The organism is Castellaniella sp. WN (genome assembly GCF_054457555.1).
The window spans coordinates 795044-1256416 of the sequence record NZ_JBTKZC010000001.1; the positions used below are offsets into that span (position 1 = coordinate 795044).

Below are 461373 nucleotides of genomic sequence, written 5' to 3' on the forward strand. Positions count from 1 at the left end.
CGCCCCCTTCGCCATCGCACCGGTGGAAACGACCGGATGCAGCGGCCCGATGGGTGCGCTGTAGTCGAAGGCCTTGCCGGTCTCCCAGGGACGGCCGGCTTTCTTGGCGGCGCCCTGCAGGTCGCGACGCGTCATGTCCAGACCGATGGCATAGCCCCAGACGCAGGAGGCCGCCTGCTCAGGCGTCAGGTCGCGTCCGCCCGAACCCAGCGCGGCGACGAGTTCGACCTCGTGATGCAGATCCTGGGTGAGCGGCGGGTACGGCAGCACGCCCTCGACGCCCTCGGCGACATTCAGGACGGCATCGGCGGGCTTGGCAAAGAAGAACGGCGGTTCGCGCCCGGAATCGCCCATTTCCCGCGCATGTTCCGCGTAGTTGCGGCCGACGCAATAGATGCGCCGCACGGGAAAACGGGCCGAGATACCCTGGACGGCCACGGTGGCCGCCTCGGGACGGGGAATCACGGTGTCATCCATCATGGACTCCGGAAAAAACTGGCCCGGCGCGCGGGCCGGGCGGCGGAAAACGAGAAAACGGCGCGTCGCCTCAGGCCTTGACCTGCTCGTAGCGCTCGACGGAGGAGCGGATTTCCTGCTTGGCCGCATCCACGCCCGACCAGCCCTGGACCTTGACCCACTTGCCCTTTTCCAGGTCCTTGTAGTGTTCGAAGAAATGCTGGATGCGCTGCAGTTCCTCGGCCGGCAGGTCCGCCGTCGATTCGATCTGACGGTACGGCGGGTAGAGCTTGTCGACCGGGCGGGCCAGGAGCTTGGCGTCCTTGCCGGCCTCATCCTCCATGTTCATCACGCCCAGGGCGCGGCAACGGATCACAGAACCGACCTGCACCGGAAACGGCGCGATCACCAGCACATCCACTGGATCGCCGTCTTCCGACAGGGTCTGGGGGATGTAGCCGTAGTTGCAAGGATAGTGCATGGCGGTCAGCATGAAGCGGTCCACGAACACCGCGCCGCTGGCCTTGTCGACTTCATACTTGACCGGATCCGCGTTCATCGGGATTTCGATCACGACGTTGAATTCCTCGGGCAGCTTGTCGCCGGCCGGCACTCGATCTAGGCTCATGGGGTTCCTTGATAGGTCAGACAGAAAAATCTCTGCGCGCACCCCTGTCCGAGGTCTGGGACATGTCCACCCCGGGAATGGGCGCGGTGTCGAAATACTCGTCCTCGGCGGATGCGGATCCGGATACGGCGGGTGTGGCGGCGGGCGGCTCTGGCGCCGGGGAGGAGACGGGAATCACGTCGGCGTCGGCCTCGTCCTGCACGTAGACGCCGCTGGCCGCATAAGGCGCGGATGGCGCCGATTCCACCGACACCGACTCGTCCACCGCGTCGAAATGGGGATCGCCGCGCGTATCGGCGGCCGGCAGCAGGCGTTCAACGGCGGGAATTTCGGCATCCGCCGCCTGGCAGGCCAGCCGCCAGTTCCGCAAGGCCTGGTCGGGATGTCCCAGCGCATCGTGCAGATTGCCCAGCAGGGCATGAATGTGGGTGTCGGCGCGCAGGGCCAGGCTGCGTTCCAGGTAATGCTCGCCCTGCCCCCAGAGCTGGGCGGCCAGGCAGATCTGGCCCAGCGCCGCCAGCAGGCCCGGATGGTCGGGATTGGACTTCAGCCAAAGTTCGGCATGACCGAGGCGCTGGCGTGCCTGGACCGTATCGCAATGCGAGTAGACGCGCAGCAGGCGGTCATCCAGCCGGCGCCCGAGTGCGGCCTCCAGGATGCGGGCCGCCTCGGCCGGGTGGCCCAGTCGGGTCCGGGCCTGGGCGCCTGCCAGCGCCACATCGGAATCCAGCCGCTCGTCGGCGCTCAGGTCGCCCCAGACGGTGTTCCAGCGGGATTCATCGACCCGCGCCAGACGCTGCGTCGTCGATTCGCGAATGAACTGACGCGCCTGGGTTTCATCGATCGCGCCCCGGCGCAGCAGCAGGCGGGTAAGTTCATACACGCGATCCGCATGGCCCAGCTGGCGATGGGCACGCAGCAGCAGGCGGGTGCCGTGCAGGAAACGCGATGAAGCGTCCTGCAAGGGTTCGAGCAGGGCCAGAGCCTCTTCGGCCCGGTTCTGATCCAGATACATTTCCGCAGTCACGGTGTCCACGGCCTGACGCAGGCGGGAATCCTGACCGGCGCCCTCCTGGGCGAGCCGCAGGACCTGGTCGCGCCGCGCAGTCTCGCCCAGCAGATGCAGGGCACGCGCCGCGCTGAGTCCGGCCAGCACCTTGCGATCGGCCGAGCGGGTGCGGGACACCAGGGTGGACAGGTCCTTCTCGGCCTGGACGTAGCGACCTTCCAGGACGTTGATCCAGCCACGTTCGAGCAGCTCGAGGTCGCGCTTCTGGGCGCGGCGCCCGCGCCAGGCGCGCAGCCGGCCCGGACTGCTTCCCAGCCAGTTCAGCGCGCGCAGCAGCCAGTGCAGCGCCAGGAAGATCGCGAGCGCGAGCACGACGGCCAGCGACAGGGACAACTCGATGCGCCACGGCTGGGCGACGATGAGGACGTTGCCGCTGTGCTCGCGCAGCACCAGGGCCAGCGCCACGGCGGCCGCGAACAGAATCAGGGTCCAGATCCAGGATCGCATCGCGCCCTCCTCAGACCGCGCCGGCGGGCGCCATGGCGGGCGATTGCACCGTCGGAGCGGCGTCGTCCTGGCCAGAATCGTCGGGAGCGTTCCCGTCGTTCTGCTCGTCCTCCGCCGCGGCGGCGTCCCGGGCCGCGGCGATCGCGGCCAGGCTGTTGTCCACCGTCGGCAGCGTGACCTCGATCGCGGTGTCACGCAGTTCGCGGGCGATCTTCAGTGCCTCGCGGGAGGACTCGGCGCGCATGTCGTAGCGCTGGTCGATGGCCTTGGACAACTGTTCGAGCTCGGTCTGCCAGATGCTCGACTGGCGCATCATCAAGGCCAGCTGGGCCGTCACGGCCCGCTGCTTCAGGACTTCGCGGAAGCGCAGGGCCTGATCGGGCGACATCAGCAGTGCAGCCGCATCGTCCACCCGACGCACGTCGAACAGGCCGCGCAGGTCCTGTGACACCAGGTCCGCCGCGTCGCGCGTCCATCGCCAGGCGTCGGCGGCCACGGCACGCCAGCCCTCGGGCGCCGGCTCCGCCGGGCCCCGAGTCGCGGCCGACGACCCGGCGACGGGTGCCGGAGCCTGGTCGGCGTGGCCGGCCGCCTGCCCGGCTGTGTCCGGAACCAGCAGAGGGGCGGTCCCGATCAGGCTGGACAAGCGGTTGATTCGCGCGGCCAGGGCCGGCAGGTCGATGGTCGCCACGGCGCGCAGGCGGTCCAGGTCGCCGTTGATCGACTGCTGCAGCGCCGCCAGTCCGGGACGGTTGGCACGCGCCAACTGGGCCTGCGCGGCCTCGAGGGAGATGATCGCGTTGGCAACGTTGCTGCCCAGGGCGAGCTGCTGCTGGGCGATGGTGACCAGGTGGTCGATGTCGTTGAGCAGCAGCAGATCTGAGCCGCTGTCCGTCATCATTTGCAGGGCCTGGTCGAGTTCCCGGACCTGGCCGGAAGTCGCGTCCAGCGCGCCGCGCAACTCCTCGATCCGGGCGGCCTGTTCCTGAACCAGGGACAGGGCCCGCCCCGCCTGGGCATGGGTTTCCTCGACCAGTTGGACGCTTTGCTCGTGCTGCCGCTGCAGGTCGGCGCGCAAGGCACGGTACTGCTGGTTCTGGTAGTAAAGCGCGCCGCCCAGGATCAGGGCGAACAGGGCCAGCAGGATCACCGCCAGGGCGGCTGCCCCCGACCGCTTCCGTCCCGCTCCGGCCTGGGCCGTTGCCAGCGCCGAGGCGGGCGTCGCCGATTCGGAGTTCGGGGCGGACGAGCTGTGGTCGGTATCGGTCATGGCGGCGTACGGGTCCTTCTAGGCTGATCTCGCAGATGCCAATATAGCCTGAAAAAGGGCGGCCTCATCGGGTGCGCTCAGGCGCACGGTCAGCGCGCCCGCGGGGCGGTCGGCATAGATGCATTGTAAACGCCGCGCGATCCGCTCGTGCAGCGTGACGACCCGCAGGACGGGCGGCCAGTCCATATCCTGCCGACGCAGGCTGTCGGCCACGGCGTCTACGGCCTCGGGGCTGGTCAGCAGCAGCGTGCAGGCGCCCGGCCCCGCCAGGACCGCGCACGTGGCGCGGTCCCAGGCCACGGGGCCGCGCCGATACAGGGCATGGCATTCCACCCGCCAACCGCGCGCCTGGAGCTGCCGCGCGAGCCAGTCCCGCCCCCTCTGGGCTCGCAAAATATGGACGCGGCCCGGCGCGAGGCGCGCGGCTTCGATGACGGCCAGCAGCGACTCCGAATCGGGGGGCGTGCCGGCGGCGGGCGCCAGAATTCTGTCTTCGGGCACGTGCGCGCGCAGCGCCCGGGCGGTCGCCGCCCCCACCGCCGCCGCCCGGACACCGTCCGGCCAGGGCGCGGCGGCGCGGCCGTCGAAACAAGCATCCACCGCCTGGCGGCTGACGAAAACGCAGAGATCACCCGCCTGGAACGAGGGCACGGCGGTGTCCAGCCGCTCGATCGCCAGGGCCGGCGCTTCGATCACCGCCACCCCGACCGCGCGCAAGGCGCGAGCCAGTGATTCATTGCGCCCCGCGGGGCGCGTGAGCACGACCGGGGCACGCGGGATCATCCGGAAGCCGTTCTCAGGAAGAGGAGGATTCGGACAGACGGGCCAGGATCACGTCCGCCCCCTGGCCGAGCAGGTTCCGGGCGACTGCGCTCCCCAGCATCTCGGCATCCCCGGGGTCGCCTTCGGTTTCGGCGCGCAAGACACGGCTGCCATCGGGTTCCGCCACCAGCGCCCGCAGATACAGGAGGCCGTCCCTCAATACCGCGTGCGCCGCCAGGGGCACCTGGCAGGAGCCGCCCAGCGCGCGCGACACGGCACGCTCGGCCAGAGCGCAGGCGGTAGTCTCGCCGCAGGCCAGCGGCGCGAGCCAGCCGCACAGGTCGGTCCGGTCCGCCAGGGTCTCTATCCCCAGGGCGCCCTGCCCCGCCGCCGGCAGGCTGAGCTCCACCGGCAGGACGGCGCGGATCCGTCCGGCCAGCCCCAGGCGCCGCAGGCCGGCGGCGGCCAGTACGATGGCGGCGTAGTCGCCCCGATCGAGCTTGGACAGGCGAGTGTCCAGGTTGCCGCGCAGGGGTTTGACCGCCAGGTGAGGATAGCGGGCGCGCAACTGGGCCTCGCGGCGCAAACTGGAGGTGCCGACGACGGCGCCCGAAGGCAGTTCGTCCAGGGATCCCGCGGTATTGGACACCAGCGCATCGCAGGGGTCGGCCCGCTCCAGGATGGCGGACAGGGCGAATGGGACCGTGAGATCGACCGGCACGTCCTTGAGGGAATGCACGGCCAGGTCGGCGCGGCCGTCCAGCAGCGCGGTCTCGAGTTCCTTGACGAACAGACCCTTGCCACCGACCTTGGACAGGGTCCGGTCCAGGATCTGGTCGCCGCGCGTGGTCATTTCCAGCAGTTCGACGCGGCAGCCGGGATACAGGTCCTGGAGACGGGACTGCACGTGACGGGCCTGCCAAAGCGCCAGGCGGCTGGCCCGGGTGGCGATGACGAGGGTCCGGGGAATCGGGTCGGCGGTCATGCAGTGTACCTCGAGAGCAGCAGGCGAAGCAGCAGGCCCAGCGCGGCCAGGATGGCCAGGCCCTGCAGCAGAGTGGGACGTTTCAGTTTCATCGGAGCGATCCATGCGGCAGCCGTTGCGCGGCGCGAACGAAAAAAGGCCACGCCATGCGGCGCGGCCCGTTACCCGCCTCGCGGCATGCGGGCCGCCCGGATCCGCCAGGCGCGGGCCAGTCCGCGGGGACCGTCCTTTCCTGCGTCCGGGCTCTCCCCGCGCGTCGGTTTTCGATTACAGCACGGTTTTGAGCAGCTTGCCCATTTCCGAGGGATTGCGGGTGGTGCGAATCCCGCAGGCTTCCATGATTTCGAGCTTGGCGTCGGCAGTGTCCGCGCCGCCCGAGATCAGGGCGCCCGCATGGCCCATGCGCTTGCCCGCGGGGGCGGTGACGCCGGCGATGAAGCCGACCACGGGCTTTTTCATGTTGTCCTTGGCCCATTGCGCGGCGTTGACCTCGTCGGGACCGCCGATCTCGCCGATCATGATGACGGCGTCCGTGTCCGGGTCGTCATTGAACATCCGCAGCACGTCGATGTGCTTCAGACCGTTGATCGGGTCGCCGCCGATACCGACCGCGCTGGACTGGCCCAGGCCCAGTTCCGTGACCTGCGCCACGGCCTCGTAGGTCAAGGTGCCGGAACGGCTGACGATGCCGATGCGGCCCTTGCGGTGGATGTGGCCCGGCATGATGCCGATCTTGATTTCGTCGGGCGTGATCAGGCCCGGGCAGTTGGGGCCCAGCAGCAGGGTCTTGCGGTTCTCGGCGCGCATGCGGTTGCGGACCTCGAGCATGTCGCGCACGGGAATGCCTTCGGTGATGCAGATGGCCAGGTCCAGGTCGGCCTCGACGGCTTCCCAGATGGCGGCGGCGGCGCCCGAGGGCGGCACGTAGATGACCGACACGGTCGCGCCGGTGGCCTGCCTGGCGTCCTTCACGGAGGCATAGATGGGGATGCCCTCGAAGTCCTCGCCGGCCTTCTTCGGATGCACGCCGGCCACGAAGGCGGCACGGCCGTTGGCGTAGTCGCGGCACATGCGGGTGTGGAACTGGCCGGTCTTGCCGGTGATCCCCTGGGTGATGACCTTGGTGTCCTTGTTGATCAGAATCGACATGTTCTATTCCCTGTGATGCTTATTTCGCGGCGGCGGCGACGACGGCGGTCGCGGCTTCGGCCATGGTGTCGGCGCTGATGATGGGCAGGCCCGAGGCCGCCAGCATCTTCTTGCCCTGTTCCTCGTTGGTGCCCTTCATGCGCACCACCAGGGGCACGCTGAGGTTCACGGCCTTGCAGGCGGCGATGACGCCTTCGGCGATCACGTCGCAGCGCATGATGCCGCCAAAGATGTTGACCAGGATGGCCTTCACGCCATCGTTCCTGAGCATGATCTTGAAGGCTTCGGTGACCTTTTCCGCCGTGGCGCCGCCACCGACGTCCAGGAAGTTGGCCGGCTCGCCGCCGAACAGCTTGATGGTGTCCATCGTGGCCATGGCCAGGCCGGCGCCGTTGACCAGGCAGCCGATGTTGCCGTCGAGCTGGATGTAGGCCAGGTCGAACTTGCTGGCTTCGATCTCGGCGGGATCTTCCTCGTCCAGGTCGCGGTAGGCGACGATCTCGGGGTGGCGGAACAGCGCGTTGGAATCGAAGTTGAACTTCGCGTCCAGAGCAACGATGTTGCCCTTGCTGTCGCGGTTCAGGGGGTTGATCTCGACCAGCGCGGCATCGGTTTCCATGTAGCACGTGTAGAGCTTCCGGCACACGTCGATGAACTGGGCCACGGAGTCGCCCGGCATGGCGACGCCCTTGGCCAGTGCGTCGCCGTCGGCCTGGGTGAAGCCCTTCAGGGGGTCGATCTGCACGGTGATGATCTTCTCGGGGGAGGAATGTGCGACTTCCTCGATATCCATGCCGCCTTCGCTCGACGCGATGAAGGCCACCTTCTGCGTGGCGCGGTCGGTCACCACGGACAGGTAATATTCCTTCTGGATGTCGGCGCCGTCCTCGATGTACAGGCGACGCACCTTCTGGCCTTCCGGGCCGGTCTGGTGCGTGACCAGCTGCATGCCCAGGATCTGGCCGGCCAGGGTCCGGACCTCGTCCAGCGACTTGGCGACCTTCACGCCGCCGCCCTTGCCGCGCCCGCCGGCGTGGATCTGCGCCTTGACGACCCAGACAGGACCACCCAGTTTTTCGGCTGCCGCCACGGCCTCCTCGACCGAGAACGCGGGGATGCCGCGCGGGACAGTCACGCCAAACTTCTTCAGCAATTCCTTGCCTTGATATTCGTGAATTTTCATGAGTTACCTGTCAGTGGAGAAAAAAGAAAGCCGCCGGCCCGTCGCTTCGACGGGATGAGACCGGACACGGGGCAGTCCCTGCGGACTGCTCCGTGCCTGACGAATCCGAACCGCTTGCAAGCGATGAGGGGGGCAGCAACGCTGCGGACGCCGTCCGGCCGGCAGCCCCGAGGATGCTAACGCTCATCGGAATGAGCCTCGGCGGGAACATACCAGGGTGAATAATGTGCGCGCACCACGGGGCCGTCCACCCGCAGGGCGTGGCAACCGTCCAGCTGGAACGGCCGCTCGCCGGTGTCGGCCTGCCGCTGGCGGTCGGCCATGGTCTGGACCGCCACGGTGGGCAGTACGTCGGTGAGTTCTGTAACGTGGGTACAGCCGGCCGTGCGGCCGAAGCGCTCGCGCACGTGCTTGCGGAACTGGTTGAGCAGGTTCAGTCCGACCAGGCGGCGGTATTCCGGCGCAATGGCACTGCAGAATTCGCCGTAGGGGGCGGCCTCGTAGGCGGCCTCGGAGGCCGTGATGGTGAAGCGGTCGTCGATGGTGATGCGCAGGCGCATGTGATGCACTGGCGCGCCCGCGGGGTGGACGCCATCCCCGCGGATCGGGAAGTCATAGGCCTTGGTATCGACGAGTTCGGCTTCGAGATCCCATAACCCGTCATCCCGGGCATAGGATTCGACGCGGATGGAGCGCGTGTGGACGGGACGGCGCGGACGCGCCGGATCGGACAGGGGCATGAGGGAAGAAAAGGCAGAAATTCGTAAAACCTTTCAATTATATACCGTGTATAAGCCCCCGATTATATCGAGGGCCTGTGTCCCGCACGCCCGGTCAGGCCGCCTCCGGTCAGGCCGCCTCACGCAACGTCCGGGCCGCCCGCACCATGGCCTGCAGCGCCGAGCGGGTTTCCGGCCAGCCTCGAGTCTTCAGGCCGCAGTCCGGATTCACCCAGAGCCGTTCGGCGGGCAGACGCCGGGCGGCGCGACGGACCAGGTCCACCATCCAGTCCTCGCGCGGGACGTTGGGCGAATGGATGTCGTAGACCCCCGGCCCGATGTCGTTCGGGTAGGCGAAGGCCTCGAACGCGCCCAGCAGCTCCATATTCGAGCGCGAGGTCTCGATCGTGATCACGTCGGCGTCCATCGCCGCGATCGATTCGATGATGTCGTTGAATTCCGAATAACACATGTGCGTGTGGATCTGCGTATCGTCGCGCACCCCGCCGGTGGACAGGTGGAAGCAGTCCACCGCCCAGTCCAGGTAGGCGGTCCAGTCGCCGCGCCGCAGCGGCAGGCCTTCCCGGAAAGCCGGCTCGTCGATCTGGATGATGGTCACGCCGGCCTGCTCCAGGTCCTGGACCTCGTCGCGCAGGGCCAGGGCGATCTGGCGGCAGGTCCGCTCGCGCGGCTGATCGTCGCGCACGAAGGACCACTGCAGGATCGTTACCGGACCGGTGAGCATGCCCTTGACCGGTTTGTCCGTCAGGGACTGCGCGTAAGCCGACCAGGCCACAGTCATGGGCGCCAGGCGCGCCACGTCGCCGTAGATCAGGGGCGGCTTGACGCAGCGCGAGCCATAGCTCTGCACCCAGCCGCAGGCGGTGAAGGCGAAGCCGGCCAGCAGTTCGCCGAAGTATTCCACCATGTCGTTGCGCTCGGGTTCGCCGTGCACCAGCACGTCCAGGCCGATTTCCTCCTGAAAGCGCACCACGCGCTCGATTTCCTCGCGGATCGCCTTTTCATAGGCGGCGTCCCCCAGCACCCCGGCGCGCCAGTCCCGGCGCAGGGCGCGGATCTCCGGTGTCTGCGGGAAGGAACCGATGGTGGTCGTGGGATAGCGCGGCAGGCCCAGGCGCGCCTGCTGAGCGGCGATGCGCCGGGCGAACGGTGCACGGTCGCGGCGGATCGAATCCGAGGACGCGAGGCGCTCGGCCACGTCCCGGCGGTGGATGCGGCTGGACGCCGCGCGGTCACGCACGGCCTGGCGAACGGCCGCCAGTGCCTGCCGGTCGGCCTCGTCCGCGTCGCCGTCCACCAGAGTCCGCAGCAGGCGCAGTTCGTCGAGCTTCTGCACGGCGAAGGAGAGCCAGCCGCGCAGATCCTTGTCCAGGGCGGTTTCCAGGCCCAGGTCGATGGGGACGTGCAGCAGCGAGCACGACGGCGCCAGCCACAGGCGGTCGCCCAGGCGCTCCGCCGCCGCGCGGACCTGTTCGTGGATACGGTCCAGGTCGGCGCGCCAGACGTTGCGGCCATCGATCACACCCAGAGACAGCGCCTGGTCGTCGCGCAGCGCCGCCAGCACGGCAGCCTGCTGGCCCGGCGCGCGCGCCAGATCCACGTGCAGCCCCTGCACCGGCAGGGCGCGAATCACGTCCAGATTATGTTCGACCCCGCCGAAATAGGTCGCCAGCAGGACCTTCGGCCCCTGCGCCGCCAGTCGGGTATAGACGCCGGCCAGCGCCTCGCGCCAGGCCTGCGGCAGGTCCAGCACCAGGATGGGCTCGTCGATCTGCACCCATTCCACGCCCTGGGCGGCCAGGCGCCGCAGCACCTGCTCATAGACGGCCAGCAGACCGGGCAGCAGGTCCAGCTTGGCGACGTCACCCACTCCACCCGCGTAGGCGTCCCCCTTGCCCAGCCACAACCAGGTCAGCGGCCCCGGAATCACCGGGCGGGCGCGATGGCCCAGCGCCTGAGCCTCGGCCACCTGCTCGAACAGCGATTCGCGCGCGATGCGGTAGGTCTGGCCGGGATGCAGTTCAGGGGTGATGGTGTGATAGTTGGTGTCGAACCACTTGGTCATTTCGCAGGCCGCCGCCGGCGTGCCCGACGGGGCGCGGCCGCGCGCCATGCGGAACAGCGTGTCCAGATCGACCGGGGCGTCGTCCGCCTGGCCGAAGCGCGCCGGCACGGCGCCCAGCAACGTGGTCCATTCCAGGATGTGGTCGTACCAGGCGAAATCGCCGACCGGCACCCATTGCGCACCGGCCCCGGCCTGGATCGCCCAGTGGCGGGCCCGCAGCGCGCGGCCCGTGGCCAGCAGGCTGTCCAGGTCGGACTTGCCGGCCCAGTAGGCTTCCTGAGCGCGCTTGAGTTCCCGGGCGGCACCGATCCGGGGGAAGCCTAAATTATGAATGATCGTCATGATTAATCCTGATAACATTAAAATTATTCAATGAACGACATTCTGCCTGGGCGAGTCGAAAATAAAAAATCAAATCCTGCACGGATAACATGAGAGAAATTCATGATTGAGCTTCGTCATCTGGAAACCCTGCTTGCCATCCGCGACGGCGGCAGCCTGCAGGAAGCCGCCGAGCGCCTGCACCTGACCCAGTCGGCCCTGTCGCACCAGCTGCGCGACCTGGAGGTGCGGCTGAAGGCGCCGTTGCTGAACCGGCGCACCCGCCCCGCCCGCCTGACGACGGCGGGCCTGCGGCTGGTGGCGCTGGCCGAGGACGTACTGCCACGCGTGCGCGCGGCGGAACAGGAACTGCGCCGCCTGGCCGCAGGCCGCGCCGGCCGCCTGCACGTCGCCATCGACTGCCATTCCTGCTTCCAGTGGCTGATGCCGACGCTGGACGCGTTCCGCAAGGACTGGCCGGAAGTCTCCCTGGACCTGACGGCTGCGTTTTCCTTCGCCCCCCTGCCCGCCCTGGCGCGCGGCGATCTGGACGTGGTGATCACTTCCGACCCCGAGCCGCTGGAATCGGTGGACTACGCGCTGCTCTTCGCCTACGAACTGGTACTGGCGGTCTCCAGCCAGGGGCCGCTGGGCGCGGCCGGTCGGGTCCTGCCGGAGGATCTGGCCGACCAGGTCCTGATCACCTACCCGGTCGACCGGACCCGGCTGGATGTCTATACGGCCTTCCTGGACCCGGCCGGCGTGGAGCCGGCCACCGTGCGCACGGCGGAGCTGACCCCCATGATCGTGCAACTGGTGGCCAGCGGCCGAGGCGTGGCGGCGCTGCCCAGCTGGGCACTGGACGAATACAGGAACCTGCCGGGGCTGAGGATCTGCCGGCTGGGATCGGGAATCTGGCGCACGCTGCAGGCCGGCGTACGCGCCGAGGACATGGAAACCGCCTACATCCAGGCCTTCCTGGAGCAGGCCCGGCGCACCTGCTTCGAAACCCTGCCGGGCATCCGCGCGCCGGGATAGGCGGGACGGGACATATCCGCGCAGCGGATCGCGGTCGGCACGGACTCAGACCGGCCCGTCGTCCGCCGCCGGATCGTCCAGGCCGGCAGGCTCGCGGCTGCCCAGCAGGCGCCGGATGCAGTCGGCGGAAAACCCCCGCCCCGCCATGAAGCGGTATTGCCGCGCGTACTCGCGAGGATCCGAGGGCGGCTGGCCGAATTTACGTTGCCAGACGGCGCGCGCGCGGTCGGCTTCAGAGGTGCGCAGGGATTCCTTCAGATCGGCCAATTGCTCGTCGGCCAGCCCCTGCTGGCGCAGGGCGCCCAGGATGCGCTGCGCACCCTGGCGGGCGGCGGCGCGGTGAGCATAGGCCTGGGCGTAGCGCTGGTCGGACTGCCACTGTTCACGCGCCAGGTCGTCGAGCACGGCTTCGACGGCGGCGGGATCGTCGCACCAGGCGGACAACTTGCGGCGCAATTCCTGGCGGGAGTGTTCCCGCCGGGACAGATAGGCCACGGCCCGGGCCTTCAGGCTGGTGCCACCACCGGAACCGCGCCCGGGCGGGTCATCGCCGCCAGGCACGGTGCTGAAGCCGTCGTCGGCTCTATTCCCCATCGGCGGCGGAGGCCGCGGGCACGGCCCGTGGGACGATGCCCAGGTGTTCGCGAACCCGGTTCTCGATTTCGAAAGCCATGTCCGCATGTTCCTTGAGGTAGTCGCGGACGTTGTCCTTGCCCTGGCCGATGCGTTCGCCGTTGTAGCTGTACCAGGCACCGGATTTGTCGATCAAGCCGGCCTGGACCCCCAAGTCGATGATCTCGCCTTCGCGGGAGATGCCGGTGCCGTACATGATGTCGAACTCGACCTGCTTGAACGGCGGGGCGACCTTGTTCTTGACGATCTTGACGCGGGTTTCGTTGCCGACGACCTCGTCGCCCTTCTTGATGGAGCCGATACGGCGGATGTCCAGGCGCACCGAGGAATAGAACTTCAGCGCGTTGCCGCCCGTGGTGGTTTCAGGGTTGCCGAACATGACGCCGATCTTCATGCGGATCTGGTTGATGAAGATCACCATGCAGTTGGCGCGCTTGATCGTGGCGGTGAGCTTGCGCAGGGCCTGGCTCATCAGGCGGGCCTGCAGGCCGGGCAGCGAGTCGCCCATGTCGCCTTCGATTTCGGCCTTGGGCACCAGTGCGGCGACCGAGTCGATCACGATCAGGTCGACCGAGCCCGAGCGCACCAGGGCATCGGTGATTTCCAGGGCCTGCTCGCCGGTGTCGGGCTGGGAGATCAGCAGGTCCTCGAGGTTGACGCCCAGGCGCGCGGCGTATTGAACGTCCAGGGCGTGCTCGGCATCGACGAAGGCGCAGGTGCCGCCGATCTTCTGCATCTCGGCGATGACCTGCAGGGTGAGCGTGGTCTTGCCGGAGGATTCCGGGCCGTAGACCTCGACCACCCGGCCGCGCGGCAGTCCCCCGACGCCCAGGGCGATGTCCAGCCCCAGGGAACCGGTGGACACGACCTGGATGTCATGTTCGACCTGGTTATCGCCGTAGCGCATGATGGAGCCCTTGCCGAACTGCTTTTCGATCTGAGACAGCGCGGCGGCCAGCGCCTTGGCGCGTTCGGGGTTGGCCTTGCCGGAGCGTTCATCCATGAGGGAATTCCTATCGTGAGTGACAAGCCGCCGGGACCATGACCGCGGTGCGGCCGGATCCGCCCGCGGCGGGATTCGGGAAATTATGGCATTAAATTATACTGTATAAAAATACAGATGTGGCAATTCCACCCCGGGCCGAACGGCAAGGCCGAGCGCGAAGGGCCGCCGTTTCGCCTTCCGCGCCCATCGTTTACCCTAATGACCCGGCGGGGCCGGGCGTGCCACAATGAGCGCAGTCTGGGCCGTTTCAGCGCCCGCCTCCCCCTGGATGTCATTCCCGCCATGCGTATCCTGATTGCCGAGGACGACAGCATTCTCGCGGACGGGCTGTCCCGATCATTGCGCTACGAAGGCTATGCCGTGGACGTCGTCAACGACGGCTCCAGTGCCGATTCCGCGCTCCAGTTGCAGGCCTTCGATCTCCTGATCCTGGACCTGGGCCTGCCGCGCCTGGACGGCCTGTCCGTGCTGCGCAAGCTGCGCCAGCGCAGCACCCCCCTGCCGGTCCTGATCCTGACGGCCGCCGACTCCGTCGAGCAGCGCGTCGAAGGCCTGGACCTGGGCGCCGACGACTACATGTCCAAGCCCTTCGCCCTCAGCGAACTGGAAGCCCGCGTGCGCGCCCTGATCCGCCGCCACGGCGGCGCGCGCGCATCCGTCCTGCGCCACGGACGCCTCGCCTTCGACCTGAACGGGCGCGTGGCCACCATCGACGACACCGCCGTCGAACTGTCCGCCCGCGAGACCAGTCTGCTGGAAATCTTCCTGTCGCGCAGCGGCCGCATGATCAGCAAGCACCAACTGGTGGACCTGCTGTGCGAATGGGGCGAGGAAGTCACCACCAACGCCATCGAGGTCTACATCCACCGGCTGCGCAAGAAAATCGAGCCGGCCGGCGTCCACATCCTGACCGTGCGCGGCCTGGGGTACTGCCTGGAACCCGACAGCCGGGCCGTGCCGGCGGACACGGCGGCCGTTGGCTGACGGCGCGCGCTCCATGCTCGCCGATCCGGCACCGCGCCGGCCCCGCCGCCGGCACGCGACCCTGCTGGGCCGCATCCTCCTGTGGATGATCGTGCCGCTGTTCGTCCTGTGGTCGATCGGCATCGTCATCACCTACTTCATCTCCCTGAACATCGCCAATTCGCCCTACGACCGGACACTGGCGAGCCACCTGCGCCTGCTGCGCCACGAAGTCGAGCAGCAGCGCCTGGCCAGCGGTGTGACGCTGTCCGAATCGGCCCGCACGGTGCTGGCCGGCGGCGTGGACGAATCCGCCACCAGTTGGCAGATCCTGGACGCCAACGGCCACCTGCTGGCGGGCGACCCCGGCATCCCCACCCCGGAAAACTGGGGCTACGACATCGACCAGATCCGCTTTCGCAACGCGTCCCTGAACCACCAGTCCATCCGCATGGCCTACATCTGGGGCGGGCGCGACCAGGACGGCACCGGCTTCCTGACAGTCGTGGCGGAGCCGGCCGAGGCGCGCGCCACGCTGCAGCAGGAAATCCTGACCGGCATGCTGACGCCCCAGCTCATCATTCTGCCTCTGGCCGCCATGTTGGCCGGACTGGGCCTGACCCAGGGCCTGGAGCCCCTCAGCCTGCTCCAGGAACACATGCGACGACGCAAGCCCAGCGACCTGTCGCCCCTGCGCGACGATCTGGCTCCGGCGGAGATCGTGCCGCTGATCGCCTCGATGAACAACGTGCTGCAACGCTTGTCCGACTCCATCGAATCCCAGCGACGCTTCGTCGCCAACGCCGCCCACCAGCTGAAAACCCCGCTGGCCGGCATCCGCACGCAATGCGAACTGGCGCTGCGCGAGCAGGAGCCCGAACGCGTGCGCGACAGCCTGCAGCAGCTGATCACCGGGTCCCAGCGCGCCACCCGACTGGTGAACCAGCTGCTGCTGCTGGCACGGGCCGAATCCATCGATTCCACCCAGCCGCGCACCACCGAGCTGCTGGACCTGCTGCCCCTGGCCGAGGCCTGCACCCTGGAATGGGTCGAAACCGCCCTGCGGCGCCGCATCGACCTGGGCTTCGAATCGTCCGGCGAGCCCTTGCCGGTCTTCGGCAACGCGATCATGATCCGCGAGCTGCTCAACAACCTGATCGACAACGCCCTGCTCTACACGCCCCAGGGTGGCCGGGTCACCGTCCGCGCCCTGCCCGAAGGCGACCGGGTCTGCCTCGAAGTCCAGGACTCGGGCCCTGGCATTCCGCCCGAGGAACAATCCCGGGTCTTCGACCGTTTCTACCGGATCCTCGGCCACGACGCCGAAGGCAGCGGCCTGGGCCTGGCGATCGTGCGCGAGGTCGCCGAGCACCACCATGCCACTATCGCCTTCCTGCCGCCCGGCAACCACCGCGATCCGATCAGCGCCGGTACCCGGTTGCGTGTTTCCTTCCCCCGCGACGATGTGCCCAGGACCCGTACATGAACCGAGCCCGACCCATACCGCACGATGCCATGGACGAAGCCAACCGTCCCATGACCCACGAGGAACGCCGCGTCATCCTGGCGTCCTCGATGGGAACCGTCTTCGAATGGTACGACTTCTACGTCTACGGCTCCCTGGCGGCTGTCATCGCCCAGCATTTCTTTTCCGGACTGAATCCCACGGCGGGCTTCATCTTCGCCCTGCTGACCTTCGCCGCCGGCTTCGCCGTGCGCCCCTTCGGCGCCCTGGTGTTCGGCCGGCTGGGCGACATGGTCGGGCGCAAATACGCCTTCGTAGTCTCGATCCTGATCATGGGCCTGTCCACCTTCCTGGTGGGCGTGCTGCCCTCGTCGGCCTCGATCGGCACAGCCGCCCCCATGATCCTGCTGCTGCTACGCCTGCTGCAGGGTCTGGCCCTGGGCGGCGAATACGGCGGCGCGGCGGTCTACGTGGCCGAACACGCCCCGCAGGGCCGGCGTGGCTTCTTCACCAGCTGGATCCAGACCACCGCCACCACCGGCATGTTCCTGTCGCTGGTCGTGGTCCTGGGCACCCGCGCCACACTGGGCCAGGAAGCCTTCGACGCCTGGGGCTGGAGAGTGCCATTCCTGATCTCCGTGCTGCTGCTGGTGATCTCGGTCTGGATCCGCCTGCGCCTGCACGAATCGCCCGCCTTCACGCGCATGAAAAGCGAAGGCCTGGTCTCGCGCGCGCCCATCAAGGAAGCATTCGGACGCTGGAAAAACCTGCGCCTGATCCTGCTCGCCCTGATCGGCCTGACGGCCGGTCAAGCCGTGGTCTGGTACACCGGCCAGTTCTACGCCCTGTACTTTCTCACCGAGACGCTGGGCGTGGAGGCCAACATCGCCAACATCCTGGTGGCGCTCGCCCTGCTGCTGGCCTGTCCCTTCTTCCTGGTATTCGGCGCCCTGTCGGACCGGATCGGCCGCAAGCCCATCATCATGGCGGGCTGCCTGATCGCCGCCCTGACTTACTTCCCCGTATTCAAGGGCCTGACGCACTACGCCAACCCGGCGCTGGAACGCGCGCAGAATCGGGCTCCCGTATACGTCGTATCCGATCCGAAGGACTGTTCGCTGCAGTTCAATCCGGTGGGCATCGCCTCCTTCACCAGCGCCTGCGACCTGCTCAAGGCCTTCATGGCGAGCCATTCGGTCCACTATATCAACCAGCCAGCCCCCGAAGGCACCACGGCCTACGCCCTGGTGGGCGAACAGCGCATCGACGCCTTCGACGGCACGTCGCTGCCGCGCGCCGAATTCGCCCGCCGCAACACCGCGCTGCAGAAAGAACTGCGCCAGGCGGTGCGCAACCACGGCTATCCCGCCTACGCCGACCCGTCCCAGATCAACTTCACCATGGTGCTGCTGTTGCTCTTCTTCCTGGTGCTGCAGGTCACCATGGTCTACGGGCCGATCGCCGCCATGCTGGTGGAGATGTTCCCCACGCGCATCCGCTACACGTCCATGAGCGTACCCTACCACATCGGCAATGGCTGGTTCGGCGGCTTCCTGCCTCCGGTGGCCTTCGCCACGGTGGCCACCACCGGCAACATGTACGACGGCCTGTGGTATCCGATCGCGGTGTGCGCAATGACGCTGGTCGTAGGCCTGCTGTTCGTCAAGGAAACCCGGCACAATGACCTGAACGCGCCCTAGCGTCCTGTCTGGCTAATTCCGATCCTTACCTTCGGCGCCCGGGCTGGCCATGCTGCGTTGCTTGTCCACCTCACCGCTTGCAAGCGGTTCGGATTCGTCAGACACGGAGCAGTCCGCAGGGACTGCTCCGTGTCCAGACTCATCCTCGCGATAGCACCGGCTATCGCTGCGGTTTGCGCCTTGCCTGACAAGCCCATGCATCCGAATTCAAGTGACCAAACTCACCAGACAGGACACTAGAGCCGCCAGGGATCCGGGGCCGCCGGGGTCTTCCTTCCGGCAGCGGAGAACAGGTTCCGATTCAGAGTACCGTCAGGTACATGGCCCTAGAATGGCGGCGCACGCCGATGGTCGCCCGGGCGCCTCGTTCCCCCTTGTCCGCCTGGACGTTCCCGCCACCGGCTGCCACCGTCCACGCCCCCCGCGAGCTCCTTTTCCGTGTGCGCGGACGGTCGCCCCTCCCGGCCCGGATTCGTCCGGGCCGTTTTTTTTGTGCGCCCGGCAAGGCGCACCCACTATAGATCAGGCCCATAAATAGATTGAAATTCTGTCGATCTGATGCGATGCTTTGCGGATGGAAAAAGATGATGCAAGAAAGCTCAGTCCGGCCGAGCAGCATGAGAGGCGTCGGCAGGTGATTCGTGCGTACAAACGCGGACGAAGCAAACCTCAGATCGCCGTTGACGTTGGGCTGAGTCACACGGCGGTGAGCAAGGTGATCGCACGCTACCCCCTGTGTCAGACTAGTTGTCGCATCGGATTTGGAACGATTAGATGAATTTGACGACCTACAGCACGGCCTTCAAAGAGGAGGCGATCCGCAAGACCCTGCAGCGCGGCACGCGCACGGTGGCTGACATGGCCCAGGAGTTGAACATGTCGGTCCATACGCTGAAGAACTGGATTCGCAATCCGAAGATGGCTCATTTGCGCAGGCAATCCTCAGAAGAGGCCCCCGCCAGTCGGTGGACATCCGCACAGCGGCTGCAGGCCCTGCTTGAGACCCATTCTCTGGCCGAAGAGGCGCGCAACGCCTGGTGCCGGGAACGGGGCATCTTCGCCCATCAGCTCACGGCCTGGAAGCATGAGCTCGAACAGTCGGGGAACAAGCCCGCAGCCGATATCCAGGAGCTGCGTCGGCTCAAAGAGGAACTGGTTGGCGTGCGCCGTGATTTGGCCCGCAAGGACAAGGCGTTATCGGAGGCGGCAGCCCTGCTGGTACTGCAAAAAAAATACCAGGCGCTGTGGGAGGACGAGGACAAATGACCTCACTGACACAGCGCCGACAGATCATGGCATTGATTACTGAGGCGGTCACGGCTGGTGCTCGACAGGCACGCGCCTGTGAAGCAATCAATCTGAGCGCACGCACACTGCAACGTTGGCGGCGGGCCCCGGAGCAAGGCGATGGGCGCCCCACGCGGGTACAGCGGCCCTGCAACCGCCTGAGCGATGCCGAGCGTGATCGCATCCTGCGGGTGGTCAACAGCAGCGAGTACGGCCACCTGCCCGCTTCTCAGATCGTGCCACGCCTGGCGGATACGGGGGTCTATCTGGCCAGTGAATCGACGATCTACAGGCTGATGCGTACCGCCGGGCAACTGGTGCATCGCACGCCTGATCGCACGCCTGGCCCGGTGCATCGGCCTCGGGCGCTGACGGCTACTGCGCCAGGGCAGCTCTTCAGCTGGGACATCACCTATCTGCCCGCCACCGTGCGGGGCCAGTACTACTACCTGTACCTGTTTCTTGACCTGTTCAGCCGTCACATCGTGGGCTGGCAGGTCTATGACACCGAGGACAGCGCCCGTGCCAGTGAGCTGATGCGCGATATCTGCCGCCGCGAGGGCATCCTCCCAGGGCAGGTGGTGTTACACAGCGACAATGGCTCCCCGATGAAGGGCGCCACCATGCTGGCGACACTACGGGAGCTGGGTGTGGCGCCATCGTTCAGCAGGCCAGCGGTGAGCAATGACAACCCGTACTCAGAGTCCTTGTTCAGGACTCTGAAGTACCGCCCCCGCTACCCTCGCAAGCCCTTCACCGGTCTGCTGGCTGCCCGGGCCTGGGTCGGTGAGTTCGTGCGCTGGTACAACACCGAGCACCGGCACAGCGCTATCGGCTTCGTGACGCCTGAGCAGCGTCACTGTGGGCGCGATCGCGGCCTGCTCGAACGGCGCCATGCCCTCTATCGGGCGGCCCGCGAAAAGCACCCGGAGCGCTGGAGCGGCAGGACCCGCAACTGGACAAGAGTCGACGAGGTCTTCCTCAACCCGCAGAAGGGTCACGCGTCCTGTGCCAAGCGAAATTCAGACCTCAAGCGGGCGGCTTGAGTCACTCAGAAAATGCGACAGATAGGTTGACAATCACCGGCTATGAGGCGGGGGGGATGCTGTCGCTGGCACCCCGTCGGCGTGGCCGTCGCCGTGGCGAGGATCGCGCACTGACCGCCGAGCAGGAACAGACGGTGTGCCGCATCATCTGCGACAAGCGCCCCGAGCAGCTGAAGATGGACTTTGCGCTGTGGAGCCGTGCGGCGGTTATGCAGCTGATCGAGCGCGAGTGTGGTGTGACGCTGCATGTGCGCTCGGTGGGCAAGTATCTGGCCCGCTGGGGCTTCACCCCGCAGAAGCCGATCAAGCGTGCTTACGAGCAATCGCCCGCCGCGGTGCAAACCTGGTTGGAGGACACGTATCCGGCCATCGCCGAACGTGCCAAGGCCGAGGGCGGCGAGGTCCACTGGGGTGACGAGACGGCGCTGGTGAACACCGACGTGCGCGGTCGCAGCTATGCGCCCAAGGGCAAGACTCCGGTGGCGATGGCCATTGGCGGGACGCGGCAGAAGCTGTCGATGATCGCCAGCGTCACCAACCAGGGCAAGGCACGCTGGATGATCATTGATGGCGCGTTCAATCACGAAAAGTTGATCGAGTTCTTCGAGTCGCTGGTCCAGGATGCCGGGCGCAAGGTGTTTCTGATCCTGGACAACCTGGGCGTGCATCACTGCAAGCCGGTGAAGGCGTGGTTGGCCGCACACTCCGATCAGATGGAAGTGTTCTATCTGCCCAGTTACAGCCCCGAACTCAATCCCGAAGAACGCTTGAATGCCGATCTCAAACACGTCATCGGGCGCAAGGTTCCGATACGCACGAAGGCCAAACTACGCGCCGCTGCAGAAGAGCACATGCAAGTCGTCGCCAGCGAGCCGGCACGTGTCAAAGCCTACTTCCAAGACTTCCACGTCAAATACGCTGCGTAAAACTGTTTGAGGGCCGGATCAATAGAGCATTTTCGATTTATGTGCTGACATAACCAGCGGAGGCGAAGTAGTTCGAGCACTCCTGCGGGGAGAACTGATCGATCAACTCGCCGATGTGATCCCAAAGTGCATCGACGCTGCGCTTGGCTGCCTTGCGCAGCAACGCCTTGAGCTTGGCAAACATCTTCTCGATCGGATTGAGATCGGGCGAGTACGGCGGCAAGTACAGGATGCTGGCACCTCGGGCGGCGATGGCTTGCGCAACGCCAGTGACTTTGTGACTGGCCAGGTTGTCGGCAATGACGATGTCGCCAGGGCTGAGCGTGGGGCACAGGAATTGACGTACCCAGGCGAGGCTCAAGGCACACTGGAGATATCAACAAGAAAAACGCAGGGAGAACCCGTTGAGGAATATCAGAACAGCTTATTCAACAATTCAGGTTCGGACGACTTCAGCCGCTCAAGCATGCTATTCACGTAAAACATATCTGGCGAGGCATTCACCGGAAGCACGATCACCGTGTAATCCGGCTGATTCTTGTTCAATACGAAAGTCACCAAGCCAACGCCATGAATGCTGCATAACGACTTCAAACGGCTCATATCATCGCTGCCCGTCGAGTCCGGCACCACGATATAGCTTCGATGTGAGAAAAGACGATAGGCAACGGCCTGCCCAAAGGCAACCACGGGCTGATTGGGAACTACTTTAATTTCCGCCGAAACGATCTGCGGCTCGAACTTGAAGATATCCTGAGCTCGAGGCTTCAAGATTCCAAGCACATCGGGAGTTCCCCACTTTCCCCCCAGAACACTGCCACCCAGAGGGGCCGCCACTGTAGCATCATCGTTTTCTTCAAGCCAATCCGCGAAGCTTTGATAGAAATCCCGCTCGGTCAGAATTTCCGATGACGGCAAACCAGCCTGAACTACGACTGCATCCCCCTTATGTTCCTCGGCGCTAGCCTGCGCATCGTCCGCCTCGACAAACTTGACGAGCCGATACGTTCCACGAGCGACCTTCATCACTTCAGAGGTCTGCTTCTTCAGAAAAGCATGAACACCGCCACGAATACTGTTGCGCGGCGTCCCAGGCGCCTTCCTCTCAACCTCTCTAACCAAATCAGACCATCGTATTCCTTGCGGGTTTGCCTCAAGCACTTGAATGGCCTGCTCATAGATCTGTTGACGCCCCAGCTTCATGTCTTCCCCATCCCGATTTCGCACGAGTTCAAAGAACCATAGCTGGAATTCTAATATTCTTCCGCTCCGGCATTATTCCCCCAGCCATGCCTGGAACATCAGCACGCCCCACAGGGGATACTGCGCGTTGCGCCGGCCGGACAGATGTTCCGTCCAGGTCCTCCGGATCGGCACCGGATCGAAGAAGCCTTCCCGCCGCAGGCGCGATTCATCCAGCAGGTTTTCCGCCCAGTCGCGCAGCGGACCGCGCAGCCAGTCGCCGACGGGCACGCTGAAGCCCTTCTTGGGGCGCTCGATCAGATCACGAGGCACGTGCCGGTACAGCACCTGCCGCAGGATCCACTTGGCGGTGCCGTCGCGCAGCTTCATGGACTGCGGAATCCGCCAGGCGAATTCCACCACCCGGTGATCAAGGAACGGCACGCGGCCCTCCAAGGATACGCCCATGGCGGCTCGATCGACCTTGACCAGGATGTCGTCGGGCAGATAAGTGATGGCGTCCAGGGCCATCAGGCGCTGCACGCCGTCCAGGCCCTCCAGCGGCAGGGGCCGGCCACGCAGGCAGGTCGGGGGTTCGCGCCCGCCGATCACCAGGCTTTCCGGTTCCCAGCGCGAGATCGATTGCAGATACAGATCGTCGATGCGTTCGGCGGACAGCTTGCGGGCACCCTGGTGCAGCTTTTCGCCGGGTGCGGCGCGCAGCGACCCGGGCAGCAGCGGGCGCAGCGGCCCGAGCACGGCGTCCCAGGCTTCGGGCGACAGCGCGCGGATACCGCCGGCCGCCAGCTTCCGCAAGCCGAGCGGCACGCGGGCGATCCGGTCCCAGTGCCGGCTGTTGCGCAGGTAGCGGCCATAGCCGGCGAACAGTTCGTCGCCGGCGTCGCCCGACAGCGAGACCGTAACGTGCCGGCGCGCCAGTTGCGACACCAGGAAAGTCGGGATCTGCGAGGCATCGGCGAAGGGCTCGCTGTACAGGTCCGGCAACCGGGGGATGACGTCCCGCGCCTGCTCCGGTGTGACGTACAGCTCGGTGTGCTCGGTGCCCAGGTGCCGGGCGACCGCCAGGGCGTGCTCGGCCTCGTTGTAGCCCGGTTCGTGGAAACCGATGGAAAAGGTCCTGACCGGGCGTGCGGACTGGGCCTGCATCAGCGCCACCACGGTCGAGGAATCGATGCCCCCCGACAGAAAGGCGCCCAGCGGCACGTCCGCCAGCATCTGCTGGCGCACGGCGGACTTCAGCAGGTCCTCCAGTGCGTCGGTGGCCTCCTGGTCGGAGCCGGCGAACGGGGCGCGGTTGCCGGCAACGGCGACCTCGGCCAGAGACCAGTAGGTCTCGATCAGCGGCTCGCGCCGGTCGAGCGAGACCGTCAGCAGGCAGCCCGCCGGCAGCTTGGAGATGCCGCGGTAGATGGAATGAGGCGCCGGGATGTAGTTGTGCCGCATCAGCAGGCACAGGGCGTCGCGGTCGACTTCCGCCACGCAGCGCGGATGCGCCCGCAGCGCCTTGAGCTCGGAGCCGAACAGAAAGCAGGCATCGTCCCCGCTGCCCTGCCAGCCGTAGTACAGAGGCTTTTCTCCCAGGCGGTCCCGTCCCAGGGTCAGGACGCGCGCCTGGACATCCCAGACGGCGAAGGCGAACATGCCGATGCAGCGTTCCACTGTGGCCCGGACTCCCCAGGCCGAGAAACCGGCCAGCAGGGTCTCGGTATCCGAATGGCCGCGCCAGCCGGGCGCCAGACCAGCCTGCCCCAGTTCCCGGCGCAGGTCCAGGTGGTTGTAGATCTCGCCGTTGAAGACGATCACGTGGCGACCCGACGAGCCCGTCATGGGCTGGTGGCCCGCCGCCGACAGGTCCAGGATGGACAGGCGGCGATGGGCCAGTCCGATGCCCGAGCCGTCGATCCAGACGCCGGAGTCGTCCGGCCCGCGCGACACGATGGTGTCGGCCATGCGCTCCAGGACAATGGCGGCCTCGCGCGCATCATGCCCACGGCCGTTTCCCAGAAACCCCACCAAACCGCACATCGCGCCTTTCCTTTCGATCGTCGTTCGGTCGCCGGCCAATCCGGCGCGCGTGGTACATTTTACGGCCGACGACCACCCATCCACCCCGCTCCCGGCGAACGATCATGCCGGGCTCCGCCATGGATTCACAGCCCCTCCACGAAGAACACGACACCGGTTCGTTCGAAAGCCATTTCCGCGACCCAGCGCTCGCGGCCGAGGCACCGCTCGCCTGGCTGCTGGGACGGCGGCTGGATATCCTGGATGCCTTGCGCGGCCTGCTGTCCGGCGGGCAGGCGACGGCCCGGCTGCGCCTGTGGGTATTCCTGGAACTGGCCGCCCAGCCCCAGGGACGGCTGCAGCGGGAAGACCTGAACCAGCTGTTCTTCAGCCTCAGGCCCGAGGCGCTGGATGCGACACTCAAACGGCTGCGCGACCTGGGCCTGCTGGTCTGGGACGCCACAGCCCAGGACTACCATCTGTCCGCGCTCGCCCAGCAGTTGCAGGGCCTGCTGGCGCCTCTGGCTCGCGGCGCCGGCGAGGACGATGAAATGGCGTCCCTGCTTGCCCAGGTGGCCGGCGCCCAGGCGCTGGGCCTGTCCGACGCCGGCCAGATCCAGCACCTGCATGCCCAACTGGCGAGACGCCACGACGAATTCGCGGATGTGATCGCCAGCGGCTCGGAGGCACGTCTGCGGGATGCCCAGCCGCGCTTCGAACGCGCCCTGCAGCTGGTCGAGCGGGCGGGCGAGGCTCTGACGGCACTGATCCGCGGCGACCACGACGATCCGCGTCTGGAACGCGAGGCGCGTGCCCTGGGACGCGGGCAGGCGCGCCTGCTGTCGATGGCCAGTCAGTTCACGCGCGCGCTGCAGCAGGCCGACCGCCGGCGCATCACGCTGGGCAGCACCGGCATCACCAGTTCCGACGTCCGGCAATGGCTGCAGGCGCGCGGCGACCTGCACGAGCTGCTGGGCGACGCCCTGGCGGCCAGCCCCCACCCGGTCTTCGTCAGCGGCCACGAACTGGTCGACGTGGCCGAGGCGGAATTCGACCGCGACCGGCCCGATCCGCACCGCGTCCAGGGCCTGCCGCCGGCGGCGCGGGCCGAACCCGGTACGCTGGAAGCCCTGCGCATGCCTGAAGAACTGGGAACCCTGATCGGGCAGCTGGCCCGATGGACCGAAGCCGCGCCTCCCGGCGTGCCGCCGCCCGCCCGTCCCGTCACGGACGCGGTGCTGGGCGGCCGCTACGCCCAGGCGGCCTACCGGATGCAGCTGCTACCGCTGCTGGGCGACGAACAGGCGCGCGCCCTGCGGGGGCTGACGGGCGACCTGGCACGCTCGCCCTGGCACGCCGCCCTGCGTCCGGAACTGCTGGCGGCGCAGGACCCCTATGTTGCCCTCATCAGCGCGGGCACCCTGGAACCCGATTCTCCGGACGAATCCCATGCATGAAACCCTGGACGACGCCGCCCTGCTGATCGCGGAATTACTGGCCAGCCGCTGGCTGCCCCGGCGGCACCCGCGCGTGCGCCGGGCGCTGATCGACGCCGAACTGTGGCAGACGGTGCAGGATCGCCTGGCCCTGTCGGGCCTGCGCCTGGTCGACAACATCCATGCCGATCATGTCTGCGTCGCTCTGCTGCGCGGCGCCGAAACCGCGGTCTTCGGCGAGACCGGCCTGAACGCCAACAACAACGCCCGCCTGCCGCGCGATGCGGTCTCGCTGCTGGTGCTGCTGTGGTCGCTGATCGTGCTGCCCAAGCGCGAGCGCCAGGCGGCCCGCGCCGCGACGGCGGAGACCGGGAGCCAGGGAGAAATGTTCACCACCGAACGCCCGATCCCCAGCGCGGCCAGCGTCAGCCCGGTGGTGTCGTACAAGGCGCTGCTGGCCGATTTCGGCCCCCAACTGGGGCGCAAGACCCGTATGGACGGCAACCTGAAGCGCCTGGAGGCCCGGGGATTCATTCTGCGCAAGGGCGACGACATCGGCGAAGGACCGCTGCTGGACCTGCTGCTGGACTACGACGCGCTGGCGCCGCGCATCCTGGAGGGAGCGCTGGGCGACGTGCTGGCGCGCGCGCGCCGCCAGGCGGAAGCGGATCCGGCCGCGCCGGACCGGGATCCCGCCGCACCCGCTGAGGCCGGGCCACTCACCGGTCTCGCGAGTGACGCCGCCCTGGATGAAACCGCTGGATCGCCATCCGACGCCGAGCCGCACGCAAAGGACGAGGACTGATGTTTCACCTGCAATCCCTGGAACTGCTGCAGTGGGACTACTGCCAGCGCCTGACGCTGCCGCTGGACGGCGCCATCATCACCGTGGCCGGCCCAAACGGCTCCGGCAAGACGACGCTGCTCGACGCCATGCGCACCCTGCTGGGCCTGGACTGCTCGGGCGGGCGCAACTACAAGACCTACGCGCGCCACGCGAATGCCGACACGACCTGGCTGCGCGCCGTCGTGGACAACCGGCCGCACGGCCGCCAGACCTCCAGCCGGCCGTTTGCGCGCAACCTGCTGTACGCGGACCAGGTGACGCTGGCCTGCCGCATCGACCGCAACGGTGGCGACTGGCAGCGCCGCTACCTGATGGCGGACGGCGACGTGCCCATCGAGACCCTGCTCCAGGCGCCCGACAAGGACTGGCTCGGTATCGAGCATTGGCGCAAGCGCCTGGAGGGCGCCGGGCTGTCGCGCGCCATCGCCCGCGTGCTGGCCCTGGAACAGGGCCAGACCGACCGGCTGTGCGAATACTCGCCCAAGGAACTGCTGCGCCTGGTCTTCGACGTGTTCGGCGACCAGGAAGTGCTGGACCGCTACGAAGAGGCCCGCCGCCACCTGCGCGAGCAGGAAGCCGAGGTCGAGGTGGCCGAACGCGAACTGGCGCATGGCCGCGCCCAGCTGGCCGAACTGGAAGCCCGCGTCACCCAGTATCGCCAGTACCAGATGCGGCTGCGCGAACGCGAAGAGTTGGCGACCGAGGTCGTGCCGGTACTGGAATGGCACGAGGACCGGCGCGAGATGACCCAGCGCCTGAAAGAGCTGCTCCGTCAGCGCCAGCAGCACGCGGCTCACCAGCGACAGCGCACACAGGACCGGACCCGGCTGCTGACGCTGCTGGAAGCCCGCCAGGCAGCGGAAGCCCGCGTCAACGCGCTGGAAAAGGACAAGGACCAGGCCCAGGCCGCCCAACGCCAGGCCCGTGACGCGGAACGGCCCGTGGAAGATCTGGTCAAGCATGCCGACGAACTGCAGAAACTGGCCGCCATCGAGGGCGATGCCGCCCAGTTGGCCGAACGTGTCCGCGAACTGGAAGCGCAGAAATCCGAACTGGACCGCCGCTGGCACGCCGCCAGCGACCGGCGCACCCAGGTACGCACGGCGCTGGACGGCCTGCGGGGGCAGCGTCAGGCCCCCATGCCGCCCGAGGTCCAGCGCTTCCGGCGCACGCTGCGCCAGCAGGACATCGCGCATCACCTGATAGCCGATGTCATCGAGATCACCGACGAATCCTGGCGAGCCGCCGCCGAAGGCGTGCTGCGCGCCGCGCGCTGGGTGGTGGTGCTGCACGACCCCCAGGACGAGGGCCGGGCCATGGCCCTGGCCGAAAAGGAACGCTACCGGCACTATCTGGTGGCCGAAGCCGAGCACGCGCCCGCCTCTCCTCCGCCGGACAGCCTGCTGGCCGTGCTGCGATTTTCCGATATGGCGCCTGGCTGGCTGCTGCACCAGTTGGCACAGATCCGCCGGGTGACCGACACCCAGGCCGGCGCCCGGTCGGGCGGCGAATGGATCACGCCCCAGGCCTACTGGCGCGACCGCCGGGGCGGGCGCAGCGTCTGGATCGACCCGTCCGAGCACCAGTTCGGCGCCGCCGCGCTCGCCGCGCGCGCCGACGCGCTGCAACGCCAACTGACACAGCTGGACGAACAGCTGACAGACCTGGCTCAACAGGACAGAACCTTGCGCCGGGAACTCGAAGCCGCACGCCAGACCGGCGCGGGCCACCGCGCCGCCGAGGCCCTGATCCAGCGGGGCGAGGAATTCGAACGCGCGCGCCAGCAATGGCCCACCTTGAAACAGGCCCGCATCGAGGCCGGCGAACGCTGGCAATCCCTGGAGGAAGCCCACAAGAACGCCGTCATCGAACAGACGCGCGCCGGCAATCGCTACGACAGCCTGCAACAACGCCTGTCCGAAGGCGAACGCGAGGCCGAGCGCACCGAACGCGAATGGCAGGCGCGGCGCGAGGAACAGCGCGACCGGGCGGCTGCATCGCACGCACTGAAACGGCGCTTTCCCACGCACTGGATCACCCTCGAAAAGCGGCACGCCCTGCTGAAACACTACCAGAATGCGACGCAGGCCAGACTGCGCGCCGAAACCCTCGAACGCGAACTGGCGGAAGGCCAGTGGGAAACGGACGGCACCGTCGAGGAAAAGCAGTTCCTGATGCAAACCACGGTCGGCGACCAGACGGCCCGCCTGGAGACCTGCAAGGCGCGCAACGCGGCGGCGGCCACGGCCGTGGCCAACGCCCGGGAACGCTACATCGACGTGCTGCGCGCCACGGTGCGCCGCTACCGCAAGAACATCACCGACCTGGGTGCCCTGGCCGGCGTCGAAGTCGTCGCCGACCTGCCCCACCTGGACAACGACGACACCGTGCTGCGCCAGGCGGAATTGAAGGTCAGCTTCAATTTCGACGGCAAGGGCCGCATCGGCCTGAACGACGGCGAGGCCTCGGGCGGCCAGCAGGTGATCAAGTCCCTGATCCTGCTGGTCGGCCTGCTCAAGGACGATGACATGTCCGGCGGCTTCGTCTTCATCGACGAGCCCTTCGCTCACCTGGACGTGCGCAACATCCAGCTGGTTGGCCATTTCCTGAAATCCACCCGTGCCCAGTACGTGCTCACGACCCCGATCACGCACAACGTGGAAGTGTTCGAGCCGGCCGACATCACCCTGGTCACATCCAAGAAGCCGCGCGATGCGCGCTGGGCGCCGCCCATCGGCGTCCTGCAGCGGCGGGCGGAAACGGCGGTCTGAGGATCTCGCCATGGGAACGCCGGACTGGATCGATGAAGCCAAAGGCCGGAACAAGCGCGAACGTCGCGCGGACACGCCGATCCCTGAAACACTGCCGTTCCCATTCGCCGAGGACAAGAAGACGCTGCTGCGCCGCTGGGTGAGCAAAGACGAGATCAAACGCACGCACGGCACATTGGTCAAAGCGGCGGGCGGCACCACCGGCATCGAGCTGGCCAATGCCCTGTGCGAGTGGTTGCTGGACCGGGGCTGGATCATCCGCTGCGAACAATTCAAAGGCGGCGCATGGCGATGGAACGCCTTGATCTGGCGCGACCTGCCGCGTCTACGGGCGCTTTTGGGCGTCACCGGCCCGAACCAGCGAGCCGAGACACGCCAGGCCCTGATCGATCAGGCGCAGGACTGGCTACGGACCTGGAGTACCTCCGCGACTGAACCCGATCCCGACCTGCTCGACGAACTGGAACGGGCCACAGCTCAACTGGCCGGCGATCGGGCGCCGCTCGATCGGCTCGCCCGGCGGCTGGATCTGCTGCGCGCCCTGACGGCCTGGCACGACGCTGAAGAATCCGGCACGCGGCGCGATTTCGCCCTGCGCGCGGCCGGCGGCACCAAGGCGCTGTCCGCGGCCGACTGGCGCTGGCTGGAATCGTGCTTCGACCTGGAACGCCTGCGGATCGCGCGCTTCGCCCTGATGGCCTGGCTCGCGGGCGACGTGACCCTGGGCTGGGGCGAGGGACGCATGATGCCGCTGAGCCATCTGCATTGCATCGGCCTGCCGCTGACCGACCTGGTCCGCATCGACGCCGCCGAGGCGCCGCGATGCTGGTGGCTGATCGAAAACCGCGCCAGCTTCGAGCGCCAGGCCCTCGATCCGGAACCCGGCACAGCCCTGCTATGGATGCCGGGACGGCCGCCGACCGCCTGGCGGAAAGCCGTCGGCCATTTGCTGCATCTGGCGCCCGCGCCGGCCCGGATCAGCGCGGACGCCGACCCTTCCGGCGTGGATATCGCCTGTTCAGTCGGAGAAATCTGGCAGTCCCTGAACTTGACCTGGGAACCGCACCGGATGGGCGTGGCCGAGTGGACCGCCACCGCCCAGACCTGGCCGCTGAACGCGCACGACCGACGCCTGCTGGACCGCCTGCTGGATCGCCCCCGCCTGCCGGCCGGGCTGCGCGCCCTGTGCAAGGCCATGGAGACCGAAGGCCGCAAGGCGGAGCAGGAGGCCTGGCTCTAGTGTCCTGTCTGGCTAATTCCGATCCTTGCCTTCGGCGCCCGGGCTGGCCATGCTGCGTTGCTTGTCCACCTCACCGCTTGCAAGCGGTTCGGATTCGTCAGGCACGGAGCAGTCCGCAGGGACTGCTCCGTGTCCAGACTCATCCTCGCGATAGCACCGGCTATCGATGCGGTTTGCACCTTGCCTGACAAGCCCATGCATCCGAATTCAAGTGACCAAACTCACCAGACAGGACACTAGGCATCCATCCACCGGTCCGGCGCGCCGGCCGGTCGGCGTGAACCGCCCGAAAACCGCCGCCTGATCCCCGCATCGCCATGTCCCGTTCCCCGCTACACTGGCGGCTGGTCCAGTCCCCCTCAGGCGCTCCATGAAAGGCATCATCCTCGCCGGCGGTTCCGGCACCCGGCTGCATCCGATCACGCGCGGCGTGTCCAAGCAATTGCTGCCCATCTACGACAAGCCGATGATCTACTACCCGCTGTCGGTGCTGATGCTGGCCGGCATCCGCGACGTGCTGGTGATCTCCACGCCCGACGACCTGCCGGGATTCCAGCGCCTGCTGGGCGACGGATCGGACTTCGGCATCGCCCTGTCCTATGCGGAGCAACCCTCGCCCGACGGCCTGGCGCAGGCCTTCCTGATCGGCGCGGACTTCATCGGCGACGACCGGGTCTGCCTGGTGCTGGGGGACAACATCTTTTACGGCTACGGCTTCAGCGGCATGCTGCGCGAAGCCGCCCAACGGGCCTCGGGAGCCACCATCTTCGGCTATCGGGTCGTGGACCCACAGCGCTTCGGCGTGGTGGAATTCGACGCCGCCGGACGCGCCCTGTCGATCGAGGAAAAGCCCGCCCGACCGAAATCCCCTTATGCCGTGACCGGCCTGTACTTCTATGACAACGGCGTAGTGGACATCGCGCGCGAGGTGCGGCCTTCGGCGCGGGGCGAGCTGGAAATCACCGATGTGAACAACGCCTACCTGCGACGCGGCGACCTGCACGTCAAGCTCCTGGGCCGGGGCTTCGCCTGGCTGGACACGGGTACGCACGAAAGCCTGCTGGATGCCGGCACCTATGTGCAGACCATCGAGCGTCGCCAGGGACAGAAGGTCGCCTGCCTGGAGGAGATCGCCTTCAACAACGGCTGGCTGGACCGCGCCGGGCTGGAGGAACGCGGCGCGCGGCTGTCCAAGACGGATTACGGCCAATACCTGCTGGTCCTGGCGCGCGAGGACTGCGGACGATGAAGATCATCGACACCGCCCTGCCCGGCGTGCGCCTGATCGAACCGCGGGTCTTCGACGACGCGCGCGGCTTCTTCCTGGAATCGTTCAGCGTCCGCCGCTACCGCGAGGAAGCCGGCATCGACCTGGATTTCGTCCAGGACAATGTCTCGCGCTCAGCACGCGGCGTGCTGCGCGGCCTGCACTTCCAGCGCACCCGCCCGCAGGGCAAACTGATCCAGGTGATCGAGGGCGCGGTCTTCGACGTGGCCGTGGACATCGATCCCCGATCGGCCACCTTCGGCCGGCATGTCGCGGTGGAACTGTCGGCCGACAACCACCGCCAGATCTGGATTCCCCCCGGCTACGCGCACGGCTTCTGCGTCATCAGCGAGGCGGCGATCTTCCAGTACAAGTGCACGGATTACTACGACCCGGCCGACGAGGGCGGCCTGGCCTGGAACTGTCCGGACCTGGCGATTCCCTGGCCGATCCGCGCTCCCATCCTGTCGGACAAGGACCGGCGCCATCCAGGGCTGCGGGAATGGGCGCGGGACCGGTGACCGCCCCCCTCAGGCCGTCTTCAAGCGCCCTCCTCGCGGCCCCATGACCAGTCGTCTGTTTTTCGAAAGACTGATTGGAATATAATTGAACGAATCGTATTTCAATTTGATCAGCGATTGCATGAAAGGTGAAACTCGGCGATCGCCGCCCGACAGGAATCTGCGGCCGTGCCCGAACAATCCGCCTCCCCCCTTTCACCTGGTCCGGACGACCCCACCTCCGGCGCCGCGCCGAAACGCTCCACGCTGTTCATCGGCTCACTGGAAAAAGCGTTCAAGGTCCTGCACGCATTCGACGGCGCGCGGCGCCACATGAGCCTGGCCGATCTGGCCCGCAACACGGGGCTGGATCGCAGCGCCACGCAACGGCTGGTCCACACGCTGGAGGCCCTGGGCTACCTGCGCCGGGTGCCCGAAACCCGCCTCTACGGGCTGGCGCCGAAACTGCTGCAACTCTCGTACAACTACATCCGGGCCAACGAACTGATCGACAAGGCCTCGCCCTATTTGCTGGACATCAGCCGGACCGTGGGCGAAACCACCAATCTGCACGAACTGGATGGCGCCGACATCGTCTTCCTGGCGCGCTTTCCAGGTCAGCACCTGGTCAATGTGGACATCACCGTGGGCAGCCGCCTGCCGGCATTCTTCACCGCCTCGGGCATCGCTATCCTGTCCAGGCTCCCGGAAGCCAGACGCCGCGATATCCTGGCGCAGACCGACCTGCGCCCGATCACGCCCTATACGGAAACCGATCCGCAAAAACTGCTGGACCGTGTCCAGCGGGCAGCGGCAAAAGGCTACGCCGTGGTCAAGAACGAAACCGTTCTGGGCGACATTTCCATCGCGGCACCGGTCGCCGACCATCGCGGCCATACGGTCAGCGCCATCAATATCGCGGTGCCCACGACACGCTGGACGCTGGAGCGCGTCGAGTCCGAACTCGTCCAGCACGTCCAGGTGGCCGCCACCTCGATCTCCAAATCCAAGTTCGGACGATACCCAGTCTGACGCGTTGTCCGGGGCCGGGAAGCCCGTCGCCCGACCGGCCCCGAACGGCGGCATGCCCGCCTTCCCTACGCGGCGGCGTCTCCGAATTCCCGCAGCAGCCCTTCCAATTCACGGCGCAGCGCGGCCTGCAAATCCGGGGCCGGGCTGACCAGGGGCTGGAGCACGCGCGGCGCCCGGATACCGATCAGGTCCATGACGGACTTCATCGGTCCGGGGTTGGTCTCGGAAAAAGCCAGATTCAGCAAGGGAATCAGGCGCCGGTGCAGGGCCAGGGCCTCGGCCGTCCTGCCCTGTTTTCCCAGCGCATACATCTGCAGCCACGCCCGAGGCAGCACACTGGCGGTCACCACCACCCCGCCCCGGGCGCCCGCCGCCATGTGCAGCGGGAAAAGGGCATCCTCACCGCTCAGCACCGCGAAGGTGTCGTCCACACCGGCCACGGTGCGCAGAAAATGGTACATGTCGGTGTTGCAAGCCTTCATGCCGATGATCCGCTCATGCCGCGACAACTCATGCAGCACTTCGGGCCGGATGGCGATTCGGGTGCGATAGGGAATCTCGTAGATCAGGATCGGCACCGGAGACTCGTCGGCATAGCGCATGAAATAGTCCCGGATACCGTCCTGCGTCGGATTCGTGTAGTAGGGCGTGAGCACCATCAGCGCATCGGCCCCGGCGGCGGCCAGTTCCCTGCCAGACTCCAGGGCGTCGTAATAGCCCGGATCCAGCACACCCGGGATGATGGGCAGCCTGCCAGCCGCGACCTCGACCATCAAGGCGGCCATGCGCGCGCGTTCCCTGCGCGCCAGGGAGCCGTATTCGCCCGTGCCGCCCAAAGGCACGATGCCGTTCACACCATGCCCGATCAAAGACTCGGCCAGGGCGCGGGCAGCCGTGACGTCGATAGTATCGTCGGACCTGACCGGCGTGGGAATGGCGGGGAGCACGCCGTGCAGATGGCTGGAATCGATCATGAAAGCTTCCGTAGTGACATGGACAGAAAAAGGAGTGGACATCAGGCCAGGCTGCGTTGCCGCAGCCGGTCGGCGACCCAGATCAGGACCGCGATGAAGACAAACAGACAGGTGGACACCGCCGCGATCACCGGCGAAATCTGCAGAGTCACCTCGTCCCAGAATTGCTTGGGCAGCGTGGCGCTCAGTCCGCCGGACGAGAACAGCGCGATGGTCAGCTCGTCGAACGAGGTCGCGAAGGCAAACAGGAACGACGACAGCAGGCCCGCGCCCAGGATCGGGAATGTGACGTAGCGCAAGGTGGCGACCGGCCGGGCCCCCAGGCTCTGCGCCGCCAGGTCCAGGCGCTGATCGTAGTTGCGCAGGACGGCCATCATGGTGATCACCACATAAGGGACAGCCACGACGGTGTGCGCCAGCATCAGACCGACGGATGTGCCCACCAGGCCGATCCCCGCAAAGAAGTAGAAGATGCCCACGGCGATGATCATGCGCGGCACCACGATCGGCGACAGCACGAACGCCAGCCACAGGCCCTTGCCTCGCATGTTGCCGCGCGCCAGCATGAAAGCCACGGGAGTGCCGATCAGCATGGACAGGATACCGGCGCCCAGACCGACGACGAGCGAACGCGCGATCGCCCCCATCCACATCGGCGAGTCGAGCATCTGCTGGTACCACTGCAGGGAAAAACCGCGCGGCGGCCAGTTCAGACCCGACTCGGCGCCGAAAGACAGTGGCACCATCAGAAAGGCGGGAAGGCTCAGGAACACCAGCACGGCAACCACCAGCCACCACAGGCCGCGCGAAGGCTTCGAGGCGAGCGCCCCGGAGCGAGCGCCGAATCGCAAACACGTCAGCAGCCAGTCCGAGCCCAGGGCCAGGCCATTCAGCACGGCGTCCCCCGCCCGATGGATGAGGCCATCGCTGCGCACGCGCCGCCCGGTGTCGATCCCTCCGCCGGCCATGGTGGACAGCCCCAGCAGTTTGTCGTAGAGCGCGAATACCAGCAGTACGACGAGCAGCAGCAGGACGGAAATAGCGCCCGCGAACCCCCAGTTCAGGGTCTGCTGAATCTGATCGATGATGATCTGAGTAATCATGGTCTCGCGGCGTCCGCCCAGGAGGGCGGGCGTAATGAAGAAGCCGATCGCCGTAACGAACACCATGATCCCGGCTGCGGCCACACCGGGCATCGACAGCGGAAAATAGATCTTCCAGAAGGCCGTCCCCGGCCGCGCCCCCAGGGTGGCCGCTGCGCGCGGCAGGTTGCGGTCGATGTTTTCCATGACCGACAGCATGGTCAGCACAGCCAGCGGCATCAGGGCGTGGACCATGCCGATCACCACACTGCCGAACCGGTACAGCAGGTCGGCCGGAGCGTCCAGAATGCCCAGCGCCTGCAGCCACTGGTTCAGGGGGCCGTTGCGGCCCAGGATGACGATCCAGGCGAAGGTGCGCACGAGAAAACTGGTCCAGAACGACAGCACGATCCAGAACAGCAGGATGCCCTTGCGCTGACGGGGCAGCGACGAAATCAGGTAGGCAACCGGAAAGCCCGCCAGCACCGAGAAGAAGGTCGTCCACAGCGAAATCTTCAAGGTGATCAGCAATACGTCGATGTAGACGGAGGACTGGAACAGACGGCGATACTGCTCCAGACCAAAGCCGCCGCCCTCGTCATGGAAACTTTGCAGCAGCAGTTGCCCGACCGGATAGACGAGCAGGATCAGCAGCAAGGCGCACAGCGGCCCGCCCATCAGCACCGTGCGCCATTTCTTGCGGGCGGCCACGGCGGAAGCCGGAGAATGTCCGTTCATGGCTCTCACTCCGCCAAGGCGACCGCGTCGGTCTCGTGCCAACCCAGCATCACCATCTGGCCCGGTTCATAGACCGGCGCCGATCCGCAGGTGGGATAGGCTGCGACGATCGTAGCCCCGGCGGCGGTGCCCTCCATGTACAGCTTGGTCAGACTGCCGGTAACCATGACGTCGGTCACCCGTGCCGACAGGCGCGCCTCGGGAGCCGGACCGGCATCCCCGCCGGAAGGCACCGGCAGAACCCGGATGTTCTGCGGACGCACCATCACCTTGATCGCATCCCCCGCCGACAGGCGCGCCTGATGGCAGGCGGCCCGGCCTCCCGCCCCGCCATCCAGCTCGATGCCGACGCTGCCGGCCGCCACGTCGGCCACCCGGGCGTCAAACAGATTGGAATCGCCCAGGAAATCGGCCACGAAAAGCGTGCGAGGCCGGAAATACAGGTCGGCCGGAGTGCCCAGTTGCTCGATGGCGCCCGCGTTCATCAGACAGATGCGGTCCGACATGGTCATGGCCTCTTCCTGATCGTGCGTCACATAGATCACCGTCGTTCCCAGCTCCCGGTGGATGCGCTTGATCTCCAGCTGCATCTGGTCGCGCAGCTTCTTGTCCAGGGCGCCCAGCGGCTCGTCCATCAGGATGATGGAAGGACGGTAGACCAGGCAGCGCGCCAGCGCGATGCGTTGCTGCTGGCCGCCGGACAATTCGCGCGGATAGCGCTGGGCGACGTGCGGCAGGCGCACCATGTCCAGCGCCTCGGCGGCCCGGCGTCTGGCCTCGGCGGCTGCGACCTTGCGCATCTTCAAGGGGAAGATGATGTTCTCCTCGATGGTCATGTGGGGAAACAGGGCGTAGTTCTGGAACACCATGCCGATATCGCGCTCGTAGGGCGCGCCATAAGTCACATCCTTCCCGTCGAGCAGGAGCCGCCCTTCGTCGGGCTGGGACAGACCCGCTATCAGGCTCAGCAAGGTGGTCTTGCCCGACCCCGACGGGCCGAGCAAGGTCAGAAACTCTCCGCTGGCCACGTCCAGCTGCGTCGGCGCCAGCGCCACGAAGCTGCCATAGCGCTTGCCGAGTCCGGTGATCTGAAGATTCGATGCGGACATGCGTGCCGTCTCCCTTGGCGGATGCGCCGGCATGGCGCTTATTTCAGAACCCAGGCGTTGAAACGCTCGATCACGGCGCGCTGGTTGTCGAGCCAGTATTGGGCGTTGATCGGCACACCCGTCTTCATGTTTTCCGGGCTGGTGGGGCAGTGCTTGGCGATCTCGGGCGCGATGTAGTCGAAAGCGGCCGGCTGCGTCACTCCGGCGGCGAAATATTCCGTCAGGGCCGCCTGGCGCTTGGGGTCCGAAGCGAACTTGATGAACTCGCGGCAGGCATCCGCATTGGGCGTCCCGGCCAGGATCGACCAATTGTCGGCGCCCCAGATGTTCTGGCTCCATACGATGCCGACCGGCGCGCCGTTGGCGGCGGCGGATTGCGCGCGCGACACCCAGGTGGCGACCATATCGACTTCGCCCGAACCCAGCATCTGCTCCACCTGCGCGCCGCTGTTCCACCACACGGCCACATCGGCCTTCACCCGGTCCAGCGCGTGGAATGCCCGGTCCAGATCGCAGGGATAGACCTGTGCATTCGAAACGCCATCGGCCATCAGGGCTTCCTCGATCGTGTCGAAGGGATGCTTGCGCAAGGCGCGCCGCCCGGGAAAATCCTTGACATTCCACAGATCCGCCCAGGACTCGGGGGCCCGACGTCCCTTGAAAGCGTCGGTGCGATAGGCCAGCACCGTGCTGTAGACGTTGGTGCCCACGCCATAGGGCGACATGTACTGCGACGGGATGGTGGCGACGACGGGATCGGACTCCAGCCCGTGCTTTTCCAGGTATTTCTTCTGAGTGGACGTCAGCAGCAGGATGGCGGGGTTGCTGATCTTGGCCATATCCCAGGCATAGCTGCCTGCTTCCACCATGCTGCGGATCTGGGCCGTGGGCTCGGCGTTGGCAGCGACGCCCACCACCTCGATGCCGGTCTTTTCAAAGAACGGCCGGTAATAGACCGCGCCATAGGCCTTGGCGTAGATCCCGCCGTCGTCACGCACGACGATCCGTTTTCCTGCGCCACGCGCAGGCGTCCAGACGAGGGGGGCGGCGACCGCGGCCAAGCCTGCGGCAGCGGTCTTCAGGGCGGTACGTCGCGACGCGTTGAAAACATAGGGCTTCTTCATGGCAGCTCCTAAAGGGTGGGACGAAAGGCCATCAGGGCAACAAACGGCCGGGGTTGAAAAGACAGTGAGGGTCGACGGCCTGCTTGACGGCACGCATCAGGGCCAGTTCGACGGGCGCCTTGTAGTGCGCCATCTCGGGAACCAGCGTGCCGCCGACGCCATGTTCGGCGCTGAACGTGCCGCCCAGCGCATGGGCCGCGTCATCCACGCCGCGCCGGATCGCTCGTGCGGTGGCGTCCCGGTCGTCCAGGGCATTCCATTGCTCGAAACTGAACAAGGGAATGAAATGCACATTGCCGTCGCCCAGATGAGCGACGATCAGGGTCCGGATGTCCGGCGCGAGCGCCTGGACGGCGGCGCGGGCCCGCTCGATGAACCGGGGCACCGCCGAGACAGGGACGGCACAATCGGTGGTAAGGCCCATGCCCGCTTTCTTGTTGGCTTCCGATACGCTATGGCGGAATTGCCACATGGCCCGCCGCTGAGTCTCGCTCGAAGCCAGGGCGGCGTCCCGCAGCAAGCCTCGCTCCATGCCTTCTTCGAGCAGGGCCAGCAGGGCCTCGTCGTGGCGTGCGTCCGCATGCGTGTCCGACAATTCCACCAACAGGTGCCAAGGATGAGGCCCGGACAAGGGATCATGACGGCCAGGCACATGCCGCAACACCGTCTCCACCTGCGCGGCATCCATCATTTCGCATGCGCTCAGCTTGTCGCCGAACCGCTCCTGGAAACGGCCCAGCAGCGCGAGCGCCGCATCCGGATCGACGGGCGCCAGCCACGCCATTGAATGCGACAGGGGCAAAGGGTGCAGCTTCAGCGTCGCTGCGGTGATGACGCCCATCGTGCCTTCCGCCCCGATGAACAAGTGCTTCAGATCCAGACCGGTGTTGTTCTTGCGCAGGCTGCGCAGGCCGTTCCAGATCGTGCCGTCGGGCAGGACCACCTCCAGCCCCAGGACGTTCTCGCGCGTGTTGCCATAGCGCAGCACGCCGGTACCGCCGGCGTTGGTCGAAATCGTCCCGCCGATCTGGCAAGAGCCCTCTGCCCCGAGACTGACCGCATACAGGCGCCCTTGAGCGGCCGCCGCTTCCTGCACCCGCGCCAGGACGCAGCCCGCTTCGACCTCGATGGATGAGTTGGCCACGTCCAGGCGACGGATGCGATGCATGCGCGAAAGATTGACGATGACCGGGGGAACGCCTTCGTTGGCCGGCACCGCGCCCGCGCACAGACTGGTATTGCCCCCCTGCGGCAGTACGGGATTGCCGTGCCGGACGCATGTCCGCACCACGGCGGCGACCTCTTCCACCGAGCCCGGCAGGACGACGCAGGCGGCGGGGCCCTTGTAACGAGCGCGCCAGTCCTCGGTATAGCTCGCCATGTCGGTCTCCGACACCCGTAACGCGGACGGTCCGAGGCAGGCCGTCAGGTCGGAAATCAGTTCACTCTTGCTCATTGCCGCCGTGCTCCTTGCCCCCCGGACCCCGGGGAAGATCCATTCGACGGCCCAGCATACGATCATTTAAATCGCATTAAACTACAAGCAATCTGTATACGATTGAATTACGGGTAATTCCTAGCAGTGATCTTGCTCGCAAACGAAGGCCGGCCGCGTCTCCCCCGATCGATTTGAACCCGGACACGGGCGCTGGCACACCGATTCACATCCATCCGGCCGCCCGGGTCTTTACCGCGTACAATCAAGTCCCGTTTTCACCGCCGCCCGCCGGCCCGCACGACAAGACCATGTGGTTCAAGAATCTCAAACTCTACCGTCTCGCCCCCAACGCTTCCCTGACCGCCGCCGACCTCGAAGCGGCGCTGGAGCCGCTCGCCTTCCAGCCAGGCGGTAGCCAGGACAGCCAAGTATCGGGGTGGTTGCCGCCGCGCGAGGACAGCGGCCTGGCCTATGCGCAGCATGGCCAGATCCTGCTGCGCCTGCAGACGGAAAAGAAGCTGCTGCCGGCCACGGTCGTCAACCAGGCCAGCCGCGCGCGCGCCCTGCAGATGGAAGAACAGCAGGGCTACAAGCCCGGTCGCAAACAGATGAAGGAAATCAAGGAGCAGATGACGATGGAGCTGCTGCCTCGCGCCTTCGTCATCGCCCATGACACGCGCATCTGGATCGACACCGTGAACCGCTGGGTGGCCATCGACGCCGCCGCCACCGCGCGCAGCGACGAGGTCCTGGGCCTGCTGGCCAAGACCCTCACCCCCTTTCCCATCGTGCCGCTGCACGTGGAAATGTCACCGGGCGCCGCCATGACACTGTGGCTGTCCGAGGACGAGGCGCCCGCCGGGTTCACCATCGACCAGGACACGGAACTGCGCTCCACCGGCGAATCGCGCGCCACCGTGCGCTACGTGCGCCAGACGGTCGAACTGGACGAGGTCCGCCGTCACGTCCAGGCGGGCAAGCAATGCACGCGCCTGGCCATGACCTGGAACGATCGCGTGTCCTTCGTTCTGACCGAGAACCTGGACATCAAGCGCGTCGCCCCCCTGGACGTGCTGAAAGAACACCAGGACGCCCAGGCCGCCAACGAGGCTGAACAATTCGAGGCCGACTTCGCCCTGATGGCGGGCGAACTGGCGCGCATGCTGGACGATCTGGTGGCGGCGCTGGGGGGAATGCGCGCGGCGGCGTGACCGCCGTCACGACTCCGGACCCATCGCAGACACAACTCCCGCGGGCCGCGGCCCGCGATCAATCGATCCCGTGGAACACGCTGTCGTCCGGTCCGATATGGGACGGCGGCGCCCAGGTCACGTCGCGCAGCGAATGCTGCACCAGACCCTCGACTCCCATCAGCACGGCGAAGATCGCCATGCGCACCGGAATGCCATTGTCCGTCTGGCGGAAGATCGCCAGGCGCGGATCGTGGTTCAGGTCGGTGCCGAGGTCGTTGGCGCCCTCGCGGCTGTCGCGCGGCAGCGGGTGCATGACGATCGTGTCCGGGCCGCAGCAGGCATCCACGATGACTTTGTTGACCTGGAAATCGGCCGAATAGCCCTCCAGGTTCTCGCCCGAGAAGCGTTCCTTCTGCACCCGGGTGGCGTAGACCACGTCCGCGCCCTTCAGGCCGGCGGCCAGGTCGTGGGTCTGCTCGATGACGTGGCCGTTGCGGCTGGCCTGGTCCAGCAGGTATTCCGGCATTTCCAGGCCCGGCGGGGACACCAGGGTGAACTTCATGCCGCGATACAGGGCCAGCAGTTTGATCAGCGAATGCACCGTGCGGCCGTATTTCAGGTCGCCGGCCATGACGATGTGTGCGCCATCCAGCAGTTTGCCCAGCCGTGAGAATTCCGTGAGGATGGTGTAGAGGTCCAGCAACGCCTGGCTGGGGTGCTCGCCCGCGCCGTCGCCGCCGTTGACCACGGGGATGTTGGTCGCGGCGGCGAATTCGGCCACGGAGCCCTTTTCCGGGTGACGGATCACCATGGCGTCCACGTAGCCGCTCATCACGCGGCTGGTGTCATAGATGGATTCACCCTTGGCCATGGACGAGAAGGTGAAGCCGGTGGTGTCGCACACCGAGCCGCCCAGGCGGCAGAAAGCCGCGCCGAAGCTGACCCGCGTGCGCGTGCTGGCTTCGAAGAACAGATTGCCCAGCACCGCGCCTTCCAGGACGCGGGAGACCTTGCGCCGCCGTGCGATGGGCTGCATCAGGTCGGCCACGCGGAACAGTTCCTCGACGGATTCGCGCGTGAACTGGTCCACGGACAGGAGCTGGTGCTTGTTGTTGGCGGCGATGCGGTCACGCAAGGGACCGGATTGTGCGCTCTGCGCATACTTTTCCATCAGCGCGCCGTTTTCCACGATCTCGGTGACGAAGCGGGAGACGACTTCCGGCATGGAACGGGCTTCCTGGGAACCCTCCGGCAGCAGCCAGGTGTCCAGGGCGCGGCGCTTGACTCCGATACGGGCGGCGAACACGTCGCGGGTCAGGTTCAGGCGGCGCATCGCGTCGCGCAGGAAGACTTGCTGGGAAATTGCCATCATCGGCTCCTATGTACGCAATGCGTAGATTTTCACCGATTCAACGTCATTGCCGCAAGAAAAACTTGCGGCGCCTCGCCCTCCGCGCTGAAAAAACAACGCGGCACGGCCCGCGAACGAACCCAGCCTCCGCCCGGCGCGCACGGGATATGGCGCGACGGCGGCCTGGATGTTCAGGAACCGCACGCGGGAACCTCAGAATCCCCCGGCGGACGGCGGCGCCGGATCGACGCCGGCGACCGAACGCGCGGCGAGTTCGGCATTGCGCGCCGAGCCCACGCCGAAAGCGAGTTGCTGCTGGCTGATCGGCGCGGCATAGCCCGGCGCGGCCAGCATGGTATGACCCACGACCAGGGCCAGGCGCAGGCCGGGGTTCGCCGCTGTCGCCTCGCGCATCTTGCGCAGCCCCTCGTCACCCAGGATCAGCACCAGGATACCCTCGCCCTTCTGGTCGGTCGCCGACTGGATGCCGATCAGGTCGCTGCGTCCGATGACCGCCGTCGGCCGCACGTACAGCATGCCGGACGGCTTCAGGGGAACCGGCGTCCAGTCGGACCGGGGCCGGGTGTCGGCCAGAAACACGCGCAGGTCCAGGGCCTGACGGTTTTCGGTGATGGCATGCCGGGAGCCGGACGCCTGCGCCGACGTGGCGGCGGAGGAAGGGGCGGCCGCCCTGTCCGTCCCGCCTTTCGCGTCGGGCACGGACTGACAGCCGGCCAGAACCGCCAGCATCGCCCCCGCCAGGGCCGTCATCCATGGTTTGCTGCATCCAAACCGCCGATCGCGCATTCCTCGCCTCCTTTTCGTCCTGTCCAATAACCCATGATGGCATATTTCGTCGTGATCAATGTTTACCCTGCGCATCAGGATGGTTCCCGGAACCGGTGCCATCGTCCCGGCCGGCCTCGCTCCCCGGATCCGCGGCGCCGATGGCGAACCGCCAGCCACGGACGATGACCCGGACCCGGTCCAGCACCGCACCTCGCGCGTCGCGCAGTTCGAAGACGTGCGCGCCCGGATGGGGCGCCCAGTCCGGCGCCGGACCCCGCCCCCCGCCGTAGGACGCGCCGTCCAGGAACCAGCGCGCGTCGGCCACCGGCCGCGAACGGGCATCCACCGCCCGCAGGCGCAAGCGCTGGCGGTCCCAGGGGATGTCGGGATCCAGGGCCAGGATCGTGCCGTCCACGGGCTCGGCGATGCGCGGCCGGCCTGGATAGTCCTGCTCATCCGGCGGCGCGAACCGGGCCTGGGCCGTGTCCCCCAGGAAATACTCGGCGCGCACGGGCTCCAATCCTCCGCCAAAGGCCACGACCTGCTCCGTGACGCCCGGCGGCCGGGGCGGCGGCGACGGCACATGGTTCCGGTAGAGCCAGTCGAACACGTCGTGCCAGACGGGGCCGGCGCCGCTGACGCCCGACACCTTGCGCATGCTGTCCCCGGCGCTGTTGCCCACCCAGACGCCCACCGTGTAGTCGGCCGACCAGCCCACGCACCAGTTGTCACGCATGTCGCGGCTGGTGCCAGTCTTCACCGCCGTCCAGAAACGCGTGGTCAGCGGACTGTCCAGACCGAAAGTCCGGGCACGCGCGGTTCGGTCGGCCAGCATGTCGCCGATGATCCAGGCGGCCTCGGACGAGTACAGCCGGGTCCCCGCCTGGGTCACCGCCCCAGGCCGCGCCCTCAGGTTCACGGGCGCGTAGTCGCCCCCGCGCGCCAGCGCCCGGTAGGCGTTGACGAGGGACAGCAGCGTCACATCGGCCGATCCCAGCGCCAGGCTGTAGCCGTAGTAGTCCCCGCCCCGGGTCAGGGGCAGGCCCAGGTCGACCAGGCGGCCGGCCAGCGCATCGGGCCCGACCAGCATCAGCGTGCGCACGGCCGGCACGTTCAGGGAGGACGCCAGCGCCGTGCGCGCGCTGACCCAGCCGCCGAAACGATGATCGTAATTGTCCGGCACGTAGAGCCCTCCGCCCCCGTCCAGTCCGACCGGGCTGTCGTCCAGCAGCGAGGCGGCCGTCAAGCGCCGCTGGTCCAGCGCCAGACCGTACAGGAACGGCTTCAAGGTCGAACCCGCCTGGCGGGTGGCGCGTGCATGATCGACGTCGGCGGCCTCGGACAACGCACCGGACGAGCCCACGTAGGCCAGCACCGCGCCACTGCGGTTGTCGAGCACCACCACGGCGGCGTCGGTCACCCCCGTGCCGCGCAATTCGCCCAGGCGCCGGCGCACGGAACGCACCGCCGCCTCCTGCGCACCGCGATCCAGCGTGGAACGGATCTCGCCCCGCGCGTCGGCCAGGCCGGCCTCCCATAACAGCCGTGCCCAGTGCGGCGCCAGCGCCGGCGCATCGAAGCGCGCCTCGCGGGCGCGCGACAGGGCCGCCTGCGTGAAGTCCCGCAGGCCCCGGCATTCATCCGGCCGGCCCAATTCGCGCAGCAGGGCGCAGCCGCGCTGGACCAGTGCCGGAACCGGCGCGTTCGGCCCGCGCAGCAGCACGGCGGCCAGAGCGGCTTCGCGGAAGGTCAGGCCCGAGGCATGCTTCTGGAACAGCACGCGCGACAAGGCGTCGACCCCGACCAGTTCGCCACGCCAGGCCGCCAGATTCAGATAGGCTTCCAGAATCTCGGATTTGGTCCAGCGGGCTTCGAGCGCCCGGGCCGCCTGCATCTGATCGAGCTTCTGCAGGACGCCGCGCCCGCCCGGCCCGCGACGCAGCGCGGGGTCCAGCAGGGCCGCCAGCTGCATGCTCAGGGTCGAGGCGCCCCGCCGGACGCCACCGCCCCAGGCGGACGACCAGGCCGCCGAAGCGCTCGCCAGCCAATCCACCCCGCCATGCTCGTAGAAGCGACGGTCCTCGGACATCACCACGGCCCGCTGCAAAGCGACCGAGACCTCGGCCAAGGGCAGCCAGTCGCCGCGCCGACCCGAAAAATCAATGCGCAGCCGCTGCAATTCCCGCCCGTCCGAGGCCAGCAGCCGCGCGTCCGAGGGGTGCCAGTCCGCCCGGACGGCCGCATAGTCCGGCGGAAAGACCGCATCATGCGCCTGCGCCCGGGACTGCGGGGCCAGCAGGCTCGAGCCCAGCGTCAAGGCCAGTATCAGCCTGACGGCCCGCTGACGTCGGCCCGCGAAGGCCATCAGGGCTGGGGCTCCACACGCAGAGGCGTATTGGGTGTCTCGCCGAACACATCCGGCTGATACAAGGCCTCGGCGCGCGTCGGCGGCAACTGGTAATCTCCCGGCACGTTCAACCGCACCGTGTATTCCAGCGTCCGCTCGCCCGGCTCCATGACCTCGTAGTAGGCCCGGAACACGCCGGCGTCACGCTCGACGAAACTGGGCTGGTTCCAGTCGTCCTGGCTCTCGCCCGACGTTGCCAGACTGGAATCCCGCCCCAGCCCGCCGCCCAGGACGGAGGCCCCCGCCGGCACCGGATCGCTGATCACGGACCAGACCAGGGCCTCCCGGGCACGGACACGCAGGCGCACGCGATAGACGTCGCCCACCGACCAGCGGTCGGCCTGCGCCCTGGACACTGGCGTCACCGTGCGTTCGACCTTCAGCCCGGCATCCACGGCCTGCGCCAACGGCACGGCGGCGCGCGCCGCGACCGTGGCCCAGCCGCCGCCCTGCCCTTGCTGGACGATTTCCAGCGCGCCCTTGCTCGCCCGCGGCCAGGGCAGGTCCAGGGACTGGTGGCGGACGCCGTCGGCCTGGGGCATGTCGGCCCAGCGCAGCGTGGTCGGCTCGCCCGGCGGCAGTACCACGCGCACCGCACCCTCGCCCGCATGGGTTTCCATCTTGCGCGCGAACTGGTCCACCGCCAGGGTGCCCAGGACATTGGCCGCGGTCGTGGACCAGGCGCCGTCGCGCTGCATCGACAGCAAACCGGTCAGCAGGCGCGGCAGGTCCGCCCGCCAGCCGGGCCGATCCAGCACCGTCATCAGCAGGCGGGCCTGGGCGGTGGCGGGATTGCTCATCAGCCACCAGCCCGAATCCACCGTCTCGTCGGCCAGCACCAGTGAAGTTCCATGCCGGGACAGGCGGGCGCGCAGCACGGCCTCGGCCCGGGCCGACAGGGCTTCGCGGTCGGGCAGGTCCGGCACGTGCCGCAGGATCGACAGCCAGGTCACCACGGCGGCCGTCGGCCAGTCGTCGACCTCCAGCGCGAAGCTGTCCAGCATGCCGGGCTGCCAGGCGCCGGCCAGCGCCAGCGCGTCGACGGCGATCAACTTGCGCCAGAAATCGTCCCGCACGGGCGCCCAGCCATCCTCGGTCAAGCGGCCGAACACATAGTCCTGCAAGGCGGCCAGCATGCCCTCGCGCGTCTCGCCGGGCAGGCCGTAGGCCGCGTCCGGGGCCTGCGCCCGCGCGGCGAGCTCCAGCAGATGCGCCGTCAGGACCACGCTGCCGCGTCCACCCGGGAAATATGACAGCAGGCCGGACTCGGTCTGGTAGTCGGGCAGGCGCCTCATCAGCACCCGCCACGCGGCCGGATCCCGACGCCCCAGCGCCTTGGCGCTGAGCTGCTCGACGCAAGTATAGGGATAGGCGTCCAGCCAGGCGCGCACGCCCGGCAGAGAGCCCGCCAGGCTGGACTGCAGGCTGACCCGGACGCCGCCCCGCGGCACGCCGGCCGCATCGGGCAGCGCCCGCGCCGAAGCATCCACCGGCACCTGTTGCGGCACCCCGTCCGTGATCTGCAGCAGCGTGGCCTGGCGCACCGTCACCGGCACGGCGGGCAGCAGCGTCTGGGCAACCGCGATCCGATCGGACGCCGCCTCGCCCCCGGTGGTCCGCGCCTCGAAGCGCCAGTTCAGCGTCTCGATTTCCGACCGGCCCGACAGGGTCGGCGCCGTCACCGGCCAGGCCACGGTCCGCGCCGCGCCCGGTTCGAGCTGCAGCGCCTGCCCGGGCAAGGCCCGCTCGGGTCCATCCGCCGCGGCCACCCCGGCCGACAGCGCCAGCGCCATCGGCCGGTCCGTGCGGTTGCGCACCGTCGCCCGGGCCTCGTAGCGATCGCCTTCGCGCGCTACCTGGGGCAGCCCAGACACCACCTGCAGGTCCTGAGTGCTGACAATGTCGGTGTGGCCCGTCCCGAACAACCCCTGGCCCTGATCGACCACGGCCACCAGACGAAAGCGCGTCAGGGAATCATTCAGCGGCACTTCCAGCGTGGCCTGGCCCTGTGCGTCCAGCGTCAGGTCGCCACGCCACAGCAGGCGCGTGTCGAACAGTTCCCGCGTGGCGTTGAAACCGCCGCCACCGCCCGCCGCCACTGCCTTGCGGCCATAGTGGCGGCGGCCGACGACCTCGCCCTGGCCAGTGGCGGTCTCCACGCCATAGTCGCGCTCCACGCGCATGGCCCGCAGCAGATCCCAGCTGGCGTTGTCGCGCAATTCCAGCAGGGCCTCGTCCACGGCGGCGAAGGCCACACCGGCCCCGGCGGCCGGCTTGCCGTCGGGCAGGGTCGCCTGGATGCGGACCTTGGCGCGCTGGCGTACCTGGTAGGTGTCGCGATCGGCCTCGACCTTGACCTGCAGACGGTCGGCCTCGCTCTGGACCCGGATACTCGCTAGGCCGAAGCGGAATGCCGGCTTGGCCAGGTCGACCAGGCCGGTGGGTTCCGGCGCATCGTCGGAACGTGCGGCGCGCGCGTCCATCCAGTCCAGCGGATGGCGCCAGCCCCAATCGAAGAACGATGACCAGGGCACCTGGCGGATCCGGCCGCGCACGGCCAGCACCGAGACATAAACGTTCGGCCCCCAGCCGGCCTGCACGGGCAGGCGCACGACGGGCTCGTCGCCGTCCAGATCGACCACGTGCGTCTCCAGCACGCCCTCGCGCTCCACCGCCACCAGCGCGCGCGCCTGGCGGAATGGCATGCGCACCGTGAACTCGGCGGTCTCGCCGGGTTTGTAGTCGGCCTTGGCAGGGATCACGTCGATGCGGTCGTCATTGCCCTCGCCGAACCAGGCCTCGTCCCCCCACACCCAGATCGAGGTCGAGACGCGCGACACGCGCGATTGCGCATCCCGGGCCTGGGCGAACAATTCGATCCGGCCATCCCGATCCAGGCTGACGGGGCATTCCAGCTGGCCCTTCGCATCGGTGTTCCCCTGGCACAGCGTGCCCAGGGAGGCGACCTGCTCATGGGAATCGTAGGCGTAGAACCCGCCCACCAGTCGCTTGCGGGTGCTATAGGTCGTGCGCACGCGGCCGTCCAGCTGGACCGGCACGCCGGCCTGCGGCCGTCCGGCCGTATCCAGCACCAACAGCGTGACGCCGGACTTTTCCCCGCGCGCCATCCAGTGGCCCGTCCGCAGGCCGACCACGACGGCCGAGGGCCAGACCTGCGCCGTCTGGGCCAGCGTCTGGATCTCGCCGGAGGGATCGGCGAAGGAGGCCTCGAACAGCCAGGATTGAGGCTCGGACGGGCGCGGCAGGTCCGCCAGATTCACCCGAGCCCCGCCCTGCCCGTCCAGTCGCAGCGCGCGCCGATCCAGGATCAGCCGCCGCAAGCCGGCGGACGCGGCGCCGGCGGATTCCGGATCCTCTGCATCCGCGTCACCCTCGTCGGCCCCCCGCACGCCGAAACTGAAATCGTCGTATTCGGCGAAGCTGGGCGTCAAGGGCCGCGCCACCGCCGACAGCGTGGCGGGCAGGTCGCGCGCCGGTCCGCCCGAAATCCAGGACAGCTGCAGATCGGCCCGCACCGACTTCGGTGCCACCAGCGACCCGCCGGCCTGCGCATCATCCCCCGCGATTTTCAGCGAACCCGTCAGCAACGGCAGCTTGAAGGACTCGACCCGGAAATCGCCGGCATGCAGCCAGGGGGTCCAGTCATCGTCCGACTGGCCCGCCGACGGCTGCAGTTCGATCGAGTAGGTGCCCAGATGGGCCTTGCGCGGGATCGTGTAATCCAGCAGGGCGTACTGTCCCCCGCCGGGGTTGGTCTTCCAGTCCAGCGCCAGCGTTTCGGCATCGCCCGAGCCGTCGTGCGTCAGGCGCACCTGCGCGGGCAGGCGATCGGCGGGCAGGTTTTCCACCCCGTCGCGGCCCAGGCGGCGCAGGAACAACTTCATGGAGACCGTTTCCCCCACCCGAAACAGTGTGCGATCCAGCACCGCGTGGGCCACCAGATCGGGCTCCCGGGACCGGCTGGCCGGCACATTGAAGCGCCAGGGTTCGATCCCCCGGTCCCAGCTCGACCAGGCGAAGGAAAAATCCGCCTGTCCATGGGCCTGGGGATGATCGGCGGCGATGCGCGCCGTGACGAACACGCCAGACTGCCCCGTGCCTTCGCAATATCCATCCGTCGGCACGGGCGTGTCCGCATGCCATATCCCTTGCGCGTCGGTGTTCCCGTCCAGCAGGCGCCGTCCGTCGCAATCGAGCACCACGACCCGGGCGCCCGCGACCGGCCGGCCCTGATCCAGCGTCGTCACCCAGACCAGGGTGTCGTCGCGTCCGGTCTTCAGGTGGACTGCAAGGTTCGTCACCAGCACCGCCGAACGTACATGCATGACCTGCTCGTCCGCCGCCGAGCCTTCGCGCTTCAGCAGCGCGGCCCCCAACCGGGGCGAGGCGACTTCCAGCACGTGCAGGCCGGGCTCGTCCAGGGGAATGCCGACCATCTCGATGTCCTGGCCCTCCGCATCCCGGACCCCGGGCAGCGTCAGCGTCCGGACCGCGTCCTTGGGACCGAACACGGACCGCGAGCGCACGTCGATGTCGGGTTCGCCTTCCCGTGCCTCGCGCGGCGCGCGCAGCGCCAGCCGGTCGGCGAACTGGCCGGCTGTGAGCGAGCCTTCCTGGAGATTCCTCACCCGGGCATACCATTGCAGGGCCTGGACGTCGTCCGTGATCACCTGGTCGCTCACCTGGCCGGCGGAGAGGACGAGATCCCGGGTCTGCAGCTGCGGCTCCACCCGGCGCAGGGCCAGCGGCGCCAGGGCGGGCCGATCCTGGCCCGGCGCGCCCTCGGCGAAACGTTCCACAATGCCGAACTCGCCGGAGGCGAACTTCGCCAACGGCGGCATGGCGTCCATCCGGATCGTCAGGGGAAAGCGGTCCGCATTGGCCAGCGGCAATCCCATATCGTCGCGCAGCGCATCGGGCAGCGTCAGCGTCAAGGTCGACCGCTCCTCGAAAGGAGGATCGAATTGCAGAGTCTCGATCGTGTCGCCCGACGGATCTTCGCCATCGGGACCGAACTGCCGCGCCACGCGCGGCCCCTGCGGGGTATCCAGCGCGACGCGTGCCGCCAGGTCCCGGGGAACGGGCCTGGAGAAAGCCACGAGGATGGGAAACAGCGGCGAACATGGCGCCTGCGCATTCGTGCGCGTGCAGCTCATGACCGCGTTGAACGCGGTGCGGACCTCGAAGTCCTCCGCCAGCCCGACCGCGGACGGCACGCCCGGCCCTCCCGCCTGCCCCGCGGAGCGCACGCCGGCCTCCACCACCAGTCGCACCCGCGCCTTCGGCGGCAGCAGACGCTTGCATTGCAACAGGCGGGCATCATCCCAGGCATCCGTTTCGTCGGAACCCGTGACCACCTTAAGGATCCGCGCGCGGTCCACCCCCGTCACCAGGCGCGTCGGCACGGCCTCGCCCAGACCCTCGACCTCGCAATAGCTGTGCTGCAGCAGAGACCGCGTATCCGGAGCCGCATTGAAGCGCAGCACGAAGACCTGGTCCTCCGCGATGGTGCGGCCCCAGGGACGGACCAGCCGGGCGCGCGGCCCGCCGGTGGCGAAGCGGCGCGCGTCGCCGGCCAGCGGCTGGCCCTGCAGATCGCGAAAATCCGGATTGAGCCGCGCCTGGCACGACACAGCCCCTGCCAGCGGCATGTCGAAGACATAGACCCAGTGTTGCGGATCGGTCCAGCGGCCCGAGCCCTTGGCCGCGTCGTCGTCGCAGACGATCAGGAACGGATCGGCCGCCCCGCTGTCGCCCAGCGCCACGGCGGGCCCGTCGAAATCCGCCTGCACCCGGGCGATCCGGGCCATCATGCCCTCGGGGGAAAACCGCGTGACCGACAGGGCCGAGGCGGAAATGGGCCCGCACAGGACCAGCGCCGCCAGCGCGAAGCGCGAAAGAAGATGTCGCATAGGGGAGCCCTCCCGGGTCGTTGCTGTTTTTATGTCAGGAGTTCAGGTTACCATCCCGGGCCCCTCGAGCCGGCGGGTTTCTGTTCCCGCGCCGAGATGCGAGAGCATCGGATCGAGGGCCGGTCCTACTGCTCGAAGATCGATTCGAGGTCGATGTCTTCCATCGTCTCCTCCAGCCGCAGGCTGGCCTCGATATGCTCCAGATGCTTGAGCACCAGCGTCCGGGCCCGCGCGACATCGCCCGCCTCGATGGCGTCGATGATGCCCGAATGCTCGTCGGCGCGGCAACTGGTGGCCATGGGCGCGTCGTACAGGAAAATGGTCAGACACGTCAGTACAGACAACTGGCGCATGCTGCGGGCCATCACATCGCTTCCCGCCAGTTCCGCCAGGAGTTGATGGAACTCGCCCGTCAGACGGATGACGCTCGGCTTGTCTCCGCGCCGACGCGCGTCGACCTCCAGGTGCTGGTGCTCGCGCAGGCGCTGGATTTTTTCCGGAACCAGCGTCTGGATGAGCCGCTGGATGATCGCGGGCTCCAGGACGCGGCGCATCTCGAACACACTGCGCGCCTGCTCGATGGAAGGCTGTGCGATGAATGCGCCCTTTTGCGCGATCTGCTCGACCACCATTTCGTGCGCCAGCCTGGCCAGGGCTTCCCTGACCCGCGTGCGGCTGCATCCGAAGATCGTGGCCAGTCTGCCCTCGACCAGCTTGGTGCCGGGCCGAAGCCGATGTTCGAGGACCGCGATGTAGATCTTTTGATAGATTTCGTCCGCGGTGTGCGCCTCGGGCGGCATGGGCCGACGTTTCGACATGATGGCGTCAGTCTATCCAGACGATGAATTCTGGAAATTATAGCATTTGTTGTACTGTTTCCTCAAAAAATGCATACAGAACTGAACACAAAGCAATTCAAAAATCGTTTTCTCCGGCAGGATTCATAGTTTTGTTCTATTAAAAAATGAAATCCTTCATCTATTTTTCATTTTAACCATATGATTTATAATAATAAAATTGGTATACACAAACTGTACATATTGGCTGCATAGGTGTAAACGATGATGAATACTTTATTGAATACAGCATTAGAATGGCCCGACCAATCACTGGGGCCCCTCATCCGGCATCAGCGACGCAGTGCCGGGACGCCCCCCAGGGCTACAAGGAGAACGCCATGTCATTCCGCATCCCCCGCTGTATCTTCATGCCGCCGGCCCTGTGTCTGGCCGCCGCGCTGACCGTCATTGCGCCACAGGCGCAGGCTGCGCCGCAGACCCTGCGCATCGCCAGCAACTTCCCCTCCGACCACACCGCCAGTCAGGCGATGACGCTGTTCAAGACCGAAGTCGAACGCGCCACCAACGGTGAACTGAAGATCGCTCTCTTCCCCGACATGCAGCTGGGCGGGGCCATGGAAAACGTCGACCAGGTCCGTTCCGGCACGGTCTTCGCATCGGTCAGTTCGATCGCCTACTACACGCGCATCGTGCCCGAGTTCGAGGCGGTCAGCCTGCCCTTCCTGTTCGATTCGCGGGCCGCCGCATTCCGCGTCATGGACGGCGAAGCCGGCAAGCAGCTCGACAAAAAAATGGCGGACAAGGGCTTCATCGTGCTGGGCACCGGCGAACTGGGTTTCCGGCATGCCACCAACAACGTCCGCCCCCTGACATCGGCCAAGGATTTCGCGGGCCTGAAATTCCGCCTACAGCCCAATGAAGTGCACCTGGCGACCTTCAAGGCCCTGGGCGCCAACCCTGTATCGATGGACGTCAAGGAGGTCTACTCCGCCCTGCAGCAAGGCGTGCTCGATGGCCAGGAAAATCCATACAACATCATCGCGACCCGCCGCTTCAGCGAAGTCCAGAAATACCTCTCGGACACTGCGCATTTCTTCGATTACATCAACGTGGTCGCCAACAAGCGCCAGTTCGAGCGCCTGCCCGCGGAACAGCAGCAGGCCATCCGCGACGCCATGGCCAAGGCCATGCAATGGCAGCGCACCGAAGCGGAAAAGCTGGACGCGCACTGGCGCGAGCAGTTGATCAAGGGCGGCATGCAATTCACCGCGATCACCCCCGAGACGCGCGAAGAACTGCGCAAAGCCACGGCCTCGGTGGTCGACCTGCTGCGCACGCGAGTGGATCCCAAGTTCGTCGATCTGGTCGTCGCCGAGGGTACCGCCAAATGAGCGCGGGCACGTCGCACGCTCCGCAGTCCGCGGGCGGCCCCCCGGCGGGCCCTGGCAGCCTGCAGCGGCGCATCCTGTCAATGACCGGGATTCTCGACCGGATATCGGCGGTGATGATCATGGCGACCATGGCCACCATGGCCGCCATGGTGTCGCTGCAGGTCTTCTGGCGCTACGTGCTGGGCTCGTCGATCGATTCGGCCGATGAACTGTCACGCCTGTTCTTCATCTGGGCGATGTTCCTCGCCATCCCCCAGGGCGTGAAGTACTCCGTGCACGTCGGCATCGACCTGTTCCTATACGCCTTCAGCCCGGCCATGCGCGAACGGCTGTTCCGCCTGGTGTCGGCGGCTGGCGTAGTGCTGATGGCCGCCACGTTCTATGCCGCCTGGATCGCCACGGCGGACAAGTGGCAGGAACTCATGCCGACCCTGCCGATCACCGCGGCGATCTATTACCTCAGCGTGCTGTGGTGCGTCGGGCATTCGACACTGCATCTCCTGATCCACACCTGTTTCGGCTCAAAAGCCTGGGGAGACCTGATGCTATGACCACCATTGCGATTGTCGTCTTCTGCATCTTCGCGCTCCTGGGCATGCCGCTGGCGTTCGCCCTGGGTTTCGCTTCGCTCGCCGTCCTCTACCAAGCCGACTTCGAACTGGTCGTGCTGGCGCAACGCATGCTGCATGCGATGGACAGCTTCCCCCTGATGGCGATTCCGCTATTCATGCTGGCCGGCGAACTCATGGTCAAGGCCGACATGATGGATCGGCTGGTCACCTTCGCCAACAGCCTCGTGGGCCGGGTGCACGGCGGCCTGGCCAACGTCACGATCATTGCAGGAACGATCCTGGCCTCGGTCACCGGCGCGGCGGTCGCCAGCGCCAGCGCGCTGGGCAGCGCCCTGGTGCCCGCGTTGCGCAAACATTATCCCGATGGATACAACTGCGCGGTGATCGCCTCGGCGGCCAACCTCGGGCCGGTGATCCCGCCCTCGAACGCCATGATCGTCTACGCCTTGATGGCCGGATCCACCGTTTCGGTGGGCGGCCTGTTCATGGCCGGCATCGTGCCGGGCCTGATCCTGGCGGCGGGATTCATGGGACTGGCGAGCTGGATCTCCTGGCGCCGCAAGTATCCGCTGACCGGCGAGGCCTTCAATGTCAGGAACGCATGGGTGCAATTCAAACGGGCCTACATCATCATCCTGATGCCGATCATCGTGGTCGGCGGCATCATCGGCGGCATCTTCACCGCCACCGAAGGCGCCGCCATCGCCGTGGTTTATTCCCTGCTCATCGGCTTTCTGGTGACGCGCAAGCTCAAGCTCTCGGACATTCCCGGCATCCTGTTCCGCTCCGCCGTTTCCGCCTCGATGGTGGGGGCGCTGATCGCCTTCGCCTCGACAGTGACCTTCGTGCTGACCATCGACATGGTGCCCCAACAGCTTGCGGACTGGGTCCTGTCCCTGACCTCCGACCCGATGGTGTTCATCTGGATCACGATGGCGCTGCTGGTGCTCGTCGGTATGTTCATGGAGTCCAATGCCGCGTACATCATGCTGGTGCCGCTGTTCGCGCCCATCGCCGTCAATTTCGGCATCGACCCGATCTGGTTCGGCTTCCTGTTCATGTACAACCTGGTGGTCGGCATGATGACTCCGCCGGTCGGCGTGCTGTTCTTCGTCATGAGCGGCATTACACGGACACCCATGGGCGCCATCGTCATTGAATCGATGCCCTTCGTCATCCTGCAATTCATCGTGCTGGCACTGTGCGTCATTTTCCCCGACATCGTCACCATGCTGCCCCGGGCGCTCGGATTCTAAGGAGACCACCTGTGAATCATCCGAATCTGGATCTGCTGTTGACGGGCGCCACCGTCGTCACAGGGGATGGCGCACGCCGAGTAATCGAGGACGGTGTGATCGGCATCGCCGGATCGTCCATCGTCCTGCTCGACGCCAGGGCCGCCCTGCCCGTCCTGCCTCCCGCGCGACGCACGCTCGATCTCGACGACCACGTGATCGTCCCGGGATTCGTCAACGTGCACACGCACACGATCCTGACCATGGTTCGAGGCGTGGCCGAGGACATGGGCTTTGCGCCCGCCTACACACCGGGCGTGCCGCACGGCCACGAAGTCATGGAAGAGGAAGCGGTGGCGCTGGCGCGGCTGGGCGCGCTGGAAGCACTGCTTTTCGGCTCGACCCTCATCAATGACAGCTACGTCCACGCCGACCTGACCCTGCCCGCGATGGCCGATCTGGGGCTGCGCGTCTACACCTGCGGCCGGGTTCACGACGTGGATTTCTCCCGGGTCCACCTGGGCGACTGGCGGCACGACCCGGCCATCGGCGAACGCACTCTGGACGAAGCCGTCCGCCTGCACGAACGCTGGGGCAACCGGTTCGGCGGCCGCACCGGCGTGCAGCTCACGCCGCACGCCCCGGACACCTGCTCGCGCGAACTGTTGCGCCAGGTCGCCGACTGCGCCACGCGCCACGGCATGCGCGTCTCGACGCACCTGTCCCAAAGCCTGCTCGAGAACCGCCGCATCCAGGAGCGCGACGGCTGCAGTCCTTGCGAACTGCTCGACTCCGTCGGCCTGCTCAACGAACGCCTGGTCGCGGCCCATGGCATGTATCTGAGCGACGACGACATCCGGCGCGCAGGCGCCGCTCGCATCAACCTGGCGCACATCCCCAAGGGCAATGCGACCGGCGGGCGCATCGCCCCCACCCGGGCCCTGCGGCAGGCCGGCGCGAATCTGACACTGGGCACCGACAACATGCACGCCGACATGATCGAAGTGATGCGCTGGGCGCTGTGCATGGCGCGCATCCAGGCCGGAAGGATCGAAGACGACTGGCAGCCCGAGGACGTCCTGGAAATGGCGACGATCAACGGCGCGCACGCCATGGGCCTGGAGGACCGGTTGGGCAGCCTCGAGACTGGCAAATGCGCCGACCTGGTCTGCCTGGACATGCGGCGGCCTCACCTGGTGCCTTGCCTCGACGTCCTGGGCAATGTCGTGCACACAGGTCAGGGCCGCGACGTCGCCATGGTCATCGTCGATGGCGACATCGTCGTCGAGAACGGACGGGCGCTCAAGGCCGATCAGGATCGCATCCTGGCCGACGCGCAAGCTGCCTCGGAGGCGCTCTGGGAACGGGCGCGCGCTCAAGTGGAATGAATGCCTACTCTGGAAATCCCGCCATGAATCTGCTGCTGATCAACCCGAACATCTCGGAAAGCGTGACTTCGCTCATCGAAGCCGAAGCCCGGCGGGCCGCCCTGCCCGACACGGTCCTCGCAACGGCGACCGCGCAAAACGGCGTCGCCTATATCGAGACGCCGGCGGAAGCCGTGGTGGCTGCCTACGAAGTCTTCCGCGTCCTCGGCGAATGCCACGACCAGTACGACGGCGCCGTCGTCGCCGCTTTCGGCGATCCGGGCGCCGCGCAAGCCAAGGAAATCTTTCCCATCCCCGTGATCGGCCTGACCGAGGCCGCGCTCGCCAGCGCCTTCCTGCTCGGAGGCCGCTTCGCGATCGTGGGCATATCCGAGCGCATCGGCTACTGGTACGAGGAAACCGTCGCCACGCTGGGGATGACACGCCGGTTCGCCGGCTACCATGGGCTGGGGCAGGCATTCCGCGATATCGGCACCGTGGGCGTGGAAGCGCGCGACATCCTGCTGCGCATGTGCCTGCAGCGCGTGCACGAGGGCGCCGACAGCATCATCCTCGCGGGAGCGCCGCTCGCCGGACTGGCCCGCGAGATCGCGGCGGAAGTCCCGGTACCACTGATCGACGGCGTCGGCAGCGCGGTCCGCATGCTCGAAAGCATGGTGCGCGCCGCCCACGGCCCGCGCAGGACCGGCGCGCTGTCCGCACCGCCCGTCAAACCGCACAAAGGCCTGCCTGCGGGTCTGTCTCGATTGATCGGACGAAACTCCTAGCAGAAGGATCTCATGAGCATGACATTCGACCTGGTGATCCGGGGCGGCGAAATCGTGACCGCCGCCGACCGCTACACCTGCGACATCGGCATCCGGGGCGGGCGCATCGTCACCCTCGGACACGATCTGGGCGAAGGCCGCGAGTCCATTGATGCGCGCGGGCTCCTCGTGCTGCCCGGCGGCGTGGATGCGCACTGCCATCTGGACCAGCCGATGGGTTTCGGGCTGCGCATGGCCGACGATTTCGCCAGCGGCTCGCGCTCGGCGGCCTGCGGCGGAACCACCACCGTCATCCCCTTCGCGGCGCAGGCCAAGGGCCAATCCCTGCGAGCCGCCGTCGACGACTACCATCGGCGCGCCGCCGGAAAATCCGCCATCGATTACGCGTTCCACCTGATCGTCTCGGACCCGACCCCGGCCGTCCTGCACGATGAACTACCGGCTCTGATCCGCGAGGGCTACACCTCGTTCAAGGTCTACATGACCTACGACGACCTGAAACTCAATGACCGGCAAATGCTCGACGTACTGGATGTGGCGCGCAGCGCGGGCGCGCTGGTGATGGTCCATGCCGAAAACTCGGATTGCATCACATGGCTGACCGAGCGGCTGGACCGCCAAGGCCGCACCGCCCCGAAATATCACGCCGTGTCGCGCCCCGCCGTGGTGGAGCGCGAGGCCACGCACCGCGCCATCTCTTTTTCGGAACTGGTCGATGTGCCGATCCTGATCGTGCACGTGTCAGGTCGGGAGGCCATTGAGCAAATCCGATGGGCCCAGCGGCGCGGGCTGCGCATTCATGCCGAAACCTGCCCGCAATATCTCTACCTGACGGCCGGGGACCTGGATCTGCACGGCTACGAAGGAGCCAAATGCGTGTGCAGCCCGCCACCGCGCGACGAGGCCAGCCAGGAGGCCGTGTGGCGCGCGCTGGCAGGCAACGTGTTCTCCATCTTCTCGTCCGATCATGCGCCGTTCTCCTATGACGATCCCGGGGGCAAGAAACTCAAGGGCAAGGAACAGAAGTTCCAGCACATCCCGAACGGCATCCCGGGCCTGGAAACACGCCTGCCGCTGCTCTTTTCGGGCGGCGTTCTAGGCGGACGCATCAGCATCCACCAGTTCGTGGCGCTGACGGCCACCCAGCCGGCGAAGCTATACGGTTTGTACCCCCGCAAGGGGTCGATCATGGTCGGCGCCGATGCCGACCTGACCCTGTGGGATCCACACCGAGAAGTATGTATCCGCAATACCGCCCTGCATCACAATGTGGATTACACCCCTTATGAAGGCCGCGTCGTGACCGGCTGGCCGGTCATGACGTTTTCCCGTGGGCGCCTGATGGCGCGCGAGTTCGAGTTCGTGGGCCCGGAAGGCGCGGGCGAATTCATGGCCTGCGGCCAGCCGCTTCTCTGAAGTCCGGAGGGTCGCGCGCCACCAGCCAGCATGCAACGCGCTATGCGATAATCACGTACTTCCAGTTCCGGGCGCACCGCATCCGGGCCGGAGCGGGCCTCTAGCTCATGCCTGGTTAGAGCAGTGGACTCATAATCCATTGGTGCCGAGTTCGACTCTCGGGGGGCCCACCAGAATTATCCTGCTGAATCAGTATCTTATCGCCACCCTGCACGGTGGCGATTTCCGTTTCTGGGGCGTGATGTGCCCAAAACGTGACCGCTTCCGCGTGGGCTTCCAGATGACTGGGCGCCAAGTGCGCGTACTTCTGCACCATCTCGATGGTCTCCCATCCGCCCAGTTCCTTCACCACCAAAAGCGGGGTTCCAGCCTGTCATGCAAATGTATTCGTCAACTATGTCAAGCGGGCTCTACCGCGCCATTCCACAAACTTTTGCTGGACTTGCTTTCCGGCATGAAAGTAGTAACATACCTACTTAATTCGTTTGTTCAGGAAGTGTCGCATGACCATCACAACGCTATCCAGTCGGGAGCTGAACCAGGACGTGACACGAGCGAAGAAGGCCACCAAGAGCGGCCCGGTGTTCATCACGGATCGCGGTAAGCCTGCTCACGTGCTGTTGAGCTTCGATGACTATCAACGGTTGACGAAGCAGCGGCGCAACATTGCCGACGCGCTGGCGATGCCGGGTGTTGCGGACATCGAGTTTGAGCCACCGCGCGTGACCATTGGAGCCCGGCCGGCTGATCTCTCATGATGTACGTGCTCGATACCAACGTGCTGTCCGAGCTGCGCAAGGTACGGCTTGGCAAGGCTGATGGGAATGTGACGGCATGGACGGAAAGCGTCGATGCCGCCGACCTCTTCGTATCGGCCATCACCATCATGGAGTTGGAGCTTGGCGTTCTGTCGATTGAACGCAAGGACGCGACTCAAGGGGCCATGCTGCGTTCATGGCTGGAGCAGCACGTATTACCCGAGTTCTCCGGGCGCACACTGCCGATCGATACCGCTGTGGCGCAGCGTTGCGCTCGGTTGCATGTACCGGACAAGCGAGGCGAGCGTGACGCGCTCATCGCGGCTACGGCGCTCATGCACGGCATGACGGTGGTCACGCGCAACGTGGCCGATTTCAAACCGACGGGAGTGACCATCGTCAATCCGTGGGAGCCGTCGCCATGACCTCCCGCAGGTTCAAGATTGCTCCGCAGGGCGGTACTCCAGCGGTACAGAGCTTAGTTTTGCCCACCTTCGTCAAGCTGCACTAAACTACTGTCGCAGCTTATTTTTTTGCTCTGTAGCTTACGCTCCCCTATGCTTGATTTTCCTAGGCATAGCACGTTGGCGACGAACTCATAATCCATTGGTGCCGAGTTCGACTCTCAGGGGGCCCACCAGAATTCCGGCTCTAGGCGGCTCTACCCCATAAACGGGGGATGGGTCTTCATCAGAGGTTGATGACACCATCAACCTTTCTGCGTCTGGGCCTTGCGCGCAGCGCGTTCCTTTTCCACCCGCTCCGTCACATCGCGTGCCATGGCAACCGAACCGATGGCGGCGCCCGTCTCGTTCTTGACCAGGGCGAAGGTCATTTCCACGTACAGCTTCCGACCATCCTTACGCACCCCGCGCGTCAGGGTCGGCCGCCCCTCGAGCTTCATCCGACCGCTGGCGAGCGCGGCGTCATAGCCGGCCCAATGGGCGGCGCGCAGATGTTCTGGAATGATCAGGTCCAGGCTGGCACCCAGCGCTTCTTCCGGCGAAAAACCGAACAGTCCGCCGGCCGCCGGGTTCCAACGCACGATCCTGCCCGCGCGGTCGGCATAGATCAGGGCGTCGGTCGTCTGCTCGACGATCCGTTCCGCCAGATCCCCGGGTTCCGCGGAGACGTCGCGGATGTCGGCCAGGATGCGGCAGAACAAGGCCGCCGGCAGCGACGTCCGCTCCGGCTCCGGCCCTTCGCCGGTCTGGTGCAAAATCTCCAGGCCCCGGGTCGAATCCAGCACGCGGCGCAGACCCTCGTTCTGGGCGAAGCGCGCGCGCAGCGCCCGTCCGATCAGCCGATGATGTTCGCCGGACCCGAACTCGATCCGCGCCTCTCCCCAATAAGCATAGCGCTTGTCCGCTCCCTTGCCGCATTCCTTGGCCTCCCTGGCCCAGGACGCGAAGGCTCGCTCGCGGGCCGGATGGCCCGGCGGGAACTTGATGCCCTGGATGAAACCTTCCACGGACGCCAACGGCACGCCGTCCAGTTCGAACGGCGACAGGCTGAAATTGGACAGGGCGACGCCCCGCCAGTCATCGGACGTGAATGCGATATTGATCGTCTTGCGGGTCATGCGGGACCTCCCATCAGCAACAGATCGAAACCACCTGCGCCGGTTGCCGGCTGAGGCTGACGTAGACGTGGCCAACGCCGCTGTCGAAATAGGCGGCTTCGTGCCGGCCGAGTTCGACAGCCTCGCCGTTCTCGAACAGGATCCGCACCCGGCCGGAAAGCACCATGACGAATTCCTGGCCCGGATGACGGATGGTTTCCGAGAAATCGCGCGCCTCGCGCGCGTTGATCAGCGCCACGAGCGGCTGCATCTTCTTGCCCGGGAACGCGCCGCACAGCACGCTGTATTCGTACTGGTCGGTCTCATAACGCTGCACGTCGGCGAAGCGATCCTTGACGACCGTCGGGCATCCGGCCGCGGCGTCCGGCTCGAGTTTCACGTCCGCCTGCATGAACAGGCGCGTCATGTCGATGTCCAGCGCGCGGCCGAGTTGCAGCACTTTTTCGTAGCTGAGGGCGATCTGCCCGCGCTCGGCCTTCGACACGGTGGACACCGCCAGGCCGCTGCGTTGCGCCACCTGCTGCAACGTCAACTTGCGCTCCTTGCGCGCCGCCCGGATCCGGGCGCCGACCTCGTGCCGCCCCGCCAGCCCCGGATCCGGGACCGGGGCGTGCGCGCCCGGAAGCACCTTGGCGAGGACCTGGACTGCGCTGGTTTTCTTGTTCATCGGGCCGGGCATGATGGCGAAAGGATGCGAAGCGCTCAAATCGGGCACTGCGCCATTCTATGCGGGATCCAGCCCCGATGGAAAAATGTCAGGCGCGGGACGCGGCGCCGTCCTGGCGGCGCGCCACGCGCAGCCAGCCCACGAACGCCAGCGCCATCAGCACGAAACCGATGTAGCCGTAGATCGGATACACGATCCCCACCAGCTTGATGAAGCCGACGAAGCTGCCCGCCAGCGCCAGCACGCCCGCCGCGACCGTGCCGACGCGGAACTTCCCGGTCCCGGCGGGCACGATGCGCGCCATGAAGGCATAGAGCATGCCGACCGCCGTGTTGAGGATCATGCCGAAAATCACCAGCGACATCAGGTGGCCCAGCCAAGGCGAGAGTTGAGTGGCGATCGAGAGCATCGGCATGGGCATCCCGCCGATCGTGTCCATGCGCAGGTACATCGCCACGGCGATCAGCAGGATCAGGACGCCCAGCAGCAGGCCGCCGAGGACGCCGCCCCAGAGCGCGGTCGCCCGCGATTTCGCCTGTCCACCCATGATGACCAGGAACGGCATCCCCGCCACGATGTTATAGGACACATACAGCAGCGCCGCGACCAGCCACTGGCCAGCGCCCCGGGGCTGGGTCTGCGCGGCGGCCGCGAGCGCCTCATGACCGGCGTGGGGCGACACCAGCACGTAGCCGGCTACCACGACCGTCATGAACATGAGGAACGGCGTGACGGCACCGATGAAGGCGATCACACTGCGGATGTCCAGGCACACGATCAGGATGGTGGCGACGGTCGCCAGCACGCTGCCCCAGACTTCGGGGATGCCCAGCCATTGATGCAGCAGCGAACCGGCGCCGGCCAGCATCACCACGGTGACCGCGAACAGGAAGAACGTGATCAGCACGTCGAATACCAGCCCCAGGTAGCGGCCCAGCATGGCATGGACGACTTCCTTGTGGGACTCCGCCGCCAGGCGTTGGCCCATGGTGGAGAAGGCCATCGACAGCAAGGCGAACAGCACGCCCGAGACCACGCAGCCGACCAGGCCGATGGCGCCGAAGCTGGCGAAGAACTGCAGGATTTCCTGCCCCGACGCGAATCCCGCACCCACGATGACGCCGACGAACGCGCCCGCGATCCTGCAGACGTCCTTGAACGAATCCATGCCTTTGTCTCCCGATGATCTAGTAATGGTGGAATGAATCAGCGCGCCCGGAGCGCAAATACCCGGCGCCGGAAGCGCCGAATGGATTTCAGGCCTGGTCCGCGTCGAAGCGGCGCGGACTCAGCCGATCGGCGGCGACGCCCTGCCGCGCCAGGAATTCCGGCAGCGCCCGGCCCAGCAGCAGCGCGCAGGCGGCCTCCGATGCGCCCGCCGAGGTCTGGATGCCATAGCCGCCCTGCCCCGCCAGCCAGAAGAATCCCGGGCACCGCGGGTCCCAGCCAATGACGAAATCGCCATCGGGCGCGAAGCTGCGCAGCCCGGCCCAGACGTGTCGGGGACGCCGGATGCGCAGGCTGGTCAGCGATTCGATCCGGTGGATGCCCAGGGCGATGTCGAGCTCTTCGGGCACGACGTCGTGAGGCGCGACCGGGTCCGCGTTGGCCGGCGAGCCCAGCAACTGGCCCGCGTCGGGCTTGAAGTAGAAACTTTCATCGACGCCGATCACCGCCGGCCAGGCGCCGGCGTCCACCCCCTCCGGGGCGGCGAACGTGAACGCGGAGCGGCGCCTGGGCTCGATCCCCAGCGTTTGCGCACCGCATAACGCCGCCACCGGATCGGCCCAGGCACCGGCTGCGTTCACCACGACACGCGCCGATACGGTATCGCCGCTGTTCAGCGTCAACGTCCACACCGCATCCCGCTCGTCGCGCGCGGCGGCGGCCAGTCCGGCGTTGCAGCGCAGGCGAGTCCCCCGCTTCGCCATACCGCGCAGGAAACCCTGGTGCAGTTCGGCCACGTCGATATCAGTCGCATCCACATCATGCACGGCGCCGATGAGCTTGTCCGCTTCGAGGCACGGTGCCATCGCCTTCGCCCGGGCCGCATCGATCCTCTCGGCCCGAAGGCCCTCGCGCCGGTACACCGCCAGCGCGTCTTCCAGCAAAGTCTCCTGTCCCACCGTACCAACATACAGCACGCCGCGCGGATGCAGCAGGGGATGCTCGCAGAAGCCTTCCGGAGGCCGTTCGAAGAACTCGCGGCTGGCCCGCGTCAGGGCGCGGATCTGCTCCATGCCATAACTTTCCATGAACATGGCCGCCGAGCGGCCCGTGGCGTGATAGCCGGGCTGGGATTCGCGCTCCAGCACCACGACGGACATCCCTTCCAGGGCAAGACGATAAGCGACGGAGGCCCCCGCCATGCCTGCGCCGATCACCGCGAAGTCGAACACTTCGTTGCTCATTACCTGGGTTCCATTTTTTCCGATAGGAAAATTATCTTATAGGAAAAAAATCTGGAACACCATGGTTTACCCCCATCCATGGGATGCCGGGCGCGCGGCTCGCATGGAATCGAACGAGCAATCGAACAAGATCGGGACGGACGAGGTCTGAAGACCTTCCTCCGCTACCGCTGCTTCGCGCGTTCCAGCACGATCACCCGGGCGGGCGGCAGATTGGTCCAGACGATCTGATCGCCGCGCACCACGAAACCATCCGACAGCCCGGCATCGGGCAGGCCCCGCGGCGCATAGGTGAACTGCACCAGCGGACAGCCAGGGGGCAGAAGCGACCGGCACTGGCCGAGCACGGCGGACACTACATCCGGCGCCAGGGAACGCAGCGGCAGGCTGGAGACGACAGCGCCGACCGGCCTGCCCGCCGCGCTTTCACACAGCACGTCCGACAGCCGGGCCGCGTCGCCCTGCAGGATCGCCAGTTCCGGAAAGCGCTGGCGCAGGTGCCGCACGAACGCCGGCGAACGTTCCACCACCCGCAGGCGATCCGCCGGCACCCCTCGATCGAGCAGCGCCCGAGTCACTACCCCGGTTCCGGCGCCCAGTTCCACCACCAGGCCTTCACCCCGGGGATCGATCCAGGCCGCCATGCCGCGCGCCAGGCGCGCCGAACTGGGCCAGACGGCCCCGACCCCGGCCGGCGCTTCCAGGAGTTCGCGCAAAAACAGTCCCGCCGGAGCCGCCCGGATCGCCCAGGCCATCCGACGGGAGCCGGCTGCATAGCGTAATCCGACAGCCCCCGCAGCCCGCAAGCCTTCGATCAAGGGCAGCAACGCGACACCCGCGTTTTTCAGCATGGAGACCCCTTCCAGTTCTCGAGAAAAACTAAGGCGACCAAAGTATCAAATCCTCGACCGGACCACGGTATGTGTTCGTGACACGAGTTCTCCAAGGCATACGGCGCCCCGTTGTCCGGCGTCCTATTTCGCCGCCATCCGGCTGTCCAGGACACGCCGCAGGCGCACCGCATCGCCGAAGCGCGAACCGCTCATCCCCTGCGCATTGAGCAGCACCATGGCCAGGTTGCGGCCGCCGAGCCGGACCACCATCACCAGGCAGTCGCCGGCCTCGCGGGTGGTGCCCGTCTTCGAGGCCAGGATGTCCCAGCGGGGACGGCCCACCAGCATGTTGGTGTTGCGGAAGGTCCGGCCATCGATGCTGTACTGGGCGTCGGTGGTGAATTCCCGGACCAGCGGCTGCCCGGCCGCCGCACTCACCAGCCTGGCCAGGTCCCGGGCCGTGGACGCGTTTTCATTGGACAGGCCGATGGGCTCAACGAACCGGGAATCGTCCATGCCCAGCGCGGTCGCCCGGGCGTTCATCGCCTCGACGAATGCCGCCATGCCACCCGGATAGGAACGCCCCAGGGCATGCGCCGCGCTGTTCTCGGACGAGGTCAGCGCCAGATGCAGCAGATCGGCGCGGCTCAGACGCGCGCCGGCCACCAGGCGCGAGGGCAGATCGCTGGGCACGCCGACATCGCTGGCATCGATGACGATCATCTCGTCCATGGGCAGGCCGGCATCGACCACCACCAGCGCCGTCATGAGCTTGACGATGGAGGCAATCGGCCGCACGACTTCCGCGTCGCGCGCGAACAGGACCTCGGATGTGTCCACGTCCTCCACGAAGATCGTGGTGGACTTGAGCTTTTCGATTTCCCGGGCCGGATCGCGCGTGACCAGGGACGCCTTGGCGACGGCATCGGGATCGAGCGGCTCGGGCACCGCGCCCCAGCGCATCGTCGCGACGCGCCGGCCGTAGCCATGCTGGCAGATCGGCAAGGCGGGCTGGGCGTTGCAGGGGTGGAAATTGGCGACCTGTGCCATCGCGCCGGACGGCCAGCCCGCGCCCGCGGCAAAAGTCGCCGCCATGCAGAATGCGACCCGCAGAAGCCTCGATGCCATGACCCGATCTCCTGGCACAAAACAGAGCCGCGCGCCATCCGACGCGCGGTGCGGAACATCTTACTCGCAAATGGCGCCCCCCCGGAATCAGGGTCGTCCCGCCCGCCGCCTCCCTGTCCGTCATCACGATCACGGGAATGGCCGAACGCCCCTTCTCCACCCTGTGCCCGGGCAACGCCATGGGATCGACGGTGCTGATCGACCTGGCCGCCGAACGGTTCGGCTGCGGCTCCAGCCGCGAACACGCGCCATGGGCCCTGCTGCAATACGGATTCAAGGCCCTGATCGCATCGTCCTACGCGGACATCTTCTACAACAACCGCATCAAGAACGGGCTGCTTCCCGTCGCCCTACCCGATCCGGCGATCGAACGGCTCTTCGCGGCGGTCGCGGACACGCCGGGCTATACGCTGACCGTGGATCTGGTGGAGCGGCAGGTCCGCTTCGGTGAGGACGTGATATCGGCCTTCGAAATCGGCGATTACCAGCGTACGACTTTGCTCGAAGGCCTGGACGAGATCGGGCGGACCTTGATGCACGCCGACGAGATCCGCGCGTTCGAGGCACGGCATCTCGCGAAGCACCCGTGGCTTCTGAAGATCTTCGGGCCCTGACTTCGAGGCCTGCCAGCGGCCGACCATTCACTGGACACCAGTATTGCCGATATGCGATGCCAGCAGCATGGCGATGAAGGCCTCGGCTCCGGGCGATAGCGTGTTGCGCCGGGCTGTGATCAGCCCCAGCCGGCGTTTCAGTCGCGCATGACCGACCGGACGATGCAGCAAGCCCTCGCAAGGCGCGGCCTGCAGGCTCGACAGGGGCAATATGGCCACCCCGAGGCCAGCCTTGACCATGCTGATCGCGGTTGACACGTAGGCAACCTCGCATGCGACTTCGATATCCAGGCCCTCTTCTTCCAGGGCACGATCCACGGCGTGACGCACGCTGGATTCCGGCGTGGTCAAGATATGCGGATACTCCACCAGCTTGCTCAGGGATGGACGGCGGCTGCGCTCCAGGGGATGGCCTGACGGGAAGAACACATGCATGTCGTCTTCCCGCAATGGCTGGAACCGGATCGCCCGGTCCCGGCTGTTCCAGGACCCCAGTCCCAGATCGACCTGCAGGTCGCGGACCAGCACGTGAATCCGGTCGGCGGGGACATCCGTGACCCGGATGCTGATGCCGGGATAGCGCGTGCGGAATTCTCCGATCAGTGGAGGCAACCAGGCCGCCGCAATCGAGGGCAGCACGGCCAGCGTGAGACGGCCCCTCTGCAGGTCGGCCATGCCGCGGGTTTCCTGAACCAGGCCATCAAACTCGTCCAGGATGCGTTGCAGCGTCTTGATGGCGTCATGCCCCGCCTGTGTCAAGGTGACCTGGCGACGGTCCCTGTCTAACAGGCGTATCCCCAGGTCTTCCTCCAGTTGCCGGACCTGGACCGTGAGAGCGGGCTGCGACACGTGCAGATTGTGCGCCGCACGCGTGAAACTGCTGACCTTGGCGACCTCGAGAAAACCGCGGATGTGCCGGAAACTGTTTTTCATTTGATTTTCAAATTACAGATATCTGAAAAATTCAATTCCATAATTGATCGATTGATCTTAACCTAGTTCACATCGCACGGCCCCACCGCGAGTGTGAAACAACCAGAACGAGGAGACTTCATGAAACCCCAATTCACCCTGGCCGTACTGGCCGCCTCCCTTGCCCTGATGAGCCCGGCCCACGCCGACACACTGACGCTGGACATGGCCAGTGTCTATCCCAAAGACATGAAATTTCTCGGCGAAGGCGCGCAGGTCTTCGCGGACCAGTTGGCCAGGATCAGCGATGGCCGGATCAAAGTCACCATCTACGGCGCGGGAGATCTGGTCCCGCCCTTGGAAGTCATGGATACGGTCAGCAAGAACGCCGTCCCCATGGGATTCGACTGGCCCGGTTACTGGGGCGGCAAACTGCCCGTGGCCAATCTGGTCGGATCCCTGCCTTTCGGACCCGCACCCGACGTGCTGGCCGGCTGGCTATGGCGCGGAGGCGGCATGGAAATTATCCAGAAGGCCTACGACAAAGTGAACATACATTTCATCCCCTGCACCATCACGCCGCCAGAACCCGCGGGCTGGTTCAACAAGGAAATCAAAAGCCCCGACGATCTCAAGGGCCTGAACATGCGCATCGGCGGCCTGGCGGGGCGCGCCATGGCCAAGCTGGGCGTCAATACGCAGGTGATCCCTGGCGGCGAAGTTTTTGTGTCCCTCAGCCGAGGCCGCATCGATGCCGCGGAATACTCCCTGCCGATGATCGACTATGACCTGCAGATGCAGAAAGCCGCCAAATATTATTATTTCCCGGGCTGGCACCAGCCCTCGAGCGTAAATTCCCTGGAAATCAACAAGACAGTCTGGGACGGCCTCGACAAGGCGCAGCAAGGCCAGATCGAAGGCGCCTGCAAAATCGCCATGCTCTGGTCCCTGAATGAAAACGCGGCCAAGCAACTGGACACTCTGAAAAAGATGCGGGACTCCGGCACTCAGGTCAGGCGCTTGCCCGATGACGTCATGCAGGCACTGAAGGACGCCACGGACCGGGTCATCGCCGAAGAACGCAAGAGCTCTCCGATCTTTGACGAGGCTTACGCGTCGTTGGCGGACTACATCGATTCGAGCAGACAATGGAAGGATCTCCAGAGCCTGGACGTAGGCAGATGACGATTCCTGGCACGACGATGGACGTACCGAGAATCCTTGAACCGATAGTCGGAAGCAGGTAGGCGCATGCAGATCGAAACATATGATTGCTATATCGACGGGCGATTCATTCCCGCCCGGGACGGACAGACGCTGCAGGTCCACGATCCGGCGGACAATCGTCCGATGGCCCTGATTGCGCGAGGGAGGCAGGCCGATATCGACACGGCCGTCGCGGCCGCCAATGACGCCCTGCCCGCCTGGGCCCAGGTACCGCCGGCCCAGCGAGCCCGGATCCTGCACGCCATTGCGGTACGGATCCGGAAAGAACAGGCACGTATCGCGCGGATCGAATGCATCGATACCGGGAAACCCCTGAAACAAGCGATGGCCGACATACAGGCCGCAGCCCGATACTTCGAGTATTTTGCGGGAGCGGCCGACAAGATCCTGGGCAGCACCATCCCCATGGGGCCGGGCTACCTCGACTTCACCTTGCGCGAACCCCTGGGTGTGACCGCACAGATCGTGCCCTGGAACTATCCGATCCAGATCGCTTCGCGCGGCATCGCACCCGCGCTGGCTTGTGGCAATACCGTAGTGGTCAAGCCTGCCGAACTCGCCTGTCTGGGCGTACTGGAACTCGCTCGCATCTGCCATGCAGAAGGCGTGCCGCCCGGCGTACTCAACGTCGTGACCGGATATGGACACGAGGCCGGGGAGGCGTTGGCCACGCACCCGGACATCAACCTGCTGGTGTTTACCGGGTCCGTGGCCACCGGGATCCACGTAATGCAGGCCGCTGCCACCAACGTCGTCCCGGTGCTGCTCGAACTGGGTGGAAAATCCCCGAACATCCTTCTTCCCGATGCGGACCTCGACGATGCGTTGCCCATCGTGCTGCGGTCAGGCATACCGAATTCCGGACAGACTTGCACGGCGGGATCGAGAATTCTCGTGCATCGCAGCATCCACAGGACCGTGGTCGAGCGGTTGACGCAACTGACGAGGCAACTCATGGTCGGCCCGGGCGTGGCCGACGGCGACCTGGGCGCCCTGATCAGCCGCGGACAAGCGGACAAGGTTCAAGCCTGCATTGATCATGGCAAGCAGGAAGGCGCTTCCATCATCCAGGGCGGCAAGGTCATGGCCGGCGCAATGCTTGAAGAAGGCAACTTCATCATGCCGACCTTGCTGGACCATGTTTCCCCCGGAATGCGCGTATTCAAAGAGGAAATCTTCGGCCCGGTGATGTCGGTGATCTCCTTCGACACTCTCGAAGAAGCGGCCAGCCTGGCCAATGGCACGGAATATGGTCTGTCCGCCGGCATCTGGGGGCAGAACATGTCGCATACGCACTGGTTGGCCAAACAGGTCAAGTCCGGCCAGGTCTTCATCAACATGTACGGCGTGGGCGGTGGAGCCGAACTGCCCTTCGGCGGTTACAAGAAATCCGGATTTGGGCGCGAAAAGGGCATGGACGCGCTGATGTCCTATACGCAAGTCAAGAACGTCTGCGTGCGCGTGCCTGAGCCGCCCTTGCCCTTGGCCGCATCCGGGCCGGCAGGAGATCGACGATGAGCCGGATCTCGGATTTCACCTGCCCGACACACCTCGTATTCGGCGAAAACGCGCGTTCCCGCATCAGCGGCATCCTGGACGAACTGGAGGCCTCCAGAATCTTGCTGATCGCCGATCCGGCCATGATCGATAGCGAGATCCTCCACAGCTACCAGGATGCCTTGCGGGGAAAACGGCTGGAACAGGCCATTTTTTCGGAAATTCATTCGGAGCCCACCGATCGCCTGGTGAACCAGGCCTGGCAGATGTGCAGGGAATTCAATGCGCAAGCGGTAATGGCGGTGGGCGGAGGCAGCGCCATCGATATCGCCAAGGCCGTTTGCATCCTGATGACCAATGGGGGCCGGATCGCCGACTATCATGGAATCGAGCGGTTCCACATCCGCCCGCTGCCCCTGATCGCCACGCCTACCACCGCCGGAACGGGGTCCGAAGTCTCGGGTGCCGCCGTCATCACCGACACCGATCGCCAAGTCAAGCTGGCCATCCGGCATGCGGCATTTTGTCCGGCGCAGTATGCCATCCTCGATCCGATCGCGGTGTCGACATTGCCAGCGCGCCTGGCGGCACACGCCGGGATCGACGCATTCACCCATGCCTTCGAATCCTACATCTCGAAACTGGCGAATCCCTTCACCGATGCACTCAATCTGCAGGCGATGGCGCTGATCGCGCACAGCATCCGCCGCTTTTACCAGAACCGTCAGGACATCCGGGCGGCACAGGACATGCAAGTCGGATCCAGCATGGCGGCGATGTCCTTCGGAGTCACCGGGACAGGCAACGTGCATTGCATGGCTCTGGCGCTGGGGGCGGTCGCCGGCCTGCCGCACGGCCTCAGCGTGGCCTTGTGCCTGCCTGCAGTCGCGCAATTCAACGCTGCATCGAGCTTGCAACGATTCGCTCGCGTTGCATCCGTATTCAACCCGGGCGCGGTCGGCCTGCCCGCCGAACAAGCCGCACAGCAGACGGTGACCGCCATCCGGAACCTCTGTGCCGACGTGGGCATACCTGCAAAACTGTCCGAGGCCGGCGTGCAAGAAACCGATCTGCCGAAGATGGCCGAACTCTGCATCCAGGCCGATTACAACCGGTGGAATCCACGCCAGACTTTGCAGACGGAATTTTTGGCACTCTACCAATCAATCTACTGAACCCTGGACGCCTCGCTTTGGCGATGCCGCGGCGGGTATGCCGGGCATGCAGGAAGCCAGACGGGATCAGGCCGAGGATGCTTATGCTTTGTACACTGGGTGGGATACATGTGGTCGAACTGGGTCAGGTCTATGCCGCGCCATACGCCGGATCGATCTTCGCCGACCTGGGGGCCAGTGTGACCAAGGTCGAGCGGCCCGGCGGCGGCGACGATGCCCGTCGCATGGGGCGTCCCTTCCGGAATGGCGATGCATTCGTATTCCAGGTCTTCAATCACGGGAAGGCCTCCGTCACGCTGGACCTGAACGATGCACAGGACAAATCCGAATTCGAACGGCTGATCGCGCAGGCGGATATATTCATCCACAACCTGCGACCCGGCTCAGTCGAAAAGCTGGGCATCGGTGGCGAAACCCTGGTGCGTCGCCATCCGAAACTCATTTATTGCGAGATATCCGCCTTCGGCCATGACGGCCCCATGTCCATGCTGCCTGGCTATGAACCCCTGATCCAGGCATTCAGCGGCCTGTCCAGCACGAACGGCGGCCCCGATGATCCCCCCATGAGAGCCGCGCCGTCCCTGTGCGACCAGGGCTCGGGCATGTGGGTGGTCATCGGCGCTCTGGCGATGCTGCATCGCCGCCAGCGGACAGGACACGGCGGCGTGCTCAGAACCTCCCTGCTGGAAACCGCTCTCAGCTGGAACGCGCAGAAAAGCGACGCCCTGATCAACGAGGGCCACCAGCCCTCCCGCCACCGGACCGGGCATCCCGGCTTCGTCCCCTACCAGGCGTTCGACACCAAGGACAGTCCGATGCTGATCTGCTGCGGCAACGACCGCCTCTTCGCCAAATTGGCCAGCGAGCTCGGCCGCGCAGATTGGGGGTCGGACGCCCGTTTCGCCACAAATCGTGCGCGACTGGCCAACAAGGATGCCTTGCTGCGACAGTTAGAGCCGATACTCCGGCAACACGACCGGCAAGATTGGTTGCGCCGGTTCGAACTGGCTGGTATTCCATGCGCGCCCATCCACACCCTGTCCGAAGCCCTCCAGCACCCCCAGGTTCAGGCGCTGGGGCAACTGGCGGCCGTGCCGGGATCCGATATCCTTCTGACCGCTATGCCCCTGACCATCGACGGCGTCCGGCAGACTCCCGGATCGCCCGCGCCACCCTATCGAAACGGAGACGAACATGCTCGATAAGATCCCCTCCAGGGCCAGCGGCACGCTGATGTGCTGCGGAGACGCACTCATCGCGATCAGCGCATGGCCGGGCCGGATCGGCTCGGCCCTGATCCTGCTGCTGATTTTCGTTGTTCTGCTTTCCGTGACGGGCTCCCTGCTCGGCTGGAGTGCCCTGCTGAGCTGGGATACCGCCATCCCCTTGTTCGGAACCCACCTCAACATGACATCGATCGGCGAATTGCAATGGCATGTCTTCGCCCTGCTGGTCGCACTATCGGGCGCCTACGCCCTCAAGGAATCCCGACATGTACGCGTCGACATCATTTCGGGCCGCTTTTCGACCCGCACGAAACTATGGATCGACGTCGTAGGCGACCTGATCTTCCTGGTGCCGTTCTTCTGCCTGCTGGCGTACTACTCGATGGACCTGATCCATACGGCATATGAATTTTCCGAACGTTCCAATTCCGGCGGCCTGCAGGACAGGTATCTGGTCAAGTCCACCTTGTTGCTGACCAGCGTGCTGCTGGTCATGGCGGGGACGGGCCGGATACTGAAGAACATCGGCTTGCTGCTGAAGCCCTAGCGCGCCGCCGCGCTTCCCTGCTGGAGCCCATTCGCCAATGTACATCCTCCCATCCCTCATGATCCTCGCGCTGGTGGCCGGTATCTTTACCGGCTACCCCGTCGCATTTCTCCTGTCCGGCCTGTCTCTCGTGTTCATGTTCCTCGGAGACCTGCCCCTGCAGATCTTCGTGATCGTCGTCAGCAGGATCTTCGGCTCCGTGCTGGAGAATTGGGTGCTGGCGGCGATTCCCCTGTTCATCTTCATGGGGATCATGCTGGACAAGTCCAAGATCGCGGAAAGGCTGCTGCTGGAAATCGAGGCGCTGCTGGGCACCCAGCCCGGCGGCCTGGGCGTGACAGTGGTCCTCATCGGCATCATCATGGCAGCCAGCACCGGCATCATCGGCGCATCGATCGTCCTGATGGCGACGATGGCCTTGCCCATGATGCTACGGCGTGGCTATGACAAATCCCTGGCCATCGGCTCCATCCTCGGGTCCGGGACCCTGGGCATTCTGATCCCTCCCAGCATCATGCTGATCGTGTTCGGGGAAATCATGCAGATTCCCGTGGGACAAGTGTTTGCCGGCGCGCTGATTCCCGGGCTGCTGCTGGGCGCCCTGTACATCATCTATATCATCGCGGTCGCGCACTTCAGGCCCGAGGCCGCTCCCGCCGGCTCGACGGCGGACCACCGCGCCTTCTGGCTGCGAATGCGAAAGCTGTTGTTCAATCTGGTCGGGCCGGCCGCACTCATCCTGAGCGTGCTGGTGTCGATCATCGTAGGGGTCGCCACCCCGACGGAAGGTGCGGCCATCGGGGCCCTGGGCGCCATGATCATCTCCTTTCTGACCGGGAATCTGGACCGGAGAGTCCTGTGGGAATCGCTGAAGGAAACCTGCCTGATGACGGGGATGATACTGACGCTCGCCATCTGCGCGTCGGCATTCAGCCTCACGTTCAAACGCATCGGCGGCCAGACGATGATCGAGTATGCTGTCAGCCTGCTAGGGTCCAGCCCCTACATGGTCATCCTGGCGATCATGATCCTGTTGTTCATCCTGGGCTTTTTCCTGGAATGGATCGAGATCTCTTTCCTGGTGCTGCCCCTGTTCGCACCAATCGTCGCGGGCCTGGATTTCGGAGAAACATTCGCGGACAAGAACCAGCTGATGGTATGGTTCGCGATTCTGGTGGCCGTAAACCTGCAAACGTCATTCCTGACACCGCCATTCGGATACGCCCTGTTCTACTTGAAAGGCGCAAACATCCCAGGGATCACCATGGGAGATATCTACCGCAGCGTGCTGCCGATCGTCGTGCTTCAACTGATCGGCCTGCTGCTGATCGCCCTTTTCCCGTCTCTGGCCTTGTGGCTGACGACACTGGTGTAGCTCACTTCGACGAACTTCCCGGTCTGAACAAAACGGATAGGCCTGATATGGAAAAAGGGATATCCGGCTTCCAGAACACGAATGCTCAGCGGATAGACGGACAACCACTCCGAAAAGACGGACAACCGCCCCGAAACTTGCCGCTGCTGATCAAGAACCGGCAATCCTCCTCCCTGGTTCAAAGTATCCAATCGCTCCCTGGCTCCGACACGCCCGCCATTGCCAGACTATATCGGCGCCCATGCTGCCGCAGCCAACCTGAACGTACTCGGCCACGATGTGCGGTCCCACATTCAGAACCATCAAGCCGAGTGCATTCAAGACAGCAATGCCTCCAGCAAAAAGAACACGGTACAAGGCGACTCGACCAGGTATTCCTTTCCAGTCCTGATACGGTATCGCTGTCGGTATCACTGTCCGGCAAGGCGGTTGAACGGGCACAGTGGAAATGACCGCATGAACCGTTTCGGCGCACCCTGGCCGTGACCACTTCCGGCAATACGGGGAATGCGCCACTCATCCGGATGTAGCATCCGGCTGTTACCCCCCCACGCGCGGTGCTCGCATAATTGAACGCAACGAGCACAAGCGAGGAGCAGGATGTGGCCAAACTCATCCATCTCATGATCCGGGTGCGGGATCTGCGGCAGTCCATCGACTTCTACCGGGATGCGTTCGGGTTCCAGGAAACTCACCGGCTCGACTTCCCCTCCTTCACCCTGGTCTATCTCCGCAGCGACGCCAGCCCGGTCGAGATCGAACTGACGCTGAACAAGGGCCGGGATTCGCCCTACGCCCACGGCGACGCATACGGCCACGTGGCCTTCGCCGTGGCGGACCTTGCCGCCACCCATGCCTCTTTCAGCCAATCGGGATACCGGCCGACGGCCATCAAGCGGCTCGACCGGGATGGCGAGACGCTGGCCTCGTTCTTCTTCCTGGAAGACCCGGACGGCTACAAGATCGAGGTCCTGCAGGAAGGCGGACATTACCGATGAAAATCAGCCGGGAACCCAACACCCGGCAACATCATTTCAGGAGACAAGCATGAAAGAAACCATTGATCGGCCGCCGGAGTCCGCCATTCCCCGCATCCGGCGCGGGTCGCGCCGCGAATTCCTGAAGGGAACCGTCGTCCTGGCCGGGACCCTGTCCGCCGGAACGCTGCTGGCGGCGCTGGCGCCATCCAGGACCTGGGCGCTCGAAGCCCAGGTGCTCGACAAGAATCAAGCCAGGGACTTGCTGCTGATGGCCAGGCGCCTGTATCCGCACGATGACCTGCCGGACGCGGTCTACGCCCTGCTCGTCAAGGACATCGATGCGGCCTGCCGCGACGCGACGGTCCGCGATCTGGTGCGATCGGGCATCGAATCGCTGAACCGCGCCGCCGGCGGGAACTGGGCCTCGGCCCCCCCGCAGCGGCAACTCGCAATACTCGAAGCCATGCGCGCGGACCCGTTCTTCCAGAAGATACGCGGCCAATGCGTGACTTCGATCTATGACAACCAGATGGCCTACAAGCACTTCGGCTACGAGGGCGAGACCTGGTCCAAGGGCGGCTACATCAAGCGCGGCTTCAACGACCTGACCTGGCTGCCCGATCCCCCCGCCTCGGCGAGCCCGCCGCCCTTCGACGCCTGAAGACGGCGCGAGACCGCAAAACGCGCATCCACCGGATAGCGTCAGTCTTTCGAGAAAAACATCGGCAGGAGACAATCATGGCCAAGTACGACTACAAGGACGACAGCGTGGTCGTCATCATCGGTTCGGGGGCCGGCGGCGGCACGCTGGCAAACGAGTTGTGCCAGAAGGGCATCAATGTGGTGGTGCTGGAAGCCGGCGGGCGCGAGAGCCCTGAAAGCTTCATCCAGGACGAATGGAAGTCGTTCGGCCAACTCGCCTGGCTCGACAAGCGCACGACGTCCGGTTCGTGGCGCGCCGCCCGGGACTTTCCCAACCTGCCCGCCTGGATCTGCAAGACGGTGGGCGGCACGACAACCCACTGGGCAGGGGCTTCGCTGCGCTTCCAGGAGCACGAATTCAAGGCCAGGACAACGTACGGCGACCTGCCGGGCAGCAAACTGCTGGACTGGCCCGTCAGCCTGGCCGAGATGGAGCCTTATTACGCGCGCGCCGAAGCAAAAATGGGCGTCACGCGGACCAACGGCATCCCGGGACTGCCCGGCAACAACAATTTCAAGATCATGTACGCCGGCGCCACCAGACTCGGCTACAAGGAAGTCAGCACCGGGCACATGGCCATCAACAGCGTGGCCCGCGACGGACGGTCGCCCTGTATCCAGCAGGGCTTCTGTTTCCAAGGCTGCAAGGCGGCGGCCAAGTGGTCGACCCTGTATACCGAAATTCCCAGAGCGGAGGCCACCGGCCGGCTCGACCTGCGGGTCCGATGCCAGGCGGCGCGCATCGAGCATGACCGCCGGGGCAAGACCAGCGCCGTGATCTATTTCGACCAGGACGGCAAGGAACGGCGGCAGGCGGCGCGCGCAGTCTGCGTAGCCGGAAATTCGATCGAAACGCCGCGCCTGCTGCTGCTTTCGGAGTCCGCCAAGTTCAAGGACGGCCTGGCCAACAGCTCCGGACAGGTCGGACGAAACTACATGCGCCACACGACCGGGTCGGTGTATGCTGTCTTCGACAAACCGGTGCATATGTACAGGGGCACGACGATGGCCGGCATCGTCCAGGACGAGGCCAGACACGATCCCGCGCGTGGATTCGCCGGAGGCTACGAACTCGAAACGATCAGTCTCGGCCTCCCTTTCTACGCCGCATTCCTGGATCCGGGCGCCTGGGGCGCGGACTTCGCGTCCTTCATGGACGACTATGCCAGGACGGCGGGCTTGTGGATCGTGGGTGAAGACCTGCCCCAGGAAACCAACCGCATCACCTTGAACGCCGAGGTCAAGGACCAGTTCGGACTGCAGGTAGCCAACGTGCACTACGACGACCACCCCAACGACCAGGCCATGCGCGATCATGCGTTCAAGCGCAGCTCGGCGCTCTACGAGGCGGCGGGAGCACGGCGGACCTTCCATACGCCGCCCTATCCCTCGACTCACAACCTGGGCACCTGCCGCATGAGCCGCAAGGCCGATGACGGTGTCTGCGACAGGCATGGCCGCGCGCACGACGTGCCGAACCTGTTCATCTCGGACGGCAGCCAGTTCACGTCGAGCGCGGCCGAGAATCCGACCCTGACGATCGTGTCGCTGGCGATCCGGCAGGCGGAAGCGATCACGGACCTCATGTCGCGCAAGGAACTCTGAAGGGGCGGCGGGAGGAATTTCAGATGGGAGGCACCATGTGTCATATCTATTCCAACACTGATCCGATCCAGTACGAATCCCGGAATCGATCGGTGCGCATCGCCAAGGTCGTGACCAGCATCAAGCTCGAAAACCTGTTCTGGGACACGCTGTCGCAGCTTGCGCACGACGAGGGGATGACGACCAACCAGTTGATTGCAAAGCTGTATGACGAGGTCTACGCATGCAGGAACGAGGTGTCGAATTTCACCTCCTTCCTGCGGGTGACCTGTATGCGCTATTCCGAGCTCAGGGGCCAGTCGATGCGGGACGCCAGGAGCGTGCTCGACAGGACCGGGCGGCATGCGGCCCCGGCGGCCGCACGCGCTCTGGAAAGCCATTGCGTGGCGAGAAACGAACCATCTCTGAAGCTGTGACCCCAACCATTCCCAGGAGACCATGATGGCCAAGAAACTGCTGATGCTGGTCGGCGATTACGCCGAAGACTATGAAACCATGGTGCCGTTCCAGGCCCTGCAGGCGGTCGGACACACCGTGCATGCCGTGTGCCCGGGAAAGAAATCCGGCGAAACGATCGCCACCGCGATCCACGATTTCGAGGGCGCGCAGACTTATAGCGAAAAACGCGGCCACAATTTCGCCTTGAACTCCGATTTCGACCAGGTCGATCCGCAAGTCTACGACGCGCTGGTCATCGCCGGCGGGCGTGCGCCCGAATACCTGCGCATGAATGAAAAGGTGCTGGAGATCGTCCGAAGCTTCGACCGGGCCGGCAAGCCCATCGCCTCGATCTGCCACGGAGCGCAACTCCTGGCGGCGGCGGGCGTCCTGAAGGGGCGTACCTGCTCGGCCTACCCCGCATGCGCCCCCGAGGTCCGCCTGGCCGGCGGCACCTATGCCGAGATCGGCATCGACCAGGCCCACACCGACGGCAACCTGATCACCGCGCCGGCCTGGCCCGCACATCCCGCCTGGCTGGCGCAGTTCCTGGCGGTGCTCGGGACCCGGATCACGCATTGAAGCGCGGCGGTACCACGCTGCATCCGGGAGAAACAACGAGAAGCCAGCCCGATTACACTTTCGGCAAGGCGCTTGGAAACCTCTGAACGGGCGCAGCGGACACCAGGGAGCATCATGAGGGTTCATTTCGTCGTGCATGAGTCGTTCGAGGCGCCTGGCGCCTATGAAACCTGGGCCGAGGACCGCGGATTCGAGGCTGGCTATTCCCGCGTCTACGACCATGAGCCGCTGCCGCGGTCCATCGACGGCATCGACCTGCTGGTGGTGTTGGGCGGCCCGCAATCACCATCCACCACCCGGGAGGAGTGCCCGCACTTCGATGCCGCCGCCGAATGCGCTCTGATCGCCAGGTGTATCAACGGCGGGAAGGCCGTCGTCGGGGTCTGTCTCGGGGCGCAACTGCTCGGCGAGGCCCTCGGTGCCCGATGCGGACCCAGCCCGGAAAAGGAGATCGGCAAGTTCCCGATCACGCTGACGGCCGAGGGAAAGGCGAACGGCAAATTCTCGCACTTCGGCGGCACGCTGGAAGTGGGCCATTGGCACAACGACATGCCCGGACTGACCGAAAACGCGAAGATCATCGCCTACAGCGAAGGGTGTCCCCGGCAGATCATCGAATATGGCGATCTCGTCTATGGATTTCAGTGCCACATGGAGTTCACACCCGAAGTGATCGAACGGCTGATCGCCGCCTCCGAGCGGGAGCCGGAGACATTCACCTCGCACCGATTCGTGCAACGGCCCGACATCCTGCGAGCCCAGGACTACGGTGCCATGAACCAGAAGCTCTGCGGCTTCCTCGACCGGCTCGTGGGAGCCTACACCGGCGTGCGCTGAATTGATGCCTCCACGCCGAAGCCCTCCGCCAGATTGACCGGCAGGGATCCATCGATCAACACGATTTCTTCGGCGGACTTTGCAAAATCCGCCGAACAGTCTCTTTCCAGACTCGATTCAACCAGGGAAATCCCCCCGTCGATACGGGCAGGCGCTCTTGATGATTTCTTGATGCGCATGGTCCAACTCTTGATCCCGATTTGATACGTGGCGACCGATTATTGTTTCATCCGTATCGATGGAGCAATGAAATGTCCCGAGGTTCCTGTCTTTCCATCTCCCTCTCCTCATGCCGGGGGCGCCCATGACCAGCCTGACGCTCATCGACTGGCTGGCAGGCGCGGGCGTGCTCGGCCTGTTCGTCTATCTTGGCTACGCCCTGCTGCGGCCGGAAAAATTCTGAATCCGGGAGAGCGGACATGGAAGATCTGCTGTTTGTCGGCCTGGGGCTGGCATTCTTTGCCATGGCGACCGGACTCGTGCTGGCATTGCGCCGCCTATAGGAGAGGGTCATGGAACTGGATATTGCCGGCTTCGTGCTGGTGCTGACACTCATGAGCGGACTTGCCCTGCCGATGGGGCGGTGGCTGGCTCATACATTCATGGACGAACGGCACTGGCTGCCGGAACGCCTGAGCTACCGCGCATTGGGTGTCGATCCGGCTGAGCGCATGGGCTGGGCGCATTATGCGCTGGCGCTGGTGTTGTCGAATGCGGCCATGATGGGCCTGGGCTATCTCGTGCTGCGACTGCAGGGCACATTGCCGTGGAATGATCTGGGCAATCCGGCCCAGGCGCCCGATCAGGCATTCAATACCGCCGCTTCGTTCATCACCAATACGAATTGGCAGTCCTATGGGGGCGAGACGAGCCTGTCGAACGCCACACAGATGCTGGCCATCACATTCCTGATGTTCTGCGGCGCCACGGCCGGCGTGGCGGCAGCGGGCGGCTTCATCCGTGGCTTGACGCGCGCCAGCAGCCAGGACATCGGAAACTACTGGGTGGATTTCATGCGCGTGCTCTGGCGCGTCATGCTGCCGCTGTGTTTCGTGCTGTCGCTGGTCTATGTGTGGCAGGGAGTCCCTCAAACCTTGTCCAGCGAGGTGTTCGCCACGACGCTGGAGGGCGTGCGCCAGCAGATCATCCTGGGGCCGGTAGCCAGTCTGGAAGCCATCAAGCATATCGGCACCAATGGCGGCGGATTTTTCAATGTCAATGCCGCACATCCATTCGAAAATCCAACGCCGCTGACCAATACCCTGCATATTCTTTCGATGCTTCTGATCCCGGCCGCGCTGACCGTGGCTTTCGGCCGGATGCTGGCCCGCAGGCGGCAGGGCTGGGTGTTCCTGGGCGCTTTCCTGATCATGTTCATCGGCTTCCTAGCTCTGATGTACGGCGTCGAGCGGGCCGGCAACCCCTTGCTGACGCAGGCCGGTGCCGACCAGGTGATGTCGGACACTCAGCCGGGCGGCAACATGGAAGGCAAGGAATTGCGTTTCGGCATGGCCGGCACGGCCTTGTTTGCCGCTACCACTACGGCGGCCACGACGGGTTCGGTCAACGCCATGCACGACTCGCTGACACCGATGGGCGGTCTGGTTCCGTTGGCTCAGATGATGCTCAACAGCGTGTTCGGCGGCGATGGCGCGGGCCTGATCAACCTGATCCAGTACGCCATCCTGACGGTCTTTCTGGCGGGCATGATGATCGGACGGACACCGGAATTCCTGGGCAAGAAAATCGAAGCTCGGGAAATCAAACTGGTGATGCTGTCGGTGCTGGTACATCCCGCAGCCATCCTCGGTTTTACCGCGCTGGCGATGCTGTGGCCGGACACCCCGGCCAGTCTGGGCAATCCCGGGGCGCACGGTTTTTCCGAAGTGCTCTATGCCTATGCCTCGGGCACAGCCAACAATGGCTCAGCCTTCGCGGGCCTGTCGGCCAATACGCCATTCTTCAACACGACGATCGGTCTGGCCATGCTGATCGGACGCTATTTCACCCTGCTGCCCCTGCTGGCGATGGCCGGATCGCTGGCCGCCAAGAAAACCGTAATGGACGGCCCCGGCACCTTTCCCACGGCCACACCGCTGTTCATGAGCCTGCTGGTATTCGTGGTGCTGGTCGTGGGCGGCCTGACGTTCCTGCCCGCACTGGCACTGGGGCCTCTCGCCGAACATCTGCAGATGCTGGCGATCCAAGTCCGGTCCTGACACGAGGTAGATCATGCAAAACAATCCCCTTGCGGCCGAACACCCCGTTTCCTCGCTGAAAAGGCTCGCGGCTCCCTGCCTGCGCAGCGCGTTCTTCGTGCTGCTGGTCACTGGCATGGCCTATCCGCTGCTGACGACCTTCGTGGCGCGGCTGCTGTCGGAGCAGGCCTCGGGCAGTCTCATCCGGAAAGACGGGGTCGTCATCGGTTCACGCCTGATCGGCCAGGATTTCAGCCAGGCGCGCTATTTCCATCCGCGGCCCAGCAGCACGCTGGGTCCGGACCCGCTGGATCCCGGCAGAATCGTGAATGTTCCCTACCATGCGAGGGCCTCGGCGGGCAGCAATCTGGGGCCGACCAACGCCGCCCTGATCGATGCCGTGCGTCAGCGTGCCGCCGCCTTCCGCAGGCTCAATGGCCTGCCGGCGGATGCCCCCGTGCCGGTGGATGCCGTCACAGCTTCGGCCTCGGGCCTGGATCCACAGATTTCGATAGCCAATGCGCAGTTGCAGACAGCGCGGGTCGCCCGGGAACGGGGACTGACGGTGGAGCAAGTACAGGCCCTGCTGGGCCGGCACATCGAAGGACGTCTGTTCGGTGTACTGGGCCAACCGCGCGTGAATGTCCTGGAACTGAATCTGGCGCTGGATGCGCGGACACCATCTGACGGGAGCAGTGGAGCAAAGAATCAAGCGGGAGAGCGCCATGCCCAGTAAGAAATCTCCGACCCTGTCCGATCCCGCGCTCATGCGCCAGGCCACCCGGGGCGCACTGTGCAAACTGGCTCCGCAGGCACAGTGGCGCAATCCGGTGATGTTCGTGGTCTATCTGGGCGCCATCCTGACCACCCTGCTGTTTTTCCAAGCCCTGGCCGGCGAAGGAGAGGCCCCGGCAGGCTTCATCCTGGCGATCGGCTTGTGGTTGTGGTTCACGATCCTGTTTGCCAATTTTGCCGAGGCGCTCGCCGAGGGTCGCGGCAAGGCCCAGGCCGCCAGCCTGCGGGGGTTGAAACAGCGGACCTGGGCCAGAAAACTGGATGGCGGTCATTATGACGCGCAACGGCAGGAGTCCGGCCAGTTGCAGTGGAGATCGGTCGAGGCCGACAGTCTGCGCAAGGGAGATATCGTGCTGGTCAGAGCGGACGAGGTGATCCCGGCCGATGGCGAGGTGATCGACGGGGTGGCTTCGGTCGATGAATCGGCCATCACGGGCGAGTCGGCACCCGTCATCCGCGAGTCCGGCGGGGATTTTTCCGCCGTCACCGGCGGGACGCGAGTGCTGTCGGACTGGATCGTGGCATGTGTGGCGGTAAATCCGGGGGAGACCTTCGTCGACCGCATGATCGCCATGGTCGAAAGCGCCAGCCGCAAGAAAACGCCCAATGAACTCGCCCTGACCATCCTGCTGGTGGGGCTGACGCTGATCTTTCTGCTGGTGATCGCGACCCTGCGGCCGTTTTCCGGTTTCGCCGTGGCGCAGGCCGGCAGCGGCGCGGTGGTCAGCCTCACTGTGCTGGTGGCGCTGCTGGTCTGCCTGATTCCCACCACGATCGGTGGCCTGCTCTCGGCCATCGGCGTGGCCGGCATGAGCCGCATGATGCAGGCCAATGTGGTCGCCACTTCGGGCCGGGCCGTCGAAGCGGCCGGCGATGTGGATGTGCTGCTGCTGGACAAGACGGGCACGATCACCCTGGGCAATCGCCAGGCATGCCGCTTCATTCCCGCGCGCGGCATCAGCGAGGAACAACTGGCCGACGCGGCGCAGTTGACATCGCTGGCCGATGAAACGCCGGAAGGCCGCAGTATTGTCGTGCTGGCTAAACAGCGCTTCAATCTGCGTGAGCGCGACGTGGAAAAACTGGGGGCGCAATTCGTGCATTTCTCGGCGCAGACGCGCATGAGCGGGGTCGATCTGGGAGATGGCCGCAGCATCCGCAAAGGGGCCGCCGATGCCATGCGCCGCCATATCGAGACTCTGGGTGGTTCCTTCCCTGGCGAGCTGCTGCACCATGTGGATGATGTTTCGCGCAGGGGCAGCACCCCGCTGGTCGTGACCGATGGCCGCCGCGCCCTGGGAATCGTCGAACTCAAGGACATCGTCAAGGGCGGTATCCGCGAACGTTTCGCAGAGTTGCGCCGCATGGGGATCAAGACCGTGATGATCACCGGTGACAATCGTCTCACCGCCGCCGCGATCGCCGCCGAGGCCGGGGTCGATGATTTCCTGGCCGAAGCCACGCCCGAGGCCAAACTGGCGCTGATCCGGGAACATCAGGCCAAAGGGCAACTGGTGGCCATGACCGGGGATGGCACAAACGACGCCCCCGCACTGGCCCAGGCCGATGTGGCGGTGGCCATGAACACGGGCACCCAGGCCGCCAAGGAGGCCGGGAATATGGTGGACCTGGACAGCAATCCCACCAAACTGATCGAGATCGTCGAGACAGGCAAGCAGATGCTGATGACGCGCGGCTCTCTGACCACGTTCAGCATTGCCAACGATCTGGCCAAATATTTCGCCATCATTCCGGCGGCATTCGTCAGCACCTATCCGCAATTGGCGGCGCTCGATGTCATGGGGTTGACCAGCCCGGCCTCGGCTATCCTGTCGGCGGTCATTTTCAATGCGCTGATCATTGTCGCCCTGATCCCGCTGGCACTGAAAGGGGTGCAGTATCGTGCCGTGGGGGCGGCTGCGCTGCTGCGGCGCAACCTGCTCGTCTACGGCCTGGGGGGATTGGTGGCGCCCTTCATCGGCATCAAGGCGATCGATCTGACGCTGGCCGCATTGGGCATGGTGTAGCCCCATTCCGGGACAAGCCGCTGACTGGACTGAAACGAACCAATGACTGAGAACCCTCCGATTCCCGATGATGATCTGCGGCCCGATCCGGACCAGCTGCTCGAGCAGGTGCGGCAGGAGGAGGCACGTGTCCGGCGGGGGCGTCTGAAAATCTTCTTCGGGGCATCGGCGGGGGTGGGAAAAACCTACGCCATGCTGGCGGCGGCCCGGCAGGCCCTGGCGCAGGGGGTGCCGCTGGTGGTGGGCCTGGTGGAAACGCATGGGCGGACAGAAACGCAGGCCCTGGTCTCCGGCTTGCCCCTGCTGCCTCTCAAGGACGTGTCCTATCGCAACCGGTCCTTGAAGGAATTCGATCTGGATGCGGCGCTCGCTTTTGGCGCATCCCATGCCAGCGGCACCGAGCCACCCCTGGTGCTGCTCGACGAGCTGGCGCACAGCAACGCCCCGGAATCGCGGCATCCCAAGCGCTGGCAGGATATCGAGGAACTACTGGCCGCCGGCATCGACGTGTGGAGCACGATGAATGTGCAGCATCTCGAAAGCCTCAATGATGTCGTCGGCGGCATCACCGGCATCCGGGTGTGGGAGACGGTGCCCGACACGCTGTTCGATGCGGCCGATGAAGTGGTGGTGGTCGATTTGCCGCCCGATGAGCTTTTGGCGCGACTGGCGGCCGGAAAAGTCTATATGCCGACACAGGCCAAACACGCGGCCGCTCATTTCTTTCGCAAGGGAAACCTGATCGCGCTGCGTGAACTGGCACTACGCCGCACCGCCGACCGGGTCGACAGCCAGATGCAGCGCTGGCGCCGCACGACTGGAAAGACGGAAGACGGCGGGCAGCCCCAGTGGTCGACACGTGATAGGCTGCTGGCCTGCGTGGGCCCCGGGCCGGGCGCCGAAACGGTGGTGCGTAGCGCGGCGCGCCTTGCCGCGCAGAACAACCTGCCCTGGCACGCCGTCTTCGTCGATGCGCCCGCACTGCAGCGAGTGCGGGAAGCGGACCGGGAACGGGCGCTGCGGGCCTTGAAGCTGGCACAGGAATTAGGGGCGATCACAGCGACCCCCGGCGGGTCCGATATCGTTCAGACACTGGTGCGCTACGCTAGGGAAAACAACCTTTCCCGCCTGGTACTGGGGCGGCGGAGCAGTCGCAAATCCTGGCGGATTTCCCTGACGGAGCGTCTGGCACAGGCCACGCCGGATATGGACATTCTGCAGGTACCGCTGCCGCAATCCGACCCATCGGGTCGAGCGGCCGGGCAGGCCCGCCAGGCCCTGCCCGGCCGCTGTTCGGGCTATTTCATGGCGATGGCCGCCTGCGCCGCGGTGACCGCCCTGGCCATGCCTTTGCGCAGCGTGCTGGAATTGACCAATATCGTCATGCTGTTCCTGCTGGTCGTCGTAGGGGCGGCTGTGCGCTACGGGCGCAGACCGGCCATCCTGGCGGCATTCCTGGGGGTGGCCCTGTTTGATTTTTTCTTCGTGCCGCCCTTGCTGTCATTTTCCGTCAGCGACGTGCAATACCTGATCACCTTCGCCGTCATGCTGCTGGTGGCCCTGGTGATCGGGCAGCTCATGGCCAGCCTGCGCGCCCAGGCGCATGCGGCTGCCGAGCGTGAGCGGCGCGTGCGCGGCCTCTACCAGATGTCACGGGAGTTGTCGGCCGTCCTGCTGCCAGAACAGGCTGCCGAAGTGGCCGCCCGTTTCCTGAGGACAGAGTTCAGCACGAAGTCCGCGCTGCTGGTAGCCAATGAGGTCGATCAGCTCGAAATCCAGCCGGGAGCGACGGCCGATGTCGACCGGGCCGTCGCCCAGTGGTGTTTCGATCGGGGAGAGGCTGCCGGCTATGGAACCAATACACTGCCCGCCAGTGCCTGTCTGATGCTGCCCCTGAAAGGGCCGATGCGCCTGCGGGGTGTTCTGGCCGTGCAATTTGCGCAGCCGGCGATCCTGACCCCCGAACAGCGGCAGATGCTCGACACCTGCGCCTCCTTGCTGGCGATTTCCATCGAGCGCATTCATTACATCCGGGTCGCGCAGTCGAGCACCGTGCAGATAGAATCCGAACGCTTGCGCAACTCGTTGCTGTCGGCCATCTCTCATGACCTGCGCACGCCCCTGGCTGCCCTGACGGGTCTGGCCGATGCCCTGGCGATGGCGACCCCGCCGCTGAGCGAGCCGCAGGCGGGTATCATTGCCGCGATCCGGGAATCGACCCGGCGCATGAACGCCCAGGTCGGCAATCTGCTGGACATGGCGCGCCTGGAATCCGGAACGGTGCCGCTGCGATGCGAATGGCAGCCCCTGGAGGAAGTGATCGGCAGTGCGCTGGCCACCTGCGAGTCCAGCCTGGGAAAACGCAAGGTCGATGTGCAGTTGCCGACGGACCTGCCGCTACTTTGCCTGGATGCCAGCCTGATCGAGCGCATGCTGGTCAATCTGCTGGAAAATGCTTGCAAATACACGCCACCGGAGACAGCGATTGCCATCCGGGCCCGGAAGCTGGACAAGGTGCTGCGTATCACGCTGGATGATGATGGCCCCGGTTTGCCGCCGGGGCGCGAGGCGGCGTTATTCGAGAAATTCGAACGGGGCAGCAAGGAAATCGCGGCATCGGGCGTGGGACTCGGGCTGGCCATCTGCCGCGCCATCGCCCAAGTGCACGATGGATGCATCCGGGGCGAAAACCGGACACTCGGCGACAGCGTCGTGGGCGCCCGTTTCATCATCGAACTGCCGCTCGGGGATCCGCCACAGGATGATGGCAGCCGGGATGATGATACGGTATCGACAGAAGGGAGTTGACGTGAATGAGAAGCATATCCTGGTCGTCGAGGACGAGGGCAATATCCGCCGCTTCGTGCGGCTGACGCTGGCGGCCGAGGGCTATGAGGTGTTCGAGGCCGCCGATCTGCAGCGAGGCCTGATCGAGGCGGGTACACGCCGCCCCGATATGCTGGTGCTCGACCTGGGTCTGCCGGATGGGGACGGCATCGACCTGATTCGGGATCTGCGGACGTGGTCGGACATTCCCATCATCGTGCTCTCGGCCAGAGGCGCTGAAACCGACAAGATCAACGCGCTGGATACCGGTGCCGACGATTATCTGGTCAAGCCTTTCGGGGCTGGGGAGTTGCTGGCCCGAGTGCGTGCTCAACTACGCCGCCATCAGAGCCGGAGCCCGGCGGGAGAGCACGTGATCCAGTTCGGGGATATCGTCATCGACCTGAGCAGGCGGCTGGTGAGCCGCAATGCCGAACCTGTGCATCTGACTCCCATCGAATACCGGCTGCTTGCCTATCTGGCGGCGCATCCCGAGCGGGTATTGACGCACCGGCAACTGCTGCTGGCCGTCTGGGGACCAGGCCATGTCCATGACACCCACTATGTCCGGGTCCACATGGCCAATCTCCGCAAGAAGATCGAGCAGGATCCCGCCCGTCCGCAACATCTGCTGACCGAGGCCGGCGTCGGCTATCGGCTCGTGGTGGACTGGAAACCGATAGTCTGAGTGAATTCAGACGAGCCGTATCGCTTCAACCCGTGCCGCACGCCGCGTCCACTGCCATGCCGTTCCAGGTGGTTGGGCCACAGGCCAAGGAATCCCGGCGGAGAGATTCCATGGGACAAAACCGCAGAAAAGAACAAGGGCCTACAGACCGAAATCTGTAAGCCCTTGATAATGCTGGTCGGGACGGCGGGATTCGAACTCGCGACCCCTTGCACCCCATGCAAGTGCGCTACCAGGCTGCGCTACGCCCCGAAAGAAATAAATTCTAGCATATAAATTTTCGGGCCGCTTGCGGCGCGGACAGCGGGCTCCCCGCCGAGCCGCCGCCAGAGGACCTCTGAATAAGTCGAGCGGAAAGCGGGCACTGTGGTTCGGGATGGGATGCAAGGCGCGAACCGCAGCCATAGCCGGTGCGATCTCGCGAGGATGAGTCCGGACACGGAATAGTCCCTTGTATCCGCGGACTGTTCCGTGCCTGGCGAATCCGAACCGCTTGCAAGCGGTGAGGTGGACAAGCAACGCAGCATGGCCAGCCCAGGCGCCGAAGGTAAGGATCGGAATTAGCGTGAAAGACAGGCATTTCTGACCGAGCGCCCCCCCAGCCATCGAAGGCTGTAAGGGCTAGGGCGGTGCGGCTCAGGCGCTGGCAGGTTGGATAAATCCGAACTTGGTCAGAGCCTTGATCCAGCGTGGAGCGTTGCGTTGAACGGATAGGGCCTCATAGTCGGTGGCGCTGTCCCGGTAGTGTTCGCCACGCTGGAGTATGAAGAAGATCGTTCGCAGTATTTTGTGGCCGATGGCGATGATGGCCCGTTTATAGCCACGGCGCACCATCAAGGCCTGGAATTTCGATTTGAAGACGGATTGAGTACGGCTAGCGGCGTGAGCGAACTCGCACAACAGGCGCCGGACATACAGATTGCCCTTGCGAACACGACCGGATTTACGCTTGCCGGCTGATTCGTTGTTGCCGGGGCAGATGCCGACCCAGGAGGCAAGACGATCGGCACTACCAAAGACATCCATGTCGGAGCCGATTTCGACCAACAGCATGGCAGCCCCGATCTGATCGACGCCGGGAATGGTTTGCAGCAGGGCCAAGGCGTTGTGTTCGGATTTCAGTTCGGCGAGCAGCCGGGTATCGAAGCGAACGATACGGGCCTCGATTTCCTCGACATGCTGCATCAGTTCATCCAGGACGAAGTGATGGCTGGCCGTCAGGTCGCCTTGCAGGGCGTCGAAGATTTCCTCGCGGCTGGCCTTCAGGCGGCGACTGGCAAGCTTGAGCACCTCCTGCGGCGCTTGTCCGGCGATGATCGCCTTGACCATGGCGCGTGCCGACTGGCCGTGCAGATCACTGACCACCACCCCCAGGCGCACGCCGCTATCGGTGAGCACCTTGTGCAGACGGTTCTTCTCGCTGGCCAGTTGCCCGACAAGTTTCTGTCGTTGGCGGGCGATCAGGCGCAGTTCCCGCAGCTTGGCCGGCGGTACAAACGAGCCGCGCAGTAATCCCGCTCGCGCCAGCGTCGCTAACCAGTGGGCATCACCCACATCGGTCTTGCGGCCCGGCACGTTCTTCACATGTCGCGCATTGACCACCTTGGCGCAGATGCCACGCGCTTCCAGTGCCGCATACGGGCTCTTCCAGTAAATGCCGGTGCTCTCCATCACGACTTCGTCGGGGCGTAGTGACGCCACCCAGTCGGCCAGTTCCCGACGGTCTCGCTTGAACGCGCCGAATTGACGTTGCTCGATGCGTGCGCAGCCGTCTGCTTCCTCGATCAGCGCACAGGCCGTGATCTGCGCCTGATGAATGTCCAGACCGATCACCCGTTTGTATAACGCTCCCAGTTCCATACCACCTCCTGTCGATTAGACTTAAGGGTGGAAGGTGGCGGGTGCCGGGACTGAACGTGCCTGAAGGCGACATGTCGCCAACGGCCTGTTTAGCGTGCGCTCTCTAGGGAAGCAATCCGGGGTGCGAGTCAGTCCGGCCGGTCACGTTAGCCGCGGGGTCGAGCCGCCAAAAACTTTTACGACCTTCACCCAACACCTTCCACCCCAAAGTCTCTTTCATCTTCAGGGGTGGTGCCTACCACCATGATCGTTAGCCAGACAGGACACTAGAGCAGGCCAAGCTGCAGGCGCGCGGGCTCGCTGATCATCTCGCGGCTCCAGGGCGGATCCCAGACCAGATCGACCGTGGCCTCGTCCACGCCCTCGATGTTGAGCAGCTTGTTGCGGGCCTCGTCGGCGATCATGGTGCCCATGCCGCAGCCGGCCGCCGTCAGGGTCATCTTGATCTCGATGCGGAACCGGTCCTGGGCGCTGGCGGGCACGACCTTGCATTCATACACCAGTCCCAGGTTGACGATGTCCACGGGGATTTCCGGGTCGTAGCAGGTGGACAGCATGGCCCAGGCGGCTTCCTCGACGGATTCAGCCGTGGCTGGCCCCTGGTGGACGTGCTTGACTTCCTCGATCGGCTCGAAACCCAGGGCGTCGCCATCCTTGCCCTCGATGCGGTATAGATTGCCCTCGACCATGACGGTGTAGGTGCCGCCCAGTTGCTGAGTGATGACGGCTTCGCAGCCGGCCTCGATGGTGACGGGCGAGCCATAGGGAACGGTGACCGCCGGGCAGTCCCGGTTGACGATCACTTCCTGACGATTGAAGCTCATGATGTTACCTTTGGTTCATCGCGTTATTCAGTGACGGCCGTGTCGCCCGCCCGGACGATGGCGTTGTGCAGGGTATGCCAGGCCAGCGTGGCGCACTTCACCCGCGACGGGAATTCGCGCACCCCCGACAGGACTTCGAGCTTGCCCAGATCGCAATCGGGGTGGGCCTCGGTCAGCATGGCGTGGATGTCGCGGAACAGCGCCTCGACCCGCTCGACCGGCTGGCCGCGCACGGCCTCGGTCATCAGCGAGGCGGACGCCGTGGAAATGGCGCAGCCATGGCCGACGAAGCTGACGTCCTGGACGACGCCGTCGCTGACCTTGGCGTAGACCGTCAACTGGTCGCCGCACAGCGGGTTGTGGCCGTCGGCGCGGTGCGACGCGTCGTCCATGGCATGGAAGTTGCGCGGTTTGCGATTGTGGTCGAAGATGACCTCCTGGTAGAGGTCGCGCAGGCCGTCGTCGTTGTCCCTCATGGCCTAGCCCACTCCAAACAGTTTCTGCGCCTTGCGCACGCCCGCCACCAGCGCGTCGATGTCGCGCCCGTCGTTGTACAGAGCGAAGGACGCGCGCGCCGTGCCGGGGATGCCGAAGCGCGACATCAAGGGCATGGCGCAGTGATGGCCGGCTCGGATGGCCACGCCTTCGGTATCCAGGATCGTGCCCAGGTCATGCGGATGAATGCCATCCACCAGGAACGACAGGATGCCGGCCTTGTGGGCGGCCGTGCCGACCAGGCGCACGCCCGGCAGTTCCAGCATGCGCTCGGTGGCTTCGGTCAGCAGCGCGGCCTCGTGGGCGGCGATGCGGTCCAGCCCGATGGACAGGACGTAATCGATGGCGGCGCCCATCACGATCGAGCCGCCGATGTTCGGCGTGCCCGCCTCGAAGCGCTGCGGGCCGGATGCCCAGGTGCTGCCTTCGAAGCTGACCGTGCGGATCATGTCGCCGCCGCCCTGCCAGGGCGGCAGGTCGGCCAGGATCGAGCCGCGGACGTAGAGGGCACCGATACCGGTGGGTCCGTAGAGCTTGTGGCCGGAGAAGGCGTAGAAGTCGCAATCCAGAGCCTGCACGTCCACCGGGGCGTGAGCCACGGCCTGGGCGCCATCGACCAGCGCCAGGGCGCCGGCCTCGTGCGCGAGACGCACCAGTTCGACCACCGGATTGACTGTGCCCAGGGCGTTGGACACGTGGGCGAAACCCACCAGTCGCGTGCGCGGATTCAGCTGGGCGCGGAAGTCGTCCAGGTCCAGTTCGCCGGTGTCGGTGATGCGCGCGTGTCGCAGCACGGCGCCGGTGCGCGCGCACAGCATCTGCCAGGGCACGATGTTGGAGTGATGCTCCATGCCCGTGACCAGGATCTCGTCGCCGGCACGCAGGGACTGGCCCCAGGTCTGGGCCACCAGGTTGATGGATTCGGTGGTGCCACGCGTGAAGACGATATCCTGGCTATCTGGCGCATTCAGCAGTGCGCATACGCGCTCGCGGGACTGTTCGTACAGGTCGGTGGCGTGCTGGGACAGCCAGTGCACGCCGCGGTGGATATTGGCGTTGGACTGTTCGTAGAACGCTTCCATCGCCTGGATGACGGCGCGCGGCTTTTGCGTCGTGGCGCCGTTGTCCAGGTAGGCCAGGCGCCGCTTGCGCACCGGGCGCGCCAGGATCGGGAAATCGGCCGCCCAGGGCGAAGCCAGGGGGGCTTCCCCGGCGAGGTCGGCGGCCAGCCGGGCGCCTTGCTGCGAGGTCAGAGGGGCGTTCATGCGGCTTCCTCCAGGGCGGCGCCTCCCGGCAGCAGAGCGCGCACCGCGCGCTCCACCCGGCGGCGCAGCGGATCGGATTCGATGCGCGCGACGCTGGCGGCGGCGAAAGCGTAGATCAGGATGTCCCGCGCGTGGGCTTCGTCCAGGCCGCGCGAACGCAGATAGAACAGGCTGTCCTCGTCGATCCGGCCGACGGTGGCGCCGTGGGCGCATTTCACGTCGTCGGCGTAGATCTCCAGTTCGGGCCGGGCGTCGGATTTGGCCAGGCGCGACAGCAGCAGGCTGTCGTTGCGCTGGATGGCATCGGTGCCGTCGGCGCCGGGCGCCACCAGGATGCGGCCGCTGAAGACGCCGTGCGAAGCGTCGGCCATGATGCCGCGATAGGACTCGTGGCTGACACAGCGCGGCTTTTCGTGGCCGATCAGGGTGTGGTGATCGACGTGGCGGCGCTGGTCGACGTAGTACAGGCCGTTCAGCAGGGTCTCGCAGCGTTCGTCGGCGAAATGCGTGGCGATGTCGTGACGCGCCAGCCGCGCGCCCAGGGACACCGAATGCGAGACGAAGGTCGAGCCGCGCCCCTGGGTGGCATCGATCTCGCCCAGGTGCCAGGCCTGTTCGGATTCCTGTTGCAGTTTCAGGTGGATGATGCGCGCGTCCTGGTCCAGTCGCAGGCGCGTGGCCGCGTGGCGGAAATTGACCGCGCCCGGGGCCCCCACGTAGTGCTCGACCACCGTGGCCCGGGAGCCGGCCTCGGCCTGGATCAGGTGGCGCAGAAAGTGCGCCGCGCGCGGCGAGGCCGCCGCGCAGACCAGGTGGATGGGCTGCTCGATCGCGACGCCCCGGCTCAGCCGGATCCAGGCGCCGTCGCTGGCCAGGGCCAGATTCAGGGCGCTGGTGCTGTGACCGTCGGCCGCGTCGCCGTAGGTGGCGCGGATGGCCTCGGCGTGGTCGGCCCAGGCATGCGACAGAGGCAGGACCATGGCGCCGGCCGGCAGCGCGCCGACGTCGGACAGGGCGGCGTCGAAGGCGCCGTCGACGAATACCAGCCAGTGGCCCGGCGCGCCGGCCTTCAGCGCGGCGACCTGTTCGGCGACCGGCTGGACATCGCCGTCGTCGAAGGCGGCGGCGGCCAGAGGCGCCAGCGAGGTGTGGCGCCAGGCCTCGATGCGGGGCGTGGGCCAGCCTTCGGTCATGAATCGGTCCAGGGCCCGGCGGCGCGCATCGGCCAGCCAGGGCACCCCGACGCCGGGCAGGCCCCCGGCGCGCCGGCCGAAGGTGTCGGCCCAGGCTTGCAGATCATTGCTCATGGCGCCCCCTTGGCGCTGCGCGCCGTCCCCCCGAGAGGGAGTTTCGCGCTTGGAGCGGTCCGGCGCGTTCATGCCGCGGCTCCCCGGGCGGCGGGCTTGGCGGCGGGCACGGCGCCCTCGATCCAGCCATAGCCCTTTTCTTCCAGTTCCAGAGCCAGCTCGCGACCGCCCGAGCGCACGATCCGGCCCTGGGCCAGCACGTGCACGTAGTCGGGCACGATGTAGTCCAGCAGGCGCTGGTAGTGCGTGATGACGATCATGGAACGTTCGGGCGAGCGCAGGCGGTTGACGCCGTCGGCCACCGTCTTCAGGGCATCGATATCCAGGCCCGAGTCGGTTTCGTCCAGGATCGCCAGCCTGGGCTCGAGCAGCGCCATCTGCAAGACTTCGTTGCGCTTCTTCTCGCCGCCGGAAAAGCCCTCGTTGACCGAACGGTACAGGAATTCGTCGCGCATGCCCACGAGCTTCATCTCGGCCTTGGCCTTCTTCACGAAGTCCATGGCGTCCAGTTCGGGCAAGCCGCGCTCGCGGCGCATGGCGTTGACGGCGGCGCGCATGAAGTAAGCGTTGGAAACACCCGGGATCTCGATCGGGTACTGGAAGGCCAGGAAGATGCCGGCGCGGGCGCGTTCCTCGACGCTCAGCTCCAACAGGTCGCGGCCTTCGAATTCGATGGAGCCGGACGTCACGGTGTAGGCCTCGCGACCGGTCAGCACCTGGGACAGCGTGCTCTTTCCGGCCCCGTTGGGACCCATGATGGCGTGGACCTCGCCCGGCTTGATGTCCAGGCTCAGGCCCTTGAGGATTTCCTTGTCCTCGATCGAGGCGTGCAGATTGTCGATTTTCAGCATGAGAGGGCTCCTTAACCTACGCTGCCTTCCAGGCTCACGCCGAGCAGGTTCTGTGCTTCGACGGCGAACTCCATGGGCAATTCCTTGAAGACTTCCTTGCAGAAGCCGTTGACGATCATCGATACCGCGTCCTCGGCCGACAGGCCGCGCTGCATGGCATAGAACAGCTGGTCCTCGGCGATGCGCGAGGCGGTGGCCTCGTGTTCGACGTTGGCGCTGGGATGCTGGACTTCCATGGTCGGGAAGGTATGCGCGGCGCACTTGCTGCCGATCAGCAGCGAGTCGCACTGCGTGTAGTTGCGCGCGTTCTCGGCCTTGGGCGTCATGCGCACCAGGCTGCGGAAGGTGTTGCTGCCGTGACCGGCGGAGATGCCCTTGGAGATGATGGTGCTGCGCGTGTTGCGCCCCATGTGGATCATCTTGGTGCCGGTGTCGGCCTGCTGGCGGTGGTTGGACAGCGCCACGGAATAGAATTCGCCGGTGGAATCGTCGCCGCGCAGGATCACGCTGGGGTATTTCCAGGTGATGGCCGAGCCGGTTTCCACCTGGGTCCAGGAGATCCGCGAGCGCGGCCCGCGACAGTCCCCGCGCTTGGTGACGAAGTTGTAGATGCCGCCCACGCCGTTCTCGTCGCCGGGGTACCAGTTCTGCACCGTGGAATACTTGATCTTGGCGTCGTCCAGCGCGACCAGTTCCACCACGGCGGCGTGCAGCTGGTTTTCGTCGCGCATGGGCGCCGTACAGCCTTCCAGGTAGCTGACGCTGGCGCCCTCGTCGGCGATGATCAGGGTGCGCTCGAACTGGCCGGTGTCGGCGTTATTGATGCGGAAATAGGTGGACAGCTCCATCGGGCATTTCACGCCCTTGGGGATATAGACGAAGGAACCGTCGGAGAACACCGCCGAATTCAGCGCCGCGTAGAAATTGTCACCGGGCGGCACGACCGTGCCCATGTACTTCCGCACCAGTTCCGGGTGCGAGCGCAGGGCCTCGGAGAATGAGCAGAAGATGATGCCGACGTCGGCCAGCTGCTTGCGAAAGGTCGTCGCCACGGACACCGAGTCGAACACCGCGTCCACCGCCACCCCGGCCAGCTTGGCGCGCTCGTGCAGCGGCACGCCCAGCTTTTCGTAGGTGCGCAGCAATTCCGGATCGACCTCGTCCAGGCTCTTGGGGCCGTCTTTCTTGGACTTGGGCGCCGAGTAATAACTGATATCCTGGAAATCGGGGTCCGGATAGTGGACCTTGGCCCACCTGGGCAGGGCCATCTTGAGCCATTCGCGGTAGGCCTTCAGGCGCCATTCGAGCATGAACTCGGGCTCGCGCTTGATGGCGGACAGGCGGCGAATCACATCCTCGTCGAGCCCCTTGGGGAAGGTCTCGGATTCGATCTGCGTGACGAAGCCGGCCTCATAATCGCGGTCGAGAAAGGAATCGAGCTTGTCGTTGACGGTACTCATTTGGACAGACTCCAGTTCGTGATGTTCGGGATGGCCCGGCGCGCGCCGGCCTTGGGCGCGGGGACCAGGACGGCGGGCGCGGACGCGGCGGGCACGCCGGCGCCTTCGCCATCGAGCATGTCGGCGACGGTGACGGCTTCCAGCGTGCGGCGCACGATGCGGTTGATGCGCTGCCAGTGGGAACGGATATGGCAGGCGCCCTCGACGCTGCAGGCGCCCGGCAGCGCCGTGCATTCGGTCAGGCCGAAGGGCTGTTCCTCGAGGGCGTCGATGATTTCGGCCACGCTGATCCGGGCGGCGTCGCGCCCCAGGCGGTAACCGCCGCGGGCCCCGCGGGTGCTGGCGACCAGGCCATGCTGAGCGAGCAGTTTCAGGACCTTGCTGACGACGGGCTGGCCCAGGCCCAGGTCGCCCGCCAGTTCGGCCGCGCTGCAGACGTGCGTCGGACGGGAGGCCATGTGCGTGAGCACGAGGATTCCGTAATCGACGATCTTGCTGATCCGCAGCATCGAGGGTTCCAGGGACGGGCGTTGAAAATAAAATAGTACCTCTTTGGTACGATATAGGTCAAACCCTAGTGTCCTCTTCGGGTCTGGATTGCTGCAAACGCCACATGCGGGCGTAGCGTCCATCCAACGAGAGCAGTTCCACATGGGTGCCCTGCTCCACCACCCGGCCGGATTCCATCACCAGGATGTGATCGGCATGGACGATCGTCGACAGGCGATGCGCGATGATGAGCGTGGTGCGCCCCTGGGCGACGCGTTCCAGCTGCGCCTGGATGGCGCGTTCGGTGCGCGTATCCAGGGCGCTGGTCGCTTCGTCGAAGACCAGGATCGGAGGGGACTTGAGCAGCGCGCGGGCGATCGCGACGCGCTGCTTCTCGCCGCCGGACAATTTTAACCCGCGCTCGCCGACCTGGGTCTCGTAGCCCTGGGGCAGCGAGACGATGAAGTCGTGGATGTGGGCGGCCTCGGCCGCCCGCTCGATGTCGTCCCGTGTGGCGTCGGGACGGCCGTAGGCGATGTTGTAGCCGATGGTGTCGTTGAACAGCACCGTGTCCTGCGGCACGATGCCGATGTGGGCGCGCAGGCTGGCCTGAGTGTAGTCGCGGATGTCGCGGCCGTTCACCCGCACGCGGCCCCCGGTTGGATCGTAGAAACGGAACAGCAGGCGCGACAAAGTCGATTTCCCCGCCCCGGAAGCACCGACCACGGCCAGCGAGCCGCCCGCCGGCACGCTGAAACAGACTCGATGCAGGATCTGGCGATCCGGCTGGTAGGCGAAATCCACAGCCTCGAATTCCAGGCTGGCCCGGTCCGCCCGCAATTCGACGGCGTCGGGGCGGTCGGCCACTTCCTGGCGGTTGCCCAGCAGGTCGAACATGCGCTCCATGTCGGCCAGGGCGTGCTTGATCTCGCGGTAGACGAAGCCCAGGAAATTCAGCGGCGCGTACAACTGGGTGAGATAGGCCGACACCAGCACCACGTCGCCCACGGTCATGTGGCCCTGCACCACGCCGCGCGCCGACTGCCACAGCAGCGCGGTCATGCCCAGGGTGATGATGACGCCCTGGCCCATGTTCAGCAGGTTCAGCGATACCTGGTTGCGCACCGCCGAGTCCACCCAGCGCGTCATGTCGGCATCGTAGCGGCGGCTCTCGTAGTCCTCGTTGCCGAAGTACTTGACGGTCTCGTAGTTCAGCAGCGCGTCGACCGCCCGGCCGTTGGCCTGGCTGTCCAGGGTGTTCATGGTGCGGCGGTAGGCCATGCGGCGTTCGGTAACCTTCAGCGTGAAGAGCACGTAGGCGGCAATGGTGCCCAGGGTCAGCGCGGCGAAGATCCAGTCATAGCGCCACAGCAGCACACCCGCGACCATGGCGATCTCCAGCAGCGTGGGGACGATGTTGAAGACCATGAAATTGAGCAGAAAACCGATGCCCTTGGTGCCGCGCTCGATGTCGCGCGTCAGCCCGCCGGTGCGCCGGCCCATGTGGAAGCGCAGCGACAGCGCCAGCAAGTGGCGGAAGACCTGGCTGGCGACCTGCTGGATGGCGCCCTGGGTCACGCGGGCGAACAGGGCGTCGCGCAGTTCGCCGAACACCGAAGTGGCCAGGCGCGACAGCCCGTAGCCCAGCAGGGCCGCCAGCGGCACGACCATCAGCGTCGGCGCCACGCCCAGCGCGTCGACGATGTCTTTGAGCCAGACCGGCGTGGCGACGTTGGCGACCTTGGCCGCGACCAGGCAGACGAAGGCGAGCGTCACACGGCCGCGAAAGGCCCAGACATACGGCCACAGGGTCTTCAAGGTCAGCCAGTCGTCGCGACGCGCGGGCGCGGGGCCGGTATGGGAAAAGCGCATGGAAATATCCGGAAATCAGGCGAAGGGCGGATGGCGGGGTGTGCGCCGGCGGGACCGCATACAATAAGGCCATCCCAGGAGGACGCGCCGCCCGATCGGCGCATCCCGAGACCCGGTGAACGGGAAAGATTGTATGACTGTTTCAGTTTTCGATTTCGAAGCGGAATTGAGCGCCTGCGCGGCGGGCGACCACGCCGCCTTTCTGGCGCTGTACCGCCACGAATCCCCCGCCATGCGCGCCCTGGCGCTGGCCATGCTGGACGACCCCGACGCGGCCGACGCGGTGCTGCACGAGACCTTCGTCCTGATCTGGCGCAACGCGGCTGGCTACAGCCCGGCCATTGGCACCGCTCGCGCCTGGATCTACAGCATCCTGCGCTACCGGACGTGGGCCCATGCGCGGCAAATGCGCGCCGAAGGCCGCCATCCGGCGGAAGACACTCCTTTGCCCCGACTCGCTCTGCCGCTCGACGCACAGGCCGGCACAGTGGCCGGCGCCCTCGCCACCCTGCCCGCCCCCCAGCTCGACGCCCTGCTGCAGGCCTACCTGCGCGGCGGCGATCCAGCCCGCATCGCGGCCCGCCTGGACCGCTCCGAGCCCGACATCGAGGCTTCCCTTGGCGCCGCTCTGGCGCACATCGACGAGGCCGTGCGCGCATGAAATCCAGCTACCCCTCCTACTCCGACGACGAAATCGCCCGCTATGTGCTGGGCCTGGACATGCCCGACCGCGTCGCGGACATCCAGTCACGCCTCGCCCACGACGACGCGGCCGCGGCGCGCGCCCTGAAATGGGAAGCCTATTTCCTGGGAATCGTCGACGCCCTGCCCGTCCAGCCTCCGCCCGACGCCGTACTGGACCGCATCCGCCAGAGCCTGGGCATGGAAATGGAAGAACCGCCCGTCATGGGCGAGATCCGGGCATCCGGCGCCGAGCCGCGCCCGGCGTCGGGGGACGGGCGGCAGCCGCCCGGACGCGAACGGCGCGGCGCGCGGCTGCGGCGCGGCCGCGTGGCCATGGCGCTGGGAATCGTCGTGGCGCTGTGCCTGGCGGCCCTGGCGCTGTGGGCCAGCCTGCGCCCGACACCCACCGGCACGGTCGTCCAGCAGCCCGTCCACCTGGGAAATCGCTGACCGGATGTTCCGACGCGGAATGGAAAACTCCGGCCACGGGCCGGGGTTCGCATCGAGATGCCTGGAACAAAATGGATCCGGGTGAAAAAACCCGATCAGAGATCCAGCAGTCCCGCCGCCTGATGGGCCCGGCGGTTGCCGTCCAGGGCCTGGGCCAGGCGATCCCGCGCGGACACCAGATCGGCACGCAGCGCCTGAAGCTCGGCGCCGCTCAGGCGCACGGCGGCGTCCTGGTCGTGCGGCGCGTCACCACTGTCGCCCAGACGGTTGCGCGCCCCGGCGATGGTGAAGCCCTGTTCGTAAAGCAGATCGCGGATGCGACGCACCAGCAGGACTTCATGATGCTGGTAGTAGCGCCGGTTGCCCCGCCGCTTGACTGGTTTGAGCTGGACGAATTCCTGCTCCCAGTAGCGCAGGATGTGCGGTTTGACGCCGCACAGTTCGGAAACTTCGCCGATGGTGAAATAGCGCTTGGCGGGTATCGGCGGCAGCGCGGGCGTGGTGGACGTCATGCGGCGTCTCCGTCGTTGCCCACGCCGTCCTTGAGCTTCTGGCTGGCATGGAATGTGACCACCCGCCGCGCGGCGATCGGGATGACTTCGCCGGTCTTGGGATTGCGGCCCGGGCGCGGCGGTTTGTTGCGCACCTGGAAGCTGCCGAAGCCCGACAGCTTGACCTCGGTGCCCTGGACCAGGGCGTCGCGGACCTCGGAGAAGAATGTGTCCACGATGTCCTTGGCTTCGCGCTTGTTCAGGCCCACACGCTCGAACAGCAGTTCGGCCAGATGAGCTTTGGTGAGCGTCCGATCCGTATTCACCGGCGATTTCTCCTTATGAGCGAAGGCGCGCGCCATGAGCCTGGGTCAGAGCGTCGAGCAGGCTCTGCACGCAATGTTCGACCTGGCGATCTTCCAGCGTCGCGTCGCGGCCCTGGAACCAGAAGCGCAACGCCAGGCTGCGTTGTCGAGCGGTCGCGGCTTCGCGCCAAATATCGAACAGTTTAATGTCTTTGACCACGGACAGGGCGTCATCGGCCTCGATCCGCTGTCGCAGTGTATCAAGCAGCGACTGCCACGGCACGTCCGCATCCACCCAGATCGCCAGATCCCGCACCGCCACAGGCTGCCGGGACAACTCCCGCGGATGAGGAAAGATACGTTCCGATACGGCCTCGGCGTCGAGTTCGAAGACCACGGGGGCGCGCGGCAGGTCCAGGGCCTGTGCCCAGCGTGGATGGACCTCGCCCAGCCAGCCGATCGCGCGGCCGTCCAGCAGCAGCCGGGCGCTGCGCCCCGGATGCAGCGCGGGATGGCCGGCGGCTTCGCAACGCAGGCCGGCCGCGCGCGCGCCCAGCAGAGCCTCGAGATCGCGTTTGACATCGAAGAAGTCCACAGGACGGACCGGCTCGCCCCATTGTTCCGCCAGGGCCGGCCCCCAGGCCGCGGCGGCCAAATGAGTGGGCTGGGCCACGCCCGCGACGGCCAGACCACCGTCGGCCACCGAGGGATCGCGGGCGAACACGCGGCCCAATTCGAAGACCCGCGCGCGCGTCTGGCGGTGCTTGGCGTTGTGGGCGATGTTGGCCAGCAAGCCGCCGATCAGGCTGGAGCGCATCACCGCCAACTGGCTGGCGATAGGGTTGAGCAACCGGATCGGGTCGGCGTTGCCGCAGTAGTCCCGTTCCCAGGCTTCCTCGACGAAGGAGAAGTTGATGACTTCCTGGTAGTCGCGAGCGGCCAGGGTGGCGCGCAGCGCATGTGGGCCGTACAGGGTCTCGGGCGCCGCCCGCATGACCGCCGGCGCCACCGGGGGCCGGTCGGGGATACGGTCGAAACCGTGGATGCGGGCGACTTCCTCGATCAGGTCTTCCTCGATCGTCAGGTCGAAGCGCGCGGCGGGCGGCGTGACGATGAAATCATCGCCCTGCCGCTCGAACACGAAGCCCAGGCGCGTGAAGACGGCGCCGACGGCCTCGGCGTCCAGCGGGATGCCCAGCACGCGGGCGCAGCGCGCCAGGCGCATGCGCACCGGTTCGCGCGCGGGCAGGTTCACGACCTGGTCATCCAGCGGGCCGGCCCGGCCGCCGCAGACCTCCAGGATCAAGGCCGTCATCAAGTCCAGGTGTTCGGGGATGGTGGCGAAGTCCACCCCGCGCTCGAAGCGGTGGCCAGCCTCGGAATTGAGCTTATAGCGGCGCGGGCGGCCCATGATGGCCTCAGGCCACCAGAAGGCGGCTTCCAGGTAGACATCGGTCGTGTCCAGGGTCACGGCCGAGGCCTGGCCACCCATGATGCCGGCCAGGCTTTCCAGCGACCCGCCGGCCTCGATGACACCCACGTCGGACGTCAGTTCGACGGTCTGGTCGTTGAGCAGTTCCAGCCGTTCGCCGTCCCGCGCCCAGCGCACCGTCAGGCCGCCCTCGATCCGCTTGAGATCGAAGACGTGGGTGGGGCGCCCCAGTTCCAGCATGACGTAGTTGGAGATGTCCACCAGCGCCGACACCGGCCGCTGGCCGGCGCGCTCCAGGCGCGACCGGATCCACGCGGGCGTGGCTGCGCGGGCGTTCACGCCGCGCACGACGCGCCCGGCGAAGCGGCCGCACAGGTCCGGGGCCTGTACGGTCACGGGCAGGCGGTCCTCCAGGGCCACGGGCACCTGGGGGACATCCGGCGCGCGCAGCGCGCAACCCGTCAGCGCCGCGACCTCGCGCGCCACACCCAGGATGGACAGGCAGTCGGCCCGGTTGGGAGTCAGTTTCAGGGTATAGATCGTGTCGTCCAGATCCAGCGCCCGGCGCAGGTCCTGGCCCGGCTTCAGATCGGCGGACAGTTCCAGCAGGCCGGCATGGTCCTGGGACAGCCCCAGTTCGCGGGCCGAGCAGAGCATGCCGCGCGATTCGACGCCGCGCATCTTGACAGGTCCGATGCGCAGGCCGCCGGGCAGTTCGGCACCGACGCGGGCCAGGGGCACCACCAGACCGGCCGCGGCGTTGGGCGCGCCGCAGACGATCTGCAGCGGCTCGCCCGAGCCGTCGTCGACCCGGCAGACGCGCAGCTTGTCGGCGTCGGGGTGCGGCTCGGCCGATTCGATGCGCGCCACCATCACGCCGGAGAACGGCGGGGCGTAGGGATCGGCGTCCTCGACCTCGAGGCCGGCCATGGTCAGCCGATGGGCGAGTTCCTGGCCGTCAATGTCGGGATCGGCCCAGGCGCGCAGCCATGATTCGGGAAATTGCATGATTCGGATTCCGTGTCGCTGAGGCCTGGCGGGCCTAGTCGTTGAACTGGCGCAGGAAGCGCAGGTCGCCCTCGAAGAACTGGCGCAGGTCGTCCACGCCATAGCGCAGCATGGCCAGGCGTTCCAGCCCGGAGCCGAAGGCGAAGCCGATGTAGCGTTCCGGGTCCAGCCCGAAGTTGCGCACGACCTGGGGATGCACCTGGCCCGAGCCGGAGATTTCCAGCCAGCGGCCCTGGTTGGGGCCGGAGGTGAACATCATGTCGATCTCGGCCGAGGGTTCGGTGAAAGGGAAGAACGACGGCCGGAAGCGCAGGGTCAGGTCGTCGGTCTCGAAGAAGGCCCGCAGGAAATTCGTGTAGACGCCCTTGAGATCCGCGAAGGAGATGTCCTCGGCGATCCACAGGCCCTCGACCTGGTGGAACATGGGCGAATGGGTGGCGTCGCTGTCGACGCGGTAGGTGCGCCCCGGTGCGATGACCTTGATGGGCGGCTTGTGCATGCGGGCGTAGCGCACCTGCATGGGGCTGGTGTGGGTGCGCAGCACCAGCGGCAGCCCGCCCGCATCCTGCATGTCCACGTAGAACGTGTCCTGCATGGAGCGCGCCGGATGGTTTTCCGGATTGTTCAGGGCGGTGAAGTTGGTCCAGTCGTTCTCGATCTCGGGGCCGTCGGCCACGTCGAAACCGATGGAGCGGAAGATCTGCTCGACGCGCTGCCAGGTACGGATCACAGGATGGATGCCGCCCGCGCCGCGTCCCCGGCCCGGCAGGGTGACATCAATGGTCTCGGCCGCCAGGCGCTGGTCCAGCACGGCCTGGGCCAGTTCGGCGCGCCGCGTGTTCAGCAGTGACTCGACCTGCTGCTTGGCCTGGTTGATCTGCGCGCCGCGCGTGCGCTTTTCCTCGCCTCGCAGCGCCGCGAGGCCCTTGAGCAGCGCGGTCAGCGACCCCTGCTTGCCGAGGAAGGCGGCTTTTTCGTTTTCCAGCGTGGCGGCGTCCCCGGCCTGAGCGAAACGGTCGCGGGCCCGGGCAATCAGTTCGTCGAGCGATGAGTCCATGGTGTATTCCAAAACACAAACGGAGCCCGATGGAGCTCCGTTTGCGATGATACAGAATCGAAAACGAAACTGTGTCGGTCAGGCGGCCAGCGCGGATTTCGCCTGGGCCACGACGGCGGCGAAACCCGCCTTGTCGTGCACGGCCATGTCGGCGAGGACCTTGCGGTCGAGTTCGATCGAGGCCTTCTTCAGGCCGGCGATGAAGACGCTGTAGGTTACGCCCAGTTCGCGGCAACCCGCGTTGATGCGGGTGATCCACAGGGCGCGGAAGGTACGCTTCTTGTTGCGGCGGTCGCGGTAGGCATACTGGCCGGCGCGCATGACCGCCTGCTTGGCGATCCGGAATACGTTGCCGCGGCGGCCACGGTAACCCTTGGCGGCCTTGATGACTTTTTTATGGCGTGCACGAGCGGTGACGCCGCGTTTGACGCGAGGCATGTGTAATCTCCGATCAGGCGAAAGGCAGCATCGCCTTCACGGAGGCGACGTTCGTTTCATGGACAGCGGCCGAACCGCGCAGCTGACGTTTGTTCTTCGTGGTTTTCTTGGTCAGGATGTGACGCTTGAAAGCCTGGCCGCGCTTGATGGAACCACTGCCGCGCACCTTGAAGCGCTTGGAAGCGCCTTTTTTGCTCTTCATCTTGGGCATGACGATACTCTGTTGGCTTGGCAAACCCAGGTGGCCCGGGATCCGGGCACTTGTCAGACCTGGCATTCGCGGATGTTCGGACCCGGCATGCGCAACCTGCACGCGCGAATCCTGCTGCTTTCCCCCCCCCCTCTTCCGCCGCGATGTTCCTGAAAACCCCCAGGGAACATCCGGGCCAAAAGATGGATCCCCCGGGATGAAGCAAACCCAGAGGAAATCGGGAAAAGCCCTTGATTATAGAGTGATTTGCCAGGACTTGTCTATTCGCCGCCCTGCTCCAGGGCCTGGGCGCGAGCTTCCAGGGATTCGATGCGTTCCAGCGCGCGGGCCAGCAGGTCGGCCTGGATGTCGAATTCTTCCCGGGTGACCAGGTCCATGCGGGAGAAAGCCTGCGTCATGAAAGCCTTCATGTTGCGCTCGATGTCGGCCGCCGGGGTCCTGGCCAGGAATTCGGACATGTTCCTCTGGAAGTCGTCGAACAATTGATTGGGGGCGATCATCGCGGCCTCCTGGAATCGGAAAGGGAAAACCGTCATTCTAACCGCCACGGCTGGCCGTCCGGGCGCGGCTCACACGGCGCCATCGGGCCGGTACTGGATCGCCTGGGCCATGTGCCCGGCCTCGACCCGGCCGGCGCCCTCCAGATCGGCCAGGGTCCGCGCCACGCGCTGGGCCCGCCGCGTGGCGCGCGCCGACCAGCCCCAGGCCGCCGCGGCGCGCGCCAGCAACGCCCGGCCCCCGGCGTCCGGACCGCCGTGGCGGTCCAGGGCCGCACCATCCAGTTCGGCATTCAGGCAGCCCTGCCGCGAGAGTTGCCGGTGGCGGGCGGCCACTACCCGATCCCGGACAGGCGCCGAAGGCTCGCCCGGCGGCGCGTCCAGCCAGGCGGCCTCCACTCCCAGACTGACGTGCAGGTCGATCCGGTCCAGCAGCGGCCCCGAGATCCGTGCCCGGTAGCGCGCGATGACTTCCCGGGAACAGCGGCATTGCCGCCGGGGATGGGGATGTCCGTACCAGCCGCACGGGCAGGGATTCATGGCGGCCACGAACTGGAAGCGGGCGGGGAATGTACAGCCGCCGGAGGCCCGGGCAATCGTGATGCAGCCGGTTTCCAGCGGTTCGCGCAGGGCCTCAAGGGCCTGGCGGCCGAATTCCGGCAATTCGTCCAGGAACAGCACACCGTGATGGGCCAGGCTGATTTCTCCAGGCCGGGGACGAGCGCCACCGCCCACCAGCGCCGACATGGATGCTCCGTGATGGGGCGCTCTGAATGGCGGCACCCGGGACAGGGGCGGTCGGGACCGGGCCAGTCCATGGACGGCGGCGACTTCCAGGGCCTGTCCGGAACTCAGGGGAGGCAGCAGGCCGGGCAGGCGCCGCGCCAGCATGCTCTTGCCCACGCCTGGGCAGCCGCTGAGCAGCAGGCCATGTCCACCGGCTGCCGCCAGTTCCAGGGCGCGACGGGCCGCCGCCTGTCCCCGAACATCGGACAGGCACGGCGCCGGAACCCCGTCCGCCGGCTCGTCGCGGACCGGCTCGGCGACGGGCAGTTCCGCCCGGCCGGCGAAATGCGCCACCACCTCGTCCAGGCCGGAAGCCGCCAGGACGCGCAGGCCCGGCACCCGGGCGGCCACGCCGGCCGCCGCCGGGGCCATGATCAGCACGGCCAGCGGATCATCGCGAACGACCGAGAGCGCGATTGCCAGCGCGGCATCCGCCGGCACGATGCTGCCGGTCAGCGACAGTTCGCCCGCCAGCACATAATGCCGCACATCGGGCGCCCGCCCCCGTGCATCGGCGACCTGCCCCGAGGCCAGCAGGACGCCCAGCGCGATCGGCAGGTCGAAGCGGCCGGAATCCTTGGGCAGATCGGCGGGCGCCAGATTCGCGGTGATGCGCCCGGCCGGGAATTCAAAACCGCCGCTGAGCAGCGCCGAGCGCACCCGCTCACGGCTCTCGCGCACCCCCGCGCCCGGCAGGCCGACGATGGAAAAAGAAGGCAGGCCGCTGCCCACATGGACTTCGACCTGCACGGGTCGGACCTGCACCCCGAACAGAGTCCGGCTGGATAGAACGGCAAGCGACATCGGCTCCTCCCGCGTCATCTCTTCCTCCACTATAGAGGCAGAGGGCGGATCGCGGGGGGCGCACGATGCGGATTTGTCGCGCCCCGCCGGACCGGCGTCCGGCGGGAGCCGGCGCTCTTACTTGGAGCCGCCGTTCGAGTTGCCGACGGCGCCCTGGATGGCGGCATCCGCTTTGGCCGCGCCTTCCTTGACGGATTCACGGGCGCTGTTGGCGGCATCGCCCGCTTTTTCAGCCAGCGCGCCGGCCTGGTCGGATACAGCTTGGCCGACTTCGGCGGCCTTGTCCTTGGCGGCTCCAGCGGATTCCTTGATCTTGTCCTGCATGGACTGCTGATCGGCCGGGGCGCTCTGCTGTTCCTGAGGAGCGGGCGTGACGGGAGGCACGGGAGCCGGCGTCGGCGCCGTCGAAGGCGCGGGAGCTGCGGGAGGCGGCGCCGAAGCGTCATCGCTCTTGGAGCAAGCACCCAGCAGGCTCAGCGATGCCACCATGGCGGCCAGAGTCAGCGTTTTACGCGTCATGTTCATGATCTTCCCTATACAAAATTCCGCTGTGATTGAAGTGGCGGATCATCTTCGAGGACCAGTCTGTTACAACCGGCTTGGTTACAATTCTAGCCATCCTGGATCACGGGTAAACCCTGACATGTAATGACTGATGTCCGGACCGCCGGACTCGCCGGGCACCCCCGCGGGGCGCGTCCCCCTGGGAAAAGCCGCCTGGGCTGGCAGGCCGCCACCTCCCCCCGTACTCAACAACTGGACACAAAACCACGAGGGATCCGGCACAGGAACCACTGGACCGCTCTCCTTCAGTCTTCAACAAACCAGTCTTCAAGAGAACCCGGCGCCTATCCGCCCGCCCCGCTTCCCGCCATCACTGCACCATTTCGGGGCTGGTCCGCACCCGCGCGGTGCGGGCCCGGCGCCGCCGCCTCCCTTCGGCCGCCGCCGTCGCCCCGGATCGGGCATCGTCCGGAAGCTGGCACGCCTCTTGCTTGAATCCTCCATGCAAACACACCGCAAAGGAGCATTCATGAAACTCGTCACCGCACTCATCAAGCCCTTCAAACTGGAAGAGGCCCATGCCGCGCTGGAAGCCGCCGGCATCCAGGGCATGACGGTCACGGAGGCCAAGGGATTCGGCCGGCAGAAGGGGCACACCGAACTCTACCGGGGGGCGGAATACCAGGTCGATTTCCTGCCCAAGCTGCAGATCCAGGTCGCCGTCCCCGATGCTCTGGTCGAAATGGCGGTGGAATGCCTGTGCCAGGCGGCCCGCACCGGCAAGATCGGCGACGGCAAGATCTTCGTCACGCCCCTCGAGCACGTGGTGCGCATCCGCACCGGTGAAACCGGCGAATCCGCCCTTTGACACCACTGGAAAAGGAGCTCCCGATGGACAAGAGCGATCTGGTCTGGACCATGACCTCGACTCTGCTGGTCTGGCTGATGTGCGTGCCGGGCCTGGCATTGTTCTACGGCGGCCTGGCGCGCAAGCGCCACGCGCTGTCCGTCATGACCCAGACGCTGGGCGTCTGCGCACTGGTCACGGTGCTGTGGTTCGCCTACGGCTATTCCCTGGTGTTCACCGAAGGCTTCGGCGGCCTGGGAGGATGGACGCGTCTGGGGCTGGCCGGCCTGTACCGGGCCGGGGATACGGCGCCCCTGACCCTGCTTGGTACGATCCCTGAACTGCTGTTCGCCCTCTTCCAGGCGACGTTCGCCGCCATCACCTGCGGACTGATCACCGGCAGCATGGCCGAGCGCACCCGCTTCGGCGCAGCGCTGGCCTTCGCCGGCCTGTGGTTCACACTGGGCTACATGCCGATCGCGCACATGGTATGGGCCGGTGACGGCTGGCTGCATCTGCGCGGCGCCCTGGACTTCGCAGGCGGCACCGTGGTCCACATCAGCGCGGGCGCGGCCGGCCTGGTGGGTGCGTGGCGGGTCGGCCCCCGACTGGGGTACGGCCGGGAAGCCATGCCGCCTCACAACCTTCCGCTGAACCTGACCGGCGCCGCACTGCTGTGGGTAGGCTGGTTCGGCTTCAACGGCGGATCGGCGCTGGCCGCCAACGAACAGGCCGTTCTGGCCGTGGCCAACACCTTGCTGGCCGCCGCCTGCGGCGTGCTGGCCTGGGCGCTGGCGGAGCGGATCCTGAAGGGCCGGGCTTCGCTGCTGGGCGCGGCCTCCGGCGCCATCGCCGGACTGGTGGGCATCACCCCGGCCGCCGGCCTGGTCGCGCCGGGAGCGGCGATCGCCATCGGCGCACTCGCTTCCTGGGCCGCGCTCTGGGGCGTGAGCGGCCTGAAGCGCCGGCTGGGCATCGACGATGCCTTCGACGTTTTCGGCATCCACGCCGTAGGCGGCATCGTCGGCGCCATCCTGACGGGCGTCTTCTATTCCGCCGACCTCGGCGGCTCCGGTCCGGCGGGCCTGGGCGCGCTGCTGCGCCAGGTCTGGCTGCAGGCCGAGGCCGTCCTGGTCAGCCTGGCATGGGCGGCGGCCAGCGCCGCGGTCTGCGCCCTGCTGGTGGATCGCCTGATGGGGTTGCGGGCCACGCCCGACGAAGAACGCCAGGGCCTGGACGCCGCGGAACACGGGGAAACGGCCTATCCGGACTGACGTCCGGCACGCGCGGCGGCCGGACCCCGCATCCCGGCTTCATAGATGCGGCACTGATTGCGGCCGTGCTCCTTGGCGGCATACATGGCCAGGTCGGCGGCCCGCAGCAGTTCGCTCTCACCGCCGCCGTCGCGCGGATAGAAGGCCACCCCCATGCTGGCGGAAATCCGCGCGATGCTGCCGCCCAGCGCATAGGGCTGCGACAGAGACTCCAGCACCTTGTCGCACAAGGGAAGGATATCGTCCGGGTTCCGGATGTCCCGGACGATGAGCGTGAACTCGTCGCCGCCCAGCCGCGCCACCATGTCCGAACTGCGGACGCACTCGCCCAGCCGCCGGGCCACCAGGCGCAGCAGCTGATCGCCCGCTTCGTGGCCCAAGGTGTCGTTCACATCCTTGAACAAGTCCAGGTCCAGGAACACCAGGGCGAACGGCAGCCCGCCCTCCCGGGAGTGCTCGATGCCGCGCCGCAGATTCTCCTGGAACATCTGGCGATTGGGCAACTGGGTCAGGTGGTCATAATGCGCCTGGTGCCAGATCGACGCCTCGCGGCGGCGTTTCTCTGTCACATCGGAAAACAGGCCAATGCGGCAATTGACGCTGCCGTCCTGGTTGTAGGACGTATTGATGGACAGGCGCTCGACGTATTCCTCTCCCGACTTGCGCCGGTTATGGATGTCGCCGCTCCAGCAGCCGGCCTCCTGCAGCCTGGCCCACATCGCCCTGTAGAAGTCCTTGTCATGGCGTCCAGAGCTGAGCACGGCCATGGTGCGCCCGACCACTTCCTCGGCGCCGTAGCCGGTCACCGCCGTGAAGGCCGGGTTGATGTCCTGAATGACGCCATTGGCGTCGGTCACCACCATGGCCTCGCTGGTGTGGGCGTAGACCAGGGCGGCTCGCCGCGCCGTGGCCTCGGCGCGCTTGCGCTCGGTGATGTCGAACATGATGCCGATCAGGGCCGGGCGGCCGTGCAAATACATCCGCGAGCCGAAAATTTCCAGTTCTATCGGATCGCCGTCGCGACGCCGCGCCACGCACTCGTAGCATGTCCGGGCCGTATGCCCGGCCAGCCGCTCCAACGCCTGCGCCCGGGCGACCTCGTAGGCCGGGCCGACGAACACTCGGTCGAAGGGCAGACCGCCGGCCAGTTCGGCCTGGGAATAGCCCAGAATCTCCGCCAGCCGTGCATTGGCGTGGATGAACCTCAGGTTCTCGTCGGCCATGTAAATCCCCGCGACCGTATTGTCCGACAGGCCGCTGAACATGGCTTGAGCTTCGGCCAGCGCAGCGTGTTTTTTTTCGATGTCGCCCAGCAACTGTTCGATGTGCGCCGCGGAATCGTTCAGCACCCGGCCCAATTCGCCCAGTTCGTCGCCGGGCATCAGCGCCGAACGGGCGGAATAGTCGCCCGCCGCCAAGGCCCGGCACTGCTTCGCCAGGCTGCGGATGGGCCGCAGGATCCCGCGAAAGACCACCCAGCCGGCCAGCCCCAGCAACGCGAGGTCCAGCGCGAACAAGGCATAGGCGCCATAGAGCGTCCGCTGCTGAACCGTCCGGGCCTCGACTACCAGCCCGTCCATGAGCGCCTCGGTGCGCGCGAGCAGATCCGCTCCGGTCCGCCCCAGGTCCGCCACGGCGGCCCGGTCCCCGGCAGGCCCCTCGGCCAGCGTGCCGACGGCGACGCGGTAGCGCGTCCAGGCCTGGCCGACTTCCAGCAGCTGCGGCGCGAGCGCCGCCGGCATGGGAGAAATGTCCAGACCGAACGCGCGGCCGCCATGGCGCAACGCATCGTGCGCCGCCTCGAACGAAAGCAACAGATCCGCCAACGCGGGATCCGGCGGGTCCGGGCGCTGGCGCGCCATCAGGGTTTCCAGGCCGATGCGCTGGCTGAGCATGCGCATCTTGCCCGCGACGTTCAGCGTGGCCGCCACGCCGTCGCTTTCCCGCAGCAGGAACCGGACGATGGACACGTTGCCAATGGCCAGCAGCACAACCAGGATGAAGGCCAGCGAGGCCTTCTGCCGCAAGGTGCGGGGAAGGGAGTCGAGTCGCAAGAAGGAGCCTGGAAATATCGGGGTCGGGAACCAGGGTATTGCCGCCAGACGATTCTACCAACGAACCGACGGACCAGGAACCGGCGCCCGCCCGGGATCCGGGCTGGCGCGCACGGTCCCGGCCCGGTTCCCGGGCGAGGCTCAGGCGTCCAGCGTGGACAGGTCGATGCGCTCGGCCCGGTTCAGGGCCGACGCGACCTTGACCCGCAGAGCGTTGGAGTGCGCCCTGCGGATTTCCTTCTTCACGTCCAGCAGCTGCTGCGGATGCATGGAGAACCCGGTCAGACCCAGCCCCAGCAGCATGCGGGTGACGCGCACATCGCCGGCCATCTCACCGCAAATCGACACGGGCTTGCCCAGCCGCTCGCCGATATTGATGGTGTGCGCGATCAGGCGCAGCACCGCCGGATGCATCGGATCGTACAGGGACGCGACGTCGGTGTCCCCGCGGTCGATCGCCAGCACGTACTGAATCAGGTCGTTGGTGCCGATGGACAGGAAATCCAGCGCCTCGGCGAAGGGCTCGATGGCGATGGCCATGGCGGGGATCTCGACCATGGCGCCCACCTGGACGGCGGCGTCGTGGGGCAGCCCCTGGACGCTCAGTTCTCCCGCTGCTCGCGCCAGTGCGCGGCGAGCGGCGTGGATCTCGTGCATGTGCGACACCATGGGGAACAGCACCCGGATAGGCCCGTGCGCGGCGGCCCGCAGCAGCGCCCGCAGTTGCGTGTTGAACATCTCGGGATTGGCCAGGCAGTAGCGGATCGCGCGCAGGCCCAGGGCCGGGTTGGTAGCCACGGTCGCCTCGCCATCGAGCGTCTTGTCGGCGCCGATGTCCAGCGTGCGGATGGTGACCGGCCTGCCCGCCATGGTGCGAACCACCGAGGCATAGGCCTCATATTGCTCATCCTCGTCCGGCAGGTCGGGGCGCCCCATGAACAGGAACTCGCTGCGGAACAGCCCGATGCCCTCCGCTCCGGCCGCCAGCGCGTCGGCAGCTTCCTCCGGCAGCTCGATGTTGGCTTCCATGCGGATCTGGATGCCGTCGAGCGTCACGGCCGGCGCGAAGCGCAGCGCCTTGAGCTCGTCGCGCTCACGCAGGAAGGCCGCCTGCCGTTCCTGGTATTCCCGCAGCACGGCATCCGAGGGATTGACCAGGACCAGCCCGTTCAGTCCATCGACGATCAGCCGATCGCCGTCGCGCACCAGCGCGCGCACCGCCCCCATGCCGACCACGGCGGGCACATTCATGCTGCGCGCCACGATGGCCGTGTGCGAGGTGGCTCCGCCCAGATCCGTCAGAAAGGCGCCGAAACGGCCGCCGCGCAAGCGCATCATGTCGGCCGGGGAAATGTCGCGCGCCACCACGATCAGGCTGCCGTCGACGGCCACGGCATCCAGGTTCGGCAGCCAGTGCACGGATCCGGACAGCACCCGCAGGACGCGCTCGATCACCTGGCGCACATCCCCGCCCCGCTCACGCAGGTAGGCGTCCTCCATCAGGGAAAATTGCTCCGCCAGGATCTGGCCCTGGGTCGTCAGAGCCCATTCGGCGTTGTACCGGCGCTCCGCGATCATTTGGCGGACGGACTGCGTCAGCATGGGATCCTGCAGCAGCATGGCATGGACCGACAGCAGCACGCCCAGCTCGCGCGGCGCGTCGGCCGGCAGATCCGCGGCCATCTGGCCCAGGTCGCGCACGGTCTCGTCCACCGCCCGCGTGAAGCGCTGCTGTTCGGATTCGATGTCCGCATCGGCGATGCGATAGTGGGCGACTTCGAGCGAGGCCGCGCTCATGACCACGGCCCGACCGATGGCGTAACCGCGCACCACCCCCTGGCCATACAGGCACAGGGTGGAGGAAATCGCGGACGATGCGGGTTCCGGCGAATTCATGCGGGTCGGACTTATTCGGCTTCCCCGAAGCGGCCCTCGAACAGGGCTCGGATGTCGGCCAGCGCCTGGGCTTCATCCTCGCCCAGGGCATCGATCCTGACGGTGACGCCCAGGCCCGCGGCCAGCATCATCACGCCCATGATGCTCTTGGCGTTGACGCGCTGGGCGCCCCGCGAAATGAAGATGTCGCTACGGTAGCGCCCGGCCAGCTGGGTCAGCTTGGCGGCCGCGCGCGCATGCAATCCCAGCTTGTTCGAAATCACCAGATCAATGGAGGGCATGGGCACGGGCTCCTAGCAGTCACACGGGGGTTCCGCATTCACGATACCGCGCAGCGCCCCCTGGCGCACGCGTTCGCTGAGAGATTCGGGGTTTTCCTGCTGGTCTGTCAAGGCTTTCAGCACCATGCAGGCATTGGTGCCGGTCAGCAGATGCGCCACATAGCCGTCGTCCAGCGCCCGGCGCAGGGCCTGGGCAGCGATATTGAAGGGCGTCGCCCCGTACAGGTCGCACAGGATCAGGACGGGCTCGGCGGGCCCGCGCGATCGCATCCAGTCCAGGATGCGCCCGGTCTGGGCGGCGGGGTCGGCGTCGGGCGCGATATCGAAGACAGCCAGGTCGGGCACCCGGCCCAGCACGTGCCGGGCGCAGGCTTCGAAGGCCGCGCCCAGGGGCTCGTGCATGACCAGGGCGATACGGGTATTCATAGACTGCCGCCCGCCTCGCGGCCTGCATGCCTCCCGGATTCTTCAGGCACAGGACGGTCCGCGGGAACTACCCCGTGTCCGGACTCATCCACGGCTCGAACCAGGGCCTTCACGAAGCGGCCGGCCACGTCGAAGCCGGTCTGCTCGGTGATTTCCACGAAACAGGTGGGGCTGGTGACATTGATTTCGGTGATGTAGTCGCCGATCACGTCCAGGCCGATCAGCAGCAGGCCGCGGCCCGCCAGCTTCCGGCCCACGGCCCGGGCCAGTTCAAGGTCGCGGTCCGACAGAGGCTGGGCCCGGCCGCGCCCGCCAGCGGCCAGGTTGCCGCGGCTCTCGCCCACGAGCGGGACGCGCGCCAGGGCGAACGGCACCGGTTCGCCGCCGATGATCAGGATGCGCTTGTCGCCATCGAGAATCTCGGGGATGTAGCGCTGCGCCATGATGGTCCGCACGCCCAGCCCCGTCAGGGTCTCCAGAATGGAGCCCAGGTTCGGCTCGTCGGGTCGCAGGCGGAAGATGCCGCTGCCGCCCATGCCGTCCAGGGGCTTGACGATGACGTCGCCGTGCTGCGCGTGGAAGGCGCGCAGCCGTGCCATGTCGCGGCTGACCAGCGTGGGAGCCGTATATTGCGCGAACTCGGTGATGGCGAGCTTTTCCGGATGGTTGCGGATGGCCGACCCGGCGTTGAACACGCGCGCGCCCTGGGCCGCCGCGTAGTCGAACAGGTGCGTCGCGTAGACGTATTCCATGTCGAAGGGCGGGTCCTTCCTCATCAGCACGGCGTCGAAGTCGGCCAGCGCGCATTCGCGCGGCCCGGCGGCCTGCGTCCACCAGTCGTGGCCGTGCCAGTCGGGATCGGCGCGCAGGTGCATCGCCGTCGCGGAGACCCGCACGCGGCCTTCCAGGACGTACAGATCGCCCATCGTGGCGAAGCTGAAGTCGTGTCCCTGCGCCGCCAGGCTGCGCATGATGGCAACGGAGGAATCCTTCCAGGCCTTCAGGGCGGGCAGCGGATCGATGACGAACAGAAAATGCATGAATGCCTCTGATGTCCTGCTTGGCTAATTCGAATATCTCCGGCGGTGGCAGCCCTCCACCTCGCGCCTTGCAAGGCGCTCGGATTCGATCGGCATGAAATCTTCAACTGCAACAGCCCTCCACCTCGCGCCTTGCAAGGCGCTCGGATTCGATCGGCATGAAATGGTCCGCAGGGACCATTTCATGTCCGATCTCATCCAGCTTTCTTGCGCGGCGCCAGCACCATCACCATCTGACGGCCTTCGAGCTTGGGCATGGCCTCGACCAGAACCATTTCTCCCAGGTCGTCGCGCACCCGTTCGAGGACGCGCATGCCGAGTTCCTGGTGGGCCATTTCGCGACCGCGGAAACGCAGCGTGACCTTGGCCTTGTCGCCATCCTCGATGAAACGGCGCAGGTTGCGCAATTTCACCTGGTAGTCGCCTTCGTCGGTGCCCGGGCGGAACTTGACTTCCTTGACCTGGATGACCTTCTGGCGGGACCGGGCCTCGGCCTGGCGCTTCTGTTCCTGGTACTTGAACTTGCCGTAGTCCATCAGGCGGCAGACCGGGGGACTGGCCGTCGGGGCGATTTCGACCAGGTCGACGTCGTTCTGTTCGGCCATGGTCAAGGCCTCGGACGTGCGGACAATGCCCAGCTGTTCGCCATCCACGCCGATCAGGCGGACTTCATGAATGCGGATCTCACCGTTGACACGGTGTTTCTTTTCGGTTGCGATGTCGAGAACTCCTGTGAGTTGATGAAAAAGGGGCGATCAGGCCTGCGCCGGTTCGGTCCCCTGCTGGCGGGTCGAAATTTCACGCTTCAGCCGGGCGATGAAATCCGCCACCGGCATCGAGCCCAGATCCTGGTTGCCACGCCCGCGCACGGACACGGTGCCGGATTCGCGTTCTTTGTCACCGACGACCAGAATATACGGGATTTTCTGCAGACTATGTTCGCGGATTTTACGGGTGATCTTTTCGCCCCGCACGTCGGTGGATACGCGCAGGCCCTGCTGCTTCAGGTCCCGGGCGAGCTGTTCGGCATAGGCGGCGGAACCGTCGGAAATGCAGCAGACCACCGCATGGTGCGGCGCCAGCCAGGCGGGCAGCGCCCCGGCGTGATTTTCGATCAACATGCCGATGAAGCGCTCCAGGGAGCCCAGGATGGCCCGGTGCAGCATCACGGGCGTGCGGCGGTGGTCCTGGGCGTCGACATATTCGGCCCCCAGGCGCTGCGGCATGGAAAAGTCCACCTGTATGGTGCCACACTGCCAATGGCGGCCGATGGCGTCCTTCAGGGTGTATTCGATCTTCGGGCCGTAGAAGGCGCCCTCGCCTTCCGAGACTTCGTAGTCGCAATGGGACAGGTCCAGGCTGTCCTTCAGGGCCTGCTCGGCCTTGTCCCAGACCTCGTCGGCGCCGATGCGCTTTTCGGGGCGGGTGGCGACCTTGTACAGGATCTCGGTGAAGCCGAAATCGGCGTAGACCTTCTGCAACAGGCGTGTGAAGGCGGCACATTCTTCCTGGAGCTGGTCTTCCGTGCAGAAGATGTGCCCGTCGTCCTGGGTGAAACCACGCACGCGCATCATGCCGTGCAGCGAGCCGGAAGGCTCGTTGCGATGGCACTGGCCGAATTCACCGTAGCGCAACGGCAGTTCGCGATAGGAATGCAGGCCGGCGTTGAAGATCTGCACGTGGCCCGGACAGTTCATGGGCTTGAGGCCATACACGCGGTTCTCGGATTCCGTCGTGAACATGTTTTCCTGGTAGTTGTCCCAATGGCCGGTCTTCTTCCACAGAGACAGGTCCAGGATCTGCGGCGCCTTGACTTCCTGGTAGCCGTTGTCCTGGTACACCTGACGCATGTACTGCTCGACCTGCTGCCAGACCGTCCAGCCCTTGGGGTGCCAGAAGATCAGGCCGGGGGCCTCGTCCTGGAAATGGAACAGGTCCAGTTCGCGGCCGATGCGGCGGTGGTCGCGCAGTTCGGCCTGCTCGAGCATGTGCAGGTAGGCGTCCTGGTCTTCCTTGCGGGCCCAGGCGGTGCCGTAGATGCGCTGCAGCATCTCGTTGTTGCTATCGCCGCGCCAGTAGGCCCCCGCGACCTTCATCAGCTTGAACACCCGCAGGCGGCCGGTGGACGGCACGTGCGGACCACGGCACAGGTCGATGAAATCGCCCTCGCGGTACAGACTGATCTTTTCGTTGGCGGGGATCGAGGCGATGATCTCGGCCTTGTAGGCCTCGCCGATGCCGCGGAAGAATTTCACGGCCTCGTCGCGGTCCCATTCCTCGCGCGTCACGGCTTCGTCGCGGCGAGCCAGTTCGGCCATCTTCTTCTCGATGGCTTCCAGGTCTTCGGGCGTGAAGGGGCGTTTGTACGAGAAATCGTAGTAGAAGCCGTTCTCGATCACCGGGCCGATGGTGACCTGGGCATCGGGAAACAGGGTCTTGACCGCATAGGCCAGCAGGTGCGCCGTGGAATGGCGGATCAGATCCAGGCCTTCGGGGTCCTTGTCGGTGACGATGCTCAGGCTCGCATCCCGGTCGATCACGTGGCCGGCATCCACCAGGCGCGCCGGTTCGCCGTTCACGGTCAGCCGGCCCGCCAACGCCGCCTTGCCCAGCCCGGTCCCGATGGAGCGCGCGACCTCGTGCACGGAAACCGGATGGTCGAATTCGCGCCGCGAACCGTCGGGAAGGGTGATGCAAACCATTTAAGCGTGTCCTGAAAATGCGAAACGCGGCCTGCGCCGCGTAGGTAAAAAGCTTGAATTTGCCATGCAGGAAGGAACCCGACCAGTGTAGCAATCGGGCGGGCAACAATCAATTTGATACAGGGTGCGCGCCGGATTCTGCGCGATGGCACGGCCCTTGGCGGCGAGGATTGTTGCAAAACAGCAAAAAGACGCCGCACCGAAGACAAGCATTCGAATGAGCGAAACAAGACGCTAGTGTCCTGTCTGGTGAGTTTGGTCACTTGAATTCGGATGCATGGGCTTGTCAGGCAAGGCGCAAACCGCAGCGATAGCCGGTGCTATCGCGAGGATGAGTCTGGACACGGAGCAGTCCCTGCGGACTGCTCCGTGTCTGACGAATCCGAACCGCTTGCAAGCGGTGAGGTGGGCAAGCAACGCAGCATGGCCAGCCCGGGCGCCGAAGGTAAGGATCGGAATTAGCCAGACAGGACACTAGCCTCGCAGCGACGACCCTCCCCCCGATGAACCGTGCGGCGTACCGGCCGCCCACATGACATCGAACAGCGCCTTCTGCAAACAAGCGAATTCCGTACTCTGGATCAGCAAGGCAAAGTTCTCACGACGCGAAGAAATATAGGCGACTTTGTCGTCGTAGATGTAGCTGGTCATTGTGAACGGCAAGGGCGATGGGGAAAAACGGACATCACGCAACTCGTCATGGGAACTGGGCCAGATGCCCCGCTCGATTTCCTCGGTGGCGCTGCGCACGACGCGCAACCGGATGCCGGCGTCGATTCGGCGACGGATGTGCTCCTGCATGAACTCACGGCCCGGAACGCTCAGCAACTCGACCATAGACAAAATACCGCAAAGCTCTTTGGAGTGACACCCCAGGCTGTCGTTCAAGACGGTGATGATGCCATCGATGCCGGAGTAATAGCGGATGCGGGGCTTGGCAATCGAGTGGCTGAAGATCGCCTGCACTTCAGGCAGCGCCTGCTCGATCAGCCGCTTTTGCTGTTCCGCATTACGCAAGAGGACGACCGGGTCCTCGGCGACGACATAGGTTTTGTTCGATTTCTCGATCTGGTTCAGCAAACCCTCGGCCACCAGACTGCCCAGGATGTCATAGGCGGTCGTCCTGCCAATGCCTGCCCGCTGGGCGACTTCCGTCACCGAGGCCTCCCCCAGCGCCAGTGCCGCAAGATAAAAATCCCCCCGCTTTCCCGATAGGCCAAGTTGTGCCAGAAGTTTCATCAGCGCCATATGCATTTTTTGTCAGAAAAATTGGACATGAATCATTGTGTCAGAAATTATCGACAAAGTGAATTATCTTGATGATCAGTGAATTCCCTAATGCATCAAGTAGATATTGATAGATAGAATCAGTCGATCTAATAGAAATTAGATGTCGATTAACATCGACAACTTAAGATACTCCATACAACCACCCTGTCATCCGCTCATAATTCAAGGACGATTCTCATGAGAAATCTGGGCAAATTTTCGGCTGTGGCGGCCTGCGGCGTCGCGACGTTCGGCCTGGCTGTCCCTTCCCCGTCTTCCGCGGCCGAGCCGCTGAAGATCGGCCTGGTCTCCTTCTTCTCCGGCCCCGTATCCGGCCCAGTCGGAATTCCGTCACGCAATGGCGCGGACCTGATCATCGACGCCATCAACTCCGGCACCCTGCCCGCGCCCTATTCCGGCACCGGCATTGGCGGCCGGCCGATCCAGCGAACCTACATCGACGAGGCCGTCGAGCCCGTCAACGAGTATCGCAACCTGGTTCAGAGGCAAGGCGTGGATGCCGTCATCGGCTATGCCTCATCGGGCTCCTGCCTGGGCGTCGCGCCCGTCGCCGAAGAACTCAAGACGCTGACCCTGTTTTATTACTGTGGCTCGGTCCGCACCTTCGAAGAAGGTCCGAAAGAATATGTCTTCCGCACGATGAATTCCCAGGATGTCGAGAACATAGCGGCCGCTCGCTATCTCCTCGACACGAAAAAAGACGTCAGAACGGTCTCGGGGATCAACCAGAACTACGGCTGGGGGCAAGAGTCCTGGCGCGATTTCACCAAAAGCCTGCAGCAGCTCAAACCAGACGTAAAACTCGAAACAGCCCTGTTTCCCAAAATTTTTGCCGGTCAATACGGCGCCGAGATCACGGCGCTGGCACGCAACCGCGCCGATGTCGTCCACTCCAGCTTCTGGGGCGGCGATCTCGATGCCTTCATCCTTCAGGCGGCGCCACGCGGTCTGCTGAAGAAACAAACCGCGGTGCTGACGACCGGAGGCACGGCCATGCATTCCCTGGCCAAGCAAATTCCCGACGGCACCATCATCGGAGTGCGCGGCAACGGCGGCGTGCTAGCGCCCGCTTCGGCATTCAACGACTGGTTCCGCGATACCTATCAAAAGAAATACGGCACACAACCCAGTTTCCCCGCCTATTACATGGCGCAAGCCGTATTGGCGCTCAAGGCGGCCGGCGACAAGGCATTCACAGAGACCCGGAAAGCCCCCTCGGCCGATGAGATCCGCAAGGCGCTGACGGGCATCACGTTCGACACCCCCGCGGGCCCGGTCGCCATGGCCCGGCACAACGGCCACCAGGCCGCGACCGACATCGCCTATGGCACATTCCAACTCAAGGACGGCGCGCCTGCTCTGGTCAACGTCAAACGCTACAAGCCTGAATGCGTGATCGCACCCGAAGGCAAAAAGAGCCTGGAATGGATCGAGGCAGGCTTTCCCGGCGCCCAGTGCGAATAGCACAGTGACTCAAAAACAGCACCCTTCCAGCGCGCCCGATCACCGATCGCCAGGCCGCCGGAGGGCGCTGCCGCACGCAGGATTCCCGATATGACAACGCTTCTGGCCATCGTCATCGATGGCTTCATCTACGCCTCATGGCTTTTCATCATGGCGGCGGGCCTCACGCTGATCTACGGCGTCATGCGCATACTCAACATGGCGCACGGCAGCTTCTATGCCATCGGCGCCTACACATCCGCAACACTGGTCGGCTGGTACTTTGGCCTCGAAAGCACACCCGCCGCAGGGGGCTTTCTCATGATCACAATCGGCGCACTGGCGGCTGGCGTCATCGCCGGGCTGGCAACTGAACGCGGCGTGCTCAGATTCTTGCAGGATCGCGAGGAAGTCGTGATGGTGCTGGTCACGTTCGGCCTTCTGCTTGTATTCGAAGACCTGATCAAAATGATCTGGGGCGTCCAGTCCTACTACGCCCCCGAGCCGTACTCGCTATTGGGCAGCACGGACATCGACGTGCTCACATTTGTCAATTACGACCTGGCGATGATCGGCGTCGCCGCCATCGTGGCGGCCTCACTCTGGTGGGGCCTCAACCGCACGCGCCACGGAAAGCTGTTGCGAGCCGTCATCCAGGATCGTGAAATGGCGATTGCCATGGGCATCGATGTGAATCGCCTGTTCGCCATCACCTTCGCCATTGGCGCGGGGCTGGGCGCCCTGGCCGGCGGCCTGATCGCTCCAGCCACGGCCGTGACTCCCGGACTGGGCATCGAAGTCATCGTACTGGCATTCGCCGTCGTCGTCACCGGCGGCCTGGGGAGCATCCAAGGAGCCCTGGTCGGCGCCATCCTCATCGGCCTGGCACGCTCGGCGGCGGTCAACCTGTTTCCAGAAGCCGAGCTGTTCGTCATCTACGGCGTCATGGCGCTGGTTCTGGTGTTCCGGCCACGCGGCCTGTTCGCACTCGCAAACGCCCGGAGGATCTGATGCATACTCGAGACCGTACACCTTTCGCCATCATTGCGATCGCCGCACTGTTGGCGGCCGGATATTCCGTCTTCCCTGCCTGGTTCTCATCGACGGTCGTCGCGGTGATCGCCAAGGCCCTGGTCGTCATCGGCGTCGTCACCCTCATGCGCAGCGGCCTAGTCTCGTTTGGCCAAGGGCTGTACTACTGCATCGGCGGGTACGTCGTCGGATTGGGCGGGCAGCTGCTACATGTCACCGACATCCTGGCGCTATTGTCCCTGGCCGCCCTGACCGGCCTGATCACAGGCGGCCTGCTGGGCCTGCTCATGAGCCGCTATCGCGAGATCTTCTTTGCAATGTTCAGCCTGGCGCTGGCGATGATCCTCTACGGCATGCTCTCGCGCTCCCAGGCGCTGGGCAGTACCGATGGCTTCAACGTCGCCGCCCCCACGCTGCTGGGCGCCACGTTGACCCATGAACAGGCGAATCTGGCGCTCTATCTGACCACGTGCCTGATCGGCGCGTTCATCGCCTGCGCGTCGCACCGGTACTTCAAGTCGCCCCTCGGATACGCCGGCCTGGCCGTCGCCGAAAACGAGATCCGCGTGGAATACCTCGGGTTTTCTCCCAGCAGGGTTCTGTATTGCAACTACCTCGTCGCCTCAGTCACCGCATCCATCGGAGGCGCGATCACGGCGCTCAACTATGGCCATGTCGGGCCCGACATGGCGTACTGGACTCAATCCGGAGAGTTCCTGTTCATCGCATTGATGGGCGGCGCCGGCAACATCATGGCGCCCTTTCTCGGCTCCGCTGTATTCGAGGCTGTTCGAACCTATGCCCTGGAATTCGCCCCCGATGCCTGGCACCTGATCCTGGGCACCGTCCTGATCCTGATCGTGTATTTCCTACCCAACGGCCTATGGTCCCTGATACGCCCCGCGGGGCCGATCAAGCGCTCGGCGGAAAAATCCTGCGAGAGAGCGTCATGAGCATCCTGGAAGTCAAGAACCTGAATCGCAGCTTCGGCGCCGTCGTCGCCGCCGCAGACATCAACCTTTCCATCGCCGAGCAGGAGATCGTCGCCCTGATCGGCTCCAACGGCGCAGGCAAGACCACGTTCGTCAACATGGTGACGGGCTACCTGAGGCCCAGCGGCGGATCGATCCTGTTTCGCGGCCGGAACATCACAGGCATGGCGCCGCGGGAAGTCTGCCGCGCCGGCCTGTGCCGGTCCTTTCAAGTCGCCCAACTGTTTCCCGCCCTGACGGCGCTCGAGAACATGATGATCGCCTTCGCCATGCTTCAGGTGGACGGGTCCAGTTATTTCAAGCCGCTGGAGAACCGCCAGGCGCGCAAGAGGAGTCTGGACGTTCTCGAGAGTTTCGGCATCGCCAACCATGCCGATTCCAAGGTCGGCACCCTGGCGCAAGGCGTGCGCAAGTTGCTGGACATCTCGATGGCGATCGTTTCCCGGCCTGCGCTGCTGCTGCTCGACGAACCGACAAGCGGTGTGGCTATCGACGAGAAATTCACCCTTATGGAGACCGTGATAGAGGGGGTACGCGAATCGAAAGCCGCCACTCTGTTCGTCGAGCACGACATGGAAATTGTTTCGCACTACGCCAGCCGGACTGTGGCGTTCTACGAGGGCACCATCATCGCAGACGGCCCCACGAGCTCCGTGCTGACGGCCCCCCGCGTCCGCAAATTCATCGTTGGCGAACTACAGGAAGCGGCAATCGCCGCCACGAACCATGATTGAAGTCAACAATCTCGATGTCTCCATCGAAGGCACCCCCATCTTGCGAAATATCAGCTTGGTTGTACCCAAGGGCGAAATGGTCGGCCTCGTCGGTCGCAATGGCGCCGGCAAGACCACGCTGATGCGCAGCATCATGGGCCTGGCCAGGCCGGACTCCGGGCGCATCCGCATCGGCCAGACAGATGCCACGGCGGAAACGGGATTCTGGAGAGCGCGCCGCCACGTCGGCTACATGCCCGAGGATCGCCGTCTGGTACCGGATCTCTCAGTGGAAGAAAACGTGCTCATCCCCGCATGGGCGACGCACCTTGAAGCCCCCGAACAGAAACTCGGCGCCATCTATGAGCTAATGCCCGAAGTGCGTCAGTTCGCGCCAAGACTCGCCACCAGCCTAAGCGCAATACTGTTCAGATAATGACGGGAACAGGTTGATGGATCAGGTTCAGTGGAGTGCGTCGTCGGCGGATGTGGTAGTTACTCATCTTGCGCTTGACGCCGCGCGGATTGGATCGCCCGCGACTGCTGACGCAGCGGCCCTGGGCAATCTCAGCGAGCAGGTTGCGCAGCCAGTCAGCCAAGCGCTGAGGGGGGAATGGCCGCAGCTTGCGGCAACTTGCGCTTGATCACGCGCACGGCATGTATGAAGCTGAGCCGATCGGTGTCCAACCCGCGTGGCCAGGCGGCCTGGGTCATCAATTGGCGGATGGCAAAGTGCGCCAGCAGTAGCCCCCAGAACTCCTGCTGCACCAGGTCCGGAGTCTTGCTGCGCAGCACGGTGCTGTTGGCCTTCAGATGAGTCTTGAGCTCATCGAAGACGCCTTCGATCTCCCAGCGCTCATGGTAGAGAGCCGCCAGTTCCAGGGCAGGCGCCTGCTCGGGATCGAGCAGGTTGGTGACCAGCCGGTAGCTGTGCTCGGTCGGTGTGGCGGCTGCCTGCAAGGTGTAGTCGATGACACGCACGCGCTGGCCGTTGCGGCGTTGCCGGTCCCCGCTCTCGAAGATCGTGCTCAGGTAGGAGCCATCATCGAGCCTCTGCTCGACGGGCAGAGGCCGTCCGGTCTTGGCACGCCACAATAACTTGGCTTGACTGGCGCACGCGCTGCGCCACAGCGGGAAGCCGAAGAAATTGCGGTCGGCCAGCACCAGCATGTCCGGCTTGAGTGCCTGGGGCAGCATCTGTGCCGCCATGGCCTGCTCGCTGCTCGCGCAGGGCGCCAGTTCGGCCGCCACCACCGCATGCGTGCCACACTCCACCAGCCCAAGCACTCGCGTCTGCGGGAACGCGCTTTGCCCGCGTCCGCTGGCCGGATAGCCGAAATGCAGAGCGTTGGCCTGCTCGTCGGCAACATCCAGGCAACTGCCGTCCAAGGCCATTACCCGTAGTCCTCGGTACCAGCATCCAGGCGCATCGTTCCCCGCCAAGGGTCGTAAGACCCGTCTGGCCAGTTCGCGCATCACCTGCGGGCCCAGGCGGCTGCGCGCCTGCGAAATGGCTGACTTGCTCGCCTGCACCGCCTGGGCTCGCCCGTCCCCAAGCCACTGCAGGCCCTCGCACACCACCCGCAGCACTTCCTCCAGCGGCGCTTCACGCCATAAGGCCAGCGCCATCACGTAGTACACCACCGCCGGGGCCGGCAACTGCCGTTCGCGCTGGCTCGCTCGCCCCGTCGCGCTCAACACTTCCTCGATCAACGACCTCGGACACACGCTGGCCAGCACTCCCGCGCTGATCAGATGCGCCACGTCTACCTTGGCCGCAAGGACCTTGCGCGTTCGGGACATCCGCTCTACCTCACCTTGGGGTGATAAAGATAGAGATTATCCCTCAAAAAATACTATCTGAACAGTATTGAGCCTAAGCGGCGGCCAACAGAAGCTTGTCGCGATGGCGCGGGCGCTGATGATCGGCCAGGAAGCCCTGCTCCTGGATGAACCATTCGAAGGGGTTGCGCCGACGCTGTGCAAGCGGCTGGTGGACGTCATCATGGCACTCAAGGGCAAGGGCCTGTCTGTCCTCATTTCAGAATCCGACTACACCTATACCCGCGGCATCGTCGATCGGTCTTACGCCATCGAACGCGGCAGCGTGTCCATGAACAGCCATTCAGCCCGGGCCCTTTGAATTCCAACCTTCACGGAGAAACTACAATGAACACCCTGAAAGCAGCAGTCATCCAGGCCGGAGCCGTCGCCTTCGACCTCGAAGCCACGCTGGACAAGCTCCAACAGCTCACTGCGGAAGCGGCACAGGGCGGTGCACAGCTGGCGGTCTTTCCCGAAGCCTTCGTTTCAGCCTATCCGAAATGGCTGGATTTCGGCTGCCGGATCGGGCAGCGCCGACCCGAAGGCCGTGAAGATTTCCGGCGTTACTGGGCCAGCGCCATCGAAGTCCCCGGCCCGGTGACAGCGCGCCTGGGGGCCCTGGCGCGCGAACATGGTCTGTATCTTGTCATCGGCGTCATCGAGCGGGCCGGCATGACACTGTACTGCACCGTCGTATTCTTCTCACCCGAAGGCAAACTGCTTGGCAAGCACCGCAAGCTGATGCCAACCGGCAGCGAGCGCTTGGTCTGGGGGTTCGGCGATGGCTCGACCCTACCCGTGTTCGATACGCCATTTGGCGGATTGGGTGCCGTCATCTGCTGGGAAAACTATATGCCACTGCTACGAACGGCCATGTATTCCAAGGGGGTGACGCTTTATTGCGCACCAACCGCCGATGACCGCGACACCTGGCTGCCCACGGCTCAGCACATCGCCCTGGAGGGCCGCTGCTTCGTACTGTCGTCCTGCCAGGTCATGAGGCGCAAGGATTTCCCCTTGGACTACGACATTGGCGAAGACCTCGATCCCGACACGGTGATGATGCGGGGGGGAAGCTGCATCATCGGCCCCTTGGGCCAAGTGCTCGCAGGCCCCGTATTCGACGAACAAGCCATTCTGTACGCGGATCTGGACCTGGACGACGTCGCCCGCAGCCGGCTGGATTTCGATGCGACCGGTCACTACTCCCGGCCGGACATCTTCAACCTGATCGTCAATGAACGCCCGCAACAGCCGGTGACGTTTACTGGAGAACCGGCAGCGGACGAGGAGCCCGGAATCCCGGCCTGATGGGGGCATCACCCCTATCGAGTCCGGGCTGCGCCTGGAGACCCCTGCAAAAAAGCCGCGAAACCAATGGGTTAAGCGGCTTTTTTGGCACGGCTGGGCAACCGTTGCGAGATTCTGGTAGGCAGTACTGGATTCGAACCAGCGACCTCTACGATGTCAACGTAGCGCTCTAACCAACTGAGCTAACCGCCTTCAGGAAAGAACGCAATTTTAGGGGGAATTTCGAAGGCTGTCAAACACGCGCAGGGGCCGACGCGGGCTGGAATTCATCGCGTGAACCGGCCTTTCAGGCCCGGACCAGCAGTGACCGGACCCAGCGCCGCGCCGGCAGGCCGGTGCGGGATTCCAGCCGCTCGGCTCGGTCCAGCAGGTCCTGGCGCGACAGTTCCAGTGCATCGCCCTTGAAGGCCAGGGCCACGGTGTTACCCTCGTCGATTTCCGGCAGGCACAGCACGCGCCCGCCGAAGGCCGCGCGGATGCCCCGCAGGTTTTCCTCGAAGCTCTCGTGTCGGCCGAAGAGATTCACGCTCATCACGCCCGGCTCGTCCAGGATCCGATGGCAGTCCCGGTAGAAATCCGGATCGCCGCACACCGGACCCTCGGCCCGGCTGTCGTACAGGTCCACCATCAACGCCCGGTAGCGTCCCGCCCTGCCCGGCTCGGCCACCCAGTCGCGCGCGTCGGCATGATCGACGACGGACCGCGCGCCGCCCGGCAGGCGAAAGAACGCCTGGCACAGGGCCGTGACGGCTGGATTGCGCTCGACCGTTTCGACCCGGGAACGGGTATGCCGCAGAGTGAAGCGCAGCAGCGACCCCGCGCCCAGTCCCAGGATGCCGATGCGATCGCACGCGCCGGACGGCGCGAACAACAGCCAGGCCATCATCTGCTGGGTATAGGCCAACACCAGTTCGGACGGCCGGGCGATGCGCATCGCCCCCTGGATCCATTCCGAATCGAAGTGCAGGTAGCGGATGCCGTCTTCCTCCGACAGAGTCGGCAGGTCGGCCTCGACGGCCGACCGCCGGGCGTCCTGGACGGCGCGAGGTCGCGCCACCTACAGGCGCTCGAAGATGGCGGCGATGCCCTGCCCGCCACCGATGCACATGGTGACCAGGGCATGGCGGCCCTGGACGCGCCGCAGTTCGTGCAGCGCCTTGACCGTGATCAGGGCGCCCGTGGCGCCGATCGGGTGCCCCAGGCCGATGCCGCTGCCGTTGGGGTTGACCTTGGCCGGGTCGAGGTCCAGTTCGCGGGACACCGCGCAGGCCTGCGCGGCGAAAGCCTCATTGGCCTCGATCACGTCGATCTGGTCCAGGGTCAGGCCGGCGCGCGCCAGGGCGGCGCGCGTGGCTGGCACCGGCCCGATGCCCATGTATTGCGGGTCCACGCCGGCATGGCCGTAGGACACCAGACGGGCCATGGGCGTCAGCCCCCGGGCGCGGGCGGCCTGTTCCGTCATCAGCAGCACGGCGGCCGCACCGTCGTTCAGGCCGGACGAGTTGCCCGCCGTCACAGTGCCGTTTTCCTTGGCGAAGACGGGCTTCAGCTTGTTGAAACTGTCGGGGCTGGCGTCGAAGCGCACGTGTTCGTCCCGGTCGAACACGACCTCGCCCTTGCGAGTCTTTTGCGTCACCGGCACGATCTGCGACTTGAAGTACCCCTGCTCGATGGCCCGGGCCGCGCGGCGGTGGGATTCCAGCGCCAGGGCGTCCTGGTCCTCGCGGCTGATGCCGTATTTCTGCGCCACGTTCTCGGCCGTGACACCCATGTGATACTTCTCGAACGGGCAGGACAGCGCCCCCGTCATCATGTCCACCAGGCGCGAATCGCCCATGCGCGACCCCCAGCGCTGGCCCACCGCCATGTAAGGCGCGCGGCTCATGCTTTCGGCTCCGGCGCCGATGGCGACCTCGGCGTCGCCCAGCATCAGCACCTGGGCGGCAGACACGATGGCCTGCAGGCCGGAACCACACAGGCGGTTGACGTTGAAGGCCGGCACGGCCTGGGGGATGCCCGCGTTCAAGGCCGCCACGCGGGACAGGTACATGTCGCGCGGCTCGGTGTTGATGACGTGGCCGAAGACGACGTGGCCCACGTCGGCCGCCGCCACGCCCGCGCGCTCCAGCACGTTGCGCACCACCAGTTCTCCCAGTTCGCAAGGTGAGACGTCTTTCAGGCCTCCGCCGAAATCCCCGATGGCGGTACGACAGGCTTCCACGATGACAATGTCTTGCATGATCGATTCCTATGACGAAAAATGCCCCCACGCCGCGCCTGCGGCTTGCTGTCCACCTCGCAGCCTGCATGCCGCTCGGATTCACCAGGCGCAGGCCAGTCCGCAAGGGACTGTCCCGCGTCCGGGTCCATCCCCCAGGTGGGGCGTTTTTACCTTGGGGCGGCCCGGCGGTAAAAATCAGTGTCCCAGCGCCTTGCGGATGGCGCTGGACAGTTCCTCCGCGGAGAACTTGGGGACGTAGCCGTTGGCGCCGACGCTGCGCACATGGTTCTCGTTGGCCGAGCCCGACAGGGACGAGTGGATCACCACCGGCATGGCGCTGAAGCGAGCATCCTGCTTGATGTTGCGCGTCAGCGTGAAGCCGTCCATTTCGGGCATTTCCAGATCGGTCAGCATCAGGCAGACTTTGTCGTGGATGGTCTTGCCCTCGGCCTCGGCGGCGGCGGCCAGGGTGTTCAGGCGGTTCCAGGCCTCCTGGCCGGACTTGACCATCTCGTAGGGAACGCCCATGGCTTTGAGGGTCTGCTCCATGAGAGCGCGGGCCACGAAGGAGTCGTCCGCCACCAACACCACGGTGCCGGGTTTGAGGGCGAACTTGTCCCCGACCTCACGGGGATCGACCTGGTGGCGGTTTTCCTCGGGCGTGATGGCCTGCAGGATGGCCTCGACGTCCAGCACCTGGGCCAGGCGCGCTTCGTCGCCGCTGCCTTCGGTGAGACGGGCGATACTGGTGATCAGGCTGGGACCCGTGCCTGTGTTTTCGGCGGAGATGACCTGGTTCCAGTCCAGCCGCACGATGTCCTCGACCGACTCGACCGTGAACGCCTGAGTAGTCCGGGCGTACTCCGTCACCAGCATCAGGGTCGGCGCGGCCGACAGCTTGCAGCCGATGATCGCGGGCAGGTCGTACACGGGAATCACCTGATCGCGCAGGTGCACCACGCCGAGCGAGAACTTCGGCGCGCCGGCGATCGGCGTGATGGCGGGCATGGTCACGATTTCACGGACCTTCAGCACGTTGATGCCGAAGAGTTCGGACTGGCCCAGGACGGCATCCGTGCCCAGGCGGAACAGCAGCAGTTCGAACCGGTTGGTGCCGGTCAGGTTGGTGCGTTCATCGATTTCTTTCTGGAGTGAGCTCATGTCAGGCCTTTTATGGATGCGGGGTCTCCGAACGGGAGATTCTAAAGGAGGCGGCGGGGAGTCGCAGCACTTTCATGCGCACTCTCATGCGCACGGTCCCCAAAAGCGGCACGCCGCCTGTTCAGGGCGGCAACGTCCCCTCCAGCGCCACTTGTTCGAAATCGTCCACCAGGATTTCCACGCCCAGCCGCCACTGTCCGATGCCGGATGACGGCAAGGGGCCCGTCTCGGCACGCCAGCGTCCATCGGCCAGCCGTTGCGCCTGACGGCGCAGCGGTTCGATGCCGGCCTGCGGATTGCTCAGCGACAGCGTCAGGCCCTGGGCCATCAGGGGCTTGCCCGCCGGATCGGTCAACAGGATGAACCAGGCGCCGTCGGACCTCGTCACGGCGGCCCGCGCCCGGCCATCGGACAGCACGAAGGACGCCGCCGCGGTGGGGCCGTGACCGTGCGATACGCCGGATTCGGCGCCGGCCGCGTCCAGGCTGCGCGGCGGCGGCGTGAAGCGCCAGAGCGACACCACCCCCAACAGAACCAGGGCGACGGCGGTCTCCGCCAGAATGCTGCGCCGCAACCGTCCTCGGGCCGCCGCCTCGCCCGCCAGGGCGGGGCCGGTGCAAGACCAGCGGTTGAACGCCGCAATGGCGAGCAGCCCGCACACCAGCGCCAGCTTCACGCTCAGGACGATGCCGTAAGACGTGCGCCACAGGTCCGCAAACCGATCCAGTTGGAGCAGCGCCAGCCCCGCCCCGCTCGCCAGCAGGACGGCCACGACGGGCGTGATCCAGCGGGAAAACCAGGCTAGAAGCGCCGGGCCGACGGTTCCGTCCCGGCCGGCGCCCAGCAGGCGGACCAGCGGCGCGAACGCCCCCAGCCACGCCGCCGCCGTCGCCACGTGCAGCACCACCAGGGTGCGCGACAGCCACTGAGGCGGCGCCGTGCCGGCATGGCCGCTGACGGCGAGCGCCGCGCCAGCCAGAGCCAGCGCGGCGCCCGCGCAGCCGCGCGCCGTCCCGGTCCGACGGGCGCGCAAGGCCCCCGCCGACGCCAGCAAGGCCAGGGCGGACAGGCCCAGCGTCCAGGCATAGCGGCTGTCCAGGGCGGCCACCCAGGCCGGCCGGCCGAGCAGGGCCGATCCGGGCAGATCCAGCAAGTCCAGTCCCTGCAGCCCCAGGTTCACGGGCAGCAGGCCCAGGCCAATCCAGACCAGGGGCCGGATCCAGTCCTGGCGATCCGACAGATCCCGGGCCCGGAACAGGGCCGCGCCTGCGCAGGCGAACAGACAAGCGTAGCCCAGCCAGCGACCCAGCCAGATGGCCGCTTGGCGCGCGCCGGGCATGGCGGCGTCAGCCGCCCCGGTCGGCCCGACGGACGCACCGACCGCGTAGTCCAGCGTGCCGCCCACGGGGTGCCCGTCCGCCGACACGACGCGCCAACTCAGCAGATAGCCGCCCCGGGCCGCGTCGCCGGGCAACGGCACGCGGATCCGGCTGCCTCCGGCCTCCGCCGGCTTCACGTCTACGGAAAGCCCTTCGGGACCGAGCAGACGCAGCGCGGTGACGCTGACAGGTTCGTTGAACGTCAGGACGGCGGCGGCCGGCACCCGGTCGAGCACGGCACCGGGCGGCGGGTCGGCCGACACCAACGCGGCATGCCCCCAGACCGACTGGCCCCACGCCAGCAGGCAGGCGGCCAGGACGAGAGCGGCCTTCAATGGTGATGACCGTGGCCGCCGCCCCCTTCCTCATGGGCGGGTGCCACGATCTTCACGCCCGGCGCGGGGCCTTGCGCGTCCGGATCGCCCGAGGTGTCGATCCAGCGCGACACGCCTTGCCCGCATTCCTGGACGACCGGAAAGTACACGGTCTGCCCCGCCTTGAACGCCTCCGACAGATAGACGCGGAACACGAACTCGTCGTAGTACGCGTCCGGCAGGTCGCCGCGCCAGCTGATTTCGCGCACGCCGCTTTCCACCGGCGCGCCGTGCAGGGTCTGGGGCCGTTCATACTTGCCCTGGGTCAGGTCCAGGGTCCAGCCGGCCTTGGGCTGCGGTTTGGCCGCCAGCACACCGTCGGGAATGCGCACGCGCAGCCGGGTGGTGGCGGCGCCATCGCAGCCATGGCCGACTCGCAGCACCGCCTTGTAATAACTGCCGGCGGCGGCTTGGGAAGTTTCCAGGGTGACATGGGCCTGGGCGGCCGTCGCCAGGCCGAGCAAGGCCATCAAGCCTGCGGCAAGAGAAAATTTCATGAGGATGCCTTTCAAATGAATCGTGAACGAAGAAATGAACGATCAGATGAAAGATCGGGGCGGTGCTCGGGAACCAAGAGGAGCCCCGCGCACGCGCCGCGCCGACGGCGCGACGATTCCGGGAAAAGCCGGCGCAACCGCCGCCATCGCGGCCAATGCCGGCGGGGGAATCGCCGCCGGCAAGGGCGAGCCGCCAGCGTGCTGGGCCAGCAGGCACAGAGGACTGGCATAGGACTGCGGACGGTCGTCGGAATGATGATGGCCGTCCATCGACAGGCCCGGATTCTGCATCGGGCACAGCACAAGACTCGGGAACATGCCGCCCCGGGTCTCGACATCGAGCATCGTGCCCGCCGGCACCAGCGCGCGCAGCGCCAGGGCCAGACACAGGGTCCAGATCCAGAGCGTGCACGGGGTGCGGAATGGCCGACTCGGCGCGGAAAGCTTCATGCGGAAAGTATAGGGCACCCGGAACGACCCCGCGTTTTGCGCCGCGAAGCCCCGGATACCGCCTTAGCGTCTAAATACCCGGCTTCCTGGGGTCATTTCGACGCACTCTCCAGTTTTTTCCCATGTTAAAGATAGCATTATTTCATTCTGTTTCCGCATAAACGACTGCGCGCGTGCTTTCGCGCCGTCTCCCCGCCGACTCCAAGGAGCCATCATGAGCATGCGCGGCATCAAAATCAGCACGAGACTTTCGCTCGGATTCGGTATTCTGATCCTGATCACTGTGCTGCTGGCCGGTCTGGGGGTCCGGGAAACGCAGAAAAACCTGAAGAACAGCGAGACCGTCCAGATCCGCAATGAGATCAATGCCAAGATCCTGCAATGGGCGCGCTCCGTCGAGGTCAACGGGGAACGCACGCTCGCCCTGACGCACATCCCGGACCCTGCGGCGCGGGAGGCCATCCAGACGAAGATGGCCGCCACGTCGAAGCACATCACCACCCTGCAGGACCAGATCGGCACACTCATCAAGACCTCCGAGGCCCGCGTCCTGTACGATAAAGTGCTGGAGGCTCGCAAGAACTATACCGGCCAGCGCAAGACCGCCCTCGAGGACCAGAAAAAGGGCGGCATCGAAAAGGCCAACAAATTCTTCCTGCAGGACATGCCGGGCCTGATCGCCGCCTACCAGGATTCGATCGACGCACTCTACACCTTCCAGCAGAAGCGCGAAAAACAGCTGTTCGCCGAAAGCCAGCAAGCCGGCCAGCGAACGTTGATCCTCGTGACACTGGCGGCCATCCTGGCGCTGGCTTGCGGCATCCTGCTGGCCTGGCGCATCAGCCGTTCCATCACCCTGCCTCTGCGACAGGCCATGGCGCTGGCCGAGGCCGTCGCCAGGCGCGACCTCGACCACGACGTCACGCCCCGGGGCAAGGACGAACTCACTGCGCTGGAACACAATCTGCACGACATGGTGACCAGCCTGCAGCTGACCGTGCAGGATGTGCGCACCGGCGCGGATTCCATCGCCTCGGCCTCGGCCCAGATCAGCGCCGGCAACCTGGACCTGTCCTCGCGCACCGAGCAGCAGGCCAGTTCCCTGGCCGAGACCGCCGCCACCATGGAGCAGATCACCGCCACCGTGCGCCAGAACGCCGACAACGCCCAGCAGGCCAACACCCTGGCCGCCTCCGCCGCCAAGACCGCCACCGACGGCGGCGCCATCGTCGCCGAGCTCGTCTCCACCATGAGCGAGATCAACACCAAGTCCCAACAGGTCGCCGACATCATCGGCGTCATCGATTCCATCGCTTTCCAGACCAACATCCTGGCCCTGAACGCCGCGGTCGAGGCCGCCCGCGCCGGCGAACAGGGACGCGGCTTCGCCGTGGTCGCCTCCGAGGTCCGCGCGCTGGCCCAGCGCTCGGCCGGCGCGGCCAAGGAGATCAAGGGCCTGATCGACACCTCCGTGGAATCCACCGCCAAGGGCAATGAGCAGGCCTCGCGCGCGGGCGCCACGATGCAGGACATCGTCGATGGCATCAACCGCGTCACCGACATCATGGGCGAGATCAGCGCGGCCAGCCGCGAACAGACCACCGGCATCGAGGAGATCAACGCGGCGGTCACGCAGATGGACGACGTCACCCGGCAGAACGCCAGTCTGGTCGAGGAATCGGCCGCCGCCGCCTCCAGCCTGCAGGCGCAGGCCGACACCCTGGCCCAGTTGGTCGCCACATTCCGGCTGAAGAATCAGCGCGGTGGCAAAACCGCCGCGCTGCCAGGACAGGCGGCGGCACCGAGACTGGGGTATGGGGGCGTCGAGGCGGGCGGCCAGAGCGGCTGATACCATAAGGGCCTTTGCCCCCGAACGAGCACGCTTCCCATGAAACTCGCCACCTGCACTTCGGATTAGCGTCTCAAGTTGCGCCAATACGTTCCTAACATGCTGTTATTTAACTACAACGTCTTGAATTTCAGCTTCTGAGCATGCCATGATGACCCCTGGCATCACACCCTTTCCGGGTAGCTAGGTGGGTAGCTAGCAGCGATTCAGATCGCTAGCTACCCAGGAACACCTAGCCAGGGGCAGTCTTGGCAAATTCAACGAATAAACTCAACGACATCCAGCTTCGCAACTGGGTGGCGCAACGCAAACCCGTCGCCCGATCTGATGGCGGCGGGCTGACTTTCACGCTCTCTGGTTCTGGTACCGCGACATGGGTACTGCGCTACCGGTTGGGCACCCGCCACAACGGTCAGGCTGTACGGCGTGAACTCACGCTGGGCAACTATCCCGACATCTCATTGCGAGAAGCCAGGATTCTTGCAGGAAAACACCGTGCAGCCATTGATGGCGGTAATGATCCAGCCATCGAAAAACAATCCGAGAAAACACGGGTTCGAGCCGATTGGACCATCCGTGAACTGGTGAAGGACTATCAGGACAAGGTTCTGGTTGAACCAGATTACGCGGCGGACACAATCGAGTATCGAAAGTCTGACTATGAGCAAGTCATCCTGCCCCACCTAGGCTCCCGACTGACCTCATCCGTCACATCCATAGACATCGTGGGGATGCTCGTAGAAGCAAAGCGCACCTGGACCGTCAGCAAACGCATCCTGACCTCGGCATCCATGCTTTTTGATCATGCCTGCGGCCAGATGCTGATTCCGGCAAACCCCTGCACAGGGATTCGGTTGTCGGCCATCATGGGACCACGCCCTCCAGTTCGCCAACGCATCATGCTGCAAGAAAATGAGCTCCGGGCATTGCTGCCGGATATCGACATCATTGGCATAGAAAACGCACTGGCCTTCCGTATCCTGCTCGCCACCTGCGTGCGTGGCATCGAACTGGCAAGCGCCAAAAAAGAGGATCTGTTTCTGGATCGCGGCGTCTGGTGGATTCCAGATGAGGCGGTCAAAACAAGAAAAGGATTCCTGGTTCCCATCGTGCCTGCCGTTGCCGTCTGGTTTGAAGCGCTGATTAACCTGTCCGGCGAATCCATCTACCTGCTGCCAGCCCGTCAGGAGCGACGGCGGCGCAAGCACCAGGGAGACATCCACGTTGGAACCACAACCCTGTGGGCCGCTTTCAAACGTGCCTTTGACCGCCAGGACATTCCGATCAGGCACTTTACGCCACACGACACCCGATCAACCGCCAAGGGGCACCTGAGAAACATGGGTGTTTCTCGGGAAATCTCGGAAATCGCGCTGAACCACACGCTCAAAGGCATGGAGGCCATCTACGATGTCCGCGAAGAAATCCCCGAGCGGCGGCAGGCGCTGGCCATGTGGGCGGATTTTCTGATTGCCTGCGAGACAGGAACGTCATCCCCCCAGGCATCCAAGCCCACGATCAGCAATATCATCCAGTTCAGAAAATTCGCCGGGACCCACGCATGAACCCAAAATTGGAAAGTCTTTTCCAAACCGTAGATGAGTCTGAACTTGCAGAGAACAGGCTGTTCAGGCGGCCTTGGCGGCGGATCGTCGATGGATGGTTGCAAACAGCGCCGAGCGTGCCTTTTGCAGCTGTTCGGCGGCTTCATTATCACTCATGGCCCGCGCCTGGATGAGCAGGCTCTGTAGGGTGATACCGGGCTTGAGCCCACGGGCAGGCGCCGGCAGACTGTGCAGCTTCTCCAGCGGGGTTCGCACGAGCGCTTGAGGGTAGGTGGTGCGGATCTTGCCTTTGGCATCGATCGTCTGTTCGGGGAACAGGCAAGGGCGGTGCATGTTCAGGTAGGGCACGAGGTGCTGCTCACAGAACGCGTTGATGGGCCGGGCGTGCTTTTGCGGGATGTGGGCGTAGCCGAAGGTGCGCCGGATGACCACGCCGTTCTTGGCCTCGACCAGGGCATTGTCGTTGGTGTGGCGGGGCCTGGACTTGGTGAACTCGGCGTTCAGCTTGTCGAGCAGGGCGGCCACGCGGTGGTTGATGTATTCGCCGCCGTTATCGGCATGAACCCCGCGGATGCGAAACGGGAAGCAGGCGAGCATCTGTTCGAGCACGGGCAGCAGGAACGCCTCGGAGATGCGTTCGCAACAGGCGACGACCTGCCACTGGGTGATGCAATCCACGGCGTCGATGTAGTACACGCCCTTGATGCCGTCGTAGTCGCCCTGGTGCACGCTGTCGATGCGAATGAAGCCTGCGCGGCCTGCGGGCTCGGGGGCCTTCCTGATCGCGATGGAGACGGCTCGGCTGGGTCGGGTCGGCTCCCAGTGGCCGCGCGTCTGCCGGTAGCGCGCCTGGTGGCGTAGGTTGTACAGGTGGGAGACGGAGATCGTGGCCAGGCGCTCATAGCGCGCGTCGCCGTAGACCAGCCAGGCGCGTTGGCACAGGTGGCGAGTGGCCGCCCCGCTCAGGTTCTCGTGCAGGGCATCGAGCCTGGCCAGCGCGGTGATGTCCCCCTCGGTGTAGCGGCGCGTAAAGCCGTGCGCGGGCGCGTGGCGCTGCCCAAGCGGGGTGTGATCGCGGAATCGGGCGATCAATCGGCTCAGGTGCTGGCGTGAGTAGCCACTGGTCGCGAGCAGGTAGCGGATGACCAGTCCCTTCTGGACGCGAGTGAGCGAGGGGTATCGAAAGCGCTGCAGCACCGACAGGACGTGCACCTGGCGCTGCGCTTGGGTGCCAGCGGCGACCTGTGGCTCCAGGCCAGCGGTGCCGGCCAGGAATTGTTCCAGGCTCTCCAGGCTGGTGAGCCGTTCGTCGTGTAAGGTCAAGATCATCTCCCGATGATCGACGACCCGCGGCCAAAGCTCCAGACTCATCTGATGTTGGAATCACCAGGCCCCCTTCAGACTCATCTGATATTGGACAGGGCTTGGAATTCCTTTCGTCGCCCGAAGCATGTATAATTGATGGTGACAAGACCCGCCAAGGCTATGTACGAAAGTACACCCTCAAACCGGCGGGTTACTCATTTCTGGCCCGCGAAACAGCAATAAGCAGACGGATGGGCCTGCAATGACATGCCATCCTCTTCCCTTCGCCAAACCGGCAACGACCTATGCCGAACAGGTAGCCATCCTCGAACGGCGCGGAATGGACGTTGATGACCATGCGGCAGCGGAATTCTACCTACAGCACCTGAACTATTACAGGCTCAGCGCCTATTGGTTGCCCTTTGAGGCCACCCACACGCCCCATACCTTCATCCCGAGCACCCGTTTCACGGACGTTCTGAACCTATATCTGTTCGACCGCAGCCTACGCCTGCTGGTGCTGGATGCAATAGAACGCATTGAAGTTTCGATCCGCAGCCAATGGGCTTACCAAGTCTCCCAGCGACACGGCCCCCATGCGTACCTGGACGCCGGATTGGCCGCAAACCGAGGCCGTTGGGAATCCGACCTTACGAAACTGGAAAAAGAGGTTCAAAGGTCCGATGAAGTGTTCATCAGACACCTGCTGGCAACGTATTCGGAGAAATTGCCCCCGGCCTGGGCAGTCTGCGAGGTCATGTCCCTGGGGCTGCTCTCGCGCTGGTACGGCAATCTCAAACCCATGCAGACTCGCAGCGCCATTGCATCAGTCTACGCCGTCAATGAGAAGGTCTTGGGTTCCTGGTTGCACCACCTGACGGTGGTGCGAAACACCTGCGCACACCATAGCCGCCTATGGAACCGGGAGTTCACCATCACCCCGCTGATTCCAAAGACCAAGCCCCAAAACCTGCTGCATCAGTTCCAGCCAGGCTCCCGCAAGATATACAACACGCTGACGCTCTTGCTGCACTGCATGGACATCGTCGCCCCGCACCATAGCTGGAGGCAACGGCTAAAAGCCCTGATCGAGCAACACAAGCCACCCACCCGGGCCATGGGCTTCCCACCACGATGGGAGCAGCTATCCCTCTGGCAGTAGCCAGCGCGATGGTCAGGCCGAATCGCTCCATTCTTCCTGGAAATCACCATGAATGAACCTCTCTCCGAAGTCATCCGCATCCGGGTGACCTCGGCTCATGCTGCGCGTCTGGGCGAAGCAGCGGCCATATCCGGCCTGTCACTGTCCAATTACATCCGCCGCCGTCTAGCTGCCGACGACACGCTACAGGAAGAACTGACGCTGCTGCGCCAGATCGTGGCCGAACTGGGCCAGCTCCGCGATACCCGCACCGCTGCGGTTGAAACCGCCCATCTGGTGCGGGCCATGGCCAAGCCCGAACACATCGCCCTGGCCCAACAGACACTGCTGCAACGCCGCTAACCCCTCCCAGGCCACCCTTCGGCCACCTGCTGTCCCCTCTCCCCAGGAAATCTCCCATGCACACCCTTCCCGCCTTGCGGGCCGGGGCGCTGGCGCTTGCCTGCGTCCTGGCTCCCTTTGCCCATGCCTCCGGCACCGCCGACGCTAACCTGTTGACCGGCATCCCGCGCCTGGCCTGCGAAGCCACGCTCTGCCTGTCGTCCAGCCTGCGCCCAGGCGAATGCAGCCCATCACTGGATCACTATTTCGGCATCCTCAAATACAACCGGCATGGCCTGGATTGGGATGCGACGGTTGCCGCCCGCCGCGCCTTCCTGGCGCAATGCCCTGCTGCCACGGAACCCGGCATGGCCGACCGGGTGGACGCCATTTCACACGGCGCAGGCAAGTGCGATGCCGACTATCTGAATCGCAGCTACGCGGACACCGCCTACAAATGGCGACTGCGCGGCTACCGATACGACGCATCCACCGGCAACCGGGAACCCATCTACGAAGTCCAACCGCTGCCCACCGTGACGCTGACGCAGTTGCCCGCCTGGTGCGTGGCCTACAACGATCACGCCTGGACTTACGAACTGTCCATCCGCTATGTCGGTCGCCCGACCATGGGCGGGCGCTGGGTCAAGGCCGTGGACTATGACGCGGCCCAGGCCAAATGGGACGCGGATCACAACGGCCAATGGGCCGCAGGCTGGAATTTTTCATTGTCCGACCCCAGGCACCGGGCCGGTTTCTAAAGGGGCCGCGCCATGCTTCCTGCCCTGGCCTCCCTCGCCCTTGCCTGCGCATCGCACATCCACCCGGTCACGCTGGACGCACTGATTCGCCACGAGTCGGGCGCACGGCAATACGCCATCGGAGTGAACAGCAAGCGCCAGGCCTCCATCCAGCAACCCGGCACCCTGGAAGAAGCCCAGCGCACCGCGCAAGACCTGATGGCCCAAGGCGTGGATTTCGACGCAGGCCTGGGCCAGATCAACGTGCGCAACTGGCACTGGCTGGGCCTGGACAGCACAACGGTTTTCGATCCCTGCAAGAATCTGACCGCTGCCCAGACCGTGCTATCCGCCTGCTACGCCAGGGCGCTGCGCCACCATCGCCACCCGCAACAAGCCTTGCGGGCGGCACTGTCTTGCTACAACACCGGCAACCTCACGCGGGGCTTTGCCAATGGCTATGTGGGCAAGGTACTGGCCCAGGCGGGCATCGTGGTCCCAGCTCTCAAGCCAGTCCCCGACGATGCGGCATCCGCTGACGACACGCCACCCGCCACGGCGGACAGCCAGGATACTGCACCCGCCCAGACACCAACCCCGCCACCCGGCACCCCGGACGGCTTTACGGCACATCCCATCGCCGATGGCTTTCAGCCACCGGCCCACTGATCCCCCACAGCACCGCATCCTGCGGCCCGCAGCCTCTCCCTTTCTTTTCCCACCCCACACCCCAACACGCCTGCCGGCGTCTGGGGCAGGAGTCATGCCATGCAGAATTTGCCACACCTCACACTCCAGACAACCCCGCGACATTTCATGGACAGGCTGGTGACACTCTGGATACTAGCGATGGTCAGTCATGCGACATGGGCGCAGTCTCTGGGCGGTCTGTCTCGCGCCCGAACCACGCTGCAAACCCTCAAAGACAATCTGGACATCATTCTGCCGATTGCCGCCGTCATCATCGGCGTCATCATCTTCGTGCTGTACTCGGCCGAAGTGATGAGGAAGGATGACGCCATCCGCTGGGGCATTGGCGTGCTGCTGGCCGGGTCCGCAGCCGAACTCGTTGTGCTGCTCTGGAAGTAAGCCATGGCGACCCGCACCAGCAGCACACGCGCCGCCCGCACCGGCCACACAGACCAGTCTCCCGACCATCAGCCCCCGAACACCTATCCCGTGTTCAAAGGCCTGGGCCGCAAGGCGACCTTCATGGGCATCCCCACCACCCTGATGCTCGGCGCGTTCGCATGCGTGGCCATCATTGCCATGACAGCCGGGCTGGCCTGGTGGGGACTACTGCTGGTCGTGATGCCCACGCTGGCCATGCTCACCCGCGATGACGACAAAGCCATCGACATCCTCTGGCTGGAACTCAAGACCCGTCGCACGAATCGCCAGCAGCGATTCTGGCGCGGTTCCAGCTATGCCCCGCAGGGCTACCACCGCAACCGGCCCTGGCGCCGTTTGCTTTCCCGAAGGACTCTGCCATGACCGCAGCCACCGCACTGGCCGTTGATGAACGGCTGGTTTCCCGTTATCTGCCCTATTCCCACCATGTCACCGACCGCATCATTGCCTGCGACAACCACGAATACCTGGCGGTCATCAAGGTCGCTGGTCGGGCACCGGACGCCTACGGCCAGGCTGAACTGAAAGACTGGATCGAGGCCCTGCACAATGTGCTGCGCGGCCTACCCATGGGCTCGCTCGGCCTGTATTCGCACATCATCCGCAGGCGTGTGACAGAATACCCCGACAGCACGTTTGCACAACCTTTCGCCACCCGTTTTGATGCGGCCTACCGGGCGACGTTCGACACCGCGGGGCTAATGGTCAATGACCTGTACCTGAGTGTGCTGATTCACCCCGTCGCAGACCCTGTGCTGGGCACCTTCGCCAGCCTGGAAAAGGCGGATGCAAAACGCCTGGCTCACTGGCAGGATGAATCCATCGAGCGCCTGGACAGCGCCGTGCGGGCACTGACCGCAGGACTGTACCGCTACGATCCGCAGATCCTCGGCATCGTGGATCGCCGGGGGCTGGCGTTCAGCGAAACGGCTGAATTTCTGGGGTTCCTGCTGTCGGGCACTCATCGGCCCGTGCCGATCAGCCGGGAACGGCTGCGCGAAACCCTGCCGCAGGCCCGTCCCATCTTTGGCCGCCACGGCGAGTTGGGCGAACTGCGCACCGTCGCCGGGTCACGCCTCTTTGGCATGATGGAATTGCGCGACTACCCGGAAGCTACCAAACCAGGCCACCTGGACCGACTGCTGGGCCTGCCCCACGAGTTTGTGCTGACGCAATCCTGGGGCAGTCACACAGGAGCCGCCGCCAAAAAACTCGTCAAGAAACACCACAAGCTGCTTTTGGACTCGGGTGACGATTCGGTCAGTCAGGTCACGCAACTGACCGATGTGATGGACGATCTGACCTCGGCCCGCTTGGGCCTGGGGGATCATCATGCCACTCTCCTGGTGTATGGCACCTCGGCAGACAGCGTGCGTCAGGCGCTGGCGCAGACGGCCACCGCCCTGGCCGAAGACGCCGTAGGCTTTCGGCCCCTGGACCGGGCCTTGGAAGCCGGGTTCTGGGCGCAACTGCCGGGCAACTGGCATTGGCGGCCCCGGCCCGTGCCGGTAACCTCCCTGAATTTCTTGTGCTTTTCCAGCCTGCACAACCAACTGACGGGCAAGCCTGCCGGAAACCCCTGGGGGCCAGCCGTCACCATGCTGAAAACGCAGACGGGATCGCCCTTTTTCTTCAACTTCCATGCCTCCACGGAAGACCTGGACGAAACCGGCAAACGCCGCCCGGGCAACACCCTGATCATCGGCATGACGGGCACCGGCAAAACCGTGCTGCAAGGCATGTTGCTGACCCAGGCGCAGAAATTCGGGGCTGCCTGCGTGGTCTGGGACAAAGACCAGGGCATGCAAGTGCTGATCATGGCCCTGGGCGGGCGGTACTTCAATATCCGCCTGGGGGAGCCGACCGGCTGGAACCCCTTTCAAATGGAACCCACCAAGGGCAATGTCGCTTTCATGGTGCGTCTGGTCATCTACCTGGCCGAACGCCAGGGCGAAGCCGTCACCACCCGGCAACGGGCTGACATCACCCAGGCGGTCCAGCAACTGACCACGCTGATTGACCGACCGGCCAGAACGCTGTCCACCCTGAACACCTTGCTGCCCAACCCCTACAGTGAGGACGACACCCGCAGCACCATCCACGCCCGCCTGGCCCCCTGGTGCCAGGGGGGTGAATACGGCTGGGTATTCGACAACCCCACGGACGATCTGAACCTGCAAACCGGCAGTGACCGGCCAGCCCTCTTTGGCTTTGATCTGACGGAATTGCTGGACGATGACGAAGTGCGCGGCGCAGCCACCCTGTACCTGAAACACCGCGTCGATGCGCTGCACGATGGGCGGCGCATCATCAATCTGTACGACGAGTGCCAGCACCCGTTGAAAGACGCGCATTTTCAGGAGTCCATGCAGGACGCGGCCCGCACCATCCGCAAGAAAAACGGGGTGCTGGCGCTGGCGACCCAGGAACCGGGGGCCATCCTCGACAACCCTGTCGGCGCATCCCTGGTGCAGCAAACGGCCACCCTGATTCTCTTGCCCAACCCCAAGGCCTGCGCCCGCGACTACATCGAGGGCTTTGGCCTGACGGTCGCGGAATTTGAACTGCTCCAGAGCCTGGGCGAAGCCAGCCGCAAGTTTCTGGTCAAGCAAGGGGCCAGCGTCACCGTCGCCCAACTGGATTTATCGGGCTGCGACGACGAATTGCTGGTGTTCTCCGGCAGTCCGGACATGGCGGAAATCGCCGAAGCCGCCGTCGCCCAGGCCGGGACCGACCCTGCCGCCTGGTTGCCGGTCTACCTGGCCGCCGTCAAGCAAGCTCGCCAGTAACCACGCCGGTCACGCATGACCGGCCATCTCCACAGGACACCCCCTCATGAAACATGACGCAGATCGGCGCCGGACTGAACACGTCCGTAGCCTGGAACGGCAACAGATCCAGCAGAGTCAGGAAGCCCTCAAGGATCACGCCTTTTACAACCGCCTGGGCCTGGAAATGCCGGAATCGACGGCCGCAGCGGACACCTTCCTGATCTCGATCTACTGCGAACGCTGGACCCAGGATGATCTGGATCGAGGGCAATTCAGCCAAGGCGAAGCCGTCATCGAGCGCGAAGCCGTCGATGCGAATGAATTGCAGCGTATCGCTCAGGACCACGGCATGGATTCGCCCTCCGCCTCGGACCCACGGCATACGCCGTACCTCTGGTTCTCGTCCTCGACCCCGCGTGAAGATCGCGAATATTTCGAGCAAGGTGTGCATAAGTATTACAGCCTGCACATCCATGAGGCCGATGGCCACCGCCCGCAACCCGCCGACTGGCAGCGCATCGCTGACCTGATCAGCGTGCGCTTCGATCACCCCCTGCAACCCCAGGGGCCGGCACATGAAACGGAGGGGCCAGAGCTATGTCCGTAAATTCTTCAGGCCTGAACCGACCACCCACGGCGGACGAAGCCAGCGGCATGGCCTGGTGGAACATCCTGAAACCATCCGAGCGGGCGTACTGGCTTACAAAAGCTGGACCCGCCAGCAGCGTGGCCGACGCCTGGGCAATCTTCAAGCGGCACCAGGTACACCCCATCAACCTTTCACCATAGGACACCTCATGAACCGACGACATTTCATTGCCGCCTCTGGCGCTTCCTTGCTGACTATCCTGGCCGGATGCAAGACGGAGCCTGACGGGGAGAAGTTCGTGGGGTATTGGCTGACCGACCTTGGCCGCTATCCGCCAACGCTCATTCATATCAAACGCAATGGCGACAGTCTGCTGTTTACGGTGAATGGCTGGAACAACCTCGGCAAAGTGGGCTATCAAGCGCATACGTCCCCCGCCGTCCCGGGCGACGCAGACAACATCCTCATCGTGGCAGGCACCAAGCATGTGGCCTACGACGAAGCTACCGATCAAATCACCTCCGACAACACAACGGCCAAACGCATCACCCAGGCTGAATACGAAGCCGCGCTGGTCAAGAAACCCAGCCGTTAACTGCCCGCACGACTGGCCTGCCTGAAGCGCAGGCCTCTTCCCGGCAGCACCACCCGCTGCCAATTCCATCGGAGTCTCCCATGACACGCTGCAAGCTGATTGCGGCGGGCATTGCCCTGTCCGCTTCATCCCTCTCTCCCGTCCACGCCAGCGGCATCCCCACCGTGGACGCCGCCACCATTGCCCAACTACAGGAACAGCTACTGACCGCCAAAGATCAGTTGCAAAACCTGACCGACCAGTTGGCCACCGCCAAAAGCCAGCTGGCGGCCTTCACACAGTCCAGCGGTTACGGCAACGTGGTCGGCAACCCCGATATCCGAAATCAGCTACGCGCCGCCCTGCCTGCCAATGCGCAGGACCTGCTGAACCGCTCCGGCAGTTCAAATTTGGATGGCGATGTGGGCCGCATCACAGACGAGGTGATGGCCCCTGTAAATTTCCAGGAGGATCGTCGAACGCTCTCTGAACGGGCGCTAAATATTGAAGCCACATCCAAGGCCATGAGCCAGCGCGCCTACGACTCCATGACCCGACGCCTGGCGAACGTGGATGCTTTGCAGGACAAGATCAATCAGACGACCAATCCGAAGGAAATTGCCGAGCTACAGGCCCGCATCCAGATTGAGCAAGCCAACATCCAGGCGGAACAAGCCAGGATTCAACTTGCTTCGCAGCAACTCGATGCCGAGCGCAACCTGCTGCAAGCCCGCGCAGAACGAGTCTATGGCGGCTGGTTTGGCAACCAGCCAGGATCATCCAGCCATGCGACTGCTGCCGAACCTTCACGACCATAAGGCAGCATCATGGCTAAATTTGATGCCTCGGTAGCCCCGCCGACTGGCCCCAATGAAATTGCCCAATGGGTCATGGGCCAAACTGAGCATGTTCTGAGCAACGCAATCAACGGCCCCATACAGGCCTTGTTCGAAGCCCTGGCTCCCATCGTCGTCGTGGGCTTGACCTTGCAATTTGTCGTCTATGCCTTTGCGCTTATGCACGGTCAAGCCGGCATGACCGTGACCGAATTCTTCAAGAAAGCCATCATGGTCGTCATCATCTCCCTGTTCTTTGGTGCGGGAGGCCTGTACCAGAACGACATCGCCAAGGCCATGGTCGCCTTGCCTGACGACGTGACAACGCTGGCTCTGGGAACAGGTGATGTTGCCGCAGAAGTGGACAAACTGCAGCAGGAAACCAGCGAAGCAGCCAATGCCATGCTGGGAGCCAGCAAACAGCCCTGGTACAACTTCATGCCGTCCACGCGAGAAGTTCTGGTCAGCATCCTGGCCACCCTCATCAGCTTTTCCTCGGCCGTTGTGGGCAGCATCATCATGGTGGTCATCGTCGTGTGCAAAGTGGGCATGGCGCTGGTGGTGGCGGTCGGCCCCCTATTCATCGCAGCAACGCTGTTCGAGCCCACCAAGCAGTTGTTCAACAGTTGGGTGTCACAAGCTCTGAATTTCGTATTTCTGGCCCTGTTGGCCGGACTCGTCTTCGGGCTGCTGCTTCAAATGAACATCCAACTGCTGCGCATGATTGCCGTCGAGACAGAAAGCGGCATCACGGATGTGCTGTCTTTATTCGGTGCGCAGATATTGGTCGGCATCGCCAGCATCGTCGTCATGATCATGCTCCCCGGCCTCGCTGCCGGCCTGTCCAACGGCTTTGGCGCCCGCCTGGGGATTGGTTCTGCCGCCCATGGCGCTTTTTCGATTCTGCGCTTGCGCAGCATGCTGCGGCCCCGCGCCAAGTAGGCCAACGGCTGATCCTGCCGTCTTCGCAGTTCAGACCCAGCCCCTTTCCTTACTACCTCTGATCAGCCTGCCAGATCTGGCAGGCCTGGAGTCCTTTACCCATGAAATCCCTCGTCGCCGCTCTGGCGCTGGCCGGGCTGCTGGCTGGCTGCGCCTTTCATGCGCCCCAGCCCCCGCAACCAGCCGATTCCCCGCGTGTGCCGGTCAACGCCACACCTCCTGCATTTACCGGAACCTGAACCATGGACGACACCGTCAAATCCGAAGACATCGCCGCCTACCTGGAGCTGTCCAGAGGACTGGAACGTGACCACCTGGGCGAACTCATCACCAGCCGCAAACGCGCCTGGCAAGTGGCCTGCGGTGCGGGCATCCTGGCGCTGGCTGCGGTCGGGGCCGTCATCGGCCTGACGCCGTTAAAGCAGCCACCTGAAATGTATGTGGTGCGGGTCAATGATGCCACCGGCACCATCGAGCATGTCAGCAGCCTGGGCCAGCCCCTGGAGGACTATGGCGAACGCATCGCCAAGTATTTCCTCAACAGCTACGTCCTGAACTGCGAAGGCTATAGCTGGCAGACCATCCAGGAACAATTCGACACTTGCGCCCTGCTCTCGTCGCCCCCCATTCAGACGGCCTACGGCAAACGCTTTGAGGGGCCGCAGGCTGTCACCACACGCCTGGGCACCCAGGGCACAGTGGACGTACAGGTTCATTCGATCACGCTGGGGGCCAACCAGGCCGCCATCGTCCGTTTCACCAAAACCGAACGCGACACCAACACCGGCGAGGCCACCCAGGTTCGGCACCTGATTGCCACCATGGCCTATCAGTACGCCGATGTGCCACTCACCGAGGCCGTTGCCCGTCTCAATCCCCTGGGCTTTCAGGTCACGCGCTATGACCTGGCCGCCGACCTGTCGCGCTAAACGCCCGGCGCATCCGAAGGAATCCCCCATGAACACACCTCTGCTCAGGCGGCATGCCCTGGCATGCGCCCTGGGCCTGGTGCTCAATCTGACCCTGAGCGCCAGCGCCCTTGCTCTGGAATACCCCCGATCCGCACAGCGGGACCACCGTGTGCGCTATGTGAACTACAACGCTGCCGATGTCATCCAGCTCGATGCCGTGATCGGCGTCGCCACCCATATCGTGCTGGCCCCTGATGAACGCTACGTCTATCACGTTTTTGGCGACAGCAAGGCCTATGCCTTCACCTACAAGGACAATCACCTGTTTTTCAAGCCGACCGCCCAGGACGCGAACACCAATCTCATCGTCGTGACCAATCGGCATGATTACAGTTTCCGGCTGTCCTACAGCGATCAGCGCAACGCCCCGGCCCTCTACAAGCTGGTCATCCGATACCCCGAAACTGCGGCCAAACTGCGGAATCAGGCCGCCCGGCAAGCGGCCATCAAGCGATCTCTGCAAGCCACCGGCATGCCGGTGAACTGGCAGGCCTACACACGCAGCGGCGACACCAGCATTGCGCCCGTCCACGCCTGGGACGATGGCCGTCAGACCTGGCTGCAATTTGCACCAGGGGCCGACATCCCGGCGGTCTATCGCGTCACCCCCGACGGCCAGGAAGTGCTGACCAACTACCACATGGCCGATGACCGCACGATGGTGCTGCATCGCACCTCAGCACTGTGGCATCTGCGCCTAGGCGAATTGGTGCTGGCCATCCACAACGACGCCCACCACGCCACACCCGTACCGCCCGATACCGGGACTGCCTCTCCGGCAGTGCAGCGCCGGATCAAGGGCACATCAAGGAACACACCATGACCACTGATCCGCACAGCCCCTCTGCGGGCGACGACACGGCAGTCCCCGGCGAACAGGGCCAGCTCCCCCTGAACCTGGATCGGGAACCCACGGACCTGGAAACGGCGGGGCGCAGCGCCCCACGCGGTGCCCGCGCCTTTCTCTGGCTCATCATCCTGATTGCGCTGGCCATTGCAGCGGGAACCCTGTTCAAGGTCTGGCACCGCGAATCCGCACCACAGACTGACCCCGGCCCGGACGGGGAACGCAGCGGCATTGCCAACCGCCTCAAAGCTCCAAAGGTCGAACGGCCTGCGCCGCCGCCCAAGCGTGAGGCTCCGCCACCGCCTGCCGTCCAGGCGCGTACCTACTACGTCCCGCCACCCGCACCGACTCCGCCGCCAGCGGTCGATGAAGTGGCGCAGCGCAGGCTGGACAGCCCGCTGACCGAATCCGCAGCAGACAGCGGCACCAGCCAGACGGTCAGCGGCCCACTGGCCGATGCAGGGCCGCTGGCCGACAAACTGCGGCCCCTGGAACTGGCCCCCTCGGTCGCCGGGCAGTTGGGCAACCGAAACTTCCTGCTCACACAAGGCACGATGATTGACTGCACCTTGCAGACGAAGCTGGTCAGCACCCAGGCGGGCTTGCTGACCTGCCTGGCGACACACGATGTCATGAGTGCCAACGGCAAGGTCAAGCTGATCGACGCGGGCACCAAACTCACCGGCTACCAGTCAGGCGGCATTGAACAGGGGCAAGGCCGGGCCTTCATCACCTGGAACCGGTTGGAAACGCCTGCTGGCGTCATCGTCAATCTGGGTTCGCCCGGCACCGGCCCGCTGGGAGAAGCGGGAGTCGATGGGCATATCGACAACCACTTCTGGGATCGCTTCGGCAACGCCATCCTGTTGTCCCTGGTCGGTGACTTCGGCGCCTGGGCAGCCAATCAGGGTCAGTCCGGCAGCAACAACATCCGTTTCGACAACACCCGCGAAGGCAGTCAGGAAGTCATCGCCAAGATCCTGGAAAAGTCGCTCGAAATCCCTCCAACCCTTTACAAGAACCAGGGCTCCCGCATCGGCATCATGGTGGCCCGCGACCTGGATTTCAGCCATGTCTATGACCTCGAACCCATCCCCTGATCCGCGCCCCTTTGATCGGGCGATTGCCGTCAACACCTTTTTGCGGCCACTGGCCGCGCACCTGGACGACCCCACCGTGACGGAAATCGCCATTGTGCGGCCCGGCGAGTGCTACACCCGTGTGCGGGGCGCCTGGGTGCTGCACGAATGTCCCATGCTGACCTATCCCCACCTGGAGGCGTTGGCCACGGCCCTGGCGGCCTACAACCACATGGCCAGAACCCCCATCTTGTCGGTCGTGCTCCCAGGAGGGGAACGCGGTCAGATCGTGCAGCCGCCAGCCTGCATCGACGGCACCCTGGCGATCAATATTCGTAAGCACGCTCAGGCGGCATTCACCTTGGAAGCGCTGCAAGCCCAGGGCGCCTTTGATGCCGTCGATGATGCAGCGGCCCGGGCCGCAGCGGGCGGCGTGTCCCTCATTGACCAGAACTTGTTGACCCTCAAGGCCAGCGGGAACATCCCGGCCTTTCTGAAAGCGGCCATTCTGGCCCGCAAAAATGTGGTGGTGGCTGGCGCAACCGGCTCTGGGAAAACGACCTTCGCCCGATCACTCATCAGCCTCGTGCCGCTCGATGAACGGCTCATCACCATCGAAGACGTGCATGAACTGATGCTGCCCCGGCACCGCAACCGCATCCACCTGATGTACGGCGGCGTCCGGGGCCGGGTATCGGCCACCGATGCCCTGGCGGCCTGCATGCGCTTGTCGCCAGACCGGATCTTTCTGGCGGAGTTGCGCGGCCCTGAAACCTGGGACTACCTGGCCGCGCTGAACACCGGCCACCCTGGATCAGTGACCACCACCCATGCCAACAGTGCTGCCGACACCTTTGACCGCCTGGCGGTGCTGATCAAACAGTCCCCTACGGGCGGCAATCTGGACTTGGCGACTATCCAGGCCTTCCTGCGCCATACCGTGGACATCGTGCTGTATTTCGAGCGTTTCAAGCTGAAAGAACTGTGGTTCTCACCACATACAACGCTGTTAAACGCAGCGGCACCCGCGCTGCAAGCCAGCTAATACCTCCCAGGGGGCCGGTCACTGCCGGCCCCCTCCTGCAATCTCTCTCCCCCTGACCCCGCGTGAGGCCTTGCTCACGAATCCGGCAGGCCTTGGGCGGGCCTGTCTGGAGCATTTCCCATGACCGCACCCACCCGCCTGCCCTTCCAGCAAGCCAGCTCTGTGCTGCGCCTGTCTGCCGCCATGCAACGCGCCCAGCAAAAAGCCGAACAAGCCATTGCCGCCGCCGCTGAAAAAGAGGCTCACACTCCGTCCCCCTTCATCGTGCCCGGCATCAACGAAACCGCCCGCGCCATTCCCAACTACATCGCCCGCAGCTCTATCTTTGCCCCGGTACGGCGCGGCTGGCGTCCCCTGCACGATGACACGGTGTTTCTCGAAGGCAGCAACATTCTGCTCAAAGGCTCGGGCAAGCAACTGACCGAAGACCATGCCGACATCTGGATGCACGCCATGTTCCTGCAAACCACGGCGCTGCTGGGCGAAGCCCCCTCCATCAACCGGGCGGATTTCCTGCGCGGCATGGGCAGGCCCACCGGGGGCAGTCAGTACGAATGGCTGCACGAAGGGATGAAAGACCTGGCCCGTTTTACCCTGTGCATCGAAGCCAGGCGCAAAGACGGCTCAGTGAAATACAGCTACGGCAATCACCCGTCAGCCCGTGTACTGGCCATGATCGGCGGGTTCGATTACAACGAACACAGCGGCAGCTATACGATCTACGCCGACCCACGCTGGGCGCAAATCTTCGGCAATCGAGAATACGCCCTGCTGGACTGGAGCAAACGCCTGCAAATGCGCTATGACTTGTCCAAAAGTCTGCAACGGCTGATCGGCACCTCCGCCGACATGCAGCAGAAATACAGCCTGGACATCTTGAAGGATCGCGCCCAATACACCGGACGGATGCGCGACTTCAGGGTCAGTCTGGAACGCAGCCTGGCCGAATTGGAAGCCCTGGAAGTCATCGTGGCCCCCCGCATCGAGGCGGCAAGCCGGGGCCACGAACAGGCAGTCTGGACCCGCCTGGACCGTTGAGCAACCATCGTCATTACATCGCGCCCTGATCTGCCAACTGTCGAAAACACGGGGAAACCCAAACCGGAAATCGGCCTGAAATTGGTCAATCATTGATCAATTTCAGCTTGTGGATAAGTCATTCCAGCTATCGGCATAGCATCGCGCCTGCATCGGCATAGCATCGCGGGTTATCGGCATAGCATCGCGCTTTGTCGGCATAGCATCGCGCTTTGTCGGCATAGCATCGCGCCCCTGATGGCTGAAAGCCTTTATTCATGCGGTTTTCCAGGCATCAAAAAGCCTTCTACCTTATTTCTACCTTTCTTCTACCAGAAGCGACCTGTGGATAAGTCTTTCGCCTATCCACACTATAGATCAGGCCCATAAATAGATTGAAATTCTGTCGATCTGATGCGATGCTTTGCGGATGGAAAAAGATGATGCAAGAAAGCTCAGTCCGGCCGAGCAGCATGAGAGGCGTCGGCAGGTGATTCGTGCGTACAAACGCGGACGAAGCAAACCTCAGATCGCCGTTGACGTTGGGCTGAGTCACACGGCGGTGAGCAAGGTGATCGCACGCTATGAGGCGGGGGGGATGCTGTCGCTGGCACCCCGTCGGCGTGGCCGTCGCCGTGGCGAGGATCGCGCACTGACCGCCGAGCAGGAACAGACGGTGTGCCGCATCATCTGCGACAAGCGCCCCGAGCAGCTGAAGATGGACTTTGCGCTGTGGAGCCGTGCGGCGGTTATGCAGCTGATCGAGCGCGAGTGTGGTGTGACGCTGCATGTGCGCTCGGTGGGCAAGTATCTGGCCCGCTGGGGCTTCACCCCGCAGAAGCCGATCAAGCGTGCTTACGAGCAATCGCCCGCCGCGGTGCAAACCTGGTTGGAGGACACGTATCCGGCCATCGCCGAACGTGCCAAGGCCGAGGGCGGCGAGGTCCACTGGGGTGACGAGACGGCGCTGGTGAACACCGACGTGCGCGGTCGCAGCTATGCGCCCAAGGGCAAGACTCCGGTGGCGATGGCCATTGGCGGGACGCGGCAGAAGCTGTCGATGATCGCCAGCGTCACCAACCAGGGCAAGGCACGCTGGATGATCATTGATGGCGCGTTCAATCACGAAAAGTTGATCGAGTTCTTCGAGTCGCTGGTCCAGGATGCCGGGCGCAAGGTGTTTCTGATCCTGGACAACCTGGGCGTGCATCACTGCAAGCCGGTGAAGGCGTGGTTGGCCGCACACTCCGATCAGATGGAAGTGTTCTATCTGCCCAGTTACAGCCCCGAACTCAATCCCGAAGAACGCTTGAATGCCGATCTCAAACACGTCATCGGGCGCAAGGTTCCGATACGCACGAAGGCCAAACTACGCGCCGCTGCAGAAGAGCACATGCAAGTCGTCGCCAGCGAGCCGGCACGTGTCAAAGCCTACTTCCAAGACTTCCACGTCAAATACGCTGCGTAAAACTGTTTGAGGGCCGGATCAATAATCGCAGCACACCCCGTCCGTCTCCATCCGCCACACCGGGCCGCCACCCGATGGCGGCTGGGATTCGGCAACAGAGCGACATCTGCCCATCCGGGCCCCCCTTCTCAATCCTCACGACCGCCCTTCCAAGCGACAGGGCAAAGGAGTTCTCATGCACTCGAATCTCGACACGCGACTGCTGGCCATCGCCCAACGCGCCGCCCGCGAAGGCATCGGCGCACTGAGCCTGGGCGAAGCACTGACCGCCGCCCTGGTGCTGGATCGCAATGACTGGCTGCACGAACGCGGCTACAGCATCGCCGATGCCCTGGATCGGATCGGCACAGATTGGGCCGCCCGCGTCCCGGCTGTCGCCCGGCAGTTTCAGACCGATCTGTCCCAGGCCCAACTGCGCTTCTCCTTTGAAATCGTGCCGCGCAGCGGCGACGGTGAAGGCTATTTGCTGCGGCTGCTGGACCAGGGCGAAGAAGTCGGCTGCGGCCACTTCCCGGCACGCGGCAAGTCCGTGCGCTTTGCCGATGACCAATGCGCCTATGACGAAGCCCACGCGGCGGGCCTGGCGTGGCTGGACAGCAAACAAGCCCAGGCGCTGCCTGCGCTGCAACACTGATCCGCAAGGCAAGCCCCGATGACCGAACACCTCACCAAATCCGATCCCGTGGTCCGTTACCGGGCCGTGCTGGACAGCCTGGACCCGCGCTTGCGCATCGCCGCAAAGCTGCGGGCCTTGTTCCCGATGATTGAAACGCAGTTGGCCGCAGGCGTCCCCCACGCCGCCATCATGGAGGACTTGGCCCAGGCCGGACTGGCCGTGCGGACCACGACCTACATCACGACACTGCGCCGCTGGCGCAAGGCCAACCGTCCGCAAGCGTCCCCAGCCGTCCATGTGACGGCCCCCATCCCCACGGCGCACCGCACCGCGCCTGAAACACCCCGCACCACACCCTCTCCGCCGCTCGTGGATGCCATCCAAGGGCGGCCCCACGGCATTGAAACGCCCAGCGACCTCCGGCAAATCCGCAACATGCGGGTAGACCTGGAGGCCCTGCGGCGCGAAGGCCTGGAACAACGCCAGAAAGCTACCAACCACACTCCCCAAGACAAGGAATGAACCCATGAAAGTCGCAGTCCTCAACTACACCGGCTCGGTCGGCAAAACCGTCGTTGCCTCTCACCTGCTGGCCCCGCGCATGAACGGCGCACAGATTTTTGCCGTCGAATCCACCAACGAAACCGGCGCTGATCTGGGCCTGTCGGTCGATCAGTTGCGCGGCGAACACTTCGGACGACTGTTCCGCGAACTGCTCACCCGTGACGATGCCATCGTGGATGTCGGGGCCAGCAACATCGAAGATTTCCTGGCGCACATGATGCGCTACGAGGGTGCCCACGAAGAAATCAGCTACTTCGTTCTGCCGGTCATCAACACCGGCAAGGCCCAGCGTGAAACCATCAAGACGGTGGCCGCGCTGGCAGGGCTGGGGGTCGCCCCGGACCGGGTACGGCTGCTGTTCAATCGCGTAGAAACCAGCGTCGAGGAAGAATTCCCGTCACTGCTGGCCTATGCCGCCAAAACCTGCGAAGCCCAGGCCAACCCCAAAGCGGCCATTTTCGAGAACGAAGTGTTTGAACTCCTGGCCGATCTGCGCACGACCATTGCCGATGTGCTGGCCGACCAGACCGACTACCGGGCACTGTTGCAGCAAACGGATCGCAGTGACCATGACCGTATCTCGCACCTGAGCAACATGCATGCCTTGCGGGCCTTGGCCCGGCCCGTGGATCGGCAGATGCATGCGGCCTTTGCCGCCCTCTTTGCGTGAACGCCATGGACACATCCCCCAACCCGGCTGGGGGCCAGGCCCGCACCAAGCTGGATTTGCTGTACCGCGAGGTGCTGGGCGAGGTCGCCAGCCTGGTGGACCGGCTGGAGGCCATCGGCCACCGCCAGGACCAGACCCAGCCGCACATCCAGGCGCTGACCGAAGCCCTGCACCTGCTCCCCCAGCAACTGGACCGCCATCTGGCGGCCACCCTGCGCGAAGTCGCCACGCCCCTCCATGAACAATCACAACACGCCATGCAGGCCATGCTGGACACCACAGGCATCAGGCTGATGCACCTGGCGGAAGAATCCGCGCAATGCGCCCGGATCGCCCGGCAGGCAGCACGGCGCATGACGATCATCGCCATGGTCATCGGCGGCGCATCCGGCATCCTGGGCGGGATGCTGGCTGGGCTGGCCCTGGGCCAATGGCTCGTTTCTTGAAGGCACAACCCCCATGTCTACCCTGCTCTCCCCCATCACGCGGCGGCGCATTGCCGCCTTTTCCTTGGGCCTCTTTCCGGTCGGTGCCTGGATGACTGCCGCCACCTACGGCAGCGGCATGGCCTGGCAGGACTGGAATGGCCGCACGGCCTGGTATTTCGTGAAGCTGACGCCCGGCTATCCCCTGCTCTACGGGGCGCTGGGCATCGGTCTGATCGTAGCCCTGGCGCTGATCCTGTACGTCAGCCGCACTGCGAAAACCGAAGGGTTTGAAGGCGCAGCCTACAAACGCTTCGTCCGGGGCACCCGCATGACCACGGCCAAACACCTGGCCAAGCTCTGCACGGAATCCGGCCAGCAACAGATCGACGTGGCGGGCATCCCGCTGCCGACCGCCAATGAAAACCTGCATCTGCTGGTCAGCGGGGCCACCGGCTCGGGCAAATCCGTGCTGCTGCGCAATATGGCGGCCTCCGTGCAGGCCCGGTCAAACAGCAGTCAGCCCGGCTCCTTGGCTGGGACCAGAACCCTGCGCAATGACCGCATGATCGTCATTGATCCGAACGGCGACATGCTGAGCAAGTTCTGGCAACCGGGCGATGTGATCCTGAACCCGTATGACGCCCGCAGCGAAGGCTGGTCGCTGTTCAACGAAGTGCGAGCCGACTACGACTGGAAGCACCTGGCGCGTTCCCTGGTCCCCATGAGCCAGGACAAAAACGCAGAGGAATGGAACGACTTTGGCCGTCTGCTGCTGCGCGAAACGGCGAAAAAGCTCTATCAGCTACAGGGCAAGAAAGCCCTGATCATGGATCTGTTTCGCCTCTGCACCATTGAAGACCCCAAGACCCTCAAGCAATTCCTGGAAGGCACATTGGCAGAGTCCCTGTTTGTCGGTTCCAGTGAGGCCAGCAAGGCGCTGTCCTCGGCCCGATTCGTGCTGTCCAACAAACTGTCGGAACACACCAGCATGAAGCCCGGCCCATTTTCCATCCGCGGCTGGCTGGATGACCCGCAGGAGGGCAACCTGTATATCAACTGGCGCGAAGACATGATGCATGCCATGAAGCCGCTGGTGTCGGCCTGGGTCGATGTGTTCATTACATCCATTCTGTCCATGCCCGAACATACCGGCAGGCGCTGGTGGTTATTCATTGACGAACTGGCCAGCCTCGAAGGGTTGCCATCGCTGGAGGCCGGGCTGACCAAAGGCCGCAAGAATGGGCTGCGCATCGTCGCCGGATTGCAGAGCACATCCCAACTGGAACACATCTACGGGCGCACCATGGCCACCACCCTGCGGGCCAGCTTCCGCAACCTGGCGGTCCTGGGCGGATCGCGCACCGATCCCCAGACGGCCCGCGACATGAGCGAAAGCCTGGGCAAGCATGAAGTCGAGCGCCCGAAATTCAGTGTTAGCCGCAGTGTCGATCACCGCAACACTTCGGATAATATGGACCGGACGACTGAGGATGTGGTGACGGCGGCGCAGATTCAGGCGCTGCCGGTGCTGGAGGGGTATGTGGCGATGGCGGGAGATTTGCCTGTGGCCAGGGTGAAAATTCCATATTGGAGATTCAGCGAAATGACTACCCCCATCTCGGGTTTCTGATAAATCCTTCAGATATAAGCACCACCCAAAGCAAAGCCACCAGAAATTCTTTAACAATAACGACAACGAAAAACCAACGATGGGCTTATAGCGCCGCACGGGCTAATAGAAGATTTGGCTAGATTCCTAAACGATCTCTAGAATATTCGGACGCTAGCAAGGTAGTTATATCATGCGTGACTTAAGAGCCTCGCACACCGCTTGATCATAACTCTTAATACCTGAGACGATAGTCTTAATCTCAGTCTCCACAGAGGACAAGGTATCTGTTCGCTGCACTTTAAATTTATGCGCCACGTCTCCGCGTTTCGCACCGAATTGGTGCAGATTATTCATTAACACCAAGTCAACACACTCAGGATCCACGCCCACTGGAACTAAAATTTTTCTTTGATCTCGATCTACAATTCCATTATTTGACTTCACAACATCGCTATATCTATTAAACGCCTCTTTCGAAAACACCTCAACATTCGAACACAAATCCGCAGTCAATTTCATCCTGCCTTTTGTTGAAACATCATCAACAAGCTTTGACGATATTAAAGCCACGAGAGTCTTGGTGATAATACCAGACCTTGCGTATCTGGCACGCGCTTCCTTCGCTGCCGAAAACGCCAACTCCTCGATATACTGCTCAAGCGCAGCATGACAAAGAAGTATATAAGCCTGAAGTTTTAAGTGCTGCAAATCCGTATTACAACCAAGATCATCCACCCCACGAGTTATCAGCCTAGCCTTCTTTAGGGACCTGAGCAATTCACGGTAATGTATCGTTGGAGATTTCATTTAATATCAGGAATTTTAATTTTCACACCAGACTCTCTGCTCACCTCGTTATACCAAGTACTAAACCTTGTGCGAGTAGCCTCAGGAGATTTGGTAGTGACTTCTACCGATTTAACAAAATCTATATTTTTCTCACACACGCGTTCATACAGATTCTTCATCGCACCTGGATTATTTTCAACCCAGACACGGACATCATGAAAAGAAAGCGCCCCAACCAACACATCAAAGATAGCCCTATTAAATCTTATCTCATAATTTCCATTTAAATACTTCCTACAAAAATCTCTCTCCCCAAATTCAGCCAGCCCCAAGTTGATAGCCTCGTCCATCTGATTCAGAAGTGACCGACATTCATTTTCTTTATGTGCATCGGCTGAAAATTCAGAGTTTTTATATCCACAAAATTCGTCAAGAAATAATTTTAAATCGCCAGCATACTCCACCTTCTGATCTCTAAACGCAAGATATCGAATAGCAAGTTCGACATCAGACATTCTCGCGTCCGGTTCCCGCTTACGAAGCAAATGATGTATCGGCCCGATTGATTCGGTCCAAGATATAATGAATTTCAAAAAATCCCCGGGCAATAGAGACATCCGGAGTTCCATTGGAGAAAGCTTCACACTGCCAGAATTTAACCTATAGAAGATTTCGTATAGAACAGACTCATTTTTCCAACCTCTTAAAACCGTAGTTCGAAGAGGTTCATTACGCAATCTATCCGACCAATCCTCATCCCCCTCAAGATCAGCCCAAGTCTTATTCTCAAGCGATTTCAATATACGAAGACCTTTCAGCCTGAAAACTTTACCATCTGAATAGTGCCCATCAATGAATTCCTTAATCGCATTTAGACGTTGCTTTCCATCCAAAACCAAGAATGAATTTTTTTGCCCCGCCCTTGATGCTAACAATATCTGGGGGATAGGTATCCCCAAAAGAAGGGATTCAATAAATTGAGATTTCGCTTTCACTTGCCAAACATTTCGTCGCTGATATGCAGGATCAAGCTGAAGCTGTTTTCCAATGAGTTCGTATATTGTGCTAACAGTCCAATCACTAGGCGCAATAAGAAGCTGCTCAAAATCTTGATCTACAACGCGGATATCCTCTTCGTTCTCCGTAACCGAATCATCCTCAAACTGGTCTCTGTCACTCCATGACATCTTTTGGGGCGTCATTTATCACACCTCGACTTGCGTTAAATTCTTGAAAATTATGTGTATCTGGCACAGATATACTGAATCGACATTCATTGATACGTTTATGAACTTGTCGTACATAGCACACCAAAGTCTTTGACAATCGTCATTTGCAGCCGAACGATCACCATTGAGTTATCCTCGCATCAAAATTTTGTCACACTCGGCAATCACATAGGCAGGAATAGTATCAAATTTAGCAGGATCGAGTTGGCAAATAAACTCATTCTCTATGTGGTAGCTTTCGTTGATAAATTTCTGAATAACAGAATTCTCCACATCAAGCCCTAGCAGACGAAAAACTTGAAGTTTCTCATACCCTTTAGTGGACGCCTCGTATAGCGCCCTCAGAGCGTCGGTTTCAATTATCTCCGCAAGCAAACCAGCGTAGGAAAACCTGGAAATCCAACTTTTTATCTCAGAACACCCGCTCTCAAATTTTTTAGCAACCATTTCCGGGTATTCTCCATCCGCCCTTCGCGTCTCTCGGGTGTCTATCGCTCGCTCTCTCTTCTTGAAGAGATTGGAGAGCACCTGATAAGCATCCCCCTTGTCGTCCATGATTTCATAGTAACGTCGGAGATAGATCAATTTGATAACATCATGGCACTCTGAATCGACTGCGCTCTTACATATCTGAGAAAATGTTTTAATATCATCCTTGGCAATTTTGAATTCGGTTATCGCCCCTCCCTCCAACCTTAGAAAGGCCGATGATGCCTGATTAATGAATTGCTTCTCAAGTGACCTGATTGTGTCGATGATGGGTTCCACATCATGAGTCAACATTAATACCGTCTTATTTTTTAAGCACGCGCTTGAATCCCTACGAAATAGCATTTCCAATATAGCGTATTTCTTGTTTTTATCAAAGGACGATATAGGGTCATCCAGAATTATCAAGTCTGGCTTCTTTGCCAAACACTCATACATGAAAAGAACAATCGCGAATGCATTTCTTTCACCAAAGCTGAGATACTGGGCACCATCGCTGATATGTTGCTCGTAATCGATATGCCGAAGTTTTAGCTGAGCCTGTTCGTCATCACCTACTATCTCCACCGCATAGCGGTATCCCGCATACTCAAGAAACTCGTTAATTTCTTTCTGATGCCGCTCGATAGTTTTCTTCATCTCGCTTCGTTGTTGATTGATCTTGCCCTGCAGTTGCCCCGCCTGCTGAATAAGCATATCAATGGAATCGTTAATTGGATCAATCGCCTCCCTCATCTTGGATGACGCAAGCTCAGAGAAAAACAAAATTTCTATCTTATATGCAGGAAGTTTCTCAATAACCTTTTCCCCATCCTTGAACTGAAATGCGGAAATTGTCTTTAGTGTTTCTAGTTTTTCAATAAAGTTATCAATTTGCTTTTTTACCGTTGAAAGATATGCCTCGTGCTCTTTTCCAATACCATCCTTCAAGACAGTGATTGCTGTCAGTTTTTCTTTGGCCTCATCTGAGAAGTAATCACCCAACCTTTCAATTAAAGACACTATCGCAACCAGATTTTTTATAGTGCTCTTATCATACTCTTGTCCAACCTTCTTGATCTGGTCTTTTTTTTCAGCTGCATGTGAGGTGCAAAATGGACAGTTATCAGATATCTCAAAAAACTCATACCCTTTGGTTTGCCAGTCAATCCAACTCACGCTATTTTGACTCTGAATGAACGCAGTGTATGGCTCCAAACCAGGTGGGATATGTTGGATTTTATTACCCGAAAGCAACCCTCTCATGCCGATTGATTTTTTATCCAAACCTGCTTTGCTTAGCTTAAAGGCACCTCCCATTTCTTTGAGAGTAGCAATCAAAGATTCCAACTCATCATTTCCAGAGAACCTGTGCTTTATTTCACCCACCAAGCCCTCTATTTCTCGCTCTCTCTGGTTGTAGGAATCGGTTCTAATGAGAATATCGAAGCTATTAGTCAACAGTTCCTTTTTAAATAAAAACTGACTAACATAATCCTCATTGAAACACATAACCTCTCGCAGACAATCCACCCCGCCAATCTCAGGATTTTTATTATCTGGATTTTCTTTTCTGAGCTTGAACGGCATAAGCTCGACTAAACGATCTTGATTATCTTGGAGACCATAGTAGATCGCTCTTGCAATCGTACTCTTCCCCGTTCCATTAGGCGCGAACTTAATATTTAATCTATGCTCCTCTAACGAAATGACTGCCAAATCAAGGTTGTTGCAGTTTTTAACCTCTACCTGAATTAAACTCATGTTTACTCCATTCAGTGTCTCTTTCCCTGACATCAGACGGGCCACGATTAATCTACCAAAATCGACTATCTGATTGCGCGGAAAATCCTCGGCATCTGATCAACGATGGTATCTTGTCGTTACTTTTTGGTCTATAAGGGATTTTCGCCCTGCAGATGTAGGCGCACACCAAGCGGTTTGTGACGACTACACATGGTCTTTTAGCTCTTCCACCCGTCCCCCTGCAGCCAGCATTCACGCGCCTTTTGCGTCCGCTTGCTGATCTTTAACCACCCCCATCCCGGAGTCTCCATGATCTCGCACAGCCAGATCTATCGGGCCCGTGCGGCCCTCGCCACGCACTACTACGCCGACCAAGCCGATGACTACTACAGCCGCGACGGCAGCGCCGCGACCTGGCAGGGCGAAGGTGCCCGCCGCCTGGGCGCGGTCGGTGCCATTGACCCGGCCCGCTTCAAAGCGATGCTTCAAGGCGATTTTGGGCATGGCATCACAGCGGTCCAGTCGGTGCGCAAGGACGCCAAGGCCCGCGCCGCATTGGACCTGACCTTTGGTGCGCCCAAAAGCATCACCTTGCAGGCGCTGATCGGCGGTGACAACCGCCTGATCCAGGCCAATGACGATGCCGTATCCACGGCACTGGCCTATGTGGAAAAGCACCTGGCGATGGGCCGACGCAAGGAAGGCGGCAAATCCCGTGTGGAACACACCGGCAATCTGATCATCGCCAAATTCCGCCACGAAACCGCACGGCCCACGGAGGGCGCGGCACCCGACCCCCATTTGCATGTCCACGCCCTGCTGATGAACCTGACGCAGCGGGCCGATGGTCAATGGGTCGCGCTGTCCAATGAACAGATTTTCCAACTCCTGCGCGTCACGGATTCCATCTATCAGGCCACGCTGGAACGCAATGTCCGGGCGCTGGGTTACGCCGTGCGCCATGAGAAAAGCCATATCGAACTGGCGCACATCAGCCGTCAGCAGATCGAGTTTTTCAGCAAACGCAGCACCGGCATCACGGCGGAGCTGTCTGCACGGGGCACCAGCCGCGACCAGGCCTCCCATGCGCTGCGCCAGGGTATCAATCTGACCCACCGGCAAGCCAAGGCCCAGGACATGAACCGCACCGCATTGCATCAGACCTGGAAAGAGGCCGCTGCTGCCATCGGCATTCAGTTTGGGCAGGCGGGACCACAAGCCCAGCCGCGACATGAAGCGGACCAATCTTCTCCACTGGTGGCCCAGGCATCGTTGACCTGGGCCATTTCGCATCTGGCCGAACGCGAATCGGTCATGCCCTTGGCCGATCTGCTACAACAAGCCGTGCGCCATGCCGGGGGCCATACCGATGTGGCCAGCATCCAGGCCGCCATCCAGGCACAGGTCCAGGATGGCACCCTGATCCGCGAAGCGCCCCACTACCGCAGTACCCAGGACACCCAGGCGGCACCCATGCCCCGTGAAGGCTGGGCCGCAGAGGTCATGCGCCTGAGCGGATCGTCCCATGAGTCTGCCTTGCAACTCGTAGACCAGGCGATTGCCCAGGGACGGCTGCTGATGGAAAGCCCGCGCTACGCGACCCGCCAAGCGCATGAAGCCGAATCCCGCATCCTGGCGGCGGAACAGGCCGGGCGCGGCACCTGGCTGGCCGCCCTGGCCGCCCAGACCATCGAACCAGGGCTGGATACCCGTCTGACCGCCGGGCAACGTGAGGCGGTCATGCTGATCACCACGGACGCCGACCAGATCAGCGGCATTCAGGGGCTGGCCGGTACGGGCAAATCCTTCGCGCTGCAAAGCGCCCAGACCGTGCTGCAACAGCACAACCGGATCTTGGTGGCGCTGGCCCCCTACGGCAACATGGTGCGCAACCTGCGCAACGATGGTGTCCAGGCCAATACCGTTGCCTCGGTGCTGGCTGCCCGTGACAAACGCAGCTTCACGGACCGCCTGGGGCCACACACCGTGGTGGTCATTGATGAGGCCGGGGTGGTGCCAGTGCGCCAGATGGACAAACTGCTGGCGCTGATCCAGCCGACCGGGGCCAAGGTGGTGCTGCTGGGCGACACGGCACAGACCAAGGCCATCGAGGCGGGCCGCGCCTTTGCCATGATGCAGGAACACGGCATGAAAACCGTGCTCATGGGCGATATCCAGCGCCAGCGGTCCGAACGGCTGCGCCAGGCCGTGCAACTGGCCGCCACCGGCCAGGCCAGCCAGTCTCTGCCGCTGCTGGATCAGGTGCTGACCATCCCCGATCAGTTCGGCGTGGATGAGCACGGCCACAAGACCCGCGACAGTTCTGGCCGCTATGAGGCCATCGCCCAGGCCTATGTCTCGCTGCCTGAACACGAACAGGCCAGTACCCTGGTCGTCACCGGCACCAATGCCTCGCGCCAGGCCATCAATGCCCGCATCCATGCGCTGCTCGGCCTGGAGGGCAAGGGCCATCGTTACCAGCTGCTGGCCCGCCACGACACCACCCGCGCCCAGCGCAGCGTGGCCCGCTACTACACCGTGGGCGATATTGTGGTGCCCGAACGGGACTACCAATGCGGCCTGAAGTGCGGTGAACGCTATCGTGTCATCGGCATGCCCCAGCATGACCGCATCACGGTGGCTGCCCTGCGCCCGGACGCAGCCGACCAGCCCCCCATCGACATCATCCCCAGGACGATGAGCCGCCTGTCGGTCTACCACCTGAACGAATCGGAGCTATCCGTAGGAGATCAGGTCCGCATCACGCGCAATGATGCCCGCCATGATCTGGTCAACGGCCAACTGGCCAAGGTGGTCGAAGTCCAGGCCAACCGCATCACCATCGCGGCAGGCAAGCGGCAGATCACCCTGCCCGCCGACCAGCCGCTGCACATGGACTATGCCTATACCAGCACCGCGCACAGCGCACAGGGGCTGACCTGCGACCGGGTTTTTTACAACGCGGAAAGCTTCAGCCGCACCACAGCCCAGGACACCTATTACGTCAGTATTTCTCGGGAACGGCATGCCGTCACGGTGTTCACCGACGATGCGGAAAAACTGCCAGAACGGGTAGACCGGCAGGGATACAAGGGGCTGGCGCATGACCTGGTGCAAGCGCAGATGACACACCCCGTCATGCAGCCGCATGACCCGCAAACCACCCTCGATGCTCAGCCGGCCCCTGCCCTCGAAATCGAATGACGCCAGCCTGTCTGCCATCCGTCCCCTGACTGTCGTGCTGAAGTCTCCAGGCGGTATTGCTCATGTCCTGCGAGTGTCACGGCAACGTCGCCGCCGTGTCTCTCGCATGTCCCAAAGGTGTCTCTAACCCAGCATTTGCCCAGGTAGCACACCCGTCTACGGCGCTTTAGACCACGGCTGTGGCCGCCATTTCCGCCGATAGACCAATGCTTTAGGTGGTTCCGGTGCCCTATGTGTTCCACGACCCAGGATTCAGCCAAATCCCCGCAAACCCTTAGTGGGCAAGGCTTTCCGGCTCCCCGCCAGGGGTGCGTCATGTGTGGGACGTTTAAGGCCACAAATGAGCGCCAGCGAATTTGGGGACAAACGGCCCAGCCTGACCGGAAACCGGGCAGGCAGCGTCACACGGCAGGGACCCAGGCGCAGCCTGGGACAAGCGCACCAGGCAGACAGAAACCCACTACCAAAACACGGCAACGGGCAGACGCAAAAAGGGCCGCATAAGCGGCCCAGGGAAGGAAGGTCAGACGGGATTAGAACGGGATGTCCATATCATCGGCCTGGTCGTTAGCTGCAGGCTGCGCAGCAGGTGCAGCACCGCGCCCACTCCGTTTGCGCGACTGTGCGGGCTTGCTGGTCTTGGGGTCATCCTGGCCCGCATCGTCACCCGCAGCCGGGCCACCGTCACGGCCACCCAGCATCTGCATCTGGTCGGCCACGATTTCGGTACTGTACCGATCCGCGCCGGTTTCCTTGTCCTGCCATTTGCGCGTTTTCAATCGGCCCTCGATGTAAACCGAACGACCCTTTTTCAGATACTCGCCCGCGATTTCGGCCAGGCGGTTGTAGAACACCACCCGATGCCATTCTGTTTCCTCGCGCTTCTCGCCCGTGGCCTTGTCCTTCCATTGGGTCATCGTGGCAATCGAAGCATTGCAGATCGCGGCACCGTCCGGGCTGTAGCGCACTTCGGGATCGCGGCCCAGGTTGCCGATGATGATGACTTTGTTGACTGATGCCATGGTGTTTCTCCTTGCTTTCCGTGGTTGGGATTTCAGCGACAGCCGCTGTCAATGCTCCGCGCCGCGAAGCATTGGCCGGGGTTGTCAGTCTTCGTTGGGCTGGCTGATCGTGATGACCGGCTCACCGTTATCCCCGGCACCGATGCGCATGGTCAGCACTGCGCTACGCGGACGGATGCCCCGGCCTTCGCGTGGCACCCGCAGCACTTCAAAGGCGCAGCACCCAGCCCCTGCCGCCCGCAGTGCGGCCCGGTGCGCCATCCACACCACATCCCACAAGCGCCCCGCCTCGTCCTGGCTCGTCGCCTTGCGCCGGTCGGTTTCTTCGGTCCACTCCACACAATCGACCCAGGCGGCGCGGGTCATGGCGACCGGCACCGTAAACCCGGCTTCGCGGGCCGTCGCGGTGACATCCACCAGCACACCATCTGCCACCGCCTGGGCGCGGCTGTAGGCATGGATCAGGTCTGATGCTTCAAACAGCTTGTTCATGGTTTCCATCCTTCAAAAAAGCCTTCTGGGGCTGGTTTTTCTGCTGACCGGATTCGAAGATTCTTGAGCCGGATCGTTGAAACGATGTGGGGGGATTGATCCTGGCTCCCGGTGTTGCCGCCGTCTTTCGTGAGTTCCGTCGCCGTGCCGATCTGGACCATGCAGCGGCCTGCCGGAGAGGGTCGTGGAATAAATGGAGGGGTCCTGCGCAGCGGGGAGGCAGCCGTTTATGCCGCGAAAGCCCTCGGAGGCTGGACGCGGAGTGGTACATGTCGGCGGTTTAGGCGGCGGGACTCACGAAAGACGGGGATGTCGGCAGTGGTGCGAATCTGTCGCCCCACATCGGCTGCGCGGCGAGCGCCCCTAGTCGCGCCCGCACGAGCGCGGCTCCATCTGCGGCCAGCGGCCGCCTGGCAAGCGAAGCGTGCAGCACCGACCGGCGCGAAGGCGTGAGGGATGGAAGCCCGCCAGGGTCAAGACCCGGCATGGGGCTCGATGCGCAGCACGACAGCCCGGCCCCGACGCCTACGGCGGCGGGGACACGGATACCCCATGCAGGGGGATCGCAGTCGTGCAGCCGGTCAGGCGGCAGAATAGTCGGCTTCACTCGCCAGGCTGATGGTGATGATCGGCATATCGTGTTCATCCATCCCGCTGTGCAGGGCAAGCGGCGTCACTTCGGCCACGGTGTGCTTGGCCCCTGCCGGAACCCGATAAAACCGCATCAGCGCCACGCCTTCAGGGTCCAATTCCGACGCCAATACGGCGCGCTCGTTCAACTCGCGCAGCAAGTCATGCAAGCGGCGGTCTTCGGCTTCATGTGATGCCGTGGTGTCCGCCCATTCCACGCAATCCCGCCAAGCTGCGCGGGTAATCGCCACCGGCACCCGAAAACCAACGCGGCCAGCCTGGCGCGTAATATCCATCAACCGGCCATCCCGGATAGCCTGCGATCTACTGCTCAAACGTTCGTCGTTGCCGACTTCATAGGTGTTCATCAGGTGATCTCCTGTTGAAAAAGGGAATGGACCTGACGGGCAGACCAGATTCGAGGATGCGTGAACCGGATGGCCTTTCCCCCATGCGGGGTGGCGCGGCCTGCCCGCCCTGGCACAGGGCGGGGCCGCAGCCCCACCCTGCTGACCGCCTTACACCTGGCCGCGTTCGGCCAGGGAAACCGCCTGGGTTGCTGCGACCACGACATGATCCAGCAAGCGCACATCCACCAGGGCCAGCGCCTGCTTGAGCTGCCGCGTCATGCTCACATCAGCGGCGCTGGGTTCGGCCAGACCCGAGGGGTGGTTATGCGCCATCAACAGCGCGGCGGCATTCACACGCAAGGCCGTTTTCACAATTTCGCGGGGGTAGATGCTGGCATGGCACAGCGTCCCGAAGGCCTGTTCGATGTAGCGAATCGGCTTTAACTGCGCGTCCAGATACAGGAACGCCGCACACTCATGGCCCAGCCCGGCCAGCTTCGCCTGGAAAAACTGCACCACCCGCGCAGGCTGCGCCATCGGGTTGGACACAGAAATCAGGCTTTCAGCCGCCACCCGGCCCGCTGCCAGCACCTGATCATCGGACGCCAGCCGATAGCGCCCGTTGGGGCTGCGCACATACAGCGTATGCACATCGTTCATGTTGTCGTAGCCCAGCGCGGCGGTGCTGATTTCTTTCATGGTGTTCTCCTTTCGGGGTTATCCGGCTACCGGGGCCGAAGATTCCGAGCCTTCTGTAGGTTTTGCGGTGTTCGCAGTCCTACTGTCTGGCCCGGAGTGCCACCGTTGCCGTGAGTTCGTCGCCTTGCCGCGCTGGATCACGCAGGGACGACCGGAAAGGGGCGGGCACGCAGGCCGCAGCCCGCAGGAGAACGAAGAGAAACGAAGGGACCGGGTCAGTACCCGGCGAAGCGCACCCCTTGCAGGAAGGAGCGTAGTGATACAGTCGGCGTTTTAGGCGGCGCACTCAGGGCAATGGCTGCCTGTGCTGTGGAGATGGACTGGGGATGCCGGCCGCGCGGCGAGCGCCGCTACCGGACGGAGGACGGTCTGAACTGCTTTTGTCCATACATCAGCCCATATGGTCTTGTGCGAAAATCAGGGGCTATTGCGACAGAATATGACGAGGGATGCATGACCAAGAAAAACACCAAGGTGGGCGAGAAGGGGAAGCTGACGAACATAAGCATAGTCTCCCCCGACACCGAGGACGGGCAGGCTGCGCTGTTGGAGAAGCTACGAGACCTAGTACCCTCTGCATTTCCGGACGGTGAGCTGAATAAGGCCGCACTGTGGTCTGCCCTTGGATTCGCGCAGGATACGTCCGCCTTCGCCTTTACATGGCCCGGAATCGACTATGCGCGCTACGAGGCCAGGATACCAACGACGATTAGTTTGAAGCCAGACCCCAACGCGTCCGTCAACTGGACCACGGCCAAAGATATTCTGATTGAAGGCGACAATCTGCAAGTATTGAAAGTCCTGAAAAATGGCTACTCGGGTCAGATCAAGTTGATCTACATTGATCCTCCCTACAACACGGGCGAAAGCTTCACATATAACGACGATTTCTCGGTGTCAGAGGCCGACTACCTGGCTTCAACCGGCCAAGTGGACGAATACGGGTTGGCGACCACCAGCAAGCAAGAAATCAAGGGGCGCAAGCATGCTCCCTGGTTAACCATGATGTTTCCACGTCTCGTTGCAGCCAGGCAGCTCTTGCGTCGGGATGGCGTTTTTCTAGCCTCTATCGACAACAATGAAGTGCATCACTTGCGTCTGCTACTCGACGCAATATTTGGTGCCGAAAACTTCATCGACATGCTGACTTGGCGGGGTGCCAGAAAAGGGGATGCGAAGTACACTGGCGGAGGGCAGGATTACATCTTGATCTACGCTAGAGATTTTGCGTTCTTAAAATCCAACGACATAAAATTTCGAGAACGAAAAGACGGCTTAGAGCCTATCTATGCCAAGCTCGCAGAGCTTCGCGAACGGTTTGGGGAAAATTACGACGCGATTACTGAAGCATTGCGTGACTGGTATAAATCCCTACCGGACGACAATCCTTCAAAGGCACATGATTACTACAACCGAGTTGATCATAGGGGCATATGGTTCCCGGACAATATTTCGAGCCCAAACTATCGAGAAAATCTAATATACGACTGGAAGGGCTACAGCCCCCCCGAGAACGGATGGCGCTACGAGGTGTCTGCTATGCAAGCACTGGACGAAGACGGACGTCTGATTTATCCCGAGGACATGACAAAACGGGTCCAGATCAAGTCATATTTACATATGCGGGAAACCTGGGCACCAGCTTCCGTTTTTTATCGTGATAGGCGTGCCGCATCTAAAAGCCTCGAAGAGCTGATGGGGGAGAAGGTATTCGATGACCCCAAGAGTACTGATGTCCTCGCTCGCCTCTTCGACGCCATAACAACAGGCGATGATCTGATTTTAGATTTTTATGCTGGCTCCGGATCGACTGCCCAAGCAGTATGGGAACAGAATTCCAAAGATGGAATGACACGGCGCTGGATTCTGGTCCAGAGGCCTGAAACTCCTGATAACACGACGGAATCTGGTAAAACCGCGATTAGGGGCGGCTATAGGACCATTTTTGAAATTACTGCCGAGCGCCTCCGCCGCGCAGCTGCAATGCTGGACCCAGACGGAAAGGAGCTCGGTTTTCGCCTGTTCCGAGCGCAAAAAACCAACCTTCTAATTGAAAACCCAGTGACGGCACAGGCGGGCCAGGACACACAGGAGCAGCTTACCCTCATATTACAGCAGGCATCGCAACCACCTGTGAAAAAGGGAGCGGACTCTCTAGCTGTAGCCTGGGAAGTGGCCATAAAAGCTACTGATAGTCGTCTGGATTCCGACGTATCAGTATCTGAGCACGACGGTGTGAGCGTATTCACATTCTCACCAGTTACCGGAAAAAATTCAGCAACTGGCCGCCTGTTTATCTGCCTGGACGCGTTTACCCTTGAAACTGCCAAGGACATCGGCCTGACGGATAACGATACGCTAATTCTGCGCGGTGACAAGGTTGAGGACAAAACCACCCTTACGCTGGCCCCCCGCTTGCGATCTAAGCTGATCTTGCTTGAAAGGACGGCACGTGAAGTTTCAATTTGACGATCAGCCTCATCAGGCGGCCGCGATCGATGCGGTGACTGACCTGTTTGAAGGTGTGTTGACACCTCCGCCGAGTCTTATTGCCGGTGTAGCCCCAGGCGCAGACGGCCATGCTGGCTTTCGGCTTAATAAACGTGTGTTGACGACCAACCTAAACACCATCACACAACGTGAAGATGTAGACACTCAGGATGCGTTGGTTCTGCAACAAGAGCAAGACTTATTAGACCAACATCGCGGTTTTCCGAACTTCTCGGTCGAGATGGAAACTGGCACAGGGAAGACCTATGTGTATATTGCCACAGCACTACGTATGGCGGAGGCATATGGACTACGTAAGTTCGTCATCCTGGTCCATTCGGTAGCCATTCGTGCTGGCGTCATTAAGACATTCCAGGATACCTACGAACACTTTCGCAGCAAGTTTCCCAATTTACCTTATCGATGGAATGTCATGGGCGACACAAGGGCGCTCAATGACTTCATCGATCCATCCAGTACGGTCCAATTTCTGATTGCTAGTGTCCAACTTCTAGATAAGCCCGACACCAACACTCTGTATTCTTCACCAGAGCAACCCAGACTTTGGGGTGACACCCTCTCTGGTGTCGAACTGGTGGCACAAGCTCGACCTGTCGTTATTATCGACGAACCCCAAAATATGGCGTCTCCTCTACGCCGACGGGTAATCGCGACGTTGAATCCTCTGGTAGCACTACGGTATAGCGCCACGCACAAAGAACCCTTTAATTTAATACATCGCTTGGGAGCCAAGAAAGCTGCCGAACTGGGCTTGGTCAAACGCGTATCGGTGAAAGGTATAGTGGCAGGCTCAGATGGTCAGCCCTACCTACATTTAAAGAAAATAGTCTCGCAGAAAAGGACTCTATTCGCCCATATTGCTATTGACGTTTCCACCCCCAATGGACCAAACCGGAAAGATGTCGTCACACAAGCGGGAACTGATCTATTCGATGCTTCGGGAAAATTATCTCAATATCGTGGCCTTGTCGTAGATGTCATCAACCGCAAACCCGATTTCGTGACATTTGAAAACGGGTTGACCATCAAGCTTGGCCAAGAAACCGGCGTGGATCAAATGGCCATTTGGCGTGATCAAGTGCGCCAGACGATTCGTATTCACCTGCAATGCCAAGAAAACCTAGATGCCTCCGGGCACGAGGTAAAGGTGTTGTCGCTCTTTTTCGTGGAGCGAGTGGCAGATTATGTGGGCGACAATGCCACCCTACCACGCATGTTCGACAGTATTTTCTGCGAAGAGTGGGTCAGGGCAGGAAACAGCGTGGACTCCATGCCCAACCCCGCTGAACTTCGAATAGCGTATTTCCCATCAACCAAGACTGGCATCCTGAAGGACACCAAGGGCGGAAATAAAACAGACTCAGAACTCGAAGAGCGGGCATACAAGGAAATAATCCAGCAAAAAGAGCTGCTCCTTGACCGCTCAAATCCTCGCGCATTCATTTTTTCACACTCCGCCCTGCGTGAGGGTTGGGACAATCCAAACGTTTTTCAGATAGGTTTTCTACGCCACACGCGATCCGAGACTGAGCGACGCCAACAAATCGGGCGAGGCCTACGGCTCCCGGTCAATAAAAATGGTCAGCGAATTTCGGATCCTTCCGTCAATCGACTCACGCTCATCATAGACGAATCATTTGCTGAGTTTCGCGAAGGGTTCAATGCTGAATATGCTGCAATGGGCGGCCGGACAGGCGATAGACCTGATCTTGAAGACGCAGATTCCATTGTAGAAATTCGCCGCCGCCCAGCGCTATTCGAAAGCCGTGAATTCGCTGAGTTATGGGAACGCATACGTTACAAGGCAGTCTACCGTGTCTCGGTAGATGATATGTCTTTGGTAGCTGCAGTTGCCGTCTCCGAACACCTGAACGATCTGAGATACATTAACAGACGAGCCAATGTAGTGCAGTCTGCCGATGTGATGTACGACGAGGACGGCCAGGTTATAACCTCAGACGCCACAGTCAGCGACAGTGCAGGCGAGCGGATTGCATTCGTTGGGAAGCGCCTACCCAACATTGTCCGCATGGTGGAGGACCACTTGCTTTACGGCAAGTTTCCCCTGCAACTGACTCGGCCAACAATCATTGCTCTGTTACAGGCCATCCCCGACGAATACAAAGCACGAGCACTAGATGATCCGGATCGTTGGACCCGGATTGTCGCTCAAGCTATTCGCGTGGCAACCGTCGAGCAGATGGTCCATAACATTACCTACGAACCAATGGATGATTCCACTTGGTGGGATGCGAATGTAGTGTTTCTAAAGGTGGAGCGAAAAAACGCACCTAAGGCAATCAATGGTATGCCTCCGCCACAGGCCGGCGTTGCAGAGGCCCCAGCAGACGGCGTTAACCTCTTCGACCATACCGATTACGACAGCTTGGTAGAACTGAGGTTTTCGCAAAAACTGGAAGGTGACCGTGACCGAGTCAAATTGTTCACAAAGCTGCCACGGCGGTTCAAGGTAAAAACCCCAGTAGGCGAATACTCCCCAGACTGGGCCATTGTCTGCGACGAGGACGGTACCGAACGACTTTATTTGGTGCGTGAGACGAAGGGAACTCGTAATTTAGGCGACCTGGAATGGGATGAAGCCCTGCGCATACGGTTTGCTGAAGCTCATTTCCGTGCCGCACCAAGGGGGCCTGTAGATTTCACACACACCACTGACAGGGATGGCCTACTTATTGCTGAACGCTGAATTGTTGCATTCACATAATTTGCGCCTATGATGGTACGTATATGCGATACGGCCCTCTCGGAGCAAATACATTCTGCAGCCTCAATCGCCTCCCCGCAATTCTGGCCAAATCTGCCACCAGTCATCCGGACGCAACTGCTTCCGGGTGACCCCGCCCCCCGTCAGTTCCTCGATCTCCACGCAGCGGATGATCGGCACCGGTCGCGTACCGGCTGCCCAGCCGCTGACGACCTGCACCGGCAGGCCAAGTTTCTGGGCAAGTGATGTCATCCCGCCCATCAGGGTACAGGCGTGACGTACAGGCTGAAAGTCAGGCATATATATTCATAATAACCATGGCATGGACATGGATTTTATTAGATAAATCAGCTATTTGGATGTGACGGAAGGTAGTGTCTTTGTGCAGTTTTTCTGCGCAGAAGTTCAGCCTGAATCGCCTGAAATGTAACGCCATGTCAGATCAACATCATCAGGGCATGAAACGGTCTGAACTTCACTGAAACAAACTTGCCCTGCCCGCCTCTAGGAAGTGAAGCAATTTTAGCGATCCCGGCACGGTCACAGGAAAAAACAATTTGCGTCATGGTTGTATCCCTCTAGTGTCCGGGATCAGCTACGCTCAACACTCTTCCAGTAAACCATTGAATTTTTTAGAAAAACAATCGCCTTTGATGGTTATTGACATTGCTAATCAATTTGATGAGAATAGCCCCACCTGCTCAACGCAGGCCGGCTCTTTAAAAAGCAACAACCGATAAACACTGCGCCCTGCCCGACACGCGGCACGCGATTGCGCAGCAACCTGCAACGCATCGGGGTTGAAGCAAAACCGATGAAATCCGCAACTAGCCGCCTGTCCCTAGCGTGGGGCGCGATGGCTGCAGGTCGCGGGGACTTCCCCAGCGGAAGCGCCCGGAGCGCCCACAACAGGCGCCCAACATCCAGGATGGCGACGTAATCCCATGATGACGGCGGGAAAGACCGCAGTCTCTGGCACCCAGCCGTACCGCCCTCCGCGGATCGGCGGCTGGCCCTGCCAAACGCTCACACTCCACATTTGGAGCCACTATTTTCACCGGCCATCCGAAGAGGATCGACTTATGACAGTAGCAAGCACTCCCATTTCCCATCCTCCCCACCGCGCCGCAACACGGGCACTGCTCTACCGCATCAACGTGGCAGAGGCCAAGCTGGGGGTTTCTCGCTCTACGATCTACCGACTGGTCCATAACGGCGAACTGGAGCTGGTCAAAATCGGCAAGCGATCCAGCGGCATCACGGCCACCAGCCTGCACGCCATGATCGAGCGAAACAAGATGCCCTGCTGATACCATAGTCGTATTCACGCAACACAAAGAAAAGACGCCCACCAGGTCCAAATTGGGTAGCCAGGTGGGTAGCTAGACCGAAAATTCAATGTGTGGTGATGTGATAACTATTTGATTATTAACGGAATTTAAAATCGAATGAAACTCGCCACCTGGAACGTCAATTCCCTGAACGTCCGCCTGGGACACGTCATGGACTGGCTGCAGGCCAATCCGGTCGACGCGCTGTGCCTGCAGGAACTGAAGCTGCCGGACGAGAAGTTCCCGCGCGAGGCCCTGCTGGCCGCCGGCTACCATGCCTGCTGGGCGGGACAGAAGACCTACAACGGCGTGGCCATCCTGAGCAGGACGCCCCTGCTGGACGTGCAGCGCAACATCCCGGGCTACGAGGATCCGCAACAGAGGATCATCGCCGCCACCCTGTCCGGCCCGGATGGAAAACCCGTGCGCCTGGTCAGCGCCTACTGCCCCAACGGCCAGGCGGTAGGCAGCGACAAGTACACCTACAAACTGGACTGGTTCCAGGCGCTGCGCGGCTGGCTGGACGAGGAGATCGGCCGCCACCCGGACCTGGCGATCCTGGGCGACTACAACGTGGCCCCGGCCGACGAGGACGTGCACGATCCCGCCGCCTGGGCGGGCGGAATCCTGGTCTCCGATCCCGAACGGCAAGCCTTCCGCGACCTGCTGGGCCTGGGACTGCGGGACACCTTCCGTCTGTTCGACCAGCCGCCGCGCATCTTCAGCTGGTGGGATTACCGCCAGATGGGCTTCCGGCGCAATGCGGGCCTGCGCATCGACCATATCCTGGCGACGCCGGGCCTGGCGGCGCGCTGTCGGGAATGCGCGGTGGACAAGACGCCGCGCGGCTGGGACAAGCCCTCGGACCACGCGCCGGTGGTGGCGACGTTCGGCCCCGCCCGGCCCGAGGCGGGCTGAGCGGGCCCCCCGCGCGGATCCGCGGGGCCCGGCCCGCGCCCGGGTCATCCTCGCAAAACGTCTATAATCAAGGACTCGTCCCACTTCCCCCATGCCCATGCCGCTCGCCAGCCGATTGATCTCTCATCTGGACCGCGGGCTGGTCCTGGACATCACACTGGAAGACCTGTCCTTCCGGGTCTACGTGGCCCAGCGCGAAGCCGACGTCGAACAGGTGGCGGAACTGGTCCCGGCCGAGCAGTTCCAAGGGGACGGCGACGTCCACGTCGCCGCGATCCACGAGGGCGACGACGCCTCGGAACAGATCCAGGACGTGCTCTTCAACCTGAATCCGGGCGATGCCATCGTCTTCCTGTGCACGAGTCCCCAGGCCTACGCCGAGGCGCTGGCCGAGCTCGGCCAGCCCGACCCTGCATCGACCGCACGCTGACACGAATCCGACATGACGCAGTCCTCCGGCAATATCTTCATGGTGGTCGCCCCCAGCGGGGCGGGCAAGTCCAGCCTGGTCAATGCCCTGCTGGAACAAGACCCCACCCTGGCCCTGTCCATCTCCTGCACCACCCGCACGCCCCGGCCTGGTGAAGAAGACAAGAAACACTACCGCTTCGTGTCCGTGGAAACCTTCCAGGCCCTGCGTGACCGGGGCGACATGCTCGAATGGGCGGAGGTCCACGGCAATTTCTACGGCACGCCCCGCGACCGGGTCGATCAGGCTCTGGCCGACGGCACCGACATCATCCTGGAAATCGACTGGCAGGGTGCACTCCAGGTGCGCCGCCATTACCCACAGGCGATCGGCATCTTCATCCTGCCGCCCTCGATCGAGGCCCTGGAAGCCCGCCTGAAAAAGCGTGGGCAGGACGCGCCCCAGATCATTGCCCGGCGGCTGCTCGCCGCGGGCGGCGAAATGGCGCATGCCTCCGATTGCGAATATGTTATTATTAATCAAGAATTTAGCCTTGCACTGGAACAGCTCCGGCAAGTCGTCGGGGCGGCACGTCTGCGCTACACGGCGCAATCCGTCCGGCACGCCGACCTGTTCACCCAGCTGGGCATCCGCAAACCGCTTTCAACCGCTTCCTGAACCAGGACACATATGGCCCGCATCACTGTAGAAGACTGCCTCGAGAAAGTCCCCAACCGCTTCGACTTGACCCTGGTCGCGACCTACCGCGCCCGCGAACTGGCCCAGGGGCACGAAGCCCGCATCCAGAGCCACAACAAGCCCACGGTCACCGCCCTGCGTGAAATCGCCCAGGGCCTGGTCGGCACCGAGATGCTGCGCAAAGTCCCCACCTGATTCCGGGGGCGGGCCATGGCGTTCTCAGGCTTGCGCGGCGCGTCCTCCGGACTGCTCGCCGTCCTGCGCAAAGGCCCCCGCCTGCGGCGTCGCAAGCCGCACACCGCCCCTGCCCCGCAATCCGAGCCCGCGCCCAGTCCGATCGCCTCGCTGGCCGGGCTCAACCAGATCGTCTCCGGCTACCTGAGTCCGCGCGACATCGAGCGGATCCGGGAAGCCTATCGCTTCGCCGACAACGCTCATCTGGGGCAGTTCCGCGCCAGCGGCGAACCGTACATCTCCCATCCCATCGCCGTCACCGAGATCTGCGCCGGCTGGAAGCTCGATGCCGATTCCCTGATGGCCGCGCTGCTGCACGACGTGATCGAGGATCAGAACGTCGGCAAGCAGGAACTGGCCGAGAAATTCGGCGTCGAAGTCGCCGAGATCGTGGATGGCCTGACCAAGCTCGAGCGCCTGGAATACGCCACCAAGGCCGAGCAGCAGGCGGAATCCTTCCGCAAGATGCTGCTGGCCATGGCGCGCGACGTGCGCGTGATCCTGATCAAACTCGCCGACCGGCTGCACAATATGCGCACGCTGGACGCGGTCAACCCCGAAAAGCGCCGCCGCGTGGCGCGCGAAACCCTGGAAATCTATACGCCGATCGCGCACCGGCTGGGATTGAACGCGCTGTTCCGTGAACTCCAGGACCGCTGCTTCAAGGCCATCCACCCGAACCGCTACGCAGTCCTGCACAAGGCCATGATGGCGGCGCGCGGCAACCGCCGCGAGGTCATCTCGAAGATCGCCGAAGCCGTGCGCGCCGCCCTGCCCGCCACCGGCCTGGACGCGGAAGTCAGCGGCCGGGAAAAATCGCTCTACGGCATCTACAAGAAAATGGTCGAGCAGAAGAAGTCGTTTTCCGACGTGCTCGACATCTACGGTTTCCGCATCATCGTCCACACCCTGCCGGAATGCTACCTGGCCATGGGCACGCTGCACCAGCTGTACCGCCCGGTTCCCGGCAAGTTCAAGGACTACATCGCCATCCCGAAGATCAACGGCTACCAGTCCCTGCACACGACACTGATCGGCCCCTACGGAACGCCGGTGGAATTCCAGTTCCGCACCCGGGACATGGACCACGTGGCCGAGGAGGGCGTGGCGTCCCACTGGCTCTACAAAGAGCAGGGCACCTCGCTCAACGACCTGCAGAAACGCACCCACCAGTGGCTGCAGTCCCTGCTGGACATCCAGAGCCAGACCGGCGATTCAGGCGAATTTCTGGAGCACGTCAAGGTCGACCTCTTCCCTGACGCGGTCTATGTGTTCACTCCCCAGGGCAAGATTCTCTCGCTGCCACGCGGCGCCACGCCGGTGGATTTCGCCTATGCGATCCACACGGACGTCGGCAACCACGCCGTGGCCTGCAAGATCAACGGCGAATTCTCGCCGCTGCGCACGGAGCTGCACAGCGGCGACGCGGTGGAGATCATCACATCGGCCGCTTCGCGCCCCAGCGCCCAGTGGCTGAACTACGTGCGCACGGGCCGCGCGCGCTCCGAAATCCGCCATTATCTGCGCAACGAGCGCTACGAGGAATCCGTGGCCTTCGGCCGCCGGCTGCTGAACCAGGCCTTCGACCAGTTGTCCATCCCCTACCCCAAGGACGACGATCAGCAATGGGAACGGCTGGCCCGGGGTTCGGGCGGAGCCTCGCGCACGGAAATCCTGGCTGACATCGGCCTGGGCAAGCGCCTGGCCGCCGTGGTGGCGCGCCGCTTCGCCCCGGAAAACGCCATGCTGGAAACCACCGCGATGGCGGTGGACGAGTTCACGTCCGTGACCAGCGCGCCCATCGTGATCCACGGCAATGAGGGCCAGGCAGTCCAGCTGGCCCCCTGCTGCGGTCCGCTGCCTGGCGATGCGATCATCGGAGGCATTCGCCTGGGCCACGGGCTGGTAGTGCACATGAGCGACTGCCCGGTGGCCAAACGCCAGCAGGCGCGCGAGCCGGAACGTTGGATTCCGGTCATCTGGGATACCACCACCGCGCGGCACCTGACCACGCGGCTGGAACTGACCGTGTTGAACGAACGCGGCGTGCTGGGCCGTCTGGCGGCGGAAATCACCGAAGCCGACTCCAATATCATCCAGCTCACCATGCCCGACGAGGCCGCCTCCACGGCCCTGCTCAACATCATGGTCCAGGTCGACAGCCGCAAACACCTGGCCCAGGTCATCCGCGCCATCCGGCACGTCCCCCAGGTCCAGAAGATCGTCCGTGCGAAAGGATGAGATCGGACACGGGACAGTCCCTGCGGACTGTCCCGTGTCGATCGAATCCGAGCGGCTTGCAAGCCGCGAGGTGGGAAGGTACCGTCGCAATCCAAGACGATCGGCATAGGGGGCAGTTCTTATGAGCTGCGCCCCTGCCACACCACCCGGCATGCGGGTCCGCACCGGGCGGTTCGAGAAGTTGAGGTCAGGAGAGCCGAGGTAATCCGAGGCGATCAAACCAGGCTAGGTCGAGCACGCTATTGAGCAGTTTTCCACTGTTACGCCACCAGCGACGGTTGTTAGCCGCCACACGCTGGGCAACCGCGACTGAAGCACCCAGCGCGCGCAGCGCCCGGAACATGGTCTTGCCACGTTTCCACTGCTTAAGTTGGATAGCCCGCAGCCGATGCCGCATCCATTCATCCAGCGTTCGCCAGATTCCCGGAGTCTGCGCCAACCGGAAGTAACCCCTCCATCCCAGCAGATAGACCCGTAGCCGATCAACCACCTGCTGCATGCTGCGCCCACCTGAGCGGAGCGTCAGTTGCCGCACACGTTGCTTGAACGTGGCCAGCGCCTTGGTCGCCATCCGGCGCTTGATGACGCCTTTCGGTGCCACCCAGAAGCTGTAGCCCAGGAATTTACGATCAGCAAAGACGCTCGTCACCGCGCTTTTGGCCTCATTGACCTTCAGGCGCAGCTTGGCGTACAGCCGTCGCAATCGGTGATTGTCAACCTATCTGTCGCATTTTCTGAGTGACTCAAGCCGCCCGCTTGAGGTCTGAATTTCGCTTGGCACAGGACGCGTGACCCTTCTGCGGGTTGAGGAAGACCTCGTCGACTCTTGTCCAGTTGCGGGTCCTGCCGCTCCAGCGCTCCGGGTGCTTTTCGCGGGCCGCCCGATAGAGGGCATGGCGCCGTTCGAGCAGGCCGCGATCGCGCCCACAGTGACGCTGCTCAGGCGTCACGAAGCCGATAGCGCTGTGCCGGTGCTCGGTGTTGTACCAGCGCACGAACTCACCGACCCAGGCCCGGGCAGCCAGCAGACCGGTGAAGGGCTTGCGAGGGTAGCGGGGGCGGTACTTCAGAGTCCTGAACAAGGACTCTGAGTACGGGTTGTCATTGCTCACCGCTGGCCTGCTGAACGATGGCGCCACACCCAGCTCCCGTAGTGTCGCCAGCATGGTGGCGCCCTTCATCGGGGAGCCATTGTCGCTGTGTAACACCACCTGCCCTGGGAGGATGCCCTCGCGGCGGCAGATATCGCGCATCAGCTCACTGGCACGGGCGCTGTCCTCGGTGTCATAGACCTGCCAGCCCACGATGTGACGGCTGAACAGGTCAAGAAACAGGTACAGGTAGTAGTACTGGCCCCGCACGGTGGCGGGCAGATAGGTGATGTCCCAGCTGAAGAGCTGCCCTGGCGCAGTAGCCGTCAGCGCCCGAGGCCGATGCACCGGGCCAGGCGTGCGATCAGGCGTGCGATGCACCAGTTGCCCGGCGGTACGCATCAGCCTGTAGATCGTCGATTCACTGGCCAGATAGACCCCCGTATCCGCCAGGCGTGGCACGATCTGAGAAGCGGGCAGGTGGCCGTACTCGCTGCTGTTGACCACCCGCAGGATGCGATCACGCTCGGCATCGCTCAGGCGGTTGCAGGGCCGCTGTACCCGCGTGGGGCGCCCATCGCCTTGCTCCGGGGCCCGCCGCCAACGTTGCAGTGTGCGTGCGCTCAGATTGATTGCTTCACAGGCGCGTGCCTGTCGAGCACCAGCCGTGACCGCCTCAGTAATCAATGCCATGATCTGTCGGCGCTGTGTCAGTGAGGTCATTTGTCCTCGTCCTCCCACAGCGCCTGGTATTTTTTTTGCAGTACCAGCAGGGCTGCCGCCTCCGATAACGCCTTGTCCTTGCGGGCCAAATCACGGCGCACGCCAACCAGTTCCTCTTTGAGCCGACGCAGCTCCTGGATATCGGCTGCGGGCTTGTTCCCCGACTGTTCGAGCTCATGCTTCCAGGCCGTGAGCTGATGGGCGAAGATGCCCCGTTCCCGGCACCAGGCGTTGCGCGCCTCTTCGGCCAGAGAATGGGTCTCAAGCAGGGCCTGCAGCCGCTGTGCGGATGTCCACCGACTGGCGGGGGCCTCTTCTGAGGATTGCCTGCGCAAATGAGCCATCTTCGGATTGCGAATCCAGTTCTTCAGCGTATGGACCGACATGTTCAACTCCTGGGCCATGTCAGCCACCGTGCGCGTGCCGCGCTGCAGGGTCTTGCGGATCGCCTCCTCTTTGAAGGCCGTGCTGTAGGTCGTCAAATTCATCTAATCGTTCCAAATCCGATGCGACAACTAGTCTGACACAGGGGGCAATAGACCCATTACCCGCTCGCCCGCCCGACGACTGCCAACATAGACGTTACAGTCATCGGCGTAGCGCACGAAGCAATGCCCCCGGCACTCCAGCTCACGATCCACCTCATCGAGCAAGACGTTGGCCAGCAACGGCGAGAGCGGCCCGCCTTGCGGCGTGCCCTCATACCGTTCGATGACCACACCACCCTCCATGATGCCGCTGTTCAGATACGCACGGATCAGCCGGATGACTCCAGCTTCCGGGATACGTTTCCGTAAGCGGTCAATCAGGATGTCGTGGTTGACCCGGTCAAAGAACTTCTCCAGATCCACGTCCACCACAATACGACGACCGGACTGCACATACGACTGAGCGGCAAGTACCGCATCATGCGCACGCCGCCCCGGCCTGAAGCCGTAGCTGTGTTCGCTGAAGGTGGGGTCAAGCAAGGGTTGCAGCACTTGCAGCAGTGCCTGCTGGATCAGTCGATCCGTCACCGTCGGGATGCCCAGCTCGCGCTGGCCGCCGTCGGGCTTCGGGATCATCACCCGCCGCACCGGACTGGGCCGGTACGTTCCCGCCAGCAGCGCTTCACGGATGGCAGGCCAGGCTGCCACCAGGTGGCCGGCGGTCTGGTCAATGTCCAGGCCATCCACTCCAGCGGCGCCTTTATTGGCCCGCACCCGCTTGAATGCCGCTTGCAGGTTCTCCCTCGTCAACGCCGCCACCAGCAGCGTTGACCCTGTATCCTCATTGCCATGTCGCGGGCATCCTGTTTCCTCGCTGGCTGAATCACCTGCGGCTTCACCGCAGGCTACGCCCGCCCGCTCCACCGACGTGGACATCTGAGGCAATACAAGCTGCATCGACATGTCGAGCAATACTCCTTCTCGTTTGGTCCTTCGCCGCCTCGCTCTCAGCCTCACCGGCCCCGCTACCACGACTACTACGACCGCTGCTGAGACCTCGCTCCGGCTCGACGCCGTTACCCTTTCAGGATCAAGGCGAGGCGTCCCCAGATAAGAGCGCACTCCTTCATCGCACAACCGCCGCATCTACGCCGCTTCGCCTTGGTCACGAGAGCTTTGCGGTTTGTGGCCCGCTCGCCCTGCTCGGCAGCGCCTTCTATGCAGTTCTTGTTCATCGGCTCACGATTTACGCTTCACGCTTCCTCCCCACGCTCGGTCACCCTCGCGCAGTTGCGCTTCACTTCGCTCGTTGTGACCAACTCGCGGCGGGACTCGCACCCGCAGGAGTACGCCCATGCTGGGCGTACCACAAACACGAAGGCCTCGGAATTCCGAGGCCTTCGTCATCGTGCCAGGTTAAAACCGGTCAATTCGACCCGCTGTCTCCTTGCTGGATCAGCTTGCGGCCCTCGTCCGTGATCTTGACGCCCAGTTGTTGGCGCAGTTCGGCCAGCACGGCCTGCTGCTCCACACCGCCCCAGACCCGGGCCATCTGCTGCCCCAGGCCGTCGAGCGCGGGCGCGTCCGTCGTGCCCGGCCGGACCTTGTCGACCTGGACGATTACGTAGGCGCGCGGCAACGCCACGCCGCCGAAGGCCGGCAGCGCCTTGTCCGCTTCGACGGCGAATGCGGCATCCAGCACGTCCTTGGACAGGCCCGCGGGATCCAGACGGCTGATCGTCGCCGGATCGCCGAAACCTTCGGCCGAAGGCTGGGCGCGCAGTTCCGCCAGAGCCTTCCCGCCCTCGGCCACGGCCGCGGCAAGGGCGCGCTCGTCGGTCAGCCGCGCGCGAATGTGGTCACGGACCTGTTCCAGCGGCGGCACGTGCGCCGGTGTCACGTCGCGCGCGCGAACCACCACCATGGTGTCGGGCGAGATTTCGATCACACCGGAATTCTGCTTGTCGGTCAGGACCTGGGAACTGAACAGCGCCTGGCGCACGCGCACGTCGCCCAGGATGGCCGAATCGCTCGCAGCGGAAGCAGCGTCCGGGCCCGCCTCGTCGGCGCTCAGCAGGCGGTCGCGCGCGATCCCGCCGGCCTGACGGACCTGCAGGCCGAGATCCTTGGCTGCCGGGTCCAGGCTGGACGGATTGTCGTAGACCAGGCTGGTGAGCTTGGTCGCCATGTCGGCGAAGCGGTCGGCGGCCAGTTGGCGGCGCACCTCGTCCTCGACCTTGGCGCGGGCCTGCTCGAAAGACTCGCCCCGCTCGGGCTGGACCTGGTCGGCCATGAAGACATGATAGCCGTCCGGCCCCTTCACGGGGTCGGAGATCTCGCCCTGCTTGAGCGCGAACACGGCCTGCTCCATGGCCAGCGGCAACGTGCCTCGCTGAATCCAGCCCAGTTGGCCGCCGTCGCGCGCCGTGCCGGCGTCCTGGGACTCCTTGCGAGCCAGTTCGGCGAACCCGGACGGCTCGGCCCGGGCGCGGGTGACGATGCCTTCGGTCTTGGCCAACGCGGTCCTGGCGACGTCGTCGGAGGCGCCGGCCGGCAGCTTGACCAGGATGTGGCTGACGCTGACGCGCGCCGGTACCACGTAGCGCGCCTTGTTCTGCTCGTAGTAATCCTTCAGTTGGGCTTCCTCGATGGCCGGCACACTGGCCAGGGCGGCGGCCTCGTCCAGCACCAGATAGTCGGCGGACACCTGCTCGGGCAGGCGCAGCGCGTCCTGATGCCCGTCGTACCAGCCCTGGATGTCCTGGTCGGACACCTGGACGCCCTTGGCGTAATCCACAGCCTTGAAGACCCGCAGCCGAATGGCGCGCTCTTCGGTCAGGGCGCGCTTGAGGCCGTCGAGCACCGGGGCCGGCAGGCCGGCCGTGTCGCGCACCGGACCGAGCACGCGGTCCAGGGCCAGTTCGGAGCGTTGCCCGGCCTCGAAGTCGCGCGGCGTCAAGCCATAGGACGTCAGGACCTCGTGGTAGCGGTCGGGGGAGAACTGCCCATCGACCTGCAGTTGCGGCATGGCGGCAATAGCGCGGCGCAGGGCGCCGTCGGACACGCTGAAATGGTTCTGCGTCGCCACGGCGATCTGCAGCTTGCGATCGACGAGCTGGTCCAGCAAGGCCTGGCGCGCCTGGGGATTGTCCAGCAAGGCGGGGTCGAAGCGGCCCTGGCTGCTTTCCTGCATCTGCTGCAGCTGATTGCGCTGTGCCCTGACGAACTCGTCGCGGCTGACCGATGCCCGTCCGATCTCGACCAGGGCCGGATCGGCCGTGACGAAGGAATAGCCGCTGATCCCGAGGAACACGAAGGACGGAACCACGAGGATCAGGAGGATCAACTGCATCAGGCGCTGATGCGTACGAATGAAATCGAACATGAACGGCTCACCTGCTGGAGACTGACGGCCCCAGGGCCGCGCGAACGAAATGTTCCGCAGTTTACCACCGTGGAACCCACTCCCGCCAAGGCGGTGCCCGGGCCGGACCTCGAGGCGGGAACGCATTCCGCGCATTCCTGCAGGGGGCGTCCGGGCTGGCTAAAATGCGGACTGTCCCCTTTCGGCGTCCGATCCCCATGTCCCCATCCCATCCCGTCTGGCCCTGGCCGGCCTTCATCGCCCACCGCGGCGGAGGCCGCCTGGCCCCCGAAAACACCCTGGCGGCGATGCGCGCGGGCGCCGCCGCCGGATTCGGGATGGTGGAATTCGACGTCAAGCTGAGCAGCGACGGCATGCCCTTCCTGCTGCACGACGACACCGTGGACCGGACCTCGGACGGCCATGGCCTGGCCAGCGAGCTGAACTGGCGCACGCTGGGCGGCATGGACTTCGGCGGCTGGTTCGCCCCGGAGTTCGCCGGAGAGCCGGCGCCGTCCCTGTACGCCGTGGCCCGCTACACCCGCGCCCACGGCATCCACAGCAACATCGAGATCAAGCCAACCACGGGCCACGACGCCGAGACCGGCGCGGCCGTGGCCCGCGAGGCCGCGCGCCTGTGGGCGGGTGCCACCCTGCCACCGCTGCTGTCCTCATTTTCCGAATCCGCCCTGGAAGCCGCCCGTACGGCCGCGCCCGGGCTGCCCCGCGCCCTGCTCATCGAAGGTCCGGTCCCGACCGACTGGCGGGCACGCCAGCAGGGCCTGGGCTGCATCGGACTGAACATCGACACCCTGCACGCCGACGAGGCCGCGGTGCGCGACATCCTTGACCGGGGCGCCACCCTGGCCGTCTGGACGGTCGACGACCCCGCCCGCGCCCGCACGCTGTTCGACTGGGGATGCCACTCGGTCTTCACCGACGAACTGGACCTCGTCCGGGCCGACGCGCCCGGCCTGTCCCGATAAACAAACGGGCATCCCATGTTCAGCTACCGCCACGCCTTCCACGCCGGCAACCACGCCGACGTCCTGAAGCACGCCATCCTGGTCCAGATCCTGGATTACTTCAACCGCAAGGACGCGCCCTACTGGGTGATCGACACCCATGCCGGCGCGGGCCTGTACGCCCTGGACGGCGAATGGGCCGGCCAGAGCGGCGAGGTGGTCGACGGACTGGACCGGCTGCTGGGCGCGCCCCGGCCGCCGGAACTGGTGGCGCGCTACCTGCGCGCCATCCAGGACTTCAATCCCGACGGCGTCGCCAACCGCTACCCCGGATCGCCCGCGCTGACCCTGCGCGCCCTGCGCGCGCACGACAAGCTGCGGCTGTTCGAGCTGCACCCCACCGAAATCGAGGTGCTGGAAGGCACGCTGCGGCAACTGGGCACCTCGCGCCGCCAGGTGGCCATCGCGCGAGAGGACGGCTTCGTCGGACTGAAGCGACTGCTGCCGCCGCCGACCCGGCGCGGCATCGTCCTGATCGATCCATCCTACGAAGACAAGCAGGACTACCGCCACACCCTGCAGGCTGTGCGCGACGGGCTGGAACGCTTCGCCTCCGGCTGCTTCGCAGTCTGGTATCCCCTGGTGCAGCGCGTCCAGGCGCATGAAATGGCCCGCGCGCTGGAACGATTGCCGGTGGAATGGCTGCACGCCACCCTGACAGTGCGCAAGCCATCCGCCGATGGCCTGGGCCTGCATGGCAGCGGCATGTTCATCGTCAATCCGCCCTGGACGCTGCACGAGGAACTGCGCGCTGCCCTGCCCTGGCTGGAGAAGATCCTGGCCCGGGACGAGCACGCTCGGCACACGCTGGAGACCGGCGCACGGACTGCCGCCGCCGGGGCCCCATCCGGCGCGCAGTCCGCCAAGGCCGCACCCCGGCCACGACGGCCAGCCGGCGGACGCGAGCCTGGCCAGGCTCAGAAGCGTTCGCCGTCCCGCAAGTAGCGCCACTGGCCCACAGGCAGATCGCCCAGCACGACGCGCCCCATGCGCACGCGCTTCAGGCCCACGACCTTGAGCCCGACCTGCTCGCACATGCGGCGGATCTGGCGCTTGCGGCCCTCGCGCAGGATGAAGTGCAGCTGGTCCTCGTTCTGCCATTGCACGCGGGCCGGCCGCAGGGCCTGGCCGTCCAGCGTCAGGCCGTGGTTCAGCAGGGCCAGCCCGTTGGCCGACAGGCGACCCTCGACTCGCACCAGGTATTCCTTTTCGAGCGAGGAATCGTCGCCGATGAGCTGGCGGGCGATGCGCCCGTCCTGGGTCAGGACCAGCAGACCCTGCGAATCGATGTCCAGTCGCCCGGCGGGCGCCAGCCCGCGCAGATGCGCGGGATCGAACGCGGGGCCGCCGTGGCCCGGCCGGTAATGGGTGCGCGCCTGGATCAGGGACGCGGCCAGGCGATGGCCCTTGTCGGACTGATGCGACACGTAGCCGACCGGTTTGTTCAGAATGATCGTGACCTTGTCGGTCTGGCGACGAGCGGCCTGGCGTTCGAGCGTGATGCGGGCGCCGGGCAGCGCCTTGGTGCCCAGTTCGCTCACGATCCTGCCATCCACGCGTACCCAGCCGCGTTCGATGTAGGCGTCGGCTTCGCGCCGCGAGCACAGGCCGCGCTGGGCCATGAGTTTTGAGATTCGGACCAGTTCCATGATGCCGCGCATTGTATCGCGCCCGCTCGCCGCCCGGCTCGTTCAGAGGGGCCTATCGCGCGCACCGGACAGGTCGGAGGCCATCGGCCGTGCTATCGTGAGGCCCCTCGAGCAAGCCTCCCGGCCACCTGTTTTCCATGACACCGGACACCGCCCTTCCCCGCCCCTGGCGCTGCGCGCCCGCCCCCGGACTGGACCGGACGCGGCAGGCCTGGCTGCGCCGGCCCGGCGCCCTGACCGCAGGGTTGCGCCGCCTCGGCGAAGTGCGGCTGACGGTGCGTCGAGAAACCGTCGAAGCCCTGACGTCCGGCTGGGCCGCCGAGGCTGGACTGCAGGCCGGCGCCCCGGTCTGGTGGCGCGAGATCCTGATGACCATCGATGGCGTCCCCGCCGTGCAGGCCTGCAGCTTCACGCCCCTGCGCGCCAGCCTGGGCGTATGGAAGGCCATGCGCGGCCTGGGCCAGCGCCCGCTGGCCGACATCCTGTACCGGGATCCGCGCATCGCGCGCAGCGGTTTCCGCTTCGGCCGGCTGCGGACGCGCCACGCCGACGGGACCTGGGAAGACGCCACCGCGGGCGCAACGGTCCTGGCCCGGCATTCTGTGTTCGTGCGCCTGGGGCAACCCCTGCTGGTGGCGGAATACTTCCTGCCGTCCTTCTGGACGGTCGCGACGCGGCGCACGCCCTGAACCCGGACGCCTGAGCGGAACCCGGGCCGGCGGCCGGGCGACGGGATGAGGCGGAAGGCAGAGACTACAAAGCCTCGACGCCGGTTTCCCCGGTACGGATGCGCACGGCCTGCTCGACCGGAGTGACGAAGATCTTGCCGTCGCCGATCTTTCCGGTGCGCGCGGCGCGGATGACGGCCTCGATCACGCCTTCGGCCTGATCGGCCGCGACCACCACGTCGATGCGGATCTTGGGCAGGAAATCCACCACGTATTCGGCCCCGCGGTACAGTTCGGTGTGGCCCTTCTGGCGGCCAAAGCCCTTGACCTCGGTGACGGTCAGGCCGTTGACGCCCAGTTCGGACAGGGCTTCGCGCACCTCGTCGAGCTTGAAGGGTTTGACGATCGCCGTGATCTGCTTCATGTCGGACTGCGCCATGGTATCGGGGTTCCGCTGAAAAGCTTTTAATATAGCGCAGACGATGCCCGCCCGGTCCCCACGCCCACGGCGCGGTCGCGGCCGGGAATCCGGCGGCCCCTCCCTTATAATGCGCCCACTATGTCCAATACCTCGTCCGCACATAATCAGTTCGACAACAAGTCGCAGGCCTGGTCGGCCCGTTTCTCCGAACCCGTCTCCGACCTGGTCAAGCGTTACACCGCCTCGGTCGGCTTCGACCAGCGCATGGCGGCCTTCGACATCCAGGGCTCGCTGGCCCACGCCGACATGCTGGCCGCCGTGGGCGTGATCAGCGCCGCCGACCTGGCCGACATCCAGCGCGGCATGGCGCGGATCCTGGAAGAAATCCGCGCCGGCGGCTTCACCTGGTCGCTGGACCTGGAAGACGTCCACCTCAACATCGAAAAGCGCCTGGTCGAACTGATCGGCGACGCGGGCAAGCGCCTGCACACGGGCCGGTCGCGCAACGACCAGGTCGCCACCGACATCCGCCTGTGGCTGCGCCACGAAATCGACCTGGCGATCGACCTGCTGCGGCAACTGCGCCAGCGGCTGGCCGCCCTGGCCCTGGATCACGCCGGCACCATCCTGCCGGGCTTCACCCACCTGCAGGTCGCCCAGCCGGTCACCTTCGGCCACCACCTGCTGGCCTACGCGGAAATGTTCGGCCGCGACGCCGAGCGCCTGGCCGACTGCCGCCGCCGCACCAACCGCCTGCCGCTGGGCGCCGCCGCGCTGGCGGGCACGTCCTACCCCATCGACCGCGAACGCGTCGCCCGCACCCTGGGCTTCGACGAGGTCTGCCGCAATTCCCTGGACGCCGTCTCCGACCGCGATTTCGCCATCGAATTCTGCGCGGCCGCCTCGCTCATCATGACGCACGTCTCGCGCCTGTCCGAGGAGCTCGTCCTGTGGATGAGCCCGCGCGTGGGCTTCATCGACCTGGCCGATCGCTTCTGCACCGGCAGTTCGATCATGCCGCAGAAAAAGAACCCCGACGTCCCCGAACTGGCGCGCGGCAAGACCGGCCGCGTGCACGGCCACCTGGTCGCCCTGCTGACCCTGATGAAGGGCCAGCCGCTAGCCTACAACAAGGACAACCAGGAAGACAAGGAAGGCCTGTTCGACACCGCCGACACCATCCGCGACACGCTGACGATCTTCGCCGACATGATCGGCGGGGTGCGCGTCAAGGCCGAAGCCATGCGCGCCGCCGCCCTGCAGGGCTACGCCACCGCCACCGACCTGGCCGATTATCTGGTCAAGCGCGGCGTGCCCTTCCGCGACGCCCACGAGACCGTGGCGCTGGCGGTGCGTTCCTGCGAAGAACGCGGCTGCGACCTGGCCGACCTGTCCCTGGACGAACTGCGAGGTTTCCACGCCGACATCCAGGACGACGTGTTCCAGGTGCTGACCCTGGAAGGCTCGGTCGCCGCCCGCAAGCACGTCGGCGGCACCGCGCCCGAGCGTGTGCGCATCGAGGCGCAGCGCATCCTGGACGAGGCAGCGCCGGCGTGATCGCGCCGGGCGGATGCCCGGACGGCCCTTCGAATGAGAACGCCGGGCGATCGTCCGGCGTTTTTCCCGGGCGCGACGCCCTCTTTACCCCGCCCGCCCGCGTCCCTCAGGCGCTCCCAGCCCCAGCAGCGCCACCGCCGCGAAGACGGCGCCGGCCAGGAAGGTCGCGGACGGGCCCCAGGACTGCCACAACCAGCCGGCCAGGACGCTGGCGAGCAGCATGCATATCCCGCTCGCCAGGTTGAATATCCCGAAGGCCGTGCCTTTCAGATCCGCCGGCGTCGTGTCGGCCACCATCGCGGCCAGGACCCCCTGGCTGAACCCCATGTGCAGCCCCCATAGCGCGGCGCCCGCCAGCAGCGGCCAGGCGCCGCCGCCCGGGAAGGCCAGCGCCAGATCCGCCATGACCAGCAGGACCAGGCCGGCCGCCAGGATGACGGTGCGCGGCAAGCGGTCCGACAGCCAGCCGGCCGGATAGGCCGACAGCATGAAGAACAGCGACATCACGATCAGCACGACGGGCGCCCAGGCGGCGCTCAGGCCCATGTCCTGCCCGCGCAGGATCAGGAAGGCCTCGCTGAAACGCGCCAGCGTGAACACCGCGCCGATCGCCACTACCCGCCAGTAAGCGCCGCCGAAGCCGCGCGCCGCGCTCCAGTGGATGGGCGAGCGGAACGGTCTGGCCTCGCCCGGGTCCGGGCGCGCCTCGCGCACGCCCCAGAACAGCAGTCCCATGGCGACGACGCCCGGCGCCACGGCGAACCACAGAACCTGCCGGATGTCCGTGAAGGCCAGCATCAGCATGATCGCCAGTCCCGGCCCCAGGACCGCGCCCACGGTGTCCATGGACTGGCGCAGCCCGAAGGCCGCGCCGCGGATTTCCGGCGGCGTGACGTCGGCCACCAGGGCGTCGCGCGGCGCGCCCCGGATGCCCTTGCCGATCCGGTCGATGAAGCGGGCGGCGAACACCATGCCCACCGAATGCGCCAGGGGAAACAGGGGCTTGGTGAGCGCCGCCAGGCCGTAGCCCGCCAGCAGCAGGCCCTTGCGCCGGCCCAGGAAATCGCTGATCGCGCCGGAGAAGACTTTGACGATCAGGGCGGTGGCCTCGGCCACGCCCTCGATGACGCCTACAGCCAGCACGCTGGCCCCCAGGCCCGACACCAGGAAGATCGGCAGCAGGCTGTGGATCAGCTCAGACGAGAGATCCATGAACAGACTGACCAGGCCCAGCATCCAGACCGTGCGGGGGATGGCGCGTTTTCCGTTCGCGTCCGGAACGGAATTCCCATGGCCCATACGGCCCCCTTCAGGGTTCGAAGACCGCGATCGACTCCACGTGCGCCGTGTGCGGGAACATATTGACCGCGCCGGCGGCCTTCAGCGCCCAGCCACCCACATGGTGCAGCATCCCGGCATCGCGCGCCAGGGTGGCGGGATTACAGGACACATACACGACGCGGCGGGGGCGCTCGTCCGGCGCCAGGGCGGCCAGGGCCTGCGCCACTGCCAGGGCACCTTCGCGCGGAGGATCGATCAGCATGCGGTCGAAACGGCCCAGTCCGCGCAGCCAGCCGGCATCGACCTCGAACAGATTGAGTTCAGCGAATTCGGCCTTGTCCGCCAGGCCCTGGCGGGCGGCGTCCTCGCGGGCGCGAGCCACCAGCGCGGCGCTGCCCTCGATGCCTACGACCGCGCGGCCCTGCGTGGCCAGCGGCAGGCTGAAATTGCCCAGGCCGCAGAACAGGTCGGCCACACGGTCGCCAGGCCGAACCTCCAGCAGGCTCAGCGCCCGCGCGACCAGCGCCTGATTGATGTGCGGATTGACCTGGGTGAAATCAGTCGGCCGGTAGTGCATGCGCAGGCCGTAGGCCGGCAGCGCATAGGCCAGCGCGTCGGCCCGGGCCGGATCCAGGGGATGGGCCGTCTCCGGCCCCTTGGGCTGCAGCCACCAGTCGATGCGGTGCCGCGCGCCGAAATCGCGCAGGCGGTCCAGATCGGCCGGCGTCAGGGGTTCCAGGTGACGCAGGCAGAAGACCGTGGCCTCGTCGCCGACGGCCACCTCGATCTGCGGCATGCGGTCGGGTCGCGACAGGCCGCCGATCAGTTCACGCAGGGGCATCAGCAAGGCCGAGACGTGCGGCGGCAACACCAGGCAGGTCCGCATGTCGGCCACGTAGCTGCTGGCGCGCTCGCGGAACCCCACCAGCACGCCGCCCTTTTTCGGTACCAGGCGCACGGACAGGCGGGCGCGGTGACGATAGCCGGAGGCCGGGCCCTGCAGCGCCGGCAGGATCTGTTCCGGCCGGACCTTGCCGATGTGCGCCAAGGCGTCCTCCAGGGCGCGCTGCTTGACGGCCATCTGAGCGGCCGGCTCCAGATGCTGCATGGCGCAGCCCCCGCAAACGCCGAAATGGGGACAGGGGGGCGTGGCGCGCTGCGAGGAAGACCGCAGGACGCGCTCGACCTTGGCCTTGTCGAAAGAGGGCTTGCGCCGCGTCACGCGGGCCAGGACCCGTTCGCCGGGCAATGCGCCCTCGATGAAGACGACCTTGCCTTCGTGGTGAGCGATGCCCTGGCCTTCGAGATCCAGCGATTCGACGTCCAGAGACAACTGGATGGGTTCAACCATGGTGCCAGGCGGAGAGGAATTCTTTCCAGTGCGGCGCATCGATCGCCGCCAGAGTGTCGCGCACCAGCGCGAGTTCGGCCGCATAGGCGGCGGCATCCAGTTCGCCCTTGATCAGGCGATAGCGGCAATACACCAGCCAGGTGTTGACCACGTCGGTCTCGCAATAGTTGCGCACGTGGTCCCGGTTCCCGGCATGCCAGGCATGCCACACCTGGCCACCGTCCATGTCGAGCTTGCCGGGAAAGCCGCACAGCTTGGCCAGTTGGTCCAGCGGCGCGTTGGCGCGGCCGTTGAACTTCGCCAACACGTCCATCAGGTCGACATGGCGGGTGTGGTAGCGGTTCAGGTAGTTGTTGAAGCGGAAGTCGCGGTCGTCTTCCCCGGTGTCCCAGTAGCGCGGCGCGGCCACGCCATGAATCAGGCTGCGGTAGTGCAGAACCGGCAGGTCGAAGCCCGAGCCGTTCCAGCTGACCAGAGTGGGCGTGTAATGGCCGATGGTCTTGAAGAATCCCGAGATCAGGACTTCCTCGGGGTCGTCGGCCTGGCCCAGGGTGCGCACGCGGAAACCCTGGTCGTCGCGGAACACGCAACCGATGACGGCGACCTTCTGCAGGTGCAGGGGCAGGAAATCGTTGCCGTGGGTCTCGCGGCGCCGGGCCAGCGCGGCTTCGATGAGGGCGGCGTCGTCCAGATCCGCCCACTCGGGATTCAGGCGCCGCAGACCATCCGCGTCCGGAATCGTTTCCAGGTCGAATACCAGCGTCGGGATCATCGCGGCGGCAGGTAGGACAAGGGGTTCACGGGCGTGCCGCGGCGGCGGATCTCGAAGTGCAGGCGCGGCGAGGAGGTGTCGCTCTGGCCCAGGGTGGCGATTTTCGCGCCCTTCTTCACGGATTCGCCGGTCTTGACCAGCAGGGACTGGTTGTGGGCGTAGGCCGTGATGAAGCCGTTGCTGTGGCCCAGCAGGATCAGGTTGCCCAGGCCGCGCACACCGTTGCCGGCGTACATGACTTTGCCTTCGGCGGCGGCCGTCACGGGCGCGCCCGCCGCGCCTTCGATGTCGATGCCCTTGGTGGTGGCGTTGAAGCCCTGGATGATCTTGCCGTTGCTGGGCCAGCCCCAGGAGACCAGGCCCGCGTCGCCGGCCCGGGACGCCGAGGTTTCGACCGGAGCGGTTGCGCCCGGGGCCGCGGCTCCGGAGCCTTCACCCCCGGCCGGGGGCGCGGTCTTGACCGGAGACGTCGTGGCGGTCGAACCACCCGAAGGCATCGGAGTACCGCCGTCCAGGCGCAGGACCTGGCCGATGGCCAGCTGGGTCGGGTCGCTGATGTTGTTCAGTTGCGCCAGGCGGGAGACCTCCATCCCGTGGTCCTGGGCAATCTTGTAGAGCGTGTCGCCGGCACGCACCACGTAAGTGCCCTTGGCCTGAGCGCCCGCGGCCGCGGAAGCGCCGCCGCCATTGGAATGATCGGCGACGGGCGCGCGCGCGGAACGGGAGGCGCAGCCCGACAAAACGGCGGCCGACAGCAGAACGGTCAGCAGCAAAGCCGTTTTTGCCCTGGGACGGCAATGAAACGAAAAGCGCCCGGTGTGTGGCGATTGGGTGAACGGAGCATCTGTCACCAGCGTCCCATCGAGCATGTGGTTCTCCTACTTACTTAAGTCTGCGTGCCGGGACGCAGCGGTACGAATCGGACATCTTCGAGTTCGAGCCGGTGCCAGGAAGACGGCCCGGTCCGCTCGATCAGGATCAGCCTTTGGTGCGCGGCGCCTTCCGGGGCGATCAGGCGCGCGCCCACGGCCAGCTGATGCAGCAAAGCTTCCGGGATTTTAACTCCCGCGGCGGCGACCACAATGCCATCGAAGGGCGCGCGGTGTTCCAGGCCCCGCATCCCGTCGCCGAAGATCAGGCGCACCCGCCCCCGGGCGCGGCCCTGGGCCAGATTCAGGCGCGCCTGTTCATACAAACCGCGCACCCGTTCGATAGCATAGACTTCGGGCACGAACTGGGCCAGCACGGCGGCCTGGTAGCCGCAACCCGCGCCGATCTCCAGGACCCGGCCCGGCGAGCGGCCGTCGCACATGACGGCCAGCATGTGCGCCACCACCCATGGCTGGGAAATCGTCTGGCCATAGCCGATCGGCAGGGCGGCGTCCTCGTAGGCCCGGCTGGCCAGGCCCTGGTCCACGAACAGATGACGCGGCACCGCCTGCATGGCCGACAGCACGCGTTCGTCGGTGATGCCCTGCTCGCGCAGGCGGTGCGCCATCTGCAGACGCAGCCGGTCCGAATTCAGCCCCAGGTTGGCGGCGGGCGCGGCCGGCGCCCGGCCCGGGGATTGCGGCAGGGTGAACGGGCGCGGCCCATGGATGCGGGTGTTGCTGTTGGCGGCCGAATAGCCGGGCCCCAGCGCGGAGCCCGTCATGGCGCTGCGCGGGCTGCGGGAAGGCTTGTCCAGCGGATGACGTGGCTTGTTCATCGGACCTCCGGGGTGCTCATCTGTCTTCCATCCAGCGTGCGACCGCATCGGTCTGCGCATGATCCGTGAGATCGACGCGCAGGGGAGTCATCGACACGGCATGCGCCTCGACCGCGCCGAAATCCGTCTCGGGGCCGCCATCGAGCGCCCGCCCCACCGGGCCGATCCAGTACACGGTATCGCCGTAAGGCGTGGTGCTGCGGATGACGGGCTCGGCCGGATGGCGCCGCCCCAGCCGCGTGGTGCGGAACCCTGCCAGGTCGCGGTAGGGCACCGCCGGGATGTTGACGTTGAGCAGCAGCGGCTCTCCCCAGGGCCGGTCGCGGAACCGCGCCACCAGATCGTGCGCCACCCGGGCGGCGCAATCCAGGTGGCGCCATTCGCGATCCAGCAGCGAAAAAGCCATGGAAGGCACGCCGAACAGGTAGCCTTCCATCGCAGCCGCCACTGTGCCCGAATACAGGGTATCTTCGCCCATGTTGGCGCCATTGTTGATCCCCGAGACCAGCAGGTCCGGCCGGAAGCCCAGCAGGCCGGTCAGGGCCACATGGACGCAATCCGAGGGGGTGCCGTTGATGAAATGGAAGCCGTTGGCCGCCTGGCGCACCGTCAGGGGCCTGCGCAGCGTCAGCGAATTGGACGCGCCGCTGCAGTTGGTCTCGGGCGCCACCACAGTGACCTCGCCCAGGGGCCGCAGCGCCGCGACCAGGGCCTCGATTCCCGCCGCGTTGTAGCCATCGTCGTTGGACACCAGGATGCGCATTTTCTTCGTTCCCGCCTGAAACCGGATGGTGCGAATTGTACCCGCGCCCCGCCGCGCTCAAGGAACCTCTGAGAATCCGGGTCGCCTTCAGGCGGCGAGGAGGACAAGCAACGCCGCGGACCGCCCGAATCCGCGGATGCGCGCGACGCGGAGACTTGTCCAGGGGTTCCTTTAAAATGCGTCCATCATCCATCCATTATGGGCTACCGCTCCACCCCCTGCCATGACTCCTTTCGCTTCCGTCCTCGGCGTGGCCGCCGCCCTGTTCATCGGCTACCTGATGGGCTCCGTTCCCTTCGCCGTCGTGGTCAGCCGCGCCATGGGCCTGAAGGATCCGCGCAGCTTCGGCTCGGGCAACCCCGGGGCGACCAATGTGCTGCGCGGCGGCAACAAGCCGGCGGCCATTCTGACCCTGCTCGGCGACGCCGCCAAGGGCTGGCTGGCTGTGACGCTGGCCGCCTGGGCCGCGCAGCGCGGCCTGCTGCCCGGGGCCGCGATCCCCCTGGCCGGCCTGGGGGCCTTCATGGGCCACCTGTACCCGCTGTTCCTGAGTTTCCGCGGCGGCAAGGGCGTCGCCACGGCCCTGGGCGTGCTGCTGGCCCTGCAGCCTTGGCTGGCCCTGGCGACCGCGGCCACCTGGCTGATCGTGGCGCTGGTGACGCGGTATTCGTCCCTGGCGGCGATCCTGGCGGCCGTCTTCGCACCGTTCTACTACATTCTGGGGGACAAGGTGGCCTGGCGCGCGGACGCGCTCACGATCTCCGTGATCGTGTTCATCAGCGTCCTGCTGCTGGCGCGTCACCGTGAAAACATCGCCCGGCTTCTGGCGGGCAAGGAAAGCCGGATCGGGGCGAAGAAAAAATAGGCGCGGCACGGCCGAAGGCGTTTCAGGCGATGCAGACATCCCGCAGGTCCCAGCGAGGCCGCACGGCAAAAGCGGCATCGCCGCGCAGGGACCGCAGATCGATCAGGCCCGCCCGCGCACGCTGCACGGCCGCCCAGGCAATCATCGCGCCATTGTCGGTGCATAAGTGCGGGGGCGGAAAATGCGCCCGGCCACCCAGGTCATCCAGAGCCTGCGCCAGCCGCGCGCGCAGGTGCCGGTTGGCGCCCACGCCGCCCGCCACCACCAGGGTCTTCAGTCCTGTGCGGCGCAACGCCTGCAGGGACTTGGCCGCCAGCACGTCGACGATGGCGGCCTCGGTGGAGGCCGCCAGATCGGCGCGGGCGGCATGGTCGGCGGCGCGTCCCTCATCCTGCAGAGCCCGCATCCGGGTCAGCACGGCCGTCTTCAAGCCGCTGAAGCTGAAATCCAGGTCGCCGCTGTGCAGCATGGGGCGCGGCAGGGCGTGCGCGTCCGGGTCGCCGTCCTCGGCCAGGCGCGACAGTTCCGGCCCGCCCGGGTAGCCCAGGCCCAGCAGCTTGGCGCTCTTGTCGAAGGCTTCGCCCGCCGCGTCGTCCAGGGTCTCGCCCAGCAGCTCGTAGCGCCCCACGCCATCGACCCGCATCAGCTGCGTATGCCCGCCCGACACCAGCAGCGCCACGAACGGGAAATCGGGCGCCTCGTCGGCCAGCAGGGGCGACAGCAGGTGGCCTTCGAGGTGATGGATGGGAATGGCGGGCAGGTCCCGCGCCCAGGCGAAGGCCCGGGCAAAGCCCGCGCCGACCAGCAGGGCCCCGGCCAGGCCCGGACCGGCCGTGTAGGCGACCGCATCGAGGTCGGCCGGCCGCACGCCGGCCTCGCCCAGCACCTGCCGCGTGAGCGGCACGATGCGACGGATGTGGTCGCGCGAGGCCAGCTCCGGCACCACGCCGCCGTAATCCCGATGCATGGCGACCTGGCTGTGCAGGGCATGCGCGAGCAGGCCGCGCTCGGTGCACGCCACGGCCACGCCGGTCTCGTCGCAGGAACTCTCGAATCCGATGATCAGCATAGGGCGCCAGTTTACAACCGATCATGAAAGGGATTTAGAATGGCAAAGTCAAAAAGTGGCCCCAGCGCCGCGCCTTCGGCTTGCCGCCTCCCCCAAGGGGGGCGCATTTTGCCTTGAAGCGGTCCGGCGGCAAAACAAGCAGTGAATATCGACGTCCACCCGAGAGGAGACACCATGCTGGAACAGTTCTTCAAGCTCAAGGAACACGGCACCTCGGTCCGCACGGAATTGCTGGCGGGCCTGACCACCTTCCTGACGATGTCCTACATCGTCTTTGTCAATCCGGACATCCTGTCCGGCACCGGCATGGACAAGGGCGCCGTCTTCGTCGCCACCTGCGTGGCCGCCGCCCTGGGGTCGATCATCATGGCCTTCCTGGCCAACTGGCCCATCGGCATGGCCCCGGGCATGGGCCTGAACGCCTTTTTCGCCTTCACGGTGGTGGCGCAGATGGGCTACACCTGGCAGCAGGCGCTGGGGGCGGTCTTCATTTCCGGTGTGGTGTTCGTGATCCTCACGGTGACCGGCATCCGGGAATGGCTGGTGGCGGGCATTCCGCCCTCGCTGCGATCCGCCATCGCGGCGGGTATCGGGCTGTTCCTGGGCATCATCGCCCTGGGCTCGGCGGGGATCGTGGTCGCCAACCCGGCCACCAAGGTCGGCCTGGGCGACCTGACCCACACCACGACCCTGTTCGCCATTCTGGGCTTCTTCATCATCGCCGCCCTGGGCGCCATGAAGGTCCGCGGTGCCATCCTGATCGGCATCCTGGCCATCACCCTCCTGTCGATCGTGACCGGCCACACCCAGTTCCAGGGCGTCTTCTCGGCCCCGCCCAGCCTGGCTCCCACCTTCTTCCAGCTGGACATCCTCGGGGCGCTGAATACCGGCTTCTTCCACGTGATCCTGGTGTTCGTGCTGGTCGAAGTCTTCGACGCCACCGGCACCATGATCGGCGTGGCCACCCGCGCCGGCCTGATCCGCCCGGGCAACCCCGGCCGCCTGGGCCGCGCCCTGCTGTCCGACAGCACGGCCATCGTGGCCGGCTCCATGCTGGGCACCAGCAGCACCACCGCCTACATCGAAAGCGCCGCGGGCGTACAGGCGGGCGGGCGCACCGGCCTGACGGCCCTGACCATCGCCGTACTGTTCCTGCTGGCGCTGTTCCTGTCCCCGCTGGCCGCCATCGTCCCGCCCTATGCCACGGCGCCGGCTCTGCTGTACGTGGCCTGCCTGATGCTGCGCGAACTGGTCGACGTGAAATGGGACGACATCACGGAATCCGTGCCCGCCGCCATCGCCGCCCTGGCCATGCCGCTCACCTACTCCATCGCCAACGGCCTGGCTTTCGGCTTCATCAGCTACGTGGCGATCAAGGCGCTGTCCGGCCGCTTCCGCGACATCCACCCGGCCACTCTGCTGGTCGCCGTGCTGTTCATCATCAAGTACGCGCTGTTCCCGGGATGATCCAGGACCAGGGACAGTCCTCTACGGGCTGTCCCGCGCCTGAACCATCCGAGTCGCTTGCAAGCGACGAGGTGGGAGAATCGGAGCGGCTTGCAAGCCGCGACGTGGGGAACCCGGGGGCCATCAGGCCCCGGAGCGTGCGTGGTGACGCCGGCCCGGCTTGCAATCACGCCCATCATCCCCATATGCAGAGAAACCCGGGCGGCATCCTGCCGCCCCCTCCCGACCCGGAGACCCCATGAGCGTCATCGAACTCACCCAAGACACCTTCCAGGCCGCCACCCAGGCCGAGCAACCCCTGATCGTCGATTTCTGGGCGCCCTGGTGCGGCCCCTGCCGCCAGTTCGGCCCGACCTTCGAGGCCGCCGCCGAGCAGCATCCGGACGTCACCTTCGCCAAGATCAACACCGAGGAACAGCAGGAACTGTCGGCGGCCCTGCGCATCCGATCCATCCCGACCCTGATGGTCTTCCGCGAGAACGTGCTGCTGTTCCAGCAGGCCGGCGCGCTGTCCGCCTCGCAGCTGGAAGAGCTTCTGACCCAGGTAAAGGCCGTGGACATGGCCCAGGTCCATGCGGAAATCGCCGCGCAGGAAAAGGCCTCGTCCACCACCCATTGACCCTCTCCTCCGCCCTTCCCCCGCACCAAGCCCATCGGCCGGACCCCGGCCGATGGCGTATTCTGGCCGTCCTGCTGATCACGATCTTCATGTCCCTGATCGGGGTCAGCATCGTCAACGTCGCCCTGCCCTCCATCCACTCCGCGCTCGACGCCACGCAATCCGACATGCAGTGGGTGCTGTCCGGCTATGCGCTGACCTTCGGCGTCGTGCTGGTGTCCGCCGGGCGCGCCGGCGACCTGATGGGACGCGGCGGCCTGTTCCTGATCGGTGTAGCCCTGTTCACGCTCGCCTCCGTCGCGGCGGGGCTGGCACCGGACGCCGCGTGGCTCAACGGCGCGCGCTTCGTGCAGGGCGTGGGGTCCGGCCTGCTCAATCCGCAGGGCCTGGGCATGATCCAGCATTATTTCCGAGGCGCGGAACGCGGCCGGGCCTTCGGCTATTTCGGCACTGTGGTGGGTTTTTCCGTGGCCATCGGCCCGGTGCTCGGCGGATTGCTGATAGAACTGGGCGGGCTGGAGATCGGCTGGCGGCTGACTTTTCTGGTCAATGTCCCGATCGGGATCGCCGTCATCGTACTGGGCCTGCGATGGTTTCCCCGGCCGTTGATCCGGCTGCCCGGCTCGCATGTCCCGCCCGGCGGGGACGGCGCGGTGGAACAGGCCGACTCCGAGGCGGCGGACCGCCTGGGCTGGCGTTCCCTGGATCCATTCGGTTCCCTGCTGCTGGGCCTGGCGGTCCTGTCGTTCCTGTACCCGTTCGTCGAATCCCGCACGACGCCCATGATCTGGCTGCTGTTGCCGCTGAGCCTGGGCCTGACAGCGGCCTGGATCGGATGGGAGCGCCGCACGACGCGCCGGGGACTCAGCCCCATGGTCGATCTGCGGATCTTTTCCACGACCAGCTTCAGCAACGGCGTGCTGATCATGGCGCTGTATTTTCTGGGGATGACCAGCATCTGGGTACTGGTCGCCTTGTACGTCCAGGAAGGCCTGGGCATGTCGGCCCTGCTGTCCGGCCTGTTCGGCATTCCCGCCGCCCTGCTGTCGTCCTGGGCTTCCGACTGGGCCGGCCGCAGGGTGATGTCGTATGGCCGCCGGATCGTCATCGTCGGACTGCTGCTGGCCCTGGCCGGACTGGTCACGAGCGGGGTGGTGATCCTGCTGCAGGCGCGCGGCCTGACCAGCGCCTGGTGGCTGCTGCTGACGCTTTCGTTCATCGGCCTGGCCCAGGGCCTGGTGATCAGCCCGAATCAGGCACTGACGCTGATGGACGTGCCGCTGGATTATGCGGGCAGTTCGGGAGCCATCATGCAGACGGGGCAGCGCATCGGCACATCCGTCGGGATCGCCATGATCACGGCCGTCGTCTTCTGGACCCTGAACATGTCCTCATGGCCGACCGCAATGCTGGCCGGACTCGGCGTCATCGCGGTCGTCATCCTGATCGCCCTGCGGGTCGCGATCAAGGATCAGCGGGATCGACGGCGCCCCGGCACGGCCTGATCGCGATTCAACCGCCCGCATCCCGCGCCGCGGGGTCATCGGGCTCCAGGATGCGCCAACGGCCCCGTCCCCGAGTCTGATCGGTATACAGCGACTCGATGTCCGTGACGTCGGCCCGGGGACAACACAGGCGCCAGACGACACCCTGCCCGTCGAACTCCGCGTGCTCGATGCGCGCGCCGGCCGTCAGCAGGCGCGCCTGCACACGGTCCATGTCCGCATAGGGACAATCGCACAGCACCCGGCATTCCTCGCGGAGTTCCACCCGATCCGCCAGCCGCAGGCACTCGGCGGCCGTTCCGCCATAGGCACGAGCCAATCCACCCGTACCCAGCTTGATGCCACCGAACCAGCGGATCACCAGCACCGCCACGCGGTCATAGCCCTGGGACTCGATGGCTTGCAGGATCGGCCGGCCCGCCGTGCCGCCGGGCTCGCCGTCGTCGCTGAAACGATACTGCGCCCCGAAACGCCAGGCCCAGCAGTTGTGGGTCGCCTGGGGATTGCGGGACGCGTCCAGGAAGGCCTGCGCGGACTCGGGCGAATCGATGGGCGCGGCCAGGGCCAGGAAGCGGCTCTTGCGGACGTCGGCTTCGTGCCGGACCGGACCGGTCAGCGTGTGCGGCATGCGGCTGCCCGCGCCGGGCGCGGCCCGTCATTCGGTGCCCGGGCCGCCCGCGGCCGGCGCCCCGCCATGGATCAGGCCTCGATGCCCTGGGACGCGAGGTATTCCTCGTAGGTACCCGGGTAATCGTTGAGGCGGCCGTCGGGCAGGATCTCGATCACCCGCGTCGCCACGCCCGACACGAACTGGCGGTCGTGCGAGACGAACACCAGCGTGCCCTGATACTGTTCCAGCGCGTATTGCAGGGACTCGATGGATTCCATGTCCAGGTGGTTGGTAGGCTCGTCCATCAGCATGACGTTGTGGCGCCCCAGCATCAGGCGGCCGAAGCTCATGCGGTTCTTTTCACCGCCGGACAGCACGCGCACGGCCTTGGTGATCTCGTCGCCCGAGAACAGCAGCCGGCCCAGCACCGAGCGGATCGACTGGTCCTCGTCGCCCGGCTGGCGGTAGTCGGTCATCCAGTCGAACAGATCGCGGTCGGAATCGAACTGGTCGGACACGTCCTGAGCCATGTAGCCGATGTCCGCGTTTTCCGACCAGCGCACCGTGCCCTCGTCGGGCGGCAGATTGCCGGCCAGCAGGCGCAGCAGCGTCGTCTTCCCCACCCCGTTGGCGCCGATGATCGCGACCTTCTGGCCGGCCTCGATCATGGTGGACAGGCTCTTGATGATGGGCCGGTCGTAGGATTTGGACAGGTCCTCGATGTGCGCGGCCTGACGGTGCAGGACCTTGTTGACCTCGAAGCGGATGTAGGGGTTCTGGCGCGAGGACGGCTTGACCTGGACGGTTTCGGACTTGATGCGGTCGATCTGCTTCAGGCGTGACGTGGCCTGACGCGACTTGGACTTGTTGGCGGCGAAACGGCGCACGAAGTCCTGCAGTTCGGTGACGCGTTCCTTGGCGCGCGCATTGGCCGCCACCTGGCGCTCGCGCGCCTGGGTGGACGCCAGCATGTATTCGTCGTAGTTGCCCGGATAGACACGCAGTTCACCATAGTCCAGGTCGGCCATGTGGGTGCAGACTTCGTTCAGGAAGTGGCGGTCGTGGCTGATGATGATCATCGTGCTGTCATAGCCGTTCAGCACGTTTTCCAGCCAGCGGATGGTATTGATGTCCAGGTTGTTGGTGGGCTCGTCCAGCAGCAGCACGTCGGGGTTGGAGAACAGCGCCTGCGCCAGCAGCACGCGCAGTTTCCAGCCCGGGGCGATCTCGCGCATCGGCAGCTGGTGCTGCTCGACGGGGATTTCCAGACCCAGCAGCAGTTCGCCGGCACGGGCCTCGGCCGTGTAGCCATCGTATTCCGCGAACTTGCCTTCCAGTTCGGCGGCGCGCATGTAGTCGTCTTCGGTCGCCTCGGGGTTGGCGTAGATGGCGTCCCGGTCGGCCATCGCCTGCCACATTTCCACGTGCCCCATCATCACCACGTCCAGGACGCGCACGTCCTCGAAGGCGAACTGGTCCTGGCGCAGCTTGCCCAGGCGCACGCCGGGGTCCAGCGCGACGTTGCCCGAAGTCGGCTCCAGGTCGCCGCCGATGATCTTCATCAGGGTGGACTTGCCCGAGCCGTTGGCGCCGATGAGGCCGTAGCGGTTGCCGTCGCCGAACTTGACGCTGACGTTCTCGAACAGGGGCTTGGAGCCGAACTGGATGGTGAGGTTGTTGGTGGAGATCACGGTGGTGGTGGGAAAAAGTGAAGTCAAAACAACCTGCTAGTTTAGCAGGTAGGCCAGTTTCCAGCCCCCCGCCCCGCCCCGGAAATCTTTTGGATCGAGGCGCCGCTCAGTGGCCATGCTCCCGCAGCACCAGATGCGCCATGCCGTCTTCGGTGGCAAGACCCACGCGAGCACCCACCGGCAGGGTCGCCTTGACCTTCACGTGGCCGTAGGGCAGGCCCGTGACCACCGGCACGCGCACGGTCTTGCGCAGCCAGTTCACCACCGCGTCCAGACCGTAGCCATTGTCGTGCGGCGCCAGACGATAGTCGGTGAACTGGCCCAGCACGATGGCGCGCTGCCTTTCCAGCACGCCGGCGTGCCATAGCTGAGTCAGCATGCGCTCGATGCGAAAGGGATGTTCGGAGACATCCTCCAGGAACAGGATGCCGCCCTGGACGTCGGGCAGGTAGGGAGTGCCCACCAGCGAGGCCACCATGGCCAGGTTGCCGCCCCACAGGATGCCACGCGCATCCACCGGATCAGCGTCCGGGGACTCGAAGCTGAGGATCTCCAGTTCGCCCGACAGCGTTTCCTGGAACAGGGCCTGGGTCAGGTCGTCCACCTTCTTGCCGCCGAAGTCGAAGATCGCCGTCGGGCCGGCCAGGCTGACGGCGCCGGTGCGCGCCAGCAGCGCCAGGCTGAAGGCGGTGAAATCGCTCTGGCCGATGAAGGTCTTGCCGCTGTCGGCCACGGCGCGCCAGTCGATGTGCGGCAGCAGGCGGCTCAAGCCGTAGCCGCCCCGGGTCGCCATGACGACCGGGTGCTTCTGCTTCAGGGCGCGCTGGATGGCCGCCAGGCGCTGCTTGTCGGTGCCGGCGAAGCGTTCGTGCACGGCCAGCGCCGTCCGGTCGACGGCCACGCGAAAGCCCATGGCGCGCAGCCGCTGGACCGCCATGCCCAGCACAGCGGGATCGGCCACGGCGCCCGAAGGTGAGATCAGATAGATCCCCGAAGGCTGCTCGTGCACGCCGTGCGCGCCGCAGTCCGGATCGTCGCAGACCAGATGGGTGTGCTCGCCGGCGGCCGGATGGGACTCCGGTCCGGCGGAAACGGGTTTCTGTTTGAGCATGGAAGGATCATCCTGGAAAAGAGAAGAAGCGGCCACGGAGACCACGGAGGGAAATGCGCGCGCCGCCCTGCCCCGCGCCGCGCGGGCGGCCTCGCGCCGGGCGCGAAAGAAGCCGCGCAGCAGATCGCCGCAGGCCTGCGCCCGCACCCCGCCCCTCACCTGGGCATGATGGTTCAGGCGTGGCTGGACGGACAGATCGACCGCGCCGCCGCAGGCACCGGTCTTGGGGTCGGGCGCGCCGTAGACGATGTCGGCCAGCCGCGCGTGGAACATGGCGCCCAGGCACATGGCGCAGGGCTCCAGCGTGACGTACAGACGCGCGCCGGTCAGGCGGTGGTTGTCCAGCCGCCTGGCGGCGGCGCGTAACGCCACGACCTCGGCGTGCGCGGTGGGGTCGCGGTCCAGGATCGTGCGGTTGTGGCCGGCCGCCAGCAGGCGTCCGTCGGCATCCAGCACCACGGCGCCCACGGGGACTTCGCCCAGTTCCGCCGCCTGACGGGCCAGGTCGAGGGCCAGCGCCATCGCGCCGTCGTCGTCCAGTGGACCGGCCGCGACGGCCGACGGACCGATCGCGGAGGCGGATGCGGCTTTCCGGCCGCCGCGCGTCTCAGCCACGATACATCCGCGCGCGCAGCACGATCTTGGAGGCCAGGCTTTCGACTGCGGCCTCCAGCCACTGGTAGAGCTCGGCGTCCTCGCCGAAGCGCGCCTGGTTCAGGTTGGATACCCGCCCGTCCTCGATGAAGCCCCACGCGCGGCTGCGTTTTTCCTTGTGGCGCGGGTCCCAGACGCCGAACGCGACCCCGCCCGAGCGGCGGACCAGAGAAAAGCAGGGAATGTCGGTATAGCCGTCGCCGACGAAGACCATCTGCTCGAAAGGCACGCGCAGCTTGTCTGCGGCGACCTTGCGATTGACCTCGAAGGGTTTGTTGCGCGATTCGGGACCGATGATGCCCTTCTGGATGTGGAACAGGTAGCGGGTCTTGTCGGTGAAACTGACCACGCGGCGCGGGAAAGCGATGGCGTCGTCGGCATCGTAATGGAACTCGGACGCCCAGATGTCGGAAAACCAGCCGGCGATGGGCGTCTCGCGCAGCACGTCGCCGATGCCGCTGGAAATCAGGTAGAACTCCAGATGCACGGTCGGATGCGCGTGGCGCAGCCGCTCCCGCAGGCGCTCGAACAGCGTCGCCACGCCCTCGTGCAGCGGCAGCCGGCGCCCCCAGTCGCGCAGGCGGTCGCGGGTGATGGGGCCGTAGTGTCCGGAACGGGACAATTCCAGCATCCGGTACAGATAGGCGGGGACCGGGTCCCAGTCCTCGCGGTTCAGCAGCGGATCGACCTGCTCGTGCCAGAAGGCCGGCACGTCCACGCCGATCTCCTGAAGGAAACCCGACGTGCTGTCCGGCGCCAGGGTGTCGTCGAAATCGAAGACCAGTGCGATCACGTCCGCCATGTGCATGTTCCCCCGGAATCCCGATCCATGCCCGCCAGGACGGCCAGCGCCCCCGGCAAGGCGCCCGGCAGATCCTCGGCCAGCAACCCCCAGCCCAGCCGGTCGGCCGCCAGGCCATGCAGCCAGACGGCGGCGCAGGCCGCCTCGAAGGCTGACATGCCGGCGGCCAGAAGACCCGCAATGCAGCCTGCCAGCACGTCCCCCGATCCGGCGGTGGCCAGCGTTGGCGGCGCATTGTCGTTGATGACGCAGCGGCCGTCGGGCGCCGCGATCACGGTGTCGGCCCCCTTGAGCACCACCACCGCGCCTCCGCGCCGGGCGGCGGCGCGCGTCCGCCGCAGTTTATCGTCTTCCGCTCCGGATGCGGCATCGTCCCCCGCGCCCTGCGCGGAACCGAAGAGGCGCGCGAATTCGCCTTCGTGGGGCGTCAGCACGCACTGCCCGTGCAGGGCGTCCAGCAGCGCATCCGGTTGGCCGGCGAAGACGCTGAGAGCGTCGGCGTCCAGCACGCTGGGGCGTCCGGCCGCCAGCAGGTCCAGGACCTGCTGGCGGCCCTGCGGCGCGCGGCCCAGCCCCGGGCCGATCAGCAGCGCATTGCGGCGCGGATCCGCCATGGCCCGGGCCAGCGCGCCATCGGGCGGCAGGGCCTCGACCATGATCGAGGTCAGCGCCCCGGCCTGGATCGCCCAGGCGGCTGGCGGCACCGCCAGCGTCACCAGGCCGGCGCCGATGCGCGCGGCCGCCAGGCAGGACAGGCGGCTGGCGCCCAGCATCCGTTCGCCGCCCACGACCAGCGCATGGCCCCGGCGGTATTTGTGGCCATCGGAACGCGGCCAGGGAAATCGATCCGACCAGAGATCGGGGTGGTTGGCGTGGGCCTCGGGAACGATGGACTCCAGCGCGGCGTCGGGCATGCCGATGGGCGCACAGGTCAGCGCGCCGCACAGCGCGCGCCCCGGCAGCAGCAGGTGGCCCGGCTTGCGGCGGCAGAAGGTGACCGTCAGGTCGGCCTGGACGGCGGCTCCCGGACAGCGGCCGCTGGCGCCGTCCAGACCCGTCGGCACGTCGATGGCGCACACCGGTGCGGAGGCGGCGTTGACGGCCAGGATCAGCGCCTGCAGCTCGCCGGCCGGCGCCCGGCTCAGGCCCGCGCCCAGCAGGGCGTCGACGATCAGGCCGGCGCCGTCCAGGCAAGCCGGACCGGCAGGCTCGATCGGCCCGGCCCAGGCCTCGGCCGCCTCGGCCGCGTCCCCGCGCAGGGCGCCGCGCTCGCCCCACAGGGCCACCCGCACCGGCCAGCCGGCATCCCGCAGCAGGCGCGCCGCGACGAAGCCGTCGCCGCCGTTGTTGCCCGGCCCGCACAGCACGCGCACGGGCGTCGGCGTCCAGCGCGCGCGGATCGCCCGGGCCACGGCGGCGCCCGCGGCCGCCATGAGCCGGATGCCGGGCACCCCCGCCGCCGGGGCGGCCCGGTCGGCGGCGCCCATCTGTTCCGGACTCAGCAGGGCGTGCGGCGACAGGCGGGCAGCCCCGCCGGCATACCCGAACCGGCCCGCGGCGGCACCGGTCCGACTCGAAGAGGAATGCCGGATCGACATGCTCCGGCCTCAGGCGGACTGCGCTGCCCGTTGGCGCAACTCGAACTTCTGGATCTTGCCGGTCGATGTCTTGGGCAATTCGCCGAACACGATGTAGCGCGGAACCTTGTAGCCTGCCAGATGCGCCTTGCAGTGAGCCACGATGTCCTCGGCGGTGACCCGGGCGTCGGGCTTGAGCTCGACGAAGGCGCAGGGAGTTTCGCCCCAGCGCTCGTCGGGCCGCGCGACCACGGCGGCCGCCAGCACGGCCGGATGGCGGTAGAGCACGTCCTCGACCTCGATCGAGGAGATGTTCTCCCCGCCCGAGATGATGATGTCCTTGCTGCGGTCCTTGATCTTGATGTAACCATCCGGATACATCACCGCCAGGTCACCGCTGTGGAACCAGCCACCCTCGAAGGCCGCCTGCGTCGCCTGCGGGTTCTTCAGATAGCCCTTCATGCAGATATTGCCCTGAAACATGATCTCGCCCATGGTCTCGCCGTCGGCCGGCACCGGCCGCAGGGTTCCCGGGTCCAGCACCATCGCGGCCTTCTCCAGGTGGTAGCGCACGCCCTGACGGGCGTTGAGCTCGGCCCGCTTGCCGATGTCCAGTTCGTCCCAGGCGGCGTCCTTGGCGCACACCGTGGCCGGCCCGTAGACCTCGGTCAGGCCGTAGACGTGTGTCAGGTCGATGCCCAGGGCCTCCATGCCCTCGATCATCGAGGCCGGAGGGGCGGCGCCCGCCACCATGGCCCGGATGCCGGGCGGGATTATGTCGCGCAGGGCCTGCGGCGCATTGACCAGCATGCTCTGGACAATGGGCGCGCCGCAATAATGGGTGACGCCGTGCTCGCGCATCAGCGCGACCATGGTCGCCGCATCGACCCGCCGCAGGCAGACGTTCACCCCGGCCCGCGCCGCCACGGTCCAGGGGAAGCACCAGCCGTTGCAATGAAACATGGGCAGCGTCCACAGGTAGACCGAGTGTTTGGGCATGTCCCATTCGAGGATGTTCGACACGGCATTGATCGCCGCCCCCCGGTGATGGTAGACCACCCCCTTGGGGTTGCCTGTGGTACCGCTCGTGTAGTTCAGGGAAATCGCGTCCCATTCGTCATCCGGCATCCGCCAGGCGAACTCCGGATCCCCCGAGGCCAGCAGCGCCTCGTAATCCAGCGTGCCGACAGCCTCGCCCGGGCCATCGTACAGAGGATCGTCCACGTCCACCACCAGGATGGGCTCGGCGCGCGTGCGCAGCGCCAGCGCCTCGCGTACGATGCGGGAGAACTCCCGATCGACGAAGATGGCACGCGCCTCGCCATGGTCGAGCATGAAAGCGATGGTGGCGGGATCCAGCCGGGTGTTCAGGGTGTTGAGGACGGCCCCGCTCATGGGGATGCCGAAATGCGCCTCGACCATGGCGGGCACATTCGGCAGCATCACGGCCACCGTGTCCCCCCGGCCGATACCGCGCGCCGCCAGGGCGCCCGCCAGCCGGCGGCAGCGCTGGTGCAGGTCGGCCCAGGTATGGCGGATGACGGCGTCGCCCCCACCGTGCACGACCGCCGTCCGGCCGGGATAGACCTCGGCGGCCCGCTCCAGATAGAGCAGAGGGGTGAGCGGCGCGAAGTTGGCCGGGTTCCGGGGCAGGTCCTGGTCGTATATCGAGGTCATGCGGGTCTCCATCCGTCAATCGGGGGCGTCCCGGCGCGGTCATTGCGCCAGCCCCCGTCGATCCTCATTTTAGCGGGGAGCAACGGCGGCATGCCCGCTTTCGGCACAGGAGTCCTGTTTGAAATCAACGGGCCGGACAGGACGTTTGCTCAGGGATTCCAGATACCGCCCGCGCGCCGGGTCCTGTGCCGCACGGCATGGTCGAGCAAGGCATCCCCTCCCGGCAGCACCAGCGCCAGGACGTGGCGCGCACGGGTCGCGCCGGTATAGAGCAGCTCCCGCGTCAGCAGGGGCGACCTGCGGTCGGGCAGTATCAGCGCCACGCGATCGAATTCCGAACCCTGGGACTTGTGCACAGTCAGGGCGTAGACGGTCTCCACTTCCGGCAGGCGCGCCGGCGAGACCCAGCGCACGGCGTCCCGGGTGGCGCCGGCGAAAGCCACCCGGATCATCCAGGCGCCTTCCCGCGCCGGATCGGGCACGGGGAGGGCCACGCCGATGTCGCCGTTGGCCAGCCCCAGGGCGGCATGATTGCGCAACACCAGCACCGGCCGGCCCGGATACCAGGCCTCGTCGGCCGCCGGGACCCAGCCTTCGGTCCGCAGGCGGGATTCGATGCGCCGGTTCAGTCCCCGCGCACCCCAGGGGCCGTCGCGCAGGGCGCACAGTGCCTGGAAGCGGCCCTGCCGCGCCAGGACGTCGCGGGCCCAGCGATCCCAGGCCGGCGTCGGAGCCTGCCGTTCGGGCCGTCCCTCCCGCACGGCGCGGAACAGCGCGGGATAGCCCGCCTCTTCGTCCAGGACGCCGCTGTCCCGCAACCAGGCATCCCCGGGCGCGGCCGGCGACCCGGCCCGCACCAGGCTCAGGCCGTCCGGCGGATGCCGCAGCAATTCGGCGACGGCCGGGGCATCACCCCGGTTCACGGCGGCGGCGAACCGGCCGATGCCGCTGTCGGCCTGGAAGCGGTGACTGTGGCGCAGCATGACCACGGCTTGGTCCAACTCCGTGCCGTCGGGGTCCTGCCAGGGCCAGGCGGCGGGCACGGCCTCGCCGCAGCATTCGAGCAGGCGGCGGCACTGCGCCGGAGTGTAATGGCCATCCTGGGCGCGTTCGCACAGCTCGCCCAGCACCGCGCCGGCCTCGACCGAGGCCAGCTGGTCCTTGTCGCCCAGCAGCACCAGGCGCGCATGGACGGGCAGCGCGGCCAGCACCGCATCCATCATCTCGATGTCCATCATCGAGGCTTCGTCGACCACCAGCACATCCAGATCCAGCGGATTGGCGGCGTGGAATTTCAGGCGCCGGGTATCGGGCCGGCTGCCCAGAAGCCGATGCAGAGTGAGCACCTCGGATGACACGCACTCGAGCGCGGCGCCCAGTGCCGGATCGGCCGACGCGGCCAGGCGCTCCAGGGCACCGGCGATGGATTCGTTCAGGCGCGCCGCCGCCTTGCCCGTCGGCGCCGCCAGGCGGATGCACAGGCCGCGTTCCAGGCCGCGCGCCCGGGCCAGGCCCTGCAGGACCGCCAGCAGGCGCACGACCGTGGTGGTCTTGCCCGTACCGGGCCCCCCGGTGACGATGCTGAAGCCATGCAACAGGGCCGTGGCGCAGGCGATCTTCTGCCAGTCCGGCGTCTCGGCGGCGGGTTCGGTGAAAACCGCGTCCAGCCAGGCGCGGATATCGGCCGGTTCGCGCGCCTCCGGCGGTTCCAGCGCGAGGCGCCGGCCGATGTCCTCTCGGATGCGCCGCCCGGCTCGCCAGTAGCGGGCCAGGTACAGGCGGCGCCCTTGCAGCACCAGCGGCTCCGGCCCACGGCCGTCGCCCACGAAATCGGCTGCAGCCAGCGCCGCCAGGCAACCGGCCAGACCGCCTTCGACCCAGGCCGGCGGCCCTGCCCGGCCGTCCCCCGCGTCCGCGTCGTCCGCCGGTGCATCGTCATCCGGTTCACACAAGGCCTGCAGATCCAGGCAGGGGTGGCCATGCGCCAACCGGGCGCTGCACAGGACCGCCAGACGCAGGGCCAGTGCGGACGCCCGCGGCGCCTGGAGGGCGAGCAGGCGGCCAAACGCCACGTCCAGGTCGCGCATGCCCTCTTCGGGCTGACCGAACACCAGCCAGCCGGGAAACTCACTCATCGTCCGCCTCCCCGCCTTCGCCGTCGAACAGCGCGTCCAATGCGCCGATCAACTCCGGCTCGGGCCGCAGCGCCACCAGCCCCTGGCCGGGGGCCTCCTGGCCACGCAGGAACAAGTACAGGGCGCCACCCATGTGGCGCCCATAGTCGTAGCCCGCCAGCCGGGCGCGCAGTTGCCGGTGCAGCGCCAGCACATACATCAGCATCTGCGCGTCGTAGCGGGATGCGCGCATGGCCGCCGCCAGCGCCTCGGGAGCGTAGTCGGCCTCGCGCGCGCCCAGGTCGTTGGACTTGTAATCGATCAGGTAATAGCGGCCATCGGCCTGCAGGACCAGATCGATGAAGCCCTTGAACATGCCGTTCAACCGCCCGGCCGCCAGGGCCGGACGGGCGGCGCCGCCGAAGGTTCCCCGGCGCAGCAGGCGGTCCAGGCGCTCGATGTCCACCTGCTGCGCCGGCAGCCAGAACTCCATTTCCGGCAGGCAGGCCTGCAGGCGGTCCAGGCGCAGTACGGGATCGCCCGGCAGGGCCGGCAGCCATTCCGTGCGCGCCAGGCGCAGCAGCCAGCCATGCAGCGCATCGATGTGCGCCTCCCAGCCACGCACCGCGCAGCGGCGCGCAATCAGGTCGCGCGCCTCGTCCAGGTCGCGGAAACCGCGCCGCGCCGCCCACTCCAGCAGACCGTGCAGGAACGTCCCGGCCTCGCTGCCGCGCGGAAAATCCCGCAGGCCCGAATCGATCGGGGCCGGCGCGGCATCCGCCTCCCGGAGCGCCAGCGCGGAATCGGCCTGGCGCCCCTCGCGCAGCACGTCCTCGGCGGCCGTCTCGGGCGCGGCGGCATCAGCCAGGCACAGGGCGGAATAGCTGGAGATCCACCAGGGCTGCCCGACGGCCGGCGCGGCCAGGCGGCGAGCCTCGCCCAACGCCTCGGGGACCTCTTCGGTGGCCGGCGTGAGACCGGCCTCGTCCGCCGGCGCCGCGTCCCAGGCCATCAGGCCGGGATGGGATCGCGCCAGCCCGTCCCAGGCGGTCCGCAGATCCTCGCCCAGCAGGTGGCCGATGCCGCTGCCGGCCTTCAGCGGCCCCAATGCCATCCAGACGGCATGCCGCGCCCGCGTCAGCGCCACGTACAGCTTGCGCACGTCCTCGCCCAGGCGCTCGCCGTCCAGTTGCCGCAGCTGGGCATCGTCCGCTTCCATGACCCATGTCCGGCCTGTTTCCCCGGGCAGCAGGTACGGCCCCCTGCCCGCCTCGACGGGGCGCGCCTTGCAGACGAAGGGCAGGAAGACCAGGGGGTATTCCAGCCCCTTGGACTTGTGCACAGTGACGACCCGCACCAGGCCTTCGTCGCTTTCCAGCCGCAGGCGGCGGCCGTCCTCGCCCTGGGGCGCCAGGCCCTGCCGATGCAGGTACCGCAGCACGGCCTGCTCGCCGTCCAGGTGGGCGGCGGCCTGCTGCAGCAGTTCGGCCAGGTGCAGGAAATCAGTCAGACGCCGCTCGCCCTCGTAGCCGTCGGCCAGCAGGCGGGCCGGCACGTCGAAATCATGCAGCATCCGGCGCAGCATGGGCAGCACCCCGCGCTGCCGCCAGATCTGGCGGTAGCCCTGGAAACGCTCGACCTGGGCGTCCCAGGCGCGTTCGTCCTCCACCAGCCGATCCAGCGCCTGCCAGTCCATGCCCAGCGCCGGGGCGGCCAGGGCCGCGCGCACGGCGCGCTCGTCCTCGGGATGCGCGCAGGCGTCCAGCCACAGCGCGAGTTCCGCCGTCTGCGGCGAGTCGTAGACGGAATCCCGCTCGGACAGGTACACGCTGCGCACCCCGGCCCGGGCCAATGCCTGGCGCACGCCGCGCGCCTCGGCATGGGTATTGACCAGGATGGCGACGTCGGCGGGCCGCACCGGCGTCCACCGGTCCCCGTCGCGCATGCCCGCCGCGCCGCGCCGGCCCAGCGTCAGGGTTTCGGCCACACGCCGGGCACATAGCCACGCGGCTTCCTGCTCGTACCGGGCCGAGGACAGGGGCTTGCCCGGCGTCGCCGGCTCGATCCAGCAGGCGCTCATGGCCGGGGCCGGGCGCTCCAGGACTTCCCAGCGTTCCGGACGACCCCGCGCCTGCACGGGGTGGAAGTCGATGCCCTCCCCCGGCAGGCCGGTGGGAAAGGCCCGGCCGTCCGGCCGGGCGAAGCACCGGTTGACCGCCGCGACCATGGCTTCGGAAGAACGGTAGTTGCGGCCCAGCGTCCGCACCCGCCCCGCGCAGGCCCGGTTCGCCCGCAGGTAAGTATGCACGTCGGCGCCCCGGAAGCCGTAGATGGACTGCTTGGGATCGCCGATGAAGACCAGCGCGGTGTCCCGATCGTCGTCGGCTACCCGGTAGATGCGGTCGAAGATGCGGTACTGCACCGGATCGGTATCCTGGAATTCGTCGATCAGCACCACCGGGAACTGCCGCCGCAGGGTTTGCGTCAGCCGGGCGCCCGACGCGCCTTTCAGGGCGGCGTCCAGATTGCCGAGCAGGCTGTCGAAGCCCAGCAGCGCGGCGCTGGACAGGGCCTGGCGCAGGCGCCGGGCCATCCAGGCCAGAGCATGGCGCAACAGGGGCGCGCGCACGCCGGGCAGCGCGTCCAGATCGGCACGCAGGCGGGCCAGCGCGACGCTGGCGGGATGCTCCGGCGCCGGGCCTTCGCCCCGCCACGTGTCCCGGATACCCCCGGGCGTCAGGCGGTCCCAGCCGGTCTTCAGGTCCGGGGTGTCCTGGTCGGGATCCCGTGCCCAGGTCCGCAGCGCCTGCATCCAGCGGCGCAGGTCCACCGGCCGGATCTTCGTGTCCTTGCCCAGCGAGGCGAGCCAGCCTTCCAGCGCGTCCGCCTCCTCGTCCCAGGACGCCTTGAGGACCGCCAGGCGTTCCCGCCTCAGGGCCAGGTGGCGCGCCAGCACGGCCTCCAGGCTTTCATCAGCGACCTCGGGCAGAGATTCGCGGGTCAGCAGGCCGGACAGGCCCAGCAGGGCATCCGGCCCTGACCAGACGGACAGCGCCTCGGCCAGCGGCTCGGGCGCCAGCGGCGCCACGTGCGCGCGCCAGTAATCCCAGGCCGCCTGGCGGATCTCGGCGCCCAGGTCCGGTTCCAGCCGCTGCTCGAACAGGCTGCCGCTGTCGAAGGCATGTTCCTGCAGGACACGGGCGCACCAGGCATGGATGGTGGAAATGGCGGCCTCGTCCATGGACTGCGCCGCCAGGTCCAGCGTGCGGGCGCAGCCCGCCCACCGCTCGCGCGGCCAATCCCGCCGCAGGGATTCCAGGAACGGATCGGCCTTGTCGTCCTCCGCCGCATCCTGGGCGAACCAAACGGCCGCCTCGGCCAGGCGGCCGCGGATCCGGTCGCGCAATTCCTGGGCGGCGGCCTCGGTGAACGTGAGGACGAGGATCTCGGTGGGCAGGCGCGGATCCTGGCCGCCATGTCCCAGTACCAGGCGAACATACAGCGCGGCGATCGTCCAGGTCTTGCCCGTCCCGGCGCTGGCTTCGATCAGATGGCTGCCCCGCAAAGGGAAGCGCAGCGGATCGACCTGGGGAATCGAATGGCCCGGCGCGTTCATTCCATGGCCTCCGCCGCGGCCGGATACGACCGGATGGCCCGCGCCGCCTCGCTGTACAAGACCCGCGCCCAATGGAAGAAGCCGCCGTCCGCGCACAGGCGCTCGAAATCGGGATAGCAGCGCCGCAGGTACAGATCGTCGGCCACCCGCTTGAGATAGACATCCTCGGCCGCCCGCCAGGCCTTGCCACCGGGTTCCGGGTCCGCGCCCGCCCGCAGCCAGGCGCCCGCCGCGTCGATCTCCACCGGCAGCGCGGCGCACATGCCTTCCCGCCACGCGGCCCACAGGTCCAGCCACTGCCCGGCGGCCTGTTCCGGGTCCAGGGGTCCGAAGGACACACTGCCCTGGGGGCTGACGAGCACGGTCGTCAAGGGCCGGCCATGGGCGTGCGCGGCCAGATGGTCCAGCCAGGCCGGCATCATGGGCGCAATGCGGTAATGCTTGTCGCGCACCAGATGGCTGGCAAGCAGGACGATCCGGCCCCACTCGCCCCGCTCGTCGCGGCGCCAGCCTCCCAACGTATCCTCGAACGCCCAACCGCCATCCAGCACGGCGCTTTCCATGCGAAGGGTCTCATCGGACACTCGCGGCCAATCCCCGCAGGCGCGATAGTAGGGATCGACGGCCGCCTGCACGCTGTCGCGCAGCGTCCGGGCCGCCGCCTCGCCCAGGCTACCGGCGACCAACGCGCCGCGCCGGCGCATGCGCTCCAGGCAGTCCTGGAATGCCGGCCCGACATCGGCCGGATCGGGGGCTCGCCGCAAGGCCTCGAGCAGTTCGGCACGCAGTTGCCATTGCGCCAGGCCGTCCCGGACATAGGGTTCCCCCTCGTCCAGGTCGGGCGCCGGCGCCTCGAAGAACACCTGCAGGCGCTGCTGGAAGAAGGCGCGCACGGGGTGCCGCAGGAACTGACGCAAGACGTCCAGCCGGAACGCGGCGTCCCGGCGCGGCGGCGGCAAGGCGCCCGCCGGCGCGGCGGCGGCCGGCCGGCGGGCGCCGCGCCACTCGGCAGCGTAGGTGAACAGGGAGCCGGGACCGGTCCGCGCCTGGACGGGAAAATAGCGGCTGCTGAACGGCTGCAGCGGATGATGCAGGCTCAGGGCGCGGGACAGGGACTCGGCCCCGCCAGCGGATCGCCAGCCCCGGTCCAGGTGGTCCATGAGCTGGGACACCAGCACGGAGGGTGGTTGCGGCGTGTTGTCGTGGATGCTGTGTCCAACCCAGGAAATGTACAGCTGGTCGCGCGCGGACAGCAGGGCCTCCAGGAACAGGTAGCGATCGTCCTCGCGCCGGGAGCGGTCGCCGGGGCGCGGATGCAGCGCCATCAGGTCGAAATCGGCCGGCACGCGCTGGCGGGGAAAGGCGCCGTCCTGCATGCCCAGCAGGCATACACGCCGGAACGGGATCGCCCGCATGGGCATGAGCGTGGCGAAGGTCACCGCGCCCGCGAAGAAGCGCTGCGACAGGCCGGCCTGATCCAGCCTGCCCAGGCAATGCTCGGCGACGATGGACACCGGCAGGGCCTCGTCCACTCCGGCAGTCTCGCACAGCAATGCCCAGTCCTGCAGGATTTCCCGGAAGCGAGCCAGCGTGTGTTCGTCGGTGTCCGTCACGGGCAGGAAAAAATCGTCAAGCAGCGTCCGCAGGAATGCCACCCACTGCGTGGGCGCGGCGTCCCGGCGCAGCGACCGCCAGTGGCGGTCCAGCGTGTCCAGCAGGCGGGCCAACGCGCCCAGCGCCTGGGCCTGCAGGCCGCCCGTCTCGCCATAGGGCTCGATGCCGCCCCAGGCCGGCGCGTCGGGGCCCGCCGCGTATCCCAGCAGCATGCGCTCCAGGCCGAAGCGCCAGGTATGCCCATGAGCCGCCTCCGGCATCTGCTCCAGGCCGAAAACGCCGCGATGCTCGGCATGCAGCCCCCAGCGTATCTCGGCCTCCCGCGCCCAGGTCTGCAACAGCGGCAGATCTCCGGCCTCGATGCCGAAGCGCGCCCGCAGCGCCGGCACGTCCAGCCATTCCAGGACCTCCTGGATGCCCAGGCGCAGGCGCGGCAGGGACAGCAGCTGTTCCAGCACGATGACCAGCGGGTCGGCCTGGCGCTGCCCACGATCCGCCAGGGCGTAGGGCACGTGGCGCCGATCCCTGGAATCATACTGGCCGAAGACCGCCTGCACGTGAGGCGCGTAGGCCTCGATGTCGGGCACCATCACGATCACGTCGCGCGGCTGCAGGCCGGGATCGGCGGCGAAGGCGGCCAGCAGCTGATCGTGCAGGATCTCGACTTCGCGCTGGGCACTATGGGCAACGTGGAAGCACAGCGAGTCGTCACGCGCCGCGTCCACCGCCGGCCAGCGCTCGCGCGTCTCGGCCAGGGGCCGCAGGTCGCGGATGTCGTCCTGGAGCTGTTCCAGCAGCGTGGCCCCGGGCAGTTCTTCGAAGGCGTCGATGCGCCGATGCAGGGCCTCGAAGGCCTGGCCGTACCGCACCCGGTGCGCCGGATCGTCAATGTCGTCCAGCAGACCGATGAAATCACGCCCCTGGCGCCCCCAGGAGGCCAGCAGCGGATGCGTCTGCTGGTGCAGCGCATCCTCGTCCAGGGCCTCCGGCATGCCCGGCCGGCGCGCCTGGCGCCGAAAGCGCGCCCGCAGCAAGTCGCGATCGCCCAGGATGTCGGCCCAGTAATGAGCGCAGGGATTGTTCACGCAGACCAGGATCTGGACCCAGCGCGACAGGCCGGACAGGGCCTCCAGGGTCTGGCGCGGCATGGCGGAAATGCCGAAGACCAGCAGGCGGCGCGGCAGCCCGGCCGGACGCGGGGCATCACCCGGCGCCCCGACCCGCGCCATGAAGGCCGCGTGCACGGCGGCGCGGCCGACCGGGTCGCGGCCGGATGCGCCCAGGTCGTCCAGCAGGGCGCGCCACAGGCGGGCCTGCCAGGCCTGCGATTCCGGCAGTGGCCGGTCGCGTCCGAACGCATCGGGCAGAGTGGTCTCGCCCCGGCTCCAGGCGTCCAGCCAGTCGGCCCGATAGACCTGGTACTGATCGAACAGGTCCGCCAGCCGGCAGGCCAGCTGATGGCGCTTGCGCACGTCGGCGTCATCGGTCAGGAAGCGCGCCACCGGCTCGAAACCCGGCCGGCCGACCAGCGCCGGCAGCAGGCGCATCAGGCGCCAGGCCAGCGGGTCCTTGTCCAGGGGGGACTGCTCGGGAACCTCGCCGGCGCCCAGCACGGCGCGATACGCCTGCCACATGAAGCGCGAAGGCAGCAGGAAATCCAGCGCGGCGGCGACGCCGCAACCCTGATCGCGCTCGGCCAGCGCCAGGCGCAGCCACTGCGCGATGCCGTTGCTATGCACCAGCAGGCACTCGTTTTCCAGAGGGTCGAGCGGCGAATGGCGCAGCCACGCGACCAGTACCTCGCGCAGCTGTTCCGCCCGATTGCCGTGGACCAGCATCAGCCCCGGAGTGAGTTCCGCCACGCTTCTCCCTTCTCGCCTGTCGTTCCAGGCTAGATGATAAAGGCTTTCCAAGGGTTTTCGGCTCCGGAGGACGACCCCGGCGCGTTGGGATTGCCGCGCATTGGGGTTATCCTAGGGATTCTCCGAACGACCTTTGCCCGAGACCGTTGCAATGAACGCCGTATCCTCCCCCGTTCGGCCCGCCTACCGGACGGCCGCCACCCAGGAAGAAATCCGGGCCAATCTGGCCGACATCCGCGCCCGCATCGACGCGGCCTGCGCGCGTGCGGGCCGCGATCCGGCCGGAGTCCGCTTGCTGCCCGTCAGCAAGACCGTGGACGAACCCCGCATCCGCATGGCCTATGCGGCGGGCTGCCGCCTGCTGGGCGAGAACAAGGTCCAGGAAGCCTATGGCAAATGGGAGGCCATGGCCGATCTGGCCGACCTGGACTGGGCGATCATCGGCCACCTGCAGACCAACAAGGCCAAGTTCGTGGCCCGCTTCGCCCGGGAATTCCAGGCCCTGGACAATCTGCGCGTGGCCGAGGCCCTGGACAGGCGCCTGCAGGACGAAGGCCGCGGCCTGGACGTCTTCGTCCAGGTGAACACATCGGGCGAGGCCAGCAAGTTCGGCCTGGCGCCGGAGCAGGCGCTGGATTTCGCCCGCGCCCTGCCCGCCTTCGCCTCGCTGCGAGTGCGCGGCCTGATGACGCTGGCCCTGTTTTCCCCGGACGAGGCCCGCGTGCGCCCCTGCTTCCGGCTGTTGCGCGACCTGCGCGACCGTCTGCGCCAGGACGCCCCCCGGGGGACGGATTTCGCCGAGCTGTCGATGGGCATGTCGGGGGATTTCGAATGGGCGATCGAGGAAGGCGCCACCACTGTGCGCGTCGGCCAGGCGATCTTCGGCGCCCGCGCCCTGCCCGACAGCCATTACTGGCCCGAGGGCGCAGCTGCCCCGGGCTGACCCGCGCATGGCCGCCCGACCGTCCGCCGCATTCCACGTCGGCACGCCCACGGGCTGGCCCGCCGTCCGCGCCCTGGCCGCCGGCCTGCTATGCCTGTGGCTGGCGGCCTGCGCCGGCCCGGGCGGCCGGAGGCCGGCCATGCCGAATCCCGAAATCGATCCGGCGCAGCGCACCGAGGTCATCATGACGGCCCTGAGCCTGCTGGACACCCGCTACCGTTACGGCGGATCGCAGGCCCGGCAGGGCTTCGACTGCAGCGGCCTGGTGAAATACGTGTTCGGCACGGCCACCGGCGCCACCCTGCCCCACAACACCGAGCAGATCGCCCGCATGAGCCGCCCCGTATCACGCGGCGATCTGCAGGCCGGCGACCTGGTGTTCTTCGATACACTGGGCAGGCCGAATTCACACATGGGCATCTACCTGGGCGACGGGCGTTTCATCAACGCCCCGTCCACCGGTGGCCAGGTCCGCATCGACCAGTTGGACAACCCCTACTACCGGCGTCACTTCCAGTCGGTGGGGACGCTGTTCGCCCGATGAGAAAGCCCGGGGCCGGCGCAATGCCGGGCCCGGGCCTCGGGGTCCCGGCCTGAAGCCGCCCGGCGTCCCGAAGCCGGCACGGGACAAGAACGGGCGCCTGAGGCACACACCGACGATCACGACCTGGCGGGCTTCGCCGGCTGCCTCGACGCGCGCATCTGCGCCAGTTTCTCACGCTGTTCGGGCGTCAGCACCGCGCGGATCTGCGCGCCAGTCTGGGCGCGCAGCAGGGCCATCTGCGACTGCGCCTGGCCCAGGGCATCGGCGGCCTGCCTGGCCTTGGCCTCGTCGAAAGTATCGGCCTGGCTCAACTCGCGCAGCGATTCGTGCGCGGCACGCAGGGTCTTTCCCTGGTCGTAGAAGGCCTGCTCCCGATCGTGGCGGATCTTGAAGATCCGGTCCTGCTGGTCCTGGCTGAGGTCCAGAGCGCTCAGGCCAAGACCGCGGCCGAAGGAGCCAAAATCGCCGAAACCGCCGCCGGAACGTCCGAAGTCGCACCCGGCCTTCTGGTGGTGGCGGGGGCCACCGCCAGCCTGCATGCCGGGAGCGGCCGAGGCGGCCAGGGGCGCGACGACCAGGGCGGCGGCCATGGCCAGGGAGGAAAGCGAGCGGGCGCGGGTGACGTGGTTGAAGTTCATGTCGGTCTTCCTTTCTTCGTTTCCGGCGGCCCCCCGATGGAGCCGCGATGGAGACAGATTAAGGACCGACTGCGGCGCAAAAATGAGCGAATCGTGAAGACTTCATGGAGAAGCGTCAGCGGATCCTGCGGGCTCAGGCCCCCCCGAGATCCAGCCGGTAGCCCACCCCGTAGACCGAGCGGATCAGCTCCTCGTCCGGACGCACGGCGGCCAGCTTGCGGCGCAGGTTCTTCACGTGGCTGTCCACGGCCCGGTCGGTGACGACGCGGCGGTCGTCGTACAGGCCGTCCAGTACCTGGTCGCGGGAAAAGATGCGCCCCGGCTGGCCGGCCAGCAGCGCCAGCAGGCGGAATTCCACCGGCGTCAGGTCCAGCGGCACACCGTCCAGGCGGGCGCTCCAGGCGCCCTCGTCGATGTCCAGCCCGCCGATCGCGCGCGCCCGCGCCGGCGCCGGGTCCGCCGCGCTGCGGCGCAGGACCGCCTTGACGCGGGCCACGACCTCGCGCGGACTGTAGGGCTTGCAGATGTAATCGTCGGCGCCCAGTTCCAGACCCAGCAGGCGGTCGATCTCCTCGATCCGGGCGGTGGCCATGATGACCGGAATCGAAGTCCTGGAGCGGATATCACGACACAATTCCAGGCCATCGCGTCCAGGCAGCATCAGGTCCAGCAGCACCAGGTCGGGCGGCCAGTCCGCGATCAGGGGCATGACGGCCAGGCCGTCGCCCTCGCAACGCGTCTCGTAGCCAGCCGCCTGCAGGTAGGTTCGCAGCACCTCGGCCAGCTTGGGTTCGTCCTCGACCACCAGGATCCGCATGCGTCACTCCTCGTCCAAACCGCCCGTTCCACCCGCGACAGCCGCCGTCCGGCCGTCCGCCGGGGGCCATTCGACGCGAATCGCCAACCCGCCCAGGTCGGATGGCGCCGCCGAAATCTCGCCGCCATGCGCCAGGGCGATGGAACGGCAGATCGCCAGGCCCAGCCCAGACCCGCCGTACTGGCGGCTGCGCGAGGACTCCACCCGGTACAGGCGATCGAACAGACGAGGCAGCTGATCGGGTTCCACCGAAGGCGCGGTGTCGGCGATTTCCAGCACGATGCGGTCGTCGCGCCGGCCTGCCCGCAAACGCACGCGCCCGGGGCTGTCGGTATAGCGCAGGCTGTTCTCCAGCAGGTTCGCCAACAGCTGTTCCAGGCGACGCTCGTCGCCGGACAGCCGCAGGCCCGGCTCGATGTCCCGCTCCAGCGTCAGGCCGGCCCGAGCGTACCGTTCCCGCACCGCGTCGAGCGCCCGCGAGGCCAACGCCGACAGATCCAGCAGCCGCATGCGGTAATCCAGGGCGCCGGCGTCGGCCAGCGACAGTTCGCGCAGATCGTCCACCAGCCGGTTCAGGCGCCCGATCTCGTGCGCCAGCGAGGCCAGGGCGGCCTCGTCGGGGGCGCGCAGGCCGTCTTGCAGAGCCTCGATTTCCCCGCGCAGCACGGCCAGGGGGGTCCGCAGTTCGTGGGACATGTCCGCCATCAGTTCGCGGCGCAGGCGGGCGTTGCGCGCCAGACTGTGCGCCAGGCGGTTGAAATCGCGCGCCAGGCGCCCAAGTTCGTCGGGCGCTCCGACCCGCACCCGGATGTCGAAATCGCCGTCGGCCAGCCGGCGGGTGGCCTGTGCGATGCGCCGCACCGGCACCAACAGCAGTCGCGCCAGCAACAGGCTGACCAGCGCGGCCAGCAGCACGGACAGGCCGACGATCACCCAGGTCGCCCGCAGTTGCCGCGACTGGAACTGGCGGTCGATCTCGTCATCGAGAGCCATGGGCATGATCGGAGGACTGAGCAGCCAGCCCACAGCCACGCCTTCGACGGTCACGGGATGGCGGCGCAGTTCGGCCCCGGGCCGCACGCGGGGTCCCGCCAGCCATCCACCATCGGCGCCCAGCAGCGTGACGCGGGGCGGAGGTCCCGGTGGCGGGCCACCATCACGGTCTCGGCCGCCCGGCCGGGCGTAGCGCGCCAAGCGCAGGCTGCGCCCCCAGCGATCGTGGCCCTCGACGAGAAAGCTCCAGTCTCCCGTCTCGGCGTAATCGGCGGCCAGCGCCTGCGCCAGGCTGTCCAGCCGCTGGTTCTCACGCTCCCGGATGTAGTCGTCGAAGCCACTTTCGAAACTGTAGCGCACGGCCATGCCCATGGCGAGCGCCACGGCGATGCAGGTCGCCAGAATGGCCAGGAACAGTTTGAAGGTGATGCTGGATCGCATGGGGTGACTCTTCCACGGGCGGAGACGCGGCCCCGCCTTCGGCGATATCGTACCGTAGACGGCCTCCGGGCGGACGGCGGACGGATCTCCGGCGGGCTACACTCGAGGCCGCAACCCCCGCCATGGAGAACCGCCCCGCATGACGCCCCCATCCGATTCGACGCCCTTCGCCGCCCTGCTGGCCCGCTGCGCCCCCGAATGGGAGGCCTATTGCCAGCACGAATTCGTGCGCCGGCTGGCCGACGGTTCCCTGCCGGCCGAGGCCTTCCGCCACTACCTGCGTCAGGACTACCTGTTCCTGGTTCACTTCGCCCGCGCCTGGGGGCTGGCGGTCTACAAGAGCCGCACCATCGCCGAACTGCGCCAGGGGCTGGACAGCCTGAAGACCATCGTGGACCTGGAAATGGGCCTGCACGTCGACTATTGCGCCCGATGGGGCATTGCCGGAACCGAACTGGAAGACCTGCCCGAGGCCCGCGAAACCATGGCCTACACCCGCTATGTGCTGGACGCCGGCCACCGCGGCGATCTGTTGGACCTGCACGTGGCGCTCGCCCCCTGCCTGGTCGGCTACGCGGACATCGCCCGCTGGATCGAAGCCCGGACATTCACTGTGCGGGGGCCGGCCAATCCCTACGAGTCCTGGATCGCCATGTACGCCAGCGACGAGTTCCAGGCGGCGGCGCAGGCCGAGCGCGGCTGGCTGGACGCGCGGCTTGCCGGCCAGACCGCCGAACGGCTGGACGGGCTGGCGGCCACGTTCCGCGATGCCACCCGCCTGGAAATCGATTTCTGGCAAATGGGGCTGGACGGCGCCTGAGGCGGAAGTCCGGGTGCTATGCCCGGATCCGGTCCAACGCTCCGGCCAGAGTGTCCACGGTGCGCTGGACATTGTGCAGCTTGTCCAGACCGAACAGGCCGATGCGAAAGGTCTTGAAGCCGTCGGGCTCGTCGCAGGCCAGCGGCACGCCGGCGGCGGCCTGCAGCCCGGCCTCGGCGAACTTGCGCGTCGTATGAATGCCGTCATCGGTGGTGTAGCTGACCACCACACCGGGAGCCTCGAAGCCGGGCGCCGCGACACTCTTGAAGCCGTGTTCGCGCAGCAGCGCGCGCACGGCCTCGCCCAGTTGCCGCTGCTCGGCCTTGACCCGGTCATAGCCATAGGCCCCGGTTTCGGCCATCACATCGCGCAGCACGGTCAGGGAATCCGTGGGCAGGGTGGTGTAGTAAGCGTGGCCGCCCTTTTCGTAGGCTTCCATGATGCCCAGCCACTTGCGCAGATCGCAGGCGAAACTGGTGCTCTGCGTGGTCTCGATGCGCCGGCGGGCGGTCTCGCCCAGCATCACCAGGCCGCAGCAGGCCGACGAAGTCCAGCCCTTTTGCGGCGCCGAGATCAGCACATCCGCATGCACGTCCCTCATATCCACCCACATTGTCCCCGAGGCGATGCAGTCCAGCACGAACAGGCCGCCCGCCTCGTGCGCGGCGTCGGCCACCCGGCGGATATAGTCGTCCGGCAGCATGATGCCCGACGCCGTTTCCACGTGAGCGGCGAATACAACATCCGGCTTGAATTCGCGGATCGCCGCGACGACTTCGGCCACCGGCGGCGGCTCGAAGAAGGGCTGGGATCCGGATTCGATCGGACGGGCCTTGAGCACGCGTTCCTCGGACGGGATGCGGCCGGTCTCGAATATCTGACTCCAGCGATAGCTGAACCAGCCGTTGCGGATCACCAGGCAGCGCCGGCCGGTGGCGAACTGGCGCGCCACGGCCTCCATGCCGAAGGTGCCGCTGCCCGGCACCACGATGGCCGAATGTGCCCCGTACACCGACTTGAGGGTACGCGAAATATCGCGCATCACCTGCTGGAACGACGAGGACATGTGGTTCAGGGCACGGTCGGTATAGACCACCGAATATTCCAGCAGACCCTCGGGGTCGACATCGGGCAGCAATCCAGGCATGAGTTTCTCCGGCGGAACGATGTTCCGATTGTAGACCACGCCTCCGGCGTCCGGCCCCGGGACCGGAACGACGCGCCGCGCTGGAAAGAACGCGGATCGGTGCTGACCCCGGGCGATGGGCACAGTACAATGCTGGGCGGCACTCGCCCGTGCGCGGATACGCCGCCGGCCGGACGCCCTTGCGGCAAGCGCAAGTAACAAGACAAGACAGCCGTTTCAAGATCAAGACAGGACCGCCCCTGCACGCGACCGCGTCCTCGCGGAAGACATCGCAGGCGCCAAAAGGAGATTCTATGGAACCTACCCTGACGACCGACCCGATCACGGACGCCGCGGCCGACGCGCCCGCGCCTCCGCCGCCCCGCCTGATCCGTCGCGAGCCGATCCTGGACCAGAACCGGGGGCTGGCCGGCTACCGGCTGCGCGTCCTGTGGGCCGAACCGCAGGAGCCGGACATGGACACCGGTGCCGCCCTGATCGAAACCGCGCGCACGCATGGCGCCAGCGCCTTCTTCGCCTACTCTCCGCACTGGATCGACGGCACCCCGGACCTGCTGCAGAATGCCTTCGTGCACATGCTGCCGCGCCACCGCACCTACCTCGAATTCCCTGAAACGACAGAGATCACGCCGGAACTGATCCAGACGCTGCAGAGCCTGGCTCACGGTGGCACGAAATTCTCCATCCGCGGCGACCTCGCGGCCCAGCCCGGCCGCGAGGCGCTCCTGCCTTTCTGCAAGATCGTGCGCTTCGACCCCGGGCTGAGCTCCAAGGCCGACATCTTCCGCCAGAGCTTCCAGCACAAGCAGGCGGGTCGGCAACTGATGGCCGTGAACACGCCCGACAAGGCGGCGCACGACAATTTCATGCTGCTGGGCTTCACCCTGTTCCAGGGGCGCTGGCCCACCGACCTGGTGCCCGCGACGTCCCTCACGCCGCGCCAGAAGACCCTGCTGCGACTGGTCACCCTGATCATGGGCGAAGGCGAGGCGCCGGAAATCCAGGCCTGCCTGCAGCAGGATCCCGAGCTGGTCAAGACGCTGCTGGACATGGTCAATACTCCGGCCTTCGGCCTGAGCCAGGAAGTCGAATCCCTGAACCAGGCCATCATGCTGCTGGGCCGCCGGCAGCTACAGCGCTGGATACAGGTCCTGATGTACACCGAGGCCGGCCGGCCGGCGGGCTACCTGTCGCCCATCCTGCTCCAGGCCAGCGCACGAGCGCATTTGATGGAGGCCCTGTCCACCCTGCTCCATCCCGAGCAGACCGTGCGCGCGGAGGCCGCCTTCACCACCGGGATACTGTCCATCATGGACCAGATGTTCCACGGTACCATGCAGGACCTGCTGGCCCAGGTCCATGTCGACGTCCCGGTGCGCGACGCCCTGCTGCGGCGCGAAGGCGCCCTGGGCCCGGACCTGCGCCTGGCCACGCTGATCTTCCCCTCGGACCGCGACACGGAGGAAGATCCCGCCCCCCTGCTGCGCGAACTGGGCGTCACCGCCGAGCAGCTCGACCCCCTGGTCCAACAGGCGTTCACCTGGGCGCACAGCATCACCCAGGCCGCACCGTGAGCGCGTCCGGCGGCTCCAGGAGGGCATCATGACCGCACGCGCGACCGCACGCGCGACGGCCGCGGGAATCGCTGGCTGGCTCCGGATCTCGCACATCTCGGCTGGCTTCATTGCCGTCCTGGTCGGCTACACCAGTTCCGTCGCCATCGTGTTCCAGGCGGCCAGCGCCGCCGGGGCACAGGGAGCCCAGCTGGCCTCGTGGATGTGGGCTCTGGGCATCGGCATGGGTGTCACCTGCGTCGGCCTGGCGCTGGCTTGGCGCGCCCCCGTGCTGACGGCCTGGTCCACCCCCGGGGCCGCCCTGCTGGCGACCAGCCTGGGCGACATCGGCCTGGCTCAGTCCATCGGCGCCTTTCTGGCCTGCTCGGTCCTGATCACGCTGTGCGGGGTCACGGGCTGGTTCCAGAAAATCATGGACTGGGTGCCCCGGCACCTGGCCTCGGCGATGCTCGCCGGGATCCTGCTGCGCTTCGGCATGGACCTGTTCGTCTCCATGCAGGGCCGCCCGCTGCTGGTAGGCGTGATGCTGATCGCTTTCCTGCTGGCCCGGCGCGCTCTGCCGCGCTACGCCATCCCCCTGGCCCTGGCCGCCGGGATCGCCTGCGCCGCTCTGCAGGGTGGCCTGCCTCTGGACGGGCTCGACTGGACGCCCGCCCGGCCGGTCTGGATGCCGCCCGAATTCTCGCTCTCGACCTTCGTGGGCGTGGCCCTGCCGCTGTTCATCGTCACCATGACCTCCCAGAACGTTCCGGGCCTGGCCGTGCTGCGCGCCAACGGCTACGCGCGCGTGCCCGCCTCGCCGCTGATCTCCTGGACGGGAGCGACGGGCATCGTGCTGGCACCCTTCGGCGGCTTCGCCTTCAACCTGGCCGCCATCACGGCCGCCATCTGCATGAGTCCCGAAGCCGATCCGGACGCCACGCAACGCTACAAAGCCTCGGTCTGGGCGGGCATTTTCTACTTGTTCACGGGAATCTTCGGCGCCACGGTCGTGGCCCTGTTCGCCGCCTTCCCGCACGAACTGGTCGCCGCCATCGCGGGGCTGGCCCTGCTGGGCACCCTGGGCAGCGGCATCCACGACGCACTGCAGGCGCCCGAACACCGCGACGCCGCGCTGGTGACCTTCCTGGTCACCGCGTCGGGCATGAGCCTGCTGGGGATCGGCAGCGCCTTCTGGGGACTGGTGCTGGGCGGCGCCTGCCACCTGGCCCTGCACAGGCGGAACTGAAGCGCAGAAGGGATAGGTGCGGGGCGAGGTCTGAGCCGTAACCTAGTGTCCTGTCTGGCTAATTCCGATCCTTACCTTCGGCGCCCGGGCTGGCCATGCTGCATTGCTTGTCCACCTCACCGCTTGCAAGCGGTTCGGATTCGTCAGACCGCGCCACCAGAGAGCCGTCGCTGAATGGCCCGCTCAATTCATTCCTGCCCGGACAGAAAAAGCGCTTCCGATATCTCACGAGCGGCTACCTCCATGGGCGCACGGAATTGGACAAGCTGTCCATAGGGCACTCGCGCCGTCGGAACCGCGATACCCAGACCGGCCAGTAATCTGCCGCGCCCATCCCGAATCGGAACGGCACAACCCACGACCCCAGGGATGACTTCTTCATTGCTCATCGCCCACTGGTCGCGGCGAACCTGCTCCACGACATGGCGCAGTTTCCTGGAATCCACGATGGTGTTAGGCGTTTCCACGGTCCGCTCAGTGTGCGACAACCACCATTCGAGCTGCGTATCGCTCATTTCAGCGAGAAACAGCTTGCCAATGGATGCGCAATGCATGGGTGAGCGCTTGCCCGGCTCAAAGCGCAAGCCCACCGACCGTACTGAAGAGGCCGCATCCATGTAGACAATCTCGTTGCCTACGCGTTGACCTATCTGGCAGTGCTCGCCGATGCGAGTGGCCAGCGAAAAAAGAATCTGATGCTGCAGATCCGAGCGCAATGCCGACTGCACGGCTGCGCCGCCGAGCTGGACGAGCGCCAGGCCGACGAGCAGCTTCTTGGAGCCAGGAAGACGTTTGAGCAGACGCCGCTCTTCCAACTGCGCCACGAGTCGATGCACCGTGGCCACAGGCAGATCACAGGCCAGCGCAATCTCAGACAGTGTGAGGGCCTGCTCGGCATGAGCCACGACCTCGAGCACATTCAAAAGACGGTCAAACGGCTTGTCTCCTACGGAATTACCCTGATTGTTCTCCATACCAACCCCATCGATAATCTTAAAAAATGGAATTTTAATTTCCATTTAATGGAAATGCAACGTTAACAACTTGCCCTAAGACAGACAGCGCCATGCCGACTTCTCAAGATATCACCTCGCCTGAAAGCGCCGAAGACAACGAAAAACGATCCGGTCCACTGGTTGGATTACGTGTCATAGACGCCGGCAATATGATCGCCGGCCCGTTGGCCGCCACGCAACTGGCAGACTTCGGCGCCGACGTCATCAAGCTCGAACTGCCCGACACAGGCGACTCGATGCGGCACTGGGCGCCTATGAAAAATGGCCTGTCACTCTGGTGGAAGGTCATTGCGCGCAATAAGCGGCTGGTCACGCTCACGCTTTCAAAGCCGCAAGGCCGTGAACTCTTCCTGGAACTGGTCCGCAACACCGACATCCTGATCGAGAACTACCGCCCGGGCACCTTTGAACGCTGGGGCCTGAGCTACGACACCTTGTCCAAAATCAACCCCAAGTTGATCATGGTCCGTGTTTCCGGCTTCGGACAGACCGGTCCCTACTCCAAACGCGGCGGCTACGGCACGATCGCCGAGGCATTTTCCGGTATCCCTTCCTTTACCGGCCCACCAGACCGGCCACCTACATTGCCCGGCTTTCCCATGGCCGACTCGGTAGCCTCCACATTCGCCGCCATGTCCGCCATGTTCGCCATCTACAACCGGGACCACGGCACCGGCCGCGGCCAGGAAATCGACGTCAGCCTGTATGAGCCACTGTTCCGTCTGGTCGAATCGCAGGTCATCGGCTTCGATCAACTCGGCATCGTGAAGGAACGTATCGGCAACAGGCTAGCGGAAGACTCGCCACGCAACACGTACCAGACACGCGACGGCCGCTGGATCGGCATTTCCGCCAGTTCGCAACGCACGTTCGAACGTCTGGCCCAGGCGCTGGGCCTGCCGGAACTGATCACCGACCCCCGCTTCCTGACCAACTCGCTGCGCTGCGACAACGACGTGGAGCTGGACACCATCATCGCCCGATGGTTCGGCCAGCACGACTGCGCCGATGCGATGGCCCTGTTCGACCGGGCCGAAGTCGTCGCCGGACCGGTCTATGACATCCGCGACATCGTCAAAGATCCGCACTACCAGGCACGCCAGAACATCGTGAATGTGCAGGACGACGACTTCGGCTCGGTCCGCATGCAAAGCGTCGTGCCTCGATTCATCGAAACCCCGGGTCGGGTGCGCCACTCGGGCCGTCATCTGGGTGCGGACAACCGGGCCGTTTTCATGGAAACACTAGGCCTGAGCGAAGACGAATTCAACCACCTGCGGGCAGAGGGAGTCATCTGAAATGAGCACGATGTTCGATGGGGTACGCATTGTCGGCGCGGGCCAGGCCACCTACGCCAAAAAGTCCGACCGCACGCTGCAGCGGCTGATGTACGAAGCGGGCACCGCAGCGCTCGAAAGCGCAGGCCTGCCCTGGAGTTCGGTCGACGGCCTGGCCGTCACCTGCTTTCTGCTGCCGCCCGACAACGCGCCGACCGTCGCCGAGCACTTCGGACTGGAAACCCGCTTCATGTTCCAGGGGCTTTACGGTGGAGCCAGCGGAATCATCGGCATGACGCACGCGGCACGCGCCATCCGCGACGGGGCGTGCGACGTGGCCGTGATCGTCGCCGCGGACTCGTTCGACGTGGCCGCGCACAACGAAACCCTGGATCACTTCAACGGCTCCATCAAAGAGTTTATGTCTCCCCAGGGCTTCGGCGGCGCGAACGGCATGTTTGCATTGCACACGCGCCTGTACATGGAACGCCACGGGGCCACCCGTGAGGACTTCGGCCGTTTCTGCATCGCGCTGCGCGAGAACGGCCTGCGCAACCCCAACGCGCTCTTCAAGCGGGCCCTCACCATGGATGACTATCTCAATGCCAAACCAATCGCCGACCCGCTGCGTCTCTACGACTGCGTGATGCCCTGCATCGGGGGCGACGCCATCGTCCTCGCCTCCGAAAAAATCGCCGGCGGACTCAAGGGTCCATCGGTTCGCATCCTGGCCGCCGAGGAAGTGCACAACTACCCGGCCAACGATCCCTATGAAATTCCTGGCGGCTGGCTGGGCCTCCGGGATCGCCTGTATAAGCGCGCGGGCATCACGCCGCAACAACTGGATTTCGCGCAGGTCTATGACGACTACCCGGTCATGTCCTTCATCCAGCTCGAAGGGCTGGGCATTTGCGCGCCCGGCACGGCGCACAAGTTCGTGCGAGAGCATGATCTGACCACGCGCGGAGACTTTCCCGTCAACACGGGCGGCGGCCAGCTCTCGGCGGGCCAGGCGGGCGCCAGCGGCGGCATGATCGGCGTGTACGAAGCCGTCACCCAACTTCTGGGTCGGGCGGGCGAACGGCAAATCCAATGCCGGCGCGGTGTCGTCTCCGGTTACGGCATGGTCGCCTATGGCCGCGGGCTGAGTTCGAGCGCCGCCATTCTGGAACGAGCCGAGCCATAAGGAGAACGCCATGCTCAAACCACAACCTCGCATCACAGTGCTGAACGAACCGTTCTGGAAAGGCTGCAATGCGGGAAAGCTCATGGTGCAGCACTGCGGCGCCTGCGGCCAGTACGTGTTCTACCCTCGCGTCTGCTGCCCCTTTTGCCATGCGGACGCTCTGGCCTGGAAAGAAGTGAGCGGCAACGGCCAAGTGATCTCGCACACTACCGTCCGCCGCACGCATCACGACGCCTTCAACGGCGAAGCCCCCTATGTCTTCGCGGCGATCGCGCTCGACGAAGGCCCCTGTCTGTACGGGCAGATGCCCGGCGCGCCGACGGAAGGCGAATCATTGATCGGACGGAGCGTTCGCGCCATCTTCATCGCGCATGCGCCCCATCAGAAGATCGCCGCTTTCGCACTGACTTGAAGGCCATGCCCCGGCGGTCCAGTTTCAAGCATATGTTCAAAATGATTTATGACTGAATTATGGAGATCATCGATATGCGGAAATATCCCATGTACATCAACGGCTCGCCCCATGAGCCGAATGACGGAACCTGGTTCGATACCAAAAATCCCTATACCGGCAGCGCATGGGCTCAGGTTCCCCATGGCGATGAGACTGATGTGGACATCGCGGTCCAGGCCGCGCACGAGGCATTTTCGCATGGACCCTGGTCCCAACTGACGGCCACTCAGCGTGGCGCGTTGCTGTATAAACTGGGCGACCTGATTGCCAGAGACGCCGCGCATCTGGCTCAGCTCGAAGTCCGCGACAACGGCAAGCTGCTGGCGGAGATGCAAGGGCAGGTCCAATACATTCCGCAATGGTTCTACTACTTCGGAGGACTGGCGGACAAGGTCCATGGCGATACACTGCCCCTGGATAAAAAGGGATACTTCGCATTCACCCGCAAAGAACCGGTCGGTGTCGTCGCCACGATCACGCCCTGGAATTCCCCCCTGTTGCTGCTGGCATGGAAGATCGCGCCGGCGCTCGCCGCCGGCTGCACGATCGTCGCCAAGCCCTCGGAATTCACGTCCATATCCACCCTGGAGTTCGCCAAACTCTTCGAAGAGGCCGGCTTCCCGCCCGGCGTCTTCAATGTCGTGACGGGTTATGGGAAAACCGTCGGCAAGGCCCTGGTCGAACACCCGCTGATCGCGAAGGTCTGTTTCACCGGCTCGGACGTGACCGGCAGGATCATCAACGAACTGGCCGCCAAAAATCTGAAACGCACCACCATGGAGCTGGGAGGCAAATCTCCGAATATCGTTTTTGAAGATGCCGATCTGGAAGAGGCCGTTTTCGGCGCCATATCCGGGATTTTCGCGGCTACCGGACAGACCTGCATCGCCGGTTCCCGGCTTCTGGTACAGAACAGCATCTATGACTCATTCGTCAAGAAACTGGTGGCAATCGCAGGCTCGGCGAAAATGGGGAACCCCATGGATGCGGGCACGCAGGTCGGGCCGGTCACGACGGAAGATCAACTGGCCAAAGTCCGCCTTTACATCGAGATCGGCAAACAGGAAGGCGCCAAGATTCTTTTGGGTGGAGACGACAAGCCCCCCCCCAGTGGATGCGAGAACGGCTGGTTCGTCCACCCGACGATCTTCACGGACGTACGCAATGACATGCGTATCGCGCAAGAAGAAATTTTCGGCCCCGTCCTGTCGATCATCCGGTTCGATACCGAAGCCGAAGCGCTCGATATCGCCAACGACACACGCTTCGGGCTTGCCTCGGCGGTATGGACGCGGGACATGCAACGAGCTTTGCGCATGGCGGAAGGATTGCGCACCGGCATGGTATGGATCAATACCTACCGGGTCATCAGTTTCATGGCGCCATTCGGCGGCTGCAAAGACTCCGGACTGGGGCGTGAAAGCGGCAAAGATGCAATCTATGATTTTCTGGAAACGAAAACAGTGTGGATCAATTCCGGAGCCAAAACCGGAAATCCGTTCGTCATACGCTGACTGACAGGCAATCGTGCCTGATATTTCCCCGCTGGCCTTGATTTGGAGATGGCATGTCGATTAAAGATAAGGTTGTGATCATCACTGGTGCCGGTCAAGGTATCGGCGCCGTCTACGCCACCGCATTCGCTACGCACGGCGCACGCGTCGTCATTGCGGATATCAATATGGAGACCGCCGAAAAACACGCCACCGCGCTGCGGCAACGCGGATACGATTGCCTGCCGGCCTCGGTCGATATTTCCTCGGCGGAGGACGTGATTTCGCTTAAAAACAATGTCATGCAAAACTACGGGAGGATCGACGTTCTGATCAACAATGCAGCCATGTTTTCTTCGCTGAAAATGAAACCGTTCCATCAAATTCCCACTGAGGAATGGGACAGACTCTTCGCCGTCAACGTGCGGGGAGTCTTCCTGTGCTGCAAGGAAATCAGCGGAATCATGATCCAGCAGAAATCAGGAAGAATCATCAATATGTCCTCCGGGGTCGCCGACGACGGCAGACCGAATTATCTGCATTACGTGGCCTCCAAAGCCGCCGTCAACGGGATGACCCGAGGGCTGGCCACCGAGCTCGGCGCGTATGGAATCACCGTCAACGCAATCAGCCCCTATGGAATGCAAACGGAGATTCAAAAGGAAACCGAGTCGGACAGCCAGAGGGACATGATCATCGAACGGCAGGCTCTGCGCGTCCAGGCGACGCCGGAATCTCTGGTCGGCACGGCGCTCTATCTGGCGGATGAGGAGATGTCCGGATTCGTCACGGGACAGACTCTTTATGTGAACGGCGGCTACATGTACAAGTAGCCTTTTACAGGCATCATCGGCATCAGGCAGGATTGAATGACTTCTCTTCGTTGTCCATATCAATATCTTGGAGACAGAAATGCTCGTCAAACTGAAAAACTACTTCTTGGTTCTTACCGCCCTTCTCCTGGTCGTCACAAGCAATGTGATGGCACAGGATAAATCTCTTCTGAATACGGTGCAGGAACGCGGTAAAGTCATCGTCGGGGTTTCCAGCGAAGCGCCTCCGTTCGGGTTCATCAACGAAAAAGGAGAACTGGTCGGTTTCGACATCGACATTGCGAAGCTGATTGCCAGATCCCTCTTCGGGGGAAAGGAAAGCATCGAGTTCGTCAAGCAGTCTTTTTCCGCCCGCTGGGCCAACGTTCAAAGCGGCAAGGTCGACTTCGGCGTCCAGGTGACGACCATCTATCCAGACAGATTGTTGAACGTCGCATTCACGAGGCCGTATCAGGAATCCGGTATGGTGGTCGTGGCCAACGGCAAGACCGGCATCCAGTCCATGGATGACCTGAACAACAGTAAATACACCGTCGCGCTCCTGACGGCACCCGTGGAAAAAGATGCCGCGGACCGGAATTTTCCAAAAGCGAACCAACTGACCTTCGACAGCACCGCCGGACAGTTCGCGGCGGTGGCATCCGGGCGGGCGGATGCCATGATCATCGATTACCCGGTGGCCATGTACTACAGCAAAGAGCATGCGAATCACAAGATAATCGGCTGGGTCACCGACCCCACCCAGAACTCCGTCTTCATGAAGCAGGGGGATTTCGCGTGGTGGTACTACCTGGACATGATGGTGGGAGAGATGCGCGGCGGCTCTCTGTTTCACGAGTACGCGCAGATCTACCGGAAGTGGTTCGGAGAAGAACCGATCAATCTGAATCCGATGGCCAAGCTTGCTGGAACCAGGAAATAGGCCACGAGTCCTGGATGCCATGGCTCGGGGTGTGTGGATGAGCCGGCACGCATCCAGACGATGAACGATGGAAACAGGCAGCGCAAGGCGCACTGAGGACTTCACCCGCAAGGCTCGTTTCGATGCGTCGTGAAATTCGTCGGACAAAACATATCATCGAAGCCGGCTGCCTGCTTTCAGGGTGATCAAACGATCACCGCCATATCGTAGGTGTGAGAATGGGTTCATCAATCGTTCAGTACCGCTACCTCGTACAGCGTTTGCCGGATTTATTGTCAGCATTCAGCATCACGATGCAGGCGGCCTTGCTGGGAGCTTTGCTGGCCGTACTGTGGGGCCTGCTGCTTACGATACCCCGCATGTCGCCGAACGCGCTTTTCAGAAGGCCCGCGCTGGCGTATATCGCATTCGTGCGGTACACCCCGTTATTGATACAGATATACCTGCTTTATTTCGGACTCCCCTTGCTCGGCGTCAGAATATCGGCCCTATGGTGCGGCGTATTGACCATCATGCTGCAACACGGCGCGTTTCTGGCGGAGGTATTCCGAGGCGCGATTCTGGCCGTACCCAAGGGACAGTGGGCGGGCGGCCGTTCCGTCGGGCTCCTCGATTACCAAGTCGCGGTGAGGATCATTTTGCCTCAAGCCTTTTACAAGGCCATGGCGCCATTGGGCAATCAAGTCATTTACTTGGCCAAGGACACTTCCCTGCTGGCGGCCATCGGCGTGGCGGAACTCACGCTCACCGCCAAGATGATCGCCGAGCGCAGCGCAAGCACCGCCGGAATATTTCTGGCCATCAGCATCATGTACCTGTTCATCACGACGGCCCTGGGGCTGGCGGCACGTCTATTGGAAAGCCGCATGAAACCGAAGGTATAGGGAAACGACATGACTGTATTGTGGAGCAACTTTCCGTATCTATTGCAGGGCGCCGTCGTGACATTGGCACTGTCCGTGGTATGCATACTGCTGAGCAACATACTCGGTTTTTTCCTGGGCGCGGCTTCATTTCTGGGTCCGGGATGGTTGCGCGCCCCCATCGCCATCTACGTCTTCGTTTTCCGCGGCATCCCTGAACTGGTTCTGATGTTCCTGTCCTATTTTGGACTTGCTTTCATCGGATTCGACATCCCCGCCATCGTCGGGGTCAGTGCCGCCTTGATCCTCTACTCCGCCGCCTACGTCACCGATTACGTCAGAGGCGCATTGAGAACAATCGACGCCGGGCAGGTGGCGGCCGGACGCAGTCTGGGATTGAGATGGTGGCAACTGTTCTTCCGCATCGAGCTGCCTCAAGCCTTCAGCCTGGCGATACCATCCCTCATCAATAACGCGATCATCACGATCAAGGCGACTTCCTATGTCTCCATCGTTGGCGTCTGGGAACTGACTTATGCGAGCATCGAGATCGTGCAAAGGACATTGGCGGCCTTCCAGATTTTTTTCGGTGTCATGCTCATTTATTTTATTATCTGCTACCCCCTGGGAATCCTGGCCCGGGTCCTGGAGAGAAGATACAAGAACATACTGGTCTGACGCAGCAGCCATGACTCTACCCAAGACCTGCTCCCCGGACGGCGGATGCACGAGATCAATGAAAGCAATTTCCTTCCAAACAGGAAAGCCGGGATCTTTCGAAGGAGTTATCCAATATGTCGAATAGCGAGAACATACTGACCATCCGCAATCTGGTAAAACGCTACGATGGCCATACCGTGTTGAACGACATGAGCTTCGCACTGCGCGCAGGAGAGGTCGTATCGATCATCGGCCCCAGCGGCTCCGGCAAATCGACGCTCCTGCAATGCATCACCTTATTGGAGGAGTACGAAGCAGGCTGGATCTCCCTCGAAGGCGCCCCGGTCGGATACCAAGACAGGGATGGCGTCAGAAAGCGCCAGTCGGATAAGGAAATCGCCGCCCATCGAGCCGAGATCGGGATGGTTTTCCAGAATTTCAATTTATTTTCTCATATGACCGTGCTGGACAACATCACGCTGGGTCCCCGGTTGGTTCGGGGCATGACGCGCCATGACGCCAACACGCTGGCCCACGAACTGCTGGAAAAAGTCGGCCTGTCCGGTAAGGCGGATGCGTATCCCGCCAACCTGTCGGGAGGGCAGAAACAGCGCGTCGGCATCGCACGCACCCTGGCGATGAAACCCAAAGTCCTGTTGTTCGACGAGGTCACGTCAGCCCTGGATCCCGAGTTGGTGGGAGAGGTACTGAAGGTCATGACCGATCTTGCGCGAGAAGGTGTCACCATGATCATCGTGACTCATGAAATGCAATTCGCGAAAGACGTTTCACACAGGGTGCTTTTCATGGATGCCGGGGAAATCGTGGAAGAAGGTCTGCCGGAGCATATTTTCGAGGCACCGAAGACCGAGCGGCTACGTTGTTTCCTGAGACGCTTCAACGCATATATGGATCACCAGATTCCGGAACAACCGGCCTGAGCGGGCAACAACGGAGGCGATGACAGGCAGATCACGACTCTATTGAAAATCCTCATGAATACGGAGACTCGCGAAATGATTAGCGGAACGATAGGAATAGGTTCGATCGGGGGCTTCGCCTCGCTGCCGCTGGATAATCATCTGTACCATATCAACGAAGATGGTGGCTGGGTGCATCGGGATTGCGACATACTGTTGTGCAAATACAGAAGTGATGGAAACGTACTGGCGACCATGATCCCCGAGGTTTTCAAGATCGAAAGCCGCCCCCTGGTCGTTTTTGGAGTCGGCAAGTACGGAATGAGCCATGTGGGAAACTACCACGCGGCCACGCTCGCGGTCGAGGTGGAATACAAGGGCCAGAGGCTCATGTACGACATTCGGCAAGTGGAAACCACGACGACAGCGGTTGCGGCAGGACACCCCCTGGGAATACCCAAGGTGGACGGCAAGGTGACTTTGAGCAGGGCCGGACCGCTGGTTTCGGCCAGGGTGGAAAGACCCGAAGGGATCGTGCTTGCCACGTGCGTATTTCGCCCGGACCATTTCAAGGGGGAAATGAAGGAAAGATCATTTGAACGTCTGGGCGTGCGGATCGTCGAAAGCATGGATTCGAGCAAGCGCCCGGACATGATTCAAGTGGTCAAACTGAAATCGAGAGCCTACGGCGGAGACCTCTGGACGGGCGAAGGGGCACCATTTTTTACCGGAGCCTCCGTGATCGATCCACTGCATCGCGCTCCGGTGCTGGAAGTCGAGGAATGTTCGCTGGTCATCGGCTCGACATTCGAGGTTGGCCCGACCGGGGAAGTCGTGGATCTACTGGAAACCAATTGAGGACGACCACCGGCGGCTCGGTCCCTCTCCCGGGGGAGCCGATGCCATCAACTCTGGAAACACGATCATGTGTCCTATTCCCGCGAAATACAGCACTCGGCGGCCACGGACCGTGGCTGTCGGATCACTGGGAGGCACCATCAGCTCCGTGGAACTCGAGGCTGACATGCTGCCTGTGGAGGATTTACTGGCCGGAGCCCTGAAACCAGCCGATGCGCTGATCATTCGCGCCAAGTCCATTGCCTTGCTGGAAAGCCCGGAGATCGGTTTTCGGCTGCTGGCGGATTTTTTGGGCTGGGCCGCCTGAGTTCGACAGTTTGACCCCTGCTTTTTGATCGAAACGCAGTAACGACGCGGCTTTCACAGAATTACAACGATAATTTTGTAATGGCACGTTATCATAATTGCGCATTGACTATACTGTGTATATGTGATTATAGTAATGGCATGTTTATCAAAGTCACCAAGTCAGGCCCCCGCCGCTATGTGCAGCTCGTGGAGGCCTACCGCGACGACGCTGGGTGCCCCAAGCAGCGCACTGTGGCGACACTTGGCCGTTTGGACCAGATGGGTGATTCCATCAAGTCCCTGCACGAAGGCCTGGCGCGCATCCTGGGCATAGAGCCTTCACCAGCGCTTGATGATGGCACCGCCCGCTTCGATTCTTCACGAGCCATCGGGGACCTTTGGGCACTGACTCAGATCTGGAAGCAGCTGGGCCTGGATCGCCTGCGTCAGGTGCTGCGCCAGCGCACCCGCCACAAAATCGACCTGGAGGCGCTACTGCGCGTCATGGTCTTTAATCGCCTGAGCGATGCCGATTCAAAGCTTGGGACCCTGCGCTGGCTACAGACCGTCAGCTTTCCCGATACCGATCTGGCATCGGTTGAGCACCAGCAATTGCTGCGCACCATGGACGCGATGGTGGAGCACCAGGCCGTCATCGATCAGGCGCTGGTCGCAGCCGTCAAACCCTTGGTAAGTGAAGAATTGTCGGTGGTCTTCTACGACATGACCACGATTCGTGCCGAAGGGCTCTCTGAGCAAACGGATGACATTCGCCAGTTTGGCAAGTCCAAGGAAGGCATCATTGCCCGTCAGTTCATGCTGGGGCTGGTGCAAACCGCTGAAGGCATCCCGCTCTATCACGAGATCTTTGAAGGCAATACGGCCGAAGTGGGGACGCTGAAGGCCTCGCTGCAAAAGGTCATGGATCGCTTCCCGGTGCGCCGGGTAATCGCCGTCGCCGATCGAGGGCTGCTGTCGATTGACAACCTCGCAGACTTGCAAGCCATGCGCCTGCCCAATGGCCAGCCGTTGGAATTCATTCTGGCGGTCCCCGGCCGACGGTACAACGAGTTTGCCGAGCTGCTCGAACCGATCAACCAAGCGGCTATCGAGAGCGACAGCCCCGAGATCGTGGGCGAACAGGCGTGGCAAGGGCTGCGGTTGGTTGTTGCCCATGATCGGTACCGGGCTGCCGAACAAACGGCCCAGCGCGATCAGAAAATTGCAGCGCTCGAAGCCCAGGCCGCCCAGTGGGTCGGCAAACTGGACGCCCAGGATGCTGGGGTACGCGGCAAAGGCCGCAAGCTCTCCGATGGTGGCGCGCGCGCCCGGTTCTATCACGCGGTCTGCGAAGCGCATCTCGCACGCATCATCCGGGTAGACCTTAAAAGTGAGCTCTTCACCTACCAGGTCAATGAAAAGGCGCTGGCCCTGGCACGCGCCATGGATGGCAAGCTGCTACTGATCACCAACGTCTGCGATCTGGCGCCAGCCGATGTGATTAGCCGCTACAAATCCCTGGCCGACATCGAGCGGGGCTTCAAGGTGCTCAAGTCCGAAATTGAGATCGGACCCGTCTACCACCGACGCCCCGATCGCATCCGGGCACACGCCATGATCTGCTTTATTGCCTTGGTGTTGCAACGGGTCATACGCATGCGGCTGCGCGAACAGCCCGTGGCCGACGTGGTCTCGCCCGAGCGCGCCTTGTCGATTCTGCGTCGCATCCAGACCCACCGGGTCGTGCTGCCGGGCGGCAAATCCATCACGGGCATCTCGACGATCGATGCCGAACAGGCGGCCATCCTGAAGAGCCTGCAGGTTGGAAAGCTCACAGCAACTGAGGCCTTCGTTAATCTGTAATGGAGCGTTTTTAAGGCGCTTCTTTATAAATCAATGAGTTGCGGTTCTAACTGTCGAACTCGGGGGGCCGACGAGGAAATCAGGAACGGTGCCGACGGGATCGTCCTGATCCAGGGAACGGACACACTGGAAGAGTCGGCGTTCTTTCTCGATCTGTTATGGGACAAACCACAGCCGCTCATCATGACCGGCGCCATGCGGTGCGCCTCGGAAATCGGGCCGGACGGCTTCAGAAATTTGCGGGACGCCTTGTTCCTGGCGGCCAACCCCGAGGCCGAGTGCCGCGGCGTGCTGGTCGTTTTGAACGAAGAGATTCACGAGGGGCGCTGGGTCCGCAAGGGACGCAGCACCGGACCTGGGGCCTTTCAGTCAGCCAACGCGGGACCTTGCGGATCGATACGGGGGCCACACGTGCGGTTCTGGCGTAGCGCGCCGGAACGTCTCGCCATCCCCGTTCCCGGGAAATTCGAGAAACGTGTCGGAATTCTTCACGCCTCAATGGACGGCGGCCCGGACCTGATCGAATCGATGACGGCATATCGTTACGACGGGCTCGTGATCGCCGGTTTCGGTACGGGACATGTGCCAAGTGGCTGGCATCCCGCCATAGAAGCGGCGGCCGCCAGAATCCCCATCGTCATCGCTTCGCGCGTCACGGAGAGCTTCTCGTATCCGGACGAAGGCTGGTTGCCGATACTGGCGGCAAAAAAGGGGGACATCTTGTTCTCCGGATTCCTGGACGCCCTCAAGTCCCGGATCCTTCTGCTGCTGCTGATCGAAACCGACCGCTTGCACCCCTGAGTTCGACAGTTTGACCCCTGCTTTTTGATCGAAACGCAGTAACGACGCGGCTTTCACAGAATTACAACGATAATTTTGTAATGGCACGTTATCATAATTGCGCATTGACTATACTGTGTATATGTGATTATAGTAATGGCATGTTTATCAAAGTCACCAAGTCAGGCCCCCGCCGCTATGTGCAGCTCGTGGAGGCCTACCGCGACGACGCTGGGTGCCCCAAGCAGCGCACTGTGGCGACACTTGGCCGTTTGGACCAGATGGGTGATTCCATCAAGTCCCTGCACGAAGGCCTGGCGCGCATCCTGGGCATAGAGCCTTCACCAGCGCTTGATGATGGCACCGCCCGCTTCGATTCTTCACGAGCCATCGGGGACCTTTGGGCACTGACTCAGATCTGGAAGCAGCTGGGCCTGGATCGCCTGCGTCAGGTGCTGCGCCAGCGCACCCGCCACAAAATCGACCTGGAGGCGCTACTGCGCGTCATGGTCTTTAATCGCCTGAGCGATGCCGATTCAAAGCTTGGGACCCTGCGCTGGCTACAGACCGTCAGCTTTCCCGATACCGATCTGGCATCGGTTGAGCACCAGCAATTGCTGCGCACCATGGACGCGATGGTGGAGCACCAGGCCGTCATCGATCAGGCGCTGGTCGCAGCCGTCAAACCCTTGGTAAGTGAAGAATTGTCGGTGGTCTTCTACGACATGACCACGATTCGTGCCGAAGGGCTCTCTGAGCAAACGGATGACATTCGCCAGTTTGGCAAGTCCAAGGAAGGCATCATTGCCCGTCAGTTCATGCTGGGGCTGGTGCAAACCGCTGAAGGCATCCCGCTCTATCACGAGATCTTTGAAGGCAATACGGCCGAAGTGGGGACGCTGAAGGCCTCGCTGCAAAAGGTCATGGATCGCTTCCCGGTGCGCCGGGTAATCGCCGTCGCCGATCGAGGGCTGCTGTCGATTGACAACCTCGCAGACTTGCAAGCCATGCGCCTGCCCAATGGCCAGCCGTTGGAATTCATTCTGGCGGTCCCCGGCCGACGGTACAACGAGTTTGCCGAGCTGCTCGAACCGATCAACCAAGCGGCTATCGAGAGCGACAGCCCCGAGATCGTGGGCGAACAGGCGTGGCAAGGGCTGCGGTTGGTTGTTGCCCATGATCGGTACCGGGCTGCCGAACAAACGGCCCAGCGCGATCAGAAAATTGCAGCGCTCGAAGCCCAGGCCGCCCAGTGGGTCGGCAAACTGGACGCCCAGGATGCTGGGGTACGCGGCAAAGGCCGCAAGCTCTCCGATGGTGGCGCGCGCGCCCGGTTCTATCACGCGGTCTGCGAAGCGCATCTCGCACGCATCATCCGGGTAGACCTTAAAAGTGAGCTCTTCACCTACCAGGTCAATGAAAAGGCGCTGGCCCTGGCACGCGCCATGGATGGCAAGCTGCTACTGATCACCAACGTCTGCGATCTGGCGCCAGCCGATGTGATTAGCCGCTACAAATCCCTGGCCGACATCGAGCGGGGCTTCAAGGTGCTCAAGTCCGAAATTGAGATCGGACCCGTCTACCACCGACGCCCCGATCGCATCCGGGCACACGCCATGATCTGCTTTATTGCCTTGGTGTTGCAACGGGTCATACGCATGCGGCTGCGCGAACAGCCCGTGGCCGACGTGGTCTCGCCCGAGCGCGCCTTGTCGATTCTGCGTCGCATCCAGACCCACCGGGTCGTGCTGCCGGGCGGCAAATCCATCACGGGCATCTCGACGATCGATGCCGAACAGGCGGCCATCCTGAAGAGCCTGCAGGTTGGAAAGCTCACAGCAACTGAGGCCTTCGTTAATCTGTAATGGAGCGTTTTTAAGGCGCTTCTTTATAAATCAATGAGTTGCGGTTCTAACTGTCGAACTCGGGTGCACCAGCGACCAATCAGGGAAAAACTCCGCGACATGTTCGCATTCGCTTGATGCCGCGGCCGGCACGTTCCGGCAGGAACTTCTCACCCGACCCGGACGTCCCGCGGCGGCGCAGGTATGGAGCCGCCGCACAGCCCGCCCGGCCCCGTCCGCTCAGCGCGGCGGCCCTCCACCCACGCCGATGGGCGCCGGCGCCAGACTGGTGATGCGCCGGAACAGGCCGGCGTAGCGATTGTCCGGCCCCGACCAGGGATCGCCGTTGCGGACGAAATCGGCATTGATCTCCTTCCATTCGTCCGCGCTGAACAGGCGGCGGGCTGCTGGAAGAATGTAGCGCTCCTCAGTGTTCAGGTGCACCCATTCGTCGGCGATATAGGCGCGCACGGCGTCCCGGAATCCCGGGAAATTCGCTGCGCCACCTTGTACGTAGCTGACCAGGGCGCGATCGAGCCGCCCGGTGGCGTGGACCGTGTCCCGATGCTCGGCCTCCAGCCGATCCAGGTGTCCGTCCTCGTCCCGCGTCTTGGTGCGCAGCAGAGCGAAGATCTGGTCCTCCTTGGGGTGGTGCAGCTTGTCGGGCATTTCGGCGATGTACTCGATCATGCTCGCCAGCAGGGTGTAGTCCGGCATCAGCCTGCCGTCCTCGATGTCCTGCACGATGCGCGACAGGCCGTTGAGAATGGCCGCGAGGGCCCGGTGCTCGTCCTGGATGGCTTCGATGGCGGGAATGCGCTCGGCCGGCGTCCGGCGCGGTGCGGCACCCGCCTCTCCGTCGGTCGATCCGGCGCCCAGCCAGCGATCCAGCGCGGCGCCGTCGCGCAGCAGTTCCGCGCTGTCGCCCGCATAGACCACCCGGCCGCGCTCCAGCACCAACGCCTGGCGCGTGATCGGCAGGATCTGGCGGGCGTGCTGCTCCACCAGAATGACGGCCATGCGACCTTCCGAGACCATGCGGTCGATGATGTGCAGCAATTCCTGGGCGATCAGGGGCGCCAGGCCTTCGAGCGGTTCATCCAGCAGCAGGACCTTGGGGTTGAGCATCAGCGCCCGCCCCATGGCCAGCATCTGCTGCTCGCCGCCCGACAGCTGGCTGCCCAGATTCGCGCGGCGCTCCTTCAGCCGGGGGAACGTCGCGTAGACCCGCTCCAGGGTCCACTCGCCCGGCCGGGCGACCACGGTCAGGTTCTCCTCGACGGTCAGGGAACGGAAGATGTCGCGTTCCTGCGGCACCCAGCCCAGGCCGGCCTGGGCGCGACGGTGGCTGGGCACATGAGCGATGTCCTCGCCCTGGAAGACGATGCGGCCACGCCGCAGCCGGGTGGCGCCCATCAGGGTCGCCAGCAGCGTCGTCTTGCCCATGCCGTTGCGTCCCAGCAGCGCCAGACTCTCGCCTGCCTCCAGGGACAGGGACAGGTCCTCCAGGACGACGGCGTCGCCGTAGCCCGCCCAGACGTTTTCCAGGCGCAAGAGTTCAGACATGGGCTTCTCCCAGGTAGACTTCCTTGACGCGCGGATGATGCGCGATCACCTCGGGGGTGTCCTCGATCAGCAACGCGCCCGACACCAGGACGGAAATGCGCTCGGCGAAACGGAAAACCAGGTTCATGTCGTGTTCGATCAGCAGGATGGTGACATCGCGCGGCAGCTGGGCGATGGTCTCGAACAACTCCTGGCTCTCGCCGGTCGGCACGCCGGCCGCCGGCTCGTCGAGCAGCAGGACCTTGGGCCGCAGCGCCAGGGCCAGGGCGATCTCGATCAGGCGCTGGCGGCCGTAGGCCAGATTGCGCGTGGTCTCGTGCGCGTCGGACAACAGCTTCAGGCGGTCCAGGATGGCGACGGCCTCGTCGATGATCTCGCCCCGGGCCGACAGCGGTCGCCACCAGCGCGTGCCCAGCCCGTTGCGTTCGCTGACGGCGAGCGCGACGGATTCGAGCACCGTCATGTCCATGAACAGCTGGTTGATCTGGAAAGTGCGTACCAGCCCCTGGCGGGCGCGCTCATGCTGCGGCATGCGCGTGACGTCGCGGCCCATCAGTTCGACGCGACCGGCGCTGGGCTCCAGGTAGCCGGTCAGCAGGTTGATCAGCGTGGTCTTGCCGGCCCCGTTGGGGCCGATCAGGGCATGGCGCGCGCCGGGCGCGATCGACAGGTCAACATGGTCGGTAGCCACGAAACCGCCGAAGCGGCGCACCAGGCCATGGGTCTGCAGGACGGGACTCATGAAGGGAACTCCGTGCGGGCGCGCGACTGGGCGCGTTGGCGGGAAGATTCGATCCACTGGCGGGCCGTCCCCAGGATTCCGCCCCGGGCGAACAGCACCACCAGCACCAGGATCAGGCCCAGCCAGAACTGCCAGTATTGGGGATTCATGTCGGACAGCAGGTAATTGGCGATCACGAAGACGATGGCGCCCAGCAGCCCGCCGTACAGGTGCCCCGCCCCGCCCAGGATCAGGATCAGCAGCAGGTCGGCCGAACGCTGGAAGCTGAGCACGTCCAGCGAGACGAACGAGTTGGTCTGCGCCAGCAGGGCGCCGGCCACCCCGGCATAGCTCGCGCCGATGGTGTAGACCGCGATCAGACGGCGGTTCACGGGCACGCCCAGCGCCGGCATGCGCAAGGTATTCATGCGGATGCCGCGCAGGCTCTGGCCGAAAGGCGAATGCACCAGGCGGCGGGCGAACCAGAACAGCACGAACAGCACGACGACCGAATAGACGTAGCCGACGCGGCCGAACATGTCGAAGTCGAACAGGCCCAGGATCGGCTTGACCTCGACCCCCGGCATGCCGTCCACCCCGCCGGTGATGCCGGTGAATTTATTGGCCAGCTCGTAGAGCATCAGGGCGACGCCCAGCGTCACCATCAGGCGCGACAGGTCGCTGCCGCGCAGCAGCAGAAAGCTGCTGAGAAAACCCAGCGCGGCGGCGACCACGGCCGCCAGGAACAGGCCCAGCAGCGGATCCCCGTAGCCGTTCGAGCCCAGCAGGCCCACGGTGTAGGCGCCCACGCCGAAGAAGGCGGCATGGCCCAGGGAAATGATCCCCGCATACCCGAAGATCAGGTCCAGCGACAGCGCGAACAGGCTGGTGATGGCGATCTGGCTGAGCAGCAGGTAGTTGCCCGGGAAGGCGAAGTACGCCAGGATCGGCAGGCACCAGAACAGGTATTCCAGCGGCTGCCAGCGGGCCGAGCGGCGATAGCGGTCGAGCGCGGTCGAGCCGGCATGCGGATGGGACGGCGTCCCGATCGAATTGGAGGTCGTCATGTCGGGGCCTATTTGTGAGGACGGCCGAACAGGCCATGGGGGCGGAAGATCAGCGTCGCCACCATGACGGCATAGATGATGAAGGCGCCGATCTGCGGCACGTAGTATTTGCCGGCCACGTCGGCCACGCCGAGCAGGATGGCGGCGTACAGCGATCCGAGGATGTTGCCGCTGCCCCCCACGGACACGACGATGAGGAAATACACCAGGTATTTCACGGGGAATTCAGGGTCCAGCCCCAGCATCTCGACCCCCAGCGCTCCACCCAGGCCCGCCAGGGCGGAACCCAGGGCGAAGGTCAGGCTGAAAACGCGGTTGACGTCGATGCCCATGCCGCGCGCGACGCGCTGATTGTCCACGGCCGCCCGCAAGCGCGCGCCGAAGGACGTGCGGATCACGGACCATTGCAGCAACAGGGCCACCGCCAGGCCGGCGAAGATCAGGAACAGGCGGTAGACGCCGACGTCCATGCCGGGGAGATGGATCTGCCCGGAAAGGAATTCAGGCAAGTGCAACGGCTGCTGCTGCGCGCCGAAGAAATAGTGGGCGGCCGCCACGGACATGAACACCAGGCCGATGGAGAACAGCACCTGGTCCAGGTCGGAGGCCGCGTACAGGCGGCGGTACAGGGTGCGTTCTAGCACGATGCCGGCCAGGGCGGGCACGATGATGGCCGCCGGCAACGTCGCCAGGAACGGCACGCCGTAGCCGTTGAGCAGCACGACGCAGGCATAGCCGCCCAGCATGGCGAAGGCGCCATGGGCCAGGTTGACGAAGTTCATCAGGCCCAGCGTCACCGACAGGCCCACGCTGATCAGGAACAGCAGCATGCCCGCGGCGATGCCATCAAAGAGAATGGTCATGATTGATTCCAGGACTGGGATGGAGCCGGTTCCGGACCGCCCCGGCGCCCTGCCCCCGTCACCGGGGACGGGGCCGGGCACCGGGGCCGGCGATCACTTCTGCTTGCCAGGGTCCTTGACGGCCTCGATCTTGTCGAACTCGACATTCTGCAGCACGCCGTCCACCTTCTCGACCTTGCGGATGTAGACATTCTGGACGATGTCGCGCGTTTCCGGATCGATTGCCACCGGGCCGCGCGGGCTGGTCCACTTCATGCCCTTGACCGCCGCCATGAAGGCATCGGCGCTGGCATCGCCCTTGGTCTTTTCCAGGGCCTGATAGATCAGGTGCATGCCGTCATAGCCGGCCGCCGCCACGAAGTTGGGCCGGTCGTTGGGGAAGGCCTTGTGGTAGGCGGCCACGAAGGCCTTGTTTTCCGGCGAGTCGTGCGCGGCCGAATAATGGAAGGACGTGATCATGCCGATCGCCGCGTCGCCCATGGCGTCGAGCACGTCCTCGTCGGTCACGTCGCCCGTGGCCAGTTCCTTGATCCCGGCCTGATCCAGACCGCGTTCCTTGTAGCCCTTGGCCAGGGCCACGCCCTGCTCGCCATTGGGCACGAAGAAGAACACGGCGTCGGGCTTGGCGTCCTTCACACGCTGCAGGAACGGCGCGTAGTCCGGCGTGTTGACGGGGGTGCGAACCTCGCCCGTGATCTTGCCGCCCAGGCTGGTGAAGGTCTTCTGGAACTGCTGTTCGGCGTCATGCCCCGGACCGTAGTCGGACACCAGGGTGTAGACCGAGCGGATGCCGTTGGCATAGGCCCACTGCGCCAGCGGCGCCGTGTCCTGCGGCAGGGTCATCGACACCCGGACGATGTTGGGGGACTTTTCGGTGATCGAGGACGTGGCCGCGTTCAGCACCACCATCGGCACCTTGGCCTCGGTCGCCAGGGGCGCGACGGAGAAGGCGTTGGGGGTCAGGGTGAAGCCGGCCAGGATGTCGACCTTGTCCTTGATCAGCAGTTCCTGCGCCTGGCGCTTGGCCACCGCCGGGGCGATGCCGGTGTCGTCCTTGATGATGATCTTGACCGTGCGGCCGGCGACCGTGTCGCCGTGCTCGGCCAGGAACAGATCGATGCCGTGCTTGATCTGCTTGCCATGGGCGGCGAACGGCCCGGACATGGGCATCACGACGCCGATCTTCAGATCCGCGGCCCGGGCCGCGCCGAAGGCCGTGGCCAGGCCGAAGGCCAAGGCCGCCGCCCCAAGGGTTTTGCTGAGTTTCATGGTCTCGCTCCTGTTGGTATATCAGTCAGAATGAAAGAATGAATCACGCCCGGGCCGACTGGCCGGACAGTTGCTGCTCGAGGTCATGCAGCACCCGGTAGCACGGCAGGACCTGGGCCACGCTGGCGTTCGGCTCCCGCCCCTCGCGGATGGCTGCGAAGAATTCGCGGTCCTGCAGTTCGATGCCGTTCATCGACACGGCCACGCGGCTGACGTCGATGACCTCGTCGCGACCGGTGAAGAGATCGTCGTAGCGGGCGATGTAGGTCGCCGTATCGCCGATGTAGCGGAAGAAGGTCCCCAGCGGGCCGTCGTTGTTGAAGCTCAGCGACAGCGTGCAGATGGCGCCATTGGCCGCCTGGAGCTGGATCGACATGTCCATGGCGATGCCCAGTTCCGGGTGGATCGGGCCCTGCACCGCGTGGGCCCGCACGACGGGGCTGCCGCACTGGTAGGCGAACAGGTCCACCGTGTGCGCCGCGTGGTGCCACAGCAGGTGATCGGTCCAACTGCGCGGCTCGCCCAGCGCGTTCATGTTGGTGCGGCGGAAAAAATACGTCTGCACGTCCATCTGCTGGACGTGGAATTCGCCGCGCTCGACGCGCTGGTGCACGTACTGGTGGCTGGGGTTGAAACGCCGCGTGTGGCCGCACATGGCGGTCTTGCCGGTCTCGCGCGCCAGCGCGACCAGGGCCTCGGCGTCCGCCAGGGAATCGGCCATGGGGATCTCGACCTGGACGTGTTTGCCCGCGCGCAGGCAGGCCATGGCCTGGGCCGCGTGCATCTGGGTCGGCGTGCACAGGATCACGGCATCGACCTCGGGACGCGCCAGCGCCTCGTCGAGTTCGGTGGCGGCGTGGCCGACGCCATATTTCCGCGCGACCGCGCGGGTCTTGTCCAGGTCGCGGCTGACCAGCGAGACGACTTCCACGCCGTCGATGCGGGCGATGCCGTCCAGGTGCTTGATGCCGAAGGCGCCGGCGCCGGCCAGCGCGACTTTCAGGGTACGGTCGGTCACGATTGTCGTTCCTCCAGGATCAGATGACCCACGGCCGTGTTCGAGGCCGGCACGTGGTAGAAGCGGTGCGCGACGCGCGGCGCCGGGCCCCCCGCCACGTCCGCCATGGCGCCCCGGGCGATCAGCCACATGACCAGCTCGATACCCTCGGAGCCCGCCTCACGCACGTAATCGATGTGCGGCACGCCCGCCTGTCCGGCCGGATCGGCGATCAGCCGGTCCAGGAAGGCGTTGTCGAATTCACGGTTGATCAGGCCGGCGCGCGGCCCCTGCAACTGGTGACTCATGCCGCCCGTGCCCCAGATATGCACGTTCAAGGGCTCGTCGTAGCTTTCGATGGCGCGGCGGATGGCGCGGCCCAGCTCGAAGCAGCGGCGCCCGGACGGCACGGGATACTGCACCACGTTGACGGCGAAGGGGATGATCGGACACGGCCAGGCCTCGGGCTGGCCGCACATCAGCGACAGGGGTACCGTCAGGCCGTGGTCCACGTCCATCTTGTTGACGATCGTCAGGTCGAAGTCCTGCTGGATCACCGACTGGGCGATGTGCGCGGCCAGTTCCGGGTGGCCGATCACCGGCGGCACCGGGCGCGCGCCCCAGCCCTCGTCGGCCGGATCGAACCGCGCCGCGCAGCCGATCGCGAAGGTCGGGATCATCTCCAGGCTGAAGGCCGTGGCGTGATCGTTGTAGACCAGGAAGATGACGTCGGGCCGGTTGTCCTTCATCCACTGCTTGGACGGCTCGTAGCCCTTGAACAGGGGCGCCCAATATTCATTGCCGGTCTTGCCCAGATCGATGGCGGCGCCGATCGCGGGCACGTGCGAGGTGTAGACACTCGCGCTGATGCGGGCATGCGTCTGTCGGGTCACTGTTTTTCTCCGGTGCGGCGATTGCCCTGGATGTTTCGGCCGCCGGCCAGCATCATCGCGGCGTATTCTTCCTGGGACATGCCGGTCATGCTGGCGGCCATGTACTGGAAGGAACGCCCGTCGGTGGCGCCGAGCTTGGCCAGGAAATAGATGTTGCCGCCCAGCTCCAGGCAGCGGTTCAGGTCGCGCGCCAGCACGGCCTGCTTCTGGTCCTCGCTCATGGGCCACTCATCCAGGTAGGCACGCTCGTCGGCGCGGAACCGGTCGCGGTTCTCCGCCTTCATCAGCGACATGCAGAACTGGTTCAGGTGGTAGCCTTTGCGGGACTGGTCGGCGTCGAAGATGGTCGTGCCGGGCACGTCGGTATAGGGCTTGTTCAGGGACATGGTTCAACTCCAGTACAAGCGGTTCGGGTTGTCCACCAGCAGTTTGCGCTGCAGTTCGGCCGTCGGCGCGATCCGCGGGATGGTATCCACCAGCAGGCCGTCGTCGGGCATGTGGTTCTTGAGATTCGGATGCGGCCAGTCGGTGCCCCACAGCACGCGGTCGGGGAAGGTTTCCACCAGGCGCCGCGCAAAGGGCGCGACGTCGCGGTAGGCGTGCTGTTCGCCGTTCAGGGCCGGCGGGCCGGACTGGCTGAGGCGCTCCGGGCAACTGACCTTGCTCCAGATGTGCGGATGGTCCTGCATCATCTTCACGAACAGGCCGAATTCCGGGCCGTCCACGGGCTGGGTCACATCGGGCCGGCCCATGTGGTCGACCACCACCGTGGTCGGCAGCGAGGTGAAGAAATCGTAGAGTTCGGGCAGGTCCCGCGCCTCGAAGTAGACCACCACGTGCCAGCCCAGCGGGGCGATGCGCGCGGCGATTTCGGCCAGGACTTCGCGCGGCGTGAAATCGGCCAGGCGCTTGACGAAATTGAAGCGCGTGCCGCGCACGCCGGCCTCGTGCATGGCTTGCAATTCGGCGTCGGTGACGTCGCGCGAGACGGTCGCCACCCCGCGCGCCCGGCCGCCGGACGCGCGCAGCGCGTCGACCAGGGCGCGGTTGTCGGTGCCATGGCAGGTCGCCTGCACGATCACGTTCTTCTCGAAGCCCAGGTGGTCGCGCAAGGCGAACAGGGCTTCCTTGGGGGCGTCGCACGGCGTGTACTTTCGCTCCGGCGCGTAGGGAAACACCGCGCCGGGGCCGAACACGTGGCAATGGGCGTCCACCGCGCCGGCGGGCAGGCGGAAGCGCGGACGGCTCGGGCCGTCGTAGTAATCCAGCCAGCCCGGGGTCTTGGTGAAGGTTTCGGCGGTCGTCATCGTGTGTCCTCAGTCGATGTACTTCAGGCCGGCTTTTTCCAGGCCCTCGCGCATCTTGTAGTAGTCCAGGCCCAGCACGCCCGAGGCGAAGATCGCGCGCTTGGCGCCTTCGTTGTCCTCGCGGGCCTGGGCCTTGGCGGCGACCTGGGCGGCAACGGCGGCGGGCACCACCACCACGCCGTCGGTGTCGGCCACCACCACGTCGCCCGGGTTCACCTGCGCGCCGGCGCACACCACCGGGATGTTGACCGAGCCCAGGGTGGCCTTGATGGTGCCCTTGGAACTGATGGCGCGGCTGAACACCGGGAAATCCATGGATTCCAGGGTGTCCACGTCGCGCACGCCGCCGTCGATGATCAGGCCGCGCGCGCCGCGCGCCTTGAACGAGGTGGCCAGCAGGTCGCCGAAGAAGCCGTCGGTGCTGTCGGCAGTGCAGCCGGCCACGACCACGTCGCCGGGCCGGATCTGCTCGGCGGCCACGTGCAGCATCCAGTTGTCGCCCGGCTGCAGCAGCACCGTGACGGCCGTGCCGCACATCCGCGCGCCGCGCCAGATCGGACGCATGTAGGGCTTCATCAGGCCGACGCGGCCCATGGCCTCGTGGATGGTCGCCACGCCGAAGCGCGAAAGCTGTTCGACGGCGGCGAGATCGGCGCGCTGGATCGTGCGGTGAACGACGCCGAGCGGGTTCAGGTGGGTGCTCATGTCCGTATTTCTCCTGGGAGTTACAGGCCCTTGGCCTTCAGGGCGGCGTCCAGGCGCGGATACACGCGGCGCGCATTGCCCTCGTAGATCTGGAAGCGGTCGGCGTCGCTGAGCGTCGCGGCGGCTTCGATGTAGCGTTTCGTGTCGTCGAAATGATGGCCGGTCTCGGGGTCGATGCCGCGCACCGCGCCGATCATTTCAGAGGCGAACAGCACGTTCTTGACCGGGATCACCTTGGTCAGCAGGTCGATGCCCGGCTGGTGGTAGACGCAGGTGTCGAAGAACACGTTGTTCAACAGGTGTTCGTCCAGCAGGGGCTTTTTCAGCGCCTGGGCCAGGCCGCGGAAACGGCCCCAGTGATACGGCGCGGCGCCGCCGCCGTGCGGGATCACGAAGCGCAAAGTCGGGAAATCCTTGAACAGGTCCGAGGTCAGGCACTGCATGAAGGCCGTGGTGTCGGCGTTCAAATAGTGGGAACCCGTGGTATGGAAGCACGGATTGCAACTGGTGGACACGTGGACCATCGCCGGGATGTCGTATTCGACCATCTTTTCATAGATGGGATACCAGGAACGGTCCGACAATGGCGGCGAAGTCCAGTGGCCACCGGAAGGATCCGGGTTCAGGTTGATCCCGACCGCGCCGTATTCCCGGACGCACTTTTCCAGTTCCGGGATGCAGGTGGCCGGATCGACGCCGGGCGACTGCGGCAGCATGGCGGCCGTGACGAAATGGTCGGGAAACAGCGTCGAGACCCGATGACAGAGCTCGTTGCAGATCGCCGCCCAGGTGCTGGACACCTGGAAGTCCCCGATGTGATGCGCCATGAAGCTGGCGCGCGGCGAGAAGATCGTCAGGTCGGAGCCGCGCTCGCGCATCAGGCGCAACTGGTTGGTTTCGATGCTTTCGCGCAGCTCATCGTCGCCGATGCGCAGGTCCGAGGGGCTGGGCCGCTGCGCGGGATCCCGGATGCCCGCGATCTGCCGGTCGCGCCAGTCGGCCAGCGCCTGGGGCGCCGTCGTGTAGTGGCCGTGGCAATCGATGATCAGGGGTTTTCTGCTCATGTCGTACGATTCCTTTTCTATATGTAGCGCCGTGTCCGGGGGGATCAGCGCGCCTGGGGCCAGGCCGCGGCCGGCACCATCACTTCTCCGCGCATGATGAGCCGCGCGGTTCGCAGCAACGCCGCGCGCGCAACCTTCTGGGGATCCTGGGGGTCGAGTTCCAGTTCGACCGTGAATTCGCCGCTGGGATGCTCGATCGACACGGCTTTGCGCGCGCCGTCGGGCAGGCGCGCCAGGTCGTGCGGCACGGAGCCTTCCAGGACGCAGGCCGTGCCCACCGTCACCGCCGCCAGCACGCCGATGGCCTCGTGACAGACGTGGGGGATGAAGCTGCGGGTATCGATCGCTCCACCTTGCCGGGGGGCGGACACCAGGGTCATCTTGGGGTAGTTGCGCGCGGATACGTCCCCCAGGCCCATCAGTTCGCCCGTGCGCAGCCGCAGGGCCTCGATGCGGGCCTTGAGAGCCTGGTCGGCGTTCAGCTCGGCCGGGGTTTCATGCCCCGTGCAGCCCACGTCGCCGGCCCGGAACAGCACCAGCGGCATACCGTTGTCGATGCAGGTGACCTCGATCTCGAAGGCCTCGAAATCCGCGCCGGCCGGGGGCTCGACGCGCACGAGATCGCGCACGCGGCCGGTGGGCAGCAGCCCCGCGCACACCGAACCGGCCGTATCCAGGAAATTGATCGTGATCGGCGCCGACTGGCCGGGCACGCCGTCGATGCGCGCCTCGCCTTCGTAGGACACCCGGCGGCCCTCCGGCGCCATCGGGGTGAGGACGGTGATGTCGCATTGCATGCCGGTGTTGCGGGTCAGCACGCGGGCGGTCGTCGTGTCGTCCCGCGCCTGGATCAGGCCGCGCTCCAGCGCGAACGGCACGACCGCCGCCAGCATGTTGCCGCAATTGGCCGTCGTGTCGACGGTGTCGCGGTCGGGCTGCAGCTGCGCGAACAGGAATTCCAGGTCCACGCCCGGCGTCGTGCCGGGCCGCACGATGCCGACCTTGCTGGTGAGCGGATGGGCGCCGCCCAGGCCGTCGATCTGGCGCCGGTCCGGCGAACCCATGACCGCCAGCAGCACCCGGTCGCGCGCCGCCGTGTCCGAGGGCAGATCGGATTCCAGGAAGAATGGTCCGCGCGACGTGCCGCCACGCATGAACAAGGCCGGAACGGGTTTCTGCATCATGTCACCACACTGTGCTCGATGAGGCTCATTATGGGCGCGCACCGATCGATACATAAGGACATACGTCCACTATCAGCTATGCCGAAATGATATGATTCATACGGTGCAATACCGTATTCAAGGGTAAACCCTTAGCCAGAACCCGAGGCCATGGATCTCAAGCAATTGGAATACTTCATGCGCGTCGCCGAGCTGGGCAGTTTCACCCAGGCCTCGCACGCGCTGAACATCGCCCAGCCGGCCCTCAGCCGGCAGGTCCGCATGCTGGAGGTCGAGCTGCGCCAGAACCTGCTGAACCGCAACGGGCGCGGCGTCACCACCACCGAGGCCGGCAAGCTGCTGCTGGAACACTGCCGGGGCATCCTGCACCAGGTCGAGCGCGCCAAGGAGGACATGGGCCGCGTGCAGGGCGCGCTGGCCGGCCGGGTGGCACTGGGCATCGCGCCCAGCGCCTCGAAGATGATGACAGTGGAACTGACGCGGCAATTCCGCAAGCGGCTGCCGAACGCCAGTCTGTCGATCAGCGAGGGCCTGTCCCTGGTGATGCAGGAATGGCTGCTGGCGGGCCGCCTGGACATCGCCCTGATGTACAACCCCTCGCCCTCGGCCGACCTGGACCTGTCGCCGCTGACCAGCGAACGGCTGTACCTCGTCGGCACCCGGGGGCCGCACCCGTCGGACCAGCCGCTGCCGCTGCATGCGCTGGTCAACATCCCCCTGATCATCCCGAACCGGCCGCACACGATCCGCATGCTGCTGGAATCCGAGATGGCGCTCATCGGCGCCCGCCCGAACATCCGCCTGGAAATCGACAGCGTCCAGGCGATCCTGGACCTGGTGGCCGACGGCACGGGCTACGCCATCCTGACGGAACACGCCGTCCTGACCTCGGCCCAGCCGGACCGCTACCACATCCGGCCCATCACCCAGCCCGAACTGCGCAGCCGCCTGTACCTGGCGACGGCGGCGGGCCGGATCACGACCCTGACGCAGAAGGCGATGCTGGAGCTGATCCGCACTACGGTGCGGCAGGTCTATCCGCCGGCCATGACGCGTCCCGCCTGATGGCGTGGCGACCTCAAACGCTCGCGACACGCTGTCCCGGTCATGCCGTTGCAAACGGCATGAACTCGGAACATGTTCTCGTTTCCGCAAAATTAAAACACGTGTTCTTGACGTGTCGTCGACGGCGACATAAGCTGTGGACGTGTCGATAAAGCATGATTTTTGCATCATGACCAATGCCGCCCTCGCCTGGCACCCCGAGCAGCCCCACAATCTGTTGCCCTTACTCCCCCCATCGCACGAACTGGAAAGCAGGACGGTGCTCAAAGCCTGCATCGAAGCGCGCGCGGCATTGGCTGAACTCAAGCAAGCCGCCGAACTCATCCCCAATCAGGCGATGCTGATCAACACGATCCCGCTGCTGGAGGCCAAAGACAGTTCGGAAATCGAAAACATCGTCACCACGACCGACAAGCTGTTCCAGCACGCGCAGAGCCACGACAACGCCGATCCCGCCACCAAAGAGGCGCTCCGCTACCGCACCGCGCTGCACCAAGGCTTCCAGTCGCTCAAGGCGCGGCCGCTCTGCACCGCCACTGCCGTGAACATCTGCCGCACCCTGAAAGGGGTGGACATGAACATTCGCCGCACGCCGGGCACCCAGCTCGCCAACGACCGCTCCGGCGAAGTGATCTACACTCCGCCCGAAGGCGAAGCCTGCTTGCGCGACCTGCTCGCCAATTGGGAACGCTTCCTGCACGAGCAGACCACGCTGGACCCTTTGGTCCGCATGGCGGTGGGCCATTATCAATTCGAAGCCATTCACCCCTTCACCGATGGCAACGGCCGCACGGGCCGGGTGCTCAACATCCTCTACCTGATCCAGGAGGAATTGCTGAACCTGCCCATCCTGTATCTCAGCCGCCATATCATCGCGCACAAGGCCGACTACTACCGCTTGCTGCTCAGTGTCACGCGAGACGAAGCCTGGGAACCCTGGCTGCTGTTCATGCTGCGGGCCGTGACCGACACGTCCCGCTGGACTACCGGCAAGATCGCCGCCATCCGCGCGCTGGCCGAACACACCACCGAACACGTGCGCACACGCCTGCCCAAGATCTACACGCGCGAATTGGTGGACGTCATCTTTGAACAGCCCTATTGCCGCATCGGCAACCTGGTGGACAAAGGCATTGCCCAACGCCAGGCCGCTTCACGCTACCTGCACGACCTGACTGCCCTGGGCGTGTTGCGCGAAATGCCATTTGGCAAAGAAAAGCTCTTCATCCACCCAAAGCTGATGCAACTGCTCAGCCGGGACAACAACCAATTCCAGGCTTATTCCTGAACGTGACAAGCAGCTGATGGGCTGCTGATACATTACTCCAATAGGGGCCCTCAATACATGTCGATTCGTTATTCCGAGCGGCTGGGCGAGGCGGGCATCAAGCCGTCTGTAGGTAGTACGGGCGACGACTACGACAATGCACTGGCCGAGGCCATCAACGACTTGTACAAAGCCGAGGTCATCCACAACCGCCCCCCTTGGAAGACCAAGGCAGCCGTCGAGTTGGCAACGTTGGAATGGGTGTCCCGGTTCAACCACCAGCGGCTGCAGGAATCCAACGGTGATATTCCGCCAGTTGAAGTTGAACAAAACGGTACTATCAAGAACCCGCAGCACCGGCTGTCGAGGCTGTTTGACTTTAACCAAACAGCCTCCACGATTCCGGCGGGGGGCTCCCCCGGTTGTACATGCATGAAACGGGTGCTTATTAGCACCGGTGAATCACGACAGATATAGTGGGCAATCGGAACCTCCCAGGTGGAGGCGCGTTCGACAACCTGTAGTTTCATGAGTTGTGCGCCATTGTTATCAAGCATGAGGGCTTGTCCCGCATCCTGGGCATCGACTTATCGTCAGATGTCGGTAATGGCATAGCCAGTTTTGATTCTTCCCGTGCCTTCGGTGCTCTGTGGGCGCTCACTGAGCTCTGGAAGCAGCTAGGGTCGGACCGACCCGCAAAACCTGATCGATATGATTTTCAGAGAATTATCAGAAAAAATCATCGGTAGGCACTGGCGACGATACGGCCTAATCCCGCGCCTGAGCGATCAGCCTGTCCGCATAGGCCTGCCAGCCTCCCGCCGCCTCGACGTCCGCGAACAAGCCTTGGGCAGCCAGTCCGGCGACCCAGTCCTGCTTCTCGGCGGTCGCGGCGGCCATCCAGGGCTCGAAGCCGGCCTCGCGCACGGTGTTGGCGACCTCGCGCATTTCCTCGGCGCGGCGGCGTCCGTGCTGCACGACGCGGCTGTAGAAGTAGCGGCCCTGCTCCGTCCAGTCGATCGACGGGAACGTTTCCTGCAGCGTGGGCAGCACGTAGTCCTCGACGCCGTAGGCGCGCGCGGCCGTGTAGCTTTCGATCACCAGGGCCTCCAGGCCCTTGATCATCACGCTGCGGCACATCTTGATCGCCGAGGCCACACCCAATTCCGGCGACACGGCGGTAGTGTCCATGCCGAAGGCGCGCAGCCGTTCGGCAAGGGCCTCGGCGTGCGGCCCGCCCAGCAGCATCGGTACCCGGATGCCGTAGGGCGGCACCGAAGTCATCACCCCCGCCTCGACGTAGCGTCCGCCCGCGGCCTCGACCAGCGAGGCGGCTTCGCGCTTGGCTCCGGGCGAGGCGGAATTCAGGTCCAGGAAGATAGTGCCCGGCCGCAGGTGCGCGGCCGCCTCGCGCGCCACCGCTACGGTGTTCGAGGCAGTGACGGCGGAAATCACCAGATCACTGGCCGCGCACAGCGCCGCCGCCGAATCGCACAGGGCGACGCCGTCGCGCGCCGCGCGCTCGCGCAGCGCCACCGCCGAGGCCGCGTCGGCCAGCTTGAGATCCCAGGCGTGGACGCTGTCCGCCTGCGCATTCAGGCCGGCGCAGAAAATGCCGCCGACTTCGCCATAGCCGATCAAACCCAGTCGAGTGCCTTGCATCGCTTTCGAAGCTCCATTCAATGATGCCGATTCAAGCGCGACCCGGCGCGGAGACGGGCCGCGAGGCGCCCTCAGGACGCCGGAAACTGTTCCGTGTCGACTTCCGTCTGCGTGGCGGCGCCATAGCGCTCGCCCGCGACCCGGCCGCGATCGAACAGCCGCGCCAATGCCTCGCAGGCCGCCGCATCCAGCCGCACGCCGGCCGCCCCGAGGTTTTCCTCCAGGTGCGCCAGCCGGGTCGTCCCGGGGATGGGGATGACGTGCTCGCCCTGGTGCAGCAGCCAGGCCAGCGCGAGCTGACCCGGCGTGCAGCCATGGTCCCGTGCCATGCGCCGCAGCGGTGCCAGCAGCGTCTGGTTGTGCGCGTAGGTCCCGGGCTGGAAACGCGGCATGCGCCGCCGCAGGTCCGCGTCGTCCAGCGCCGCCACGTCGGGCAGGTCGTCAGCCAGGAAGGCGCGGGCCAGCGGACTGAAAGCCACCACCGCCGCGCCCAGTTCGCGGCAGGCGTCCAGAACGGCGATCTCGACCTCGCGCGACCACAGGGAATATTCGCTCTGAACGGCGGCGATCGGATGCACGGCGTGCGCCCGCCGCAGCGTGGCGGCGGAGACCTCGGACAGGCCGATGGCGCGGATCTTGCCCGTGCGGACCAGGTCCGCCAGGGCGCCCACGCTGTCCTCGATGGGCACGGATTTGTCCCAGCGGTGCAGGTAGTACAGGTCGATCACGTCGGTGCGCAGGCGGCGCAGGGAATCCTCGCAGGTCCGGCGCAGGGTCTCGGGCCGGCCGTCGATGCGGCGTTGGCCGTTCTCGCGGAAGATCCCGCATTTGCTAGCCAGCATGAAGCGGCCGCGATGCGGGGCCAGCACCCGGCCCAGGAGTTCCTCGTTGTGGCCGAAGCCGTAGAGGGCCGCCGTATCGAACAGCGTCACCCCCCGGTCCAGCGCCCCCAGCAGCAGCGCCTCGGCATCGGCCGGGGCGACCGCCGGGCCGTAGCCATGGCTCAGGCCCATGCAGCCCAGGCCGATGGGAAAGACCTGGAAACCGGCCAGCGAGCGCATCGTCGTTTTCGTCGTCATAGTGACCCGATTATCTCCATAAACGGGACGGCCCGGTAAGACCGGGCGCGTCACTAGCAGCTATGCCGGATTGCGATGGAAGCCGCGCGCGGCCCCGGTCATTGTTTGCCCGGATCCTTGACTGCCTGGACCGTGGCGAATTCCACATTCTGCAACACGCCGTCCACCTTCTCGACCTTGCGGATGTAGACGTTCTGGACGATGTCGCGGGTCTGCGGGTCGATCTCCACCGGACCGCGCGGGCTGGTCCATTTCAGACCCTTGACCGCCGCGATGAAGGCGTCGCCGCCGGCGTCGCCCTGGGTCTTCTCCAGGGCTTCGCGGATCAGGCGCATGCCGTCGTAGGCCGCCACCGCCACCATATTGGGCCGCGTGCCGGGATAGGCCTGAGCATAGGCCTTGACGAAGGCCGCGTTTTCCGGCGAATCGTGCGCCTGGGAATAGTGGAACGAGGTGATCATGCCCAGGGCGTTGTCGCCCATGGCCGCGAGCACGTCCTCGGTGACCACGTCGCCGGTGGCCAGCAGCCGGATGCCCGCGTCGGCCAGGGCGCGTTCCTTGTAGCTCTTGGCGAAGGCGACCCCTTGTTCGCCGTTGGGCACGAACAGGAAGATCGCATCAGGCCCGGCGTCCTTGATCTTCTGCAGGAACGGCGCGAAGTCCGGGCTGGTGAGCGGCGTGTGGACTTCGCCCACCACCTCGCCGCCCGCGGCGGTGAAGGTCTTCTTGAACTGGGCCGCCGCGTCGTGGCCGGGACCGTAGTCGGCCACGGCGACGTACACTTTGTGGATGCCGTTGGCCGCCGCCCAGCTCGCCATCGGGGCGGCCACCTGCGGCAGGGTCATGGACGTGCGCACGATGTAGGGCGACTTCTCGGTGATCGAGGACGTGGCCGCGTTCAGCACCACCATCGGCACCTTGGCCTCGGTCGCCAGGGGCGCGACAGAAAACGCGCCCGGCGTCAGGCCGAAACCGGCCAGGATCTCGGCCTTGTCCTGGATCAGCAGGGTTTGCGCCTGGCGCTTGCTGATCGATGGCGACACGCCGGTGTCGTCCTTCTCGATCAGCACGATCCGGCGGCCCGCCACCGTGTCGCCGTGCTCTTTCAGATAGAGCTTCGCGCCGTTCACCATCTGCTGCCCGGTCGAGGCGAACGGCCCCGACAGCGGCAGGATCATGCCGACCTTCAGGTCCTGGGCCTGGGCCGCGCCCAGCCCTCCGGCCGCGAAGACGCAGGCGGCCAGCAGCTTACCGATCGTATGCTTCACGGTTGTCTCCTTGTCTTGTCATCATGAAATGCGTGAAATGAAGGTGCCGGCTACAGATCCAGTACCAGCATGGGAGTCCGGGCGCGCGAGCAGCACGGCGTGAACTGGTCGTTGGCCGCGTGCTCGGCGTCCGTGAGATAGCTGTCGCGGTGGTCCGGCACGCCTTCGCACACGCCCGTCAGGCAGGTGCCGCAGATGCCCTCCTCGCAGGACACTGGAATGAATACGCCCTGCCGGTCCAGGGCCGAGGTGATGGTCTCGCCGGCCGGGATGTCGAAGACTTCGCCGGTGCTGGCCAGCTTGACCTGGAAGGCCACGTCTCCCTCGACCGGCGCCGAGGGATGCTCGTCCTCGCCGACGGCGAAGCGCTCGAAGTGGATGCGCGCCTCGTCCACGCCGGCCGCGCGCGCCTGGCCGAGGATGAAGTCGATATACCCCGACGGCCCGCAGACGTAGACGTGGGTCCGCTCGCCGGCCGCCGCCAGAACGGCCCGCGCGTCCAGGGCTGTCTCCGGCTCGTCGTCGAAATGCGCCTGGGTATGCTCCGCCAGGGCGGGCCCCAGGATCTCGTCCAGGAAGGCGGCGCGGACGCGGGAACGGCAGCTGTAGTGCAGGTCGAAAGCGGCGTCCGTCGCCAGCAGACGGCGCGCCATGCACAGCAGCGGCGTGATCCCGATCCCGCCGGCGAACAGCAGGCTGCGCTCCGCCGGCACCAGCGGGAAGCGGTTGCGCGGCGCGCTGATGCGCAGCAGATCCCCCACGCGCACCAGGTCGTGCACGGCCGCCGAGCCCCCTCGCGACCGCGGCTCGCGCAACACGCCGATCAGGAAGTGGGACCGCTGCAGGCAATCGTTGAGCAGGGAGTACTGGCGGATGAAGCCGCCCGGCAGATGCACGTCGATGTGCGCGCCGGGCGAGAATTCCGGCAGCGGGCCGCCGTCGGGGTCCACCAGTTCGAGGCTGACGACGTCCTGGGCCGCCTGATGCTTGCCGGCGACCCGCACGGACAGGGATTCGGTGATCATGTCTTTCTCTTTCCAATCGTCCGGCGAACAGGCCGGACTTTCATAAAGCGCTCAGGCGGCCGCGGCTTCGGCTTGGACCAGGTCGTCCAGGACGCGACGCGCCCGCACGCCGCCGGCATCGATGTTCAAGGCCAGCAGCCGGCGGCCGGGAAAATTGCGCTGGTTGCGCTGCTGCGCCTCCAGCACGGCCAGATCCTGGCTGAAGATCCTGCCCTGCCCCTCGCGGATCGCATCGGTCAGGGCGTTGTCGTCGGGTTGGAAGTGGCGGGCCATGCCCCAGAAATACCAGTGCGAGGATTCGGTCTCGGGTGTCATGAAGTCCACCACGATCGCCGCCACCTTGTCGCGAGGATCGGCGTCGAAGCCGCCCTTGCCCGCCAGCGCCACGCCCACGTCGATCAGCACGTGGCCTGGCGCGGTGAACCGCGACATCTGCCAACGGTCGACCGGCGCCTGGTCGTCCAGGCCGTGGGCCCGCATGGCGGCCTGCCAGAAGGGCGGCGCGACGATGCCTTGCATGACGCGGCTGGTGACGACACGATCGCCCTCGACCCGGGTCTCGACCGGCGCCTCGTCGATCTCGCCTTGGCCGATGCTGTCGGCGTGCACATAGGCCTCGTGGGTCAGGTCCATCAGATTGTCGATCATCAGCCGGTAATCGCAGCCGATATGATAAAGCCCGCCGCCATACGCCCATTCCGGATGCTCGGCCCAGAACAGATCGGGAATGGCCGCCTCGTCGGCGCGTTCGGGATCGCCCGGCCAGATCCAGATAAAGCCATGCCGCTCCACCACCGGATAGCTGCGGATACAGGGGAACCCGCCCACCCGCTGCTTGGGCATGGAGACGGCCTTGCCGTCGCAGCCCATGACCAGGCCGTGATAGCCGCACATCAGATTGCCGTCCACGACCGCGCCCAGCGACAGCGCCGCGCCGCGGTGGGGACAGAAATCCTCCAGCGCCGCGACCCTGCCTTCAGCACCCCGGTAGAACGCGACGGGCTGGCCGCAGATCGTGCGGCCCAGGGGTTTGTCCGCGATTTCGTCGGGCGTGCAGGCCACGTACCAGGCATTCTTGGGAAACATCGTCAACCTCCCGGCGGGTCGCCCGGCGATCGCGCGGCCCGATGTATCGTTCAAAGGAATATTCAGTACACTGAACATTTAGGGATATCCTATTTTCTCGGACGACGATGCCATATCGGTGCTTACCCTTAGGCCCTGCTGGAAGCAGGGTCTTCAGCGGGACTCTCGGCGCTTCCGAACCGCGCCGCCGTCAGTGGTGCCCGGCTCTGGTGATTGTTCACGTCCACCAGTTTCTGCAGCAGTTCCATGAACCGGGCTTCTTCCCGGGGCGAGAATTTTTCGAAGATGCGCCGGTGCAGCCGGCCGATGGCGTCGTTGAGTTCCAGCAACAGATCCCGCCCCTGATCGGTCAGCGTCAGGATCCGCTGGCGGCGGTTCGCCGGGTCCACCCGCCGGGACAGCAGACCCTTTTCCTCCAGCCGCGTCGCCACGCTGGCCGCCGTGGACGTATCGATGGCCGCCAGCCCCGCCACGGACACCTGATCGACCCCGGGATTATCCAGCAGCACGCACAGCACGGCGTACTGCATGGGCGTGACCTGGCTGCCGATCTCGTCGTGGAAGATCGAGGCGGAAATCTGCTGCGCGCGGCGCAGCAGGTGGCCGGGCTGGGTATAAAGGGATTCTCGCAGGATCGTATCGGGCATGCGGACGTCTCGCCGGAGGCCGCCGGGCGCGCGGCCGGAAAAGGACACGGGTGGGCGCAGCCCCCGCGCCTGCTGCTCTTCATTATCGCTCACGGCGCACCGCCCGCCGCCGAGAATGTAAAAAAGCTGGAACGGCGGCTGCGATCCGAGGAGACGAAACTGCCGAAGCAAGCGCCAAGTCTGAGCGAAGAAAGGGAATCACCATGAACGACACATGTCCCACCTTCGTCCTGCTGCACGGTCTGCTGTGCGACGCGGACACCTGGGCCGATTTCATCGGTCCGCTGTCGCGCCTGGGCCACGTCCTGGCCGCCGACCTGAGCGGCATCGACACCCTGCCCCGCGCGGCGCGCGACGTGCTGGCGCGCACCGCGGGGCCGCTGATCGTCGTGGGACATTCGATGGGCGGGCGCGTCGCCCTGGAAATGGCGCGCCAGGCGCCGGGCCGCTGCCGCGCCCTGATCCTGATGAACACGGGCTACCGGGGACCGAGCGAAGGCGAAACCGAAAAACGCATGGCCCTGGTGCGCGCCGCCCGGGCCGGCGGCATCCAGGTCATCGCCGAGGACTGGCTGGACGGCATGATCGCGTCCCGGACCCGGGACGACGCCGTCCTGATGGCCCGGATGCGCACCATGATCCTGCGTTCGACGCCGGATTCCTTCGCCGGCCAGATCCAGGCCCTGATCGACCGGCCCGACGCGACGGAACTGCTGGGTCGGATCGCCTGCCCCGTCCTGTTCATGAGCGGCACCGAGGACCGCTGGAGCCCGCTCGACCGTCACGCGGACATGACGGCCAGGGTACCGGACGCGGCCCTGGTGGCCATCGAGGGGGCCGGCCACATGGCGCCGTTCGAGGCGCCCGCGGCCTGTCTGTCCGCGATCGCCGGCTGGCTGGCGCGGCGGGGGCTGGTGACCTGACCCAACCGGATTTGCGTTTACGCGGGTTCCAGCACCAGCAGCCCGGTGGCCGTGTTGGAGATCGGCACGTGGTAGTGCGCGTGGTGCTGCCTGACCGGCGTGTCGTCCAGGGCGCCGCGCGCCGCCACCCACATCAGCAGCTCGATTCCCTGGGTACCGGTGAGCTCGACCAGTTCGTCGTTGGAATACTGGGTAATCCAGGTCGGATCGGCCACCATGCTTTCCATGAACTGCAGGTCGAAGGACTTGTTGATGAAGCCGGCGCGCGCTCCGTCGAGCTGGTGCGACAGGCCGCCACTGGCGATGACGAGCACGCGCCGGTCATCGTCCCAGGATTCGATCGCGCGGCGCAGCGACTGTCCCAGCCGGTAACAGCGCGAGGCCGAGGGATACGGCGCGAGGACGGTATTGATGCACACCGGCACGATTTCCACCGGCCATTCGCCGGCTTCCTTGCCTTCCGGCCAGAGCAGCGCCAGGGGCAGCGACACCGAGTGGTCGATCAGGGCTTCCTGGCAGGTGGTGATGTCGAATTCATCCTCGACCAGGGTCTCGACGATGTGCCAGGACAGGTCCACGCAGCCGCGCGCGGCCGCCAGCGGCGGAATGCCCCAGCCCTCGTCGGCGTTCCTGTAGACATCCGCGGCGCCCACCGCGAAGGTCGGCATCTTGTCGAGGAAGAAGTTCAGGCCGTGGTCGTTGTGCAGGATGACCACCACGTCCGGGCGCTCGCGCCCCAGCCATTCGCGCGCCTTGCCGTAGGCGTCGAAGAAGGGCTTCCAGTAAGGGTCCTGCTGTTTCTGGCGGGCCAGCGCCCCGCCGATGGCCGGCACGTGCGACGTGCTGATGCTGCCGATGATGCGCGCCATGATCAAGCTCCCGCTGCGATGAGTTTGGCCTGGAAGGCCTCTTTGGTCACGCCCGTCTGCTGGGCGCCGATGTCCTGCATGTCCAGGCCGAAGATCCCGGCCAGCTTGGCCAGGTAGTAGGGGTGTCCCCCGGCGGCGATCATGCGCAGGACCTGGCGGCTGCGGACGGCCTCTTTCTGCGCTTCCGTCAGGTCGTAGCGCGTCATGTAGGCTTCCTCGTCCCGCAGGAAGGCCTCGCGGCACTCGGCCGAGTTGAAGCTGAAGCACATGCGGTTCAGGGCGTAGCCGATGCGGGCCAGGTCGCCGTCGAAGATTACGGTGCCAGGGATTTCCCGCCGGCGCTTGCGTGTGGCTGCTGTCATGGGATGTCTCCTTGTGATCGAAGCCGCCGCGCCGATGTCGCGGCGGGAACGGACAGCCTCATGGTGACGCAGGACGGATCGTTGGAGAATGGACTTTTGATTTTTAAAAATGTACATTTCGCGGATATCGGCACCCAACATCGGGAGGACGCCATGGAGCCCCTCACCCCGGCGCCTCCGGCCCGCGACCACACCGCCATTCCCATCTACAAGCTGTACGGCTACGGCAACGTCTGGACGGCCTCGGACCCGCTCTACTGCGAAACCATCGCGGCCCAGGAGAAATTGCACAATTGGCATGTGGCGGCCCACAAGCACACGGACCTGTTCCAGGTGCTGTTCCTGGAGTCCGGCGAGGTCACGGTGGTGCTGGACGGCCAGGCGAGCACGCTGGGGCCGGGACGGCTGGTCCTGGTGCCGCAGCGGGTGGTCCACGAGTTCATTTTCCGCCCCGGCTCGGGCGGCTACATCCTGACCCTGACCTACGCGCTGCTGCATGGGCTGTGCGCGCGTTTCGGGCTGGCCCTGTGCGCCGCCACCGATCCCGCCGTGCTGGCGCTGGACGCGGACGAGACCGGCCGGCACGCGGCCTTGAGCTTCCACGCGCTGGACCGCGAATACCGCGGCCTGCACAGCCCGCAGCGCGGCCCCCTGCTGGAATCGCTGCTGGCGGGCATCCTGGTCTGGATCCATCGCCAAGGCTATCCGGCCGGCACGGCCGCCACGGGAGCCGATCCCGGCAGCCAGCACCTGGCGCGCTACGCCCGGCTGATCGAGGAGCATCACGCCCGCCGGCATCGGGTGGCCTGGTACGCGCAGCGCATCGGCGTGACGCCCGCCCACCTGAACGCCATCGTCCAGGCCCTGGCGGGCAAGTCGGCGCTGGAGCTGATCCACGAACGGCTGCTGCTGGAAGCCCGCCGCGAACTGATCTACACGCCGCGCACCGTCGGCGCGATCTCCGATTCCCTCGGGTTCGCGGACCCCGGCTATTTCACGCGCTTCTTCAAGCGCCTGGCGGGCATGCCGCCCAAGGACTTCCGTCGCCGGGCGCTGGCGCCAGACGACGGGCCGCCCGGCTGATCCGCCCCTCCCCCGCTCAGCGGGCGCGAACCGCCAGGTCCGGACGGACCGGAGCTCCTGGATCAGACCACCACCGGCTCGTAGGGCAGGCCGACGTAATTTTCCGCGATCGTGGTCAGGCCGGCCCGGGTGCTGGTGTAGTAGTCCTGCTCGGCCTGCTGGATGCGCCGGCTGAAGGCGTCGTCATCGAAAGCATGCAGCAGCATGCTCATCCACCAGGAGAAGCGCTCGGCCTTCCAGATGCGGCGCAGGGCGATTTCCGAGTAGCGGTCCAGCAACTCGGGGCGCCCCTCCAGGCAAGCTCCCCGTAGCGCGTGATAGAGCGTGTACACGTCGCTGGAGGCCAGGTTCAGGCCCTTGGCGCCGGTGGGTGGCACGATGTGCGCGGCGTCGCCCACCAGGAACAGATTGCCGAACTTCATCGGCTCGGCCACGAAGCTGCGCAGCGGCGCGATGCTCTTCTCGATGGAAGGGCCGGTCACCAGCCTGCCCGCGACGTCCTCGGGCAGCCGGGCCGACAGCTCCGTCCAGAAGCGGTCGTCGGACCATTCCTCGACGTGTTCCGCCAGACTGCACTGAATATAGTAGCGGCTGCGCGTGTGCGAGCGCATGCTGCACAGAGCGAACCCGCGCGGATTGTGGACATAGATGAGTTCGTCCTCGACCGGCGGCGTGTCGGACATCAGGCCCAGCCAGCCGAAGGGATACACACGCTCGAATTCCTTGATCCTGTCCTTCGGCGCCGACTTGCGCGACACGCCGTGAAAGCCGTCGCAACCGGCGATATAGTCGCATTCCAGCGTCTTTTTCTGGCCCTGATGGGTGAAGGTGACGCGCGGCCTGCCGTCCAGGAAATCGTGCAGTTGCACGTCCTCGGCCTCGTAGTGGATGGGCGCGCCGCTCGCCTTGCGGGCGTCCATCAGGTCGCGCGTGACTTCCGTCTGCCCATAGACCAGCACCGACTGGCCGGTCAGCCCCTTCATATCGACGTGCTCGCGCCGCCCCTGGAAGGCCAGGGTGAAGCCGTCGTGCACCAGACCCTCGCGGTCCATGCGCTCGGATACGCCGGCCTCGCGCATCAGATCGACGAAACCGTATTCCAGCACGCCGGCGCGAATGCGGCCCAGCACGTATTCGGGCGTATGGCGCTCCAGGATCACATTGTCGATGCCGCAGCGATGCAGCAGCTGACCCAGCAACAACCCCGAGGGGCCCGCGCCGATGATGGCGACTCGCGTCTTGATGTTCATGTTCTCTCCTCTGTTCTCGATAGGCGTGCCCCCTGGCGACCAGGAAGACATGGAAGCGACGGCCCGGGTCGGATCCCGCACTCTCCCGGGTTCCAGGCACGGAACAGATGGTGCGCCATCCCAACCTCTTTTTGAATGGATTTTTGAGGATTAAACTTGCCCGTATGAAATATTTCGACCATGCGCCGATCTTCAAGCTCTACGGTGGCCGGGAAGAATGGTCCCGGGCGGAGCGTGTGCACTGCGAGACCATCGCCTCGCGCAGCCGATTGCACAATTGGCATATCCGGCCCCACCGCCATTCGGGCCTCTACCAGATCCTCTACCTGCACCGGGGCCGGGCGGTCGTCTGCCTGGACGAGACGCGACACGACGTGACCGGCCCGGCGATCGTCGAAGTGCCGCAGGCCTTCGTGCACGGATTCGAGTTCGACGAAGACTGCGCCGGCCACGTCGTGACGATCGCCTACCCTCTGCTGTCGCATCTGGTCCATATTCTGGGGCCACGAGCCGCCCCGCCGGCGCAGCCCGTCATCCACACGCTGGAGCGTGGCGGCGGCACGGGCCTGCGCGACGCCTTCGCGCACCTGAACGCCCATTACCTGTCACAGGATGATTTCCGCGACGCACGGATCGAGGCCTGGCTGACGCTGATCTACGCGCGGCTGCGCAGCCACCGCCTCGACGCGGAACCCGGCGGCCCGCCCCGCGCCCGGGGCCTGGAGCACCACACCCGCTTCGGCGAACTGCTGGAAGCTTCATACGCCGAGCACCACGACGTGGCCTGGTACGCGGAGCGGATGGGCATGACCGCCGCCCACTTGAACGTGATCACCCGAGCCCACGCCGGCAAATCCCCGCTGCAGCTGATCCACGAACGGCTGGCGCTGGAGGCCGGGCGCAGCCTGGTCTACACCTCGATGACCATCGGGGAAATCTCGGACGCGCTGGGATTCTCCGAGCCGGCGCATTTCACGCGCTTCTTCCGCAAGGCGGCCGGGGAATCGCCGCGCGCGTTCCGCCAGCGCGCCTGGGACCAGGGCCGCGTGGCCGCGCGGCCGGGCGGCCGGGATCAGACCCCCGGATCGCTCGCGTCCGCCTCGACCGGGGCGTCGCCGCGCACGTAGGTCCGCCGATCGATACCGTAGCGGCGCAGCTTGTCGTAGAGCGTCTTGCGCGGCAGTCCCAGCGTCTCGAGCGTGCCTCGGATCTCGCCGCCATGCGCGGCCAGGGCCTCGCGAATCAATTCGGCCTCGTAGCGCTCGACACGCTCCGGCAGGCTGCCGGCGTCCCGCGCCGGCACAGCCGGATCCCCGGCCGGCGCCTGCTGCACGCCCAGCGCGCAGCGGTCCGCGAAGTGCGCCAGTTCGCGCACGTTGCCAGGCCAATCGTGGCTCATCAGATGGCGCAACAGCGCGGAATCCATCGGCGGCACCGGGCACCCGAAGCGACGGGCGGCCAGGCCGGCGAAATGGGCGAACAGCACCGGGATGTCCTCGCGACGCTCGCGCAGCGGCGGAATGTTCACCGTCACGACGTTGAGCCGGTAGTACAGATCCTCGCGGAACCGCGCGCGCATGGCCGGCTCACCCAGGTCGGCCTTGGTGGCGGCAATCACCCGCAGGTCCACGGCCCGCTGCTTGTTGGTGCCCAGGGGCGCGACCTGGCGCGTTTCCAGCACCCTCAGCAGCCGCACCTGCATCGCCGGCGACATGCTCTCGATCTCATCGAGGAACAGGGTGCCTCCGTCGGCATGCTCGATGCGGCCCACGCGGCGCTTCTGCGCGCCGGTGAAGGCGCCCGCCTCGTGGCCGAACAACTCGCTCTCGATCACCGATTCGGGCAACGCGCCGCAGTTGATGGCGACAAAGGGCGCGTCCCGCCGGCGACTGAGCCGGTGCAGGACCTGGGCCACGACTTCCTTGCCGCTGCCGGTCTCGCCATGCACCAGCACGTCCACGTCGGCATCGGCCACGTGCCGCAGCAGTTCGCGGATCCGCACGATGGCGGGCGCATCGCCGATCAGCATCGATTCGGCGGCATCCCCTCCGCCCGAGGCCTGCGCCCGCAGCCGGCGGTTCTCCAGGATCAGCCGCCGCTGCGCGGTGCCATGGCGGATGGCGGCCAGCAGCCGCTCGGGCGCATAAGGCTTGGACAGGAAATCGTAGGCACCCTCGCGCATGGCGCCCACCGCCATCTCGATGTCGCCATGGCCGGTGATGAGGATCACGGGAATCTCGGGATCCAGCCGTCGCACGTGCCGGAACAGCGTCAGGCCGTCCATGTCGGCCATGCGCACGTCCGTGACCAGGACGCCGGGGAAAGCATCGGAGAGGATGTCCAGCGCCTCGTATGCGCTCGCGCAGGCCCGCACGGATACGCCCTGGAGATCGAGTGCCTGCGCATTGGCGTCGCGCACGTCCTCGTCGTCGTCGACGAACACCACGTCCATCGGATTCATTCCACGTCCTCCATCGCTTCCAGCGCCACCTCGAACGCCGCACCCTCCGGAACATCGAGCGCCTCCAGCGTGCCGCCGAATTCGGTCAGGATGTCGCGCGAGATCACCAGGCCCAGCCCCACACCCTGCGCCCGGGTGGTGAAGAACGGTGTGAACAGGCGCTCGCGCGCGGCCGGATCGACGCCCGGCCCGTTGTCCTCGATCCGCACCCGGACCCGCCCGCCGCCGCGCTCGACGCTCAGACGGACGCGCGAATGCGCGGTGTCCGCGAGGGCCTCGAGCGCATTGTGCAGCAGATTGACGAAGACCTGTTCCAGCCTCATGGCGTCCGCCCGGACCCGTGGCGACGGCCGTCCGGCGCGCCCATCCTCCAGGCGCACTCCCTGCCGGACCAGGCGCGGCCCGGAGAGCATCAAGGCGCCGTCCAGCGCCGCGTCGAGCTCGACCTCCCCGACGCACGCCGCCCGCTTGCGCGAGAACGCCCGCAGTTCCTGCGTGATGCCGCCGATCCGCTCGGTCAGGCGGGCGATCGCCGACAGGTTCTCCCGCGCGCGGTCGGCCTGACCGCGCCGCAAGAACTCGCCGGCGTTGTCGGCATAGGTCCGGATCGCCCCGACTGGCTGATTGATCTCGTGCGCCACGCCCGCGGCCACCTGTCCCAGCAGCGACAGCTTGTTGGCCTGGACCAGTTCGTCCTGCATTTCATGCAGGCGCGCCTCGGCCCGGCGGCGTTCGTCCATCTCGGCGCGCAGCCGCTCGTTGGCATGCCGCAGTTCGCCGGTGCGCGCACGGACCTCGGCCTCGAGCGCGTCGCGCGCGGCCAGCAGCGCCCGGGCCCGGCGCCGCCGCTGCGCGGCCCACCACCCCGCCATGGACAGGACGGCCAGGGCCAGCAGAGTCAGCGCCTGGGCGGCCAGCGCGGCCTGGGCCAGCGCGGCGGACACGGGCTTGAGCAGGTGCAGGCGCCAGCCGTCCATGCGCGCCACCGGCTGTTCTACGTGCAGGACTTGCGTGCCCTTCTCCAGGCCGGCCGCCGCGCGCGTCAGGCGCAGCAGGGTCGCCGGAAACGGGCCCTGGTCCACCAGCAGCGGGGCCAGGGGCAGCAGATCCAGGGGGGCCGCGCCGAACTGCAGGCTGGCGCGGACCAGTACGGCCTCGACCGGCGACATCGGTCGCGCCACCCGGTAATGCCAGTCCTCCGGGTAGCCCAGCAGCACCACCTGCCGCCCATCGGTCACGAACTGCGGCATGCCGCTGCGGGCCCAGGCGGCTTCCAGGTCCTGGAAGCCGATCTTGAGCACGACCACGCCCAGCGGACCCCGCGCGCCGTCGATCCGGCGCGACAGGTACAGGCCCGCCTCGTGGCTCACCACCCCGAGGGCGAAATGCGCTCCGTCCCGGGTGTCCATGGCATCCTTGAAATACGGCCGGAAACGGTAATCGTGGCCGACGAAAGAGTCCGGTTCGCGCCAGTTGCTGGCCGCCACCGTCCAGCCGGTCGCGTCCAGCACATAGAGGACTGAGGGCCCCAGTTCCCGGCCCAGCGCCTCCAGCCGGCGGCTCAGGTCCTCCAGCGCGCGCGGCGCGGGCGACTCCAGCACGTCCTCCAGGGCCGTATCCTGCGCCAGCACGCGCGGAATGGCGCGAAACTTGTCGAGTTTGTGACCCAGCGCGGTGAGGCTCAGCTGCGCCGCGGCACGAGCCTGCGATTCCAAATCCCGCAGGGCGCGGTCCCGGGCCCAGGCGCCAGCCCCCCAGATCGCGGCCGTCAGCAGGCCGATTCCCGCGATCGCCAGCAGCCAGCGCACCGCCCAGGCGGACGGACGACGCGGCTTGGCGCACGAGGCGGCGGGCGGATTCTGGGGTCGCATGTTCGGCGTGGCGGAATTTCAGACATTCTACCGCATGGGTGTGCGAAATTCCGCCACATCAGGTCCCGACAACTGGCGTCAGGCATCCGGCAGCGATGAAAAATAACTTTGATATCAAACGGATACATCGGATATCCAGAGCTCGAGAACAACTGGCACGGAGATTGCTTTGCTTGTTTCAGGCGGGCCTGACGACAGGCGCCGCCTCCCCTTGAAAAAAATGCCGGCGCCGACGAGGCGGACTCGTCCCACCCGGCCCTGTCTGGAGACACGGACCATGCTCGACATCCCGACCCACGCCGCCCCCGCGCGCAAGCTCCCGTTCTACCGGATCCTCTATGTCCAGGTCCTGTTCGCGATCGCCGTCGGCATCCTGCTCGGCCACTACGCGCCCGACCTGGGCGAGGCCATGAAGCCCCTGGGCGACGGTTTCATCAAGCTCGTCAAGATGATCATCGCCCCGGTGATCTTCCTGACCGTGGCGACCGGCATCGCCGCCATGAGCGACCTGAAGCAGGTCGGTCGCGTGACGGGCAAGGCCATGCTGTATTTCCTCACCTTCTCGACGCTGGCCCTGGTGATCGGCATGATCGTCAGCCACGTCGTGCAGCCCGGCGCGGGCATGCACATCGACCCGGCGACCCTGGACCAGGGCGCCGTCGCCACCTACGTGTCCAAGGCGCACGCCTCCACCATCAGCGGCTTCCTGATGAACATCATCCCGGCCACGATGTTCAGTCCCTTCGTCAGCGGCGACATCCTCCAGGTCCTGTTCATCGCCGTGCTGTTCGGCATCGCCCTGGCCATCATCGGCGAGCGCGCCAGGCCGGTGCTGGACCTGCTCACCGCCCTGGCCGGTCCGGTCTTCAAGATCGTGGAGATCCTGATGAAGGCCGCTCCGATCGGAGCCTTCGGCGCCATGGCCTTCACCATCGGCAAGTACGGCATCGGCTCGGTGCTGAACCTGGCGATGCTGGTGGGCACGTTCTACGCGACGGCCGTGCTGTTCGTGCTGGTCGTCCTGGGCGCTGTGGCCCGCTACAACGGGTTCTCGATCCTCAAGCTGGTGCGCTACATCCGCGAGGAACTGCTGCTGGTGCTGGGCACCAGTTCCTCGGAAGCCGCCCTGCCCACCCTGATGCAGAAGATGGAAGGCGCCGGCTGCTCGAAATCGGTCGTGGGCCTGGTGATCCCCACGGGCTATTCCTTCAATCTGGACGGCACCAACATCTACATGACCATGGCGGCCCTGTTCATCGCCCAGGCCTGCGACATCCCCCTGAGCCTGGGCGACCAGATCCTGCTGTTGCTGGTGGCCATGCTCAGTTCCAAAGGCGCGGCCGGCGTCACCGGCGCCGGCTTCATCACGCTGGCGGCCACGCTGTCGGTCATCCCCTCGGTGCCGGTGGCCGGCATGGCCCTGATTCTGGGCGTGGACCGGTTCATGTCGGAGTGCCGCGCCCTGACCAACCTGGTGGGCAACGCCACCGCCACCGTGGTGGTGGCCCGCTGGGAAGGCGAGCTGGACAAGCGCCGCCTGGACGAGGCCCTGTCCTCGGGCACGGTTCCGCTGGACACGGATGCCCATGCCCAGCCGATCGGCCTCGCCGAGTCCGGGGGCCGGGCCCAGGCCGCCTGAGGCGGCCCCGTCCCGGTGCCGGGTGTCCCGGTCTGGACGGCCACGCCGTCCGGGCCGTCCGGACCGTCGACGTGGGGCCGGAGCCCTTCCGCTCCGGGACCGCGGCTACGCCGCCATGTCGATCACGACACGGCCGTCGATCCGACCTTGCAGCATGCGATCGAAGACCTCGTTGACGTTCTCCAGCCTGTCGGTGGAGACGGTGGCCGCGACTTTCCCGGCGCCGGCGAAATCCAGGGCCTCCTGCAGGTCCAGACGAGTCCCCACGATGGAGCCGCGCACCGTGATGCCGTTGAGCACCATGTCGAAGATCGGCAGGGGGAAGTCGCCCGGCGGCAGGCCGTTCAGGGCGATCGTGCCGCCCCGCCGCGCCATGTCCAGCGCCTGTTCGAAGGCCTTGGGGGACACGGCGGTCACCAGCACGCCGTGGGCGCCGCCGATCTCGCGCCGCAGATACGCCGCGGGATCGGTTTCCCTGGCGTTCACCGTCACTTCCGCACCCAGCCTGCGCGCCAGCGCGAGCTTGCCGTCATCGATGTCCACCGCGGCGACGTTCAGGCCCATCGCCCGTGCGTACTGGACCGCCATGTGGCCCAATCCGCCGATCCCGGAGATCACCACCCAGTCGCCAGGCTTGGTGTCGGTGACCTTCAGGCCCTTGTAGACGGTGACGCCCGCGCACAGGACCGGTGCGATCTCGACGAAGCCGACGCCATCGGGCAGACGCCCGACGTAGTCGGCCTCGGCCACGGTGTAGCGGGCGAAGCCGCCATTGACCGAATAACCGGTGTTCTGCTGGCTCTCGCACAGGGTTTCCCAGCCGCCCAGGCAATGCGCGCAATGCCCGCAGGCCGAATACAGCCAGGGAATCCCGACGCGGTCGCCCTCCTTGACGTGGCGCACGCCCGCCCCCAGACCGACCACGTACCCCACGCCCTCATGGCCCGGGATGAAGGGCGGCTTGGGTTTGACCGGCCAATCTCCATGAGCGGCGTGCAGGTCGGTATGGCAAACGCCCGACGCCTCGATCCGGACCAGGATCTGTCCGGGACCGGGCCGGGGCACGGCGACTTCCTCGATGATCAGCGGCTTGCCGAATTCACGCACGACGGCGGCTTTCATTGTGGTTTCCATCGATAACACCTCCTTTCAGGCAAACGGCTCCCCCGGCGCTCCGGCGGAGCGCCGTTTTCCGGAACCTAGAATGAAAAGCGCCGGCCATCGGGCCGGCGCCATGTCCGCGTCAGAAGAACCCGAGCGCATCCGGGCTGTAGCTGACCAGCAGGCACTTCGTCTGCTGGTAGGCGTTCAGCGCCATCTTGTGGGTCTCGCGGCCGATGCCGGACTGCTTATAGCCGCCGAAGGCCGCGTGCGCCGGGTACAGGTGGTAGCAATTGGTCCAGACCCGGCCGGCCTGGATCTGGCGCCCGACGCGGTAGGCCTGCGAACCATCGCGCGTCCACACCCCGGCTCCCAGGCCGTAGTCAGTGTCGTTGGCGATGGCGACGGCCTCGTCCTCATCCTTGAAGGTCATCACCGAGGCCACCGGCCCAAAGATTTCCTCCTGGAAGACGCGCATGTCGTTCTGGCCGAACAGCAGCGTGGGCTTGACGTAGAAGCCCTGGTCCAGGCCGGCGCCGGGCACATTGCGCGCGCCGCCCGTCAGGCAGCGGGCGCCTTCCTCGCGACCGATGTCGATGTAACCCAGGATCTTGTCCATCTGCGCCTTGGACACCTGGGCGCCCAGCATGGTGGATGCGTCCAGAGGGTGGCCGGTCTTCATGGATTCGACCCGCTTGATGGCGCGCTCGATGAAGCGCTCGTAGATCGATTCCTGAATCAGGATGCGCGAGGGGCAGGTGCAGACCTCGCCCTGGTTCAGGGCGAACATGCTCAGGCCTTCCAGGGCCTTGTCGAAGAAGGCGTCGCCCTGATCCATCACGTTGGCGAAGAAGATATTGGGGCTTTTGCCGCCCAGTTCCACCGTGCTGGGGATCAGGTTGTCGGCGGCCGCGCGCAGGATGTGCTTGCCGGTCGGCGTCGAGCCGGTGAAGGCGATCTTGGCAATACGCTTGCTGGACGCGAGCGCTGCGCCGGCCTCCTTGCCGAAACCGTTGACGATGTTGAGCACGCCCGGGGGCAGCAGGTCGCCGATCAGTTCCATCAGCACCAGGATCGAGGCCGGGGTCTGCTCGGCGGGCTTGAGCACCACGCAGTTGCCCGCGGCCAGGGCCGGACCGAGTTTCCAGGCGGCCATCAGCAGGGGGAAGTTCCAGGGGATGATCTGCCCCACGACGCCCATGGGTTCGTGAAAATGATAGGCCACCGTGGTCTTGTCGATTTCCGAGATCCCGCCTTCCTGGGCGCGGATGCAGCCGGCAAAATAGCGCAGGTGATCGACGGCCAGCGGCAGGTCGGCCGCCATGGTCTCGCGCAGCGGCTTGCCGTTGTCGATGGTCTCGGCCACCGCCAGCAGGCGCAGGTTCTGCTCCATGCGGTCGGCGATGCGCAGCAGCACGCCGGCGCGCTCCGTCACCGAGGTCTCTCCCCAGGCCTTGCGCGCCGCGTGGGCGGCGTCCAGGGCGGCCTCGACGTCGGCGGCATCCGAGCGCGGGACTTCGCAGAACACCTGCCCGGTGATCGGCGACAGGTTATCGAAGTACTGCCCTCCGACCGGCGCCACCCAGCGCCCGCCGATGTAATTTTCATAGTGCTTCTTGTAGGGAAAGCCGATATCGATGCCAAAGTGCTTCAGGTCGGTCATGTCCATGTCTGTCTCCTTGGTAGCGGGCCGGCCCCCGGGCGGGCGGGGCCCCAGGCGCGCCGCCGCGGCGCGCGACGGTGCTCCCTTCAGTCAAAGCAAAGACCATGCCAGCCCGCGCCGAGCGCACCGGAAGCGCCAGGGACGGGGCCACCGGAGCATCGGCGAAAAGCCGCCCCGGCCAGTCTCTCGCGGTTCTCCGGCCGGCGCTTTCAAAGGCCGCGGGACGGTGGCATACTGGATGCGAATCGCCTTTTAAAACATGAGCTTGTCGCATTTTGCGACAACTCTCGCCGTAAACAGCGACAGTCTTTGTCGCGGACCGCGACAGCATCCGCGACATCCCCGGGAGGACGCCATGCAGACACCGCCCACGATCCATCTGGCGCCGGGCGCCCGCCCCCAGGCCGCGCCGCGGATCCACCAGTCCTGGGCACGCTGCGCCGACCTGGACCCCGCCCTGCTGACCGACCCCAATCCCCTGCCCCGCGCGGACCTGGACATCCGCCGCGAAACCCACCGGCACCTGCTGCTCCTGGCCGAGCCCAGCCTCGACGCGCTGGGCGCGCTGGCGGATTCAGCGCACAGCGTCGTGCTGCTGGCCGACCCCAGCGGCCTGATCCTGCACGAACGCGGCAGCCGCAGCTTCCAGGACAAAGCACGCCGCGTGGCGCTGCAGCCCGGCGTCAGCTGGGCCGAGCCCCTGCGCGGCACCAACGCCATCGGCACGGCCCTGCACGACGGCCGCGCCGTGCGCATCCACGGCGCGGAGCATTTCCTGACCTGCAACAGCATCCTCAGTTGCCATGCCGCGCCCATTTTCTCGGCCATGGGCGAAATTCTGGGGATCCTCGATCTGTCAAGCCCGGCCGACGACATGCGCGACTACGTGCTGGCCCTGGTGCAGCGCATGGCGCGCGGCATCGCCGACCGGATCCTGTGCGAGAGCCCGCTGCGCCGGCTGGATTTCCGCCTGGGCCGGGGGCTGGAGGACGACGGCCACGCCCTCCTGCTGCTGGATGACGACACCCGCATCGCCGGCGCCAACGAGGCCGCCCTGCGGGCGCTGGACGCGGACTGGGGCCACCTGATCGGCACGCCCTGCGCGCAATGGATCGACGGGCCGCTGCATACCCGCGACGCGCCGTTGCATCGCCACGACGGCCAGCCCCTGACCGGCCGCCTGATCGTCCCGCCGCGCACGCCGGCGCGTCCCGTATCGGTTCCGCCGGTCCCGCGGCCCATGGTTCCAGCCGCCGCCCGCCCGGAAGCCCGCCCCCTGCCCGAGCCCGACGCCGTCAGCAGTCCCCTGCTGGATCAGGCCGTGCTCGCCCTGGACGCGGGCCTGGCCGTCCTGCTGTGCGGCGAGACCGGCACGGGCAAGGAAGTCCTGTCGCGCCACATCCACGCCCGCAGCGCCTGGCGCGCCGGCCCCTTCGTCGCCATCAACTGCGCCGCCCTGCCCGAACACCTGGTCGAATCCGAACTCTTCGGCTACGAGCCTGGCGCCTTCACCGGCGCGCGGCGCGAAGGCGCGCGCGGCCTGCTGCGGCAGGCGCAGGGCGGCGTGCTGTTCCTGGACGAGATCGGCGACATGCCGCTGGCGTTGCAGACCCGGCTGCTGCGGGTCCTGCAGGAACGCGAGGTCCAGCCCCTGGGGTCGGACAAGCGCGTGTCCCTGGAATTCGGCCTGGTCAGCGCCAGCCACCAGGATCTGAAGACGCTGGTGGCCCAGGGGCGTTTTCGCGCCGACCTGTACTACCGCCTGCAGGACATGCCGCTGCATCTGCCGCCGCTGCGCGCACGGCCCGACCTGGCGGCCTTCGTCGAAGGCGCCTACCAGGCGCTGGGGGGCCGCCTGACCGGCGACGCGCTGGCCGTGCTGGTCCGCCACGACTGGCCGGGCAACTATCGGGAACTCTTCAGTGTGCTGCGCCGGCTGCGCTGCCAGCATCCGGGACCCGCGCCCGTCGTGGCCGGCGACCTGCCCGGGGATATCGCGCCGACGGACTGTGTTTCCGCCAGGCCATCCGGAAACGGCCCGATCGCTCCCGCCATGACGGCGGCCGGAGCAGAATCGGCGTTCCGGACGGACACGGCATCACCGCCGAACTACGACTCCTGCGGCGATTCCGGATCCGGCGCGGGCCTGCGCTCGCTGGAACGGCAGGCCATCGAACAGGCCCTGCGCGCCTGCCAGGGCAACATCAGCCGCGCCGCGCGCCGCCTGGGCATCCACCGCAGCACGCTGTACCGCAAGCTGAAATGAAACGGGGCCGCTCGAAAGCGGCCCCCGCGCTGCGCAGTCCGCGGCTGCTTGCTGCCCCCCGCGCGGGGCGCTTTTCGCCTTGGAACGGCCCCGCGGCAAAGAGGGCCGCCCCGCGACAAAAAAGCTGGCTTGCTGCTACTGCCCTTCGAGGAAGCTCTTCAACTTGTCCGCACGGCTGGGATGGCGCAATTTGCGCAGGGCCTTGGCCTCGATCTGCCGGATACGCTCGCGGGTGACGTCGAACTGCTTGCCGACTTCCTCCAGGGTCTGGTCGGTGCTCATCTCGATGCCGAAGCGCATGCGCAGGACCTTGGCCTCGCGGGGGGTGAGCGAATCCAGGACTTCCTTGACGACGTCGCGCATGGAACCATGCAGCGCCGAGTCCGAGGGCGAGACGGTGCCGGTGTCCTCGATGAAATCGCCCAGGTGGGAATCGTCGTCGTCGCCGATGGGAGTTTCCATCGAGATCGGTTCCTTGGCGATCTTCAGGATCTTGCGGACCTTGTCTTCCGGCATGTCCATCTTCTGCGCCAGAGTGGCGGGATCCGGCTCTGCGCCGGTTTCCTGCAGGATCTGGCGGTTGATCCGGTTCATCTTGTTGATCGTCTCGATCATGTGCACCGGGATGCGGATGGTGCGCGCCTGGTCGGCGATCGAACGGGTGATGGCCTGCCGGATCCACCACGTGGCGTAGGTGGAGAACTTGTAGCCGCGCCGATACTCGAACTTGTCCACGGCCTTCATCAGGCCGATGTTGCCTTCCTGGATCAGATCCAGGAACTGCAGGCCGCGGTTGGTGTACTTCTTGGCGATGGAGATCACCAGACGCAGGTTGGCCTCGGTCATCTCGCGCTTGGCCTTGCGGGCCTTGGCCTCGCCGGTGGCCATGCGCTTGTTGACGTCCTTCAGGTCCTTCAGGGGCAGCACCACGTTGCGCTGCAGCTCGATCAGCTTCTGCTGGATTTCCTGGATCGCCGGGGCGTGGCGCGCCAGAGTCGCGGAATAGGCGTGGCCGGCCGCGACTTCCTCGTCCACCCAGTCGAGGTTGGTCTCGTTGCCGGGGAAGGCCTTGATGAAGTGGTTGCGCGGCATGCCGGCGCGGGTCACGCAGATCGACATGGCGGCGCGTTCCTGGGCGCGGACTTCCGCGACCTGGGCGCGCAGGGCGTCGGCCAGGCGCTCGACCATCTTGGCGGTGAAGCGCACACCCGTCAGCTGGGCGTGGATGGCCTCGCGCGCCTGGACGTAGGCGGCGGAGCGGTAGCCTTCGGACTCGAAGGCCACGCGCATCTTGTCGAACCAGGTCTCGACCTCGTCGAAGATCTTGAGGGCCTTGGCGCGCAGGTATTCCAGCTGCTTGCTGCTCATGCCGCCGGCCGGACCGTCGTCCTCGTCCGAGGCCACGCCCGAACCGGCGTAGTCCTCGCCTTCCTCGTCGATCAGGCCGTCCACGACCTCGTCGATCTGGGCGGAGCCCTCGCGCACGCGGCGCACATGCTCCAGGATCTCGTTGACCGTGGTCGGGCAGGCCGCGATGGCCATGACCATGTGCTTCAGGCCGTCCTCGATGCGCTTGGCGATCTCGATTTCGCCTTCGCGGGTGAGAAGTTCGACCGTGCCCATCTCGCGCATGTACATGCGCACCGGATCGGTGGTGCGGCCGAAGTCCGAATCCACGGTGGTCAGGGCGGCCTCGGCCTCGTCCTCGACGTCGTCGTCGCTGGCGGCCGTGGGCACGTTGTCGCTCATCAGCAGGGTCTCGGCGTCCGGGGCCTGATCGTAGACCGAGATCCCCATGTCGCTGAAGGTGCTGATGATGCCATCGATGGCCTCGGCGTCGACCAGGTCGTCGGGCAGGTGGTCGTTGATCTCGCCGTAGGTCAGGTAGCCGCGGTCCTTGCCGAGCTTGATCAGGATCTTCAGGCGGTTGCGCCGGGCTTCCTGTTCCTCGGGCGTCATCTGACTGCGCGACGGACTGTCCTTTTCGCCCTTGGCGCGCTTGCCGCCGCGCTTGGGCAGGGGCTTGAGATCGGGGATGACCTCGCCGTCCTCGGCGTCGTCGTCCACATAGTCGCCGCCGTCGCCGCCGGCATTCTTTGCCGGACGGCCGGGCTTGCGCCCGGAGGGCACGGCCCTGGCGGCACGCGGCTTGTCCGCGGCGGCCTTCCTGGAGGCCGCGGGCTTTTCAGCCGCCTTTTCGACCGCCACCTTGCGGACGGTCTTCTTCGCCGCGACGGCTTCCGGCTCCGCAGCCACCCTGGCCGACTTCACCTCGGCTTCGGGCGCGACGCCCGCCGCCTTGGTTTTCTTGGCAGCCGTTTTTTGGGCGGCCATCTTTTTGGCCACCGCAGAGGCCTTGCCAGTTCCTTGGGTCATGTGTGGATTCCGTAGGATTGCACCGCGATACGCGACAACTTATTGAAAACCATATAGTTTACTGCACTTGCGAGGAAGAATCATCCCGCTCCGGCCTTCAGCCGGGCCAACCGGCGGCTGAGCTCCTGATAGCGGCGGCGGTCTTCCACCGTCGCCAGCCCCGACTCGATCAGCCGATCGCACTGTTCCTGCACCGCCTGACGCTCGATGGCCCTCAGCGCATCGTCCCATTCGGCTTGCGGATCGGGCAGATCCTGCGCCATCAGTTCGGTGGACAGATCCTGGATCGCCCGAGCGAGATCCGACTCCGGATCGGCCGCCTGCAGCAGCGCCCCCGCGTGCGCGGCTCCGCAGGCGCTGGCCAGGCCGATCAGTTGCCTCACCAGATCCAGATGGGGATGATGGGCGAGCAATTCAAGTTGCTGATCCCCCAGCCCGGATACCAGGGAGGGATGCGCCAACAGCAGCCGCAGCAGCCGCCGCGCCATGGGCGTGACCTGCCGCGACCTGCCGCCCCGGCGCGGTGTCCGGCCGGACTCGCGCGACGCACGCGGCGGCGGGTCGCTCAGCCAGGGCGGCATGGCATCCGGTTCCAGGCCCGCACCCGGGTCTTCGCCGCCCGGCCACGGAGCGCCTTCCGGTTCCGGCGCGTAGCGGCTTTCCGGGGAGGAAAGCCGCGCGGGACCGGGTCCCACCGCCCCGCCCTGCGCCGCCGGCCGCCCCGCCCCGACGGACTGCCCGGCTCCGGCCGCCGGACCGGTGGCCAGGAGTTGCGCCAGTTCCTCTGGCGTCAGGCGGACCCGGCGGGCGAATTCGCGTTCCAGCTGCAGGCGGAACCCGCCCTCGGGCATCTGCGCGAACAGCGGCCGGGCCTCGTGCACACAGGCGGCCCGGCCCTCGGCCTCGTCCAGATCGTGGCGCGAGGCCAGTTCGTCGAGCATGAAACGCGACAGGGGGATTGCCTCGTCAAGACAGGCGCGCAAGGCCTGGACACCGTAGGCCCGCACGTAGGAATCCGGATCATGGCCTTCCGGCAGGAACAGGAAGCGCATCGAGACGTCTTCGGCCACCCAGGGCAGGCAGGCCTGCAGGGCGCGCCAGGCGGCCTTGCGTCCGGCGCCGTCGCCGTCGAAGCTGAAGACGATGCGGTCGCTGGCGCGGCGCAGCTTGCGCAGGTGTTCCGGCGTGGTGGACGTGCCCAGCGTCGCCACGGCGTTGTTCAACCCGTACTGGGCCAGAGCCACCACGTCCATGTAACCCTCGACCACCAGCACACAGCCCTCGGCGCGGATGCCGGCGCGCGCCTCGTGCAGGCCATAGAGCTCGTTTCCCTTGGAAAACAGGCCGGTCTCGGGAGAATTCAGGTACTTGGGTTCGCCCGACTCGATCAGCCGGCCGCCGAAGCCGATCAACTGGCCGCGCTGGTTGTGGATCGGGAACATGACCCGGCCGCGGAAGCGGTCGTGGCGCCGGCCGTCCTCGGACTCGATCACCAGCCCCGATTCCAGCAGGGCGGGATCCTCGTAGTGCGTGAAGACCATCGCCAGTCCGCGACGGTCGTGGCTGGCCCAGCCCAGGCCGAAGCGGGCGGCGATCTCGCCGCTCAGGCCCCGGCGCTTGAGATATTCGATGGCTTCTGGGGCCTGCTTCAGGGCGGCGCGATAGTGGGCCTGGGCCTGGTCCAGGATACGCTGCTGGCGCGAGCCTTCCTCGCGGCGCTCGCGGTCGGCGGCGCGCTGGCGGGGGCTGCGGGGTTCTTCCGGCACGGTCATGCCGACGCTGGCCGCGAGGCTGCGCACGGCCTCGGGAAACGGCGCCCCGGTGTGCTCGGTCAGAAACCGCAGCGCGGTCCCGTGCGCGCCGCAGCCGAAGCAATGGTAGAACTGCTTGGTCGGGCTGACGGTGAACGACGGCGTCTTTTCATTGTGAAAAGGGCACAAACCCAGCAGGTTTGCGCCCCCTTTGCGCAGCTTGACGTATCGGCCGACGACATCGACGATATCGACGCGCGCGAGCAGTTCCTGAATGAAGGAATCAGGAATCAATCAATAGAGTCGCGGCGGCAGTTGTTGGCTGCGGATGCGCTTGTAGTGGCGCTTGACGGCGGCGGCACGCTTGCGCTTGCGCTCGGCCGTGGGCTTTTCATAAAACTCGCGCGAACGCAGCTCGGTCAGGAGACCGGTCTTTTCGATGGTGCGCTTGAAGCGCCGCAGGGCAGCCTCGAAGGGCTCGTTTTCTTTGAGGCGGACAATCGGCATGTAAATCCTTGAAAGCCTGTAAAGTTCATGAACGTCGGAAAATCGATTCCGGTGCGCTCATGGTTAAATTAAAGGAAAATTCCTGGTTAGACGAAGGATTCTAGCATGAATCCAGGGATGTGGCCATGCCGACAACACCCCGGCGGGGTCCGCCGCGCGAGGCGGCCGCTTCCGCTTTCCGGTCACTTCGAGTCCGGATACGCCGTGCGCACACCCTTGCGGATCCAGGATTCCAGCTGATGCGGCCGCAGGCTGTCGTAGTCCTCGAAGGGCTGGTGGATCCAGGGATTGGTGGGCAGGTGCTCGACGAAGTAATCTGGCTGGACCTGGGCATGGCCCTTCTGCCAGAGTACGGCCGTGCGCAATTCGGTGATGCCGAGAAACTGCCTGACCAGGTGGTCGCGCACCCGGGTGAAGGTCAGGCCGGTATCCACCATGTCGTCCACCAGCAGCACCCGGCCGTCCAGCGTGCCGCGCGTGATCGTGATGAACTGGGCGATGTCGAGCTGGCCCTGGACCGTGCCCGCCGCCTCGCGGTAGCTGCTGGTCGCCAGGATGCCCAGCGGCAGGTCGAAGATGCGCGACAGCACGTCGCCCACCCGCACGCCGCCGCGCGCCAGACAGAGGATCTTGTCGAAGGCCCAACCCGATTCATGGACTTGCAGGGCCAGGCGTTCGATCAGGCCATGGTATTGTTCCCAGCTGACCCAGAGGTCGCGCTCCGTGCTCGGTGGCATGCTCATCGGTGTTTCCCGTTCGAGTGAAGAAGAATGAAAAAACCGCAAGCGGACTTGCGGTTTCGGTTTTTTTCCCGGCGCATCAACCCTGCAGGGGATTGCGCAGGACGATGGTTTCCAGCCGATCGGGACCGGTCGAGACCATGTCGATCGGCACGTCGCAGACCTCGGCGATGCGTTCCAGGTAGCGGCGTGCGTTGACCGGCAGCTTGTCGTACTCGGTGATGCCCACCGTGGATTCCGACCAGCCAGCCATTTCCTCCAGCACGGGTTCCGCTTCGGCGGCGGCATGGGCGCCGTAGGGCAGGACATCCAGGAACTTGCCCTTGTAGCGATAGCCCACGCCGATCTTGATCTGCTCGACACCGTCGAGCACGTCCAGTTTGGTGATGCACAGGCCCGTCAGGCCGTTGATCATGACCGAGCGCTTCATGGCCGCGCCGTCGAACCAGCCGCAGCGACGCGGACGCCCCGTGACCGAGCCGAATTCCTTGCCCACCGTGGCCAGGCGCAGGCCGGTGTCGTCCAGCAGTTCGGTCGGAAACGGACCCGAGCCGACGCGCGTGGTGTAGGCCTTGGCGATGCCCAGAACGTAATCCAGGGCCTGCGGGCCGACGCCCGAGCCGGCCGACGCGGCACCCGCCACGCAGTTGCTGCTGGTGACGAAGGGATAGGTGCCATGGTCGATGTCCAGCAGCGTGCCCTGGGCGCCTTCGAAAAGCAGGTTGTGGCCGGCGCGGCGCGCGACGTGCAGATTGCTGGAAACATCGGCCACCATGGGCTCGAGCTGCGGCGCCAGGCCCATGACCAGATCGCGCACCCGGGCGGCGTCCACCGGCTTGGCGCCCAGATACTGCGTCAGCACGAAATTGTGGTAGTCCAGGACTTCGGCGAGCTTTTCGTCGAACACGGCCGGATCGTACAGATCCTGGACGCGCAGGGCGCGGCGCGCGACCTTGTCCTCGTAGGCGGGGCCGATGCCCCGGCCCGTGGTGCCGATCTTGCCCTCGCCCTTGCGGGCCTCTCGGGCCTGGTCCAGCGCCACGTGATACGGCAGGATCAGCGGGCAGGCGGCGGAGATCTGCAGGCGCGAGCGCACGTCCAGGCCGGCGGCTTCCAGCTCGCCGATCTCGGCCAGCAGCGCCTCGGGCGAGAGCACCACGCCGTTGCCGATGTAGCAGGTGACATGCGGGTGCATGATGCCCGACGGGATCAGGCGCAGGATGGTCTTGCGGCCGTTGATCCACAGGGTATGGCCGGCGTTGTGGCCGCCCTGGAAGCGCACGACGCCCTGGGCCGACTCTGCCAGCCAGTCGACGATCTTGCCCTTGCCTTCGTCACCCCACTGGGTGCCGATCACGACGATGTTCTTGCTCATAAGCTTTTCGAAAGGCAGCCGGATGCCGCCATGGGAAACAGGTTAGTTTATACCATCGGTGACAATGCCCGGCGATCCCGCCTTCAGGCGGCGCCGTCCAGGGGACGCAGCGCCCAGCTGTCGCCGATGGCGACCAATTCCTGGTCCACGAAGAATTCGTCCGGGCACTGGGGTTCTCCAGGCAACGCCTGGATCACGACGCGCCCCTGCTCCCGCAGCGCGCGGATGGCCCGGGCCAGGGCGGGATCGTCGGACCAGGGCGCACGGATGGCCTGGATGGGCTGCGCATCGGGCAGGCCCGCGGACAGCTTGCGCAAGTCCAGGCTGAAGCCGGTGGCCGGACGGGCGCGGCCGAACTTGCGCCCGATGCCGTCGTAGCGGCCACCGCGCACCAGGGCGTCGTGCCAGCCTGCCGCATAGATGGCGAACATGACCCCGGAATGGTAGCCGTAGCCCCCGCCCATATCCGCCAGGTCCAGCGCGATCGGCGCGTCGGGCAGGGCCGCGCACAGGGTGCGCAGGTCGTCCAGGGCGGCCAGCAGGGCCGGCAGGCCGGGCAGGCATTCTCGAGCTCGATCCAGCACCGAGAGGTCGCCATACAAGGTGGTCAGAACTCGCAGCGCGTCCAGGCTGTCGGCGCGCGCGCCGCATTCGGCGCACAGGGCTTCCAGGCCGGGAGCGTCCTTGGCGCTGAGCAGCGCGAAGACCTCGTCCGCGGCTTCTGCCAGGGCCTGATCGGCATCCACCAGCGCCCGCCCCACCCCGGGATGGTTCAGGTCCAGACGCGGCTGGCGCACGCCGGCGCGGCGCACGGACTCCAGCGCCAGGCGGATCGATTCGATATCGGCCTGCACGCCCGCGTGGCCGAAGATTTCGGCGCCGATCTGCAGCAGCTCGCGGTCGGACAGCAGGCCGGCCGCCCGCGCGTGCACCACCGGCCCGCAATAGCACAGCCGGGTGACGCCCTCGCGGTTGAGCAGGTGGGCGTCGATGCGCGAGACCTGGATGGTGATGTCGGCGCGCACGCCCATGGTCAGGCCCGAGAGCTGGTCCACCAGCTTGCAGGTGCGCAGGCGCAGGGCCTCGTCGCCGGCCGGCATCAGCGAGTCCAGATATTCCACCATCGGCGGCGCGACCAGTTCGAAGCCGTAGGTCCGGTACAGGTCCAGCAGTTCGCGGCGCAATTCCTCGATGCGGCGCGCCTCGGCGGGCAGGACGTCCGACAGGTTTTCCGGCAGCAGCCAGCTTGACATCATGGTCTGTCGGCCCTCGTTCAGCGCGCGGCGGGCTGCGCGGCGGACTTGCCGCCCCGGGCGCGGTCCCAGAAACGGAAGAAGTCCGAATCCGGGCTCAGGACCAGGGTGCCGCTGCGGTCGGCGAAGGCCGAGCGGTACGCGTCGAGGCTCTTGTAGAAGCTGTAGAACTCGGGGTCCTGGCCGTAGGACTTGGCGTAGATGGCGGCCGCGGTGGCGTCGCCCTCGCCGCGCTTGGCCTGGGATTCGGCGTAGGCCCTGGCCAGGACTTCCTGGCGCTTGCGATCGGCCTCGGCACGGATGCGCTCGCTGTCGGCCGCGCCGCTGGCCCGCAAGCGGTTGGCTTCCTGCTTGCGCTCGGCCTCCATCCGCCGGTAGACGGATTCGGAGATTTCCGGCGCGAAGTCGATGCGCCGCAGGCGCACATCGACCACGTCCACGCCCAGCGGCTGGGCGCGACGCGCCACGGCGGTCTGGATTTCCTTCATGATGGTGTCGCGGTCGCTGGAGACGACCTGCTTGACCGTGCGCACGTTGACGGCGGCGTTCAGGGCGTCGCGGATCTGCGCCTGAAGGCGCTCGACCGCCGCGTTGCTGTTGGCGCCGAAGGTGACGTAGTACTGACGCGGGTCGGCGATGCGCCACTTGACGAAGGAGTCGATCAGCAGGTTCTTCTTTTCGGCGGTCTGGATGCGCTCCGGATCGCGCGTCTCGATGGTCTGCAGCCGCTTGTCGAGGTAGACGACGTTCTCGAAGGGCGGCGGGAACTTGAAGTACAGCCCCGGCTTGGTGATGGTTTCACGGACTTCGCCCAAGGCGAACAGGAGCGCGGAATCACGCTCGCGCACCACGAACATGCACGAGGACAGCACCGCGACCAGCACGACCAGACCGACCAGGGCGGGGAAAAAGCGTTGCATCTTGGGCTCCTAGTTCGAATACGGGCTGGTCATCAGGCTGTCCAGGCCGGACGGCACGCCGCGCTGCGACGCGCGGCCGGACCCGGACTGCCCCTGGGCGGCCTGCGCGGCCCCGGCGGCGGCCGGCACCGATCCGCCCGACGAGCCGGCATCGCGCGAGCCCGATGACGAGGAACCCCCGGCCGCGCGCGCGGCCTGGCCCATGATCTTGTCCAGCGGCAGGTAGAGCATGTTGTTGCCCACCGGGGCGTCGATCATGACCTTGGCGCTGTCGCTCAGGATGTCCTGCATGGTTTCCAGATACAGACGCTCGCGCGTGACGCCGGGCGCCTTGGCGTATTCGGCGGCGATGCTGTCGAAGCGCGAGGTGTCGCCCTGGGCCTGGCCGATGACCTGGGCGCTGTAGCCCTCGGATTCCTGGATCATGCGGGCCGCCTGACCTTCGGCCTCGGGGAGGACCTTGCTGGCGTAGGCATTGCCTTCGTTGATCTGGCGCTCGCGATCCTGGCCGGCCTTGACGGCGTCGTCGAACGCGGCCTGGACCTGCTCGGGCGGCTGGACGTTCTGGATGGCCACGGTGGAGATCTGGATCCCGGTCCTGTAGCGGTCCAGGATGGACTGCGCCAGGGCCTGGACTTCGGACGCGACCTCGGTACGGCCGGAATACAGGACGAAGTCCATGGGCTTGCGGCCGACGATCTCGCGCATGGCGGTCTCGGCCGCCTGGCGCACTGATTCGTCAGGCTGGCTGGTGTTGAACAGATAGGCCGGCGCGCCGTCGGGCAACAGCCGGTATTGCACCACGAACTGCACGTCAACGATATTCTCGTCGTTGGTGAGCATCAGCGATTCGGGCAGGACCTTGTTGCGCGACGAGCCCCGGAAACCGACCTCGAAGGTACGCAGCTGGGCGATGTTGACCGGCTGGGCAGCTTCGATGGGATACGGCAGGCGCCACTGCAGGCCCGGATTGAGCGTCTTGACGTACTGCCCGAAGCGGGTGACGACGGCCACCTGGCCTTCCTGGACGATCATGAAGCCGCTGGCCAGCCACAGCAGGACGGCCGCCACGACCAGCAGCAGCACGAAGCGGGGGGATGGGCCCGGCAGGGACGGCAGGCCGCCCGACGGCGGACGGGGGCCGCGCCCGCCGCCCCGGCGGCCGAACAGGCCGTTCAGCCGCTTGCTGAAATCGCGCCAGACCTCGTCCAGATCGGGGGGGCCGGAGGACTGGTCGGGCTTGCCGCGGGAATCGTCGTTCTGGTTCTGGCCGCCCCGCCCCCAGCCCGGATCATTCAGGTTGAACAGTTTCATCAAACGCATTGTTTCTCGTAGGCTCCCCACCAAATTCAACGATCGACTGCCGCAAGCCGTCCAGTCCGCTGCGTTGCAGGGCGCTGACGAAGACTCGCGCAATCGTACCATGTTCGTTTCGCTCGACCCGGGGTTCGTATCCCGCCGTGTCGATTTTGTTGTAGACCAGGATCTGCGGGATCTCGTGGGCCTCGATGTCGCGCAGGACCTGATTGACCGCCGCGGCCTGCTCGTCGCGCTGCGGACTGGCCGCGTCGATCACGTGCAGCAGCAGATCGGCGTGGACGGTTTCCTCCAGGGTCGCCCGGAAGGCCGCGATCAGCATCGGCGGCAGGGACCGGATGAAGCCCACGGTGTCGGACACGACGACCTGGCCGGCGCCCTCGATCCAGACGCGGCGGGTCGTCGTGTCCAGCGTGGCGAAGAGCTGGTCGGCCGCATAGGCGTCGGCGCGGGTCAGCGCATTGAACAGGGTGGACTTGCCCGCGTTGGTGTAACCGACCAGGGAGACCGACAGGGTCTTGCCGCGCACCCGGGCGCGACGCTGTGTCAGGCGCTGGCGCTGGACGCGGTCCAGGCGCTCCTTCAGGGCGCGCACGCGCACGCCGATCAGGCGTCGATCGGTCTCCAGCTGGGATTCGCCGGGACCGCGCACGCCGATGCCGCCACGCTGGCGCTCCAGGTGGGTCCACATCCGGGTCAGTCGGGTGGACAGGTGCTGCAGCTGGGCCAGCTCGACCTGGAGCTTGCCTTCGTGGCTCTTGGCGCGCAGGGCGAAGATGTCCAGGATGAGCGCCACCCGATCGACGACGCGAACCTCGAAGCGGCGCTCCAGGTTGCGCTGCTGGGCCGGGGTGAGCGCCTGGTCGAAGAGCACGACCTCCGCCCCGGCGGCCTTGACCAGGGCGGCGGCTTCCTCGATCTTGCCCGAACCGATGAAACCCGCGGCATCCGGCCGGCTGCGCCGGGCGGTGAGGACTTCGACGATGTCGGCCCCCGCCCCGCTGGCGAGCATGAGGAATTCCTCGGCGTGGGCGTTGTAGTCGGGCTCGCCCAGGTCGACGCTGATGACGAGGGATTTCATGATGCCCACCTCGCGGCCTGCATGCCGCCCCCCGAGGGGGCGCTTTGAGGCTTGGGGCGGCCCGGCACCTCAAAGCAAATGCCCGCCGGGGCAGAGCGCGCGGCGGGCGGAGAAACAGACGGCGACTTATTCGGCAGAGTCGTCCACCTGGAAGGAAACGGGACGGGCGGGCACGACGGTGGAGATGGCGTGCTTGTAGACCATCTGGGTGACTGTGTTGCGCAGCAGCACGACGTACTGATCGAAGGACTCGACCTGGCCCTGCAGCTTGATCCCGTTGACCAGATAGATCGAGACGGGTACGTGGTCCTTGCGCAAGGCGTTCAGGAATGGGTCTTGGAGAATTTGCCCTTTGTTGCTCATGGCCGAGGCTCCGGTTATTGAAGTTATGGTGGAGGGTCTATTTTAATGCGTTTCGATATTGATGCATTGCAGCGATGCACAGCGGCTCAGGCCGATGGCAGCGCGCGCAGCGCGCCGCACAGGCGGGCGCATTGCTCGGGCGTGCCCACGGTGATGCGCAAGTGCTGGTCGATGCGCGGCGCGCGGAAATGCCGCACCAGAATGCCGGTCTCGCGCAGGCCGGCGGCAATCCCGGCGGCGTCGCGGCCGGGATGGCGGGCGAAGACGAAATTGGCCTGCGAGGGCAGGACCTCGAAGCCCAGGGCTCGCAGGTCGCTCGCCAGCTGCTCGCGGGCGTCGATCACGGCCCGCCGGGTGCGGTCGAACCAGGCATCGTCCTCGATCGCCGCCTGGGCGCCGGCCAGCGCCACGCGATCCAGAGGGTAGGAATTGAAGCTGTCCTTCACGCGCGTCAGCCCGGCGATCAGAGCGGCGCGGCCCAGAGCGTAACCCACCCGCAAGCCCGCCAGGGAACGGGACTTGGACAGGGTATGGATCACCAGGACGTTGGGGAATTCGCCGATCAGCGCGGCCGCGGATTCGGCGCCGAAGTCCACATAGGCCTCGTCCACCACCACGGCGCTGTCGGGACGCGCCCGCGCGATGGCGGCGATTTCGTCCAGGGAAAGGGTGCGGCCGGTGGGCGCGTTCGGATTGGCGAAGATGATACCTGCGGGTTCAGGACCGGCCGCGCCGGTGTAGTCCGGAACCCGCAGGGCGAAGTCCCCGTCCAGCGGGATCAACCGATGCGGCACGTCGTACAGGCGGCAGTAAGTCTTGTAGAAACTGTAGGTCACGTCGGGCAGCCACAGGGGCCGGCCGCCGCGCAGGAACAGCGCGTTGAACACGTGCGCCAGGATCTCGTCGGAGCCGTTGCCCAGGAACACCTGGTCGGGCGCCATACCGAAGCGGTCCGCGATCGTGCGGCGCAAATCCAGCGCCTGGTAATCGGGATACAGGCGCATGTCGTCGGACAGGGCGGCGCGCATGGCCTCGATCGCCCGGGGCGAGGGTCCATACGGATTCTCGTTGGTGTTCAGCTTCAGCAGATTCGGGATGCGTGCCTGCTCGCCCGGCGCGTAGGGAATCAGGCCGGCGATGTGATCGCTCCAGAGCGTGCTCACGGCTCGTCCTTCAGATAGGGATTGTGCGAGGATTTGAATTCGACCGACAGCGGCGTGCCGGCCAGATTGAAGGCGTCGCGGAACTGGCCCTCGAGGTAACGGCGGTAGGAATCCGGCACCGCGTCCAGGGCGTTGCCGTGGATGATGATGCGCGGCGGGTTCTGCCCGCCCTGGTGGGCGTAGCGCATCTTGGGCCGGAAGATGCCCTTGCGCGGCGGCGGCTGCTGCTCCACGGCCGCCTGCAGGGTGCGGGTGAGCTTCGGCGTGGACAGCTTGGCGAAGGCGGCGGCGTGCGCGGCGTCGACGGCCTTGAGCACGGCGCCGACGCCCTGCCCCTTCAGGGCCGAGAGGTGCAGCACACGGGCGAAGGACAGGAAGCGCAGCTTGCGGTCATATTCGCGCTGCACCCATTCGCGCTGCTCGCGGTCCACCGCGTCCCATTTGTTCAGGCCCACCACCAGGGCGCGGCCGGTCTCGGTGATGAAGCCGGCGATGTGGGCGTCCTGGTCGGAAATGCCTTCACGCGCATCGATCAGCAGCAGCACGACGTTGGCGGCCTCGATGGCCTGCAGCGTCTTGATGACCGAGAATTTTTCCACAGCCTCGAAGACCTTGCCCCGGCGGCGCAGGCCGGCGGTGTCGATCAACGTGTAGCGGCGGTCGCCGCGCTCGAATTCGATTTCGATGGCGTCGCGCGTGGTGCCCGGCAGATCGTAGGCGATGACGCGTTCCTCGCCCACCAGGGTGTTGATCAGCGTGGACTTGCCGACGTTCGGCCGTCCGGCGATGGCGAGCTTGATGCGGTGATCGGGTTCACCGCCCTCGCCCGCCGCGTCCGAGGCGGCGTCGTCCCCGCCATCCTCGGCGGCCCGCTCGGCCAGCAGAGGAGCGAGCGCCTCGTCGGCCAGGGCCGACACGCCGTCGCCGTGCGCCGCCGAAATCGGGTGCGGCTCGCCCAGCCCCAATTCGTGGAACTGGGCCAGGTCGGCGTGATGGCGCATGCCTTCGGCCTTGTTCACGGCCAGCAGCACACGCTGGCCTGACTTGCGCAACAGACGGGCGATCTCGTGGTCGTGGGCGTTGATGCCTTCGCGCCCGTCCACCAGGAAAATCACCACGTCGGACTCGGCGATGGCCTGAGCCGTCTGGCGCGCCATCTCGACCAGGATGCCGCTCGTGGCGACCGGCTCGAAGCCACCGGTATCGACCACGATGTAAGGATGCTCGCCTACCCGCCCCTCGCCGTAATGGCGGTCTCGGGTCAGCCCGGAGATGTTCGCCACCAGCGCCGCGCGCGAACGCGTCAGACGGTTGAACAGGGTCGATTTGCCGACGTTCGTGCGCCCGACCAGGGCCACGACCGGCCTGAAACGCGTATCAGCCACCGACACCCACCAGAATCAGCTTGCCGTCGCCCGTCTGGACCACCACCCCGCGCGGAGTGGACACCAGAGCCGAAACGACCGGCCCGCCGCCCACCTGCAGGCGGGCCATCGGGGCGCCGTCGGCGCGCGACAGGAAATGCACGTAGCCTTCGTAGTCTCCCACGGCCACGGCGGCGCCCGCCGGCGCGGGGGCGCCCAGGCGGCGGTTGAGCAGCGCCGCCTGCTTCCAGAGTTCGTGGCCGTCCTTCAGGTCCAGGGCGCGGACCGTGTCGCGCGCGTCGGCCAGATAAAGGCGCTGGCCGTCGGTGTTCATGCCGGTCGCCGAGGAGACTTCCTGGGACCAGACGGCACGCCCGCCCTGGGACACGTCGAAGCAGGTCGTGCGCCCCTGGTAGCTGACGCCGCACAGCAGAGGACCGGCGACGACGGGCTGGCCGACCACGTCCGTGATGCGTTCCAGGTCGGAGGCCCCGCGCGAGGCGGAGACCGAGCCTTCCCAGCGGACGGCGCCGGAGGCCGCGTCGATCACCATCAGGCGGCCGTTGGGCATGCCGGCGATCAGCAGATCGGGCACCGACAGCATGCGGATGCTGGTGCGCAGCGCCAGGGCGGGGCCGGGACGCTGCACGTTCCAGCGCAGCTTGCCGGTGGCCGCGTCGAAGCCCTGGATGCGGTAGTCCGTGGTGCGCACCGCGACGATGCCGTTGCCCACCGAGGGCGGCACGTTGACGGCGCTGGCGGCCTGGCTGCGCCAGAGTTCCTTGCCCTGGGCGTCGTAGGCCACGACCACGCCGGATTGCGTGGCCACGGCGACCACCCGCCCGTCGCTGCCCGCTCCGGCCGACAGCGGTCCGGCATCGACGCGCCAGCGCAGCGAGCCGGAAGAGGCGTCCAGCGCCGCCACGGTCCCCGAGGGCGTCGCGGCGTACAGGGTGTCACCCACCAGTTCGGGAGAGAAGCCATAGCCGCCCCCGCTGCCGATCGAGGCCGACCAGCGCGCCGACACCGCCAGCGAGGGCGCGTAGTCGGTCAGCGGCGCGGGGTCGAACCGGGCGTCGGCTTGGGAAAACAGGCTGCAGCCGGACAGCCCGGTGGCGACCAGGCCGACGAGCGCCGCACGAAACAGGCGGGAGGGGGATGGCATGATCAGGCTCCGTTCAGGGCGTCGATTTTCAGTTGGACGATCTGGGCGGCGGGATCCGCGCCCAGGGATTTCAAGGCCTCTTTCCAGGCCTGGACGGCCTGCGCATGCTGGCCCTGGGCGGCCAGGACGTCGCCACGGCGGTCGGCGTACAGACCGGCGAAACCGGCGGGCGGCGTGCCCTGGAGCTGGACCAGGGCCGGCTCGTATTGCTTCTGGGCCAGCAGCACGCCGGCCAGGCGCAGGCGTGCCACGGCACGCAGCGCCGGAGCCGTGTCATCGCGCGCCAGCCATTCGAGCTGCTCGCGGGCGCCATCCAGGTCCTTGCGTTCCTGCAGTGCCCAGGCCGCCACCAGCACGCCGCGCGCGGCATAGCCGGAACCGGCGTAATCATCGCGCAAGGCGGTGCTGGCCGCCTTGATGCGGGCCACGGCGTCGTCGCCCGGCTGGGCAGCGGCGGCTTCGAGGGCCTCATAGTAGCCCATGGCCTGCCCGGCCTGGTGCGACTGGTACCATTGCCAACCGCGCCAGCCGGCGAACACGGCCAGCACGGCGAAGACCAGGGCCATGGAAAGCGTGCCGTAGCGTTCCCACCAAGCCTTCAGCGCGTCGAGTTTTTCCTGCTCTTCGAGATCGTATGCCATGCCTGTGTTCAGATCCTTTGTTGGAGTTGCGCGGCCAGCTGGTCGAAGGCGACCGATTCCTGTTGTCCGTCCCCGCCGCCGGCGCGCAGCCATTTCACGGTTGCCCGGCCCGAGGCCAGTTCATCCCCGCCGATGACGACGGCGGCCACCGCGCCGCTGGCGTCGGCCCGGCGGAACTGTGATTTAAACCCAGTCGAACCGGCATGGACAAGTACCCGCAGTCCGGCGTCGCGCAGGGACTCGGCGAGCCGCGCCGCCCGCCGCTGGGCGGCCTCGCCCTGGTGGATCAGGTAGACCTGGCATTCGGCCGGATCCTGATCGGGCGCGTCCTGCTGCCAGAGGTCGAGCAGGCGTTCCATGCCGATGGCGAAACCCACCGCCGGCGCCGGCTTGCCGCCCAGCAGTTCGATCAGGCCGTCGTAGCGGCCGCCGCCGCAGACCGTGCCCTGAGCGCCCAGACGGTCCGTGACCCACTCGAAGACGGTCAGATTGTAGTAGTCCAGCCCGCGCACCAGGCGCGGATTGAGCGTGTAGGCGATCCCGGCGTCGTCCAGCCGGTCGCACAGACCCCGGTAGTGCGCCAGGGACTCGGCGCCCAGAAAGTCGAACAGGCGCGGCGCGGCGTTGGCCATGTCCTGCATGACGGGGTTCTTGGTGTCCAGCACGCGCAACGGGTTGCTGTGCATGCGGCGGCGGGCTTCTTCGTCGAGCACATCGACATGCTTTTCCAGGTGCGCGACCAGGGCCGCGCGGTGCGCGGCGCGCTCGGACGCCTGGCCCAGGGAATTGAGTTCCAGGCGGATATCCTTCAGGCCCAGCAGACGCCACAGGCGCGCCAGCATCAGGATCAGCTCCGCGTCCACGTCCGGCCCGGGAAAGCCCAGGGCCTCGACGTCGATCTGGTGGAACTGGCGGTAGCGGCCACGCTGCGGGCGCTCATGCCGGAACACCGGCCCCATCGCGTAGACGCGGCGCGGGCGGTCGTAGAGGAAATTGTGCTCGATGACCGAGCGCACGACGCCGGCGGTGAACTCGGGCCGCATCGTCAGGCGTTCATCGTTCAGAGGATCGACGAAGGAATACATTTCCTTTTCGACGATGTCGGTGACCTCGCCGATGCCGCGAGCGAACAGGCGGGTGTGTTCCAGCACCGGGGTGCGCAGGTTCTGGTAGCCGTAGCTGGCCAGCCAGTCGCGCACGACGGACTCGAGCCGTTCCCAGCGCGCCGTTTCCGGCGGCAAGGCATCCTTCATGCCGGTCAGGCCGGCGACTTTCTTGAATTCGGACATGGATCTCAATGGGGGGAGCGCGCCACGACACCCGGGCGGCGCGAGGGCTCGGCACCCTGCTCCCGTCCGTAGCGCCGGGCCACGTAATTTTCGACGATGGCCTGGAATTCCTCGGCGATGGCATCGCCCTTGAGCGTCACGGTGCGCTCGCCGTCCACGTACACCGGCGCGGACGGGATCTCGCCCGTGCCCGGCAGGCTGATGCCGATGTCGGCGTGGCGGCTTTCACCGGGGCCGTTGACGACGCAGCCCATGACGGCCACGTGCATGTTCTCGACACCCGGATATCTGGTCTTCCAGACCGGCATCTGCGCGCGCAGGAAGGCCTGGATGCTGGCGGCCAGCTCCTGAAACACCGTGCTGCTGGTACGCCCGCAGCCCGGGCAGGCCACCACCATCGGGGTGAAGGCACGCAGGCCCATGGTCTGCAGGATTTCCTGGGCGACGACGACTTCGCGGCTGCGGTCGCCGCCGGGCTCGGGGGTGAGAGAGATGCGGATCGTGTCGCCGATGCCTTCCTGGAGCAGCACGGCCAGGGCCGCCGTGGAGGCGACGATCCCCTTGGAACCCATGCCGGCCTCGGTCAGGCCCAGGTGCAGCGGATAGTCGCAGCGACGCGACAGATCCCGATAGACGGCGATCAAGTCCTGGACGTGGCTGACCTTGCAGGACAACACGATGGCGTCGCCGCGCAGGCCCAGTTCCTGGGCGCGCTCGGCATTGCTGATGGCCGAGACCACCAGGGCCTCGCGCATCACGGCGTTGGCCGACCAGGGCACGGGCCGGGCGGCGTTCTCGTCCATCATCCGCGCCAGCAATTCGTGGTCCAGGCTGCCCCAGTTCACGCCGATGCGGATCGGCTTGTCGTGGCGGCAGGCGACCTCGATCATCTGCGCGAAGTTGTCGTCGCGGCGCTTGCCGCCGCCCATGTTGCCGGGGTTGATGCGGTACTTGGACAGCGCCTGGGCGCAGTCCGGGAACTGGGTCAGCAGCTTGTGGCCGTTGTAGTGGAAGTCCCCGACCAGGGGGACCGGCACGTTCATGCGGTCCAGTTCGTCGCGCAAGGCGGCGACCTGGGCGGCGGCCTCCGGCGTGTTGACGGTGACGCGCACCAGCTCGGAGCCGGCCCGCCAGAGCTCGCGCACCTGCTGCGCGGTGGCCCGGGGATCGGCCGTGTCGGTGTTGGTCATGGACTGCACCACGACCGGGGCGTCGCCACCCACCCGGACCACGTGGCCGCCCCAGATCACGGCGACGGCGCGGGTCGGCCGCCGGGGCGCGGCGGCCGGGTTGGGATTCACGGCATCGGAAGTCATTGACGCAAAGCCTTCAGCCAATCGAACACCAACCATTGCTCAGGCACCCAGCCGCGGTTGACCGCGTACGCGCCGACCACGCAGAACAGCACCAGGATCAACAGCAGCCAGGCCCAGGTGCGGTGGACCGGCTCGCCCTTGGGCGTCATGTCGGCCTGCTGCAGCGCGCGCCGCGCGCCCAGAGCCGTGACGGCGGGCCTGGGCCGTGTCGGACCGACCGCGTCGTCGAGGAGTTTCAGGGCGGCGTCCACGTCGGTTTCGAGGAAACGCGCGTAGTTGCGCACCAGCCCGCGCAGGGGAACGCCTTCGGGCAGCCGCGACCAGTCGCAGTCTTCCAGGTACCTCAGCTGCACGGAGGAATATTTGATGCGCGCGGAGACTTCGGACAGCGACAGGCCGCGCGTCTCGCGCATGGCCTTCAGCGCATCGCCCAGCGACAGCGCCTCCCGGCTCTGGGCCGGGTCCTGGCGCCGCAGCCCGTCTAGGGAAGTTTCGCTCATCCATGCTCCTTTTTGCGTATGACGATCCTGGCCCGGTCGGGCAGCCGTTCGGTAATGCGCGTCCGGTCGCGGACTTCCCCCGCCAGCTGGCCGCAGGCGGCGTCGATGTCGTCGCCGCGCGTCTTGCGCACCGTCACCACCAGCCCCGCGTCGGTCAGCCGCTGGGAGAACAGACGGATGCGCGCCGCCGGGGAACGCCGCAGGCCGGACTGCGGAAAGGGATTGAAGGGGATCAGGTTGAACTTGCAGCGCACCCGTTTCGAGATCTCGATCAGTTGGCGCGCGTGCTCGTCGGCGTCGTTCACCCCGTCGAGCATAATATATTCGAAGGTGATGAAATCGCGCGGCGCGTGCTCCAGGTAGCGGTTGCAGGCGTCGAGCAGTTCGTCCAGCGGATGCTTGCGGTTCAGCGGCACCAACCGGTCGCGCAGTTCGTCGTTGGGCGCGTGCAGCGACACCGCCAGCGCCACCGGACAATCGCGCGCCAGGCGGTCCATCATGGGAACCACGCCGGACGTGGACACGGTCACGCGCCGGCGCGACAGACCGTAGGCGTGGTCGTCCAGCATCAGGCGCAGGGCGCCCAGGACCTGGTCGTAGTTCAACAGGGGTTCGCCCATGCCCATCATGACCACGTTGCTGACGGCCCGATGGGTCTCGTCCACCGGAGCGCCCAGCCGCGCGGCCGCCGGATCCCCGCGCAGGGCGCGGTTGGCATACCAGAGTTGGCCGACGATTTCGGCGGTGGTCAGGTTGCGGCTGAAGCCCTGGTAGCCCGTGGAACAGAACGGACAGGCCACGGTGCAGCCGGCCTGGCTGGAGATGCACAGCGTGCCGCGGTCGTCCTCGGGGATGAAGACGGTCTCGATGGCGTTGCCCAGCCCCATGTCGAACAGCCACTTGCGGGTGCCGTCGGCGGAGCGTTTTTCCAGGTTCAAGGGAGGCGCCTGCACGACACAATGGGCTTCCAGGCGGGTGCGGAAATCCTTGGCCAGGTCGCTCATGTCCTGGAACCGGTCGACGCCGCGCTGATGCACCCACTGCGACAACTGGCGCGCGCGGAAAGGCTTGCCGCCCCACTGCGCCACGAGCGCTTCGAGGGAAGCCGGGTCCAGACCCAGGACGTTGATGGTTTCGGCGGCGAGCATGTGCGGATTTTCAGCTTGGGGCCCCGGTCATGGCCGGGGCCCGCGCCGCGATCAGCGGCTGTGGATGTTGCTTTCGGGGAAGAAGAAGGCGATCTCGACCGCCGCCGTTTCCGGAGCGTCGGAGCCGTGCACCGCATTGGCGTCGATGCTTTCGGCGAAATCGGCGCGGATCGTGCCCGGCGCGGCCTTCTTGGGATCGGTCGCGCCCATCAGGTCGCGGTTCTTCGAGATGGCGGATTCGCCTTCCAGCACCTGGACGAACACCGGGCCCGACACCATGAAGTCAACCAGGTCCTTGAAGAAGGGGCGTTCCTTGTGCACGGCGTAGAAACGTTCGGCTTCGCCGCGCGAGAGCTGGCGCAACTGGGCGGCCACGACGGTCAGGCCGGCCTTTTCGAAACGGGCGACGATCTCGCCGATGACGTTCTTGGCGACGGCGTCGGGCTTGATGATGGAAAGGGTGCGTTCAATAGCCATGAAAATTTCCGGTAGGGAATGGAAAACGGGAGTTTCCGGTGAAAATGTAGAATGACACCGCCGCGGCCGCCCCGATGGATCGGGCCGGTGATCGGGTCTTGTGGTCAACCGCGCATTTTACCATGGGCGGTTTTCTCTCCATGCGCCTAAAATGATCGTTTTTTCGCCGCCGGCCCCTGCCAAGAAGAACCCATGAGCGATTCCGCCTCCCCTTCCCTGCCCAAGAGTTTCGAACCCCAGGACATCGAGTCCCGCTGGTATGACGAGTGGAATCGCCGCGGCCTGTTCGCTGGAGGCCGGCACGCCGAGCCCGCCGCGGGCCGAACGCCGGAATCCTTCGCCATCCAGTTTCCGCCGCCCAACGTCACCGGCACCCTGCACATGGGGCACGCCTTCAACCAGACCATCATGGACGGTCTGATCCGCCATCATCGCATGCGTGGCGACGACACGGTCTTCATTCCCGGCACGGACCACGCCGGGATCGCCACCCAGATCGTGGTGGAACGCCAGCTCGACGCCGAAGGCGTCTCGCGCCACGACCTGGGCCGCGACAAATTCCTGGAACGCGTCTGGGCCTGGAAGGAAAAGTCCGGCAGCACCATCACCGGCCAGTTCCGCCGCCTGGGCTCGTCCTGCGACTGGTCACGCGAATACTTCACCATGGACGAGCGCCTGTCGCGCGGCGTGGCGGAAGTCTTCGTGCGCCTGTATGAGCAGGGCCTGATCTACCGCGGCAAGCGCCTGGTGAACTGGGACCCGGTGCTGGGCACGGCGGTGTCCGACCTGGAAGTCGTCAGCACCGAGGAAGACGGCCACATGTGGGAAATCCGCTATCCGCTGGCCGCGCCCGTGGGCGGGCTGACCCACCTGGTGGTCGCCACCACCCGCCCGGAAACCATGCTGGGCGACGTGGCCGTGATGGTGCACCCCGAGGACGAGCGCTACGCCCACCTGATCGGCCGCGGCGTGGTCCTGCCCCTGGTCGGACGCGAAATCCCCGTCATCGCCGACGACTACGTGGACCGCGCATTCGGCACGGGCGTGGTCAAGGTCACCCCGGCGCACGATTTCAACGACTACGCCGTCGGCCAGCGCCACGGCCTGGACATGATCAGCGTACTGACCCTGGACGCGAAGATCAGTGACGCGGCCCCCGGGGCCTATCGCGGCCTGGACCGCTTCGAGGCCCGCAAGCGCGTCGTCGCCGACCTGGAATCACAAGGCCTGCTGCAACAAGTGCGCGCCCACAAGCTCATGGTGCCGCGTGGCGACCGCACCAACAGCGTGATCGAACCGATGCTCACCGACCAGTGGTTCGTGGCGATGAGCAAGCCGGCGCCCGAGGGCAGCCTGCATCCCGGCAAGAGCATCACCCAGGTGGCCCTGGACGTGGTGGCCGACGGCCGCGTGAAATTCGTTCCGGAAAACTGGACCGTCACCTACAACCAGTGGCTGGAGAAGATCCAGGACTGGTGCATTTCCCGCCAGCTCTGGTGGGGCCACCAGATCCCCGCCTGGCACGCGCCCGACGGCCGCATCTTCGTCGCCCGCTCGGCCGGGGACGCCGAGCGCCAGGCGCGCGCGGCGGGCGTGGAAGGCCCGCTCACGCGCGACCCGGACGTGCTCGATACCTGGTTCTCTTCCGCCCTGGTGCCCTTCACCGACCTGGGCTGGCCCGACCGGACCCCCGACCTGGAACGCTACCTGCCGTCCGGCGTGCTGGTCACGGGCTTCGACATCATCTTCTTCTGGGTGGCGCGCATGATCATGATGAGCATGCACCACACCGGCGAGGTGCCTTTCCGCACGGTCTACGTCCATGGCCTGGTCTGCGACATGGAGGGCAAGAAGATGTCCAAGTCCAAGGGCAACACCATCGACCCTGTGGACCTGATCGACGGCATCGCCCTGGACCCGCTGATCGCCAAGCGCACCGCCGGCCTGATGAACCCGAAGCAGGCCGACGCGATCCGCAAGCGCACCCGCAAGGACTATCCCGACGGCATCCCGGCCTACGGCGCCGACGCGCTGCGCTTCACCATGGCGGCCTACGCCACACTGGGGCGCAACATCAATTTCGACCTGAAGCGCTGCGAAGGCTACCGCAATTTCTGCAACAAGCTCTGGAACGCCACGCGTTTCGTGCTGATGAACGTGGAAGGCCACGACCTGGGCCGGCCCAGTCCCGACGACCTGTCCTTCGCCGATCGCTGGATCATCGACGGCCTGCAGCGGTTGATCGACGAGGTGGACGCCGGCTTCGGCCAATACCGCTTCGACCAGGTCGCCGACCGCCTGTACCACTTCATCTGGGACGAATACTGCGACTGGTACGTGGAATTGGCCAAGGTCCGCCTGCAGACGGGCGACGCCGCGCAGCGGGCCGCCACGCGCCGCACCCTGATCCATGTGCTGGAAACCCTGCTGCGCCTGATCCATCCGATCATGCCCTTCATCACCGAGGAGCTCTGGCAGAAGGTCTCGGTGGCGGCCGGCGTGCGCGACGCCGGCACGCCCGCCAGCATCAGCGTCCAGCCCTGGCCGACTGCCCGCGACGACCTGCGCGACGCGGCGGCGGCCGAACGCATGACCGCGCTGAAATCGCTGACCGACGCGATCCGCGCGCTGCGCGGGGAAATGGGCCTGGCACCGAGCCAGCGCGTGCCGCTGCTGGTCCAGGGCGCCGAGACCGGGCTCGACGAGCTGGCCCCCTACCTGGTGGCGCTGGCGCGCCTGGAAAGCGTCCAGGGCGTGGACCGCCTGCCGGACCTGGGCGCGCCCGTCCAGGTGGTCGGCACCACCCAGCTGATGCTGCACGTGGAGATCGACCTGGACGCCGAACGCATCCGCCTGGACAAGGAAATCGACCGTCTGGAAAAGGAAATCGCCAAGGCCTCCGGCAAACTGTCGAACGCCAGCTTCGTCGAGCGCGCCCCGGCGACGGTGGTCGAACAGGAAAAGGCCCGCCTGGTCCAGTTCGGCGAGACCCTGGAGCGGGTCCGGGCGCAGCGGCAAAGACTGTAATGCCTCCAGGGGACGGAAGCGGGGGATCGCGGCCGGCCGGTGCGCCCGCGACGGCACTTCCCGCGCGCAGGCTGGCGAAGCCCGGCCATTGAAATAGCCCGCCCGGCGCATTCACCCGCCATTCATCCTCCCCGAGCCATGCTATGGGCAAATCGAGCCGATCGTCCTGTCCCATCGCGTCTCCCAAACAGGAGGTACCGCAAATGAACGTCCCCGCCTCCCGCTACCATCGTCTGTCGATCGGCGCGCATTGGCTGACGCTGGCATTGCTGATTTTCCTCTATGTCCTGATCGAACTGCGGGGCCTGGCCCCGAAAGGCAGCGACCTGCGCGACGCCCTGAAGACGTGGCACGGCATGCTCGGCCTGGCCGTGTTCTGCCTGACCTTCGCCAGGCTGGCGCTGCGCCTGGCGTTCCGCACCCCGCCCGTCTCCCCGCCGCCGCCCGCCTGGCAGCATGCCCTGGCGCAGGCCCTGCACCTCGCCTTGTATATATTCCTGGTCATCATGCCCCTGCTGGGCTGGCTGCTCCTCAGCGCCCAGGGCAAGCCGGTGCCGTTCTTCGGCTTCGAGTGGCCCGCCCTGATCACGCCGGACAAGACACTGGGCCATGGCCTGGAAGACATCCACGAGGCCATCGGCACGCTGGGTTATTTCCTGATTGGCCTGCACGCCCTGGCGGCGCTGTTCCACCACTATGTCATGCGCGACGATACGCTGCTGCGCATGCTGCCAGCACGCGCAGGCCGGAAATCCGCCGGATACTAGTGTCCTGTCTGGCTAATTCCGATTCTTACCTTCGGCGCCCGGGCTGGCCATGCTGCGTTGCTTGTCCACCTCACCGCTTGCAAGCGGTTCGGATTCGTCAGGCACGGAGCAGTCCGCAAGGGACTGCTCCGTGTCCAGACTCATCCTCGCGATAGCACCGGCTATCGATGCGGTTTGCGCCTTGCCTGACAAGTCCATGCATCCGAATTCAAGTGACCAAACTCACCAGACAGGACACTAGTCCCGGGATTTCAGCGGGCAGGTGTTGACACCCAGCACAGCGTACAGCGGGCAGAAGCGGAACAGGGCGGTGGCCACGGCCACCAAGCCCAGCCAGCCCCACCAGCCGATGGTGCCGTTGGCGGCCAGCAGGACGAGGACGAGGCCGAGGATCAGACGCAGGATGCGGTCGATCGTGCCTATGTTGAGTTTCATGGGGACTCCTGTCAGGGTTGGTCGAGAGAAGGATCGGGCAGATCCTCGCGCAACGAGGCAAAGGCCGCGCGTTGGGCGGCCGACTGCTCGATCTGCCGCAAAATGCTGCCGCAGACGAGATCGCACAAAGCATTGACCGAAGGATCGGCGATCCGGTAGTAGACGCTGTTGCCGCGGACTTCCCGCGCGACCAGCCCGTGCTTTTTCAGGACGGACAGGTGGCGGGAGACATTGGCCGCCGTGTAGTCGCATTGCTGTGCCAATTCGCCCACGTTGTATTCGCCCTGGCGCAGCAAGCTGAGAATATGCAGCCGGGTCGGCTCGGACAGCGCCCGGAAATACGCGGCGACCGGTTCGAGCACTTCGGGAGGCAGGAGTCCCATTCGAGAGAACTCGCAGAATGGTGGGTAAACCATGAGTATACCTTGGCGCTTTCGATCAATCAATCATCCATCTAATTGACTATTTTCGTACTTAGTTAAATAATATCATCAAATCGATGCCGCCAGCACCGGAAACCACCTCGCCATGCACACCAGCCGCCCATCCTCGCATTTCCGCTCCGCCCCGCTCCGGCTCGCCCTTCGGGCAGGGGCCGGCCTGCTCGCCTGCCTGACTCTGGCCGTCCAGGCGCAATCCCTGCGGACCGCCCCGGTGAACGCGATCACGGCACCCGACCAACTGAGCCTAGACGGAACGGTCCAGGCCATCCGCGAAGCCACTCTCGCGGCCCAGGTCGCCGGAACGGTGGCCTCCGTCGAAATCCAGGCGGGCGACGCGGTCCGCGCCGGGCAGGCACTGCTGCGTCTGGACGGCCAGGAGGCCATGCAGGCGCAGCAGGCGGCCCAGGCCCTGATCCGCGAAGCGGACGCCGAGCTGGCCCTGGCCCAGGCCGAACTGCGGCGCCGCGCGACCCTGTACGCGGAACGCTACATCAGCCAGGCCGCCTATCAGCAGGCCCAGGCCCGTGCGGCAACAGCCCGGGCTCAGGCGGCGGCCCGGCATGCGCAGGCAGACGCGGCCCGGACGCATCACGGCTATTTCACGATCCAGGCGCCATACGACGGCCTGATCGGCCGCCTGGACGCCCACCCGGGCGATATGGTCATGCCCGGCCAGCCATTGGCCACACTCTTCGATCCCGGGGCCTTGCGCATCCAGGCGGCCGTCCCCCAGCACAACATCGGCCAGCTGGCGCCCCAGGCCCATGTCCAATGGCCTCCCGGCCACCCGAACCTGCCCGAGACACTGCCCGTCCAGGTCCTGCCCACGCGGGACGCCACCAGCCTGACCGGCATCATCCGGTTGGCTCTGCCACCCGGCGCTCCCGGACCCGCCCCGGGCACCCCCGTGCGCATCCGGATCGATCTCGACGGCACCGCCAGGACGCGCCTGTGGGTACCGGCCGAAGCCGTCGTCCGGCGCGCCGATCTGCACGGCATCTATGTCCTGGGCGCGGACGGCACGCCCCGCCTGCGGCAGGTTCGCCTGGGACCTCGGGACGGCGATCAGGTCGAAATCCTGGCGGGACTGGCGGCGGGCGAAACCGTCGTGCTGGATCCCGGCCATGTTTCCCCGGAGGGTCGGGCGCGATGAGCACGACACCGGGCATCGCCGGCCGGATCACGGCCCTCTTCCAGGATAATCGCCTCACGCCCTTGCTCGCACTGGCCCTGCTGCTGGCCGGACTGTTCGCGCTGATTGTCACGCCCCGGGAAGAAGAACCGCAGATCGATGTCACCATGGCTACGATCATGGTGGCATGGCCGGGCGCCTCGGCGGGAGACGTCGAGCAGATCATCGCCACGCCGGGGGAGCGCATCCTGGCGCGCATGGAAGGCACCGAACACGTCACCTCCCTGTCCATGCCGGGCCAGGCCGTGCTGACCGTCCAGTTCAAGGTCGGCATCCCGCGCACCGAGGCCCTGGTGCGCCTGCACGACACGCTGCGAACGCAATCGTCCAGCTGGCTGCCCCAGGGCCTCGGCATTCAGCCGCCCGTCGTCCGGCCGCGCGGCGTCGACGACGTCCCCATCGTCGCGCTGACGCTGCACGCCGCGAATGCCTCCCCCCGCGACCTGGAGTGGATCGCCCGCAGCATCGAATCCGACCTCAAGAGAGTTCCAGGCACACGCGACGTCTGGCTGATCGGCGGCGCCGAAAACACGGTCCGCGTGGACCTGGACGCCGGCCGCATGGCCGCCTCGGGCGTGACGATCCAGGACGTCGCCCAGGTGCTGGACGATGCCAACCACAGCCAGCGCGCCGGCGACCAGATCTCCGGCAACCTCAGCCTGACGGTGGACGCGGGCCGGTTCCTGCGTACCGCCGACGACGTCGCCGGACTGATCGTGGCCCGCCGCGACGGACGACCCGTGCGGCTGCGCGAAATCGCCCAGGTCAGCGAAGGTCCGCCTCCCCCGGAACAGTACGTCGGCTATCGGGCCGCGGGGCGCGGCGGGGATACCGAAACCGCCGTGACCCTGGCGATCACGAAAAAACCCGGGGCGAACGCCATCGCCGTCGCCAACGATCTGATGCGACGAGTGGACGAACTGCGGAACACCGTCATTCCGTCCACCATCCAGGTCACGGAAACCCGCAACTACGGGGCCACCGCCGATGCGAAGGCCGGCACGCTGATCCACAAGCTCATCTTCGCCACTCTGTCGGTGGTTCTGCTGGTGCTCCTGGCCCTGGGCTGGCGTGAAGCCGTCATCGTCGGCCTCGCCGTCGGCCTGACCCTGGCCTCCACCCTGTTCGCCTCCTGGGCCTGGGGATTCACCCTGAACCGCGTCTCGCTGTTCGCCCTGATCTTCTCGATCGGCATCCTGGTGGACGACGCCATCGTCGTCGTGGAAAACATCCACCGGCATGCCGGCCTGCATCCCGGACTCTCTCCCGCGCGCCGGATCCCCATGGCCGTGGATGAAGTGGGGGGACCCACCATCCTGGCCACCTTCACCGTCATCGCCGCGCTGCTGCCAATGGCCTTCGTCACCGGACTGATGGGTCCCTACATGAGCCCCATCCCGATCAATGCCAGCATGGGGATGCTGATCTCCCTGGGCATCGCCCTGACCCTGACTCCATGGCTCGCCATGCGCATGGGATCCCATGCGCCGGCGGCCAGCCAGCCCGCGGGGCCGGGGCGTGCGCAGCGGTTCTTCCAGCGCCTGATGGGGCCCTTCCTGTCCGCGCCCCGCGCCAGGCGCAACCGCGCCTGGCTGGGCCTGGCCATCCTGGGTCTGGTCCTGGGATCGATGCTGATGCCCGTTCTGGGATGGGTCGAACTGAAAATGCTTCCGTTCGACAACAAATCCGAATTCCAGGTCATCGTGAAGATGCCGGCCGGCACCCCGCTCGAACGAACCGACGCAGTGCTGCAATCCTTGGGCGACCAGCTCCTGGCCCAGCCCGAGGTCACCAATATCCAGACCTACGCCGGCACGGCCTCGCCCATCAATTTCAACGGACTGGTCCGCCAGTACGACCTGCGACGGGATCCGGCGCTCGGGGACATCCAGGTCAACCTGGCGGACAAGGACCGGCGCGACGCCCAGAGCCATGAGATCGCCATGCGGGTCCGTCCGGTCCTGAAGGCCGTGGCCGATCGCCTCGGCGCCGAGATCCAGGTCGTCGAGGTGCCCCCTGGTCCTCCGGTGCAGGCTCCCATCGTGGCGGAAATCTACGGTCCCGACCCGTCCGGGCGCCACGACCTGGCCGGCGCCGTGCGCCATGTGTTCGAACGGACCGAAGGCATGGTGGACATCGACGACAGCCGCATCGCCGCCGCGCCGCGGATCGTGCTGGCGGTGGACCGCGAACGCGCCGCCCAGGCCGGGGTCTCCCAGTCGGCCATCATCCAGGCCCTGCGGGCCGGACTGGACGGCATCTCCGCCGGCGTCCTGCGCGACGGCCATTCCCGGCCTTCGGCCATCATGCTGGGCCTGCCGTCCGAATACCAGGGCCGGCCGGACGAACTGCTGCGGCTCCCCGTCCGGGCCGCGGACGGCTCAATGATTCCCGTCAGGGAACTGGTCCGGGAAATCCGGACCACGCGCGAGCAGCCCATCCATCACAAGGACCTGCTGCCGGTGCAATACGTCACGGCGGACATGGCCGGCCGGATCGACAGTCCACTGTACGGCATGTTCGCCGCCCGCGACGCCCTGGGCCGGCTTCCCACCCCGGACGGACGGCCCCTGGCGGAATTCTTCACCCGGCAACCCGGCGACCCCTACGAAGGCTACGCCATCAAATGGGACGGCGAATGGCAGGTCACCTACGAAACCTTCCGCGACATGGGACTGGCCTACGCGGTGGGCCTGCTGCTGATCTACCTTCTGGTGGTGGCGCACTTCGGCTCGTACCTAATGCCGCTCATCATCATGGCCCCGATCCCCCTGACCCTGATCGGCGTGATGCCCGGCCATGCGCTGCTAGGCAAGCAGTTCACCGCCACCAGCATGATCGGGATGATCGCCCTGGCCGGCATCATCGTGCGCAATTCCATCCTGCTCGTGGACTTCATCCTGATGCGTCTGCGCGAGGGATCCGGGTTTGCCCAGGCCGTCGTGGAGTCCGCGGCGACCCGTGCCCAGCCGATCCTCCTGACGGGACTGGCCGCCATGCTGGGCGCGCTCTTCATCCTGGACGATCCCATCTTCAACGGCCTGGCGATCGCCCTGATATCGGGCATTGCCGTCTCCACGGTGTTGACGCTGGTCATCATCCCGATCCTGGTCTTCAGCGCCTTCCACCACCATCCCCAAACCCTCGTTCCTCAAGGAGACCAACCATGACTTCCTGGCAACTCGTCCGTATTTTCGCGGGCACGTTCATCCTGCTGTCGCTGCTGCTGGGCGCTCCGGCCAGTCCCTGGTTCCACAGCCAATGGTGGCTGGCCTTCACGGCATTCGTCGGCCTGAACATTCTGCAGAGCGGCGCAACGAAATGGTGCCTGCTGGAGCGCATCATGCATCGCCTGGGCGCGCGCCGGGGCGACTGATGGCGCCGAATCCAGGCGGCCGGCCGGACCGCAGATCCATGCGAACCGCCGCGTTCATGCTGGCGTCCGCGCTGGCGCTGGTCGGCGCCCGAGGCGCCGAGGCGACCGATCTGCTGCAGGCCTGGCAGGCCGCGCAAACGCATGATCCGGAACTGGCGGCGGCACGCCAGGGCCTGCTGGTCGGCAAGGCGCGCGCCGACCAAGCGGACGGCCTGTGGCGCCCCACCCTGGAGGCCCAGGCATCCGTGGGACGCGCGACCCAGGAAAGCCAGACCCGGGGCGCTCATTTCTCCGCCCCCGGCCTCGGCGCCATGGACGGAGCCAATTTCGATACATCGATTCGCAACGGCTCGCGGACGGAATATGGCATCCAGCTGCGCCAGCCGCTGATCGACCTGGGACGCGACGCCCAGGCCCGCCAGCTGCGCCATGCGTCCGCACGGTCCGAAGCCGCCTGGACCATCGCGGAGCAACAAGCGGCGTTGCGCATCGCCCAGCGCTATTTCGACGTGCTGCTGGCCATGCGCCGCCACGCGGCGCTCCTGTCCCAGAAGCGTGCCGTCGGACGGCTGCTGGACCAGGCGCGTGCCCGCTACCGGTCGGGCGACGCATCGATCCTGGATACCCACGAAGCCGAAGCCAGACTCGGTCAGATCGACGCCCAGGTCGAACTTGCCGCCACGCGGCTGGAGCTTGCCCGAACCGCCTTCACTCAGATGACCGGCCTGCCCGCCGACGGCCTGGCGCCGCTCCGGGAAGACGCTCCGGCGCTCGTCGCCCGGCCTGAACGGCCACTGTCCGACTGGCTGGACCAAGTGGACCGGACCAGCCCCGAGCTGCGCCAGGCCCTGGAAACGGCAGCCATGGCCGCTGAACGGGCAGAAGGCCTGCGAGCCGCCGCCCAGCCCACGCTGAGCCTGGTCGGAGCGGCGGGCCGCACCCACCTGAGCGGCTCCGGACAGTACGGCGATGCGGGCTACACGGCACAGCAATGGTCCGTCGGCCTGGAGCTGCGGATTCCGCTTTACACGGGCGGCGTGCGCAGCGCCCAGTACCGCGAGGCGCTGGCCGAACGCGACGGCGCGCGCTTTCAGGCTTCGTCCATGCACCAGCGCTTGAACCTGATGGTGCAGGCCGCATGGCTGAGTCTGGATACGGGGCCCGCGCGCATCCACGCATTGCGCCAGGCGCGCCAGGCCAGCGCGACGCGGCGCGACGCCACCCGGCTAGGCGTCGAGGCGGGCGACCGCACATTGCTGGACCAGCTGGACGCCGAACAGGCTCACACCCAATCCGAACTCGATCTTCACCAGGCACTGGCGGACCTGGCGATCGACCGCCTGAAACTGCAGGCGCTGGCCGGAGGCCTGGGCCAGGAAGCACTGGCTTCCGCCAATTGCATTCTGCGCGATACGCGCTGCCCTTGAGTCCGGACATGGGCGCAAAACACCACGAGAGGAGACAACATCATGGCACATATCATCATCATGGGAGCAGGCATCGGCGGCATGCCGACCGCCTACGAGGTCCGCGCCATGCTCGGACCCGAGCACAAGGTCACCGTCGTCAACGCGGCGGACCGGTTCCAGTTCGTTCCATCGAACCCCTGGGTCGCCATAGGCTGGCGCACGCGCGAAGCGATCACGCTGGAAATCGCTCCCCCCCTGCGGAAGAAAGGCATCGACTTCATCGCCAAGCGCGTGACAGCCATCGATGCCGCCGGCAACAGGCTCACGCTCGATGGCGGCATGGAACTCGAGTATGACTATCTGGTCATCGCCACCGGTCCGAAACTGGCCTTCGACGAAGTGCCCGGCGCCGGCCCCATCGACGGCCATACGTATTCCATCTGCACGGTGGACCATGCCGAACAATGGTGGGTCCGGTACCAGGAATTCCTGAAAGACCCTGGCCCCATCATCATCGGCGCCCTGCCGGGCGCGAGCTGCTTCGGCCCCGCGTATGAATTCGCCTTCATCGTCGCAACCGATCTGCGGCGGCGCAAGCTGCGCAACAAGGTTCCCATGACCTTTGTGACCAGCGAGCCCTATATCGGCCACATGGGTCTGGGCGGCGTGGGCGACAGCAAGGGCATGATCGAAAGCGATTTCCGCAATCTGGACATCCGCTGGATCACCAACGCCAGAACGACCCGGGTGGAAGCCGACACGATGTTCGTGACGGAAATCGATGAAAAGGGCGAACCGCGCAAAGAACACGAACTGCCATTCAGGATGGCAATGATGCTGCCGGCCTTCAAGGGCGTCGATGCCGTGGCCGCCGTGCCCGGCCTGTGCAACCCGCGCGGCTTCGTCCTGGTCGACGAACATCAGCGCAGCAAGCAATACCGCAATATTTTCTCCGCCGGCGTCTGCGTGGCGATCCCGCCAGTGGAAGTCACCCCCGTCCCCACGGGGGCTCCCAAGACCGGCTACATGATAGAGACCATGGTCAGCGCCATTGCCCACAACATCGCGGCGGACCTGGCCGGCCGGCCGGCGACGGCCAAGGGCACCTGGAACGCCATCTGCCTGGCGGACATGGGGAATACGGGCGCCGCTTTCGTGGCGCTGCCGCAGATTCCACCCCGCAACGTCAACTGGTTCAAGAAAGGAAAATGGGTGCACCTGGCCAAGGAGGCCTTCGAGAAATACTTCATCCGCAAAATGAGATATGGCACGTCGGAGCCCATTTATGAAAAATACGTGCTCAAGGCGCTCGGCATCATCCGACTGGAAGAATAGCGGCCGGCGCCGGGATCCCCGCGCCACGGACCGCCCATCCCGGCGATTCACCTGGAAAACCCGATCATGAACCTCGATTCCCGCATCGTCATCCTCGGAGCAGGATTCGCCGCTCTGAAAGCCATCCGGGAAATCCGCCGGCGCGCGCCGCGCGTCCGGATCACGCTGGTGGCCCCCGCAGCCGAATTCGTCTACCAACCCAGCCTGATCTGGATTCCCACGGGCCTGCGCGAGGCCGATTCTCTGCGGATCCCCCTGGAAGGCTTTCTGCGCCGGCACCGGGTCGAATTCCTGGCGGCGCGAGCCACGGGCCTGGCCGACGGAGGGCGCCGCGTGCTGACGGATCATGGCGAGGTCCTCCATGACGGTCTGATCATCACCACCGGCGGACGCTTCATCCGCAAGCTGCCGGGTATCGAGCACGCCCACATCCCATGCTCGGGCGTCGAGGCCGCCCTGGCGATCCGTGAACAGCTGACCGCCATGAGCGGCGGCAGCCTGGCCTTCGGCTTCGGCACCAACCCCCAGGAACCAGCGGCCATGCGCGGCGGCCCCCTGTTCGAACTATTGTTCGGGATCGATACCTGGCTGCGACGGCAGGGACGTCGGGAGCGTTTCGAACTGACCTTCTTCCACGCCAGCGAACGGCCCGGCCAGCGGCTCGGGGAACGGGCCGTCACCGCCCTGCTCGCCGAGATGCGGACTCGTGAAATCCGCCTGTCCCTGGGCCACCCGCCGCAGGCCTTCACAAGCCACAGCGTGGAGACGAAGGGAGAGTCGATCCCCGCGGACATGATTCTGTTCATGCCCGGCATGACCGGCCCGGACTGGGCCGAGGCCAGCGGCCTGCCTCTTTCGCCCGGCGGATTCTTCCAGGCCGACGCCCACTGCCGCATCCGGGGGGAGCCGCATGTCTACGTGGCGGGAGACGCCGGCAGCTACCCAGGACCGGACTGGTTGCCCAAACAAGCCCACATGGCGGAACTGCAGGCCGCGGCGGCCGCGCGCAACCTGCTGGCCGAACTGGCGGGATCCGCGCCATACGCACGGCCGCGCCCCGAACTCCTGTGCGTGATCGACTCCCTGGATGCGGGCACGCTGGTCTATCGAAGCGCCCGCCGGTCATGGATGCTGCCCAGGGCCTCCCTGTTCCACTGGGCCAAGAAACGGTTCGAAGCCCGCTACCTGGGCGGCCTGCGCGGGAACATGCCCGTATAAGTCCGGAACGCCACTGGACGGCCGGGTGCCGGCGGCCGCCTCGATGTTCAGTCGGAAGCCGGGCGTCAGGGCATCAGAACGTCGAGGCGCAATGCCCGCCGCTGGGCGCGACGCCCGAGCCCGCCGCGATCAGCGGCGGCTCGACGCGCACGTTGACCGGCACGCTGTGCGTCCAGTCCCAGGCGAAAAAACCCACGAGCACGATCCAGAAGGCGGCGGCCAGAAATCGGAAATGCATGGCGGTTCCCTCCTTCAGAAAGCGTAGCGGCGGCGCACACGCACGCCGATGAGGGATCCCAGGAATGCCATGGGCACCCAGATCCAGCCGTGCAGGCTGCCGGTGGAGATCCCGCTGACCATGGCGCCGATGTTGCAGCCGAAGGCCAGCCGCGAGCTGTAGCCCAGCAGCAGGCCGGCGGCCAGGCCCACGGCCCATTGCGTCCCGTTCATGGGCTTGGTGGCGGCGGCCGGCTTGCCCGCCGCGATCCACAAGGCGCCCGCCAGGATGCCGATGTTGGTGATCGAGGTCACGTCCAGGAAGACCGACTGCGCCAGCGTCGCCGCGTTGACCGGCTCGCTCCAGAAGGCATTGGCCGATGGGTCGAACAGATGCGCGGCCGTGGCGATCTTGGCCGCCCACAGACCGAAGCCGTAGACGATGCCCCAGGGCTGGCCGGCGATCACCAGGTTCAGCACCGCCAGCGCCGCCAGCAGCACGGCGCCCCATAGCAGCCTGCGGTTCCACAGCGGCGCCGCGCGGCCGGCCCAGCGCACCACGCCGAGGCCGACCAGGGCCAAGCCGGCCAGCGTCAGCAGCAGCGCGACGGGCGCGCCGAAATGCGCCACCAGACCGTAGGGCGGCAGGGCCCCCAGGGCCAGCCAGCGGTCCAGCGTGGCGGAACCGAGGAAGCTGCCGATGGCGAACAACGGCAGGATCGCCATGTTCAGAGGGATGCCCAGACCGGCCTTGTACAGGGTGCCGGAACCGCAGCCGTCGGCCACCTGCATGCAGGCGCCGAACACGAAGGCGCCCACGATCAGGCTGACGCTGGGCGGCCCCAGGGCGGCCCCCAGGTCGGTGGGATAAGCGGCCAGCAGAGGCATGGACGCCGCCGCCGCGACCGCCAGCAACACCAGTTGCGCCAGCACGCCGGACGGGTCACGCTGCTCGATCAGCCGCCGCCAGCCGGTGGTGAAACCGAAGCGCGCACCCGCCAGCACCGCCCCCAGGCCGATGCCGACCAGGAACAGCAACGCCTGGCGCAAGGCCACCGACCAGGCCAGGAAGACGCAGAAGGCGGCGATGAGGATCGCGAGAGGAAGACGTTTCATGGGTCAGATCAGCCGAATACGCCCTTCAACTTGTCCAGGATCTGGCTGCCGCGGCCGGGGACATGCTCCATCGGCCGGTTCGGGTCCTGCGACCATTCGGCCATGGACTCGGGATACAGCCGCACGTTCTTCTGGCCGACGATCTCCGACAACGCGAACCAGTCGGTGGCCGCCCAATGGCCGGTGTTGCAGAACGAGATCGTTTCGGACTTCGGGTCGGGCAGGAGTTCGGCGGCGATCTTGCGTGCCTTGTCCGCCGGGACGAAGATCGAAGTGCCGGGCTCGAACCAGCGACCGTTCTCCACATTGACCGCGCCCTGGATCGTGCCGGGCACCTGAGCCGTCGGCGCCTTGACCTTGCCCAGGTAGAAGTCCAGCGGCCGGGCATCCACCAGCCGGGTCTGCGGGTTGCCGACCTGCGCGGCCACCTGATCGGTGGTGGCGATGATGGATTCGTCCAGCTTCGGCTCGAAGGCCGTCGCAGCGACCGACGGCGCCGCCTGGTCCCGCGGCAGGCCGGCGCCGGCCCAGGCCTTCAGCCCGCCGTTCAGGACGGACAATTCCTTCAGGCCCAGGTATTTCAGGGTCCAGTACACCCGCGCCGCGGCGCCGAAGTCGGTGCCGTCTGCCCCCGACGAGACCACCACCGCATGCGTGTCCCGGTCGACGCCCAGGTCGCGCACCAGCCGCGTCAGCCTGTCCAGCGGCGGCAGCTGACCGGGATTGTTCGCCGGCCCGCGCCACTGGGCGTAAGGCGCCGACACCGCGCCGGGAATGTGGCCGGCGGCGTAGGCGTCGGGCGGCCGGATGTCGATGACCCGCACCGACGGCTGCTGCCGGACCACGTCCAGTTCGGACGGCGTCAGCAGGGGCTGGGCCGCCCAGGCGGCCGAGCAGGCCCCGAGAGCGAGGAAGAGCGCGCCCAGGCGGGCGGACAGGGATTTCATGATGAGGCCTTTGGGAAACAAGGAAGCGACCGCTCATTCTCCCAGATTCGATCGCACGGCAGGCGATACCTTTAAAACCTGAAGTTATATGAGGACTGGGGAGCCCGGGCACCCGCCGCGCCCGTTTCGCGCCTCAGGCCCGCAGCGGGCCGGCCAGGTTGGCCGGGATCACCTGGATCACCCGGGCGGCGCTGTCGCTGGCGGCGGCGAGCGCCTCCATCGGAGCGGCGCCACCGGCCCAGGCATGGACGAAAGCGGAGGCGAAGGCGTCGCCCGCGCCGATGGTGGACACCGGGGCGACGGTCCGCGCGGGATGAAAATGGCCCTGCTCGCCGTCATGAAACAGGGCGCCGCCCTGCCCCAGGGTCACCAGGATGGACTGGCCGGGCCGGCGCACCAGCCGCCGCGCGAGGTCGCGGGCCGCGTCCGGCGCAGGGGCGTCGGTATCCAGGTCCGCATCCCCGCACAGCCGCGCGGCTTCGCGTGCGTTGACGCACAGCAGGTCGGCCCGTTCCCACAGGCCGAGCAGGGCTTGAGGATCGGCCAGTTGCCGCGCGCCGGGCGTTACCGCCAGCCGATGGCGCGACGCGGTCATGCGCGCCAGGGATCGTTCCAGCCAGGACTGGGATTCCAGGGACAGGCCCGTCACGTAGACGACATCCGCCTTCTCCAGGCCGGGAAAACCCTGTTCCCCGACCCAGGCGCTGGCACCGCGCTGCGCGTAAGCGCGCGCCGCGCCGGTCTCGTCCACCATCACCACGGCCTTGCCCGTGGGCAGCGCGTGATCGGGAATGGCGGTCTGGATGCCGTGGCGCCGGAGGATATCCCGCAGCAGGTCGCCTTCCAGGTCGCAGCCCACACAGGCATGGACAGTGGCGTGAGCGCCGCGCGCAGCCACATTCAGCGCGGCATTCACCGCCCCGCCGCCCGCGTACAGGCCGATGTGCTCCACGTCCTGCTTGGCCGCGCGCATGGGCCGGACGCGGGATACGACGATGTCGACGACGGCCGCGCCGATGGTGGTGAATTGCATGGATGTATCCGCCTGGAATTGAAAAAGGCCCCACGCACCTTCGGCCTGCCGCTCCCCTGGGGGCTCGGCACGTCCGCCACCCGATCCGCGAAGACGCGCACGCGCCGGGGAGCGGATGACGGTGGTGAGGGAACAACAGATTAACCGGCATCGACGGCGGCGGACAATCCGGCAGGATACCGACCAGTCCCGGCGCGCCCGCGGCGCATTCCGTCGTCTTCATCACCGGCGGCTGCCAGGGCCTGGATCGACCGGCGGTCCGCCCGAGCGGACGCGCCCGCGTCCTGAACCCCGGCGTCCCGAGCCGCAGCTCAGGCGATCTTGTCCCGGGTCCGGGTGTCGAAGTCCGACGCGTCGTGGCGTTCCCAGAGCTGCTCGGAGGGATCGCCGGACGTGCGGTTCACCATCCTCCCGCGCCGCACCGCCGGGCGCTCGCCGATGGCCCGGGCCCAGCGCATCGCGTGGCGATAGTCGCCGGCCGACAGGAATTCCGCCGCGCCATAGACCTGGTTCAGCAACAATCCGCCATACCAGGGCCAGATCGCCATGTCGGCGATCGTGTAATCGCTCCCCGCCACGAATTCATGGTCGGCCAGGCGCTTGTCGAGCACGTCCAACTGGCGCTTGGCCTCCATGGCGAAGCGGTTGATGGCGTATTCGATCTTCACAGGGGCGTAGGCGTAGAAATGGCCGAATCCGCCGCCCACGTATGGCGCGCTGCCGACCTGCCAGAACAACCAGGACAGACATTCCGCCCGAGCCGCCGGCTCGGTCGGCAGGAAGGCGCCGAACTTTTCCGCCAGGTACGTCAGGATCGCCCCGGACTCGAAGACCCGGATGGGTGCCTGGCCGCCGTGATCCACCAGCGCGGGGATCTTGGAGTTGGGATTGATGCCGACGAAGCCGCTGCCGAACTGGTCACCCTCGCCGATACGGATCAGCCAGGCGTCGTAGTCCGCCCCCGAACATCCTCGCGCCAGCAATTCCTCCAGCAGGATCGTGACCTTGACTCCGTTGGGCGTGGCCTGGGAATAGAGCTGCAGCGGGTGCTTGCCGACCGGCAGCTCACGCTCGTGCGTGGGCCCCGACACGGGACGGTTGATGTTGGCGAACCGGCCGCCGCTGGGCTGGTCCCAGGTCCACACTCTGGGCGGCTGGTATTCGGGCGTCTGACTCATGCTGCATGCTCCTGATGGGCGCCGCCCTGCCGAGGGCGGCAAAAGCGCTTAAAGTACCAGCATCGGCCACCGCTGTGAACCGTTCAGTCGGCCGCTGGACGAATGCCCACGTCCGGCCCTATGATGAAGCCCACCAAACCATTGAATCTTCAAAGGAGAAGCGGATGGGCATTATCAGCATGATTATCGTCGGGTTCATCGTCGGCCTGATCGCGCGGGCGATCATGCCCGGCGAACAGAAGCTGGGCTGGATCCTGACCACGGTCCTGGGGATCGTCGGCGCCATCGTGGCCGGCTACCTGGGCGCCGCGCTGGGCTTCTACCAGGCTGGCCAGGGTGCGGGCTGGATCGGCTCCATCGTCGGCGCCCTGATCGTGCTGTTCATCTACGGCAAGTTCATCCGCAAGGCCTGAACGGCCGGAGCGCCTCGCGAACGACCTGGCCCGCGCGGTCAATAATGCGGCGGCCGCTCGTCGGCTCCGCCGCCTGGGCTGGGCGCGCCGCCGGCCGCGAACTGCTGGCGCAAGGCCAGCAGTTCGCGCGCCAGGGATTCGATCTGCTGCTGCTGGCGAAACACCGTGCGGTTCAGCTGGTCCAGCAGGTCGTCGGCGTACACCGCCTTGACCTCCAGATCCACCAGACGCTTTTCCTGCGCGGCGGGGTCGATGTCGGCTTCGTTCATGTCCAGAGTCCTACCAGGAAGTTTCAGGCGGCGGACAGAGGCAGGAAACGCCCCACGCTGCGCCCGGGCTTGCGTCCACCTCGCAGCCCGCATGCTACTCGGATTCGCCGGGGGCCGGGCAGTCCGCAGGGACCGCTCGGCGTCCAGGCTCATCCCCCAAGGGGGCCGTTTTTTCCTCGGGGCGGCCCGGTGCCAAGAAATCGGCCAGCAGGCTGGCCATCACCCGGGTGGCGCCGCGCAAGTCCCCCAGCATAACGTGTTCGTCGGCCTGCTTGGCGCGCGATTCCATGACGGTGCGCGGTCCCGCCCCGTACATGACGGTCGGTACGCCGTGCTCGGCATACAGCCGCGCATCGGCGTACAACGGGGTGCCCACGGCCGGGACGTCCTCGCCGAACACCGCGCGCGCATGCCTGCGCAGGCTGTCGACCAGCTTTTCATGACCCGGCAGCGGCCGCAGGGCCCGCGCCAGCAGGATGCGGCGCACCTCGACAGAGATCCCCGGCAGGCCGGCCACGGCAGCGGCGATGAAGGCGCGCACCTCGGCCTCGACGACGGCGGGGTCCTCTTCGGGGATCAGGCGGCGGTCCATCTTCAGCACTACTTTGCCCGGCACCACGTTGGTGTTGGTGCCGCCGTCGATGCGGCCCACGATCATGGTGGGATGAGTGATGCCGTCGATCCGGGAATCGATGCCGTCGAGCGCGTCCGCTCGGCGGTAGATCTCGTCCAGGATGCGGCTGGCCGCCCGCAGGGCGTCGTGCCCGGTCTCGGGCGCGGAGCCGTGCGTCGCCTTGCCGTGGACAGTGATCTCGAACTGCAGACAGCCGTTGTGCGCCGTGACCACGGCGTGGCTGAAGCTGGCGCAGACCGCGTAGTCCGGCTTCGTCAGGCCGCACTCCAGCAGCCAGCCCGGTCCCTTGAGCCCGCCGAATTCCTCGTCGTAGGTGAAATGCAGTTCCACCGCGCCTGTCAGGGGCGTGCCGGCGGCCTCCAGCGCGCGCACGGCATGCAGGTAGGTGGTGAAGTCGCTCTTGGACACGGCCGAGGCGCGACCGTAGAGGCGCCCGTCCACGACTTCGCCGCCATAGGGGTCGCGGGTCCAGCCCTCGCCCGGCGGCACCACGTCGCCATGGGCGTTGAGCGCCAGCACGGGACCGCCCGCGCCATAGCGGCGGCGCGCGATCAGATTGGTGATGCTGCGCATGCCGTAGGCCCGCGTTTCCTCGTCGGGCACGCGATGGCGCTCGACCTCCCAGCCCCAGCCTTCGAGCACGGCGGCCACGGTCTCGGCGTGTGGAGCGTTGTCGCCCGGCGGCGTGTCCGTGGGCACGGCCACCAGGCGTTGCAGCAGCGCGACCTGCTCGTCGAAGTGGGCGTCCACCCAGGCATGCAGGGCGGTGTGCAGAGTCTTTCCCATCGTCAGCGGACCAGGCGGCCCCAGATGCGCACGCGGCTGATGCCGCCGTCGGGGAACATATTCACGCGCACGTGCGAGACCGGACCGACCTCCTGGAGGGCGCTGCCTTCGTAGAAGTGCTGCTTGTCCATCTCGGTCTTTTGCTCGCCCAGAAGCACGGGCCAGAACATGGCCTGGGTCACCAGGGACTGATCGGTCGATTCAGCCACCAGCGCGCCCTGCACCGAGACGCGGTCGGGGTAGTTGCCCTTGAAGTGCGCCGTGTCGATCTCGATCTTTTCCACGACGACCGGATGGCCCAGTTCCAGGATCAGCCAGTCGTTGCCCGGCTCGCGGCGGCGGCGGGTTTCCCAGCCGTCGCCCATGTTGACGCCGCGGCCCGCCTGGATGACGCTGGTGGGCATGCCGAAGTGGGCGTCGCTGTAGGCGACGACACGGCCGCCGCTGGCCAGTGCCGACACTTCGTACAGGGCGTCCGGGTCGCGCCGGTCCCAGTCGCAGGCCGGCTGGCCGTAGACACGCAGACGGGCCACGCCGCCGTCCGGGAAGATGTTCAGACGCAGGTGAGTCCAGACGCGGGCGTCGTCGATCTCGACGAAATGGTGGGAATTGCCCTGCAGCGACTTGGCCGCGACGAGCTCGACCCATTCGGTCCCGGCGTCGGGCTCGCCTTCGCAGGACGCCGCCTGGATGGACGCGGCGGGCGGGAAATTGCCGGTGAAATGGCTGGTGTTGATATCCAGGCCCTTGATCGTGCCCGGCAGCCCCAGCTTGACGATGGCCCGATCATTGCCGCCGTTGCGGCGGCGGCGGGTCTCCCAGCCATCCATCCACTTGCCGTGGTCGTCGAACTTGCCGACGATGAAAACGGGCTCGGCATCCTGCAGCATGCGCTGCGCGGCAGCGAAGAATTCGTCCGAGCAGGACAGCACCCGGGCGCCCAGGCTTTCACTGGCAAGATTCGGGTGGCGGGTGGCGAAGGCGGGCAGATCGACCGCGGGGGCGTCGACGACGGTGCCGACGGGCAGATTGGAAGAAGCCATGGGATATGCTCCAAAGAGGCTGTGAAACCCGCCGGGCCGGTCCTTCGGCGCCCGGCGGGAAAGGCCGGGCGCTGTGCCCGGTCGGAGGTTTTGGACAGGCTCGCCCTGGATCAAGCGGGCTTGTAGGGGTGTTCCTTCACCCAGTGGCGGGCGATGTCGGCGCGGGTGGCGATCCAGACGCGGTCGTGCTTCTGGATGTGGTCCAGGAAGCGCTGCAGGCCGGCGAACCGGCCCGGACGACCGATCAGGCGGCAGTGCAGGCCGACCGACATCATCTTCGGCGCGGCCTCGCCTTCAGCGTAGAGCACGTCGAAGGCATCGCGCAGATAGCTGAAGAAGTGGTCGGCGGTGTTGAAGCCCTGCGGCGAGGCGAAGCGCATGTCGTTCGTGTCCAGGGTGTAAGGCACGATGAGCTGCGGACGGACCTTGCCACCGCCCAGGTCCACCTCGGTCCAGAACGGCAGATCGTCGCCGTAGTAGTCGGCGTCGTACAGGAACTTGCCTTCCTCGGCGACGATGCGCAGGGTGTTGGGGCTGTCGCGCCCGGTGTACCAGCCTTCGGGGTGGCGGCCGAGCAGCTTCGTGACGATTTCCACACAACGCAGGAAGTGCTCGCGCTCGACGTCCTCGGGCACGTCCTGGTAGTGGATCCAGCGGTAGCCGTGGCAGGCGACTTCATGGCCCAGTTCGACGAAGGCACGCGCAACCTCGGGATTGCGTTCCAGCGCCATGCCCACGCCGAAAACCGTCAGCGGCAGGCCGCGACGCTCGAACTCGCGCAGGATACGCCAGACGCCCGCGCGCGAACCGTATTCGTAGATGGACTCCATCGACAGGTGGCGGGCGGGATAGGAGGCCGCGCCGATGATCTCGGATAGGAACTGCTCCGACCCCGGATCGCCATGCAGCACACAGTTCTCGCCACCCTCCTCGTAGTTGACGACGAACTGCACGGCCACGCGGGCCCGGCCTGGCCAGTTGGCATGAGGAGGGGTGCGGCCATAGCCGGCGAGGTCGCGGGGGTAGTGCTGGTCTGCCATGAGAGTGTCTCCTGTCGATTGGGTCAGAGCGATGGGTTCAGGGTGTGGCGCCGAAGCGTGGACCAGGGATCGGCGCCGGACCCGGGCGCGACGTCCATCCGCTGTTCGCAGTCCTCGAGGTGGTGGTCCATGGCGGCGCGCGCGCCCGGCGTGTCGCGCCGGGCGATGCAGTCCAGGATGTCCCTGTGCTCCAGGTACGAGCAGGCGCTGCCTTCCGAGGTGTCACCCAGCGCGATGATCAGCGTGGTGCGGGCGCACAGGCCGGCCAGCATCTCCGTCAGCACCTGGTTGTCCAGCAGGCGGGCGAGCTCGACATGGAAGGCGTTGGACAGGCGCAGCCAGCTGATGCGGTCGCCCTGCTCGAAGGCGCACTGTTCACGGTCGACCATCTCGCGCAGGGGCACGAGCCGGTCGGCCACGTCATTCAGAGCCGTCAGCATGTCGATCACGATGCATTCCAGCGCGCGGCGCATGGCGAACACGTCGCGCACTTCCTTGGGCGTCGCCTGCCAGACGGTGGCGCCGCGATTGGGCTCGATTGCCACGATCTTGTCATGCGCCAGCCGCGCCAGTGCCGCGCGCACCGTGCCACGCGAGCAATCGAAGGCCGCACACAGCGCTGATTCAGTCAGCTTGGCTCCAGGCAGCAGCCGACGGTCCATGGCGGCGTCGAAGATTTCCCCGTAGACGCGATCGACGTCCGACGGCTCGCTGGCCGGCCTGGACTCGCGCAGGGACGAGGCGCGCGGCGCCTTCAGGTCCTGGGCGGTGCGGGCGGGCTTCAGTTGGAGCATGGCCATAGGTGAAAACGACAGGATTGATTGGCGACGAAAATTGTTGACAATTATTGTGTATCAAGCCAGAATCGTCAACACAAATTGTTGACAATCATCCGTCCGCAATCATTCGCACCCGTCCTGCCCCGAAATCCGCCGGCCCGTTCCGGCGCTTCGCGAACCGGCACACCATTCGCCGGGTCCGGCCATACCGGGGGCCTATTGGCAGGATACTGACCGGCGTAAATCCCATGGGAAAACTCTCCACCCATGTCCTGGACACCGTGCACGGTGTGCCAGCCCAGGGCGTCGCCCTCGAACTCTATCGCCTCGACGGTGATTCCCGCACCCTGCTCGCGCAAACGGCCACCAACCAGGACGGCCGCTGTGACGCGCCCCTGCTCAGCGGTCCCGCGCTGACCCGGGGCGTGTATGAGCTGGTCTTCCATGCCGGCGACTACTTCGCCCGCAAGGGAGTGCCGCTGCCCGAACCCCGTTTCGTCGACCAGGTCGTGCTGCGCTTCGGCGTGGCAAATCCGGACGAAAACTATCACGTTCCCCTGGTCGTGACGCCGTGGACCTGGTCCACCTATCGCGGCAGCTGAGCCTCGCGCCCACCCCGGCAATCCCTACATCGAAGAAACCAAGAGGAGACTCTCATGGAAAGCTTTTTCCTTGAGTACGGCAACCTGCTGCTGCGCTGGCTGCACGTCATCGCCGCCATCGCCTGGATCGGCGAATCCATTTATTTCGTCATGCTCGACCTGAGCCTGCACGCGCCCAAGGGCGAGCACGCCAGGAAGCTGGGCGTGTACGGCGAAATGTGGGCCGTGCACGGCGGCGGCTTCTACCACAACCAGAAGTACCTGACCAACCCGGCCGAGCTGCCCGACGACCTGCACTGGTCGTTCTGGAAGTCTTACACCACCTGGCTGTCGGGCTTCGGCTTGTTCATGCTGCTGTACCTGCTGCGCGCCGACATCTACCTGGTCAATCCGGCCAGCCCCTGGGAATGGGCACGCAACATGAACGGCACCGAGGCCGGCATCCTGGCCGTGGCATTCCTGGTGGTCGGCTACAACGTGTATTCGCGCCTGTGCCGCATCATCAGCCCCACCGTCGAACGCGATGGACTGCTGAGCGTGGCCGTGGGCGTGATGATGGTACTGGTCGCCTGGCTGACCACGCAAATATTCCCGGGCCGCGCCGCGTTCCTGATCACCGGCGCATTGATGGCGACCTGCATGTCGGCCAGCGTGTTCTTCTGGATCATTCCCGGGCAGCGTCGCATGGTCAAGGCCCTGAAGGCGGGCGAAAAGCCGAATCCGCTGGACGGCGCCCTGGGCAAGCAGCGCTCGGTGCACAACACCTACTTCACCCTGCCGGTGATCTTCCTGATGCTCAGCAACCACTATTCGTTCACCTATACGAACGAATATGCCTGGGTCATCATGAGCCTGTTCATCTTCGCCGGCGCGGTGATCCGCCAGTACTTCGTGCTGCGCCACACGGGAAAGAACGATCTGCGCTACCCGCTGGCCGGCATCGCGATGCTGGCGATCATCGGCTGGATCGCCGCCCCGGCGCCCGCCGCGCAGACCAGCCGGGCCGGCGGCGCGGCCGCCCCGGCCCAGGCCGCCGTCACGGTGGAGCAGGTCCACGGCATCATCACGGCCCGCTGCACGGAATGCCATTCGGCCAAGCCCACGCAGGCCGGTTTCGCCGCCGCGCCGGCCGGGATCCTGCTGGACACCAACGAGCAGACCCTGCAGCACGCCGAGCAGATCAAGCAGGTCGTCGCCAGCAAGTACATGCCGCTGGCCAACCTGACGCAGATGACGGACGAGGAACGCGCCGTGATCGCCGCCTGGAACGGCAAGTAAGGCCCGCGCGGGCGTCTCGCTCTGCCCTCGCCCGGCCCCGGCGCCGGAAAACCGGAGGCGTGCCCGATGCGGACACGGTCGTCCGCCGCAGTGAAATCCGCGGGCGGCGCCGGAAAGACCGGCTTGGGGGGGTGGGGCCGGTCGTGCGGGAGCGCCGGACCCACGATCCGCGCCGCTCATTTCCGCGACAGGCACAGGTACCCCACGGTCAGGCCTTCCGGGGCCGCGACGGACCCGCTTTCGGCCACCTGCGCCATGACGTACCCGGTCGGACACGAGCAGGCGCCGGTGACCGGATTGACCGAGGGGACGCCCATGGCGCTGAAGCAGCCTCGTCGGCTGTTCAGCATGTAGCCGCCACCGGCCGGGCGCGCCACCAGAGACCAGAACCCCTGCTGGCAGGCCAGCACGCCCGCCCCCTCCCTGACCCGGCCCAGCGCGCCTTCCGGCGCACAGGCCTCGCCGACGCCCCAACCCTGTTCCAGCTGCAGGCTGTCGCGCGCGACCAGGCGCGTCCCGCTGCGCACCACGCCCTGGATCGTGGCATCTCCCTGGAGATCCGGATCGCGGGCGTCCCGCACCCGGAGGTAGGCTCCATCGTCACCCCCAGCTCCTGTACCGCTCCCCTGCCCCACGGGCGCCCGGGCCGCGAGAGCCACGACGCCAGGCATCCAGTCGGGGACACCCTCTTCCGGCACAGGAACGAGCAGTCCGGCGCCGCTCAGGAAGCCGGGCCGGCGCGGCCAGACCACCAGCCCCCGCCCTTCGGCAGCCTGAAGCCATTCGGCCACCAACGCCTCGTCCACCCCGCCGGCGGCAGTCCGCAGAGCGGGCCGCGCATGGACCAACGCCCACACGCGGCAGGATGGCCCCGGACACTCGCCCTCGCGCACCACCCGCAGCCCCAAGGTCCGGCGCAACGGCCCCGCGGCCTGCCAGCCTCCGGCCAGCAGGCCTGCCGCCCGCAGTTCGTCCCAGCGCGGCGCCGTCCAGTCGGCGTAGCCCTGCCCGGCCAGGACATCGGCATCTCCGGCACTGGCGAGATCGGCCGCGTGGTGCGCCAGGAAAGCCTCGGCCGCGTCGCGGGCGACGCCCATCCAGGCGGCGAGGGAACGAGCCTGCAGCGTCCGGGCGCGCTGCGCCCATTCCTGGCCGGCCCAGATCGTCAAAGCCAGGCCCAGAGCCGCGGCGATCATGAATTCCAGCAGCAGGGCCCCTCGCTGGATCCGGCGAGGGACACGCCGCCCGCGCCCGGCGACACGGTCAACTGACATGGAACTCGAACTGGTTGACGTCCCCCTTGGCGCAGGCCGACTCCGCCGACAGCGCATTGTAGGTCGTGGCTTCGTCCTTGACCGTGCGGGCGGCGGCGCCGTCGGCCTCCACCGTGATGCGGTCGGCCACGCGCTGCAGCACCGACGCGATCGAGGGGCAGGCCACGTGGTTCACCCGCTTCAGTCGCAACAGGAACGCCGCGCCGGCATCCGCCGATTCGATCTCGACGGTGCCGCCGCCCCCCAGCCCGTGCAGCACGGCGCCGTCGCTCGCCAGGGTCAGCACGCTGGAATCCGCCACCATGGCCGCCAGATTGGCCATGCCGATGTTCTCGTATGGCGCGTCGCCGGAGGTCCCGGCGTTGACGCGCACATGCATGACGAAGCGGGCCAGCTCCTGGCCGACCTTGGGCACCTTGTTTTCCATCACATAGCCGCCGATCGCGGGAATGCCGATGACCGCGATCAGCAGCACGATGGCGGTGACGATCGAGACCTCGACCAGGGAAAATCCCGCCTGTCCCGTCCGGTGGCGCGCGGCGCGCGATTGTTCCAACGTTTGCATGAAGCCTCCTTTGCCGGATGCCCGGCGCACGAATGAACCGGCTCCTCAGGAGCCGGCATGAAACATCATCCAGCCGCGCCGCAGTTCATCGAGCGCGGCGTAATGCCACAGACCGATCCCCAGCACGACCGCCGCCCCCAGCAGCAGCGCAGTCCAGCGCAGCGCCAGGGCCTGGTTCCGGACACGGTCCAGCCAGCGGCCGGCCATCCGTCGATGCGCGGCCTGCAGTCCGGCCTGCAAGCCGCGCGCCGCGGCCATGTCTTCCAGATACCAATACAGGTCACGATCCAGCAACCCGGTATCGAAGGCCGCCGCGCCAGCCAGCCCCTGATCGACCCGGGCCACGGCACGTTCCAGGTGGTCGCCCAGCCAGGGCCCCGCGTCTTCCAGGAACAGCAGGATCACCGGCCGCAGTTGGGTCGAGCCGCCCGCCCCCTGCTGCAGCAGGATCGAGACCAGGGCCAGCAAGCGCAGCGCCTGGACCTGGCGATACAGGCGCCAGGGGCCATGACGGTCCAGACGACGACGCAGCGGCCCGCGCCAGCGCGGCAGGGAATACAGGCCGGCCGCCAGCAGCGCGCAGACCCCGGCCGGCAGCCAGGCGCCCCAGGCGCGCAGCCAATCCGCGCCAGCGAACAACGCCCGCGACCAGTCGCCCAGATAGGCGGCCGGTAGCCCTTGGAAGGCCTGCCGCAGGGCCGGCACCGTCCACTGAGGCAAGGCCAGCAACAACAGGCTGGCCACCAGCAGGGCCGCGGCAGCCGAGCCCAGCGTGGCCCAGAGCATGCGCCGCGCCCGGATCAGCAACGCCAGGTGATCGGACAAGGCCTGGAAACAGGCCAGCAGCCGGGCATTGCCATAGGTCTGGGCCGCTCGCACCAGGGCCAGCTCGTCCGCCGGGAAGCAGCCCAGCCAGGTGGCGTGCAAGTCTCCGCCGCTGGCCTCGCAGGCCCGCGCCCAGGTCCGCGACAGGCGCCCGCGCACCGTGCCGGGACCATGGCGCGCGGCATCCCGGTCGAAGAGTTCACGCACGGTCAGGCGGCCCTGCGCGCCCAGCAACACCGCCTGGAGATAATCGAAATAATCCGCGCGTCCGCCGGCGAACCGCCAGGCATCCAGACGCAGGCGCAGCCCCGCCAGCATCACCCGCCCCCGCGTCATCGACAGGCTCCCGGGGGAAAGGGAGGCGGCGCGTCGCCGCGGGCCGGCAGCCGGCCCTGGCGCAACAGCAGGGTCTCGAAGGCCATGAAACGTGTCTCGACGTCGCGCGGATCCACCAGGCCGGCGGCGGCTTTTTCCATGGCGTGCGCCATGGCGCTGGCATGCGGATCCGGAACGTAGCCGTTGCCGCCCCCCTCGCCGGGCAGGCCGGGCTCCAGACATTCGGCGGCCACGGTCCGCCCGTCATAACCGAAGAGTTCCGGCAGTGCAGCCCGGCGGCAATGCGGGCAACCGTCCGGATTGCGCAGGCGCAACGCCGCCGGATCGACGCCCCAGGCCAGCCCGATCCAGCCGAGCCATCGCCGCCAGTGCCCGGCGTCGCCGCATGACCGCTGCCGCACGAGTTCGGCGGTGCCGGCCGGCACCGCGCAGGCCGGGCACAGCCGAGGCAGCAGCGCCTGATAGACGAGCAGCTTGAGGATGCCGGGCGTGGCCAGGAAATCGCGCGGCACCGCGATGAAATCGGAGGCCAGCCGGTCGATGATGGCGCGCGCCGAGGGCGCATGCACGGTGGTGTAGACATTCACGCCGGACCCCGCCAGGTCCATGAAGGCCAGCCCGCTTTCGGCGTCGCGGATTTCCCCCAGCAGCACGTCGGTCATGGCCGAGCGCTTCAGGGTGCGCAGCTTGGCGGCATAGCGGCCATGCGCCTGCTGGTCCAGGTCGCGGCCGATGGTGTTCTGCACGGCCCGGTCGATCCGGTATTCCACCGGCTCTTCCAACGTGATGATCTTGCGGTGCGCCGGCAGGCCGCGGATCAGGGTCGCCAGCGTCGTCGACTTGCCCGAACCCACGGTACCCGCGAGCACCAGGGCGCCGCCTTCGGATTTCAGCACGCGCTCGAAGCGGGCGATCTGGTCGATCCGGTAGCCAAGCCCGTCCAGGGTGACGGGCCCGGATCCGGCGTCGCGCGACAGGAAGCGCAGGCAGACGCTGGGGCCCCGGTCAGCGGCGAGCGAGGCCCAGCGCAAGGTATAGGCACGGCCATCCACACGGCGCAACAGACTGCCCTGCTGCTCGAGCAGCGGATCGAAGACCGCCCCGTTACCGCCCTGGATGTCCATCCATGCCACCGCCAGCACGTCCCGCAGCAGCCCGGTCGGCATGTGACGGAAGCGCTCCGGCGCGACATAGCGGCCGGCCACGGTGTAGCGGACCTCGGACTCCGCCACGTCGCGCAGGATATTCAGGTGCAGGTCCGTCGCCCCCTGGCGCACGCCCCATTCGACCAGATCCTGGAACACCCCGGCCAGGGCGGTCGGGGTGCGGTCCCCGGCCTGCGCCAGCACTGCCGCGCCACCCTCGCGCGACAGGGCCAGCAACAGGGCCGCCGGCAGGACATAGCGGGCCGGATCGGACAGGAGACGCCCGGCGGCCCGCAGGCGCCGTTCCAGCGCGTCGGCTTGGTCGCTGCCGATGTATTCGGCCCGGGCCAGCAGCGTGACGCTGCCGTCGGCCCGTTCCACCGGACAGATCCGGTCCGCCAGCGACTGGACGCCCAGATCCCGCGCCAGCACGCGTCGCACCTCCGGCAGGAGCGCCGACAGCTGGCCTGGATGGTCGATCACACCGGCCCGTGCCGGATCGAAGGGCGGCGGGGGCTCGGCCAGCGACAGGGCGGAAGGCCAGGACTTCATGGTCGCGCCTCGCCCAGCAGCATGCGCAGGCACAGGGAATGACGGTCCTCGCCGCGTTCGATCTGCACGCAAGCGCCATTCATGCCCCGCAGCTGATAAACGCCTGGATCGCCGGCATGGCCGGCGGGCCAGGCCTGGCCGCGCACGTACAAGTAGGCTCGACGCCCCACCTGGACCTCGGCCATCAGTACCTGGCCGACGCCATACAGGGCCACCAGGCGGGGCTCCAGAACGGGCCGCACGCCCGCCACCGGGCCCGCCGCCGGATGACCAACGGTCCCGTCGGAGGGGGACCGCAGCGCATCGCGCAGATCCTGCTGCATCAGCTCGCGCACCGACCGGGTTTCCCAGTGGGCCTGGGGATCCTCCGGCACGAGACCGGCCTCGGACAGTGCTCCGGTCCGCGCGCCGCCGGCCTGCGGTTCCGCCCCGACAGGCGCGCCCCACGCCGGCGACAACGCCAGGCACAGCCATGCGGCCCTCAGGAATGCCCCGGATCGGTCGGACGGACAGGCCAGGCCCGGAAACGCTGTCCGGAACATCGCCGTCCCGTGCACGGATTCACGATCGGTTTTCATAGACGGTTCCTTCGAGATGCAGGATCAGGCGGCTGGCGCGCACGGCCGGCCGGACACCCGGCATCAGGGTCAGCACGGCCTGGTGCCAGGAGACGGCGCGGGCCAGCGGAGCCAGCAGCGCGCCCGAGCGCAGCGGCCCTTCGACCCGCAGGACGCGCACGGCCAGGGAAGGGAAATCCTCGGGCGGAGGCAATTCCCGGCCCTGCGCGTCGTGCGGCGCCGGTACAGCCAGCGGTCGGGCCGCGCCGAGCCGCAGCACGGAAAAAGCCGGCAGCACCGCCTGAAGCGCGCTGGCCCAGTCCCGGGCCAGAAGCCCGGCGCGCGGCAGGCTGTGCGGTTCGGGGCGTCCGCCGGGCAAGGACAGGGTCCAGGCAGCGCGGGCGATGTCCAGGGAAGGGAAGTCCAGCCGCCAGTCGGCGGGAGCCGCCCTCAGCAGGGCGCGGTTGTCCGCCAGGGGACCCTGGCGGCGGTATTCGCCCACGCACTGCCAGAGCGCGCCGTCCGGCCGGGGCTGGCAGCGCAGGTCATGCAGGGACCAGCCCCCGACCCACGCCGGCTGGCGGTACAGGGCGTCCAGCAGGGCCCGGGTGCCCGCTTCTCCATGAAGCGGGCGCCTGTCCAGCGCGCGGTCCAGCGCCGCATGCCAGCCGGCACGCGCATCGGAACCTGGCGCGGCGGCCGCATCCGCGCCGCCGGTCCAGCGCAGCCAGCCAGCCGCTCCCAGGCCCGCCGCCAGGATCAGCAGTGCGAGTCGCAAGCCGCGCCGCCGCACGGGTTCCAGGGGATGCCGACCCGCCGCCTCGCTCGCCAGGATCTCCACCAGCCCGGCCGTGCCCGCGCCGGCGTGCGCCGCGAGCAGTTCCAGTTTCGGATGCGCCAGGCGCAGGGCCTCGATCGCTTCGCGGGCCAGATCCGCGTCGGGATAGCCCCGGTCGGCCCGCGCCAGGGCGACGCCTTCGTGCGCGGCCAGCACGTGCCAGGTCCCCGCGTCGAGCGGCAGCACGCAGGCCACGGTGCCGCGCGGATGACGGCGCGCCAGGAGGTCCGCCGCCGACCAGCAGACCTGGCCGGCGGGCAGGCCGCGCGCCAGGCCCAGCGCGGCGGGCGGATCCCCGGACACCACCCGGTGGGAAGCCCCCAGGCGGCGCGCCCGGGCCCGGGCGGCCTCCGGATCGCCCAGCAGCGGCACCCAGTCCAGCCCGAAGGCCAGCGGCACCCGGTCCACCCAGACGAGACGCGCGGTCCGCCCCATGTCAGAGCCCCTCCTCGACCTGGGCGGTGATGATCAGCACCGTGGTCAGCCGCTGGGCATTGAGCTGGTTGCCGCCGCCGAACAGCGCGGGCACGCCCGGGTTCAGGCGACGTTCGGCGGACTCGGCAGTCTGCCGGTCGAACCCCGACACCACCAGCGGCTGTCCCGGTTGCAGCGCCAGTTGCTGCACCGTCCCGTTGCCCTCGATGGTCAGCTGCTGCAATTGCAGGGGGTGGTCCTTGTCACCGAAGGTCACGGTCTTCAGGGGCTGGGCCACGGTATTGTCGTAGGCCAGCGACAGCAGGATCCGACCGTCTTCCTGGGCATCGGGCACCAGGGTCAGCAGGGATCCGACGGTTTCGGCCTTCTGGTTGACGGATACGGCCGGCACCGCCAGGCCGGTGGCGCCGGATACCGGCGTGGTTTCAATCCGGTCGATGTACGAGAACGTCGTGCGCACCGCATGCGACACTGGCCTGCGATTCAGGCTGAGCATCGGTACGCTGCTGCGCCGCACCAGCCGGACGGACTCACCCAGGGCGCGGATGACGGCCTCGCTGCCGGAAAAGGATCCTTGAACGATCTCCGCCCCCAGCCTCCCGCCCGTGCCGCCGGCCAGGGCCGGCACCGCCAGGCCGGCAGCCAGGCGGGCGCCGGAGAAGACCAGGTTCCAATCGATGCTGGCCTGGGCCTGTTCGCTCAAGGCCACGGTCAGCTCTTCGAAGACCAGGCGCACGCGCCGCGTCAGGGCGCGATTCTCCTGGTCCAGGTAGCGGGCGATGCGGTCCAGGACGTCGGGCATGTCGGTGACGACGACCGACGCCCCGGCCCCGGATTCGGCCACCAGCACGCCGGCCCGGGACAGGAACGGCTCGATCCGGGCGCGGACGGTCTTCATCACGTCCTGGTCGCCGCCGCTCAGGCGCGTGCCGGAAGCGCTGACGAAACCTCCCTCGGAGGAATCCCTCCCCTGCCCCAGCGACGCCTGGACGCGTGCGGCCAGCGTGAGCGCCTGGACATTGAAGACCCGGGTGTCGGTACGGAAGAATTCGATGCGGTCCCGTTCGTAGCGCCAGCGCACCCCGAGATGCGCACACAGGCTGTCGAGGATTTGCGGCAGGGGTGCGGGGCCGGATGTCAGGTCGAAGGGCCCGGATGGATCATCAACCGTGACGCCCTGCCCCGCGCCACCCGCCAGGCGCGGCAGGAAGAGTCCGGACGGCAGCAGGGCGTCCGGACGCACGTGAACCGGGATCCCGGTGACGGCCGCGATGCGCCGCGCGATGCGGCGCAGATCGCCGGTGCCATCGGCAAACAGCAGGGTCGTGCGCACGCGGGCGCGCAGGGGGACGGGCAGCGTCAGTTCGCGGGCCAGCGGCTGCGCCCGCCCGGCGACCCAGGGCCGGTCGATATCCTGGGCGGCCCGCCGCGCGTCGGCATCGGTCGCGGCCCGGGAAAACCGGTCGTGCTCGCGGGACGCGGTCTCGTCCGCTTGGCGGAAGTCGCCCGCCGCCTGGCGCAGGCGCTCGGAGAAGGCGCACCCGGACAGCCCCAGGCACAGGCACAGGACGGCCGGAGCAAGCCGGCGGCGGGGCGTCACGAGCCGGCTCCCGGCACCCGGGTCCGGTCGCAGCGCTGCGCCAGCGGCACCACGCGCAGGACCCGATTGGCGTAGAAGCAGGGCTGAACCGGCCGGTCCCCGAGTTCGGTGGCGGACAGCAGACCGCGCACAGCCGTGCGGAACGAATCCCCGAAGGCAGCGGAACCCGCCAGGGGAATATCGGCGTCGACGTCCCAGTGCTCGGGTTCGAAGGTCCAGCCCGCGGCATGTGCCCAGCGCCCCAGCGCCCGCCGGACGTTGCCGTCGGCCGGCGTGACTTCGAAGGGCGAGGTACGGCTCCTGGCCGGTGCCCGGGCGGCGGGCGCGAACGAGGCCGCGATCGGGCCGCCCGCGTTGCCGGCGGGCCGGGCGAGCGGCGCCGGATGCATGGGTGGAACCGGAGGCGGAATCGGCCGGGGGCGCGGCGCGGGCATCGGCAGGTGCGCCACCGGCGTCACCGCCGCCCGGTCCGGTGCCGTCTCCAGGCTTGTGGCGGCCGGAACGGACACGAACGCGGCCGGAATGGCGTCCGCCGAGGGTGCCTCGGGCTCGCGCCAGGCCTCGGCCCGCGACAGACCTCCGCGCAGGACGATACGTTCCGGCACACCGCCCAGAACCAGGTAATCCCGATCCCGGCGGGGCCGCAGCAGCCGGTCGCCCCGGGCGGTGCGCTCGAACACGGCGGGCTCCGCCTGGCCAGCGGGATACTGCAGCCAGGTCTCGCGCCCGTCGTCGAAGACCTGTAGCGGCGCCAGCGCGGGATCGCCCGCGATGCGCCAGTCGAAACGGTAGACGCCGGGCGTTTGGGGCAGCCCCGCCAGTTCGCGCCACCAGGCGCCGTCCGCCGGGGCGGCGCAGCCCCCCAATCCCGCCAACAGCAGCCCCGTGCCCAATATCCTGATCATGTTTTTCCCCCGACGACACCGTGGTCGTGCATCACGGTGCCCATGGTGGCGTGCCCGGGCGCGGGCCGCCAGACTGGGAAATACGAACGGATGAAAAGGTCCGCCCCCGGAGCCGCGCCGTGGAATCGACGCAACTCCGGGGGCGGAGGACATCAGGCAGCGGCGGTCACACCGAAGCCAGGGCCATCGGAACCCGGGCCGCCGTTGCAACCCGGCGCCATGATCAGCGCTGGCGCACCAGCTTGTTGGCCTCGGCCGAAGCCGTATTCAGGGCGGTGACCGCGGGCTGCTGGCCGCTGAGCGCGGAATCCAGGATCTGCTGAAAACGCGAACGGATGGCCGGGTAGTTGTGGATGCGGAAGCCCTGGGCCGTCAGGACGGCCTTGCCGCTGTAGACCGCCACCAGGTCACGCCATTGGCCCAGCTTGGCGTAGTAGCTGGCGGGCGTGGCGTCGAAGGCGGCCTGCGTCAGCGGCAGGAAGCCGGTCTGCTGATACCAGCGCGCGGCCTGCCCGGGCTGCGACAGCCAGCCCAGAAAGGCGGCCGTGGCGTCGGTGACGGGCTTGGAGGTCTTCATGACCCACAGGCCGGCGCCGCTGACGAAAGGATTGCCGGGCTTGCGCGTGACTTCGGGATAGTACGGCAGGCCGGACACCGCGTAGTTCAGCTTGCGCTGATCGCTGAATTCGCCGATGTGGCCGGAACTGGACATCAGCACGGCGCACTCGCCCTTGGCGAAGCGGTCGATGGAATGCATGCCGGCGTCCGGGCGCACCATGATCTCGGAACGCACCCAACTGATCATCAGGGCCAGGTGGCGCACGTAGGTGGAATCGAAGGAGAAGCTGGGCAGGCCCTTGGCCTTCAGGCCGTTGTCGGCGCTGGCGTAGAGCTGGTTGTTGACCGCCGCCAGGTTTTCCAGGTTGATCGACACCGGCAGATCTGAGGTCAGCGGACACTTGCGCGAACCGTTGTTGGCCATGGTCACGAGCTGACCCTGCAGGTTCATCCAGGTGCGCTGCGGCTCGGGGGGCACCAGGCCGGCCTTCTTGAAGGCGTCCTGGTTGTAGTACATGACGGGGATTTCCAGCATGTACGGAAAGGCCATCAACTGGCCCTTGGCGTCATGGATGAAGGCGTTGTCCGAGGACACGAACCAGCGCGTGTTCTTCAGCGCCGAGGACTTCTGCAGCGCGTGGAATGGCTGCACGTAGCTGCGTTGGGCGATGTCTTCCAGCGTGTGGCTGTCGCCGATCTGCGCCAGGGCGGGCAGGTTTTTGGCCTGGGCGGCGGCGCCCAGCGCCTGGTCGAGCGCCTCGGGCGTGTCGAAGACGCGCGCCACGACCTTGACGTCGGACTGGCTGCGGTTGTAGGCCTTGACCAGATCCTGGAAGACCTCGGCGTTATGGCCCTGGAGAGTGTGCCAGACTGGCACTTCGGTCGCAGCCCAGGCGGGCGCGGCCGCGACAGCGGCCACGAGCGTCCAGACAGCGCGCATCCCCGGACGCAGCGCACCGGAGCCGAAAGAAAGATTCATGATGAGTCAATCCAAAAAAGGAAAGTCGATATCCGGCGTCCGTCCGGACACCAGGTCAGCCAGCACCCTGCCCGAGCCCGCTCCCATGGTCCAGCCGAGACTGCCATGGCCCGTGTTCAGGTAGAGATTGCGTATGCGGGTACGGCCGATGAGGGGGACGTTGGAAGGCGTCGTGGGCCGCAGGCCGGACCAGAACTGAACATTAGCAAAATCGAGGGCACTTGGGAACAGGGCGCGGGCCTGCTCGACCAGCCGATTGCAACGTCCGGTATCCAGAGCGCGGGAATAACCGCCGATTTCGGCCGTTCCCGCCATGCGCAGCCGGTCGCCCAGGCGCGAGAAGACAATCTTGGCCTCCTGGTCGACCAGGCTGACCATGGGCGCGGCCTCCGGGTCATGCAGGCGGAAGGTCGCGGAATAGCCCTTGGCCGGCCAGACCGGGCAGGACAGGCCCAGCGGCGCGGTCAGCTCCGGGGTGAAGCTGCCCAGGGCCAGCACGTAGGCGTCGGCCTGCAGGGGCTGGAAATAGCCGTCGGGTTCGATCAGCTCGGCCACCGAAATGCGCCCATCCACGGGCACCAGCCGGTTCACCCGGGTGCCATAGCGGAAGGTCACGCCCGCGTCCCGCGCCCGTTCGGCCAGGGCGCGCGTGAACAAATGCACGTCGCCGGACTCGTCGTCGGCCGTGAAGTCGCCACCGATGATCGGATTCCGGGACGCCGCCAGCGCCGGCTCGATACGCAGGACCTCGGCCGCGTCGACGATGCGCCGGTCCACGCCCAGTTCACGCATCCGCGCGGCGCTGGTCCGGGCGTGCTCGAATTCCCGCGGATCGCGGTAGAAGGCCAGGATGCCGCGTTCCAGGTGATCGTATTCGATGTTCAGCGCCGTCCGCAGTTCGCGCAGCGTGGCGCGGCTATATTGCGCCAGGGCCACCATGGCGCGCAGGTTCGCCGCGAAACGCGGTTCGCGGCATTCGTTCAGGAAGCGCGCGCACCACAGCCATTGCCGGGGATCCAGGCGAAGCGACACACGCAGCGGCGCGTCGGACCGTCCGATCCAGCGCACGACCTTGCGCAGCGTGTGCGCGCTGGCCCAGGGCTCGGCATAGCAGACGGAGATCTGGCCGCCATTGGCCCGGCTGGTCTCCAGGGCCGCGCCCGGACGGCGCTCGACGACCTCGACTTCGTGACCGGCGCGCGCCAGCCACCACGCGCTGGACACCCCGATGATGCCCGCGCCAAAGACCGCGATTTTCATGCCTCGGCCCCGACCCGGTCCGCAGCGGAGGTGAAGGCGTCGGCGTGGAAGGCCTCGGGCGACAGCCCGCACTGCTTCACGAAGTCGCGGCGCGCGGCTTCGACCATGGCCGGAGCGCCGCAGGCGTAGACCTGGTGACCGGACAGATCGGGCAGATCGTCCATGACGGCCTGGTGGACCCACCCGGTGCGCCCCGTCCAGCCGTCGCCGGGCCCGGCCTCGGACAGGACCGGCACGTAGCGAAAGTCCGGCAGGCGGTCCCGCCATTCGAGCGCCAGGGGGTGCCGGTAGAGGTCGGCGGGACGGCGCCCGCCCCAGTACAGCGTCGCCGGGCGCGCATCGCCCCGGGCCATCATGTCTTCGATCATGGCCTGGATGGGAGCGAAGCCCGTGCCGCTGGCCAGGAAGACGATCGGCCGCGCGTCGTCGGGGTCCAGGAAGAACGAACCCAGAGGGCCTTCGATGCGCAGGATCTCGCGCGGCTTGAGCGGCTCGTTGCCTTCGCCGAAGACACGGCTGGTGAACAGCCCGCCCGGCATGTGGCGCACGTGCAGGCGCACGCGGTGATCGTCGGCCCGGGCGCAGGCCATGGAATAGCTGCGCCGGCTGCCGTCCTTGAAGATGAATTCCAGGTATTGCCCCGGCTGGAAACGGAAGGCCTCGGCCGAGGGCAGCTGCAGGGTGATTTCCATCACGTCGGGCGCCAGCGGTTCCAGGGACAGCACCCGCACCGGCATCTTGCGCACCACGATGTCGTCGGCCATGCGGATCTCGCGGGCCTCGATCACCAGATCGGAAGACGGGCGCGCCTGGCACAGCAGGGTATGTCCCCGGGCCAGATCGGCCGCATCCAGGATGCGGGCCGGCGCGGGCCCCGCGTCGTATTCGCCCGAAACCACCCGGCCCTCGCACGTGGAGCAGGTGCCGTTGCGGCAGCTGTAGGGCAGGACGATACCGGCAGCCAGTGCGGCATCCAGGACCGTCTGCCCCGACTCGACCGTAAATTCCCGGTTGACCGGCAGCACCGTGACCTTGAAGCTCATGATATGGATTCCATCGGCATGTTGCAGTGCAGGAGCCCTATTCTAGTCCCCCGTCCCCGGCCAAAGGCTGGGCTGCTTGAGCTTGACGTCCAGCAGGCGTCCCTTGCGGGCCCGCCGGCCGGCATACAGGGCCAGTTCGTCGGGCGTCAGAACCAGTTCCGCGTCGCGCGCCCGGTAGATGCCGCGCAGCACGACGCCCGAGGCGCCCACGCCGGCCCACTGCTCGATGCGATCGCCCTCGTCCAGCCCCATCAGGATGGTGCCGCGCCCGCCGCTGGCCAGCGTCTTCAGTTCATCGAGCGCCACCACCAGGAACTTGCCCTTGCGGCTGAGGAACGCCACGGCCGTGTCGTCCGCGCGCAGGAGCAGCGGCTTGAGCAGCGTGTCGCCCTTGTCCAGCGTGATGAACTGCTTGCCCGCGTTCTGCCGGGTGGACAGATCGCCGATCCGCGCCAGAAAGCCGAAGCCGGAGGCCACGCCCAGCAGGATGCGCCGATCGGTCGCGCCCGCCAGCATGTGGACGATGCGGCTGCCCGCCTCCAGGCTGATCATCGAGGTCACCGGCTGCCCGTCGCCGCGCGCCGACGGCAGACTGGACACCGCGATGCTGTAGGACCGGCCGGTATTGGACAGGGCCATGAGTTCCTGCGTGCTGCGGCATTCGATGGCGTCGTACAGGGCGTCGCCCGTCTTGAAGCCGAACTGCGACGCATCGTGGCCATGCCCCTGGCGGGCGCGCAGCCAGCCCTTCTGGGACACTACCACCGTGACCGGCTCGTCCACCACCTGGGTTTCCAGGACGGCGCGCTCGGCGGTTTCGATCAGGGTGCGGCGGTCGTCGCCATATTGCTTGGCGTCGGCCTCGATCTCGCGGATCATCAGGCGCTTGAACGCCGCGGGATCGTCCAGCAGCTCTTGCAGCGCCACCTGCTCTTCGCGCTTTTTCTCCAATTCCTGTTCGATGCGGATGCCCTCCAGCCGGGCCAGTTGGCGCAGGCGCATTTCCAGGATGTCGTCGGCCTGGCGTTCGCTGAGGCGGAAGCGTTCCATCAGCGCCGCGCGGGGCTCGTCCGCCTCGCGAATGGTGCGGATGACCTCGTCCACGTTCAGATAGACGATGCTGCGGCCTTCCAGGATGTGGATGCGGTCCAGCACCTTGTCCAGGCGATGGCGGGTGCGCCGCGTGACCGTCTGCGCGCGGAAATCCAGCCAGGACGCCAGAACCTGGCGCAGGCTGCGCTGGCCGGGCCGTCCGTCGGTGTCGATGCACACCAGATTGATCGACACATTGCCTTCCAACCCGGTCCGGACCAGCAGCATGTTGACGAATTCGTCACGGTCGATGCGACTGGTCTTGGGCTCGAAGACCAGTCGCACGGGGTCCTGCTTGCCGGATTCGTCACGCACCGAATCCAGCATGCCCAGCACCAGCGCCTTGATCTGCTGCTGCTCGGCCGACAGAGATTTCTTGCCGGCGCGCGGCTTGGGATTGGTCAGATCCTCGATGGTCTCCAGGATCTTCTGGGCCGAGGCGCCGGGCGGCAGTTCGGTCACCACCAATTGCCACTGGCCGCGCGCCATGTCCTCGAAATGCCAGCGCGCGCGGGCCTTCAGGGTCCCCCGGCCGCCGGCGTAGACCTGGGCGATGTCCTCGGCCGGCGTGATGATCTGGCCGCCGCCGGGGAAGTCCGGCCCCGGCACCAGGGCGAACAGTTCCTCGTCGGACAGGCCGGGCTTGCGCAGCAGGGCCACGCAGGCCCGCGCGACCTCGCGCAGGTTGTGCGAGGGGATTTCGGTGGCCATGCCCACCGCGATGCCCGAGGCGCCGTTCAGCAGCATGATCGGCAGACGCGCCGGCAGGCACACGGGCTCCTGCTGGCTGCCGTCATAGTTGGGCGTGAAATCGACCGTGCCCTCGTCCAGCTCGTCCAGCAGCAGCCGGGAGAACGGCGTCAGACGGGCCTCGGTGTAGCGCATGGCGGCCGCGTTGTCGCCGTCGCGCGAGCCGAAGTTGCCCTGCCCGTCGATCAGGGGATAGCGCAGGGCGAAATCCTGCGCCATGCGCACCATGGCGTCGTAGGCCGCCTGGTCGCCGTGCGGGTGGTATTTGCCCAGCACGTCGCCCACCACGCGGGCGGACTTCACTGGCCGGGCCTGCGGCCCCAGGCCCATGGCATCCATGGCATACAGGATGCGGCGCTGCACCGGCTTCTGGCCGTCGGACACCTCCGGCAGCGCGCGGCCGCGCACCACCGACACCGCATAGTCCAGGTAGGCCTGCTCGGCGTAACGCGCCAGCTCCAGGCCGTCGTCGTCTCCGCCGTCCGGCGATTCAGTCTGATTCAGATCCATTCCAGTCCCTTACACATCCACGTCGGCCAGATTGCCTTTTTCTTCCAGCCAGCCACGCCGCTGGGCGGCCTCGCCGCGCGCCATCAGCATGTCGAACATGCGCGCCGAGGCCGCCAGGCCCTCGTCGCCGTGGCGCACCCGCGCCAGACGGCGGGTATCCGGATTCAGCGTCGTGTCCCAGAGTTGCTCTGCATTCATCTCGCCCAACCCCTTGAAACGACTGATGCGCCAGCCGCCTTCGCGCAGGCCCTCGCCACGCAGCTTTTCCAGGACCGCGTCCAGCTCCGCCTGGTCCAGGCAATAGAGCTTGCGCGCCGGGCGCTTGCCGGCCGCCGGCACGTCCACGCGGAACAGCGGCGGACGGGCGATGTAGACGTGACCGGTCTCGATCAGGCGCGGGAAATGGCGCAGGAACAGGGTCAGCAACAGCACCTGGATGTGCGCGCCGTCCACGTCCGCGTCCGACAGGATGCAGATGCGGCCGTAGCGCAGGCCCGACAGATCGGCTTCCTGTCCAGGGCCATGCGGATCGACGCCGATGGCCACGGAGATGTCGTGGATCTCCTGGTTGGCGAACAGCCGGTCGCGTTCGACTTCCCAGGCGTTCAGGATCTTGCCACGCAACGGCAGGATGGCCTGGAATTCCTTGTCGCGACCCATCTTGGCCGAGCCGCCCGCCGAGTCGCCCTCGACCAGGAAGACCTCGGTGCGGCCGGTGTCCGTCGATTCGCAGTCGGTCAGCTTGCCCGGCAGCACGGCCACCCCCGATCCCTTGCGCTTCTCGACCTTGCGCGCGGCGCGCGAGCGGGCCTGCGCCTGGCCGATGGCCAGTTCGGCGATCTTCCGGCCGTATTCCACGTTGGCGTGCAGCCACAGTTCCAGCGCGTTGCGCAGGAACCCGCCCACCAGGCGCACCGCGTCGCGGCTGTTCAGGCGCTCCTTGATCTGGCCCTGGAACTGCGGATCCAGGATCTTGGCCGACAGGATGAAGCTGGCGCGCGCATAGACGTCCTCGGGCAGCAACCGGATGCCCTTGGGCAGCAGATTGTGCAGTTCGGCGAAGGACTTGACGGCGTTGAACAGCCCCTCGCGCAGGCCCGATTCATGGGTGCCGCCGGCCGGCGTGGCGATCAGGTTGACGTAGGATTCCCGCACCACGGGGCCTTCTTCGGTCCAGGCCACGACCCACTGGGCGCCCTCGCCCGGCGCGTACTGCTCGTCGTCCGGGTCCGCGTGCTGGCCGCCTTCGAACGGCGGCGCCAGGGTCTGCGCCCCCCCCAGGGCTTCGTTCAGATAGCCGCGCAGGCCGGATTCGTAGTGCCATTCGCGCCGCTGGCCGGTCTTTTCCAGCGCCAGCGCCACCCGCGTGCCCGGCAGCAGCACGGCCTTGCTGCGCAACGCGTGCTCCAGGTCGCCCAGCGGCACCTGGGCATGATCGAAATAGCGCGCATCCGGCCAGGCCCGCACCCGGGTTCCGGAGCGTCGCCGCCCCACGCTGCCCACCCGGGCCAGGGGCTCGACCACGTCGCCGTCGGCGAAGACGATGCGCCATTCACCGCCGTCGCGCCAGACGGTGACCTCGAGCCGCGTGGACAGGGCGTTGGTGACCGACACCCCCACGCCGTGCAGGCCGCCGGAAAAGGCGTAGGCGCCGCCATCGGCCTTGCTGAACTTGCCCCCCGCGTGCAGGCGGGTGAAAACCAGCTCGACCACGGGCGCATGTTCCTCGGGGTGCTCGCCAACCGGAATGCCGCGACCGTCGTCCTCGACCGTCAGGCTTCCGTCGGCATGCAGCACAACCTCGATGCTGCGGGCGTAGCCGGCCAGCGCCTCGTCGGCGGCGTTGTCGACGACTTCCTGGATGATATGCAGCGGATTGTCGGTGCGCGTGTACATCCCGGGCCGCTGGCGCACAGGCTCCAGTCCCTTGAGGACGCGGATCGACGATTCATCGTAGCGTGCGGTGCTCAATGTTTTCTGTCCATCTGAGGATTCAAAAGACGTCTATTTTACGGAGAATTAATGGTATGCTTATCGCCATTGGACCGACGCGCCCTTCCTCGGGGCGGATTCTTTCCGGTCCGCTGCCTTCTCCTATCCTCGCATCCGCGCACACGACATGAGTGACTCCATCAAGCACGTCAGCGACGCGTCCTTTTCGGGCGACGTGCTCCAATCCGATCTGCCCGTCCTGGTCGACTACTGGGCCGAATGGTGCGGCCCCTGCAAAATGGTCGCCCCCCTGCTCGACGAAGCCGCCGCCCAGTACAAGGGCCGCCTCGCCATCGCCAAGCTGAACGTCGACGAAAACCCGGAGAGCGCGGCCAAGTACGGCATCCGCGGCATTCCCACCCTGATGCTGTTCAAGGGAGGCAAGGTCGCCGCCACCAAGGTCGGGGCCCTGTCCCGCGCCCAGCTCCAGGCCTTCCTCGACGAAGCCCTCTGATCCTTCCCATCCATCCGCTTTGATTCCGCGCGCGAACCCGGTCCCGGGTTCGCCGATCATCCGACGACCTCTCTCTTCTTCCCTCTCCCCTCTTTCCCATGCACCTGAACGAACTCAAAGCGCTGCACGTTTCGCAGCTGCTCGAAATGGCCGCCGGTCTCGAGATCGAAAATGCCAACCGGCTGCGCAAACAGGAACTGATGTTTGCCATCATGAAGCGGCGGGCCAAGCAGGGCGAACAGATCTTCGGCGACGGGGTCCTGGAAGTCCTGCCCGACGGCTTCGGTTTCCTGCGCTCGCCTGAAACGTCCTACCTGGCCAGCACCGACGACATCTACATCTCGCCGTCGCAGATCCGGCGCTTCAACCTGCACACGGGCGACTCCATCGAGGGCGAGGTTCGCACCCCGAAGGATGGCGAACGCTACTTCGCGCTGGTCAAGGTCGACAAGGTCAACGGCACGGTCCCGGAAGCCATCAAGCACCGGATCATGTTCGAGAACCTGACGCCGCTGCACCCGGACGAGCCGCTGGTGCTGGAACGCGACATCAAGAGCAAGGAAAACGTCACCGGGCGCATCATGGACATCTTCGCGCCCATCGGCAAGGGCCAGCGGGCGCTGATCGTCGCCAGCCCGAAATCCGGCAAGACGGTGATCATGCAGCACATCGCGCACGCCATCACCGACAACTACCCCGACGCGGTGATGATCGTGCTGCTGGTGGACGAGCGCCCCGAGGAAGTCACCGAAATGCAGCGCACCGTGCGCGGCGAGGTCGTGGCTTCCACCTTCGACGAGCCGGCCACGCGCCACGTCCAGGTCGCCGAAATGGTCATCGAGAAGGCCAAGCGCCTGGTCGAGATGAAGAAGGACGTGGTCATCCTGCTGGATTCGATCACCCGCCTGGCGCGCGCCTACAACACCGTGGTGCCGGCCTCGGGCAAGGTCCTGACCGGCGGGGTGGACGCCAACGCCCTGCAACGCCCCAAGCGCTTCTTCGGCGCCGCGCGCAACCTCGAGGAAGGCGGCTCGCTGACGATCATCGGCACGGCCCTGATCGAGACCGGCAGCCGCATGGACGAAGTGATCTACGAAGAATTCAAGGGCACCGGCAATTCCGAGGTGCACCTGGAGCGCCGACTGGCCGAGAAACGCATCTACCCGGCCATCAACCTGAACAAATCCGGCACGCGTCGCGAAGAGCTCCTGATCAAGCCCGAACTTCTACAGAAGATCTGGGTACTGCGCAAGTTCATCCACGACATGGATGACGTCGATGCGATGGAATTCATCCTGGACAAAATCCGGGCCACCAAAAACAACGCCGAATTTTTTGACATGATGAAGAAATAAGCATAAGCGAGCACCTTTGATGACACTTCCTTCCGTCGATCAGTTCCTCACCCGGATTCAGGCCCGGGACCCGCATCAACCCGAATTCATGCAGGCCGTGAAAGAAGTCATGCACAGCCTGTGGCCCTTCATCCAGCAGAACCCGCGCTACGCCAGCCAGGCCTTGCTCGAACGCCTCGTCGAGCCCGAACGCGCCCTGCAGTTCCGCATCAGCTGGATGGACGATGCCGGCCGGATCCAGGTCAACCGGGGCTTCCGGATCCAGCACAGTTCGGCTATCGGTCCCTACAAGGGCGGCATGCGGTTCCACCCCTCGGTGAACCTCTCCATCCTGAAATTCCTGGCCTTCGAGCAGACTTTCAAGAACGCGCTGACCACCCTGCCCATGGGCGGCGGCAAGGGCGGTTCCGACTTCGACCCCAAGGGCAAGTCCGACGCCGAAGTCATGCGCTTCTGCCAGGCCCTGATCATCGAACTGCATCGCCACCTGGGCCCGGACACGGACGTGCCGGCCGGCGACATCGGCGTGGGCGCCCGCGAGGTCGGCTTCATGGCCGGCATGATGAAGAAACTGTCCAACCAGAGCGCCTGCGTCTTCACCGGCAAGGGCCTGAGCTTCGGTGGCAGCCTGATCCGCCCCGAAGCCACCGGCTACGGCACGGTCTACTTCGCCGAGGAAATGCTCAAGCACGCCGGCCAGTCACTCGAAGGCTACACGGTCTCGGTCTCCGGCTCGGGCAACGTGGCGCAATACACCATCGAAAAATGCCTGCAGCTGGGCGCCAAGGTCGTCACGGTGTCCGACTCCCACGGCTGCGTGGTGGACCCGGCGGGCTTCACGCCGGAAAAGCTGGCGGCCCTGATCGAACTGAAGAACGAAAAGCGCGGCCGCGTCGAGGAATACGCCAAGCAGTTCGGCCTGACCTACGAAGCCGGCAAGCGCCCCTGGCACGTGCCCGTGGACGTGGCCCTGCCCTGCGCGACGCAGAACGAACTGGAGATCGAGGACGCCCGCACTCTGATCGCCAACGGCGTGCGCTGCGTGGCGGAAGGCGCCAACATGCCGTCCACCATCGAAGCGGCCGAAGCCTTCATCGCGGCCGGCGTGCTGTACGCCCCCGGCAAGGCCAGCAACGCCGGCGGCGTGGCCGTGTCCGGCCTGGAAATGAGCCAGAACGCCCAGCGCCTGCACTGGACCCGCGAGGAAGTCGACGCCAAGCTGCACGCCATCATGCGCGACATCCACGAGAACTGCGTACGCTACGGCGGCGCGGGCAAGACCGTGAATTACCTGAACGGCGCCAACATCGCCGGCTTCGTGAAGGTCGCCGACGCCATGCTGGCCCAAGGGGTGTACTGATGACGCATCGGATGGTCTTCCCCCACCCATGAAAAAAGCTCCTTCGGGAGCTTTTTTCATGGCCAGCCCCCTCAAACCAGGATCCGCCGCAGAAAGGCCCGCGCCCGATCGCTGCGCGGCATGGTGAAGAAAGAGACGGGATCATTGTCCTCGACGATGCTCCCCTGGTCCAGGAACAGCACCCGGCCGGCCACCTGGCGCGCAAAGCCCATTTCATGCGTGACGCACAGCATCGTCACGCCGCTGTCGGCCAATTGCACCATCACGTCCAGCACCTCCTTGACCATCTCGGGATCGAGGGCGGCCGTGGGCTCGTCGAACAGGATGATCTTCGGATCCATGCACAGCGCCCGGGCGATCGCGACCCGCTGCTGCTGGCCGCCGGAAAGCTGGGCCGGATATTTGTGCAAATGCGCACGCATGCCGACCTTGTCGAGGAAATGGCAGGCACGCTCCCGGGCTTCCTGGCGTCGAAGCCCGCGCACCGACATGGGCGCCAGCGTGCAATTGTCCATCACCGTCAGATGCGGGAACAGATTGAAGTGCTGGAACACCATGCCGATATCCCGCAGGACCGGCGCCGCCCTGGACGCGGCGCTCATGATGTCGGCCCCCAGCACTTCGATCCGGCCGTGCTGGGCCTCCTCCAGCCGGTTGATGCAGCGGATCAGCGAGGACTTCCCCGAACCCGAAGGTCCGCACAGGACGATCCGGTCGCCCTGGCAAACACGCAGGTCGATGTCCCTCAAGGCGTGATAGTCGCCATACCATTTGTTCAGGCCTCGGATGTCGATCACGGCGGACGCGCCGCCGGCCAGGGAGTCTTGCAGATAGCGATGCTGGATGGGAGCGTTCATGACGATTCGGTCCGTAAGCGGGCCCTAGCGGCCCAGGTGGCGGGACAGGCGTCCCTCCATGATCCGCAGCGCACGTCGCAACACCTCGACGATGAGCAGGTACAGCGCCGCGGCCCAAAGATAGATTTCGAAATCGAAGCTTCTGGAATAAGCCAGTTTGGTGACGCCCATCACGTCGTAGACGGTCACCAGGGAAGCGATCGCGCTGGCCTTGACCAGCAGGATCATTTCATTGCCCAGCGGCCCGATCGCGATCCGCATGGACTGCGGCAGGATCACGCGCAGGAAGGCCCGTGCCGGTCCCAGGCCGAGCGCCCGGCAAGCCTCCCTCTGCCCGGCGGGAATGGCCAGGAGACTGCCGCGAAAGATTTCGGCCTGATAGGCCGCCGTGTTCAGGGTGAAGGCCAGCAGTGCGCACCACCAGGGATCCCGGAAGAACCACCACAGATCGATCGACTGCCAGAACCCGCGAAAGGCGCTCATGCCGTAATACAGCAGGAACAACTGGGCCAGCAGCGGCGAGCCGCGAAAGAAATAGACGTAGCCGCGGCTCAGTCCCCGGGCCAGCCGATGGTCCGAAAGCCGTCCCAGGACCAGCACCCAGGCCAGCAGCCAGCCCAGGACGAACGACAGCGACACCAGCTTGATGGTGATCCAGAAGCCTTCGAGCATGCGCGGGCCGTAGGCCTCCAGCAAGGATGGACTCAGGATATGGGACAAAAGACTCGTGACGGATTCCATGGCGGTCAGGCCTTTTGCAAGTGGCGCGAAAAATAGCCCTCGGCGCGGGAAAATAACAGGCCGGAGGCCGCCGACAGGATCAGGTACAGCACGCAGGCCGCGCTGTAGAACAGCACAGGTTCGCGCGTCGCCGTCACGGCCTGGCTGGTCTGGCGCATGATGTCCGCCAGCGAGATGGTCGAAACCAGCGACGTGTCCTTGAGCAGGGTCAGCCAGTTGTTCGTCAGGCCCGGCAAGGCCACCCGCATCAACTGGGGGAACGTCACCCGCCATAGCGCGGTCCAGCGCGACAGCCCCAGCGCCCGCGCCGCCTCGGCCTGTCCCGCCGGAATGGCCTTGAAAGCGCCCAGCCAGACTTCGCTGGAAAAAGCGGCCAGCACCAGACTGAAGGCGATCACGCCCGCGACGAAGGCGTTGACGGCGATACCGCCCTCGTGGCCGAAATGCCGCATCAGCCTTTCAGCCGCGATCTGGCTGCCGTAATACACCAGGAACAGCGTCAGGAGTTCCGGCAGGCCGCGGAACACGGTCGAGAACACCGTGGCCGACAGACGCGCGGAGGCTCGCCGCGACTGGCTGCCCAGCGCCACCAGCAGCCCCAGCGGAAAACCGAAGGGGACGCAGCACAACGCCAGCAGGATCGTGACCAGGGCGCCGGCCAGCAAGGCATCGCCCCATCCGCTCTCGCCCCAGGAAAGCAATTGCAATAAATCGAGCATGGAAGCATCGGCCCTGGCCGGGCCGCTCCGTGTGGATCATGCAAACGGCGGCTTGCGCCGCCAACCCGGGTCAATAAATATCGAGACCGAAGTAGCGTTGGGAGATCCGCTGATAGGAGCCATCGGCGCGAATCGCCCGGATGGCCTCGTTCAAGCGGGTCCGCAGGGCATCGTCGCCCTTGCGCACCGCGATGGCGATGTCCCCCTGCGTGTCAGGCAGGTCGCCAAGCAGTTTGCAACAGTCCTTGCTGTGCTTGCGCATCCACTCGATCAGGGGATATTTGTCGTGGACCAGGGCATCCAGGCGGCCGCTGGCCAGATCGCTGCCCGCCTCGTCGGCGGTCGGATACAGGCGCACCTCGGCGCCGGCCTTGCCGTAAACGTCCTCGGCGTACATGCCGGGCGTGCTGGAGGACTGGGCCCCGACCACCTTGCCCTTGAACGCCGCCGCGTCCGTGGACTGGAATCCGGCGTCGCGCAACACGGCCACGGACATCGAAGTGCGATAGTAGTGTTCGGTGAAATCGACCTGCTCGGAGCGCTCTTTCGTGACGGCCATGGACGAAATGATGGCATCGAACTTGCGCGCCATCAGGGCGGGAATGATGCCGTCCCAGTCCTGCGCGACGAAGACGCACTCGACCTGCATCTGCTTGCACAAGGCATTGGCGATGTCGATGTCGAATCCCACATAGCCGCCCTTCGCGCTGGGCGCGCTGAAGGGCGGATAGGCGGCCTCCAGGCCGACGCGCAGGGTCTCCGCCTGCGCGGAAACGCCGGCCCCCAGACCGCAGGCCAGCATCAGCGTGGCCGCCAGGGTTTTCAGATTCTTCATGGGTTTGTCTCCTGTTTTTTATGGAAAAAGCCCCCGGGATGTCTGATCGTCCCGGGGGTCGGGTCAAGATTTCAGCGGTTTCTCCCGCACCAGGGTGCTCTTGCCGAAAAGGCTTTCAACCATCTGCACAGCCGCCTCGGCGGTGCCATTGCGCACATCCAGCGCCGGATTCAGCTCGACGATGTCCAGCGAGGCGACCCGGCCCGTGTCCGCCAGCATCTCCATGCACAGCTGGGCCTCGCGCCAAGTGGGCCCGCCCTGCACGGTGGTGCCCACCCCGGGCGCATAGGACGGGTCCAGAAAATCCACATCGAAGCTGACGTGGACGTGGGCGTCCCCGGGCAGATCCGCCAGGGCCGCCTGCATCACCGCCCGCATGCCGAGTTCGTCGATCATGCGCATGTCGTACACATCCAGACCCTGTTCACGCACGAACAGGCGTTCCTGGCGATCGACGCTGCGAATGCCGATCATGCGCAAGTCGCTGATCCGCAAGGCGGGGCCATCGCCGCCCAGGTTCACCAATTCGTCGGGACCGAAGCCGCACAGGCAGGCGACCGGCATCCCATGCACATTTCCGCTGGGCGTCAGGCGCGCCGTATTGAAATCCGTATGGGCGTCCAGCCAGAGCACCCTCAGGGGGCGCCCCGTCCGGCGACAATGGCGGGCAACCGCGCCCACCGAGCCGACGCCCAGGCAATGGTCCCCCCCCAGCACGACGGGCATGCGGTCCGCCTGCAACTGCGCCGTCACGGCGTCGAACAGGGCGCGATTCCATTGCAGCACCTCGGACAGATGCCGATAGCCGCCGACCGGCGGCTGCCAGGGATTGGAGGGGCCGGCCAAGTTGCCGGTGTCCTCCACACGCAGCCCCTGCCGGGCCAGGGCACGCGCCAGGCCGGCCACACGCAGGGCCTCCGGTCCCATGGACGCGCCGCGCGTGCCCGCCCCGATATCCGTCGGCACGCCGATCAGGGCGGCCACTTTTTCCGTCATCATGAGTCCGCGCCGGATCAGGCTTCGTGCGGGCATGCCAGCGCCGCCTCGCCCGCTCCGTCCATCTCCCCGGCGGCGTGCGAAACCCGGCCGGAGTCCAGCCGCCGCATGGCGCCGAACAGATCCTTGGGATCTCCCGCCTCCGGGACCAGCTCGAACTCGCGTCCGATCCGCAGTGCGCGCGCCTGATCCCACAGGAAACGCAGGGCGGAGAAATCCTCCAGCGCGAAGCCCACGGAATCGAATACAGTGACCTCGTCATCGAACCGGCGCCCCGCGGTCCGCCCGGCCAGGACTTCCCAGAGAGGGACCACCGCATAGTCGGCGGGCATCTGCTGGATTTCACCCTCGATCCGGGACTGGGGCTCGAATTCCACGAAGGTCGTCGCGCGCGACAGGATGTCGGCATGCAGCTCGGTCTTGCCCGGGCAATCGCCGCCCACGGCGTTGATGTGCATGCCCGGCTGGACCATGTCGGGCGTCAGGATCAGGGCGTTGGCCTTGTCGGCCGTGACCGTCGTGACGATGTCCGCCCCGTTCACGGCTTCCCGGACACCGCGGACCGGCTGGATGTCCAGTCCCCGGACACCGGCCAGATTGCGCATCAGCTTGCGGGTGGCCTCCGGATCGACGTCGTGGATCCTCAGGGTGTCGATGCCCAGCAGGTGATGGAACGCCAGCGCCTGGAATTCGCTCTGGGCCCCGTTGCCGATCAGCGCCATGACGCGGGCATCGCGACGTGCCAGGACACGGGCGGCCATGACCGACGTGGCGGCCGTCCGCAAGGCGGTCGTCAGCGTCAATTCGCTCAGCAGCAGCGGCCGGCCGGTGCTGACCTCCGCCAGAGCGCCGAAGGCCATCACGGTGGGCAGGCCCCGGAAGGGGTTGGACGGATGGCCGTTGACGAACTTGAAGGAATAACGATCCGTGTCGGCCGTCGGCATGAGCTCGATCACGCCGACTTCGGAGTGGCTGGCCAGGCGGGCCGTCTTCTCGAACGACTCCCAGCGGACGAAGTCGTCCTGAATGTAGCGGGACAGCAGGTCCAATGCCCTGCGGATGTCCATGCGGCCGACCAGCGTGGATACATCGGTCGTCGTCAGCATCAATGCCATGATGCGTCTCCTTATCTGATTATTGTGTCCTTGCCCTGTCGCCCGGAGCCTCTGCGCGCCAGCCCCCGGGTCCGCGGCGCACGGCGCCGGCGGGATCGAGGGCCCGCCGGAATGTTCCCGGTCGGGCTGGATTCATTATTCTCGATAGGGAAGCCAATTCATAGCGTCAATTTTCTATAAAAAATGATAATATTTTGAACAATTCTAATATTCTCTCTGACACTTTAATTAAAACGAGACTTGGAATGGACTCGCTCGATCACCAGATCCTCTCCTACCTGCGCGGCGATGCCCGCATCTCGGTCGCGACACTGGCCAAGAAACTGGGGGTCTCGCGCGGCACCATCTGCAACCGCATCGCCCGCATGGAGCGCGATCACATCATCCTGGGCTATACCGTGCGGGTGCAGGCCGATGCGCAACCGCAGGAAATCATCGCCTGGATGAGCATCGCGATCGAGGGCCACGAAGCCTCGCGCATCATCCATGCCCTCTCCGGCGAGCCGGCCGTATGGGCGCTGCACGATACCAATGGCCGCTGGGACCTGCTGGCGGAACTGCGGGTCACCAATATCGCCCAGCTCTCCGACGCCCTGGAGCACATCCGTCTGATCAAGGGCATTTCCGCGACCGAAACCAGTCTGCACCTGAAGACCCTGCAGCTGCGCTGAAGCACCCGGCGGAAAACGCCGCGCAGCCGCGGGCCGGCCGATCAGCCTCCGCCGGCCACGGGCTCCGCGGCCACCGGCATGTCCTGGACTTCGGGATCGTCCCACGATCCCGTGATGCGGTAGCGCACCGCCATGCTCTTGGCCAGCGGCGCCTTCAGCAGCCATTGCGTGACGAAAGCGCCCAGGCCGATCAGAGGATTGACGGCGATGCCGGCGGCCAGCGCCGCGCCGCTGACGTCCAGATTGGGCACGATGACGGCCTGCATGTCCAGGGTCTCGTCCACGACATTGGTACTGCCTTCGAGCAGGATGGTGCCCGCCGATCCGATCACCTTGTAATCGCGGATCTTCACGTTCGCCCGGTCCATGTCCAGCGCGCCGCGAAACTGGTCGAAGGGGAAGCCGTCCTTGGGCAGGCCGGCCAGCCCGCGATCCAGCTTCGTCAGCCGGGCGATGGACTGCAGGGACAGGAACTCCAGCAGCTTGGCCGTGTGCGAGCCCAGTTTCTGGAACCGGCCCTTGTCGAGCTCGATCTCCAGCGTGCCGCTCAGATCCGCCTTCTCGCGCGTCCAGGGCAGGTTGCGCCAATGGAACCGCCCCTTGAGTGTGCCCTCGCCGCCGGACATCACGTTCTTCCAGCCGGCCCGATCCATCCACGCGCCCAGGTTGCCGGCCTGGACCGAGGCGTTCAGTTCCAGCCCGCGCTCCGGTCCACGCAGGCGCCAGGTGCCCGACCCGCGCAAGCGTGCATCCTCGTCGCCCAGACGCAGGTTGTTCAGTTCCCAGACATGGCGAGCGCCATCACGCACACCTTCCAGGGACAAGGCGCCCATCGAGTGTCCGTACAGGCGCAGTTCGTCGGCCTGCAGCACGATGCCCGGAATCTCCAGATCGTCGTCGAACGAGGCCTCCTCGTCGGGCTCAGCCTCGGGCAGCAGGGACCGGGCATCGCGCGGATCGTCGCCCAGGCTCAGGCGGGAGAAGCGGGCCGACATGCGGCCCAGCACCCGCCCATCACGTTCCTGCCACTTGAGGGTGCCGGCGGTCTGTTCCGAGCGCAGGTTCATCGACCATTGCTCCTCGGAGGAACGCAGCACCCGCAGCACGGCCTGATCCAGGCGCGTGCCCATCAACCGGAGTTGGTCGGCCTGGGCGCTCAGCACGCTCAGGTCCGGCCACAGCGGCCGCGCGGCCGACCGCCGCGCGCCGACGCCGCGCCGAGGGATTGAAAACTCATCCACGATACGGTTCCACAGGTCCAGGTCGAACAGTGGGTAGGCGATCTCGACCCGCAGGCCGTCCGCGCCGGCGTCGGCGGCACGTCCCACTCCGACGGCGACACCCTGGAAATACGGCCCGTTCCGGGTCTTGCGGTCGTGCCGCAGGGCCAGGCGCAGCGCGTCGCCATACTGCGCGTCCAGCCGGTCCGCCCCGGGATCGGCATCCGACCACTGCACATGCAGGGACCGGGGCTGTTCAGCCGGCTTGGCCAGCGGCGCGGGAAAGTCCAGCGCCAGACCCATGGTGTCCGAATCCAGGGTAAAGACCGTGTCCCGACCCTGCCGGCGCAGCAAGGCCCGATAGTCCAGGGCGCCCGTGATCCGTCGCATGCCTGGCACGCCCACGTAGTCCGCCAGAGCCTGGGCGCCGATCCGGCCCTGGAAATCCAGGCCAGTGCTCCGCGACCCGCCCAGGCTGCCGCCGATCTTCACCCCCCCTCCGAGGAGCCGCGCTGTGAGGGGCTGGGCGATACGCACGCCCTGCTCGCTGAAATGCAGCTGTCCGTCGATATCCTGGATGGCCGGCGCGCGCGGCAGGAATTGCAGGCTGCCTTGCCGCAGGTCCACGCGCCCCTGGACCTGGGTGTCCTGGCTGTGCAGCAGGGGGATGGTCAGGGACAGGGGCACTTTCCAGTCGCCGCCGGCGCTCGCCTCGTCGAACACGCCGTCCAGCAGGGTGGCCAGCGGCGAGCGCCGGATCAGCGCCATGTAGGCCTCGCCGGGAGCGGCGGTCTGACCGGATATGTGCAGGGTGGAGTCGTGTTCGAGGTCCGGAATCCGGGCTTTCAGCCCCGACAGGGCGATCTCCTGGCCGGACCCGGGGCGCATCCGCGCCGCTGAGGCCGTCAGCCTCAGGTCGGTTCGGTGCAGGTCGGCCGTGCCCGTGACGTCCTCCAGCATGGGCCAGGCGTCCTTCGGCGCCGCCCCGGGCACGAATTCGATGCGCGCGCCGCGAAAACTCCCCTGGACGCGGAAATCGCCCGCCCGCGGCTGGCTGCCGAAAGGGAACTCCGCCAGGTCGCCTTGCAGCCGCCAGCGGGCGTCCACGACCTCGCCGGCATGCAGGCCGCCCGCCAGCCAGTCCCGGGCATCCTGGTTGACATCGAGCGGCAAGTAGCGATGGATCGCGTCCAGGCGGGCGTGAGCGATCGTACCCTGGAAATCGGCCCGGCCGGCGATCCCCCCGGACTGCCAGGTCCCCGCGCCCCGCAGGGCGATATCGGGGTTGCGCCAATCCAGATCGTCCAGCGCCAGGTTCCAGGACCCGGCGTGCCGCAGCCGGCCCCGGACTTCCAGGAGCCCCAGGGACAGGGGCTGACCGAATACGGCGGGGACGGTTCCCCGCGCACCCTGGGCGCGAACCTGGAAATCCAGGCCGTCGGGCATCGGACCGTCCCGGCCCAGGGCCTGCCATTGATCCAGCGCGCCAGCGGCCCAGATCCCGGCCCGGGGCATGTCCAGGGACAGCCCCGAGTCCGCCGCCCAGCGCACGTCATCGGCCTCCAGCAGCAAGGTCAGGCGGGGCCGGCCATCCCGGGTCCGGACCCAGGCCTGCGCCTGCATCCCCCCCCGCAGCAAGTCCTCGGGCACGTCCGCCCAGGCGCGCCAGGCCCGCGAGCGGACCGGCCCTACCCGCAGCCAGGCCTGCCAATCGGTGGGCAGGCGGCCCTGCGCCAGCCGGTCGGGATCGGCCAGCCGCGCGCGCAGGTCGAGCCGGGCATCGGCCGCGTCGGGCACCCGGGCGCTGAGCGATACGCCGAGCGCCCCGCCTTCGCGGGCCATGACGGCCTCGACGCCTTCCAGGCGCAATTCGGGCGCGGCACGCACCTGGTCCACCCAGCGCAGGGTGATATCGTGGAATGCGATCCTGGGCTGGGCCAACAGCCATCCCAGGGCGGGCGCGTCCCCGGGATCCTGCGCACCGCTCAGGTCGAGAGTCTGGCCCAACAGGCCGAGACGCCCGTCCGGCAGCCGATCCAGCGTCAGGTCCATGCCGCGGACCCGCAGGTCCAGCAGCCCCCGGCGTCCCGGCAGGATGGCCCGCCAGTCCAGCCGCGCGCGCGCCTCGGGGATGGTCATCAACAGGTCGCGGCCGTCGGCAGCCCGCAGGCGCGTGCCCCGCACGTCGAATTCTGGATTCCAGCCGTGCCAGCGGACCTGGATGGGGCCCAGTTCGACCCGGACGCCCAGCGCCTCGGACAATCGCGCGTCGATACTGGGACGCCAGGCGTCGATCTGCGGCAGCACGGCATACCGCAAGGCCAGCAGGGCGATCCCGATGCAGAAGTACAGGCCGACGGCGACCACGAGCAGCCGGCGGCCCCAGGTGGAACCATGGCGTGAAATGGATTGGCGCATGCCACCTTTTGCAGTATGTTAGGAACCCTTTGGAAACCCCCGGAACCCGCGCCGCGCACGGCGGGTCCCGCCCACCGCAGGCAGTCCCCATGTCCGAGACCATTATATTCAAGCCCGCCCTGCAATGGTCCGGCGCCCTGCGGCGCTATCTGACGGCGCACCCCGGAGAGGAATCCCGCCTGACGGCCGACGCCGCCCGGCCCATCACCCGCAAGACCCTGGCCGACTGGTACGCGGAACTGCTCGGTCCCGCCGCGACCCGGCCCATCCCCCAGGCCGACCTGAGGCGCGCCCTGCGGCGGCTGCGCGCCCGGGCCTTCGCCACGCTGACGGTGCGCGACATCGCCGGGCAGGCGCCCCTGCACGAGGTCGTGGCCGCCATGTCGCACCTGGCCGACCTGGCGGTGGGCGAGTCCTACGCCTGCGCCATGCACACGCTCATGGAAACGCACGGAGTTCCCCGCCACCCCGACACCGGCCAGCCTCAGGACATGCTGATCCTGGGCATGGGCAAGCTGGGCGGCAAGGAGCTGAACGTCTCCTCGGACATCGACCTGATCATGCTCTACGATGCTGATGGCGAGACCGACGGCCGGCGGCGCATCAGCCATCATGAGTTCTACGGCAAGGTCTGCCGGCTGATGATGCCGATCCTGTCGGAACCCGACGCCGACGGCATCGTCTTTCGCACCGACCTGCGCCTGCGCCCGGACGGCGACGGCGGACCGCTGGCCTGGAGCCTGGCCGCGCTGGAGAACTACCTGGTGGTCCAGGGCCGGGAATGGGAGCGCTACGCCTGGCTCAAGGCCCGGCTGATCCCCTGCCCGTTGTTCGACGAGACGACCTTCGCCGCCCAGGCGCGCGACGTCGAATCCTTGCGGCGGCCCTTCGTGTACCGCAAATACTTCGATTTCGACGCGCTCTCGGCCCTGCGCGGCCTGCGCGAGCGCATCCGCATGGACTGGCAGCGCCGCGCACAGGCCCGCAAGGGCCTGGACACGCGCCACAACATCAAGCTGGGCGAAGGCGGCATCCGCGAGATCGAGTTCGTCGTCCAGCTCAACCAGTTGATCCGGGCGGGCCGCCAGCCTTCCCTGCAGCAGCGCAACCTGCTGGCGGCCCTGCACAAGCAGCGCCGTGCCGGTATCCTCGACGAGGCCCAGGCCACCGGCCTGGAGGCCGCCTATGTCCACCTGCGGCGGGTCGAGCACATGCTGCAATACCGCGAGGACGAGCAGACCCACCTGCTGCCGCGCACGGACGAGGGCATGGCCGCCCTGGCCCGGGCCATGGGCCATGCGGACGCGACCGGATTCCTGGCCGAGCTGGACGGGCACCGCGCCCACGTCGCCCAATGCTTCCGCGACGCCTTCCGCATCGCCGGCATGGGCGGCGATGCGCCGGAACCGGAAGCCCCGCAGGCCGAAACGCCCGCCACGACGCTATCGGACGACCAGGCCGACACCATGCAAGCGCGCATCGACGCTCTGCTCGACAGCCACCGGATCCGCAGCCTGCCGCGCGCCAGCCTGAAGCGCCTGCATGCCCTGCTGCCGGGCCTGACCCGGGCGGCGGCGCGCACCGACGATCCGCCCATCACACTGCAGCGGCTGCTGAACCTGGTGGAGCACATCGCCCAGCGCAGCGCCTACCTGGCGCTGCTTGCCGAATACCCGGAAACCCTGGCCCGCGTGGCGCGCATCGTCCATGCCAGCCCCTGGGCCTCGGAATACCTGACCCGCTACCCGCTGCTGCTCGACAGTCTGATCGAATGGCGCAGCCTGATGCAGGCGCCCGATTTCCCGGCTCTGGCCGAACAGTTGCGCAGCGACCTGGACGCCTGCCTGCTGCCCGACGGCCAGCCCGACGTGGAGCAGCAGATGAACCTGATGCGCGATGTCCAGCACCAGATCACCTTCCAGTTATTGGCCCAGGACCTGGAGAACGTCATCAGCGTCGAGGGGCTGGCCGATCACCTGTCCGCCCTGGCCGATCTGATGCTGGCCGAGGCCATCCATCGGGTCTGGCCCCAGGTGCTGCCGCGCGAACGCCGCGCCGACCCGGGCGAGCCGCGCTTCGCCATCATCGCCTACGGCAAGCTGGGCGGGAAAGAGATCGGCTACGCCTCCGACCTGGACCTGGTCTTCCTGTACGACGATCCGGACCAGGAGGCCGGCGAGCGTTACGCCAAGCTGGGGCGCCGTGTGGCGTCCTGGCTGTCCACCCTGACCTCGTCGGGCCGGCTGTACGAAATCGACCTGCGGCTGCGCCCGGACGGCGACGCCGGGCTGCTGGCCCTGCCCATCGACGCCTTCGAGCACTACCAGTTGACGCAGGCCTGGCCCTGGGAGCACCAGGCCCTGACCCGGGCGCGCTTCGTGGCGGGCGACGCCGCCATCGGCGCCCGCTTCGAGGACATCCGCCGGCGCATCCTGCTGCTGCCGCGCGACCCCGAAGTCCTGCGCCGCGAGGTCCTCGCCATGCGAGACCGGATTTCCCAGGGACACCCCAACCGCAGCGGCGACTTCGACCTGAAGCACGACCGGGGGGGCATGGTGGACATCGAGTTCATCACCCAGTTCCTGGTGCTCAGCCAATCCGGCGCCCATCCTGAACTGCTGGGCAATCTGGGCAACATCGCCCTGCTGGGCCTGGCGGCGCGCGCCTGCCTGATCCCCGGCACGCTCGCGGCCGAGACGGCGGACGCCTACCGCGTCTTTCGCCGGCGCCAGCACACCCTGCGCCTGCAGGGCGCCGACAAGGCGCGCGTGCCGCAGGCGGAATTCGGGCGCGAGCGCGAGGCGGTGCGCCGATTGTGGGCGCACGTGCTGGAGGAAAAGGACTGAATGCGGAGCGGCAAGGATTCTCCCGGCCGCCGGGCCGGAGAGCGTCTACACACGTGAAGCACCCGCTCCAGCCCGGGCGAGAAATGGGCGACGTTGATGCGGGTACTCGACAGGACACTAGGACTTCTTCAGCGCCGCCGCCACGGACACGGACAGCGGCGTCGTCGGCCGGCCGATCAGCCGCGACAACTGGCGGCCGTCGTCGAACAGCGCGCCCCGGGACGCGTCGGCATCCCAGCCGGCAATCGCCCGGGCCAACTCAGCAGGCAGGCCATGGTCCGCCAGGATGGCGGCGTAATCGGCCTCGGGCAGGTCGCGGTAGGGGATCGCCCGACCCGTCTGGCGCGAGATCTCGGTGGCCAGTTCGTCCAGCGTATAGGCGGTGTCGCCCGCCAGCTCATAGGTTTTCCCCTCGTGACCGGCCCCAGCCACGGCCACGGCGGCCGCTTCGGCATAGTCGGCGCGCGCGGCCGAGGCGATCCGGCCCCGGCCAGCGCTGCCGACCAGCGCGCCACCCGCCAGCGCGCCCGCCACGGAACCCATGTAGTTCTCGGTGTACCAGCCATTGCGCAGGATCGTCCAGGCCAGGCCGGAGTCCTTCAGCATCCGCTCGGTTTCCCGATGCTCGCCCGCCAGACTGAGCGGCGAGATGTCGGCATGCAGCAGACTGGTATAAACGATGCGCCGCACGCCCGTCGTCCGGGCCGCCTCGATCACATGGCGATGCTGTCCGGCACGACGGCCGACCTCGCTGGAGGAGACCAGCATCAGCGTGTCCACCCCCGCCAGCGCCGCCGCCAGGGTGGACGGCCGATCATAGTCGGCCTCGAGCGCCTGGATCTCCAGGTCGGCCGCCTTGGCGGGCGTGCGGACCAGCGCCCGCAAGCGGGAAGGTTCCGCGCGGGCCTTCAGTCGTTCGACGATGAGGCGGCCCAGTTGTCCCGTGGCGCCTGTGATGGCGATGGTCATGATGTTTCGTCCTTGAAAGTTGAGGGTGATGCCACTCTACTCAATAAACAAACTTTTAGTAAGTACGCACATAAATGTTAGTATTGATCCATTAACGAGATCATTGATCCACAAAATCCGGATACGCCCGCGCAACCCATTCACATCCATGAAACAGCCTGCCCCGCCATCCGCAATCCGGGCCGCCACCCCCTTGCCCCTGTCGCAGCAGCTGCGTCCCGGCAACCTGTTGGCCGCCGACTGCCCTTCGCGCGAGGTGCTCAAGCACGTCACCAGCCGCTGGGGCGTGCTGGTGCTGATCGTCCTGGAAACCCGGACGCACCGCTTCAGCGAACTGCGGCGCGCCATCGGCGGCGTCAGCGAACGCATGCTGGCGCAGACCCTGCAGTGGCTCGAAGGCGACGGGCTGGTGCTGCGCACCGCCCTGGACGTCGTGCCGCCCCACGTCGAATACAACCTGACTCCGCTGGGCCGCGAGGCGGCCGAGAAAGTGCGGGTCCTGGCCGACTGGATCGAACTGAACCTGCCCCGGATCCACCCGGCGGAGACGCGATGAGCCCATCGAAGACCGGACGATCCTCGCCTCCCGCCATTGCACGCGACGAGCCGCACGAATCGTTCTGGCGCGATCCCGCCCTGTCCTTCGTGGAAAGTCGCCGGGCCTGCCGAAGCCGCGCCTGCTACGTGCCGCATCGCCATCCGACCTTTTCCATCGGCGCGGTCGACGAAGGCCGCAGCCTGTTCACCGGCGCCGCCGACGGCCCGATCGCGCTGCGCCCCGGCACGCTGGTGTTCGTGCCGGCTGAGCGCGTGCATGCCTGCAACCCGGTCCCGGACACCGCCTGGAGCTACCAGATGCTGCACCTGGACGCCGCCTGGCTGCTGGCCGTCCGGAAGGAATACGCCCGGGCCGGCTCGCATGAGGCCGAACCGGTCCGCATCGCGACCAGCCCGGCGATCTACGGACACTTCCGCCGGCTCAACGCGCTGCTGTTCTCCGACGCCGACCCGCGCGACAAGGAGGCGGCGCTGATCGAATTCATGGGCGACGCCGACGCCGAAGCGGGCTTGCGCATCGAGGCGCCCATCGTCCCGTCCAGGCAAGCCGAGCGGATCCGGCCTGCCCTGGACCACCTGCGCGCCGCCCCGGACTCCGACACGCCCCTGGACGAACTGGCGCGCCTGGCGAGCATGAGCCGCTACCAGTTGATCCGCGCCTTCCGGGCCGCCACCGGCATGACGCCGCATGCCTGGCAATTGAACCAGCGCGTCAACCTGGCCCGCGAGCGGATCCGGAGGGGCGCCAGCATTTCGGAAGTCGCCCTGCTGCTGGGCTTCGCGGACCAGGCGCACTTCCAGAGAGTTTTCAAGGCCTACACGGGTGTGACACCCGGCCGATTCCGGGCCTGATTCCGGGCCGGACCGCCCTCCAGGGGCGGAGCGGCCGCAATTTCCTTCAATACAGGACGCGCGCCCATCGGCACACTGCGAAAAAACACGCACGCGCACCGAATGCAGCAATTCCTGATCATCGCCGCGGCGCATTTCCTGGCGCTGCTTTCTCCCGGACCCGACTTCTTCCTGATCGCCAGGACTTCCCTGTCCGCCGGCTGGCGCGTCGCCAGCGGCGCATGCGTGGGCATCGCGCTGGCCAACGGGGTGTTCATCGTCACCGCGTTCACCGGCACCGCCGCCCTGCGGCCGGACGGCGCCCTGTTCATCGGCCTGCAGACGGCCGGCTGCGCCTATCTGCTGTACCTGGGATCCCTGTTCATCCGTCACGCGGGCCGCGACCGTCTGGACCTGCCGGGCGACCAGGCGGCCGGACCCGCATGCTCATCCGCCGCCTGGCGGCGCTCCGCCGGCATGGGCTTCCTCTCGGGCATCCTCAATCCGAAGAACGCGCTGTTCTACGCCAGCCTGGCCGCGCTATTGACCGGCCCGCACGCCGGCGCCGGCTGGAAAGCGGTCTACGGCGCCTGGATGTTCGGCGCGGTGCTGGGGTGGGATGTGCTGGTGGCCGTCATGATCGGCAACCGGACCGTGCTGCGGCGCTTCACGCGGTCCCTGCCCTGGCTGGAACGTATCTCCGGGATCGTTCTGATCCTGCTGGCGCTGGGCGTCATGGCCCTCCTTATGCTTCGCTGAAAGCAAGGGATCGAGGCGCCGCGACACGAAACAAAAACGCCGGACCGCCCTACCCGGCCGCCGCGTCCCGGAATGGACGCGACGAACGGAGGGCGGTCCGGCGCGGGCGGCGCGCCGGGTACTTACTGCAAGGTGCGCTCGAACACGAACTTCTCGCCGTCCCAGTCGACGGGGACCACGTCGCGCGGCCCGAACTCGCCTTCCAGGATCAGCCGCGCCACGGGGTTTTCCACGTACTGCTGGATGGCGCGCTTCAGGGGCCGCGCGCCGAACACCGGATCGTAGCCCGCGCGGGCGAGTTCCGTGACCGCCGCGTCGGACACCTCCAGGCGCATTTCCTGCTGCGTCAGGCGTTCGGCCAGGCGCTTGAGCTGAATGCGCGCGATCGGCTCGATGTGCGTGGCGTCCAGGCCGTGGAAGACCACGATCTCGTCGATCCGGTTCAGGAATTCCGGCCGGAACGCCGTCTTCAGCTCATCGCGGATGACTTCCTTGACCACATCGTAGGGCTGATCGGCCAGGTTCTGGATGTGCTGCGAACCGATGTTCGAGGTCATGATGATCACCGTGTTGCGAAAATCCACGGTACGGCCCTGGCCGTCGGTCAGGCGGCCGTCGTCGAGCACCTGCAGCAGCACGTTGAACACGTCCGGGTGGGCTTTCTCGACCTCGTCGAGCAGGATCACACTGTACGGCTTGCGGCGCACGGCTTCCGTCAGGTAGCCGCCTTCCTCGTAGCCCACGTAGCCCGGGGGTGCGCCGATCAGGCGGGCCACCGAATGCTTCTCCATGAACTCGCTCATGTCGATGCGCACCAGGTGGCTGTCCGAATCGAACAGGAAGCTGGCGAGCGCCTTGGTGAGTTCGGTCTTGCCCACGCCGGTCGGCCCCAGGAACAGGAACGAGCCGTAAGGCCGGTTCGGGTCCGACAGCCCGGCGCGCGAGCGGCGGATCGCCTCGGACACCAGGCGCACGGCCTCGTCCTGGCCTACCACACGTTCGTGCAGCACGGCTTCCATGCCCAACAGCTTGGCGCGCTCGCCCTGCATCATGCGCGACACGGGAATGCCGGTGGCGCGCGACACGACCTCGGCGATTTCCTCGGCTCCGACCTGGGTACGCAGCAGGCGCGGCTTGCCGGCCTCTTCCGTCCTGGGCGCGGATTCCGCCGCCTTCAGGCGGGCCTCCAGTTCGGGCAGGCGGCCGTACTGCAGTTCGGCGAGCTTGTCGTACTGGCCCTTGCGCTGCAGTTCGGCCATTTCCGCGCGGACCTGGTCGATTTCCTCCTTGACGGCCTGCGAACCCTGGACGGCGGCCTTTTCCGCCTTCCAGACTTCCTCGTAGTCATTGTATTCACGCTGCAGGGATTCCAGTTCGTCCTCGATGGCCTTCAGGCGGCGCTCGGAGGCCTCATCCTTGTCCTTCTTGACGGCTTCGCGCTCGATCTTCAACTGGATGATGCGCCGGTCGAGCCGGTCCATGACCTCCGGCTTGGAATCGATTTCCATGCGGATGCGCGCCGCCGCCTCGTCGATCAGGTCGATGGCCTTGTCGGGCAGGAAGCGGTCGGTGATATAGCGGTGCGACAGTTCCGCCGCCGCCACGATGGCCGGGTCGGTGATCTGCACGCCGTGGTGCAGTTCGTAGCGTTCCTGCAGGCCGCGCAGGATGGCGATGGTGGATTCCACGTCGGGCTCGTCCACCATCACCTTCTGGAAACGGCGCTCCAGCGCGGCGTCCTTCTCGATGTACCGGCGGTATTCGTCCAGCGTGGTCGCGCCCACGCAATGCAGCTCGCCGCGCGACAGCGCGGGCTTGAGCATGTTGCCGGCATCCATGGCGCCCTCGGCCTTGCCGGCGCCCACCATGGTGTGCAGTTCATCGATGAAAACGATGGTCTGGCCCGAATCCTGGGACAATTCCTTCAGCACCGCCTTCAGGCGTTCCTCGAACTCGCCCCGGTACTTGGCCCCGGCCAGCAGCCCGGCCAGATCCAGCGCCAGGATGCGCTTGCCCTTCAGGGTCTCCGGCACCTCGCCGTTGACGATGCGCTGGGCCAGGCCTTCGACGATGGCGGTCTTGCCGACGCCGGGCTCGCCGATCAGCACGGGGTTGTTCTTGGTGCGCCGCTGCAGGATCTGGATGGTGCGTCGGATCTCGTCGTCGCGTCCGATTACAGGGTCGAGCTTGCCCTCGCGGGCGCGGGCGGTCAGGTCCAGGGTGTATTTCTTCAGCGCCTGGCGGTTGTCCTCGTCCTCGGCGCCCGTCACGGATGCGCCGCCGCGCACGGCCTCGATAGCGGTTTCCAGCGCCTTGCGCTGCAGCCCGGCCTCGCGCAGGGCACGGCCGACCTCGCCCTTGTCGTCGGACAAAGCCAGCAGGTAGAGTTCACTGGCGACGTAGGTATCCCCGCGCTGGCCGGCTTCCTTGTCGGTGCGCGCCAGGGCGGCCTGCAGGTCGCGGCCGACCTGGACGTTGCCCTCGGTCCCCTGGACCGACGGCAGGGCCTTGAGCTGCCGGTCCAGTTCGGCCTGCAGGCGCGGCACGGCCACGCCCGCGCGCGCCAGCAGGCTGGCGGCTCCGCTCTCGGCGTCGGCCAGCAGGGCCGTCAGCAGGTGGGCGTTCTCGATATAGGGATGGTCGTGGCGTACCGCGAGGCTCTGGGCGTCGGCGATCGCCTGCTGGAATTTCGTCGTCAGTTTGTCGAATCGCATGGGTGTGTCCCTTGAATGGGAAGGGGGCGTCGCGCCCCGATGTTCGGTACATGCGGGCGAAAGATGGGTTTTTCAAGCGCCGGAGGCGTCCGCAAGCTCCCCGCGCCCAGGGTGCCGGCCGGTCCGCCCCGGCCTCTTGCGAAAGATCAAGCTTCCCTCCAATTAATCCCGCCGGGGCCGGGAAACCGGAGCCGAACGGGGCGCCCGCCGTGTTAGAGTCCGAACGACCTTGTCCAAGGTCGCTTCCGTATCGCCAGAAGAACCGCTATGAACGCACCCCAGGACTGGGACCCCCGCGCCCCCGAGGTCCTCGCCGACCCGATCGCCGCCTACGACCGCATGCGCCGCCGCTGCCCGGTAGCCCACAGCGACTACCTGCATCATTCCGTGTTCCGCCATGCCGACGTCATGCGGATCCTGCTGGACCACGAGACCTTCAGCAGCCAGGCATCCCGCCACGTCTCCGTGCCCAACAGCATGGATCCTCCCGAACATACCGCCTACCGCCGGCTGATCGAGCCCTATTTCGGCCCGGAGCGCATGGCGGCCTTCGAGCCGGTCTGCCGCCGCCTCTGCGCCGACCTGGTCGCCGCGCTGCCGCGCAACGAGCGCGTCGAGATCATGTTCGGCCTGGCGCACCCCTTCGCCCTGCGCATGCAATGCGCCTTCCTGGGCTGGCCCGACAGCCTGCACGAGCCGCTGCGACAGTGGATCCAAAAGAAGAACGTCGCCACGCTCTCGGGCGACGCCCATGCGATCGCGGCCGTGGCCACCGAATTCGACGAGACCATCCGCGCCCTGCTGAAAGTCCGCCGCGACGCTGGCGACCGGGCGCCGGACGACGCCACCACGCGCCTGCTGCGCGAGACCGTGAACGGCCGTCCGCTGACCGAGGACGAGATCGTCAGCATCCTGCGCAACTGGACCGTCGGCGAACTGGGCACCATGGCCTCCAGCGTCGGCATCATCGCCCACTACCTGGCGATCCACCCGGACCTGCAGGACCGCCTGCGCAGCCAGCCGGAACTGGTCCGGCCCGCCAACGACGAGATCCTGCGCATCCACGCGCCGCTGATCGCCAACCGGCGCGCGACGACCTGTCCGGTGCGCCTGGGCGGCGCGCAGATCCCGGCCGGCGAACGAGTCACGCTGATCTGGGCCTCGGCCAATCGCGACGAGGCCGTCTTCGGCGATCCGGACGAATTCCGTCTGGACCGCGACCCGACCCTGAACCTGCTCTACGGCGCCGGCATCCATGCCTGTCCGGGAGCGCCCCTGGCGCGCCTGGAAATCGAGGCCATGATCCAGGCCCTGCTGGCGGGCACGCGCGCGCTGGAACCTGTCGCAGACCAGCCGCCCATGCCGGCGATCTACCCGGCCAGCGGCTACCGCCAGGCGATGCTGCAATTGCGCCACACCTGAGGCGTAAAGGGTCCCGGCGCCCCCGGCAGCATGCGGGGCGTCCCTGGACGACCGCATGACACGGTTTGTTTTGCCGCCGGGCAGCCCCAAGGCAAAACGCGCCCCCTCGGGGGGATGAGCCCGGACGCAAGGCAGTCCCCGCGGACTGGCCTGCGCCTGGCGAATCCGAGCGGCATGCAGGCCGTGAGGTGGATGCAAGCAGCCAAAGGCTGCGCAGCGTGGGGGCGCAATTTCGTGGCGAAGAAAGGACACTGCATAAGCTCATCGCGGATTCTCACGCCAAGCGACGGTTATATCCGGTCCGGCAAGACTACAATTCAGGCATGAACCATTCGGGGCGGCATCCGCCCCGGTTTGCTTGGAACTTGCCTGCCATGTGTCAGTTATTGGGCATGAATTGCGCCACGCCCACGGACATCACGTTTTCCTTTGCGGGGTTCGCCGCGCGCGGCGGCGGCACCGACCACCATGCCGACGGCTTCGGCATCGCCTTCTACGAAAATCGCGGCTCGCGCTGTTTTCTGGACAACGCGCCCTGCTGCCGGTCGCCGGTCGCCGAGCTGATCAAGCGCTACCCGATCAAGTCCCGCAACGTCATCGCCCACATCCGCAAGGCCACCCAGGGCGCCCTGGAACTGGAAAACTGCCACCCGTTCGTGCGTGAAATGTGGGGCCGGCACTGGCTGTTCGCCCACAACGGCGACCTGAAGAATTTCGATCCCGATCTGCGCGGCGATCACCTGCCGATCGGCCAGACCGACAGCGAACGGGCCTTCTGCACCATGATGGAAGGGCTGCGCGCCCGCTTCGGCACCCGCGAACCGGAAGGCACCGAGCTGTTCGCCGCCGTGGCCGATATGACGGCTGGACTCACCCGCCACGGCGTGTTCAATTTCCTGATGTCCAACGGCCGCTGCATGCTGGCGCATTGCTCCACGAACCTGTATTACATCGTGCGCGCCTGGCCCTTCCAGGTGGCGCATCTGGTGGACACCGACATGTCGGTGGACTTTTCCCAGACCAACGCGCGCGGCGATTGCGTCTCGGTCATCACGACCAAGCCGCTGACCGATAACGAGACCTGGACCGCCTTCCAGCCGGGAGAACTGATGATGTTCGTCGACGGCCGCCCTCAGTCCGGCCAGACCATCGAGATTCCCGAGGACGTCCGGCGCAGCAACCGGGCCAACCTGACCTGCGTCTGAGAACCGCCTCATGAGCGTGCCGGACGACCCCGCCGACGATCCCCGCCCCGAGGAGCCCGTCGAGCCCGATCTCAACGAATGCTGCGGCAACGGCTGCGAGCCCTGCGTGTTCGACACCTACGCCGAGGAAAGGCGCGCCTGGCAGCAGGCGGTGAAGGACTGGGAAGAACGCCATCGGGACCGGACCGACGCAACGCCGGCAGCCTGAACCGAGGCCGCGTCGGGAAAACGGCACGCGTGTCCACGCATCCACATCCTGAACCGGGACCGGCGAACGGCCCGATGCGCCGCCGGACAACCTTGCTGCGCATAGGGTTCCCGCGGGTTTTCCCGGGGCGCGTTCCTATAATCGGAAGCTCCCACCCCCTCTCACAGGAATGACGCACCGTGGCTTCCGACGCTATCCCGATGTTCGCTGAAAACACCTATCCCCTCGACGCGCGCGGCATCGCCAAGCGCTTCCGGCACGCCGCCATCTTCGGCGCCCTGTCGGCGCTGCAGCCGGGCGAAACCATGCGCTTCTGCAACGACCACGATCCCCTGCCGCTGCTGCAGCAGCTGAAGAACCACTTCGGCGAGAACATCCAGTTCGAATACCTGGCCCGCAACCCCGGCGAAATCGTCATCGACTTCCACATCGTGCCCTGACCCCGGGAAGCTGCCAGACCGCCCCAAAGCCGCCCTCCCGGGCGGCTTGTTCATGCGCGCGGCGGCGCGGGGCGACACCTACATGAAATACGGCTTGTCGCCGTCGCTGCCCGGCTTGTTCAGGCCCAGGTTGGCGCGCACATGCAGCGCCGGAGCGCGGATGACGCGGCCGATCAGATCGCCCACGCTGTGGCGCGATACGACGGTGCCCCTGAACGGTTCATGGCGAGCGGTCAGCTCGTAATCCACCTCGTCCTCGTCCGTCAGCCAGGCCGGGCGCAGGATGGTGTAGTCCAGGCCCGAGGCCTCGATGGCGTCGGCCGCCCGGCGGAAAGGCTTGAGCGGCTCGCCGATGATGTCCCGGTTCCATGCCCCGAACCTGCCCGGCACCTCGTCGTAAATGCCCAGCGAGAGCACGAACACCAGGCGCCGGACGCCGGCGTCTTCCATCGCGGCGATCACCCGCATGGCCTGGGTGTCCAGGTCCTCGCCGGTCAGGTTGGCGTAGACGATGTCCTGTCCCGCCACGGCCTGTCGCAGCAGATCCCGGTTCAGCACGTCGCCGGTCACGACCCGCGCATTGGCGGGCGTATCACCCAGTGTCTTCGGGTTGCGTACCAGCAGGGTCAGCGCCAGGTCCGGCGCGTCGGCCAGGTCCCGGATCACCCATCGTGCGATCTGGCCGCCGGCGCCCAGGATGAGGATGTTTTTCATGTCGGATTCCTTTTTCTCACGATGCGTCACAGGTGCTGCTTGAAGAACGGCACCACCTGGGCCAGGGCGATCGCCACCGGCTCGGGCTTGTCGTACAGGTCGTAGTGCGACCAGCCTTCGGCGACGACGATCCGCTTGTCCTTCGAGGCGGCTCGGCCGTAGATTTCCCAGCCGTCGCGGTAAGCGCCGAAGGCGCCCGGCTTGTCGCCGACCACCACCATCAGCGGCTGCGTCAGCAGGGTTTCCGCATTCAGAAAGGCGTCCCAGCCCATGGCGGCGCCGCTGAAGGACATCAACTGGCGGGTGGCGCCGTTCGGCTGCCGGCCGCGGGCGGTCTTGTAGTATTCGGTGGCCTCGAGCACGTCGATGTCGGTGATGCCGGCCCGCCGGCCCTCCTCGACGGACTCGGGCAGCAAGTCGGCGGCGTGGCGCGCACCGCCCCGGGCCTCATCGGTGCGCTGTCCGGCCATGCGTTCGGCGAGCGCCAACGGCTTGAACTGCGCGAAGCCTTCGCGGATCAGACGGCCGTAGTTCACACCGGAGATGGACGCCAGCGCCTTGATGCGATGGTCGGTGATGCCGGCGTGCACCGTGTAGGCGCCGCCGCCGCACACACCGATGGCGCCGATGCGCCCGGGGTCGACATAGGACAGCGACTGCAGGTAGTCCACGGCGAAGCGGATATCGGACACGCGGATCGCCGGGTCCTCGATGAAACGCGGCATGCCGCCGCTGGCGCCCTGGAAGCTGGCGTCGTGCACCAGCACGACGTAGCCTTGCTCGGCCAGCCCCTTGGCGTAGACGTTGCCGGCGGTCTGCTCCTTGCAGCTGCCGATGGGGTGGGTGCTGACGATGGCCGGATACTGTTTCCGCCGGTCGAAGCCCGGAGGCAGGTAGAGGTCGGCGGCGGTGTCCCAGCCAAGGTTCGGGTAACTGACGTGTTCGATCGTGCTCATGAATGACTCCGATGATGACCTGGAACGCCGGGGCGCGGGCGGTCCGGCCCCGACGAAAAACGGTTGAAGAGGAAATGACGGCAGGCGCTTATCCCAACGTACGCAGGAAGAACGGCGCCAGCACCGACACGGCCCCGTCCACATGGGGACGCCGGTCGTACAGCGACATGTGATTGGCGCCCTCGACCACATGGAAATGCTTGTCCCGGCTGGCGGCGCGGGCGTACAGGTCGTCGCTCATCCATTTGCTGCCCGCGGCCGCGCCGGCCACGATCTGCAATGGCTGGGTCAGGAAGGCCTCGGCCTTGTGGTAGGCGTCGTAGGGGATGATCTGGTTCAGGCTGCGCGCGGTCATGAAGCCGGGGGCGTTGGGGTGCTCGCAACGCGGCGTGTGGTAGTACTCCCAGGCCTCGCGCAGTTCCTCGTTGGGGGCGTCCTCCTCGCGCAGCGGGGCGAGCGGAAAGCGCTCGCCGACGGCCGCCGCGGCCGCATCAGCGCTGCGGGCCCGCGAGCCCATGCCGATCAGGCCGACGGCGTCGGCGTCCTTGACGCCGCCATCCCAGCCGTTGCGGAACATCTGGCCGATGTTCACCGCGCTCACCGTGCCCACCGCCCGGATGCGACGGTCGTTGATCGCGGCGTTGACCGTGTAGCCGGCGCCGGCGCAGATGCCCATGGCACCGATCCGGCCCGCATCCACGTAGGGCAGCACGGTCAAGTAATCGACGACCGCGCTCACGTCCTCGGTACGGACGTGGGGGTTTTCCAGCTGGCGGGGCATGCCGGTACTCTCGCCCTGGCAGGACGCGTCATAGGCGACGGCGACGAAGCCGTGTCCGGCCAGCCGGGCGGCGTACAGGCCGGCGGTCTGCTCCTTCACGCCACCGCCCGGATGGGAAACGACGATGGCGGGACAGCGCAGGCCCGGATCGAAATCGGCGGGCAAGTGGATGTGCGCGGCGAGGGTGACGCCCTGGCCGTTCAGGTTCGGGATACTGGCTTTTTGCATGGCTTCGGCTCCGGATGACAGGTTGCGTGTTCGTGACGGTTTCCATCTTAGAGAGCCCATTGCATCCGATAAATAGACTTCCAACGACATCAGTGATTAGATAAACTTGACAATATGCCCATGGAACCCTCGCTCCTCCCTGCCCTGGCCTGGTTCGTCCGCGTCGCGCGCCACCGCAGTTTCACCAAGGCCGCCCTGGAAATGGACGTCTCGCGCGCCGCGCTGTCGCAGCACCTGAAGGCGCTCGAACAGCGCCTGAACGTGCGTCTGCTGAACCGCACCACGCGCAACATGTCGCTCACGGAAGAAGGCCAGCGTCTGTTCGACACCCTGCGGCCGGCCCTGGCCGCGATCGAACGCGCCGTGGCGGAATCGGGCGAGGCCCAGGCCGAGCCGGCGGGACTGATCCGGATCAACACCTCGCGCATCGCCGCCCGGCTGCTGCTGGAGCCGCGCCTGGACGAATTCCTTGCCCGCCATCCCCGGGTGCGCCTGGAACTGGTGATGGACGACGGCTTCTCCAACATCGTGGCCGAAGGCATGGACGCCGGCATCCGGCTGGGGGAAAGCCTGGCCGAGCACATGGTCGCCGTGCCCGTCACGCCCCGGCTGCGGATGGCCATCGTCGGCAGCCCGGCGTATTTCGAGCGCCACGGCCTGCCCGTCACGCCCGCCGACCTGATGCGGCACAATTGCCTGCCCTACCGCTTCACCTCCAGCGGCGCCATCGACCGCTGGACCTTCGCCGCGCCCGGCGCCCGGGACGATTCCTTCGTCTTCGAGCCCCAGGGCAACGCCGTATTCAACGACGTCGACAGCATGCTGCATGCCACCTTGCGGGGCGTAGGGCTGATGCAGCACCTGGACCTGTGCGTCGCCCCCCATCTGGCCGACGGCTCGCTGGTGCGCGTCCTGGAACCCTGGTGCAGGCCCTTTCCCGGCTTCTTCCTCTACGTGCCGTCGCGCGCGCAGATGCCCGCCAAGATTCGGGCGCTGGTCGATTTCCTGGTCGAGCAGCGCAAGCGCTTCGAACGCGAAGCGAAGGGCCGGGCGTCAGGCGCGTGAGCGCCCGCGCGGCCGATTCCGCCGGACGAAGGCCGCCCGCTCACTGCCGTCCCAGCCCCTGCAACAACTGCCCCAGCTCCGGCGGCAGCTGCGTCGGCTGCGCCGGCAGGTTCAGGCTTCCCGGGGCGGGCGGCGTGGCCGCCAACCGCTCCACGCGGAACTGCTTTTCATAGGCCAGCAGGCCCAGGCCTTTTTCTTCCAGCGCATCCAGCGCCTGCCGCGCGCCGTCCGGCGACTGCCCGGCCGCCGCCTGCAGCAGCACGGCCATCCGGCCCAGGGTGCGCGTCAGTTCCCGCACCTCGGGCTGCTTGCCCAGAACCCCCTGGCCCGAACGATTCCGTCCCTGTTCGTCGCGGTAGGACACGGCATAGACGGCGCCCGCGCGGCCGGCCACCGTCTCGCGGGCGCCGGTCGGCTCGATGCGGGTCAGCGAGCGGATCATGTCGGGCCCCGCCTGGATCGCGGCGCCGCCCAGCAGCCGGACCACCGCGTCCCCGTCCATGACCAGCGGCCGGCCGCCGGCCCGCATCACCGAATACAGCTTGCCGTCGCGCATCAGCAGGTAGCCCTGGGCGACGCCCGAAATATCGACCCGCGCGTCCGGCCCGTCGAAGGACACCGTCAGCGTCCGGTCGCCCGCCCGCACGGTCGCCACGCCCGCCGCCAGGACGCAGGCCGGAACGATCCAGCCCCAGGCCGCCAGCAGCCATCCGAACCAGCGCATCATGTTTCCGCCCTCCATCGAATCCATCCGGGTGGATCACACGATAGCCGGTTTGACCGCCGCCGCACAGGCGCGGACACGGTCCATGTGTGTCAGGATCTTGCCCTTTCAGCCGCGCAGGATGAAGATGACGGACACTTTTCTTCCGATGGATCCGACCCGACCATGTACCTGCCCGATCATTTCGCCGAAACCCGGCCCGAGGCACTGGCCCGCATCATCCGCGAACACCCGCTGGGCGTGCTGATCACGCACGACACCGAGGGCCTGGACGCCAATCACATCCCGTTCGAATTCGATCCCGGCGCGGGCGCGCACGGCCTGCTCACGGCGCACGTGGCCCGTGCGAATCCCGTCTGGCAACGCTGTGCCCCGGGCTGTCCGGTGCTGGTCGTGTTCCGCGGCGCCGAAGGCTATGTCTCGCCCAACTGGTATCCCAGCAAGCACGAGACGCACCGCCAGGTACCCACCTGGAACTACGAGGTGGTGCACGCGCACGGCCTGCTCACCGTACGCGACGACGAGCGCTTCGTCCGCGGGATGGTCGGGCGGCTGACGCGCCGGCACGAAGCCGGCGAGGCCCGGCCCTGGAAGATGTCGGACTCCGCGCCCGAATTCATCGATGACATGCTGAGCCGGATCGTGGGCATCGAGATCGCCATCACCTCGCTGGCCGGCAAGCGCAAGCTCAGCCAGAACAAGGACACCCGCGACCGCCTGGGGGCCGCCGAGGCGCTGGATACGCGGGGCCATGCCGAACTGGCGCGACACATGCGCGAGGCATAGCCGTCGGCGCGTACTGGGCCCGAGCGGGAGCCAGCTTACAATGACCGCCCGACATTCATTGAATACACCCGGATGCGCACCCTGGCGGAAACCGCCGCTGCCGGCCGCCGGATACCCGACATGACCCAGGCGAAATCCGCGAAGAACGCCAAAGCGCAACTGTTCGAAGACCTCAAGCACCAGATCCTGACGATGGAACTGGGCCCGGACGAGGACCTGGACGAGGTTGCGCTGTGCGAACGCTATGGCCTGTCGCGCACCCCCGTGCGCGAGGTCTTCCGCCGCCTGAGCGGCGAAGGGTACGTGGATATCCGCGAAAATCGCGGAGCCCGCGTCTCGCCGATGAATCACTCGACGCTGAGACACTTCTTCCTGGTAGCGCCGATGATCTACGCGGCGGTGGGCCGGCTGGCGGTGCGGCACTTCACCGCCCGCCAGCTGGCCGACCTGAAGGAAACCCAGGCGCAGCTTCGCCAAGCGTGCCTGGCCGGTGACATCCAGGCCATGGTCCTGAAGAACAACCGCTTCCATGAAATCATGGGCGAGATGTCCGGCAACGTGTACCTGCAGACCAGCCTGAACCGCCTGCTGATCGATCACGCCCGCATCGGCCGCACTTTCTATCAGCCGCACGACGAGGACACGGCCAGGCGCCGCCAGTCATCCATCGACCACCACGACCAGTTCATCGACGCGCTCGTCGCACGCGACGAGGAGGCCATCGCGCGGCTGTCCTACGAACACATGGAACTCTCGCGCGAGCACATGGAACTGTTCATCATGCCGCCGGGGCTGAAACCGGAACCGCCGCAGTCGCTTTGACCCTGCCGGCCTGACCGGCCCGCCGCACAGGGCCGTCGCCTCCTCCTCTCCCGTCCCTCATCCGCGGCTCCCCCGCCGAGCTCGCGGTCGCGCCGTCATGTCTCTTCAAAAAATGTATTTGACCAGAATCCATTTATTACTATAATAAAATACAAATTGAATACATGATAAATACGGACGAGACAAACTATGGAGAACTCCCGGTCCAGGGGTTCGGGATCCTCGGCGGCGCCAGGAAAAGGCAGCAATAAATCCAGGCTCTTCGAAGACCTCAAGCACCAGATACTCACCTTGCAGCTGGGTCCCGACGAAGACCTGGACGAGCCAGGCCTGTGCGAACGCTACAGCCTGTCCCGCACCCCCGTGCGCGAGGTCTTCCGCCGCCTGAGTGGCGAGGGCTACGTCTATATCCGCGAGCACTGCGGCGCGCGCGTCTCGCCCATGAACCACGCCACCCTGAGGCACTTCTTCCTGGCGGCGCCGATGATCTACGCCGCAACCGGCCGCCTGGCGGCGCATCACTTCACACCGACCCAGCTCGCCCGGCTCAGGGACACCCAGGAACAGTTCCGGCAGGCCTGCGCGGTGGGCGACATGACCGCCACGGTCCTGCGCAACAACCAGTTCCACGAAATCATCGGCGAAATGTCGGGGAACCTTTACCTGCAGGCCAGCCTGAACCGCCTGCTGGTCGACCACGCCCGCATCGGCCATACGTTCTACCAGTCGCACGACGCCAGCCAGTCCGGGCGCCGGGAACTGGCCATCTCGCAGCACGACCAGTTCATCGACGCCATCGCGACCCGTGACGAGGAAGCCATCGTCCGAATCACCTTCGAGCACTGGGAGCTGTCGCGCCAGAACATGGAAATGTTCATCACGCCCGCCGGACTCAGCCCGGATACGCCGCACGAAGGTGCGGAAACCCTGTCGATATAGGAGCAATCGAATGTTCGAAGGCATCTACACCCCCGTCATCACCCCCCACAAGGCCGACGGTCGGATCAACAAGGCGGCGTTCGCCGAACTGATCGAATCCCTGGTCGACGCCGGCGTGCACGGTCTCGTCGTCGCCGGCTCGACCGGCGAATACTACGCGCAGACGACGCAGGAACGGATCGACCTTGCCACCTACGCCAAGGAAGTCATCGGCACCCGCGTGCCGCTGATCATCGGCACGGGCGCCACGCGCACCGAGGAATCCATCGAATACGCCAAGGCCGCCCGGGCCCTGGGCGCGGACGCGGTCCTGGTGGGCTCGCCCCCCTACGCCCTGCCCTTGGAATCGGAAAACGCCAACCACGCGCTGGCGATCGACCGGGCCGCGGACCTGCCCATCATGCTCTACAACTACCCGGGCCGCATGGGCGTGCACATGGGCGCGGATTATCTGGCCCGGGTGACACGGTCGAAGAACGTCCGGGCGATCAAGGAAAGTTCCGGCGACATCAATCGCCTCCATCTGCTGGCCAATCAATTCCCGCAGATCGAGATGTCCTGCGGCTGGGACGACCAGGCGCTGGAATTCTTCGCCTGGGGCGCGCGCAGCTGGGTCTGCGCGGGCTCCAACTTCCTGGCGCGCGAACACGTAGCCCTGTACCGGGCCTGCGTGCTGGAAAACGACTTCGACAAGGGCCGCAGGATCATGGGGGCCATGATGCCCTTCATGAACTTCCTGGACGCGGGCAAGTTCGTGCAATCGATCAAATACGGCTGCGAACTGAGTGGGCTGGCGGCAGGGCCGGCGCGCGCGCCGCTCCAGGCGCTGGACGAAGAGGAAAAGGCTCGATTCCAGGCCATCGTCACCGAACTGAAGCGCGTGATCGCCGACATCGCCGGAGCATGACATGAAGGTCACACACCCGAGCCGGTCCGCATCGCCGGGCGCCATCCAATCCACCCCATCGGATAAAGCGCAATGAGCCGGACCACCATTCGCCAGCCGGTCGAAACCGGCCTGTCGGGCTGGGCCGCCATCGCGCCCCGGCGATTCCCCGTACGCACCCTTGAAGACGACCAGACGGCCGACTGGCTGATCATCGGCGCCGGCTTCGGCGGCCTATCGGCCGCGCGGCGGCTGCGCCAGCTGCGTCCCGAGGACAGGATCGTCGTGCTCGACGCCCAGGAGATCGCCATCGGCGCCTCGGGCCGCAATTCGGGCTTCATGATCGACGTGCCCCACAACCTGACGTCCGGCAACTACTCCGTCGGCGGCGCGGCGTCCAGCCAACTGGAGATCCGCCAGAATCGCATGGCCATCGCCTTCGCCTCCGGGGCCGCGGAGGAATACGGCATGCCGGTCACCACCTTCGATCCCTCGGGCAAAATCAACGCCGCCGCCACGGAACGAGGCCTGAAACTGAACCGCGCCTTTGCCGACTCGTTGCGGCAGATCGGAGAGCCCAGCGAAACCCTGGACGCCGCCCAGATGCGCGAGATCACCGGCACCGGCTACTACCTGGGGGGCGTCCATACCCCGGGCGCGGTGATGATCCAGCCCGCCGACTACATCCGGCGTCTGGCCGAAGGACTGGCTGGCGGCGTCGACCTGTTCGAACATTCTCCCGTGCTGTCGCTCGCCCGCAAGGGTCCGGTCTGGGAGGCGGTCTCGACCCGGGGCAGCGTCCAGGCTCCGCGCGTCATCCTGGCCGTCAACGGCCACGTCGAGAGCTTCGGGCATTTCCGGCATCGCCTGATCCACGTCTACACCTACGCATCCATGACGGCCGCGTTCCCGGCCGGCGCCGGCGGCGCCGACCGCTGGGCGCTGCTGCCCGCCGACCCCATGGGCGCCACGCTGCGCAAGATCACCCGCGATGGACAATCGCGGATCGTTGTCCGGACACACTTCACCTACAACCCGGACATCCGGGTATCCGGACGGCAGGTGGCGGACATCGCCGCCCGGCAGCGGCGCTCCTTCGACAAACGGTTTCCCGCCCTGAAGGACGTTTCCATGGAATTCAGCTGGGCGGGGGCGCTGTGCCTGAGCACGAACCATGCACCCGCTTTCGGGGAAATCGAGCCGGGACTTTACTCCGCCTGCTGCGAGAACGGACTGGGCACGGTCAAGAGCACCCTGGCCGGCATGATGGCTGCGGAGCTGGCGACCGATACGGACAGTGAGTCCTTGCGGCAATTCCAGCGGCAACCGCCGCCGCCCCGCCTGCCGCCGCAGCCAATCGCCTGGCTGGGCATCAATGCCGTCATCCGATGGCACCAGTTGCGTGCCGGCCGGGAGGGCTGACCTCCCGCCGACGCAAGCACCCGGGCCGGTCTGCGGCCCGGACACCGAAGTACACCACTACATCAGGAGACACCACATGAAACTGTTCAACAAACTGCTCTGCGCCGCCGTCATGACCGGCGCCATGGCTTCTTCCGCCTATGCCGCCAAAGGCACCATCACCATGGGCAGCATGTCCTGGGAAGACCTGACCCCCATCACCTACGTCACAAAAAACATCCTGGAAAAGGCCGGCTACGAAGTCAAGGTGACCGAATTCTCCGAAATCGGCATCGCCTACGCCGCGCTGGTCAAAGGCGACGTGCAGTTCATGGCCTCGCAGATCGACTACGCCGCCCAGGACTACTGGAACCGCAACAAGAACCGGCTGGAAAAGCTGTCCCCCGTGTCCTACGGCCTGTACCAGGCGGTCGCTGTGCCCAAATACGTGACGATCGATTCCATGGAGCAGCTCAACGAGAACGCCGACAAGTTCGGCGGCAAGATCGTCGGCATCGAGCCCGGCTCCGGACTGATGCGCGACGCCGCCTCGGCCGTCAAAGCCTACGACCTGAAGCTCAAGCTGATCGACGGCAGCACGGCCGGCATGACCGCCGCCTTGAAGTCCGCCGTGGACCGCAAGGAATGGATCGCCGTGACGTTGTGGGAACCGACCTGGATGATGGTCAAGTACGACATGAAGTTCCTGAAGGACCCCAAGAACGTCTTCCCCGGCCCCCAGGCCTACTACTGGATCGGCAAGAAGGGCTACGCTGAAGCCAACCCCGAAGTGCGCGAAATACTGGCGGGCATCTACCTGCCCCTGAGCGCCATCGGCGACATCAACGTCGGCATGAACGACGGCCAGACGGTGCAGCAAGCCAGCGACGCCTGGATCGCCAAGAACGCAGACCTCGTCAAGCGCTGGGAAAACATCAAGAAGTATTGATCGCCCCCGGACTCCGGCATCGCCCCGCAAAGCCGGAGTCCGGTCAAGAAAAGAGAAACCACTTGTGCACACGCTGCGCAACCGGAGGAGCTCCGCATGACCACAAGCACCATCCAGTCCGAAGAAATCCTGGTCGACTGCCAGCAGATCTGGAAAATATTCGGCGAACAGGCGCCCGCGGCGATGCAAGCCATCACCACCCAGGGTTTGTCCAAACGCGACGTCCTGCAAAAATTCGGCTGCACGGTCGGCGTGTCGGGCGTGAGCCTGCAAGTCAGGCGCGGCGAGATTTTCTGCATCATGGGCCTGTCCGGCAGCGGGAAATCGACCCTGATCCGCCTGCTGAACCGGCTCATCAGCCCCACCCAGGGCCGGGTCCTGGTCAAAGGCAAAGATCTGGCCACACTGGACGCCGCCGGATTGCGCGACATGCGCGCGCACCACATCGGCATGGTGTTTCAGAGCGTCGCTCTGCTGCCCCAGCGCACCGTGCTGGAAAACACCGCTTTCGGTCTGGAAGTCCAGGGCGTCCCCAAGGAAAAGCGCAACAAGACAGCGGCGGAAGCCCTGGAAAAAGTCGGCCTGTCCGACTGGCAAAACCACTATCCCGACGAACTGTCCGGCGGCATGCAGCAGCGCGTCGGACTGGCGCGCGCCATCGCCTCCGATCCCGAGATCATCCTGATGGACGAGCCGTTCAGCGCGCTCGACCCCTTGATCCGGCGGCAGTTGCAGGATGAATTCCGCACGCTGACCAAGCAGTTGGGCAAATCAGCCGCCTTCATCACGCACGACCTGGAAGAAGCCATCCGCATCGGCGACCGCATCGCCATCATGAAGGACGGCGTCATCATCCAGACGGGGACCGCCGAGGAAATCGTCCGCAATCCCGCCGACGACTACGTGGCGGAATTCGTGGCTGGCATCTCGCGGCTGCATCTCGTCAAAGCCCGCTCCATCATGCGCCCGGTCGCCGAATTCCGCGCCTCGCATCCGGACGTCTCCGTCGGGGCCCTGCCGAGCGCCACATCCGAAACCGACATCGCCGAGCTGATCACGCTGTCCACCCGCAAGGACCTGGACGCAGTGGCCATCATGGACGACAGCGGCCCGATCGGCATCGTCTCGCCCCGCGATCTGCTCAACGGCATCCAGGGCAACGAACAGCCCGCCGCGCGCTGAGTCCTCCCAAGGAACGTATCTCATGAACGATACCGGTCTGATCTCTGCGTTCGACGCATGGATGGAGGACGCGCTGGCCCGCCTGACGGACAACTCCAGCCAGGTCTTCACCGCCATTCAAAACGGTCTGGAGGGCTTCAACGACGCCATTCTGTGGGTCTTGAACCTGGCGCCGTTCTACATCGTAGCGATGGTGGTCGGCCTGCTGGGCTGGCGGCTCGTCGGCCGGCGCTTCGGGGTCATGTCCGCAGCCGCCCTGGTGGTCTGCCAGATGATGAATCTATGGCCCGAAACCACCGCCACGCTGGCGCTGGTCATCGCCGCCACCTTGCTGGCGCTGCTGCTGGCGATCCCGGCGGGCATCCTGAGCGGCTATGTCCGCGGGATGAGCCACGTTGCCGAACCCCTGCTGGACCTGCTGCAGACCCTGCCCCCGTACATCTACCTGCTGCCCGGGATCGCGCTGCTGGGCTACGGCCCGGCGACCGCGCTGGTCGCCACCCTGATCGTGGCGTTTCCCCCGGCCTTCCGCCTGGCGGCGCTCGGCATGCGGATGGCACCCGTCGAATATCTCGAACTGGGCATGGCCACCGGCATGACGCGCTGGCAGATGTTCACCAAGATCCGGCTGCCGTTCGCCCTGCCCAGCATCATGGCCGGCATCAACCAGAGCCTGATGATAGCCTTCGGCATGGTCGTCATCGCCGGCATCGTCGGCTCCGGCGGCCTGGGCCAGACCATCTACGACGCGATCCGCAAGCTCGACATCGCCAAGTCCATCGACGCGGCGCTGGCCATCGTCATCCTGACCATGATCCTGGACCGGCTCAGCCAGAGCGCCGGCCCCTCCAGCCCCAAAAAAGGGAGAAAAGCATGAGCTCGATCCTGCCGACCTTCTCACCCGGCGCCTGGCTGACCCCGGCGGTGGATTGGCTGAACGTCCATTGGCATCCCCTGTTCGCCTTCATCAGCGATGTCATCCAGTTCGTGCTGAACGGCCTGACCGCGCTCCTGATGGTTCTGCCGCCGTGGGCGCTGATCCTCGTCAGCACCGCGCTCGTCCTGCGGCTGCTGGGCCTGCGCCCCGCCGTCATCACGGCCCTGACTCAGGGGTTCTGCTGGGGCGTGGGCCTGTGGCCCGAAGCCATCCAGACGATCACCCTCGTCACGGTGGCCGTGGTCCTGTCCGTGTCCATCGCCTTTCCGCTGGGTGTGCTGGCGGCTCGCCGCCCAGCTCTGGAAGCCATTCTGCGTCCCCTCCTGGACATCATGCAGACCGTGCCGCCCTGGGTGTATCTGATCCCGGCCGTGATCCTGTTCAGCCTCGGCAGCGTCCCAGCCATCATCGCCACCATCGTCTACGGCATCCCGCCGATGCTGCGCCTGACCACCCTGGCCTTCAAGCAGATCCCGAACGACCTGCTGGAACTGGGCCAGGCGCTGGGCGCGCCGCCACGCACCATCCTGCTCAAGATCGAAATCCCGGCCGCCATGCCCACGCTGCTGGTCGGCCTGAACCAATGCATCCTGCTGTCGCTGGCGATGGTGGTCCTGGCCGGCCTGGTCGGATCGGGTGGCCTGGGCGCGGAAGTCACCCGCGGCCTGACGCGCATGGAAATGGGCCTGGGGCTGCGCGCCGGCCTGGCCATCGTCGCGGTGGCGCTGCTGATGGACCGGCTGTCCAAGGCGGCGCTGGGCGGCAAGGAAAAGGCCCGGGCATGACGCCTCTCGAGCCCGCCGAGGCCATCCCCCGTGCTCCATCGTTCATCAACCACGAGAGTTCCCATGTCCAATTTCCTCACCACGGCTGAATATCACCAAATCGCAGCGGGGCTGACGCTACCGCGACACGCTTTCATCGATGGCGTGTTCCGCCCGGCGCTCTCGGGCCGGACCTTCGCCACGACCAATCCCGCCACCGGCGAAGCGTTGACGGACATCGCCGCCTGCGGCGCCGAAGACGTGGACCTGGCCGTCACCGCCGCGCGCGCCGCGTTCGAGGACGGCCGCTGGTCGCGCATCCACCCGCGCGAGCGCAAGGAAACCCTGCTGCGCCTGGCGCGCCTGATGGAAACGCACGCCCGCGAACTGGCCGTGCTGGAAAGCATCGACAGCGGCAAGACCATCTTCGACTGTGAGACCGTGGACGTGCCGGAAACCATTCACGTGCTCAAATGGCACGCCGAATTGATCGACAAGATCTACGACCAGGTCGCCCCCGCCTCGGACAGCCATATCGCCATGGTGGTGCGCGAGCCCGTCGGCGTCGTCGGCCTGGTGCTGCCCTGGAACTTTCCCCTGCTGATGCTGGCCTGGAAAATCGGCCCCGCCCTGGCCTCCGGCTGCTCGGTCGTCATGAAGCCCGCGGGCGAGACGACCCTGACGGCGCTGCGCGTGGCCGAACTGGCGGTCGAAGCCGGACTGCCCGCCGGGGTGCTGAACATCGTGACGGGCTCCGGCGCCGAAGTGGGTGAGCCGCTGGGCAAACATCCCGACGTGGACATGGTCAGCTTCACCGGCTCGACGGCGACCGGGCGGCGCTTCCTGAATTATTCCTCCGCCAGCAATCTCAAAGAAGTCGTGCTGGAACTGGGCGGCAAGAATCCCTGCGTCGTCCTGGACGACGCCGAAGACCTGGACGCCGTGGCGGCGCACGTCGTCAACGGTGCTTTCTGGAACATGGGGGAAAACTGCTCGGCCGCTTCCCGGTTGATCGTGCAGCGCGGCATCAAGGACCGCCTGCTCGAGCGGGTCAAGGCCGAGGCCGCGAACTGGCTCGTGGGCGATCCGCTGGATCCCGCCGTGCGCGTGGGCGCCCTGGTGTCGAAGGCGCACTTCCAGAAAGTCGGTTCCTACCTGGAAGCGACCCGGACGGAAAAGGTTCTGATGGGCGGCAGGATCGTATCCGAAGGCTTCGTCGAACCCACCATCGTCGAAACCCGGCGCGATTCCAGGCTGGCCGTCGAAGAAATCTTCGGCCCCATCCTGAGCGTGATCCCGGTCGACAGCTTCGAGGAGGCGATCGCGGTCGCCAATGACACCGATTATGGTCTGGCCGCCTCGATTTTCTCGGCCAACGGCAAGCGGGCGATCCGGGGCGCGCGGATGCTGCGCGCGGGCACCGTCACCGTCAACAGCTTCGGTGAAGGCGACATCTCCACGCCCTTCGGTGGCTACAAGCAGTCGGGCTTCGGCGGACGCGACAACTCCATCCACGCGCACGACCAATACACCCAGCTCAAGACGATCTGGATCGACCTGTCGTAACGCCACGCTCAGCGCCTGTTCTTGACCCTCATCAAGGCTATCGAAAAAAGTCTCCGGATTGCTTGATACCACCATATATTGTGTTTACGATTCACATACACACAATATGTAGAGGCATTCCGGATGACTTTCACCCAGCCCCAGAGCCCGGCCGACCGTCCCGTCCCCAATGTGGACGTGATCCGCTCCATCGACGAATACCTGCGCCAGCAGGACTGGCGCGTCAACGCCAACGCCAACCAGGGCTATTCTCTGGGCGGCCTGATCCTGAACACCTCGGGCAAGATGATCGCCAACTACTGGCTCAGCCACGTCTACCCCGAGTCCATCGGCCAGGCCCATCGACAGGCCGACCTGCACATCCACGATCTGGACATGCTGTCGGGCTACTGCGCCGGCTGGTCGCTGCGCACGCTGCTCAACGAGGGCCTCAACGGCGTTCCCGGCAAGGTCGAGGCCGTCGCGCCGCGCCACATGTCCAGCGCGGTCGGCCAGATCGTCAACTTCCTCGGCACGCTGCAGAACGAATGGGCCGGCGCCCAGGCCTTCAGTTCCTTCGACACCTACATGGCCCCCTTCATCCGCAAGGACGCCATGCCCTACGCCGAAGTGCGGCAATGCATCCAGGAACTGATCTACAACCTGAACGTGCCCTCGCGTTGGGGCACGCAGACGCCCTTCACCAACCTGACCTTCGACTGGGTCTGCCCGGAGGACCTGCGCGACCAGGTACCGCTGATCGGCGGCGAGGAAATGCCCTTCACCTACGGCGAGCTGCAGGCCGAGATGGACATGATCAACCGCGCCTACATCGAGGTCATGATGGCCGGCGACGCGCGCGGCCGCGCCTTCACCTTTCCCATCCCCACCTACAACATCACGCCCGACTTCGACTGGCACAGCCCCAACGCCGAACGGCTGTTCGAGATGACCGCCAAGTACGGCCTGCCCTACTTCCAGAACTTCATCAATTCGGAACTCAAGCCGAACATGATCCGGTCCATGTGCTGCCGCCTGCAGCTGGACCTGCGCGAACTGCTCAAGCGCGGCAACGGCCTGTTCGGCTCAGCCGAACAGACGGGATCGCTGGGCGTGGTGACGATCAACTGCGGGCGCCTGGGCTATCTGCACGCCGGCGACGAGGCCGGCCTGATGGCCCGCCTGGACGAACTGCTGGAACTGGGCCGCGACAGCCTGGAAATCAAGCGTCGCGTGATCCAGGAACACATGGACAACGGCCTGTTCCCGTACACGCGCCGCTACCTGGGCACCCTGCGCAACCACTTCTCCACGCTGGGCGTCAACGGCATCAACGAGATGATCCGCAACTTCACGGCCGACGAGCACGACCTGACCAGCCCCTGGGGCCATGCCTTCGCGGTGCGCCTGCTGGATCACGTGCGCGCCCGCATGGTCGAATTCCAGGAAGCCACCGGCCACATGTACAACCTGGAAGCCACCCCAGCCGAAGGCACGACCTACCGCTTCGCCAAGGAAGACCGCGCCCGCTGGCCCGACATCCTGCAGGCCGGCACGCCGGACATGCCCTACTACACCAACTCGTCCCAGTTGCCGGTCGGCTTCACCGACGATCCCTTCGAAGCGCTGGAGCGCCAGGACGAACTGCAGCGCAAATACACCGGCGGCACCGTGCTGCACCTGTACATGACCGAACCGCTGTCCTCGGCCGACGCCTGCCGCGAACTGGTGCGCCGCACGCTCGGCCGCTTCTCGCTGCCCTACATCACGGTCACGCCGACCTTTTCCATCTGCCCCAGGCACGGCTACCTGCCGGGCAAGCACGAATTCTGCCCGCACTGCGACGACGAACTCATCGCCCGCAAACAGCGGACGGCGCTCCATGCCGATATGGTCCCGCACGAAGCGGCGGCCTGATCCGCCCTCCTTTTTCCCCCTCAACTCGAACAGGAGCATCACCATGAACCAAATCCCCCTCACCCTGAACGACGCCGAACGCCAGCCCTGCGAAATCTGGACCCGCGTCATGGGCTACCACCGTCCCATGTCGTCCTTCAACATCGGCAAGAAAGGCGAATTCCACGAACGCCGCTTCTTCGTCGAACGCCATACCGGCCAGGCGCCCGCCCGCCAGGCCGCCTGACGCGATCATGCGGCGCCCCCCAGGGGCGCCTCCCTCGACATGCAAACAACGCTGCTCCCGCCGGACCGCATCCGCGCCCGACGATCCCCCATCCCCCGCCTGAAGATCGGCGGACTGGTGCCCTTCACCGCCACGGACTACCCCGGGCTGCTGGCGGCCGTCCTCTTCGTGCAGGGCTGCCCCTGGCGCTGCGGCTATTGCCACAATCCGCACCTGCAGCCGCGCACAGCCGACAGCCCGCTGGACTGGAACGAGGTCATGGCCTTCCTGCGCCGCCGCGTCGGACTGATCGACGGCGTGGTCTTCAGCGGCGGAGAACCCACCATGGACCCTGGCCTGGGCATCGCGATCCGCGAGGCCCGCGCCCTGGGCTACCGCATCGGCCTGCACACCGGCGGCACCCACCCGCGCCGCCTGGCCCAGGTGCTGCAGGACGTCGACTGGGTCGGACTCGACATCAAGGCCGGTTTCCAGGACTACGCCCGCGTCACGCAAGTGGCCGGCAGCGGCGAACCCGCCCGCGCCAGCCTGCGGGCCGTGCTGGACAGCGGCGTCGATTTCGAATGCCGCACCACCGCCCACCCCGACCTGATCGACGCGGACGGCCTGGTGGCGCTGGGCCGCACGCTGGCGAGCCAGGGCGTGCGGCGCTACGCGGTCCAGGTGTTCCGTCCGCAGGGCTGCGCCGACGAGGCCCTGAATGCACGCGGCCAGTCCTTGCGGGACTGGCCGGGCGCGGCCGCGCGGGATGCGTTGGCTGCGTTATTCGAACGCTTTGAATTGCGGCGCGGCTGAGAGGCCGCAGGCGGCTCGGATTCGCCAGGCATCGGGGGCGTGCGCAGGGGCTCGCCGATGCCTGGGCTCAAGACTGCATCGCGTCCAGCAGCATGCGCACGGCGTAGTCCGCGAAACTGCGCCGCACGATCAGTTCCCAGCCATCCCCTTGCTCGTCCAGAGGACGCAGCAGCACGCTCGTCTTGAAGAAATGGGACTGGGCGCACTGGCCGAGCGTCAGAGCCCGCGGATGCAGGTCCAGCGGGCAGCCCGCATTCAACACGTCGCGCGTCCCCGGCCCGTGCAGCTGCACCACCGAATAGCCGCTGGTCTGGTCCGTGACGGCGAACTCATGCCCCGCCAGCGTCTGTTCCACACGCGCGGGCAGGTCGGCCGGACCGTCGGATGACGCCCGCAGCAGCCATTCGTCAGGCCCCAGCCACAGCGCCATCATGTCCCGGCCCCGCGCCACGGTATTGGGCGCGACCGGCAGTTCCAGCCCCAGGCCGGCGCGCAGAGCATCCAGGATCGCCCCGGAGCCCGGATCGACGCGCAGATTCGCCAGACCGACCAGGGGCAGTTCGTTCAGGAGGACGCGCCCTTCGGCGCGATGCCGCAGCGGCTGGCCGAAGTCGGCCCACAAGCCCGCCAGCGGGGTCTGCTGTTTGATTTCACTCGACATTCTGACGGGCTCCTTCGGGATCATAGAACACGGGACTGCAGACGCGCGCCGGCATGAACCGGCCGTCGGCCGTGGCGACGGTGACGGTCTGTCCGATCCGCTCCTGGCCGTCCTTCAGCAGGGCCAGGGCGATCGAGCGGCCCAGGATCGGGCTCATGTAGCTGGAGGTCACGTGGCCGAACATGGGCGCGACGGCGGCCTGAGTGGGGCCTTGCAGGATCTGGCCGCCTTCGGGCAGGACGCAGGCCGGATCGTCGGCCAGCAGGCCGACGAACTGCTTGCGCCCGGCGCTTCGCGTGTCGCTGCGCATGAGCGACCGCTTGCCCAGGCAGTCCTTGGTCTTGGCGACCATCCCGCCCATGCCCAGGTCCACGGGTGTGACGGAACCGTCGGTATCCTGGCCGACGATGATGTAACCTTTCTCGCCGCGCAGCACGTGCATGGTCTCGGTGCCGTACGGCGTGATGCCGTAGGGCTCGCCGGCCCGCATCAGCCGCTCCACGACGTGGCGCCCCATGTTGGCCGGCATATAGATTTCGTAGGACAGCTCGCCGGAAAAGCTGACCCGCAGCACGCGGGCGAACACCCCGTCGATGGAGCCTTCCCGGAAGCTCATGAAGGGAAAGGCCTCGTTGCCGAAATCGATGTCCTGACACACGGCGCTCAGCACCTTGCGCGCCTGCGGACCCGCCACGGTGGCGACGGCGTACTGGTCGGTCACCGAGGTCAGGTAGACCCGCAGGTCCGGCCATTCCGTCTGCAGCCAGCGCTCCATCCAGCTCATGATGCGCGCGGCGCCGCTGGTGGTGGTGGTCAGCAGGAAGTGGTCCTCGGCCAGCCGGATGCTGACGCCATCGTCCATGACCATGCCGTTCTCGTCGAGCAGCAGGCCGTAGCGGCAGCGGCCGGGCTGCAGCTTGGTCCAGGAATTGATGTACAGGCGGTTGAGGAACTCCACCGCGTCGGGACCGCGCACATCGATCTTGCCCAGCGTGCTGTAGTCCAGCAGGCCGACGGTGTTGCGCACGGCCAGGCATTCGCGCCGCACAGCGGCGTGCATGTCCTCGCCTGGCTTCGGGTAGTAGTGGGCGCGCTTCCAGTTGCCCACGTCCTCAAAGACCGCGCCCTGCTCCACGTTCCAGTCGTGCAGGCAAGTCTTGCGGATCGGATCGAAGCAGTCGCCCAGTTCGCGTCCGGCGATGGCACCGAAGCTCACCGGCGTGTAGTTGGGACGGAAGGTGGTGGTGCCGGTCTCGGGAATGCTCTGCTTGAGCGCCTCGGCCAGCACCGCCATGCCGTTGATGTTGCCCAGCTTGCCCTGATCGGTGCCGAAGCCCATCGCCGTGTAGCGCTTGACGTGCTCCACCGAATGATAGCCTTCGCGCACCGCCAGCAGGATGTCGGACACCGAGACGTCGTTCTGATAGTCGATGAACTGCTTGGGGCCGCGGCTGGCCTGCGGCCCCTTGCCCACCGACCACAAGGGCATCAGGGGGGAAGTCTCCATGAGGCGGGCCGTCCAGGCCGGCGCGTCGATCCGGCGGGCCGTGGCCAGCCCGGCGACCGCCTCCAGGCCGGCTCGCACGCCGCCGTCCAGCGCCGCCTGCAGGCCGAAGTCGCCGTTGGCCGCTCCGGCGCTGCCTTGCGGCTGGGCCGGCTCGCCGGGCACGAAGCAGGACCGCATCTCGCACCAGCGCGGCTTGCCGCGCGACTGCGCGTACAGGTGGACCACCGGATTCCAGCCGCCGGACATCGCCAGCAGGTCGCAGGCCAGCGTGTCCGCGCCGTCGGGCAGGCGCGCGCCCAGGCCGCGCAGCCGCACGCCGGCGACGTGCTTGCCGCCGCGCGCCTCGGCGACCACGGCCTGGTGGATCACGGGGATCCCCAGCCGGACCGCCTCGCCTGGCAAGGTGCCCTCGCTCATGACGCGCGGATCGACGATGGTGACCTCGGCGCCCTGGCGCTTGAGGTCGATCGCGCACTGGTAGGCACTGTCATTGTTGGTAAACACCACGGCGCGGCGGCCGGGCAGCACGCCGAACCGGTGAATGTAGGCGGACACGGCGCCGGCCAGCATGACGCCGGGGATGTCGTTGTTGCCAAAGACCAGCGGACGCTCGTGGGCGCCGGTGGCCAGCACGACGTGGCGCGCGCGGATCTTCCAGACGCGCTCGCGCGTGCCTGCGCGCTGCCGGATCGGCAGGTGATCGTGCAGCCGCTCGCAGGCCGTGACCAGATTGTGGTCCTGGTAGCCGAAGGCGGTCGTGCGCATCAGGACCCGCGCGTCCGGCAGCGCGGACAGCTCGACGATGCGCTCGGCCACCCATTCGGACGCCGGCTTGCCGTCGATGATCTCCTCGGTCCACAGCAGGCTGCCGCCGGCCTCGCCGCGGTCATCCACCAGCATGACGCGCGCGCCGCTGCGCGCGGCCGCGCAAGCCGCGGCCAGGCCCGCCGGTCCGGCTCCCACGACCAGCACGTCGCAATGAGCGTGGCGCTTCTCGTAGCGGTCGGGATCCTGCGCGTCGGGCACCGAGCCCAGGCCGGCGGCGTCGCGGATGCGTTCCTCGTACTTGCCCCACCAGCTGCGCGGCCACATGAAGGTCTTGTAGTAGAAGCCGGCCGGAATGAAGCGCGCGAATCGCTGCATGATGGCCATGCGGTCGTGCTCGATGTCGGGCTTGGCGTTCACGCTGGTGGCGCGCAGGCCTTCGTAGAGCTCGACCTCGGTGGCGCGCGCGTTGGGCACGGTGTAGGGGCCGCTTTCCAGTTGCACGATGGCGTTCGGTTCCTCGACGCCGGCGGTCAGGATGCCGCGCGGGCGGTGGTACTTGAAGCTGCGCGCCACGAAGTGCACGCCGTTGGCGAGCAGCGCCGAGGCCAGGGTGTCGCCCTCGAAGCCCGCGTAAGCCTTGCCATTGAAGGTGAAACTCACCGGGACGCCGCGGCGCACTCGCCCCCCCTGGGGCAGACGGCAGGGCTGGTTCATGTTGTCTCCTTGTGCTGGCCGAAGATTTCGTAGCGCTGGAATTCATAGGAACGCGTGTCGCGCTCGGCGATGAACCAGCGGCGGCAGCCATGGGCGTGCACCCACTGCTCGCGGAACAGCCCGAAGGTGTTGCGGCGCATGAAGACGTAGTCGCCCCACTGCCGGTCATCCATCGATTCGTTGTCCACGGGCCGGACGATGCCGGCCTCGCCGCCATAGCTGAATTCGCTCTCGGCGCGATCGCCGCACCAGGGGCATTGGATCTGCAGCATGATGTCTCCTCAGTGGGCCACGGCCGCGGCGCCATGCTCGTCGATCAGGTGGCCGCTGTAGAAGCGGTCGATGGAAAAGGCCTTGTTCAGGGGATGCGGCTCGTCGTGCGCCACCGTGTGGGCGAACACCCAGCCCGAGCCCGGCGTCGCCTTGAAGCCGCCCGTGCCCCAGCCGCAGTTGAAATACAGGCCCTTGATGTCGGTCTTGCCGATGATCGGACAGGCGTCGGGCGAGACGTCGACGATGCCGCCCCATTGGCGGTTCATGCGCACGCGGCCGAGCGACGGGAACATCTCGACGATGGCCTGCAGCGTGTGCTCGATGCTCTGGAAGCTGCCGCGCTGGCCATAGCCCAGGTACTGGTCGATGCCGGCGCCGATCACCAGGTCGCCCTTGTCGGACTGGCTGATGTAGGCGTGCACGGCATTGGACATGATGACGGTGTGGATGCAGGGCTTGACCGGTTCGGACACCAGCGCCTGCAGCGGATGGCTTTCGATGGGCAGGCGGATGCCGGCCATGTCGGCCAGCACGCTGGAATGTCCCGCCACCACCACGGCGACCTTCTTCGCCTTGATGAAGCCCTTGCCGGTGTCCACGCCCTCGACCGCGCCATCCTTCCTGCGGATGTTGGTGACGGGACAGTTCTGGATGATGTGCACGCCCAGCCGGTCGGCGGCGCGGGCGAAGCCCCAGGCCACGGCATCGTGGCGCGCCACGCCGCCGCGCCGCTGGAACGAGCCGCCCAGCACGGGATAGCGGCTGTCCAGATTGATGTTGGGGACGATTTCCTTGACCTGGGCCGGAGTCAGCCATTCGCCGTCGATGCCGTTGTAGCGATTGGCGTTGATGCGCCGCCGGGTGTCGCGCACTTCCTGCAGGGTGTGCGCCAGGTTCATGACCCCGCGCTGGCTAAACATGACATTGTAGTTCAGGTCCTGGGACAGGCCTTCCCAGAGCTGCATGGCCTTTTCGTAGAGCCGCGCGGACTCGTCCCAGAGATAGTTGGAGCGCACGATGGTCGTGTTGCGCGCGGTGTTGCCGCCGCCCAGCCAGCCCTTTTCCAGGACGGCCACGTTGCGCACGCCGTGGACCTTGGCCAGGTAGTACGCGGTGGCCAGCCCGTGGCCGCCGGCGCCGACGATGACGACGTCATATTCTTTCCTGGGCTCCGGGCTGTGCCAGGCCCGACCCCAGTTTTCGTTGTAGCTCAGCCCGTTCCGGATCAGGCTGAAGATGGAGTAGCGGTTGCTCATGGTCTCCTCGCTTGGATGTCTCCGCCCCTCATGCAGGCGGGTCGCATGAAGCGCAGTACACCAAAAGCGGGCGGACCCAGCTAGAATTTTTCCGCCGTACCGTTGGAAGAATCTGGCGGTTCAGAAAAACTCGCGGCGATCGGGGAAAACCTCGCTGACGTAGTCGGCCGCGCCGTCCCGCGCCGTCAGCAGGGCATCGGGCAACTGGGCGCGATCGCGCCAGGCGCTGGGCGACGCACTGAAGGCCGCGCGGAACTCGCGGCCCAGATGCGACGCGTCGGAAAAGCCGCAATCCAGGGCGATGGCGGAAATGGTCTTCTTGGTATGCGTCAGCATCCAGGCCGCCAGGCGCAGGCGCATGCCGCGGGCATAGGCCTGCGGGCTCTGGCCGGTGGCTTCCTTGAAGAGCCGTTCCAGGTGGCGCACGGAAATCCCCAGCCGGCCGGCCAGGTCGCCCAGGCTCAGCGCCCGGCCGACGTGCTGCTCCATGAGCAGCACCGCGCGCCGCACCACCGGATGCGTGGCGGGCTGGGTGCCCGGCGGCAGGGGCTGGGCGGTATTGGCTCGGCCGGCGTCGTCGACCTGCAGAATGCGCAGGGCCTTCTGCACGATCGACCGGTCGATGTGCCGGCCCAGGATCTCGGCGGCCACGTCGATCGAGGCACGCCCGCCGGAACAGGTGATGCGCCGCCGATCGAAGACGTACAGCCGGTCGGCGCACACCTGGCCGGGATCAGTCGCGGGGAAGCGCTCGAGGAAGTCCCAGTAATGGAACCAGCTGACGCAGACGCGGTGCCCTTCGAGCGCGCCGGCCTGCATCAGGGTAAACACGCCGGTGCACAGGCCCACCAGGGTGACGTCCGCGCGCGCGGCCCGGCGGATGAATTCCAGCAGGCCGGGATTGACGGGCGGGCGCGTCAGCAAGCCGCCAACCACCACAAGGTAATCGAAACGGGCCGGATCGCCCAGCGATTCGGAGGGTACGACCTGGATACCGCTGCTGGAACGCACCGGCGTCAGGGTCTCGTCGATCACCTGCCAGGCGCAGCGCATCGGGCGGCTGTGGTCGCCCTCGTCGCCAGCCAGGCGCAGCACGTCGAGCATGCCGGAAAAGGCCGTCAGCGTGAAATGCGGCAGCAGGATGAAGCCGAAGCGCACCGGTCCCTTGTCCATTCGATCCCGTCTCTCCATGCCAGTCGATTCAAGTGCCATGACGTTTCCATTCTAGTCAGATGCGCGGTCCGATGGTGTAGTGGACCCGGAACAGGTGCCGGCGCATCGCACGGCCCCCACGAGTACAGAAAAAAGGAGCGCATCCCATGCAAGTCCCCCCCTCGTCCCCCGCCCCGTCGCCCGACGCGACGCCGTTCTGCCTGACGGTCTCCTGCCCCAGCCAGGCCGGCCAGGTGGCGGCCATCGTGTCCTTCCTGGACCAGCGCCAGGGCTATATCGACGAATTCACGGTCTTCGACGAGAAAAGCACCCGGCGGTTCTTCGTGCGCTGCGTCTTTCACACCGAAGGCCCCCAGGCCCTGGACCGCGCTTCCCTGAACCGGGACTTCGAGGCGTTGGCGCGGCGCTTTTCCATGCACTGGGCGATCCACGATCTTTCCCTGCGTCCCAAGGTGCTGATCCTGGTGTCCAAGCTGGAACATTGCCTGGCCGACCTGCTGTTCCGCACCCGCATGGGGGAACTGCACATGGAAATCACGGCGGTCGCCTCGAACCACGACACCCTGCGCCGCCATGCGGAATCGGCGGGCATCGCGTTCCACCATCTGCCGGTGAACGACGGCAACCGCAAGCAACAGGAAGCGGCCATCCTGGAACTGGCAGACGCGACCGGCGCAGAACTGGTGATCCTGGCCCGCTACATGCAGATCCTGGGCGAGGAGGCCAGCAAGGCGCTGGCCGGCCGCGCGATCAACATCCATCATTCCTTCCTTCCCGGCTTCAAGGGTGCGCGCCCCTATCACCAGGCCTATGAGCGGGGCGTCAAGGTGATCGGCGCCACGGCGCATTTCGTCACGGACGACCTGGACGAAGGCCCCATCATCGAGCAGGTGGTCGAACCCGTCGATCACACGCAGGATCCGGACCGGCTGCTGGCCATCGGCCGCCACCTGGAATGCCAGGCACTCGCCCACGCCGTCAAGATCTACACCGAACGGCGCGTGTTCATCAGCGGACACCGTACCATCGTGCTCTGAGTTCCACGGCGCACGTCCGACGATTGCCACTGGAAGGTTCCGCAGGCCGCGCACGGTCATGCGCGCGGCTGCCCTCGTCCATCGGACACCACCGCGTAGGCGGAGTGGTTGTGGATGGACTCGAAGTTTTCCGCCGTGACCTGGTAGGACGCCACGCCGGGCAGGCGCTGCAGCATCACGGCCACGTCGCGCACCAGGTCCTCGACGAATTTCGGGTTCTCGTAGGCGCGCTCGGTGACGAATTTCTCGTCGGCGCGCTTGAGCAGCCCCCACAGTTCGCACGAGGCCTGGGATTCCACGCCGCGGATCAGCGCGTCCAGATCGACGGCCTGGGGCGCATCGTATTCCAGGTCCACGGTGACATGCGAACGCTGGTTGTGGGCGCCGTATTCCGAGATCGCCTTCGAGCAGGGGCACAGGCTGGTCACCGACACCTGGACGGACAGGGAAAAGCGCGGCGCCTCGCCCCGGCGCGCGCGCACGGACCAGCGGACCTGATAGTCCATCAGGCTGCGCACGCCGGACACCGGCGCGGGCTTTTCGATGAAATAAGGGAAACCGGCCGCGACATCGCCCGCGTCGGCGTGCAGCAGGTCCCGCATGGACTGCGCCAGGGCGCACAGGGTCGCGGGCGTCATCGGCTGGGCGCGATGCGATTCCAGCAGGGCGATGAAGCGCGACATGTGCGTGCCCTTTTCGTCGGCCGGCAGCGCCACGGTCATTTCCCAATCGGCGACGGTCGCCTGGGGCTGGCCGGCGCCGGCCGACACCAGCAGGGGGTGGCGCACGCCGCGCACGCCCACCCGCTGGATGGCGATCCGGCGCGTGTCCGGGCCGCTTTGCACGTCCGGCAAGGCGGTGGCCAATGGGTCCACGAGAATATTCATGCGTCGGCTCCGGTCCGGGCCTCCATGGGGGAAGCATGAAACGCAGTACATCAAAAGCGGATGGGTCCGGCTAGAATTTTTCCGCCACACAGCAGGAAAGTTCCGACAGCGTGGCGGACTCGAGGCGAAGTCATTCGCGTCCCATCACTATGGCGGGAACGTACATGCCGAAAATCCCACCTTCCCTAGAATCGACCTCTGGCCGGACGCGTGCCGGGCATTTCCGCCTGAAGCCTTCAGGAGCTACGCGCGCCCCGTTCCATCACGCAGGATTCCAGTCAGGGAGACATCATGTTTACAGGGAAAGAACGAATCGCGGGCTTCGATGACGAGTTGTGGGCAGCGATCGAGGCGGAGAGCCGCCGCCAGGAGCAGCACATCGAGTTGATCGCGTCGGAGAACTACACCAGTCCGCGGGTCATGCAGGCCCAGGGCACCAAGCTGACCAACAAGTACGCCGAGGGCTACCCCGGCAAGCGCTACTACGGCGGCTGCGAGCACGTGGACGTGGTGGAGCAACTGGCCATCGACCGCACCTGCGCGCTGTTCGGCGCGGACTGGGCCAACGTCCAGCCCCATTCCGGCTCCCAGGCCAACGCCGCGGTCTACCTGGCCCTGCTGCAGCCCGGCGACACGCTGCTGGGCATGAGCCTGGCCCACGGCGGCCACCTGACCCATGGGGCCAAGGTCAGTTCCTCGGGCCGGCTCTATCACGCCGTCCAGTACGGCCTGGACGCGAACGACCTGATCGACTACGACGAAGTCGAACACCTGGCCATGGAACACCAGCCGAAGATGATCGTGGCCGGCTTCTCCGCCTATTCGCAAGTCCTGGATTTCGCACGTTTCCGCGCGATCGCCGACAAGGCGGGCGCACTGTTCATGGTGGACATGGCCCACTTCGCCGGCCTGGTGGCGGCGGGCCTCTACCCCAACCCCGTGCCCCACGCCGACGTGGTGACGACCACCACGCACAAGACTTTGCGCGGCCCGCGCGGCGGCCTGATCATGGGCCGCGCCAACCCCGAGATTCAGAAGAAGATCCAGTCGGCCGTGTTCCCCGGCGCCCAGGGCGGTCCGCTGATGCACGTCATCGCGGCCAAGGCCGTGGCCCTGAAGGAGGCCATGCAGCCCGAATTCCGCGCCTACCAGCAGCAGGTCCTGAACAACGCCAGGGCCATGGCCGAGGTCTTCGTCGCCAACGGACTACGCATCGTCTCGGGCGGCACGCACGACCACCTGTTCCTGGTGGACCTGTCGGCCAAGGGCATCACCGGCAAGGCCGCCGACGCGGCGCTGGGCGCCGCCCACATCACGGTCAACAAGAACGCCGTGCCCAACGATCCGCAGCCCCCCTTCGTGACCAGCGGCATCCGCATCGGTTCGCCCGCCATCACGACACGCGGCTTCAAGGAAGAACAGGCACGCCAACTGGCCGGCTGGATCTGCGAGATCCTGGACGATCCGGAAAACGCGGAAACGATCACCCGTGTCCGCCAGCAGGTTATCGATCTGTGCGCCCGATTTCCGGTCTACCGCGACTGAGCCCTGGCCGGCGGCCCCTCAGCGGGGCGTGACGCCCACGCGCCCCGAGGCCGAGGCCGGCCACAGCCGGCCGCGCACGGCGGCCAGCGTGTCGCGCAGCACGGCGCGCGGCTGGAACACCGCCATGTCGATGGAATCCAGCGTGTTCTTCACCATCAGGCCCAGTTCCGTATCGCCCTCGATCACCAGGCGGCGGCTGAAGAACAGCGTGTCGGGGTCTTCCCGGCGCTGCAGCAGGCAATGGAAATCCCAGGCGTCGGCGCGGAAGGTCAGATCGGGTTCGGCGACGTCGTGCCGCGCCGCCCGGAAGGCGCCGTCGCGCCAGGTATAGTCGAAACGCAGTCCCGCGTCCGCCACGTGGATGCGCAGGGAACGGCCTTCCAGCATGTGCAGGGTGTCGGGGTGCAGGTGACGGGCCAGCACCAGATTCAGCCCGGTGACGAACAGCACCGAGCCCGGATAGCGGGGCAGGCGTCCGAGCACCCGGGCGAAGGGTTCGGGAATGCGGTAGGCGGGGGTCGAGGGATTTTGCATGGTCGGACTCACGTGAGGAATTGGAAAACGGCGGGGCGTCAGGCGGCGCTGCGCGCCTTGACCCCCGGAGTCCGCGCATCCGGGGCCTGCGACACGACGACCTCGCCAGGCGTCACCATGTCCAGGCCGGCGCGGCCGTGCCAGTAGCCGTTGCAGGGACCGGCCGGCATCAGGGGCACCAGCCGCCGGTGCGCCTCGTCGGCCGGTTCGCGGCCGTCGAGCACGGCGCGGAAGGCCGCCACGACCTGATCCATGTGCTGCGACTGGGGGCTGAGCCGGATCACGTCCACGCCCAGATCGCGCAGTTCGTCCAGCACGTGGATCAGCGTGTAGACCAGCGCCGACTGGGTCTGGATGCCGTTGATCGTCAGGAAGGCCTGGGATTCCTTGGTTTCCAGCAGCAGGCCGTCGGGATGGTCCATGCAGACGTACTGACAGTTGTCCTTGGGGAAATTGCGGTTGCGGGCCGTGAAGCAGCGCGCGGAGAAAGCCAGAGGCATGCGGCCGTAGGCGAAGACCTCGGTCTGCAGGCCGGCGGGCCGGTCCCGCTGCAGCTGCGCCAAGCCGTCGCGGCCCATTTCCAGCGGCATGACCCAGCGCGCGGCACCCTGGCCGGCGATGACGTCCAGGGTGGGCTTGCTGTAGATGTTGAGGAACGGCCCTCCGATGAACGGCCGGCCCTTCATCTGCTGGACGGCCCCCATGTCGTTGGCCTCGACGCCGTAGCGCTCGTTCTCGACGATCTTGCGCAGGGTGTTCAGATCGTTGCCCGATTCCAGCAGGACCTGGGTGGACAGCACGGGCGTCTTGCCGGCCCCGGCCAGCATGTCGGCAACCTCGATCCAGTCGGGCAGGCGCAGTTCGTGGCGGCGCGAACAGACGGTTTCCCCCAGATAGACGATATCCACCGGCCAGTCGCACACGGCGGCGTAGAACTCCAGGGTGGTGACGCGGGGCCAGTAGTATTGCAGGGGGCCCAGGGCGATTTTCATGACGGTGTTTCCTTGTGCGCAATGGGCGGGGCGGCCCGCGCCCCCGACGAGGAAGCCGGGCGCGAGGCCCCGCGCGGGATCATTTCCAGGGCCGGTGGTAGGCGCCCAGCGTGTGCTGCTGGCCTTCGGCGACCTTGTTCAGCTCGGCCATCCAGGACGGATGCACCGAGTAGCGGGACGGACTGCTGCGGGCCAGGTCGATGGCCTGACGCCAGACCCGGGTGACCTGGGCGGTGTAGGCCGGGCTGCGCTGGCGGCCCTCGATCTTGATCGCCCGCACCCCCATGGCCATCAGCCGGGGCAGCAGTTCCAGGGTGTTGAGGCTGGTGGGTTCTTCCAGGGCGTAGTAGTTTTCGCCCGCGACATCGAATCGGCCCTTGCACAGGGTGGGATAGCCGGCGTTCTCGCCGTCGTCGTAGCGGTCGATCAGCACACCGTTCAGGCGCGACTCCAGGCCCTGGTCCGTCTGCTGCCAGCGCACATGCTTGGCCGGCGAACAGACGCCGTGCGTATTGGGGGATTCGCCCGTGGCGTAGGACGACAGGGCGCAGCGGCCCTCGGCCATGACGCACAGGCTGCCGAAACCGAAGACCTCGATCTCGACTGGCGTGTTTTCACAGACCTGCTGGACCTGGGCCACCGACAGCACGCGCGGCAGCACGGCGCGCGCCACCCCGAAGCGTTCATGGTAGAAGCGGATGGCCTCGTGGTTGGTGGCGGAACCCTGCACCGACAGGTGCAGCCGCAGGCCGGGGTGATGCTCGCGGGCGTAGGCCATCAGTCCGGGATCGGCCATGATGACGGCGTCCACGCCGGCGCCGGCCGCGCGATCCACGGCGTCCCGCCACAGTTGCCAGCCATCGGGCTGCGGGTAGGTGTTCAAGGCCAGGAGGACCTTGCGCTTGCGATCGTGGGCGTAGCGAATGCCTTCGGCGATGGCCGCGGCGTCGAAATTCAGGCCGGCGAAGTTGCGCGCGTTGGTCGCGTCGCGGAAGCCCAGGTAGACGGCGTCGGCGCCTTCGTCCACGGCGACCTTGAGGGCGGGCAGGCTGCCCGCGGGACAGACGAGTTCGAAATCCGACGGATCGTGGCGCGGCACCACGCCGGGACGGTGAGATTCGGGGAGGGCTGACATGAGGGACGTCCAGGGGATTCGTGGCGGGGCGCACCGCCGGGCCCCGCTTCGGCAATACCGGAAACTATGCACTGTCGAACGGCATCGGACCTTAATCCGGATCAAGAAGTGTGCATCCTGACTTTCGCGCAGGGTCTTTCTGCCACCACCGGACCGCCCAGGGGAAACAGCGCCCGGGACACGGTCTTGGCCCACGCCGGTGCGGGGATCGTGTAAGGTAACGTCACCGATGACGCGCGCCCATTCCCGGACCTTCCCATGGCCCCTCCCGACCTGACTCTCGACGTACGCTCGCTGCCCGCCCCGGAGCCGCTGGAGCATTGTCTGGAAGCCCTGGCCGACCTGGCCCCGGGCCAGCGCCTGCACATGCTCATCGACCGTGAACCGTATCCGCTGTACACCATTCTGGACCGCGACGGCTTCCAGCATTGCTGCACCTTCGAGGACACGCACTTCCAGGTCACGATCTGGCACGATTAGCCAGATGCCGGCCACCGCGCGCCGCGGCCGGCATCGCCATCCCGAACACCCCCGCACATCCCCCGAAGGAACCGTACCGCCATGCAGCGCGCCCTGGATTTCGACAAGACGCCCGCCCTGGGCGTGCCTCTGCCCTTTTTCCTGAACGTGCCGCTGTTCGCCCTGCTGGCCGGCCTGCTGGCTGCCTGGGCCGGGCCGCAGGCCTTCGCCTCGCGCTGGAACGGCGCCGCCCTGGCCCTCACCCACCTGTGGACCCTGGGCGTCCTGGGCAGCGCCATGCTGGGCGCCCTGTTGCAGATCCTGGCGGTGGCCTGCAACGTCCCGGTGGGGGCCATCCGCACGATCGCCGGCCTGACGCACGCGCTGCTGACGGCGGGCACGCTGCTGCTGGCGGCTGGATTCCTGGGCTGGTGGCCGGCGGCCTGGGTCGGCGCCGCCGCCCTGCTCGGTCCGGCCTTCGCACTGTACCTGATCGCCGTCGCTCTGGCGCTCTGGCGGCACCGGCGCCAGGTCTACAAGGGCGCGCGGGAAATCCTCGTCCCGGTACGCGGGGCGCTGATCGCCCTGGCCTGTACGGTGCTGATCGGCCTGGTCCTGGCGCTGTCCCTGGGCCTGGGATGGACCCTGCCCGACTGGATCGACAGCCACGCGCTGTGGGGGCTGGCCGGCTGGGGCGGCCTGCTGCTGATGGGCATGTCCTTCCAGTTGCTGCCGATCTTCCAGGTGACTGAACTCTACCCCAAGCCCCTCGCGCGCTGGCTGCCGCTGCTGATCCCCGGCCTGCTGCTGGCCTGGACGGCGCTGGACGCCTCCGCCGGCCTGCCCCGGCTGATGCGGGAAACAGCGGAACTGCTGCTGGTCGGCGCCTACGCGCTCTGGGCCGGCGTCACGCTGCGGCTGCTGTGGACCCGCAAGCGGCCGGCCCCGGAGGCCACGACTCTGTTCTGGTACGCGGGCATGCTCAGCCTGCTGGCCTGCGCGCCGCTCTGGATCTGGATGACGCATGGGCAATCCCCCAGGGCCGGCCTGGTGCTGGGCGTGATGATGATCGCGGGTGTGTTGGGCTCGGCGGTGAACGGAATGCTGTACAAGATCGTGCCCTTCCTGCTGTGGAAGCACGCCCAGGATGCCATGATCGTGCCGGACCGGGATCCGGCCCAGGCTCGCGTCTACCTGAAAGTCCTGCCCAAGATGGCCGCCTACATCGGCGAACGTCCGGCCCGCCTGCAATGGGCCGCCCACGTCGCCGTCGTCCTGTGCTGGTCGCTGGCGGCGGCCGGCTGGACCCCGGCGGCACTGGCGGCCGGCCCGCTGCAGATCGTCTCGGCGACGGGCCTGGCCTGGAACATCGGCCGGGCGCTGCGGCTCTACCGCAAGACGCTGCGGGCGATGGCGGCGCTGCTGGACGCGCGCCCCGATCTCCGTTAGCGGCCCCGTTCAGATATCGCCGATCTCCGTCAGGATCCGGATCAAGTCAGCCATGTGGGCCGCACCCAGCTTCTCCATGGCCTGGGCGCGCTGCACTTCGACGTAGCGCACCGATACGCCCTGGTCCACGGCGATGTCCCGATTGGTCATGCCGGCCCGAACGCCCTGGATCACCGCGCGCTCCCGCAGACTGAGCGCATGGTACAGCCCCCGCAGGCGTCGCCGATGGCAAGCCTGCTCCGACTTGACCAGGGCGCGCTCGATGGCCGGCAGCAGGACATCCAGCAACACTGGTTTTTCCAGGAAATCGACGGCGCCGTTGCGAAAGGCTTCCGTCGCCATGGGGACATCCGCATGCCCCGTCAGGACGATGATCGACAAGGGACTGCCCAGCCGGCCCAGGTGAGCCTGCACGGCGTGTCCATCCCAATCGGGCATGCGCATGTCCAGCAGGACCACGCCCGCCGCGTACAGATCGGCCCCCTCCAGAAATACGCGACCGTCCGGCCAGTCCCGGCAGGCCACCCCCACGGTCTCCAGCATGTACCGGCAGGCATGTCGCACCGAGGGATCGTCATCGACCACATGGATGATGGCTTCGCTCGTATTCATGAATCGGATCCCGCGGGCTCCAAGGGCAAGTCCAGCGCGACCAGCGCGCCCAGCCGTCCATCCGCGCGATGATCGAGCCGGATCCGCCCCCGCAGGGACAGCATGATACGCTGGGCGATCAGCAGGCCCAGACCCAGGCCATCCCGCCGCGTCGTCCGGAAGGGCACAAAGGGGAAGCGCAAATGCTCTTCATCAAAACCCGGCCCATCGTCGATGATCTCGATGCACGCTCCGCCGGGACCGGGCAGCGCGCGGATATGGACGAGCCGCGCCCCCGACTGGATCGCATTGTTCAGGACATTGACCAGCACCTGCTCGAACGCGCTGGAGACGGAACGCTCCGCCAGCGCCGGGGGAATCGAGGATTCGATCGACACTCCCTGACGATCGGCCCGCAGCCGCACCATATCGACCACCTGTCCGACCAGGACACCCAAGGCCCGCCGTTCCCCGACGGGAGCGGCTTGCCCCGGCCGCGCCCAGCCACGCAGGTTGGCGATGGCGCGGTCGCAGCGCAGCACTTCGTCACGGATCCGCCGCACGATCGGCAGCAAGGCGGAATCAGGATCCTCGGACTTCAAGCGATAGGCCGCGGCCTCGGCATATTGCAGGATGGCGGAAAGCGGCTGCTTGACCTCATGCGCGATACCCGCGGCCATTTCCCCCAGCGAGGCGACCCGGTCCGCCCGCGCCAAGGCCTGTTCATAGGCATGGAGCTGCTCGTGCGCCTGGCGCAGGCGCCGACGCTGCCGCCGCGCCACCCGGGCCAGCCAGAGGCTGTTGCCCAGCAACAATGCCGCGAAGGCGGCCAGGCCGGCCAACCATGGCCAATAATGCGCCAGCAGGCGGCGTGCCTGCGCCCAGATGTCCCGGCCACCGGATACATAGTCGATCCGGCGCAGGCGGCGCTCCACATCCGCCGCCGAAACCGGCAGGGACCACCGTGGCAGATCGGCCGATTCCGGCTCCTCCAGCAAGGCTCGTCCCAGCGCGACCGCCAGCGCGTCGGGCACAGTGTCCAGCGCGGCCAGGGACCAGCCCGGCAACGCGCGGGTACTGGCTGCGCAAGGCGACGATCCGGCATCGGGATCGGCGGCCACCGGCCGGAGCAGACGCAGGGATACGCCGCCGAGACGCCCGGCATCGCGCAGTTCCTCATACAGGCACAAGGGCACGATCGCGGCATCGACCTGCCCCGCCAGCAACTGTAAAAGAGGACGCTCCGCCGGAAAGCCGGAAAAGACCGGAACATAGTCCTGCTCCGGCGCCAGTCCTTCGCGATCCAGCAACTCGACCCCCAACAGATACCCGCCCAGGGCTTTCGGATCCACTGCGCCGACCCGCCGACCGCGCAACTGCGCAAGACTGGCGGGCCCCGTCTCGCGCGCCCAGATCGCCGATCCGATCTGTTCCAGAAAACGCAGGCCATCCTTGCCGGAAGGACGCAGCGTCGCCAGCCAGCGCACGGACCGGCCGGGATCCAGCGCCTCGAACTGCACCGGATTGGCCAGCAGGAAATCCAGGCCGCCCAGCGCACCATGCCGCAATGCCTCGTCCGGCACGATCGGCACGAGATCGAAATGCTCGCCCGGAAAGCGGCGTTCAAGCCAGTCGCGCCACTCGGCCCAGGCCTCCAGCGCCTTTTCCGGCCCGCGCGGGGCCAGGATGCCAACCTGCCAGGCAGACGCCGGGTCCATCGCGACGGCCGGCCCCGCCGGGACGCCCGCACCGCACAGACCCAGAGCCAGGACCGCCGCCCAACGCCCCGACCGTTCGATCAGCCGCACGATTTGTCCGACATCAAATAATCCCTGTTCACAGTACGGTTTTCCACATAGCGCGGACCCATGCCCCGACCGCACAATCAAGCCACGAACGATCACCCTCCGAACCGCCGGAAACCGCCGCGCGGCCCGGGAAGGAACCTCGCAATGTCCGATAGACGCATGAAAAACATCCGCAAACTGCTCATGGGCGCCGGAACGGCGGCCATCCTGGTCGCGGCCGTCACCTGGGGACTGGCTCGGCAACTCCACCCCGAACCGCCGCCAAATCCCGACACAGCGCTCGACGACCCGGCGCTCATCCGCCAAGGCGAGTATATTGCCAGAACGGCGGACTGCATCGCCTGCCACACAGCGCCAGGCGGCCGGCCTTTCGCCGGCGGCTTGGCCATGCAGACCCCGGTCGGCGCGATTTATTCAACCAACATCACGCCCGACGCCGACACCGGCATCGGCGCCTACGACTACCCATCGTTCCGCAACGCGGTCAAATTCGGGATCCGCCACGATGGCGCGACGCTCTACCCCGCCATGCCCTATCCGTCCTACGCCATCATGCCGGACGCGGACCTGTACGCCCTGTATGCCTACTTCATGCGGGCCGTGGAACCGCGACGCCAGGCCAACGCGCCATCGACCATCCCCTGGCCGCTGAACATGCGCTGGCCGCTGGTCTGGTGGCGGGCGCTGTTCGCGCCCGAACGGGCATTCCAGCCGGACCCGGGCATGGACATGGTCCTGAACCGAGGCAAATATCTGGTGGAAGGCCCCGGACATTGCGGCGCTTGCCATACTCCCCGGGGAATCGGCTTCCAGGAAACGGCCCTGAGCCTGGAAGACGGCGACACATTCCTGTCGGGCGCTCTGATCGATGGCTGGAGGGCAAAAAGCCTGCGCGGCGAAGCGCAAGGCCTCGATTCCTGGACTCGGGAGGAGATCGTGGACTTCCTGGCCTCCGGCCGCACAGACCGGGTCGCCGCCTTCGGCGCCATGGCGGACGTGGTCAGCCACAGCACGCGGCACATGGCGATCGACGATCTGGACGCCATCGCCGGATACTTGAAACGACTGCCGCCCGCGCCGGGCAAGCCGGCCACATTCCCCACGAAGCGGGACACCCTGACCGACACCCTGCTCGACGGCACCATACGCACTCGCGGCGCCTTGCTGTATCGCGAACACTGCATGATCTGCCACCGTCCGGACGGTCGAGGCATCCCGCGCGTCTTCCCCGCCCTGGATGGCAATTCCGCCCTCTTCGCCCAGAATCCGCAATCGTCCATCCAGATCACGCTGGAAGGCGGGCGCATGCCGTTGAATCCCGACACGGACACCATGGCATTCGCCATGCCCGGATTCAGGCATCTGTCCGACCAGGATATCGGCGAGATCCTGAGCTTCATCCGCGGCGGCTGGACCAACCAGGCCTCCGCCGTCACGCCGGACCAGGTGCGCCAGATCCGATCCTTCCTGGACGCCAGGACACCCGACATCCAGACAGGAGGTTTTCATGAATAGTCCCCGTTCCCCGAGATCACTGGCGGGCCTGGTTCCGGTCCTGATCCTGGTCCTGGGCCTCGGCTCCGGCCCCGGAGCCCGGGCGCAATCGGCCGGCGCGATCGCGCCGCAGACCTACGCCGTCAAGGACAAGGGCGGCACCCCCCTGCCAGCCTACGCGATCCCGGATGACACCACAATCTTCCAGCACCCGGACGCCGAGGCCATTCTTTACGGACAGCGGCTGCTGAACGAAACCCGGCGGCTGCTCCCCGACAATGTGGGCGCCGCCATGAACTGCAGCAGTTGCCACGTGATGCAGGGAAAGAAACCGCTGGGCGCCCCCTTCATCAATACTTACAACAGTTTCCCTCAATTCAACCCGCGCGCCGAGCGGGACATGACGCTGGAAGAACGCATCAACGGCTGCATGATCCGTTCGATGAACGGAAAGAAGCTGGCTCCGGATTCGCGCGAAATGCGGGCCATGGTCGCCTATATGAAATGGCTGGCCCAGGATGTGCCGCATGGCGCCCGGGTACAGATACGGAACAGCAGCCCCATCGACACGCGCCTCACACCCGATCCCGCGCGGGGTCGCGCCGTCTACGACCGGCAGTGCGCATCCTGCCACGGAGCCGACGGCGAAGGCCGCAAGGACGTCCGGGGCAACATCGTTTTCCCGCCGCTCTGGGGAGACGAATCCTTCAACATCGGGGCCGGGCTGGCGCGGACCTACAAGGCGGCCTCGTTCATCTACGACAACATGCCCATGGGCGTCCATACGGACGGCGCCTGGGGCGAAGGCCGCATCCTGAGCCAGCAGGACGCCGTGGACGTAGCGGAATTCTTCACCCACATGCCGCGCCCCGACTTCCCGCTGAAGGACAAGGACTGGCCTTCAGGGAAAAAGCCGAAGGATGCGCGGTACTGACGCTCCGCCCATCGCGATCCGCCGGCCGCGATGGGTCAGCCCTTGTAATTCCTCAATCCATCGAGGTCGAGGATGGTGTATTCGCGGCCCCGGACGCGAATCAGGCCGCGGTCGCTCAGGTCGCGCAGGATGCGCGAAAAGTGCTCGGGCGTCAGGTTCAGGCGCGAGGCGACGATGGCCTTGCTGATCTCGATGCGGAAGGGCTGGCCGACCTCGCCGCGCCACTCGCGCAGCAGGTAGGCGATCAGGCGCTGAGCGCCAGTGTGCAGGGTGTAGGCCTCGACGTCTCCCATCAGGCTGTACAGGCGCCGGCTCAGGCCGGCCAGCATCTTGCGCGCCATGCCGGGATTTCGGTCGAGCTGGTCGAACAGCGCGTCGCGTCCCACGTGCAGCAGCAGGGTGTCGCGCAGGGCCTCGGCGGTGACGATGTAGTTCTGGCCCATGAACATCAGGGCCTCGCCGAAACCGTCGCCCGGCCCGATCAGGCGCACGACGCGCTCCACCCCCGAATTCGAGACGAACAGCAGCTTCACCTGCCCGTAGACCACCACATGGAACCCCACGCACGGGTCGCCGCGCCGGAAGATGATGTCCCCCCGCACGGCGCTGATCTCGCTGGTGCCCCGGGCGATGGGGTCCAGGTCCTGCGGCGGCAGTTCATTGAACAGCGGCACCTGAGACAGCAGGTCGCGCATCCTGGCGTGGCGCGAGCGGTCGTCCCCGCCTCCCCGCGGACGCCACGGATTGATAGAATCCCCGGTACGATGATCCGCGCCCTCTTTACCCTCCTGGGTTCCGTGGCCCTGGCCCTGGGCGTGCTGGGCATCTTCCTGCCCCTGCTGCCCACCACCCCGTTCCTGCTGCTGGCGGCTTTCTGCTTCCTGCGCGGCTCGACGCGCATGCATGCCTGGTTGATGTCCCATCGCATCCTCGGTCCGTACATCCGCGACTTTCAGGCGGGGCGCGGCATCCCCTTGCGCAGCAAATGCATCGCCCTGATCCTGATGTGGCCCTCGCTGGCCCTGTCGGCCTGGATCATGCCGGTGCCCTGGGCGCGCTGGCTCCTGTTGATCCCGGGCATCAGCGTCACGATCTACCTGTGGCGCCTGCCCACCCGTCCGGGCGGCGAGGCCGATCGGCCGCGGCCGCCTCCCGATCAGATCAGCCGGGAATAGGTCGCCACCCGGGGGCGGCGCACATACTGGTCGAACACCATCGCCAGCGCGCGCACGAACACACGACCTTTAGGCAGCACCCGCAGCCCGCGCGCGTCCAGCTCCAGCAGGCCCGCATCCGCGTACGGACGCAGGCGGTCCAGTTCCGCCTGGAAACAGGACTCGAAGGAGAGACCGTGGCGCGCCCGGAAGGCGGCGAAATCCAGCGGCATGCTGCACATGATGGTCATGATGACCTCTCGGCGCAGGACATCTTCCGGGCTCAGGTCGAAGCCCTTGGCCGTGGGGAGTTCGCCGCGCTCGAGACGGTCGCGGTAAGCGTTCAGGGAATGGTGGTTCTGGATGTAGGCATCGCCGATCTTGCCGATCGCCGAGATGCCAAAGCCCACCAGATCGCATTCCGCGCGGGTGGTATAGCCCTGAAAATTGCGGTGCAGACTCTGGTTCAGCCGCGCCCGGTTCAGCTCGTCGTCGGGCTTGGCGAAATGGTCCAGCCCGATATAGACGTAGCCGGCCGCCAGCAGGCGGCGCACCGACATCAGGAAGATGCCCATGCGCGTGTCGGCGCTGGGCAGGTCTTCGGCGTGGATCAGGCGCTGCGCCTTGAAACGGTCGGGCAGGTGAGCATAGTTGTAGAGAGCGATGCGGTCGGGGGACAGCTCGATCAACTGGTCCAGGGTGCGGCTGAAACTGTCCAGCGTCTGCTTGGGCAGGCCGTAGATCAGGTCGGCATTGATGGACTGGAAGCCATTGTCCCGACTGGCCTGCAGGGCCGTGCGCACCATGTCGTAGGGCTGGATGCGGTTGACCGCCGCCTGGACCAGAGGATCGAAGTCCTGGACGCCGAAACTGGTGCGGTTGAAGCCCAGTCCCGCCAGCATGGCCAGCGACGCGGGGCGGACGGTACGCGGGTCGATCTCCACGCCCAGCTCGGCGTCGGGGGTGAACTCGACATGGCGCCGGATCCGCTCCATCAGTGCGGTCAGTTCGTCCGCGCTCAGGAAAGTCGGCGTGCCACCCCCCAGGTGCAGCTGCACCGCGCGGTTGTGACGCCCCAGGAGAGAACCGACCTGGTCCATCTCCCGGTACAGGATGTCCAGGTATTCGGCCGAGCGGCTGTGATCCTGGGTGATGATCTTGTTGCAGGCGCAGAAATAGCACAGCGATTCGCAAAACGGCAGATGCACGTAGATCGACAGGGGCGGCGCCTGCTCGGCCGCCGCCCGTTCCCGCAGCCGCGCGATGTAGGCCGAGGCAGGATAGTCCTGCCGGAAGCGGTCGGCCGTCGGATACGAGGTATAGCGCGGGCCGGACTGGTCGAAACGGCGGATCAGCGCCTCCGATATCTCCAGGTCGGGAAAGGCGATGGTCTCCGGACCGGAGACCATCGCGGGCGTTTCTTGGGTCGTCATGCGGCAAGCTCCTGCGACAAGGCCGCGCCGGAAACCGAGGGGACCGGTGCTTCAGGCGGCATTGTTCTACATTTCAACATAGTCTCCGGTAAAAATCGCCCATCAGGCTTGACTCAAGTCAAGCCCTTGTCTTCGCGTATCATTGAGGACTTCCAGACGGGCCCAGCCGGCCGCCTCGTCCGCGCCAGGCACCCCGTCCGAACAGGCCCGCGGGCCGCGCGCATTCCCGATTTCCGTATCATCCACCCCATGCTCCTGATCCTGATCCTCGCGATCCCGTTTGCCGGCAGCCTGTGCGCCTCGCTGCTTCCAGCGACCGCGCGCCGCGCGGGGGCCTGGCTGGCGGGCGGCAGTGCCCTGGCCTGCCTGATCCTGACGCTGTGGCTCACCCCCGAGATCGCCGCCTCTGGCGTCATCAAGCTCAGCCTGCCCTGGATCCCGACCCTGGGGGTGGACCTGACCCTGCGCATGGACGGCTATGCCTGGCTGTTCTCCGTGATCATCTCGGCCATGGGCGCCCTGATCGCCCTGTACGCCCACTATTACTTGTCGGCCCAGGATCCGGTCCCCCGATTCTTCGCCTTCCTGCTCAGCTTCATGGGCGCCATGCTGGGCGTGGTGCTGGCCGGCAACCTCATCCAACTGCTGGTGTTCTGGGAACTGACCAGCCTGTCCTCGTTCATGCTGATCGGCTACTGGCATCACCGCATGGATGCCCGCCGCGGCGCACGCATGGCCCTGCTGGTGACCGGCACCGGCGGCTTCTGCCTGCTCGCCAGCATGCTCATCATCGGCCACATCGTCGGCAGCTACGACCTGGATGCGGTGCTCGCGGCCGCCACGGCGATCCGGGGGCACCGCTGGTACCCGATCCTGCTGGTGCTGCTGGCCCTGGGCGCCCTGACCAAGAGCGCTCAGTTCCCCTTCCATTTCTGGCTGCCCAACGCCATGGCCGCGCCCACTCCAGTATCGGCCTACCTGCACTCGGCCACCATGGTGAAGGCGGGCGTCTTCCTGCTGGCGCGCTTCTGGCCGATCTTCTCCGGCACCGACTGGTGGACCTGGATCATCGGCGGCGCGGGCCTGTGCTCGCTGCTGCTGGGCGCCTACGCCGCCACCTTCCAGCGCGACATGAAGGGCGTGCTGGCCTATTCCACCATCAGCCACCTGGGCCTGATCACGCTGCTGCTGGGCATGAACAGCCGCCTGGCCCTGGTGGCCGCCGTCTTTCACATCATCAACCACGCCACCTTCAAGGCATCCCTGTTCATGGCGGCCGGGATCGTCGACCACGAAAGCGGCACCCGCGACCTGACCCGCCTGTCCGGCCTGCGGACCTTGATGCCGCTGACCGCGACGCTGGCCATGGTGTCGGCCGCCGCCATGGCGGGCGTGCCCCTGCTCAACGGCTTCATCTCGAAGGAAATGTTCTTCGCGGAAACCGTCTTCGTCACCGGCCATTGGGCCAGCCGCTGGGGCCTGCCGATCGCCGCCGTGGTGGCCGGCGCCTTCAGCGTAGCCTATTCGCTGCGCTTCATCCTGCAGGTGTTCTTCGGCCCGCCGGCGACCGATCTGCCACGCACGCCGCACGACCCGCCGCGCATGATGCTGATCCCCTGCGCGGTGCTGGTGCTGTTCTGCCTGGCCGTGGGCATCCTGCCCGGCCTGATCCTGGAACCCGTCCTGAACATGGTCATGCGCGCCCTACTGGGCGACCGCGTCCCGGTCTATGACCTGCAGGTCTGGCACGGCCTGAACCTGCCCCTGCTCATGAGTCTGGCCGCCATGGCCGCCGGCATCGGCCTGTACCTGGCGCTGCGCAAGCGCGACCGCCGCGCTCCGGGCCAGGTGCCCCTGATCTACCGCCTGGACGGACGCCAGTCCTTCGAGGCCCTTCTCGAAGCCATCGACGCGGGCTCGGCCCTGCTGCTGGCCCGGCTGCAAACCCAGCGGCTGCAGCCCCAGGTCCTGCTGCTGGCGCTGGCCACCGGAGCGGTGGCGCTGCTGCCGCTGTTGCCGGGCGGCTGGTGGCCAGCCACCGCCACCACCACCCCGGCGCAGTGGTCCTTCGGCCTGATGTGGCTGGCGGGCGGCGCCTGCGCCCTGGCGGCGGCCTACCAGGCCAAGTATCACCGCGCCGCTTCGCTGATGCTGGCCGGCGCGGCCGGCCTGGTCACCTGCGTCACCTTCGCCTGGCTTTCCGCCCCCGATCTGGCCCTGACCCAGCTCACGGTCGAGGTCGTCACCACCGTGCTCATCCTGCTGGGACTGCGCTGGCTGCCGCCCCGGATCGAGGAATTCCCCGGCCCCACCCCGAGGGCGACGCGCTGGCGACGACGGCGCGACTTCCTGGTGGCCGCGGCCGCGGGCGCCATGATGGCGGTCCTGGCCTACGTCATGATGACGCGGCTCCCGGCGCATGACAGCATCTCCGCCTATTTCGTCCAGCAGGCCTGGCCCCAGGGCGGCGGCGCCAACGTGGTCAACGTGATCCTGGTCGATTTCCGCGCCTTCGACACCTTCGGCGAAATCACCGTGCTGGGGATCGTGGCCCTCAGCGTCTACGCGCTGCTGCGGCGCTTCCGGCCGCCGGCCGAGACCATCGCCGCGCCGCTGCGCCATCGCAACGGCGGCATGCCGGCCGCCTTCGAGGAACCCGACTTGCAGGCGCCGCTGCCCGAAGGCACGATGCGCGTGCCCGCCGTCCTGGTGCGGCTGCTGCTGCCGGTCTCCACCCTGATCTCGCTGTACTTCCTGCTGCGCGGCCACAACCTGCCGGGCGGCGGTTTCATCGGCGGACTGATCATGGCCACCGGCATCATCCTGCAGTACATGGTGGGTGGCATCCTGTGGGTCGAAGCCCGCCCTCTGATCCGCCCGCAGGCCTGGATCGCCCTGGGTCTGATGGTGGCCGGCGCCGCCGCCATGGCGGTGTGGTGGGTCGGCAAGCCCTTGCTGGCTTCCCATACGCTGGACCTGATCCTGCCCCTGGTCGGCACCCTGCACCTGTCCAGCGCACTGCTGTTCGACCTGGGCGTGTACATGCTGGTGGTGGGCGCGACGGTCCTGATGATCATCGCCCTGGCGCACCAGTCCCTGCGCTTCTACCGCAAGCTCGCCGAAGCCGCGGACACTGTGGAGTCCTGACCATGGAATGGATACTGGCGCTGGCGATCGGCGTGCTCGCGGGTTCGGGGGTCTGGCTGCTGCTGCGGCCTCGCACCTTCCAGTTCATCATGGGCCTGGCGTTGCTGGGCTACGCGGTCAATCTGTTCATCTTCGCCATGGGGCGGCTGCGGGTGGATGCCCCGCCGGTCATCGACCCGGCCTGGGCCGACCCGGCGCGCTATGCCGATCCCCTGCCCCAGGCGCTGGTGCTGACCGCCATTGTCATCGGCTTCGCCACCACGGCGCTGTTCCTGGTCGTGCTGCTGGCCTCGCGCGGGATGAGCGACACCGACCACGTGGACGGCGAGGAGCACCGCCCATGAACCTCTGGCTGCAGCACCTGCCGGTCCTGCCGGTCCTGATCCCCCTGCTCGCGGCGGCGCTGATGCTGCTCACCCGCGATGGCCAGCGGCGGCTGCGCGTGGCCCTGGGCGCGGCCGCGCTCGGCCTGATGGCGCTGACTGCGCTGATGCTGGTACGCGCCACCCAGGGCATCGGCGCGCCGCACTGGCCCGACGGCATCGGCGTCTACCTGCTGGGCAACTGGCCCGCGCCCTTCGGCATCGTGCTGGTGGCCGACCGCCTGGCCGCGCTGATGCTGGGCCTGACGGCGGTGCTGGGCCTGTGCGCCTGGGTCTACGCCACGGCCCGCTGGGACCGGGCCGGCAGCCACTTCCATCCTCTGTTCCTGCTGATCATGATGGGCCTGAACGGCGCCTTCCTGGCGGGCGACCTGTTCAACCTGTTCGTCTTCTTCGAAATCCTGCTGACCGCGTCCTACGGTCTGATGCTGCACGGCTCGGGCAAGCGCCGGGTCGGCGCCGCCCTGCACTATATCGCCGTCAATCTGATCGCGTCCTTCCTGCTGCTGGTGGCCATCGCCCTGATCTACGGCCTGACCGGCACGCTGAACCTGGCCGACCTGTCGGTCCGCGCCCTGGCCCTGCGCGGCGCGGACCGGCAGCTCTTCGACAGCGCGGCGGCGATCCTGGGGGTCGCCTTCCTGATCAAGGCCGCCGCCTGGCCCCTGAACTTCTGGCTGCCGAACACCTATTCCGAGGCCGCCGCGCCGGTGGCCGCGCTCTTTGCCATCATGACCAAGGTCGGCATCTACGCTCTGCTGCGCATCGGTTCGCTGCTGCTGCCGGCCGGCGCCCCGGCCGCCTTCGGCGGCGCCTGGATGTTCCCCGCCGGGATCGCCACCCTGGCCTTCGGCACCCTGGGCATGCTGGCCAGCACCCAGGCGCGGCGCATCGCCGCCTACGCCATCATCACGTCCTCCGGCACGCTGTTCGCCGCCCTGGGCATGCCCGGCGCGACCCTCACCGGGCCGGCCCTGTACTACCTGCTCAGCTCGGTCCTGGCGCTGGGAGCCCTGTTCCTGCTGCTGGAACTCACCGAGCGCAGCCAGTCCTTCGGCGCCGACATGCTGGCCATCACGCAGGAAGCCTTCGAAAGCGACGACTCCGGCGCCACCGACCTGAGCGGCCAGGCGGTGGGCGTGCCGCTGCCCGCCACCATGGCCTTCCTGGGCCTGAGCTTCTTAGCCTGCGCCCTGCTGATCATCGGCCTGCCGCCGCTCTCGGGCTTCGTGGCGAAATTCTCGCTGCTCTCGGCCGCGCTGCGCACCGCCGAATACGGTGCGCCCACCGCCAACGTCTGGCTGCTGGTGGCAACCATGCTGTCTTCCGGCGTGGCCTGCCTGATCGCCCTCGGGCGCTGCGGCGTGCGCCTGTTCTGGGTGCCGGAAGACCTGCACGTCCCGTCCCTGCGCCTGAACGAGGCCATTCCCATCCTGGTGCTGCTGTCGGCCTGCGTCCTGCTGACGGCACGGGCCGGGTCCGTGATGGCCTACCTGGAAGACACCGCCTGGTACCTGGACCAGCCGGGCCGCTACGTCGAGGCGGTGCTGGGACAGGACCCGCATGTCTTCCCCGCTCCGGCCGCTGGACACGGAGGTCCGCGATGAAGTGCCTGCTGCGGTCCCTGCCGCTCGCTTGCCTGCTGCTGATCCTCTGGCTGGTGCTGAACGACAGTCTGTCGGCCGGCCATCTGGTCCTGGGCGCGGCCATCGCCCTGACGCTCGCCCTGCTGGCGCCGATCCTGCGGCCGGTGCGCGCGCGACTGTCGCATCCGCTCACCGCCCTGCGCCTGGCCGGACACGTGGCCGCCGACATCGCCCGCTCGAACCGCGATGTCGGACGGATCATCCTGCGCGGCCCCCGGCCCGGCGCCCATCCCGGCTTCCTGGACATCCCGCTGCGCATCCGCGACCCGCACGGCCTGGCGGCGCTGGCCTGCATCGTCACCTTCACGCCCGGCACGGTCTGGGCCGGCCACGACCCCGAACACAATATGCTGACCCTGCACGTGCTGGATCTGAGCGACCCCCGGGGCCTGACCCGCATCATCCAGGACCGCTACGAACGCCCCCTGATGGAGATCTTCGAATGAGCGCGACGATACTGTACTGGGCCGGCGGCTTCGCCCTGCTGTGCTTCACCCTGGGCCTGGGCTGCGCCGCCGTCCGCCTGATCCGGGGCCCCGGCGCCGAGGACCGCGTCCTGGCCCTGGATACCCTCTACATCAACGGCATGCTGATCCTGCTGGTGCTGGGCATGCGCTTCGGGGCCGGCCTGTATTTCGACGTGGCCCTGCTGATCGCGCTGTTCGGCTTCGTCGGCTCTTCCGCACTGGCCAAGTTCCTGCTGCGCGGCGAGGTGATCGAGCCATGAGCGGACTGCCCTTGTGGGCCGCCGTGCCGGTGGCCCTGCTGCTCGTCCTGGCGGGGCTCGTGACCCTGACCGGATCACTCGGGCTGCTGCGCCTGCGCAGCTTCCACGAACGCATGCACGCCCCGACCATGGGCATGACGCTGGGCGTCTTCTGCGTCGCCCTGGCGGCCACCGTGGTCGCCAGTTTCCTGCAGCACCGGCCGATCGTCCACGAATGGCTCATCTGCCTGTTTCTGTTCATGACGGCTCCGGTCACGGCCATCCTGCTGATGCAGAGCGCCCGCCAGCGGCAACGGAAACACGCGGACGCCGACGAGTCTAAATAATTTTGTTACACTTGAAGCTAGGGGAAACCCGTACACTGGTTCGGAGCCCGTTCGCGCGGATCGAGCAGACCCCATGAACGGTACGCGAATCCCTGAACCGGACCGGGCATCGTCCGGAACTCTCTCGCAAGGAGTGTTCATCATGCATCGAGCCATCCACACACCGTTGCGCATCGCGCTGCTGGCCGCCGGCCTGGGCTGCGCCGCCTTGCTCGCCCCCGCGACGCAGGCCGCCGGCCCGCGGGCGCAATCCCAGTATCAGCAGGACGTGGCGCGCTGTCACAGCACGCCGGGCATCGACGTGCAAGCCTGCCTGAAGGAAGCCGGCGCCGCCGCCCAGGCCGCCCGCCAGGACACCCTGACCCAGCCCTCGGCCCAGGACGAGTTGCGTAACCGCAGCGAACGCTGCGACCGCCTGCCCGCCGACCAGCGCCAGGACTGCATGACCCTGATGAACGACGCCAATGCGCGCATGCAGGGCTCGGTCCAGTCGGGCGGCGTGCTGCGCGAAACCACGATTACGATCCCGGCGAATTAAAGCCCCCACGCTGCGCAGGCTTCGCCCGCTTGCTGCCCCCCGAGGGGGCGCGTTTTGCCTTGGGGCGGCCCGGCGGCAAAACTCCTACAACTCCATCTGCATGCCCATCTCCACCACGCGATTGGGCGGAATCTTGTAGAACCGGGTGCTGCGGCTGGCATTGCGCGCCATGAAAGCGAACAAGTGCCGCCGCCAGCTCTGATGCCATGGCAGCCGGCGCACCACGATCACGGTCTGGCGCGACAGGAAATATGAAGTCTGCATGGGATCCAGGTTCAGTTCCGGGACCTCCTGGCCGATCTGCTCCACCACCTGGGGCACGTTCGGCTCCTGCTTGAACCCCCACCGGGCCACGGCCTGCCAGCTGCTGCGGCTCACCCGTTCGATCCGCAACCGCTCGTCGAACGGCACGTAAGGCACGTCGGCCACCTCGATCGTCAGGAACAGCGCCTGCTCGTGCAGCACCTTGTTGTGTTTCAAATTGTGCAGCAGCGCGGGCGGCACCGTGCCGACGATCATGCTCATGAACACCGCCGTGCCCGGCACGCGGGTCGGCGGATAGGCCTCCAGGGATTCCATGAAGCTGGCCAGCGGCTGCTGATCCCCCGCCAGCGTGTCGTGCATCTGCTGCCGCCCCTGCTTCCAGGTGACCATCAGCGTCAGCAGGCCGATCCCCACCACCAGCGGCAGCCAGCCGCCCTCGTGCAGCTTGAGGGTGTTCGAGGCGAACAGCAACACGTCGATCAGCAGGAACAGGGCAATCAGGGCCAGCCAGGCCAGGCGGCGCGTGCCGCGCGCGTCGCGGGGCAGCACGGCGAACGCCAGCAGCGAGGTCATCAGCATCGTGCCCGTGACGGCGAAGCCGTAGGCGTGCGCCAGACGGTCGGACGAGCCGAAGGCCAGCACTAGCACCAATACCGCGATCAGCAGCAGCCAGTTCACGCGCGGCAGGTAGATCTGTCCTTCCTCGCGCGCCGAGGTGTGCTGGATCACCATGCGCGGCCAGTAGCCCAGTTGCACGGCCTGGCGCGTCACCGAGAACGCGCCCGAGATCACGGACTGCGAAGCGATGACCGTCGCCACCGTCGCCAGCCCGACCAGCGGAATCAGCCCCCAGTCGGGCGCCAGCAGGAAGAAGGGGTTGCGGATGGCTTCGGGGTCGCTGAGCAGCAACGCGCCCTGGCCGAAATAACACAGCACCAGGGCCGGCAGCACCACGGCGAACCAGGCGCGACGAATGACCGAACCGCCGAAATGCCCCATGTCGGCGTACAGCGCCTCGGCCCCGGTCAGCGCCAGGACCAGCGCGCCCAGCGCCAGAAAGGTTTCCCAGGGGGCGTCGCCGATGAAGCGCAGGGCCCAGACCGGATTGACGGCCCGCAGGACCTCCGGCTGGCTGACGATGCGCCAGGCGCCCAGACCGCCCAGCACCAGGAACCAGCACAGCATTACCGGGCCGAAGAGCTTGCCCACGGCTCCGGTGCCGCGCGACTGGAACATGAACAGGGCCAGCAGCACGACCACCGAGATCGGCACCACCCAGGCGTCGAACCTGTGCGACACGATGCCGATGCCCTCGACGGCGGACAGGACGGAAATCGCGGGAGTGATCATGCTGTCGCCGTAGAACAGGCTGGCGCCGATCAGCCCCAGCAGGGCCAGGCGCCAGCGGGCCTGCCCGGACCGGCCGCGCAGGGCGAGCTCCATCAGGGCCAGCGTGCCGCCCTCGCCCCGGTTGTCGGCGCGCAGGATGCAGGTCACGTACTTCAGCGACACCACCAGAATCAGCATCCAGAACAGGATCGACAACACCCCCAGGATATGCTCGACGTCGGGCCGGCCCGCGCCCGACAACGCGACCTTCATGGTGTACAGCGGGCTGGTGCCGATGTCCCCGTAAACGACGCCCAGGGCGCCAATCAGCAAAACCGCCCGCGGATTGTCTTTCTGCATGTTCGTACCATGTGCTATTCGGCCCGCGTCAGGCAGGCGCCCAGCCGAGGGCCGGGGAAAACGAGGGAGACCCGCGTGCCGGGAAACGCGGGCCGGCTGGCGATCTTCCACCAGGCGCCGTGGGCGCGCGCGATCTCGCGCACGATGGCCAGCCCCAGACCGGAGCCGCCCTGGCCCGCGTCGGCCGCGCGGTAGAAGGCCTCGAAGACGCGATCCAGGTCCTCGGCCCGGATGCCGGCACCGTCGTCCTCGACGGAAAACGAAGGCGGGTTGGCCATGACACGCAGCACGATGCGGCTCGCTCCCCGTCCGTATCGCAGGGCGTTGTCGATCAGGTTGCCCAGCAGTTCCCCCAGCAGCACCGGATCACCGTCCACCCGGACCACGGCGTCGGGCGCCACCAATTGCAGGTCGACGGACCGGTCGCGGGCGCGGCCCAGCCATTCCGCGCCCGCCTGGCGCATCCATTCGCACAGGTCCAGGCGCACGAAGCTGTCCCGGGGACGGACCGCATGCTCGGCGCGCGCCAGCACCAGCAATTGCTGGCCCATGCGGATCATGTGATCGGTCACGGACTTGATGCGCCCGGCGCGCATGCGGATGTCCTCGGACAGATCCTGGCCGAGCATGAGCTCGGATTCGACCTTCAGGCCTGCCAGAGGGGTGCGCAACTGGTGTGCCGCATGGCCGATGAAGCGGCGCTGGGCCTGGACCGAATCGTCCAATCGCACGAGCAGGTCATTGAAATGGAGGACCAGGGGCGCGATCTCGCTGGGCAGACCGGCCAGGTCGAGCGGCTGCAGGTCTTCGATGGAACGCTGGCGGATGTCGTCGGCCAGGCGGTTGATGGAAGCCAGTTCGGAGCGGATGCCGGAAATCAGCACCCAGACGAACAGCGCCACCAGCAGGCCCTGGGTCAGCATCATGGCCCAGAACAGGTCGCGCAGCAGCCAGGGCTGAGGACGGATCACGCCCGTCATGAACCAGGTGGCCAGCAGGTCGATGGCCACCAGGATGAAAAAAGCCGGCAGCAGCCGGCGCACCAGACGGCGGGCGAGCGAATCCCGGGGCACCAGGCGCTCGACCAGGCCCGGCGCGCGATCGGAGCGCGGGCCGAGCACGAGGGACTCAGGCGGCACGGTCGACGTCAAGCAGGTAGCCGAAGCCGCGCACCGTCTGGATGCTGGTCCCGGTGCCATCGAGCCGCTTGCGCAGGCGATAGACATAGACTTCGACCGCGTTCTCGCTGAAATCGGCATCCCAGGCCGACAGGGAATTGACGATCTGCTGCTTGGTCACCACCCGGCCGGGCCGGGCCATCAACATTTCCAGCACGGACAGCTCGCGCACGGACAGCGCCAGGCGCTTGCCGTCCACCCGGATCTGACGGCCCACGGTGTCGAAGGACAGGGGGCCGCATTCGAGGATGGTCTGGGCCTGACCCGCGCGCCGGCGGGCGAGCGCCCGCACCCGGGCGGCCAATTCGGGCAATTCGAAAGGCTTGGTGACGTAGTCGTCGGCACCAGCGTCCAGGCCCGCGACCCGGTCGTCCAGCCCGTCGCGCGCCGTGAGGATCAGCACCGGCGCCTGGGAACCGCTTTCGCGCAGCCGCCGCAAGACTTCCAGGCCGCCCAGGCCAGGCAGGTTCAGGTCCAGCAGCAGCAGGTCGTAGATCTGGCCAGCAAGCGCGCCTTCGACGCGGTCGCCGGACTGCAGCCAATCGACGGCATAGCCCTGGCTGCCCAGGAATTCCTGCAGGGCGTGGCCGAGGGTGGCGTCGTCTTCGATGACCAGGACTCTCATGACGGTGATTCTAGCCTGAAGCGGTCACGCCGCGTCATCGCTGAAGAGCCTGCGTTACATAATTGACGATTTCTTGAATGCGTGAAGCACTCCGGCCCGAGGGCCGGAGCTTCTCCGCCAACAGGCGGGGGACCTTTGGCACCGGATGGGGATGGCCTCGCTCGACCTCTCCCTGACGGGCGAGGCTTGCGCTTTGGCGCGTGGTCAGCCGCCGCGCGCGGCGGCGGGCGGCGACGCGGGTGGCTGTGAGGACGCGCCGGGGGCCGGCGACGGTGGCGAGGCCGGCGCGGCGGGCGCCGGCATGGAGGAGGAACCCCCGGGCGCCACGGCGCCCGGGGACGCCTGCCCCGGCGTGGTGACGAAGCCCAGACGCTTCATGCCCGCCTGACGGGCAGCCCCCATGATCCTCGCCAGCAGGCCGTAGCGGGTCTCCACGTCGGCGCGAATGCGGACCTCGGGCTGGGGATCGGCCCCGGCCTCGCCGGCGAAGCGGGCGGGCAACTCTTCCTCCGTGATCGGCTGCTCGTTCCAGAACAGCGCCCCGGACGGGTCGATGGCGAGATCGATCACGACGGGCTTCTGCTCCACCGGCTGGGCCGTGACCTGGGGCACGTTGATGCGGATCGAGTGGCTGAGCAGGGGCGCCGTGATGATGAAGATCACCAACAGCACCAGCATCACGTCGATCAGCGGCACCATGTTGATCTCGGACATGGTGGTGCCCGGCCCTTTGGAATCGAAGCTGCCGAACGCCATGTCAGGCTCCCCGGTGGCTGGCCAGGCTGATGGTCCGGCCGCTGCGCTCGTGGCTGCCGTCGGCCACCTGCTGGCCGGTGGCCAGGAAGGTGAACAGGTCATGCGCGAAGGCGTCGAGCTGCGCCAGGTAGACGCGGTTGACGCGCACGAAGGCGTTGTAGCCCAGCACGGCGGGAATGGCGACCGCCAGGCCCAGTCCGGTCATGATCAAGGCCTCGCCCACCGGGCCGGCGATGCGGTTGATGGTGACGCCGTCGGTCATGCTGATGCTCAGCAGGGCGTGATACACCCCCCACACCGTGCCGAACAGGCCCACGAACGGCGCGGTCGAACCCACGGACGCCAGCACCGTCAGGCCGTTTTCCAGGCGCGCGGTCTCCTCGTCGATGACCTTGCGAATGGTACGCGTCACGAAAGCCGCCGTGGAGCCGCTTTCCTCCAGCTTGAGCGCGCCGTACCTGGTGTGGTGCTTCTGGGCGTGAATGGCATGGCTGGCCAGGTGGGCGAAGGGCTCTTCCGCTCCATGCGTGGAGATCTCGTTTTCCACCTGCTCCAGGGAACTGGCGGCCCAGAATTCCGACAGGAACTTCCTCGACCGGCGGCGGATGCGCAGATGCGTCAGTCCCTTGGCCAGAATCAGGTACCAACTCGCCAGGGACATCAGCATCAGAAAGACGAACAGAGACTTGCCCACCACATCGCTCTGGCCGATGAAATGCAGCACACCCCGGCCGCCCGTTTCCACGACCCCCGACGCCAGCGCCACCTGGGCGGCCTCCGCCGCGGCGTCGGTGGCCGCCGACACGGCCGGCGCCACGTTCGCGGCGGCCTGGGCCGCATCCGTCCCCACGGCCTGGGCCAGCGTCAGCGCCGCGCTCCCGATCAGATCAAGCATCATGTTCCTGTCCTATAAGACGAAATCGAAAGGAATGTCCACCAGCGCCTTGTACGCGATCCCGTTTTCCGTGTACGGACGGAAACGCGCCTGGCGCATGGCATCCACCGCCGCCTCGTCCAGGCGCGCATGTCCCGACGAAGTACGCACCGAGACATCGGCCACCTGGCCCAGCGGAGAAATCAGCACGCGCAGCACCACCCGCCCCTGCTCGCCCCGGCGCTGCGAAACGCGGGGATATACCGGGCTGGGCCGCTTGCCCAGGTAGTCCACCTGACCGATGGTGCGGGGCCGGTCGGGGTCCACGGGCACCTGCTCGCCGCGCGCCGCAGACGCCTGCCGCGCGCCGCCCGCCGCGGCGGTGTCCCGCGCAATGCTGACCTGCGGCGCGGGCGGCGACGGCAGGGGCTTCGGCGGCGCGGGCCGGGGCCGAGGCTTAGGCTTGGGCTTTGGTTCTGGCCGCGGCTTGGGTTCCGGCGGGGGCGGCTCGGTGATGGACTCGGGTTCGGGCGTCTCGACGACCGGCTCGAGTTCCGGTTCTGGCTCGACCACGGGCTCGGGCTCGGGCTGGACGACCGGCTCGGGCTCGGGCTCCGGCTCGGGCGGCGTTTCCACCGGCGGCCGGGACTCGGCCGCGGCCACCGGCTCGGGTTCGACCGCCGGCCCCAGTTCCACGAACTGCACGTCCAGCGCCTCGGGCCGGCCCTGCGCGACCTCGACCACAGGCGCCGACAGCACCATGGCCAGCACGGCCGCGTGCAGGCCCAGGGCCACGCAGGCGGCGACGATCTTCAGCGGGGAAAGGCGCGAGGAAAAACCGGAGGGCATGGACCAGCGGGCGGCGGAAAGAGAGGACAAGATCTTAGCAGGAATGATAACGGTTCTCAATACAGAAACCGCTATCAAAGGACATTCGACCCTTCAGGAAACAAAAAATCACATTTTTCATGAAACTTGAAACCGCAACAGCCTGTCCCTTCGTTCTGGAGACCGGATCCGGACCGGGCAGATCAACCAGAATCAAAGGCCGAACGACACCATGTCCAAACACCTCGCATTGTGGGCCGCCGCATTGTGCGCCCTGAGCTTCCAGACCGCCGCACTGGCCGCGGAGACCGCGCCCGCCGGCATCTACCTGTCCACCGACTATCCTTCCCTGACCCTGAAGGCCGGCGAGACCTCGACCATCGCCCTGCATCTGCGCAACCGCGCCACGCCGCCCGAGCGGCTGACGCTGTCCGTGGACGGCGTGCCCGCCAGCTGGAAGGCCGACCTGCTGGGCAATGGCCGCCCGGTCGGATCGGCCATGCCTGGAAGCGATGATACGCTGCCCTTGCAGCTGCGCCTTGACATCCCGCAAGGCGAGGCCCGATCGCACCATACGCTCACCGTCCATGCCGACGGCGCCCAGCGGCGCCTGAGCCTGCCTATCGACATCACTCTGGCGGACCAGCTGCCCGCCCAGTTGTCGATTCAGCCCGAGTTGCCGCAACTGACCGGGTCGGCCCGCACCGCCTTCGATTACCAGTTGACGGTGAAGAACGCCAGCGGCCGCGACGTCCTGGCCAGCCTGTCGGCGCGCGCCCCGCAGTACTTCGACGTCTCCTTCACCGAGGGCTACGGCACCCAGCAGATCAGCGCCGTCCCCGTGAAGGCCGGCGAATCCAAGACCGTCAAACTGCATGTGCGTCCACCCGCCTCGGCGCAGTCCGGCGAGCACGAGATCCAGGTCGAGGTCGCCGCCGACAGCGCCAAGGCGTCCACGTCCCTGAAGCTCGACATCACGGGTCAGCCGTCGCTGGACCTGGCGGGCCGCGACGGGCTGATGAGCACCGACGCTCAGATCGGCGACACTCGCGACATGCCCCTGGTGCTGCGCAACAGCGGCACCGCCGCCGCCCAGGACATCGCGCTGGACGGCACGGCGCCTTCGGGCTGGAAGATCGAGTTCGAGCCATCCCGCGTCGCTCTCCTGGCGCCGGGCAAGACGACTGAAGTCCAGGCCCGCATCACACCCTCGGCCCAGTCCCTGGCCGGCGACTACATGGTCAAGTTGCACGCGCGGTCGGCCGGCCAGTCGGCCGACGGCGACCTGCGCGTTTCGGTGACGACGTCCGGCCTGTGGGGGGTCAGCGGCGCCATCCTGATCGCCGTGGCCCTGCTGGCGCTGCTCGGCGCGGTCGCCCGGTACGGCCGTCGATGAACAGGCCATCCATCATGAACGCGTCCGCATCCCCCCTCCCGCCCTTGGACACCCCCGCCATCGACGCCCTGGGGCTGGGCAAGGACTATGGCCGCCGCACCGTGGTCCATTCCCTGAATTTCCAGGTGCGGCCCGGCGAGGTCTTCGGCCTGCTCGGCCCCAACGGAGCTGGCAAGACCACCACGATCCTGATGCTGCTGGGCCTGACCGAGGCCACGCGCGGCCAGGTGCGCGTGCTGGGCGAGGACCCGTGGCGCAATCCGCTCGCCGTCAAGCGGCAGGTCGGCTACATGCCCGATTCGGTCGGCTTCTACGACCACCTGAGCGCGCGCGACAACCTGCGCTACACCGCCCGCCTGCTGGGCATCCCCAGGACCGAGCGGGACGAGCGGATCGCCGATGCCCTGGAGCGTGTCAGGCTGCTGGACCGCATCGACCAGCGCGCGGGGACGTTCTCCCACGGCATGCGCCGCCGTCTGGGCCTGGCCGAGATCCTGTTGAAACGGGCCGCCATCGCCATCCTGGACGAACCCACCTCCGGCCTGGACCCGCAATCCACCGAAGCCTTCCTGCGCATGATCGAATCCCTGCGCGACGACGGCGTCACCGTGCTGCTGTCGTCCCACCTGCTCGACCAGATGCAGCGCATCTGCGACCGGGTCGCCCTGTTCAACGCCGGGCGCATCGCCCTGATGGGTCCGGTCCGAGACCTGGCCCGCCAGGTGCTGGGCGGCCACAGCCACGAGGTCCACATCCACGCCGACGGCCCCGACCTGCGATCCGTCCTGGGCGCCGTCCTGTCCAAGGAACTGGCCGACCATCTGGGCAGCGCCCGCATGCGGCTGCTGGAGTGGCTGGTCGTCCTGACCGCGGCGGCCGCCCTGTACGGCGCCATCGAAGGCATCCGCCAGACGACCTCGTCGGATCCTTTCGTCTTCCTGCGCCTGTTCACCGACGCGCGCGCGCCGCTGCCCTCCTTCGCCGCCCTGCTGGGATTCCTGATCCCGCTGATCGCCATCGGCCTGGGCTTCGACGCCATCAACGGCGAATACAGCCGCCGCACCCTGAGCCGCATCCTGTCGCAACCCCTCTACCGCGACGCACTGCTGCTGGGCAAGTTCCTCGCCGGCCTGGCCGCGCTGGCCATCAGCCTGGTCTGCCTGTGGCTGCTGGTCATCGGCGCCGGCCTGATCCTGCTGGGCGTGCCCCCCAGCGGCGAGGAGGTGGTCCGGTCCCTGGCGTTCCTGGCCGCGGCCCTGGCCTACGCCGGCGTCTGGCTGGCCGTCGCCCTGCTGTGCTCGGTGGTGTTCCGTTCGGCCTCGACCTCGGCCCTGGTCGCCCTGGGCCTGTGGCTGTTCTGCGCCCTGCTATGGCCCATGCTGGCCCCCGCCCTGGCCCAGGCCATCGCCCCGCCCGACCTGGCGACCCTGATGGGCGGCGGACTGGATTTGCATGCCGTGGCCTGGCAAAACGGCCTGCTGCACGTCTCGCCCGCCACCCTGTTCAACGACACCGCCATCACCCTGCTGAGCCCGTCCACCCGCAGCCTGGGACCGGTGTTCCTGTCGCAGCTGCAGGGCGCCCTGCTGGGCAGCCCGTTGCCCTTGTCGGAAAGCCTGGCCATCGTCTGGCCACAGTTCACGGAGCTGATCGCGGCGGTCGTGCTCCTGTTCACCCTGGCTTATATCGTGTTCCAGCGGCAGGAAGTGCGGGCCTGAGGACGCCGAAAGCCGGTTGACGCACTCGCCTCGGGCGCCGTCTGCCGGCGCTTCGATCACTGGTCCCGGGTGATGGTCAGCGCGGAGAACGACTGCGAAGTCGGCATGACCTCGATCGCGTTGATGTTGACGCGCGGCGGCAGGGAAGCCACCCAGGCGACCGTCTCGGCGATGTCGTCCGGGCCCAGCGGATGAGCGCCGGTGTAGACCGAATCCGCCTTCTGCCGGTCGCCCCGGTAACGCGTCAGGGAAAACTCGGTGTCGCCGCACAGCCCCGGCTGCACGTCCGTCACCCGGACCCCCGTGCCCGCGAGATCGGCGCGCAGGTTGCGGCTGAATTGCGCCACGAAGGCCTTGGTGGCGCCATAGACGTTGCCGCCCGGATAGGGGTATTTGCCGGCCACCGAACCGATGTTGACGATCAGCCCGCGCTTCCTGGCCACCATGCCCGGCAGGAAGGCGTGCGTCATCAGCGCCAGGCCGGTGACGTTCGTGTCGATCATCGTCCGCCAGTCCCGCAAGGCGGCCTCCTGGGCCCTCTCGATCCCGAGGGCCAGGCCGGCGTTGTTGACGAGCACATCGATGTCGCGCCAGTTCTCGGGCAGGGATTCCTTCATGGCGGCGATCGCCTGCTCATCCCGGACGTCCAGGGACACCGGCAGCAGCGCCTCGCCGTACTTTTGTTGGAGCTCCAGCAGGGGCTCCATCCGGCGCGCGGCGGCGATCACCCGATAGCCGTCGCGCAGGAAACGTTCGCAGATCGCGCGGCCGAAGCCCGCGGACGCCCCGGTGACCAGGGCGATGGGTCGTTGTGTGGAATCGTGCATAAGTCCTCTGGATGTTCCGCTTTCACGCCGGCCTTCAAATTTGCGATGACTGCCTGAGCCTTCGGCGCAATATATTCTATCCTTGACGAATCGCCCTCGGCGTCCCGCCAAGACTCTTGGCGCAAAGCGTCGAAGAGGCCGAAAGATTGCGTCAAGTCAATATCTCCCGATCTGCCACGCATAGAGTAGGAATTCAGCGAAACGCCTCTTATCCGGGAACCTTCCCCCGATGGGATCGGGGTGGTCGAGGTCCGGCATCCGGATACCTGACCACTCTCCACAAGGAGCAGGCAATGAAGAAGACCTCTCTAGCCATCGCGGTCGCCGCCTTCATGTTCTCCGCCGGCCCGGCATGGGCTCAATCGGGAAACGGAAGCCCGGCAACGGTGGAATCGAAATCGAGCGCGCCCGAGGTCGCCGACTTCGACAAGCGCATGGAAACGATCCAGGACAACATGCGGAAAATGGAAGGCCAGATGAAGGAACTCCAGATGGCAAAGGATGCCGATGCGCGTGAACGCCTACTCCAGGCGCACTGGGACGTCATGCGGGACACGATGAGGCTCATGCATGATCCGCAAGGACCGGGCCCGCTGGGATGCTGCGCCTTCGGCCGGCAAGGCGGACGCCACAGCCCGATGCAACCCGGACAGCGGGAAGGCTGGAGAGAGATGGGCCGCTATTACTCCGGCATGACGGATGCGCAGGTAAAAGAGCATCAGTACATGATGGAGCAGTACATGGGCATGCAGCAATCACTGATGCAGCAAATGATGTGGCATCAGATGATGCAGCGCCAGTCAGCGCAGCCGCCGGCCAATCGCTGAGCGCTTCGGGAAACGGCGTCAAAGACGCCGACGCACCGGACAAGGACGGAAGGGCATCCAAGATGATGACACCGATGAAGCACGCCGCCATGCAAATACCGGAACACTGCTGGGTGGCGGTATGCGACGGCGGACAGGCGCTGCTGTTGCGCAACGAGGGAACCCTCCATCATCCCGACCTGGCTACCGTCTGGGCATCGTCCCGCCGGCTGAAACCGACGCACCAGCTCGGGACAAGCCGGCCGGGACGCTTCGTACAGCCATTCAGCGTTGCGCGCGGCGCTCTGGAACAGACGGATCTCCATCAGAAAATGGAAACCGATCTGCTGCGCATGCTGGTCGCGCGCCTGGGCCGCGCAATCAGCGCCAGGGAGGCCGACCAGATCATCGTCGTTGCCTCGGGGAAAGCGTTGGGATGGTTGCGAAACAACATGCCCCCGGCAGTCAGGCATGCCGTCGTGGGCGAAGTGAACAAGGATCTGACGCATTTCCCGCCCGCGGGCATCCAGCGGCGCCTGAATCCCTGAATCGCGGCGGATCGTGCGCGAACGACATCGGACCCGCTGAAAGCAAAAAACCCGCAAGACTGAACGTCTACGCGGGTTTCGCTTTTCGATGTCGGAGGACATCGTACTGAATCGGACTTCTTAAAACTAAGAAGTGGTGCAGGAGAGGCAACGAACACTTAGTGTTCATGCGGTTCTTCGCGCCTTAGATTTCAACAGATACTCAAACAGGTACTCAAAAACGCAGGCTTGGAGTTGTCCACAGCCCTTTCGCTGCCACTGTTGTTGTCAGGATACACGGCGCCTCCCGCACAACATTTCTCAGGGCGGCAACTGGTGCCGGAGTGGGCGGCATTTCCTGCCGGGGTGGGCGGCGGCATTTGCCGGGGTGACGCAAGGCCAGGAGAACCGTGACGGCCAATCCAAGTCCAGGCATGCATCCACCAGTCACAGAAACATTGCCCAGACGGCGCTTACTCCGGGGAGCTCACTGTATTTAAGAGAAGTCATGCGGCCTCATGGTGCTCGCTGACGTAGGCAAAGGCCACGCTCTGCGTTCGCATTGCCTACGTATTCCGAACGCTCCTGCTACATAGTGGCGTGACATCCGCGTGACAGGGCCGTGACAGGCGCCTGCGAAATCACCTGCAGCGGGTCGCCTTCCCCGCGAATGCCATAGCCCCGGATGCGCCACCCATATACCCCTTCACAGCCATGGACTTGGTGTAGGTGGCAATACCGGCTGATGGGTCGATCTGGTAGACCTCCATCGTCGTGATCGCATCGCCCCTGGAAAACGAAAGCGCCATGAACTGGTCCACCTGGCGGGTCACCATGCCGGATATCCCCGTGGTGCTGTTGTCGCCATCCAGCCGCAGCATGATGGGGGTGCTGATACCATCCTCTGCTGGCTTGTAGGCATCGCCCTGATGGAAAGACACGCCACGCAGATCCGTGATCACCCAGCAGCTTGCCGGGTAGCCCTGCGCATGCACCTGACCTGCCAAGCAGCAGATCACCACCACCGCAGCAATTGCCTTCATTCCACACCCTCGACGTCATGGCCGCCAGCAGGACCTGGCACACGCTGACAGAGTATCCCTGCCATCTGTCTGCTGCCAAGCCGACCATGCCCCTTCGAAGCCCCTCGAATGTCCCCTCAATGTCCCTGGGACATATAGGACTTGTCTCCAGGGATAACCAAGGGACACCATTCCAATGAATTTCCAAAGGAACTCCGTTGGAAATCCACTGGAACGCTACTAGTTTTCCGCCGGAATGTCCGGGCCCAGTCTAAGTCCTAAGTCTTTGGGATTGCCATATCAGCCTGATGAAACAATCTATTGGCGCTTTCCGCCCAGGTAATCCAATCCGGCTCTTGCGGTGTCTGCCCCAATGAGCGCGCCACAACATAATCGGTCACCGCAAGCGCCAGTTTTCGTACCTCTAGGCCCAGATTCTTTTGCATGGTGGGCACGGAGCCAGATGTGCACGCCGTCAATCTCTGCTGGAAGTTCTTGAAAAAAAGAACCTCAGCAAGATACAAAGACCGATCTTGATTTCCGGTCGAAAACGCATGCAACTGCACTATGTGCCCATGCAATTCAACCGTCAGTGTAGTCATGTCGTAAGCCGCGGCGTGCGCCTGTTCGGATCGATCCTGATCGCGCTCCTGGCGCCTCGTCAGCCTTTCTTGCTCGGACAAGCGAATCGCGACTACCAAGGCCAGCACGGAGCCACATGCCTGCACCCAGGCGGCCCACTGTCCGCTGTCTGCTGGCCAGTTCAGCAAAAATACCGCGACCAGAACAACGCTGGCCACCTTCACCCAACAAGGTATGTTTTTGAAATTCATCGCAGAGACCCCTCTTCGCCAGCTCGGCACGGAGGAAATCATACCGTCCCACCGCTCCCACGTAACTCACGGGCTCTCTCTATCCTGACCTCGGAGGCAAGCCCACGCCCAACACCACGACATTCCTAGGACGGCAATGGCCTCTCAGCCCGATTTCGAGCAGCTTGGGGTTCTCCGGTTTGAAACCGGAGAAATCGACGGACGGGGCCAGTAGCACTGCAGGGGGCGGTGGAATGCCCCCCTCCTATGGGCGCGCTGATGCGGTCAGTACAACTCTCAGCCGTCGACCACCTGTTCCTGCTCAGGTGCCGGCAACTCAACGTACCGCAGCATACGCTCCTGAGCACGACTGTGGCGGCGGTTCCTGGCAAGGCGCCGCCCGATTGCCAGGATCAAGGGCTCATACAAGCACAGCGGATGACTGTTTGGCTGTTCGACCTCCCAGGCCAGATGAGCAATCATTTCATCAATGCGCGGCAACTTTGAAACATCGATGCCCGCCCCATCTACGATGGTTTCCATACTCATGGTGTATCTCCTTTGTGATGGTCAGATCCAGCATGGTCTGAATATCTGCTGTTGTCGATCACAGCGCCACCCCATGCATGTGCCGACCATCACGGTCCAGGTATGGCCGGAGACGCGCCATCTCGCGCGCCAGCAGGGTCGGATCAATGTCGGGCCCAACATAGGCCGCCTTCCTTTCGGAGGACAGCATGTAGGCAGGAACATGCCGGTACTGGCCGGTCTCCAAAGGTTTGAGCGGATATTTGGCCCGCTGAAATCGCTTGCTCAGCGCCTCAATATCGCGCTCGATGACGTCGGCATCCCGCTTTCCTGCCTCAGTCAGCGGCATAGGTTCACCGGGGCGCACATGCTCCCATGCGAACCGATCCGCCAGGACCTCATTTACCAAAGCCACCTTGCGCCGAAGTGCATCAAATTCGAGCCCCACTTCACGAATCAGATCAAGAGGACTGAAATTGTCTCGGAAGTGCCCAATCTCGTGCCAGACGATGAAAGGGAAAATTTCGCTGTTGCGCAGTGCCGACCAGTCACACTCCGGCCTCCCCTTGCCGGCCGCCCGTACGGCCCCGGTATCCAACTTGTTGATCAAGTACACATAGGCCTTTTCCTGATAATCCTGATCGGGCAGGGTCACATCGTTCAACGTGGGCATAGCCCAGTAATTGATCTGGCCCCAGGCGCTGCCCATATCCTCCACAGAAGTCAGGTTCAGCGGATTGCCGGAATGCTCCTTGCATAAGTCTGCAAGTTGCCGATACTGGGCATGGCTCAGAGTGATGGTGGTATCGGTCTGTGTGCCGGTGATGAGGTAGGGCTTATACATGACGCCCCCCAGCGATGATGGCGGCCAGTTCGCGGGCAAAGGCCTGATTGAAGGCGTCCATGCGCTCGCTGACGACAGGCAGGCCGGAGCAATGAACAACGCAGCGATCGTCACGCCAGCAGGCCAGGGACAGCCTTGTGGCGCCAGAGAACCACTGCCTTGCAGCACGGCGGGCGGCTTTTTCGGTTTGAGGGAACGTGTGCGCAGAATGCGCGGGAATGGGTAATGCAGCCATGATTGGCTCCTTTGACGGTTGAACCGCCCGCACCGTCGCCAAACGATGGTGGGCAGCGAATAGCGGGGTTGGCGAACCGGCGTCAAAGGAAACCGGCGCATCCGAAGATGCCCCCACCATCGCTGCCCATAGGGATGCCATGGCATGCGGAAACACAAACGCCACCATGGATAGGTGGCGGATGCTCCGCCTTTGACTGAACAGGTCGCCAAACCCGACCGCAACTGTCTGTCGCGATAGGGCCATTATGCGCTAGAGTAGGTGCTTCGGCAACAGACCCGATAGATCCAAGGGAGACATGAATGGAAGACACACCCGAACAGGCCCTGGATAACCTAATCGCTCTTTTAGCGAAACAAGCAGCAAAGGAATACCTGGAAAACCCAAACTACTATCTGGAAAACGAAATCCCACCGCTACCTGAAGAACTGCACAACCGTCCCAAGCCCATCGCACGAGACCCCAGCGGCAACGTCCTTTTGCGCCTCAAGTAGCGAGGGCAACCACCCTGGGGCCGCCTCACCACCCGCGTTTCAAACGCAAGTGGCCCGCACCGTAGCAGAGCAAACATAGCCTGGCGGTAGAATGGCCCTACCGAGGCCCTTGCAAAGGGAGTAGCTCTCCATGCCAAAGCTCGATCTCACCAAACCGCCCATGACAGCAGAAGAGAGCCAGCGGCTGCTGAACGCAGAAGATGGTCGACTAAGAATGGTCGCATTCTGGAAGGGCTTCCTTCTGTTTCTCGCGGCGGCTGGTGTGTTCGTCATTCTCTTGCGGGGATGCGCGGGCGAGCTGTCTGCCTTCTTCCACTAAGGTTCGCCAGTTCGTTTGCCATGATCGCCGCAGTCGATGGGTTCATCTGCGTTGTACGCGTCAGGTTTTCGACGCTCCGGGGGGATACTAGCGCCCGCGCCAAGAGCTGCGCCATCGAGGGAATGCCCACCAAGGCCGTCGCCGCCATGTAGGGATTGCCCATCCCCAGCGCCATCAACCCGCCCCCTACCTGAGCAGCCAACCGCACATCGGCGCCTGTGCCGCTCGGGTTCGCCAGCGCCCGAGAACTGTCCCGCATGATGTTGGCCGCCCCGGCCAGCTTGCCCATTGCGTCCTCGATCCCATCGACGCCCAGCCGCCCAAACAAGGTTTTGCGGGCCTCGGGTGACATGCGCGCCCAGTTCGTCAGAAACGTCTCGGGGGAGAACACATCGCCCAGGTCGTTCTGTCTCCCCGGGGTGGCCCGCCCAAGGCGGCGCAACACTGCAGCAGCCATATCCCGCCGATTCTGCTTGGGCAACGCATCGAACACGCGCTTGAGAACCGTGTTTCCTTCGCTGGTGCCACTCATGGCGGCCTGGAAAATCTTCTCCGGGCCGTCCTTGTTCATGATGACGGACAGATCATCCAGGCGCTGCATCTGCTGGCGCGTGAAGGAATTTGCCCATTCCCACGCCTCCTGAGCTTGCGGCCCTGCCGCCTTCGCTGCATCCCCAAGATCATCGGACAGCGCGGCGTACAGGGCTTTCCACTTCGAGCGTGGCACGTCGGAGGTGAACCCCTGATCCGCCAACTGCTCTCCCACCAACGTGCGCAATTTCTTGATCGCCTCGTAGGGCAGCGTAGCCTGGGACAGATCAGGCTTGGGCGGATTGAACAGGCTACCGCCTGCCGGAATCTGCGCGCGAGCAGATCGCTCCAGGTCTTCGCTCAGGGCACCGCTCAAGCCGCCGATCTTGGCGTTCCTGAACAACAGGGAAACTGATTCAGCATCCTCGATATCGGCTGTCAGGCTTTTGAGGGCCTCCTGCGTGCGGTTGACGCTGATCGGAGTGGTGCCGGGCAGGTAATCATCGAGCGCGCCGTACAGGTGCCCCTGCATCTTGCGAAAGCCCTGTTTGAATCCCTCAAGGCCTTTTGCGATGGACTCGCCCGCATCGACCGCACCCGTGGAGGGGGAAAGGCCGCGCGCCACATCTTCGACGCTGCCGCGCAAGGCATCCACCTGAGACTCAACCTTGCGGGTCATGATGCCGGTGCTGCCCAAGGTCTTGCCAAGCTGATTCTCAGCGCCCTGGACGATCATGCGGCCCGTGGCCTGCCCAACTGTCGGTTCTTGCCCGGTGGCCTCTCGGAACTGTCGCGCGCGCTCCAGCATCACCTGCCGGCCTGCTTCACTACCCCGAACCAGCCCACGGGCAGTCGTCGCAGCCGCATATGGTGCCATCGTGGGCAACAGGCTGGCGGCCCCGCCGATCATCATTTGCTGGCCCGGCGTGAAGCCGGTTTCTCTGGCAGATGAGGCTGCACCGCTGCCTGATGCTGCGCTGGCGGTCTGGGTGCCCCTGTAGCTGGAAAGCATGTCTCCGATGGCCTGGGCAGTGGGAGATACCGCCCGGGTCAGCAGTTTTCCAAGACCCACTGCACCGCCCGCACCCGCCATCGAACTTGCCACATCCTGGGAAATGCGTTCTGTCGCTCCCACTGGTTTGGGCAGTCCGAAGGCGTCCAACGCGTCGGAAAGGTGCATCTCCGGTAGCCCGGCGGCGCGGGCCACGGGATTGACCAACATTTCAGGGAAAGCGGATAGACCCGTGAGGCCGGCACGTAACGTGAGTCTCCCCTGACGAAAGAGCGATTCTGGCAGGCTGCGCTCCTGCCCCTGCTGCGCAGGCTGCGGAGCTGTCGCGCCGGTGTGCGACATTTCGACGTGATAGCCACCATCCGGCAGATACTCACCACGCACGCTTCCTTGAGACGGTACGGTTCCCACTGAAGCAGCAGGCGACTGCGCGCCGCCCATGTTGCTCTTGATGGCAGCCACTATCTGGTCATCCGTCATATCGTCGGGAAACTCCACACCCCCGAAGCCTGGAACCTCGATGATCTGCGGCATTATTCGATCCTCCCAGTTGCGGGGTTGAACCGCCGGGCGGCCTTTTGCCCGCTAATAGGAGCAGCCGCCTTGGCCTTCAGCCGGTCCTTGGCAGCCACCACAACATCCTTCAAGCTCTTCAGAGCATCCCTGAACTGCTCCGGCGTTTGTGCCCTGCTCAGATTCCCCAGAGACGCCTCGGCCTTTGCCCCTTCCGGCTCGGTAATTGCGCCGCCACCCTTGAGGTCTTGGTATGCCCGCAAGAATACTTGTCCCTGCAGTTGCTCCCGCTTTGCCTCAAAGTCGATGGCATCAGGAACGAGAGGCGCCTTCTGGCCGAGATACGGCCCTACAGCAATGTCCAGGCCCCGATGATCGAGAACGGTGTCGATGGTGGAAAGCATGTTATCCACCGCCGCCAGGGCCTCAGGAGCGTTGATCTTGGTTTCCGCCAGAGACCTCCCGCGTTCCTTACCGCTGGCTTCAGCCTCGGCCACCGCGCCGCGCACACCGGGGTCTGCCGTAACGGGCATCAGCGGGGCGCCAGTGTTCGGGTCAGTCAGAATTTCGACCCCGCCCGGGCCAACCCGGAAGAAGCCGGCCGTACTTTGATTCGGTGCCGAATATGCCCCACTGTTGTAGCTGCGGACTGAATTGGCGACGGAAACATCTTGCCCGCGCCGTTGCAGAGCCAGAGATTGCTGCTGATATGGCGACATGAACCGCGGATCAACCGTTTCCCTGAGGATGCGCTGATACTCCGGATCGTCAGATCGAAGGCCGGCAGCCAGCAGGATGCGCTGAATTTGCGTAGGCTCGCCTTGCCGCAGGACAGACTCCATATACTTTTCTGGCCCCAAGGCCCGATACGCCATGAGGGACTGCTGAGCATCACGCCCAGGCAGCAACGGCATCACCGACTGCCCAGACAGTGCCCGGCCGAGTTGGGCGGCGTTTTCATTAATAGGTCTGGTGGGTCCCCCGGCGGGGCCAGCACCCTGCACCTGCCCTTGATCTGGCTGTGACGTCACGGGGAGGGCCTGGGCACTACCATTGTCCAGCGCCGCGGCAAGCTGTTGGGGGGAAGGGTTGAACCCGAACAGGGAAGCGTCATGGTCCTGCTGGTCCTTCTGCAGGTCCGCCATCCGGTCCGGAATCGAGTTCATGGCCCGGCCGCCTACGTAGGACTTCAGCAATTGACCCACATACTGTGCCCACGAAGGCGCGACGTAATGTCCAGAGACCATCTGGCCTTGGGGCATCTGTGACCCATCTTCCATGAGCGCACGGCCCATCTGCGCAGCGCGATCCAGTTCGAATTTCTTACGCTGGAGGTCCGGGGCCAGCAAGGGAGGGGTAAAGGCGTTGGTCATGTCATTCCTTCGTGACGAGGGTAGAGGGTGTGGCGGTTTTGGGTTCGTCTTGCTCGTAGCGGGCCGCCCACATGAATACCTCCGGGTGCTCACGCTCAGATCGATCAATCAAGGCATCTACTGTTTCACCAGGCTCGCGCTCGATGAACAGGTCCTCCGGAAGGTCTGTCCGGAAATGGCCTGATCTGAAAATATTCGCTCCCAGCCCAATGGGTTTGCACTCAATAGGCCCTTCATGGCTTGGCTCTAAGGCCAGGTAGACGATGGTGATGGGGTCCTCAACATCCCCGTGCACCCGCTCAAGCTTCGAAAGCCTTTTGTCCATCGGGTTCATGATTTCCTCGCTGCGCTTTCAAGCGCTTCAATCCGCTTTTCCAGGTCCCCGACTTCGATCATCTTCCCCAAGGCCACGAGAACGTAAGTGAGCTTGGTCCCGATCGCCGGGTCGACACCGCCGTGCTTCATGCTGCGGTAAACACGCGCCAGCTCTGACCGCACGTGCTGCGCCGTCTTCAGCGGCAGGCGCCTTTCACGTTCAGGGGTAGGCAGGCTGCTATCTGCTGGCCCATCAACCCCTGCGGACGATTCAGGTGTGCGTTTCTGCGCCACTACTGGCCCCCTCTTGCTCAAATTCGGCGCAATATTCCGCGCTCAGGTCAGCAGTTGCCCGTGCGTAGGCCGTTTCGTACATGAGGTCGGCATGCTCATGATCGGAGAAATCCGCCAGGTAATGAGTCAGGTGAGCTATCCGGTCGTTCAGCATCAACAGGCGACGGCGCAAGGTGGCGATGGTCTTTTGCGCCTGCACGTCGCCCGACTCCACCAAGCCGAATTTTTCTGCAAGGTACCGTAGGTGAACGGGATGAAGCGCAACACGATCGGTACTCCCGCCCCCTTCCTGCTCGAGCACAATCAGGCCGCCCCCACTGCCATCGTCTACATGCTCGATGGTCAGGCTCGGGATCTGGTCGCTGGTGCTGCCGCTCATGCGGCCTCCTGGGCATGCTGCTGGTCCGCAGTAGCCGATCTGGCATTGTCGGCCTCGAATGCCACAAGCCAGTCAAACCCCTGCTTGAACAGATCCTGCACCACCGCTCCAGGCAAGGGGGCCAGCGATAGGTATGGCGCCGCCTCAAACATGGAGCAAGCAATAGCTTCATCCCTGCTGCAAGGCTTCTCGTCCGCCAGCCACGCGCCGGCCGTCAACGCTCCGGCACGCACACAGGCCTCCCTGAGGGCATAGTGCCCTGCATGCTGGTGCTCGCCTTGTAAGACTTGGGCGCTGGCCAGAGCAGCCAAATGACCATAGGGGTTGCGCACCGCTGTTGCAAAACCCTGAGGCATTACCGTCGCTCCACCCAGGCCAAACGCCCATTGGGCAGCTTTTCGGGTCGCCAGTTGAAATAGTGCCCCGTGCGGGTAAGCGCGCTACGGATCGTGTTCGGCTTGACCATGAACCGAGCGGCCAAGGCCTCAGTGGACAAGCGGGTGACAGAATTTTCGGTGGTGTCTTGCATGGCAACGACCTACAAAATCAGCGTGATGAGATCGCCGAGGCAAGCCGAGTAAATGCCCCAACGCTTCAACACCGCTGTATTGATTTTGTTCTGGTCTAATTCTGGTGGACACCTCGATAGGGGATAATCCTTCCCAACGAGAGCCAGCAAGATATGACCCGTATTCGTAGAAGTTTTGACGCCGCCTTCAAGCTCCAAGTGGCGCAGATGATCCGAGAGCAAGGCCTGAGCGTGGGCCAGGTTTGTCGCGATCTGGACCTGATTGACAGCGCAGTGCGCCGCTGGCTGGCCCAGTACGACGCCGAACAATCAGGCCAGGTCGGGATCGGCAAGCCGCTGACGCCCGAGCAGCAGCGCATCCGCGAGTTGGAGCGTGAGAACCTGCGACTGCGCGAGGACGTATCACTGCTAAAAAAAGCATCGGCCTTCTTCGCCCGGGAACTGAAGTGATCCAGAAACTGATCGATCAGTGGCAGAAGAAGGCCAGCACTGCCCGTCTGTGCCGGTTGTTGGGTGTCAGCCGCTCTGGCCTGTATGCTGCCCGCCACCGGCAGCAAGCGCCGCGAGCCTGTGCATTGAGTACGCCCCTGCAAGCCGCCTTCCTGGCCAGCGGTGGCAACTACGGCAGCCGTCGGCTGTCTGCGGCGTTGAAGGCTCAGGGTCTGGACGTCGGCCGTTACCGTGTCCGTGGGTTGATGAAACAGCACGGCCTGCGGGCGCGCTGGAGGCGTAAGTTCGTCCACACCACCGACAGCCGACATGATCTGCCGGTGGCCGCCAACATCCTGGATCGGCGCTTCAATCCCAGGGCGCCTGACCAAGCCTGGGTGGCTGACATCACCTACATCCGCACTGGGCGCGGCTGGCTGTATCTGGCTGCTGTGCTGGACTTGTACTCGCGCAAGGTCGTCGGCTGGGCGATGGCGCCCAGCATGCCTGCTGAGCTCGTATGTGCGGCCTTGCGCATGGCCATCGCACTGCGCCAGCCCGCGCCCGGCCTGATTGTGCATACCGACCGTGGCAGTCAGTACGCCAGCCAGGCCCACCGGGATCTGTTGGATCGTCACGGCTTGATTGCCAGCATGAGCCGCAAGGGAAACTGTTGGGATAACGCCGTGATGGAACGCTTCTTCCTGAATTTGAAGATGGAGCGAGTCTGGCAACGAAACTACGCCAACCCCGCTGAGGCAGTCACTGACATCAACCACTACATCGTCGGCTTTTACAACACCCATCGGCTGCACTCCACTCTCGGATACCGATCACCAACCGACTACGAGAAAGCCACTACCTGAAACGCCCTATCGCGGTGTCCACAAAAACTTGACCACGACAATTTCGGCTGTCGCCAGCTTATGCCCCGAAAGGGAACTTAACGGCCTAATTTCCCTTTTTCTTGCTGGGCGGGATGATCTCCGCTATGCGCAGTTGCTTGCGGATAGTGGCTGGAGACACCTTGTCGCCCAGCCGTTGCTGAACAATGCCCGTTATTTCGCGCGCTTCATGACCTTGCAACGTACGCCCAATTTTTATGATTTGTTCTACATCAACTCGGGGTTGTCTCGGCCTTCGCGAATTTTCACTAATACGGCGCCGCTGCTCAATGAGTTCGCGGGAAGAGTACCGCGCCAGTAGATATATGACACGCTCATTGACTTGCCCCGCAACAAAGAGCGCGGCGATCTTCCGCATCGCATCGTTGGGAGACACGGCGGCGAAATCCGCTGACCTCTTAGCACAGTCGACTTTCAGGACCTCTCCGCTGATTGCGATCGCGACGTCCAGATTCATCATTTCCTGCCTCAACGTTACCCGCGCATCCTCCACTCTTCTCCTCCTACAGATCCTCCGGATGATCAGGATAACCGGCAGCGTCCCGGCGCTTCTTCTGGATATGGTAGGGCGACAGCACCGCACTGGCCACCATGTCCGCACTGGGGCGGTATTCGCCGCTCTTGTCCCGGTACACCTTTGGGGTCAGCGTGCCAGACAGTGACACACCATCACCATTGCCCAGGGCCATCAGACCACTGCGGGCAGCCTCATCGAACGCGATCACACTGCACATGAGCGAATCACCGCCGGCGGTGGCCACGCGAACCATGGCGTTCACATAATCAGCACCAGACTTGCCTGTGCCGCTTTTCGGGGTGCCGTAGATCTTGCCGGCAATCAGAGCATCAATCATCGTTGCTTCCTCGGTTGGTGAATTGCATCGCAGTAGGTACGCCAGAGCGGCAATCCGTCGACGCAGCGCTGTAGGTTGTGATTTCGCCCAGCGGCAATGCACTGCCTGCAGGCCCAGTGATGGCGGTAATACGCATCAGCAGCCAGCCTCCATGGCGCATCAGGTCCACCGTTCCAGCGAGAAACGCCGTTCTCCCTGGCTCGGGAAAAGGCCTTCACGCCATGAGCAAATCCCGGTTTCCCGTTCTTCCCGTTTTCCCCGAAACGGGAAACTTCGGGGGCGCCTACTTTTCCCGTTCTTCCCGTTCCCCCTTTAGGGGGACGGGAAAGACGGGAAAGGCCGGGAATCGCTACTTGCACCATAGCCAGCCCCCCACATGAACAAGGTGGCCCGAGTTCACCAGGCTTGTGATGGCGGCCCGCGTCCGTTCTGTCTGGCGTTTCGCCTCACACGTCAGCATGGGGGCGATCTTCGCAACGGCGTCATCCAGCCGAACAGTGGGCCGCCCCTCGGGCAATTCATCTGGAGCATCAACCGGGCGAATGTCGCCAGCCTCTCGCAGCATGGCCCCCAGCGTGTCCCACGCGACCTTGGCGTTACCTCCCTTGGGCCCTTTCGGCAGCCGCGCCCTTGGCGCCTCGCTGGTCTCGACAACGCAGGCGCCAATGATTTCCTGGCCATCGCCCATTGTGTGAAGGACAACACGCTCCAGCGTGGCCGCATGTTCCACCGGTTCGGCATCCTTGCTCTTGCCCCCAGCATCACCGCTGGTGGAAACCGTGATCAGGTCCCCTGCCTTCGTGATGCTGACGACCACATCGCAGGCGGCGTACAAACTGGAGTGACCGCGCGCACCCCTGCCCGCATCCTTGCCCATGTGATGCACGGCCAGCACCAGGCCACCCACAAGGGCCTGCAGGCGCTGCAAGGCTGCGACCAGCACTCCCATGTCAGCACTGCTGTTCTCGTCGGTTCCGGGGCTTGCCTGGGCCAGCGTGTCGATCACGATCAGACCGCCGTCGCCACCCGCATTCAGGATGGCTCTGGCCAGATCATGAACGTCTTCTTGCTCGGTCAGCTTGAGCGTGTCCAGCACCATGGCGAACCCGTCGGGTACCTGGGCGCCGTTCTGGCGTTCCCATGCCTCGATGCGGCGCTTGATGCCGGCGCGGCCTTCCAGTCCGACATAGACCGTCTTGCAGGGGCGGGCGTCGTGGTCGAACCAGGGCAGACCAAGCGACACGCGGGCCAGCAGATCCAGGGTGACAAAGCTTTTGCCGGAGCCAGACTGCCCGATCATCAAGCCGATCCCGTTCATGGGTAACACGCCATCCACACGCCACTGCTGATCCGGCAGTCGGCGCAGATCATCACGTCCCAGCAGATGGAACCGTGGGGGGTGAACGTCGTTCGGGGGTGAACCTGGTTCGGGGGGGAATGCGGCTTTCAGTGCAGCAGCGCCTTTCTCATGCCATACGTCCCACCAGTCGCAGGCTCGACCGTCCAGTTCAGGCAGAGCCACAATGCCCCCGATCGCTTTGGCGGCGCCCTGGGCCTTCTGGCGGCCCACGTTTGGGCCATCTGACTTGATGTCGTTGTCGGCAGCCAAGATGATCCGGGCGTCTGGATGCTGGCGGCGTACGTCCCGGGCCACGGCCAGCAGGTTGCCGGCGTTGAAGGTCACACACACCGGCAGGCCTGTGGCTTCGTGAATGGCAGCGCCCGTGGCAAGGCCTTCAGCCAGCACCAGAACGGGCCCATACTGCCCGATCCAGAACCGACCGCCAGCCATGCGCCCGCCAGACAGGAACCGCTTGGCTCCATCCGGTTGGATCGTCTGCAGGCTCTGGATTTTGCCCTGGGCATTGAAGACCGGCACCAGGAGGGCCTGGCCTCGCTGGCGGGTGCCGTGGGGATCGATCGCCTTCCGGCGAAGGTACGGCGCATCGGTGGCCAGCGCCGCGGCTTCCCATTGCTGGCGGGCCTTTCCAGCTGCGGCTTCGTAGTCAGCCTCGCGGGCCGCTTCGGCATCTTTGCGACTGGCCTCGATCTGCTGGCGGAACGCCCGGGCCTCTTCCTCGGACATAGCCCGGTCTCGGGCCTTCTGCCAGGTGTATGCCTGATCGGTGCGCCAGTTGCCGAAAACCGCCCCCTGGCCATCGGAGAAGGGACGAACCCACGCAGCCCTGTTGCCCTTTGCGCCTTCAGGATCATCAAACCGGCGAAAGGTGCCAGCCTGAATATCCAGGTTCTGAGGAAGAGCCAGCCCCGCCTGTGCCATAGCCTCGACCAGGGAATCTGTGCGAATCGTCTCCATCAGCATGCACCCTGCGCCAAAGCCAGCAAATGGTATCGGGCGCACTGAGGATGCAGGTAGCCGTCCTCATCTGTAATGGATATTCGTTCGGTGGTGATGTCGTGGCCCAGGCGTCGCAGTTCGAACACCCTCGCGGGCACCTGATAAATGCCCAGACGCCGCAGCTCATAGCTGTTTTTCGGCCCAGTGCGCAGCGCCTCGATCAAGCGGTAGCGCTGTGCTTCGGCAGCCGTGGACATTGGTGAAAAGCGCGGGTTGCCGCCGATGGCTTCGCGTTGCGCAAAGCGGTCTTGATCCGTAGAATTGAGGCTGCACCCCCCAGTGCTGGCCCCCTTCGTGGGGCTTTTTCGTTCCTGCATGATCAGCCCCCTTGGTTCGCGGCCTGCCAGGCCAAAGGATCAGCAGCCCAGCGATGCAGATCCTCATTGCGCCAGACAGTCACACGCGGGGACAGCTTCACGCCACGAGGGAACCGGTTCTGCTTGATCCAGAGATAGATGGTCGAACCGGCAGCATTGCCAGCGAAGCTGCGCACAGCAGGCAGACGGGAAAACCCGGTGGGGGGCAGGCTAGGCAAGCTCATGGGTTGCGCAGCCTGGACGGTATTGATGTTGTTCATACGTTCTCGGTCCTGATTGGATTACGTTGAACAAATCTTTGTGTGGGCAAATTAGCGACAACAAGCAGGCAAAGAAAAACCCGCAAAGCTAGCAGCCATGCGGGTTTTGAGAGAATCTATGCATTGGGCAAACTCGTTGCCCAATGTCTGCCCAAAGTTTGCCCAGTTTGCTCAGCTAATCTGGGTGGTGCCACCTGTTTAAAACGTGCCTCCGAATGTACTCAGCGTCCGGGTTTTTGCCGCCACCGGTGGACACGCCATTGTTCCGACACCAGACAGCCATCTCATCCGCCACGGCTGTTTTAGTCGGCTTGGGTTTTCTGGCAGCTTGCCGATCACGGCACCATTCTGTTGCTGCATCACGCACCCGCTGCTTCCAGTCCACCGGCGCGGCTAGCTCAGCCTGATCCTGTTGGGTTTCCGTGGCTGCAGGGTCACAGGCTTTGCTATCCTGCGTAGGATCAGGGAACGCGAAAACACGGGCTGTCCTCGGCTCATGCTCAACAAGCCACGCATTGAGGTCATCCCAATACGCCTCCTCGTGATATATGCCGACCTGATCCACCGCCCTATGACGCTCCGTGCGGCCTGGCAGGTAAACGGGGAGGTCACCTGACTGCACCGAGGCTATCAGAGCTTTGACCTCGTTACGGGCGCGCTCATCGAAGTCATACGACTCATCGTAAGCGTCAGGTACCGGCCACCCGTCATCACCCATCTGAGGAGCGGAGTGCACTCGGAAGGGAGCTTGGGCATCCTGACTCACAATGGCCTCAGCAGCTTCAAACATCCGGTACCGGTGATTGTCAACCTATCTGTCGCATTTTCTGAGTGACTCAAGCCGCCCGCTTGAGGTCTGAATTTCGCTTGGCACAGGACGCGTGACCCTTCTGCGGGTTGAGGAAGACCTCGTCGACTCTTGTCCAGTTGCGGGTCCTGCCGCTCCAGCGCTCCGGGTGCTTTTCGCGGGCCGCCCGATAGAGGGCATGGCGCCGTTCGAGCAGGCCGCGATCGCGCCCACAGTGACGCTGCTCAGGCGTCACGAAGCCGATAGCGCTGTGCCGGTGCTCGGTGTTGTACCAGCGCACGAACTCACCGACCCAGGCCCGGGCAGCCAGCAGACCGGTGAAGGGCTTGCGAGGGTAGCGGGGGCGGTACTTCAGAGTCCTGAACAAGGACTCTGAGTACGGGTTGTCATTGCTCACCGCTGGCCTGCTGAACGATGGCGCCACACCCAGCTCCCGTAGTGTCGCCAGCATGGTGGCGCCCTTCATCGGGGAGCCATTGTCGCTGTGTAACACCACCTGCCCTGGGAGGATGCCCTCGCGGCGGCAGATATCGCGCATCAGCTCACTGGCACGGGCGCTGTCCTCGGTGTCATAGACCTGCCAGCCCACGATGTGACGGCTGAACAGGTCAAGAAACAGGTACAGGTAGTAGTACTGGCCCCGCACGGTGGCGGGCAGATAGGTGATGTCCCAGCTGAAGAGCTGCCCTGGCGCAGTAGCCGTCAGCGCCCGAGGCCGATGCACCGGGCCAGGCGTGCGATCAGGCGTGCGATGCACCAGTTGCCCGGCGGTACGCATCAGCCTGTAGATCGTCGATTCACTGGCCAGATAGACCCCCGTATCCGCCAGGCGTGGCACGATCTGAGAAGCGGGCAGGTGGCCGTACTCGCTGCTGTTGACCACCCGCAGGATGCGATCACGCTCGGCATCGCTCAGGCGGTTGCAGGGCCGCTGTACCCGCGTGGGGCGCCCATCGCCTTGCTCCGGGGCCCGCCGCCAACGTTGCAGTGTGCGTGCGCTCAGATTGATTGCTTCACAGGCGCGTGCCTGTCGAGCACCAGCCGTGACCGCCTCAGTAATCAATGCCATGATCTGTCGGCGCTGTGTCAGTGAGGTCATTTGTCCTCGTCCTCCCACAGCGCCTGGTATTTTTTTTGCAGTACCAGCAGGGCTGCCGCCTCCGATAACGCCTTGTCCTTGCGGGCCAAATCACGGCGCACGCCAACCAGTTCCTCTTTGAGCCGACGCAGCTCCTGGATATCGGCTGCGGGCTTGTTCCCCGACTGTTCGAGCTCATGCTTCCAGGCCGTGAGCTGATGGGCGAAGATGCCCCGTTCCCGGCACCAGGCGTTGCGCGCCTCTTCGGCCAGAGAATGGGTCTCAAGCAGGGCCTGCAGCCGCTGTGCGGATGTCCACCGACTGGCGGGGGCCTCTTCTGAGGATTGCCTGCGCAAATGAGCCATCTTCGGATTGCGAATCCAGTTCTTCAGCGTATGGACCGACATGTTCAACTCCTGGGCCATGTCAGCCACCGTGCGCGTGCCGCGCTGCAGGGTCTTGCGGATCGCCTCCTCTTTGAAGGCCGTGCTGTAGGTCGTCAAATTCATCTAATCGTTCCAAATCCGATGCGACAACTAGTCTGACACAGGGGGGTACCTGCCAAGTCTTTGGCGCTCGGCCTTCTCTAGGCGGCCATCTTCGCTGAGATCCAGAATATCCGTGAGCCGCAAAATATCCTGATTTTCTGGATCAACGGAGTAACTCGCACTTTTCTTCATCGCGCCATCCACGCACCATCCGTGAAATAGGTGCCAGCCCCAGGCCGGCGGATGTCTCCGGCTCTTCGCCCCGTCGGGCTAGGCGCTGGCGTACTCAGTTATGCCCGTCGCATCTCAACAACAGTCTTCTGTCCAGCCTGCTCATGCAGGAAGTCCGCCCAGGTCTGCATCACCAAGCGGCGCTCGTCCTCGAACTTGGCCCGGTCATAGGCCGCCTGGACCTCGTCCTTTTTCGCATGGGCCAACTGGGCTTCCAATACGTCCACGTCGATCTTCAGCCGCTCACGCGCCACCGTGCGCAGCATGGCCCGGAAGCCGTGGGTGGCATGCCTCCCCTGAAAGCCCATCGATCGCAGCGCCTTGGAAAGCGCATCACGGTGCATGTGCTCGTTGCTCTGACTGCCCGGAAAGACGAACACTTCGCCGCCGTACTGGCGCATTTCCGCCAGCACGTCCAGGGCCTGGCGCGGCAGGCTGACGACATGATCCACGCCTGTCTTCATCTTCGTGGCGGGGATCGCCCATTCGGCCCTGTCCAGGTCGATTTCTTCCCAGGCCGCCGCCGCCACGATGCCGGGTCGGCATGCGGTATAGGCCGCCAGCAGCAGCCCGCCACGGGTCACTCGACTGTCATAGGCCAGGATCGCCTGCATCAACGGGCCAATCCCCTGAACCTTGGTCACGGCTGGAATATGCCCACCGCGGTACTTCGGCAGCACACCCCGCAGGCGCAACACCTGATCATCACCGCGCATGCCGCGCTGGATGCCGTATTCGGTGACCCCATTCAGGTACTGACGGGCCTTCCTGGCAAGGGATGGCGCATCGGCGCCCAACTGGCGCAACACACTCACCACATCCTTGCTGGCCATCGTGCGCATATCCAGGTTGCCTATGTGCGGCTGCAGACGCTTCCTGACGATGAACACCGCTTTGTCATAGGTAGACGTCGCCCAACCCGGCTTGCGGTCCTCCAGCCAGGCATCGGACACCACAGTAAAAGAATGTTCCCTGGCGTCCCGGGCCCGTTGCTGCTCCTCGACCTGATCCAGGGTCAGAGCCTGCGCCGCCGCTTTGATCCGATCATGTAGCCCAACGGGTGCCTCACCCATGCGGACCTGCTGCTGAAGATCTTCGGTGGCCTTGTGGGCGTCAGCTATCCCCATATCAGGGTAGATACCGACAACCTTGGTCCGTTGCTTCCCCTCTCGGGTTCTGTATCTGGCCACCCACTGCTTAACGCCGGTGGGCATGACCTCCAGGCGCAGTCCTCTTCCAGACGCCATTGAGTAAGGCTTGGATTGAGGCCTGGCCTTGCGGATCGCAACATCTGATAGCTGCTGGGCAAGCTTGGGCATAGTCTGCGCCCTATGAGGGCCCGATTTGAGTATTTGACCTACAAGATACTCAAACGGATACTCAAAGGCAATAGCTTCAACTGGACGAACATCGGACGCTACTGGACCCGCTGAAAGCAAAAAACCCGCAAGAGCTAGTGTCTATGCGGGTTTTGCTTTTTGATGTCGGAAGACATCGGACTATATTGGACTTCTTAAAACTAAGAAGTGGTGCCCAGGAGAGGACTCGAACCTCCACACCTTGCGGCACATGGACCTGAACCATGCGCGTCTACCAATTCCGCCACCTGGGCACAGCATAACGTGTATGCTATTGCTTTCGCCGATTCGCCGTGCTGTTTTTGCGCGCCGTTCAGCGAAGACAGAACTATACAACACAATTTTTTTGGATGCAAACAGCCTTTGAAAAAGCGAACCGACAACGACAATAACCGCGACGCTTCCAACCCGCCAGCGAACAGTCTCCCCTTCGATTTCGATCCCGACGTCCCCTCCAGAGAGCTGGTGCTGGACACCCTGCGCAAGGCCGGCAAGCCCCTGTCGCCGGAAGCCCTGGCCGACGCCACTCACGCCACGATCCCCCTGTCCACGGGCTTCGTCCGCCGCATCAAGGCCATGGAACGCGACGGCCAGCTGCGCTACAACCCCCAGGGAAGGTTGCAAATCTGCAACAACACCCACTTCATCACCGGCACCGTCCAGGGGCATCGGGACGGTTTCGGCTTCCTGATCCCCGACGAGGGCGGCCAGGACCTGTTCCTGTCGCCCCACGAAATGGAAAAGGTCCTGCACGGCGACCGGGTGCGGGTGAAGGAATCCGGCGAATTCCGCGGCCGCCCCGAAGGCGTCATCGTCGAGGTCCTCGAACGGCGCACGTTGAAACTGGTCGGCCGCTTCCTGAAGGAACGCGGCGCCTTCATCGTCGCGCCCGAGGACCAGCGCATCAAGCACGACATCCTGATCGCGCCCCAGGACACGGAGGGCGCCGAGCCCGGCCAGGTGGTCACGGTGCAGATTCTGCGCCAGCCGGCTAGCCACATCCAGCCCCTGGGCCGCGTGATCGAGGTCCTGGGCGAGATCGACGATCCCGGTATGGAGATCGAGATCGCCGTGCGGAAATTCGACGTGCCGGTGGAGTTCTCCGACGCCACGCGCAGACAGCTGGCCTCGATTCCCGACCACGTGCGTGCGGATGACCGGGCCGGACGCGTCGACCTGCGCGACGTGCCCTTCATCACCATCGACGGCGAAGACGCCCGCGACTTCGACGACGCGGTGTTCTGCATGCCCGCCGACCTGGGCACGGCCAAGCGCGCGCGGCCCGGTTGGCGGCTGCTGGTGGCCATCGCCGACGTCAGCCACTATGTCCGGCCCGGCACGGCGATGGACGAGGACGCCCTGGACCGGGGCACCAGCGTGTATTTCCCGCGCCGCGTCATCCCCATGCTGCCGGAAGCCCTGTCCAACGGCATCTGCTCGCTGAATCCGGACGTGGACCGTCTGGTGATGGTATGCGACATGATGATCCCGGCGGGCGGCGCCAAGGCGGGTACCGTCGTCGCCTACCAATTCTACGAAGCCGTCATCCATTCCCACGCCCGCACTACCTACACCGACATCTGGGCGGCCCTGCAGCAGCCCACCGGTCCGGCGGCGCAGAATCTGGGCGGCCTGCTGCCCCACGTGCAGACGGTCTACGACCTGTTCCAGTCCTTCGAACAGGCCCGGCGCAAGCGTGGCGCCATCGACTTCGACACGATCGAGACCCGCATCGTCTGCAATCCCCTCGGCCGCATCGAGCGCATCGAACCCTACGCCCGCAACGACGCCCACCGCCTGATCGAGGAATGCATGCTGGCGGCCAACACCTGCGCAGCGGATTTCATCGTGCGCAACAAGACCCGGGCGCTGTTCCGCGTGCACGATGGCCCGACGCCGGAAAAGCTGCAGACGCTGCGCGACTTTCTGCGCCATCTGGGCCTGACCCTGGGCGGCGGAGACGACCCCAAGACCGCCGACTATGCCCGCCTGATCCTGGCCAGCCGGGCGCGGCCGGACTTCGCCTCGATCCAGACGATGTGCCTGCGCTCGATGCAGCAGGCCATCTACAGCCCCGAGCAGACCGGCCACTTCGGCCTGGCCTACGAACACTACGCGCACTTCACCTCGCCCATCCGGCGCTACCCGGACCTGCTGGTGCACCGCGTGATCCGGGGCATCCTGCACCAGCGCCGCTACCAGCCGCCGGCGCCGCCGGGCCTACCCGCCGATCCCGCCCTGCCCGCCAAGGTCCGCGAACGCGACGCCTGGGAGGCCCTGGGCGCGCTGCTGTCGGCCCGCGAACGGCGTGCCGACGAGGCCTCGCGCGACGTCGAGGCCTGGCTGAAATGCTGGTTCGTGCGCGAGCACGTGGGTGAAGTCTTCAGCGGCCGGATCAGCGCCGTCACCAGCTTCGGCGTGTTCGTCACGCTGGACACACTCTACGTGGAAGGGCTGGTGCACATCTCCGAACTGGGCGGCGACTACTTCCAGTACAACGAGGCACTGAACGAACTGCGCGGCGAACGCACCGGCCTGCGCTACCAGCTGGGCGATGCCCTCCAGGTCCAGGTATCGCGCGTAGACCTGGAAGCCCGGCGCATCGACTTCCGCCCGGTCAAGGGCGAGGACTTCAAGTCGCTGCGTGCGGAGATCGAGGGCGAGCCCCGCCCCGCCCAGCGTTCGCACAAGAAAGCCGCCGGCGCCAAGCCCGCCGCCCTGCGCGGCACCACGGCCCACCAGCGTCGCGCCGAAGCCAAGCGCGCCACGCGTCAGGAAGCGCCACGCAAGCGGCGCTCCTGATCCGGCTCGCGGCGAACCGCCGTCCGTCCCGGCCAGCCGGGGCGGCGAGCGCACCTCGCGCGCACCCGCACTACAATTCCAGGCAGAGGGCCCGCAGCGTTCTGCGGCGGGCCGCTTCACCCACCCCTGATAGGCCTTGCCTGATGTCATCCCAACAAATCCTGGCCGGCTTCCACGCCGTGCAGGCGCGCCTGCGCCATGCCCCGGACTCCATCCGCGACGTCTACCTGGACACCACGCGCCAGGATGCCCGCATGCAACGCTGCATCGAGCAGCTGGAAGCCGCGGGGGTACGCTGGCACACCGCCGATGCCCGGCGACTGGAAGGGCTGGCCCACGGCGTGCGCCACCAGGGCATCGTCGCCCTGGCCCGTCCCCGGCCTCTGGCCGTATCGGTCGACGAGGTCCTGGATGCCCTGGAGGATCGCCACGAACCCGCCCTGCTGCTGGTGCTCGACGGTGTCACCGACCCGCACAACCTGGGCGCCTGCCTGCGCACGGCCGACGCCGCCGGCGTGCACGCCGTCATCGCCCCGAAGGACCGTGCCGTCGGCCTGAACACGACGGTCCAGCGCGTGGCCTGCGGCGCGGCCGACACCGTGCCCTACCTGACGGTCACCAACCTGGCGCGCACCCTGCGCGCCCTGCGCGAGCGCGACGTCTGGCTGGTGGGCACGGACGACGCAGCCACGCACAGTCTGCACCAGATCGACGCGCGCCGGCCGATGGCCTGGGTGATGGGCGCCGAAGGCGAAGGCATGCGCCGCCTGACCCGGGAAACCTGCGACGAACTCGTGTCCATCCCCATGCGGGGCTCGGTCGAAAGCCTGAACGTCAGCGTCGCCAGCGCGGTCTGCCTGTACGAAACCGTGCGCCAGCGGCTGGCGCCGGCCTGAGCTTCCGCGCGCGGCGCGGCACGGCCCGGTTCGGGCCGGCCCAAGACAAAAAAGCGCATAATGTCCAGACTGGCGCGCCCGCCCGGGCCGCGCCCTTTCCATTTCAATCCGACCGCACCGCCTTCCCATGTCCGACCAAGGCTTCACCACCCGGCTCGTCCACGCCGACCATCGCGCCCAACTGGAGCACGGCGCCATCCACCAGCCCATCCATCCGTCCACCGAATACGCCTACACCGACGCGCGCGAACTCGCCGCCGTGTTCCAGGGCAAGGCGGGCTATACCTACGCCCGCCAGGGGACGCCGACCACGGCTTCGCTGGAGGCCAAGGTCACGGACATGGAGCGCGGCCAGGCCACGGTGGCCTTCGCCACCGGCATGGCCGCGCTGAACGCCACCTTCTTCGCCCTGCTGCGCCAGGGGGACCACCTGGTCGCCAGCAAGTACGTCTTCGGCAACACCAACAGCCTGCTGATGACGCTGGAAAACTTCGGCGTGGAACTGAGCCTGGTGGACGCGACCGATGCCGCCCAGGTCGAAGCGGCGATCCGGCCCGACACCCGCATGGTCTTCGTCGAGACCATCGCCAACCCCGGCACCCAGATCGCCGACCTGAAGGCGATCGGCGAGCTTTGCCGCGCGCGCGGGCTGGTCTACGTGGTGGACAGCACCCTGTCCTCGCCCTACCTGGCCCCGGGCCGGGACTTCGGCGCGTCCCTGGTGATCAATTCCCTGTCCAAGCACATCGGCGGGCACGGCAACGCCCTGGGCGGCGCCGTCACCCAGACCGGGTTGTACGACTGGTCCGATTTCCCGCATATCCACGAACAGTACCGCAAGGGCGACCCACGTGCCTGGGGCCTGCAGCAGATCAAGAAAAAGGGCCTGCGCGACATGGGCGGCACGCTGTCCTCGGACATGGCCCACCGCATCGCGGCCGGCGCCGAGACCATGGCGCTGCGCATGGACCGCATCTGCGCCAACGCCCTGGCCCTGGCGCGCTTCCTGGAAACGCATCCGCAAGTCAGCAAGGTCCGCTATCCCGGCCTGGCCAGCCACCCCCAGCACGAGCGCGCCACGCAGTGGTTCGGCGGCCGCTACGGCGGCCTGCTGGGCGTGGAGTTGCACGACCACGTGGATGTCTTCGACTGCCTGAACCGCCTGCGCGTCGCGGCCCTGGCCACCCACCTGGGCGACAATCGCACACTGGTGCTGCCCGCCGCCCATACCATCTACTACGAGATGGGTCCGGAACGCCGTGCCCTGATGGGCATTCCGGACGGTTTTCTGCGCATCTCCGTGGGAATCGAAGACGAAGCCGATCTGATCGACGATTTCGCGCGGGCCCTGGATGCCACCCAGACCTGATTCCTGGTTCGGGGTATACCCCTATCCAGTGTTGGGATTTTTAACAAACGTCAGGAAACATGCGGGTTTCCAGTGATTTGTTCTTGACACTCCAGGCTTTCGAAGGCTTAATACGGCTTAGCCTTCGAACCGGCCAGCATCCCGCCGCCCCGCGGCCGAGGAAACCGGATCGGTTTGGCTGCGACAGACCATCATCCATCAAACGTCTGGCGGATAATCCGCCAGGCCACAATAAACCTCAGGGGTATTTCATCAATGAACAAGACCGAGCTGATCGAGCACATTTCCTCCAAGACCGATCTCTCCAAGGCTGACGTGGGCCGCGCCCTGGAAGCCTTCGTGGGCGCCGTGAAGACCACCCTGAAGAAGAAGGGCTCGGTCACTCTGGTCGGCTTCGGCACTTTCGCCGTGTCCGAACGTGCCGCCCGCACCGGCCGCAATCCGCGCACCGGCGAAGAAATCAAGATCAAGAAGGCCCGCGTGCCGAAGTTCCGTCCGGGCAAGGCCCTGAAGGACGCCGTGAACGCCAAATAAATCCGGCGCTCGATCGGCATAGGGGGCAGTTCTTATGAGCTGCGCCCCTGCCACACCACCCGGCATGCGGGTCCGCACCGGGCGGTTCGAGAAGTTGAGGTCAGGAGAGCCGAGGTAATCCGAGGCGATCAAACCAGGCTAGGTCGAGCACGCTATTGAGCAGTTTTCCACTGTTACGCCACCAGCGACGGTTGTTAGCCGCCACACGCTGGGCAACCGCGACTGAAGCACCCAGCGCGCGCAGCGCCCGGAACATGGTCTTGCCACGTTTCCACTGCTTAAGTTGGATAGCCCGCAGCCGATGCCGCATCCATTCATCCAGCGTTCGCCAGATTCCCGGAGTCTGCGCCAACCGGAAGTAACCCCTCCATCCCAGCAGATAGACCCGTAGCCGATCAACCACCTGCTGCATGCTGCGCCCACCTGAGCGGAGCGTCAGTTGCCGCACACGTTGCTTGAACGTGGCCAGCGCCTTGGTCGCCATCCGGCGCTTGATGACGCCTTTCGGTGCCACCCAGAAGCTGTAGCCCAGGAATTTACGATCAGCAAAGACGCTCGTCACCGCGCTTTTGGCCTCATTGACCTTCAGGCGCAGCTTGGCGTACAGCCGTCGCAATAGACCCATTACCCGCTCGCCCGCCCGACGACTGCCAACATAGACGTTACAGTCATCGGCGTAGCGCACGAAGCAATGCCCCCGGCACTCCAGCTCACGATCCACCTCATCGAGCAAGACGTTGGCCAGCAACGGCGAGAGCGGCCCGCCTTGCGGCGTGCCCTCATACCGTTCGATGACCACACCACCCTCCATGATGCCGCTGTTCAGATACGCACGGATCAGCCGGATGACTCCAGCTTCCGGGATACGTTTCCGTAAGCGGTCAATCAGGATGTCGTGGTTGACCCGGTCAAAGAACTTCTCCAGATCCACGTCCACCACAATACGACGACCGGACTGCACATACGACTGAGCGGCAAGTACCGCATCATGCGCACGCCGCCCCGGCCTGAAGCCGTAGCTGTGTTCGCTGAAGGTGGGGTCAAGCAAGGGTTGCAGCACTTGCAGCAGTGCCTGCTGGATCAGTCGATCCGTCACCGTCGGGATGCCCAGCTCGCGCTGGCCGCCGTCGGGCTTCGGGATCATCACCCGCCGCACCGGACTGGGCCGGTACGTTCCCGCCAGCAGCGCTTCACGGATGGCAGGCCAGGCTGCCACCAGGTGGCCGGCGGTCTGGTCAATGTCCAGGCCATCCACTCCAGCGGCGCCTTTATTGGCCCGCACCCGCTTGAATGCCGCTTGCAGGTTCTCCCTCGTCAACGCCGCCACCAGCAGCGTTGACCCTGTATCCTCATTGCCATGTCGCGGGCATCCTGTTTCCTCGCTGGCTGAATCACCTGCGGCTTCACCGCAGGCTACGCCCGCCCGCTCCACCGACGTGGACATCTGAGGCAATACAAGCTGCATCGACATGTCGAGCAATACTCCTTCTCGTTTGGTCCTTCGCCGCCTCGCTCTCAGCCTCACCGGCCCCGCTACCACGACTACTACGACCGCTGCTGAGACCTCGCTCCGGCTCGACGCCGTTACCCTTTCAGGATCAAGGCGAGGCGTCCCCAGATAAGAGCGCACTCCTTCATCGCACAACCGCCGCATCTACGCCGCTTCGCCTTGGTCACGAGAGCTTTGCGGTTTGTGGCCCGCTCGCCCTGCTCGGCAGCGCCTTCTATGCAGTTCTTGTTCATCGGCTCACGATTTACGCTTCACGCTTCCTCCCCACGCTCGGTCACCCTCGCGCAGTTGCGCTTCACTTCGCTCGTTGTGACCAACTCGCGGCGGGACTCGCACCCGCAGGAGTACGCCCATGCTGGGCGTACCGCAAAAAGGCCACCGCGATCACCGGTGGCCTTTTTTTTCAAGCTACAATGCCACGCCCGCCCGCGAATCCGGCGCGCGCGCACCACAGGTCCGGGTGCTTAGCTCAGTTGGTAGAGCGGCGCCTTTACACGGCGTAGGTCGGGGGTTCGAGCCCCTCAGCACCCACCACGGACCCGGTGTCCTGGTTCCAGGCATCCGCGCCCCGGCGGATTTACAATCCCCGCCATGAATCCCACACCGCATCCCCAGGGCTCGCAGCGCTGCGGCCTGGACGCCCTCGGCCAGTTCGACGAGATCGTCGACGTGCGCACGCCGGCAGAATACGCCGACGACCACATCCCCGGCGCCCTGAACGCGCCGGTGCTCAACAACGAGGAACGCGTCCTGATCGGCACCATGTACGCCCGGGAATCGCCCTTCAAGGCGACACGCCTGGGCGCCGCCCTGGTCGCCCGCCACATCGCCGAATCCCTGGAGACGATCTTCGCCGACCGTCCGCGCAGCTGGCGGCCGCTGATCTACTGCTGGCGCGGCGGCAAGCGCTCGGGCTCCATGACCGCCTGGTTCAACCTGATCGGCTGGCGCGCGCGCCAGCTGGACGGCGGCTACAAGACCTGGCGCCGGCACGTGATCGACACCCTGGCCGAACGCCCCGCCGGCCTGGACTGCATCGTGCTGACCGGTCCCACCGGATCGGGCAAGACCCGCCTGCTGCAATCGCTGGGCGCGGCGGGCGCCCAGATCCTGGACCTGGAAGGCCTGGCCCGGCATCGCGGCTCGCTGCTGGGCTCGCTGCCCGACCGGCCGCAGCCCAGCCAGCGCGGCTTCGAGTCCGCCCTGCTCCAGGCCATCGAGGCCCTGGATCCGGCCCGGCCCGTCTTCGTCGAGGCCGAAAGCCGGCGCATCGGCCAGTTGAGCCTGCCCGAAACCCTGCTGCGCGCCATGCACGCGGGCCGCTGCGTGCGCGTGCGGGCGGCCCTGTCGCAACGGATCGCGTTCCTGCTGCAGGACTACGCCCACCTGTTCGACGCGCCGGACGACTTCGGCCGGACGCTGGAGCGGCTGATCGGCCTGCACAGCCGCCAGACGATCTGCGACTGGCAGGCCCTGATCGCCGCCGACCGGCGCGCCGAACTGTTCCAGGCCCTGGTGGAAACCCATTACGACCCCGCCTACCGCCGCAGCAGCGATTCCCATTACGCCGGCCTGGCCCAGGCGGCGGCGTTCGACTACGACCCCACCGCCGCAGACGGCAACACCCAGGCCCGCGCCCTGATCGAACAGTTGATCCCGGCCTGAGCTCCAGGCCCCAATCCCCAGGATTCCCGTCTCCATGAACGCTCCCGACACCACCGTCCCCATCCCCCGCCTGACCTCCCTGTCCCACGGCGGCGGATGCGGCTGCAAGATCGCCCCGGACGTGCTGGCGCGCCTGATGCGCGACGCCCTGCCCGCAGGCCCCTTTCCCGACCTGCTGGTGGGCACCCAGTCGTCCGACGACGCGGCCGTCTACCGTCTCAACGACGAGCAGGCGCTGATCGCCACGACCGACTTCTTCATGCCCATCGTCGATGACCCGCGCGACTTCGGCCGCATCGCCGCGACCAACGCGCTGTCGGACGTGTATGCCATGGGCGGGCGCCCGATCCTGGCGCTGGCCATCGTCGGCATGCCGACCAAGGCCCTGCCGCACGACACCATCGCCGCCATCCTGGCGGGCGGCGCCTCGGTCTGCCAGGAAGCCGGGATCCCCATCGCGGGCGGCCATTCGATCGACTCCGTGGAGCCGATCTACGGCCTGGCCGTCATCGGCCTGGCGCACCCGGACCGCATCAAGCGCAACGACCGCGCCCGCGCGGGCGACGTCCTGATCCTCAGCAAGCCCCTGGGCGTGGGCATCCTGTCGGCCGCCCTGAAAAAAGACCGGCTCGACGCCGAGGGCTACCGCACCATGATCGCCAGCGCCACCCGGCTGAACACCCCGGGTGCGCGCCTGGCCGGACTCGACGCCGTGCACGCCCTGACCGACGTGACCGGCTTCGGCCTGCTGGGCCACGCCCTGGAAATGTGCCGGGGCTCGGGCCTGCGCGCCGAGGTTTCCTACGCCGACCTGCCCTGGCTGGCGCCCGCCCCGGGCCTGGCCCGGGAGGGCATCCGCACCGGCGCGTCGGAGCGCAACTGGCACGCCTGCGGCGCCGAGTCCACCTTGGAGCCCGACCTGCCCGACGAAGCCCGCGCCCTGCTGACCGACCCGCAGACCTCCGGCGGCCTGCTGGTCGCCTGCGCGCCGCAGGCCGCCGACGAGGTCCTCGCCCTGCTGCGCGCCGACGGCTTCGCCCAGGCCGCCCGCATCGGACGTCTGGAGGCCGGTCCCGCCCATATTCGAGTATCCTGATTCCGTCCCCCTCTCCGGAGCCCCCATGGCCGATCCCCTGATCATCGCCCGCAACGCCGACGCCCAGGCCGCCCTGCTGCCGCAACTGGCCAACCGCCACGGCTGCATCACCGGCGCCACCGGCACCGGCAAGACCATCACCCTGCAGGTCCTGGCCGAATCATTCTCCCGCATCGGCACGCCGGTCTTCATGGCGGACGTCAAGGGCGACCTCACCGGCATCTCCCAGGCGGGCGCCGCATCGCCCAAGCTGGCCCGGCGCCTGGCCGACCTGGGGCTGCCCGAGCCCGCCTGGGGCGGCAGTCCGACCACGCTCTGGGACATCTTCGGCGAACAGGGCCACCCGATCCGCGCCACGGTATCCGACCTGGGACCGCAACTGCTGGCGCGCATGCTGGACCTGAACGACACCCAGGAAGGCGTGCTGACCCTGGCCTTCCGCGTCGCCGACGACGAGGGCCTGCTGATCCTGGACCTGAAAGACCTGCGGTCCATGCTGCAGCACGTGGCCGACCGCGCCGCCGAGCTGCGCACCCGCTACGGCCAGGTTTCCTCCGCGTCCATCGGCGCCATCCAGCGCAGCCTGCTGCGCCTGGAATCCGAAGGCGCCGAGACCTTCTTCGGCGAACCCATGCTGGACGTCTTCGACTGGATGCGCGCCGACGCCCAGGGGCGCGGCATGGTCAATGTCCTGGCCGCCGACCGGCTGATGCAGTCCCCGCGCCTGTACGCCGTCTTCCTGCTGTGGATGCTGGCCGACCTGTACGAGCGCCTGCCCGAGGTCGGCGACCTGGACAAGCCCAAGCTCGTCTTCTTCTTCGACGAGGCCCACCTGCTGTTCAAGGACGCCCCCGCCGCCCTGCTGGAAAAGATCGAGCAGGTCGTGCGCCTGATCCGCTCCAAGGGCGTGGGGGTGTATTTCGTCACCCAGAATCCCACCGACATCCCCGACACCGTGCTGGGCCAGCTGGGCCACCGCGTGCAGCACGCCCTGCGCGCCTACACCCCCCGCGACCAGAAGGCCGTCAAGACCGCCGCGCAGACCATGCGGCCCAATCCCGGACTGGACATCGAGGCCGCCATCACCGAACTGGCCGTGGGAGAGGCTCTGGTGTCCCTGCTGGACCCCAAGGGCCAACCCACCCCCACGCAGCGCGTCTGGATGCTCGCCCCCGGCAGCCGCATCGGACCGGCCACGGCGGCCGAGCGCCAGTCCCTGCTGGGCGCCTCCATGCTGGCCGGCAAATACGACCAGGCGATGGACCGCGAATCCGCCTATGAGATCCTGCTGCAACGCGCCCAGTCCGGAAACACCGCGCCCGCGGGCGGCAAGAACGCGGCGGGCGGCGCCGGCCGCGCCGAGGCGCCCGCTTCCCAGGACAATGGCATCACCGGCGTCCTGGGCGACTTCCTGTTCGGCTCCACCGGCCCGCGCGGCGGCCACCGCGACGGGGTGGTGCAATCGGTCGCCAAGAGCATGGCGCGCAACGCCGCCAACCAACTGGTGCGCGGCCTGCTGGGCTCCCTGGTCGGCGGCCGGCGGCGCTGAGCCCGGACACGGATCACGCATGCCGACCCGCTCTCCCGACCCGGTGGCCGCCTCCGTCACACCGGCCGCCACGCGCGCCATGGCGGACCCCGTGCGCTGTCGATGGTGCACCGACGATCCGCTGTACCAGCGCTACCACGATGGCGAATGGGGGGTGCCCTCGCACGACCCACGGCACCTGTTCGAGATGCTGATCCTGGAAGGCTTCCAGGCGGGCCTGTCCTGGCTCACCATCCTGCGCCGGCGCGAGGCCCTGCGCGCCGCCCTGCTGGACTTCGACCCCGAGGCCCTGGCCCGCACCGGCGAGGCCTGGGTCCAGGATCGCATGCGGGACGCCAGCATCATCCGCAACCGCCTCAAGCTGCGCGCCGCTGGCGCCAACGCCCGCGCCTGGCTGGCCCTGCCCGACCCGGTCGGCCTGATCTGGTCCGTGGTCGGCGGCCGACCCATCATCCATTACTATGCCGCCCCGGAAGAAGCTCCCGTCGCCGGCCCCGAGGCCGAAACCCTGAGCCGCCTGCTGAAGCGCCACGGCTTCACCTTCGTCGGCCCGACCATCTGCCAATCCTACCTGCAGGCCATCGGCTGCCTGATGGACCACACCACGGACTGCCACCGTCACCGTGCGCTGGCAGGATGACGCCCACGCCAGCGCCTCGCCAGACCGCACGAACATGAAGCCTCGCAGCGCGTCCCCGGATCCGGCCGCTTCGGCGCTGGCGCAAGTCTACCGGGCCGCGCACTACCGCATCGACACCGACCCGCCGCTCGTGCTGCGCATCGGCCAGGCGCACCCGGCGCTGCGCCCCCTGTTTCCGCAAGGTGGCGTCTTCCTGACCGCCTGCAACCCGCGCAGCCGCCGCCTGCGCCCCGCAGCCAATGCCCGCCGCCTGCGCGCGCTGCGACGGGCGGTCGAACGGCTGGGCCATGTCTGGCTGCCGGGCCGGGGGCTGGACCCGCTGGGCCTGTGGCCCGACGAGACCGGCCTGTGGATCCCGGGCCTGCCCTTGGACGAAGGACTGCGGCTGGCGCGCCGCTTCGGCCAGAACGCCCTGGTCTTGTGCGGGCCGGACACGGTGGCGCAACTGGCCTGGACACCCTGGACGGACCGGCACGCCGACAGCGCGCATCTGCTAAGGTAGCCGGGTCGTCCGATTCCACGGAGCCCGTTCCATGCACCAACTGTTCACCCGTCACACTGCTTTTCACGCCGTCATCGCGCTCACCGTGCTATGCGCCCTGCTGGCCCTGTCCTTCAGCGCCGGCTGGTGGCTGCCCTGCCTGCTGTTCCTGGGCCTGAGCCTGCTGGGGGTCTACGACCTGCACCAGACTCGTCACGCCATCCGACGCAACTACCCGGTGATCGGCAACCTGCGCTTCCTGTTCGAATTCATTCGTCCGGAGGTGCGCCAGTACTTCTTCGAGGACGACACGCTCAAGCTGCCCTTTTCGCGCGTGGACCGGTCCCTGGTATACCAGCGCGCCAAGCGGCAGATGGACCAGCGCCCCTTCGGCACCCAGGGCGACGTCTACGGCAACGACTACGAGTGGATCAACCACGCCATGGTGCCGACCCACGTCCAGGACAACGATTTCCGCACCACCGTCGGCGGACCGGACTGTACCCAGCCCGTGGACCTGTCGGTCTTCAACATCTCCGCCATGAGTTTCGGCGCGCTGTCGGCCAACGCCGTCATGGCCCTGAACAAGGGCGCGACGCTCGGCCATTTCGCCCACGACACGGGCGAAGGCGGTGTCAGCCGCTACCACCTGGAGCACGGCGGCGACCTGATCTGGAACATCGGCTCAGGCTACTTCGGCTGCCGCAATCCGGATGGCAGCTTCTCCGAGGAACGGTTCGCCGACATGGCCCGGCGGGACAACATCCGCATGATCGAGATCAAGCTGTCCCAGGGCGCCAAGCCCGGCCACGGCGGCATCCTGCCGGCACCCAAGGTCACGCCGGAAATCGCCGCCGCGCGCGGCGTGCCGGTCGGACAGGACTGCGTATCCCCATCCAGCCACAGCGCCTTCGACACTCCCATCGAAATGATGCACTTCATCGCCCGCCTGCGCGAGCTGTCCGGCGGCAAGCCGGTCGGCTTCAAGCTGTGCATCGGCCACCCCTGGGAATGGTTCGCCATCGCCAAGGCCATGCTCGCCACCGGCATCACGCCCGACTTCATCGTCGTGGACGGCGCCGAGGGCGGCACCGGCGCCGCGCCCATCGAATTCGTCGACCACGTCGGCACGCCGCTGCGCGAAGGCCTGCGCCTGGTCCACAACACCCTGGTGGGCATTGGCCTGCGCGAACGCATCCGGCTGGGCGCCTCGGGCAAGGTCATCAGCGCCTTCGACATGGCACGCCTCATGGCCCTGGGCGCGGACTGGTGCAACAGCGCCCGCGCCTACATGTTCGCCATCGGCTGCATCCAGGCCCAGACCTGCCACACCGGCCGCTGTCCCACCGGCGTCACCACCCAGGATCCCAAGCGCCAGCAGGCCCTGGTGGTGGCCGACAAATCCGTGCGCGTGGCCAACTACCACGCCAACACGCTCAAGGCCTTGGGGGAACTGCTGGGCGCGGCCGGCCTGACCCATCCCAACCAGCTGCGTCCGCACCACATCGCGCGGCGCATCGCCAATGGCGAAGTGCGCGTCCTGTCCGCCCTGTTCCCCGACCTGGAAAAGGGCGAACTGCTGGAAGGCCGGTTCCGCAACACGATCTTCCGCACCGCCTGGCCCATGGCGCAGGCTGAATCCTTCGAACCGCTCTACAGCCTGAGCGCGGCCCTGTCCGGCCACGCCGACACCGCTGTCGCGCCGGACCGGGATCCTTCGGCCCAGTCCGGGAAAAACACGGCGTGAGGCGACCCATGAGTCGAATCGCGGATGAGATCAGGGAATTCCCCTATGGCCAGGATTTCCGGCCGCCCTATACTGAAATCGCTACCTGATGGTAGTCCATCACGCCCCAGGGCGTTGACCTTGCACCGCTCCCATGCGGTGTCGCTGCCCAAAGCGGCAGCAGGGCCCCGCCAAAAGGCGGGGCCTTCACATTCACGAAGCCGATTCCACCCATCACAATTACACATGGTGGAACAGCACGCCCCATACAGAGCCGCATCCCCCGCTGTTCATAGGATCCCGGCACAAACAATCGACTCAAGACGCCAAGTCGCTCAACGCCCGGATGCAGACCGCCCTCACAAAGCGCTCAGTGTTCTGGTCTAATTCTGGTGGACACCTCGATAGGGGATAATCCTTCCCAACGAGAGCCAGCAAGATATGACCCGTATTCGTAGAAGTTTTGACGCCGCCTTCAAGCTCCAAGTGGCGCAGATGATCCGAGAGCAAGGCCTGAGCGTGGGCCAGGTTTGTCGCGATCTGGACCTGATTGACAGCGCAGTGCGCCGCTGGCTGGCCCAGTACGACGCCGAACAATCAGGCCAGGTCGGGATCGGCAAGCCGCTGACGCCCGAGCAGCAGCGCATCCGCGAGTTGGAGCGTGAGAACCTGCGACTGCGCGAGGACGTATCACTGCTAAAAAAAGCATCGGCCTTCTTCGCCCGGGAACTGAAGTGATCCAGAAACTGATCGATCAGTGGCAGAAGAAGGCCAGCACTGCCCGTCTGTGCCGGTTGTTGGGTGTCAGCCGCTCTGGCCTGTATGCTGCCCGCCACCGGCAGCAAGCGCCGCGAGCCTGTGCATTGAGTACGCCCCTGCAAGCCGCCTTCCTGGCCAGCGGTGGCAACTACGGCAGCCGTCGGCTGTCTGCGGCGTTGAAGGCTCAGGGTCTGGACGTCGGCCGTTACCGTGTCCGTGGGTTGATGAAACAGCACGGCCTGCGGGCGCGCTGGAGGCGTAAGTTCGTCCACACCACCGACAGCCGACATGATCTGCCGGTGGCCGCCAACATCCTGGATCGGCGCTTCAATCCCAGGGCGCCTGACCAAGCCTGGGTGGCTGACATCACCTACATCCGCACTGGGCGCGGCTGGCTGTATCTGGCTGCTGTGCTGGACTTGTACTCGCGCAAGGTCGTCGGCTGGGCGATGGCGCCCAGCATGCCTGCTGAGCTCGTATGTGCGGCCTTGCGCATGGCCATCGCACTGCGCCAGCCCGCGCCCGGCCTGATTGTGCATACCGACCGTGGCAGTCAGTACGCCAGCCAGGCCCACCGGGATCTGTTGGATCGTCACGGCTTGATTGCCAGCATGAGCCGCAAGGGAAACTGTTGGGATAACGCCGTGATGGAACGCTTCTTCCTGAATTTGAAGATGGAGCGAGTCTGGCAACGAAACTACGCCAACCCCGCTGAGGCAGTCACTGACATCAACCACTACATCGTCGGCTTTTACAACACCCATCGGCTGCACTCCACTCTCGGATACCGATCACCAACCGACTACGAGAAAGCCACTACCTGAAACGCCCTATCGCGGTGTCCACAAAAACTTGACCACGACACAGGCCCGCCTGCCAATCACCCCTGGAGGCGTTGGGCGGTGATTGTCAACCTATCTGTCGCATTTTCTGAGTGACTCAAGCCGCCCGCTTGAGGTCTGAATTTCGCTTGGCACAGGACGCGTGACCCTTCTGCGGGTTGAGGAAGACCTCGTCGACTCTTGTCCAGTTGCGGGTCCTGCCGCTCCAGCGCTCCGGGTGCTTTTCGCGGGCCGCCCGATAGAGGGCATGGCGCCGTTCGAGCAGGCCGCGATCGCGCCCACAGTGACGCTGCTCAGGCGTCACGAAGCCGATAGCGCTGTGCCGGTGCTCGGTGTTGTACCAGCGCACGAACTCACCGACCCAGGCCCGGGCAGCCAGCAGACCGGTGAAGGGCTTGCGAGGGTAGCGGGGGCGGTACTTCAGAGTCCTGAACAAGGACTCTGAGTACGGGTTGTCATTGCTCACCGCTGGCCTGCTGAACGATGGCGCCACACCCAGCTCCCGTAGTGTCGCCAGCATGGTGGCGCCCTTCATCGGGGAGCCATTGTCGCTGTGTAACACCACCTGCCCTGGGAGGATGCCCTCGCGGCGGCAGATATCGCGCATCAGCTCACTGGCACGGGCGCTGTCCTCGGTGTCATAGACCTGCCAGCCCACGATGTGACGGCTGAACAGGTCAAGAAACAGGTACAGGTAGTAGTACTGGCCCCGCACGGTGGCGGGCAGATAGGTGATGTCCCAGCTGAAGAGCTGCCCTGGCGCAGTAGCCGTCAGCGCCCGAGGCCGATGCACCGGGCCAGGCGTGCGATCAGGCGTGCGATGCACCAGTTGCCCGGCGGTACGCATCAGCCTGTAGATCGTCGATTCACTGGCCAGATAGACCCCCGTATCCGCCAGGCGTGGCACGATCTGAGAAGCGGGCAGGTGGCCGTACTCGCTGCTGTTGACCACCCGCAGGATGCGATCACGCTCGGCATCGCTCAGGCGGTTGCAGGGCCGCTGTACCCGCGTGGGGCGCCCATCGCCTTGCTCCGGGGCCCGCCGCCAACGTTGCAGTGTGCGTGCGCTCAGATTGATTGCTTCACAGGCGCGTGCCTGTCGAGCACCAGCCGTGACCGCCTCAGTAATCAATGCCATGATCTGTCGGCGCTGTGTCAGTGAGGTCATTTGTCCTCGTCCTCCCACAGCGCCTGGTATTTTTTTTGCAGTACCAGCAGGGCTGCCGCCTCCGATAACGCCTTGTCCTTGCGGGCCAAATCACGGCGCACGCCAACCAGTTCCTCTTTGAGCCGACGCAGCTCCTGGATATCGGCTGCGGGCTTGTTCCCCGACTGTTCGAGCTCATGCTTCCAGGCCGTGAGCTGATGGGCGAAGATGCCCCGTTCCCGGCACCAGGCGTTGCGCGCCTCTTCGGCCAGAGAATGGGTCTCAAGCAGGGCCTGCAGCCGCTGTGCGGATGTCCACCGACTGGCGGGGGCCTCTTCTGAGGATTGCCTGCGCAAATGAGCCATCTTCGGATTGCGAATCCAGTTCTTCAGCGTATGGACCGACATGTTCAACTCCTGGGCCATGTCAGCCACCGTGCGCGTGCCGCGCTGCAGGGTCTTGCGGATCGCCTCCTCTTTGAAGGCCGTGCTGTAGGTCGTCAAATTCATCTAATCGTTCCAAATCCGATGCGACAACTAGTCTGACACAGGGGGTTGGGAAGGCCCCATTGAACACCTGCGCACGCTACCCGTCGCCTCCCCCTGAGCCGGACATTTCTATTTGAGAGAAAACCGGACATTTCTATTTGGCGTTGGCACTGGAGGCGATGCAACAGTCTTTTCCAAACCGTAGATGAGTCTGAACTTGCAGAGAACAGGCTGTTCAGGCGGCCTTGGCGGCGGATCGTCGATGGATGGTTGCAAACAGCGCCGAGCGTGCCTTTTGCAGCTGTTCGGCGGCTTCATTATCACTCATGGCCCGCGCCTGGATGAGCAGGCTCTGTAGGGTGATACCGGGCTTGAGCCCACGGGCAGGCGCCGGCAGACTGTGCAGCTTCTCCAGCGGGGTTCGCACGAGCGCTTGAGGGTAGGTGGTGCGGATCTTGCCTTTGGCATCGATCGTCTGTTCGGGGAACAGGCAAGGGCGGTGCATGTTCAGGTAGGGCACGAGGTGCTGCTCACAGAACGCGTTGATGGGCCGGGCGTGCTTTTGCGGGATGTGGGCGTAGCCGAAGGTGCGCCGGATGACCACGCCGTTCTTGGCCTCGACCAGGGCATTGTCGTTGGTGTGGCGGGGCCTGGACTTGGTGAACTCGGCGTTCAGCTTGTCGAGCAGGGCGGCCACGCGGTGGTTGATGTATTCGCCGCCGTTATCGGCATGAACCCCGCGGATGCGAAACGGGAAGCAGGCGAGCATCTGTTCGAGCACGGGCAGCAGGAACGCCTCGGAGATGCGTTCGCAACAGGCGACGACCTGCCACTGGGTGATGCAATCCACGGCGTCGATGTAGTACACGCCCTTGATGCCGTCGTAGTCGCCCTGGTGCACGCTGTCGATGCGAATGAAGCCTGCGCGGCCTGCGGGCTCGGGGGCCTTCCTGATCGCGATGGAGACGGCTCGGCTGGGTCGGGTCGGCTCCCAGTGGCCGCGCGTCTGCCGGTAGCGCGCCTGGTGGCGTAGGTTGTACAGGTGGGAGACGGAGATCGTGGCCAGGCGCTCATAGCGCGCGTCGCCGTAGACCAGCCAGGCGCGTTGGCACAGGTGGCGAGTGGCCGCCCCGCTCAGGTTCTCGTGCAGGGCATCGAGCCTGGCCAGCGCGGTGATGTCCCCCTCGGTGTAGCGGCGCGTAAAGCCGTGCGCGGGCGCGTGGCGCTGCCCAAGCGGGGTGTGATCGCGGAATCGGGCGATCAATCGGCTCAGGTGCTGGCGTGAGTAGCCACTGGTCGCGAGCAGGTAGCGGATGACCAGTCCCTTCTGGACGCGAGTGAGCGAGGGGTATCGAAAGCGCTGCAGCACCGACAGGACGTGCACCTGGCGCTGCGCTTGGGTGCCAGCGGCGACCTGTGGCTCCAGGCCAGCGGTGCCGGCCAGGAATTGTTCCAGGCTCTCCAGGCTGGTGAGCCGTTCGTCGTGTAAGGTCAAGATCATCTCCCGATGATCGACGACCCGCGGCCAAAGCTCCAGACTCATCTGATGTTGGAATCACCAGGC

Annotated in this window: 407 protein-coding genes, 5 tRNA genes and 13 pseudogenes (1 of these 425 running past the window's edge); 193 read left to right on the plus strand and 232 right to left on the minus strand. The window is 65.9% G+C overall.

Annotated elements, in window-relative coordinates:
• From ACTPOE_RS03640 to metE, 10 genes are all read right to left on the minus strand, one after another.
• Positions 1–477 carry the 5' portion of a fumarylacetoacetate hydrolase family protein gene (locus tag ACTPOE_RS03640; protein ID WP_458872746.1) on the minus strand. Its footprint begins 222 nt before the window's first position, so the window shows 477 of its 699 coding nt (coding positions 1–477); the start codon lies at positions 475–477; its stop codon lies off the left edge, out of view.
• Between the two features lie 70 nt (positions 478–547).
• Positions 548–1084 carry an inorganic diphosphatase gene (gene ppa, locus ACTPOE_RS03645; RefSeq protein ID WP_458870854.1) on the minus strand — a complete coding sequence of 179 codons (537 nt, stop codon included), beginning with the start codon at positions 1082–1084 and terminating at the stop codon, positions 548–550.
• 16 nt (positions 1085–1100) lie between these two features.
• A complete protein-coding gene (locus ACTPOE_RS03650; RefSeq protein WP_458870855.1) occupies positions 1101–2600 on the minus strand; it encodes a heme biosynthesis HemY N-terminal domain-containing protein in 1500 nt (499 codons plus the stop codon).
• A gap of 10 nt (positions 2601–2610) precedes the next feature.
• The gene (locus ACTPOE_RS03655; RefSeq protein ID WP_458870857.1) at positions 2611–3870 is read right to left on the minus strand and encodes a uroporphyrinogen-III C-methyltransferase; all 1260 of its coding nucleotides are present in this window, start codon (positions 3868–3870) and stop codon (positions 2611–2613) included.
• Between the two features lie 18 nt (positions 3871–3888).
• Positions 3889–4653 carry a uroporphyrinogen-III synthase gene (locus ACTPOE_RS03660; RefSeq protein WP_458870858.1) on the minus strand — a complete coding sequence of 255 codons (765 nt, stop codon included), beginning with the start codon at positions 4651–4653 and terminating at the stop codon, positions 3889–3891.
• Positions 4654–4666: 13 nt separating this feature from the next.
• A complete protein-coding gene (hemC, locus tag ACTPOE_RS03665) occupies positions 4667–5617 on the minus strand; it encodes a hydroxymethylbilane synthase (protein WP_458870859.1) in 951 nt (316 codons plus the stop codon).
• A gap of 267 nt (positions 5618–5884) precedes the next feature.
• Positions 5885–6766, minus strand: coding sequence for a succinate--CoA ligase subunit alpha (sucD, locus tag ACTPOE_RS03670; protein ID WP_458870861.1), 882 nt, complete (start codon positions 6764–6766; stop codon positions 5885–5887).
• A gap of 19 nt (positions 6767–6785) precedes the next feature.
• Positions 6786–7949: an ADP-forming succinate--CoA ligase subunit beta gene (gene sucC / locus ACTPOE_RS03675; protein ID WP_458870862.1), complete on the minus strand. Its 1164-nt coding sequence runs from the start codon at positions 7947–7949 to the stop codon at positions 6786–6788.
• 176 nt (positions 7950–8125) lie between these two features.
• Complete coding sequence (locus ACTPOE_RS03680) at positions 8126–8689, minus strand: DUF2889 domain-containing protein (protein ID WP_458870863.1); 564 nt, start codon at positions 8687–8689, stop codon at positions 8126–8128.
• 109 nt (positions 8690–8798) lie between these two features.
• On the minus strand, positions 8799–11096 hold the full coding sequence (gene metE / locus ACTPOE_RS03685) for a 5-methyltetrahydropteroyltriglutamate--homocysteine S-methyltransferase (protein ID WP_458870864.1): 2298 nt from the start codon (positions 11094–11096) through the stop codon (positions 8799–8801).
• Between the two features lie 102 nt (positions 11097–11198).
• Between metE and ACTPOE_RS03690 the strand changes: the two genes are divergently transcribed.
• Positions 11199–12113, plus strand: a complete 915-nt coding sequence (locus ACTPOE_RS03690; protein ID WP_458870866.1) for a LysR family transcriptional regulator — start codon at positions 11199–11201, stop codon at positions 12111–12113.
• 45 nt (positions 12114–12158) lie between these two features.
• Here the strand turns inward: ACTPOE_RS03690 and recX are convergent, their stop codons facing one another.
• Positions 12159–12707, minus strand: coding sequence for a recombination regulator RecX (gene recX, locus ACTPOE_RS03695; RefSeq protein ID WP_458870868.1), 549 nt, complete (start codon positions 12705–12707; stop codon positions 12159–12161).
• The gene (gene recA, locus ACTPOE_RS03700) at positions 12697–13749 is read right to left on the minus strand and encodes a recombinase RecA (protein ID WP_458870869.1); all 1053 of its coding nucleotides are present in this window, start codon (positions 13747–13749) and stop codon (positions 12697–12699) included. Before recA ends, recX begins: the two co-directional genes overlap by 11 nt.
• Before the next feature lie 285 nt (positions 13750–14034).
• Here recA and ACTPOE_RS03705 point away from each other — a divergent pair, with 285 nt between their 5' ends.
• The 6 genes and pseudogenes from ACTPOE_RS03705 to ACTPOE_RS03730 all read left to right on the plus strand — a co-directional run.
• Positions 14035–14736, plus strand: a complete 702-nt coding sequence (locus ACTPOE_RS03705; RefSeq protein ID WP_458870871.1) for a response regulator — start codon at positions 14035–14037, stop codon at positions 14734–14736.
• Positions 14737–14749: 13 nt separating this feature from the next.
• Positions 14750–16201, plus strand: a complete 1452-nt coding sequence (locus ACTPOE_RS03710) for a sensor histidine kinase (RefSeq protein WP_458870872.1) — start codon at positions 14750–14752, stop codon at positions 16199–16201.
• Positions 16202–16251: 50 nt separating this feature from the next.
• Positions 16252–17880, plus strand: a complete 1629-nt coding sequence (locus tag ACTPOE_RS03715; RefSeq protein WP_458872747.1) for an MFS transporter — start codon at positions 16252–16254, stop codon at positions 17878–17880.
• 574 nt (positions 17881–18454) lie between these two features.
• A pseudogene (locus ACTPOE_RS03720) lies at positions 18455–18610 on the plus strand (helix-turn-helix domain-containing protein); the annotation flags it as partial.
• Between the two features lie 44 nt (positions 18611–18654).
• Positions 18655–20213: pseudogene (locus tag ACTPOE_RS03725) on the plus strand (IS3 family transposase).
• A 41-nt stretch (positions 20214–20254) separates the two neighbouring features.
• Positions 20255–21139: pseudogene (locus ACTPOE_RS03730) on the plus strand (IS630 family transposase); the annotation flags it as partial.
• 37 nt (positions 21140–21176) lie between these two features.
• On the opposite strand, the pseudogene ACTPOE_RS03735 reads toward ACTPOE_RS03730, so the two are convergent.
• From ACTPOE_RS03735 to asnB, 3 genes and pseudogenes are all read right to left on the minus strand, one after another.
• Positions 21177–21491: pseudogene (locus ACTPOE_RS03735) on the minus strand (transposase); the annotation flags it as partial.
• Positions 21492–21553: 62 nt separating this feature from the next.
• On the minus strand, positions 21554–22342 hold the full coding sequence (locus ACTPOE_RS03740; RefSeq protein WP_458870873.1) for a hypothetical protein: 789 nt from the start codon (positions 22340–22342) through the stop codon (positions 21554–21556).
• Between the two features lie 72 nt (positions 22343–22414).
• Complete coding sequence (asnB, locus tag ACTPOE_RS03745) at positions 22415–24367, minus strand: asparagine synthase (glutamine-hydrolyzing) (protein ID WP_458870875.1); 1953 nt, start codon at positions 24365–24367, stop codon at positions 22415–22417.
• A gap of 119 nt (positions 24368–24486) precedes the next feature.
• Between asnB and ACTPOE_RS03750 the strand changes: the two genes are divergently transcribed.
• From ACTPOE_RS03750 to ACTPOE_RS03780, 7 genes are all read left to right on the plus strand, one after another.
• Positions 24487–25803: a hypothetical protein gene (locus tag ACTPOE_RS03750; RefSeq protein WP_458870876.1), complete on the plus strand. Its 1317-nt coding sequence runs from the start codon at positions 24487–24489 to the stop codon at positions 25801–25803.
• Positions 25796–26587: a hypothetical protein gene (locus ACTPOE_RS03755; RefSeq protein WP_458870878.1), complete on the plus strand. Its 792-nt coding sequence runs from the start codon at positions 25796–25798 to the stop codon at positions 26585–26587. The genes ACTPOE_RS03750 and ACTPOE_RS03755 overlap by 8 nt, the downstream gene beginning before the upstream one ends.
• Entirely contained in the window at positions 26587–29400 is a 2814-nt protein-coding gene (locus tag ACTPOE_RS03760; protein ID WP_458870879.1) for an ATP-binding protein, read from the plus strand. Before ACTPOE_RS03755 ends, ACTPOE_RS03760 begins: the two co-directional genes overlap by 1 nt.
• A 10-nt stretch (positions 29401–29410) precedes the next feature.
• Positions 29411–30640, plus strand: a complete 1230-nt coding sequence (locus ACTPOE_RS03765) for a DUF2399 domain-containing protein (protein WP_458870881.1) — start codon at positions 29411–29413, stop codon at positions 30638–30640.
• Between the two features lie 370 nt (positions 30641–31010).
• On the plus strand, positions 31011–31889 hold the full coding sequence (gene rfbA / locus ACTPOE_RS03770) for a glucose-1-phosphate thymidylyltransferase RfbA (RefSeq protein WP_458870882.1): 879 nt from the start codon (positions 31011–31013) through the stop codon (positions 31887–31889).
• Positions 31886–32428: a dTDP-4-dehydrorhamnose 3,5-epimerase gene (rfbC, locus tag ACTPOE_RS03775; protein WP_458870883.1), complete on the plus strand. Its 543-nt coding sequence runs from the start codon at positions 31886–31888 to the stop codon at positions 32426–32428. Before rfbA ends, rfbC begins: the two co-directional genes overlap by 4 nt.
• Before the next feature lie 168 nt (positions 32429–32596).
• Positions 32597–33439: an IclR family transcriptional regulator gene (locus tag ACTPOE_RS03780; protein ID WP_458870885.1), complete on the plus strand. Its 843-nt coding sequence runs from the start codon at positions 32597–32599 to the stop codon at positions 33437–33439.
• A 65-nt stretch (positions 33440–33504) separates the two neighbouring features.
• On the opposite strand, the gene dapA is transcribed toward ACTPOE_RS03780, so the two are convergent.
• The 5 genes from dapA to ACTPOE_RS03805 are packed head-to-tail and all read right to left on the minus strand — an operon-like array spanning position 33505 to position 39922.
• Entirely contained in the window at positions 33505–34413 is a 909-nt protein-coding gene (gene dapA / locus ACTPOE_RS03785) for a 4-hydroxy-tetrahydrodipicolinate synthase (RefSeq protein ID WP_458870886.1), read from the minus strand.
• A 41-nt stretch (positions 34414–34454) separates the two neighbouring features.
• The gene (locus tag ACTPOE_RS03790; protein WP_458870887.1) at positions 34455–36233 is read right to left on the minus strand and encodes an ABC transporter permease subunit; all 1779 of its coding nucleotides are present in this window, start codon (positions 36231–36233) and stop codon (positions 34455–34457) included.
• Positions 36234–36238: 5 nt separating this feature from the next.
• Positions 36239–37342, minus strand: a complete 1104-nt coding sequence (locus ACTPOE_RS03795; protein ID WP_458870888.1) for an ABC transporter ATP-binding protein — start codon at positions 37340–37342, stop codon at positions 36239–36241.
• A gap of 38 nt (positions 37343–37380) precedes the next feature.
• Entirely contained in the window at positions 37381–38466 is a 1086-nt protein-coding gene (locus tag ACTPOE_RS03800; protein WP_458870889.1) for an ABC transporter substrate-binding protein, read from the minus strand.
• A 31-nt stretch (positions 38467–38497) separates the two neighbouring features.
• Complete coding sequence (locus tag ACTPOE_RS03805) at positions 38498–39922, minus strand: FAD-binding oxidoreductase (protein ID WP_458870890.1); 1425 nt, start codon at positions 39920–39922, stop codon at positions 38498–38500.
• A 290-nt stretch (positions 39923–40212) separates the two neighbouring features.
• Between ACTPOE_RS03805 and ACTPOE_RS03810 the strand changes: the two genes are divergently transcribed.
• Positions 40213–41115: a recombination-associated protein RdgC gene (locus tag ACTPOE_RS03810; RefSeq protein ID WP_458870891.1), complete on the plus strand. Its 903-nt coding sequence runs from the start codon at positions 40213–40215 to the stop codon at positions 41113–41115.
• A 58-nt stretch (positions 41116–41173) separates the two neighbouring features.
• Here ACTPOE_RS03810 and ACTPOE_RS03815 read toward each other — a convergent pair whose 3' ends face one another.
• The 5 genes from ACTPOE_RS03815 to ACTPOE_RS03835 form a co-directional block, all read right to left on the minus strand.
• Positions 41174–42466: an aspartate carbamoyltransferase gene (locus ACTPOE_RS03815; protein WP_458872748.1), complete on the minus strand. Its 1293-nt coding sequence runs from the start codon at positions 42464–42466 to the stop codon at positions 41174–41176.
• Positions 42467–42661: 195 nt separating this feature from the next.
• The gene (locus tag ACTPOE_RS03820; protein WP_458870892.1) at positions 42662–43219 is read right to left on the minus strand and encodes a hypothetical protein; all 558 of its coding nucleotides are present in this window, start codon (positions 43217–43219) and stop codon (positions 42662–42664) included.
• A gap of 91 nt (positions 43220–43310) precedes the next feature.
• The gene (gene pbpC, locus ACTPOE_RS03825) at positions 43311–45602 is read right to left on the minus strand and encodes a penicillin-binding protein 1C (RefSeq protein WP_458870893.1); all 2292 of its coding nucleotides are present in this window, start codon (positions 45600–45602) and stop codon (positions 43311–43313) included.
• Positions 45602–51577, minus strand: a complete 5976-nt coding sequence (locus ACTPOE_RS03830; RefSeq protein ID WP_458870894.1) for an alpha-2-macroglobulin family protein — start codon at positions 51575–51577, stop codon at positions 45602–45604. Before ACTPOE_RS03830 ends, pbpC begins: the two co-directional genes overlap by 1 nt.
• Before the next feature lie 125 nt (positions 51578–51702).
• The gene (locus ACTPOE_RS03835) at positions 51703–52395 is read right to left on the minus strand and encodes a GntR family transcriptional regulator (RefSeq protein WP_458870896.1); all 693 of its coding nucleotides are present in this window, start codon (positions 52393–52395) and stop codon (positions 51703–51705) included.
• A 359-nt stretch (positions 52396–52754) separates the two neighbouring features.
• On the opposite strand from ACTPOE_RS03835, the gene ACTPOE_RS03840 reads away from it, so the two are divergent.
• The 7 genes from ACTPOE_RS03840 (at position 52755) to ACTPOE_RS03870 (ending at position 59319) form a co-directional block, all read left to right on the plus strand.
• Entirely contained in the window at positions 52755–53768 is a 1014-nt protein-coding gene (locus tag ACTPOE_RS03840) for a TRAP transporter substrate-binding protein (RefSeq protein WP_458870897.1), read from the plus strand.
• Entirely contained in the window at positions 53765–54319 is a 555-nt protein-coding gene (locus ACTPOE_RS03845; protein ID WP_458870898.1) for a TRAP transporter small permease, read from the plus strand. Before ACTPOE_RS03840 ends, ACTPOE_RS03845 begins: the two co-directional genes overlap by 4 nt.
• Positions 54316–55596 (plus strand): TRAP transporter large permease, encoded by a 1281-nt coding sequence (locus tag ACTPOE_RS03850; protein ID WP_458870899.1) that lies wholly within the window; start codon positions 54316–54318, stop codon positions 55594–55596. The genes ACTPOE_RS03845 and ACTPOE_RS03850 overlap by 4 nt, the downstream gene beginning before the upstream one ends.
• 11 nt (positions 55597–55607) lie before the next feature.
• Complete coding sequence (locus ACTPOE_RS03855) at positions 55608–56963, plus strand: amidohydrolase family protein (RefSeq protein WP_458870900.1); 1356 nt, start codon at positions 55608–55610, stop codon at positions 56961–56963.
• A gap of 23 nt (positions 56964–56986) precedes the next feature.
• Positions 56987–57730, plus strand: a complete 744-nt coding sequence (locus ACTPOE_RS03860; RefSeq protein WP_458870901.1) for an aspartate/glutamate racemase family protein — start codon at positions 56987–56989, stop codon at positions 57728–57730.
• Between the two features lie 12 nt (positions 57731–57742).
• Positions 57743–59146 carry a dihydropyrimidinase gene (hydA, locus tag ACTPOE_RS03865; RefSeq protein ID WP_458870903.1) on the plus strand — a complete coding sequence of 468 codons (1404 nt, stop codon included), beginning with the start codon at positions 57743–57745 and terminating at the stop codon, positions 59144–59146.
• Positions 59147–59240: 94 nt separating this feature from the next.
• Positions 59241–59319, plus strand: a tRNA-Ile gene (locus ACTPOE_RS03870).
• 71 nt (positions 59320–59390) lie between these two features.
• Here the strand turns inward: ACTPOE_RS03870 and ACTPOE_RS03875 are convergent.
• Positions 59391–59519: pseudogene (locus tag ACTPOE_RS03875) on the minus strand (tyrosine-type recombinase/integrase); the annotation flags it as partial.
• A gap of 130 nt (positions 59520–59649) precedes the next feature.
• Between ACTPOE_RS03875 and ACTPOE_RS03880 the strand changes: the two are divergent.
• On the plus strand, positions 59650–59904 hold the full coding sequence (locus tag ACTPOE_RS03880) for a type II toxin-antitoxin system Phd/YefM family antitoxin (RefSeq protein ID WP_043682303.1): 255 nt from the start codon (positions 59650–59652) through the stop codon (positions 59902–59904).
• A complete protein-coding gene (locus ACTPOE_RS03885) occupies positions 59901–60329 on the plus strand; it encodes a PIN domain-containing protein (RefSeq protein WP_458870904.1) in 429 nt (142 codons plus the stop codon). The genes ACTPOE_RS03880 and ACTPOE_RS03885 overlap by 4 nt, the downstream gene beginning before the upstream one ends.
• A gap of 284 nt (positions 60330–60613) precedes the next feature.
• Here ACTPOE_RS03885 and ACTPOE_RS03890 read toward each other — a convergent pair whose 3' ends face one another.
• The 6 genes from ACTPOE_RS03890 to ACTPOE_RS03915 form a co-directional block, all read right to left on the minus strand.
• Positions 60614–61486, minus strand: a complete 873-nt coding sequence (locus ACTPOE_RS03890) for a PAS domain S-box protein (RefSeq protein ID WP_458870905.1) — start codon at positions 61484–61486, stop codon at positions 60614–60616.
• Positions 61487–61499: 13 nt separating this feature from the next.
• Positions 61500–62153 (minus strand): helix-turn-helix domain-containing protein, encoded by a 654-nt coding sequence (locus ACTPOE_RS03895; protein ID WP_458870906.1) that lies wholly within the window; start codon positions 62151–62153, stop codon positions 61500–61502.
• Between the two features lie 88 nt (positions 62154–62241).
• The gene (locus tag ACTPOE_RS03900; protein ID WP_458870908.1) at positions 62242–63321 is read right to left on the minus strand and encodes a YkvI family membrane protein; all 1080 of its coding nucleotides are present in this window, start codon (positions 63319–63321) and stop codon (positions 62242–62244) included.
• 88 nt (positions 63322–63409) lie between these two features.
• The gene (locus ACTPOE_RS03905; protein WP_458870909.1) at positions 63410–64564 is read right to left on the minus strand and encodes an NAD(P)/FAD-dependent oxidoreductase; all 1155 of its coding nucleotides are present in this window, start codon (positions 64562–64564) and stop codon (positions 63410–63412) included.
• A 164-nt stretch (positions 64565–64728) separates the two neighbouring features.
• A complete protein-coding gene (locus ACTPOE_RS03910) occupies positions 64729–65319 on the minus strand; it encodes a class I SAM-dependent methyltransferase (protein ID WP_458872749.1) in 591 nt (196 codons plus the stop codon).
• 219 nt (positions 65320–65538) lie between these two features.
• Complete coding sequence (locus tag ACTPOE_RS03915; protein WP_458870911.1) at positions 65539–66525, minus strand: serine hydrolase; 987 nt, start codon at positions 66523–66525, stop codon at positions 65539–65541.
• Between the two features lie 137 nt (positions 66526–66662).
• On the opposite strand from ACTPOE_RS03915, the gene leuD reads away from it, so the two are divergent.
• Positions 66663–67139 (plus strand): 3-isopropylmalate dehydratase small subunit, encoded by a 477-nt coding sequence (gene leuD / locus ACTPOE_RS03920; RefSeq protein WP_458870913.1) that lies wholly within the window; start codon positions 66663–66665, stop codon positions 67137–67139.
• 27 nt (positions 67140–67166) lie between these two features.
• Here leuD and ACTPOE_RS03925 read toward each other — a convergent pair whose 3' ends face one another.
• The gene (locus ACTPOE_RS03925) at positions 67167–68072 is read right to left on the minus strand and encodes a LysR substrate-binding domain-containing protein (protein ID WP_458870915.1); all 906 of its coding nucleotides are present in this window, start codon (positions 68070–68072) and stop codon (positions 67167–67169) included.
• A gap of 120 nt (positions 68073–68192) precedes the next feature.
• Between ACTPOE_RS03925 and ACTPOE_RS03930 the strand changes: the two genes are divergently transcribed.
• The 12 genes from ACTPOE_RS03930 to ACTPOE_RS03985 all read left to right on the plus strand — a co-directional run bounded on the left by ACTPOE_RS03930 (position 68193) and on the right by ACTPOE_RS03985 (position 80242).
• Positions 68193–69236 carry a TRAP transporter substrate-binding protein gene (locus ACTPOE_RS03930; RefSeq protein WP_458870917.1) on the plus strand — a complete coding sequence of 348 codons (1044 nt, stop codon included), beginning with the start codon at positions 68193–68195 and terminating at the stop codon, positions 69234–69236.
• A 66-nt stretch (positions 69237–69302) separates the two neighbouring features.
• Entirely contained in the window at positions 69303–70796 is a 1494-nt protein-coding gene (locus tag ACTPOE_RS03935; protein ID WP_458870918.1) for an aldehyde dehydrogenase family protein, read from the plus strand.
• On the plus strand, positions 70793–71950 hold the full coding sequence (locus ACTPOE_RS03940) for an iron-containing alcohol dehydrogenase (RefSeq protein ID WP_458870919.1): 1158 nt from the start codon (positions 70793–70795) through the stop codon (positions 71948–71950). The genes ACTPOE_RS03935 and ACTPOE_RS03940 overlap by 4 nt, the downstream gene beginning before the upstream one ends.
• Positions 71951–72033: 83 nt before the next feature.
• A complete protein-coding gene (locus ACTPOE_RS03945; RefSeq protein WP_458870920.1) occupies positions 72034–73155 on the plus strand; it encodes a CaiB/BaiF CoA transferase family protein in 1122 nt (373 codons plus the stop codon).
• Positions 73145–73723 carry a TRAP transporter small permease subunit gene (locus tag ACTPOE_RS03950; RefSeq protein WP_458870921.1) on the plus strand — a complete coding sequence of 193 codons (579 nt, stop codon included), beginning with the start codon at positions 73145–73147 and terminating at the stop codon, positions 73721–73723. Before ACTPOE_RS03945 ends, ACTPOE_RS03950 begins: the two co-directional genes overlap by 11 nt.
• A 37-nt stretch (positions 73724–73760) precedes the next feature.
• A complete protein-coding gene (locus tag ACTPOE_RS03955) occupies positions 73761–75098 on the plus strand; it encodes a TRAP transporter large permease (protein WP_458870923.1) in 1338 nt (445 codons plus the stop codon).
• A 602-nt stretch (positions 75099–75700) separates the two neighbouring features.
• A complete protein-coding gene (locus ACTPOE_RS03960; protein WP_458870925.1) occupies positions 75701–76096 on the plus strand; it encodes a VOC family protein in 396 nt (131 codons plus the stop codon).
• A 49-nt stretch (positions 76097–76145) separates the two neighbouring features.
• The gene (locus ACTPOE_RS03965; protein WP_458870926.1) at positions 76146–76739 is read left to right on the plus strand and encodes a tat (twin-arginine translocation) pathway signal sequence; all 594 of its coding nucleotides are present in this window, start codon (positions 76146–76148) and stop codon (positions 76737–76739) included.
• A 77-nt stretch (positions 76740–76816) separates the two neighbouring features.
• Entirely contained in the window at positions 76817–78385 is a 1569-nt protein-coding gene (locus tag ACTPOE_RS03970) for a GMC family oxidoreductase (RefSeq protein WP_458870927.1), read from the plus strand.
• A 35-nt stretch (positions 78386–78420) separates the two neighbouring features.
• Positions 78421–78801 (plus strand): ribbon-helix-helix domain-containing protein, encoded by a 381-nt coding sequence (locus tag ACTPOE_RS03975; RefSeq protein ID WP_458870929.1) that lies wholly within the window; start codon positions 78421–78423, stop codon positions 78799–78801.
• A 25-nt stretch (positions 78802–78826) separates the two neighbouring features.
• On the plus strand, positions 78827–79405 hold the full coding sequence (locus ACTPOE_RS03980; protein WP_458872750.1) for a DJ-1/PfpI family protein: 579 nt from the start codon (positions 78827–78829) through the stop codon (positions 79403–79405).
• A 114-nt stretch (positions 79406–79519) separates the two neighbouring features.
• On the plus strand, positions 79520–80242 hold the full coding sequence (locus ACTPOE_RS03985; RefSeq protein WP_458870930.1) for a type 1 glutamine amidotransferase: 723 nt from the start codon (positions 79520–79522) through the stop codon (positions 80240–80242).
• Here the strand turns inward: ACTPOE_RS03985 and ACTPOE_RS03990 are convergent.
• Positions 80224–80421 (minus strand): hypothetical protein, encoded by a 198-nt coding sequence (locus tag ACTPOE_RS03990; protein ID WP_458870931.1) that lies wholly within the window; start codon positions 80419–80421, stop codon positions 80224–80226. The two genes, ACTPOE_RS03985 and ACTPOE_RS03990, sit on opposite strands and share 19 nt — an antisense overlap.
• A gap of 125 nt (positions 80422–80546) precedes the next feature.
• Here ACTPOE_RS03990 and kdpF point away from each other — a divergent pair, with 125 nt between their 5' ends.
• The 6 genes from kdpF to kdpE all read left to right on the plus strand — a co-directional run bounded on the left by kdpF (position 80547) and on the right by kdpE (position 88776).
• Positions 80547–80645: a K(+)-transporting ATPase subunit F gene (kdpF, locus tag ACTPOE_RS03995; protein ID WP_458870933.1), complete on the plus strand. Its 99-nt coding sequence runs from the start codon at positions 80547–80549 to the stop codon at positions 80643–80645.
• A 109-nt stretch (positions 80646–80754) separates the two neighbouring features.
• On the plus strand, positions 80755–82461 hold the full coding sequence (kdpA, locus tag ACTPOE_RS04000) for a potassium-transporting ATPase subunit KdpA (protein ID WP_458870935.1): 1707 nt from the start codon (positions 80755–80757) through the stop codon (positions 82459–82461).
• Between the two features lie 13 nt (positions 82462–82474).
• Positions 82475–83176: a potassium-transporting ATPase subunit KdpC gene (gene kdpC, locus ACTPOE_RS04005; RefSeq protein WP_458870937.1), complete on the plus strand. Its 702-nt coding sequence runs from the start codon at positions 82475–82477 to the stop codon at positions 83174–83176.
• Complete coding sequence (gene kdpB, locus ACTPOE_RS04010) at positions 83166–85262, plus strand: potassium-transporting ATPase subunit KdpB (RefSeq protein ID WP_458870939.1); 2097 nt, start codon at positions 83166–83168, stop codon at positions 85260–85262. Before kdpC ends, kdpB begins: the two co-directional genes overlap by 11 nt.
• A 42-nt stretch (positions 85263–85304) precedes the next feature.
• Positions 85305–88070, plus strand: a complete 2766-nt coding sequence (locus ACTPOE_RS04015; RefSeq protein ID WP_458870940.1) for a DUF4118 domain-containing protein — start codon at positions 85305–85307, stop codon at positions 88068–88070.
• A 1-nt stretch (position 88071) separates the two neighbouring features.
• Positions 88072–88776, plus strand: coding sequence for a two-component system response regulator KdpE (gene kdpE, locus ACTPOE_RS04020; RefSeq protein ID WP_458870941.1), 705 nt, complete (start codon positions 88072–88074; stop codon positions 88774–88776).
• Between the two features lie 175 nt (positions 88777–88951).
• Here kdpE and ACTPOE_RS04025 read toward each other — a convergent pair.
• The 10 genes from ACTPOE_RS04025 to ACTPOE_RS04070 form a co-directional block, all read right to left on the minus strand.
• Positions 88952–89028, minus strand: a tRNA-Pro gene (locus ACTPOE_RS04025).
• A 384-nt stretch (positions 89029–89412) separates the two neighbouring features.
• Positions 89413–90636: an IS110 family RNA-guided transposase gene (locus ACTPOE_RS04030; protein WP_458870713.1), complete on the minus strand. Its 1224-nt coding sequence runs from the start codon at positions 90634–90636 to the stop codon at positions 89413–89415.
• 266 nt (positions 90637–90902) lie between these two features.
• A complete protein-coding gene (sufT, locus tag ACTPOE_RS04035) occupies positions 90903–91460 on the minus strand; it encodes a putative Fe-S cluster assembly protein SufT (protein ID WP_458870943.1) in 558 nt (185 codons plus the stop codon).
• 23 nt (positions 91461–91483) lie between these two features.
• The gene (gene sufU, locus ACTPOE_RS04040; RefSeq protein ID WP_458870945.1) at positions 91484–91936 is read right to left on the minus strand and encodes a Fe-S cluster assembly sulfur transfer protein SufU; all 453 of its coding nucleotides are present in this window, start codon (positions 91934–91936) and stop codon (positions 91484–91486) included.
• Between the two features lie 3 nt (positions 91937–91939).
• Positions 91940–93220: a cysteine desulfurase gene (locus ACTPOE_RS04045; protein WP_458870947.1), complete on the minus strand. Its 1281-nt coding sequence runs from the start codon at positions 93218–93220 to the stop codon at positions 91940–91942.
• Positions 93217–94527, minus strand: a complete 1311-nt coding sequence (sufD, locus tag ACTPOE_RS04050) for a Fe-S cluster assembly protein SufD (RefSeq protein WP_458870948.1) — start codon at positions 94525–94527, stop codon at positions 93217–93219. The genes ACTPOE_RS04045 and sufD overlap by 4 nt, the downstream gene beginning before the upstream one ends.
• A 68-nt stretch (positions 94528–94595) precedes the next feature.
• Complete coding sequence (gene sufC, locus ACTPOE_RS04055) at positions 94596–95378, minus strand: Fe-S cluster assembly ATPase SufC (protein ID WP_458870949.1); 783 nt, start codon at positions 95376–95378, stop codon at positions 94596–94598.
• Positions 95379–95389: 11 nt separating this feature from the next.
• A complete protein-coding gene (sufB, locus tag ACTPOE_RS04060; protein WP_458870950.1) occupies positions 95390–96838 on the minus strand; it encodes a Fe-S cluster assembly protein SufB in 1449 nt (482 codons plus the stop codon).
• Positions 96835–97347: an SUF system Fe-S cluster assembly regulator gene (locus ACTPOE_RS04065; protein ID WP_458870952.1), complete on the minus strand. Its 513-nt coding sequence runs from the start codon at positions 97345–97347 to the stop codon at positions 96835–96837. The genes sufB and ACTPOE_RS04065 overlap by 4 nt, the downstream gene beginning before the upstream one ends.
• A gap of 58 nt (positions 97348–97405) precedes the next feature.
• Positions 97406–99199, minus strand: coding sequence for an ABCB family ABC transporter ATP-binding protein/permease (locus ACTPOE_RS04070; RefSeq protein WP_458870953.1), 1794 nt, complete (start codon positions 99197–99199; stop codon positions 97406–97408).
• 133 nt (positions 99200–99332) lie between these two features.
• On the opposite strand from ACTPOE_RS04070, the gene ACTPOE_RS04075 reads away from it, so the two are divergent.
• Together ACTPOE_RS04075 and ACTPOE_RS04080 are read left to right on the plus strand one after the other, a co-directional pair.
• Positions 99333–99860 carry a sigma factor gene (locus ACTPOE_RS04075; protein ID WP_458870954.1) on the plus strand — a complete coding sequence of 176 codons (528 nt, stop codon included), beginning with the start codon at positions 99333–99335 and terminating at the stop codon, positions 99858–99860.
• Positions 99857–100333, plus strand: coding sequence for a hypothetical protein (locus ACTPOE_RS04080; protein WP_458870955.1), 477 nt, complete (start codon positions 99857–99859; stop codon positions 100331–100333). Before ACTPOE_RS04075 ends, ACTPOE_RS04080 begins: the two co-directional genes overlap by 4 nt.
• Positions 100334–100428: 95 nt before the next feature.
• On the opposite strand, the gene ACTPOE_RS04085 is transcribed toward ACTPOE_RS04080, so the two are convergent.
• From ACTPOE_RS04085 to ACTPOE_RS04125, 9 genes are all read right to left on the minus strand, one after another.
• Positions 100429–100845 carry a MerR family transcriptional regulator gene (locus ACTPOE_RS04085; protein WP_458870957.1) on the minus strand — a complete coding sequence of 139 codons (417 nt, stop codon included), beginning with the start codon at positions 100843–100845 and terminating at the stop codon, positions 100429–100431.
• Positions 100842–101150, minus strand: coding sequence for an integration host factor subunit alpha (locus tag ACTPOE_RS04090; RefSeq protein ID WP_458870958.1), 309 nt, complete (start codon positions 101148–101150; stop codon positions 100842–100844). Before ACTPOE_RS04090 ends, ACTPOE_RS04085 begins: the two co-directional genes overlap by 4 nt.
• 13 nt (positions 101151–101163) lie before the next feature.
• Complete coding sequence (gene pheT / locus ACTPOE_RS04095) at positions 101164–103569, minus strand: phenylalanine--tRNA ligase subunit beta (RefSeq protein ID WP_458870959.1); 2406 nt, start codon at positions 103567–103569, stop codon at positions 101164–101166.
• Positions 103570–103603: 34 nt separating this feature from the next.
• Entirely contained in the window at positions 103604–104626 is a 1023-nt protein-coding gene (gene pheS, locus ACTPOE_RS04100) for a phenylalanine--tRNA ligase subunit alpha (RefSeq protein ID WP_458870960.1), read from the minus strand.
• 78 nt (positions 104627–104704) lie between these two features.
• A complete protein-coding gene (rplT, locus tag ACTPOE_RS04105) occupies positions 104705–105064 on the minus strand; it encodes a 50S ribosomal protein L20 (RefSeq protein WP_043682169.1) in 360 nt (119 codons plus the stop codon).
• A 13-nt stretch (positions 105065–105077) separates the two neighbouring features.
• Positions 105078–105275, minus strand: coding sequence for a 50S ribosomal protein L35 (rpmI, locus tag ACTPOE_RS04110; protein WP_043682165.1), 198 nt, complete (start codon positions 105273–105275; stop codon positions 105078–105080).
• Positions 105276–105535: 260 nt separating this feature from the next.
• Positions 105536–105775 (minus strand): accessory factor UbiK family protein, encoded by a 240-nt coding sequence (locus ACTPOE_RS04115; RefSeq protein ID WP_458870961.1) that lies wholly within the window; start codon positions 105773–105775, stop codon positions 105536–105538.
• Between the two features lie 69 nt (positions 105776–105844).
• Positions 105845–107362, minus strand: coding sequence for a YifB family Mg chelatase-like AAA ATPase (locus tag ACTPOE_RS04120; protein ID WP_458870962.1), 1518 nt, complete (start codon positions 107360–107362; stop codon positions 105845–105847).
• A 117-nt stretch (positions 107363–107479) separates the two neighbouring features.
• Positions 107480–107887 carry a hypothetical protein gene (locus ACTPOE_RS04125; protein WP_458870963.1) on the minus strand — a complete coding sequence of 136 codons (408 nt, stop codon included), beginning with the start codon at positions 107885–107887 and terminating at the stop codon, positions 107480–107482.
• Between the two features lie 508 nt (positions 107888–108395).
• Here ACTPOE_RS04125 and ACTPOE_RS04130 point away from each other — a divergent pair.
• Together ACTPOE_RS04130 and ACTPOE_RS04135 are read left to right on the plus strand one after the other, a co-directional pair.
• Complete coding sequence (locus ACTPOE_RS04130) at positions 108396–108734, plus strand: P-II family nitrogen regulator (RefSeq protein ID WP_458870964.1); 339 nt, start codon at positions 108396–108398, stop codon at positions 108732–108734.
• A gap of 23 nt (positions 108735–108757) precedes the next feature.
• Entirely contained in the window at positions 108758–109987 is a 1230-nt protein-coding gene (locus ACTPOE_RS04135) for an ammonium transporter (protein ID WP_458870965.1), read from the plus strand.
• Here ACTPOE_RS04135 and ACTPOE_RS04140 read toward each other — a convergent pair.
• The 8 genes from ACTPOE_RS04140 to ACTPOE_RS04175 form a co-directional block, all read right to left on the minus strand.
• A complete protein-coding gene (locus tag ACTPOE_RS04140) occupies positions 109975–112041 on the minus strand; it encodes a diguanylate cyclase domain-containing protein (protein WP_458870966.1) in 2067 nt (688 codons plus the stop codon). The genes ACTPOE_RS04135 and ACTPOE_RS04140 overlap by 13 nt on opposite strands.
• A gap of 141 nt (positions 112042–112182) precedes the next feature.
• Positions 112183–113874: a phosphoenolpyruvate--protein phosphotransferase gene (gene ptsP / locus ACTPOE_RS04145; protein WP_458872751.1), complete on the minus strand. Its 1692-nt coding sequence runs from the start codon at positions 113872–113874 to the stop codon at positions 112183–112185.
• Positions 113875–113948: 74 nt separating this feature from the next.
• Positions 113949–114218, minus strand: coding sequence for an HPr family phosphocarrier protein (locus ACTPOE_RS04150; RefSeq protein ID WP_458870967.1), 270 nt, complete (start codon positions 114216–114218; stop codon positions 113949–113951).
• 12 nt (positions 114219–114230) lie between these two features.
• A complete protein-coding gene (locus tag ACTPOE_RS04155) occupies positions 114231–114644 on the minus strand; it encodes a PTS sugar transporter subunit IIA (RefSeq protein ID WP_458870969.1) in 414 nt (137 codons plus the stop codon).
• Positions 114641–115684: a glutathione synthase gene (gene gshB, locus ACTPOE_RS04160; protein WP_458870970.1), complete on the minus strand. Its 1044-nt coding sequence runs from the start codon at positions 115682–115684 to the stop codon at positions 114641–114643. The genes ACTPOE_RS04155 and gshB overlap by 4 nt, the downstream gene beginning before the upstream one ends.
• A 194-nt stretch (positions 115685–115878) precedes the next feature.
• A complete protein-coding gene (gene infC, locus ACTPOE_RS04165) occupies positions 115879–116403 on the minus strand; it encodes a translation initiation factor IF-3 (protein ID WP_458872752.1) in 525 nt (174 codons plus the stop codon).
• A 36-nt stretch (positions 116404–116439) separates the two neighbouring features.
• Positions 116440–118386 carry a threonine--tRNA ligase gene (gene thrS / locus ACTPOE_RS04170; protein ID WP_458870972.1) on the minus strand — a complete coding sequence of 649 codons (1947 nt, stop codon included), beginning with the start codon at positions 118384–118386 and terminating at the stop codon, positions 116440–116442.
• A 474-nt stretch (positions 118387–118860) separates the two neighbouring features.
• Positions 118861–119640, minus strand: a complete 780-nt coding sequence (locus ACTPOE_RS04175; RefSeq protein WP_458870973.1) for a TrmB family transcriptional regulator — start codon at positions 119638–119640, stop codon at positions 118861–118863.
• A 213-nt stretch (positions 119641–119853) separates the two neighbouring features.
• Here ACTPOE_RS04175 and ACTPOE_RS04180 point away from each other — a divergent pair, with 213 nt between their 5' ends.
• The 5 genes from ACTPOE_RS04180 to ACTPOE_RS04200 all read left to right on the plus strand — a co-directional run bounded on the left by ACTPOE_RS04180 (position 119854) and on the right by ACTPOE_RS04200 (position 124292).
• Entirely contained in the window at positions 119854–121140 is a 1287-nt protein-coding gene (locus ACTPOE_RS04180; protein ID WP_458870974.1) for an ABC transporter substrate-binding protein, read from the plus strand.
• Positions 121141–121230: 90 nt separating this feature from the next.
• A complete protein-coding gene (locus ACTPOE_RS04185) occupies positions 121231–122130 on the plus strand; it encodes a branched-chain amino acid ABC transporter permease (RefSeq protein WP_458870975.1) in 900 nt (299 codons plus the stop codon).
• Positions 122130–123104: a branched-chain amino acid ABC transporter permease gene (locus ACTPOE_RS04190; protein WP_458870976.1), complete on the plus strand. Its 975-nt coding sequence runs from the start codon at positions 122130–122132 to the stop codon at positions 123102–123104. Before ACTPOE_RS04185 ends, ACTPOE_RS04190 begins: the two co-directional genes overlap by 1 nt.
• Positions 123101–123877: an ABC transporter ATP-binding protein gene (locus tag ACTPOE_RS04195; RefSeq protein WP_458870977.1), complete on the plus strand. Its 777-nt coding sequence runs from the start codon at positions 123101–123103 to the stop codon at positions 123875–123877. Before ACTPOE_RS04190 ends, ACTPOE_RS04195 begins: the two co-directional genes overlap by 4 nt.
• A complete protein-coding gene (locus ACTPOE_RS04200; protein WP_458870978.1) occupies positions 123870–124292 on the plus strand; it encodes an ATP-binding cassette domain-containing protein in 423 nt (140 codons plus the stop codon). Before ACTPOE_RS04195 ends, ACTPOE_RS04200 begins: the two co-directional genes overlap by 8 nt.
• A 155-nt stretch (positions 124293–124447) precedes the next feature.
• On the opposite strand, the gene ACTPOE_RS04205 is transcribed toward ACTPOE_RS04200, so the two are convergent.
• Complete coding sequence (locus ACTPOE_RS04205) at positions 124448–125659, minus strand: IS4 family transposase (RefSeq protein WP_458870980.1); 1212 nt, start codon at positions 125657–125659, stop codon at positions 124448–124450.
• 67 nt (positions 125660–125726) lie between these two features.
• On the opposite strand from ACTPOE_RS04205, the gene ACTPOE_RS04210 reads away from it, so the two are divergent.
• Together ACTPOE_RS04210 and ACTPOE_RS04215 are read left to right on the plus strand one after the other, a co-directional pair.
• Entirely contained in the window at positions 125727–125999 is a 273-nt protein-coding gene (locus tag ACTPOE_RS04210) for an ATP-binding cassette domain-containing protein (protein ID WP_458870981.1), read from the plus strand.
• A 26-nt stretch (positions 126000–126025) separates the two neighbouring features.
• Positions 126026–126991: a nitrilase-related carbon-nitrogen hydrolase gene (locus tag ACTPOE_RS04215; protein WP_458870982.1), complete on the plus strand. Its 966-nt coding sequence runs from the start codon at positions 126026–126028 to the stop codon at positions 126989–126991.
• A 115-nt stretch (positions 126992–127106) separates the two neighbouring features.
• Here ACTPOE_RS04215 and ACTPOE_RS04220 read toward each other — a convergent pair.
• The 7 genes from ACTPOE_RS04220 to ACTPOE_RS04250 form a co-directional block, all read right to left on the minus strand.
• Positions 127107–127183: transfer RNA gene (locus ACTPOE_RS04220), tRNA-Val, on the minus strand.
• A gap of 94 nt (positions 127184–127277) precedes the next feature.
• Entirely contained in the window at positions 127278–128048 is a 771-nt protein-coding gene (locus tag ACTPOE_RS04225) for a class I SAM-dependent methyltransferase (RefSeq protein WP_458870983.1), read from the minus strand.
• Complete coding sequence (locus tag ACTPOE_RS04230) at positions 128049–129230, minus strand: acetyl-CoA C-acyltransferase family protein (RefSeq protein ID WP_458870984.1); 1182 nt, start codon at positions 129228–129230, stop codon at positions 128049–128051. It lies immediately after the preceding gene.
• 177 nt (positions 129231–129407) lie between these two features.
• On the minus strand, positions 129408–130373 hold the full coding sequence (locus ACTPOE_RS04235; RefSeq protein WP_458870985.1) for a chemotaxis protein: 966 nt from the start codon (positions 130371–130373) through the stop codon (positions 129408–129410).
• Positions 130374–130494: 121 nt separating this feature from the next.
• Positions 130495–132087, minus strand: coding sequence for a copper resistance CopC/CopD family protein (locus tag ACTPOE_RS04240; RefSeq protein WP_458870987.1), 1593 nt, complete (start codon positions 132085–132087; stop codon positions 130495–130497).
• Positions 132084–132623 (minus strand): YcnI family copper-binding membrane protein, encoded by a 540-nt coding sequence (locus ACTPOE_RS04245; RefSeq protein ID WP_458870988.1) that lies wholly within the window; start codon positions 132621–132623, stop codon positions 132084–132086. Before ACTPOE_RS04245 ends, ACTPOE_RS04240 begins: the two co-directional genes overlap by 4 nt.
• Before the next feature lie 42 nt (positions 132624–132665).
• Complete coding sequence (locus ACTPOE_RS04250; RefSeq protein WP_458870989.1) at positions 132666–133073, minus strand: DUF2946 family protein; 408 nt, start codon at positions 133071–133073, stop codon at positions 132666–132668.
• Between the two features lie 214 nt (positions 133074–133287).
• On the opposite strand from ACTPOE_RS04250, the gene ACTPOE_RS04255 reads away from it, so the two are divergent.
• Together ACTPOE_RS04255 and ACTPOE_RS04260 are read left to right on the plus strand one after the other, a co-directional pair.
• Complete coding sequence (locus ACTPOE_RS04255) at positions 133288–134922, plus strand: methyl-accepting chemotaxis protein (RefSeq protein WP_458870990.1); 1635 nt, start codon at positions 133288–133290, stop codon at positions 134920–134922.
• A gap of 248 nt (positions 134923–135170) precedes the next feature.
• On the plus strand, positions 135171–136487 hold the full coding sequence (locus tag ACTPOE_RS04260; protein WP_458870991.1) for a tyrosine-type recombinase/integrase: 1317 nt from the start codon (positions 135171–135173) through the stop codon (positions 136485–136487).
• 63 nt (positions 136488–136550) lie between these two features.
• On the opposite strand, the gene ACTPOE_RS04265 is transcribed toward ACTPOE_RS04260, so the two are convergent.
• A complete protein-coding gene (locus tag ACTPOE_RS04265) occupies positions 136551–137816 on the minus strand; it encodes a transposase family protein (protein ID WP_458870343.1) in 1266 nt (421 codons plus the stop codon).
• 238 nt (positions 137817–138054) lie between these two features.
• Between ACTPOE_RS04265 and ACTPOE_RS04270 the strand changes: the two genes are divergently transcribed.
• The 23 genes from ACTPOE_RS04270 (at position 138055) to ACTPOE_RS04380 (ending at position 157193) form a co-directional block, all read left to right on the plus strand.
• Entirely contained in the window at positions 138055–138954 is a 900-nt protein-coding gene (locus ACTPOE_RS04270; RefSeq protein ID WP_458870992.1) for an Abi family protein, read from the plus strand.
• A 48-nt stretch (positions 138955–139002) separates the two neighbouring features.
• Positions 139003–139296, plus strand: a complete 294-nt coding sequence (locus ACTPOE_RS04275) for a plasmid mobilization protein (protein ID WP_368649155.1) — start codon at positions 139003–139005, stop codon at positions 139294–139296.
• Positions 139297–139352: 56 nt separating this feature from the next.
• Positions 139353–140036: a TrbM/KikA/MpfK family conjugal transfer protein gene (locus ACTPOE_RS04280; protein ID WP_458870993.1), complete on the plus strand. Its 684-nt coding sequence runs from the start codon at positions 139353–139355 to the stop codon at positions 140034–140036.
• Positions 140037–140048: 12 nt separating this feature from the next.
• On the plus strand, positions 140049–140684 hold the full coding sequence (locus ACTPOE_RS04285; protein ID WP_458870994.1) for a lytic transglycosylase domain-containing protein: 636 nt from the start codon (positions 140049–140051) through the stop codon (positions 140682–140684).
• Between the two features lie 99 nt (positions 140685–140783).
• Positions 140784–141104, plus strand: a complete 321-nt coding sequence (locus tag ACTPOE_RS04290) for a TrbC/VirB2 family protein (protein ID WP_368649488.1) — start codon at positions 140784–140786, stop codon at positions 141102–141104.
• Positions 141105–141107: 3 nt separating this feature from the next.
• The gene (locus ACTPOE_RS04295; RefSeq protein ID WP_320349501.1) at positions 141108–141509 is read left to right on the plus strand and encodes a VirB3 family type IV secretion system protein; all 402 of its coding nucleotides are present in this window, start codon (positions 141108–141110) and stop codon (positions 141507–141509) included.
• Positions 141506–143935, plus strand: a complete 2430-nt coding sequence (locus tag ACTPOE_RS04300) for a VirB4 family type IV secretion/conjugal transfer ATPase (protein WP_458870995.1) — start codon at positions 141506–141508, stop codon at positions 143933–143935. Before ACTPOE_RS04295 ends, ACTPOE_RS04300 begins: the two co-directional genes overlap by 4 nt.
• 46 nt (positions 143936–143981) lie before the next feature.
• A complete protein-coding gene (locus ACTPOE_RS04305) occupies positions 143982–144524 on the plus strand; it encodes a hypothetical protein (protein WP_368649161.1) in 543 nt (180 codons plus the stop codon).
• A gap of 190 nt (positions 144525–144714) precedes the next feature.
• Positions 144715–145101, plus strand: a complete 387-nt coding sequence (locus ACTPOE_RS04310; protein WP_368649162.1) for a hypothetical protein — start codon at positions 144715–144717, stop codon at positions 145099–145101.
• 80 nt (positions 145102–145181) lie between these two features.
• Positions 145182–145898 (plus strand): TrbJ/VirB5 family protein, encoded by a 717-nt coding sequence (locus ACTPOE_RS04315; RefSeq protein WP_368649163.1) that lies wholly within the window; start codon positions 145182–145184, stop codon positions 145896–145898.
• Between the two features lie 9 nt (positions 145899–145907).
• Positions 145908–146858: a TrbL/VirB6 family protein gene (locus tag ACTPOE_RS04320; protein ID WP_368649164.1), complete on the plus strand. Its 951-nt coding sequence runs from the start codon at positions 145908–145910 to the stop codon at positions 146856–146858.
• Between the two features lie 101 nt (positions 146859–146959).
• On the plus strand, positions 146960–147097 hold the full coding sequence (locus ACTPOE_RS04325) for a conjugal transfer protein (protein WP_368648394.1): 138 nt from the start codon (positions 146960–146962) through the stop codon (positions 147095–147097).
• A 3-nt stretch (positions 147098–147100) separates the two neighbouring features.
• Positions 147101–147787, plus strand: coding sequence for a VirB8 family type IV secretion system protein (locus tag ACTPOE_RS04330; RefSeq protein ID WP_458870996.1), 687 nt, complete (start codon positions 147101–147103; stop codon positions 147785–147787).
• A gap of 28 nt (positions 147788–147815) precedes the next feature.
• Positions 147816–148652, plus strand: coding sequence for a TrbG/VirB9 family P-type conjugative transfer protein (locus ACTPOE_RS04335; protein WP_458870997.1), 837 nt, complete (start codon positions 147816–147818; stop codon positions 148650–148652).
• On the plus strand, positions 148649–149776 hold the full coding sequence (gene virB10 / locus ACTPOE_RS04340; protein ID WP_458870998.1) for a type IV secretion system protein VirB10: 1128 nt from the start codon (positions 148649–148651) through the stop codon (positions 149774–149776). Before ACTPOE_RS04335 ends, virB10 begins: the two co-directional genes overlap by 4 nt.
• Positions 149748–150800 carry a P-type DNA transfer ATPase VirB11 gene (gene virB11 / locus ACTPOE_RS04345; protein ID WP_458870999.1) on the plus strand — a complete coding sequence of 351 codons (1053 nt, stop codon included), beginning with the start codon at positions 149748–149750 and terminating at the stop codon, positions 150798–150800. The genes virB10 and virB11 overlap by 29 nt, the downstream gene beginning before the upstream one ends.
• 120 nt (positions 150801–150920) lie before the next feature.
• The gene (locus tag ACTPOE_RS04350) at positions 150921–151838 is read left to right on the plus strand and encodes a TrfA (protein ID WP_458871000.1); all 918 of its coding nucleotides are present in this window, start codon (positions 150921–150923) and stop codon (positions 151836–151838) included.
• Between the two features lie 409 nt (positions 151839–152247).
• The gene (locus tag ACTPOE_RS04355) at positions 152248–153285 is read left to right on the plus strand and encodes an IS630 family transposase (RefSeq protein ID WP_458870376.1); all 1038 of its coding nucleotides are present in this window, start codon (positions 152248–152250) and stop codon (positions 153283–153285) included.
• 175 nt (positions 153286–153460) lie between these two features.
• Positions 153461–153919, plus strand: coding sequence for a hypothetical protein (locus ACTPOE_RS04360; RefSeq protein WP_458871001.1), 459 nt, complete (start codon positions 153461–153463; stop codon positions 153917–153919).
• A gap of 18 nt (positions 153920–153937) precedes the next feature.
• Complete coding sequence (locus ACTPOE_RS04365) at positions 153938–154423, plus strand: hypothetical protein (protein WP_458871002.1); 486 nt, start codon at positions 153938–153940, stop codon at positions 154421–154423.
• 4 nt (positions 154424–154427) lie between these two features.
• Entirely contained in the window at positions 154428–155135 is a 708-nt protein-coding gene (stbB, locus tag ACTPOE_RS04370) for a StbB family protein (protein ID WP_458871003.1), read from the plus strand.
• Positions 155136–155140: 5 nt separating this feature from the next.
• Positions 155141–155581, plus strand: coding sequence for a hypothetical protein (locus ACTPOE_RS04375; RefSeq protein ID WP_458871005.1), 441 nt, complete (start codon positions 155141–155143; stop codon positions 155579–155581).
• Positions 155582–155741: 160 nt separating this feature from the next.
• On the plus strand, positions 155742–157193 hold the full coding sequence (locus tag ACTPOE_RS04380) for a type IV secretion system DNA-binding domain-containing protein (protein WP_458871006.1): 1452 nt from the start codon (positions 155742–155744) through the stop codon (positions 157191–157193).
• Between the two features lie 165 nt (positions 157194–157358).
• Here ACTPOE_RS04380 and ACTPOE_RS04385 read toward each other — a convergent pair whose 3' ends face one another.
• The 3 genes from ACTPOE_RS04385 to ACTPOE_RS04395 all read right to left on the minus strand — a co-directional run bounded on the left by ACTPOE_RS04385 (position 157359) and on the right by ACTPOE_RS04395 (position 161425).
• On the minus strand, positions 157359–157982 hold the full coding sequence (locus tag ACTPOE_RS04385; RefSeq protein ID WP_458871007.1) for a HEPN domain-containing protein: 624 nt from the start codon (positions 157980–157982) through the stop codon (positions 157359–157361).
• On the minus strand, positions 157979–159166 hold the full coding sequence (locus tag ACTPOE_RS04390; RefSeq protein WP_458871009.1) for a GmrSD restriction endonuclease domain-containing protein: 1188 nt from the start codon (positions 159164–159166) through the stop codon (positions 157979–157981). Before ACTPOE_RS04390 ends, ACTPOE_RS04385 begins: the two co-directional genes overlap by 4 nt.
• 156 nt (positions 159167–159322) lie before the next feature.
• Positions 159323–161425, minus strand: coding sequence for an AAA family ATPase (locus ACTPOE_RS04395; protein WP_458871010.1), 2103 nt, complete (start codon positions 161423–161425; stop codon positions 159323–159325).
• Positions 161426–161716: 291 nt separating this feature from the next.
• On the opposite strand from ACTPOE_RS04395, the gene mobF reads away from it, so the two are divergent.
• Positions 161717–164611, plus strand: a complete 2895-nt coding sequence (mobF, locus tag ACTPOE_RS04400) for a MobF family relaxase (protein ID WP_458871011.1) — start codon at positions 161717–161719, stop codon at positions 164609–164611.
• A 533-nt stretch (positions 164612–165144) separates the two neighbouring features.
• On the opposite strand, the gene ssb is transcribed toward mobF, so the two are convergent.
• The 4 genes from ssb to ACTPOE_RS04420 all read right to left on the minus strand — a co-directional run bounded on the left by ssb (position 165145) and on the right by ACTPOE_RS04420 (position 167804).
• Positions 165145–165633: a single-stranded DNA-binding protein gene (gene ssb, locus ACTPOE_RS04405; RefSeq protein WP_458871012.1), complete on the minus strand. Its 489-nt coding sequence runs from the start codon at positions 165631–165633 to the stop codon at positions 165145–165147.
• A gap of 84 nt (positions 165634–165717) precedes the next feature.
• Positions 165718–166125: a DUF6573 family protein gene (locus ACTPOE_RS04410; RefSeq protein WP_368644367.1), complete on the minus strand. Its 408-nt coding sequence runs from the start codon at positions 166123–166125 to the stop codon at positions 165718–165720.
• Between the two features lie 581 nt (positions 166126–166706).
• Entirely contained in the window at positions 166707–167123 is a 417-nt protein-coding gene (locus ACTPOE_RS04415; RefSeq protein WP_458871013.1) for a DUF6573 family protein, read from the minus strand.
• Positions 167124–167273: 150 nt separating this feature from the next.
• Positions 167274–167804 (minus strand): JAB domain-containing protein, encoded by a 531-nt coding sequence (locus tag ACTPOE_RS04420; RefSeq protein WP_458871014.1) that lies wholly within the window; start codon positions 167802–167804, stop codon positions 167274–167276.
• Between the two features lie 453 nt (positions 167805–168257).
• Between ACTPOE_RS04420 and ACTPOE_RS04425 the strand changes: the two genes are divergently transcribed.
• Positions 168258–170273, plus strand: a complete 2016-nt coding sequence (locus ACTPOE_RS04425; RefSeq protein WP_458871016.1) for a site-specific DNA-methyltransferase — start codon at positions 168258–168260, stop codon at positions 170271–170273.
• On the plus strand, positions 170257–173022 hold the full coding sequence (locus ACTPOE_RS04430) for a restriction endonuclease (RefSeq protein WP_458871017.1): 2766 nt from the start codon (positions 170257–170259) through the stop codon (positions 173020–173022). Before ACTPOE_RS04425 ends, ACTPOE_RS04430 begins: the two co-directional genes overlap by 17 nt.
• 81 nt (positions 173023–173103) lie before the next feature.
• On the opposite strand, the gene ACTPOE_RS04435 is transcribed toward ACTPOE_RS04430, so the two are convergent.
• Together ACTPOE_RS04435 and ACTPOE_RS04440 are read right to left on the minus strand one after the other, a co-directional pair.
• The gene (locus ACTPOE_RS04435; protein ID WP_458871019.1) at positions 173104–173340 is read right to left on the minus strand and encodes a YdaS family helix-turn-helix protein; all 237 of its coding nucleotides are present in this window, start codon (positions 173338–173340) and stop codon (positions 173104–173106) included.
• A 137-nt stretch (positions 173341–173477) separates the two neighbouring features.
• Positions 173478–173606, minus strand: a complete 129-nt coding sequence (locus tag ACTPOE_RS04440) for a hypothetical protein (protein ID WP_458871020.1) — start codon at positions 173604–173606, stop codon at positions 173478–173480.
• A 516-nt stretch (positions 173607–174122) separates the two neighbouring features.
• On the opposite strand from ACTPOE_RS04440, the gene ACTPOE_RS04445 reads away from it, so the two are divergent.
• From ACTPOE_RS04445 to ACTPOE_RS04470, 6 genes are all read left to right on the plus strand, one after another.
• The gene (locus ACTPOE_RS04445; protein ID WP_368649185.1) at positions 174123–174350 is read left to right on the plus strand and encodes a helix-turn-helix transcriptional regulator; all 228 of its coding nucleotides are present in this window, start codon (positions 174123–174125) and stop codon (positions 174348–174350) included.
• A 138-nt stretch (positions 174351–174488) separates the two neighbouring features.
• The gene (xth, locus tag ACTPOE_RS04450; RefSeq protein ID WP_458871021.1) at positions 174489–175289 is read left to right on the plus strand and encodes an exodeoxyribonuclease III; all 801 of its coding nucleotides are present in this window, start codon (positions 174489–174491) and stop codon (positions 175287–175289) included.
• Between the two features lie 91 nt (positions 175290–175380).
• Positions 175381–175719 (plus strand): hypothetical protein, encoded by a 339-nt coding sequence (locus tag ACTPOE_RS04455; RefSeq protein ID WP_458871023.1) that lies wholly within the window; start codon positions 175381–175383, stop codon positions 175717–175719.
• A 12-nt stretch (positions 175720–175731) separates the two neighbouring features.
• Positions 175732–176376, plus strand: coding sequence for a guanylate kinase (gene gmk, locus ACTPOE_RS04460; protein WP_458871024.1), 645 nt, complete (start codon positions 175732–175734; stop codon positions 176374–176376).
• A 12-nt stretch (positions 176377–176388) separates the two neighbouring features.
• Positions 176389–176592, plus strand: a complete 204-nt coding sequence (gene rpoZ, locus ACTPOE_RS04465) for a DNA-directed RNA polymerase subunit omega (protein WP_458871025.1) — start codon at positions 176389–176391, stop codon at positions 176590–176592.
• A gap of 15 nt (positions 176593–176607) precedes the next feature.
• Complete coding sequence (locus tag ACTPOE_RS04470; RefSeq protein WP_458871026.1) at positions 176608–178872, plus strand: RelA/SpoT family protein; 2265 nt, start codon at positions 176608–176610, stop codon at positions 178870–178872.
• Positions 178873–179059: 187 nt separating this feature from the next.
• Here the strand turns inward: ACTPOE_RS04470 and ACTPOE_RS04475 are convergent.
• The 4 genes and pseudogenes from ACTPOE_RS04475 to ACTPOE_RS04490 all read right to left on the minus strand — a co-directional run.
• Positions 179060–179575, minus strand: a pseudogene (locus tag ACTPOE_RS04475) (group II intron maturase-specific domain-containing protein); the annotation flags it as partial.
• A gap of 40 nt (positions 179576–179615) precedes the next feature.
• A pseudogene (locus ACTPOE_RS04480) lies at positions 179616–181174 on the minus strand (IS3 family transposase).
• A gap of 45 nt (positions 181175–181219) precedes the next feature.
• Positions 181220–182077: pseudogene (gene ltrA, locus ACTPOE_RS04485) on the minus strand (group II intron reverse transcriptase/maturase); the annotation flags it as partial.
• Between the two features lie 463 nt (positions 182078–182540).
• Positions 182541–184499: a SurA N-terminal domain-containing protein gene (locus ACTPOE_RS04490; protein WP_458871027.1), complete on the minus strand. Its 1959-nt coding sequence runs from the start codon at positions 184497–184499 to the stop codon at positions 182541–182543.
• A 197-nt stretch (positions 184500–184696) separates the two neighbouring features.
• Here ACTPOE_RS04490 and ugpQ point away from each other — a divergent pair, with 197 nt between their 5' ends.
• Positions 184697–185464 carry a glycerophosphodiester phosphodiesterase gene (gene ugpQ / locus ACTPOE_RS04495; RefSeq protein ID WP_458871029.1) on the plus strand — a complete coding sequence of 256 codons (768 nt, stop codon included), beginning with the start codon at positions 184697–184699 and terminating at the stop codon, positions 185462–185464.
• 15 nt (positions 185465–185479) lie between these two features.
• A complete protein-coding gene (locus tag ACTPOE_RS04500; RefSeq protein ID WP_458871030.1) occupies positions 185480–186448 on the plus strand; it encodes a 23S rRNA (adenine(2030)-N(6))-methyltransferase RlmJ in 969 nt (322 codons plus the stop codon).
• Here ACTPOE_RS04500 and ACTPOE_RS04505 read toward each other — a convergent pair.
• Positions 186421–187152 carry a pseudouridine synthase gene (locus ACTPOE_RS04505; protein WP_458871031.1) on the minus strand — a complete coding sequence of 244 codons (732 nt, stop codon included), beginning with the start codon at positions 187150–187152 and terminating at the stop codon, positions 186421–186423. The two genes, ACTPOE_RS04500 and ACTPOE_RS04505, sit on opposite strands and share 28 nt — an antisense overlap.
• A gap of 137 nt (positions 187153–187289) precedes the next feature.
• Here ACTPOE_RS04505 and ACTPOE_RS04510 point away from each other — a divergent pair, with 137 nt between their 5' ends.
• Positions 187290–187841, plus strand: a complete 552-nt coding sequence (locus ACTPOE_RS04510; protein WP_458871032.1) for a chorismate--pyruvate lyase family protein — start codon at positions 187290–187292, stop codon at positions 187839–187841.
• A gap of 64 nt (positions 187842–187905) precedes the next feature.
• Here the strand turns inward: ACTPOE_RS04510 and ACTPOE_RS04515 are convergent, their stop codons facing one another.
• Entirely contained in the window at positions 187906–188244 is a 339-nt protein-coding gene (locus ACTPOE_RS04515; protein WP_458872753.1) for a P-II family nitrogen regulator, read from the minus strand.
• Positions 188245–188379: 135 nt separating this feature from the next.
• Between ACTPOE_RS04515 and argH the strand changes: the two genes are divergently transcribed.
• On the plus strand, positions 188380–189798 hold the full coding sequence (argH, locus tag ACTPOE_RS04520) for an argininosuccinate lyase (RefSeq protein ID WP_458871033.1): 1419 nt from the start codon (positions 188380–188382) through the stop codon (positions 189796–189798).
• Positions 189799–189882: 84 nt separating this feature from the next.
• Here argH and ACTPOE_RS04525 read toward each other — a convergent pair whose 3' ends face one another.
• The 6 genes from ACTPOE_RS04525 to surE all read right to left on the minus strand — a co-directional run bounded on the left by ACTPOE_RS04525 (position 189883) and on the right by surE (position 195673).
• The gene (locus ACTPOE_RS04525; RefSeq protein WP_458871034.1) at positions 189883–191097 is read right to left on the minus strand and encodes an MFS transporter; all 1215 of its coding nucleotides are present in this window, start codon (positions 191095–191097) and stop codon (positions 189883–189885) included.
• A 10-nt stretch (positions 191098–191107) separates the two neighbouring features.
• On the minus strand, positions 191108–192430 hold the full coding sequence (gene rlmD / locus ACTPOE_RS04530; protein WP_458871035.1) for a 23S rRNA (uracil(1939)-C(5))-methyltransferase RlmD: 1323 nt from the start codon (positions 192428–192430) through the stop codon (positions 191108–191110).
• On the minus strand, positions 192423–193202 hold the full coding sequence (locus tag ACTPOE_RS04535; RefSeq protein ID WP_458871037.1) for a 3'-5' exonuclease: 780 nt from the start codon (positions 193200–193202) through the stop codon (positions 192423–192425). The genes rlmD and ACTPOE_RS04535 overlap by 8 nt, the downstream gene beginning before the upstream one ends.
• Positions 193199–193975, minus strand: a complete 777-nt coding sequence (locus ACTPOE_RS04540; RefSeq protein WP_458871038.1) for a peptidoglycan DD-metalloendopeptidase family protein — start codon at positions 193973–193975, stop codon at positions 193199–193201. The genes ACTPOE_RS04535 and ACTPOE_RS04540 overlap by 4 nt, the downstream gene beginning before the upstream one ends.
• 113 nt (positions 193976–194088) lie before the next feature.
• Entirely contained in the window at positions 194089–194856 is a 768-nt protein-coding gene (locus ACTPOE_RS04545; protein WP_458872754.1) for a protein-L-isoaspartate(D-aspartate) O-methyltransferase, read from the minus strand.
• A 70-nt stretch (positions 194857–194926) separates the two neighbouring features.
• On the minus strand, positions 194927–195673 hold the full coding sequence (gene surE / locus ACTPOE_RS04550; RefSeq protein WP_458871039.1) for a 5'/3'-nucleotidase SurE: 747 nt from the start codon (positions 195671–195673) through the stop codon (positions 194927–194929).
• A 223-nt stretch (positions 195674–195896) separates the two neighbouring features.
• Here surE and plsY point away from each other — a divergent pair, with 223 nt between their 5' ends.
• Positions 195897–196538, plus strand: a complete 642-nt coding sequence (gene plsY / locus ACTPOE_RS04555; RefSeq protein WP_458871040.1) for a glycerol-3-phosphate 1-O-acyltransferase PlsY — start codon at positions 195897–195899, stop codon at positions 196536–196538.
• Positions 196539–196560: 22 nt separating this feature from the next.
• Here plsY and tsaD read toward each other — a convergent pair whose 3' ends face one another.
• Positions 196561–197607, minus strand: coding sequence for a tRNA (adenosine(37)-N6)-threonylcarbamoyltransferase complex transferase subunit TsaD (gene tsaD / locus ACTPOE_RS04560; protein ID WP_458871041.1), 1047 nt, complete (start codon positions 197605–197607; stop codon positions 196561–196563).
• A gap of 174 nt (positions 197608–197781) precedes the next feature.
• Here tsaD and ACTPOE_RS04565 point away from each other — a divergent pair, with 174 nt between their 5' ends.
• From ACTPOE_RS04565 to ACTPOE_RS04575, 3 genes are all read left to right on the plus strand, one after another.
• A complete protein-coding gene (locus tag ACTPOE_RS04565) occupies positions 197782–199074 on the plus strand; it encodes an NCS2 family permease (RefSeq protein ID WP_458871042.1) in 1293 nt (430 codons plus the stop codon).
• A gap of 238 nt (positions 199075–199312) precedes the next feature.
• Positions 199313–199693 carry a thioredoxin gene (trxA, locus tag ACTPOE_RS04570; RefSeq protein WP_458871043.1) on the plus strand — a complete coding sequence of 127 codons (381 nt, stop codon included), beginning with the start codon at positions 199313–199315 and terminating at the stop codon, positions 199691–199693.
• Positions 199690–201198 carry an MFS transporter gene (locus tag ACTPOE_RS04575; protein ID WP_458871044.1) on the plus strand — a complete coding sequence of 503 codons (1509 nt, stop codon included), beginning with the start codon at positions 199690–199692 and terminating at the stop codon, positions 201196–201198. The genes trxA (ACTPOE_RS04570) and ACTPOE_RS04575 overlap by 4 nt, the downstream gene beginning before the upstream one ends.
• A 7-nt stretch (positions 201199–201205) precedes the next feature.
• Here ACTPOE_RS04575 and ACTPOE_RS04580 read toward each other — a convergent pair whose 3' ends face one another.
• The 10 genes and pseudogenes from ACTPOE_RS04580 to recC all read right to left on the minus strand — a co-directional run bounded on the left by ACTPOE_RS04580 (position 201206) and on the right by recC (position 218526).
• The gene (locus tag ACTPOE_RS04580; RefSeq protein WP_458871046.1) at positions 201206–201826 is read right to left on the minus strand and encodes an IMPACT family protein; all 621 of its coding nucleotides are present in this window, start codon (positions 201824–201826) and stop codon (positions 201206–201208) included.
• Between the two features lie 71 nt (positions 201827–201897).
• On the minus strand, positions 201898–203499 hold the full coding sequence (locus ACTPOE_RS04585; RefSeq protein ID WP_458872755.1) for an ABC-F family ATPase: 1602 nt from the start codon (positions 203497–203499) through the stop codon (positions 201898–201900).
• A gap of 106 nt (positions 203500–203605) precedes the next feature.
• Positions 203606–204610: an LD-carboxypeptidase gene (locus ACTPOE_RS04590; RefSeq protein WP_458872756.1), complete on the minus strand. Its 1005-nt coding sequence runs from the start codon at positions 204608–204610 to the stop codon at positions 203606–203608.
• Between the two features lie 81 nt (positions 204611–204691).
• Positions 204692–205225 (minus strand): annotated as a pseudogene (tadA, locus tag ACTPOE_RS04595) (tRNA adenosine(34) deaminase TadA); the annotation flags it as partial.
• Entirely contained in the window at positions 205218–206066 is an 849-nt protein-coding gene (locus ACTPOE_RS04600; RefSeq protein WP_458871048.1) for an HAD family hydrolase, read from the minus strand. The gene ACTPOE_RS04600 and the pseudogene tadA, both read right to left, overlap by 8 nt.
• A complete protein-coding gene (locus tag ACTPOE_RS04605; protein ID WP_458871049.1) occupies positions 206054–207664 on the minus strand; it encodes an NAD(P)H-hydrate dehydratase in 1611 nt (536 codons plus the stop codon). The genes ACTPOE_RS04600 and ACTPOE_RS04605 overlap by 13 nt, the downstream gene beginning before the upstream one ends.
• A gap of 9 nt (positions 207665–207673) precedes the next feature.
• Positions 207674–209320 (minus strand): acyl-CoA synthetase, encoded by a 1647-nt coding sequence (locus ACTPOE_RS04610; RefSeq protein ID WP_458871050.1) that lies wholly within the window; start codon positions 209318–209320, stop codon positions 207674–207676.
• A 149-nt stretch (positions 209321–209469) separates the two neighbouring features.
• A complete protein-coding gene (gene recD, locus ACTPOE_RS04615) occupies positions 209470–211455 on the minus strand; it encodes an exodeoxyribonuclease V subunit alpha (RefSeq protein ID WP_458871051.1) in 1986 nt (661 codons plus the stop codon).
• Positions 211448–215050: an exodeoxyribonuclease V subunit beta gene (gene recB, locus ACTPOE_RS04620; RefSeq protein WP_458871052.1), complete on the minus strand. Its 3603-nt coding sequence runs from the start codon at positions 215048–215050 to the stop codon at positions 211448–211450. Before recB ends, recD begins: the two co-directional genes overlap by 8 nt.
• A complete protein-coding gene (recC, locus tag ACTPOE_RS04625; protein WP_458871053.1) occupies positions 215047–218526 on the minus strand; it encodes an exodeoxyribonuclease V subunit gamma in 3480 nt (1159 codons plus the stop codon). Before recC ends, recB begins: the two co-directional genes overlap by 4 nt.
• A gap of 151 nt (positions 218527–218677) precedes the next feature.
• On the opposite strand from recC, the gene ACTPOE_RS04630 reads away from it, so the two are divergent.
• Together ACTPOE_RS04630 and ACTPOE_RS04635 are read left to right on the plus strand one after the other, a co-directional pair.
• Positions 218678–219469, plus strand: coding sequence for a YggS family pyridoxal phosphate-dependent enzyme (locus ACTPOE_RS04630; protein WP_458871054.1), 792 nt, complete (start codon positions 218678–218680; stop codon positions 219467–219469).
• Positions 219470–219476: 7 nt separating this feature from the next.
• Positions 219477–220013: a C40 family peptidase gene (locus ACTPOE_RS04635; protein ID WP_458871055.1), complete on the plus strand. Its 537-nt coding sequence runs from the start codon at positions 219477–219479 to the stop codon at positions 220011–220013.
• 116 nt (positions 220014–220129) lie between these two features.
• On the opposite strand, the gene ACTPOE_RS04640 is transcribed toward ACTPOE_RS04635, so the two are convergent.
• The 3 genes from ACTPOE_RS04640 to ACTPOE_RS04650 all read right to left on the minus strand — a co-directional run bounded on the left by ACTPOE_RS04640 (position 220130) and on the right by ACTPOE_RS04650 (position 222902).
• Entirely contained in the window at positions 220130–220651 is a 522-nt protein-coding gene (locus ACTPOE_RS04640; protein ID WP_458871056.1) for a Spy/CpxP family protein refolding chaperone, read from the minus strand.
• 133 nt (positions 220652–220784) lie between these two features.
• On the minus strand, positions 220785–221468 hold the full coding sequence (locus ACTPOE_RS04645) for a response regulator (protein ID WP_458871057.1): 684 nt from the start codon (positions 221466–221468) through the stop codon (positions 220785–220787).
• A gap of 3 nt (positions 221469–221471) precedes the next feature.
• Positions 221472–222902, minus strand: coding sequence for an ATP-binding protein (locus ACTPOE_RS04650; RefSeq protein WP_458871058.1), 1431 nt, complete (start codon positions 222900–222902; stop codon positions 221472–221474).
• A gap of 139 nt (positions 222903–223041) precedes the next feature.
• On the opposite strand from ACTPOE_RS04650, the gene tenA reads away from it, so the two are divergent.
• Positions 223042–223722 (plus strand): thiaminase II, encoded by a 681-nt coding sequence (gene tenA, locus ACTPOE_RS04655; protein ID WP_458871059.1) that lies wholly within the window; start codon positions 223042–223044, stop codon positions 223720–223722.
• A gap of 16 nt (positions 223723–223738) precedes the next feature.
• On the opposite strand, the gene ACTPOE_RS04660 is transcribed toward tenA, so the two are convergent.
• The gene (locus tag ACTPOE_RS04660) at positions 223739–224869 is read right to left on the minus strand and encodes an aminotransferase class V-fold PLP-dependent enzyme (RefSeq protein WP_458871060.1); all 1131 of its coding nucleotides are present in this window, start codon (positions 224867–224869) and stop codon (positions 223739–223741) included.
• Positions 224870–225162: 293 nt separating this feature from the next.
• On the opposite strand from ACTPOE_RS04660, the gene ACTPOE_RS04665 reads away from it, so the two are divergent.
• Positions 225163–226443: an EAL and HDOD domain-containing protein gene (locus ACTPOE_RS04665; RefSeq protein ID WP_458871061.1), complete on the plus strand. Its 1281-nt coding sequence runs from the start codon at positions 225163–225165 to the stop codon at positions 226441–226443.
• A gap of 28 nt (positions 226444–226471) precedes the next feature.
• On the plus strand, positions 226472–227671 hold the full coding sequence (locus ACTPOE_RS04670; protein ID WP_458871062.1) for a benzoate/H(+) symporter BenE family transporter: 1200 nt from the start codon (positions 226472–226474) through the stop codon (positions 227669–227671).
• A 188-nt stretch (positions 227672–227859) separates the two neighbouring features.
• Here ACTPOE_RS04670 and ACTPOE_RS04675 read toward each other — a convergent pair whose 3' ends face one another.
• Positions 227860–228690 (minus strand): IclR family transcriptional regulator, encoded by an 831-nt coding sequence (locus ACTPOE_RS04675; RefSeq protein ID WP_458871063.1) that lies wholly within the window; start codon positions 228688–228690, stop codon positions 227860–227862.
• 47 nt (positions 228691–228737) lie between these two features.
• Here ACTPOE_RS04675 and ACTPOE_RS04680 point away from each other — a divergent pair, with 47 nt between their 5' ends.
• From ACTPOE_RS04680 to ACTPOE_RS04745, 14 genes are all read left to right on the plus strand, one after another.
• Entirely contained in the window at positions 228738–229985 is a 1248-nt protein-coding gene (locus ACTPOE_RS04680) for a CaiB/BaiF CoA transferase family protein (RefSeq protein ID WP_458871064.1), read from the plus strand.
• Between the two features lies 1 nt (position 229986).
• A complete protein-coding gene (locus ACTPOE_RS04685; RefSeq protein WP_458871065.1) occupies positions 229987–231150 on the plus strand; it encodes a thiolase family protein in 1164 nt (387 codons plus the stop codon).
• A 10-nt stretch (positions 231151–231160) separates the two neighbouring features.
• Positions 231161–231562, plus strand: coding sequence for a Zn-ribbon domain-containing OB-fold protein (locus ACTPOE_RS04690; RefSeq protein ID WP_458871066.1), 402 nt, complete (start codon positions 231161–231163; stop codon positions 231560–231562).
• 74 nt (positions 231563–231636) lie between these two features.
• Positions 231637–233118 carry an aldehyde dehydrogenase gene (locus ACTPOE_RS04695; RefSeq protein ID WP_458872757.1) on the plus strand — a complete coding sequence of 494 codons (1482 nt, stop codon included), beginning with the start codon at positions 231637–231639 and terminating at the stop codon, positions 233116–233118.
• A gap of 53 nt (positions 233119–233171) precedes the next feature.
• Positions 233172–233930 carry an SDR family NAD(P)-dependent oxidoreductase gene (locus ACTPOE_RS04700; RefSeq protein WP_458871067.1) on the plus strand — a complete coding sequence of 253 codons (759 nt, stop codon included), beginning with the start codon at positions 233172–233174 and terminating at the stop codon, positions 233928–233930.
• 79 nt (positions 233931–234009) lie between these two features.
• Positions 234010–234852, plus strand: coding sequence for a transporter substrate-binding domain-containing protein (locus tag ACTPOE_RS04705; protein ID WP_458871068.1), 843 nt, complete (start codon positions 234010–234012; stop codon positions 234850–234852).
• 218 nt (positions 234853–235070) lie between these two features.
• Positions 235071–235736 (plus strand): amino acid ABC transporter permease, encoded by a 666-nt coding sequence (locus ACTPOE_RS04710; RefSeq protein ID WP_458871069.1) that lies wholly within the window; start codon positions 235071–235073, stop codon positions 235734–235736.
• Positions 235737–235745: 9 nt separating this feature from the next.
• Positions 235746–236393, plus strand: coding sequence for an amino acid ABC transporter permease (locus ACTPOE_RS04715; protein WP_458871070.1), 648 nt, complete (start codon positions 235746–235748; stop codon positions 236391–236393).
• A 116-nt stretch (positions 236394–236509) separates the two neighbouring features.
• Positions 236510–237316: an amino acid ABC transporter ATP-binding protein gene (locus ACTPOE_RS04720; protein ID WP_458871071.1), complete on the plus strand. Its 807-nt coding sequence runs from the start codon at positions 236510–236512 to the stop codon at positions 237314–237316.
• Between the two features lie 54 nt (positions 237317–237370).
• Positions 237371–238153: an acetoacetate decarboxylase family protein gene (locus ACTPOE_RS04725; protein WP_458871072.1), complete on the plus strand. Its 783-nt coding sequence runs from the start codon at positions 237371–237373 to the stop codon at positions 238151–238153.
• A 148-nt stretch (positions 238154–238301) separates the two neighbouring features.
• Positions 238302–238460, plus strand: a complete 159-nt coding sequence (locus tag ACTPOE_RS04730) for a hypothetical protein (protein WP_458871073.1) — start codon at positions 238302–238304, stop codon at positions 238458–238460.
• Between the two features lie 140 nt (positions 238461–238600).
• The gene (locus ACTPOE_RS04735) at positions 238601–240304 is read left to right on the plus strand and encodes an IS1634 family transposase (protein WP_458870344.1); all 1704 of its coding nucleotides are present in this window, start codon (positions 238601–238603) and stop codon (positions 240302–240304) included.
• A 33-nt stretch (positions 240305–240337) separates the two neighbouring features.
• Positions 240338–241105 carry an asparaginase gene (locus ACTPOE_RS04740; RefSeq protein WP_458871074.1) on the plus strand — a complete coding sequence of 256 codons (768 nt, stop codon included), beginning with the start codon at positions 240338–240340 and terminating at the stop codon, positions 241103–241105.
• 140 nt (positions 241106–241245) lie between these two features.
• Positions 241246–242949, plus strand: coding sequence for an IS1634 family transposase (locus tag ACTPOE_RS04745; RefSeq protein ID WP_458870344.1), 1704 nt, complete (start codon positions 241246–241248; stop codon positions 242947–242949).
• A gap of 219 nt (positions 242950–243168) precedes the next feature.
• Here ACTPOE_RS04745 and ACTPOE_RS04750 read toward each other — a convergent pair whose 3' ends face one another.
• From ACTPOE_RS04750 to ACTPOE_RS04810, 13 genes and pseudogenes are all read right to left on the minus strand, one after another.
• Complete coding sequence (locus ACTPOE_RS04750) at positions 243169–243837, minus strand: hemerythrin domain-containing protein (RefSeq protein ID WP_458872758.1); 669 nt, start codon at positions 243835–243837, stop codon at positions 243169–243171.
• Positions 243811–244494 (minus strand): annotated as a pseudogene (locus ACTPOE_RS04755) (ABC transporter ATP-binding protein); the annotation flags it as partial. The gene ACTPOE_RS04750 and the pseudogene ACTPOE_RS04755, both read right to left, overlap by 27 nt.
• Positions 244487–245236, minus strand: a complete 750-nt coding sequence (locus ACTPOE_RS04760) for an ABC transporter ATP-binding protein (RefSeq protein ID WP_458871075.1) — start codon at positions 245234–245236, stop codon at positions 244487–244489. The gene ACTPOE_RS04760 and the pseudogene ACTPOE_RS04755, both read right to left, overlap by 8 nt.
• Positions 245233–246282, minus strand: a complete 1050-nt coding sequence (locus ACTPOE_RS04765; protein WP_458871076.1) for a branched-chain amino acid ABC transporter permease — start codon at positions 246280–246282, stop codon at positions 245233–245235. The genes ACTPOE_RS04760 and ACTPOE_RS04765 overlap by 4 nt, the downstream gene beginning before the upstream one ends.
• 8 nt (positions 246283–246290) lie before the next feature.
• Positions 246291–247145 (minus strand): branched-chain amino acid ABC transporter permease, encoded by an 855-nt coding sequence (locus ACTPOE_RS04770; protein ID WP_458871077.1) that lies wholly within the window; start codon positions 247143–247145, stop codon positions 246291–246293.
• A 93-nt stretch (positions 247146–247238) separates the two neighbouring features.
• Complete coding sequence (locus ACTPOE_RS04775) at positions 247239–248414, minus strand: ABC transporter substrate-binding protein (RefSeq protein WP_458871078.1); 1176 nt, start codon at positions 248412–248414, stop codon at positions 247239–247241.
• Between the two features lie 43 nt (positions 248415–248457).
• Positions 248458–249432 carry a Gfo/Idh/MocA family oxidoreductase gene (locus ACTPOE_RS04780; RefSeq protein WP_458871079.1) on the minus strand — a complete coding sequence of 325 codons (975 nt, stop codon included), beginning with the start codon at positions 249430–249432 and terminating at the stop codon, positions 248458–248460.
• The gene (locus ACTPOE_RS04785) at positions 249429–250304 is read right to left on the minus strand and encodes a class III extradiol dioxygenase subunit beta (RefSeq protein ID WP_458871080.1); all 876 of its coding nucleotides are present in this window, start codon (positions 250302–250304) and stop codon (positions 249429–249431) included. The genes ACTPOE_RS04780 and ACTPOE_RS04785 overlap by 4 nt, the downstream gene beginning before the upstream one ends.
• The gene (ligA, locus tag ACTPOE_RS04790; protein WP_458871081.1) at positions 250301–250690 is read right to left on the minus strand and encodes a protocatechuate 4,5-dioxygenase subunit alpha; all 390 of its coding nucleotides are present in this window, start codon (positions 250688–250690) and stop codon (positions 250301–250303) included. Before ligA ends, ACTPOE_RS04785 begins: the two co-directional genes overlap by 4 nt.
• Before the next feature lie 3 nt (positions 250691–250693).
• On the minus strand, positions 250694–251611 hold the full coding sequence (locus ACTPOE_RS04795; RefSeq protein ID WP_458871082.1) for an amidohydrolase family protein: 918 nt from the start codon (positions 251609–251611) through the stop codon (positions 250694–250696).
• A 9-nt stretch (positions 251612–251620) separates the two neighbouring features.
• Positions 251621–252316, minus strand: coding sequence for a 4-carboxy-4-hydroxy-2-oxoadipate aldolase/oxaloacetate decarboxylase (gene ligK / locus ACTPOE_RS04800; protein WP_458871083.1), 696 nt, complete (start codon positions 252314–252316; stop codon positions 251621–251623).
• 20 nt (positions 252317–252336) lie between these two features.
• Complete coding sequence (locus tag ACTPOE_RS04805) at positions 252337–253365, minus strand: amidohydrolase family protein (protein WP_458872759.1); 1029 nt, start codon at positions 253363–253365, stop codon at positions 252337–252339.
• A 59-nt stretch (positions 253366–253424) separates the two neighbouring features.
• The gene (locus ACTPOE_RS04810; protein WP_458872760.1) at positions 253425–254561 is read right to left on the minus strand and encodes a 4-oxalomesaconate tautomerase; all 1137 of its coding nucleotides are present in this window, start codon (positions 254559–254561) and stop codon (positions 253425–253427) included.
• 153 nt (positions 254562–254714) lie between these two features.
• Here ACTPOE_RS04810 and ACTPOE_RS04815 point away from each other — a divergent pair, with 153 nt between their 5' ends.
• The 3 genes and pseudogenes from ACTPOE_RS04815 to ACTPOE_RS04825 all read left to right on the plus strand — a co-directional run.
• Positions 254715–255629, plus strand: a complete 915-nt coding sequence (locus tag ACTPOE_RS04815) for a LysR family transcriptional regulator (protein WP_458871084.1) — start codon at positions 254715–254717, stop codon at positions 255627–255629.
• Positions 255630–255798: 169 nt separating this feature from the next.
• A complete protein-coding gene (gene fic, locus ACTPOE_RS04820; protein ID WP_458871085.1) occupies positions 255799–256917 on the plus strand; it encodes a protein adenylyltransferase Fic in 1119 nt (372 codons plus the stop codon).
• A 24-nt stretch (positions 256918–256941) separates the two neighbouring features.
• Positions 256942–257273, plus strand: a pseudogene (locus ACTPOE_RS04825) (integrase core domain-containing protein); the annotation flags it as partial.
• A 391-nt stretch (positions 257274–257664) separates the two neighbouring features.
• Here the strand turns inward: ACTPOE_RS04825 and ACTPOE_RS04830 are convergent.
• From ACTPOE_RS04830 to ACTPOE_RS04855, 6 genes are all read right to left on the minus strand, one after another.
• Positions 257665–258558: an NAD(P)-dependent oxidoreductase gene (locus tag ACTPOE_RS04830; protein ID WP_458871086.1), complete on the minus strand. Its 894-nt coding sequence runs from the start codon at positions 258556–258558 to the stop codon at positions 257665–257667.
• Positions 258559–258629: 71 nt separating this feature from the next.
• Positions 258630–259637 carry an aldo/keto reductase gene (locus ACTPOE_RS04835; RefSeq protein ID WP_458871087.1) on the minus strand — a complete coding sequence of 336 codons (1008 nt, stop codon included), beginning with the start codon at positions 259635–259637 and terminating at the stop codon, positions 258630–258632.
• A 98-nt stretch (positions 259638–259735) separates the two neighbouring features.
• Positions 259736–260905, minus strand: coding sequence for an ABC transporter substrate-binding protein (locus ACTPOE_RS04840; RefSeq protein ID WP_458871088.1), 1170 nt, complete (start codon positions 260903–260905; stop codon positions 259736–259738).
• Between the two features lie 50 nt (positions 260906–260955).
• Entirely contained in the window at positions 260956–261930 is a 975-nt protein-coding gene (locus ACTPOE_RS04845) for a PDR/VanB family oxidoreductase (RefSeq protein WP_458871089.1), read from the minus strand.
• Between the two features lie 51 nt (positions 261931–261981).
• Positions 261982–263016, minus strand: coding sequence for an aromatic ring-hydroxylating dioxygenase subunit alpha (locus ACTPOE_RS04850; RefSeq protein ID WP_458871090.1), 1035 nt, complete (start codon positions 263014–263016; stop codon positions 261982–261984).
• A 128-nt stretch (positions 263017–263144) separates the two neighbouring features.
• Positions 263145–263663 (minus strand): MarR family winged helix-turn-helix transcriptional regulator, encoded by a 519-nt coding sequence (locus ACTPOE_RS04855; RefSeq protein ID WP_458872761.1) that lies wholly within the window; start codon positions 263661–263663, stop codon positions 263145–263147.
• A gap of 203 nt (positions 263664–263866) precedes the next feature.
• On the opposite strand from ACTPOE_RS04855, the gene ACTPOE_RS04860 reads away from it, so the two are divergent.
• A complete protein-coding gene (locus ACTPOE_RS04860; RefSeq protein WP_458871091.1) occupies positions 263867–264586 on the plus strand; it encodes an alpha/beta fold hydrolase in 720 nt (239 codons plus the stop codon).
• Positions 264587–264603: 17 nt separating this feature from the next.
• Here the strand turns inward: ACTPOE_RS04860 and ACTPOE_RS04865 are convergent, their stop codons facing one another.
• Together ACTPOE_RS04865 and ACTPOE_RS04870 are read right to left on the minus strand one after the other, a co-directional pair.
• Positions 264604–265455 (minus strand): class III extradiol dioxygenase family protein, encoded by an 852-nt coding sequence (locus ACTPOE_RS04865; protein ID WP_458871092.1) that lies wholly within the window; start codon positions 265453–265455, stop codon positions 264604–264606.
• A 2-nt stretch (positions 265456–265457) separates the two neighbouring features.
• Complete coding sequence (locus ACTPOE_RS04870; RefSeq protein WP_458871093.1) at positions 265458–265817, minus strand: protocatechuate 4,5-dioxygenase subunit alpha; 360 nt, start codon at positions 265815–265817, stop codon at positions 265458–265460.
• Between the two features lie 153 nt (positions 265818–265970).
• Between ACTPOE_RS04870 and ACTPOE_RS04875 the strand changes: the two genes are divergently transcribed.
• Entirely contained in the window at positions 265971–266900 is a 930-nt protein-coding gene (locus tag ACTPOE_RS04875; protein WP_458871094.1) for a helix-turn-helix domain-containing protein, read from the plus strand.
• Positions 266901–266962: 62 nt separating this feature from the next.
• On the opposite strand, the gene pobA is transcribed toward ACTPOE_RS04875, so the two are convergent.
• Positions 266963–268144 (minus strand): 4-hydroxybenzoate 3-monooxygenase, encoded by a 1182-nt coding sequence (gene pobA / locus ACTPOE_RS04880; RefSeq protein ID WP_458872762.1) that lies wholly within the window; start codon positions 268142–268144, stop codon positions 266963–266965.
• Positions 268145–268314: 170 nt separating this feature from the next.
• Between pobA and ACTPOE_RS04885 the strand changes: the two genes are divergently transcribed.
• Positions 268315–269277 (plus strand): helix-turn-helix domain-containing protein, encoded by a 963-nt coding sequence (locus tag ACTPOE_RS04885; RefSeq protein ID WP_458871095.1) that lies wholly within the window; start codon positions 268315–268317, stop codon positions 269275–269277.
• Here the strand turns inward: ACTPOE_RS04885 and ACTPOE_RS04890 are convergent.
• Positions 269223–270611 carry a sigma-54-dependent transcriptional regulator gene (locus ACTPOE_RS04890; RefSeq protein WP_458871096.1) on the minus strand — a complete coding sequence of 463 codons (1389 nt, stop codon included), beginning with the start codon at positions 270609–270611 and terminating at the stop codon, positions 269223–269225. The genes ACTPOE_RS04885 and ACTPOE_RS04890 overlap by 55 nt on opposite strands.
• Positions 270608–272482, minus strand: a complete 1875-nt coding sequence (locus tag ACTPOE_RS04895; protein ID WP_458871097.1) for a sensor histidine kinase — start codon at positions 272480–272482, stop codon at positions 270608–270610. The genes ACTPOE_RS04890 and ACTPOE_RS04895 overlap by 4 nt, the downstream gene beginning before the upstream one ends.
• Before the next feature lie 277 nt (positions 272483–272759).
• Here ACTPOE_RS04895 and ACTPOE_RS04900 point away from each other — a divergent pair, with 277 nt between their 5' ends.
• Positions 272760–274121 carry a dicarboxylate/amino acid:cation symporter gene (locus tag ACTPOE_RS04900; RefSeq protein ID WP_458871098.1) on the plus strand — a complete coding sequence of 454 codons (1362 nt, stop codon included), beginning with the start codon at positions 272760–272762 and terminating at the stop codon, positions 274119–274121.
• A gap of 105 nt (positions 274122–274226) precedes the next feature.
• Here the strand turns inward: ACTPOE_RS04900 and adhP are convergent, their stop codons facing one another.
• Positions 274227–275255 carry an alcohol dehydrogenase AdhP gene (adhP, locus tag ACTPOE_RS04905; RefSeq protein ID WP_458871099.1) on the minus strand — a complete coding sequence of 343 codons (1029 nt, stop codon included), beginning with the start codon at positions 275253–275255 and terminating at the stop codon, positions 274227–274229.
• A gap of 109 nt (positions 275256–275364) precedes the next feature.
• Complete coding sequence (gene exaC, locus ACTPOE_RS04910) at positions 275365–276891, minus strand: acetaldehyde dehydrogenase ExaC (RefSeq protein ID WP_458871100.1); 1527 nt, start codon at positions 276889–276891, stop codon at positions 275365–275367.
• Between the two features lie 349 nt (positions 276892–277240).
• Here exaC and ACTPOE_RS04915 point away from each other — a divergent pair, with 349 nt between their 5' ends.
• Entirely contained in the window at positions 277241–279151 is a 1911-nt protein-coding gene (locus ACTPOE_RS04915) for a sigma-54-dependent Fis family transcriptional regulator (RefSeq protein ID WP_458871101.1), read from the plus strand.
• 135 nt (positions 279152–279286) lie between these two features.
• Here the strand turns inward: ACTPOE_RS04915 and rpoD are convergent, their stop codons facing one another.
• The 19 genes from rpoD to ndk all read right to left on the minus strand — a co-directional run bounded on the left by rpoD (position 279287) and on the right by ndk (position 299897).
• Complete coding sequence (gene rpoD / locus ACTPOE_RS04920; protein ID WP_458871102.1) at positions 279287–281527, minus strand: RNA polymerase sigma factor RpoD; 2241 nt, start codon at positions 281525–281527, stop codon at positions 279287–279289.
• Positions 281528–281607: 80 nt separating this feature from the next.
• Positions 281608–283572: a DNA primase gene (dnaG, locus tag ACTPOE_RS04925; RefSeq protein ID WP_458871103.1), complete on the minus strand. Its 1965-nt coding sequence runs from the start codon at positions 283570–283572 to the stop codon at positions 281608–281610.
• Positions 283573–283785, minus strand: a complete 213-nt coding sequence (gene rpsU, locus ACTPOE_RS04930) for a 30S ribosomal protein S21 (protein WP_043681943.1) — start codon at positions 283783–283785, stop codon at positions 283573–283575.
• Positions 283786–283967: 182 nt separating this feature from the next.
• A complete protein-coding gene (locus ACTPOE_RS04935) occupies positions 283968–284528 on the minus strand; it encodes a phosphoribosyltransferase (protein WP_458871104.1) in 561 nt (186 codons plus the stop codon).
• A gap of 76 nt (positions 284529–284604) precedes the next feature.
• Positions 284605–285900 (minus strand): adenylosuccinate synthase, encoded by a 1296-nt coding sequence (locus ACTPOE_RS04940; protein WP_458871105.1) that lies wholly within the window; start codon positions 285898–285900, stop codon positions 284605–284607.
• Between the two features lie 83 nt (positions 285901–285983).
• Positions 285984–287153: an ATP phosphoribosyltransferase regulatory subunit gene (locus ACTPOE_RS04945; RefSeq protein ID WP_458872763.1), complete on the minus strand. Its 1170-nt coding sequence runs from the start codon at positions 287151–287153 to the stop codon at positions 285984–285986.
• 20 nt (positions 287154–287173) lie between these two features.
• Entirely contained in the window at positions 287174–288073 is a 900-nt protein-coding gene (gene hflC, locus ACTPOE_RS04950) for a protease modulator HflC (protein ID WP_458871106.1), read from the minus strand.
• Between the two features lie 9 nt (positions 288074–288082).
• Complete coding sequence (hflK, locus tag ACTPOE_RS04955; protein WP_458871107.1) at positions 288083–289396, minus strand: FtsH protease activity modulator HflK; 1314 nt, start codon at positions 289394–289396, stop codon at positions 288083–288085.
• The gene (gene hflX / locus ACTPOE_RS04960; RefSeq protein WP_458871108.1) at positions 289365–290471 is read right to left on the minus strand and encodes a GTPase HflX; all 1107 of its coding nucleotides are present in this window, start codon (positions 290469–290471) and stop codon (positions 289365–289367) included. The genes hflK and hflX overlap by 32 nt, the downstream gene beginning before the upstream one ends.
• 126 nt (positions 290472–290597) lie before the next feature.
• Positions 290598–290834, minus strand: coding sequence for an RNA chaperone Hfq (gene hfq / locus ACTPOE_RS04965; RefSeq protein ID WP_043681925.1), 237 nt, complete (start codon positions 290832–290834; stop codon positions 290598–290600).
• 86 nt (positions 290835–290920) lie between these two features.
• Complete coding sequence (gene hisC / locus ACTPOE_RS04970) at positions 290921–291997, minus strand: histidinol-phosphate transaminase (protein WP_458871109.1); 1077 nt, start codon at positions 291995–291997, stop codon at positions 290921–290923.
• Positions 291994–293382 carry a ribosome biogenesis GTPase Der gene (gene der / locus ACTPOE_RS04975; RefSeq protein WP_458871110.1) on the minus strand — a complete coding sequence of 463 codons (1389 nt, stop codon included), beginning with the start codon at positions 293380–293382 and terminating at the stop codon, positions 291994–291996. The genes hisC and der overlap by 4 nt, the downstream gene beginning before the upstream one ends.
• On the minus strand, positions 293375–294526 hold the full coding sequence (bamB, locus tag ACTPOE_RS04980) for an outer membrane protein assembly factor BamB (RefSeq protein WP_458871111.1): 1152 nt from the start codon (positions 294524–294526) through the stop codon (positions 293375–293377). Before bamB ends, der begins: the two co-directional genes overlap by 8 nt.
• A 2-nt stretch (positions 294527–294528) precedes the next feature.
• Positions 294529–295167, minus strand: coding sequence for a YfgM family protein (locus ACTPOE_RS04985; protein ID WP_458871112.1), 639 nt, complete (start codon positions 295165–295167; stop codon positions 294529–294531).
• 8 nt (positions 295168–295175) lie between these two features.
• Positions 295176–296456 (minus strand): histidine--tRNA ligase, encoded by a 1281-nt coding sequence (hisS, locus tag ACTPOE_RS04990; protein WP_458871113.1) that lies wholly within the window; start codon positions 296454–296456, stop codon positions 295176–295178.
• Between the two features lie 5 nt (positions 296457–296461).
• Positions 296462–297772: a flavodoxin-dependent (E)-4-hydroxy-3-methylbut-2-enyl-diphosphate synthase gene (gene ispG / locus ACTPOE_RS04995; protein ID WP_458871114.1), complete on the minus strand. Its 1311-nt coding sequence runs from the start codon at positions 297770–297772 to the stop codon at positions 296462–296464.
• The gene (locus tag ACTPOE_RS05000; protein WP_458871115.1) at positions 297769–298272 is read right to left on the minus strand and encodes a helix-turn-helix domain-containing protein; all 504 of its coding nucleotides are present in this window, start codon (positions 298270–298272) and stop codon (positions 297769–297771) included. Before ACTPOE_RS05000 ends, ispG begins: the two co-directional genes overlap by 4 nt.
• Positions 298269–299420: a 23S rRNA (adenine(2503)-C(2))-methyltransferase RlmN gene (gene rlmN, locus ACTPOE_RS05005; protein WP_458871116.1), complete on the minus strand. Its 1152-nt coding sequence runs from the start codon at positions 299418–299420 to the stop codon at positions 298269–298271. The genes ACTPOE_RS05000 and rlmN overlap by 4 nt, the downstream gene beginning before the upstream one ends.
• A 51-nt stretch (positions 299421–299471) precedes the next feature.
• Positions 299472–299897 carry a nucleoside-diphosphate kinase gene (gene ndk, locus ACTPOE_RS05010; RefSeq protein WP_043681908.1) on the minus strand — a complete coding sequence of 142 codons (426 nt, stop codon included), beginning with the start codon at positions 299895–299897 and terminating at the stop codon, positions 299472–299474.
• Between the two features lie 192 nt (positions 299898–300089).
• On the opposite strand from ndk, the gene ACTPOE_RS05015 reads away from it, so the two are divergent.
• The gene (locus ACTPOE_RS05015) at positions 300090–302924 is read left to right on the plus strand and encodes a valine--tRNA ligase (protein WP_458871117.1); all 2835 of its coding nucleotides are present in this window, start codon (positions 300090–300092) and stop codon (positions 302922–302924) included.
• A gap of 203 nt (positions 302925–303127) precedes the next feature.
• Positions 303128–303691, plus strand: a complete 564-nt coding sequence (locus ACTPOE_RS05020; RefSeq protein WP_458871118.1) for a cytochrome b — start codon at positions 303128–303130, stop codon at positions 303689–303691.
• 237 nt (positions 303692–303928) lie between these two features.
• Here ACTPOE_RS05020 and ACTPOE_RS05025 read toward each other — a convergent pair whose 3' ends face one another.
• The gene (locus ACTPOE_RS05025; protein ID WP_458871119.1) at positions 303929–304126 is read right to left on the minus strand and encodes a YgaP family membrane protein; all 198 of its coding nucleotides are present in this window, start codon (positions 304124–304126) and stop codon (positions 303929–303931) included.
• Positions 304127–304137: 11 nt separating this feature from the next.
• Positions 304138–304509: an ArsR/SmtB family transcription factor gene (locus ACTPOE_RS05030; RefSeq protein WP_458871120.1), complete on the minus strand. Its 372-nt coding sequence runs from the start codon at positions 304507–304509 to the stop codon at positions 304138–304140.
• 145 nt (positions 304510–304654) lie between these two features.
• On the opposite strand from ACTPOE_RS05030, the gene ACTPOE_RS05035 reads away from it, so the two are divergent.
• The 6 genes from ACTPOE_RS05035 (at position 304655) to ACTPOE_RS05060 (ending at position 313099) form a co-directional block, all read left to right on the plus strand.
• Positions 304655–305722: an efflux RND transporter periplasmic adaptor subunit gene (locus ACTPOE_RS05035; protein ID WP_458871121.1), complete on the plus strand. Its 1068-nt coding sequence runs from the start codon at positions 304655–304657 to the stop codon at positions 305720–305722.
• Complete coding sequence (locus ACTPOE_RS05040) at positions 305719–308931, plus strand: efflux RND transporter permease subunit (RefSeq protein ID WP_458871122.1); 3213 nt, start codon at positions 305719–305721, stop codon at positions 308929–308931. Before ACTPOE_RS05035 ends, ACTPOE_RS05040 begins: the two co-directional genes overlap by 4 nt.
• Complete coding sequence (locus ACTPOE_RS05045) at positions 308928–309137, plus strand: YgaP family membrane protein (RefSeq protein ID WP_458871123.1); 210 nt, start codon at positions 308928–308930, stop codon at positions 309135–309137. The genes ACTPOE_RS05040 and ACTPOE_RS05045 overlap by 4 nt, the downstream gene beginning before the upstream one ends.
• 38 nt (positions 309138–309175) lie before the next feature.
• Positions 309176–310564: a TolC family protein gene (locus ACTPOE_RS05050; protein ID WP_458871124.1), complete on the plus strand. Its 1389-nt coding sequence runs from the start codon at positions 309176–309178 to the stop codon at positions 310562–310564.
• A 42-nt stretch (positions 310565–310606) separates the two neighbouring features.
• Complete coding sequence (locus ACTPOE_RS05055) at positions 310607–311881, plus strand: NAD(P)/FAD-dependent oxidoreductase (protein WP_458871125.1); 1275 nt, start codon at positions 310607–310609, stop codon at positions 311879–311881.
• Positions 311882–311947: 66 nt separating this feature from the next.
• Entirely contained in the window at positions 311948–313099 is a 1152-nt protein-coding gene (locus tag ACTPOE_RS05060) for an NAD(P)/FAD-dependent oxidoreductase (protein ID WP_458871126.1), read from the plus strand.
• Between the two features lie 73 nt (positions 313100–313172).
• Here ACTPOE_RS05060 and ACTPOE_RS05065 read toward each other — a convergent pair whose 3' ends face one another.
• The 5 genes from ACTPOE_RS05065 to yghU form a co-directional block, all read right to left on the minus strand.
• Complete coding sequence (locus tag ACTPOE_RS05065; RefSeq protein ID WP_458871127.1) at positions 313173–313337, minus strand: hypothetical protein; 165 nt, start codon at positions 313335–313337, stop codon at positions 313173–313175.
• Positions 313338–313351: 14 nt separating this feature from the next.
• Positions 313352–314431: a YeeE/YedE thiosulfate transporter family protein gene (locus ACTPOE_RS05070; RefSeq protein WP_458871128.1), complete on the minus strand. Its 1080-nt coding sequence runs from the start codon at positions 314429–314431 to the stop codon at positions 313352–313354.
• A gap of 8 nt (positions 314432–314439) precedes the next feature.
• Positions 314440–315378, minus strand: coding sequence for a sulfurtransferase (locus tag ACTPOE_RS05075; RefSeq protein ID WP_458871129.1), 939 nt, complete (start codon positions 315376–315378; stop codon positions 314440–314442).
• 133 nt (positions 315379–315511) lie between these two features.
• A complete protein-coding gene (locus ACTPOE_RS05080) occupies positions 315512–316411 on the minus strand; it encodes a carbohydrate kinase family protein (protein WP_458871130.1) in 900 nt (299 codons plus the stop codon).
• A gap of 311 nt (positions 316412–316722) precedes the next feature.
• Entirely contained in the window at positions 316723–317589 is an 867-nt protein-coding gene (yghU, locus tag ACTPOE_RS05085) for a glutathione-dependent disulfide-bond oxidoreductase (RefSeq protein ID WP_458871131.1), read from the minus strand.
• Positions 317590–317753: 164 nt separating this feature from the next.
• On the opposite strand from yghU, the gene ACTPOE_RS05090 reads away from it, so the two are divergent.
• On the plus strand, positions 317754–318002 hold the full coding sequence (locus ACTPOE_RS05090; protein ID WP_458871132.1) for a GlsB/YeaQ/YmgE family stress response membrane protein: 249 nt from the start codon (positions 317754–317756) through the stop codon (positions 318000–318002).
• Between the two features lie 38 nt (positions 318003–318040).
• Here the strand turns inward: ACTPOE_RS05090 and ACTPOE_RS05095 are convergent, their stop codons facing one another.
• The 5 genes from ACTPOE_RS05095 to ACTPOE_RS05115 all read right to left on the minus strand — a co-directional run bounded on the left by ACTPOE_RS05095 (position 318041) and on the right by ACTPOE_RS05115 (position 322568).
• Positions 318041–318271, minus strand: a complete 231-nt coding sequence (locus tag ACTPOE_RS05095) for a SlyX family protein (RefSeq protein ID WP_458871133.1) — start codon at positions 318269–318271, stop codon at positions 318041–318043.
• Positions 318272–318365: 94 nt separating this feature from the next.
• A complete protein-coding gene (locus ACTPOE_RS05100; protein WP_458871134.1) occupies positions 318366–319691 on the minus strand; it encodes a M20/M25/M40 family metallo-hydrolase in 1326 nt (441 codons plus the stop codon).
• A gap of 2 nt (positions 319692–319693) precedes the next feature.
• On the minus strand, positions 319694–320734 hold the full coding sequence (alc, locus tag ACTPOE_RS05105; protein WP_458871135.1) for an allantoicase: 1041 nt from the start codon (positions 320732–320734) through the stop codon (positions 319694–319696).
• Between the two features lie 110 nt (positions 320735–320844).
• Positions 320845–321774, minus strand: a complete 930-nt coding sequence (puuE, locus tag ACTPOE_RS05110) for an allantoinase PuuE (RefSeq protein WP_458871136.1) — start codon at positions 321772–321774, stop codon at positions 320845–320847.
• A 23-nt stretch (positions 321775–321797) separates the two neighbouring features.
• Positions 321798–322568 (minus strand): GntR family transcriptional regulator, encoded by a 771-nt coding sequence (locus ACTPOE_RS05115; RefSeq protein ID WP_458871137.1) that lies wholly within the window; start codon positions 322566–322568, stop codon positions 321798–321800.
• A 233-nt stretch (positions 322569–322801) separates the two neighbouring features.
• On the opposite strand from ACTPOE_RS05115, the gene uraH reads away from it, so the two are divergent.
• Together uraH and ACTPOE_RS05125 are read left to right on the plus strand one after the other, a co-directional pair.
• Positions 322802–323155 carry a hydroxyisourate hydrolase gene (uraH, locus tag ACTPOE_RS05120; RefSeq protein WP_269358957.1) on the plus strand — a complete coding sequence of 118 codons (354 nt, stop codon included), beginning with the start codon at positions 322802–322804 and terminating at the stop codon, positions 323153–323155.
• Between the two features lie 54 nt (positions 323156–323209).
• On the plus strand, positions 323210–324433 hold the full coding sequence (locus ACTPOE_RS05125) for a urate hydroxylase PuuD (RefSeq protein WP_458871138.1): 1224 nt from the start codon (positions 323210–323212) through the stop codon (positions 324431–324433).
• A gap of 176 nt (positions 324434–324609) precedes the next feature.
• Here ACTPOE_RS05125 and ACTPOE_RS05130 read toward each other — a convergent pair whose 3' ends face one another.
• The 13 genes from ACTPOE_RS05130 to ACTPOE_RS05190 form a co-directional block, all read right to left on the minus strand.
• Positions 324610–325707 carry a hypothetical protein gene (locus tag ACTPOE_RS05130; protein ID WP_458871139.1) on the minus strand — a complete coding sequence of 366 codons (1098 nt, stop codon included), beginning with the start codon at positions 325705–325707 and terminating at the stop codon, positions 324610–324612.
• Positions 325697–326272 carry a type 4 pilus major pilin gene (locus tag ACTPOE_RS05135; RefSeq protein ID WP_458871140.1) on the minus strand — a complete coding sequence of 192 codons (576 nt, stop codon included), beginning with the start codon at positions 326270–326272 and terminating at the stop codon, positions 325697–325699. The genes ACTPOE_RS05130 and ACTPOE_RS05135 overlap by 11 nt, the downstream gene beginning before the upstream one ends.
• Before the next feature lie 45 nt (positions 326273–326317).
• Positions 326318–327433, minus strand: coding sequence for a hypothetical protein (locus ACTPOE_RS05140; protein WP_458871141.1), 1116 nt, complete (start codon positions 327431–327433; stop codon positions 326318–326320).
• A complete protein-coding gene (locus tag ACTPOE_RS05145) occupies positions 327430–329130 on the minus strand; it encodes an ATPase, T2SS/T4P/T4SS family (RefSeq protein WP_458871142.1) in 1701 nt (566 codons plus the stop codon). Before ACTPOE_RS05145 ends, ACTPOE_RS05140 begins: the two co-directional genes overlap by 4 nt.
• Entirely contained in the window at positions 329127–329708 is a 582-nt protein-coding gene (locus tag ACTPOE_RS05150; protein WP_458871143.1) for a hypothetical protein, read from the minus strand. The genes ACTPOE_RS05145 and ACTPOE_RS05150 overlap by 4 nt, the downstream gene beginning before the upstream one ends.
• A complete protein-coding gene (locus tag ACTPOE_RS05155; protein ID WP_458871144.1) occupies positions 329692–330960 on the minus strand; it encodes a hypothetical protein in 1269 nt (422 codons plus the stop codon). The genes ACTPOE_RS05150 and ACTPOE_RS05155 overlap by 17 nt, the downstream gene beginning before the upstream one ends.
• 1 nt (position 330961) lies before the next feature.
• The gene (locus ACTPOE_RS05160) at positions 330962–332560 is read right to left on the minus strand and encodes a hypothetical protein (protein WP_458871145.1); all 1599 of its coding nucleotides are present in this window, start codon (positions 332558–332560) and stop codon (positions 330962–330964) included.
• A complete protein-coding gene (locus tag ACTPOE_RS05165) occupies positions 332557–333465 on the minus strand; it encodes a TrbG/VirB9 family P-type conjugative transfer protein (RefSeq protein WP_458871146.1) in 909 nt (302 codons plus the stop codon). Before ACTPOE_RS05165 ends, ACTPOE_RS05160 begins: the two co-directional genes overlap by 4 nt.
• A gap of 223 nt (positions 333466–333688) precedes the next feature.
• Entirely contained in the window at positions 333689–335002 is a 1314-nt protein-coding gene (locus tag ACTPOE_RS05170; protein ID WP_458871147.1) for an extracellular solute-binding protein, read from the minus strand.
• A 6-nt stretch (positions 335003–335008) separates the two neighbouring features.
• Positions 335009–336262 carry a D-amino acid dehydrogenase gene (locus ACTPOE_RS05175; protein WP_458871148.1) on the minus strand — a complete coding sequence of 418 codons (1254 nt, stop codon included), beginning with the start codon at positions 336260–336262 and terminating at the stop codon, positions 335009–335011.
• Entirely contained in the window at positions 336259–337305 is a 1047-nt protein-coding gene (locus ACTPOE_RS05180) for a CDP-6-deoxy-delta-3,4-glucoseen reductase (protein ID WP_458871149.1), read from the minus strand. Before ACTPOE_RS05180 ends, ACTPOE_RS05175 begins: the two co-directional genes overlap by 4 nt.
• A 42-nt stretch (positions 337306–337347) precedes the next feature.
• Complete coding sequence (gene parC / locus ACTPOE_RS05185; RefSeq protein WP_458871150.1) at positions 337348–339657, minus strand: DNA topoisomerase IV subunit A; 2310 nt, start codon at positions 339655–339657, stop codon at positions 337348–337350.
• A 9-nt stretch (positions 339658–339666) separates the two neighbouring features.
• A complete protein-coding gene (locus tag ACTPOE_RS05190; RefSeq protein ID WP_458871151.1) occupies positions 339667–341628 on the minus strand; it encodes a DNA topoisomerase IV subunit B in 1962 nt (653 codons plus the stop codon).
• Positions 341629–341776: 148 nt separating this feature from the next.
• Here ACTPOE_RS05190 and trxA (ACTPOE_RS05195) point away from each other — a divergent pair, with 148 nt between their 5' ends.
• The 3 genes from trxA (ACTPOE_RS05195) to gdhA all read left to right on the plus strand — a co-directional run bounded on the left by trxA (ACTPOE_RS05195) (position 341777) and on the right by gdhA (position 344818).
• Positions 341777–342103 (plus strand): thioredoxin TrxA, encoded by a 327-nt coding sequence (gene trxA, locus ACTPOE_RS05195; RefSeq protein WP_458871152.1) that lies wholly within the window; start codon positions 341777–341779, stop codon positions 342101–342103.
• A gap of 98 nt (positions 342104–342201) precedes the next feature.
• Entirely contained in the window at positions 342202–343458 is a 1257-nt protein-coding gene (rho, locus tag ACTPOE_RS05200; RefSeq protein WP_458871153.1) for a transcription termination factor Rho, read from the plus strand.
• Between the two features lie 19 nt (positions 343459–343477).
• A complete protein-coding gene (gene gdhA / locus ACTPOE_RS05205) occupies positions 343478–344818 on the plus strand; it encodes an NADP-specific glutamate dehydrogenase (RefSeq protein ID WP_458871154.1) in 1341 nt (446 codons plus the stop codon).
• A gap of 71 nt (positions 344819–344889) precedes the next feature.
• Here the strand turns inward: gdhA and ACTPOE_RS05210 are convergent, their stop codons facing one another.
• The 6 genes from ACTPOE_RS05210 to ACTPOE_RS05235 form a co-directional block, all read right to left on the minus strand.
• The gene (locus tag ACTPOE_RS05210; RefSeq protein WP_458871155.1) at positions 344890–345675 is read right to left on the minus strand and encodes an amino acid ABC transporter ATP-binding protein; all 786 of its coding nucleotides are present in this window, start codon (positions 345673–345675) and stop codon (positions 344890–344892) included.
• A gap of 24 nt (positions 345676–345699) precedes the next feature.
• On the minus strand, positions 345700–346416 hold the full coding sequence (locus ACTPOE_RS05215) for an ABC transporter permease (protein ID WP_458871156.1): 717 nt from the start codon (positions 346414–346416) through the stop codon (positions 345700–345702).
• Positions 346417–346421: 5 nt separating this feature from the next.
• Entirely contained in the window at positions 346422–347135 is a 714-nt protein-coding gene (locus ACTPOE_RS05220) for an ABC transporter permease (RefSeq protein ID WP_458871157.1), read from the minus strand.
• Between the two features lie 70 nt (positions 347136–347205).
• Positions 347206–347970 carry a transporter substrate-binding domain-containing protein gene (locus ACTPOE_RS05225; protein ID WP_458871158.1) on the minus strand — a complete coding sequence of 255 codons (765 nt, stop codon included), beginning with the start codon at positions 347968–347970 and terminating at the stop codon, positions 347206–347208.
• Between the two features lie 63 nt (positions 347971–348033).
• Positions 348034–348969 carry an arginase gene (gene rocF / locus ACTPOE_RS05230; protein WP_458871159.1) on the minus strand — a complete coding sequence of 312 codons (936 nt, stop codon included), beginning with the start codon at positions 348967–348969 and terminating at the stop codon, positions 348034–348036.
• A 14-nt stretch (positions 348970–348983) separates the two neighbouring features.
• Positions 348984–350081, minus strand: a complete 1098-nt coding sequence (locus ACTPOE_RS05235; protein WP_458871160.1) for an ornithine cyclodeaminase — start codon at positions 350079–350081, stop codon at positions 348984–348986.
• Between the two features lie 245 nt (positions 350082–350326).
• Between ACTPOE_RS05235 and ACTPOE_RS05240 the strand changes: the two genes are divergently transcribed.
• Positions 350327–350752 carry an Lrp/AsnC family transcriptional regulator gene (locus tag ACTPOE_RS05240; RefSeq protein WP_458871161.1) on the plus strand — a complete coding sequence of 142 codons (426 nt, stop codon included), beginning with the start codon at positions 350327–350329 and terminating at the stop codon, positions 350750–350752.
• Positions 350753–350793: 41 nt separating this feature from the next.
• On the opposite strand, the gene ACTPOE_RS05245 is transcribed toward ACTPOE_RS05240, so the two are convergent.
• On the minus strand, positions 350794–354390 hold the full coding sequence (locus tag ACTPOE_RS05245; protein ID WP_458871162.1) for a YhdP family protein: 3597 nt from the start codon (positions 354388–354390) through the stop codon (positions 350794–350796).
• An 89-nt stretch (positions 354391–354479) separates the two neighbouring features.
• Here ACTPOE_RS05245 and glnE point away from each other — a divergent pair, with 89 nt between their 5' ends.
• Entirely contained in the window at positions 354480–357236 is a 2757-nt protein-coding gene (gene glnE, locus ACTPOE_RS05250; protein ID WP_458871163.1) for a bifunctional [glutamate--ammonia ligase]-adenylyl-L-tyrosine phosphorylase/[glutamate--ammonia-ligase] adenylyltransferase, read from the plus strand.
• A gap of 117 nt (positions 357237–357353) precedes the next feature.
• Here glnE and ACTPOE_RS05255 read toward each other — a convergent pair whose 3' ends face one another.
• Entirely contained in the window at positions 357354–358205 is an 852-nt protein-coding gene (locus ACTPOE_RS05255; protein ID WP_458871164.1) for an SDR family oxidoreductase, read from the minus strand.
• 148 nt (positions 358206–358353) lie between these two features.
• On the opposite strand from ACTPOE_RS05255, the gene ACTPOE_RS05260 reads away from it, so the two are divergent.
• The 3 genes from ACTPOE_RS05260 (at position 358354) to ACTPOE_RS05270 (ending at position 360353) form a co-directional block, all read left to right on the plus strand.
• Positions 358354–358761, plus strand: a complete 408-nt coding sequence (locus ACTPOE_RS05260) for a winged helix-turn-helix transcriptional regulator (protein ID WP_458871165.1) — start codon at positions 358354–358356, stop codon at positions 358759–358761.
• Positions 358758–359615, plus strand: coding sequence for an AraC family transcriptional regulator (locus ACTPOE_RS05265; protein WP_458871166.1), 858 nt, complete (start codon positions 358758–358760; stop codon positions 359613–359615). Before ACTPOE_RS05260 ends, ACTPOE_RS05265 begins: the two co-directional genes overlap by 4 nt.
• Before the next feature lie 102 nt (positions 359616–359717).
• Positions 359718–360353 (plus strand): LysE family translocator, encoded by a 636-nt coding sequence (locus tag ACTPOE_RS05270; RefSeq protein ID WP_458871167.1) that lies wholly within the window; start codon positions 359718–359720, stop codon positions 360351–360353.
• Between the two features lie 122 nt (positions 360354–360475).
• Here the strand turns inward: ACTPOE_RS05270 and clpB are convergent, their stop codons facing one another.
• On the minus strand, positions 360476–363067 hold the full coding sequence (gene clpB / locus ACTPOE_RS05275) for an ATP-dependent chaperone ClpB (protein WP_458871168.1): 2592 nt from the start codon (positions 363065–363067) through the stop codon (positions 360476–360478).
• A 267-nt stretch (positions 363068–363334) separates the two neighbouring features.
• Here clpB and ACTPOE_RS05280 point away from each other — a divergent pair, with 267 nt between their 5' ends.
• The 4 genes from ACTPOE_RS05280 to ACTPOE_RS05295 all read left to right on the plus strand — a co-directional run bounded on the left by ACTPOE_RS05280 (position 363335) and on the right by ACTPOE_RS05295 (position 366342).
• Positions 363335–364489 (plus strand): cytochrome P450, encoded by a 1155-nt coding sequence (locus tag ACTPOE_RS05280; protein ID WP_458871169.1) that lies wholly within the window; start codon positions 363335–363337, stop codon positions 364487–364489.
• 374 nt (positions 364490–364863) lie between these two features.
• A complete protein-coding gene (locus ACTPOE_RS05285) occupies positions 364864–365694 on the plus strand; it encodes a class II glutamine amidotransferase (RefSeq protein ID WP_458871170.1) in 831 nt (276 codons plus the stop codon).
• Positions 365695–365704: 10 nt separating this feature from the next.
• A complete protein-coding gene (locus ACTPOE_RS05290) occupies positions 365705–365902 on the plus strand; it encodes an oxidoreductase-like domain-containing protein (RefSeq protein ID WP_458871171.1) in 198 nt (65 codons plus the stop codon).
• Positions 365903–366102: 200 nt separating this feature from the next.
• Positions 366103–366342 carry a DUF2249 domain-containing protein gene (locus ACTPOE_RS05295; RefSeq protein WP_043681763.1) on the plus strand — a complete coding sequence of 80 codons (240 nt, stop codon included), beginning with the start codon at positions 366103–366105 and terminating at the stop codon, positions 366340–366342.
• A 78-nt stretch (positions 366343–366420) separates the two neighbouring features.
• Here ACTPOE_RS05295 and ACTPOE_RS05300 read toward each other — a convergent pair whose 3' ends face one another.
• From ACTPOE_RS05300 to ACTPOE_RS05310, 3 genes are all read right to left on the minus strand, one after another.
• Positions 366421–367056: an SDR family oxidoreductase gene (locus tag ACTPOE_RS05300; RefSeq protein ID WP_458871172.1), complete on the minus strand. Its 636-nt coding sequence runs from the start codon at positions 367054–367056 to the stop codon at positions 366421–366423.
• Between the two features lie 26 nt (positions 367057–367082).
• On the minus strand, positions 367083–368012 hold the full coding sequence (locus ACTPOE_RS05305) for an alpha/beta hydrolase (RefSeq protein WP_458871173.1): 930 nt from the start codon (positions 368010–368012) through the stop codon (positions 367083–367085).
• Positions 368013–368100: 88 nt separating this feature from the next.
• Entirely contained in the window at positions 368101–369021 is a 921-nt protein-coding gene (locus tag ACTPOE_RS05310; protein ID WP_458871174.1) for an alpha/beta hydrolase, read from the minus strand.
• A 120-nt stretch (positions 369022–369141) separates the two neighbouring features.
• Between ACTPOE_RS05310 and ACTPOE_RS05315 the strand changes: the two genes are divergently transcribed.
• Positions 369142–370086: a LysR family transcriptional regulator gene (locus tag ACTPOE_RS05315; protein ID WP_458871175.1), complete on the plus strand. Its 945-nt coding sequence runs from the start codon at positions 369142–369144 to the stop codon at positions 370084–370086.
• A gap of 40 nt (positions 370087–370126) precedes the next feature.
• On the opposite strand, the gene ACTPOE_RS05320 is transcribed toward ACTPOE_RS05315, so the two are convergent.
• Positions 370127–370813, minus strand: a complete 687-nt coding sequence (locus ACTPOE_RS05320) for a hypothetical protein (RefSeq protein WP_458871176.1) — start codon at positions 370811–370813, stop codon at positions 370127–370129.
• Positions 370814–370975: 162 nt separating this feature from the next.
• Between ACTPOE_RS05320 and ACTPOE_RS05325 the strand changes: the two genes are divergently transcribed.
• From ACTPOE_RS05325 to ACTPOE_RS05385, 13 genes are all read left to right on the plus strand, one after another.
• Positions 370976–371596 carry an FMN-binding negative transcriptional regulator gene (locus ACTPOE_RS05325; RefSeq protein WP_458871177.1) on the plus strand — a complete coding sequence of 207 codons (621 nt, stop codon included), beginning with the start codon at positions 370976–370978 and terminating at the stop codon, positions 371594–371596.
• Positions 371597–371716: 120 nt separating this feature from the next.
• Positions 371717–372418 (plus strand): GntR family transcriptional regulator, encoded by a 702-nt coding sequence (locus tag ACTPOE_RS05330; protein WP_458871178.1) that lies wholly within the window; start codon positions 371717–371719, stop codon positions 372416–372418.
• 189 nt (positions 372419–372607) lie between these two features.
• On the plus strand, positions 372608–373357 hold the full coding sequence (locus ACTPOE_RS05335; RefSeq protein WP_458871179.1) for a GntR family transcriptional regulator: 750 nt from the start codon (positions 372608–372610) through the stop codon (positions 373355–373357).
• A 10-nt stretch (positions 373358–373367) separates the two neighbouring features.
• Positions 373368–374264 carry a dihydrodipicolinate synthase family protein gene (locus tag ACTPOE_RS05340; RefSeq protein ID WP_458871180.1) on the plus strand — a complete coding sequence of 299 codons (897 nt, stop codon included), beginning with the start codon at positions 373368–373370 and terminating at the stop codon, positions 374262–374264.
• 72 nt (positions 374265–374336) lie between these two features.
• On the plus strand, positions 374337–375665 hold the full coding sequence (locus ACTPOE_RS05345; RefSeq protein ID WP_458871181.1) for an NAD(P)/FAD-dependent oxidoreductase: 1329 nt from the start codon (positions 374337–374339) through the stop codon (positions 375663–375665).
• 76 nt (positions 375666–375741) lie between these two features.
• On the plus strand, positions 375742–376593 hold the full coding sequence (locus ACTPOE_RS05350; protein WP_458871182.1) for a glycine betaine ABC transporter substrate-binding protein: 852 nt from the start codon (positions 375742–375744) through the stop codon (positions 376591–376593).
• Between the two features lie 96 nt (positions 376594–376689).
• Positions 376690–377775 (plus strand): quaternary amine ABC transporter ATP-binding protein, encoded by a 1086-nt coding sequence (locus ACTPOE_RS05355; protein WP_458871183.1) that lies wholly within the window; start codon positions 376690–376692, stop codon positions 377773–377775.
• Positions 377776–377797: 22 nt separating this feature from the next.
• Positions 377798–378652, plus strand: a complete 855-nt coding sequence (locus ACTPOE_RS05360) for an ABC transporter permease (protein ID WP_458871184.1) — start codon at positions 377798–377800, stop codon at positions 378650–378652.
• Positions 378649–379497 (plus strand): ABC transporter permease, encoded by an 849-nt coding sequence (locus ACTPOE_RS05365; RefSeq protein WP_458871185.1) that lies wholly within the window; start codon positions 378649–378651, stop codon positions 379495–379497. The genes ACTPOE_RS05360 and ACTPOE_RS05365 overlap by 4 nt, the downstream gene beginning before the upstream one ends.
• Positions 379498–379560: 63 nt before the next feature.
• Positions 379561–381042, plus strand: a complete 1482-nt coding sequence (locus tag ACTPOE_RS05370) for an aldehyde dehydrogenase (protein ID WP_458871186.1) — start codon at positions 379561–379563, stop codon at positions 381040–381042.
• Positions 381043–381165: 123 nt separating this feature from the next.
• Positions 381166–382938 carry a ribonucleoside triphosphate reductase gene (locus ACTPOE_RS05375; protein ID WP_458871187.1) on the plus strand — a complete coding sequence of 591 codons (1773 nt, stop codon included), beginning with the start codon at positions 381166–381168 and terminating at the stop codon, positions 382936–382938.
• A gap of 43 nt (positions 382939–382981) precedes the next feature.
• Positions 382982–383164 (plus strand): anaerobic ribonucleoside-triphosphate reductase, encoded by a 183-nt coding sequence (gene nrdD, locus ACTPOE_RS05380; RefSeq protein ID WP_458871188.1) that lies wholly within the window; start codon positions 382982–382984, stop codon positions 383162–383164.
• 39 nt (positions 383165–383203) lie between these two features.
• A complete protein-coding gene (locus ACTPOE_RS05385; RefSeq protein ID WP_458871189.1) occupies positions 383204–383959 on the plus strand; it encodes an anaerobic ribonucleoside-triphosphate reductase activating protein in 756 nt (251 codons plus the stop codon).
• Positions 383960–384026: 67 nt separating this feature from the next.
• Here ACTPOE_RS05385 and ACTPOE_RS05390 read toward each other — a convergent pair whose 3' ends face one another.
• From ACTPOE_RS05390 to ACTPOE_RS05410, 5 genes are all read right to left on the minus strand, one after another.
• A complete protein-coding gene (locus ACTPOE_RS05390; protein ID WP_458871190.1) occupies positions 384027–384620 on the minus strand; it encodes a sarcosine oxidase subunit gamma in 594 nt (197 codons plus the stop codon).
• A complete protein-coding gene (locus tag ACTPOE_RS05395) occupies positions 384610–387609 on the minus strand; it encodes a sarcosine oxidase subunit alpha family protein (RefSeq protein ID WP_458871191.1) in 3000 nt (999 codons plus the stop codon). The genes ACTPOE_RS05390 and ACTPOE_RS05395 overlap by 11 nt, the downstream gene beginning before the upstream one ends.
• Entirely contained in the window at positions 387606–387881 is a 276-nt protein-coding gene (locus ACTPOE_RS05400; RefSeq protein ID WP_458871192.1) for a sarcosine oxidase subunit delta, read from the minus strand. The genes ACTPOE_RS05395 and ACTPOE_RS05400 overlap by 4 nt, the downstream gene beginning before the upstream one ends.
• Before the next feature lie 9 nt (positions 387882–387890).
• Positions 387891–389138: a sarcosine oxidase subunit beta family protein gene (locus ACTPOE_RS05405; protein ID WP_458871193.1), complete on the minus strand. Its 1248-nt coding sequence runs from the start codon at positions 389136–389138 to the stop codon at positions 387891–387893.
• A gap of 120 nt (positions 389139–389258) precedes the next feature.
• Positions 389259–390311, minus strand: coding sequence for a GlxA family transcriptional regulator (locus ACTPOE_RS05410; RefSeq protein ID WP_458871194.1), 1053 nt, complete (start codon positions 390309–390311; stop codon positions 389259–389261).
• Between the two features lie 146 nt (positions 390312–390457).
• Here ACTPOE_RS05410 and purU point away from each other — a divergent pair, with 146 nt between their 5' ends.
• Complete coding sequence (purU, locus tag ACTPOE_RS05415; protein ID WP_458871195.1) at positions 390458–391348, plus strand: formyltetrahydrofolate deformylase; 891 nt, start codon at positions 390458–390460, stop codon at positions 391346–391348.
• 56 nt (positions 391349–391404) lie between these two features.
• Here the strand turns inward: purU and folE2 are convergent, their stop codons facing one another.
• The gene (gene folE2, locus ACTPOE_RS05420) at positions 391405–392235 is read right to left on the minus strand and encodes a GTP cyclohydrolase FolE2 (RefSeq protein WP_458871196.1); all 831 of its coding nucleotides are present in this window, start codon (positions 392233–392235) and stop codon (positions 391405–391407) included.
• Between the two features lie 291 nt (positions 392236–392526).
• Between folE2 and glyA the strand changes: the two genes are divergently transcribed.
• Positions 392527–393780, plus strand: coding sequence for a serine hydroxymethyltransferase (gene glyA / locus ACTPOE_RS05425; protein ID WP_458871197.1), 1254 nt, complete (start codon positions 392527–392529; stop codon positions 393778–393780).
• A gap of 18 nt (positions 393781–393798) precedes the next feature.
• On the opposite strand, the gene ubiT is transcribed toward glyA, so the two are convergent.
• The 3 genes from ubiT to ubiU all read right to left on the minus strand — a co-directional run bounded on the left by ubiT (position 393799) and on the right by ubiU (position 396441).
• On the minus strand, positions 393799–394314 hold the full coding sequence (gene ubiT / locus ACTPOE_RS05430) for a ubiquinone anaerobic biosynthesis accessory factor UbiT (RefSeq protein WP_458871198.1): 516 nt from the start codon (positions 394312–394314) through the stop codon (positions 393799–393801).
• Positions 394315–394352: 38 nt separating this feature from the next.
• Positions 394353–395306 (minus strand): ubiquinone anaerobic biosynthesis protein UbiV, encoded by a 954-nt coding sequence (gene ubiV, locus ACTPOE_RS05435; protein ID WP_458871199.1) that lies wholly within the window; start codon positions 395304–395306, stop codon positions 394353–394355.
• A 79-nt stretch (positions 395307–395385) separates the two neighbouring features.
• The gene (gene ubiU / locus ACTPOE_RS05440) at positions 395386–396441 is read right to left on the minus strand and encodes a ubiquinone anaerobic biosynthesis protein UbiU (RefSeq protein WP_458871200.1); all 1056 of its coding nucleotides are present in this window, start codon (positions 396439–396441) and stop codon (positions 395386–395388) included.
• 258 nt (positions 396442–396699) lie between these two features.
• On the opposite strand from ubiU, the gene ACTPOE_RS05445 reads away from it, so the two are divergent.
• A complete protein-coding gene (locus tag ACTPOE_RS05445) occupies positions 396700–396921 on the plus strand; it encodes a DUF2249 domain-containing protein (RefSeq protein WP_458871201.1) in 222 nt (73 codons plus the stop codon).
• An 81-nt stretch (positions 396922–397002) separates the two neighbouring features.
• Positions 397003–398349 (plus strand): hypothetical protein, encoded by a 1347-nt coding sequence (locus ACTPOE_RS05450; protein WP_458871202.1) that lies wholly within the window; start codon positions 397003–397005, stop codon positions 398347–398349.
• 9 nt (positions 398350–398358) lie between these two features.
• Here the strand turns inward: ACTPOE_RS05450 and ACTPOE_RS05455 are convergent, their stop codons facing one another.
• Positions 398359–398961 carry a response regulator gene (locus ACTPOE_RS05455; RefSeq protein ID WP_458871203.1) on the minus strand — a complete coding sequence of 201 codons (603 nt, stop codon included), beginning with the start codon at positions 398959–398961 and terminating at the stop codon, positions 398359–398361.
• Positions 398958–400748: a sensor histidine kinase gene (locus ACTPOE_RS05460; RefSeq protein ID WP_458871204.1), complete on the minus strand. Its 1791-nt coding sequence runs from the start codon at positions 400746–400748 to the stop codon at positions 398958–398960. The genes ACTPOE_RS05455 and ACTPOE_RS05460 overlap by 4 nt, the downstream gene beginning before the upstream one ends.
• A 159-nt stretch (positions 400749–400907) precedes the next feature.
• Here ACTPOE_RS05460 and ACTPOE_RS05465 point away from each other — a divergent pair, with 159 nt between their 5' ends.
• Both ACTPOE_RS05465 and ACTPOE_RS05470 read left to right on the plus strand, forming a co-directional pair.
• Positions 400908–402263 (plus strand): c-type cytochrome, encoded by a 1356-nt coding sequence (locus tag ACTPOE_RS05465; RefSeq protein WP_458871205.1) that lies wholly within the window; start codon positions 400908–400910, stop codon positions 402261–402263.
• Positions 402256–403176, plus strand: a complete 921-nt coding sequence (locus ACTPOE_RS05470) for a c-type cytochrome (protein WP_458871206.1) — start codon at positions 402256–402258, stop codon at positions 403174–403176. The genes ACTPOE_RS05465 and ACTPOE_RS05470 overlap by 8 nt, the downstream gene beginning before the upstream one ends.
• Before the next feature lie 35 nt (positions 403177–403211).
• Here the strand turns inward: ACTPOE_RS05470 and ACTPOE_RS05475 are convergent, their stop codons facing one another.
• Entirely contained in the window at positions 403212–403871 is a 660-nt protein-coding gene (locus tag ACTPOE_RS05475) for a Crp/Fnr family transcriptional regulator (protein WP_458871207.1), read from the minus strand.
• Positions 403872–403940: 69 nt separating this feature from the next.
• On the opposite strand from ACTPOE_RS05475, the gene ACTPOE_RS05480 reads away from it, so the two are divergent.
• Positions 403941–404351, plus strand: coding sequence for a YbaN family protein (locus ACTPOE_RS05480; protein WP_458871208.1), 411 nt, complete (start codon positions 403941–403943; stop codon positions 404349–404351).
• On the opposite strand, the gene hemN is transcribed toward ACTPOE_RS05480, so the two are convergent.
• A complete protein-coding gene (hemN, locus tag ACTPOE_RS05485; RefSeq protein ID WP_458871209.1) occupies positions 404333–405763 on the minus strand; it encodes an oxygen-independent coproporphyrinogen III oxidase in 1431 nt (476 codons plus the stop codon). The two genes, ACTPOE_RS05480 and hemN, sit on opposite strands and share 19 nt — an antisense overlap.
• A 249-nt stretch (positions 405764–406012) precedes the next feature.
• On the opposite strand from hemN, the gene ACTPOE_RS05490 reads away from it, so the two are divergent.
• The 7 genes from ACTPOE_RS05490 (at position 406013) to ACTPOE_RS05520 (ending at position 412530) form a co-directional block, all read left to right on the plus strand.
• A complete protein-coding gene (locus ACTPOE_RS05490; protein WP_458871210.1) occupies positions 406013–408910 on the plus strand; it encodes a monovalent cation/H+ antiporter subunit A in 2898 nt (965 codons plus the stop codon).
• Positions 408911–408912: 2 nt separating this feature from the next.
• Positions 408913–409254, plus strand: coding sequence for a Na+/H+ antiporter subunit C (locus ACTPOE_RS05495; RefSeq protein WP_323025807.1), 342 nt, complete (start codon positions 408913–408915; stop codon positions 409252–409254).
• Positions 409251–410900: a monovalent cation/H+ antiporter subunit D gene (locus ACTPOE_RS05500; RefSeq protein ID WP_458871211.1), complete on the plus strand. Its 1650-nt coding sequence runs from the start codon at positions 409251–409253 to the stop codon at positions 410898–410900. The genes ACTPOE_RS05495 and ACTPOE_RS05500 overlap by 4 nt, the downstream gene beginning before the upstream one ends.
• The gene (locus ACTPOE_RS05505; RefSeq protein WP_458871212.1) at positions 410897–411385 is read left to right on the plus strand and encodes a Na+/H+ antiporter subunit E; all 489 of its coding nucleotides are present in this window, start codon (positions 410897–410899) and stop codon (positions 411383–411385) included. Before ACTPOE_RS05500 ends, ACTPOE_RS05505 begins: the two co-directional genes overlap by 4 nt.
• The gene (locus tag ACTPOE_RS05510) at positions 411382–411666 is read left to right on the plus strand and encodes a K+/H+ antiporter subunit F (protein ID WP_458871213.1); all 285 of its coding nucleotides are present in this window, start codon (positions 411382–411384) and stop codon (positions 411664–411666) included. Before ACTPOE_RS05505 ends, ACTPOE_RS05510 begins: the two co-directional genes overlap by 4 nt.
• Positions 411663–411992: a monovalent cation/H(+) antiporter subunit G gene (gene mnhG / locus ACTPOE_RS05515; protein ID WP_458871214.1), complete on the plus strand. Its 330-nt coding sequence runs from the start codon at positions 411663–411665 to the stop codon at positions 411990–411992. Before ACTPOE_RS05510 ends, mnhG begins: the two co-directional genes overlap by 4 nt.
• Positions 411993–412134: 142 nt before the next feature.
• Positions 412135–412530: a hypothetical protein gene (locus ACTPOE_RS05520; protein ID WP_458871215.1), complete on the plus strand. Its 396-nt coding sequence runs from the start codon at positions 412135–412137 to the stop codon at positions 412528–412530.
• A gap of 84 nt (positions 412531–412614) precedes the next feature.
• Here the strand turns inward: ACTPOE_RS05520 and ACTPOE_RS05525 are convergent, their stop codons facing one another.
• The 6 genes from ACTPOE_RS05525 to ACTPOE_RS05550 form a co-directional block, all read right to left on the minus strand.
• A complete protein-coding gene (locus ACTPOE_RS05525) occupies positions 412615–414483 on the minus strand; it encodes a potassium transporter Kup (RefSeq protein WP_458871216.1) in 1869 nt (622 codons plus the stop codon).
• A 14-nt stretch (positions 414484–414497) separates the two neighbouring features.
• Complete coding sequence (locus tag ACTPOE_RS05530) at positions 414498–415634, minus strand: sensor histidine kinase (RefSeq protein WP_458871217.1); 1137 nt, start codon at positions 415632–415634, stop codon at positions 414498–414500.
• Positions 415612–416286 (minus strand): response regulator, encoded by a 675-nt coding sequence (locus ACTPOE_RS05535; protein ID WP_458871218.1) that lies wholly within the window; start codon positions 416284–416286, stop codon positions 415612–415614. The genes ACTPOE_RS05530 and ACTPOE_RS05535 overlap by 23 nt, the downstream gene beginning before the upstream one ends.
• 204 nt (positions 416287–416490) lie before the next feature.
• Complete coding sequence (locus ACTPOE_RS05540; RefSeq protein WP_458871219.1) at positions 416491–417042, minus strand: ExbD/TolR family protein; 552 nt, start codon at positions 417040–417042, stop codon at positions 416491–416493.
• Between the two features lies 1 nt (position 417043).
• Positions 417044–417940 carry a MotA/TolQ/ExbB proton channel family protein gene (locus ACTPOE_RS05545; RefSeq protein WP_458871220.1) on the minus strand — a complete coding sequence of 299 codons (897 nt, stop codon included), beginning with the start codon at positions 417938–417940 and terminating at the stop codon, positions 417044–417046.
• A 9-nt stretch (positions 417941–417949) separates the two neighbouring features.
• Positions 417950–418765, minus strand: a complete 816-nt coding sequence (locus tag ACTPOE_RS05550) for an energy transducer TonB (protein ID WP_458872764.1) — start codon at positions 418763–418765, stop codon at positions 417950–417952.
• A 211-nt stretch (positions 418766–418976) separates the two neighbouring features.
• Here ACTPOE_RS05550 and ACTPOE_RS05555 point away from each other — a divergent pair, with 211 nt between their 5' ends.
• The gene (locus ACTPOE_RS05555) at positions 418977–420140 is read left to right on the plus strand and encodes a COG1470 family protein (protein ID WP_458871221.1); all 1164 of its coding nucleotides are present in this window, start codon (positions 418977–418979) and stop codon (positions 420138–420140) included.
• A 14-nt stretch (positions 420141–420154) separates the two neighbouring features.
• Positions 420155–421858, plus strand: a complete 1704-nt coding sequence (locus ACTPOE_RS05560; protein WP_458871222.1) for an ABC transporter permease subunit — start codon at positions 420155–420157, stop codon at positions 421856–421858.
• Between the two features lie 56 nt (positions 421859–421914).
• On the opposite strand, the gene ACTPOE_RS05565 is transcribed toward ACTPOE_RS05560, so the two are convergent.
• Positions 421915–422685 (minus strand): SDR family oxidoreductase, encoded by a 771-nt coding sequence (locus tag ACTPOE_RS05565; RefSeq protein WP_458871223.1) that lies wholly within the window; start codon positions 422683–422685, stop codon positions 421915–421917.
• Positions 422686–422978: 293 nt separating this feature from the next.
• On the opposite strand from ACTPOE_RS05565, the gene ACTPOE_RS05570 reads away from it, so the two are divergent.
• Positions 422979–423512: a hypothetical protein gene (locus tag ACTPOE_RS05570; protein WP_458871224.1), complete on the plus strand. Its 534-nt coding sequence runs from the start codon at positions 422979–422981 to the stop codon at positions 423510–423512.
• The gene (locus ACTPOE_RS05575; RefSeq protein ID WP_458871225.1) at positions 423461–424039 is read left to right on the plus strand and encodes a baeRF12 domain-containing protein; all 579 of its coding nucleotides are present in this window, start codon (positions 423461–423463) and stop codon (positions 424037–424039) included. Before ACTPOE_RS05570 ends, ACTPOE_RS05575 begins: the two co-directional genes overlap by 52 nt.
• A gap of 620 nt (positions 424040–424659) precedes the next feature.
• Here the strand turns inward: ACTPOE_RS05575 and ACTPOE_RS05580 are convergent.
• From ACTPOE_RS05580 to ACTPOE_RS05600, 5 genes are all read right to left on the minus strand, one after another.
• Positions 424660–425061, minus strand: a complete 402-nt coding sequence (locus ACTPOE_RS05580) for a hypothetical protein (RefSeq protein WP_458871226.1) — start codon at positions 425059–425061, stop codon at positions 424660–424662.
• A 257-nt stretch (positions 425062–425318) separates the two neighbouring features.
• Positions 425319–425873, minus strand: a complete 555-nt coding sequence (locus tag ACTPOE_RS05585) for a hypothetical protein (protein WP_458871227.1) — start codon at positions 425871–425873, stop codon at positions 425319–425321.
• 276 nt (positions 425874–426149) lie between these two features.
• Positions 426150–426401 carry a hypothetical protein gene (locus ACTPOE_RS05590; protein WP_458871228.1) on the minus strand — a complete coding sequence of 84 codons (252 nt, stop codon included), beginning with the start codon at positions 426399–426401 and terminating at the stop codon, positions 426150–426152.
• 58 nt (positions 426402–426459) lie between these two features.
• Positions 426460–427224: a hypothetical protein gene (locus ACTPOE_RS05595; protein WP_458871229.1), complete on the minus strand. Its 765-nt coding sequence runs from the start codon at positions 427222–427224 to the stop codon at positions 426460–426462.
• A complete protein-coding gene (locus ACTPOE_RS05600) occupies positions 427217–427459 on the minus strand; it encodes a hypothetical protein (protein WP_458871230.1) in 243 nt (80 codons plus the stop codon). Before ACTPOE_RS05600 ends, ACTPOE_RS05595 begins: the two co-directional genes overlap by 8 nt.
• Positions 427460–427761: 302 nt before the next feature.
• Between ACTPOE_RS05600 and ACTPOE_RS05605 the strand changes: the two genes are divergently transcribed.
• Positions 427762–427953 carry a hypothetical protein gene (locus ACTPOE_RS05605; protein WP_458871231.1) on the plus strand — a complete coding sequence of 64 codons (192 nt, stop codon included), beginning with the start codon at positions 427762–427764 and terminating at the stop codon, positions 427951–427953.
• Between the two features lie 130 nt (positions 427954–428083).
• The gene (locus ACTPOE_RS05610; protein WP_458871232.1) at positions 428084–428272 is read left to right on the plus strand and encodes a hypothetical protein; all 189 of its coding nucleotides are present in this window, start codon (positions 428084–428086) and stop codon (positions 428270–428272) included.
• Here the strand turns inward: ACTPOE_RS05610 and ACTPOE_RS05615 are convergent.
• From ACTPOE_RS05615 to ACTPOE_RS05640, 6 genes are read right to left on the minus strand one after another with little or no spacing between them, the layout of a single operon-like run.
• Entirely contained in the window at positions 428223–430349 is a 2127-nt protein-coding gene (locus ACTPOE_RS05615; protein WP_458871233.1) for a hypothetical protein, read from the minus strand. The genes ACTPOE_RS05610 and ACTPOE_RS05615 overlap by 50 nt on opposite strands.
• A complete protein-coding gene (locus ACTPOE_RS05620) occupies positions 430349–431701 on the minus strand; it encodes a hypothetical protein (protein ID WP_458871234.1) in 1353 nt (450 codons plus the stop codon). Before ACTPOE_RS05620 ends, ACTPOE_RS05615 begins: the two co-directional genes overlap by 1 nt.
• A gap of 1 nt (position 431702) precedes the next feature.
• Positions 431703–432035: a hypothetical protein gene (locus ACTPOE_RS05625; protein WP_458871235.1), complete on the minus strand. Its 333-nt coding sequence runs from the start codon at positions 432033–432035 to the stop codon at positions 431703–431705.
• Positions 432032–432310, minus strand: a complete 279-nt coding sequence (locus ACTPOE_RS05630) for a hypothetical protein (RefSeq protein ID WP_458871236.1) — start codon at positions 432308–432310, stop codon at positions 432032–432034. The genes ACTPOE_RS05625 and ACTPOE_RS05630 overlap by 4 nt, the downstream gene beginning before the upstream one ends.
• Positions 432288–432689 carry a hypothetical protein gene (locus ACTPOE_RS05635; RefSeq protein WP_458871237.1) on the minus strand — a complete coding sequence of 134 codons (402 nt, stop codon included), beginning with the start codon at positions 432687–432689 and terminating at the stop codon, positions 432288–432290. The genes ACTPOE_RS05630 and ACTPOE_RS05635 overlap by 23 nt, the downstream gene beginning before the upstream one ends.
• Positions 432686–433045, minus strand: a complete 360-nt coding sequence (locus ACTPOE_RS05640) for a hypothetical protein (RefSeq protein WP_458871238.1) — start codon at positions 433043–433045, stop codon at positions 432686–432688. The genes ACTPOE_RS05635 and ACTPOE_RS05640 overlap by 4 nt, the downstream gene beginning before the upstream one ends.
• A 326-nt stretch (positions 433046–433371) precedes the next feature.
• Between ACTPOE_RS05640 and ACTPOE_RS05645 the strand changes: the two genes are divergently transcribed.
• A protein-coding gene (locus tag ACTPOE_RS05645) for an IS3 family transposase (RefSeq protein ID WP_458871239.1) occupies positions 433372–434513 on the plus strand; the annotation gives its coding sequence in 2 pieces (ribosomal slippage) (positions 433372–433639 and positions 433639–434513; 1143 coding nt in all).
• A gap of 85 nt (positions 434514–434598) precedes the next feature.
• Here ACTPOE_RS05645 and ACTPOE_RS05650 read toward each other — a convergent pair.
• From ACTPOE_RS05650 to ACTPOE_RS05685, 8 genes and pseudogenes are all read right to left on the minus strand, one after another.
• Entirely contained in the window at positions 434599–435012 is a 414-nt protein-coding gene (locus ACTPOE_RS05650) for a hypothetical protein (protein ID WP_458871240.1), read from the minus strand.
• A 43-nt stretch (positions 435013–435055) separates the two neighbouring features.
• Entirely contained in the window at positions 435056–435406 is a 351-nt protein-coding gene (locus ACTPOE_RS05655) for a single-stranded DNA-binding protein (RefSeq protein ID WP_458871241.1), read from the minus strand.
• A gap of 349 nt (positions 435407–435755) precedes the next feature.
• On the minus strand, positions 435756–437729 hold the full coding sequence (locus tag ACTPOE_RS05660) for an AAA family ATPase (RefSeq protein WP_458871242.1): 1974 nt from the start codon (positions 437727–437729) through the stop codon (positions 435756–435758).
• Positions 437723–438082, minus strand: coding sequence for a helix-turn-helix domain-containing protein (locus tag ACTPOE_RS05665; RefSeq protein ID WP_458871243.1), 360 nt, complete (start codon positions 438080–438082; stop codon positions 437723–437725). Before ACTPOE_RS05665 ends, ACTPOE_RS05660 begins: the two co-directional genes overlap by 7 nt.
• 2 nt (positions 438083–438084) lie before the next feature.
• Positions 438085–438342 carry a helix-turn-helix transcriptional regulator gene (locus ACTPOE_RS05670; RefSeq protein WP_458871244.1) on the minus strand — a complete coding sequence of 86 codons (258 nt, stop codon included), beginning with the start codon at positions 438340–438342 and terminating at the stop codon, positions 438085–438087.
• 836 nt (positions 438343–439178) lie between these two features.
• Positions 439179–440737, minus strand: a pseudogene (locus ACTPOE_RS05675) (IS3 family transposase).
• A gap of 269 nt (positions 440738–441006) precedes the next feature.
• The gene (locus ACTPOE_RS05680; protein ID WP_458871245.1) at positions 441007–442266 is read right to left on the minus strand and encodes a tyrosine-type recombinase/integrase; all 1260 of its coding nucleotides are present in this window, start codon (positions 442264–442266) and stop codon (positions 441007–441009) included.
• Positions 442267–442474: 208 nt separating this feature from the next.
• A tRNA-Leu gene (locus tag ACTPOE_RS05685) sits at positions 442475–442559 on the minus strand.
• 109 nt (positions 442560–442668) lie between these two features.
• Here ACTPOE_RS05685 and rnr point away from each other — a divergent pair.
• The 4 genes from rnr to ACTPOE_RS05705 all read left to right on the plus strand — a co-directional run bounded on the left by rnr (position 442669) and on the right by ACTPOE_RS05705 (position 447906).
• The gene (gene rnr / locus ACTPOE_RS05690; protein ID WP_458871246.1) at positions 442669–445107 is read left to right on the plus strand and encodes a ribonuclease R; all 2439 of its coding nucleotides are present in this window, start codon (positions 442669–442671) and stop codon (positions 445105–445107) included.
• Positions 445108–445250: 143 nt separating this feature from the next.
• Complete coding sequence (rlmB, locus tag ACTPOE_RS05695) at positions 445251–446003, plus strand: 23S rRNA (guanosine(2251)-2'-O)-methyltransferase RlmB (RefSeq protein WP_458871247.1); 753 nt, start codon at positions 445251–445253, stop codon at positions 446001–446003.
• 127 nt (positions 446004–446130) lie between these two features.
• Positions 446131–447372, plus strand: coding sequence for a cystathionine gamma-synthase family protein (locus tag ACTPOE_RS05700; RefSeq protein WP_458871248.1), 1242 nt, complete (start codon positions 446131–446133; stop codon positions 447370–447372).
• A 255-nt stretch (positions 447373–447627) separates the two neighbouring features.
• Entirely contained in the window at positions 447628–447906 is a 279-nt protein-coding gene (locus ACTPOE_RS05705) for an HU family DNA-binding protein (RefSeq protein ID WP_043681629.1), read from the plus strand.
• A gap of 100 nt (positions 447907–448006) precedes the next feature.
• On the opposite strand, the gene ltrA (ACTPOE_RS05710) is transcribed toward ACTPOE_RS05705, so the two are convergent.
• Complete coding sequence (gene ltrA, locus ACTPOE_RS05710) at positions 448007–449377, minus strand: group II intron reverse transcriptase/maturase (protein WP_458871249.1); 1371 nt, start codon at positions 449375–449377, stop codon at positions 448007–448009.
• Between the two features lie 497 nt (positions 449378–449874).
• On the opposite strand from ltrA (ACTPOE_RS05710), the gene ACTPOE_RS05715 reads away from it, so the two are divergent.
• The 8 genes from ACTPOE_RS05715 (at position 449875) to ACTPOE_RS05750 (ending at position 458156) form a co-directional block, all read left to right on the plus strand.
• Positions 449875–449950, plus strand: a tRNA-Val gene (locus ACTPOE_RS05715).
• A gap of 57 nt (positions 449951–450007) precedes the next feature.
• Positions 450008–451081: a tRNA 2-selenouridine(34) synthase MnmH gene (mnmH, locus tag ACTPOE_RS05720; RefSeq protein ID WP_458871250.1), complete on the plus strand. Its 1074-nt coding sequence runs from the start codon at positions 450008–450010 to the stop codon at positions 451079–451081.
• 34 nt (positions 451082–451115) lie between these two features.
• Positions 451116–452177, plus strand: coding sequence for a selenide, water dikinase SelD (gene selD, locus ACTPOE_RS05725; RefSeq protein ID WP_458871251.1), 1062 nt, complete (start codon positions 451116–451118; stop codon positions 452175–452177).
• A 25-nt stretch (positions 452178–452202) separates the two neighbouring features.
• Positions 452203–453726: a helicase HerA-like domain-containing protein gene (locus tag ACTPOE_RS05730; RefSeq protein WP_458871252.1), complete on the plus strand. Its 1524-nt coding sequence runs from the start codon at positions 452203–452205 to the stop codon at positions 453724–453726.
• 19 nt (positions 453727–453745) lie between these two features.
• Positions 453746–454366 (plus strand): DNA-3-methyladenine glycosylase I, encoded by a 621-nt coding sequence (locus ACTPOE_RS05735; RefSeq protein WP_458871253.1) that lies wholly within the window; start codon positions 453746–453748, stop codon positions 454364–454366.
• A 34-nt stretch (positions 454367–454400) separates the two neighbouring features.
• Complete coding sequence (locus ACTPOE_RS05740; protein ID WP_458871254.1) at positions 454401–454868, plus strand: DUF3293 domain-containing protein; 468 nt, start codon at positions 454401–454403, stop codon at positions 454866–454868.
• Positions 454869–454899: 31 nt separating this feature from the next.
• Positions 454900–456594 carry an FMN-binding glutamate synthase family protein gene (locus tag ACTPOE_RS05745; RefSeq protein ID WP_458871255.1) on the plus strand — a complete coding sequence of 565 codons (1695 nt, stop codon included), beginning with the start codon at positions 454900–454902 and terminating at the stop codon, positions 456592–456594.
• A gap of 420 nt (positions 456595–457014) precedes the next feature.
• A protein-coding gene (locus tag ACTPOE_RS05750; protein ID WP_458871239.1) for an IS3 family transposase occupies positions 457015–458156 on the plus strand; the annotation gives its coding sequence in 2 pieces (ribosomal slippage) (positions 457015–457282 and positions 457282–458156; 1143 coding nt in all).
• 115 nt (positions 458157–458271) lie between these two features.
• Here the strand turns inward: ACTPOE_RS05750 and ACTPOE_RS05755 are convergent.
• Both ACTPOE_RS05755 and ACTPOE_RS05760 read right to left on the minus strand, forming a co-directional pair.
• Positions 458272–459830 (minus strand): annotated as a pseudogene (locus ACTPOE_RS05755) (IS3 family transposase).
• A 214-nt stretch (positions 459831–460044) separates the two neighbouring features.
• On the minus strand, positions 460045–461310 hold the full coding sequence (locus tag ACTPOE_RS05760; protein WP_458870343.1) for a transposase family protein: 1266 nt from the start codon (positions 461308–461310) through the stop codon (positions 460045–460047).
• Between the last annotated feature and the right edge of the window lie 63 nt (positions 461311–461373).

Coding starts and splice junctions, on each gene's coding strand:
- ppa (WP_458870854.1), bottom strand. CDS start 1,084: ATGAGCCTAGATCGAGTGCCGGCCGGCGACAAGCTGCCCGAGGAATTC.
- ACTPOE_RS03650 (WP_458870855.1), bottom strand. CDS start 2,600: ATGCGATCCTGGATCTGGACCCTGATTCTGTTCGCGGCCGCCGTGGCG.
- ACTPOE_RS03655 (WP_458870857.1), bottom strand. CDS start 3,870: ATGACCGATACCGACCACAGCTCGTCCGCCCCGAACTCCGAATCGGCG.
- ACTPOE_RS03660 (WP_458870858.1), bottom strand. CDS start 4,653: ATGATCCCGCGTGCCCCGGTCGTGCTCACGCGCCCCGCGGGGCGCAAT.
- hemC (WP_458870859.1), bottom strand. CDS start 5,617: ATGACCGCCGACCCGATTCCCCGGACCCTCGTCATCGCCACCCGGGCC.
- sucD (WP_458870861.1), bottom strand. CDS start 6,766: ATGTCGATTCTGATCAACAAGGACACCAAGGTCATCACCCAGGGGATC.
- sucC (WP_458870862.1), bottom strand. CDS start 7,949: ATGAAAATTCACGAATATCAAGGCAAGGAATTGCTGAAGAAGTTTGGC.
- ACTPOE_RS03680 (WP_458870863.1), bottom strand. CDS start 8,689: ATGCCCCTGTCCGATCCGGCGCGTCCGCGCCGTCCCGTCCACACGCGC.
- metE (WP_458870864.1), bottom strand. CDS start 11,096: ATGACGATCATTCATAATTTAGGCTTCCCCCGGATCGGTGCCGCCCGG.
- ACTPOE_RS03690 (WP_458870866.1), top strand. CDS start 11,199: ATGATTGAGCTTCGTCATCTGGAAACCCTGCTTGCCATCCGCGACGGC.
- recX (WP_458870868.1), bottom strand. CDS start 12,707: ATGGGGAATAGAGCCGACGACGGCTTCAGCACCGTGCCTGGCGGCGAT.
- recA (WP_458870869.1), bottom strand. CDS start 13,749: ATGGATGAACGCTCCGGCAAGGCCAACCCCGAACGCGCCAAGGCGCTG.
- ACTPOE_RS03705 (WP_458870871.1), top strand. CDS start 14,035: ATGCGTATCCTGATTGCCGAGGACGACAGCATTCTCGCGGACGGGCTG.
- ACTPOE_RS03710 (WP_458870872.1), top strand. CDS start 14,750: ATGCTCGCCGATCCGGCACCGCGCCGGCCCCGCCGCCGGCACGCGACC.
- ACTPOE_RS03715 (WP_458872747.1), top strand. CDS start 16,252: ATGACCCACGAGGAACGCCGCGTCATCCTGGCGTCCTCGATGGGAACC.
- ACTPOE_RS03740 (WP_458870873.1), bottom strand. CDS start 22,342: ATGAAGCTGGGGCGTCAACAGATCTATGAGCAGGCCATTCAAGTGCTT.
- asnB (WP_458870875.1), bottom strand. CDS start 24,367: ATGTGCGGTTTGGTGGGGTTTCTGGGAAACGGCCGTGGGCATGATGCG.
- ACTPOE_RS03750 (WP_458870876.1), top strand. CDS start 24,487: ATGGATTCACAGCCCCTCCACGAAGAACACGACACCGGTTCGTTCGAA.
- ACTPOE_RS03755 (WP_458870878.1), top strand. CDS start 25,796: ATGCATGAAACCCTGGACGACGCCGCCCTGCTGATCGCGGAATTACTG.
- ACTPOE_RS03760 (WP_458870879.1), top strand. CDS start 26,587: ATGTTTCACCTGCAATCCCTGGAACTGCTGCAGTGGGACTACTGCCAG.
- ACTPOE_RS03765 (WP_458870881.1), top strand. CDS start 29,411: ATGGGAACGCCGGACTGGATCGATGAAGCCAAAGGCCGGAACAAGCGC.
- rfbA (WP_458870882.1), top strand. CDS start 31,011: ATGAAAGGCATCATCCTCGCCGGCGGTTCCGGCACCCGGCTGCATCCG.
- rfbC (WP_458870883.1), top strand. CDS start 31,886: ATGAAGATCATCGACACCGCCCTGCCCGGCGTGCGCCTGATCGAACCG.
- dapA (WP_458870886.1), bottom strand. CDS start 34,413: ATGATCGATTCCAGCCATCTGCACGGCGTGCTCCCCGCCATTCCCACG.
- ACTPOE_RS03790 (WP_458870887.1), bottom strand. CDS start 36,233: ATGAACGGACATTCTCCGGCTTCCGCCGTGGCCGCCCGCAAGAAATGG.
- ACTPOE_RS03795 (WP_458870888.1), bottom strand. CDS start 37,342: ATGTCCGCATCGAATCTTCAGATCACCGGACTCGGCAAGCGCTATGGC.
- ACTPOE_RS03800 (WP_458870889.1), bottom strand. CDS start 38,466: ATGAAGAAGCCCTATGTTTTCAACGCGTCGCGACGTACCGCCCTGAAG.
- ACTPOE_RS03805 (WP_458870890.1), bottom strand. CDS start 39,922: ATGAGCAAGAGTGAACTGATTTCCGACCTGACGGCCTGCCTCGGACCG.
- ACTPOE_RS03810 (WP_458870891.1), top strand. CDS start 40,213: ATGTGGTTCAAGAATCTCAAACTCTACCGTCTCGCCCCCAACGCTTCC.
- ACTPOE_RS03815 (WP_458872748.1), bottom strand. CDS start 42,466: ATGGCAATTTCCCAGCAAGTCTTCCTGCGCGACGCGATGCGCCGCCTG.
- ACTPOE_RS03820 (WP_458870892.1), bottom strand. CDS start 43,219: ATGACGGCCCTGGCGGGGGCGATGCTGGCGGTTCTGGCCGGCTGTCAG.
- pbpC (WP_458870893.1), bottom strand. CDS start 45,602: ATGGCCTTCGCGGGCCGACGTCAGCGGGCCGTCAGGCTGATACTGGCC.
- ACTPOE_RS03830 (WP_458870894.1), bottom strand. CDS start 51,577: ATGCGACATCTTCTTTCGCGCTTCGCGCTGGCGGCGCTGGTCCTGTGC.
- ACTPOE_RS03835 (WP_458870896.1), bottom strand. CDS start 52,395: ATGTCGAAACGTCGGCCCATGCCGCCCGAGGCGCACACCGCGGACGAA.
- ACTPOE_RS03840 (WP_458870897.1), top strand. CDS start 52,755: ATGTCATTCCGCATCCCCCGCTGTATCTTCATGCCGCCGGCCCTGTGT.
- ACTPOE_RS03845 (WP_458870898.1), top strand. CDS start 53,765: ATGAGCGCGGGCACGTCGCACGCTCCGCAGTCCGCGGGCGGCCCCCCG.
- ACTPOE_RS03850 (WP_458870899.1), top strand. CDS start 54,316: ATGACCACCATTGCGATTGTCGTCTTCTGCATCTTCGCGCTCCTGGGC.
- ACTPOE_RS03860 (WP_458870901.1), top strand. CDS start 56,987: ATGAATCTGCTGCTGATCAACCCGAACATCTCGGAAAGCGTGACTTCG.
- hydA (WP_458870903.1), top strand. CDS start 57,743: ATGAGCATGACATTCGACCTGGTGATCCGGGGCGGCGAAATCGTGACC.
- ACTPOE_RS03880 (WP_043682303.1), top strand. CDS start 59,650: ATGACCATCACAACGCTATCCAGTCGGGAGCTGAACCAGGACGTGACA.
- ACTPOE_RS03885 (WP_458870904.1), top strand. CDS start 59,901: ATGATGTACGTGCTCGATACCAACGTGCTGTCCGAGCTGCGCAAGGTA.
- ACTPOE_RS03890 (WP_458870905.1), bottom strand. CDS start 61,486: ATGACCCGCAAGACGATCAATATCGCATTCACGTCCGATGACTGGCGG.
- ACTPOE_RS03895 (WP_458870906.1), bottom strand. CDS start 62,153: ATGAACAAGAAAACCAGCGCAGTCCAGGTCCTCGCCAAGGTGCTTCCG.
- ACTPOE_RS03900 (WP_458870908.1), bottom strand. CDS start 63,321: ATGGATTCGTTCAAGGACGTCTGCAGGATCGCGGGCGCGTTCGTCGGC.
- ACTPOE_RS03905 (WP_458870909.1), bottom strand. CDS start 64,564: ATGAGCAACGAAGTGTTCGACTTCGCGGTGATCGGCGCAGGCATGGCG.
- ACTPOE_RS03910 (WP_458872749.1), bottom strand. CDS start 65,319: ATGGCCTGGGCGATCCGGGCGGCTCCGGCGGGACTGTTTTTGCGCGAA.
- ACTPOE_RS03915 (WP_458870911.1), bottom strand. CDS start 66,525: ATGGCATCGAGGCTTCTGCGGGTCGCATTCTGCATGGCGGCGACTTTT.
- leuD (WP_458870913.1), top strand. CDS start 66,663: ATGGCCGAACGCCCCTTCTCCACCCTGTGCCCGGGCAACGCCATGGGA.
- ACTPOE_RS03925 (WP_458870915.1), bottom strand. CDS start 68,072: ATGAAAAACAGTTTCCGGCACATCCGCGGTTTTCTCGAGGTCGCCAAG.
- ACTPOE_RS03930 (WP_458870917.1), top strand. CDS start 68,193: ATGAAACCCCAATTCACCCTGGCCGTACTGGCCGCCTCCCTTGCCCTG.
- ACTPOE_RS03935 (WP_458870918.1), top strand. CDS start 69,303: ATGCAGATCGAAACATATGATTGCTATATCGACGGGCGATTCATTCCC.
- ACTPOE_RS03940 (WP_458870919.1), top strand. CDS start 70,793: ATGAGCCGGATCTCGGATTTCACCTGCCCGACACACCTCGTATTCGGC.
- ACTPOE_RS03945 (WP_458870920.1), top strand. CDS start 72,034: ATGCTTTGTACACTGGGTGGGATACATGTGGTCGAACTGGGTCAGGTC.
- ACTPOE_RS03950 (WP_458870921.1), top strand. CDS start 73,145: ATGCTCGATAAGATCCCCTCCAGGGCCAGCGGCACGCTGATGTGCTGC.
- ACTPOE_RS03955 (WP_458870923.1), top strand. CDS start 73,761: ATGTACATCCTCCCATCCCTCATGATCCTCGCGCTGGTGGCCGGTATC.
- ACTPOE_RS03965 (WP_458870926.1), top strand. CDS start 76,146: ATGAAAGAAACCATTGATCGGCCGCCGGAGTCCGCCATTCCCCGCATC.
- ACTPOE_RS03970 (WP_458870927.1), top strand. CDS start 76,817: ATGGCCAAGTACGACTACAAGGACGACAGCGTGGTCGTCATCATCGGT.
- ACTPOE_RS03975 (WP_458870929.1), top strand. CDS start 78,421: ATGTGTCATATCTATTCCAACACTGATCCGATCCAGTACGAATCCCGG.
- ACTPOE_RS03980 (WP_458872750.1), top strand. CDS start 78,827: ATGGCCAAGAAACTGCTGATGCTGGTCGGCGATTACGCCGAAGACTAT.
- ACTPOE_RS03985 (WP_458870930.1), top strand. CDS start 79,520: ATGAGGGTTCATTTCGTCGTGCATGAGTCGTTCGAGGCGCCTGGCGCC.
- ACTPOE_RS03990 (WP_458870931.1), bottom strand. CDS start 80,421: ATGCGCATCAAGAAATCATCAAGAGCGCCTGCCCGTATCGACGGGGGG.
- kdpF (WP_458870933.1), top strand. CDS start 80,547: ATGACCAGCCTGACGCTCATCGACTGGCTGGCAGGCGCGGGCGTGCTC.
- kdpA (WP_458870935.1), top strand. CDS start 80,755: ATGGAACTGGATATTGCCGGCTTCGTGCTGGTGCTGACACTCATGAGC.
- kdpC (WP_458870937.1), top strand. CDS start 82,475: ATGCAAAACAATCCCCTTGCGGCCGAACACCCCGTTTCCTCGCTGAAA.
- kdpB (WP_458870939.1), top strand. CDS start 83,166: ATGCCCAGTAAGAAATCTCCGACCCTGTCCGATCCCGCGCTCATGCGC.
- ACTPOE_RS04015 (WP_458870940.1), top strand. CDS start 85,305: ATGACTGAGAACCCTCCGATTCCCGATGATGATCTGCGGCCCGATCCG.
- ACTPOE_RS04030 (WP_458870713.1), bottom strand. CDS start 90,636: ATGGAACTGGGAGCGTTATACAAACGGGTGATCGGTCTGGACATTCAT.
- sufT (WP_458870943.1), bottom strand. CDS start 91,460: ATGAGCTTCAATCGTCAGGAAGTGATCGTCAACCGGGACTGCCCGGCG.
- sufU (WP_458870945.1), bottom strand. CDS start 91,936: ATGAGGGACAACGACGACGGCCTGCGCGACCTCTACCAGGAGGTCATC.
- ACTPOE_RS04045 (WP_458870947.1), bottom strand. CDS start 93,220: ATGAACGCCCCTCTGACCTCGCAGCAAGGCGCCCGGCTGGCCGCCGAC.
- sufD (WP_458870948.1), bottom strand. CDS start 94,527: ATGAGCAATGATCTGCAAGCCTGGGCCGACACCTTCGGCCGGCGCGCC.
- sufC (WP_458870949.1), bottom strand. CDS start 95,378: ATGCTGAAAATCGACAATCTGCACGCCTCGATCGAGGACAAGGAAATC.
- sufB (WP_458870950.1), bottom strand. CDS start 96,838: ATGAGTACCGTCAACGACAAGCTCGATTCCTTTCTCGACCGCGATTAT.
- ACTPOE_RS04065 (WP_458870952.1), bottom strand. CDS start 97,347: ATGCTGCGGATCAGCAAGATCGTCGATTACGGAATCCTCGTGCTCACG.
- ACTPOE_RS04070 (WP_458870953.1), bottom strand. CDS start 99,199: ATGCGCTTTTCCCATACCGGCCCCGCGCCCGCGCGTCGCGACGACTGG.
- ACTPOE_RS04075 (WP_458870954.1), top strand. CDS start 99,333: ATGACTGTTTCAGTTTTCGATTTCGAAGCGGAATTGAGCGCCTGCGCG.
- ACTPOE_RS04080 (WP_458870955.1), top strand. CDS start 99,857: ATGAAATCCAGCTACCCCTCCTACTCCGACGACGAAATCGCCCGCTAT.
- ACTPOE_RS04085 (WP_458870957.1), bottom strand. CDS start 100,845: ATGACGTCCACCACGCCCGCGCTGCCGCCGATACCCGCCAAGCGCTAT.
- pheT (WP_458870959.1), bottom strand. CDS start 103,569: ATGCAATTTCCCGAATCATGGCTGCGCGCCTGGGCCGATCCCGACATT.
- pheS (WP_458870960.1), bottom strand. CDS start 104,626: ATGGACTCATCGCTCGACGAACTGATTGCCCGGGCCCGCGACCGTTTC.
- rplT (WP_043682169.1), bottom strand. CDS start 105,064: ATGCCTCGCGTCAAACGCGGCGTCACCGCTCGTGCACGCCATAAAAAA.
- rpmI (WP_043682165.1), bottom strand. CDS start 105,275: ATGCCCAAGATGAAGAGCAAAAAAGGCGCTTCCAAGCGCTTCAAGGTG.
- ACTPOE_RS04115 (WP_458870961.1), bottom strand. CDS start 105,775: ATGATCGCCCCCAATCAATTGTTCGACGACTTCCAGAGGAACATGTCC.
- ACTPOE_RS04120 (WP_458870962.1), bottom strand. CDS start 107,362: ATGTCGCTTGCCGTTCTATCCAGCCGGACTCTGTTCGGGGTGCAGGTC.
- ACTPOE_RS04125 (WP_458870963.1), bottom strand. CDS start 107,887: ATGAACATGACGCGTAAAACGCTGACTCTGGCCGCCATGGTGGCATCG.
- ACTPOE_RS04130 (WP_458870964.1), top strand. CDS start 108,396: ATGAAACTCGTCACCGCACTCATCAAGCCCTTCAAACTGGAAGAGGCC.
- ACTPOE_RS04135 (WP_458870965.1), top strand. CDS start 108,758: ATGGACAAGAGCGATCTGGTCTGGACCATGACCTCGACTCTGCTGGTC.
- ACTPOE_RS04150 (WP_458870967.1), bottom strand. CDS start 114,218: ATGCCCTCCATTGATCTGGTGATTTCGAACAAGCTGGGATTGCATGCG.
- ACTPOE_RS04155 (WP_458870969.1), bottom strand. CDS start 114,644: ATGAATACCCGTATCGCCCTGGTCATGCACGAGCCCCTGGGCGCGGCC.
- gshB (WP_458870970.1), bottom strand. CDS start 115,684: ATGCATTTTCTGTTCGTCATCGATCCGCTGCCCGCCCTGAAGGCCTGG.
- thrS (WP_458870972.1), bottom strand. CDS start 118,386: ATGGTTTGCATCACCCTTCCCGACGGTTCGCGGCGCGAATTCGACCAT.
- ACTPOE_RS04175 (WP_458870973.1), bottom strand. CDS start 119,640: ATGCATATGGCGCTGATGAAACTTCTGGCACAACTTGGCCTATCGGGA.
- ACTPOE_RS04180 (WP_458870974.1), top strand. CDS start 119,854: ATGAGAAATCTGGGCAAATTTTCGGCTGTGGCGGCCTGCGGCGTCGCG.
- ACTPOE_RS04185 (WP_458870975.1), top strand. CDS start 121,231: ATGACAACGCTTCTGGCCATCGTCATCGATGGCTTCATCTACGCCTCA.
- ACTPOE_RS04190 (WP_458870976.1), top strand. CDS start 122,130: ATGCATACTCGAGACCGTACACCTTTCGCCATCATTGCGATCGCCGCA.
- ACTPOE_RS04195 (WP_458870977.1), top strand. CDS start 123,101: ATGAGCATCCTGGAAGTCAAGAACCTGAATCGCAGCTTCGGCGCCGTC.
- ACTPOE_RS04200 (WP_458870978.1), top strand. CDS start 123,870: ATGATTGAAGTCAACAATCTCGATGTCTCCATCGAAGGCACCCCCATC.
- ACTPOE_RS04205 (WP_458870980.1), bottom strand. CDS start 125,659: ATGTCCCGAACGCGCAAGGTCCTTGCGGCCAAGGTAGACGTGGCGCAT.
- ACTPOE_RS04215 (WP_458870982.1), top strand. CDS start 126,026: ATGAACACCCTGAAAGCAGCAGTCATCCAGGCCGGAGCCGTCGCCTTC.
- ACTPOE_RS04230 (WP_458870984.1), bottom strand. CDS start 129,230: ATGCAAGACATTGTCATCGTGGAAGCCTGTCGTACCGCCATCGGGGAT.
- ACTPOE_RS04235 (WP_458870985.1), bottom strand. CDS start 130,373: ATGAGCTCACTCCAGAAAGAAATCGATGAACGCACCAACCTGACCGGC.
- ACTPOE_RS04245 (WP_458870988.1), bottom strand. CDS start 132,623: ATGAAATTTTCTCTTGCCGCAGGCTTGATGGCCTTGCTCGGCCTGGCG.
- ACTPOE_RS04250 (WP_458870989.1), bottom strand. CDS start 133,073: ATGAAGCTTTCCGCGCCGAGTCGGCCATTCCGCACCCCGTGCACGCTC.
- ACTPOE_RS04255 (WP_458870990.1), top strand. CDS start 133,288: ATGAGCATGCGCGGCATCAAAATCAGCACGAGACTTTCGCTCGGATTC.
- ACTPOE_RS04265 (WP_458870343.1), bottom strand. CDS start 137,816: ATGATCTTGACCTTACACGACGAACGGCTCACCAGCCTGGAGAGCCTG.
- ACTPOE_RS04270 (WP_458870992.1), top strand. CDS start 138,055: ATGACATGCCATCCTCTTCCCTTCGCCAAACCGGCAACGACCTATGCC.
- ACTPOE_RS04275 (WP_368649155.1), top strand. CDS start 139,003: ATGAATGAACCTCTCTCCGAAGTCATCCGCATCCGGGTGACCTCGGCT.
- ACTPOE_RS04280 (WP_458870993.1), top strand. CDS start 139,353: ATGCACACCCTTCCCGCCTTGCGGGCCGGGGCGCTGGCGCTTGCCTGC.
- ACTPOE_RS04285 (WP_458870994.1), top strand. CDS start 140,049: ATGCTTCCTGCCCTGGCCTCCCTCGCCCTTGCCTGCGCATCGCACATC.
- ACTPOE_RS04290 (WP_368649488.1), top strand. CDS start 140,784: ATGCAGAATTTGCCACACCTCACACTCCAGACAACCCCGCGACATTTC.
- ACTPOE_RS04295 (WP_320349501.1), top strand. CDS start 141,108: ATGGCGACCCGCACCAGCAGCACACGCGCCGCCCGCACCGGCCACACA.
- ACTPOE_RS04300 (WP_458870995.1), top strand. CDS start 141,506: ATGACCGCAGCCACCGCACTGGCCGTTGATGAACGGCTGGTTTCCCGT.
- ACTPOE_RS04305 (WP_368649161.1), top strand. CDS start 143,982: ATGAAACATGACGCAGATCGGCGCCGGACTGAACACGTCCGTAGCCTG.
- ACTPOE_RS04310 (WP_368649162.1), top strand. CDS start 144,715: ATGAACCGACGACATTTCATTGCCGCCTCTGGCGCTTCCTTGCTGACT.
- ACTPOE_RS04315 (WP_368649163.1), top strand. CDS start 145,182: ATGACACGCTGCAAGCTGATTGCGGCGGGCATTGCCCTGTCCGCTTCA.
- ACTPOE_RS04320 (WP_368649164.1), top strand. CDS start 145,908: ATGGCTAAATTTGATGCCTCGGTAGCCCCGCCGACTGGCCCCAATGAA.
- ACTPOE_RS04325 (WP_368648394.1), top strand. CDS start 146,960: ATGAAATCCCTCGTCGCCGCTCTGGCGCTGGCCGGGCTGCTGGCTGGC.
- ACTPOE_RS04330 (WP_458870996.1), top strand. CDS start 147,101: ATGGACGACACCGTCAAATCCGAAGACATCGCCGCCTACCTGGAGCTG.
- ACTPOE_RS04335 (WP_458870997.1), top strand. CDS start 147,816: ATGAACACACCTCTGCTCAGGCGGCATGCCCTGGCATGCGCCCTGGGC.
- virB10 (WP_458870998.1), top strand. CDS start 148,649: ATGACCACTGATCCGCACAGCCCCTCTGCGGGCGACGACACGGCAGTC.
- virB11 (WP_458870999.1), top strand. CDS start 149,748: ATGTCTATGACCTCGAACCCATCCCCTGATCCGCGCCCCTTTGATCGG.
- ACTPOE_RS04350 (WP_458871000.1), top strand. CDS start 150,921: ATGACCGCACCCACCCGCCTGCCCTTCCAGCAAGCCAGCTCTGTGCTG.
- ACTPOE_RS04355 (WP_458870376.1), top strand. CDS start 152,248: ATGGAAAAAGATGATGCAAGAAAGCTCAGTCCGGCCGAGCAGCATGAG.
- ACTPOE_RS04360 (WP_458871001.1), top strand. CDS start 153,461: ATGCACTCGAATCTCGACACGCGACTGCTGGCCATCGCCCAACGCGCC.
- ACTPOE_RS04365 (WP_458871002.1), top strand. CDS start 153,938: ATGACCGAACACCTCACCAAATCCGATCCCGTGGTCCGTTACCGGGCC.
- stbB (WP_458871003.1), top strand. CDS start 154,428: ATGAAAGTCGCAGTCCTCAACTACACCGGCTCGGTCGGCAAAACCGTC.
- ACTPOE_RS04375 (WP_458871005.1), top strand. CDS start 155,141: ATGGACACATCCCCCAACCCGGCTGGGGGCCAGGCCCGCACCAAGCTG.
- ACTPOE_RS04385 (WP_458871007.1), bottom strand. CDS start 157,982: ATGAAATCTCCAACGATACATTACCGTGAATTGCTCAGGTCCCTAAAG.
- ACTPOE_RS04390 (WP_458871009.1), bottom strand. CDS start 159,166: ATGACGCCCCAAAAGATGTCATGGAGTGACAGAGACCAGTTTGAGGAT.
- ACTPOE_RS04395 (WP_458871010.1), bottom strand. CDS start 161,425: ATGAGTTTAATTCAGGTAGAGGTTAAAAACTGCAACAACCTTGATTTG.
- mobF (WP_458871011.1), top strand. CDS start 161,717: ATGATCTCGCACAGCCAGATCTATCGGGCCCGTGCGGCCCTCGCCACG.
- ssb (WP_458871012.1), bottom strand. CDS start 165,633: ATGGCATCAGTCAACAAAGTCATCATCATCGGCAACCTGGGCCGCGAT.
- ACTPOE_RS04410 (WP_368644367.1), bottom strand. CDS start 166,125: ATGAACAAGCTGTTTGAAGCATCAGACCTGATCCATGCCTACAGCCGC.
- ACTPOE_RS04415 (WP_458871013.1), bottom strand. CDS start 167,123: ATGAACACCTATGAAGTCGGCAACGACGAACGTTTGAGCAGTAGATCG.
- ACTPOE_RS04420 (WP_458871014.1), bottom strand. CDS start 167,804: ATGAAAGAAATCAGCACCGCCGCGCTGGGCTACGACAACATGAACGAT.
- ACTPOE_RS04425 (WP_458871016.1), top strand. CDS start 168,258: ATGACCAAGAAAAACACCAAGGTGGGCGAGAAGGGGAAGCTGACGAAC.
- ACTPOE_RS04435 (WP_458871019.1), bottom strand. CDS start 173,340: ATGCCTGACTTTCAGCCTGTACGTCACGCCTGTACCCTGATGGGCGGG.
- ACTPOE_RS04440 (WP_458871020.1), bottom strand. CDS start 173,606: ATGACGCAAATTGTTTTTTCCTGTGACCGTGCCGGGATCGCTAAAATT.
- ACTPOE_RS04445 (WP_368649185.1), top strand. CDS start 174,123: ATGACAGTAGCAAGCACTCCCATTTCCCATCCTCCCCACCGCGCCGCA.
- xth (WP_458871021.1), top strand. CDS start 174,489: ATGAAACTCGCCACCTGGAACGTCAATTCCCTGAACGTCCGCCTGGGA.
- ACTPOE_RS04455 (WP_458871023.1), top strand. CDS start 175,381: ATGCCCATGCCGCTCGCCAGCCGATTGATCTCTCATCTGGACCGCGGG.
- gmk (WP_458871024.1), top strand. CDS start 175,732: ATGACGCAGTCCTCCGGCAATATCTTCATGGTGGTCGCCCCCAGCGGG.
- rpoZ (WP_458871025.1), top strand. CDS start 176,389: ATGGCCCGCATCACTGTAGAAGACTGCCTCGAGAAAGTCCCCAACCGC.
- ACTPOE_RS04470 (WP_458871026.1), top strand. CDS start 176,608: ATGGCGTTCTCAGGCTTGCGCGGCGCGTCCTCCGGACTGCTCGCCGTC.
- ACTPOE_RS04490 (WP_458871027.1), bottom strand. CDS start 184,499: ATGTTCGATTTCATTCGTACGCATCAGCGCCTGATGCAGTTGATCCTC.
- ugpQ (WP_458871029.1), top strand. CDS start 184,697: ATGTCCCCATCCCATCCCGTCTGGCCCTGGCCGGCCTTCATCGCCCAC.
- ACTPOE_RS04500 (WP_458871030.1), top strand. CDS start 185,480: ATGTTCAGCTACCGCCACGCCTTCCACGCCGGCAACCACGCCGACGTC.
- ACTPOE_RS04505 (WP_458871031.1), bottom strand. CDS start 187,152: ATGGAACTGGTCCGAATCTCAAAACTCATGGCCCAGCGCGGCCTGTGC.
- ACTPOE_RS04510 (WP_458871032.1), top strand. CDS start 187,290: ATGACACCGGACACCGCCCTTCCCCGCCCCTGGCGCTGCGCGCCCGCC.
- ACTPOE_RS04515 (WP_458872753.1), bottom strand. CDS start 188,244: ATGAAGCAGATCACGGCGATCGTCAAACCCTTCAAGCTCGACGAGGTG.
- argH (WP_458871033.1), top strand. CDS start 188,380: ATGTCCAATACCTCGTCCGCACATAATCAGTTCGACAACAAGTCGCAG.
- ACTPOE_RS04525 (WP_458871034.1), bottom strand. CDS start 191,097: ATGGGCCATGGGAATTCCGTTCCGGACGCGAACGGAAAACGCGCCATC.
- rlmD (WP_458871035.1), bottom strand. CDS start 192,430: ATGGTTGAACCCATCCAGTTGTCTCTGGACGTCGAATCGCTGGATCTC.
- ACTPOE_RS04535 (WP_458871037.1), bottom strand. CDS start 193,202: ATGATCCCGACGCTGGTATTCGACCTGGAAACGATTCCGGACGCGGAT.
- ACTPOE_RS04545 (WP_458872754.1), bottom strand. CDS start 194,856: ATGACGGGCTCCGCGCTGGGGCCCGGCTATTCGGCCGCCAACAGCAAC.
- surE (WP_458871039.1), bottom strand. CDS start 195,673: ATGCGCATCCTGGTGTCCAACGACGATGGCTACAACGCGGCGGGAATC.
- plsY (WP_458871040.1), top strand. CDS start 195,897: ATGACTCCTTTCGCTTCCGTCCTCGGCGTGGCCGCCGCCCTGTTCATC.
- tsaD (WP_458871041.1), bottom strand. CDS start 197,607: ATGCTGATCATCGGATTCGAGAGTTCCTGCGACGAGACCGGCGTGGCC.
- ACTPOE_RS04565 (WP_458871042.1), top strand. CDS start 197,782: ATGCTGGAACAGTTCTTCAAGCTCAAGGAACACGGCACCTCGGTCCGC.
- trxA (WP_458871043.1), top strand. CDS start 199,313: ATGAGCGTCATCGAACTCACCCAAGACACCTTCCAGGCCGCCACCCAG.
- ACTPOE_RS04580 (WP_458871046.1), bottom strand. CDS start 201,826: ATGCCGCACACGCTGACCGGTCCGGTCCGGCACGAAGCCGACGTCCGC.
- ACTPOE_RS04590 (WP_458872756.1), bottom strand. CDS start 204,610: ATGCTCAAACAGAAACCCGTTTCCGCCGGACCGGAGTCCCATCCGGCC.
- ACTPOE_RS04600 (WP_458871048.1), bottom strand. CDS start 206,066: ATGGCGGACGTGATCGCACTGGTCTTCGATTTCGACGACACCCTGGCG.
- ACTPOE_RS04605 (WP_458871049.1), bottom strand. CDS start 207,664: ATGTCGATCCGGCATTCCTCTTCGAGTCGGACCGGTGCCGCCGCGGGC.
- ACTPOE_RS04610 (WP_458871050.1), bottom strand. CDS start 209,320: ATGACCTCGATATACGACCAGGACCTGCCCCGGAACCCGGCCAACTTC.
- recD (WP_458871051.1), bottom strand. CDS start 211,455: ATGAGTGAGTTTCCCGGCTGGCTGGTGTTCGGTCAGCCCGAAGAGGGC.
- recB (WP_458871052.1), bottom strand. CDS start 215,050: ATGAACGCGCCGGGCCATTCGATTCCCCAGGTCGATCCGCTGCGCTTC.
- ACTPOE_RS04630 (WP_458871054.1), top strand. CDS start 218,678: ATGAACGCCGTATCCTCCCCCGTTCGGCCCGCCTACCGGACGGCCGCC.
- ACTPOE_RS04635 (WP_458871055.1), top strand. CDS start 219,477: ATGGCCGCCCGACCGTCCGCCGCATTCCACGTCGGCACGCCCACGGGC.
- ACTPOE_RS04640 (WP_458871056.1), bottom strand. CDS start 220,651: ATGAACTTCAACCACGTCACCCGCGCCCGCTCGCTTTCCTCCCTGGCC.
- ACTPOE_RS04645 (WP_458871057.1), bottom strand. CDS start 221,468: ATGCGGATCCTGGTGGTCGAGGACGAACCCAAGCTGGCCGAGGTGCTG.
- ACTPOE_RS04650 (WP_458871058.1), bottom strand. CDS start 222,902: ATGCGATCCAGCATCACCTTCAAACTGTTCCTGGCCATTCTGGCGACC.
- tenA (WP_458871059.1), top strand. CDS start 223,042: ATGACGCCCCCATCCGATTCGACGCCCTTCGCCGCCCTGCTGGCCCGC.
- ACTPOE_RS04660 (WP_458871060.1), bottom strand. CDS start 224,869: ATGCCTGGATTGCTGCCCGATGTCGACCCCGAGGGTCTGCTGGAATAT.
- ACTPOE_RS04665 (WP_458871061.1), top strand. CDS start 225,163: ATGGAACCTACCCTGACGACCGACCCGATCACGGACGCCGCGGCCGAC.
- ACTPOE_RS04670 (WP_458871062.1), top strand. CDS start 226,472: ATGACCGCACGCGCGACCGCACGCGCGACGGCCGCGGGAATCGCTGGC.
- ACTPOE_RS04675 (WP_458871063.1), bottom strand. CDS start 228,690: ATGGAAATTAAAATTCCATTTTTTAAGATTATCGATGGGGTTGGTATG.
- ACTPOE_RS04680 (WP_458871064.1), top strand. CDS start 228,738: ATGCCGACTTCTCAAGATATCACCTCGCCTGAAAGCGCCGAAGACAAC.
- ACTPOE_RS04685 (WP_458871065.1), top strand. CDS start 229,987: ATGAGCACGATGTTCGATGGGGTACGCATTGTCGGCGCGGGCCAGGCC.
- ACTPOE_RS04690 (WP_458871066.1), top strand. CDS start 231,161: ATGCTCAAACCACAACCTCGCATCACAGTGCTGAACGAACCGTTCTGG.
- ACTPOE_RS04695 (WP_458872757.1), top strand. CDS start 231,637: ATGCGGAAATATCCCATGTACATCAACGGCTCGCCCCATGAGCCGAAT.
- ACTPOE_RS04700 (WP_458871067.1), top strand. CDS start 233,172: ATGTCGATTAAAGATAAGGTTGTGATCATCACTGGTGCCGGTCAAGGT.
- ACTPOE_RS04705 (WP_458871068.1), top strand. CDS start 234,010: ATGCTCGTCAAACTGAAAAACTACTTCTTGGTTCTTACCGCCCTTCTC.
- ACTPOE_RS04710 (WP_458871069.1), top strand. CDS start 235,071: ATGGGTTCATCAATCGTTCAGTACCGCTACCTCGTACAGCGTTTGCCG.
- ACTPOE_RS04715 (WP_458871070.1), top strand. CDS start 235,746: ATGACTGTATTGTGGAGCAACTTTCCGTATCTATTGCAGGGCGCCGTC.
- ACTPOE_RS04720 (WP_458871071.1), top strand. CDS start 236,510: ATGTCGAATAGCGAGAACATACTGACCATCCGCAATCTGGTAAAACGC.
- ACTPOE_RS04725 (WP_458871072.1), top strand. CDS start 237,371: ATGAATACGGAGACTCGCGAAATGATTAGCGGAACGATAGGAATAGGT.
- ACTPOE_RS04735 (WP_458870344.1), top strand. CDS start 238,601: ATGTTTATCAAAGTCACCAAGTCAGGCCCCCGCCGCTATGTGCAGCTC.
- ACTPOE_RS04740 (WP_458871074.1), top strand. CDS start 240,338: ATGAGTTGCGGTTCTAACTGTCGAACTCGGGGGGCCGACGAGGAAATC.
- ACTPOE_RS04745 (WP_458870344.1), top strand. CDS start 241,246: ATGTTTATCAAAGTCACCAAGTCAGGCCCCCGCCGCTATGTGCAGCTC.
- ACTPOE_RS04760 (WP_458871075.1), bottom strand. CDS start 245,236: ATGAGTCCCGTCCTGCAGACCCATGGCCTGGTGCGCCGCTTCGGCGGT.
- ACTPOE_RS04765 (WP_458871076.1), bottom strand. CDS start 246,282: ATGACGACCTCCAATTCGATCGGGACGCCGTCCCATCCGCATGCCGGC.
- ACTPOE_RS04770 (WP_458871077.1), bottom strand. CDS start 247,145: ATGACCATTCTCTTTGATGGCATCGCCGCGGGCATGCTGCTGTTCCTG.
- ACTPOE_RS04775 (WP_458871078.1), bottom strand. CDS start 248,414: ATGAAACTCAGCAAAACCCTTGGGGCGGCGGCCTTGGCCTTCGGCCTG.
- ligA (WP_458871081.1), bottom strand. CDS start 250,690: ATGTCCCTGAACAAGCCCTATACCGACGTGCCCGGCACGACCATCTTC.
- ACTPOE_RS04795 (WP_458871082.1), bottom strand. CDS start 251,611: ATGACGACCGCCGAAACCTTCACCAAGACCCCGGGCTGGCTGGATTAC.
- ligK (WP_458871083.1), bottom strand. CDS start 252,316: ATGAGCACCCACCTGAACCCGCTCGGCGTCGTTCACCGCACGATCCAG.
- ACTPOE_RS04810 (WP_458872760.1), bottom strand. CDS start 254,561: ATGCAGAAACCCGTTCCGGCCTTGTTCATGCGTGGCGGCACGTCGCGC.
- ACTPOE_RS04815 (WP_458871084.1), top strand. CDS start 254,715: ATGGATCTCAAGCAATTGGAATACTTCATGCGCGTCGCCGAGCTGGGC.
- fic (WP_458871085.1), top strand. CDS start 255,799: ATGACCAATGCCGCCCTCGCCTGGCACCCCGAGCAGCCCCACAATCTG.
- ACTPOE_RS04830 (WP_458871086.1), bottom strand. CDS start 258,558: ATGCAAGGCACTCGACTGGGTTTGATCGGCTATGGCGAAGTCGGCGGC.
- ACTPOE_RS04835 (WP_458871087.1), bottom strand. CDS start 259,637: ATGACGACGAAAACGACGATGCGCTCGCTGGCCGGTTTCCAGGTCTTT.
- ACTPOE_RS04845 (WP_458871089.1), bottom strand. CDS start 261,930: ATGATCACCGAATCCCTGTCCGTGCGGGTCGCCGGCAAGCATCAGGCG.
- ACTPOE_RS04850 (WP_458871090.1), bottom strand. CDS start 263,016: ATGTTTCCCAAGAATGCCTGGTACGTGGCCTGCACGCCCGACGAAATC.
- ACTPOE_RS04855 (WP_458872761.1), bottom strand. CDS start 263,663: ATGCCCGATACGATCCTGCGAGAATCCCTTTATACCCAGCCCGGCCAC.
- ACTPOE_RS04860 (WP_458871091.1), top strand. CDS start 263,867: ATGAACGACACATGTCCCACCTTCGTCCTGCTGCACGGTCTGCTGTGC.
- ACTPOE_RS04865 (WP_458871092.1), bottom strand. CDS start 265,455: ATGGCGCGCATCATCGGCAGCATCAGCACGTCGCACGTGCCGGCCATC.
- ACTPOE_RS04870 (WP_458871093.1), bottom strand. CDS start 265,817: ATGACAGCAGCCACACGCAAGCGCCGGCGGGAAATCCCTGGCACCGTA.
- ACTPOE_RS04875 (WP_458871094.1), top strand. CDS start 265,971: ATGGAGCCCCTCACCCCGGCGCCTCCGGCCCGCGACCACACCGCCATT.
- ACTPOE_RS04885 (WP_458871095.1), top strand. CDS start 268,315: ATGAAATATTTCGACCATGCGCCGATCTTCAAGCTCTACGGTGGCCGG.
- ACTPOE_RS04890 (WP_458871096.1), bottom strand. CDS start 270,611: ATGAATCCGATGGACGTGGTGTTCGTCGACGACGACGAGGACGTGCGC.
- ACTPOE_RS04895 (WP_458871097.1), bottom strand. CDS start 272,482: ATGCGACCCCAGAATCCGCCCGCCGCCTCGTGCGCCAAGCCGCGTCGT.
- ACTPOE_RS04900 (WP_458871098.1), top strand. CDS start 272,760: ATGCTCGACATCCCGACCCACGCCGCCCCCGCGCGCAAGCTCCCGTTC.
- adhP (WP_458871099.1), bottom strand. CDS start 275,255: ATGGAAACCACAATGAAAGCCGCCGTCGTGCGTGAATTCGGCAAGCCG.
- exaC (WP_458871100.1), bottom strand. CDS start 276,891: ATGGACATGACCGACCTGAAGCACTTTGGCATCGATATCGGCTTTCCC.
- ACTPOE_RS04915 (WP_458871101.1), top strand. CDS start 277,241: ATGCAGACACCGCCCACGATCCATCTGGCGCCGGGCGCCCGCCCCCAG.
- rpoD (WP_458871102.1), bottom strand. CDS start 281,527: ATGACCCAAGGAACTGGCAAGGCCTCTGCGGTGGCCAAAAAGATGGCC.
- rpsU (WP_043681943.1), bottom strand. CDS start 283,785: ATGCCGATTGTCCGCCTCAAAGAAAACGAGCCCTTCGAGGCTGCCCTG.
- ACTPOE_RS04935 (WP_458871104.1), bottom strand. CDS start 284,528: ATGAGCATGCCACCGAGCACGGAGCGCGACCTCTGGGTCAGCTGGGAA.
- ACTPOE_RS04940 (WP_458871105.1), bottom strand. CDS start 285,900: ATGAGCAAGAACATCGTCGTGATCGGCACCCAGTGGGGTGACGAAGGC.
- ACTPOE_RS04945 (WP_458872763.1), bottom strand. CDS start 287,153: ATGTCAAGCTGGCTGCTGCCGGAAAACCTGTCGGACGTCCTGCCCGCC.
- hflC (WP_458871106.1), bottom strand. CDS start 288,073: ATGCAACGCTTTTTCCCCGCCCTGGTCGGTCTGGTCGTGCTGGTCGCG.
- hflK (WP_458871107.1), bottom strand. CDS start 289,396: ATGCGTTTGATGAAACTGTTCAACCTGAATGATCCGGGCTGGGGGCGG.
- hflX (WP_458871108.1), bottom strand. CDS start 290,471: ATGAAATCCCTCGTCATCAGCGTCGACCTGGGCGAGCCCGACTACAAC.
- hfq (WP_043681925.1), bottom strand. CDS start 290,834: ATGAGCAACAAAGGGCAAATTCTCCAAGACCCATTCCTGAACGCCTTG.
- bamB (WP_458871111.1), bottom strand. CDS start 294,526: ATGCCATCCCCCTCCCGCCTGTTTCGTGCGGCGCTCGTCGGCCTGGTC.
- ACTPOE_RS04985 (WP_458871112.1), bottom strand. CDS start 295,167: ATGGCATACGATCTCGAAGAGCAGGAAAAACTCGACGCGCTGAAGGCT.
- hisS (WP_458871113.1), bottom strand. CDS start 296,456: ATGTCCGAATTCAAGAAAGTCGCCGGCCTGACCGGCATGAAGGATGCC.
- ispG (WP_458871114.1), bottom strand. CDS start 297,772: ATGACTTCCGATGCCGTGAATCCCAACCCGGCCGCCGCGCCCCGGCGG.
- ACTPOE_RS05000 (WP_458871115.1), bottom strand. CDS start 298,272: ATGAGCGAAACTTCCCTAGACGGGCTGCGGCGCCAGGACCCGGCCCAG.
- rlmN (WP_458871116.1), bottom strand. CDS start 299,420: ATGCTCGCCGCCGAAACCATCAACGTCCTGGGTCTGGACCCGGCTTCC.
- ndk (WP_043681908.1), bottom strand. CDS start 299,897: ATGGCTATTGAACGCACCCTTTCCATCATCAAGCCCGACGCCGTCGCC.
- ACTPOE_RS05015 (WP_458871117.1), top strand. CDS start 300,090: ATGAGCGATTCCGCCTCCCCTTCCCTGCCCAAGAGTTTCGAACCCCAG.
- ACTPOE_RS05020 (WP_458871118.1), top strand. CDS start 303,128: ATGAACGTCCCCGCCTCCCGCTACCATCGTCTGTCGATCGGCGCGCAT.
- ACTPOE_RS05025 (WP_458871119.1), bottom strand. CDS start 304,126: ATGAAACTCAACATAGGCACGATCGACCGCATCCTGCGTCTGATCCTC.
- ACTPOE_RS05030 (WP_458871120.1), bottom strand. CDS start 304,509: ATGGGACTCCTGCCTCCCGAAGTGCTCGAACCGGTCGCCGCGTATTTC.
- ACTPOE_RS05035 (WP_458871121.1), top strand. CDS start 304,655: ATGCACACCAGCCGCCCATCCTCGCATTTCCGCTCCGCCCCGCTCCGG.
- ACTPOE_RS05040 (WP_458871122.1), top strand. CDS start 305,719: ATGAGCACGACACCGGGCATCGCCGGCCGGATCACGGCCCTCTTCCAG.
- ACTPOE_RS05045 (WP_458871123.1), top strand. CDS start 308,928: ATGACTTCCTGGCAACTCGTCCGTATTTTCGCGGGCACGTTCATCCTG.
- ACTPOE_RS05050 (WP_458871124.1), top strand. CDS start 309,176: ATGCGAACCGCCGCGTTCATGCTGGCGTCCGCGCTGGCGCTGGTCGGC.
- ACTPOE_RS05055 (WP_458871125.1), top strand. CDS start 310,607: ATGGCACATATCATCATCATGGGAGCAGGCATCGGCGGCATGCCGACC.
- ACTPOE_RS05060 (WP_458871126.1), top strand. CDS start 311,948: ATGAACCTCGATTCCCGCATCGTCATCCTCGGAGCAGGATTCGCCGCT.
- ACTPOE_RS05065 (WP_458871127.1), bottom strand. CDS start 313,337: ATGCATTTCCGATTTCTGGCCGCCGCCTTCTGGATCGTGCTCGTGGGT.
- ACTPOE_RS05070 (WP_458871128.1), bottom strand. CDS start 314,431: ATGAAACGTCTTCCTCTCGCGATCCTCATCGCCGCCTTCTGCGTCTTC.
- ACTPOE_RS05075 (WP_458871129.1), bottom strand. CDS start 315,378: ATGAAATCCCTGTCCGCCCGCCTGGGCGCGCTCTTCCTCGCTCTCGGG.
- ACTPOE_RS05080 (WP_458871130.1), bottom strand. CDS start 316,411: ATGCAATTCACCACCATCGGCGCGGCCGTCGTCGACATCGTCGTATCC.
- yghU (WP_458871131.1), bottom strand. CDS start 317,589: ATGAGTCAGACGCCCGAATACCAGCCGCCCAGAGTGTGGACCTGGGAC.
- ACTPOE_RS05090 (WP_458871132.1), top strand. CDS start 317,754: ATGGGCATTATCAGCATGATTATCGTCGGGTTCATCGTCGGCCTGATC.
- ACTPOE_RS05095 (WP_458871133.1), bottom strand. CDS start 318,271: ATGAACGAAGCCGACATCGACCCCGCCGCGCAGGAAAAGCGTCTGGTG.
- ACTPOE_RS05100 (WP_458871134.1), bottom strand. CDS start 319,691: ATGGGAAAGACTCTGCACACCGCCCTGCATGCCTGGGTGGACGCCCAC.
- alc (WP_458871135.1), bottom strand. CDS start 320,734: ATGGCTTCTTCCAATCTGCCCGTCGGCACCGTCGTCGACGCCCCCGCG.
- puuE (WP_458871136.1), bottom strand. CDS start 321,774: ATGGCAGACCAGCACTACCCCCGCGACCTCGCCGGCTATGGCCGCACC.
- ACTPOE_RS05115 (WP_458871137.1), bottom strand. CDS start 322,568: ATGCTCCAACTGAAGCCCGCCCGCACCGCCCAGGACCTGAAGGCGCCG.
- uraH (WP_269358957.1), top strand. CDS start 322,802: ATGGGAAAACTCTCCACCCATGTCCTGGACACCGTGCACGGTGTGCCA.
- ACTPOE_RS05125 (WP_458871138.1), top strand. CDS start 323,210: ATGGAAAGCTTTTTCCTTGAGTACGGCAACCTGCTGCTGCGCTGGCTG.
- ACTPOE_RS05130 (WP_458871139.1), bottom strand. CDS start 325,707: ATGTCAGTTGACCGTGTCGCCGGGCGCGGGCGGCGTGTCCCTCGCCGG.
- ACTPOE_RS05135 (WP_458871140.1), bottom strand. CDS start 326,272: ATGCAAACGTTGGAACAATCGCGCGCCGCGCGCCACCGGACGGGACAG.
- ACTPOE_RS05140 (WP_458871141.1), bottom strand. CDS start 327,433: ATGACGCGGGGGCGGGTGATGCTGGCGGGGCTGCGCCTGCGTCTGGAT.
- ACTPOE_RS05145 (WP_458871142.1), bottom strand. CDS start 329,130: ATGAAGTCCTGGCCTTCCGCCCTGTCGCTGGCCGAGCCCCCGCCGCCC.
- ACTPOE_RS05150 (WP_458871143.1), bottom strand. CDS start 329,708: ATGAAAACCGATCGTGAATCCGTGCACGGGACGGCGATGTTCCGGACA.
- ACTPOE_RS05155 (WP_458871144.1), bottom strand. CDS start 330,960: ATGGGGCGGACCGCGCGTCTCGTCTGGGTGGACCGGGTGCCGCTGGCC.
- ACTPOE_RS05165 (WP_458871146.1), bottom strand. CDS start 333,465: ATGATCAGGATATTGGGCACGGGGCTGCTGTTGGCGGGATTGGGGGGC.
- ACTPOE_RS05170 (WP_458871147.1), bottom strand. CDS start 335,002: ATGAATCTTTCTTTCGGCTCCGGTGCGCTGCGTCCGGGGATGCGCGCT.
- ACTPOE_RS05175 (WP_458871148.1), bottom strand. CDS start 336,262: ATGAAAATCGCGGTCTTTGGCGCGGGCATCATCGGGGTGTCCAGCGCG.
- ACTPOE_RS05180 (WP_458871149.1), bottom strand. CDS start 337,305: ATGAGCTTCAAGGTCACGGTGCTGCCGGTCAACCGGGAATTTACGGTC.
- parC (WP_458871150.1), bottom strand. CDS start 339,657: ATGGATCTGAATCAGACTGAATCGCCGGACGGCGGAGACGACGACGGC.
- trxA (WP_458871152.1), top strand. CDS start 341,777: ATGAGTGACTCCATCAAGCACGTCAGCGACGCGTCCTTTTCGGGCGAC.
- rho (WP_458871153.1), top strand. CDS start 342,202: ATGCACCTGAACGAACTCAAAGCGCTGCACGTTTCGCAGCTGCTCGAA.
- gdhA (WP_458871154.1), top strand. CDS start 343,478: ATGACACTTCCTTCCGTCGATCAGTTCCTCACCCGGATTCAGGCCCGG.
- ACTPOE_RS05210 (WP_458871155.1), bottom strand. CDS start 345,675: ATGAACGCTCCCATCCAGCATCGCTATCTGCAAGACTCCCTGGCCGGC.
- ACTPOE_RS05215 (WP_458871156.1), bottom strand. CDS start 346,416: ATGGAATCCGTCACGAGTCTTTTGTCCCATATCCTGAGTCCATCCTTG.
- ACTPOE_RS05220 (WP_458871157.1), bottom strand. CDS start 347,135: ATGCTCGATTTATTGCAATTGCTTTCCTGGGGCGAGAGCGGATGGGGC.
- ACTPOE_RS05225 (WP_458871158.1), bottom strand. CDS start 347,970: ATGAAGAATCTGAAAACCCTGGCGGCCACGCTGATGCTGGCCTGCGGT.
- rocF (WP_458871159.1), bottom strand. CDS start 348,969: ATGATGACGGAAAAAGTGGCCGCCCTGATCGGCGTGCCGACGGATATC.
- ACTPOE_RS05235 (WP_458871160.1), bottom strand. CDS start 350,081: ATGGCATTGATGCTGACGACGACCGATGTATCCACGCTGGTCGGCCGC.
- ACTPOE_RS05240 (WP_458871161.1), top strand. CDS start 350,327: ATGGACTCGCTCGATCACCAGATCCTCTCCTACCTGCGCGGCGATGCC.
- ACTPOE_RS05245 (WP_458871162.1), bottom strand. CDS start 354,390: ATGCGCCAATCCATTTCACGCCATGGTTCCACCTGGGGCCGCCGGCTG.
- glnE (WP_458871163.1), top strand. CDS start 354,480: ATGTCCGAGACCATTATATTCAAGCCCGCCCTGCAATGGTCCGGCGCC.
- ACTPOE_RS05255 (WP_458871164.1), bottom strand. CDS start 358,205: ATGACCATCGCCATCACAGGCGCCACGGGACAACTGGGCCGCCTCATC.
- ACTPOE_RS05260 (WP_458871165.1), top strand. CDS start 358,354: ATGAAACAGCCTGCCCCGCCATCCGCAATCCGGGCCGCCACCCCCTTG.
- ACTPOE_RS05265 (WP_458871166.1), top strand. CDS start 358,758: ATGAGCCCATCGAAGACCGGACGATCCTCGCCTCCCGCCATTGCACGC.
- ACTPOE_RS05270 (WP_458871167.1), top strand. CDS start 359,718: ATGCAGCAATTCCTGATCATCGCCGCGGCGCATTTCCTGGCGCTGCTT.
- clpB (WP_458871168.1), bottom strand. CDS start 363,067: ATGCGATTCGACAAACTGACGACGAAATTCCAGCAGGCGATCGCCGAC.
- ACTPOE_RS05280 (WP_458871169.1), top strand. CDS start 363,335: ATGAACGCACCCCAGGACTGGGACCCCCGCGCCCCCGAGGTCCTCGCC.
- ACTPOE_RS05285 (WP_458871170.1), top strand. CDS start 364,864: ATGTGTCAGTTATTGGGCATGAATTGCGCCACGCCCACGGACATCACG.
- ACTPOE_RS05290 (WP_458871171.1), top strand. CDS start 365,705: ATGAGCGTGCCGGACGACCCCGCCGACGATCCCCGCCCCGAGGAGCCC.
- ACTPOE_RS05295 (WP_043681763.1), top strand. CDS start 366,103: ATGTTCGCTGAAAACACCTATCCCCTCGACGCGCGCGGCATCGCCAAG.
- ACTPOE_RS05300 (WP_458871172.1), bottom strand. CDS start 367,056: ATGAAAAACATCCTCATCCTGGGCGCCGGCGGCCAGATCGCACGATGG.
- ACTPOE_RS05305 (WP_458871173.1), bottom strand. CDS start 368,012: ATGAGCACGATCGAACACGTCAGTTACCCGAACCTTGGCTGGGACACC.
- ACTPOE_RS05310 (WP_458871174.1), bottom strand. CDS start 369,021: ATGCAAAAAGCCAGTATCCCGAACCTGAACGGCCAGGGCGTCACCCTC.
- ACTPOE_RS05315 (WP_458871175.1), top strand. CDS start 369,142: ATGGAACCCTCGCTCCTCCCTGCCCTGGCCTGGTTCGTCCGCGTCGCG.
- ACTPOE_RS05320 (WP_458871176.1), bottom strand. CDS start 370,813: ATGATGCGCTGGTTCGGATGGCTGCTGGCGGCCTGGGGCTGGATCGTT.
- ACTPOE_RS05325 (WP_458871177.1), top strand. CDS start 370,976: ATGTACCTGCCCGATCATTTCGCCGAAACCCGGCCCGAGGCACTGGCC.
- ACTPOE_RS05330 (WP_458871178.1), top strand. CDS start 371,717: ATGACCCAGGCGAAATCCGCGAAGAACGCCAAAGCGCAACTGTTCGAA.
- ACTPOE_RS05335 (WP_458871179.1), top strand. CDS start 372,608: ATGGAGAACTCCCGGTCCAGGGGTTCGGGATCCTCGGCGGCGCCAGGA.
- ACTPOE_RS05340 (WP_458871180.1), top strand. CDS start 373,368: ATGTTCGAAGGCATCTACACCCCCGTCATCACCCCCCACAAGGCCGAC.
- ACTPOE_RS05345 (WP_458871181.1), top strand. CDS start 374,337: ATGAGCCGGACCACCATTCGCCAGCCGGTCGAAACCGGCCTGTCGGGC.
- ACTPOE_RS05350 (WP_458871182.1), top strand. CDS start 375,742: ATGAAACTGTTCAACAAACTGCTCTGCGCCGCCGTCATGACCGGCGCC.
- ACTPOE_RS05355 (WP_458871183.1), top strand. CDS start 376,690: ATGACCACAAGCACCATCCAGTCCGAAGAAATCCTGGTCGACTGCCAG.
- ACTPOE_RS05360 (WP_458871184.1), top strand. CDS start 377,798: ATGAACGATACCGGTCTGATCTCTGCGTTCGACGCATGGATGGAGGAC.
- ACTPOE_RS05365 (WP_458871185.1), top strand. CDS start 378,649: ATGAGCTCGATCCTGCCGACCTTCTCACCCGGCGCCTGGCTGACCCCG.
- ACTPOE_RS05370 (WP_458871186.1), top strand. CDS start 379,561: ATGTCCAATTTCCTCACCACGGCTGAATATCACCAAATCGCAGCGGGG.
- ACTPOE_RS05375 (WP_458871187.1), top strand. CDS start 381,166: ATGACTTTCACCCAGCCCCAGAGCCCGGCCGACCGTCCCGTCCCCAAT.
- nrdD (WP_458871188.1), top strand. CDS start 382,982: ATGAACCAAATCCCCCTCACCCTGAACGACGCCGAACGCCAGCCCTGC.
- ACTPOE_RS05385 (WP_458871189.1), top strand. CDS start 383,204: ATGCAAACAACGCTGCTCCCGCCGGACCGCATCCGCGCCCGACGATCC.
- ACTPOE_RS05390 (WP_458871190.1), bottom strand. CDS start 384,620: ATGTCGAGTGAAATCAAACAGCAGACCCCGCTGGCGGGCTTGTGGGCC.
- ACTPOE_RS05395 (WP_458871191.1), bottom strand. CDS start 387,609: ATGAACCAGCCCTGCCGTCTGCCCCAGGGGGGGCGAGTGCGCCGCGGC.
- ACTPOE_RS05400 (WP_458871192.1), bottom strand. CDS start 387,881: ATGCTGCAGATCCAATGCCCCTGGTGCGGCGATCGCGCCGAGAGCGAA.
- ACTPOE_RS05405 (WP_458871193.1), bottom strand. CDS start 389,138: ATGAGCAACCGCTACTCCATCTTCAGCCTGATCCGGAACGGGCTGAGC.
- ACTPOE_RS05410 (WP_458871194.1), bottom strand. CDS start 390,311: ATGGACAAGGGACCGGTGCGCTTCGGCTTCATCCTGCTGCCGCATTTC.
- purU (WP_458871195.1), top strand. CDS start 390,458: ATGCAAGTCCCCCCCTCGTCCCCCGCCCCGTCGCCCGACGCGACGCCG.
- folE2 (WP_458871196.1), bottom strand. CDS start 392,235: ATGAATATTCTCGTGGACCCATTGGCCACCGCCTTGCCGGACGTGCAA.
- glyA (WP_458871197.1), top strand. CDS start 392,527: ATGTTTACAGGGAAAGAACGAATCGCGGGCTTCGATGACGAGTTGTGG.
- ubiT (WP_458871198.1), bottom strand. CDS start 394,314: ATGCAAAATCCCTCGACCCCCGCCTACCGCATTCCCGAACCCTTCGCC.
- ubiV (WP_458871199.1), bottom strand. CDS start 395,306: ATGAAAATCGCCCTGGGCCCCCTGCAATACTACTGGCCCCGCGTCACC.
- ubiU (WP_458871200.1), bottom strand. CDS start 396,441: ATGTCAGCCCTCCCCGAATCTCACCGTCCCGGCGTGGTGCCGCGCCAC.
- ACTPOE_RS05445 (WP_458871201.1), top strand. CDS start 396,700: ATGGCCCCTCCCGACCTGACTCTCGACGTACGCTCGCTGCCCGCCCCG.
- ACTPOE_RS05450 (WP_458871202.1), top strand. CDS start 397,003: ATGCAGCGCGCCCTGGATTTCGACAAGACGCCCGCCCTGGGCGTGCCT.
- ACTPOE_RS05455 (WP_458871203.1), bottom strand. CDS start 398,961: ATGAATACGAGCGAAGCCATCATCCATGTGGTCGATGACGATCCCTCG.
- ACTPOE_RS05465 (WP_458871205.1), top strand. CDS start 400,908: ATGAAAAACATCCGCAAACTGCTCATGGGCGCCGGAACGGCGGCCATC.
- ACTPOE_RS05470 (WP_458871206.1), top strand. CDS start 402,256: ATGAATAGTCCCCGTTCCCCGAGATCACTGGCGGGCCTGGTTCCGGTC.
- ACTPOE_RS05475 (WP_458871207.1), bottom strand. CDS start 403,871: ATGCGCGACCTGCTGTCTCAGGTGCCGCTGTTCAATGAACTGCCGCCG.
- ACTPOE_RS05480 (WP_458871208.1), top strand. CDS start 403,941: ATGATCCGCGCCCTCTTTACCCTCCTGGGTTCCGTGGCCCTGGCCCTG.
- hemN (WP_458871209.1), bottom strand. CDS start 405,763: ATGACGACCCAAGAAACGCCCGCGATGGTCTCCGGTCCGGAGACCATC.
- ACTPOE_RS05490 (WP_458871210.1), top strand. CDS start 406,013: ATGCTCCTGATCCTGATCCTCGCGATCCCGTTTGCCGGCAGCCTGTGC.
- ACTPOE_RS05495 (WP_323025807.1), top strand. CDS start 408,913: ATGGAATGGATACTGGCGCTGGCGATCGGCGTGCTCGCGGGTTCGGGG.
- ACTPOE_RS05500 (WP_458871211.1), top strand. CDS start 409,251: ATGAACCTCTGGCTGCAGCACCTGCCGGTCCTGCCGGTCCTGATCCCC.
- ACTPOE_RS05505 (WP_458871212.1), top strand. CDS start 410,897: ATGAAGTGCCTGCTGCGGTCCCTGCCGCTCGCTTGCCTGCTGCTGATC.
- ACTPOE_RS05510 (WP_458871213.1), top strand. CDS start 411,382: ATGAGCGCGACGATACTGTACTGGGCCGGCGGCTTCGCCCTGCTGTGC.
- mnhG (WP_458871214.1), top strand. CDS start 411,663: ATGAGCGGACTGCCCTTGTGGGCCGCCGTGCCGGTGGCCCTGCTGCTC.
- ACTPOE_RS05520 (WP_458871215.1), top strand. CDS start 412,135: ATGCATCGAGCCATCCACACACCGTTGCGCATCGCGCTGCTGGCCGCC.
- ACTPOE_RS05525 (WP_458871216.1), bottom strand. CDS start 414,483: ATGCAGAAAGACAATCCGCGGGCGGTTTTGCTGATTGGCGCCCTGGGC.
- ACTPOE_RS05535 (WP_458871218.1), bottom strand. CDS start 416,286: ATGAGAGTCCTGGTCATCGAAGACGACGCCACCCTCGGCCACGCCCTG.
- ACTPOE_RS05540 (WP_458871219.1), bottom strand. CDS start 417,042: ATGGCGTTCGGCAGCTTCGATTCCAAAGGGCCGGGCACCACCATGTCC.
- ACTPOE_RS05545 (WP_458871220.1), bottom strand. CDS start 417,940: ATGATGCTTGATCTGATCGGGAGCGCGGCGCTGACGCTGGCCCAGGCC.
- ACTPOE_RS05550 (WP_458872764.1), bottom strand. CDS start 418,765: ATGCCCTCCGGTTTTTCCTCGCGCCTTTCCCCGCTGAAGATCGTCGCC.
- ACTPOE_RS05555 (WP_458871221.1), top strand. CDS start 418,977: ATGTCCAAACACCTCGCATTGTGGGCCGCCGCATTGTGCGCCCTGAGC.
- ACTPOE_RS05560 (WP_458871222.1), top strand. CDS start 420,155: ATGAACGCGTCCGCATCCCCCCTCCCGCCCTTGGACACCCCCGCCATC.
- ACTPOE_RS05565 (WP_458871223.1), bottom strand. CDS start 422,685: ATGCACGATTCCACACAACGACCCATCGCCCTGGTCACCGGGGCGTCC.
- ACTPOE_RS05570 (WP_458871224.1), top strand. CDS start 422,979: ATGAAGAAGACCTCTCTAGCCATCGCGGTCGCCGCCTTCATGTTCTCC.
- ACTPOE_RS05580 (WP_458871226.1), bottom strand. CDS start 425,061: ATGAAGGCAATTGCTGCGGTGGTGGTGATCTGCTGCTTGGCAGGTCAG.
- ACTPOE_RS05585 (WP_458871227.1), bottom strand. CDS start 425,873: ATGAATTTCAAAAACATACCTTGTTGGGTGAAGGTGGCCAGCGTTGTT.
- ACTPOE_RS05590 (WP_458871228.1), bottom strand. CDS start 426,401: ATGAGTATGGAAACCATCGTAGATGGGGCGGGCATCGATGTTTCAAAG.
- ACTPOE_RS05595 (WP_458871229.1), bottom strand. CDS start 427,224: ATGTATAAGCCCTACCTCATCACCGGCACACAGACCGATACCACCATC.
- ACTPOE_RS05600 (WP_458871230.1), bottom strand. CDS start 427,459: ATGGCTGCATTACCCATTCCCGCGCATTCTGCGCACACGTTCCCTCAA.
- ACTPOE_RS05605 (WP_458871231.1), top strand. CDS start 427,762: ATGGAAGACACACCCGAACAGGCCCTGGATAACCTAATCGCTCTTTTA.
- ACTPOE_RS05610 (WP_458871232.1), top strand. CDS start 428,084: ATGCCAAAGCTCGATCTCACCAAACCGCCCATGACAGCAGAAGAGAGC.
- ACTPOE_RS05615 (WP_458871233.1), bottom strand. CDS start 430,349: ATGCCGCAGATCATCGAGGTTCCAGGCTTCGGGGGTGTGGAGTTTCCC.
- ACTPOE_RS05620 (WP_458871234.1), bottom strand. CDS start 431,701: ATGACCAACGCCTTTACCCCTCCCTTGCTGGCCCCGGACCTCCAGCGT.
- ACTPOE_RS05625 (WP_458871235.1), bottom strand. CDS start 432,035: ATGAACCCGATGGACAAAAGGCTTTCGAAGCTTGAGCGGGTGCACGGG.
- ACTPOE_RS05635 (WP_458871237.1), bottom strand. CDS start 432,689: ATGAGCGGCAGCACCAGCGACCAGATCCCGAGCCTGACCATCGAGCAT.
- ACTPOE_RS05640 (WP_458871238.1), bottom strand. CDS start 433,045: ATGCCTCAGGGTTTTGCAACAGCGGTGCGCAACCCCTATGGTCATTTG.
- ACTPOE_RS05650 (WP_458871240.1), bottom strand. CDS start 435,012: ATGATGAATCTGGACGTCGCGATCGCAATCAGCGGAGAGGTCCTGAAA.
- ACTPOE_RS05655 (WP_458871241.1), bottom strand. CDS start 435,406: ATGATTGATGCTCTGATTGCCGGCAAGATCTACGGCACCCCGAAAAGC.
- ACTPOE_RS05660 (WP_458871242.1), bottom strand. CDS start 437,729: ATGCTGATGGAGACGATTCGCACAGATTCCCTGGTCGAGGCTATGGCA.
- ACTPOE_RS05665 (WP_458871243.1), bottom strand. CDS start 438,082: ATGCAGGAACGAAAAAGCCCCACGAAGGGGGCCAGCACTGGGGGGTGC.
- ACTPOE_RS05670 (WP_458871244.1), bottom strand. CDS start 438,342: ATGAACAACATCAATACCGTCCAGGCTGCGCAACCCATGAGCTTGCCT.
- ACTPOE_RS05680 (WP_458871245.1), bottom strand. CDS start 442,266: ATGCCCAAGCTTGCCCAGCAGCTATCAGATGTTGCGATCCGCAAGGCC.
- rlmB (WP_458871247.1), top strand. CDS start 445,251: ATGTCATCCCAACAAATCCTGGCCGGCTTCCACGCCGTGCAGGCGCGC.
- ACTPOE_RS05700 (WP_458871248.1), top strand. CDS start 446,131: ATGTCCGACCAAGGCTTCACCACCCGGCTCGTCCACGCCGACCATCGC.
- ACTPOE_RS05705 (WP_043681629.1), top strand. CDS start 447,628: ATGAACAAGACCGAGCTGATCGAGCACATTTCCTCCAAGACCGATCTC.
- ltrA (WP_458871249.1), bottom strand. CDS start 449,377: ATGTCGATGCAGCTTGTATTGCCTCAGATGTCCACGTCGGTGGAGCGG.
- mnmH (WP_458871250.1), top strand. CDS start 450,008: ATGAATCCCACACCGCATCCCCAGGGCTCGCAGCGCTGCGGCCTGGAC.
- selD (WP_458871251.1), top strand. CDS start 451,116: ATGAACGCTCCCGACACCACCGTCCCCATCCCCCGCCTGACCTCCCTG.
- ACTPOE_RS05730 (WP_458871252.1), top strand. CDS start 452,203: ATGGCCGATCCCCTGATCATCGCCCGCAACGCCGACGCCCAGGCCGCC.
- ACTPOE_RS05735 (WP_458871253.1), top strand. CDS start 453,746: ATGCCGACCCGCTCTCCCGACCCGGTGGCCGCCTCCGTCACACCGGCC.
- ACTPOE_RS05740 (WP_458871254.1), top strand. CDS start 454,401: ATGAAGCCTCGCAGCGCGTCCCCGGATCCGGCCGCTTCGGCGCTGGCG.
- ACTPOE_RS05745 (WP_458871255.1), top strand. CDS start 454,900: ATGCACCAACTGTTCACCCGTCACACTGCTTTTCACGCCGTCATCGCG.
- ACTPOE_RS05760 (WP_458870343.1), bottom strand. CDS start 461,310: ATGATCTTGACCTTACACGACGAACGGCTCACCAGCCTGGAGAGCCTG.